Consider the following 461,373-nt stretch of genomic DNA (forward strand, 5'->3'; position numbering starts at 1 on the left):
TCAATTCTTACGATACTGTTCAGATTCAAGAAGGACTCTCAATAAGGTGATTATCTCAAGGGCGATATACGTAATTGTTATCAAGGGAAGAACCATACTCTTATTGAGACCCTTTATAATTGATTCTTTAAATTTATAAATCTATATTTATATGAAATCAAACATACGAGGGAAATGCCGATAGGCAAAGGGTGTTAATCTATAACGCTGTAACACCAAGCCCAATTTTAAATCCCGCAAACCAGGAAATTTTCAATTTACATAGGTTTTCGAGGATGCTCTTGTTCTACTCGGCACTTGCTTGGCTTTAACTAAAATCTTATGTTTATAAAATGTAGAATTAACTCAGATGGAGAGCGTAAAAGGTAGTGGTCCTTGTTTTAACGATGTAGCGTATGGTACAATTGCTAATGCTGCTGGCTTTTTTGCTCCAGTTGTCCGGTCTGTTGCAATAGGACTTACTTGCATTTTTTTAATGGAATGTGATGGTGAAACAGCTGCAGGAACAGAAGGGTGGTGATAACTTTTATATAATGAAGAAGATAGAAAGAAGATTAATTTTTATATTACCAACAATACCTATATTTTTTATAATCGGTACCAAAATTGCCATAATTTATTTAATCCTAGTAAACATAGGAATTTATTTTTATGAGAATAGAAAAAACTAACTTAAAGCAGGAATTGTTTCTTATGGTTTAGTTAGCATGGAGGAAAACGGATGTTATGGATAGTCTATAAGATTAACAACTGAATTTATATTTTCAATGAAATATTTATTACCAAAAAGGAATATTTTTTTCAAAACTATTTGCAATTATCTGTCTATATCATAAACCAAAGATTAAGTAAGTCGTTTCTGAAACTTCAAATTCTCAATACTCGTTTAAAAAATTACTTATCTTAGAATTCTAGCAATTAACTTTTCTAAAATTTAAAAGATGAGCGACAATTCTTCTAATTCTGAGGCAACCAAGCGCATAGCCGCCATAGACCTGGGTACCAACTCTTTTCATGCCGTTCTGGTAGACATTTATCCCGATGGTAGTTTCCGCACAGTAAATAAGCTTAAAGAAATGGTTATCCTCGCTGAAAAGGGACTGGAAGACAGGTTGAGCCGTGACGCTATGGATCGTGGATTAGAAGCGCTTAAAAGAATAAAGTTTTTGTGCGACAGCCATCATGTCGAAACTATTCTTGCCTATGCCACCAGTGCTATTCGGGAAGCTGAAAATGGAGGTGATTTTATTAAAGAGGCTGAAAAAGAAACAGGGATTAGGATTCGGGCTATTTCTGGAAAAATAGAGGCCGAATTGATCGGTATAGCCATTAGATACAGTATTGATTTAAAAGATGAAATGGTGCTTATGGCCGATATCGGCGGTGGAAGTGTTGAATTTATCATTGGCAATCATCAGAAGTTTATCTATCATAATAGTTTAAAACTGGGGGTAGCTCGTATGGCTGCTGCCTTTGTGAATTCAGACCCAATTGAAGACAAAGATATTGATCACTTACAAAAGCACTATAGAGATGAACTTGCCGAAGTCCTAAAACTGGCCAAAGAACATCATGTAAAAACCATCATTGGCTCTTCTGGAACTATGGAAAATATAGCTGAAATGGTAGCCCATAAAAACTCTCTTCCAACCAAGATGAGTCTAAATGAACTTGAATTTAGCAGCCTTGATTTTAAAGACTTATACGCCAACTTTATCAAACTGGATAAAAAGCAACGACTTGATAAAAAAGGCTTAGAAGAGAAAAGAGTTGATATCATTAATCCTGGGATGGTTTTAGTGAAGTTTCTTGTGGATGAGCTTAAACTTGAAACGATTAAAATATCAGAAGCAGCCCTCAGAGAAGGGATGATCATGAATTTTATCACTAACAAAAAAGAACAGCTTAACCTGGACCTCGTCGCCAATTTCAAAGACCCGCGCCGACGAAGTGTTTTTGAATTACTTCGTAAATGCAACTGGGCGGAGGCACATTCCCAGCATGTTGCTAATTTTGCGCTTCAACTTTTTGATGAATTTAAGCTGGAATTAAAGTTAAAAGAAAAGGATAGGGAGTTACTGGAATTTGCGGCTTTACTGCATGATATCGGTTATTATATCTCCTATCGAAAGCACCATAAGCATGCGCTTTATTTGATACGCTATTCAGATTTGCTAGGGTTTAAAGAGGATGAAATCAATATAATGGCCAATGTAGCCCGGTATCATAGAAAATCTGCACCGCATAAACGCCATAAGCGGTATAGAAAATTAAACAAAGCCAACCGAAAACGAGTTAAAAAATTGTCTGCAATCCTAAGGATTGCTGATGGTTTGGATAGGAGTCATTATCAAAATGTGCAAAAACTGGAAATCGAGCATAAAGAGGAAACCGTCCACCTGCGTATCACGACACAGGCAGACCCTGAGCTTGAAATCTGGGGAACTCTGCGCAAAGCGGATCTCCTTGAAAAATTAATCGGGAAAACAATAAAAGTTTTTTCAGAGGGAAGAAAAGGCAACACCATAGACTGAGAAAAATGTCATCCTAGCTTTGCATTCACTTAAAAATCTGTTTTAATGCCCAAAATAAGACTATCTATAGCTAAAAACAAAAGCCAACTATATAAAGTCCCTGACAGGACAATTCCCAGATTAATTAAGGTTAATCTAGCTAACGTCAAGCCTTTTTATAAATTTCTTACTTTCATTACATCCAACTCCCGTCTTCCCTTGAAGGAAATGCCGAAGGCAATGGGTGTTTTTGTTAATAATGAAGGAGCTCACCAAAACAGATAACACCAAGCCTAATAAAAACTCTAAACCTTGGGCTAAAAAAAACTTCCAACCTGTCCCGCTAGGGACTATTTATAGGTAAAATCTATAGCGTTAACCAAGCCAGCGTGCCGTAGGTACGCCATATGATTTGTGAGGTTTGTGTTATCCTGTTTCCTTTGCCTTGTCTAATATCTAATGTCTGATGTCTATTATCTCTATCTCCCAATCGTTCTTTCAAAAAGCTCTAAAATCCGTCTGTACTCATCCGTCCAGCTGCTGGGCTGGGTAAAACCATGCCCTTCGACTGGATATACCGCCAGTTCCCAGTCCTCTTTTTCCAGCTCGATCAAGCGTTGAGAAAGCCGCACCACATCCTGAAAATGCACATTGGTATCGACGATTCCATGAGCGATGAGCAAATGCCCTTCTAAACCTTCTGCGAAGTAAATAGGTGACGATTTTCTATAGGCTTCTGGGTCGAGGTGAGGTTCGTTTAATATGTTTGACGTATAGCCATGGTTGTAGTGCGCCCAGTCGGTCACCGAGCGTAAGGCTGCTCCTGCAGCAAAGGTATCCGGCTCATTGAACATCGCCATCAAGGTGATAAATCCGCCATAACTACCGCCGTAGATGCCTATTTTATCTGGATTGACGCCGTGATTTTCGACGAGATATTCAGCACCATCCACTTGATCGGATAAGTCTTTACCGCCCATATGTCGGTAGATTCCTGTTCGCCAGTCTCTACCATACCCGGCACTTCCTCTATAATCGATGTCCAAAACGGTATAACCCAAATCGGTTAACAAATTATGAAACATGTATTCTCTAAAGTAACTCGACCACCATTTGTGAGCATTTTGCAAATAACCCGCACCGTGTACAAAAATGACGGCAGCGTTGTTGTCTACACTTTCTTCAGGTTTGTAAAGCCTCGCATAAGGTTGGGCACCGTCTTCAGCTTCAAACTGAATGAGTTCGGGCGTTCTCCAGTTGTAGGCGCTAAATTCGTCTGACTGTCCGCTTGTTAACTGTTTTGGAGTGGCATTGGCTTTAGTTTTCTTTAAGTATAATTCTTCTGGCGTATTCGAATTGGAAAATACGATTGCCATTTGCTTTTCATCCGGAGACAAGATCACGCTGTTTTTACCTTCCATAGACGTCAACTGCGTTGCTTTTCCTCCCATAACCGGCATTTTGTAGAAATGACGTTCGCCCGGATGCACTTCAGAAGAAGTGAAGAACCAAGAGGTTTTGTCGTTGGATAATTGCGGACTAAAGACTTCGTAATCGCCTTTAGTCAGTTGCTTTTGAGTGTTATTTTCCACATCATGCAGATATAGGTGAGAGTAGCCAGTCGCTTCCGACTGATAGTACACATGCTTATCGTCTTCCAGCCAGCCTAAAGTTCCGCCACCGTAATATCTGCCTATGCCTGGTCCTGCAATCCAGGCCTCATCATGTTGCCTGTCTAGAGTTTTCAGACCTCCTGTATCCAGGTTCAGAAGAGCAATCCATCGGTCTTTGTTGTCCTGTGCTCTTATGGATACGACTGCATGCTGATCTTCAGATGAAAATTTCACATCCGAAAAGCTCACCGCTCTTTCCTTTTCTTCCCATTCTCTATCCGGATAGTTTTCGGTGTATTCTGGCAAATCTGTGATGCCTGGAAGATTAGACACATCTACTTTAAAAACGGTGTCCTTTTGGATATGATACAGATACAAGTTTCTCTGAGTCGTTTGATCACCGACTTTGCTCCTGGCATTCAGCATTTCGGTGTAGCCAGATGCATCGATATAATCGGGTACTCCCGTATTATCTCCAGACTCCGGTGTATACGTCTGGAAGGTCAGGAACTCACCCGTTTCGCTTATGCTGAAGTTGAATGCTCTCTGCTTGTCTAAGTAAAACGTGTATTCCTCTTCCTCTAGTAAGGCCTTGTTTTTTTCTCGTAACTCCCGGTTTTCTTTTTGAACTCTGACTTCTTCCAAAAGGCTTAAATTCTCCTCTTCCAGCCATTGGTTTTTTTCAGATGTCTTGGAGTCTTTGTCCCTGGAACTTCCGGACTGTATGTTGGTTTTCTTCTGAATTTGTCCCAGCTCTACATTATAAACATAGAGATTGTTATTCGCGATAAAGGCATATTCAGAATCGGTGATGAACTTTGGACTGCTGATGCGTTCCCCTAAATCCAAGACCAGATGGGTCTGATTTTTCCTGATGTCATAGCGGTATAAATCGCCTGATTTGACAAAAAGCTTTGCCGTGCGCTTGTCGTTATAATCGCCGCTGGAAGACACTCTTGTTTTGATTTCATCCAGACTGACTTTTTGAATTTCAGACGTGTTTTTTAAACTGATTTTATACAGGGAATCGGAGACATTTTGCTCTGGATTGTAGTCAAAGTAAATCACATTGGACTGTTCGTTCCAGGCTACATCAGAAGGAAATGTGCCCATCCAGTTGGGGTCTTGCATGATTTTTTGGACAGACATGTCGGATTGTGCAAATCCACTAAGGCTTGCCAGAAACGCAACACTAAGAATTCGTAAAGATAGAGTCATGGGGTATTTTGTTTTGAGAATTATTCAAATATAATAGGTTTTCGCAGAAAGCTAAGAGTCGAAATCTTACTAACTTTAAACCTTGATGATAACACTATGACCAAAAATTTCAACATAGGTTTAATGCTTTTGCTCATGTTCAGCTTTGCGAAAGGCTTTGCACAGGAGAAAAAAGCCTTTGCACTCTTTAGCCAGGCCGGGGAACCCCTCACGTATCAACGTATTCTGGATAGCATTTCCAAAACGGATGTGGTGTTGTTTGGTGAATTTCACAACAATCCGATTTCGCACTGGCTTCAGTTTGAACTGGCTTCTGACTTGAAAAAAAACAACATCAATCTTATTCTGGGAGCAGAAATGTTCGAAACCGACACCCAGGAGGTACTCGATCGTTATCTCAGCGATAGTCTGGCAGAAAGCGATTTCAGAAAAAAAGCAAGAGTATGGACGAATTATAACACCGATTATAAGCCAATTGTGGACTTTGCAAAATCGACCTCAACACCCTTTATAGCCACCAATATCCCTCGACCATATGCTACAAAAATTTATAAAAACGGAGGTTTTTCGGCTTTAGATTCGCTTTCCCAAAATGAATATAAACTTATGGCTCCTTTGCCCATTCCGTTTGATAGTGAATTGAATTCTTACCAGAACATGCTGAAGATGATGGGCGGTCATGGTGGCGAAGACCTCGTGAAAGCCCAGGCCATAAAAGATGCGACGATGGCACATTTTATTTTGAAAAACTTAAAACCCAATCAGGTGTTTTTTCACCTGAATGGCAGTTACCATTCCAATGATTTTGAAGGGATTTACTGGTATTTGAAAACCTACAACCCCGATGTGAATATTCTTACCATCTCCACCGTAGAACAAAATGAATTGAATAGTTTATGCGAAGAACACCTCAACAAAGCAAATTTCATTATCGCTGTGGATGAAGATATGACAAAAACCTATTGAGTAGATATTGGATCTATCTCACCAAGAGCAAAATACAAGTAATATAACATATTTTGTACCTAACGGCACAAGGTCGTACGTGTAGTCTTGTAGTTACCATATGAAGTCTCTAACGAGACAATTCTACCAAAAACAAAGAAACAAGACACTTCTAATAAAAGTTCGATTCACCAATTTAAAATTGGTACATCAATCCGAGTCCTAAAATTCACAAAATCACTCAAAACAGTTGTGATTCAACCTGTCCCGCTAGGGACTATAGATTGGTAAAACTTAAAACAGAACCCAAGTCAGCGTTCCCATAGGTACACCATATGTTTTAGACAGGTCTTCACTATTCATATCCTGTACCTAACGGCACAAGATGTCAAAAGGGCGGTTTCAAGTTACCGATATAAGGTCTCTAACGAGACAATTCCAACATAAGGTTTTAAAAAAAGGTTATGATGTAAAGCCTTAAAGCTATATAGCTAAACTCAATTTTAAATCTATAATTCTTGTTCTTTAACAAAGTATGTAACCTGTCCCGTTAGGGACTATAGATTGGTAAAAGCTAACGCGTCAACTGAACCAGCGTGCCTTTAGGTACGCCATATGTTTTGAATATTGTTTTGGGTAATCCATAACTCTAAGTTGATTATACATAGCCTGTGCCTAACGGCACAAAGTCGTACGTGTAGTCTTTTCGTTACCGATATGAGGTCTCTAAACAGACAACTCTACCCATAAAGCAGATGAAGTAAAAGCTCTTAATCAGTGTTTGATAGTTAATTCAAGAGAAGTATATCGACAATTCAACTTCTAAGTTTTATCAACTTACTCAAAACCGAAAACATTAATCTATCCCGTTAGGGACTAGAGATTGGTAAAACTTAAAGCGGAACTCAAGTCAGCGTGCCGTTAGGTACACCATATGTTTTGAATGTTGCTTTGGGTAATCCATAACTCTAAGTTGATTATACATAGCCTGTGCCTTAAGATACAGGCTGGTGCGGATAGTCTTTAAGTTACCGATATGAAGTTTCTTAACAGACAAAACCACTTTTAATTGCTGAATCCGATCCTACAGACAAAGAAAAGATGATCGGAATTATTAAATTAGTTTTAAGTTTTTAATTTAGTGCTATGAGCGAAACCCTAAAAATAACCTACATACAAACCGAACTGACCTGGGAACATCCCAAAGCCAACAAGGCCCATTTTGAAAAAAAACTTTCAGAATGCCCGTCAGATACAGATTTGATCATTCTTCCGGAGATGTTTACCACTGGTTTTTCTATGAATGCTAAAGCTAATGCTGAAGAAGTAGAAGCGGTTTTAGGATGGATGAAAACTCAGTCTAAAAAGTTTCAAGTGGCCCTCACCGGTAGTGCCATGGTAAAAGAACATGGAAACTATTTCAACAGGATGTTTTTTGTAGAACCCGATGGAAAAGTATCCAAATACGACAAAAAACACCTGTTCACTTTAGCCAAAGAACATGAAACCTACACGCCTGGTAACGAAAGATGTGTTGTGGAGTATAAAGGCTGGAAACTATGCTTACAGGTGTGTTACGACCTTCGTTTTCCGGTTTGGGCGAGAAATAGGGATGATTATGAGGTGTTGATCTATGTCGCCAACTGGCCAGAAAAGCGCGTTTCTGCCTGGGATATTTTATTGCAGGCCAGAGCTGTTGAAAACATGAGTTACTGCATTGGACTCAACATCATTGGCACTGATGGTAATAATTTCCCTTATGTTGGTCATTCTGCAGCTTATGACGCGCTTGGCAAATCTCTAAGCGAGCACGACCCCGAAGAAGAAGCCGTACAAACCGTTACCCTTGAAAAAACTCACCTTAATCAGCTAAGAGACAAATTAGGGTTTTTAAGAGACAAGGACCCGTTTAGTATAGGCTAATCGTCAATACATCGTCCCAGTTAGCTCTTATTTCCACAGGCTGATTCTCATAGAGAACAGGTTCTGGTTTTATGCCTTTCAGGAAATCGCCTGTATCCCACCTCCCGTTGGCATTGAGGTCATAAATCAACCTGACATAATAGTATCCTGGATTTATTAACTCAAAGAAAACAGTAGATTTTTCGGTTTCATACACTGACGATTCAACCTTTCCTTGTTCGTCAAGAAGCTCAACTATAATGGGATAGTCGTCAACATTATTAATCGTTAAAGCCAGATTTCCAAAATCGGCTAATGGTCTGGTTGTGTACTTGAAATTTAAACTATCGGTTTTAGCATCAAAAAAATCGGTGATTGCACCCGGCAATAGATCGATTTGATAAGAGGTTTTTTCTTTTTTATCAAACTCAAATACCAAATGGTTGTAGAGTGTATCCATCTTTAAGTCAAATTCAACTGGGATAGAATCCTGGGTCATCATGCGGATAGAATCTTTTTCAAAACTCGAAATTGGTGTGTTGGCTTTCAGTTTGAAAGTGGCCAGAAGCTTATTTCTATTAATTTTTACTTCTGAAATTTTTAAAGAATCCTCTTCGATTTGTTTGGGTCTAATTTCAACCGTGTCCATTTTACCCTGATTGCTAAAGGCAAAAAGTAAACTGTCTTTTTCCAAATAAGGTTTGTACCAGTAATGCAAAGTATCGGTTTCTTCATCTTTGAAATATTTGGCCTGAAAAGGTTCAGTAGTTTCTGAAATCAAGTCGATTTTATACTGTTCTAATCGACCCTGATAGCCAAATTCAAAATGTTGTTTGGAAATTTGTTTTGGGCGAGAAGCCTCGAAATCTAACTCTTCCTTAAACACAAGAATATCGAAAAGCTGATTGGTTGGGATCTTCACCGTATCTTCTACAAAACCGATTTTATCCTGGGCCGGATCAAATTTGTAATTGTTGTTTTTATCTGAAATCGCCACCATTTTATAATTGCCAGGCTTTAAATTGTCTAAGCTGAATAGGGACGTGGAATCCCTCACATACGAAACATAACGAGGAGATTGATTATACACCACAGAGTCTGTATAAGTAGAATCTAAAGCATAAAGCATCACAGAAATGTTTTCATCTGAAAGCCGATTGTAAGCGTCAAAAACATTTCCTTCCACCTGAAGCGAATCCACATAATCTCCTGTTGAAAAGACATATTTAAAATAAGGAAGTGTGATTCCTTCATTATTATCCTTAATACTTTTACCAAAATTTACTGTATAAGTGGTGTGATCGTCCAATGAATCTCTTGGAATGTCAAGCCTTATATATCGACTTGCTGGTCCTAAGGGATAAATGTTCGGTCTGGGTTCTATGGGTGGAGAAAAGAAAATCTGTTGACGAGGTTCTTGCAAAACTAAGTACTCATCAAAATTGATGATTATCTCTTCTTTTTTATAATTGGTAGAGTAGTTTTCCGGATCAGAATTCACAAACTTAGGTGGCTCTGTGTCTTTAGGACCTCCGTCTGGACGTCCTCGTTGAGCACAAGACGACGAGATAAGTACCAAAACAAGAATAAAAAGGGATCGCAAAAAATGAATTCTCATGACTGAAGATAAGTTTATGCAAAGAAACAACAAAATATAGATTTCGTTATTTGGTTATCGCTATTGTTGCGATGTTGAGCCTGTCAACTCCAGCGTCTTTTAATGCTAAACTACAGGCTTCTAAAGTCGCCCCTGTCGTCACTAAATCATCGACCAGTAAAATTTGTTTGTCCCTCAAATCTGACTGTCCTTCCACATAGAAATGATTTTGAACAACTTCTGTTCTGGCCAGCCTGTTCTTAAACACCTGCGTTTTGGAATTGGATATTCGCTTTAGAAGGGTGTCATTATAACTGGCTGAAAGTTTTTCAGCAATAGCTTTTCCAAAACCTTCTACTTGGTTATAACCCCGTTCACGCATGCGGTGTTTGTGAAGTGGTACGGGTATGACAATGTCTGTTTTATCTTGCCAGCCTTCCTCCTCCAGGATATCACCTAACCACTCCCCCAGATGAAAGCTCAGGTCTTCGTTGCCTTTGTATTTGAGGTCATGAATCAAATTTTGAATAATGCCCTTTTTCTCAAAATAAAATAAGCTAGCCGCCTGGTCTACTAAAACCCGGCCGTAAAGAATTTTATGCAAATCGTGGTCGCCATCGAAAAAGTTGGGGTAGAGCGGAAGTTCATTCCTGCAGAATGTACAGATGAGGAGTTCATCTTTCAGCAACACGGCATCACAGCAAGCGCAGAGTTTAGGGAACAGAAAATTTTTAAAATCCTGAAGCATTTGTAAATAATAAAGTTGATTAAATTTAGTAAAAAATTAAACTGTTAAGCTATAATTCTGAAAAGCAATTCTTAAGCTTACATTCGGTCAATAATTTACGAGCTAAATCTCCAATTAAAGCCTTGTTTTTATACTTTTGCGGTATGGCACAAGAACAAGACAAATTCAAACAGGTAATATCCCACGCCAAAGAGTATGGGTATATTTTTTCATCCAGCGAAATCTATGACGGCTTAAGTGCAGTTTACGATTACGGGCAAAACGGTGTTGAGCTAAAAAACAACATCAAAGCCTATTGGTGGAAGAGCATGGTTCAACTACACGAAGAGATTGTAGGCTTAGATGCCGCTATCTTAATGCATCCCAATACCTGGAAGGCTTCAGGACACGTCGATGCGTTCAACGATCCTATGATTGACAACAAGGATTCCAAAAAACGATACCGAGCCGATGTGCTGGTAGAAGATTACGTCGAAAAAATTGAGCAAAAGGCTCAAAAGGAAATTGCTAAGGCTAAAAAACGCTTTGGAGATAAATTTGATGAACAGGAATTTGTGACTACGCATCCACGGGTTGTCAAATACAGAGCACAATCCAAAGAAATTCTTTCGCGTTTGGCAAAATCTCTTACCGATGAAGATCTTGCTGATGTAAAAGCCCTTATCGAAGAACTTGAAATCGCCTGTCCTGTAAGCGGTTCCAGAGACTGGACCAACGTGAAGCAATTCAACTTGATGTTTGGCACCAAGCTTGGCGCCTCTGCAGAGTCTGCCTCAGATTTATACCTGAGACCAGAAACCGCTCAGGGGATTTTTGTGAATTTCTCCAATGTCCAGAAAACAGGGCGTATGAAGATTCCTTTTGGTATCGCCCAGATAGGAAAAGCCTTCAGAAATGAAATCGTCGCCAGACAATTTATTTTCCGTCAGCGTGAGTTTGAACAAATGGAAATGCAGTATTTTGTGCGTCCGGGAGATGAACTCAAATGGTTTGAGCATTGGAAGGAAGTCAGAACCAAATGGCATCAATCTTTAGGCCTTGGCGAAGAAAATTACAGATTTCACGACCACGAGAAAATGGCGCATTATGCCAATGCTGCTACAGATATCGAATTCAATTTCCCTTTTGGTTTCAAAGAACTGGAAGGCATTCACTCCAGAACAGACTTCGATTTGAAAGCACATGAAAATCTGTCTGGAAAAAAACTTCAGTTTTATGATCCGGAATTAGGAAAAAACTATGTGCCTTATGTGATTGAAACCTCAATTGGTCTGGATAGAATGTTTTTAGCGGTATTTTCAAGTGCTCTACAAGAAGAAACACTTGAAGATGGAAAGACAAGAACCGTTCTTAAAATACCTTCGGTTCTAGCACCAGTAAAAGCAGCCGTTTTTCCTTTGCTTAAAAAAGATGGGCTACCAGAAATCGCACAGGAAATTTTGAAAGATTTACAATGGGACTTCAATGTGATTTATGATGAAAAAGATGCTGTAGGAAGGCGTTATAGACGGCAAGATGCAGCAGGAACCCCTTTCTGTATTACTGTAGACCATGATACAAAAGAAGACCATTGTGTCACGATACGCCACAGAGATACTATGGAGCAGAAGCGTGTTCCAATTACAGAGGTTAAGGCAATTATTCAAAAAGATATAGATTTTAAAACCTGGTTAGATTCTTAAAATATTAATAATAATGAAAAGAGTTTTAGAATTTAATCCATTCTGACTTATTTATTAACCGTGTTTTAACAGCTTAAACATCAAATTAGCCTTAGATTTGTGTTAAACAAAAAAAAATTAATAAAATGGCAAATAATACAGGAAATACAATTTTAGCATTGTTGACAGGAACAGCAGTTGGTGTAGGCTTAGGATTATTGTACGCTCCTCAAAGTGGTGAAAAAACCAGAAAACAATTGAGAGACGAAGCTGACCATCTTCAGGACAATCTAAATAAAAAATACAAAGAGACCTCAACTCACTTGTCAGATTTTGCTTCTGAAGCAAAAAAAAATCTTGAAGAAAAGTTAGATAAAACCTTTTCAAATGTAAATAACAAGGCAGATGAAATGTTGAACAAACTTGAAGGTGAACTCGGGGTTCTTAGAAAGAAAAATGCTGAACTTCAGAAAGAATTAAAAAAGAAATAAATCACTTTAAATTTCTTCATGAAGAATTCTATTGGAAATCACTTTGAAAATTTTACTCAAGATACCAAAGAAGCGATAAATCATTCCTTAGAATATTATAAATTAGACCTTCTCAAAAAAACTGCTTTAAGTTTAATTTCAGGAGGTCAATTTATTATTAAAGCAGGAATATTAGTTTTAATTCTGCTTTTTCTATCTATAGGTTTATCATTCCTTATTGGGAACCAGTTAGGTTCTGTTTCTCATGGCTTTTTTATTGTGGGTGGAGTTTATATCATTCTACTTATATTAATTAATCTACTTGGTAAGAAACTTTTAGAAAAGCCCGTATTAAAATTTTTAAATAAGATTTTAAATTCTGGTGATAAATTAGACGAGGAGTTAAAACAAGATTTGACAAAATCTTCAGATTTATGAAAAGGTATAATTCTATAAAAGAAATCGACGGTGATTTGAAAATCTTAAAACTTGAAGCTGAAATAAGTAAGCAAAAAGCAAATATAGATTTAGCCTATATTAAAAGATCACTTTCATTTTCGAACGTAGCAGCAGAATTAATTGCATTCTTTGGACAAAAAGCAATTTATGCTAGAATAGGAACTCAAATTCTACGTAAATTTGGTTTATAAACCATTTGTTTAATACAAATAAAAAAGCGGCTTGAAATTAAATTTTAAGCCGCTTTTATTTATTCAATTTTATTGTAATTATTTCTTTCCGGGTTTTCCGTCTTCTAAAGCTCTGCGTTCTTTACGTTCATTTTGCTTCTTCATCTCTTCACCAATCTGGCTAGAGGCAGTAAAAGAAGCAATCATATCATTCAGCATATTGCTGCCAGCTTCCGGGGCATTGGGTAATAAAATCAAGTTGGAATTGGTCTGGCTCCCTACAGACTGTAAGGTATCGTAATGTTGTGTCACCACGATCAGGGCTGAAGCTTCCTGAGAATTGATTCCCACATTGTTTAATACCTCAACACTTTCTTCCAGACCCCGGGCGATTTCTCTTCTCTGATCGGCAATACCCTGACCCTGTAAACGTTTGCTTTCGGCTTCTGCTCTGGCTACCGCCACAATCTTGATGCGCTCTGCTTCTCCTTCAAACTCAGCAGCTACTTTCTCTCGCTCAGAGGCGTTAATTCTGTTCATTGAGTCTTTGACCTTCTCATCCGGATCAATGTCCGTCACAAGCGTTCTTATGATGTCGTATCCGTAATCTAACATAGCATCGTTCAATTCAGTTTTCACTGCATTGGCAATATCGTCTTTACGCTCAAACACATCGTCCAGTTTCATTTTAGGAACTTCAGCTCTTACCACATCAAAAACATAAGAAGTGATCTGTGCACTTGGACTTTCTAATTTATAAAACGCATCATATACTTTAGCTCGTGTCACCTGGTACTGCACCGAAACTTTGAGATGCACAAACACATCGTCTTTGGTCTTGGTTTCCACATTCACATCCAGCTGCTGAATTTTCAAATTGATACGACCGGCAATCTTGTCAAATACAGGGATTTTAAAATGTAATCCAGAATTTCTTATGCTCAGAAACTTCCCAAAACGTTCTACAATAGCTGCAGTTTGCTGCTTTACCGTAAAAATTCCGCTTATAATGATGAAAAAGACAATCACCACTATAAAAATACTCACAAATGAACCCATAATTTTTTATTTAAATTTTAAATAAAAATAAACTAATTCATTAGTAATCTAATCATTATTTAAGAAAATTACGATAATTTTTCAATGGCGAAATTCAATCTTGAAATGGTTTCATTTTTACCAATAGAAGACGCAATATGAAACACATCTGGACCTCTCATTGCTCCCACAAGTGAAAGCCTTAAGGGTTGCATGATTTTGCCAAAGCCTAAGTCTTGCGTGTTAATCCAGTCTTTAACTTCGGACTGCACATGGTCTTTAGTAAAGTCTTCCAGACCTTCCAGCTTTCCTATTAAAGCACGCATCCATTCCTGGGAATCTTTTTTCCAGGCTTTCTTGGCTGATTTGGGTTCAAATGCAGTTGGAGCTTCAAAATAGAAAAAAGACAATTCCCAAAACTCTGAAACGAATGTCGCGCGTTCTCTAATGGTTTTGATGACCTCATGTACATAGGCTTTTTCGGGATAAATTCCTTTTTGAGCGAGGACAGGCAAAAACTGATCCACCAGTTCTTCAACAGGGCGTTCCTGCAAATAATGGTGCTGAAACCACTCGGTTTTTTCCGGATCGAATTTAGCTCCGGATTTGTGGACCCGGGTCAACTCAAACTTTTCAGCCATCTCCTCAAGAGAGAAAAATTCCTGGTCGGTACCATCGTTCCAGCCCAGGAGAGCCAGCATATTGGTTAAGGTTTCCGGTAAATAGCCTTCCTCGCGGTAACCCGCCGAGAGGCTTCCTGTTTCCGGGTCTTTCCATTCTATAGGAAACACAGGAAACCCAAGCTGATCGCCATCGCGTTTACTCAGTTTTCCTTTGCCGCTGGGTTTTAAAATTAACGGGAGATGGGCGAATTTCGGAACCTCCCAGCCAAAAGCCTCGTATAAAGAGACATGAAGCGGGAGAGAAGGCAACCATTCTTCACCTCGTATCACATGTGTGATTCTCATCAAGTGGTCATCCACGATATTAGCTAAATGGTAGGTAGGCATGCCATCGCTTTTGAACAAAATCTTATCATCCAAAACTTCGGTATCCACTTCTATATAACCTCTTATTTCATCGTGAAGTTCTAAAGTTTTGTGAGCTTCAGTTTTAAAACGAATCACATAACCTCCGTTTTCAGATAACTTTTCTTTGAGCTCTTCAGCAGATAGATTGAGAGAATTATTAAGCGAACCCCTATTCTTTGGACCGTAACTAAACTTAGTCCCTTGCTGTTCGGCTTCTTTTCGCTTGGCGTCAAGTTCTTCTTCGGTATCGAAAGCATAATACGCACGGCCGTTATCGATAAGTTTATCGACGTATTCTTCGTAGATATCCTTGCGCTCACTTTGTTTGTAAGGACCGCAGTCGCCAGGCTTTTCCGGGCCTTCATCGTAAAGAATATTACACCAGTTCAAGCTTTCTTTGATATAATCTTCAGCCCCTTCTACAAATCTGTTTTGGTCTGTATCTTCAATCCTTAGCAAAAAATCACCATTGTGTTTTTTGGCAAATAAGTAATTATATAAAGCCGTTCTTACGCCACCGATGTGCAACGGGCCAGTTGGACTTGGTGCAAATCTTACTCTTACTTTCGTATCCATTTTCTATTTTTTCACAAAGATAAAATATATTGATGTTCACAGACTGAAATTCATCTATTAAGCAAAATAAAACGCTCTTTTTATATAAAATTCTATTGATTTTGCCTGTCTTAACTTAATGCTCTGCGATACATTTCTTTATGTTATGTATTAGCTTAAAACCTCCAAGGCGATAGAGGTTTTCAGTTAAAGATGTTTCAAAGTTGGGATAAGCATCTTAAACGCTTTACAAGACACCCATATGTAGTCCCTACGGGACATCTCACTCCTATGCCATACGTTTTTTACCGATCTATAGTCCCTAAAGGGACATAACTCAAACCCTGGCAACAGGAAATCCGAAAGCTTTCATAAACATCATAAAATTGTCCCGCTAGAAACAGCATATCGGTAGCACAAAATGATATCCACACCCAAATTGTGACGTTAGGTACAGCATATAAAATTGGAAGTATGACTAAAAAATCATATCACACATTAAAAGGCGTTTGTTTTTTTCTAGATTCACGATTGCTTTTAAGTTATGAAGGCTCACCCATATACAGTCCCTACGGGACATCTAACTCCTATGCCATACGTTTTTTACCGATCTATAGTCCCTGACGGGACATAACCCAAAACAAAGTCAGGACAAAATCCGAAAGCTTTCATAAATATTAAAAAAATTGTCCCGCTAGGGACAACATATCGGTAGCACAGAACGATATACAGACCCATTTTGTGACGTTAGGTACAGCATATAAAAACAAAATATCCATAAACCAGAGATAGCAGATCAAAACATAAAACCTATAAGCTTTTCAAAAACATTACAAAATTTGTCCCGTTAGGGACAACATATCGGTAGCACAGAACAATATACAAACCCTTTTTGTGCCGTTAGGTACAGCATATAAAATTGGAAGTATGACTAAAAAAATCATATCACACATTAAAAGGCGTTTGTTTTTTTTCTAGATTCACGATTGCTTTTAAGTTATGAAGGCTCACCCATATACAGTCCCTACGGGACATCTCACTCCTATGCCATACGTTTTTTACCGATCTATAGTCCCTAAAGGGACATAACACAAACCCAGGCAACAGGAAATCCGAAAGCTTTATAAACATTACAAAATTTGTCCCGCTAGAGACAGCATATCGGTAGCACAAAATGATATCCACACCCAAATTGTGCCGTTAGGTACAGCATATAAAAACGAAATATCCATAAACCAGAGATAGCAGATCAAAACATAAAACCTATAAGCTTTTCAAAAACATTACAAAATTTATCCCGTTAGGGACAACATGTCGGTAGCACAGAACGATATACAAACCCATTTTGTGACGTTAGGTACAGCATATAGAAACGAAATATCCATAAACCAGAGATAGCAGATCAAAACATAAAACCTATAAGCTTTTCAAAAACATTACAAAATTTGTCCCGTTAGGGACAACATATCGGTAGCACAGAAAGATATACAAACCCTTTTTGTGACGTTAGGTACAGCATATAAAAACAAAATATCCATAATCAGAGATAGCAGATCAGAGCATAAAACCTATAAGCTTTTGAAAAACATTACAAAATTTGTCCCGTTAGGGACAACATGTCGGTAGCACAGAACGATATACAAACCCATTTTGTGACGTTAGGTACAGCATATAAAAATAGAGGTAGACATAAAATAATAAAAATGTAATTAAGACCACGCAGAGAATTGTCTTTCGATGGAAGATGATTTTCATTTTTTAATTTGCTGAAGGGATTGGAAATCGCCTTTAGCTTTAGTTAAAATATGACAAGTCTTTATAAATAAGCAGGTTAATTAATACCTTAGCAAGTTATATAAATGCCAGTGTTGAAGAAGATGCAGAATTATAAAATCATTGAAAGCAAATTAGAGCGCTTTATCAAAAAGTTCTACACCAATCTTTTGATCAAGGGGACATTGCTCTTTGTGGGATTGAGTCTCTTGCTTTTTATTTTTGGCGCTGCTCTGGAGTATTTTCTTTGGTTCAATTCTAGTTTTAGAACGCTTTTGTTTTGGACAATCATTGTTGCTGAAGCTTTATTGTTTATCAAATTGATTTTATTTCCTTCGAGTCAGCTTTTCAGATTGTCAAAAGGCATCGATTTTACAGAAGCCTCTTCTCAAATCGGCAGTCACTTTCCGGAAGTCAGCGACAAACTCAAAAACATCCTTCAGCTGAAAGCGCAGGGGGCAGATGACGAACTGGTCCTTGCGAGTATTGAGCAAAAATCCAAAGCACTCAAAACCGTTCCATTTCAACTGGCAATCGACTTTAAGCAAAATGTCAAATATCTGCGGTTTTTGGTAATTCCTGTTTTGATCCTATTGGCGATTTGGATTTCTGGTCTGGGAGAGTCTTTTTCATACAGTTATAAACGCATGGTCAATTACAATACTACTTATGAAGCACCCGCACCTTTTCAATTTTTTATTCTGAATAAAAATCTGAATGCTAAAAAAGGAAAATCCTATCAGTTAAATGTTCAAACCATTGGCGAGGTGAAACCTGAAGACGTCTTTATGTCGGTAAACGGAGAAAAGATAAGGCTTCAGGAAGCTAACGGAATATATAGCTACACATTTAAGAATGTCTCTGAAGCTAAGGAGTTTCAACTCAATGCCAATCAGGTGACTTCAAGAGTATATCAACTTAATACTTTGGATGTCCCAGTTATCAAAGACATGAAAATGAATCTGAATTATCCAGAATACACCAACGAAAAAAACAAATCTATCTCGGGAACTGGTAATGTTTCAGTACCTGAAGGAACACAGATTGAATGGATCATCTCTACGGAATCGACAGACCAGGTCGAATTTATAACTAAGGTCGATACCTTAAAGTTTGATGTCGAAAACTCGAAATTTGCACTGAAACAAATTCAGAATAAAAACAAAGATTACTCGATTAGAACATCCAATTCTAACTTCAAAAACTATGATGTTTTAAACTATTCTATTGGAGTCATAAAAGATGAATATCCTAAGCTTACAGTGGAACAGAAAAAGGATAGTTTGTTGACTGAACAGTCATACTTTTTTGGGAAGTTAACAGACGATTATGGGTTAACTAACTTGATTTTAGTGTATTATAACTCTGATAATCAAAAAGATAAGTCGGTTATAAAACTTCCTTTATCCAAAAGCAACTATTCTGAGTTTTCTTATGCATTTCCAAATGAGGACTTGGAGCTGGAGGCTGGAATCCAGTATCAGTACTACTTTGAGGTGTTTGATAATGACCAGGTAAATGGTAGAAAAACTACAAAATCTGAAGTTTTTACTTATCGCAAGAAAACGGCTTTGGAAGAGTCTTCCGAAAACTTAAAACGTCAAAATTCGTCTGTCGAAAAATTGACTGAAGAACTTGAAAAACAAAAACAAAGTTCGAAGGAAATTAAAGACCTTCAAAACAAGCAGAAAAAAGAAAGGTCTCTAAATTATACCGAAAAGCAGAAGCTCAATACATTTATACAACGCCAAAAGCAACAGTTGGAAATGATGAAGAATTATAGCGAACGGTTAAAGGAAGATTTCAAGAAAATGAACGCTGAAGAGCAGAATCAAGCAAAGGAAAATCTGGAAAACAGGCTGGAAAAAAATCAGGAGCAGATTGAAAAAAATCAAAAACTGCTGGATGAACTGGAAAAGCTAAAGAACCAGATCAATCAAGAAGAATTGAATGAAAAACTGGAGTCTTTTGACCGGGAATCTGAAAAGCAAGAGAAAAATCTCGAGCAGCTTCTGGAACTGACCAAGCGGTTTTACGTTGAAAAAAAGGCTGAGAAACTGGCTGAGCAACTAGAAAACTTAGCCGAAAAGCAAAAAGGTTTATCGGAGTCTGAAAAAAACACCTCTAAGGAACAAGAAAAACTAAATAGAGAATTTGATGACCTCGATGAAGAATTAAAGAAGCTAGACGAGAAAAATAAAGCGCTGAAAGCTCCAATGGAAACTGGGAACGATAACGAATTAAGTGAAGAAATAAAACAGGACCAGGAGGAAGCAAAGGAAAAACTAGAAACTTCAGAAACTGAAGAGCCGAATTCTCAAGATGTAAATCAGAGTAAGAAGGGGGCACGGCAAAAACAAAAAGAGGCAGCTGATAAGATGAAATCGCTTTCCCAAAAAATGAAAGAATCTATGAGCTCTTCCAGCATGAATCAGACTGTTGAAGATTCAGAAATGCTAAGACAGATTTTAGACAATCTCATAGTTTTTTCTGTTGAACAAGAGGGCTTAATGAGTGAATTTAAAGGCATTTCGAATTCCAATCCGGCTTATGCGTCTAAGTTAAAAAGGCAAGCCGAATTGAGAGAAAACTTTAAGCATGTAGATGACAGTTTATATGCGCTGGCGATGCGTACGCCAATGATAAAAGAAACGGTAAATAACACGATCTCTGATATCAATTTCAATATAAAAAAGTCTTTGGAACGTTTAGCTGAAAATGAAGTCAGATTGGGCACGGCTAATCAACAATACACGATGATGTATGCCAACGAGTTATCAAATATGCTGGATAATGCTTTGGACCAAATGCAAGATCAAATGAGTAGAGCTGGCTCTGGAAAACCAAAACCCGGTAAAGGTCAGGCAGGGGAGCAATTATCTGACATCATTAAATCTCATGAAGAATTAAAAGAGCAAATGCAGAAAGGCCAATCCTCTGGAAAGGGTAAAGACGGGAAACAACCTGCTCAGGGTGATAACGGAAAACAGAGTTTGAGTAAAGGGGATAAGGAAGGTGGAAATGGAGAAAAAGAAGGTGAAGGAAAAGATGGAAATAGGGGTCAACAAGAACAAATGAGTGGGGAGATTTATGAAATTTATAAGCAACAACAGAAACTCAGAAAACAGTTAGAAGATAGAATTCAACAGCTTGGGCTAGCAGAAAATTCTGGTAAATTAAAGAAGAGCTTGGATAAGTTGGAACAGGAATTATTGATGAAAGGCTTTAGCAGTGATTTATTAAAACAAATGGAAACTATAAATCATCAACTCTTAAAACTTAAGAAAGCGGCAAATCAACAAGGGCAGGATGATAAACGAGAAGCAGAAACACGAAAAAAAAACTATACCTCTTCATCGTCTAACTGGGAAGAAAAGGCTAAAGAATATTTTAACACAACAGAGATTTTAAATAGACAACAATTACCTTTGCAGCCTGAATATAAAAAGCTGATTAATATATATTTCAATGGAAAGTCCAATTAATTTTTACAGTAAGATCGAGTTTGAATTAAAAAACAAAAAAAGTCATGCAGACTGGTTGAAAGCTGTAATTGAAAGTGAGCAGAAAAAAGTCGATGACTTAAGCTATGTTTTTTGTAGCGACGAAGATTTGTTATATATCAATAAAAGATATCTGGACCACGATACATTCACAGATATTATCACTTTTGATTATTCTGAAGACGAATCTATTTCAGCTGAAATTTATATCAGTATTGATCGAGTGAAAGAAAACGCTAAAGACTTCAAAGTAAAATTCGAAAACGAATTGAGAAGAGTTTTGGTTCATGGCGTTTTGCATTGTTGTGGTTATGGAGATTCTACTGAGGAATCGAAAGCTGAAATGAGAGCATTAGAGAACAAAAAAATAGAATTGTTCCACGTGGAACAAAAATAGAAGTTATGTTTAAAGACACGTATGATGTTATTGTAGTAGGAGCAGGTCACGCAGGGAGCGAGGCAGCAGCAGCAGCAGCAAACATGGGGAGCAGCACATTGCTGGTAACGATGAATTTGCAGAACATCGCGCAGATGAGTTGCAACCCAGCTATGGGTGGAATTGCAAAAGGACAAATTTTAAGAGAAATTGATGCACTAGGAGGGTATAGCGGATTGGTATCAGACACCAGTGCTATTCAATTTAAAATGCTAAATAAATCAAAAGGACCTGCCATGTGGAGTCCAAGAGTTCAAAGCGACAGGATGTTATTTTCTCAACATTGGAGAGAGCGTCTAGAGCAAACAGAAAACTTAGATTTCTATCAGGAAATGGTGTCTGGATTGATTGTATTAAACAATCAAGTAACAGGGGTGAAAACATCTTTAGGTTTAGAGATAAAAGCTAAAACAGTGATACTTACCAACGGAACTTTTCTAAATGGATTAATCCATATCGGCGATAAAAACTTTGGGGGTGGAAGAGCTGGAGAAAGAGCATCTTTTGGAATAACCAAAGAACTTGAAGACATGGGTTTTGAGGCAGGACGAATGAAAACAGGAACTCCTCCAAGAGTGGACGGAAGATCTCTAGATTTTACTAAAATGGAAGAACAAACGGGCGATCAGCAGCCATGGAAGTTTTCATATTCTAATGAGACAAAATCACTTAAAGAACAAAGAAGCTGCTGGATGAGTTATACTTCTCAAGACGTTCATAACATTTTAAAAGAGGGTTTTGACAGATCACCAATGTTTAATGGATCCATAAAAAGCACTGGTCCACGATACTGTCCAAGTATAGAAGATAAAATTCACAGATTTGCTGACAAAGACAGACATCAGATGTTTGTAGAGCCTGAAGGATGGAATACGGTTGAGTATTACGTCAATGGTTTTTCTACCTCTCTACCGGAAGATATTCAGTTTAAAGCCTTACAACAATGTGCAGGATTTGAAAATGTCAAATTCTTTAGACCGGGATACGCCATTGAGTACGATTATTTCCCGCCTACACAATTGAAACACACTCTAGAAACCAAACTAGTAGAGGGTTTATATTTTGCTGGACAAATCAATGGAACAACAGGTTATGAAGAAGCTGCATCTCAAGGACTCATGGCAGGGATAAACGCAGCGTTAAAAGTAAAGGAAAAAGAAGAATTTACATTATCCAGGAGTGAAGCTTATATTGGAGTTTTAATCGATGATCTGATAACCAAGGGAACGGAAGAGCCTTACAGAATGTTTACATCCAGAGCAGAATACAGAACTTTATTAAGGCAGGATAATGCAGATTTCAGATTGACAGCTAAATCATTTGACATCGGATTAGCAAGTTCAGAGCGAATGAAACTGATGGAAGATAAAAAGGAAAAGTCGGATGCTTTTGTGGATTTCTTTAAAAATCAAAGTGTAACTACAGATGAAATAAATCCTATTCTAGAGGAAAAAAATTCATCTAAAGTAGATCAGCAAGGGAAGCTTTTTAAAATATTTGCCCGACCAAACATTACTATGCAGGACATGCGAAAATTAAAAAGCGTAGAAAATTTTGTAAAAGAACATGATTTAGACAATGAAGTATTGGAACAGGTGGAAGTTCAAGTTAAATATGCTGGCTATATTGAAAAAGAAAAACTTAATGCAGATAAATTGAATCGACTTGAAAATGTGAAAATACCTGAGCATTTCGATTATTCTTTATTGAAGTCAATGTCTTTTGAGGCGAGAGAAAAACTGACCAAAATTAAACCGAGAACAGTATCACAGGCATCGAGAGTGAGTGGAGTAAACCCGAGCGATGTTTCTGTTCTTTTAGTCCACATGGGAAGATAATGTTCCACGTGGAACAATGCGTATGGATTTATCAAAACTTAAACTTAAAGACGAAGCGTTTACTAAGAAAGAGTTCAGTTTGACAACTGATAAAAATGGTGTTTTACAAACGATCCCTAAACCTAAAAATCTATCAAGTTACTATAATTTTGGAGGATATATTTCTCATCAGTCAGAGCAAAAAGATATAATTCACAGCATTTATAATTGGGTAAAACTTCAAATGTTCAGGACAAAATTGGGTTTGCTAGAGAAACACTTAAGTGAACTTAATTCTGTTTTAGATTTTGGATGTGGGACAGGAGAATTTATTTCTTACCTAAAATCAAATGGTATAAATTCTGAAGGTGTAGAGCCAACTTTGGTGGCTTATCAAAAGGCCATGGAGAAAAATATAGAAGTTTATAAGGATATAAATGAGTCGAAAAAAACTTATGATGCTATAACCTTATTTCATGTGTTAGAACATGTAGATGATTATGAAAAAACAATTCAGGATCTGAGTTCAAAATTAAATTCAAAGGGACTTATGCTTATCGCCGTTCCGAATTATAAATCTCACGATGCTGAATATTATAAAGAAAAATGGGCGGCCTGGGATGTGCCCAGACATCTTTGGCATTTTAATAGAAAAAACATAAAAGACATAGCTGGGAGATTTAATTTAGAATTAGTCAAAATAAGACCAATGCCATTTGATGCTTTTTATATCTCAATGGTTTCTGAATCTTATAAAGGCAATTCTAAAGTTAAGGGACTTTGGAGAGGATTGATTTCAAATTTAGAAGCTATCCATACCAAAGAGTACTCCTCAAACCTATTTTTACTGCAAAAGGGGCTGTAGATTAAATTCAATTTAGTTATGTAATGCTGTTACAAGGCTAACATAAAAATAAGCTCTTAAAACCGATTAAAATAAGTCTTTTTAAATAGTAAAAACTTATATAATAGTATTTAACTATAGGTTTTAATAATGTGTATAAATTTCTTATTCTCTGACATCTTTTTTTACATTTGCCCAAACAAAACATATCATGAAAAAAATAATTTTAAGTTTAGCTGTAGTAGGAACATTGATGTCTTGTAGTCAAGATAAAACTGCGTATGTCGATAATACCGTTTTGATTCAAGACTACTACAAAATGAAAACGACAGAAGCTAGATTCGAAAAGAAAAGTCAAGCCTTGTCTGACGAGTTAGATTCAGTTGCTGGTGAATTTCAAAAAGAAGTTCAGGAATACCAAGAAGGCATGAACAGAATGTCTGCAAAGCAAAAGGAGGAAAAACAAAGTGAGTTGATGCAAAAACAACAAATGCTGCAACAGCAACAACAACGTAAAAGTCAAATGTTAAGACAGGAAAGCGATCAAGCTATTGATTCGTTAATTTCGGAAGTTAAAGACTTCGTTGGAGACTATGGTAAAGAAAAAGGATATTCCTATATTTTTGGTTCAAACGAATCTGCTAATATCATGTATGCAAAAGAAGGCTTGGATATAACAGAGGATATTTTAGAAAAATTGAATGCTGGACAGGAAACTAAAAAAGAAGCTACAACTGAGGAGTCAACTACAAAAGAGTAAGTTGTAGTGCATTCTGAAGTATATAATTTATAAAGCCATCCGCCTAAATCGGATGGCTTTATTTTTTGTGAAGAAATCGAGTAAGTTGAAAAGATAGATCTGAAAAAATCAATTTTGCATTGCCATTTCTTTCCACATGATAAATAGCCGTTTCCAAAACTTCAAAGATTTCAGAAATATTAGCTCCTGATATAAATTCTGAAAATTTATCAAATTTAAATTTGATATCATAAGGTGATAAAAATACAAGGGATGTGGCCTTATAATTATTCAAAAGTGCTTGTCTGAAAAACTGAATACAGTAGTTAAGGAAGCGCTTCTGAGTTTCTCTGGTTTCAGAAGCCAGTTGATCTGACCAGTTCAATAGATCGATAACCACATGTTTGTTACCTTTAGCCTGAAAAGCACTTCGAACCCAAATTATGAACCATTTCTCAAACTGTTCATCGTCTGAATTATGCTCGGCTAAATGCAAAGCTTTAGAAAAACTACCATCGGCTTGTTGAGAGATTTTTAGAGCCTCTTTTTCGTTAAGGTCAAGTTTAGATATCAATCCTTTCACTATATCGGCTTCGCCAAGTGGTGGAAAATCTAAACGCTGACATCTGGACCTTATGGTGAGCAAAATATCTTCAGGAGATTCAGTAACTAAAATGAAATAGGTGTTGTTTGGTGGTTCTTCGATAAGTTTCAAAAGTTTGTTGGACGCAGCGGTGTTCATCTTATCTGCACACCAAACAATCATTACTTTTGGCCCTCCTTCATAAGACTTTAAAGAAAGTGATTTAACTACATTAGAAGCCTCTTCCACGTTTATAGAGCCTTGTTTTTTTTCAATGCCGATCTGTATATACCAATCGTATAAAGTTTGGTAAGGGTTTTCTAAAACAAAATTTCTAAAATCAGAAATAAAATCTTTAGAAACTGGGTGTCTGGAAGAGCTTGCAGTCTTATTGATAGGATATACAAAGTGCAAATCCGGGTGGGTAAGCTGATCCATAAAATTGAGGATAGATGATTCACGCTGAAGTGGTGAGTGATGAATCATTAATTCTCTTGCAAAAGCTATAGCCATTGGAAGAGTACCGGAACCTGAGGAACCCACGAATAATTGGGCATGAGGAACTCTGTTGTTTTTTAAACTAGTTCTCAAATGTTTTTTGAGATAATCCAATCCTAAAATACTGTCAAAAGTCATGATGCTAAAATAACAAAGCTACTAGCCTTTTGAAAAAATAATTCATTAATTTTGAAGTTAATTCAGAAAAAAAAAGAGTGATGAAAACAATTAATGATTTCGACTTTAAAAATAAAAAGGCCTTAATACGAGTAGACTTTAATGTACCTATCAATAAGGAATTTGAAGTAGCGGATAAGAGTAGAATTGAGGGTGCTAAACCAACGGTAATAAAAGTTCTAGAAGATGGTGGAAGCGCCATTTTAATGTCTCATTTGGGCAGACCTGAAGGCAAAGAAGAAAAATACTCCTTAAAACACGTCTTATCAGCGGTGTCTGATGTACTTGGTGTTAAAGTGAAATTTGTTGAAGATTGTATCGGTAAAAAAGCTGAAGAAGCTGCAGCAGATTTGAAACCTGGTGAAATCCTTTTGCTTGAAAATCTTAGATTTTATTCTGAAGAAAAGAAAGGAGATGAAGCATTTGCTGAGAAGCTTTCTAAATTAGGTGACATCTATGTGAATGATGCTTTTGGTACAGCACACAGAGCACATGCTTCTACAACAGTTGTAGCAAAATATTTTGAGGACAAAGCCATGGGAATTTTGCTTCAAAAAGAAATAGAAAGCTTGGATAAAGTATTGAATTCTTCAGAGAAACCAGTAACAGCTATACTTGGAGGAGCTAAAGTTTCTTCAAAAATTACGGTAATCGAAAATATTTTGCCAAAAGTAGATCACCTTATTGTCGGTGGTGGTATGGCATTTACTTTTATAAAAGCTCAGGGAGGAAAGATTGGAGAATCTCTTGTAGAAGATGATTTGCAGGATATGGCACTTGACATTTTAAAAAAAGCCAAAGAACAGAATGTTCAAATTCATTTACCGGTTGACAGTGTTGTAACTCAGGAATTTGACAACGATTCTGAAACCAAAATAGAAGATATCAAAAACATATCTGAAGGTTGGATGGGATTAGATGCAGGCCCGCAGTCCAGAGAAAATTTTGCCAAGGTTATCAAGGAATCAAAAATCATTCTTTGGAATGGACCATTAGGTGTTTTCGAAATGGAGACATTTTCTAAAGGAACTGTTGCACTTGGAGAAGCTATCGCAAAAGCAACTGAAGAAGGAGCATTTTCTTTAGTAGGTGGTGGTGACAGTGTTTCGGCCGCAAAGAAATTCGGTTTTGATACCAAAGTTAGTTATGTATCCACTGGAGGTGGAGCGATGCTGGAAATGCTGGAAGGAAAAAGCCTTCCAGGTATTGATGCTTTAAAATAAAAACACAACTTTATTAATTTCAAAAGCAATACCTTTAGAAGAGGTATTGCTTTTTAGTTTACACAAATGAATTTAAAGTCGTTCACTTATCCTGAAAAGGAAAAATTGAAATCCAGAAAGCTTATTAAAAAGGTTTTTGAAAAAGGAAAAACTATAAAATCCTATCCTGTCCTAATTCGCTATATTGAACTTGATGATGAGAATAATAAGGTAGGTGTAAGTGTTTCTAAACGCAATTTCAAAAAGGCAGTAGATCGGATACGCATCAAAAGACAGTTACGGGAAGCTTATCGATTAAATAAAGAGGATTTAACAAATTCTGGAAGCAAATTTGCAATTATGATTCTTTTTATAGGTAAAAAGGAAATACCTTCTAAAAAACTTAATAATAAAGTAAAAATGCTTTTAAAAGAAATCAGATGAAGAAAACAAAACTGATAATCCTAACAATTCTTGTTGCTTTAACTAGCTATGGATTTACAACTTACAAAAATGATTTTTTTGAGATCGCTAAGCAGATTGAAATCTTCACCAATCTTTATAAAGAAGTCAACATGAACTATGTGGATGAAGTGAATCCAGCAGAACTCATGAACACAGCAATTGAAGCTATGTTGAATGATTTAGATCCCTACACGGTCTATTGGAATGAGCAACAAATTCAAAATGCCAGGATTCAAAACTCCGGAAGTTATACAGGTATTGGCGCAGAAATCATCACTACATCAGAATCGATTTTAATTAAGAATTTGGTGAAAGATTCACCTGCAGATAAAGCCGGCCTTAAGATTGGAGATGAGATTATACAAATAGGAAATATAGACGTCGGTGATTACAATGAAGATGCAGGCGAATTACTAAAAGGAGCACCAGATACTGAGGTTATTCTGAAATTAAGAAGGAATTCAGCAACTGTGACACTAACTCTCAAAAGAGGAATCGTTGAAGAAAAGGCAGTTCCGTATTTCAAACTTTTGGGGAAGAACACAGGTTATATTGTACTTTCCAAATTTACTCGGTCGGCATCTTCAGAAGTGATTGAAGCTTTTCAGAAACTGAAAGAAGATGGAGCAACTCAAATTATCCTCGACTTAAGAAACAATCCAGGTGGATTACTGTCTGAAGCAGTAAACGTAAGTAATATTTTTATTGAAAAAGGGACAACAATTACGTTTACAAAATCAGCAATAGAAAAGTATAATCAAACCTATGCCACTCAAAATAAAGCTTTAGACACTCAAATTGAGATTACGGTCTTGATTAACGAAAATTCTGCTTCGGCAAGTGAAATCGTATCGGGGAGTTTACAGGATTTGGATAGAGGTGTCGTCATAGGAAGCAGAAGTTTTGGAAAAGGTCTGGTACAACGTCCTAAAAAACTAAACTATGGCACCCAGGCAAAAATCACCATATCCAGATACTATACACCTAGCGGTAGATGCATACAGGCATTAGATTATCTGGATGGAGAGAGTATTAGAAAAGACAAAAGTGAATATGCGGAGTTTAAGACCAAAAATGGTAGAAGCGTTTATGATGGTGGAGGAATAAAGCCGGATATTGAAGTAGGTGTTGAAAAAGAAAGCAAATTGATAAAAGCATTAAAACAAGAAAATTTGATCTTTGATTTTGCTATCAATTATGTCAACCAAAATAAAGAGTTAAGCACTGAAAACTTCAAATTAGAAAAAAATACTATTGAAGATTTTAAAAATTATATCCATCAGAAAGGCTTTAAATTTGAATCGGAAACCGATAAAAAAATTGAAGAGTTAAAAGCGGTGGCAACTTCAGAAGACTATCTTGGTAGCATGAAACCTTCAATAAACAACCTACAAAAAGAACTAGATAAAAAGAAAGAAAAAGCATTTGAAGAGGAAACAGAAACTTTAAAAAAATTAATTACTGAGAACGTTTTAAGAAAGCTTGGATATGATGCTGCTGTTTATACATATTATACGAAAGAAGGTGAAGTCATTAAGCAAGCTATAGCCATTTTGAATAATGAAGCGGGCTACAGAAATATTTTGGGATATGAATAAGGAAGAACTTAAAGATCATATTAGCAAAGAGATTGAAAGACTCGAAAAACAAGTAGCACAGTACAAAGAGTTAACAAAACCCATTTCACCTGAAAATGCTATAGGAAGAGTTTCCAGGATGGATGCTATCAACAATAAGAGTGTGCTGGAAAATGCCTTAAGAAAAGCAGAAGAACGCCTTTATAAACTCAAAGAAATAACCGATAAAATAGATGGTGATAACTTCGGGATTTGTAGGAAGTGTCATCAAAAAATTCCTCTGCAACGCGTCATGTTGAGACCTGAAAGCGGGCTTTGTGTAAGCTGTGCGAGCTAATGACTTTCTAATGTCATTCCAATATGAGGAATGCCGTCTTCCAGATAACCCTCTCCAGAAATGATAAAGCCATGACTTTCGTAAAATTTGATTAAATACTGTTGCGCAGAAATTTTAATTAAGGATTTTGGAAAAGTTTTGAGAGCAAATTCAATGCTGACTCTCATCAATTCATGACCTAATTTTTGACTTCTATGTGTTTCTTTTACAATAACTCTACCAATGCTAAGTTCGTCAAAATATGCACCTGGGGGTAAAATTCTAGTATAAGCAACTAGGGTTTTTTTAACATAAAATAAAACATGGTAAGCTTTATCATCATGACCATCGATATCCTGATACACGCAGTCTTGTTCTACAACAAAAACCTCTGACCTTAATTGCAGTATATCATATACTTGTTGGGTAGAAAGTTCAGAAAAAAGTAAAATTTTTGGAGTCATTAGTCTTGTACTATAATGTTTTTATTATCAGATTTATCGAATTCTGGCTGAATTGTGATATGGTTAATTCCGTACTCACTAAGTAGTATTTTTTCAATTTGAACAAGGAGTTTATCAAATTTAGATAAGGTAATATCCTCTTCAAAATCAATTTCGGCTTCAAGGTGCAATTCATTCTCATTCAATTGCCAAATATGAATATGATGCATGTTTTTAACAAGAGGAAGTGCATTAATTTTGGTAACGATATCTTCAATTTCAATATGAGTTGGTGTGTAAAGCATAAGTACTTTAAAAGAATTTTTGAAAAGATTGACACCAACAAAAATGAGGTAAACAGCGATTAAAAACGTTAATACACTATCTACCCAATATACCCCGTAAAATTTCATGAGCAAACCACCGGCGAGTACAGCAACAGAGGCAAGCATATCTGTAAGTAAATGAAAATAAGCTGATGTTAAATTCATGTTTGTTTTTCGATCTTTCAGCAAGAGCAAAACACTTAAGCCATTACCTACAATAGCTAAAGCTGAAAGCCAGATTACCAAATCAGAATTTATAACTCTTGGGTTGAAAAAATGAATAAAGGATTCCTTAATAAGGATAACAGCAATAATGATTAAGCTGGCAGAGTTAACAAAAGCAGCCATAATCTCGGCGCGTTTATAACCAAAGGTTTTATCGGAAGTCGCACTTTTAGCTGAGAATTTGGATGCTACATAACTAATAATGAGAGAAACAACATCGGTGAAATTGTGAAGTGCATCCGAAAGTAAAGCAAGGCTGCCACTAAGAAATCCGCCAACAACTTGTGAGACAGTAATTACAATGTTGAGAATAATAGAAAAAAGTAAATTTTTCTGCGAATTAGGATGGGAATGTGTGTGGCTCAAAATAAATTATTGACAAGAAATTTTATTAACCCTTCTTTCATGACGACCGCCTTCAAAAGGCGTATCCAAAAAAACTTTTACAAAATCCAGAGCATCTTCAATAGAAACAAATCTTGCTGGTATACTTAATATATTTGCGTTATTATGTTGTTTGGCTAAAGCGACTAATTCAGTATTCCAGCACAAAGCCGATCTTACACCCTGATGCTTATTTGCTGTCATATTTGCTCCATTGCCACTTCCACATATAATAATACCAAGGTCCGAATTTCCGTTTTCTATATCCTCTGCTACGGGATGAACAAAATCCGGATAATCTACACTTTCGTCAGAATCTGTTCCATGATTGATTACATCAAAAGATTGAGATAATAAATAATTTTGAATTGCATTTTTGAAAGTAGTCCCGGCGTGATCGTTACCAATAGATATTGTCATGAGTGTTGTTTTATAAATGAAGAATACAAAGTTAAGGTTAAATTCATTAATTATAAATTAAGGAGAGTTTTTATAGTTTTTACATTGATTTTCAATACTTTAAAAGAAAGCTATAAATCACAATTAACAAATGTGGATAACTTTCAAATAAGGGCGGTTTTTCAAGCTTCAATTTTGAAAAACTTGTGGATAACTTAAGTAAAAAAAGAGCTTTAAATGTTTTGTTTATTTAACTTAAAATGGGGGTAGATAAAAAACTGAATAGACCAAATTTTTAAGGACCAAATTTCGAAAAACTTTTGCGTTCACTTTTAGAAGTTTTCCACAAGGAAATGGAAAAAAGTTATTCAAAGATAGGTGTTAAAACTCAAATCAGAATTGTGTATAACTTTTTAAAACTAGCATGAAAATCAAAGTTTTAAATCAAAACTATAAACTCATAAAATGTGTATAAACTAAGTTATTGAAGAATCAAAATGAAAATAAGGAAAGTTTTCCAGTTATACACGAGCAATAGTAATCATCATATTTAATTTTAAAATTTATAAAAAAAGAATAATAGTATTATAGATTGTGGATAAGTGGAAAACGAAGAAAATTAAAATCAGGTTTTCAATGAACGATTTTATCTCAAACATGGAATTAAATTATGGAAATAAAAAAATAAATCTAAAAAATGAATAGATTTTAGATAGATGTAATACAGTATTTGAAGCTGATAAATTTATAACTTGAAGTATTTCTTAAGCTGATTATAAAAGCCTTTACCACTATTCTAAAAATAAAAATATAGATTTAAATCAACTGCGTATTTTATATACTTAATTATTGAGTTTAAACGATATGAAGATGATTTTGATAATTATAGTCTTCTAATATAGCTTTAGCTTCTTTTAGATCTCCTGGATGTACTTTCAAAAAAATTCCTCCTAAAGCATTGGAATAAAACGGAATAACTCCTATAACGGTTTCGTTTTGAAAGAAAAAGCGAATATTTTCTTTTTCAAGTAGAAGCTTTAGTACAGTATATTCGTGTGGATAGGTAAATACTGCCAGCTTGATAAAGTCATTCATTTTTTAAATTAAAAGTAAGAAATATAATCAGCTTATTTATAAGTTTATAGCAGATTTAATCTTTCTTAAGGCAAAGTTCAAAACTTCACCAAAGGTTGATGAAAACTGGATTCAACTAATGAAAATTCATGATTTAAAAAAAAGCGTATATACAGGTAAATACCTAAAAATCCTACCAAGAAGATTAGTATGAAAAAAGTATATATTCTGGCAGGTTTGAACATTTATTTAAAAGTATAGTACAAAATTATAAAAATATTAACAATAATTATTAAGTTAAAGCTAATTAATTGAAAGTTTAACATCATCTAATTGTTAAATCAATCAAACAAAGGACTTAACAAAGATTTAGTTTACCAACTTCGCATTCCAATTATAATATATTACATTTAGCCAAGATTATTTAACAACTTATGAGTAAAAAGAAAAAAGGGAAAAAACCTTTCCAGGCCCCAGACAATCAGGATGGAGGCTTATCAAAAAAAATTATAGACATATTCAAAAAACAATCAGACAAGAGTTTTGATTACAAATATGTCTTAGACAAATTAAAAATAGAAGATACCAAAACCAGAAATAAAGTTATTCGTCTTTTGGGACAATTGACAGCTAAAGGTCAATTGAAACATGTAGCAGATAAGAAATTTCAATTTGACGCTGAAGAAGATTTCCATACGGGAATAATAGATATGACCTCACGTGGAGATGCTTATGTCATTGTAGAAGACATGGAGCAGGATATTTATATTTCCAATAAAAATCTTAACCATGCACTAGACGGTGACGAAGTGAAAGTTTACGTCTTCAAAAAACGTGAACGCTCTAAGTCTGAAGGTGAAGTCATTTCTATACTTACAAGAAATAAAACAGATTTTGTAGGGGTTCTACACAAGCAAGAGAAATTTGGCTTTGTTGTCGTTGCCAGTTCAAAAATGTATACCGATATCTTTGTTCCTAATGATAAAATGAACGATGCAAAGGATGGATTGCTGGTAAAAGTTAGACTTCTGCAATGGAAAGATAAAGACGACTCCCCAAAAGGAGAAATAACTGAAGTTCTTGGGGTTCCAGGCGAACATGAGACTGAAATGCATGCTATTTTAGCGGGCTATGGATTACCTGAACAATTTCCACCAGAAGTGGAGGAATTTGCAAATGGTATTGATACCAAAATTCACCCTTCAGAAGTAAAAAAACGAAGAGATCTTAGAGATACCTTGACATTTACGATAGATCCGGCAGATGCCAAGGATTTTGATGATGCTTTGAGCTTCAAAAAAATGGATAATGGCAATTTTGAAATTGGAATACATATTGCCGATGTAGCGCATTACGTTCAGCCAGGTACTATTTTGGATGAAGAAGCTTACAACCGAGCAACCTCTATTTATCTGGTAGATCGTGTGGTACCTATGTTACCAGAAATTCTATCAAACGGAGCCTGTTCACTTCGACCAAATGAAGAAAAATATACCTTTTCCGCTTTGTTTGAAGTAACTAAAGAAGGTAAAGTAAAAAGTGAATGGTTTGGAAGAACAGTCACTTATTCCGATGCCCGTTTTGCTTATGAAGAAGCTCAGTACATTATCGATTCAGAAGACAAACACATTCCTGCAGAAGTTTCTTTGTCTAAAAAAGACTACGATGTTCAACCTGAAATCGTGGAAGCTGTGACGACTTTAAATAGTTTAGCTAAAACTATGCGTAAAAAACGCATGCAACAAGGTGCTATTTCATTTGATAAAGTGGAAGTTAAATTCCATCTTGATGAAGACAATAACCCACAAGGTGTGTATGTCAAAACCAGTCAGGATGCCAATAAATTGATTGAGGAGTTTATGCTTCTGGCCAATAGAAAAGTATCTGAGTTTATAGGTAAAAAGAAACCTAAAAAAACCTTTGTGTATCGTTGTCACGATGAACCTAAAGAAGATAGACTGGAAGCTTTAAATACTGTGGTATCTAAATTTGGTTATAATCTTAATTTTCAAAATAGAAAAGACGTTGCCAGAACACTTAATACCCTTTTGGAAGATGTGAAAGGTAAAAAGGAACAAAATCTTGTCGATACCTTAACGATTAGGACAATGAGTAAGGCTTATTATTCTACAGAAAATATTGGTCATTACGGTCTGGCATTCGACTATTACTCGCATTTCACATCGCCTATCAGGCGTTATCCAGATGTCATGGCACATCGTTTATTGCAACGCTATCTTGACCAGGAACCCAGCGCCAGTGAGACGGAATATGAAGAAAAATGCAAGCATTCCAGCGAAATGGAAAAATTGGCCACCAATGCGGAGCGGGATTCTATCAAGTACATGCAGGTGAAATACATTCAAGACCAAGAAGAAACCGAATTCAAAGGTGTTATTTCTGGAGTGACCGACTTTGGTATTTTTATAGAAATTATAGAAAACAAATGCGAAGGTATGGTAAGGTTAAAAGATATTTCTGACGATCACTACGATTTCAATGAAGAACATTACGCCATCATAGGCCGCAAAACCAAGAAGATGTATCAGCTTGGAGATGAAGTTTATGTGAGAGTGAAAAAAGCCGATTTAGTGAAAAGAACCATCGATTTTGAATTGCTAGGCTCTGTTGAAGAAGTAGCTATAGAAAGCGAATAAATTTAATAAATAGGATTTTAAAAGATCCAGGTTTATAAAAAGGCTATTTAATGAAGTTTAGACTTCATTAAATAGCCTTTTTTAAGCTTCAGTATTCAATAAATGGGTATTTATGGATTATGAGGAGTTAAAATTGAAATATTTAATGAATATAGCTATACCATTACTTACGAATAAATTCGTGGGATTAGACATAATTTTTAACCCTGGCACTAAACAATGAACATTACCTTCACCCCCATAAAAAAAGAAAATCTAGAGGAAGTCATAAAGATGTTTCAGGCTGCTGCCGATAAAATCAACAGGATGCATATCGACCACTGGCAGTACTGGAAAAATCCACCTTCAGAAAAGATAAAATGGGTGGAAGAAGGGATTCAAAATAAGGAATACTTTTTTGTTCAAAATGCTGATCAGGAGGTTATAGGAATGGTTCGCATACTGGATGAAGACCTACTCTACTGGGGCAAACAAAGCGAAAAAGCTAAATACATCCATTCCTTGCTGGTAAAAGAGAAATTCAATGGCAACGGAATTGGGATTCAAATTCTGAATAGAATAGCCAACGACGCTAAAAAACAAAATTGTAAATATTTGAGACTGGATGCAGATTCTACAAATCCAAAGCTTTGCAGGTATTACGAAAAACAGGGGTTCCAAAAGGTAGGTACTCAGAAATTAACCATATCTACCTACAATCTTTATCAAAAGGAACTGATCTGATATTTTTTCAAAAAATCTGTTTTTCTTTTAAATGACCTGCTCAATCACAAAGGAATTCCCATTAAAACTCAGTTCATCCCCCTCCTGCCTGCCCATCAGCAACTGTCCTATAGGCGTTACAGGTGAAATGGCATAAACCGTTTGGGCATCGGTTTGTAAAGCACCCAAACTGACGGCTATAAAATAATGAGCCTCGGACGTAAAAACCAAACTGCCCACTCCTACTTTGCCAGGTCTCTCCTGAATATTTATTTTAGAAAGCAATGTTCTTAATTTCTCAATTTCTGCGAGTTGCTGACCTGCTTTTTCGCGTTCCAGCTGAAGCATGGCCCTGCCCGTTTCATGCTTATCGCCCGCACTGCTTTTGGTTTCAGAAAGCAGGCTGTTATGAATATCTGCAATGTGGTTTTGAATGCTATTGCGACGTTTCTCCACGAGCTCTAAGCATTGATGATATAACTTTGGTTTAATATTCATAAACGGGCTTTAACTTGATTTCAAAAGTTGATAAATATAGGGTACTCCATGCAAACCTGGACTTGCGTATGGGCAGAAAAAATCATCATATCATCCTTGACTACAGTTCAGAATATTTGTAATTTTTAACATTATTTCAAATTCAGAAAAAATATAGTTAAATTGAACATGAACATAAAAAAACAAAATCATGAAAAATCTATTTAATAAAAATGTATGGACTTACACCATGAGTTTATTAGCCTTCGTTTTTATTGCCTGTAATAGCAATCCCGTAGACAGCGATGAGTATAAAGCAATGGTGGCAGAACACGAGGAAATGAAAGGAACTCATGAATTCATGAAAGAAACCTATGAAAAAATGGATGACATGCATGAAGAAATGAAGGAAAAATCTGATCAATATTCTGACCTGCCAGAGATGGATAGCATCCATTCAAGCATGCACCAAAAGCATAAAATTAATCAAGAGGAGCATTATCAGACCATTCAAACCCATGAAGGTCTCCTTCAGAAACATCAGGAAATGATAGAAAAGCATGCCAATGAAGATGTCGATAAGGAAACCTTTGAATTAGAGTTTGAAACTATATTAGAAGAACAAAAACAAATGAAAGCAGACCACGAGCGCATGATCGAAGAACATGAGAAATTAAGGAACGAACATGACCAAATGATGGAAGCTCACGCCTCTGCTATGGAAGAAATGTAGTAGTGAATAAAACTTTTTTAAACAATGTATGATCAAGGCATGCGTCTTAGCGGGTGCCTTTTTTTATTCTGAACCTGCCTTCCAAGGAACGCTGGCAGGTTTGCCTCTACTCACTTAAAAATCATTCAGACACATTTCCTAATGCTTTGTTGTGCTACCGGTGTGTTGTACCTACGGCACAATTGGATCTATCATTATGTTTGGTGCTACCGATGTGTTGTCCCTAACGGGACAATTTTCTTGATTGCTTTCAGACCAACCCGAGAGGATATATAATTTAAATCTTTCTTATCTGTATTTTATTGTGTCCCGCTAGGGACTTCATATGTGTGTATTAATAATATATGTTGTACCTACGGCACAATTGGATCTATCATTATGTTTGGTGCTACCGATGTGTTGTCCCTAACGGGACAATTTTCTTGATTGCTTTCAGACCAACCCGAGAGGATATATAATTTAAATCTTTCTTATCTGTATTTTATCTTGTCCCGTTAGGGACTTCATACAGGTAAACTGCTCTTACACCTTGCCTTATTGTCCAGTTAGGGACTATATATAGGTGTCTCTTATTGCTACCGAGAGTTTGTCTCTTTCAGCAGATAGGCGTTTCGTGCGTCTCTGTCTCAACTTCGGCAGGTACAGTCTTATCAATATTATTTAATTTATACTTAAGAAAACAGAAGTTAATCGGAAGTGCCCCTGGAAATCTTTTACATTCGATTTAATTAATCAGAGTTTGACTTTTATAAAAACCCGTGTAACTAAAATCATCGCATCATGGCTAAAAGAACCTCGGTAAACGACGTTAAAGAGATTGAAGATTTAGACAAGTTAGACAAAATCGTGCAGGACAAACGCAAACACAAACGCGCCGGCGACAAGAAAGAACGCCGAAACCGCCATTACGTCAAACTTCTCATCAAACAACAAATTACGCATCAGGAGGAGGAATGAGATTTGTTCTGAGCTTAATCAAACCTAAACTTTTTATAAATAATTTGAATTTTCTAATTCATAGATAATTATTGTAATTTTGTAATGCTCAAAACACTCATTATCAAATGATACGAGTAAAAATATATAGATTTTCAAAGATTTTATCAAAAGTCTTTATAGGTTTTGGGATTGTCATTTTATTGCTTGGAATTTTTACTGTTATTAAATCAATGACTAGTGAATTCAATACAGAATTCCTTTCAGGAGACTGGAATGCAGTTTTAAATATAATTCAAGGCATAGTTTTTATAACTTTAGGAACACTCAATCTTACAAAAGGTAAATACTTTATCGAATGGAATGACTCTCAGCTTAGATTTTTACTTCCGGACACTAAACAACTTGAAAAAATAGAGTTTTCTGAGATAAAATCAGTCAACATAAAACTATTTGAAATCGAACTTCAATGCGACAATAGAAAACACACACTCGATCTTAATAACCTAGAAGACGAAGATTTAAAGAAGATAAAAGCTAAATTTAAAAGATTTAAGAAAAGCCTGGAGCTTGCTTAATCACATTAAATCACCAAAAAATTTCCTTATTACCATTATACAAAAAAAAATTATAGGAACATTGCTTTTAGTTTCTGGTATAATTACAAGTTATTTTACCCAACCCAATGCTATTGCATATATATCTGGAATTCTGGTGGGGATTAGATTTTCATTTATAGTTTTTGCGAAAAACACCTCTAACAAGAAGTAAACCTCTTAATTTGGTTTTACGCTATTGTTGCCTCCAATTATAATAGCCAAACAAATGTCAACCTTCTGCAATTCAAAAACTCAATCTTAAATCCCCCAACCCAAAACATCTTGTTAAGACCACCAGTAGAGCCCATAGAAATCTTTAATTTCGCATTTCCAAAAAAAGAAGAACATGCAAGACCAAAACCTGCTCACTTATATCGAAGACTTACTTAAAAATGTACCTACCGATTGGTTAAGGCTCACTACCCACCGACTCGATATTTACAACGAAAGTATGGCCAAAACAGAGTTCATAGACCAGTTGGAAGACTTGTACAAAAACGATAAGGCACACCAGTCTGACCTAAGTCAGCTTCCCACCGCTTTCGATTATATTCGTTTAGGGCATCCTTTGTCTTCAGTTTTGGAATGGGCTATTGCCCACATGCACGACCTTAAACCAGAACAAGTCATCAGTTTTTCTTCACAGACCATGCCTGTTTTGGCCGTACTCAGAAAGAATTTATTCGCTCATAAAAACACCCAAATCTTATACTCAGGCGAACAGCCTAAACACTTTGATTTTGACGCTTTAAAACGCGTGTATGGGTATAATTTTGAAGTCAGACAAATTGAAAGTGCAGATCAAATTCCTGACTTCGACGGAAGTACTGTTTTCATTTCACAAGAAGATCAATTAGGTCAGGCAGAGCTTTCTCCAGCAATCGACTTTTTCGTCAGTCTCCATCCCGGACTGGGAAGTATTATTCTGGTCGATACTGAAGATAATGCGGGCTATATTTCTGAAATTCAGCATGTGCGAAGAAGAGAAAGCATTGCGATGACCCCTGCCGATTCTTTTTCTGCTTTGCAGAGCTTGGTTGGCGTAAAGCCTTCCGTTCAGGTCAAAAAAGATGCTGTAAAGAACAAAGCAAGCGTAGTCAGATCCGTTCAGGACATCACAGCAACTCAATCTGATGTGTTGCTAGGGTCCTGCGGACTTTCAGTTCAATATGCCATCATGATGGGACTTATTGACGATGCTTTTCAAAAACACCCTGGAAAGAAAATCAAAATTATTGTACCACCCAACTGTTATGGCGGAACCAACGATCAGGCCAGACGTGTGGTCGCAGCCGTTGATAACGTAGATATTTTGGACTTGCCAGTGGATCGGGATAACGATATGGTGCAAAGCACCGACCAGGTTTTAAATCAGGTGGCTCAGCAAGATGCGGTTCCCTTCATCATTGCCGAAATCCCAACCAATCCCAGAGTGGAAGTTCCTGATCTTGAGAAATTGAGAGACGCGTTAAGTAAAACTCGAAAAACACCTTCAGGAGAAACCGCTATCGATCCTGTGTTTATCCTGGATCAAACCTTTTGCCCTAACGTACATTTTTTAAGCAAAGACGGGATTTTCTCTTCCATTCGAACTATTTCCTACGTGAGTGGGTCTAAATTCCCAAGCGGTGGAAAATGTACTGCCGGCTATTGTGTGGCCAATGAAAATGCAGAACACCTGATGCCTGCTATCGATAAGCATTTTCAACTTTGTGATAACGAAGCCACAGAGCTTCAGGTAGAAATCCTTGCAGAGCAATTGCCATCCATGAATCAAAGGATTGCAGATGCTTACGTCAATACACGTGAGTTTGTCAGTTTCATCCAAAAAGAATTACCAGAAGCCAAAATCAATTTCGTTCCCGATGAGGTGGTGGAGCAAGGATTTACGCCTTCTGTATTTTCGCTAGACCTGCCAACTAAAGGAAACACCGATGAGGAGAGAGAAGCTTATAAGAGAGCTCTCAATCAAAAACTCATCACCATGATGATTACAAAGATCCCTAACGAAAGCAAGCACTGCGTGAGTTATGGTCAGTTGAAAGGATGCTACTGGACTATCCCGGCCACTTCCACTCAAGGCACTACAAAAGAAGAGGACAAGGACTATATCGCCCGTGTCTCTGTGTCTCCAGACTTGGATTTGGAACGTCACAAAAAGGTTTTTTCAGACTTTGTAAAGCAGATATAATTTTTAGACAAAAATTAATTATACAGACTTTTCTCTGAACTCCTGCCTTCTCAATCCGTACCTAATCAAATTTGTGATTGTATTTATCTGCGTTGGCTTGAGTTTCCTGTGTCGGTAAACAATCGTCTCGTTTGTGCGTGTCAAGCTTTATTCTGATTTTGCCATCCTTATTTGAAACTTTTAAGGTCTTTAATTTTTAATAATTGTTTAATTTTAATCGCTCATTTTATGAAATACTAACTATTAGCGATAAAAAACATTGAAACCCAGATATTAATCGAGGCAGGTATCTCTACCGTTTGGAATGTACTTACAGATTTTGAAAAACACCCCGATTGGAATCCATTTATTAAATCAATACATGGAGAAACGGCTGTCGGAAACTATTTAACTGTTTCAATAAACCCTCCCGGAGCAAAAGGAATGACTTTTAAACCGAGGGTTCTAAAATTCGACCCTGAAAATGAATTCAGATGGAAAGGAGAGCTTGGCATCCAGGGTATTTTTGACGGCGAGCATTATTTTATTCTGAAGGAAGTGGACAAGAAACATACTCAATTTATTCATGGTGAAAAGTTCAGTGGAATACTCGTTTACGTAATGGGCAATGTTTTAGAAAAGACTAAACAAGGATTCTAACTGATGAATGAAGCCATTAAAAAACAGAGTGAAAGCTTAAGAAATACATCCGATAATAAATTAGATTTTTCTCTGTGATCTCTGAGTCCCAGACTACTAAAGCCGAACACAGTCAGGTCTTCGGTTTTTTTATAACCTAAAAAAGGGTTTTTGATTTAGCCCATTGTAAGACAAAACCGGATCTTTAAATTTTACCAAACATTTAAAAGCCTTTAGGGCAGAGATGATTTGGAAAAGCATTTATTTTGAGTTCGTTTTATTTAATTATGCTAAAAATCGCTTTTCATCCCATTTACAAACATTCATTGCCAGAGGGGCATCGCTTTCCTATGGATAAGTATGATCTTTTGCCGAAGCAGCTTCTGCACGAGGGCACCTGTGAGCAGGAGAATTTCTTTCAGCCAGAAATCCAGGAAGAAAACGAGAAGTATATCCGGTCAGTGCATACTGCAGCATACTTAAAGGAACTGTACAATGTGAGCATTGACCCTAGAAAGGCAAGAAAAATAGGATTCCCTTTATCTTCAGCTTTGGTAGAAAGGGAACGCATCATTACCGATGGAACCATTCAGGCCTGCAACTATGCTTTAGAACACGGGGTAGCGATGAATATAGCAGGCGGAACCCATCACGCTTATACAGATCACGGAGAAGCGTTTTGTATGCTGAACGATCAGGCGATTGGCGCTCAGTATTTGCTTCAGAATAAATTGGCGAAGCAAATTCTTATAGTCGATCTCGATGTACATCAGGGAAATGGAACGGCAGAAATCTTCCAGAATGAGGAAAGAGTATTTACCTTCTCCATGCACGGTAAAAGCAATTATCCCTTCAAAAAAGAAAAATCAGATTTGGACTTACCCATGGAAAATGATTGCGGGGATGAGGAATATTTGAAAGCGCTTCAATCTACTTTGCCAAATCTTATCCATCGGGTCAAACCCGATTTTATATTTTTTCTCTCAGGGGTGGATATTCTGGGCACCGACAAGCTGGGGAAGTTGGGTTGCAGTGTAGAAGGATGCAAACGCAGGGATGAATTTGTATTTGAGCTGTGCCTCAGGCACGAAATCCCTGTAGAAGTGAGTATGGGAGGCGGCTATTCAAAAGACATAAAAACCATTATCGACGCCCACGCCAATACTTACCGTATGGCGCAGTATATGTACTTTTAGACTTAAGATTTATATACGTAAGAACCAAGACTTAATTTAGGAATTAGGTTGTAGGATTAAGGTCAATAGGAAATTCGTCAATCAGTATTTAGTAGTAAGTAGTCAGTAACAAATTATAAGAACCAAATTTGAAATAAATCCTTTGATGCCTCGAAGGTTTCGGATTTAGAAACATAAAAAAGCCAAGCGAAAACTAGTCTTTGAAAATTGATAATCGTAGCCAAATAATATTTAATGTAAGACACAGATTACAGGGCGCTGCCCCTTCATTTCATCTCGATGTATTGTCTTATTAAGATATGTGGGGCGATGCCCCCTAAATTATCTTTTTTGAATCTTATTTGAGCTCTTTATTATTCAAACTAATTCCTGTCAGGGGCACTAGCCCTGATATCTTCATAAAAAACATGTGAAAGAGAAACAAGGGGTGTAACCCTGACATCTTAACTTGAGTTGAAATCAACTCACTAGTAAGTAAATCCAATAGCTATTGCTAGACTCAAGATATTAGGTTGTATGGGTAAGGAAATTCGTTATTCGATATTAATTTTTCATTATTCAGTATTTAGTAGAAAGTACTAGGTAACAAGAGCGTGAAAAAATTTAAGTTTAAGTAAACAGTAAATATAAATACCAGATTTAAAATTTCAGAAATAGTTTATTACAGAGTTTTACTCCCCTCCTCGGGAGGGACTGGGGGAGGCCAACTACTTATGTTTCCAGCTAAAACCCTTCAGCATCAAAGCTGTCCTTAAAATATCCTTCTGACTTACAATTCCGATAATTTTTCCATCTTCCACGACAGGGAAACGACGTCTTTTGGAGGTTAAAAATAAATTAGCGGCATCAAAAAGATTCATTTCTGGTGACATCACCCCCACGTCTTTCGACATGTATTTCTCCACACGGGTATCTTCCATCGGCATGTTGTAATACCGACTTTCAGAGATTTGTTTCACACAATCTCCTTCAGATATTATTCCAATTACGCATTTCCGATCGTCTACAACCGGCCCTCCTGAGACTCTGAATTTTATGAGTGTTTCTACTACTTCTATAATGCTCTGGTCTTTTTTGAATAAAATCATGCTTTGTGACATACAATCCCTAACGGTGATTTTTTCTGCCTTCGCATTGACATTGCCTACATGTTTTCCTTGAAAATTTTTAATACCCATAACTTATAATTTGATATTAAATTAGGTATAAAAATAATAATATGGCAATTTTATAAGTTAAATATTATCTGAATTACTTTAATTCCAGATCGGGAACTATTTCATCCCAGGCTGTTTTATCTCATAGCCTGTCTTATTCTTATCTTTTTCCACCATTTCTCTTACATCCTCAAGCAGTTGCTTAGCATCATAAATGATCCCGTCTTTGATGGTGTATTTCACTCCGCCTGCGCGTATAACTTCATTGTCCTCTGTCAGTTTGATAGCACCAGTTCCATAAAGCACTTTCAAATTTTCTAATGGATTTTCTTCAACAATCACAAAATCTGCTAGTTTGCCGACTTCAACACTACCAATTTCATCTTCCATACCCAATGCTTCAGCACCGTTTAAAGTTGCAGACATCATGATTTCCAGAGGATGGAAGCCAGCTTCTCTAAGCAACTCCAGTTCACGTACATAAGCAAAGCCATAGAGTTGAAAAATAAAACCAGAATCAGATCCAGTAGTGACTCTACCGCCTCTGTTTTTATATTCATTCACAAAAGTCATCCATAACTGATAGTTCTTTTTCCAGCTGGTTTCTTCTTCTGTTCCCCAAAAATGCCAGTATGAGCCATGTGATATTTTACTGGGTTGGTAAAACTCCCAAAGCGATGGCATCGTATAGTTTTCATGCCATTCTGCTCTTCTAGCCCGCATCAGGTCACGGCTTGCTTCATAAATATTGAATGTTGGATCTATGGTAAAGTCGAGTGCAATCAGCTCATTCATAACCTCGTTCCATCGGTCAGAATAAGGCGGTGCAGCCTGCTCCCATAATTTCCCTGCTTCAGAAAACCTATCCTGCTCATTGTTGTAATTATAATCCAATTTGTAATGTTGGACTGTTCTATCTGTAAACAGAGCTTCAGGCAATCCGTACCAATGTTCCATGCTCGTTAATCCTGCTTCGGCGGAGTTTACCACATTCCATCGGGCAACATCCATTTGTGCGTGATGCATGGCAGAACGAAGCCCTAAGCTTTTGTTTTCTTCCAGGGCTGCCTTCATAATTTCAGGACTAGCTCCAAAAAACTTAATTCCATCTGCCCCTTTTTTAGCGTTATCCTGAACCCATTTTTTGGCCATTTCAACCGAACTAATAGGGGATTCACTTCCTTGACCAAATTCGGTATAAGCCTCAATTCTTGGGGCTGTAATTTTATTTTTAGCAGATTTTGCTTTGTGATCCAAAACCCAATCTATCCCATTTCCTGAGTATGGATCTCGTATGGTTGTAATCCCGTGTCCCATCCATAATTTGAATACATATTCGGCAGAAACGCCTTGAGCTTCCCCTCCAATATGTCCGTGCATATCGATAAAACCAGGTAATAAATACATTCCGGATGCGTTCAATTCCTTGCCGCCAGGCCTAAGTTGTGGTCTATCAGTTTCTTTAATCTCCACCCCGGGATAGCCTACCGTTTCGATTTTCGTTATTTTATTGTCTTCCACTACTATGTCTACAGGACCAATTGGTGGTGCCCCATTTCCATTGATTAACGTCACTCCACGAATTATAAATTGTGACCAGGGCCCTTCACCTTCAGCTCTTTCTGGTGCGCTTTCGATTTGTGCCCACACAGGAATTTGAATGAGTAGAATAATCAGTGATAGTAATAGATTTCTCATAATTGTCTTCTTTAAAAACTTAAAGGTAGTAAAGTTTATAAGCCTGCCTACCCACTTTTTCTGCAGAAATTCCCAAGCTTAGGGTTCTGCCTTTGAAAGATAATCAAATTCATTTTTCTTTTTTCTGTTGAACCTGCCTGCCTGTCCGACACACAGTCGGACTTGATACTGCTAGACTATTTGTTTTCGATAATTTTTAAGACTTTTAAGTTAAGTTGATAGCTTTGTAAAGGGCTTAAAGTTAACTTTGCTAACCAAGACAAGAAGAAAATTCAAGAATGGCTAAAAGAAAAAAGGAATCTGATCTCCCTAAAGTAAAACTCAACAAGCAGAACCTCAAAAAATCCTTGCGTCTTTTTTCTTACATCGGTCCTCATAAGTGGAAACTCATCATCGGAATGATTTTTCTTGCATTTACCGGACTTACGGCATTACTGTTCCCGAAATTGATGGGAGATCTTATAGAAACCGCAGACTTCTCTTCTGAAGATATCAATAGAATGGGACTTCTTCTTCTGGCTCTGTTTACCGCTCAGGCCATTTTTTCCTTTTTTAGAGTGGTCTTATTTGTGAATGTTACAGAAAACATGTTATCTGCCATCAGACAAGACACCTATAATACGCTTGTTAAAATGCCGATGCAATTCTTCTCTTCACGACGCGTAAGCGAACTGAACAGCCGAGTTGCTGCAGATATATCTCAAATACAAGATACCTTTACCACCGGTATCGCTGAGTTTTTGCGACAAATGATCATTGTTATCGGTGGGATTGCAGCCTTGTTTTTTGTATCGGTAAAACTGTCTTTATTGATGCTGGCAACCATTCCCGTTTTTGCCATAGTGGCTGTATTTTTTGGAAAATTTATCAAGAAACTATCTAAGGAAGCCCAGGACAAAGTCGCCGATTCCAATACTATTGTTGGGGAAAGTTTACAAGGCATTGCCAATGTAAAAGCGTTTACAAACGAAGCCTTTGAAATGCTGAGGTATAAATTTGCGGTCAACGACATCAAAAAAATTGCGATAAAAGGTGGGCTTGCTCGTGGTGCTTTTTCATCGTTTATCATCTTTTGCATTTTTGGTGCTATCGTACTTTTGGTATGGTATGCTGTCAAACTTCAGAATGTTGGAGAATTAAGCCAGGCCGATTTGATTACGTTTATTCTGTACACCATTTTCGTGGGGGCCTCTATAGGTGGATTGCCCATTCAATATGCACAAATTCAAAAAGCGATCGGTGCGACAGAACGCGTTTTTGATTTGATTGATGAAGAGCCTGAAGTCATAGAAGAAGAATCCTCACCACAGCCTATTCACGGAAAATTGAGTTTCAAAAATTTAGAATTTGCCTATCCTACCCGACCAGAACTCACTGTATTGAATAGGATTAATTTCGAAGCTCAAGAAGGTGAAACCATCGCCATAGTTGGTCCTAGCGGCGCAGGTAAATCCACTATAGCCTCTTTGATTTTGAGATTTTATGAACCTCAAGGAGGACAAATGCTACTGGATGAAGTACCCGCTTCAGAGTTTACCTTACATGATTTAAGGAGCCAAATGGCGATTGTTCCCCAGGATATATTGCTTTTTGGAGGAAGTATAAAAGAAAATATCGCTTATGGTAAGCCTGAAGCTACTGATGAAGAAATTCTGGAAGCTGCCAAAAAAGCCAATGCTCATGAGTTTATTATGTCTTTTCCAGAACAGTACGAAACGATTGTTGGAGAACGTGGCGTTCAGCTTTCCGGAGGTCAGCGACAGCGAGTAGCCATTGCCAGAGCGGTTCTTAAAAATCCTGTCATTTTGATTTTGGATGAAGCCACAAGTTCGCTGGATTCAGAGTCGGAGCAACTGGTTCAGGAAGCCTTGGATAAGCTGATGCAGGGCAGGACGTCTTTTGTGATTGCCCACCGATTGTCGACTATCAAAAATGCAGATCAGATATTGGTGTTAGAGAACGGCGAAATTCATGAGAAAGGAACCCATGCTGAGCTTTTAGAAAAAGAAAATGGATTATATCATAAATTGATTCAGCTTCAAATGGAACTCAATTAATGTTTTACAAGTTTTGTATCATGAGTAGGGATTCCACTCATAAATCTAAAGAGATTAAACCCACCTGTGTGTCTTGAGCGAACAGGTTCAGAAAAAAATAAAATCATAATAGGATTGCTTCTTCGTATTTTTATAATTTAGGGGTCTCCAATTTTTAATACTGTATTGCTATGTCACCACTCAAAACTTCGTTTCCAAAGAATAAAATGAAAGTTGTTCTTTTAGAAAGTATTAGTCAGTCGGCCGTCGAGTCTTTCAAAAAAGCCGGTTATACCCAAATTGAACAGTATCCTGGAGCTTTATCTGGAGACGAGCTGGATGAGGTCTTGAAGGACGCGAAAATTCTTGGCATAAGATCCAAAACTCAGTTGACGCAAGAGGTGATTCAAAAAGCAAAAAAACTGGTAGCAGTTGGGTGTTTTTGTATAGGAACGAACCAGGTGGATCTGGATGCGGCCAATAAAGCTGGCATTTGTGTGTTCAATGCGCCGTTTAGCAACACCCGTTCTGTGGCCGAACTGGTCATTGCTTCGGCGATTATGCTCATAAGAAGAATTCCAGATAAGGATAAAGCCGCACATGCCGGAGATTGGGACAAAAGCTCAAACAACTCACACGAAATACGTGGAAAACGCCTGGGTGTTGTAGGTTACGGACATATAGGTTCTCAGGTATCTGTTCTAGCTGAAGCCATAGGACTTAAGGTTTCTTATTATGATGTTGATAATAAACTACCGTTGGGTAATGCTGAAGAGATCACCGATCTCAAAACTTTGATTGAAGATTGCGACATTATTACGCTACACGTTCCAGGCACCAATGAAACTAAAAACTTATTAAACGAAGACGTGCTAAGCTGGTTTACAAAAGGACAATTGCTCATTAATATGAGTCGTGGGGATGTTGTGGATATCCAGGCTTTAAAAAAGGCTTTGGAAGAAAAGCGTATCGGTGGTGCTGCTTTGGATGTGTTTCCTGAAGAGCCAAAAAATAAAGCTGAAAAATTCGAGTCTCCTCTTCAAAATGTGTCCAATGTGATTTTGACGCCACATATTGGGGGTTCTACAGAAGAAGCGCAATGGAATATTGGCATTGATGTGTCCAGTAAACTTATAAAATATACAGAAAGCGGATCCAGTCTTGGCAGCCATTCTATTCCAGAATTGTCGTTACCAAAAATGGAGGATACCCATAGAATCCTGCACATCCATAAAAACGTATCTGGTGTACTTTCTGAAATCAACTCAAAAATTTCTAAGTTGGACGTCAACATTCTCGGTCAGTACCTGAGCACCAATTTTGATGTTGGTTATGTTGTACTAGACATTGCGAAAAACGACTCCCTAGACACCCTAAAAGAGCTTAAACGCATAGATCACACGATAAAAGTGAGGATACTCTATTAGAAACCTGAAATTTTTGATGTAAAATTTACATAGTTTTCAGCCAACCTGTAATGCTGAGGCGTTTATCATTAACGACTTCTTTGACTTCGTGTTCCAGGCGCTGACTTTCGAAAATCACGACCCTTCCTGGTAATGGATGCACGATGACTTCTGGTAAACCTTCAGGATATAGCACCAATTCGCCACCATTGGAAGTTTTCCAGGTGTGATCGTTGAGGTAACATACCAGAGAAAGTTTTCGCCTGTCGTCATTTTGAAAGGTGTCGATATGTTTTTTGTAAAAGCTGCCTTTAGGATAAACGGCATAATGAAACTCCTGATGGAGAAGCCCCATAAAACAGGTTTTGTTCAAGTAGTTTTTGAAAGCATTTATCTTCTCAAAAAACTTTTTCTCAACTGAATTTGCCTTCAGTTCATCTATCCATTGAATATAATCTCCACGTATACTTTTCTCTACAGATTCATTCACTTTATTACCAATGCCTGCTTTTTTCAGTTCACTGTGTTTATAAAGCGTTTTAATGTGGTCCCTTAAAAGACCTACCACATGCTCTTCAAAAAAAGAATCGCAGATAGAATAGCCCTGTTCAAGGATATCGGAAATGATACGCTCGTAAAGAGGATGTTCGTCAAAAGAGAGCGCATCGGTAAGAAGTTGTGTACTCATTAAAAAGCCTTTAATTTTAATTTACAAATTTAGTCTATAAATCCTTAGTCTGATATCGTTTTTCAGGGTTCCGTTATAGGTAGCTGTTTATGAAATTCGAATAAAGGGTCTATGGTTTTAGCATTCACAGACCTCTCGATTGCGTCTGTCTGCGTTTTGTAAAGTCAGACAGGCTCGAGGTAACATTCATACCGGGTTTTTTTATGCTAAGCTGCCTTTTAGCAAACAAAAGGAGATAAAAATGTGTATAAACATACAAGCCAATAATTTTTTAAATCCAGTATCTTTGCATTAATATTTAAGGTTATGGCAAAAATCAGAATTACCAAGCAATTTACTTTTGAAACCGCTCACGCCCTCTACGGGTACGACGGAAAGTGTAAAAATGTGCATGGGCATAGCTACAAATTAGACGTGACTGTGATTGGCGAACCCATCACAGATATGCAAAATGTAAAATGCGGCATGGTCATCGATTTCGGTGATCTTAAGAAAATAGTAAAGTCTGAAGTTGTGGATAGACTGGATCACGCCATTCTGTTGAACAAAGAAACTCCTCATATCAAACTTGCGGATCATCTCATAGCTTCAGGTCATGATGTTGTCTTGGTCGATTATCAGCCTACGAGTGAAAACATGATTGCCGATTTTGCCCTCCGAATTTCCAGCAAATTGGATACAAACATAGAGTTACACTCACTTAAACTTAGAGAAACAGGTACCGCTTTCGCTGAGTGGTTTGCCAGCGATAATGCTTAAAAATCTATTTCGAAATCAGGTTGAGCTACTTTTTCTTCTTGTGTTTCCTCATCAGTAAATTCGTCGCAGTCGATCTGGATACTTAGGTTTTCAGGTTCTTCAAATTCTTCTTTAGAAATATCAAGGCTTTCATCTGCATAAACGTCTTTCATATACATTCCCCAAATCGGTAAAGCTAAAGTAGCTCCTTGTCCATAAGTTATGGTAGGAAAATGAACACTTCTGTCTTCGCCACCAACCCAAACACCTGTAGCAAGATTAGGCACCATTCCTATAAACCAGCCATCACTCTGGTTTTGAGTGGTCCCTGTTTTTCCGGCAATAGGATTGTCGAAAGCATAAGGATAACCAGTGACTGCTCTTTTATAGGCTTCAGTATTTTTAGCATAATCAGAATTGGTTCTTAAACGTCTACCCGAGCCAAATTTGGTAACGCCTTCTAAAAGATTGATGGTCACATAAGCAGATTCTTCGCTCAATACATCGCGGCTTTCTGGTTTGTGTTGATAAAGAATGGTTCCGTTTTTATCTTCTATACGTTGTACAGCATAAGGTTTTACATAAACACCTTTGTTAGCAAATGTGCTGTAAGCCGAAACCATTTCATAAACACTAATATCTGCTGTTCCCAGAGCTATGGCAGCCACAGGAATTATATTTGAGGTATCAATTCCCAGCTTATCAATCAAACTGATGACACTTTCGGGTCCCGTTTTATTTATAACTCTTGCAGTTATGGTATTGATAGATTCTGCCAAAGCTTCTTTCAAAGTTTTCATACCACCATAATCATCACCGGCGTTTGACGGTGTCCAGTCTTCTTCCATGACACCATGCTTTCCTTTTGGAATAGTATAAGGTTGATTTGGGAGCTGGTAACAAGGAGAAAGATGTAATTGATCTATGGCCGTTGCATATACAAAGGGTTTAAAGGTAGAACCTACCTGTCGCTTAGCTTGTTTGACATGCTCATATTTAAAAAATTTATAATTCACACCGCCAACCCATGCTTTAACCTCACCAGTCTGAGGCGTCATAGACATCATTCCTGTATTCAGAAATGATTTATAATACCTGATAGAATCTTTTGGAGTCATCAAGGTATCAATAGGTCCTTCCCAGGAAAACAAACGCATTTCTCGTTTTCTATTGAAGGCTGCCATAATAGAATCTTCGTCTATTCCTCTTCGCTTCATCCGCTTGTAGCGATCAGAATTTCTAATGCCTTTTTGAAGGATACCTTCTATTTCTGAAGCATCTATATCTCTGAAAGGTGCTATTTTGTTATTTTCATTTTGATGATTAAATTCCTTCTGAAGATTTCTAAGGTGTCTCTCTACGGCAGTTTCAGCATAGGTTTGCATTTTGAAATCCACAGTGGTATAGATTTTTAAACCATCTCTGTACATGCTGTAAGAACTTCCATCTGGTTTTGGATTGTCCTCAATCCAATCTTTCATAAATTCCTGGACATAGGCTCTAAAGTAGGTAGCAATCCCATCATCATGTTCTTCTGGTGAGAAATTGGTGGCTAATGGTAACTCCTGCAAAGAATCTTTCACTTTTGTAGTTAGAAAACCATTTTTTTCCATTTGTACAAAAACCTGGTTACGTCTTTGCCTGGAGTTGTCTTTGAACTGTTCTTTTACAGGATTGTAAAGTGAAGGGTTTTTCAACATGGCCACAAGCGTGGCGGATTCTTCTATAGAAAGTTCTCCAGGTTCTTTGCCAAAATAAATTCGTGAAGCAGAGCGAATACCGATGGCATTATATAAAAAATCCATTTTGTTGAGGTACATCGCAATAATTTCATTCTTGGCATATTGCTCTTCCAGCCTCACGGCAATGACCCATTCTTTTACTTTTTGGATAATTCTATTGAAGGTTCCACTTTTGTTGGGATCTGTAAATAAAAGTTTGGAAAGCTGTTGAGTAATGGTACTTGCACCCCCTCTACTTCCTAGATAAATAGCAGCTCTTAGGGTTCCTTTGGCATCTATACCAGAATGGCTGTAGAAACGTTCGTCTTCTGTAGCAACTAAAGCATTGACAAGGTGGTCTGGCAGATCTTCATAATTTATGGGAGTCCTATTTTCTTTAAAGTATTTACCAAGCGTCTGCCCGTCTGCAGAAATGACCTCCGTTGCTAAGTTAGTCTCCGGATTTTCCAGCTCTTCAAAGCTTGGCATTTTTCCTAAAGCTCCCCAGCTTGCTAGAAGAAAAATAAAAACCACACTTAGAATTCCTACAAAGAATAAAATCCAAAAGCCTAATATATATTTCTTAAATCCTTTTCTTTTTTCTGATGTTGATGTCTTACCCATAATTTTTTAAAAAAGCATTAATTTCCTGCTTGTTTTATAGTCTCCAAATGTATGCCAAAATCCATAATTCCTTGTAATGTATCCAGGGCTTCAATTTTTCCAAACTTGCGCATAGCATGCTTTACTTCTATGCTGTAGTCTCCTTGTTCGTTAAAAATGACATTTGATTTGTACCATAATTTACTTTCTTTCACACTTCCAAAGCCAGTCCCCATAAGTTCTCCATCAGGGTAGGCCATTTCATATTCCAGAGTATCACCAATCTGTTTTCCATTGGGAAAAGAAATGGTAGCAATGAGATACAGGTTGTTAAACGCATAATCCTGATTGACCCGTGTTACAAAAAATAAATCATAAGGTCTAATGGTATCTGGAGCTTCAAAGTCAAAAGTCAAAGTATCTGATGTTGACCAGCCGTTGGAAAAACTTTCATATTCTGAAAATACAGGATTTTCCTGGCAGCCGACCAAAAACATAAAAAAGCCAGCTAATAAAGACAGTTTACGAATTTGCATTATTCCTTTTTGACTTCTTATGTTTATTAGATTTTCTTTTGTTTCTGGTCTTTTTTCGTTTTGGCTTATCGAAACGCGTTAAGCTATCCTGACCAAAGGAATTGGAAAATTCAGTTTTCTCTGGAACAGCTTCAGAAGTAAACTCTTCTAAACTTGCGACCGGATTTTTATCCCGTTGCGCCTTTAAAATTTCCTTTATAGCATCGGTATCGAGCTCAATCCAGTTGTTGTACTCTTTCTCGTACGCGTACCATAATTTCCCTTTGAATATATCTATTTTCTGGCAAACGGCATCTCCTTTTTGGGTGGTCAGTTTTTGATCCTGTCTCGGGAAGTCTTTTAAAGCTTCCAGATAGGTGTCCAATTCATAATTGAGGCAGCATTTTAATTTACCACATTGACCTGCAAGTTTCAGTGGGTTCAGTGATAATTGCTGATACCTCGCTGCCGACGTTTTTACCGTCCTAAAATCGGTTAACCAGGTAGAACAACACAGTTCACGTCCACAGGAGCCTATACCACCAAGTCTTGCTGCTTCTTGTCTAAAGCCGATCTGGCGCATTTCAATCCTTGTCTTAAACTCGTAAGCGAACTCTTTAATCAATTGTCTAAAATCCACGCGTTCTTCTGCGGTATAATAAAACACAGCTTTTGAGCCATCGCCTTGAAATTCAATATCGCTTATCTTCATTTTTAATTTTAAGCGAATCGCGATTTGTCTGGCTTTCACCTTCATCGCATCCTCACGCTCTCTGGCGGCTTGCCAGACGTCAATGTCTTTTTGAGAAGCTTTTCTATAAACTTTGGCAACCTCTTTGGAAGCCGGGTCTGCTTTTTTCTTTTTCATCTGTACCCTCACCAGTTCTCCGGTAAGCGTAACAATACCAATATCGTGACCAGGAGAAGCCTCAGTGGCTACAATATCTCCGATGGAAAGTGTTAGATGTTCTGTATTTCTAAAAAATTCTTTTCTACTATTTTTAAATCTGACCTCAACACAATCAAAAGCTTCCTGACCTCCAGGTAGTTCCACATCAGACAACCAATCAAAAACCGTTAGCTTATTACATCCATCTGTCCCGCAGGTTCCGTTGTTTTTACAGCCTTTAGGCTGGCCATCTTTCCCGGTCGAGCAACTGCTACATCCCATAAATTCTATATATTGAAGCGTTTCATACTTAAAACGCTGAAGATTAATCTTTCTTATTCAGAATGTCAAAGATACCAAATAATTACTAGAGACATTCCATTGCTTTTTTCAGATATACCAGTTCTGCCTCATGCCAAAATAAATAAAACGCCCTTTTTTCCAATCTACTTCAATATAAAATAAAGCCGTAGCTATCGCTATGCCTCAATTTTCTATTTTGGATAAAGAAAAAAATCATCATTTTCTATTATATCATTACAAAGTAGAATTGGTATTTTTTAAATTTGATAGGGTGAAGCTTAAGTTTTTTCGATCTTTGCTTCAAAAATAAAGTTCGCTTGAAACACCCTATATACATCAACGGCTTCGGATCTATTTCTGCTTTAGGTCATGATCAAGATGGCATTCTGAAAAACTACCAAACGGATTCTGCCCATTTTTCAAAATTGAATTTTGAGAAAAATACAGTTTTGGGCGCCATCCTTCCTTTATCGTCTTCAGAAGAAATTGAAAATCTTTCTCAAGAAAACCCTAGATACAAAGACCTGGACAAATCTGTGCTGATGGCCATGCTAACGGCCAGGAAAGCGATTTCAAAATTAAAATTTGAACCGCAATCGACAGGAATTAATATCGGTTCTTCACGTGGAGCAACAGCTTTATTTGAAAATTACCACAAAGAATTTTTGGAGGGGAAAAAGCTATCGCCTCTAACTTCTCCAACGACGACTTTGGGAAATATTTCATCCTGGGTCGCGCAGGATTTGGGTGTGGATGGTCCTAACATAAGCCATTCCATCACCTGTTCTACAGCTTTGCATGCAATGCTCAATGCTAAAGCCTGGCTGGAGTCTGACATGTGCGATTTGTTTTTGGTAGGCGGCTCAGAAGCACCGCTTACTGAATTTACCGTCGCCCAAATGCAGGCTTTGAAATTATATTCAAAATTGGATACCGATTTCCCCTGCCAAAGTTTGAAGCTGGATAAACTTCAGAATTCTTTGATTTTAGGTGAAGGTTCTGCCACGGCGGTGATGTCGAAATCTTCAGAACAGGCTCTAGCACAAATCACAGGATTTGGTTATGCTACCGAACAGATTACTCACAATATTTCTATTTCTTCAGACGCGAAATGCTTTCAGAAATCGATGAAAATGGCTTTAGATGAAGCGCAACTAAGTCACGTAGATGCTATTGTACTCCATGCTCCAGGCACCAAAAAGGGAGACCAGGCTGAGGTAAATGCGATTCAAAATACGTTTGACGATTTTCCGTTGCTCACCACCAACAAATGGAAACTGGGACACACCTTTGGCGCTTCAGGGATGTTGAATATCGAAATGGCATTACTGATGTTGGAAACAGGCGAATTTTTTAAAAACCCATTTTATAAACAAGCAAAAACTTCTAAGCCTATAGAATCGGTTTTGGTAAATGCCGTCGGTTTTGGAGGGAATGCGGTCAGTATTTTGCTTGAAAAACCCAAACTTTAAGAATTAATTTGACTCAAATTATTTTCAGAATAGATAATACACCTACTTTTTTCTATTTTTGAATCATTAAATAAAATTACCATGATAAGAAACGACTGGACCAAGGAAGAGATTTTAGACATTTATAATAAGCCGTTAATGGAGTTGCTGTATGAAGCAGCGACTGTACATAGAAAACACCATGACCCCAACAAAGTACAGGTGTCTACGCTGTTGTCTATTAAAACAGGTGGCTGTCCGGAGGATTGTGGTTACTGCCCGCAGGCAGCTCGCTACCATACCGATATAGAAGGTAACGATTTGATGAGCGTTTCTCAGGTAAAAGCTCAGGCGTTACGTGCAAAATCTTCAGGAAGTTCCAGAGTTTGTATGGGGGCGGCCTGGAGAAATGTGAAGGACGGAGAAGAGTTTGATAACGTACTGGAAATGGTAAGAACCATCAACAAACTAGATATGGAAGTTTGCTGTACCTTGGGTATGGTAACTGAAAATCAAGCGCAACGCCTTGCAGAAGCTGGACTTTATGCCTACAACCATAATTTGGATTCGTCTGAAGAGTATTATAAAGAGGTGATTTCCACCAGAGGTTACCAGGATAGACTGGATACGATTGGGAACGTAAGAAAAAGCAATGTCACCGTTTGTAGTGGTGGTATTATAGGCATGGGAGAATCTTTGGAAGACAGAGCAGGCATGCTGGTGGCGCTGGCAACTTTAAGTCCTCAGCCAGAATCTACACCAATCAATGCGCTGGTTCCCGTAGAAGGAACACCATTGGAAGAGCAACAAAAAGTATCCATCTGGGAAATGCTGCGTATGGTAGCAACCACCAGAATCGTGATGCCAGAAACGCAAGTTAGACTTTCTGCTGGCAGAACAGACATGAGCAGAGAAGGACAGGCGATGTGCTTTTTTGCTGGCGCCAACTCCATCTTTGCAGGAGATAAATTATTGACCACACCAAATCCTGATGTGAATGAAGACATGGAGATGTTTAAATTATTAGGATTGGAGCCACAAAAACCATTCGAGAAAAAATCTCAGCCACAATCAGTTTCAGCTGAGGAATCTCAACACAAACCTCTTGGAGAAAAGCCAAAATGGTCCCGTCCAGGACATACTATTGAACGTAACGTAGAGGCCAAGCAAAAAGCTAAGACGAAGGTTTAGCTGAAAAAACATTTGGTTTAATTGACTACAAAAGAAAGCGAGTTTTTACCCGCTTTCTTTTATTTTAGGATGTTCGCCAAATGGGGATTACTCTATTTAGTTTTCGGAATAGGCTTATCAGCAACAATTTTTGTTTTCCTGAATAGGTGGGCATGGTACACTTCCATATGAGCAATACACACAACAATCTCCCTCGTTAGGTTTAAGGACTGTTTCACACTTTTCACACTCGTAAAAAAACTGACAAGCATCTGTTGGCATTTCTTCTACTTTTTTATGACCGCAGTCTGGACAGGTGATTTCTGATTTTAATTCTATTTTCATAATTTTCTTTATCGATTACTTAATAACTCGAGTAGCTAATTACTTTCTCCCTTCATTGGTCTTGTCAATCACGCTTATTTTACTTTTAATAATATTTCAAAAATTTTATTTTTTAGAGTATCTCAAAAAGTGTTTGTGCATCCCTATCGGTTTTTAATGGATTTCTGTCTTTCACTTTCACAGATGTTGATAAATAGCAGAACTGTTCATTCCGTGAATGTCGCTTAAATCTCAGGCACAAAGCTTCTTTTCTACAAGGCGTAAGTAAAGCACTTTAAGCTTTACACAATTTCCGACTAATGAAAACCATTTGTTTAATAGTAGAAAGACTCATTTGATTCCGAAACGGTGTCTTTGCAACGATTTATGTGTTCGATATCGGCTTGTTGGCTTTTGCAAGATTTTTTTTGTAGTACAAATTTATACTATTACCTTAAGTAAGCAACCGCTTAAAAAAACCCGATTTTGGTAAATTCCAAAATGAAGTTTATTTTTGCAAGTTATGACCCATAACCAAAAACAAAAACTCAATCTTCAGACTGTTGACAGAGTAAAAACTATTTCTCCTCAAGAGTTTATAGAAAAGTATGTTAAGCCTCAAAGGCCTGTTGTTATAGAACAACTCACTCAGGATTGGCCGGCTTATGAGAAGTGGTCACTTTCCTATTTGAAAGACATAGCCGGGGACGTGGAAGTGCCCTTATACGAAAACCGACCGGTTTCGGCCAAAGACAAGTTTAACGAGCCACATGCCCAAATGAAACTGAAAGACTATGTGGATTTATTGAAAAAAGGACCAACTCGTTATCGGATTTTCCTTTTTAATATGATGAAAGTTGTCCCTGAACTTCAGCAGCATTTCAAGATGCCAAATTTAGGCGTCAAGTTTATGAAGAAGTTGCCTTTTCTATTTTTTGGAGCAGAGAATTCTTCAGTGTTTATGCATTATGATATTGATTTTGCGAACATTCTCCACATTCATTTTGAAGGTAAAAAGCGCTGTATCATCTACCCGCCTTCAGAAACTAAATTTCTTTATAAAGTACCCAACGCACTCATAAGTTTGAACGAGATCGATTTCAATAATCCAGATTTAGAAAAATTCCCGGCTTTAAAACTGGCCAAAGGTTACGAAGCTTATCTGGAACACGGTGAAGCCCTGTATATGCCAGAAGGCTATTGGCATAATATGACTTATCTCACCCCCGGATTTTCCATGAGTTTAAGAACCTTGCCTAGGAGTGCGAAAAATTTGGGAAAAGCGTTTTACAATTTAACCATCATGAGAGGTGTCGAAAACATGATGCGCAAATTGAAAGGCGATCGCTGGATTGAGCATAAAAATAAATTGGCTTACCGTCGTCAGGAGAAGAGGTTAAAGAAAGAATTACATAGGGAGTAAATCATTGATGACATCGTAAATCAATTCTGTTTCATAGCCTTTGTACGCCAGATGCTGATAAAGCTTTTGCCTTTTTTTGTAGGCGTTTGGCTCATTTAGGGTTTTCAATTTTTGCTCAGACAGGTCTTTTAGTGTTTTTAAATAATCGTCTTCATCAATTTCAGATAAACCCGCTTTCAGATTGTAAGCAGAAATATTTTTAGCTTTCAATTCTCTTGTAATTCTTAGGCGTCCGTATTTTTTTATTCTGAATTTACCACGTGCATAACTTCTGGCAAAGCGTTCTTCATTCAGAAAATCTTCTTCAATAAGCTTGGTGATGATGTAGGCTTTGGCTTCTTCATACATCTCTAGCTCATCTAGTTTTTTTTCAACTTCCTGATGGCAGCGGTCTTGATACACACAGTAATTCATCACCTTTACGAGAGCCTCGTCTACGGTTAATGATGTCTTGGTTTTGAAGTTTTCTTTTGGCATTTTCAGTAATGTTCTCCCGACAAAAGTACAAAAACAAAAAACCCCATATTCTCAATGGAATATGGGGTTTTAATAAATTATTTCAACAACTTAAACTTTGATGATTGAACCATCCTGGTCATAAAAATGATATTCTAAGTAGTTGTAAGCATCACGTGGCTGAATTTTCACCCATTTTTTGAAATCAAAAAACCATTTGCTTCTTGGTGAAGGAAAGCCTTTCATAAGATAGGCAGCAATAAAAGGATGTGCTGTAAGCGTTATCTTTTTATTTCCTTTCTTCAAGATCTTTTGTAGATCTGCATTGATTTTGTTTACGATTACAATAGGAGCTTCAATCTCTCCATCGCTATTGGGATCTTTCTCACGAGTTTTGATGTTCATCTCTGGACGAACACGCTGCCTTGTGATTTGGATTAACCCAAATTTACTTGGAGGTAAAATTTTGTGTTTTGCTCTATCATCGCTCATCTCATTTTTAAGATGCTCATAAAGTTTTCTTCGGTTGTCTGGGTTGTTCATGTCGATAAAATCCACGACTATGATACCTCCCATGTCTCTTAATCTCAACTGACGTGCAATCTCTGTTGCGCTTATCATGTTGACTTCGAGTGCTGTATCTTCTTGATTTTTGGCCTTATTACTTCTGTTTCCACTATTGACATCTATTACGTGCATAGCTTCTGTGTGCTCTATGACTAAGTAAGCTCCTTTTTTCATGGTTACGGTTTTACCAAAAGACGTTTTGATTTGTCTTTCTATACCATATTTTTCGAATATGGGAACATTAGAATTATAATGAGAAACAATAGATTCTTTGTCTGGGGATATTTTCCCGACATAATCTTTGATTTGTGTAAATATGACATCATCATCTATGCTAATAGATGTAAATGAGTCGTTGAACATGTCTCTTAATATTGATGAAGCTTTATTAAGCTCACCCAAAACTTTTGAGGGTTGATGTGCCTTGCTAAGCTTTTTGCACATGTTTTCCCATCGTTTCATCAAATTTTGAAGGTCCTTATCAATATCAGCAACTTTTTTGTCTTCTGCGACAGTTCTGATGATGACACTAAAACCTTTGGGTTTAATACTTTTTACTAATCGTTTGAGTCTGCTTTTTTCTTCCTTGCTTTCAATCTTCTGCGAAACTGAAACTCTATCCGAAAAAGGAACTAAAACAATATAGCGACCTGCAAGAGAAAGCTCACTGCTTAATCTTGGGCCTTTGGTAGAGATAGGTTCTTTTACTACTTGTACAAGAACAGATTGGTTGGAGTGTAGCGTATCCGCTATCGATCCATTTTTATCGATTTCTTCTTCAAAAGGAAAATCTCTCAGAGAGAAATTTTTCAATTGATTGGAGGTAGCTTTTTTCACAAACTTCAACATAGTTTTGACGTTTGGACCCAGATCGTGGTAGTGTAAAAAACCATCTTTTTCGTAGCCTACATTCACAAATGCAGCATTGAGACCTGGCAAAGCTTTTCTGATTTTTGCTAGAAAAATATCACCAACAGAAAAATCGAACCCTTCTGTTTCTTTATGGAGCTCTATGAGTCTTCCATCTTTTAATAAGGCAAAATCTACAGCGTCGGAACTAGAACGTACTATTAATTCCTTATTCACGCTTATTAGATTTTAGAAGTCTGTAGAATTTACAGACTATAATTATACATAAGTAATCCTGTAATTTCATTAGTGAAAAGGATTACAATTTTAAGTCATTTTGAAATTTAATCGCATTAAATTTCGATGTCAAAGAACGTATAGAATAAGAAAAAGTAGTGACTAACTACTTTTTCTTGTGACGGTTAGCTCTGCTTCTCTTTTTTCTTTTGTGAGTGGCTACCTTATGTCTTTTTCTCTTTTTACCGCTTGGCATAGGCTTGTTTTTTTAGATTATTAAAATTATTTTACTTCTACGTTTTGTTTAACTCCTTCAACAAATATTTTGGCAGGTTTAAATGCTGGAATATTGTGTGCTGGAATTTTGATAGTTGTATTCTTTGAGATGTTTCTCCCTGTTTTTTCTGCTCTTGTCTTCACAATAAAGCTTCCAAAACCTCTAAGATACACATTATCTCCACCTTCTAAAGAATTCTTTACCTCATCCATAAAGGTTTCTACAGTAGCTTGAACTTCATTTTTCTCTAAGCCGAGTTTGTCCGAAATGTTGGCTACAATATCTGCTTTTGTCATAATTCAAAAATATTTATTCAGGATTAATCTTGATTTTTTTTGAGTTTGCAAATATAAGTAATTAATCCACAATATTTAAATACAATGCTCTAAATAGTAGGCGGATATGAATTATACTTGCAAAAAACAAAGAATGAATTTCTCTAAGCGTCTGTTAGATTGGTACAAGATAGAACACAGAGATTTGCCCTGGCGACATACCAAAGATCCTTATACCATCTGGTTGAGCGAAATCATATTGCAGCAAACCCAGGTCAAGCAGGGCTTACCCTACTTCCGGAAATTTATCTCTCGCTTTCCCAAGGTTCACGATCTGGCTGAAGCTAATGAAGATGAGGTGTTGAAATTATGGCAAGGTCTTGGTTATTATTCCAGAGCTCGAAATCTTCATTTTACAGCCCAGTATGTTAGTAAAACCTTAAATGGCAAGTTCCCTGATAATTACAAAGACTTAAAAACTCTAAAAGGCGTTGGTGACTATACTGCCGCCGCCGTTGCCTCTTTTGCCTACGACGAACCTGTTGCGGTAGTCGATGGGAACGTTCAGAGGGTTCTCTCTCGTTTTTTGGGAATTCACACCCCAATCAATTCTACTCAAGGCGTAAAAGAATTCAAGCTTAAGGCTCAAGAAATGCTCGATGTTTCCCATCCATCTACCTACAACCAGGCCATCATGGAGTTCGGGGCTTTGCACTGCAGACCCAAATCGCCTAAGTGTATGTTTTGTGTGTTTCAAGAGGATTGCGCAGCATTTCAAAAAGGCATTCAGGAGGAATTACCCATCAAACAGAAGAAAACTAAAGTTAAAAAACGATATTTCAGTTACCTGGTACTTACAGATTCAGAAGAAAATACCTTAGTTCAAAAAAGAAGTGGAGCAGGAATCTGGAAAGGACTTTATGAATTTCCCCTTATGGAATCTGAACATCCGCCAGAGGTTCCAACATCTGAAGATGTCCTTACAAAGATCCAATTGAAGAAGTCTTCTATCAAAAGCATCAAATTTTATAATGAAAAGCCCGTTGTTCACTTGCTTTCGCATAGAAAAATTATGGCTTCGTTTATAGAAATAAGGCTTAGCTGCAAGCTTGCTGATGTGGAACTCTCAGAAAAAATGGAACTTCAGAAAATAAAAGATTTACACCAACTTGCTGTGCCAGTGTTAATTCAGAATTTTATAGAATCTGAATTAACACTGGCATAATTCTTTTTCTTACATTTACATAAATTTATTATTATGGCAGGAACACTCAACAAAGTCATGCTTATTGGCCACACAGGCGATGAAGTAAAGATGCATTATTTTGAAGGCGGAAATTGCATTGGGCGCTTTCCTTTGGCCACAAATGAAGAATACGTCAATAAAGCGACAAACGAAAAAGTAAGCAATACTGAATGGCACAACATTGTTGTGAGAAACAAGGCTGCTGAAATTTGCGAAAAATACCTTAAAAAAGGAGATAAAATTTACATAGAAGGACGCATCAAAACCCGTAAATGGCAAGATGATAAAGGCATGGACAGGTATTCTACAGAAATACAATGTCTGGAATTTACCTTTTTAACTCCAAAAGGTGGAGACGGCATGACAAGTACGCCAAATATGGAGGCTTCACAGCCTCAGCCACAATCAAGTTCTAAACCTTCTGCAGCTCCACAAGTGAATGAAGAGGAAGAAGACGATTTACCCTTTTAAAACAAAAATTCTTTAACTATTGGAACCCGACCCCTCGAGTTACATCTTATTTTCGGTGATAGAATTTACTGAAATCATCAAGATTATATTTTTCTTTATTTTACTCATTTCTTCTGCACTTATCTCAGGTTCAGAAGTGGCTCTTTTTTCATTAAAACCCTCGGATTTTGATGTGAAAGAAGGCAATGTGTCCAAGCAGGAACAAATCATTATCAATTTACTAGATAAACCTAAAAAATTACTGGCTACCATATTGATCGCCAATAATTTCATAAACATTGCCATCGTCCTGCTGTACGCCTCCATTAGCGAAGCGTTTTACGGGGAAAGTTCCACCTTATTTTTTGGCATAAGCCTCAAGTTTATCATCGATGTAGGTTTAGTGACTTTTCTTATTTTGATGTTTGGCGAGATTTTACCTAAAGTATATGCCAACAGAAACAATGTGGAGTTTGCTCACTTTATGGCAGTACCACTAAATGTTTTGGATAGATTACTTACTCCTTTGAGCTTACCCATGCGGTCCATAACCAACCTGATACATACCAGGTTTGGCAAACAGAAAACCAACCTGAGTGTTGACCAGTTGTCTCAGGCTTTGGAACTCACCAGCGAAGACGATACGTCTAAAGATGAAAAGAAAATCCTGCAGGGTATTGTGTCCTTTGGGAATACAGATACCAAACAGGTGATGCGTCCAAGACTTGATATCTTTGCGCTTAATGTAGAGCAATCTTTCGATGAAGTCGTTAAGGAAATCATGGAAAATGGTTATTCCAGAATCCCTGTTTATGAAGAGAATGTGGATAACATTACAGGAATACTATACATCAAAGATTTACTACCACACCTACGAGAGGAAAATTTTGAATGGCAGGCTTTGGTACGCGAGCCCTATTTTGTCCCGGAAAACAAAAAACTAGATGACCTCTTAGCCGATTTTCAGGACCAAAAAAATCACCTGGCTATTGTGGTCGACGAATACGGCGGCACGAGTGGCTTGATTTCTTTGGAAGATATAATTGAAGAAATTGTAGGGGACATCAGCGATGAGTTTGATGATGAAGATGTGATTTATTCTAAAATCAACAACTCTACTTATGTTTTTGAAGGGAAAACCCCTTTAAAAGACTTCTATAAAATTCTGAAATTGAGTGATGAAAAAATGGAAGAATTTGAGTCCAATAAAGGAGAAGCCGAAACGCTTGCAGGCTTTGTGCTTGAATCTGCAAAAGGGTTCCCTAAGAAAGGACAACTCATTGCTTTCAATAATTTTGATTTTACTGTTGAAGCCTTGGATAGTAAACGAATTGTTCAGCTTAAGGTGAAGATTAACAAAGAAAATACCGGTGAGGATGCTTAGAATTTGCTTGCTCTTTGTTTTGATCTCGATTACCTCTTGTAGCGATAATACTCAGCCAAAACCCTCTGGTTTTCTTGCGCTTAATTACCAAGAGGCCAAGTATAGCAAAATCGCTTTGGACTGTCCATTTACATTTGAAAAAAATGACTTCTCAAATTTAGAAAAAGACAATCCTGATCAAGCCTGCTGGGTAAATCTAACTTACCCTAAGATGAATGCTAAAATCTATCTCACTTATACACCTGTGGAAGACAACTTGAGAGAATTGCTTATCGATGCCCAAAAACTACCTGAAAAGCACACCATAAAAGCAGACCTCATAGAAGCAAGTGTTTATCAAAATGAAAAAAAACGAACCTTTGGAAATTTTTACGAAGTGGAAGGTGACGCTGCTTCTCAGGCACAATTCTACATGACCGATAGCACCTCTCACTTTCTGACAGGCTCTATTTATTTTGAAGTACAACCCAATTACGATTCCATTTTACCTGCCGCCAACTACATCAAAAAAGACATGAGGCACTTGGTAGAGACTCTGGAGTGGAGAGAAAACTGATTTTACCTTTGGAATTATTTCGATTTTACTTTTCGAAATTTTTGGATAATTAAAAAGCTTAACTAAAAGCTTTCGGGGTCGTAAGCCTTTTTTTTTTACCATGAATCATATGTAAAACAGATGAGTAGCATTTTAATAAAAATGCGTAATTTCATAAAATTGAATCTAAATTAATAAAATCTCTCACTACCCCTTCGAATCAAATTCATAAAAAAACAGAAGAAGGTATTGAATTCTGGCTAGCTAGAAATTTACAGCATTTATTAGACTATTCTAAATGGGATAATTTTTTATGAGTAATTTCTAAAGCTAAAACTGCTTGTGAATTATCTGGAGAAGAGATTTCTAACTATTTTGCCGACGTCGGGAAAATGGTCACCATCGGCTCTGAAGCTCAAAAATAAATTTCAGATACAATGCTTACTAGATATGCTTTTTTTCCTGACACTAACATATATTTAATTGTTTTAAAAAAATATTTAAAACATCACTTAGAACTACTAAAGGGCTAAAATAAAAATAGGCTTCAGTTGTACTTAATGATAAAAGTAACAGAAACCCAAGAAAATTACCATTGTTCTTATAATCAAGACTTTAACTGCCATTAAGTATGGTGTAGGATTTTATTCAAATTTTCATGTATCTTTGAAAGTATGGATGCATTGATTCAAAATAAGCTTGATGAAATAGTTTCAGCGTGCAAGAACCATCACGTTAGTTCGATTTCCGTTTTTGGATCGGCTGCAAAAGATACAATGCACGAGAGAAGCGATATTGATCTACTTGCCTACGGGAGTTTATCCATACCACTACCGCGGACAAGGAGGTTTGTCTGATGTAGAAAAATTTAAATCTTTGATAAATCAGGGTAATGAAAATATCCAAGTGAATCTACTGAACTGGCATCCTTCAGCAGACTAGAATTTTGGATGATATCGATTAATTTTTCAGGCTTTGATGAGAATCAAAGCCTGAAAAGTTTTAACCCGATTTTATTAAAAGTGTTAAAGAATAAAACTCATTTTTGCAAAAATTTTTGGTTTGAATGCAAATACGTTAAAGTGGGTTTTACTTTTCTCTCTGGCTCTTCTCTGGGGGAGTTCTTTTATCCTTATCAAAAAAAGCTTAGTGGGCTTATCCCCGTTGCAACTCACAGCTTTACGGGTTTTGATTACAGGAATCTTTTTAGGGATTATTGGCTTCAAGAAAATTAAGCAAATCCAAAAATGGCAATGGAAATGGATCTTTATATCTGGTTTCATCGGTACCATGCTTCCCACCTTATTGTTTTCATATGCTGAAACGGAGATCGATAGTGCTATTGCTTCTATTCTGAATTCAACGGTACCACTGTTGGCGCTTGTCACCGGAATTCTATTTTTCAGCAATCAGTTTATCAGAAAGCAATTTATAGGAGTCGTTATTGGTTTGCTGGGTTCTGTACTTCTGATATTGGCTGGTGCTTCGCTCAATCCCAATCAGAACTATTGGTTTGCTGTTTTACCGGTGATAGCTTCTTTGATGTATGCCTTCAATGCCAATATTTTAAAATCCTATCTGGAAAAAATATCGGCGCTGGGTATTGCAACAGGATCCTTTCTGATATTAATTCCGTTTGCTCTTGGCATATTAGCCTTTACAGGATTTTTCAACACTGAATTTTTAGCCCGGGAAGCCGTTCAAACCTCTTTGCTTTATGTCACTGTTTTAGCCCTTTTTGGAACCGCGCTTGCCAAAATTATATTCAATCGGCTTATTCAGTTATCCAATGCAGTATTTTCCACATCGGTGACTTATCTGATTCCAGTAGTGGCTTTGTTTTGGGGATTTTTGGACGGAGAGCAATTTAACCTTTTACAGCTAGCAGCAGGTGGGGTCATTTTGCTGGGGGTTTATATTTCTAATAGGAAGAAAAAGCAGAAAAAAGCTCAAGCGGCTTAGTAGTTTAAAATGTACGAGCGAGACGCTCGCACTAGCATGATAAAAAAACACCTGCTGAAGCGAGCGTCTCGCTCGTGGGAAATATACTTAATGTTGTGTTCACTACTACTTAAATTTCAACACCGGCGAGCGTCCTTTTTTGAATTTTTTATTTCCAGCTCGTCTCCCGGATCTTAAGCGTTTTTGTTCTTCGTAGGGCAAGTGCACAATATCCTGGCATTTGTTTGAACAGCAGCCATCCATTTTTTTAGCACAGTCCTCACATTGGATGAACAGCAAGTGACAGCCATCGTTGGCGCAGTTCACATGCGTGTCACAGGTTTTTCCGCACTGGTGGCATTGTGCAATCACATCTTCAGAAATCTTTTCGCTGCGGCGGTCGTCAAATACGAAATTCTTCCCGAAAAATTTGTTTTCCAGATTCTGGTCTTTCACCTGCCTGGCGTACTCGATGATGCCGCCTTCCAGCTGATATACTTTTTTGAAACCCTTGTGTTTGTAATAGGCGCTGGCCTTTTCGCAACGAATGCCGCCGGTGCAATACATCACCAGATTTTTGTCTTCTTTGTGGTCTTTCAAATCTGCTTCGATGATGTCCAGAGATTGTCTAAAGGTATCCACATCTGGAGTGACGGCGTTTTTGAAATGACCGATCTCGCTTTCGTAATGGTTGCGCATATCGACCAGAACTGTGTTGGGATCTTCGATAAGTTCATTGAATTTCATCGCATCCACGTGTACACCTTTGTTGGTCACATCGAAAGTGGAGTCGTTAAGCCCGTCGTGTACGATTTTGGGTCTGACTTTTATCTTGAGTTTCAGGAAGGCTTTATCGTAATGCTCGATGGCGATATTGAGTCGGACATCTTTCAAAAAGTCAATGCTGTCGAGAAAGCTTTTGAACTTCTCAAATTTCTTCGCCGGCACAGAAAGCTGTGCGTTGATGCCTTCGTGAGCTACATTTATTCGCCCCAGAACATCGAGTTGGTTCCAATTGATAAACAGATCATCTCTAAAGGTTTTAGGATCCTTGAGTTGGTGGTATTTGTAAAAAGAAAGGGTCAGGCGTTCCTCGCCAGCTTGTTCTATAAGCTGTTCCCTTTCTTTTGAACTTAGTTTATTGTACAGTTGCATGCTATACTAATATTTAGGTGAAAAGAAATTAATAAAGTGCAAAGGTAGGGATTTTAGGATTTATGATATTCGATTTTTGATTAACGATTTCTGAATGATGATTTGAAACTAAGAATCTTGTTATGAGGTAGATTTATGCTGATGGTTAATACCCTTTGCCTATCGGAATTGTGCATTCCTCTCTCCCGATAATAATCGATATCGTCGGATGCAAGTAGGGAAAAAGCTACAATTAGACTTAAGGTTTATCATTTTGAGTGTGTTTTTCTTCCCTTAGGGAAGATTAAGGTGGGTGTTAAACGGAGTGATGAGGATTGAGATATTCGATTTCTGATTAACGATTGTTGATTTTGAGATTTAGAACGTCCAGTCCTAAGTTGTTCAGCCGGTTTTTGATTGTTTTATTGGATGCTACAAAAATAGAGATCAGTTCGTCTGCTTCTTTTTGGAGGAGTTTCAACACACGTATCTATGGCAAAGCGATGTACAGTTATCTGTTCATTTGTAAAAAAAAATTTCGTTGTTGGCATATCATCTTGAATACATCGTCAAGCTTAGGATTATCTAAAGTCGAGAAGAATGTCCCCTCGTGTTTGCCTGATTTTGCAGAACGCAGGCAGGCTCAGTCGAGAGGTCTTCTCCCAAGTAGGTCTCGATTGCACCTGTCTGCATTACGCTTAAGAAGGCAGGCTCGACCTGACAATAACTTTGATCAGCCAGAAAATCTTCATTTTTCAATCCCAAATCCCAAATCTCCAATCTTAAATCCTAAATCCTAAATCTCAAATCTTCAATCTTCAATCTCCAATCCAGCATTAGTCTGGAAACACCGCGATAAACACCTCCGCAAAGGATTGTCCCACCTGTTCTTTTAAATCTTCCACTGAGATTTTTCCAATTTTATACTGAAGTTCTTTCTGGGTTCCTTTAAGAATTTCCGTTTTAAACTGAAAAGGCTCCAAATCTTCTCTAGCGTAAGAAGAGATGTAGACTTTGACAAGTTTTTCCGGATCAAACCCGGCTTCGGGGCTTTGGCGGGCAGGTTCAGGAATGTCTTTACTGACTTTCGAATACGGATAAGCATAGCCTTTCAGCAGAGAAACCAGATCTGAAAGCACGGCGCTGGCCGTTGGTATACTCCCGGCTCCTTTGCCTTGGAGCAGGTGTTGATGTGCAAACTCAGCATCGATTTGTACGGCATTGTTTTCAAAGTCAATGCTGGTGATGGCTTCAGTATTTGAGATAAATTGTGGAGCGACGTAAGTTTCAAGTTGTCCCTCTTCCAGCTTGGAATGACCGATCAATTTTATACTGAAATTCTTTTCCTTGGCAAATTCAATGTCTTCTGGTTTGATGTGACGAATGCCTAAATTCAAAATATCCTCAGGTCTATGTAATACGCCAAACCCGTGGTAATTCTTGAGTATCAGTTTGAATTTAGAATCCCAGCCGTCGATGTCTAAAGTCGGGTCAGATTCTGCAAAGCCATGTTTTTGAGCATCGGTGATGATGTCATCAAAAGGCTGTGGATTTTGAAACAAACGCGTGAGTACATAATTGCTGGTGCCGTTGCTTATGGCTTTTAAAGACGTTAGTGGATCATGTCCAAAAGATTCTTCCATGGTTCTTATCACAGGAATACTTCCGCAAACTGCAGCTTCGTAAAGCAGACTCACGCCTTTTTTTTGTGCAAGCGTGATGAGTTCTTCAAAATGTTCAGCCAGCATTTTTTTATTGGCAGAAACCACGTGTTTTTTACGGTTTAAAGCTTGCTTTACGATGTCAAAAGCGGCATCAGCATCATCGATTAACTCCAAAACCACATTGATGTCTTCGTCTTCTAAAACCTCTTCAGCTTTATAACTGAAGAGGTTAGAATCTATAGATCTGGGTTTGTCTGGATTTTTGACAATGATAGTTTTTATTTGAATTTTTGGTATGGCTTTTTTCCTGAGTACATGGTATATCCCAGAACCTACACTCCCAAATCCAAACAATCCTATTCTTAAATTTTGTGACATGGGTTATAATTTAAAATGTTTTTGTAGTAGTAATTTTATAGTTTCAACTTCTATCAGGAAGCCATCATGGCCATAGGTAGAATCAATAATTTCCAAGGCTGAATCAGAAATATGTCGGGCTAGAAATTTCTGCTCTTCTATGGGAAATAGCAGATCGCTTTGAATACCAATCACTAGGGTTTTGGCCTTGATTTGTGCCAGAGCCTTTTCACGACTCCTTCTTTTTCTACCCACATCATGGCTATCCATTGCTTTGGATAGATACCAATAGGCTTTAGCATCAAATCGTCTCGAGAGCTTTTCCCCCTGGTATTTTTGATAGGAAGACGCCCTAAACTGATCTGTCGTATTTTCCTGATCGATTTGTGTGGTTTGGTAAGTCCTATAATTTCTGTAACTCACTAAAGCAATTGCTCTGGCTGCTTCAAGCCCTTTCTTTCCGGCCCCTTTTTTGTTTTCAGAAAATGTAGAATCCGCTTCAATGGCCATGCGCTGGGTTTCATTGAGGGCAATTCCCCAGGAAGAATGTTTGGCACTCGTTGCCAGTAATACCAGATTTTCGATTTTCTCTGGTTCCTGAATAGCCCATTCCATAGCTTGCATTCCTCCCATTGACCCTCCCAGGAGATATTGAATTTTAGTGATTCCTAAATGATCACTTAAAAGGGCCAGACTTTTGGAAATATCTCGTATGCTGAACTTTGGAAAATTCAATCCAAAGATTTCTTTGGTTTCAGGATGTATGCTTTGTGGGTTGGTACTTCCGTAGCAGGAACCGATTATATTGACGCAAATCACAAAATACTTATCGATATCAATGCCATTTTTCTTATCAAAAATGCCGGGCCACCATTCTTCAGGGTGCGCATTGGCGGTTAAGGCATGGCATATCCAGATCACGTTAGAACCCTCAGTATTGAGCTGGCCTAAAGTGTTATAAGCCAACTCAAGTTCAGGTAAACTCTGACCGTTTTCAAGTTCGAAAGGGTTTTGATACTTAAATAGTTTAGGCATATGCTTCTTCCTTGTAAGCTGATTTTGAAATGTGATACTGAATTGGGGTGACATTGCTTAAATTATCGTTGACAGGGCATCTTTGCTTTACGTTTTTCAAAAGAAAGTCTACGCTTTCCTGAGTGGCATTGGTAACAAAATCAATGGAAACCTCCAAAGACTGAAAACCAGCCCGACCTTCTTCACTTAGCCCCAAAAATTTGGCAGCATCTATATTTCCGTTGATATTTATTTTGAAATCGTAGAGTTTTATGCCCAGTTCTTTGGCCACCAAATTGATGACCACATTAAGACAGCCTGCATAACCTGCGAGTAAATATTCGACTGGATTGGCAGCTAAATCCTCGCCCCCAAGTTCATGAGGCTCATCTACCAAAAAGTTGAATTGTCTTGAAGTCCCTTTATATAAGGTTGAATTGATACTGGATCCGTTTATTGAAAAATTTGATAAGCTCATTTTTTTTAAATTTTAAAGTTGTGAAAATGCCTGATCCAAGTCAGCGATGATATCATCTATATGTTCTATGCCTACTGAAATTCTTAAGAGTCCAGGAAAAACCCCTGCTGCTTTTTGTTCTTTTTCGTTAAGCTGTTGATGCGTAGTAGAAGAGGGATGAATGATTAAAGTTTTGGCATCTCCCACATTTGCGGTATGAATAATCAAATTCAAAGAATCCACAAGCCGATCTGTTTCTTCCACTGTTGCTTTTAGCTTAAAGGATAACACGGCTCCGAATCCATGACGAAGGTATTTTTTAGCATTTTCATGATAGGGCGAACTTTCCAAACCTGGGTAATTCACATATTCTACCTGAGGATGTTTTTCTAAATACTTAGCGAGTTTCAAGGCATTTTCAGAATGTCGCTCGGTTCTTAAGGATAAGGTTTCCAGTCCCTGAAGCAATAAAAAAGAATTGAATGGACTCAAGGCTTGTCCAAAATCTCTCAAGCCTTCCACTCGCGCTTTTATAGCAAAGGCTACATTCGGAAGACCAAGCTCGTTGCCTTCTCCAAAAACGTCCCAAAACTTTAAGCCGTGGTAGCCTTCAGAAGGTTCTGTGAATCCAGGGAATTTTCCATTGCCCCAGTTGAAGTTTCCTGCATCTACAAGAATACCACCAATACTGTTTCCATGTCCGCCAATCCATTTGGTTGCTGAACTTGTGACGATATTTGCCCCATGTTTTATCGGCTGTGCAATGGCTCCGCCAGCACCAAAGGTGTTATCCACAATAAGTGGGATGTCATGCTTTTGCGCAATTTTTGCAATGGCCTCAAAATCTGGAATATTAAATTCTGGATTACCTATAGTTTCCAGATAAATAGCTTTTGTTTTCCCATCTATTAAAGCTTCAAAAGAGCTAGGCTCATCGCCATTGGCGAAACGCGCATCAATACCTAGTTTTTTGAAGGTGACATTGAACTGATTAAAAGTGCCTCCGTAGACATAGGATGTTGAGACGAAATTATCTCCGGTTTGTAGAATGGTGGTTAAGGCAAGAAATTGTGCTGCAATTCCGGAAGAAGTTGCAACAGCAGAAACACCACCTTCCAGGGCAGCAACTCTTTTCTCAAACACATCGGTAGTAGGATTCATGATTCGGGTGTAAATGTTCCCAAATTCTTCCAAACCGAAAAGTTTTGCGGCATGTTTTGAATTTTTGAATTGATAAGAAGAGGTTTGGTGAATTGGCACTGCTATTGAACCTGTGGTTGGGTCTGCTTCCTGACCTGCGTGAAGTTGTAAACTTTCGAATTTTAGTGTAGACATTTTTTAAGGGTATTTAAAGATTATAATATGGGTTGGCTCGAAACATCTTCAGAAATGAAGATTAGAGCTATTTAGAAATTTGTGGAAGTGAGCCTATGCGCACATATAAGAAAAGCACGACATAGGCATGCGCATTCGCATAGATGGCGAGCACATGAATAAAGTGGAAACTAATTCAAAATTGAATAAATTGGAAAAAGCGGTGTTTAAAAAATACAAGTTCATTTTCTTATAATTTATATGTCCCTAGTAGGGCAGGAATTAGCACCTTTCAACACTTTGTTGAGGTTGCCGAGGGTCGTAGAGCCTGTCTCTTACCTCTTCTTTATAAATCATACACCGAAAAGTGGTAGATGATGATGCAAACATAAATCAAACTTTATAAATAGCAAACTGATAAAAGCAGATTTATGTTAAATATTCTTAAAAATAAATGATTTACTTTTTGAAAATAAAAAAGCCCCGTGTTTAGGGGCTTTTTCAAAATGTTGTGAAAAACAACAAGGTTTGGCTAATTCGTTGTTATACATTTTTAATTTTTTCAATCAATCAAAAAGTAAACAACGTCAGCCCCCGTCGATTTTGCAACTACATACCGTCATAAACGAAATCGACACCCCGTTCATTCTTGTATATGATATTTTTCTTAAAAACTTCAAATAGTGTTGTTTATTAGTTAAGATGTGTTATTACTTAAATGGTTGCGTCACGGAAGTCGAAATAATTAAAAAGAAATACTATTTTTACATAAAATGAATTCAACAAAATAATATGGCAAAAGAAAACAGCGAGAAAGATGCAAAATTAAAAGCACTTCAATTAACTTTAGACAAGCTGGATAAGACCTATGGTAAGGGAACGGTAATGAAAATGAGCGACCAGGCTGTGCAAGATGTGGACGCCATCTCTTCAGGTTCCTTAGGCTTGGATTTGGCGCTTGGGGTTGGAGGTTACCCAAGAGGAAGAGTAATAGAGATATATGGACCAGAATCTTCTGGTAAAACCACTTTGACGCTTCATGCTATTGCAGAAGCTCAAAAAGCCGGCGGTATTGCAGCCTTTATAGATGCTGAACATGCCTTTGACAGGACGTATGCGAAAAATCTAAATATAGATATAGATAACCTTATCATATCTCAGCCAGATCATGGTGAACAGGCTCTTGAAATTACAGAAAATTTAATTCGCTCTGGAGCTATTGATATTATTGTGATTGATTCTGTAGCAGCCTTAACCCCCAAAAGTGAGATTGAAGGGGAAATGGGTGATTCCAAAATGGGTCTTCATGCGAGATTGATGTCTCAGGCTTTAAGAAAAATGACATCTACCATCAGTAAAACCAATTGTACTGTGATTTTCATTAATCAGTTGAGAGAAAAAATTGGGGTGATGTTTGGAAATCCTGAAACGACAACAGGTGGTAACGCCTTAAAATTTTATGCTTCTGTAAGACTTGACATCCGACGTTCTACGCAGATTAAAAATGCCAACAGCGATGTGATGGGTAATAAAACCCGTGTGAAAGTGGTCAAAAACAAAGTCGCTCCTCCATTTAAAATGGCAGAGTTTGACATCATGTACGGTACAGGAATTTCAAAGGTTGGTGAAATCATCGATATTGGAGTAGATTACGAAATCGTGAAAAAAGCAGGCTCCTGGTTTAGTTATGAAGACACAAAACTCGGTCAGGGTCGTGATGCGGTAAAAACTTTACTACAAGATAATCCAGAACTGATGGAAGAATTGGAAGTAAAAATTGTAGAAGCCATTAAAATAGCGAAATCTGAAAGTTAAATAGACAACGTTAACCATTTTTACTAAACCGATGAAAACTCATCGGTTTTTTTATGCCTGATTTTTTTATAATAACGCAACCTTCTTTCAGTTTCTTCATCTTCAATTTAAACACAGTTACAAATGAAATTATTAAGCAAACTCTTTATTGCCTGTTTTTTAAGCTCGATTGTTCTGGTAAGTTGTGAAACGGAGGATGATAATTTTTATCAGCTTAGTCAAGTATCTCCTGTCTTAGCTGCTAATGTTCCAGATACTATGCTCGTTGGGGAAACCTATACGCTCGAGATCACCTATAGAAAAGATTCAGACTGCCATACTTTTTCAGGTTTTGATGCTGTTAAACAGGGAGATAGTTTGTATTATGTAAGAGCAATAACTATATTTACTCAGGCAGATAACTGCAACCAAGAGGCTGAGGGCATTTTAAGAGAGGCTGATTTTAAAAATAGCTTTGAGTCAAATTTCACATTCAAGTTCTTGAAAGGTAAAGATAGCTTAGGAGATTTAACTTATATAGATAAGGATGTGATCGTGATGTAATACTAAATGGAATTAAAGAATCTTATAAAGCGCTGTAAACAGAATGACTTATCGTCACAAAAGCTCCTATACGAGATGTTTGCCAACGTGCTTTTTAGTATTTCCTTAAAATATTCTAGAAATTATGCAGAAGCAGAGGATAATCTGCAGGATGCTTTTATTAAAATTTTTGAAAACATTCATCAGTTTCAAAATAAAGGGTCTTTTGAAGGATGGTTAAAGCGAATTACAGTTAACATTTGTCTACAAAGGTATAGAAATCAAAAAGTTTTTGAGTTAATCAATGAAAACGCCCTTAAAGCCGAAGAGATTTATGTAGAAGATCAGACCTATTCCTTACAATTTCTATTGAATTGCATACAAAATCTTCCAGACAGATACAGAATGGTATTTAACCTGTACACGCTAGATGGGTTTTCCCACAGGGAAATTGCAGCAAAACTTCAGATTTCAGAAGGAACGTCAAAATCTAACCTATCCAGAGCAAAAGAAATTTTACGACGAAACATTACAGAGGCTACTAATGAAGGGAGATATCCTTATAAAATGGATCAGAATTAAATGAAGACTTCTAAATCTATAGAGCGTTTATTTCAAGAAGGTCTTAAAGACTTTGAGGCATCGCCATCTCCAAAAGTCTGGAGTGGTATTGAGGATAAATTAGCAGGGAGAAAGCAACCTAAAAGGATCTTACCTTTCTGGTGGCAGGTGGCATCAGTTGCAGCGATTCTAGTGATTTTTAGTTCTATTGGAGCGTTTTATTACAATTCTCCAAAATCTGGAGCTTCTGTTTCATCTCAGGGCAATTTAAGAATCAAATCCACCTCAAATTCCTTTGTGGTTATCCCTGCTCAATATAGATTCGCGTCGGTTTATGAAAATTTATCAATACACCAAAATTCTATTGAAAGCGGTTTAGCTTTCAATTTTGAGGCATCCGCATCATCTTTGAACTTTGAACAGACAAGCACTCCTCTCCAAGACCGGGAGGCAGATTCAGCAGAGGAAACAAGAATTGCTGATAGATCCTTTGCAACAGTCAACCGATTAATGGGATCTTCCATAAATTTATTTTCAAACTCACCGGTGGTTTCCACCCCTTTTGAAATCAATAAGGATATCCAAAACAAGAAAAAATCTCTATTTGATGCGATAAAAGAAGTCGACCTACTGGCGATGGAAGAGGATAAGACGATAGATAAGCCCTGGGCAATTCAACCCAATCTAGCCCCGGTTTTTATGAATTCTTTCAATGGTGGAAACCCAATTGAACCTAGTCTTAAAGGGAAAACATCAAGCAATCCTAATGTGTCTTATGGTGTAAATGTAGCTTATGCTATCAATAAGAGAATAAAAATCAGAACGGGAGTCAGCCAGGTTGCCATGGGGTACAACACTCAGGATGTTATGTTATCTGTCACCTCTTCTTCCTTCAGAGCGGGAAATTCAGGCAACCTCAATCTCGAAGGAAATCTTGTAGGCGATTTTTCTTTAGTTTCTGCAAGTAACAACAGCAATACCAGCGCAAGAACGCAAACAAGTTCTTTCGTGATGACGTCCTCTAAGTTAAATCCTGTTGGAGTTATAAATCATGAATTGGGATTTGTAGAAGTGCCTTTAGAAGTAGAATATGCTCTTATAGATAAAAAAATAGGGGTTCATATTTTAGGTGGGGCGAGTACTTTTTTATTAAATAATAATGAAGTCTTTTTTGATGTAAATGGACGATCATCAAGTATAGGTGAAGCGGGAAATCTCAACACCTTTAGTTTTAGTGCCAATCTTGGGGTGGGTATGGATTATAACTTTTCTGAGCGGGTGTCTTTCAATTTAGAGCCTAAGTTCATGTACCAAATCAACACCTTTAAAAGTAACACAACTAACTTTCAGCCTTATTTCTTCGGAATTTATTCTGGCATAAAATTCAAGTTTTAGAGATTTAGCTTTCAAAATTCAGTTAGCTTGTTGCTTATGTAAGTAAAAAAATTAACTTTGTTAGTATGAGAGTAGAAGAGTACATTCAAGACCTATTATATCGATACGAATGTGTTATCGTACCTGGATTTGGAGCTTTTGTGACTCAGAAAAACAGCTCCGCCTATCATTCTGATTTTCACAAATTCACGCCTCCATCCAAAAAAATCACCTTTAATAAGGCCATTCAAAATCACGATGGACTTTTGGCAGAAACCATCGCCAAAGGGGATTCTATGGATTTTGAAAGCGCTAAACACAAAATCCAACTTTTCGTCGATGATTTTCAAACGGCTTTAAGTCTTGAAAAAGTTATAGAAATCCCTCAATTAGGAAGGTTTAACCTTGACGAAGAAGGTAAATTGTCTTTTGAGCCTAACGAGTACATCAATTATTTTATCGACTCTTTTGGCTTGGGTGAAATTAGACTTGATGAAGTTTCCCAATCTGTTGTTAATAAAAACGACCAAGTTGAGGATGTCAAAGTTAGAACCCTTGAAACTTCAAGCCTGGAAGAAAAAAGGTCAGAAGAAAAGAAAAGTAAACCTTATCTAAAATATGCTGCAGTAGGTGTAATTGCCTTAGGAATCGCTAGTTTTGCAGGTTTATATCAATACAACAATTACGTGATTTCGCATAATGATGCGGAAGCTCAAAAAGCTGAATCCCTCTTACAAGATAAAATTCAAAGCGCAGAATTTAGCTATACATTTTCAGGGCTTCCTTTGAGCACAACAAAGCTTGAAACACTCCAGCCGAAATACCACGTTATAGCTGGTGCTTTTCGTGTAAAAAGCAATGCTACCAAAAAGGTTGAACTCTTGAAAGCGAAAGGCTATAAAGCTTCTATGATTGGTGAAAATGCTTACGGATTACACCAAGTGGCTTTTGAAAGTTATTTAGAAAAGGAGGAGGCTTTGTCTCAGCTTAAAAAAATAAAAAGAATTGAAAATCCAGAAGCCTGGTTGTTTGTGAAGCAACTTTAAGCTTGGTTTAACAAGACAAAACCTATCTTTGCAGAAAAATATACATGGAAGTAAAACATCCTGAAGATTCTAAAACCACCCTTACAGATTTAGTTTTGCCTAGTGAAACCAACCCGCTCAACAATTTATTTGGTGGAGAACTCCTGGCTAGGATGGACCGAGCGGCAAGTATAGCTGCAAGAAGGCATTCCAGACGGATTGTAGTCACAGCATCTGTTAATCATGTTGCTTTCAACAAAGCTATTCCTCTGGGAAGTGTGGTGACCGTAGAAGCTAAGGTTTCCAGAAATTTCAAGACGTCGATGGAAATATTTATTGATGTCTGGATAGAAGACCGTGAAAGCGGAAAACGATCTAAAGCCAATGAAGCGATTTATACGTTTGTTGCTGTAGATGACACTGGAAATCCTGTAGAGGTCCCAAAATTAGAACCGCAAACCAAACTTGAAAAAGAAAGGTTTGCTGCTGCTTTACGACGTAAGCAGTTGAGCTTGGTTCTGGCAGGTAAAATGAAACCAGAAAATGCGACAGAGCTTAAAGCTCTTTTTGAAAATAATAAATAAATACTATGTACGAAGTTATTCAGATTGTTCACTCCTATTGGGCTTATTTAGTCCTTTTAGTACTTGCATTAGCCACCTTTAACGCGATTATAAAAACACTGGGCAAAAAATCATTTGGGCCACAGGATTTTAGGATTTCACTATTCACACTTATTGTTTCACATTTACAATTGCTGATCGGCCTTGTTTTATACTTCGTGAGTCCAAAGTTTGATGCCTTTTCTGAAGTAGGAATGAAAGGCGTCATGCAGGACAGCACCTTGAGGTTATACCTTGTGGAGCATCCACTTACCATGATCATCACAATTGTGCTTATCACAGTGGGTTACAGCAAACACAAAAAGAAACTGGCTTCCAATAAAAAGTTTAGAACCATCGCTATTTTCTACGCTTTAGCTTTACTGCTTATGCTTTCCAGAATACCCTGGAACGATTGGTTTTAACGATGACTCAACTTTTTTGTTGAAGACTTGAGCGTTTTATTCTAAAACATATGGATATTAAAAAGCCCTTTAAACTAAATTAAAGGGCTTTTTTTTATATACTAGAAGTTTAATGCTTAAGCTTCAAATGGAGTGACATAGACAAAAGACTTGTCATCTTTTGTTTTCTTAAAATGTACAGTTCCATCTACTTTAGCATGTAAAGTATGGTCTTTTCCGGCATATACGTTGTCGCCTGGTTTGTGAGCAGTTCCTCTTTGTCTCACGATGATATTACCAGCAACAGCAGCCTGTCCACCAAAAATCTTCACGCCTAAGCGTTTTGATTCTGATTCTCTTCCGTTTTTTGAACTTCCAACACCTTTCTTATGTGCCATGATGTTTAGTTTTTGTAATTATGTTACTTACTTAATAATTCGATTAATTCAGCTTTTTTCAAAGCAGAATATCCTTCCAAGCCTCTTTCTTTGGCCATTTCTTTAAGCTCAGCAACAGTGTGCTTGCTCAAGTCAGTCGTTTCTTCTTTAGGTTCTGCTTTTTTAACTTCTTTAGTCTCTTCTTTTTTCTTTGAAGATGAAGCAGATTTTGAAGAACCTCCCGAAACAGAGATGTCTCCAATTTGGATTTCAGTAAGGTACTGGCGGTGGCCATTTTTCTTACGGTATCCTTTTCTTCTTTTCTTTTTAAAGACAATAACCTTGTCTCCTTTCAGGTGCTTAACGACTTTTGCGCTAATGGAAGCACCATCTATAGCCGGGGCGCCTAGAGTAATGTTGTCTCCGTCTGCATGTAAAAGAACTTTGTCAAAAGATACATCCGCACCTTCTTCTTCTTTTAAACGGTGAACAAACACTTTCTGGTCTTTTGCAACTTTAAATTGCTGCCCTGCTATCTCTACAATTGCATACATAGTGTTTAGTTATTTAATTTTTACTAAATAGTTTGCAAATATAGTACTTTAAAAATAACTGTCAACAAAATATTACATTGAAAAATACTACCCCTTCAATTTGTGCTTAAAGAGTTGCATAAAGGAGAGCGTTAGAACTACAGTAGTGGCAAATCCAGATAATAATACAGTAAAACTAAATACACCAACCCCAATATTATAGGACTTAGAAAAAGTTTCAGCGATATTACCTATGAAATTTGGATCTACTTCTGTGACATATACAGCCATAAAAATAGTAAAAAGAACAGTAGCCAGAAATCCTGTCACTATTCCAGCTTGAAATCCCTCTGTATAGCTATAATCGGATTTTAATTCTATTCTTTTATATCTTATAGCTTCATATATAGCAAAACCAGTAATCACTCCATTAAATAAACTAAAAAATGGATTGGTGTGTAAGCCAAATAAGGACAAAACCATAAAATAGGCTATTAAAGAGGATGCCAAGGCTATTCCAAATCTTACAGAAAGTACAAATCGATTCATTTTTTATGTTTTAAACGCTAATATATTAAATTTTCGAACGGAAAGTAATTATCTACAAGAATTAATAAAGTCTTAAGTCTTAACAAAAAAGGAATTAAATAATAAATTTCTGTAACAAATAGTTTATTTTTAGACCTATTAATCATAATCTAAATAAAAGAAAAATGACTAAGACTATTATGTTATCTGTTTTTGTATTTTTCATCACTCTGGCTCAGGCTCAGCAGGTGGAATTTACAGAATACGACTTGGACAACGGTTTGCATGTGATCTTGCATCAAGATAACACAGCGCCAGTTGTTACAGTTGGTGTGATGTACCACGTTGGTGCAAAAGACGAAGCTCCTGGAAGAACGGGTTTTGCCCATTTCTTCGAACATCTTCTTTTTGAAGGGACCGAAAACATTGAAAGAGGAGAGTGGTTCAATATTGTTTCTGCCAACGGTGGAAGTAATAACGCGAACACGACTCAAGACAGAACTTACTATTACGAGACTTTTCCTTCCAATGCTTTAGAGCTGGGATTATGGATGGAGTCTGAACGTATGTTACATCCTGTTATCAATGACATAGGAGTTGAAACTCAAAATGAGGTGGTAAAAGAGGAAAAAAGATCCAGAATTGACAATGCCCCTTATGGTAAAGTGATCTATTCTACAGGAATTAACCCTTATATGTTCGATAAGCATCCATACAAAAACTCCGTCATAGGCACTATGGCAGACCTTGATGCTGCAGAACTAGATGAATTCAAGGATTTCTTTGACAAATATTATAATCCGAATAATGCAACTCTCGTTGTAGCCGGAGATATCAACATTTCCGAAACCAAAAAGATGGTGAAAGATTACTTTGGACCTATTGCATCAGGGCCAAAAGTGGAAAGAGTTGATATCACAGAAGACCCAATTGAAGAAAAAATAATAGCTACAGATTATGATAGCAATATTCAATTGCCACTTACAGCATTAGTTTACAGAACACCTTCCATGAAGGATAGAGACGCTTATATATTGGATATGATTTCTTCAGTATTAACTGATGGAAAGAGTTCAAGAATGTATAAGAGAATGGTAGACGATGAAAAAATTGCTCTACAGGTATTAGCTTTTGCAAGAAGTCAGGAAGATTACGGAACTTACTTAATCGGAGCTTTGCCTCTTGGAGATGTAGAGCTTTCAAAATTAAGAGATGTTATGGATGAGGAAATCGTAAAACTTCAAACGGATTTAATTTCAGAAAGAGAGTATCAAAAACTTCAGAATAAATTTGAGAATAGATTTGTAAACTCAAATGCCAGCATCCAAGGCATAGCTTCTTCTTTAGCAACCTATCAAATGCTTTATGGAAACACCGATTTAATCAACGAAGAAATCGATATCTACAGAAGCATTACCAGAGAGGAAATAAGAGAGGTAGCAAACAAATATTTGCAAGAGAACAAAAGACTGGAGTTAGATTATTTACCTGAACCAAACGAATAAACATATCACAATGAAAAAGATAATTGCACTATTATTAGTATGCCTGGTTGGCACGAGTCTGTCTGCTCAAATCGACAGATCTCAAATGCCAAAACCAGGCCCTGCTCCAACTGTAAATATTGGAGAGCCAGATACATTTACTTTAAAAAACGGCTTAAAAGTTCTTGTTGTAGAAAACGATAAGCTTCCCAGAGTTTCTGCAAGCCTTATTATAGACAACAAACCTTACACAGAGAAAAAACCTGGCACACAGGCTATGGTGTCTAGCCTTCTAGGTACAGGGACAGAAAAAACATCAAAAGATGAATTTAACGAAGAAATCGATTTTTTAGGAGCAAGTATCAGTTTTGGGGCTGAAAGTGCTTATGCAAGTTCACTATCTAAATTTTTCCCTAGAATTATGGAGTTAATGGCAGAAGGTGCTCTTATGCCAAAGTTTGTACAAGAGGAATTTGAAAGTGAAAAAGATAAGCTTATTGAAGGCTTGAAATCCAGCCAAAAAGATGTAGGAACTATTGCTAACAGACTAAGTAGTAGTTTGGCTTACGGGCCTAATCATCCTTACGGACAATATGTCTCTGTAGAAACAGTAGAAGATATTACGCTAGATGACGTTGAGAATGCTTACAGAAATTACTTTGTTCCAGAGGATGCCTATTTAGTTATCGTTGGTGACATCACTACAAAAGAAGCCAAGAAGATTGTGAAAAAGACATTTGGGAAATGGAAAAAGGCAACACCGCCTAGTACTACAATACCAGAAGTATCTCCTGCTCAATACACGCAGATTGACTTTGTAGATATGCCAAATGCTGTACAAAGTGAAATTATTGTTCAAAATACAGTGGATTTACAAATGGCGGACGAAGACTACTTCCCTGTGATAGTCATGAATCAAATCTTAGGGGGAAGTTTTGGTAGTTACCTCAACATGAATTTAAGAGAAGATAAGGGCTATACTTACGGTGCTCGTTCCAGTGTTGGAGACAGTCGTTATGCTTCAAGATTTAGAGCTTCTGCAAGTGTAAGAAACGCTGTAACTGATAGTGCTGTTGTGGAATTTATGAAAGAAATTGATAGAATCCGTAACGAAAAAGTGGATGCTGATAAATTAGAAGATACCAAAAAGAAATTTGCGGGCTCATTTGTAATGAGACTAGAACAACCTTCTACAGTTGCTAACTATGCTTTAAATATAGAGACTGAAGGACTAGACAAGGATTTCTACGAGACTTATCTTGAGAAAATCAATGCGGTGACTCAGGATGATGTTCAAAGAGTTGCTCAAAAGTATTTGAAGGATGATCAAATGCAAATCGTTATAGCAGGAAAAGGGTCTGAAGTGATTGAAAATCTTGAAAAAGTAGAATTTAAAGGAAAGGAAATTCCTGTGTTATACTTTAATAAAGAGACCGAGAATGTAGAAAAACCTGAGTACAAAAAAGAACTCCCAGAAGGTGTATCAGTTGAGACTGTTTACAACGACTACATCAGCGCTATTGGTGGTGAAGAAGCCGTGTCCAATGTTAATTCTATGATGATGAAAGGCAATGCTAGCGTTCAAGGCATGACCTTATCTTTTACAAGTAAATCGGCTAAAGGAGGAAAATCTCTTACACTTGTAGAAATGAATGGAATGACGTTGAGCAAGCAAGTTTTTGACGGAGAAAAAGGTTATGCAGCTGCTCAGGGTCAAAAAATGGATATGACTGAACAACAAATCAGAGACACCAAAGTAACTTCTGGCCTCTTTCCTGAATTAAGTGTTTCAGAAGGAGCAGAACTTGTTGGTATTGAGTCAGTAAATGGCGAAGATGCTTATGTTGTAAAGCTTACAGATAATGTTAGAGAATTCTATAGTGTAAACTCTGGTTTGAAACTTGCTACTGAAACCACTGCAGAACAAATGGGTCAAAAAATGACCTCTACAGTTTCATATTTGGATTATTCTGAAAAGAATGGAGTAATGGTTCCAATGATGTTAAATCAAAATTTTGGACCACAAACCATTGAAATTAAAATAGAAGAAGTGAAATTAAACGAAGGCGTAACTGATGCCGATTTCGAATAAATTATATCTCCTTTGAATCTAAAATCCCGCTCATCAGCGGGATTTTTCGATTATTGCTATAACCCTTAGCCCTTATTAAAATACCTATAGCCTCCAATTTAAATTGGGGGCTATGTATTTATATTGTAAAATTGCAGTCTTAAGTTATGTTGCTATGTCTTATATAAATAGGTTGTCTTTAGTGGTCGTATTCCTGCTTTTGGTTCAGTGTAAGGAGGCAACTTCTGAAGATGAGCCCATTCAAATCACCTTTGCGACGTTCAACGTAAGTATGGAATCCGAGAACTATCTGGGCAGGTATGCTGATGGGGTTTCTTCACAGGTATTAATAGATGAGCTAGCGAGTGGAAAAAGTCAACATATAAAAAATATTGCCAACATCATACAGACCAAAAGACCGGATGTGATCTTGCTCAATGAATTTGACTATATCGAAAACCCCAAGCAGGGCGTTGAGCAATTTATTGATGCTTATTTAAAAGTACCTCAGGGAGAAGCCAAAGCTATTGACTATCCTTACTATTACTATTCTACCTCCAACACAGGACTAGAAACTCCATTTGACTTTAACGGAGATGGCAAGTTTGAAGGTACTGCAAACGATGCTTATGGTTATGGCAGATACCCCGGCCATTATGGTATGGTATTGCTATCAAAATACCCCATCGACAAAACGAACATCCGCACCTTTCAGCAGTTCAAGTGGAAGGATATGCCCAATTATCTGGAAACCAAAACGGCAGACGGGGATAATTTTTACAGTGATGAAGCCTGGGATGCCTTTAGACTGTCTTCCAAATCGCACTGGGATGTGCCTATAAAAATTGGTGATAAAACGGTACATGTCCTTGCCAGTCATCCTACTCCGCCTGGTTTTGATGGGGAGGAAGATAGAAATGGCAAAAGGAACCACGATGAAATTAGATTTTGGAAACACTATATCGATGAAAACCGAGGCGCTTATATTTATGATGATAAGGGCAAAACCGCTCCACTGGGGCCAGAGGCCTTCGTAATCATGGGAGATTTAAACGCTTCTCCAGATGAAGGTAGCGCCATTACACAAGGCATAAGCGATCTGTTAAATCATCCCAGAGTGAATAATGGGTTTACACCCTCCAGCAAAGGGGGTAAGCTACTAAGTCCCGATAACACCAACGGGAAATACCACACCGCTTCTTGGAAATTAAGAGCAGATTATGTCCTTCCTTCCACAGATTTAAATGTCGTTGATTATGGTGTGTTCTGGCCAGTGGAAGGTGAAGCTTTGCATGAATTAATGCTGGACAGAGAAGCAAGCTCAGACCACAGACTAGTTTGGGTTGAGGTAAAGCTAGAAGACTAGTTCTTTATTTCAGGACTTTCATTGCTTTTGGTGGATATAAATAAAGCTGTGCTTGTTCAGCTAGGGAGAAGCTACGGTTAAACTTAAGACATAACAAGGTCAGCTTACTGCTAGTCTGTAGTATGATTTGGTGGTGTTGCTTATTGGGTTTTCATATTTTGTACCTAAAGGCACAAGATGCTGCCGTTGGCCTTCTCTAGTACCTATATAAAGTCTCTAACGAGACAATGTAATCAAAGCGCTGGCTTAAAGTTGAGTCTGATATGCCAAGCCTATGTTAAGTTCATGAACCCCATATAATAAATAACTACTCAGCCTGTCCCGTTAGGGACTAAAGTTTGGTAAAATCTAAAACGAAATAGGGTTAGCGTGCCGTTAGGTACGCTATATGGTTTGGGATAAAGCCAATGAAAAAAGGTTTACTTCAAAACTTAAGACATAATGAGGTCAGCTTACTGCTAGCTCTGTAGTATGATCTGGGGTGTTGCTTATTGGGTATTTATATTTTGTACCTAAAGGCACAAGGTGGTGCTGGTGGCTTTCTCTATTACCTATATACAGTCTCTAACGAGACAATGTAATCAAAGCGCTGGCTTAAAGTTGAGTCTGATATGCCAAGCCTATGTTAAGTTCATGAACCCCATATAATAAATAACTACTCAGCCTGTCCCGTTAGGGACTAAAGTTTGGTAAAACCTAAAACGAAACAGGGTCAGCGTGCCGTTAGGTACGCTATATGGTTTGGGATAAAGCCAATGAAAAAGGGTTTACTTCAAAACTTAAGACATAATGAGGTCAGCTTACTGCTAGGTTTGAAGTATGATCTGGGGTGTTGCTTATTGGGTATTTATATTTTGTACCTAAAGGCACAAGATGCTGCCGGTGGCTTTCTCTATTACCTATATATAGTTACTATCGAGACAAGTCAATCAAAGCGCTTCTCATAGTTATGGCTTGAAATTGAGTCTGATATGCCACGTATACGTTAAGTCACCAACACCATAAAACCAGTAACTACTCAGCCTGTCCCGTTAGGGACTATATTTTGGTAAAACCTAAAACGAAACAGGGTCAGCGTGCCGTTAGGTACGCCATATGGTCCGGGATAAAGCTAAAAGAAAAAAGGTTTACTTCAGGACTTTCACCGCTTTTACAATCACACTCTCTACACTGGTTCTGGTGGATATAAAAACAGATTTAGAATAGAGTTGTGCCTGTCTGGCTGTGGTTTCTCCGATGCATATTAGTTTGGAGGTTGAAGCCGGGTTTCCTTTAAAAAAACTATCCACGCCAGAAGGGCTAAAACACAGCACAGCATCGAAGGTTCGTTTGAAAGATTTAGGTGTCTTGAGGGTGTCGTAAACAAAAATCTCTCTTAGGCTGACTTCAGCTTTTTTGAGCGTTTCAGAAAGTTCAGGCCTTCGTTGCAGGCTTCCAAAAAAAGTAAACGAATGTTCTGAATAACTTTCGATGATGTTTTGAGCCAAGTCTTCTCCATTTTCTGTGATGATTTCGACGTGAAACCCACAGGATTTCAATTTTAAAGCTGTTTTTTCACCCACACAAAAGCAGGTTTTGATTTTGAAATTTTGGATTAACTCAACCGTCGTTTGACTGGTAATTATGGCATTTGGGTAAGGTTCTTCGGAAATGGATTTTGGTAGTTCCAATGCTCTCGTTTGTATCGCATTGTATTCAGTAAGACCTAAGTCTGCATTCAAAAGCAGGTTTTTCTGAGAAGGCGATAGTAATTTTGTAGAAAGGACAGAAGGCATTTTATATTAATTTGAATAGTTGGAATTTAGTAGTCTGAATTCGATTTAGAGTTGATTTATTTTCAAAATTTTAAAAAAGTAAGTTTTAGAGTTTAAAAAAATACACCCCAATAATCCCCTCTAAGGGGGATAACCGCAACTAATATTTCCTCCGTAGAGGGAGTCCCGAAGCTTCGAGAAAGGAGGGTGTGATAATTCATAATCAATTATTTAGCTTAAACTTTATTTATCTAACTCAGGCTACTAGTCTGTTTTAAACATGAACATTCAAGGTTTTATTTCGCGCATACCTGCCTGTGTGTCACTTCGGCTGACAGGGTTCACCAAGAAATAAACGCAAAGAAGCGGAAATTATAGATTATCATCACCATATAAATTCGCGCTCTTTGCGAATAACTTAACGGTCTTCACGTGAAAATTTACACAAAATACGTATTGGATAATCATTTTGATACAGATGAGTTATAAATCATTAGTGTAGTTTGCCGTTACTACAATATGCTCCTAAGTTCCTGCATGAGTTGATCTCCGCCTTGACTCAAAACCAGTTCAGCACAGCGTCTGCCAAAGCCATCGACTTTGTCTAATGCGGTAGATTCTTCGATAAGGTAACTTTCCTTTCCATCCAGACTAAACAATCCAGCTTTCAGGCTTAGAACATCACCGTCAATTGTTGCTAAAGCTCCAATAGGAGCCGTGCAGCCGCCTTCTAAAGTTTTCAGAAACTCTCTTTCTACTTTGACGGCCAAAGCGGTTTCAGTGTGGTTTATAGGGCTTAAAGCCGTTTTGCAAACTGAATTTGACTCCATGGTGACGACCAGCATCGCGCCCTGAGCAGGTGCAGGAATCATCCAGTCGAGTTCGATGTGGTTTTCTGGCTTTAAATCGATACGCTCAAGTCCCGCTGCTGCAAATATAGCTCCCGCCCAGTCGCTGTCCTCAAGCTTTTTCATACGCGTATTTACATTTCCTCTTAAGTTGACAACTTCATGATTAGGGTATTTGCTAAGCCACTGCGCTTTTCTTCTCAAGCTTCCTGTTGCAATCGTTTTGGCTGCAGAAAAATCCTCCAATCCTTTATGAATAAGGATATCACTTGTGTTGGCTCTTGGTAAGACAGCCGCTTCCAGAACGCCTTTCGGTAAGGCCGTGGGTACATCTTTCATAGAATGCACGGCAATATCAATCTCGCCTTTGATGAGGGCGACATCCAGGGTTTTAGTGAAGATTCCCGTAATTCCCATTTCGTAAAGCGGTTGCTCCAGATTGAGGTCTCCAGTAGATTTGACAGGTTTAAGAATGGGGGTATAGCCTTCACGTTCCAGGAGTGATTTTACTTTGTGAGCCTGCCACAAGGCCAGCTCACTATCACGAGTTCCTATCCGTATAGTTTTTGACATAAATTGAGTTATTGGAGAGTAATTTAAGACTTATCAGAGTCAGTTTCCAGTTCGAAGACCTTTTTGAGTAAAGCGATGCTGTCTTCGGTAGAACCATTGGCGCTTCTCAAGTGGCTTGCAAAACTTCTAGTAATCTTGTGGATTACGCGATCGCTGATGAGTTCAGCTTGTTCTTTATCAAATTGATCATTTTTTTTGCCCTGGTAATCCAGTTCTTCTTCTTGAAAAATTTTAAATTTTTCTTTCAAAGCTTTTATGGTAGGCGCAAATTTTCTGGTGTCCAGCCACTCGTCAAATTCAGCTTTTACATCTTCAATAATAGCTTCCGCATCGGGGATAAAAGCTTTTCTTTTAGACAAATTTTCATCGGTAAGTTGAGAGAGATGATCCAGGTGAAGCAGCTTCACATTGGTCATGCCTTCCACATCTTCAGCAACATTTTTGGGAATGGAAAGATCTAAAACCAAAAGGTCTTTTTTCGGATAAATCAATTCTTTGGTGATAGTTGGAGTTTGTGCACCAGTGGCTACAATCAAAATATCTGTAGAACGTATTTCTGATTGCAATTCAGAAAAATCTCTAACAATCAAATTGAATTTACCAGCGATTTCTTCAGCTTTATCCTTAGTTCTGTTGATTAAGGTAATGTTTTTATTACTGGTGTGTTTCACTAAATTTTCGCAGGTATTCCGACCTATTTTGCCAGTTCCAAACAATAAGATCTTTTTATCAGAAACGTGATTGATGTGATCTAAAATATATTGAACCGAAGCAAAAGAAACCGAAGTTGCTCCTGAGGATAGTTTAGTTTCATTTTTGATTCTACGGCTTGCCTGAATAACTGAATTGACAAGACGTTCCATAAAATGATTGATCATTGCCTCTTTCTTGGATAACGTGAAAGCTGATTTAATCTGACTTATAATCTCAAAATCTCCAAGGATTTGACTGTCTAGCCCACCTCCAACGCGAAACATATGATTGATTGCAGTTCTATTTTCTAAAATATATCCACTTTTGGTAAAAGTAGTCTGATCTCCAATACTAAATTCACAAAGCAGGTCGATAAGCACTTCTTCCTGGTCTGCAAATCCGTAAACTTCTGTCCTGTTACAAGTAGAAGAAACCATAATAGAATTAAGGCCAATAGATTTAGCCTTGCCCAGCAAAGCTTTTCTTTGGTCTATGTTTAAATTAAATTTACCTCTAGTTTCCGCATCTGCTTTTTGATAGCTGATACCTATGACGTAAAAGTTTTTATGTTTAGAGACGTTGTATTTTTGCATTCTTTGATTCCAGAAAATATGGTGTACAAAACTAGAATATAAGCATAGTTAAAAATAACGCTAAAAGTTCCTTTTTTGTCGTTTGACGTATTTTTAATTGAAATATGACAAATATCAGTACAATTAAGTATTTTTGTAGTAATGATAACGAGTTAGACCTGGTTTAATTAGAACCGTTCTAAATAATAAACGATCACAAATGGCCTTAATGTCAGAGAAAAATAACGCTAGAGGTTCAGAACAATTTATCGAGATTGAAGAAGGCATATCTATCTTGTCCATTAAAAACGATTCTGAGCGTGAAGAATGCATAACACATCATATAAGCGCAGACTTTATTCAGTTTCACTTTTGTGCTAAAGGTGAAATTAAATTCAATTTTAATGAAGGTCGTTATGCTCTGAATATAAAGGAAGACAGTTCGTTATTGCTTTATAACCCGGAGAGAGATTTACCCGTTAATCTGGAAGCTATGTCAGAATCTTGGTCGGTTTCCATTTTGATTTCTATTAAAAAACTCCACACTCTATTTTCAGCAGAAGCTAATTATATCGATTTCTTAACCGAAGACAATCGCGATAAAAAATTCTATAAAGAAGTTATGGTTTCACCAGCCATGGCGGTGATTTTAAGTCAGATACTGAACTTCAATTTGCATCCTTCCGTCAGAAAAATATACCTGAAAGGGAAAGCTTATGAATTGATAGGGCTTTATTTCAATCGACCTGCTGAAGCAGATATTGAACAATGTCCATTTTTGGATGATGAAGTCAATGTGAAGAAAATTAAATTGGCCAAAAGTATTATTTTACAACGTATGACTGAGCCACCTACTTTGCAGCAACTGGCCGATGAGGTTGGCTTAAGTTTAAAAAAGCTGAAGGAAGGATTTAAAGAAATTTACGGCGATACGGTGTTTTCTTTTCTTTTTGATTATAAAATGGATTATGCCAGGAAGTTACTGGAAAAAGGGCAGCATAATGTTAATGAAGTGGGATTAAGTATTGGTTATTCTACTGCCAGTCATTTTATTTCGGCCTTCAAAAAGAAATTCGGAACTACGCCTAAAAAATATATTCAAGGCTAACCGAATACCTGTAAAAATCAGTTTACAGAACTTACAGTTCGGAAAGCGGCTTGAGTTGATAATCAAAAAAACACCTCCGATGCCTCTGCCTTGGAGTAATTATCACTTCACAATCACCCGCTTGTTAATTACTTCAAATCCAGCCAGAACATCGCGGCAAAACCAATAGCCCTGTAAGTCGATAAAATAAGTTTCTATTACTGTTCCTTTTAAATCCTTAAGACTTCCTTTTAAAAGGAAATAAATTTCTGGTGAAGTATAAAGAGGGATTTCAGTTTCAGTATCCTTATTTATCAAAATGTTATACGACTCAAAGCGATGAACTAAGGTATCTTTTGGTTCAATACGAATGTGCTTTAGTGTTTTATCATTTATGATAGTGTCTTTCACCTTGTCCAGTCTAAATTGTTTTCTTGCATCTTTGATGGATTCAGAAATATTTGGAACGTCTTGCCTGTATCCTATGGATACTGTATTTGCTGATAAAAACGCAGTTTTTAAAAATCGGTCGAATGCGGTATACTTTCCATAATTGACCAAGTCGACGTAAGCGATATCACTTTCAGAATTATTGAAATTTAAAAAAGAAGAATTGTCTGCATTGTTAGCAAAAAAGACTTTGTCTTTCATAACCGTTCCTATAGGATGCTGACATTCCTGGTGTTCAAAATAATGAATTCTGTTATAAAATAATTTGTCCTGGCTATATAGATTCTCGCTTAGCGTAACCAGGAGAAAAAGGAAAAGGATGAATTTAAATTTCATAAGCTTTTATTTAACTGAAACGAATTTAGACTCTTTATCGTAAAACCTCCAAGGCAACTCTGCATCTTCTTTGGCATAACCTATACCAATTCTTGTGGTTTTTACAATAGTAGAAATCTTTTGCTCAACATTTTCTATCCAGATGTCATTACCAGTCAGACTATGCTGGTTATGCGACTTGGTGATGCCTAAAGCTTTGGTCACATTTCCAGGCCCGGAGGTTAGGCTTTTGTCAAATTCAGCTTTCCCCCGTCGTTCCTGCATGATGTCGATACCCTGAGTGGGTTCAATAGCTCTTATCAATATCGCATCTGCATTTCCCTGAGTATTTGTGACTATATTGAAGAGGTTATGAATCCCGTAGCATAAATACACATAGGCAATTCCGCCAGATTCGTACATGACTTTGGTGCGCTCTGTAAACCTTCCAAGATGCGCGTGACAAGCTTTATCTCCCTGACCTGCATAAGCTTCAGTTTCTGTGATGATTCCAGAAGTGACAACGCCATCAATATGTGTGATTAAGTGTTTTCCAATCAAATCTCTGGCGAGAAAAACAACATCTGGATTTTCAAAATATGTTTTTGAAAGTACTTGAGTCATAAATTCGAATTTTAGATTTAAAATAACTAAATTTAAAGTTCTTACATTGACTTCCTATGAAAACTTTAATCTTCTGTTTTATAATTACAGCAACTATGGCACAACAACATATTATTTATGATTTCGAACCCAAAGAAAACATAACAGACTGGCAAATCGTGAATGATGGGGTGATGGGCGGTTTATCCCAAAGTTCAATGCGACTTAGCGATGCTGGAAATGCGATTTTTTCTGGTCAGATTTCTCTTAAAAATAATGGAGGCTTTGCTTCAGTTAGACATGAGACCATCATTAGGGATGTTCAGGATTTTACCTATGTAAATCTTAGAGTAAAGGGAACCCCATCTATTTATCAGTTCAGAATCAAGAAAAGTGGTGAAGAAGAAGCCCATTCTTATGTCCATGAATTTAAGGTGACTTCGGAATGGAATACTGTTCAACTAAAACTATCCTCTTTTTCTCCGAGATATAGAGGAAGAAACTTAAATTTGCCCGACTTTAATGCTGATGTGATTCGGGAAGTTGCTTTCCTTATAGGGAACAAAAAAGAAGAAGAATTTCACTTAGAAGTTGATAAGATTTACTTAACCAAATAAAATTTATGAAAGAAGCAGATAAAAAATTTGTTGACAACTGGGAGAAAATTAAAAGTCAGGGCAAAGCAAAATACATCATCAAACACGGGGTTGGTTTTGGAATTTTGATTTTCGCAGTCAATTTAGTGATCAATTACTGGGACAAATGGGGACAGTTGAGCAATGCTGATTTTTTCGTTCAACTCGCCATATCCATTTTTGTAGGAGGAGGGATTTACGGTATCTTTTCCTGGACCTTAAATGACTTTATTTACCGTAAAAAACTGAAGGATAATAGATAGTTTTTTATAGGGCTGACCTCTCGACTGCGCTCGAGGAGACATAGTAATCGCCTACTCCTTGTCATTGCTAATGACAAGTTTCTCGAATAGTCATGACAAATGCATTTGATGTAAGGGCGAGACAGGCTTCAGCGCTTGTCAGGTCGAGCGCAGTCGAGACCTATTCTTAATTCTTATACTTAGAATGCGTAGCATTTCTACATTCAGAAAGGATCTGCAACAAGTCAAAATCTCCATTAGCTAAGGCATGTTTTTTACTTGCACTACATTTTTTAATTCTCTTTTCAAAATATATAGCTTGTTCTACATCGTTAAATTCTTGGTGGAAAATGAGCTTGAGAGGTCTCCTTTTATAGGTGAAGCATGTTTTATTTAATCCGTTTTGATGTTCCTCTAGGCGTCTGCTTAAATTATTGGTTATGCCAGTATAGGTCTTCAGGTCTGAGCATTGTAATATGTAGACGTAGTATGTTTTCATGCTTGAGGATATCAAAAACAAAAACTAATTCGAAAATCGTTCTTTTCTATAAAAGTAAAGCAAATTAATTTGCTTTTACGTCATTCACTCAGGAATCATGGCTTTCAAATCTTCCAGGGTATTCGCATCTCCAATTTTTTTGTCCTGTCTCCAGCGCAAAATTCTAGGGAAGCGAGTGGCGATGCCACTTTTGTGCCGTTTGGATTCGGCGATGCCCTCAAAAGCTATTTCGAAAACATGCACATGTTCCACACTTCTCACTGGTCCAAAACGTTCGATGGTATTTTTTTTAATCCAGGCATCTACTTTTTTAAACTCCTTATCGGTAAGCCCAGAATAGGCTTTGGCAAATGTAACCAGCTCGGTTTTATCGTTATTCCACAGCGCAAAAGTGTAATCTGTAAATAGATTACTTCTTCTACCATGTCCGCGCATGGCATAGGTCAGCACCGCATCAATACTAAAGGGATCTGATTTCCATTTCCACCAGTCTCCTTTTTTACGACCCACACCATAGCTGGAATCGGCTCGTTTTATCATGAGCCCTTCAGACTTGATGTCTCTTGCTTTCTCTCGCTCCTTTGCCATGTCCTCCCAGGACGAAAACCGCATCGTCTCAGAAAGATGAAAGGGTTTTATTTTTGATGAATACTCAGCGAAAAGTTCATCCAGGAGTTCTCGACGTTTTTCAAAAGGGGTAGAGCGGATGTCTTTTCCCTGGTATTCAAGTATGTCGTAAGCCTCCAGGATAACCGGTAACTTTTTCAGAAGGGCTTTGCTGACAGTTTTACGGCCAATTCTGGTTTGTAAGTCTTTAAAGTCCCCAATACTGTCTTCGGGATAAGGCAGTATCTCGCCATCCAGAACGGTTCCATCGGGGAGAACATCTGTAAAAGCTTCAAACTCCGGGTATTTATCGGTGACCAATTCTTCGCCACGACTCCACACAAATAGCTGTCCTTTTCTCACAATGAGCTGCGAGCGGATACCGTCCCATTTGTGTTCTGCAATCCACTCGGCAGGATTGCCGAGTTCCGATGCCTCCTCTTCGATGGCATAAGCGAGATAAAAGGGATACGGCTTGGACAGGTAATCGGCTTCATTTTCTTCCAGTATTAATTCAGCATAGGAGATTTTGCTGGGATCCCAATTTCCCATCAGTTTGAACGCCAGAATATCTTCATCGATTCCTGTGGCTTTGGAAAGTGCGCGGGTCATCAATTTCTGACTCACACCTATTCGAAACCCTCCGGTAATCAATTTGGTGAACACAAAGCGTTCGTAATAATTGAGCTGACTCCAATTCTCGATGAGGTATTGTTTTTTTTCTTCTTCTGATTTTGGTTTGAGCTGAAGTATTTCTTGTAGGTATTGGCTTAAACTTTTCTCGGTGGTTTTGACTTTTTCAGGAACGACCAAAGCTATGGTTTCTGCTAGGTCGCCTACGATGTGATAGGATTCTTCAAAAAGCCATAAGGGTATATCCGCTAATTCTGAAGCATAATTACGTATCAATGTGCTATTTACCGGTCTTGGTGGACGTCTGTGAGACAAAATGGCGATGGTCCAGACTTTATCAGCCTCTGAAGCTTTTAGGAAATATGCGCTCAAGGCTTCCACCTTTCTATTGGTTTTATTAGTGCTGTCTATTGCCTTTACCAATTGAGCAAAATCCCTCATACTCCTTTAGTCTGTTGTAAGCTTTTCTTCTGATTCTGCTTGCCCGTTTAAGACACCTAGGCGGGCCTGTCCAGGATTTTCAGGAGAGTTAATTTTCAGGACTCTTTTTATATAAGGGTCATTTTCGTTGGAAATCTTTTCAGCAAGATCACTTCCGAACAATTGTCTTGCCATGGTCGCTTTTAGGTGTTTTTTTAAAAAGTAGCTACTATCATCAAAATTGTAATTCATGTCATAATTGCCGAGGTAACGCGTAAACCTGTCTAAAACTTCTTCAGTAATCAGATTTCTTTCCAAAAAGTCGTTTTTAGAAAGCGAATTGTAATATTTCCTATTTTCATCCAGCAAGTCAAAAATAAATCGATCCATCACTCCGCCTTCGTACATGAACTTAATGTCTTGAATATCCTGCGATGAGTTCCTTGGTACAAAAATATCGGGTATAATTCCTCCGCCACCATAAACAATGTTTCCCTCTGGCGTTTCATACCTCAAGGAATCATCAGTAGAGATACTGTCTTTACTCAAGAGCTCACCGTTGGAATAGCGTTCCATGTATTCGGAATAATAAGCTTCACTATTCCCATTTTCATAAGGCCGTTGTATAGAGCGCCCAGTTGGCGTATAATATCTTGCAACAGTTAGTCTTACTGCACTTCCATCTCCAAGGTTCATTTCTCTTTGTACAAGTCCTTTGCCAAAAGATCGCCGACCTATAATGATTCCTCTATCATTATCCTGAATCGCTCCTGCTACAATTTCACTGGCTGAAGCTGATTTTTCGTCTATAAATACAAAGAGATTTTGATCTCCGTAATCCCCTAGTTTGCTTGCAAAAGTTTCTTTGAGGTCACCATTTTTGTTTTTGGTAAACAGCAGCAATTTTCCATCTTCAATAAACTCATCCAAAATAAGGGTAGCTTGTCTCAGGAAGCCACCTCCATTATTTCTTAAATCGAGTATGACACTTTTCATTTCTGAAGTGGCAAATTGATTCATTTTGGCTTTAAATTCGGAGTAAGTGGATTCAGCAAACCGATTGATTTTAATGTATCCCAAAGTGTCATTTATCATATAGCCTGCGTCTACGCTTTTTAAAGGAACAACACCTCTATTGATTTCAAAATCTAATAAATTGTTTTCACCTAATCGTTTTACTTTGAGATTGACTTTAGAATTTGCAGGTCCTTTCAGGAGTCCTGTAATAGAATCATTAGTCATGTTATTCCCAAATAAAGGAACAGCATCTGCATATAAGATTCGGTCTCCAGCTTCAAGCCCTGCTTTTTCGCCAGGTCCTTTTTCCAAAGTTCTTATGACGACAATGGTATCTTTTATCGTGTAAAAACTTATGCCGATGCCAACAAAATCACCCCGCATATTGTCTTGAACAAAATCGTATTCCTGTTTAGAAATATAAGCAGAGTGAGGATCTAAATTTTCCAGAATAGAAGCGACGGTAATGTCAACAATACTATCTGTATTGACTTCATCTACATATTCTTTGTCGATAAAATTGATGAGTCTGTTTAGTTTTTGTCTCTTGGAAGAAGAATTGGATAGGGAATTGTCCTGAAAACTCAAAATATCCCCAAGCAGTATTCCAGCTACAAACACCACTGCCATAAGCAGCGGGAGTACTATTTTCATTCTCCTATTCATTCCTCAAGATCTTCAATATGTTCTAGTTGTACCCCGGCCTTTTTTAAAAAATCTAAACCCGAGTTGTCTTTATATGCCCGCTGATAAACTACACGAATGATACCTGCCTGATGAATGAGCTTACTACACTCTTTACAAGGAGACAATGCGATGTAAAGTGTGGCGTTTTTGGACGACTGTGTGGAAGCCGCTACTTTAAGGATAGCATTTGCTTCAGCATGAAGAACATACCATTTAGTCAGTTCTTCTTCATCCTCGCAGGCATTGTCAAAACCACTTGGTGTTCCGTTATAACCATCGGAAATGATCATACGGTCTTTAACGATGATAGCACCTACTTGTTTGCGTTTGCAATGAGATAACTTACCCCACTCCCGCGCAATACGCAAGTAAGCTTTATCAAATTTGAGTTGTTTTTCTGTAGTCATTCGAAAATAAATTCGAATATAAAACTTATGCTTTTACACAAGCGTTAAGAACCTGCTTAAATTTACTTAAACTCTAATTTGTTGGATTTTTAAAATTAAAAAATCCAGTTATCTATAAGAATGGGCACCGTCATACCTGTCACAATAGAAGAAATCACTAAAACCCAATCTCTCTTGGAAAACCTGAACACTCTTTGAGCAATGAAACCTAAAAGCAGAACTACAAAAACTATCAAAATTTGAGCTAGCTCTATTCCAAGTGCAAATTCTATCAGCATGAAGAAAATATTATCAGCCCCTTTGGCAAGCATATTGAAATGTGTAGAAAACCCAAAGCCGTGGACCAGACCAAAAAAGAAAGTAACAAAATAAAAAAGATTGGTTTTGCCTTTTCCATTGACTCTTCCAGCGGTGAAAATGCTATAGACTGCTGTAAAAATAATACTTACAGGAATTAAAAACTCAATCATATCTCTGTCAACGTTCAAGATATTATAGGCTGAAAGGACCAGAGATAAAACATGACCAACGGTGAAGAGCGTAACCAGCCATATCACTTTTCTGCTTTGTTGAAAAGAATAAGACGCCACTAAAGCAGTTAGAAAAAGCACGTGATCGTAAGCATTCCAATCCAAAACGTGTTCAAATCCCAATTTGAGGTATAGCCAAAATTCTTCCATTTAGTAAATTTTAAGTTTAGTTGATAAAATTAAATAAAAATTGCTTCGAAATTAGTTTCAGATTATCTAATCCTAAAATTAATTGAGGTAAAATTCTCACACGTTTTAAATTTGTTTATTTTTGTTGCCAATGGGGGATTAGCTCAGTTGGCTAGAGCGCCACGCTGGCAGCGTGGAGGCCATCGGTTCGAATCCGATATTCTCCACTTTATTTCAAAACCACTTCTTTTTGAAGTGGTTTTTTTATTGCGAGTGCCCCGTTATATGTGTTAGAACGAGAGGTCCGCTCTAGATGAAAAATCAATAAAATCTTTAAGTACAGAGACTTATTAATATAGGCAATCAACCAGGAACAAAAACGCCTATCTTATTAAGAAATAGGCATGAATAGGTTTAGTTTTGAAGTGTCGAGTGTCCCGGAGCCTCGGGAGAACCGCTGTAGATAAAATAATAAAAGCCTAACTCTTTGAAAGTAAGGCTTTTGTTGAGGTGTCGAGCGGATTCGAACCGCTGTAGATGGTTTTGCAGACCACTGCCTAGCCACTCGGCCACGACACCGTTTTAAGGGATTGCAAATTTAAGAAATTATTTCTATCCCCCAACACGATTATAAAGATAAGATTTAATCTCGTGTCCTAGATAAAGTGATGCTGACATCTTCTACGTCTCCACCCAATGGGGGGTTGATCTTAGCTACTTTTACACGTGAAGCTTTTACGAGATCTAATTCAGAAAAAATCCTGTCCAAAATTCGTTTAGCTGCATGTTCTAAAAGTTTGGAAGGCTGTGACATTTCTTCTTTTACAATTTTATTGAGGTGGACATAATCTACAGTATCTTTTAACGCATCAGACTCTGCAGATAAGTCTAAGTTGGCCTCCACACTTAGGTCCACTCTGTAATCGCTACCTATTTTAGTTTCTTCCGGCAAGCAGCCATGGTAAGCATAAACACGAATATTAGTTAACGTAATTGTATCCAAAGTTTTTTTTACAAAGATAAGCCAGACTTAGGTCTATAACTATAAGCTACAATTTTGATTATTAATCATTAGTAAACGTTTAACATAATTTAACGCAATGCGGTGTAACATAATTAAAATTAGAAGGTCTTATGTAAAGCAATATAATTCTTATGATAGAAATAAAAGACCTGCACAAATCCTATAAAATGGGGAAAAATTCACTTCATGTTCTGAAGGGAATAAACTTTAGTGTTGAAGAAGGCGAATTGGTTTCTATTATGGGGTCCTCTGGTTCTGGTAAATCCACTCTCCTTAATATTCTGGGGATGCTGGATGAAGCTGATGAAGGTTCATATACCCTGGATGGTGTACCCATCAAAAATCTTAATGAAAAGCTGGCTGCTCAGTATCGAAATAAATTTTTGGGATTTATTTTTCAGTCCTTCAACCTGATCAATTATAAATCTGCATTAGACAACGTAGCTCTTCCTCTTTTTTATCAAGGTGTAAAACGGTCTGAACGTATAGAAAGATCGATGGCTTATCTGGAAAAAGTGGGTCTTGCAGCCTGGGCAGATCATAAGCCCAACGAGCTTTCCGGTGGTCAAAAACAGAGAGTTGCTATCGCCAGAGCATTGGCAAGTGATCCTAAAGTTCTGCTCGCCGATGAGTTAACAGGGGCTTTGGACTCAAAAACATCTTATGAAATTATGGATCTTATTCAACAAATAAATGATGAAGGCAGAACCATTTTAGTAGTTACTCACGAAGAAGATATTGCCCAAATGTGCAAGCGCATTGTTAACCTGAAAGATGGAGTCATTATAGACGATAAGAAAATTACTCAAGTAAGAGCCCAACAGAATGTTTAGTTTAGAACGCTGGCAAGAAGTTTTTGAAACGATTTCTAAGAATAAACTTAGAACGTTTCTTACGGGTGTTTCTGTAGCCTCTGGAATATTTATTCTTGTTATTTTACTAGGCGTAAGTGTGGGATTTCAAAATGGAATTGAAAGTCAATTTCAAAACGATGCAGAGAATATAATAAACATCTATCCAGGAGAAACAGCGATTAGTTTTGAAGGCTTCAACAAAGGGCGAAGAATTCAGTTACGAAATGAAGACTATGAAATCGTTACTGAAAATTCAAAGCAGGAAATCGAATATAAGTCTCCATTGTATCAAATTTTCGCAGGCCTTATTTCCCACGGAAATAATTCCGGGAATTATCGGGTGGAGGGTGTTCTTCCAGATTACCAATACCTGGAAAAAGCAGATATCATTGAAGGACGGTTTATAAATGCTAACGATAATAAAGCAAAAGAAAAGTACGCGGTCATTGGGAATCGCGTCAAAAAAGATCTTTTTGAAGACGAATCTCCTGTAGGTAAATATATTCAGGTTTCGGGACTGAATTTTAAAGTCGTAGGGGTATTCACAGATCCCGGAGGTGACAGGGAAGAAACCAGAATATATGTACCTATTGCTACATCACAAATTGTTTTTGGAGCTGGAACGGATATAAGATCCATGGGTTTCACGCTTCCCAAAGAAGAAAATTACGATCTTGCCCTTAAACAGTCCAATGCTTTTGCTGCCCAAGCAGAAAGGATGTTGAAAACCAAACTTCAAATAGACCCTAAAGACGAAAGTGCTCTTTTCATAAGTAACAATATCGAAAACACTAAAGAAATTTACGTGCTGATAAGCGCTATGCGGGTGTTTTTCTGGGGAGTAGGCCTGGCTACATTGTTAGCGGGGATTATAGGGGTGAGCAACATCATGCTCATCATCGTAAAAGAAAGAACCAAAGAAATCGGCATAAGGAAAGCATTGGGTGCAGAACCCTTATCTATTGTAGGTATGATTCTTCACGAATCGATTTTTGTCACCTCCATATCCGGTCTTTTCGGGCTGATCTTCGGGCTGGTCTTATTGGAAATAGTAGGTCCCATGGTGGAACTGGACTTTATAAAAAATCCGAGTGTAAATTTTAGCATTGCTGTTTCCACCTTATTATTATTAATCGCAGCTGGCGCAATTGCTGGTTTTTTTCCTGCATGGAGAGGAGCTAGAATTAAACCTATAGATGCCTTAAGAGACGAGTAATATGTTCAGTAGAGACAAATGGAATGAGGTTATTGAGTCATTGACTTCTAATTTATTTAGAACCATATTGACAGCTTTTGGTGTGTTTTGGGGAATATTTATTCTTGTTATTCTATTAGCTGCTGGAAATGGTTTTGAAAGCGGCGTCAAGCAATTGTTTGATGGTATTTCTTCCAATTCCATGTTTATGTGGTCGCAACCCATTTCAAAATCTTATAACGGTTTACCAAAGGGACGTCGATACAATTTTGACCTGAGTGATGTCGCAGAAATAAAAAGAGATGTTGATGGATTAAAATACGTCTCTCCAAGAAATCAGTTAGGAGGCTTTGGTGGCAACAATAATGTTGTAAGAGGACTTAAAAGTGGTGCTTTTAATGTGTACGGAGATTATCCTGACATTCAGTTTCAGGAACCTATGAAGATACTTAAAGGCCGGTTTTTGAATCAAAATGACATCGAGGCAAAAAGAAAAGTAGCAGTCATAGGTGAAGGGGTTGTAAAAGGGCTATATGACTTTGATGAAGACCCTATCGGAACCTATGTCAAAGTTCAAGGAGTTAACTTTATGGTTATTGGCATCTATAAAAAGAAAGGCTTTGGCGGGGGAAATGCTGAGGAAGATCAAAAGCAAATTTATGTTCCATTCACTGCCTATTCTCAAGCCTTCAATATGGGGCAAAAGGTCGGTTGGATGGCGATTACTGCCAATGATAACAACTCTATTACTCGGTTAAAACCTCAGATTTTTGATATTATAAAAGAAAACCATGATATAGCTCCGGAAGACGATAGGGCAATAGGTAATTTTGATTTATATGAACAGTTTTCAAAAATATCAGGACTCTTTATAGCTTTAAATGCTGTAGCTTATTTTGTAGGTATATTGATATTATTATCAGGAGTCATAGGCATCAGCAATATCATGCTGATTGTAGTAAAAGAACGAACCAACGAGATAGGCGTAAGACGGGCACTAGGTGCAACCCCTTGGCAGATAAGAGGTCAGATCCTTTTTGAATCTGTTTTTCTTACTATTATAGCTGGAATGACAGGAATCGTATTTGCTACTGGAGTTTTGGCTGTCGTCAATGCGCTGTTACCTAAAGATTCTGATATGCCTTTCGCAAACCCAAGTGTTGATCTTATTACAGTTATCATCGCTTTATTAATATTAATAGTTTCCGGACTTTTGGCTGGATTCATTCCTGCACAAAACGCTATACGAGTAAAACCAGTCGATGCCTTAAGAACCGAATAAAAACAACCCTTACCTAATATAAATTTAAATATGAAAAAAGTAATCACCATCATTATTCTGCTTGTTATTGTAGTCTTATTTGGGGGATCTTTATTTTATCTCTACCAAAAAAATCAAGAAAGCCCTGAAGTTTTTAAAACTGAAGAGCCTACAAGAGAAACTATCGTGAAGAAAACAATGGCGACAGGAACGCTTATTCCAAGGGAAGAAGTGGACGTGAAACCCAATATTTCCGGAGTTATTGACAAACTCTTTGTCAAGCCAGGAGAGACTGTTGAAATTGGCGATATGATTGCTCAGCTTAAAGTGGTACCTAATATCACCAGTTTAAACTCAGCCAAAAACCAAGTAAGACAGGCTAAAATCAACCTGGCTAACGAAAAAAAAATATTTGAAAGACAGAAAGAGCTTTTTGCAAAAGGAGTGATTTCTGAAAATGACTTTGATCTGGCTAAAAACGCTTACGATAATGCTTTACAAAACCTAAAAGCTGCCGAAGAAAATTTGGAAATCATAGAGACAGGTACAACTCAGGATGCTGGAAATGCAGCAACAACGCAGATAAAAGCCAGAATATCGGGAATGATTTTAGATGTTCCTGTTGAAGTTGGGAACCAGGTCATTGAAGCCAACAACTTCAACGAGGGAACCACAATTGCGCTTATTGCAAAAACGGATGATATGATTTTTGAAGGGAAAGTTGATGAGTCTGAAGTTGGAAAAATAAAAGAAGGCCTTCCCTTAGAAATAACTGTAGGTGCCATAGAAGACAAAACCTTTAATGCTACCTTAGATTATATTTCTCCAAAAGGTACCGAAGAAAATGGAGCCGTTCAATTTGATATTGAAGGAAGCTTGAAACTCAACGACAGTGTGTTCATAAGAGCCGGGCTAAGCGCCAATGCGTCTATAATATTAGAAAGGTCTGAAGATGTCCTTGCCATAAGTGAATCTTTGGTTCAGTTTGAAAAAGAAACCAATAAACCCTTCGTGGAAGTGGAAATCGGCGAGCAGCAGTTTGAGAAAAGGATGGTAGAACTTGGTCTAAGCGATGGAATTAATGTAGAGGTTATTTCTGGAGTTAGCAAAGGAGATAAAATAAAAGTTTGGAATAGAGTTGAAGCACCTGTTGCTGGTAATCTTAGAAGAAGATAATTTATGAAAGCAATTGTTTTAGTTATAAGTATATTCTTTTTGAGTCTTCAAGCAACAGCTCAAGATAATAATGTTCCTACAAAATGGACTTTGGAGGCCTGTGTGGAGCATGCTATGGATAATAACATTTCCATAAAGCAATCCCAACTCGATCAGGAAAATGCGGACATAAGTAGAAGCGAAGCTATTGGAAATTACCTGCCAAGTTTAAATGGAAGTTTAAGCAACTCCTGGAACTCAGGTTTGACTCAAAATGTCACTACAGGAATTTTAGAAAATCAAACCGTAAGGAATCTTTCTGCCAATGCTACCGTAGGATTGACCTTATTTGACGGATTAAGAAATCTAAGAACTTTTCAAAGAGCTAAATTAGAAAAACTTGCAAGTCAATATTCTTTACAGTTGATGAAAGATGATATTGCACTATTTGTCGCCAATTCGTATTTGCAAATCCTGGTCAACAAACAGCAGCTTGAAGTCCTTAATGAGCAAAACAAGACCACCAAAGAGCAAATAGAGTTGACTAGAAAAACTGTGGAAGTGGGAACAGCCCCGGAGGGTGACCTTCTTGAAATTCAAGCTACCGATGCAGACGAAGAACAGCAGATTGTAGTTGCTCAAAACAATTTAAGAATATCAAAAATAAGTTTGTCTCAAACGCTCTTGATTGAAGATTATCAAAATTTTGATATTGCTGACGAGGAGTACGACATTCCTCTCACAGACATTTTATCTAAAACTCCAGAAGAGATAGTTGAAAAGGCTAAACAGGAACGCTACGAAGTTAAAGTTGCTGAGCAGGATTTGGAAATAGCTGAAAAAGACATTGAAATTTCAAGAAGTCAGTTATACCCAACTTTGAATGGTTTTGTCAACTATAACACCAGAGAGTCAGACAGAGGAAGAACTGTAGGTGGTGGTATAGATCCGAACGATCCCACTCGAGAAATTGGTATAGTGGAAGCCACTGGTCAAGCCGTAATTGCGCCGAATTTTAGAATAGAAACGGCAGGTCCAAGTAGTTTCTTTGACCAATTAGCTAGAAATGATGGTTACACCTATGGACTGCAAGTCAACATCCCTGTTTTCAACGGCTTTGCGACGCGTAATCAAATAAAAAGAAGAGAAGTTGTTGCAAAAAGAGCTGAATTCCAACTGGAGCAAACCGAATTGGATCTTGAAGCCAACGTATACCAGGCTTATGTGGATGCCCAGGGAGCAGCCAAAGCTTATGAAGCTGCTCAGAAGGCTGTGGAGTCACAAAAACTGGCTTTTGAATATGCTCAACAGCGTTTTGAAGTTGGCGTCTCCAATGCCTTTGAATTGAGCCAGTCGAAATTTAGACTGACCAATGCACAAAACCGATTAATCAATGCAAAATACGATTACATATTCAATATAAAAGTTTTAGAATTGTACTTCGGAATTAGAGTTGTTGAGTATTAAAAATAAAAACCTTTGAGTAATATAATCCTTTGTTTAGAAACCTCCACGACCAATTGCTCAGTATGCATAGGTCGTGGAAGTTCTATTTTAACTTCAAAAGAAATCAACAGCGAGAATTTTTCACATTCTGAGCAGTTGCACGGTTTTATCATCGAATTATTAACTCAGAAAAAATTAACACCTAAAGATGTAGATGCCGTTTCTATTAGCAAAGGTCCTGGATCCTATACAGGTTTAAGAATAGGCGTTTCGGCAGCAAAAGGTCTGGCCTTCGCTTTAGATATCCCATTGATTTCAGTGTCTACTTTACTCTGTCTAGCTAAACAAATAAATATAAAGGAGGGCTTAATTGTCCCCATGTTGGATGCAAGGCGAATGGAAGTGTATTCTGAAGTTTTAGATGCTGACTTTACTTCTAAAAGAGAAATCAAAGCTGAAATTTTGGATGAGCATTCTTTTCAAAAGGAATTGAAATTGGGCAAAGTCCATTTTATAGGAAGTGGTGTTGAAAAGTTTGAGGGCATTTGCAATCATCCCAATGCTGTATTTCATCATAAAAAACTTCCGTCTGCCCAAGAACAATTTTTTATAGCAAAACGGAAGTATGATGAAAAAATCTTTGAGGATGTGGCCTACTTTGAACCATTTTACCTCAAAGATTTTGTGAGTAAGTAATTACTTATTTAATAATGAGTTGTAATGAGATATAATTTCAATCATTTGATTTTCTATTTCAGCATCATCACCTCTTAACTTATAGTTTTTTGATTTCATAAAATCTTTCATTTCAGATTTTAGATTTGAATCAAATGAATCAAGGATTCTTCTTCTGTGATCATCTAATTCGATAAAATCCTTAGTGATGTTTTTAGAAATAAAATAGTGTATATCAGTATCTAACCTTGCAGGCTTATCAGTGTCATAAGAAGTTTTAGCTTCTTTTGGTGGAGTAAAATTTTGAGTGTATCGCTTATAAAGATTGTAACCATCATTTTCGCTTTCTAATAACAAAAACACATAGCCGTTATCCTTTTCTTGAAAAAGTTTATTGTTTAATACAAGATTTACTTTTATTCCATCATAGATAAACTCATAATTAGAAGATCTTTTTAGTGCCAAAGTTTTATCCTCATTTAAGTTGGGTCTAATTTCAAATTTATCCTGGAAAATACTATACCTTAAATGAGTATTTACAATCTGATTATTAACTGTTTCGATAATTTTACCATTTTTAAAATTATCATCCAAATATGGAGATCCAATAATATCATCAATGTCTATAAAACCAGACTTTGTATTAAGTGAATTGTAAGTGTTCACACTCTGAAGATCTGATGGATTAAATTCAATACCTATTTGTGCATTAAGTGATACACAAAATAAAATCAACGATAGTCTTATTATTTTTTTCATAATTATTTTTTATAAGTCAGTTCAAATATTATGCCTTTTCTTTACTCATATCGAATAAGTGGACATCTCTCTGTGGGAAAGGGAAGGATACCCCTGCATCTTCAAGTTCAATTTTAAGTTTTTCCATCGTCTCAAAATGCAACCCCCAGTAATCTTCTCTTTTTGCCCAAAACCTCAAGGATAAGTTTACCGAATTATCACCCAAACCAGCTACAAAAACAACGGGCTCAGGATCTTTTAGGGTTCGCTCATCAGAATTGACAATATTTAATAAAACCTCTCTGGCTTTTTTGATATCACTGTCATAAGAAATACCAACAGTCATTGAGTTTTTTCGTAAAGGCTCAAAAGAGTAATTGGTTACTTTATTATTAGAGAGCTGTCCGTTAGGAATCACCACTCTTTGATTATTAAACGTGGTTAAGTAGGTGTAAAATATAGTGATTTCTTCTACTGTACCAGATTCACCTTGCGCATCTATAAAGTCTCCAACTCGGAAAGGTTTCAATAAAATAATTAAAACTCCTCCTGCAAAGTTGGATAAAGAGCCCTGTAATGCCAAACCAATGGCTAAACCCGCGGCAGCTAAAATCGCTGCAAAAGAGGTGGTTTCGACTCCCAGTTTTGTAATCACAATAATGAAAAGTAAAATCTTAAGAATGATTCCAAGAATGCTTAATGTAAACCCCCTTACTCCTGGATCCACTTCACGCTTCTCCATTACTTTTCTGATGCGGCCAATGATTAATTTAATGATCCAAAACCCAAGAACAAGTATAACCAGCGCAGCAATGACGCTTGGCAAATAAGAAATTATTTTGTCTAAAAAAGAGTTGGCCAATTCACCAACACTATCAATTGAAATGTCTTCCACAGCTAAAAATTTATATTTTGAACCATAAATATATAATTAATTTATGATTGTACCATTTGAGACTGATTCATCAGAATCAGGATTTAAAAAAGTCAATTTTCCTGAAGCATCCTGCGTCATCAAAATCATACCTTCACTCAAAGTCCCTTTCAGCTTGATAGGCTTTAGATTGATCACCACACTCACTCTTTGACCGATCAATTCTTCAGGCTTATAGTGTTCTGCAATTCCGGAAACAATAGTTCTTTCGTCCAGTCCGGTATCCACTTTAAGCACCATCAATTTTTTAGTTTTTGGTTTTTTCTCTGCAGAAATGATAGTTCCCACCCTCAAATCCAGTTTTGAAAAGTCTTCAAAAGTAGCTTCTTCTTTTTGAGGTTCTATTTTGGTTTCCTCTTCCAGACTTGATGCTTTGGACGCTTCAAGCTTATCGATTTGCTTTTGAATCTCTTCATCTTCAATTTTACTGAATAAAAATTCAGCTAAACTGATGTGATGCCCTGTAGGAATTAATTCATCTAATTTAGAAATGTCTCCCCACAACAACGGATGTGAAAATGACTCAAAATTCAACATGGTTTTAAGCTTCTGAGCTGTAAACGGCACAAAAGGCTCACTGATGACTGCCAAAGCTCCAGCGACCTGCAGGGCCACATACATGATGGTGGCTGTGCGTTCCGGATCGGTTTTCTGAAGCTTCCACGGCTCTTCGTCAGCTAAATATTTGTTGCCCAATCGCGCTAAATTCATCATCACGCTCTGAGCTTCACGGAAACGGTACTTTTCAATAGAATTGGCGATGCTTTGCGGAAAGGTTTTAATCTCGCTTAGGACTTTTAAATCGGTCTCGGTAAACTCGGAAGCTTTGGGCACCATGCCTTCGTAATACTTATTGGTCAACACCACTACTCTGTTGATGAAGTTGCCGTAAATAGCCACCAACTCGCTGTTGTTTCGAGTTTGAAAATCCTTCCAGGTGAAATCGTTGTCTTTGGTTTCAGGTGCGTTAGCGGTGAGCACATACCTCAGCACATCTTCTTTACCTGAAAAGTCTTCCAGGTATTCATGCAGCCAAACCGCCCAGTTTCTGGAAGTTGATAATTTTCTGCCTTCCAGATTCAAAAATTCATTGGCGGGTACGTTGTCCGGCAAGATGTAACTGCCTTCCGCTTTGAGCATGACCGGGAAAATGATGCAGTGAAAGACGATATTGTCTTTCCCAATAAAATGTACCAGTTTGGTGTCTTCGTCTTTCCAGTAGGGCTCCCAGTCTTTGCCTTCTCGCTCTGCCCATTCTTTGGTTGAAGAAATATAACCGATGGGTGCATCAAACCAGACGTAAAGCACTTTGCCTTCGCCGCCTTCCACGGGAACAGGAATACCCCAGTCCAAATCTCTGGTCACCGCTCTGGCGCGTAAGCCTTCATCAATCCAGGATTTACACTGACCGTAAACATTGGATTTCCAGTCTTTTTTGTGGCCTTTTATGATCCAATCTTTTAAAAATTCATCGTATTGGTCTAAAGGTAAAAACCAGTGTTTTGTTGATTTCAAGGTTGGCACATCACCTGTAATCGCTGACTTGGGATTGATTAAATCTGTTGCGTTAAGCGACGAACCGCACTTTTCACACTGGTCACCGTAGGCTTCTTCATTGCCACATTTTGGACAAGTTCCCGTGACAAAACGATCGGCCAAAAACTGATCGGCTTTAGCATCATACAATTGCTCAGTGGTTTCTTCAATGAATTTGTCATTGTCATACATATTCTGAAAAAACTCCGTGGCGGTGTCGTGATGCACTTTAGCTGAAGTTCTGGAATAATTATCAAATTGAATTCCAAAGTCCTGAAAGGATTGCTTAATAATGGCATCATACTTATCGACCACATCCTGTGGGCTCACGCCTTCTTTCTTCGCTTTGATGGTAATGGGAACGCCGTGCTCATCACTACCACAAACGAAGATCACATCTTCGCCCTTTAATTTTAGGTAACGCGTGTAAATATCTGCAGGTACATAAACGCCCGCCAAATGACCAATGTGAATAGGGCCATTGGTATATGGCAAAGCAGCCGTAATCGTATATCTTTTTGGATTTTTCATAAACTAAATTATTGACCACAAATGTAATAAACGCTGTTACATTAAAAGACCTAAGGATTGAGCATAATATCAGTTTATAGAAAAATAGTATATTTGAAATAAAAGATGACTTTAACAGAACGACATATAATTGATACCTATTCAAAACTTTTTGAAGGTTTAAATCCATTGACTAAAATTGAACTCATTGAAAAGCTTACCAAGTCATTAAAGAAAGAAAAAAAATCTAAAGAGAATGATTTTTATAAGTCTTTTGGAGCATTCGAATCTGATAAATCTGCTGAAGAAATGATTAAGGACATACGTGAAAGCAGAAAATTCAGAACAAAAGATTTGAGTTTTTAAATATGCAGTATTTACTTGATACAAGCATTTGTGTTTTCTACTTGCGTGGTTTATTAAATCTTGACCAGGTTATTAAAGAAAAAGAACTTGAAAACTGCTACATATCAGAGATTACAGTTTTCGAATTGAGATTTGGTGCTGAGAATAGTATAGACCAGAAAAAATCTCACAAAGCTGTTGACAAATTTATTCAAGGCCTGTCTATAATTCCGATTTATGGTTGTGCCAAAAAATATGCAGAATATAAAGTAAAATTAAGTTAAAACGGAACACCAATGCATAATGAATTTGATTTGTTGATTGGGGTTACGGCTTTAGAAAATGAGTTGACTTTAGTGACAGATAACACAAAAGATTTTAAATATTTCGATGGTTTAAATCTTGAAAATTGGCATTTGAGATAAAAACACTTCCACAAAAAGCACATCTTCACCTTTCAACTTAAGGTAACGTGTGTAAATATCTGCTGGCACATAAACGCCCGTCAAATAACCTATATGTATAGGACAAGGCGGCGTAATGGTATAAGGTTTTGGGTTTTTAATAGTATCAATTCTTAACCACAAATGTAATAAACGCTGTTACATTAAAAGACAAAGGATATTGTATAATATCATTGCAAAAAACTTTCAAGTATATATATATTTGAGCTTAACTAAAATATCTTTTATGAAAATTACTCACAAAACACTGCTCATAACAATTGTTTCGACCTTGATTTTGTCATGTAGCAGCGATGATGACCAGCCAACACCAGAAGAAACTCAGAACGTACTTAAAATAAATAATCAAGAATTCGAGCTCAAAACAGGATTCTATCAAATTTCGCAGGTTCAAGAAGATCTTTATGCATTTGGTGTCATTTTATACGATACCGAGGTGATAGTTTCAAACGGTGAAGCTATGCCAGAAAATAACACATTCAATGGTATCGCATTTGAAATAAACATCGATAATAGTGACAAGCCAGAACCTGGTGAATATCTTTTTACGGGAACGGAAAACCCAGGAGTAAATGCAATTACAGACGCTTTTACAATATCTGGAAATGCTGAAACTACTTCAGGTGAACTTATTGAAATAGAAGTTGCAAGACTTCAAGTCATTGAAAGTAGCGAAGAATACCAATTTGAAATGACTGCCATAGATGAAGAAGATAGTGAAATTGAAGTTCGTTTCCGTGGAGAATTAGAGCTTATAACAAATTAAACCTCCTATGATGAAAGTTACTTTGACCTCCATTCTTTTGCTATTCTTAATCTTCAAAATTTCAGCACAAGATCAAAATACGACTTCTCAAGTAAGCGTTGAAAAATCTATATATGGCATTCAAGCTGGGTTTTTGGGTTCTTGGTTGTATAATGAAAGTCGGCTTTCAGATGAATTTGCTTTGCGTAGCCAAGTCGGTTTTGATTTTAGAATTGAAGGAGTAAGAGAATTTGAATCTTTTGGGCCTAATGAAGATTTTTATGGTATTCTTCACTTGAGTTTAGAGCCTAGATGGTATTACAACTTGGTGAAAAGAGCAAAGAAAGGAAAGACTATAGATAGGAATAGCGGGAATTTTATTGCTCTCTTAGCATCAACAAATTTAGAAAGTGTCTCTTTTACAACTAATGATAGGATACAAAGTTTGGATCAAATAAGATTCGTTCCTAAATGGGGAATTCGCAGAAGCCTAGGTAAACATTTTAATTATGAAGCTGGTTTTGGTTTTGGCTACGCATTCTTTTTAAATAACACGGAAAGAACTGGCTTTTTTCCATTTAGAGATGAAAGAAATAGTGATTTCACAGTCGACATTCACTTAAGAATCGGCTTGGATTTATAGGAATTGATTATTTTGTAATTAATCAATACCGAAAAGGTTTTCATTTACTAGATATAAATAATTTTTTATCAGCATCCTGCTTTTGTTTTTCACGCCAAGACCGCTAAGATTTTCGCAAAGCACGCGAATTTATATATTTCTGGTTATCAATTATTTATGCAGCTTTGCGTTTTCTCTTTGCGAACTTCGCGTGAAGTAAAACTTTTTTTAATATTTAAAATAGACTGATTAATTATATTATTTTTAATCTTACAAATTCAACCATGATCCAACCTCCTCCACTTCAAACAGGTGACAAAGTCGCTATCATAGCCTCTGCTAGAAGCATTACAGAAAAAGACCTGCAACCTGCGATTGACTTATTAAAAACCTGGGGATTGACACCTGTTTTGGGGTCAAGCATTGGTTTACAGGAGCATCAGTTTGCGGGCAGCGATAAAGAGCGGGCTGAAGATTTTCAAAATCAGATCAACGATCCCGACATCAAAGCGGTCTGGTTTGCCAAAGGTGGTTATGGTTCGATCCGCCTTTTAGATCTGGTTGATTTTTCAAAGCTTAAAACGCAACCTAAATGGATCATCGGCTATTCAGATGTCACTGCGATTCACCTTCACTTGCAAAGCATGGGTATTGCCAGTCTTCATGCACAAATGGCTTCTGCTATCGAGACCCGATCTGCTTCCACTTCAGGTGAACTTAAGAAGGTACTGTTTGGCGAAAAGCTTCAGATCGACTATGCCTCCAGACATCCGAATCAGGTGAACGGCGAAGTTAAGGCTGAAGTCATAGGTGGAAACTTATCGGTAGTATATTCAGCAATAGGAAGTAAAAGCATGCCGAGTTTTAAAAACAAAATTTTATTTCTCGAAGACCTTGATGAATACCTTTACCACATTGATAGGATGATGCAAAACCTGAAACGAAGTGGGCTGCTGAGTCAGATTTCCGGACTGATTGTGGGTGGAATGACCGACATGAATGATAATACTGTTCCCTTTGGCAAAACGGCAGAAGACATCATTTTTGAAGCGGTGAAAAACCTCAATATTCCTGTGGCTTTTAACTTTCCCGCAGGCCATGTGGAGACGAATTTGCCTGTCATGTTTGGCAAAACGGCTCAGCTTAGTGTTACTTCTGACAAGGTAAGCTTAGTGTTCTGAACTAAATTGACTGCGAATGAAGGCTTTGGCACATCATCAATGCTGAATAAGCTGATGGGGGTGAAGCTTTAATACACCATCCTAACCTATTGAATAATAAAACTTTAAAGCTCACTGTTAATTGAAAATTAGCAATACCTTTCGGCCTGTAAACTCTTAAACACTATGATGAAAAATTTAATGTTAGTACTGGTTCTTCTGTTTTCAACAAGTATAATGTTGACCTCCTGTCGGGACACTAAAACTGAAACCAAAGAAGTAAAGGTTGAAACTGCAGAATCCAAAGGTGCTGTAGAACGTGCTGGAGAAAAAGTGGATTCTAAAGTCAATGACGAAATCGACAAAGCCATTGATAAAATCGATAACGAGGAGTAATCTTCATAAGCTCGAACAGTTTGTTCGAGCTTTTTTTTATTAAACAGTTCACTACAACACTATTTTTCAAAAAAACACTCCTTAGAATTATGTTGATATCTCTAAACCTCCTGAGATTAATTCCCTCTACAATTTCTCAAGATTTCATTTTTCGTAACTAATCAGTATCAAAAAGCTTCTCATTTACCAGATATAAATAAACTATTATCAACATCTTGCATATGTTTTTCACGCCAAGACCACAAAGCTTTTCGCAAAGGACGCAAATTTATATAGTGATGGTATTCAACAATTTGCGTAGCTAGGCGTTTTATTTTTGCGAACTCTGTCTGCAGAAGTTACACACAGGCAGGCCTGCCTGCCAATGGCACGAAGGCAGGTTGTCGTGAAGTAAAGCTTTGATTTTCAATGTTTAAAATTGACTGATTAGTTACCATTTATTTAAGTCTGAAGTGAAGCCAACCTACAAACTACTAGAATACTAATTTATCTTTAAGTATCTTAGAGTTAAATTTAAGTGTTGTAATAGCCATGGCACAGCATAACGAATTAGGTAAAAGCGGCGAAAAAGACGCGGTCAATTTCCTTCGAAACAAGGGTTATGCCATCCTGGAAACCAATTATGTTTACGATAAAGCTGAAGTCGATATCATTGCCAGATCCGGTGAGTATCTGGTGGTCGTGGAAGTGAAAACCAGGAGTACCACAGAATTTGGAGATCCACAGGATTTTTTAAAGCCCGCACAAATCAAACGCCTGGTTAAGGCTGTGGATTATTACATCAATGAAAAGCATCTGGACCTGGAGGTGCGCTTTGATATTGTGGCCATAATTAAAAATAATTTAGGAAAACGTATAGAACATCTTGAAGATGCTTTTTATTACTTTGAATAAAATTTGACGCTATGAGTAAGCCCATTTTAAAAATAAAAGAACTCGGCTTCCATTGGGAAACCAAAGACCCCTTTATGTTTTGCGCCTTTCACCAGGACCAGTTTCCTAAAGGCGAAGCCAACAAAGGACCGTCTAAAGAAGCTTTGAAAGGTCGATTTCTTGGCAACGATTTTCAGAAAAAAGACGGCTGGAGAATGTATCACGGGCAGGAAGTACCGGGATTCCCTTACCATCCACACGCCGGTTTTGAAACCATCACTCTGGTAGAACAGGGCTATGCCGATCACTCTGATTCTATGGGTGCCAAAGGACGTTTTGGCGAAGGCGATGCGCAGTGGATGACCGCCGGCAAAGGCGTTTTGCATTCTGAAATGTTTCCGCTGGTGCATCAGGACAAAGAAAATCCATTGTTGTTGTTTCAGATTTGGCTGAACTTACCCAGGCGATCCAAAAAAGCAGAGCCGCATTACAAGATGCTTTGGCATGAGGATATTCCCATCGTTGAAGAACAAGATGAGAACGGAAAAGCTATCAAAGTCAAGGTAATCGCCGGAAATTATAAGTCAAATAAAGCCTTGAACCCAACTCCAGATTCGCTGGCGGCAGATGATAAAAACGACATACAGGTGTGGAGAATCACATTAGAAGCTGGAGCTGAGTTTACACTCCCTGCCGGGGATGCCGAGAGTAACCGCGTTTTGTTTTTTTATGAAGGTGAAGAATTAAAAACAGAAGGCTTTGAAATCCCTAAAGGACATTCGTTAGACCTGGATGCATCACAAGAATTGAGATTAGTCAACGGCACTAAAAAAGCTGAACTGCTTTTGCTACAGGGCAAACCCATCAACGAACCTGTAGTTCAACAAGGACCGTTTGTAGCCAATACCCGAGAAGAAATGAATGGCATCATCGGTGAATACCAGCGTACCCATTTTGGCGGATGGCCCTGGCCAAAAGCAGAATTTACTCATGGTGATAAAGGCCGGTTTGCTTTGTTTGCGGATGGGACTTTGGTGGAGAAGTAGGCCTCACCCGAAACTGCCTTTTTAAGGTAGTTCTGGTCTTATGCATTTCTCTCGCTCCGCTCGTCGGATGCAAGAGGAGAGGTATTACAAATACTCCGAAGCAAAGCCATCGGAATATCTCTCAAATTTGAATTATATTTCTTTTACAGCACAAAAGCTCCATGAATTAAACCATTTATTATGAAAAAAATATTTCTTCTGCTTATTTGCTTTAGTTTACTATCCTGTGTAGATTTATTTCTGGACGATGATATCAATTATCCGGATACTGGAGAACCCGTCACTTCTTTTCAAATCAATGTTGGTAATAACTCAGCAGGAGGTAACAATAGCGTTGAATCAAGCTTAGGAACCTATCGCGAGGACCAAAGCGCAAGCTTTAAGTTACAGGCGCAGCATTACCAAATCAGTAAACTAGAACGAAATCAGGACACCGGAGAAATTATTTACATATACCAGCCTCAACAAGCTTATGTTGGAGAAGACTATGTCGAAATACTTGCTCCAACCGATAGCAATGGAAATCGAGTGTTTGAAAGTAAGGTGTTTGAATTTCAAATCAACGTGGGTAATTGAAGAGTTAAATGGGTTAACGTGATTTAATCGGCCTATCAAAAAAAATATTTAAAATCAAGGAAGCAGGAAGGCTAAAAGATGAAAATCTGTTTAAGACCGCCATCAGGCGGTTGAGTTATTTTTCATCTGTGGAAGGGGATTCCGTACGATTTTTTTATATTTTTTTTGTAAGCCTAGACTTTTTTGTTTCTTTTTTGGGCGATGCAAAAAAGAAAAAGAGCATTAAAAAAATGCAATAAATTACAAAATGACAAAGCGAGATGAGAGTCTCGCTTTTTTTTTACCAATTTAACTTCAAAACGAAGCTTAATTAAATTGAATTACTTATTCTTCCAGTTATCTCTCAGCGTCACGGTCCTGTTAAAAACCAGGTTGTCCTCCGTTGAATCCCTGTCCACACAGAAATACCCAATACGTTGAAACTGGAATTTATCTTCAGTCTTCGCCGATTTTAAATAGGGCTCTACATAAGCTTTACTGACTTCCAAAGACTGAGGATTAACAAAATCTAAAAAGTCTTTCTCCTTATCGGCAGTAGGATCTTCGACGCTAAACAACCTGTCGTAAAGTCTCACCTCAGCTTCCACAGCATGTGGAATCGATACCCAGTGCAGCGTCCCTTTCACTTTACGCTGAGAGGCTTCGGTGCCGCTTCCACTTTTACTTTCAGTATCATACGTACAGTGTACTTCCAGAACTTTTCCGTTTTCGTCTTTTACAACGTCTTCGGCTTTAATGATGTAAGCGTTTTTCAATCGAACTTCCTTGCCCAGTTTCAAACGGAAAAACTTTCGGTTGGCTTCTTCTCTAAAATCTTCTTGCTCGATGTACAATTCTCTGGAAAAAGGAACCTCGTGTTCACCTGCAGATTCGTCTTCAGGATTGTTTTCGGCTACTAGCCACTCCTCTTGTCCTTCAGGATAATTGGTAATCACCACTTTCAAAGGATCCATCACCCCCATCACTCGAGGAGCTTTTTTATTGAGATCATCTCTCACACAAAACTCCAGGTGAGCGACATCTATCATATTCTCTCGTTTGCCAATGCCGATGCTGTCTGCAAAGGTTCTAATCGACTCTGGCGTATACCCCCGTCTTCTCAATCCGGAAATGGTTGGCATCCGGGGATCATCCCAGGAACTCACGATCTTTTGTTCTACAAGCTCGGCCAGCTTTCGTTTACTTACCACGGTATGGCTCAAGTTTCTTCTGGCAAATTCACGTTGTTTTGGGACCAATTCACCGGGCTTGCTCACGCGCTCTACAAACCAGTTGTAAAGTTCGCGGTGTGGCAAAAATTCCAGCGTACAAAACGAATGCGACACCGATTCGATAAAGTCAGATTCTCCATGCGCCCAGTCGTACATCGGGTAAATCATCCAGTCGTTTCCTGTGCGGTGGTGGGCTTTGTGCAGACACCTGTACATCACAGGATCCCGCATAATCATATTGGGCGAAGCCATATCAATTTTAGCACGGAGAACATGGGCTTTTTCACCCGTCTCTCCATTTTTCATGGCTTCAAAAAGTTCTAAGTTTTCTTCAACTGAGCGATTTTGATAAGGACTCGCTGTTCCAGGTTGCGTTGGAGTTCCTTTTTGAGAAGCGATGTCTTCAGAAGACTGACTGTCCACATAAGCATCTCCAGCCTTAATCAACTCCACCGCCCAGTCATATAACTGCTGAAAATAGTCTGATGCATAGCATTCCTGCGCCCATTCAAAGCCAAGCCACTTTACATCGCTTTTGATGGAATCCACATACACCGTCTCTTCTTTTAGCGGGTTGGTATCATCAAATCTTAAATTGACGGGAGCATTGTACTTCAGGCCCAAACCAAAGTTCAGGCAAATAGACGAGGCGTGTCCAATATGCAAAAACCCATTAGGTTCCGGCGGGAAGCGAAATTTCAAATCGCTTACGGTATAGTTGGTTTTCAAATCCTCTTCAATGATTTGCTCAATGAAATTCAAAGATTTTTTCTCTTCAGACATAATTCAAATTTAAGATACAAATTTACTCAAATTCACGATGCCATAAAGAATAGGCGGAATAAGATTTTTATGGATTTCTTTTGATTTTGGGTTTCGATAGATTAAAGGAGCAGAATAGGTTAGCTTAAAAGAAAGAAATTACCTCAACCACTCCCTTGGGCTTTAGTTTCTACTGAAGGTTTTAAGATAGAATTTAAAGGTTTTTGACTGAGTTGAACTCAGACTTTAGATATAAAGTAACTCATCTGTATCAAAAACATAATTAGCATTTTGCATATATTTTTCACGCAAAGACCGCTAAGCTTTTCGCGAAGGACGTGAATTTATAGAGTTATGACTATCAACAATTTGCGTGGCTTTGCGTTTTTTCTTTGCGAATCCTGTCTGCAGAAGTTAGACACAGGCAGGCCTGCCTGCCAATGGCACGAAGGCAGGTTCGCGTGAAGTAAAACTTTGATTTTCTGTGTTTAAAACAAACGGATTGGTTACGAAAACCAATTAAGCTTTTGTTAGCAAAAGTCATTGAAATAAATAATTTAATCCCTAGACCTCACAGTCCCCAAAGCTTTGTGGACTGTGAGGTCTTTTTAAGTTCCCTAGCTAAGCGAAAGATTGAAAGCCAGGACTTATTAAATTTTGTTACTATCAAAGCTTTTAACTTAGGTAGTTAAGTACTAAAAAATTAAGGCCAATCCTGAAAGGGATAAAATAAACAACAATATTCTCTTGAACTGGACTTCATTGATTTTTGGGAAGAATTTTATGCCCAGAAATTGAGCTAAAAAGAAGACAGGAAGAACAATCAAGCTCATTTGCAGGTGCTGCAGGTTAAGAGCACCACTGATGCTCAAAGCAGGAATCCGTATGAGCGTGATTAAAGCTAGCACGCCTATCATAGTTGCTCTAAAGGTTTTTGCTTCCTTCACTGTGTTTTTCACACTGATCACATAAAGCGGACCGCCAGTAGAAAAAACACCCGAGAAAAATCCGCCCATCACCCCAAAGGTCCAGTTGGTTTTTTTACCCAGAGCCAACTCTTTCCTTCCAAAAAGTACATACCCAACATACAAAAGGATAAAAACACCCAGTCCTGTTTGCAAAATGGAAGGTTTTGAATAGGTGAGCACTACAATTCCCAGGACAACCCCTATCAGGGAAGCAAGCGTAAGTCTTACAATGGTATCTTTATCGATGTTGCGCCATTCCCTGTAAACCATATAAGAGCTTGAGAATAAATAAAAGATGGAGACAAAGGCGATAGCATCCGGTAATTTTACAGCAAAAAGAAGAATAGGCAAGGCTACCAAAGACCCGGCAAAACCGACTAAAGACTGAATAAAAAACCCGCAAAATATCGCAATGGCGAGGATAATCAAGACGTATAATTCCAAGGTTCCTTTCTTTTTTATGAAGGTGCAAACTTAACTTATCGTCATAATTTTTTAAAAACGAATCAATGGTTAAGCAAATCAATTATCACATAAAAAATGTATTTTTGGATAAATAAGACACTTTTTAATGGCAGATGACATAGATTTCAAAATAATCGATATCTTAAAAGTAAATTCCAGGCTTTCTTACGCAGAAATCGGTAAGCAAATATTCCTCTCCCCGTCATCCGTCAGAGAACGAGTCAAAAAGATGGAAGATTCAGGATTGATCAAAGGCTACACGCTTCGGCTTGATCAACGTCTCATGGGCAATAATCTGGAAGCTTTTATCATGCTAAAAATCTTTAGCGGCAAGCTCAAAGCAGCTTTGGTAGAGATTGAATCTTACCCCGAAGTCAAGGAAGCTTTTAGAATAACGGGGCAACATAATTTATATATCAGGATAGCACTAAAAGACCAGCTCCACCTTCAACAGTTTATAGATAAGCTGGTAAATTTTGGCGAACCCACCACCCATTTGATTCTCTCCAGGATTGGAAAAGAAAACTTCTGATTTTGGGTTTCGATAAATTAATGAGTAGAACAAGGTAGTTTAAAAAAAATTATCTTAACCTCTAGCTTGGACTTGAGTTCCTACTGAAGTTTTTACGATAAAATTTAAAGTAACTCATCTGTATCAAAAACATGATCAGCAGTTTGCACATATTTTTCACGCAAAGACCGCTAAGCTTTTCGCGAAGAACGCGAATTTATATAGTTATGACTATCAATAATTTGCATGGCTTTGTGTTTTTTCTATGCTTTTCTAGTTTTAAAAAGGGCCTAAAAAAGGAATACGTAAAATTGAAGTGAAATCTTTAGAGTCACGAATACCTGAATAAAATAGAAATGAAAGTGAGTAAAGCCTCGTAAAATTTAGGCTGAGTTGAATTCAAATTTTATAACACAAAAGCCCTTTCACTTTGAAAGGGCTTTGTATATACTATTCGATTTTCTACTTCAGTTCAACCACTAAATCATCGGCATACACCATAATGCCGGGCTTAAGAGCAATCTTACTCACTTCCCCTTCAGCATTTGCAGTAACGGTGGTTTCCATTTTCATAGCTTCAATGATAAACAAAGGTTGATTTTTCTTCACTTTATCTCCTTTCTTCACGAGTATGTCGGTTAACGAACCTTGAAGCGGCGCCCCTATTTGCTTCTCATCCGATTTATCTGCTTTTTCATGAGCTACATTGACAACTTTTACGTCCTCATTCCTTACCTGAATATTTCGGGTTTGTCCGTTCACTTTGAAGAATACAGTGGCCATGCCGTCATCATCGGTTCTGCCCACTGAAACCAGGGTAATCAGCAAGGTTTTTCCGCGATCGAGTTCAACCACGATCTCCTCACCAGGCTCCATTCCGTAAAAGAAATTCTTGGTGGGGATGTTGAAAACACTGCCATATTTCAGGTGATGGTTATAAGCGTCTGTGAATACTTTGGGATACAATTTATAGGATAAAAAGTCGGTGAATTCTAAAACTCTATCCATATCATCCGAAAACATTTTTTGAAATTCTTTGAATTCTTTTTCAAAATCAACAGGCTCCAAATGAGCATTGGGTCTGTCGGTATAAGGTTTTTCGCCTTTTAAAACAATCTTCTGAATTTTTTCCGGGAAACCTCCAACGGGCTGACCCAGGTCACCTTTAAAGAAACTTACCACCGATTGGGGGAAGGATAAATTTTCGCCGTCTTCCAAAACATCCTCAATGCTTAAATTATTGCTCACTAAATACTGGGCCATATCCCCAACAACTTTTGAGCTTGGGGTGACCTTGATGATATCTCCAAAAAGTTTGTTCACCTGAGCGTACATATCTGTGATTTCATGAAATCGGTCTGCAAGTCCCAAAGACTCTGCCTGAGGCCTTAAATTGGAATACTGACCGCCAGGAATTTCATGCGTATAGACTTCGCCTGTACCAGATTTTAGTCCGGATTCAAAAGGATAGTAGTAGGTTCTTACCTGCTCCCAGTAAATGGAGTATTCGTTAAGTTTTTCGGTATCCAATTTGTTTTCTCTAGGATGGTATTTCAAGACCTCAACCAAGGAGTTGAAGTTGGGTTGTGAAGTCAGACCCGACAAACCGCCAAGGGCAACATCCACCACATCTACTCCAGCTTCTATGGCATTAAGGTAAGTGGAGGCCTGCATCGACGAAGTGTCGTGCGTATGCAGATGGATAGGAATTTTAACTTCAGATTTTAAGGCCGATACCAGTTCCTTGGCTGCATTAGGCTTGAGCAAACCAGCCATATCTTTGATTGCCAGAATATGAGCACCAGCATTTTCGAGGTCTTTGGCCAATTGGATATAGTAATTTAGGGTGTATTTGGTACGTTTAGGGTCCATAATATCTCCTGTGTAGCACATCGAAGCTTCCGCTAATCCACCGGTATTTTTTCTCACGTATTCTAAACAGGGTGCTATGGATTTCATCCAGTTTTGTGAATCGAAAATCCTGAAAATATCGATACCGCTATTCCAGGATTCGGTCACAAAACGCTCAATCAGATTGTCCGGATAAGCGGTATAACCCACCCCATTGGAGCCTCTCAAAAGCATTTGCAGCAAAATGTTGGGCATTGCTTTTCTCAAAATTTTAAGTCGCTCCCATGGATTTTCCTTCAGAAATCGCATACACACGTCGAAGGTGGCTCCGCCCCATACCTCCATACTAAAGACTTCAGGATGAGATTTAGCAAAATTTTCTGCGACTTTCTGCATATCATAGGTTCGCATACGCGTTGCCAGTAAACTCTGGTGCCCATCACGCATGGTGGTGTCTGTAAAATGAATTTTCTTTTCATTGGATAACCATTTAGAGAATTCATCCGGACCGAGCTCTGTCAGTAAATCTTTAGTTCCTTTTTGGTAAGGCGTAGTCTTGGATATTTTCGGAACTTCAGGTTTTAAGAATTTCGGGTTATCGATGGTGTGCTTTACATCGGGATTCCCGTTGACGGTTATATCCCCTAGAAAATGAACCATTTTGGTAGCTCGGTTTCTCGGCTCTTTGATATTGAATAGTTCTGGTGTGTTTTTGATGTAATTCACTGTTACTTTTCCTTCGCGGAAAGTGGCGTCTTTCAAAATATTATCGAGAAAGGCCATGTTGGTTTTTACCCCACGCACCCTGAATTCTGCCAGAGCACGACGCATTTTTCGACAGGCATCATCCAAAGTTCTGCTGCTCGCCGAGACCTTAACCAGCATCGAATCAAAAAATGGGGAAATCTTAACCCCCTGATAAACACTACCGGCATCCAGTCGGATTCCAAATCCTGAGGCACTTCTGTAAGTCGTAATCGTTCCGTAATCTGGCTTGAAGTCATTTTTAGGATCTTCGGTTGTAATTCTGCATTGAACAGCGTATCCGTTTATAGAAACGGAATCCTGGTTGGGGAGTTTTATTTCTTCGTCAGATAGTTTGTAATTATCGGCAATGTAAAGCTGTGTTTTAATCAGATCTATACCCGTCACCACTTCAGTCACCGTATGCTCAACTTGCACTCGAGGATTAACTTCAATGAAATAAATACTGCCGTCATCATCCACAAGGAATTCTACAGTACCAATATTATTATAGTTTACCGCTTTACAGATTTTGACGGCATACTTATAAAGATTGTTTTTAACTGTTTCATCCAAATCTTTAGAAGGCGCAAATTCTATTACTTTTTGATAGCGGCGTTGCACTGAGCAATCCCTTTCGAAAAGATGAAGAATGTTACCATGATTGTCGGCAACAATTTGAATTTCGATATGCTTTGGATTTTCTATAAATTTTTCAAGGAAAACCGTTTCATCGCCAAAGGCATTTTTGGCTTCTCGCCTGGATTCTCCGTAAGCATTTTCGAGTTCATCCATGCTTCTCAGGACTCGCATTCCACGACCTCCACCACCAGAAGCGGCTTTTAACATTAAGGGAAAGCCTATGCGTTCAGCTTCTTCGGTTGCAATTTCTAAGGAGGTTAAGTCTTTTTTGTTGCTTTCTATAATGGGAACCTCACTGTCGATTGCTACTTTTTTGGCAGTTACTTTATCACCCAAAGATTTCAGAACATCGACTTTTGGACCTACAAAAACAATATCATTGTCTTCACAGGCTTGAGCAAATTTTGAATTTTCTGAAAGAAAACCATACCCTGGATGTATGGCATCAACACCGTTTTCTTTAGCGACACGAATGATTTCGTCTATGTCTAAATAAGGTTTAAGTGGCTCCTTATCATCTCCGACTTGATAAGATTCATCGGCTTTGTATCTATGTAAAGAATATCTATCTTCATAAGTGTAAATTCCAACAGTTCTTATACCAATTTCGGTACAAGCTCTAAAAATTCTAATAGCGATTTCTCCTCTGTTGGCAGCTAAAACTTTTTTGATGTTCATTCTGATTAGGTTTATTTTGAAATTAATATAGGTAAAATCTAAATTTATAAAATAAATTAATTAACGTCGTAGATTTGAGGTTTTTTTAGAACAAACAAATTTAATAAGGCTTAAATAAATGGAAATTCAACTCAAATCCTTAGATGGCGATACACTTTCAGTAAATAGTCTACTGAATGAAGGTAAGGTGAACCTCATTCTTTTTTACAACACATATTGCTTGGGCTGCACAGGAAGAGCCATTCCATTTGCATATGAATTATCTCAAGATTTTCCTGGATTGAATTTAATTGTCATTCATAGCAATTTCGGAAATCAGTCGTTTTCTAAAAAAGAAATTTTAGACGTTTTTACCACCAAAACCTCTCCTTTCGACATTTATATCGACCCAAAGGCAAAGGCTTATCATTACTTTGAGTGTGAAGGCACACCGCATTGGATAGTGTTGGATCAAAAACTAACTAATTACAGGAGTATTTTTGGCTCTCAGGATCAAGCCCAGCAAAGGCTCTGGTATGCTATAGAGTCGCTAAAAGAATAAAAACACTTTTAAGATAGGTGATGATCCTAATTCAAACAACACGTGCTGAGTGATTAATCACTAACACGTGTTTTTGTTAAAAACTTATTATGAATGCCAAGCTGACACTCACTATAGAAAAAAGGTTATTGTAACTGCGAAAGCATATGCTATAGACAAAGGGCAAAGTCTTCCTGAAATGGTTGAAAATCACTTCAAATTCGTTATTGTAAGCCGGAAAAAAATTAAAGAAAAGCAACTTTCTCACAAAGTCAGAAAATTAAGAGAAATAGTCAAAACTGATTTAGACATGGACTACAAAAAATTTTAACCGAGGAATTATCCAAAAAATATGGTGTTTAAACTGTTTATAAATCCAGGTGTAGTCATTGACTTTTTTACGCATAGAGCCTCATCCAAATACGGCAAGTCAACTTTTTGAATTGAATGAAAGGGCCAGTGTCGTCTTGCATTTATCTGCGGTAAGCATCAATAATATTTACTACCTAGTCAGGAAGGTTTTAAGGCACAAGACAACAAAAGAAGGAATCGTCCAAGCTTTGAGCAATGAATTTAAAGATTTCGAGGACTCTATACAATATTCATCAGCCTTGAGCATTCAAGATTTAAATTTCCTGAACTTAATAGAAATACCAGGGATAATAAGCAAGTATTCGGTGGGCAAACTGCGTGTCGATTTTATAGTGGTATAGTTGGTTAATGAATGTACTTTATACTGAACTATTCCTCATCCTCAAAATTCATTGCTGTCGTATCAAAATTATCTTCAATTTCATGCATTTGTTCAGGGATGATCCCTCTCAAAATCAAAATGATTCCAAAAATGATTAGTAAAAAACTGATGCCTTTTTTAAAGAGGGTAATGCGTTTGGGGGTGAGTTTCTTATTCAGTTTTTTAGCCAGAAGTATTTTAAAGATATCGACGACCAGGTAAGTCACGATAATGCTTGTAAAAAAGATAATGAGTCTGGAGCCTTCCATTTCCAGAGAAGGACCAAAAATAATCAGCAAGCCAAGCCAAAACCCAAGCACGCCAATGTTGATAAAGTTGAGTAAAAAACCTTTAACGATAATCCCAAAAATATCTTTTCGCTTTAGCTTTTGAACTTCAAAATCTGCTTTGGTATAAGTAGCTCTTTTGGTTTTAATGTAAGCAATAAGACCGTAAATCGTAAGAATACTTCCACCAAAAATAAAAAGAGCAGGATCGTCTTTGATGCTTCTCAGCAATTGACTGGTACTGAAATAAGCTATAAAAATAAAGACAACATCAGCAACAATAACCCCTAAGTCAAACGCAAGTGCCGCTCTAAACCCCCGCATAGCAGCGGTTTCAAGCAAAACAAAAAAGGCAGGCCCCACCATAAAGGCCAAAAAAAAACCCAATGGAATTCCTGAAAGTATATCTTGTAGCATCAAGTCTTGTTCTGTTTTTAAGCCAAAGTTAAGGAATTGTAACCAATCAGATTATTTGATGTCCTTTAGATTAAGCTGAAGGCTTATATCTCCATTCCATTCGTTTTCTTCTATGGTGAAAACAACATCAAAACTTTTGTTCCCTTCTATAAGTTTCTTTTTATCACCTAAGCCAAATCCAATAGCTGTGATGACGATGTCATTCTGTGTTAAGTTGGCTTTTAAATGAAGGCCCTCTTCGCCTAAAGCTTTTACAAAGCCCGTGGTCGACACATTTCTAGAAACAAAGGTAGGCTTCATGTTACTAGGGCCGAAAGGCGCAAATTGCTTCAGGATTCTGATAAACTTTGGAGTGATATCTTTAAATTGAATTTCAGAATCATAAGCAATCTCCGGTATGAGCAAATCAGGATTAATACTTGATTTGACCACCTCTTCAAATTTAGTTTTGAACTTTTCAAAGTTACGTTCTTCCAGGGTTAAACCAGCGGCGTATTTATGACCACCAAATTGTTCTATAAATTCTGAAGAACTTTCCAGGGCGTCATACACATCAAAGCCTTTAACTGATCTTGCTGAAGCTGCCAGCTTCTCTCCACTTTTTGTAAATACAAGGGTGGGCCTGTAATAAGTTTCTGTGAGTCGGGAGGCAACGATGCCAATCACTCCTTTATGCCAGTGGGACTGATACACCACTGTGGTAAACCGCTCTTCTTCTTTCTGATCTTTTATGAGCTTTAAGGCCTCTTCGGTGATGCTTCGGTCTGCATCTTTTCTGCTGGCGTTATAGAGTTCGATGTCCTGCGCCAGAGCTTTTACTTTTTCAAGGTTGGTTTCACAAAGCAGTTCGGTGGCAAGCAGCCCATGCTTCATTCGCCCTGCAGCGTTAATTCTTGGACCAATCATAAAGACCACATCGGTGATAGTCAGTTCTTTCTTTTTGGTTTGTTCCAAAATCGCTTTAAAAGCAGGTCGTCTTCTTGAGTTGATCAGCTTTAGTCCATAATGAGCAAGAATTCTATTTTCTCCCGTGATAGGGACGATATCTGAGCCAATTGCTGTAGCCACAAGATCCAGGTATTTATAAATTTCCCTTTGCGGTTTCCCTAATTTCATCTGTAGGGCTTGCAGGAGCTTAAAGCCAACACCACACCCGCAAAGCTCATCAAAAGGATAATCGCAGTCCTCTTGTTTTGGATCTAAAACAGCTGTCGCCTCGGGGATTTCATCTCCAGGTCTGTGGTGATCACAAATAATAAAATCTATCCCTAGGTCTTTGGCATACTTTACTTTTTCTATGGCCTTGATGCCACAGTCCAAAGCAATGATGAGATCTATTCCATTTGCTTTGGCATGATCTATTCCCTGGTAAGAAATACCGTAACCTTCTTCGTATCGATCGGGGATGTAACTCAATATCTCAAAACTTAGGTTTCTTAAGTACGTACTCATCAAAGCAACACTTGTTGTTCCATCCACATCATAATCTCCAAAAACCATGATTGGCTTCTCTTCATTGCGTTTTTGAAGAATAAAATCAGTTGCTTCATGCATGCCTTTCATCAAAAAGGGGTCATGCAGTTTTTCTAAGTCTGGTCTGAAAAAGTCTTTGGCATCTTCAAAGCTTTCGATGCCTCGTTTCACAAGAAGTTCAGCAATAGATTCATACACTCCAATAGATTTCTGAAGATGATTTATTTTGGAAGCCTCAGCTTTTTCTATTAAAGTCCAGCGCATACAGTCGTCTTGCTTTAAACAGGTTTCTCCGTAAAAGGAATTTCTGAATTTAATATTTCCAAAATTAAAGCTTCTAATTCAATTTTGAATTCTCCAACCAGCTCTTTTAAGTTGTTTTCTGACTTTGGAACTCCACATTTCATGAAACCAGATTTTAAATTTTTGAATGAAATGATGCCTGTTTCTCCATGTTCTCCCAAACTGTCCTCCTTGAGAAGAGCATAAAATAAGACCTGAAATGCTTTGGAATACTGATAGTCTTCAGTAAAGTCTTGCCATTCTTCTGGAATTTTGAGTTGGTTTAAGTCTACTTTACCGGTTTTGTAATCTATTATTCTTAGTTGATCGTTTAGTAAATCCACCCGATCCACAGTTCCCTTTAGTTTAACTTTGAAATCTAATCCTTCCACCTCCAGGTATTTTTCATCTTTTTTTTCTAATTCGATAATTTTTAAGGCATGGTCTTTTACCAGGTTTTTCTCAAGAATTAGAAAACGTTTGACTTGCTGTTTGGCAATTTCAAAATCGATTAAATTTCTTCCGTGCCGTAAAGCTTCTTCCTGAAATCTTTCTTCAAAAAGCAAGGTCATGGTTTTAGGGTAAGACTTGAGCATGTGATCAAGGTCAGCTTCATTAAGGAGTTTACCTTTGAAATTTCTGTATAAAAGATCTAAGCAGTCATGAATGACAGTTCCCAGAGTTTTGTAAGAAATATCCTCTTCTATTTCATCAACTTCCTGCAATTTTAAAACATACCGGTGGTAAAAATCAATTGGATTTCTGATGTAAGTAGTCAGGGCTGAAGGGGAAATTCCGTTGGCAAATAACGATTTCAGCTGAGTCATCATTTCAGGGGTTTTGTCGACAACTTCGAGCGAGGTTTTGTTATGACCGGTGTTTGCCGAAACCGCATAATTGGTAATGGAATGCAGAGGCGTCTTAAAAGTTTCCAGCTGAGTTAAAAACCTGCTCTTTTCGGCTTTTTCTATACCAGAAGTAGAATTGTTATAGATAAAATGACAGCGTTTAGCTCGTTGTATCAGCCTAAAAAAATGATAGGCGTAAACAGCGTCTTTCTCCTTATAAGTAGGAAGTTTGTAGGCTTTCTTTAAGTCGAAGGGGATAAAGCTATTCTGGGATTTACCTGAAGGTAAAATCCCTTCATTGACCGACGTGATGATGATGCTTTCAAAGTCCAGAGCCCTTGTTTCAAGCATTCCCATAATCTGTAAACCTTTGTAAGGCGAGCCTTCAAAATCTAGAGTTTCAGACGATAAGATGTCCAGATAAATTTGATGGAATACCTTAAACTCTTTAATCAATTCCGTTTTGGATAGCAAATTTTTCAGCTTGATGAACAGCTTTTTAAAACCATATAAATATTCAAGAGAAAGCTTTTCTTCCTGAAAATGTGGCTTCAGTAATTCAATAATTTCCAGGCATTTAATCAGAAATTCGTTTACTGATGAATTTGTATTGTTTAAGCTTAGTTTTAATATAGTCAGTAAAGAGCCATCTAATCGATTCCACTTTTTGAAAAAAGCTTCTTTGGATTGAAAGACAATGTTATTGTCATTCAAATCTTTACGAATCAAAAACAGTTCTTCCTGATAAGCTTTCTTTAAGATGGGGTGCTCAATCAGTTCAAATAGGATTTTATAATGTAACTCTTCTTGGTTCAAAGACCTTATTTTGAAAAGGGTGTCAAATAAGGAAGACAGATTGGTGCTGCTTAGAGGTAAGCCCATTGTAACATTGACCTCGTTTATATTTTCGGGCAGAGAATTGAGGATGGGCTGGAGGAGGCTTTCGTCGCCAAGGATCAGGGCTGTTTTTTGAAGCTCGTCCCGGGGCATTTCAGAAAGAAGGTCACCTACGAGTTTTGCCTGGCCAATCTGTTTTGAAACTCCGTAAAATCTTATGTTTTTTCTATCGGTATAGGTAGTTGTTGTTGCTTTTAAAGCAGAATTGGAATGAATAGACCAATTTTTGGAATAATTTCTCATAAACATTCCAGCAGAATGCTCTTCCAAAAGATAGCTGTCTATATCCCAAAAGATTTCACCTCTTTGTTGTCTTACAATGTATTGAAAGATGTTTTCCTCACAGGTGTTGAGCGCATTAAAACCAATAAAGTAAAACTGGCTGTCGTTGGAATTGGTGAATTTTTCAAGATTAGAAACAGCCTCCTGATAAGCCATTCCTTGATAAGCTCTGTTCTCAGACTTGAGTTTTGCCTTTAACTCATGATAGTATTTGGGTAAGCTTTCCCAAAATTCAATATAGTTTTTGACCAGCTCTGTTTTAATATCAGATTTTGACCAATGCTCTAAATCTTTTATAGCTTTCAGATTTCCAAAAAACTGATCAGCGTTGATTTGATACCGATCTATTTCATTAAAATCCTGAATAATAGATTGTCCCCAGTTGTAAACCTGATGAAGGGGTTCCTGTTTATTTGGATTTGTATGTTCCTGATAAACTTCATAGAACTGAAAGATGGTTTCTAAATTAGTGATAAGCTTAACCTCTGAAACCGTTTCTATAAATTCCTCGATGCTTTGTATAGGTGGAGCCAGAAAACTCTGGGTTTGAGTTTGAAAGAGTTCTTTTGAAAAAGCTTGTGCTGCTCTTCGGCTTGGGAGAACAAAATGACTTCGGTTAAGGTCTTTGGCCTCTAATTTTGAAACGACATCGGTTATAAAACTTTCCATAGGTAAAAATAAAAAAACACCCCAAGCTGGGGTGTTTTAAAAACTTATATTTTGAAATAGATTACTTTTTCAGGTTAATTTCAACTCTTCTGTTTTTTGCTCTGCCAGAACTAGTGTTGTTACTGGCAACAGGTTTAGTCTCTCCATATCCAGCAGATGATAATCTAAATTCATCTACACCATTTTCGACCAAGAAAGATTTTACAGAAAGCGCTCTAGCTTCAGAAAGTCTCATATTATTCTCAGCGCTTCCTACTTCGTCAGTATGTCCTTCAATAGTAAATTTAGCATTAGGGTATCGTTCTAAAATAGCGATAATTGCTTCTAAGGCATCTCCAGAATCTTCAGAAATGCTTGTTTTGCCAGTACCGAAATTGATTGTTTTTGCATACTCATTCAATTCTCTTTGAACGTCTTCAGTTACTTCAGGGCAGCCATTGTTAACCACTGTTCCTGCCATATCCGGACACATATCATCTTTGTCCAACACGCCATCACTATCAGAGTCCGGGTAAGGACATCCGTCATTTGCTTTTGGGCCTGCCTGGCTTGGGCAGCTATCGTCCTTATTTGCGATTCCGTCATTATCAGCATCTGGACAACCGTTTAACGCTTTAGTTCCAGCTTCATTAGGGCATTCATCTTTTGGATCTGCAACGCCGTCACCATCGGTATCCGGGCAACCGTTAAATTCTAAAAGTCCTGCAGTATCAGGACACTCATCTTCATTATCAATAATGCCATCACCGTCAGAGTCAGGACATCCATTAAATTCTGCTAATCCTGGAGTATTAGGGCATTTGTCATTTTTATCATAAACACCATCACCATCGGTATCAGTTCCTCCATAAGAAAGGGTAAGACCAGCTGAATGTTGGAAGTAGTCATAGGTGTCATTTTCAAAGGCTGTTCTAAAAGATGATTTAATCGTAAATGCAACATTATCATTAAACCAGAAATTCACACCTAAATCAGTATCAAAAGTTGCACCTCCATTACTGTCCAGCCAATAATAACCAGCACCAACTCCTAAGAAAGGATCGATAACCTGAGCTTTAAGAATAGTTTTAAAATTATAGTCAACTCCAGCTCCAAGATTGTAAAAACCCAAATCATCAGCAGAAACACTTCCTAATTGATCAATTTGGTTAAAAGAACCGTTTATTTTTGCCGAAAAACCATCTCCAACATATCGTTTTACTTCAATATAAGATACAGATGGAACGAAGTTCCAATAATCCTTTGCGTTGAAGTATTTGTCAAATACTTCACCACTACCTATAACGCCAGAGACATCATCGTTGCCTGCAGCATAAAAATCTACAGCATTTGTACCAATTACAATTGCCCATGGATTATTTTCATCTTGTGCTTGTGTACTTACAACACTCAGTGTGAGCGCTAGTAATAATAAAAGTTTGTTTAATTTCATGTATTTATTTTTAAGTTATGTTAAAGCAAATGTATAATTAATATCATTAATTAAGTTAACTTTCAATAATTTTTAAGTCTTTTCCTACCTTGATAAAAGCCTGGATTGCTTTATCTAAGTGAGACTGGTCGTGTGCTGCAGATAATTGTACCCGTATTCTTGCTTTGCCTTTTGGAACTACGGGGTAGAAAAAACCAATAACGTAGATACCCTCTTCAAGAAGCATTGAAGCCATTTCTTGAGATAGTTTAGCGTCATGTAACATAACTGGAACTATCGCAGATTCACCATCTATAATATCAAAACCAGCTTCTTTGATGTGTTTTTTAAAATAAGCTGTGTTTTCTGTCAGCTTTTTTCTTAAAGTATCGTCATTTTTTAAAATATCAAATACTTTCAATGAGGCGCCAACTATAGAGGGAGCTAATGAATTTGAGAACAAATAAGGTCTGGATCTTTGTCTCAACAGGTCGATTATCTCTTTTTTACCGGTGGTGTAACCACCCATTGCTCCACCAAGGGCTTTACCCAATGTACCAGTGATGATATCAATTCTGTCCAAAACTCCTTTTTCTTCCAAAGTACCAATCCCTTTATCACCAATAAAGCCTGTAGCATGACATTCGTCTATCATAACCAAAGCTTCATAATCATCAGCTAAATCACAAATATCATCTAGTGGCGCAACCAGGCCATCCATAGAGAACACACCATCTGTCACTATCAGAATGTGCCTGGCTCCATCTTCTCGTGCTTGTTTCAACTGAGTTTCAAGATCATTCATATCCCCATTTTGATATCTGTATCTGGCTGCTTTACACAATCTTACACCATCAATCACAGAAGCATGATTAAGGGAATCTGATACAATAGCATCTTCTTTGGTAAGCAAAGGTTCAAACACTCCTCCATTAGCATCAAAACAGGCAGCATAGAGAATTGTGTCTTCGGTGCTGTAAAAGTTAGCAATCTCCTGTTCCAGTTGCTTATGGATGTCTTGAGTACCACAGATAAACCTTACACTAGACATACCAAATCCGTGACTATCCAAAGTGTCTTTGGCAGCTTTTACCACGTCTGGATGAGAGGACAGACCTAAGTAATTATTGGAACAAAAATTTAAAACTTTTTCTCCGGAATCTAAAGTGATTTCAGCTCCTTGAGGCGAGGTGATAATGCGCTCCTTTTTATATAGCCCATCGTCTTTTATACTTTGAAGTTCTTCCGATAGCTGTTTTTGAAATTTATTTGAGTACATATATTTTGTTTTTTGCAAATTTAAACAATCTTTACTTCAATGGAATTGGTAATGTAAACCAAGAGTTTCTTCTTAACATTATATTGTAAACTACTCAAAGCATCAGCATACTCATTTATTTGACTGATATGCTGATTTGAAGCTGCTCCCGTTTTATAATCGATGAGGATAACATCACTTCCTTTTACATTGACTCTGTCTGGTCTTAAAAGTTTGTTTTGATAGTAAATATCCTTTTCTGTCCAGACCTGATAAGCTTCAGTAAAGAAATCGGATAAACCTTCATGTGTGACAATCGAAGTGAGTAAACTTTGGTAAAAATCTTGATTTTCCTGTTCTATAAATCCATCATCAATATGATGAATCATAGAGGATTCCACATCTTTTTTATAGTTGACTTTAGATAATAAAGAGTGGATTAAATTACCTTCTTCCAGGGCTTCTTCCAGCTCTTCACTCCAAAGTTTGCTTGCTGTGGTGACAAGGTTCAAATCCAAATCTGAAGACGGAGAATGAAAAATCAAATCCTTATTTTTGAGAGCTTCATCTTTAATGATATTCTGTTCTGGAATCTCACTTTCCCCCCAGTGGTAATCTATATTTGGCTCTATGCTTATATTTTGAGAGCTTTCCAGATAACCCATAAATAATCCTGAAAAGGTATTGGGTTTTACGGCTCCGGTTTTACCTCTGTCATCTTCAGAAATGATAAAAAGCTCTTTGGCAGCTCGTGTTAAAGCCACATAAAGAATATTTATATTTTCCATTTCAAGATTGTTGATCAAATCGAGATAATGTTCAGAATAAAGCGGGTGGTCTATGTCTTTGCTGGGGTAAGTGATTAAAGCCACGGGCAGCTTATATTTTTCTGGGAGACTTACCCAAAGGTGGCTTCTTTTAGCATCGTCTATTTGTTGTTTTGCGTAAGGAAAAATGACGACAGGAAACTGCAATCCCTTGCTTTTATGAACGGTCATGATTTGCACAGCATTCTCATTATCTGTACTGATGATGCTCTTTGTCTCGCCCTGCACATTCCAGTGGTTTAAGAATGCACTTAGGTTTCCTTCCTTTTTTAATGTGAATTCAAAAATTTCGTCAAGGAAAAACTGAAGATAAGCATTGGCTGTTTTGTCAAGATCAAATTGACCGATGAGGTATTCCACAGCATCATAAAAAGGGAGGGTGTGGAAATGGTTAGGGTCGAAAGAAAATCCTAAATCGGTTATAGCTTTCCAAAATACGTCCTTCTCTTTGTTGAGGGTCTGACTTAGCAGTTTAAATCTCTTTTCATCTGAATGAGATAAGTTCAAGGCTAAAATTTCTAGAACTTTAGCTTTGGAGATTTCGTCAAAATCATCATTCAGTACATTTAAAAAATCCAGTAGAAACCGAACTTGCTTATCAGAATTAATCAGTAAAGTTTCAGAAGATATGATAGGAATTTCATGCTGGTTAAGAAATTCTGCAATGTCAACTCCTTCGCTTTTTTTACGAACCAAAATGCAGATATCTCCAAGTTTAAACCCTTGTTCCTGTTTTTTTTCTATGATGTTTAGAACTTCCTGGGGGTAAATTTCAGAGCGTTCCTCATTGGTTTTGGCATCCACAAATTTTAAATTCACAAAACCCTTTTCCGATTTATGAGTAGTTTGAATCAGGTGATTACCACTGAAAAGTTGTTTTAACTTTTCATCGTTAAGTTGTTGCCCAACATGCTCAAAAAATTCATTATTGAATTTCACAACCGCCTGACTACTTCTGAAATTCGTCCCCAAAGTTTCCAAACCCGGCTTGATGGGAAAAGGAGATTTTCCGCCAGACAAATCCATAAATTGACGTGCATCGCCACCTCGCCAGGCATAAATAGATTGTTTGGCGTCACCTACAAGGGTCAGGGTTCCTTGAGTTTCTCCTTCAAAAAGCGAAGCCAGGGCATTTCCCGTTAAGGGAATCAAATTCTCCCACTGCAGGCGTGAGGTATCTTGAAATTCATCGATGAAATAATGTTGAAATTTCTCTCCCAAACGTTCAAAAATAAAAGGGGCAGGCTGTTTTTTTATTTCATCGCTTATCTTTTTGTTGAAATCAGAAATCAGCATGATATTCTGCTCTTTTTTAATCAATTCCATTTCAGAATTTACGGCACTAAGCAGAGATAGCTGAGTAATGTTCTTACGTATTTTTTCAAAAAACTTACGATTGGAAAACAGCTTTTTGCTCAGTTCAAATTGCTCAATTATAAAATCCTTCATCGAGAAAACAAGCTGCTTTTTGTCTTCATCCTGATTTTTGGTGACATAGGACTCTTCACTTTCAATATCTAGTTGCCATTTAGCACCAAAACTAATTCCGGGATGATCTTCACTCAATTTTTGAAAAAACTTTGGCAACCAACCCCCTTTAAAATCTTTAAATTCTAACCCGTTAGCATCCAGTCTTTTCATAAATTCATCTCCTATAGACTTGAGCTTCTCAGCAGTAGAATTTATGTCTTCGTTCAATTTAGCCTTAATGTTTTTGAAATCTTCGAGCCCAAAATCATTCAGGGAATTGACGAAGACTTCATCTTTTTCATTCAAAAGCAATTTTGAAGCTTCAAAGATGTCCAGGCTTATATTTCCGCTTTTATCATCATTCACTTTTTCCAGTGCAAAATCAATCAAAACCTCAGTCAGTTCTTTATCACTGCCAGCCTTTTCAACCACGCGTTCTACCGCCAGCTGTAAGACTTGAACGGTATCCATTTCAATATCAAAATTCATGGATAGTCCTAAATCTTTGGCAAAGGTTCTTATGATTCTGTGAGTGAAAGCATCAATGGTCGAAATTTCAAAAGCGGCATAGTTGTCTAAGATTTCTTTTAATATATAGTAGGATTTCTTCTGAATTTGCTCTGAAGACAGCTTCGTGTTTTCTTTTATTAACTTGAACATGGCATCCTCTTCCAGCTGAGGCTGAGCTTTCGAAAAAAGAGTGAGATACTCCAGAATCCTGTATTTCATTTCTCCCACAGCTTTGTTGGTAAAGGTGATGGCTAAAATATTTTGAAAACTTGTGTTTTTTGGAGAAGAAAGGAGTAAGCTTAAGTAGCGTTCTGCGAGCTTAAAGGTTTTTCCAGAACCTGCAGAAGCATTATATATGGTGAAATTGGACTGTTGAGGCATTCTTCAATTTTAAGGGTAAGTTAATGAATTAAGAATAATAAGGTTCAAAAAAATGAAACCATATTTTGAGTAAAATACCTTTGTTTTAAGTAAAAAATAACATCAAATAATCCTGTGTGAAAGTCTTAATAGTTATTTTTGATATCAACAAATTAACAAAAAACATAAATTATGGCTTTTGAATTACCAAAATTAGACTACGCTCATGATGCTCTTGAGCCACATATCGATAAAAAAACAATGGAAATCCACCATGGAAAGCACCATGCTGGATATACTTCTAAACTGAACAATGCTATTGAAGGCACCGATTTAGAAGGAAAAACCATAGAAAATATATTAATCAATCTAGATTTATCAAATACTGCAGTAAGAAATAATGGTGGTGGTTTTTATAACCACAGTTTATTTTGGAAAGTGATGTCGCCAAAAGGTGGTGGAAAACCATCAGGTGAGTTAGCAGAAGCAATCGATGAATCTTTTGGTTCTTTTGAAGCTTTTAAAGAAGCTTTTTCAAAAGCAGCAGCAGGTCAATTTGGATCTGGTTGGGCTTGGTTAACCGTTCATAATGGAGGAAAAGTAGAAGTGACTTCAACTGCAAACCAAGACAATCCATTGATGCCAAATGTTGGTTCAGGTGGAACTCCTATTTTAGGAATTGATGTTTGGGAGCACGCTTATTACCTCAACTACCAAAATAAAAGACCAGAATATATTGAACATTTCTTTGAAGTGATTAACTGGGAAGAAGTTGCGAAACGCTATTCAGAAAACAAATAGTTTTTATTCGAAAACTCTATAAAAACTGCTCTCAAAGGGCAGTTTTTTTTGTTTTAAAGCAAATTTGATTTTACTTTTCTGATCACATCTTCAGGTCTGATATCATCCATAACCTTTTTGTATCCAATCACCTTTTTGTTTCCATAAACAGAAGTTGGCAAGAGCGGGTACTTTTCAAGATCTGGTAAAAGTTGCTGTTCCTGGGTCTGGCCGAAAGGTGCAAAACCTGCATAAGGATGCGTCGCTCCCCAGATGGTGATGACATTTACTCCATACATGGCTGCCAAGTGACCGTTACCACTGTCCATAGATAGCATGAGGTCTAGATTCGAAATCAGTTGTAATTCTTCTGGAAAACTAAATTTTCCAGCTACAGATTCGCAGTTGCTGAAATTTTCAGCTATAGCTTTTAACTTCTTCACCTCCTTTTTTCCACCGCCAAATAACAGGATTTGAGTGTTTTCTTCCTGACTTAGTTTTGAAATGACTTTCTTCATCAACTTCAAAGGATATTGTTTTGGAGAATGCGCAGCAAAAGGAGCAATACCAATCCACTTTTTAGATTTATTTAAATTGAGGACAGATTCAATTTCCGAAGAAAGTGGGAGTTGAGTTTTTTCTATTTTGAATTCCTTTTCAAGTGGTAAGCCTAGCTTTTTGAACACATCTGCATAGCGCTGATGCGTGCTTTTAAGAGGTTTTAAAATCTTATTATTAGACCGTGTTAATGCCTTTTTTTCTGATCTGCCTTTGTCTATTGTATAATATTCGTGGCCGAGGATTTTTAAGAACCCACATAGTATTCGCGATCTCAGGACATTGTGCAAATCGGCAATAGTATCAATCTTCAATTTATGAAGTTGTTTTGCCAGTATCCATAAGCCTGGAATTCCTTTATGCCTGATTTTGACTTCAGCTTTTACAACATTTATTTGTTCTAGATGGTCAAATAAATGAGCAAAAAAAGGCTTTGTAAGCACTGTAATTTTTAGGTTGGGATAAGTGCGCAACAAATGAGTGAGAACAGGAACGATCAAAGCTACATCGCCCATGGCAGATAACCGTATCACAAGAATGTGGCTCGGACGGCTCATCTTAACGTTTACTTCTCAGTACAGGATTCATTTCATCATCATTATACATTTTCATCTGCTTATACACCTTCATGTATTTATCACCAACCTTGATGTCTTCCAGAAGCTGGTCTATGGCCAGAGATAAATCCTTTTGCTGCTCAAGAAGCACATTAAGCTTTGCTTTACAAGCTGCCTGATGTTTTTCTGAGGCATCCGTTCTGTTGGCCTCTTCATTCATATGATAAATCTTTAATGCTAAAATGGAAAGTCTGTCGATTCCCCATGCAGGACTTTCAGTATTGATCTTTGCATTGGGTTTTGGCTCGATTGTATCAAAAAGGTCCAAAAAATAACTGTCTATATATTCTACAGTATTGGTTCTGTCCTGGTTGGAAGCGTCTATCTTTCTTTTCAACACGAGAGCATCTTCAGGAGAAATATTAGGATCTCTTATAAGATCTTCATAATGCCACTGAACTGTGTCTATCCAACACTTTCTGTATAACAAATGTTCAATAAGAGTTTCTTTTTTATCAAATGGATTTTTGAATTCCTGATCAACATTATCTTTTACATGATAGGTTTCGATGACACTTTGAAATATTCTATTGGCTTTTTCTGAAAACATGATTTTGTATTTGGGTGGTTACAAATATAGAAAGTGTTTTTAAAATAGACTTTGCTATTGGCAATGGTCTTTTCAATATAAAGCTGAAAATACAATTCCAGATAAAAAAATAAGGTAGAAAACTTCTTTCGTCCATTTTTTTGTGGACTTCAACTGAAAATAATTCCCTACTAATATTGAAAGCGGCCAAATAAGATAAATGGCGTCCATAGATAAAGGTGCACTATTGATTATAATTACTGAAATTGAAATCAGCATAAAAAATATAACCAGACTTAAACTCTCAGTTACATGTAATTTTGCACGATTGTAAATGATAGGCAATTGAAAAATGATCCAAACCAAAATTAGTAATAACAGTCCCAGTAAATTGCCATATTTAAAGCTGTCAAAAAAGGAGTCTATACCCGTAAACTCTGGTAAATAGTCATAAAAATTAATCCATTTATTTTCAAAAATTAAAAAATAACTAAGGTGAATAACGAAACCTACCGCAAGCCCGACAAAAGGAATAATAAAGTGTCTGTAGTTTTGAGAAGCATACATAATAACACCAAAATAAATCACCACTAGAAACAGCCAGTGAAAAGGTTCTAAGATTATTGAAATAGAAAGCAATACACTAGAATCAAAAATCTTCTGTTTGAAGTTAGTATTGGTTTTTAGGCTGAGAATTCTTCTAAAAGCAAGAAGCAAAAAGAAATAGCTTATAATAAATTCTGAAGATCTTAATACCTCTGGAAATGCAATGATCAAAAGTGCAAAACTCGACACAGCATAGGTATGTTGTTTGTGAATTTTATTTCGTTTTACTATAAAATTAAGCAGAAATAAAATCAGAAGAAAAACGATTAAAACACCGATTTTTTTTATTAAAAATGAGACATTGAAATTTATCGTAGTTGATAAAAAATTTTCAATAAAAAAGGCCACAGCAAATAAAATGCTCAGAATGGCAAAAGCAATGGGTTTTGAATGACTAAAAAGTCTTGTTAACATGGTCTAATTTATTACTTTTGCAAAGTAAATATAATATATCAGAGACATGAAGGATTTTTTTGAAGGTATTGCTAGTTTATTTGAAGATGTTTTGTTTTTACCCTTAGATGCTCTTAGAGAACTACAAGATGATTCATGGTTAGCTGCCAACGGTTTGAACTTTGTTTTTGTACTCATTGCCTTCGTTGCGTTTTTTTACTGGATGAAACAGTTAAAAACCTTTGATGAAAGCGGTGAAGAAGATAAAAGCGTGAAAGCACATCCATTTTTAGGAAAAAATGCAGATTTAGACTAAGTCTTTTCCCAGGTCTTTTCTATAGTACATCCCTTTAAAATTTATGTGATTCACATTTTCATAAGCTTTTTCCAAAGCCCTTTGAAAGGTATCCCCAAAAGCAGTTACAGCAATGACACGACCTCCGTTTGTTAAAACCTGGTCGTTTTCTTTTTTGGTGCCAGCATGACAAACAAAGACCTTTTCGTCTTCCTCAGTTTTATCTAAACCAGAAACAACTTTCCCCTTTTCGTAAGTCCCAGGATAACCACCAGAAACAAGCATAACTGTAGCCGCATGTTGTGCATCAATCTCAAGTTGAACTTCCTGTATTTTACCTTCAGTTGTTTTGGATAAGACGTCCAGCAAGTCATTTTTGATTCTCGGAATGACAACTTCGGTTTCCGGGTCACCCATTCTGACGTTATATTCTACCACAAACGGTTCGTCGCCAACTTTCATCAAACCTATAAACAAAAAGCCTGTAAAGTCGATATCTTCCTTGTAAAGCCCGTCAATACTTGGTTTGATGATCTTTTCATCTACTTTTCTCATGAAGGCTTCATCTGCAAAAGGCACTGGAGAGATAGCACCCATACCCCCAGTATTCAGGCCTGTATCGGCCTCGCCAATACGTTTGTAATCCTTGGCGTTGGGAAGTGTTATGTAATTCTTTCCATCTGTCAGTACGAAAACACTAAGTTCAATTCCGTTTAAAAATTCTTCTATGACAACTTTTTCTGAAGCTATTCCAAACTTGCTGTTGGTTAACATATTTTCAAGTTCGTCCTGTGCTTCTTTTAAATGTGTTAAAATCAAAACGCCTTTTCCGCCTGCAAGCCCGTCTGCTTTGAGTACATAAGGGGGATGCATTGTTTTTAAAAATTCCTTTCCGGCTTCCAGTGTTTTTTCACTGAAACTTTGATAAGCTGCAGTTGGAACCTGGTGTGATTTCATAAACTCCTTAGCACGTTCTTTACTACCTTCCAGTAAGGCTCCGCGTTTGGAAGGACCGACGATTTTTAAGTCTGAAAATTCTTCTCTCTCATCAAAATAATCCTTGATGCCTTCCACAAGAGGGGCTTCCGGACCAACAATTAACATTTGAATTTCATGCGTTTTGATGCTCTTGGCAACCTCTTCAAAATTGAGAATATCCAGCTTCAGGTTAGTAGCACATGATGAGGTACCCGCATTTCCTGGGGCTACAAATAAAGTATTGCAACCTGGACTTTTGGAAATCTGATGTGCTATGGTATGTTCACGTCCGCCACTTCCAAGTATCAATACATTCATGAGATTTTGTTCTAATGTTAGGCATCAAAAGTAAATGTTTGTAAATTGCTTTTCTAATGAAAACCTAGAAATTCTGTGAACCGGTTCAAAAAAATTTTAAGTTTAAAGGGGTTTCCAATACAAAAGGCTCAAAAAGACCTTGAATCTATTCTTAGCATCTCTGATGCTGATTTTCAAAATTATAATGAAAATAGGCGAGATCAGATTCTTAACTTCCACGTGAAGAATAATTCTAACTATTCTAGTTTTATAAAAAAGACCCATTATAATTCCTGGAATGAAATTCCTATAATGACAAAGGCGGATTTACAAAAGCCTCTTGTGGACCGCCTAAGCAAGGGCTACAAGCTTCCAAAGGTTTTCGTCAATAAAACGTCAGGCTCCAGCGGACATCCTTTTATCCTTGCCAAGGATAAATATGCTCATGCACTGACCTGGGCTCATACGATTTGGTTGTATAAACAACACGGAATCGATATGAATTTTTCCTACGAAGCCCGTTTTTATGGTATTCCCAGAGATTTTGTAGGTCATCAAAAAGAACGCTTCAAAGACATTTTAGCCAACAGGCACCGCTTTGATATTTTTGATTTATCTGAAACTAATCTGCATAAGTTTTTGAATTTATTTCAGGAAAAACCTTTTGATTACATCAATGGATACACAAGTTCTATCGTTCTTTTTGCCAAGTTTCTGAAAGAACAGCAGGTTGTTTTAAAATCGATTTGTCCAACCCTAAAATTGTGTATTGCGACTAGCGAAATGCTTTTTGACGAAGACAGAGCGCTTCTCGAAAGTCAGTTTGGTGTTGCGGTTGTGAATGAATATGGTGCCAGTGAATTAGGGATTATTGCTTTTGAAAATCCGAAAGGCGATTGGCAGCTCAACAACCAAACGATTTATGTTGAAGTGGTGGATCAGGATGGTTATGCATTGCCCAATGGACAAGAAGGGGATATTGTCATTACATCCCTGTATAATAAAGCACATCCGTTTATACGCTATCAAATTGGCGACAGGGGTGTGATCGATGAAAAGTCAACCCCTCAAAATCAAATTCTAAAATCGCTCACAGGGAGAACCAATGAGTTTGCGATTTTACCAAGCGGTAAAAAAGTACCTGCTTTAAGTTTTTACTATGTCACCAAGTCTGTCATTGAAGATGCAGGACTGGTGAAAGAAATCAAAATCGTACAGGAAGAGCTATCTAAATTCGTCATTTACTACAAAGCTGAAAGTGAACTGAATCAAGATCAAAAGCAATCTATCCATAAGGCTGTTGACACCTATTTAGAAAAAGGTCTGTTGCTAATTTTTGAAAGAAAAGAAGAGTTGGAACGCTCAGAAAGCGGAAAACTAAAACAGTTCACTTCCAAACTGGAGAGTTGAGGCCAACGGCTACAATTTCCATTATTTAGCAGTTTTAATTTCAGAATATAAACACAATAATTTTTGCAACTTAATTACGGACGTCACGATTTTATAATGCACCCGAGTGGGTGCCTGTATTGGCCATCCCAAAACTCAGTTTTAATTGCTGATGTACATTTTGGAAAGATAGATCATTTTAGAAAAAATGGGAGTGCTTTACCAGCTCAGGTTGGGTTGGAAAACTTCCGTAAACTGAATCAAATCCTTGATGAATTTGAGCCGGATAAGCTGATATTTCTAGGAGATCTATTCCATTCTACCCAAAATAAAGACTGGGAAAGATTTACAGCCTGGGTGAAATTACAAAAAGTGAAAATGACACTCATCATCGGTAATCACGATATCATTCCGCAGTACTGTTTTGAAGATCTTGGAATTGAAGTGCTGCCGCAACTCACTTACGAGGCTTTGTTTTTGACTCATCATCCCTTGGAAAAAGAGGGCTTTTTTAATATTTGTGGGCATTTGCATCCTGGCTACAGGTTGAGAGGAGAAGGACGACAACAATTGAAACTGTCTTGTTTTTACAGGAAAAAGCAGCAACTTATTTTACCAGCTTTCGGGACGTTTACGGGTCATTTTCTGATAGAGCCAGAAGAGGATGAAGATGTGTTTGTCCTGTCTGAAGACTTGGTGCTTTCCATCAGGTAAACTCAAAGCTCACCTTCCCACTCTTTGTAAAACTGGTCTAAGAATGTTTCCATGAACTCATGGCGCTTGGTGGCAATCTCTTTAGCGGTCTCTGTATTCATTTTGTCTTTCAGAAGCAGTAGTTTTTCATAAAAATGATTGATAGTGGGAGACCTGGATTTCTTGTATTCTTTTTTGCTTTGGTTCGGATTTGCAGGTATCTCCGGATCGTAAAGGGGGTTGTTTTTGAAACCGCCAAAGTTGAAGGTTCGCGCAATTCCTATAGCACCTATGGCATCCAGTCGGTCTGCATCCTGAACGATATCCAACTCAATCGAATGAAAATCTGAAGACTTATGACCGCCTTTGTAGGATATATTTTCGATGATGCTCACCACATGATTGATCACTTCCGGATCTACGGCTTGCGTTTCTAAAAAGGCTTTTGCTTTTTGCGGGCCTATCTCTTCATTGCCTTTGTGAAACTTGGAGTCGGCAATGTCGTGAAGTAAACTGGCTAGTTCTACTATAAATGTATCAGCAGTTTCTTTGGATAAAATATGCCTGGCATTGTTATAAACTCTTAAAATATGGAACCAGTCGTGTCCACCTTCTGCATCTTTAAGGGTTTCCTGGACAAAGATTTTAGTGTTTGAAATGATTTCTGGTTGCGTCATAAGCTTTACTCCAATTGAACGTTTTCTGTAATAATCTTCTCGATAAGTTGAATCAATTCTGGAATTTCAAAATCTTTCACTTGCAGGGGTTGTAAGACTTCGAGCTTTAAAAAAGCGCCTACGCCTAAAGGGAACATCCCGTATCGCTGAAGTTTCCAGGAGTTGTTAATGCAAACAGGGACAACAACGGCATCTGGACAGGCTTCAAATAAAGTTTTGAGTCCATTGAAAGCAAATTGTTTTGGAACCCCTGTTTTGCTTCGTGTTCCCTCAGGAAAAATAACGGCAGCTCGTTTGGTTTCAGAAATGTAATGGCCTAGTTTTTTGATCTGACCAAGAGCTTGTCCAGCGTTTTTCCTATCGATTAACACAGAACCTCCATGCCTTAAATTATAAGAGATACTAGGAATGCCTTTTGCCAGTTCTTTTTTACTGATGAATTTGGGATGTAACTGCCTCATGTACCAGATAATTGGGGGAATATCGAACATGCTTTGGTGATTGGAAACAATGATATGGGGGCGGTTTTTTTCAAATGAAAAAGAGTTCTTGAATTGAAACCTGGTCCCTACAAGGTTTAGGCAGCGCAACAGGAAAAAGTTAAAAACGTCAACACTTTTTTTGTGGGCCTGATAACCGAAAAGATTGAACGAAATCCATTGTAAAACATGAAAAATAAGAAGTGTTAATCCAAAAAAGAGATAAAAAATAACAGAAAGCGGATATGAAATAATTTTCTTCATGTGGTGGATTTCTTGAAAGTAATTTACACGTCAAAATTACATTTTACTGCTTATTTTTAAGCTGCATCTGAAGTTTTCAATTAAAAAAAGCCGCTTTTTATTTAAAAAGCGGCTTTTTCGATGTTTTTAATTTTTAGCAATGCTCGTTATAAGCATCCATAAGGTTATCTGCAATCATTTCTGCAGGTCTGCCTTCGATGTGATGTCTTTCCAGCATGTGAACCAATTCTCCATCCTTGAAAAGGGCCATAGAGGGCGAACTTGGAGGGAAAGGTATCATTTTGGCTCTTGCTTCATCGGTAGCTTCTTTATCTACTCCTGCGAAAACAGTGACCAGATGATCTGGTGTCTTGGCATTCTGAAGTGATTTTATAGCTCCTGGTCTTGCGTTTGCAGCTGCACAGCCACAAACTGAATTGACGACTACCAATGTTGTTCCTTCCTTAGCCAAAGCAACATCAACATCAGCTTTGCTTCTTAACTCATCGAAACCTACAGCGGTTAATTCCTGCTGCATTGGTTTTACTAATTCTGGTGGATACATATATCTTGATTTTTATTTAAACTGAATTTAAATACAAATGTATAAAATTGTCTTTTATCTCGTTAGTTCTTAACACAATGATTTTAATTCTGTTGTCTATTGTTCAATCTTCTTAAAAAAGCTTCAGATTTCTGAATTATACCATGTGATGCTTATATATTTGCATTCAAAATTATTTGATTTGAAGTGGATTGGTGCCATTCTTGGCTTTTATGTTAGAGGTTTTGTAGGAGCTGTAATAGGATTTATAATTGGTTCTATTTTAGATAGGATTTTTAGAAGTTCTTCGTCCACTACTGGCGGAGGATTTGGGAAAATTTTCCAGGAACAAGGTGGGCAGGTTTCGCCTGGAGATTTTGAACTCAATCTCCTTTCTTTGTCCTCTTTGGTCATTAAAGCCGATGGCAAAGTAAGTCAGCAGGAGATGGATTTCGTGAGAATGTACTTTGTACAGGCCTATGGTAAAGAAAGAGCCAACGCAACCTTTAGAACATTCAACGATGTTATTAAAAACCGTGAAATTTCGGTAGATAAAATATGCAACTATCTAAGGCCTAGAGTACGCTATGAAGTCAGGCTTCAAATTCTACATTTCCTTTTTAATATTTCGAATGCAGATGGTCATGTTTCAGAAGCAGAACTCAGAGTTTTATTAGAGATATCTCAAAATCTTCAGTTGGCAAATTCAGATTTTGAAAGCATTAAAGCGATGTTCTTTAAATCTGCGGATAATGCCTATAAAATTCTAGAAATTGAGAAGTCTGCAAGCGATTCTGAAGTTAAAAAAGCGTACAGATCCATGGCCAAAAAATTTCATCCCGATAAACTTCAGCATATGGATGAAGCCTATCAAAAAGGGGCTCAGGAAAAATTTAATAAAGTTCAGGAAGCCTATGAGCAAATTCAGAAGGAAAGGGGACTATAGCTAAAAAATTTGCTGAAGGATTTCAAGAGATTTAGGTTTTCTAAAGCCCTGTAGGTGTAACTCATAATATAACATCATAAAGTCCAGAAAGCTTTTTCTTCGGTCCTGATTGAGTTTGATTTGGTTGGCTTCGCTGTATTCCGAATAGTTCATCAGCTCCTTTAGCAATTCTGAATTTGCATTATTAAACGAATAGGAGTTGTATTCTTTAAGCTGGAAAATGCCATTAAGCATATCGAAATAAGGAAAAGCTATACTATGACTATCAGGATAAAAACCAAGGAACTGAGTTAGTTTTACGACAAAATGCAGGTGAAAGTTTTTAATAGATTCAGCTTCGTCCAGATACACAAAACTCTCTTCTAGAAATTTAAATAAAGCTTCATTTTTTTCTTCCTCCTGAATGCAGCTTTTCAAAACCTCAGCCAGAAACATCACCATTGTAGATTTATAAACATTGGATTGCAAGCTTTGGTAAGGGTGAAAAACTCTAACTTCTTTTAAATACTGAAGGCTTTTATTGTCTTTATGAAAAGTTTCAATTTCTAACAGAGAGAGCTGCTGAAACATAGACATTCTTAATTTTCCTCTTTTGGATTTGCGAATGCCTTTCAGAATATAAGACACCAGACCCTTTTCTTCAGTAAAGCATTTGGCGATGAGGTTTGCTTCTCCATACTTTATGCTGGAAATGACAACGGCTTTTGTTTTGATTTGCATCAGCGTATGATCATTAATTTACCCACTTTATTTTCAATTTGATCTTCTCCTGTGACAATAATTAAGTAGACTCCAGAGGCGACTTTGTGCTTTCCAAAAGCTCTGGTATCCCATTGCAAAGTGCCACCATCTGCAAAATCTTCAAATACTAAATTACCTGTAACATCCGTAATCTTTACGTTTGCACCATCAGTAAGCCCATCTATGGTCACAAGCCCGTTATAGTGAGGCCTTACAGGATTTGGGAAAGCTCTTAAATTTTCAAGAGTTTCATTGCCTGAAGTTATAAGACTAGAGTAGGAAAGCAAACCATTAGTTGTTCCCAAAAACACCTCCCCTGTAACTTGATTTACAGCAATGGTTTTCACGCTGTTGGTGGGTAGGGGAGAGTTATCCTTATTGAAAATATTGAGAATTTCTCTTCCATTTGGAGAGACTTGGAACACACCGGAATCTGCTGTAGCAATCCATTTGTTATTGGCTCCATCTGTCGCTATATCTGTAATAAACTGCTCAAATAGGAGTTCCTGAGGCAGACCATCGATATCTCCTATGATGATAGGAGACACGTTTACTCCAGCATTTTCATCGAGAATAGAGTTTGGATTGGGCATCACTCTTAAACCTGCTTCTGTACCTATCCATAGACGAGAATCCTGATCTATTTCTAAAGCTGTAATATTGGGGTTTACATTAAACGTATCTGGAAAATCTACCCCCTGAACATTACTCGTTATGAGACCTGACTGGTTGTTGGTAGTATTAAAAACTACAATCCCGTCTTTTAAGGTGGCAATAAAAAGAACACCGCTTTGGTTTATAACCAATTTACCTGTATTGGTTTCAGTAGGGGTGAGGAATCCATCTTCAGCCTCAAATTTTTGTATGTTTCCACTAGGGGTTAATCTTTTCACAGGGGTGGGAGAATTCGAATCAACGAAATAGAGATTATTCTCACTGTCAAACGCACTGGAAGCAATTCTGTTATTATCTGGAAAGCCGTCAACGCCCTCTATATTGCTATTTGAATTATCGTAACTATTGATAAGTTCATTATTTTCAATTTCAAGAAGTCCATCAAAATAACTATTCACAAATATATGCTCAGGATTTTGAGGGTCTATTGTAACTTCAGATAATTCTGCAGCATTTCCAAGATTCTCTACCTGGATATTAACCCAGCTTTGAGGAGTCATACGGCTCAAGCCTCTATAGTTTAACGGATAGGGATTCAGGAATTGACTATATTCTCCGAAGGTTATCCAAAGATCTGTGGGTGTAGCATTCAGGCTAAATATTCTATTCAATAAAGGCCCCTTCGGGCTTAGTTCTGAATAGGTTTCGAGTTCTCTCGAATTAAAATTCAATAAACCTAAACGGGTATGTCCCAAAAAATACTGGCCATTGCTTGCCACGGAGGTGTTAATATCAAACTCTGCTTCCTGAACTTGATTGATAAACGCCTGAAGATTCAGTTCTGAATTGTAAGCCAAAACTCGGTTGGAAGCAGTAATGACGAGTTGATCACCACTTACATTGAATCCTGACACCTCAGAATCAATAGCATTAAAAACTGAAGCTGAACCGTTTTCTAATTCATAAATACTGTTGTTATTTCTTAAGCCAAATATTCTATCAGAAAACGAAAGAACACCTTTCCAGTTTCCGGGATATTCAGTTTGCCAGTTCTGAAAATCAATAAGATTCGGGTTATCAATTGCTGCCGTTTTTATCCCTTGTATTGTGGTAGCAGCGTAAATCTTTCCTTCAGCAATTGTGATTTGGTTGATTTGTATTTGTTCACCATTGTTACCGATAAAGAAAGATTCTTCAAACTCTAAGCTCTCTAAGTTATATTTAGCTATACCGAAATCTGTAGAGATGTAAAGAACACCTTCAAACTCAAAAAAATTATTGATTTGTTTATCATTTGGAGAAATTGAAACCTTGTCTCTTATATCAACTACTGTAAATATATTCTGATTGTTATCCATCACTATTTGCAGAAGCCCGTTTTTATATCCTATACAAGTTAACCCGTAAGCTTCTGAGTGATAAATTTTTGAGATTTGTTCTCCAGACAGACCCTGAATAGAGGTGACGGTTTCAACAGTTTGAGAAGGAATATCATAAACAAAATAAACGTTTTCTGCTGCTGCATATATTTTGTTTTTGCTTTCATATAAATCTGTGATGTTGTAATATGAATAATAACTTTCCCAGCGCTCAGAAAAGTTTTGAGCTAAAAGAAAGCAGGGGAAAAGTAAAATCAAAAGCGAAAAATTTTTCATGTACATCATCTGTTTTCTTAAAACTATATTTGGGTCGAATTTATTGTAAAAAATAGGCTTAAACCTAAAAAAGCCAGTTGAATATGATTACAACTGGCTTTTTGGAAATTTTATAGAGATAATTTATACTGCACCCTGAGCAATCATAGCGTCTGCTACTTTTACAAAACCTGCGATATTGGCTCCCTTTACATAATCCACATGACCGCTTTTATCTTTTCCATAAGTGACACATGCTTCATGAATATCATTCATGATTTGTTTTAATTTACTATCAACTTCTTCTGATGTCCAGTTATATCTCATCGAGTTTTGAGACATTTCAAGTCCTGAAACACTCACACCTCCTGCGTTAGATGCTTTTCCTGGAGCAAAAATTACGCCTTTCTTATGGAAGTACTCAACAGCTTCTGGAGTACATGGCATGTTAGCACCTTCAGCTACAAATCTGACTTTCTTGTTAACCAGCTTATAGGCATCGTCTTCATTCAATTCGTTTTGGGTAGCACATGGCAGAGCAATGTCTATAGGTGTACCAACATCCCATGGTTTTTTACCTTCAAAATATTCAACATGTTCAAATTTGTCTGCCATTTCATGGATTCTACCACGTCTTTCGTTTTTTAGTTCCTGTAAGAAATCAAATTCTTTTGAATGGAAACCGTTTTGACTATAGACAAATCCTGAAGAATCTGATAAAGTTACTACAACAGCACCAAGATGTATGGCTTTTTGGAAAGCATACTGTGCAACATTTCCTGAGCCAGAAATAGCCACTTTTTTACCGCTAAAATCCTCATTGTTGCGTTCAAGCATATCTTTAGTAAAATACACTACGCCATAACCTGTCGCTTCCGGACGAATAAGAGACCCTCCAAAAGACGGCCCTTTTCCTGTCAAAATGCCTGTAAATTCATTTTGAATTCGCTTGTATTGACCAAAGAGATAACCAATTTCACGACCACCAACTCCAATGTCTCCAGCGGGCACATCTTTATCGTTTCCTATATGTCGGTACAACTCAGTCATAAAGCTTTGGCAGAATCGCATCACTTCATTATCAGACTTACCTTTAGGATCAAAGTCTGAACCTCCTTTGCCGCCACCCATTGGAAGGGTAGTCAAACTGTTTTTGAAAACTTGCTCAAAGGCTAAAAACTTCAAAATACTTAAGTTTACAGAAGGGTGAAACCTTAACCCGCCTTTATAGGGCCCGATTGCTGAATTCATTTGAACTCGGTATCCTCTATTTACCTGTATTTCGCCATTGTCATCTACCCAGGTCACTCTAAACATAACCACACGCTCTGGCTCTACCATACGCTCCAATAACTTATGGTTTTTATACTTCGGATTTTCTTCCATGAAAGGAATGATAGTTTCTGCTACTTCATCAACTGCTTGTAAAAATTCAGGCTGATTTGGATTCTTTTCTGAAACTGTATCTAAAAATTTTTTTATCTCTTCACTCATTTTATTATTCTTATTTATTGGTTATTTTTTTATTGGTTCCGCAAAGATATAATTTCGATTTTAGAGATACCTTAAAAATTGATTAATATTTGCTTGAGTCCTAATTGCTTACAGCCTCATATTTCAAGATTATAAGCTGGTTTATTTTTTTGTTTTTCTATATTTGTCCAATTAATTCCTTTTCATGAAGTTCAAGCATTATATCGTCATTGCTTTCTTATGTTTTACAGTACTAGGGATTAAAACGGAAGCTCTCGCTCAAATCACTCACGAAATTTCGGTAATGGCTGGACCAGTTTCCTTTAGGGGTGACTATGGGTTACGATATGATGTCGAATCCAATCTAAAAAATTCAGGACTTGGTGTTGGAGTGAATCATTATTTGTATTTTGGATGTGGAAATTGCTATTCAAACAAACCACTTTTAGGACCGTATTTCAATGAGCATTTTACCGTCAGAACTACTATATCCTATCATTCCACTAATAAAAATCACTACGGTGTTTGGGCAGAAAAAAATAGTCAGGGAGGTTTGCAACTGCGATCCATGTTTGGCAATGCGAGTGTTCTTGAGGCTGGGACAGGCCTAGAGTATTATTTGATGAGGATTATTGAGTTTGATAGAAGATCGCGTGCTTTGACACCCTATGCTGGTGTAGGTTTCAACTTTGTATATTATTCACCACTTGCCGATACTACTCTAGAGGGGGGCCTTGGTTTACCAGGCACTACTTTCCCCACATTTCTTGCAGGACCTGGAGAAGAGCCTGCGTTTACAAATAATCCAAATGTCACAACGTCTATAAATCTTCATGTTGGCTTAAAATATAATTATTCACGGAAGTCTGATCTTTTTGTTGAGTTCAGATGGCATCGTTATTTTTCAGATTTTGTCGACGGGCTTAGACCCATTGGTCCCCAGAATAAATATGATGACTGGATGTTCTGGCTGGCTGTTGGTTATATCTTTAATCTGGAGTGGTAGCCTGATATTTTTAAATGCTACAGATAGGCATTTAGTCTTAGCCTAATGCTTGTTTCAAGTCCCCAAGCAAATCTTCCTCATCTTCAATACCTACACTTAATCGGATTAAAGAATCTATGACTCCAGTTTTTTCACGCTCTTTTTTAGGAACACTCGCATGAGTCATACTCGCTGGATGTCCAGCCAGGGATTCAACTCCTCCAAGGGATTCTGCTAGGGTAAAGACCTTCAATTTCTCCACAAATTTTATAGCCTCTTCATAAGAATTGCCTTTGGTTGTGAACGACACCATTCCTCCAAAATCTTTCATTTGCTTTTTAGCGACTTCATGATTTGGATGACTTTCAAGACCGGGCCAGAACACGTTCTCAACTTTAGGATGATTCTGTAAATATTCTGCTACCGCTTTTCCGTTTTCAGAGTGGCGTTGCATCCTTAGATGAAGGGTTTTGATACCCCTTAACACCAAAAAACTATCCATAGGTCCAGGAATTGCTCCACTGGCATTTTGAATAAAATATAACTGCTCCGCTAGCTTATCCTTGTTCACCACTACAGATCCTAAGACAACATCGCTATGCCCGCCAAGGTATTTGGTTGCACTGTGCATAACTATATCCGCTCCCAAATCCAGAGGCTGTTGTAGATAAGCTGTTGCAAATGTATTATCGACTGCAAGAAGAAGACTGTGTTTTTTAGCTACTTTGGAAACAGCTTCAATATCGATGACATTCATTATTGGGTTGGTAGGAGTTTCAACCCATATTAATTTTGTTTTATCATTGATATAGGACTCAATAGTTTCAACAGTCTGCATTCCTATAAAGTGAAATTTAATCCCAAAATCCTTATAAATCCCGTTGAATAATCTGTAAGTACCACCATAAAGATCATTGGTAGAAATCACCTCGTCACCAGACTTTAATGTTTTGAGTATAGCATCTATTGCTGCAAGCCCGGAACCAAAAGCCAGTCCATGCTTTCCGTTTTCTATAGAAGCAAGAGATTTTTCGAGTGCAGATCTTGTAGGATTACCGCTTCTGGAATATTCAAAACCTTTATGACTCCCTGGTGTAGTTTGAGTATAAGTAGTTGTTTGATAGATTGGAGTCATTACCGATCCATAAGCTGGATCTATATTGTGCTGACCGCCATGTATAGCCTTAGTATTGAATTTCATAAGAAAATGTTTAGAACTAAAGTACGATGTTGTTTCATCTATTCATCATCAGAGTTTTTAGTTTATCCTATTCTTAACAAAATCAATAACTGAAGCTTTTAAAAAGCCTTATTTTTACATTTATATTGATAGTATTATTATGAGAGACAAATTTTATAAATATATAGAGCAACTTCAAGATACAATCACTGATAAACTTGAATCTATTGACGAAACAGCCTCTTTTTCCCAGGATCTCTGGGAAAGAAAAGAGGGAGGGGGAGGCAGAACCAGAGTTATAGAAAATGGTTCTGTCTTTGAGAAAGGGGGTGTTAATATTTCAGCTGTTCATGGTGATTTACCTGAAGCCATGCAGAACTATTTCAATGTGCAAGATTGTGATTTTTTTGCCTGTGGAATAAGTCTGGTTTTACACCCTAAAAATCCGATGGTTCCAACCGTGCATGCGAATTTCAGATATTTCGAAATGTATAACAGACTGGGAAAAATCATTGACCAGTGGTTTGGAGGAGGACAAGACCTTACGCCCTATTATCTTTTTGAAGAAGATGCCAAACATTTCCACACTGTTTCTAAAGAAGCGTGTGACCCTTTTGGGGAAAATCTATATTCTGATTACAAGGCAAACTGTGATCGTTACTTTTGGAACTCACATCGAGAAGAAGCCAGAGGTTTAGGAGGGCTGTTTTTCGATTATTTAAAGCCTACCTCTGAAAGAAGTCTGGAAGATATTTATGATTTTGTGACACATGTTGGTGACAGCTTTTTAGAGGCTTATGTGCCAATAGTTGAAAAACGAAAAAATTTAGATTACTCTCAAGAGCAACGAAACTGGCAGGAAATAAGACGCGGTCGTTATGTTGAATTCAACCTTGTTCATGACAAGGGAACCTTATTTGGTTTAAAAACGAATGGTAGAATTGAAAGCATACTTATGAGCCTTCCTCCACACGTTCAGTGGCAATATAATTACCATCCAGATACAGACTCAGAAGAAGAGAAACTGGTGAATGCATTACGAAAACCTAAAGACTGGGTATAAATTAAAACGGCTGGTTTTGAAAAAAACCAGCCGTTTTAATATTAGATTTCAATTTTAATGATTTACTCATCATCTTCATCTTCTACTTCCTGAAGAACGAAGTCTTCCATGAATTTTGTGGTATAATTACCTTCCACATAATCCGGATGATCCATCAATTGTAAATGAAATGGTATTGTAGTTTTGACACCCTCTACGACAAATTCACTTAAAGCTCGTTTCATTTTGCTAATAGCCTCCGGTCTGGTTCGAGCAGTTGTTATAAGTTTAGCGATCATTGAATCGTAGTTAGGTGGGATAATATATCCGCTATAAACATGAGTATCTACCCTTACTCCATGACCTCCTGGTAAATGTAGAGTTTCGATTCTCCCTGGGGAGGGTCTGAAATTATGAAAAGGATCTTCAGCATTAATCCTACATTCTATTGAATGTAATTTTGGATAGTAGTTTTTTCCAGAAATTGGAACCCCAGCAGCTACCAAGATTTGCTCTCTTATCAAGTCATGGTCTACTACTTCATCTGTAATAGGATGCTCAACTTGTATCCGGGTATTCATCTCCATGAAATAAAAGTCTCTATGCTTATCTACCAAAAATTCAATAGTACCGGCGCCTTCATATTTGATAAACTCTGCAGCCTTTACAGCGGCATTACCCATTTTTTCACGAAGTTCATCGGTCATAAATGGGGATGGAGTCTCTTCGGTAAGTTTTTGGTGTCTTCTTTGTACAGAGCAGTCCCTTTCAGACAAATGGCAAGCTTTGCCTGTTTGGTCTCCAACGATTTGTATTTCGATATGGCGAGGCTCTTCTATGAGCTTTTCCATATACATGTCGTTATTACCAAATCCAGCTTTGGCTTCTTGTCTTGCAGATTCCCAGGCAGCTTCAAGTTTATCTTCGCTTTTTACGGCGCGCATACCTTTTCCACCACCACCAGCTGTAGCTTTTAGCATAACAGGGTACCCGATTTCTTTGGCTACTTTCTTACAGTCCTGGAAGTCTTTCAGAATCCCTTCAGATCCTGGAACACAGGGAACACCTGCAGCCTTCATTGTAGCTTTGGCACTCGCTTTATCTCCCATTTTACTTATCATTTCAGGGCTGGCTCCAATAAACTTGATATCGTGTTCTTCACAAATTTTTGAAAACGCAGCATTTTCAGATAAAAATCCATACCCAGGATGAATAGCATCTGCGTTGGTGATTTCTGCTGCCGAAATGATATTAGGTATTTTAAGATAGGATTCACTGCTTTGTGGAGGCCCTATGCAAACAGCTTCATCTGCAAATCTTACGTGTAAGCTTTCTTTATCTGCTGTAGAGTAAACAGCAACCGTCTTAATGCCCATTTCTTTACAGGTACGAATAATTCGTAAGGCAATTTCTCCACGATTGGCAATGAGTATTTTTTTAAACATGAACGTTTGTTTTGGTTAAAGAAAAATCTAAAACATCTGACTTCCTTAAGAAGGGTCTACTAAGAAAAGAGGTTGATCATACTCTACTGGTGAGGAATCGTCCACTAAGACTTTTACTATTTTTCCAGAAACTTCACTTTCAATTTCATTGAAAAGTTTCATGGCCTCAATAGTACAAAGTACATCACCTTCTTTTATTTCACTACCCACTTCAACATAGGTTTCCTTGTCTGGAGAAGGTTTTCTATAAAAAGTTCCAATAATTGGAGATTTTATAGTGACGTATTTGTCATTATCATTTGCCTTCGGAGCAGGACTCTCTTCAGAAGCCGGGGCTTGAGGCTGTTGCTGATTCTGAACTGGAGCTTGTTGCATTTGTTGCTGAGGCATGTTCATTGGAATTTGCTGAACATAAGTCTTGCCATCGTCTTCACTACCAGTTTTGATGGTGATTTTAACATCGTCCATTTCAAGCTTTACTTCGCTTGCACCAGACTTTGCAACAAATTTAATCAAATTTTGAATTTCCTTTAAATCCATAGTTTTTAGTTTTTAAGGGTGAAGAATTATAAGCCCATTTCAAATACATGGAGCTCTTTGAGAAGCAACCACCAAATTGTAAATATAATATTATCTCCCTTTTTATTTATTTTTCGTAATCACTAAATATAATGATGCAAATTAAGTGGTTTTTTCATTGCCAACAAAAAACTACACCAACATTTAATTAACAGCTATATAACTGTGTAAGCTTTTTTGAAGTCTTGATTGAATTGTTCTTCAGTTTAAACTTAAAATCCCTTTAAAGTCGAAAATAAATTGACTTTAAAGGGATTCTGTAATTTATAAATCGAATTTTATCCCTTGAGCAAGAGGAAGATCTTTGGTGTAATTGATGGTGTTGGTTTGTCGTCTCATATAGACTTTCCAAGCATCAGAGCCAGATTCTCTTCCTCCTCCGGTGTCTTTTTCTCCTCCAAAAGCACCACCAATTTCCGCTCCAGAAGTACCGATGTTCACGTTGGCAATACCACAATCCGATCCTTCTACAGATAAGAATTTTTCAGCTTCTCTAAGATTATTGGTCATAATCGCAGAAGATAAACCTTGTACCACTCCATTTTGAAGATCGAGGGCATTATCTACTTCACCAGAATATTTCATAATATATAGGACAGGAGCAAACGTTTCATGCTGAACAATATCAAACTGATTTTCTGCCTCAGCAATAGCTGGTTTTACATAGCAGCCACTTTCATAGCCTTTTCCTTCTAATACGCCACCTTCAACTAAAATCTTACCCCCTTCTTTTTTTACTTCCTCCAAGGCATGTAGGTAATTTTTAACCGCATCTTTATCGATGAGAGGACCTACGTGATTGTTTTCGTCTAATGGATTTCCAATGCGGATTTGCTGATAAGCATCAACAATGGCATTTTTTACCTTATCGTAGATAGATTCATGTATGATGATTCTTCTGGTTGAGGTACAACGTTGTCCACACGTTCCAACAGCTCCAAAGACAGCTCCAATCACCGTGTTTTTGATATCCGCATCTGGAGTTACGATGATGGCGTTGTTACCTCCAAGTTCCAATAGAGATTTGCCAAGACGTTTGGCAACTTCCTGAGCTACAATACGTCCCATTCTTATGGAGCCTGTTGCAGAAATTAAAGGCACACGCTTATCCTGGGTCATGTATTCGCCAACTTTATAATCTCCTGTGATGAGGGATGAAATACCATCAGGAACATCATTTTCTTTAAAAACCCGTGCCGCTATTTTTTGGCAGGCCACAGAGGTTAGTGGTGTTTTTTCAGATCCTTTCCAAATGCAGGCATCGCCACAAACCCATGCCAGAGCCGTATTCCAGGACCATACGGCTACTGGAAAATTGAAGGCTGAAATAATTCCAACCACACCCAAAGGATGCCATTGTTCATACATGCGGTGTCCCGGACGCTCGGAGTGCATAGTTAATCCATGCAATTGTCTGGAAAGACCTACTGCAAAATCGCAGATGTCTATCATTTCCTGAACTTCTCCAAGTCCTTCCTGGTAAGATTTTCCCATTTCATAGGACACCAGTTTACCAAGCGGTGCTTTGAGTCTTCTTAACTCATCGTTGAACTGACGAACAACTTCGCCTCTGGCAGGAGCTGGCCAGGTTCTCCATTCTTTAAAGCCTTTGTGAGCCGTGCTCGCCACTTTCTCGTAATCGTCCTTAGTGGTAGCTTGCACTTTACCAATCAAAGCGCCATCTACCGGCGAGTAGGATTCTATAAACTCTCCGCTTGAGAAAAAGTCTTCTCCAACAGAGGTTCCTTTATTTTCGGTTTGAATGTCGAGTTGCTTTAAAGCATCGTCGATTCCAAATTCTTTAGAAATATCACTCATTGTTTTAATGTTTTAATTTGAAACGAATTTATAAAAATTAAACTAGTTAAAAGCTTAAGCGGTAAATCGTTCGTCTACCGGCATCACTTCACCACACTTATCGCAGGTTCTTAATTCTTTATCAGAATAAAACTCTTCAAAGTGCTTTAGAAAATCCTTTTCAATATCATGGAGAGGAAAATAAACTTCATGCAACTTATGATTGCAATTGTCGCAATACCACAGCAACCCGTCCTTTACATCGAGATGACTCCTTTTACGCTCTATTACAAGTCCTATAGAACCTTCTTTTCTCACTGGAGAATGTGGAACTTTTGCGGGATGCAGGTACATGTCACCAGGCCCCAAAGTCATGGTTTTCTTTTTGCCATCTTCCTGAATGTGAACTTCGATTTCACCTTCCAGCTGGTAAAATAATTCTTCGGTTTCGTTATAGTGATAATCTTTGCGAGCGTTGGGTCCACCTACAATCATGACAATATAATCGCCTGCATCTTTGTAGAGGTTTTTATTACCAACTGGTGGCTTTAGTAAATCTCGATTTTCTGTTATCCACTGATTTAGATTGAAGGGTTTTTGAATTGCCATAAATTTTGATTTTAGTTTTAAATCAGATTTCGATTAATCTTGTTTCAGTTAGTTAGGTACTTAGCTTAGTGTTTTCCGTTTCTTTGTCTTCCTAAGTGAAACGCTGGCAGGTTAATGCTTATTAGCTCACCACGTAGTCAAAAAGAACACAGAGTTTTATATGTACTTCATATTATTTTTGTCAGCATAACAATTGAAAAGTTTTTAAGAGCAGAACTCATTACTTTTATTGATAAAAACCATGGTTAAAAGTACTAAAAAGCTTAAAATATATACTTCAGCTTAAGTTTTGATTAGCATTAGTTATTCCAGCTTGAGAATTTATTATAACTGAAATTCTCATTATTTTTTGAAAACAACAGGATTTATATAAAAAACTGTATCTATAAAGTAAAGAATACCATTTTGGGTTAAAACATTTTCATCGTGTAAATCCTCTAAAATGACTCCTAATTCAGGATTGTAATAATCGTGATTTTTGGTATTTTCATAACCGTTGTTTATTAAAAAGGATTTTACTTCAGAAAGCTTAGTTAACTTGTCTGAATTGATGTAACGTTGTTTAACTACTGCAAAAAGGGTATTCTCATTTTTGTAAAAACCTAATAACTGATAGGCTGTATCTGAAAAAAAATAATTGTGTAGCAACAAATTAATAAAGTAATCCTCCCAAGAGGCATAATAAATGGCATCATTGAGCTTAATTACATATTGGTTATCATTTATATATACCTTTTGCTCAGCACCTTCAGATATAAACTTTTCTTCATCAATGTAATCGATGAATAAATTATTTTAATCAGCAAATTCAATTAAACTTTTTGTTTCTTTTGATTTGTTCTGGTGTTTTTCTTCAGCCATTGGGCTTGCTCTCTGGCTTGTTCTAATGTGGTTGGCAACTGCTTGGATAACTGCATCATAGCTAGCGCTGCTCGTTCCCGAAAGGATAGTTTGTAGTTTATTTTTTATTTGTTTTTGATTCATCAAGTCAATAAAATAGATTGATAAAATGCTTATTTTCTAAAGTTTTAAATATACAAAATCTATGCCTTTAACGTAGAGAGCACACTTCCCTTATATGCTATATGGTTTTCATAATATCTATAAAATAGTGTGCTTCTTATCAACTTATTAGCTTGATTTTGTCACCTTGAGTCCTTGAATAGATCAGATAAGCTAAAGTAGAATGGGTGACAACAACATCTCTACTAAGCCTGTCTTGAGCGAAGTCGAAAGGCTCGATGGAACATTATTCCCTCCAACTTACTTTCCCCCCTTTTTCAGAATCCACATTAATGGTATAGTTTCCTTTGCCAGAGACAATCCATCTTACCTTTACGGTTCCCATGCCTGGAATACTTGGAACCCTTAGGGTTTCTGGATTGTGAACTTGCTCTTTCACTTTATTAAAATCTTCGTCTTCCACAATCATTCCTGTTACGACATCGACATTGGAAATGCTTACAAGGTCTGGTCGTTCAATATTGTATTTTAAATCCTGGCTGCTATGGGTTGGCATTAAGCGTTCATTATAAATAGTAGCTGTTATTTCCTTAAGGCCACCACCTATAGATTTTTCTTCTACATCCAAAATGCTAAGCTTCGGGGTTTGATAAGCATGATATATGGTGAAGGCCATATTTCTATGGGCATCTTGTTCCAAAAGAAATCCGGGATGAGCACGGCCGAAGTTCTTTTTGAACCCCCCAACCTCAATAGTACCATATTGAGGATGCTTGTATTCTTCCCAATCCACAAAAGCATCTCCAAAAGTCAAATACTTATCGACTTTCAACTCTTCTTCCTGATTGCCTCTTCCTTCATTTTTATGAAAATAAAGATAGGAAACCATCAATTCATTGGTATAGGTATAAATCCCTCTTCCCCCATAAAACCAGTCGAGCTCACCACCAAAAACTGAGTATAAATCCTTATAAACAGTGAGGTACCTGTAGCCAGGAATCATTTCTTCCCCCTTTTCTGCTATGGCATCGTAGATGCGAATGTCTTCTCTGTTATAGGTGTCAACATCTTCTTCTGCCCCAGGACCTCTTAAAATCATACCACCGTAGTTGTGGTAACTTTGCGCACCGGCAATATTGGGGTGTTTTATCACAAAATCTGCCACAGCTCTACTTTCAGGCAAGCTAAATGGGTATTTGTAAGCCCCACGTTGCACATAGTCTGGTTGCCATTTCCAGCCCCAGTCTCTGTTGGGGTCGTAGTAACCAATCCCATCTTCGTTAACTTCTCCATCCCTATCAGTATCGATGCCCTCATAGCCAAGCAGTTCATAGTTGCCTTGTTCTTCCATAGAAACCCTTATCAAGCGTCTTTCATCCTGAGGATCCTTTATGTATTGCCCCGTCGGCGATTTCCGAATCATATAAGTAATATGATTGTCATCGTTGAGGTCATTAAATCCATCTTCTCCTGCTTCCCCATCGCCATCGTTGTCAAGGACTATCATTCCAGATCTTGGGGAATGTGGCGTATTGGGTTCTTTCATATAATTATCTCTCGCATCTGGATTGATGGTTGGGACTATATAAAAGGTTTTATCTTTCAGTAACTGATTGATAAAGTCTAATTCCCCAAACATTTCCGTAAGATACCAGGCCGTGTAAAGGGAAAATTCTGCGCCTTGTATTTCGTTGGAATGAATATTACCATCTATGTACATCGCTGGTTTTTCATCTGGATTTCCTGTGTTAAAATCAGAAATCGTTAGCATATAAATATCCTTTCCTTGGTAGGACTTACCGATGCTCTCTAGTCGAGATAACTTCGGGTAGGCGTCTGCAATTTTTTCCATCAGATCTACAATTCCGGCGTAGGTGTTGTAGCGGTTCCAGCTGGCTTCCACTTCGGGTTCGTGAGGCGTACCAATTGCTCTGAAAAATTTTTCCTGAGCCTGAGTTAAGGAGCCAGACATCAACAAGAGCGCAAGGCAAAAAAGTGAAGTATAATTGACTGTTTTCATGGCTTATAAGTTTATGTTTAATTCTGCAAAACCAGTGTGTGGAGCACCAGCTTTTACGTTTAGTTTTCCGTTTCCTTTTACGATCCAAGATAAAGACTTGGTTTCCAAAGCCTGCAACCTGTCGAGTAATTCTATTTTATGACCTGCCACAATATCGTTTTTGGAGGCGCTGATGTCTATTCTGATTTTTCGAAGCCATCTCGAACGTTGTCCAAGTTCAGAATGGGTAGGTAAATTGGCGTTATTGAGCAAGTCCACGCTTATTCGTTTGAGCCCTCCTTTTAGATTTTCAACTTTTAAATTATGAAACTCCAGCTTAGGTTGTTGCTGTGCCAATTTCAGAATAAAATCAGTGTGTTCTATGGCGATGCTATCCACTTTTGTAAACGGAGGGTTTTCCATGACAAAGGGCTTTACACCTCCTACTTCCACAGTTTGGTTTGCAAAGTCGGGGTGATCGATCTTTTCCCAATCCACGAAAACATCATCCCTATTTTCTTGGTCTGCCCATTTCATGAAGTTGAAGAGTTTAGTGTCTTTTATCTTTTCATCTGAAGTGGATGTCGTGTCCTTTTCTGCTTCCGGAATCCACCAGCCTGGGGTGCTAAAACTCAACCTCCCAAAATGAAAATACGCCCACTGAAAGAAATCGCCATCGGTTCCCATATTATCCTGCATAAATGGCTTTTGGGAGATGCTTTCGTTATATAGATCCGAAATCATTTTATTGATGGCAACGTCACCTTCCAAAGGTGAAGAAACGATTCTCTTTTTGGCTTCCTGAGCATTGTATTTAAGTGGAGAAGACAAGTTATTCGCAGGTCCAAAAGTCACAAAGGCATAAATATTCCATTGTTTAAAAAGATAATCGAGTAAGGCCCTGCTTTCTTTTTGTGACACTGCATAATTTCCTGCAAGTGGCTCAAAAGCAGGAAAATTATAGGTAAAACTCTTATTGAAGGCAACACCTTCCTTTAAACCCTCATTGAATTTACCGTCTTTATCGTTATCGATGCCCTCAGAATACACTAGATAGCGTGTTGCCTTTGAAGAGGTTGTATCCACTTCAATTAAAATCTTTTCATTTTCAGGATGAGGGATGTGTTTTCCAAGAGGGCTTTTGACACGAATCTTGGTGATATAGCCATCCTTATTTAAGTCTTCGAAAGGATCTTCATTTAGTCTGCCGTCACGATCATGGTCTAGATTTGCTGCATTTCCTCTGCGCTCGTATTTCAGTTGGTGATGGTACTGAGCGTAAGCTTCCGGGGACATGTTAGGAAAGACGTAAAAAGTGGTTTTGTCCAGAGCTTCCTCATCCGTTGCAATCCGCTCTGCAAATTGTAAAGCCAGCTCTACGCTTAATACATGGTAGCCTTCCACACCGCCAAGAACAGCGATAGCGGGTTTATAATTCACATCTCCTTTGCCAATTTTTAAAACCTGAATGTCATTCCCTCCAATAGTTTCGGTTAAAGTAGAGAGGTTAACATTTGAGTTTTTATCTAAGGATTTTAGGCGTTTGGATATCTGATTAAGGTCTGGATAATCATCCTGGGCATAAGCTAAGCTTTGAGCCAATATCAACAATAAAATTACTGGGATTTGCTTCATTTTTAAAATTTTTTATAAAAATAACTATATTTAATACTTATAAAAATGAATTTTTGAACTTAATTTGAAAAAGCAAGTTTGTAACATTTTAGCAATCTTTAGACTAACCTAAGAAACTTCACGGGATGACTACTAAGCGATTCTTAAGCCTTGAGTGGAAACAATTCAGGCGTTCTTCTTTTTTTGAAAAAGGACTGGCTATTAAGATCTTAATGCTTTTAGGGGCACTTTATTTTGCAAGCATAGCCGTTTTAGCTGGTATTGGGGTGTTTTTTATTTTTAAGACGTCTGTTCCCGATCAGGATCCTTTTGCCCTCATTAATAATTATTTGATTTATTGGGTGCTGGGCGATCTCGCCCTGAGGTACTTTATGCAACAGCTGCCAGTGATGAACATCAAACCTATGTTGTTGCTTCCCATCAAAAGACAGTCGGTTATTCAGTTTTTACTTTTGAAAACATCGTTTTCGTTTTTCAATATTTTACCCTTGTTGTTTTTTATACCCTTAGCTGTTGTGTTGATGGTTCAAGGTTATCATCCAGTCATGGTCTTGCTGTGGTTTATAAGTATTCTGTCCATCAGTTTTTCAATTAACTTTCTGAATTTTATTCTGAATAAAAACAAGACAGTATTTTTTGTCGTCATCGCTTTATTAGCTGCGTTTGTTGGCTTGCAGTATTTTAACGTGTTTGATATAACGCCTTATACTGGAGTCTTCTTTAATTCATTTTACAAAGTCGGTTATACCGTTGTTCTTCCTTTAGCTTTGGTTATTTTCTTATTCAAAATGAATTATAGGTTACTAAGAGCCAATTTTTATGTGGATGGTGCTGTCCAGGCCAAAAAAGAAAAATTCAAAAATTATAATCTTGAATTTTTAAATCGATTTGGAACCTTAGCTACGTTTTTGAAAAACGATGTCAAAATGATTACCAGAAACGCAAGGCCCAAGCAGGTTTTAATAATGTCTTTTTTGTTTTTGTTTTATGGCCTACTCATTTTTACACAGGATATATATAAAGATATGCCTGTTTTTTTAGCCTTTGCTGCCATGTTTGTCACAGGGGGGTTTCTAATGACCTTTGGGCAGTTGGTGCCTTCCTGGGATAGTGAGTATTACAAATTGATGATGAGCCAGAATGTTTCGTATAAACAATACCTGGAGTCCAAATGGTTACTGATGGCTATTGGCTGCGCGGTGTCTTTTATCTTAAGTACGCCTTACATTTATTTTGGCTGGGATATTTTTGCGATGATTGCTGCTGGCGCATCTTTTAATATTGGTCTGAATTCATTTATTACTTTGTATGGTGGTGCGCTGAATAGAGTGCCAATTGAACTCAACCAAAAGGCAAAAGCCTTTAGTAATACTCAGGGTTTCAATCCAACTCAGCTGCTTATCGCCTTGCCCAAAATTCTTGGTCCGATGCTTATTTTCTATGTGCCTTATAAACTTATCAATTTCAATGCAGGTATTATTGTTCTGGCATTGAGCGGAGTTTTAGGCTTAATTTTTAAATCCTACTTCCTCAAACTCATAGAGAACCTGTATCAAAAGACAAAATACAAGACCATTTCAGCCTTTTCAGAAAAAAAATAACGACACCTTATGGAAACGATTATTCAAGTTCAAAATTTATCCAAGAGTTATAATGCCGGTAAAGTTTTAGATATAGAAGCTCTTGACATCCCGAAAGGTCAAAGTTTTGGCTTAGTAGGAAATAATGGAGCAGGGAAAACCACGTTTTTTAGCCTGCTTTTGGATCTTATTCTGCCTACAACAGGGCAGATAGAAAACAAAGGAATTGTGGTGAGTCAAAGCGAAGAATGGAAACCGTTCACGTCCTCATTTATAGACGAAAGTTTTTTGATAGGCTACCTTACTGCTGAAGAATACTTTTATTTCATTGGAGATTTGCGAAACACGTCTAAAGCTGAGGTAGATGAACTTTTGGCAGAGTTTGAAGATTTTTTTCATGGAGAAATCCTGAATCAAAAAAAATATTTGAGAGATTTATCCAAAGGAAATCAAAAGAAAGTAGGAATCGTCGCCACCCTCATCGGCAATCCTGAAGTTGTTATTTTAGACGAGCCTTTTGCCAATCTCGATCCAACCACTCAAATCCGACTTAAAAAAATCATCAAAGAATTGTCTTCTCAAAAACATGTTACGGTTTTGGTTTCTAGTCATGATCTGATGCACGTCACAGAGGTTTGTGAGCGTATTGTGGTTTTGGACAAAGGAGAAGTTGTAAAAGATATTTATACCAGTGAAGCCACCTTGAAAGAGCTGGAGCTTTATTTTGAAAGGTGATTTTTCATTTTTTGAATTGAAAAGCCAGAATTTATAAAATCTGCCTATTTTTACATTTACATACTTTCACTTAAATTTTTCAGTTATAATGGCTAGATTGTTATAGATGCGCATAAAATTTTTACTCGTACTTATTCTTGGGGTGAGTCTGATTACTGCCTGTTCAAGAAAAAAAGATAAATTCTTGAATAGGAATTTTCATGCCATGACAACCTATTATAACATCGTTTATAATGGCAATCTTGCTCTTGATCAAGGCAAAAAAGAAGTTCAAAACGCTTATAATGAAGATTACTGGGCGGTTTTGCCAATTGAAAGAATGGCTATAAAAGAAACGCCTTCACCAAACAGAGGACAAAATTCTGAGGATTCTGAGAATACGCCCTTTCAAAAAGCAGAAGAGAAAGCAACGAAAGCTATCCAAAAACATTCGATGTTTATAGAGGGTGAAGAATTCAATCCACAGATAGACGAAGCTTTTTTGCTTTTGGGAAAAGCCCGTTATTTCGATCAGCGGTTTATCCCTGCCAAAGATGCCTTTAGCTTTATCCTGAATCATTATCCGGAAAGCTCTACCATTAATGAAGCTAAAATCTGGGCTGAAAAAACCAATTTGAGACTTGAAAATACCGATGTAGTTATTCAAAACCTGGATTCGCTAATTCAGACTACGGAATTATCAGCATCAGAACAACATGAAGCATCTTCAACTCTGGCGCAGGCTTATATCTTTGAAGATGAAAAGAAATTAGCTATTTCTCCTTTAAGAACAGCCATAGAAACTGCGCCAGACGACGAAAAGAAAGGAAGGTTGCTTTTCATCAAAGGTCAGTTATTTTCTTTATTAGGAGAAAAAGACAGTGCCAGAGTAAGTTTTGATGCCGTGATTGCTTTGAATAGAAAGTCGCCACGCCGTTATATGATTCATTCAAAACTGGAAAAACTGAGGCTTAAAGATCTTGAAAACACACTTTGGGATGAGACCGAATTGGTTTTTCAGGAAATGATAGAAAACCGAGAAAATCGCCCTTTTTTAGACTTTATACACTACGATAATGCAGTTTTCAGGTTAGCAAAAGATTCTGTAGAACTGGCCATAGATAAATTCAATGCATCTCTTAGAGAGGAGCCTCGCGATAAGTATTTGAAAAGCAGAAATTATTTTAATCTTGGTGAGATCTTTTTTGGCAAAGCGTCTTACGAAACCGCTGGTAAATATTATGACAGCACGTTGACCAATTTATCGGAGACTACTTTAGAGCATATTCAGATTAAAAGGAAAAGGGACAATCTGGAAGAGGTTATTAGATTTGAAAGAATTGTAAAGGAAAATGACAGCATTTTAGATTTAGTGAGTGCTTCAGACGAAGAACGCATTAACATATTCACCGCTTACATAAAAGAACTTAAGGAAGAAGAAAAAAGTGTCTTCGCCAGCGAAACCGCTTCTAAATTAGCCAATTCTAGATTTGGTCAACAGAAGAGTAAAATTGGAGCAGGAAAAACCAGTACCAGTAACTTTTATTTTTATGACAGCAGTGAACTACAAAAGGGGGAGCAGGCGTTTAAGAAGATTTGGGGGGATATACAGCTAACGGATGATTGGAGAAGGAATCCTGTCAGAAACACCGGACTTGAAAATGAAAGCGAAGAAGCTATTGTAGATGAGGAACCTTTAAAAGCAGAATACGATCCCGAAACCTATATCGCAAAAATCCCTGATGATGAAAAAATAATCGATAGTATTTCTGCTGAGAGAAACTTCGCGAATTATCAACTCGGTATCATCTACAAGGATAAATTCAGAAAATATAATCTAGCTATTTCAAATTTGACTAATCTGCTGGAGAGTAATCCAGAGGAGCGTCTTATTTTGCCTTCCAAATATTACCTCTATAAAATCTATGATGAGATTGGTGATGATGTGATGGCCAACCAATGGAAATCGGATATATTGAACCAGCATCCGGATTCCAGATATGCTAGTATATTAAGAAATCCTGAAGCCTATAGAACTGCAGCCAATAATCCTCAAAATATTTATAACGTGTTGTACAGGGATTACAAAGCTGGGAATTATGAAGACGTTTTTGAAGAAATTGAAACTTATACACATGTTTTTGTAGGAAATTCGATTCTGCCAAAATTAGAACTTCTCAAAGCCCGGGTCATTGCCAAACTTGAAGGAATAGAAGCTTACACAGAAGCGCTTAATTACGTAGCTTTAACTTACCCTCAATCTAAAGAAGGTAAATATGCTCAGGAAAAATACAGGGAATTAAAGAATGCCTCTTTTTCGGCTGAATTTGATATGGAGCCAGATCCTGATGCTGAATATATATTGGTATTTAATTTTAACAGAAAAGCTATACAAGAGTCTGAAATTGAAGAAGTTAAGAAAAATTTATCTGCTGCTATACAAAAAGAGGAAGATCTTGAGTTGTCCCTTAGGGAAGATGTTTATAACCAGAATCAAACTTTGGTCACTATCGATGGTCTTAAAAGTGAATCAAGTGCCGAAACTTTAGTTAAAAAGCTTATTAATAATGCTATTATTGACAAAAATTTCACTTATTTTGCGATATCACAAGAAAATTACAAGATTGTTCAGATCAATAAAAACCTTGATGATTATTTAGAAAATTATAGATAAATATGTTTTCAGAAAAAAAAAGACCAGTGAATTCAGACTTAACCAAGGAGCAAAATAAAATAGCTCAAGGAACTACTTTTACAGGAAATATTGAGTCACAGGGGAGTTTCCGAATAGAAGGAAAATTGATAGGAAATATCAAAACGCCCGGAAAAATTGTTGTAGGTAAAACAGGTTACATCGAAGGTCAGATCGAGTGTGAAAACGCAGATTTTGAAGGAGAGTTTAAAGGAGAATTAAAAGTGAGTAAATTTTTGACCTTACGAGCTACTGCCAAAATTGAAGGGGAAGTGTTTACGGATAAACTCTCTATAGAACCTGGGGCTGCGCTAAATGCGACTTGTAATATGAAAGGCAATGTAAAATCTCTGTCCAGAAAAGAGCAAGCAACTATAACCAAAAAAAGAGCCTAAAGATAGTGTCCAAAAGGAACAATAAGCCTAATCCCTGGTTGTACTTTACCGGACTGGGTTTGCAAATGGCTATTGTTATTGCTGGTTCTGTTTTCTTAGGGATCTGGCTGGATAAAACTTACACAGATTCTTCCAGAGTATTTACTATTGTTTTATCCCTTCTTGGTATTTTCGTTGCCCTGATACAGGTCATTACTTCACTAAAAAATTTTAAGGAATAAAACATGTGGCCATTAAAACATTAAAAACAAACACATGAAAAAGAGTTTTCAGAATCCTTATATCTCGATATTAATTTTTTCTTTAGTTGTCTTTCTAATTCACTGGGGGCTAGATTCAGCATTATCCATAATTACTTACTATTCTATCAGCTCAATTTATCTATTTCATGTTATTTCCGCATTAGCTGTAGCAGGAATTATACACCTGGTTTATGTAAATTCCAAAGACTATGCTGGCTATGCTTTTATGGGGACGAGTTTACTGAAGATGCTGGCAGCTATACTTTTTTTACTTCCAGGATTTCTTTCAGAAGAAAAGCCCTCGTTCGCTAATATCTTGAACTTTTTTGTGCCTTACTTTTTGTTTTTAATTTTTGAAGCTATACAGGTCATCAAACTCATCAACCCAAAAGAGGAAAACTAAACTGAATAGTTTCACAAAAATGTAAAAATTATTTTTACGTTAAAGAAGAAATATTTTTTTGAAGCTTTCATTTAAAATTAGAAAGTAAAAACATACATTTGCACGAAATTTTGAATTGATATTAAGTCAACTATTTATGGCAACACACAAATCTTCTAAGATTACAGTGGCTTTCATGCTCATGCTTGTTTTGAATTCCTTTTCTTCTTTCGCTCAGCTAGACACTGAAGAAGTGATCGACGAAAGTTTCAATCCTACTGAAATGATTATGCACCATATTGGTGACTCTCACGAATGGCATTTTTTTGGGGAAGGTGAGGACTCTTTTACGCTACCATTGCCTGTCATCTTGTGGACAGATAAAGGAATGGTGTCGTTTATGTCAAGTGAATTCCATCATGATACTGAAGGAGAACATATAGTTGAGGCCAACGGTCAGAAATTTGTCAATTATCACGGTAAAATTTACGTTTTAAACGAAGGGGAGTCCGAATTAGACTACAATGAAGAAGCGCATGCGGCTTTAAATGCTGACCACCCATTTGATATTTCCATAACTAAGAACGTAGCGTCCATGCTTTTAACATCAGTCTTGATGTTTATTCTTTTTATGGGTCTGGCAAAGCATTATAAAAAATCTAAAAAAGCCCCAAAAGGCTTTAAAAATATACTGGAAACCTTAGTCATTTTTGTGAGAGATGAAATTGCAAAACCTCAGATAGGCGAAAAGAAATATATGAAATTTATGCCGTTTTTGTTAACGGTCTTTTTCTTCATCTGGATTGCTAACCTGATGGGTTTATTGCCAGGAGCAGCTAATTTAACCGGGAATATTTCTGTGACCGTTGCTTTAGGACTGTTTACATTAGCGCTTATCCTGATGAATGGTAATAAGGATTACTGGCAACACGTTTTCTGGATGCCAGGCATTCCTACACCGGTGAAACCAATCTTAGCGATTGTAGAAATCCTTGGGGTATTCATCAAGCCGATTGCACTTATGATTCGTTTGTTTGCGAACATCACAGCAGGTCATATTATTATTTTGAGTTTAATAGGATTGATTTTTATTCTGGAAACAGCAGGTGTTGCAGCTATTTCGGTTCCTTTTGCATTGTTTATTACAGTTTTAGAATTATTAGTTGCATTTTTGCAAGCATTTATATTTACCTTATTGTCGGCTCTATTTATAGGGATGGCAGTACAAGAACATGAACATCATTAATCTTTAATTTTTAATTTTTATTTACTATGGAATTATTACACGTAGGTATTGCAGCTTTAGGAGCTGGTTTAGCAGTTTTAGGAGCAGGAATTGGCGTTGGTAAAATCGGTGGCTCTGCCATGGAAGCTATCGCTCGTCAACCAGAAGCTTCTGGAAAAATTCAAACCGCAATGATTATTGCTGCTGCACTTGTAGAGGGTGTTGCTCTTTTTGGAGTAGTTGCCGCTTTATTAGGTGTCCTAACCACTTAAAATGATGAAAACCCTCATAACCAACGGTTGGTTGGATGAGGGTTTTATTTTTTAGAACCAAAAACTAGTTATCATATATGGATTTAATTACTCCTGAATACGGATTATTTGTGTGGCAAGTTGTTGTCATGATTATTCTTATAGTCTTGTTGACAAAGTTCGCCTGGAAACCTGTCATGAAAGCTGTTGGTGAAAGAGAAGCTTCGATCAATGATGCTTTAGCTTCTGCTGAAAAAGCCAAGGAAGAAATGGCAAACCTGAAAGCTGACAATGAAAAAATGCTTCAACAGGCCAGAACCGAAAGAGATGAAATGCTAAAGGAAGCTCAGCAAATGAAGAAAAACATCATGGCTGAAGCTACGGAAGATGCCAATCAAAAAGCTGAACAAATTCTTGAAAAAGCACAGGCGGCTATTCAGAATGAAAAGAAAACAGCTTTAGCAGAAATCAAGTCTCAAGTGGCTGAATTATCAGTTCAGATTGCTGAAACTGTCGTTAAAAAACAGTTGGATGATAAGAAAGAACAGATGGATTTAGTGAACAAAATGCTTGACGACGTCAAACTTAACTAAGAAGACACATGGGAAGTAGAGCAGGAAAAAGGTACGCGAAAGCCATTATTGAATTGGCTCAGGATGAAAAGCTGGAAGATAAACTTCTGGAGAACTTCAATTCTATACAGTCTACCATTTCCAACAATAAAAATCTTAGACTGATGCTTGCTAGCCCGTTAATTGAAGTAAGCAAAAAAGAGGCTGTGCTTCTAGAAGTTTTTGATAGTGTTGAGACTTTAGTCAAAAAACTTATCAAAACTCTGGCTGACAATAATCGTGTTGAATTATTGGAAGACGTATCGCAGGCCTATATCGAACTTTACAATTCTATACACCACATTCAATCGGCCACTGTTATTACAGCAGTTGAGATGAATAAAGAGTTAGAAGAAAAAGTTCAATCAAAAATTAAAGAAATTACTGGTTACACAGCAAATCTCACAAACCAAGTCGATGAATCCATTCTTGGTGGTTTTATACTCAGATTGAAAGACCTTCAATTTGATGGAAGTGTATCCAGCAGTCTTAACCGATTCAAAAGACAATTATCATAATACTAAACGGTATGTACTTACCATTTAATGCAAAATAAATTATGGCTGAAGTAAACTCTGCTGAAGTTTCAGCAATCTTAAAAAAACAAATCTCTGGTTTCGAATCTGAAACCTCTCTGGATGAAGTAGGAACGGTACTAAGAGTTGGTGATGGTATCGCCAACGTGTATGGTCTGACCAATGCACAACTCGGTGAACTTGTTGAATTTGAAGGAGGACTAAATGGGATGGTACTTAACCTTGAGGAAGACACTGTAGGTGTGGTGCTTTTAGGAAAGTCCAATGACATTAATGAAGGAGATTCTGTTAAGAGAACCAAGAAGATCTCTTCTATCCAGGTAGGAGAAGGAATCGTTGGTCGTGTCGTGAATACGTTAGGTGAAACTATCGATGGAAAAGGCGACATAGATGGAGAAACTTTCCTCATGCCTATCGAAAGAAAAGCTCCCGGGGTTATTTACAGACAACCCGTTACTGAACCTATGCAGACTGGTATTAAATCTATCGATGCCATGGTTCCTGTAGGAAGAGGACAAAGAGAATTGGTGATTGGTGACAGACAGACAGGTAAAACCTCTGTATGTATCGATACTATTTTAAATCAAAAAGAATTTTTCGACAAAGGAGAGCCAGTTTACTGTATCTATGTAGCGATTGGTCAAAAGGCCTCTACGGTTGCCGGTATTGCTAACCTTTTGGAAGAAAGAGGAGCCTTGGCTTATACAACTATCGTCGCTGCAAATGCATCTGATCCTGCTGCTATGCAGGTGTACGCTCCGCTAGCTGGTGCTGCAATTGGTGAGTATTTCAGAGATACAGGAAGACCAGCACTTATTATTTATGATGATTTATCAAAGCAGGCTGTGGCTTACCGTGAAGTCTCTTTATTATTGAGAAGACCTCCAGGTCGTGAAGCTTATCCTGGTGATGTATTTTACCTTCACTCCAGATTGCTGGAGCGTTCAGCAAAAATCATAGACGACGATGGCATTGCTCAACAAATGAATGACTTGCCAGAAGCTTTAAAAGGAAAAGTAAAAGGAGGTGGATCTTTGACTGCTTTACCGATTATTGAAACACAGGCAGGTGACGTTTCTGCCTATATTCCTACCAACGTGATTTCGATTACGGATGGACAGATTTTCTTAACCTCAGATCTATTTAACTCTGGTGTAAGACCAGCTATTGACGTAGGTATTTCTGTATCACGTGTTGGAGGATCTGCTCAGATTAAATCGATGAAGAAAGTGGCGGGTACATTAAAACTTGACCAGGCACAATACAGAGAGCTTGAAGCTTTTGCTAAATTTGGATCCGATTTGGATGCTTCTACTCAAAACACCATTGAAAAAGGTAAACGTAACGTTGAAATTTTAAAGCAGGCAGAAGCCAATCCATTTGCTGTTGAAGACCAAATTGCAATCGTTTATGCCGGAACCAAAAATTTAATGAGAAATGTTCCTGTAGACAAAATCAAAGAATTTGAAAAAGATTACCTGTCTTACCTGAACTCTAAGCATCGTGATGTTTTAGACCAGCTTAAAGCAGGTAAATATAATGACGAACTTACAGATACGCTTGAAAGTGCTGCAAAAGAAATCTCAGCAAAATACCAAGCATAAAGCTTAATTTATGGCTAATTTAAAGGAATTAAGAAGTAGGATTACATCGGTATCATCTACGATGCAGATTACCAGTGCCATGAAAATGGTATCTGCTGCAAAGTTGAATCGTGCTCAAAATGCAATTGAGGATATGCGTCCTTATGCAGAAAAGCTTACTGAACTTTTACAAGGCCTGAGCGCGTCTATGGATAAGGATACGGACAGCCCTTATTCTGATCAAAGAGAAATTAAGAACGTTCTAGTTATTGCTATATCTTCTAACAGAGGACTGGCTGGAGCTTTCAATACGAACATTGTTAAGCGGGTAAGAAACCTTATGCAGGAAACCTATGCTGACAATTCGGTAGATATTATCGCTATTGGGAAAAAAGCTGGCGATGTTTTAAGAAAAAACAATGACATAAAAGAATCTTACACTGATATTTATGATGATTTGTCCTATGAAGATGTAGCTGAAATTGCTGAGCATCTGATGGAATTATTCAAGTCTGGTAACTATGACAAGATTGAATTGGTTTACAACAGTTTCAAAAATGCTGCGACACAAATCGTAACTACTGAGCAGTTTTTACCAATCAAACCTGCAAGTGAAAAGGAAGGTGAAGGCATGTCTTCTGACTATATTTTTGAACCTAATAAAATTGAAATTGTAGAGGATTTAATTCCAAAGTCTTTGAAAATCCAATTGTTTAAGGCGATTAGAGATTCTGTAGCATCAGAACACGGAGCGAGGATGACTGCGATGCATAAAGCTACAGACAATGCTACCGAGTTAAGAGATGATTTAAAATTATCTTACAACAAAGCAAGACAAGCTTCTATTACCAATGAAATTTTGGAAATTGTGGCAGGTGCAGAAGCTTTGGCAGATAGCTAATTTAGAACGATTGCAAAAAATTAAAATAAGAAAAGTCTCTTTTTGAGACTTTTCTTATTTTAGATAATTCTACCCAAAAATCGGTATTGACTTCTTATAATAAAGCGTATTTTTGGCGTTTTTAACAAAGACCTTTATGTTCAGATTTTTCAACTTTCGTCTTCTCTCTTTGTTACTGGGTATTCTCGTTATATCCTGTAATGATGATGTTGAAACTACTCCAGAAAAGGAAATAGAAACTATTAAAGTTGAAAAAATACCAGAGCCCAAAATATTTGGCTTTAACCTCAACGATTATGAAGTTGTTTTTGATACTGTAAGGCGCGGCGATACGTTTGGAACCATCATGGACAGCCATGGCGTTTCTCCAGGAAAAGTGTATCAGCTTACCCAGAGTATCCCGGATTCTGTGATGAATTTCAGAAGAATAAATCCTGGCAAACCTTATGCGGTTTTTAAAAGCAAAGATTCCACACAACGCGTAGAGCACTTCGTTTATCAAAATTCAGTTATTAATTATGCGGTTATTAGTCTGGACAGCGTAAAGGGGACTGCCAAGTCTAAACCTGTTACTATCAAACAGAAAACCACATCAGGTGTGATTTCTTCGTCGCTTTCAGCAGCGATAGATGAAGCAGGTCTGGATTATTTACTGACCAACAGATTTGCTGATATTTATCAGTGGAGTGTTGACTTTTTTAAACTTCAGGAAGGTGATCAGTTTAAGCTGATTTACAAAGAAAAATATATAGATGATACCATCTATGCTGGACTTGAAAGTATAGATGCCGCTGTTTTAAAACACAGAGGTCGTGAGTTTTATGCGTTTGAATTTGAAATGGATTCTTTAACAGGTCGTACAGATTACTTTGATGAGGAGGCTAAAACGCTTAGAAAGTTTTTCCTGAAGGCACCTTTGCAGTTTAGCAGAATATCTTCTCGCTACACAAGACGTCGTTTTCACCCTGTGCAGAGACGCTGGAAAGCTCATAAAGGAACAGATTATGCTGCAGGTACAGGAACTCCCATTTGGTCTACGGCCGATGGTGTCGTGACAAAAGCCAGCTATACCAGGGGAAATGGCAATTATGTGAAAGTGAGACATACCAGTAAATACTCTACACAATATTTACACATGTCCAGACGTGCTGTTAAAGTAGGTCAATACGTAAAGCAGGGAGAGATCATTGGCTACGTCGGGCAAACGGGTTTAGCCACTGGTCCTCACGTTTGCTACAGGTTTTGGGTTAATGGGAGACAGGTAGATCCCTACAAGGAGGATTTACCCGAAGCTGAACCTATGAAAGAAGAACTCAAACCTTCTTATTTTGAATTTATGGCCCCTTTAAAAGTTCAACTTGATAATGTTGAGTACAAAGAAATTATGTAATTCACCTTTTGAAGTTATTATTGGCAATAATTTAAAGCACTTAGCATACTGTATCCTAACAAATTAACAACTCAAGATATTTGATCCCGATTGAGTAGTCTTCCACGGTTTTAAAATTTAATTTTTTAACAGGTATTCTTAACCTTGTCTTAATATTAGAACTTTCCATCTAGGCTTTCTTTGCATAAAAAATAAAAAAAAAATCAAATGAAAAAATTACTACTTGGCTTATTCTTTATCATGGGAATAGGCGTTTATGCCCAAGGGGTGACAACCTCATCGATGAGCGGTAAGATTACAGACAGTACAGGAGAACCATTGCCTGGAGCAAATGTTCTTGCTGTACACACGCCAACTGGAACTCAGTATGGTGTTGTAACAGATTTTGATGGTTTTTACCGTATCTCAAACATGAGAGTTGGTGGACCATATACTTTTAAGATTACCTATGTTGGTTTTGAAAACATTGAATTAGAAGGAATTTACCTTAACTTAGGTGATACTGAAAGAATCAGCAGACAAATGTCTGAGTCCTCTAATGCTTTAGACGAAGTTGTTATTTCAGCGTCAAGAAACGGAATTTTTGATTCTGGACAAACAGGTTCAAACACGAATATATCTCAAAGACAAGTTGCAAACCTTCCTTCTGCAACACGTTCGTTAGGAGATTTTATTAGAACAACTCCAGAAGCTCAAGTAGGTGAGAATGGAAGTATTTCCTTAGGTGGTCAAAACAACAGATACAACGCTATTTATGTGGATGGTGCGGTTAGTAATGATGCCTTTGGTCTTGCTGGTTCAGGAACCAACGGAGGACAGACAGGTGTAAGCCCAATCTCAATTGACGCGATTGAGTCTTTCCAGGTTAATCTAGCTCCATTTGATGTAAGACAATCTGGTTTTGCAGGTGGGTCTATCAATGCGATTACACGTTCTGGCTCAAATAACACAGAAGGGTCTGCTTATTATTACTTAAGAAATCAGGATTTAGCTGGTAAGACACCGACTGCGATAAATGAAGATGAAAGGGAAAAATTGACTGACTTCACTGCAGAGCTTTTTGGTGCTCGAATAGGTGGTGCTATTGTAAAAGATAAATTATTTTATTTTATCAATTATGAAAGACAAGACGAGGTAACTCCACAGCCATTTAATTTTGATCGTTATCAAGGTGATGCATCTAGACAAGACATTTCTAACTTAAAGCAGGGTTTGATTGATAACTATGGTTATAATCCTGGTGTTTTTGAAAATAATCCTTCAAAACTTGTAAGTGATAAACTTATTACTAGAATTGACTGGAATATTAACGATAAAAATAGCATCACATTTAAAAATTCTTATGTAAATGCTGAAAATACAAATCCAAGACAAAGTAATGCCAGAAACCTAAACTTCACTGGTAGGGGTGTATTTTTTCCTTCAAGAACTAACTCAACAACTTTGGAGTGGAGTACAACTAATGGTTCTGATATGTCTAATAACCTTCTTATTGCATATACAGATGTTTTAGATGACAGAAACCCAACAGGAAACCCATTCCCAGCTGTACAGATCTTCGATGGTTCGGGAAGTATTTATTTTGGTTCTGAGCCATTTTCAACGGCTAACTTATTAGAGCAAAAAGTATTGAATATTACTAATAACTTTGAATACTATACTGGTCGTCATAAATTAACATTCGGTGTTAACTTTGAACATTTTGATGCTAAGAATGTATTTTTTAGACAAAATTTTGGTCAATATAGATTTTCTTCACTTTCTGATTTTAACACTTATCTTGACGGTGTTAGCGGAAATGAGGAGCCTGCAAGATTTTTCGATAGAGGATACTCTCTTATAGGCGGCACAGGAGACAACTCAGCTGGGGCTGCAGAATTTACTTACTCTCAACTAGGGTTCTACGCACAAGATGATGTAGATGTAACAGATGATTTGAAAGTGAGTTTAGGATTGCGTATCGATATGCCGTACTTTAGTGATGGTTTAGTAAATGATGATTTTAATACCAGAACTGTTCAGCTTTTAGAAGCCAACGGTAAAGACTTGCAGGGAGCAAGAGTTGGACAGGGTATCGATACTCAGGTACACTTTTCTCCAAGATTAGGATTTTCATGGGATGTTGGTGGAAATAAAACAACTCAAGTACGAGGTGGGGTTGGTGTATTTACTTCTAGAATTCCTCTGGTTTGGCCAGGTGGCGCATACAATAATAACGGTTTAACTGCAGGATTTGTTGATGAAAGGGCTATTAATGGAGATGTATTCTTTAATCCAGATCCATTTGACCAGCCAGTTCAGCCAGGAGCTGAACCAGGTACCGGATCTACAGGTGGACAAATTGACATATTTGCTCCAGACTTTAAGTTACCTCAGGTTGCTAAATACAACATCGCTGTTGATCAAAAGTTACCAATTTGGAATTTAATAGCTTCGGGAGAGTTTTTATACAACGACATTTTAAATAACGTTTTTTATGAAAACGTAAATTTAAGAGGACCAGTAGGAACACTCAACGGAGCGGATAATAGACCTTATTACAACCGTAGAGATTTGATAGATGACAACTATTCTAGTATCTTTTTAGGAACGAATACTAGTGAAGGTTATGCTTACAACGCTACTTTCAAGCTGACAAAGCCATTTCAAAATGGATTTGCTGGACAGATAGCTTATACTTACGGTGAATCTTACAATATTTTTGAAGGGACATCATCGCAAAACTCATCACAGTGGAGAGGACTTGAAACTGTAAATGGTAAAAATGCTAATCCAGGTATTCAGCGTTCTAACTTTTCTTTAGGTTCAAGAATTTCTGCAAATGCATCTTATGAGTACGAGTGGAATGATAATGTAAAAAGTACACTATCTTTATTTTATGCAGGTGAAGAAGGATCTCCTTTCACTTACTTGTACAACAATAGACAAGCTAACATCTTAAATGATGATTCCAGAGATAATGCTTTGATCTATATCCCTAGAGATGCAAGTGAAATCACTTTTGCTGGGACTCCAGTAGAGCAACAAGAGCAGTGGGAAGCATTTAACAGTTTTATTAATAGAAGCGATTATCTAAGTGAGAGAAGAGGGCAATATTCTGAGCGTAACGGCGAGAGAGGGCCTTGGAGTCACATCGTCGACTTGAAGTTTTTACAGGATTTCAGTCTTAATTTAAATAGCAAAAAACACACGTTCCAATTATCATTCGATATTTTCAACTTCACAAATCTTATCAATAAAGATTGGGGACGTAGACCATTTATTCCTGGAAGTGTAGGAATCTTAGATGTTGAAGAGGGTGGACCAGATCCTGTGTTTAGCTTTAATTCAGACAGATTTGGATCAGAGGAAGATCTTGAGATTTTCGATGACTCAGGAATCCTTTCGTCAAGATGGCAAATGCAAATTGGTTTAAGATATATCTTTAAATAAATTAAATTTCATCTTTTATATTGAAAAAGAGATCCGCCCAGGCGGATCTCTTTTTTTTAACAATTAATTTAAGATTACTCTAAATTAAGCTGAGTGTTTTATAGAATATAGTATTTGCTCCGTGTTGCAATCGACTTCACTCTTAAGCTCTATTGATTTCGTCAATCCCAGTAAATACTAGCTATTCACGTATTAGTCTTAACTTTTTCAGGTCAAACAAGAGATAATCCGGGGCTATACCTGCTAATTCAGCTTTAGATAAACTTTCTTTTTTTCCCAATACTTTCTTAACCTTGTCTTAATATTAGAACTTATTATCTGTGTTTCTTTGCATCAAAATATAAACAAAAAACATTTTCAAATGAAAAAAATGCTACTTGGCTTATTCTTAATTATGGGAGTAAGTATTTATGCGCAAAACACTGTAACTGGAACAGTTTTAGACGGTAACATGGGATCTCCATTACCTGGAGCCAATGTTATTGTAGACGGCACTAGTAACGGTACAACAACCAATTTTGATGGTGAGTTTACTTTGAATGTCAACGCTACATCAGGTAAATTAAAAGTTTCTTATGTTGGTTTTAAGTCAACTACCGTTGAGTTTAACATCGTCAATGGAAGTCAGGTTGACATTGGTGAAATCACGCTAGAAGAAGACGATAACGCACTTGAAGAAATTGTAATTACAACGTATTCATTGGCAATCGATCGTCAGACTCCTGTAGCAGTTTCTACTTTAAAGTCTAAAGAAATCGAAACTCAGATAAGTAGCCAGGAATTTCCAGAGATTTTAAAATCTACTCCAGGGGTGTATGTCACCAAACAAGGTGGAGGTTACGGAGATGCTAATCTAAGATTAAGAGGTTTCAATTCTGAAAACATTGCTGTGATGATTAACGGTGTTCCTGTTAATGACATGGAAAATGGACGTGTGTACTGGTCTAACTGGGCTGGTTTATCGGATGTGACTCGTTTTATGCAGGTTCAGAGAGGTTTGGGTGCTTCTAAGGTTGCTGTCCCTTCTATCGGAGGAACGATCAACATTGTGACAAAAACTACAGATGCCGAAGAAGGAGGAAACTTTTTTGCGACGACTGGTAACGATGGCTACCAGAAATTTGGTGGTACAGTTTCGACTGGACGTATGGACAATGGCTGGGCAGCTACAATTTCAGCTTCCAAAACAACGGGTAATGGTTTTGTTGATGGAACCTGGTTTGAGGGCTACTCTTACTTTATAAATGTAGCTAAAGATTTAGGCGAAGATCATCAACTCTCTTTTACAGCTTTTGGTGCGCCACAAAAACACGGTCAACGCCAAAACAGAGAATTAATCAGAACTTTCCAAAGAAGTGAAAGAGAAATCAAATTCAACCGTGACTGGGGTTACAAAGATGGTCAGGTTACTAGTGTTGAGGACAACTTTTACCACAAGCCTCAAATGTCTTTAAATCACTATTGGGATATCAGTGATAAAACACAATTATCTACTGCGGTTTATGCCTCGTTTGGTACTGGTGGTGGCGGAGGTTTCTCTGGTGTCAATAAATTTGGTTTAGATTCTGATTACAGAGATGGCTTTGCTCAACCTGTCAACTTTGATAAGATCGTAGATGAGAATGTTGCACAGGGCGCTTTAGGATCTGAGACGATTTTGAGAGATTCAAGAAACGACCACTCTTGGTTTGGTGGCTTGTCTACGTTAACGACAGACTTAACCGATGATATCAAATTATTAGCAGGTCTTGACCTTAGATATTATGAGGGAAAACACTTCCAGGAAGTAAAAGATTTATTAGGAGGTCAGTTTTATTTTGATGACTCTAACATAAACAACCCGGTAAATACTGCTGAAGTTGGAGATAAAATCAACTACTGGAATGATGGAATCGTGCTTTGGGAAGGTGGCTTCGTACAGGCTGAGTACTCAACTAACGAACTATCAGCATTTATTTCTCTAGCAGCTTCAAACACGTCTTATAAGCGTATTGATTATTTCAATTACGCAGATTCTGACCCAGAACGAGAAACTGACTTTCAAAACTTTTTTGGATATTCAGCAAAAGGGGGAGCCAACTTCAATATAGACGACAATCAAAACGTTTTTGCTAACATTGGTTATTTTGAAAGAGCACCGTTCTTCAGAGCAGCATTCTTAAATTTTAGAAATGACATCAATGAAGGTGCGGAAAACCAAAAAATATTTAGTGCAGAACTTGGCTATGGTTTCAGATCAAGCAAATTTTCCGGAAACTTAAATATTTACCATACACGTTGGAATGATAGAACTTTAACTCAAGGTTTCCAAAACCAGGACGGTACGTTTGGTTCAGCAAACATTTTGGGTGTAAATGCAATCCATCAGGGTATTGAATTGGATTTTAGATATAAGGCCACCAATCGTTTAACATTCACAGGTATGGTGTCTTTAGGAGACTGGACCTGGGATAACAATGTAACTGATGTTCAAATCTTTGATGATGAACAAAATCTGGTAAGAACTATTGATCTTTATATCGAAGATTTAAAAGTGGGTGATGCTGCTCAAACAACCTTTGCTTTAGGTTCTCGATACGAAGTGTTTCCTGGAACAAACGTTCGTTTAGATTACAATTTTGCAGGAGACTTCTACGCAGATTTTGATCCAAACTCAAGAACTACGCCAGATGCACCACAGTCCTGGAAGGCGCCAGAATTTGGTCTTTTCGATTTCGGCTTAACGCATAACTATAAAATAGGTACATTAAACGGTACTATTATCGGAAATGTCAATAACTTATTTAACACTGAATATATTGCTGATGCAAGAAACGGCGCTACTGCAACTGCTTCAGACGCTCTTGTATGGTACGGTTTTGGTAGAACTTATACAATCGGAACTAAAATTAACTTTTAAAACAAATTAAAATGAAAAAAATATCTCTCTTAGCAGGCTTATTTTTTAGCTTATTCATCATAAGCTGTGAGCCAGTAGAAGACATTGAAAACGAAATCAATGCTGAACTTGACAGCGAGCCTGTTGTTGGTGCTGTGGACTACACATTAGTCGAAGAAGATTATACAGATGTTCTGGACCGTAGATTTCCTAATTTTGATAATACAGACCAGGCCAAAGAACTTGTTCCTGTCTTACTTGACGACATGTTCCCATTCTGGGGAAAGGGTTCTCAGGCATTAGTGACTTACGATTTATATTCACCACAGTTAAGAGTTAGAGACGAAACCACAAGGTATGAGTTGTCCAGAGAAGAATACGATCCCTATTCAAGATATGGCAACTTTGATGATTACTCTGATATCAAAGATTTCTTAAGCACTAAGTACCCTGATGCTGCAGATGACGATCTCGTTTTATTGACCTTCAAGTTTTATGATGGTTCTGTAAATACATGGACTCAGGGCTTCATATTTGACGGTTCAAAGTGGAATGAAACCATGAGAGTAACAGATGCTCAGTATGAAGAAATGGGGCACGGTAGATTCTATAATTTCAATAGTCAGGATCAGGCTGAAACTAAACTTCAAATTCTACTTAACAACTCTGTTTTTTATGAGGAAGAGATAGTGGAAGGTACAGTTAAAAACATCCTTTACAAGTACTACGATGGCAATGTTAATTTCCAGTTTGCTAATTACATTTATAAAGACAACACGTGGACTTTATTGACTAACGTAGTTCCAGAAACGCTTCAGTTCGGTCATGATGGTGATACCTGGGTTCCGGATAATACTATTAAGTATGAATTAACTGCAGATGATTTCAACTTAATAGCTAATGCTTTATCAAGTCAGTACCCTGGCCCAACATCAAGTGCAGGTAACTACGGTAACTTCGACCGTAGACCGGGCAACTCTAATTTCTGGAGTGATGAGATGATCTTGGAAGCGATGAATGTTGTATTAGAGAGCAAAAATCCTGATGCTGAAAATGGGCAGAAGTATGTCATTACTTATGCTATTTATAACGGTACTTCTGGTACAGAAACCGTTTACTTAATCAAGGAAGAGGGAAGCTGGATCTACAATCCGGATGCCTAATATAAATTCAAGCTTATTTTTTAAACGAGACTCATTTTGGGTCTCGTTTTTTTTTACAATTAATTCAAACTTGTCTGAAGTTAAGTTGAGTTTTTTCTTGTAATTTTAGCCAAATCTATGATTAACAAGCGCCTTCTTATCAAAAACCTTCTCGCCCATAGTGGCGAGAATAGTTTCTACGACAAGAAACTACGTGTAGATATTGGTTCTAAAGAGGGTAAGGCCAAATTCTTAAAACACGTTTGCTCCCTTTCCAACACCAACCCAGAAAGCAATGGTTACATCGTTATAGGGGTTGAAGATGAAAACAACCGCATTGTTGGGGTAGACTTTTTCGATGACAGTAAGATTCAAAATCTGGTCAATGCCTATCTGGAGAATCCACCCGTTGTTTCTTACGAGAATATCCAGTTTCCACACTTGCCAGAAGACAAGGTGGTGGGATTAGTATCCATACGACCCAAAAGAGACAACAGCATTTGTGCGTTGAGAAAGAACATCTGGAAGTACTGGGGAGGAACTGTTTTTATGCGGGAAGGCAGCATAAGCAAACCCAAGGTGTTTGACATTGAAATAAAAGATATCAATTCTGAAATTGTCGCTGCTATAGAACAAAACTCTCAGAATAATATTGAATTAACCCTGGATGGCTTTCATGATTTCATTTTGAAAAGCAGGGATTTCAATCCCAAATACAAAGTCTTTAAAGAATACTTTGTACTATGCTGGGCAGCTAAACCGAAATCAGTAGGAGACAAAACCTTTTATTCCAGAGTCAATATCCAATTGATTAACGAGCAGGTCAAGCTCTTTTATTCCGATCTTGATGAAGTCGAAATCCAGTACGATGATGATAAATTCGAAATTTTAGAATACGTACAATTAGGACTTCAAAATAAGTTTAAGTACTATCCTTTAGAAAAAGTGTCGATTCAGTTTAAAGACAATATGCATTACGACATCGAATCGCAACTGGTCTTTCAGCCACCGCAATTCGATCAAAAAACGCTGAGACACTATCTTAACCATAACGATAGTTTATTGAAAAAGCTTAAAAAGAAGTTAGCCCTGAATTCAGCAGAAAAAAAAGAACTGGTCAATATGTCCACGATATACCTCATCGCCTATCTTAATGGCTTCGAGAGTTCCCTGGAAAAGCTGGAGGAAGCCAAACCTTTACTGAAACAGATTCAGAAAAAAGCCTATGAACGGCTAAAAGACAATATGAGAATTTTACGAAAAATAAAATACAATTAAGATGAGCAGAACATTAGCAATTGGTGATATACACGGAGGTTTTCGCGCTTTGGAACAGGTTTTGGAACGTGCAGAAGTAACAAAGGATGACCAGTTGATTTTCCTTGGCGATTATGTTGATGGATGGAGCGGAACCCCCGAGTTGCTGTCGTATCTCATTCAGCTTAAAGAAGAACAGGAATGCATGTTTATAAGAGGCAATCACGACGATTTAGTACTGGACTGGTTTCGCACCGGCGAGTCCAATCCCAAATGGCTGGAACACGGTGGGAAAAGTACGATGAAAGCTTATAAAGAAGTGAGTTCAACTGTTAAGAGTCTGCATCGTCAGTTTTTGGAAAATCTGACGAACTATCATATCGATAAGCAAAACCGACTGTTTTTACACGCTGGATTTGCCAATCTGCATGGACCCGCAGCAGAGTTTTATCCCAACACCGTGTATTGGGACAGATCGCTTTGGGAAATGGTGAAAGCCATGGACAAGTCACTTTCTCCTGAGGATGATTTTTATCCAACCAGGCTAAAGCTATTCAACGAAATCTATATCGGTCACACACCGACCACCCGCATGGGAAAGACCGAGCCGGTAAACTTAGCCAACGTTTGGAACATCGATACTGGCGCTGCCTTTAAAGGGCCTGTCAGCCTTATTGATGTCGATACTAAAAAAGTCTGGCAAAGCGATGCTGTGTATGAATTGTATCCCGATGAATCAGGTCGAAATCAGGATTAGTGAAGAATTGAAAGAATCTTTTCTTTAATTTTTTCTGAAGAAATGCCTGCGATTTCATATAATTCTTGAGTGTCACCGTGTTCAATAAACTGGTCTGGAATCCCTAGTTTGTGTATTTTACCGGTGTAGTTTCGAGTTTGAGCAAATTCTAAAACCCCATCGCCAAAGCCACCTTTTACAGTGCCATCTTCAATGGTGATGATATGACTGAATTTTTCAAATATGGACTGAAGCAGGTCTTCATCCAGAGGTTTCAAAAAACGCAAATCGTAATGAGCTATGCTGAACCCGCCTGCATGATTCAGTCGGGCAGGCCCGCCTGCATGATCCAGTCGGGCAGGCTTGCCTGCATGATTCAGTCGGGCAGGCTTGCCTGCATGATTCAGTCGGGCAGGCCTGCTACCGATAGCTTCAATGCTTTTAGAGACATTGCCTGATATACTTCCCAGGCTTAAGACAGCCAGTTCTTCGCCTTCTAAAAGGCATCTTCCCTTGCCTATGTCCAGCTTTTCGAAAGGCATTTTCCAATCTTTAATTTCTCCGCGTCCTCTCGGATAACGGATCGCCATCGGCTGTTGTAAATCCTGAGTGGCAGTATAAAGAAGTTGTCTCAGTTCTATAGCATCTGCCGGAGCAGCGACGATTAAATTAGGAATACAGCGCAAAAATGCCAGATCAAACACGCCGTGGTGAGTGGCGCCGTCATTGCCTACCAGTCCGGCTCGGTCAATGCAAAACACAACTGGCAGGTTTTGTATAGCCACATCATGGATCACCTGGTCGTAGGCGCGTTGCAGAAAGGTGGAATAAATAGCACAAAAGACTTTATGGCCCTGAGTGGCCATACCCGCCGCAAGCGTGACGGCGTGCTGTTCGGCAATGCCAACATCAAACGCACGGTCTGGAAATTCGCCCATCATGTATTTTAGCGAACTTCCGGTGGGCATGGCAGGCGTAATGCCAACGATAGCCTCATCTTTTCGAGCCAGTTCCAGTAAAGTCAGGCCAAACACATCCTGAAACTTGGGAGCTAAGTCTTTGTTGTTTTTTGGAATGACCTCGCCTGTGAATTTATCAAACTTTCCGGGGGCATGGTATTTCACCTGATCCTCCTCCGCCTGTTTTAAACCCTTGCCTTTTTTGGTAATGACATGCAGAAGTTTTGGGCCTTTTTTGGTTTTCAGCTTCTCGAATGCTTTTAAAAGTTCAGGTAAATCGTGCCCGTCGATGGGGCCTTCGTAGTGAAAGTTAAGCGCTTCAATGATATTATCCTGAGTCGGTTTTTTACCGATTTTAGCTTTGGTCAGATAGGTTTTAAGAGCGCCAACGCTGGGGTCAATGCCGATGGCATTATCGTTGAGCACAATCAAAAGGTTAGCTTTGGTCACTCCGGCATGATTCAGGCCTTCAAACGCCATCCCGGAGGCTATGGAGGCATCACCAATCACAGCGATGTGTTGTTTGTTGAAATCGCCTTTCAACTGAGAAGAAATAGCCATGCCCAATGCAGCTGAGATGGAGGTGGAGCTGTGACCGGTACCAAAGGTGTCGTAGATGCTTTCTTCACGTTTTGGAAAACCAGAGATGCCGTTAAGCTTTCTGTTGGTTTCAAAACTATCCCGTCGACCGGTTAAGATTTTATGACCGTAAGCCTGGTGGCCTACGTCCCAGACCAGCAGGTCTTTTGGAGTTTCAAAGCAGTAGTGAAGGGCAATGGTGAGTTCCACCACGCCCAGGCTGGCACCCAGATGGCCTTCCTTGGTCGAAACGATGTCTATGATAAACTCCCTTAGCTCCCGGGCTAATTGCTGCAACTGTTGAGTTTCAAGCTCACGTAAGTCTTCCGGAGAATTTATGTTGGAAAGCAAATCTAAAGTCATGAGACAAAGTTACCAATAGTCTGTGAGTTTTTGAGCGATGAGAGAGAAGTAAAAGTAAGTAAATTTAAAATCTATAGTCTGTGAGTCTTTGAGTTTTTGAGTGATGAGAGGTGAGTGAATTATGCGTCATACTAAAGCTGTTTTATTGATCTAAAGAAATTTGTTAAGCATAACCATTGGCTAACTTATTAAGATTTTTTTAATGTCATCACCCTTCGATTACACTCAGGACAGGCAGAGGAACGGAGGTCACGAAGAGGACACAAGGTACTACTCACGAATTGAAATCAGCAGGTTTAAAATTTGCTGTCTTTACATTGAAACTATTTTAAGCAGACCTGATTTCTGTCATAAATTTAAAATTGAGTTTTTCTTAAATTAGTAACAGTTCTAATGCCTAGGATCATGAAAATTAAAAAGTATCCCAAAAAAGACCTTTCCAAGTATAGTCTTATTTTTTTTCAAATAGGTCTTATCATATCCCTTTCGTTCTCACTTATAATGATAGAACGTAAAACTTACAGAAATGAACACACCGAAACAGAAGTCTTATATCTCAATTTAATAGAAAAAGAATCTGCACCTATAACAGAAATAAAAAATACTCCACCACCTCCACCTCCAGCCCCGCCGGCGCCTGTTCCTGAGGTCATTAGGATTGTTGATAATGATTTAGACATACAGGAGGTAAACATAAAATCTACAGAAACCAATCAAAATGAGAGTGTTAACGTAAAAACAACTCAAAAAACAGGTGAAATTGTGAGCGTGGGAGAAGTGGAAGATGTAGAAGAGGTGATAGAAGACGTGCCTTTTTCAGTGATTGAAACCGTGCCGGTGTTTCCTGGGTGTGAGGGTCTGAAAAGCAATGAAGAAAGAAAAGAATGCATGAACCGGAAAGTAAATGAATTTATGCATGAAAAATTTGACATGGACATTGCAAGCGATTTAAAACTCAGCGGAACACATCGTGTATTCATAGGCTTCAAGATCGATCATACAGGATCTATCGTTGACATTGCGGCCAGGGCACCTCACCCAAAATTAGAGTCTGAAGGTATAAGAGTTGTTAAAATGCTACCTGACATGAAGCCTGGCGAACAACGTGGTCGACCGGTGGGTGTATTATTCTCTTTATCTGTGATTATTAAAATAATTGATTGAATCCTATTTTATTAAAGCCTGACTTCTTCAATTGTTGTTTATCAGGTTTCGGAGGTAGGGCTGTGGTTTTTTATTACCCTTAGATCATATCAGGACAGACTTGGGCCAAGAGATACAAAAGCTCGCGGAGTAATTTCATTTAAGTCAAATCCCATTAGGAATCGCTTCAATAAGTTGTTTTGTGTAGGCTTTTTTAGGATGAGCATAGACCGCATCAGCTTCGCCACGTTCTACAATTTTACCCTGATGCATCACCAAAAGTTGATCTGCCATATACTTGACGACCGCCAGATCGTGAGAAATAAAGATATAGGTGAATCCAAAATCAGATTTGAGTTCGTTGAGCAAGTTTAAGACCTGGGCCTGTACCGAAATATCCAAAGCCGACACCGACTCATCACAAATGATCAGTTTAGGTTCCACGGCAATGGTTCTGGCAATGCCGATACGTTGACGCTGCCCCCCGCTAAATTCATGGGGATACCTGTCGAAATGCTCTTCAGACAGCCCCACGCGTTTCAAAATCTGTATGGTTTTTTCCCGTCTTGATGCTGCATTGCCATACAGGCCATGCACCTTCATGGGTTCCATAATGGTTTTGCCTACCGAAAGTCGTGGATTTAAACTCGAAAACGGATCCTGAAAAATCAACTGAATGTCTTTTCTGAGGTGTCTTAAGGCTTCGCCTTTCAGTTTGGTAATGGACTTGCCCCGGTACAAAATATCGCCTTCGGTGGGGTCATCAAGCCTCAAAACAGCATTGCCTAGAGTCGATTTTCCGCAACCGGATTCACCAACCAGACCCAAAGTTTCGCCTTTGTAAATTTTAAAACTTACATCGTCTACAGCATTTATTTTTTCAGCTTTTTCAAACCAGCCAGCATTCGAAATAAAGGTTTTTCTGACGTTTCTGACTTCAAGCAAAGGGGGTCTGGAGTAAATGAGTTCATGTCTTTTTTTTCTCTCTTCTGAAGTTTCTATGGAAGAGTTTGGAACCTCCTGCATATAATCTTTAACTGTAGGCAAAGCTTTAAGACGATGTTTGGTAGAAGGTTTGGAAGCTAAAAGTGCCTTGGTATATTGATGTCTGGCGTTTTTGAAAATAGTGACCACATCGTTCTGTTCCACAATCTCACCTTTGTACATCACCGCCACTCGATCTGCTAATTCTGAGACTAAAGCCAGATCATGGGAAATGAAGATGATACTCATCTCTGTTTCCTGCTGTAAGGATTTGAGCAGTTTCAAAATTTCCTTCTGAACCGTGACGTCTAAAGCTGTGGTAGGTTCGTCTGCAATCAGGATTTTGGGTTTGCAGGCAATCGCCATGGCAATCATGACGCGTTGCTTTTGCCCGCCACTGATTTGGTGAGGATAACTCTTGAAGATGGCTTCTGGTCTGGGCAATTTTACTTTTTCAAAAAGGCTTAAGACTTCTTGTTTTACCTGCGCTTTAGAGAGGTTTTTATGCCGAATCAACACTTCTTCCACTTGTTTTCCGCAGCGCATCGACGGATTTAGCGAACTCATAGGCTCCTGAAAAATCATCGAAATGTCATTGCCTCGAATTTTTTGGAACTGCTGTTCACTAAAATTTGTGAGTTCCTGGTCTTGAAACAAAATCGAACCCTCTACTCTAGCTTTTGGACCGAGTAAGCCTAAAATGGACAATGTCGACACCGATTTCCCAGAGCCGGATTCACCTACAATGCCCAGAATTTGGTTGGGTTGCAGATCAAAACTGACGTTCTTGATGACGTGTTCTTCTCCAAAATATATGTTGAGATTACTAACTTTAAGCATTAAACAGAGATAAGTTCATGATCTTCCAAAAGGTCTTCCTGGCGAAGTTTTAAAATCACCTGCGCAACTGCAATAACGTCTTTTTCGCAGTAGGTCACAATCCTAGCTATGTCTTTTTCTTTGTAATATACGTCTCTCACTTGGCTGCCGTCGATGTCATCCTTTGGAGAGGGAATATTGAAAAGTTCGGTGAGTAACTTTAATGAGGTATAGTGTTTATAATCCCCGAATTTCCATAGTTCCAGCGTGTCCAGGTGCGGAATTTCCCAGGGTTTTTTACCATAAAACTGAAGCTTTTCCGGCAGTGAAATCCCGTGAATCAGCATGCGTCTGGCGATGTAGGGAAAATCAAATTCCTTGGCATTGTGCCCGCACATCAGGTGATGGGGTAAGCTGAAATAATCTTCAACCAGAATCTTGAAACGTTTTAATAAGTCGTTTTCTTCACCAAAAAAGCTGGTGGTTCTGAATTTGCGTTCGTTGCCCTTAAAATTAAAATACCCCACCGAAATGCATACGATCTTTCCGAATTCTGCCCAGATGCCGGCACGCTCGTAAAATTCCTCAGCTGTAAACTCTTCTTTCCGCTGGTACTGCGTTTTATCGGCATACAGCTTTTGTTTCGCGGGAGTTAAGTCCTCAAAATCCTCCTGTTCAGGAACGGTTTCTATGTCCAGAAAGAGGATGTGTTCCAGGTTGAGTTTATGTAGCATGCTTCAGAGGTGTTTTTTAAGATAACTAAATTAGTTATTTTAGAAGGAATTTGAATTCAATTTGACAAGTAAAAGACTACTCAAAACAACTTCAAAAGAGATTGTAATTATCTTAAAGTCAAAGTTCTGTAATTCAAAAAATAAACTTACTTTTGCACCTCATTATTAATAACAGGAGTCGGGAACTCCAAAATTTAATTTTTTATGCCAGTTAAAATAAGATTACAAAGACACGGTAAGAAAGGAAAACCTTTTTACTGGATCGTCGCTGCAGATGTTCGTTCAAAAAGAGATGGTAAATACCTTGAAAAATTAGGAATTTACAATCCTGTAACTCAGCCTGCAACTATTGAGCTAGACATTGATTCGTCTGTGAAATGGTTAAGAAACGGTGCACAACCAACCGACACTGCAAAACGTATTTTATCTTACAAAGGCGCTTTGATGAAAAAACACCTGCTAGCGGGCGTTGACAAAGGAGCCTTGACAGAAGAAGAAGCAGAGAAGAAATTCGAAGCCTGGATGTCTGAAAAAGAAGATAAAATATCTACTGCTGAAGAAAAAGCTGCTAAAGCTAAAGATGCAGAAAAGCAAAAAGCATTGGAAGCCGAAAGAGAAGTGAATGCTAAGCGTGAAGCTGAAGCAAAAGCTGCTCAGGAAGAGGAAGAAGCTAAAGCTAAAGAAGAAGCAGATGCAAAAGCTGCTGCAGCTGCAGAAGCTGAGGCAGAAGCAGAAACTCCTGCTGAAGAAGAATCTTCTGAAGAAACTAAAAAAGAGGACTAATAATTTAGTGCGATGACAAAAGACCAGTGTTATTATTTAGGTCACATCGTGAGTAAATTTAGTTTTAAGGGTGAGTTGCAAATCAAATTAGATACCGACGAACCTGAACTCTATGAAAACCTGGAATCAATTTTTGTGGATTACCGCAATAAATTGATTCCTTTTTTTGTGGAAAAATCTAACTTACAAAAAAGCAACCTGCTTCGTGTTAAGCTTGAAGAAGTGGACGAAGAGGCAGATGCAGATGACCTGCTCAAAAGAGATGTTTACTTGCCTTTATCTCAACTCCCCAAATTGGGCCCTGATCAATTTTACTATCATGAGATTATAGGTTTTAAAGCTGTGGATGAAGTTCATGGTGAGATAGGCTCGATTAAATTTGTCAATGACCAAAGCATGCAGGCGCTTTTCTTTATCGATTTTAATGGCAGAGAAATCATTATTCCTGTACACGATAAGTTTATTCAAAAAATTGACAAGGAAGAACAAGTGATTTATTTCAAAACTCCGGAAGGCTTAATCGATATGTATCTGGAAGATTAGAGTTTCTAATCCAGACTTTTTCGTTTAGCATCCAGCTTTAAAAAAATAAGTACCAGAATCAAAAATCCCCATAATCCTGAACCCCCATAACTAAAGAATGGTAAAGGAATTCCTACTGTTGGGAAAAGGCCAATAACCATGGCTATATTTACGAAAAAATGAACAAAAATCACGGATAAAACAGAGTAACCGTAAACTCTGCTAAATTGACTTTTTTGGCGTTCTGCTAAGTGAAACAATCTTAAAATAAGCATGGAAAACAAGAGGATAACTATACTTGTACCCATAAATCCCCATTCTTCACCAACGGTGCTAAAAATATAATCTGTGTGCTGTTCTGGAACAAATCGGCCTTGAGTTTGTGAGCCTTTTAGCCAGCCTTTACCTGACCAGCCCCCGCTACCAATAGCAACTTCGCTTTGGTAAAGATTGAAAGCAGAACCTTTAATGTCGTTGGTTTCTCCAATGAGAACATCAAATCTATCTTTTTGGTGAGGTAATAAAACAGAATTAAGGATAAAATTTACAGAATACGAAAAGCCAAGTGCAAAAATTAAGGTTAAGGCATACCGCCACAATTTGGGTTTTTTCTTTCTATTGAAAAGATAGATAATAACAAATACAGCAACAAAAACCGGAGCAAAAATGCTAAACCCAAATTTAAGCGTGAGTATAAAAATAGCGGCAGCAAGGAATCCAAAGCTAATATAAAAATGAGGTAAGCCTTCCCTGTATAGGGGAATCATAAAAGCCAAATAAATGACCGCACTTCCGGCATCAGGCTGAAGCATGATAAGAGCTAATGGTATGCCAATAATCGCGAAACCTTTGAGTTGAGAGGTGAACCTGGACAAATCGTTATCCATTTCACTAATGTATTTTGCTAATGCCAGTGCTACTGCGGTTTTTACAAACTCGGCTGGTTGAATACTGAAAGCACCGAAAGAATACCATGCCGTTTGCCCTGCAATAGTTTTACCGAAGAGAAAAAGCCCTATAAGGGACAGGAGGGCAAAAATATAAATGACATTCGCAAACCTTTTGAAGAATTTACTATCCATTGCAAGAATTACACTACTAATGACAAGCCCTAAAATAATCCACATCAGCTGTTTGCCGTAGATTTTGGATAAATCAAAAATATTTTCTTCAAGACTTATGAAGGTAGTTGAGTAGATATTAACCCACCCAAATCCTATAAGTACAGTTATGATAAGGATTGTAAGCCAATCGATTTGCAGTAAAGTTTTGGGCATTTTTACTGGTTAATTTTAAAAGGTTCTCCGGAATATGGTTTGGCGTATTCATCTTCCAAAGTATTGCTAAGAATCCATTTTTCCAAGTCTTTTCTTTCGATTTTGTCTTTCAGGTATTTCTCTATCATAAGACTAGAGATTCTGCCAGCGTACCTGGACCCCCAGTAACCATTTTCTACAAAAACGGCTAAGGCAATCTTTGGATTCTCTTTGGGGGCGAAGGCTACAAAAATAGAGTGATCTGTAAGCTGCATTCTTTCGCCGTCTACAACCGTGTAATTTTCGGAAGTTCCTGTTTTTCCACAAACTTCAATGCCTGGAACTCTTAGGTAAGAAGCTGTTCCATAATTGAACACGTCATGCATACCTTGTATGATAGGCTCGAAGTGCTCTTTGTCTATGGTTGTGACCTGCTTGGTTGTATATTTTTCGTCATCTATAGGTGAGCCAGCAACAGACTTGATGATATGAGGTCTGTAAAACCAGCCTTTGTTAGCAATGGCCGCAGTCGCATTGGCCAGTTGAACAGGTGTTGTAAGCACTTCACCCTGCCCAATGGCATTGGAGAGTGTTGCACTTGCATACCACTTATAAGTAGGGTAGTTATAGGCTCTGTTATAATAATCTGAATCTGGTAACAGACCAGGGCTACCTACGGGTAAGTCATAGCCCAAATAATCTCCAAGGCCAAAACTGGCCATATGTTTTTGCCATACATCTATGCCTTTTTGAGGCGTGTCGTACTTTTCAATTGTTCTTCTATAGATCTGAGCAAAATACGCATTACAGGAATGAGCGATGCCCGTTACCATTTCGACTGGGCTTGGATGATTGTGACACCCCATTCTAGCTCCTCTTCCGTAAGAATAACCACCATAGCAGTTGAAACTTTCTTTCAGCCCTACAACACCTTCCTGCAAGGCAACGAGTCCGGTTAAGGCCTTAAATGGTGAACCTGGAGCATAAGTGGCTTGTAGTGCACGATTATAAAGGGGTTTACTAATACTGTCATACCACAATCGGGTGAAGTTTCGAGAACGTTTTCTACCCACCAGTAAATCCGGATCGTAAGAGGGTGCTGTTACCAAGCTCAAAATTTCCCCTGTACTTGGTTCTATGGCTACAATACCTCCGCGTTTTCCCTGTAATAAAAGTTCTCCGTAAGCTTGAAGCTCCGCATCAATTGTAAGGTGCAGGTCACTTCCTTTTTGAGAAAGCGTATCGAATTTACCTTCTTTAAAGGGTTTAATATTCTTATTATGAATATCTCGTAGGTAATGCTTTACACCTCTTTCCCCTCTCAAGACTTTTTCGTATTGCTCTTCAACACCTTGTTTTCCTTTTAAATCACCAGATTGGTAATATGAGTTTTGAGATATTTCTCCTTGTCCAACTTCGGCAATGTATCCCAGAATATTGGAGCTGTGGTCTACATTATAATCCCTTAATGACCTCTTCTGAATGTAAAAACCTTCGTATTTGTGCATACGCTCCTGTAAATATGCATATTCTTTTTTAGTGAGTTGAGGTGTAATTAAAGAGGCTAGTCTTGGGGAGTAGCGCCAGGCTTTCTGTAATTGTGTTTCGAGCCGTTCTGGAGTAAGTTTCAAAAGGCTGGCTAATTCCAGAGTGTCAAATTCTTTAATCTCCAGGGGCACTGCCATCACATCATAGGCTGGCTGGTTTCCAACCATTAGCTTCCCATTTCTGTCGTATATATAACCTCTCTGTGGATAGTCGTAAACTTTACGGACAGATATATTTGTGGAGACCTCATCGTAATTTTCATTTAGGACTTGCAAATAAAACAGACGAATCAGAAAAAGGAAAGCAGTAAAACTCACTAAGAGGATAGGTAATAATTTTCTCATTTACGGTTCTTTCGAATTAAGTTTAAAGTAATCATTATCAGTATAATACTAAAAATTGAAGAATAAACAATTTTTTCTAAAAGATATAGTAAATGATTAACACTAAAGATTTCTAAAGAGAAAAGAACAACATGATGTATGATTACCATGAAGCTAACGTAGACCAATCTAGATCTAAACGGGGCATCATAAAATTTTAAAGTTTGGTAGTCGTAGCTCAAGCCAAATGCATTTCTTAAGAACAAGGGCCTCAGGTAAGCAATGACTAAAGTTGCAGCGGCATGGATACCACCACTGTCTTCAAAAATATCTATGCATATTCCCAGAACAAAAGCAAGCAAAAGCTTCTGGATAGAATTAATATTAAAAGGTAGAAGGATGATAAGTAAGGGGTAAATGTAGGGATTGATATAGCCGAAAACTTCAAAATGATTCAAGATCATTACTTGAACCAAGATGAGCAAAACAAACCTGATACTATTTATAAAATAGGTTTTCATCTAAGGCTGGGAGGGATTTAATAATTCGTAAGCTTCTTCTTTTCTGGTATCCTCGATGACATAAATGTGTTTCAAATTTGTCATATCATTGAATAGCTTCACAGAAATAGTATAATAACCAAGATTTTCATTCAGTTCAAAATCATTTATTATGCCTATGGGGACGTCTTCAGGAAAAATTAAAGAACGACCTCCAGTGGTTATTGTGTCTCCCAGATTTACTGGTGCAGATCTTGGAACATCTACCAAACTCATGATATTAGGATCTTTTCCGTCCCAGGTCAGGGTTCCGAAATGATTGGTTTTTTTGAGTTTAGCATTGATGGATGTGTTGGTGTTTAGAATTGAAATGACCCTGGAAAACTCTTTACTTGTATCTATCACAATACCGATGATGCCCTTGCTGGTAATAACGCCCAGATCTTCTTTAATACTGTCATTGGTTCCGCCTTCAATTAGAAGGTAATTATCGATCTTATCGTAATAGTTCGAGATCACTTTAGCTTTTTGAATTCGGTATAAAGTATCAGTGATGTAATCTAATGTTGGCTGCAAGGTATCTTCAGCCAAAGTTGTATTCAAAAGCCTTTTTCTTAAGGTTTTATTTTCTTCTAAAAGAATTTCATTTTGAGTTTTCAGACTAAAGTATTGATACACACTTTCAGAAGTGCCCAACACATTTCCAGAGATAAAATTAGCAGAGGAAACCAGTTTGCTGTTGTGGTAAGTATGTGCCTGAAAAGTGAGTCCTAAGGCAATCGTCGTGAGAATAATAAACACCAAACCTGTCTTATTTTTAATAAGAAATAAAATGATTTGCTGCATAACTTAGGTCTATTTTAGGAGGACAGCTTTATATCTTTCTAAATCCTTTAGGGTTATTCCTGTTCCTCTTACAATGGCTCTCAAAGGATCCTCGGCTATGTAAACAGGTAAGTCTGTTTTTTGGGATAAACGCTTGTCCAGGCCCCTTAGCATAGATCCTCCGCCAGCAAGGTAAATACCTGTATTGTAAATATCTGCTGCCAATTCTGGAGGGGTTTGAGATAAGGTTTCCATAACAGCATCTTCAATTCTTAGGATAGATTTATCCAGTGCTTTAGCGATTTCTCTAAATGAAATTTCAACTTGTTTAGGTTTCCCGGTCAATAAATCTCGCCCTTGAACCCTCATGTCTTCTGGAGCAGTTTCCAAATCTTCGGTAGCTGAACCAATTTGTATTTTAATTTTCTCGGCAGTGCGTTCCCCTATAAATAGGTTGTGCTGAGTTCGCATAAAATATATAATATCGTTGGTGAATACATCACCAGCAATCTTTACAGATTTATCACAAACAATACCGCCAAGAGCAATCACAGCAATTTCTGTAGTACCTCCACCTATATCTACAATCATGTTTCCTTTGGGCTGCATAATGTCAACCCCTATACCAATCGCTGCTGCCATAGGTTCATGGATAAGATAAACTTCTTTGCCATTAACACGTTCTGCAGAATCTTTTACGGCTCGCATTTCTACTTCGGTAATGCCGCTTGGAATACAAATCACCATACGAAGTGAAGGCGTAAAAAGACGTTTTTTAAGCGCAGGTATTTCTTTAATGAACATACTTATCATCTGTTCACTGGCATCAAAATCTGCAATGACACCATCTTTAAGCGGACGAACAGTTTTGATGTTCTCATGCGTTTTCCCCTGCATCATAGCAGCTTCTTTTCCTACCGCTATAATTTTTCCTGTTAATCGATTTCGGGCGACTATAGAAGGACTGTCTACAACTACTTTATCATTGTGAATAATAAGTGTATTAGCCGTTCCTAAATCTATGGCTATATCTTCGGTAAGAAAATCAAAAAATCCCATGTGTTTATAATTTGAAGAGGATAAAGTTAATTAATTAATGCTTAAAATGGCGTGTTCCGGTCATTACCATAGAAATATTATTTTCGTTGCAATAATCGATGCTCAATTCATCTTTAATAGATCCTCCTGGTTGGATGACAGAAGTAATCCCTGCATTGCCGGCAATCTCTACGCAATCTGGAAAAGGGAAGAAAGCATCGCTTGCCATGACTGAATCCCTTAAGTCAAATTTGAAGTTCAAAGCCTTTTCAATAGCATGGTTTAAGGCGTCTACCCTGGAAGTTTGCCCTGTGCCACTTGCCAGCAATTGTTTGTCTTTGGCCAGAACTATAGTGTTGGACTTGGTATGTTTACATATTTTGGAAGCAAATAATAAGTCTTCTACCTGAGCCTCATTAGGCGATAAGTTTGTTGCTGTTTTCAAATCCTCTACAGCATCTGTTTTGGCATCTCTATCCTGAACCAAAACGCCATTGAGGCAAGTTCTGACTATTTTATCTGAAAATTGAAACACGTTTTGAACCAAAATAATTCTGTTTTTCTTTTTCGTGAGGATTTCTAAAGCTTCATCGGTGTAGCTTGGTGCAATCACGACCTCACAAAAGAGATTATGAATTTCTTCAGCAGTGGCTTTGTCTAGTTCTGAGTTTGAAATCAAAATTCCTCCAAAAGCAGAAACGGGATCTCCAGCTAAAGCATCTACATAAGCCTGGTGAATGTTATTTCTTTGGGCCAAACCACAGGCGTTGTTGTGTTTTAAAATGGCGAAAGTTGGAGCTTCCTGGTAAAATTCTGACATCAAATTCACAGCAGCATCTACATCCAACAAGTTATTATAAGACAATTCTTTGCCGTGAAGTTTATTGAAAACCTTGTCAAAATCACCAAAGAAAAAGCCCTGTTGATGAGGGTTTTCACCGTAGCGCAATGCTTTGCCTTTATCAAAACTTTGTTTGTGACTACGGATAGCTTCAGTAGTATTAAAATAATTGAATATCGCTGTGTCGTAATGCGAAGAAACCTGAAAGGCTTTGGCTGCGAAATTCTTTCTTTGTGAAAGACTTACAACGCCCTTGTTTTCTTTTAGCATCTCTTCAAAAGAAGCGTAATCTGCTCTTGAAGAAATGCAAAGCACGTCTTTAAAGTTCTTGGCAGCAGCACGAATCAAAGAAATTCCTCCAATATCTATTTTTTCAATAATATCCTGCTCATTAGCTCCTGAAGCAACAGTGTCTTCAAAAGGATATAAATCGACAATAACCAGATCAATTTGAGGAATATCGTAAGCCTTTAATTCTTCCTGATCCTGAGTATGATCAGCCCGGTTTAAAATTCCACCAAAAACTTTAGGGTGAAGCGTTTTAACACGACCTCCAAGAATAGATGGATATGAGGTAATATCTTCAACAGGAATAACGTTTATTCCAAGATCAGTGATGAACTTTTCAGTACCACCTGTAGAGTATATTTCGACACCTAACTGGTTTAAAATTTTGACAATGGGTTTCAAACCTTCTTTGTGATATACCGATATTAAAGCAGATTTTATTCCTTTTGCTTGAGCCATTTTAAGATTATTTTTAGATGTTGCAAAAGTAGGACTTTGTTGAGGAATATTTAATTGTTGGCTCTCAATTATTTATAAAAAAAAACAGCCCTGAAAAACAAGAAGTGTTATCATGCTGAACGTGTTTCAGCATCTAGCTTCACTAAAAAAACCTGTCTTGGTATAAGACAGGTTAAGGTGGTAAACCTCACTTAGACCCCACAGTCCCGAAAGCTTTGGGGACTGTGGGGTCTATTTTGAGACTAGTCTTTTTTCTTTCGAAACTTTAGGATTAGTCAAAGAAAAAAAGATTAAAATTAATTATTCAAAAATGTTCAGCTTGCATTAAAAAATAGAGGAAACTATTGGGGTTTACTAAAAACCTAACTTTAGCAACCACTCGACTAGTTCATTATAAACTCAAGTGACGAGTTTATATCCTGGTCTATACGATCATCCCCGCAGCCACGGTTTCCTTGGTAGACTCATCTATCAGGATAATACTGCCTGTATTTCTGTTATCTCTGTAACTATCCAGCATCAAGCGATGAGACGTTTTTAGTTTTACTCGAGCAATGTCATTCATCTTTAAATCTTTATCGGCTTCATTTCTTTTGAAAGTGTTGACGTCCATTTTGTAAACAATGTCTTTAATCACTGCTTTTTGCTCGTTGGACGTATGCATGATTGTGTATTTTGCTCTTGGCTTTACAGGAGAATTGTTCAACCAGCACAGCATCACATCGAATTCCTGAGATAGCTCTGGCTGATTGTTCACTTTCACAATCATATCCCCTCGACTAATGTCGATATCATCTTCCAGAGTCATAGCGGCAGACATGGGAGCGAAAGCTTCTTCAACTTCCTTTTCTCCAACATTGATACTTTTAATTTTAGACGTAAATCCGGAGGGTAGGACAGCTATTTCATCGCCTACTCGGTAAATTCCACTAGCAATCCTTCCAGCGTAACCTCTGTAATCTTCGAAGCCTTTTCGTTGTGGTCTCAAAACCGTCTGTACAGGAAATCTCGCATCTATTTTGTTGATATCACTGCTGATGTGTAGGGTTTCCAACTCGTGTAGCATTGGTGAACCCTGGAACCAAGACATATTTTGTGATCGATTCACCACATTATCACCATCCAACGCACTAATGGGAATATAACGCACATCTTTAATCAACAATTTTGAAGAAAACTCTTCAAATTGCTCCACAATAGTGTTGAAGGTGTCTTCAGAATAGTCTACCAAATCCATTTTATTAATGCACACAATAATATGGGGAATATTCAATAATGAAGCGATGAACGTATGTCTTTTGGTTTGTTCTATCACGCCATGTCTGGCATCTATAAGAACAACGGCCGCATTTGCTGTAGAAGCTCCAGTCACCATGTTTCTGGTGTATTGAATGTGACCTGGCGTGTCGGCGATGATGAATTTACGTTTTGGTGTGGTAAAGTACCTGTAGGCGACATCTATGGTAATGCCTTGTTCTCGCTCGTCCTTGAGACCATCTGTAAACATGGCAAGGTCAACACCTTCAATGCCTTTTTGCTTGCTTGAATTTTCTACAGCAGCGAGCTGGTCTTCAAAAATGGATTTGGAATCGTAAAGCAATCTTCCAATAAGCGTGCTTTTTCCATCGTCTACGCTACCAGCGGTAGTAAATCTTAGCAGTTGATTTTTATCTATTTTCATCGTATGAGTCAGTTTTGTAATCAGAATTATAATGTTGTTTCAAGAAATAATCGGTTTAGAAGTAACCGTCTTTTTTACGGTCTTCCATGGCGGTTTCAGAACGTTTGTCATCGCTTCGGTTACCGCGTTCGGTTTCTCTCATGGTAGAGACTTCTTCCACAATTTTCTCCATGGTATCCGCATCAGACTCTATTCCGCCGGTAATGGTGATGTCTCCAAGTGTTCTAAAACGAATTTTCTTAGTGACGATTTCTTCCTTAGGTTCCAGAACCAAATAGTCTGAATTGGGAATCCAGGATCCATTTCTCTTCACCACTTCACGTTCGTGAGCCAGGTACAAGGACGGGATTTCAATGTTTTCCTTGGTGAGGTAATTCCACACATCCATTTCGGTCCAGTTGCTTATAGGAAAAGCTCTAAAATGCTCTCCTTCAAAGTATTTTCCGTTGAGCAGATTCCAAAGTTCTGGACGTTGGTTTTTGGGATCCCATTGTCCAAACTCATCTCTATGCGAGAAGAAACGTTCTTTGGCTCTTGCTTTTTCTTCATCTCTACGACCCCCACCAATGGCACAGTCAATTTTATGTTCTTCGATAGTGTCGAGAAGAGTGGTGATTTGTAAAGCGTTTCTGGTTGCATTCTTACCTTTTTCTTCAGCTACTCTACCTGTATCAATCGATTTTTGAACCGAACCTACAATCAAATTGACGCCAAGTTTTTCGACGATATCATCCCTAAATTGAATGGCTTCAGGGAAATTATGTCCTGTATCCACGTGCATTAAGGCGAACGGAATTTTAGCTGGATGAAAGGCTTTTTTGGCTAAATGCGTGACCAGTATTGAATCTTTTCCTCCAGAAAATAAAATAACCGGATTTTGAAATTGAGCCCATACTTCTCTCAAAATAAAGATGGCTTCAGATTCTAATTCTTCTAGATAATTTAAATAATACGTGCTCATGAAGTTATATTCTATGGGTTTCTTCTAAATAATTTATAATGATTTGGACAGCTTCATCCACTTCAGTAGTTTCAGTTTCGATATGAATTTCAGGGGTTTTGGGGGCCTCGTAAGGCGCATCGATTCCTGTAAAATTTTTGATTTCTCCGGCTCTTGCTTTTTTATAAAGTCCCTTAACATCGCGACGCTCGCATTCTTCGAGAGAGGTGTCTACAAAAACCTCGATGATATCCTTTTCTCCAACGATTCGTTTTACCTGTTCACGGTCAGAAATTAAGGGAGACACAAAAGCAGCTATGGTAGCGACTCCGGCATCTACAAATAATTTAGCGACTTCAGCAATACGTCTTAAGTTTTCCAGCCGGTCTTCTTTGGTAAACCCCAGTCCTTTATTGATGCCGCTTCTGATGTTATCACCATCTAAAGCATAAGTGGTGATGCCTTTGTAAAACAATTCTTCTTCTACTTTATTGGCGATGGTTGACTTTCCGGAGCCAGATAAGCCCGTAAACCAAAGCACGAAAGACTCGTGCCCGTTCACTTTATTTCTATGCGATCTCGCTATGTCGTAATCGTGGATGACTATATTTTCGCTCATAATTCTGTTTTTACGTGAAAGTAGCCGTTCAGTAAGTTCTCCCGATTGTAGAGCATTTCCTGGTTGGTGTCCAGGCTTATCACTTCCAGGCCTACAGCTTTACAAATAGCTTGCCCAGCGGCGGTATCCCATTCCATAGTTGGCGCATAACGCGGATAGACATCCGCCTGACCTTCTGCAACCAAACAGAATTTTAAGGAACTTCCTTTGGAAACGATTTCTACTGGTTTTTGATGTTTTTTCTTTAAGGCTTCAACATGATCCAGCGTGTCCTGGTTCATGTGAGATCGACTTCCTACCACTCTCAACGGATTTGAATTTTTGCTGGGTTCCAGAGGTTTTGCCGCTTTCAACAGATCGGTTACACTGTAATTTCCTTCAAGAACTTCAACTTTAAACGCTTGTCCAGTTTCAACATCACCCACATAAAGCAAGCGCTGGGCTGGAACATAGATAACTCCAAACACCGGTTTTTGCTGATCTATCAAAGCTATGTTGACGGTGAATTCTCCGTTTTTCTTTACAAATTCTTTGGTACCATCCAGCGGATCTACAATCCAGCAATGTGTCCAGGATTTCCTTTCAGCATAATCGGTTTGTTTATTTTCTTCGCTTATGATAGGGATGGAAGTCGTCTCTAAATAGGACATGATCACTGCATTCGCATTTTTGTCGGCTTGGGTGAGTGGAGACGCATCGTCTTTGTATTCCACATCAAAATCCTGCTGGTAGATGTCCATGATGGCATCTCCAGCTTTTATAGAAGCTTCAATAGCTTTGAGGTAATTTTCGTGCATTAATTTTTAGATTGATCGTTCAGAATTCATTTCATTCAAACTCACTTTAAGTCTTGTTTCCAGGGATTTAGCTAATTTTAAATAAAACAATTTTCAAAAGTATATAATTTCTACCAATTTAGTAGACTATTCAAATTGGAATCAAATTATTTCTGTGTTAAATTTATTCTGAATTTGATGAAAGTTGGATTGATAATTGACGACTTATAATGAAATTCGTATTCTCGATTGTCTTACATAAATGAAAACCTATGAGAATTTTCCGCCAGATCATTTTAGTCTCCTCGTTGATATTAGGAACAAATCCACTGCAGGCTCAGGATATTCATCAGCACCAGCAATGGAATCAACTACTTGAAACCTATGTGGATGCTGATGGGAATGTCAATTACAAAGCTTTGAAGCAAAACGAAAAGAGACTGGATGCTTATTTGAGCTTGCTCAATGAAAACCCACCAGATAAGTCGTGGACCCAAGCTCAAAAAAAAGCGTATCTCATCAACGCTTATAATGCTTATACTGTCAAGTTGATCATCGACAATTATCCCCTGGAAAGCATACGAGACATCGGCGGATTTTTTAGTAATCCATTCAGTACAGAGTTTGCAAAAATTGGCCGGAAAGCTTATTCTTTGGATGATATTGAAAAAGGAATGCTGTTGAAAATGGGAGATCCCAGAGTGCATTTCGCGGTGAACTGTGCTTCAGAATCCTGTCCAAAGTTGGCTGATGAAGCATATGTAGCGTCCAAATTGGATGAACAACTGAATGCTGCGGCCAGATCTTTTGTAAATTCAAATAAAAATAAATTATCCAGGACGGACGTTGAACTGTCCAAGATTTTTAAATGGTATGCCTCCGATTTTGAAACCGATGGAAATTCTGTCATCAAATTTATCAACTCTTATTCTGATGAAAACATCAGTGAAAATGCCTCTGTTAGTTATTTGTCATATTCCTGGAAGTTGAACGAAATGTAAACTGAATGATTAGTATTATCATCCCTGTGTATAATGAAGCTGAAATTATTGAAGCCAACCTGCAACAAATTCAGAAGAAAATAAGCGCCTCTTCATGGGTGGGTGAAATCCTGGTCATCGATGGAGGGAGTGATGATCATACGATTGAAAAAGCTAGAGCTGTAAGAGGTATCCAGGTTTACGTAAGCCCCAAAGGACGACCAAGACAGATGAATTTTGGAGCAAAACAAGCTACAGGTGAAATTTTGTATTTCCTTCATATCGACTCTTTTCCGCCTCAAAATTTTGATGAAATGATTGTCAATTCTATCAAAAACGGACACGAGGCGGGTTGTTTTCAAATGAAATTCAGAAGCAATCACCTCTGGTTGAAATTTATAAGTTGGCTGACAAAGTTTAGAGCCAGATCGTGCAGAGGAGGAGATCAAAGTCTGTTTGTCACCAAATCGCTTTTCGAAAATATTGGGGGTTATGATGAAGACTTCCTGATTTATGAGGACCATGAAATCTTAAAACCCATTTATGAACACACCCGTTTTGATGTGATTCCACAGTGGATTTTAACCTCTGCCAGGCGCTTTGAGGAGAAAGGTATTCTAAAATTACAACTTCTGTTTTGGGGGATTTATTTTAAAAAATGGCTCGGGGCTTCTTCAGAAGAACTTTACAGGTTTTATGAAAAGCATATTAATAATACACCGACTAAAGCCTGAGATTGCTTTACTTTTGAATAAACTTTAGTAATTTCAGCACTAAACAACCGACTAGTGTATAATTAAAACCTGAAGAGTTTGAAACAAGAACATATTGTTATCATAGGGAATGGTATTTCAGGAGTGACTTTGGCGCGACATATCCGTAAACAATCCGATAAGCGCATCACGCTGATTTCTTCTGAAAGTGAGCATTTTTTCTCACGTACAGCCTTGATGTACGTGTATATGGGTCATATGAAGTGGAATCATTTGAAACCTTATGAAGATAAATTCTGGAAGAAAAACAGACTGGAGTTGAAACAAGCTCATGTGGAGCATGTTGATGTAAAACAGAAACAGCTAAAACTGGACTCCGGAGAAGAATTTTCCTATGATAAACTAGTGATTGCCTGTGGGTCTAAGCCAAATAAATTTGGTTGGCCAGGTCAGGATTCCAAAGGCGTGATTGGACTTGTGAGTAAGCAGGATCTCGAACAGCTTGAGCATTACGCACCCAATAATAAAGCTTGCAAACGCGCAGTAATTATAGGTGGAGGCTTAATTGGTGTTGAGCTAGCAGAAATGCTTTCGACCAGAAACATCCCTGTCACTTTCCTGGTTCGAGAAGAGCATTTCTGGAGTAATGTTATACCCGATGAAGAGGCCCGGCTGTTAGAACGGCATATTAAAGAACATGGTATCGATTTGAGACTAGATGTCAATCTTGACGAAATCCTAAGTGATGACAACGGAAAGGTGAAAGCTGTGAGAATTCAGGAAACCGGGGAGGTCATAAACTGCGATTTAGTAGGCCTTACCGCTGGTGTTTCTCCAAACACAGATTTTCTAAAGTCCAGTACAATTGAATTAAATCGCGGCGTATTAGTCAATCGAATGCTGGAAACCAGCGAACCAGATGTCTATGCGATTGGCGACTGTGCTGAGCAACGTGAGCCTATTGGAAATAGGCCCCCGATTGAAGCCGTGTGGTATACAGGCCGAATGATGGGAGAAACTCTGGCACAGACCTTATGTGGAAATCCCATGACCTATAAGCCTGGACACTGGTTCAATTCTGCCAAATTTTTTGATATTGAATACCAGACTTACGGCTGGGTTTTCCATATACCCAAGGATGGACATTCCGATTTTTACTGGGAAGCTGAGGATGGTAAAAAATGTATTCATATCCATTTTGAAGAGGACTCAAAGATTTTTAAAGGCATCAATACTTTTGGCATCCGATTAAGACACGAGGTGTTTGACCATTGGTTGACGCAGGAAGCGACCGTAGATGAGGTGATTAAGAACTTAAAGTTAGCCAATTTTGATCCGGAGTTTTTTGAACAGCATGAAAATGAGATACTTGATGCCTATAAAAAACAGGAAGTTAATGTTTGAATGTCGAAATCAGACCTCACAGTCCCCAAAGCTTTGGGGACTGTGAGGTCTGGACGAAAGTTTTGAAATCAATAAGAAAAATAAATTATGAGTTTAGATGTGAATATGTCTGTCACAGGAAATAGCCCGGAAGCCCTGTCTGTACAGCAAAAATTATCTGCAGCCCTGGGACTTGTAGGACTCTTTATAATGACCTTGTCGGTATTCAATATCGGTTTTCAACCTAAAGTCTTGTGGTTAAGCTTATCCCTGGCGATGGTGGCTGCTGGTATTGTCTGGTACACCAAAGCCAGTTATGCCGGCAAAACAGCAGGCATCAAAAATGACGGGGTTTACTTTAAATCTTTAACCAACCGAGGGTTCTGGGCTTATATTCTAGGTCTTGTTTTTACTGGATTTTACATCATTCTATATTTTTATCCCAGCCTGCTTGGATTGAACAGTGACGGAGCAAATACAGGTGTCGTTTCTTTATTTGATCCTTTAAGCCAGGCTTTGAGTGGTAATCCGGCCAGCCAGTGGTTTGTTTATGGAACCTTGTACACACTGGCCATTCTTGGATTTGGTTTTAAATTCCTTTGGAAGTATCGACATAACAGTTATCAGCGTTTAAGGACATTTTCGGTGATGTTTTTCCAGTTGGGGTTTGCCTTTATCATCCCTGAAGTGATGGCAAGACTCAATGGAGATGATTTTTCTTTGCCATATTATAATCTGGTCAACATCTGGCCACTGAATTACTACAACTTTGAACAGTATAGGGTAGATGACATGCTTAGTGCAGGGACTATTGGTATTGCCTTATTAATTTTTGGAGTTGCATCCATTTTAGTGATTACTCCCATTCTTACCTATAAATATGGTAAGCGCTGGTACTGCTCCTGGGTGTGTGGTTGCGGAGGTCTGGCAGAAACTGCCGGGGATCCGTTTCGCCACTTGAGTGATAAATCACAAAATGCCTGGAAACTGGAACGTTGGTTGGTGCATTCTGTGGTTGTTTTTGTGGTGGTTATGACAACGGCTGTGGTGTATTCTTATCTTAATAATGGCGGCTACTGGCTTTCGGGAACCGCCTTTTTAATAAGTGTGGCCAGCCTGTTATCCATTGTATTTGCCTGGGTAATGGTTTATAAAAGAGAGCAACTTCAAAACGATGCTAAGTATGCAGCTATCGGGTTTTTTATTCTGATTTTATCTTTAATTGCTTTGCACTTCTCAGGAATGACTTCTAAAATCTTCCTTTTTGAATCTGAAACCTTACGTTCTACTTATGGCTTTGTGATTGGTGCGATATTCTCCGGAGTAGTTGGGGTAGGCTTTTATCCCATTTTTGGAAACCGGGTTTGGTGTAGATTTGGTTGCCCTATGGCAGCGATTTTAGGATTTCAACAGCGGTTGTTTTCAAAATTTAGAATTACAACCAACGGAGGACAATGTATTTCCTGCGGGAACTGCTCCACCTATTGCGAAATGGGCATCGATGTAAGAGCTTACGCCCAAAAAGGGGAAAACATCGTTAGATCTTCCTGTGTGGGTTGTGGCATTTGTGCTTCGGTTTGTCCGCGAGGCGTTTTAAAATTAGAAAATGACGATCCTAAGGGAAGAATCAATTCTAAAGATGTGCTGCTAGGTAACGATGTGGATTTGATGGATCTGGTGAATCAGAAATAAAAGTATTTACTAGTTTGGCAAATCGCCTTCTCAGCCTGAGAAGGCGATTTGTATTTATAAAGAAAGCATAAATCTTTTTTGAAATGTTTAATAATTACTTAGCTTTATTGAGGAGGAATTTAAAATCAGGTTTTCTTATAACAGGATTGATTTAATAGATTAATCTTATATATAACTTAGGATTAAATACGTTTTCTTTATACTAAATTAAAATTTGCTCATTATGAAAGACATGAAAGATTCTAACAATGAAAAAAAAGCACAGGTTTGGGATGTGAATTCCTCTTCTGCCAGTTGTCCATTTCTTAATGGAGATATGAAAGGAGCCGCAGGTAGTGGGTACAGTGCTAAAGAATGGTGGCCTAATTCTTTAAATATAAATATACTGAGACAAAATTCATCTATGGCCAATCCTATGGATGAGGACTTCAACTATGCCGAAGAGTTTAAATCTTTAGACCTCAAAGCCGTCAAAAAAGACATTGAAGAATTGATGACGACTAGTCAGGACTGGTGGCCGGCAGATTATGGACATTACGGACCATTTTTTATTCGTATGGCATGGCATGCCGCGGGTACCTATAGAATTCAAGACGGAAGAGGTGGAGCAGGATCGGGTTCACAACGTTTTGCTCCACTCAATTCCTGGCCAGACAATGCCAATCTAGATAAAGCAAGATTACTGCTTTGGCCCATTAAGAAAAAATACGGCAGAAAATTATCCTGGGCAGATTTGATTGTTCTTACAGGAAATGTAGCTCATGAATCTATGGGTCTGGAAATGCAGGGATTTGGCGGAGGTCGTGAAGACATCTGGCAGCCAGAAGAAGATGTGTACTGGGGGTCCGAAAAAGAGTGGTTAGACAATCAGGAACGTTATTCTGAAGGTGAATTGGAAAATCCATTAGCAGCTTCGCACATGGGATTGATTTACGTTAACCCGGAAGGACCTAACGGAAAGCCAGACCCAATGGGTGCAGCTCACGATATTCGTGTGACTTTTGGACGTATGGCGATGAATGATTATGAAACCGTTGCTCTTATTGCCGGCGGACATACGTTTGGTAAAACTCACGGTGCTGCTAGCGATTTAGAATATGTAGAAGCAGAACCGGAAGGTGCCCCTATGGAAATGCAAAGCTTAGGCTGGAAAAACAATTATAAAACAGGTAAAGGCGAAGACACCATAACAAGTGGGCTAGAAGGTGCTTGGACCGATTCGCCTACGCAATGGACTTACAAATATTTTGAGAACCTATTTAAATACGAATGGGAATTGACCAAAAGTCCGGCTGGAGCTCACCAGTGGAAGCCCAAAGACAATGCAGGAGCAGGAACGATTCCGGATGCGCATAATCCCGATAAAAAGCATGCTCCTTTTATGCTGACAACAGATATTGCCTTAAAAGAAGATCCTGCTTACGAAAAGATATCAAGACATTTTCATGAGAACCCGGAGGAATTTGCAGAAGCTTATTCCAAAGCATGGTATAAATTGATGCACCGTGATATGGGGCCTATTGAACGTTATTTAGGTCCGGATGTTCCTAAAGAGCAGTTCAACTGGCAGGATCCGGTACCTAAAGTAGACCATGAACTCATCAATGATTCAGACATTGAAAAATTGAAAGATAAAATCCTGGATTCAAAATTATCCATATCAGAATTGGTGTCCACAGCGTGGGCATCGGCATCAACCTTTAGAAATTCAGATAAGCGTGGTGGTGCCAACGGAGCTCACATTCGACTTGAGCCACAGAGAAACTGGGAAGTGAATAACCCAGACCAGTTACTCAAAGTGCTTGGGGTTTTAGAACGTATCCAGACTGATTTTAATAAGACTCAGGATGGAAATAAAAAAGTTTCCTTGGCAGATCTTATTGTTCTTGGTGGTAATGCTGCTGTTGAAAAAGCAGCCGAAAAAGCCGGTCACGACATCCACATCCCGTTCTATCCTGGAAGAACCGACGCCAAAGCAGAGCAAACTGAAATCGACTCTTTTGAGGCCTTAGAACCTAGAGCCGATGGATTTAGAAACTATACCAAAGGCTATCCTAAAGTCACGGAAGAAGAATTATTGATAGACAGAGCAAACTTATTGTCACTTACAGCACCCGAAATGACCGTGCTGATAGGAGGTATGAGAGCTTTAAATACCAATTATGACCATTCCAAACACGGTATTTTCACAGATCGACCAGAGGTGCTGTCCAACGACTTCTTTACCAATTTATTGGATATGGGAACCACCTGGAAAGCCTTGAACGAAGAAGAGTCTTTATTTGAGGGAACCAATCGCAACAGCGGCGAAAGAAAATGGACCGGAACACGAGCAGACCTTATTTTTGGATCCAATTCAGAATTGAGAGCACTTGCCGAAGTTTATGCCTGTTCCGATGCTGATGAAAAATTCGTTAAGGATTTTGCGAAAGCATGGAATAAAGTCATGAATCTGGACCGATACGATTTGGATTAAGTTCTAAGAATAGATAAGTGAAAAGGTGATTTGGAAACAAGTCACCTTTTTTAAGTTTAATCTGCCTTCTAAAAAAACACTCATCTGCTTAGAGATTCTTAATATTTAGGGAGATTTTGCCTCCGTTGATTTGATGTTTTGCGATACATTTCTCAATCTGTAGAGCTAGCTTCAGACTCCATAGCGATAGAGATTTGTATGTAAAGGAAGCTTGAGGGTGAGATGAGCAGTTCGAAGATGTATTGTAAATTTAGGTTACATTCAAAACCTCACCCTCAAACCTACACCAGTAGCACTCCCAACCAGACTAACCTCAGGTTGAAATCCCCTGAGGAAGGAGGATTTAGTTCGGGCATTGTATTGAGATATTCCCTCTTCCAAATTTCTTTTGGATCTGGAAGATAAGGGAATAGCCACAGCTATCAAGGCTCCCCCAGCAATGGCCAGAACCCAGCTGGGTTCACCGTCTCCAATAGTTTGTCCAACGGGAATACCTACAAAGGCTCCTCCTGCAAACGCGAAAATAGTGGATAAGGTATTCTGAGATTGAGCCCTTTTGATGAGGTCATAACTCTCTAGGTCAGATTCAGTTTCTTTGAGGAGTTCCTTCCAGGTGAGTTCCTGGTCGCCTTGTTTGAATTCATAACCCCATGCATTCTGATTCACGGTAATGTCTTGTGATAAGGATAATGTGGAGGTGAGAAGCAGTAAGAAAAAAAAGATGTGTCCGATTGGTTTCATTTTTAAAGATTAATGGATGGTTTATCTAAAGTTACGCTTTTTCTTGAAAAGGTACTAAAGAGATTAGTATAAAACGAAAACCTGAGGGATGGATAGAATTGTTAAGCCCGGAGCTTTATCAACTTAACTTTCGGAGTTGAGAAGATGGTATTTTTTTTACTTAGCGTTGATTATAGAAAAGGAAAACCTGTCTTAACACGGTTTTCTACAATTAATCTTATCTTTAATAACAAGTTTTGTTTATTTTCGTTATTAAGTTATCACAAACTGTAATTTGAATACGACGTTTTGAACAGCATGAAATGCCTCATAATAACCTGTCTATTTTTCCTTAGTTGTACAGACGACAGGTCTTTCAATGATGAGGATTTTGAAGCTACCCCCACTTTTGAAGTCAATCTTTTTCAAACCCAATATTCAGCTGAACTGATCAATACTGGGAATGAGTCAACTCCCGTTCCTAACACTTTACATGATTTCATCGATGTAGATTTTTTGAATAAAGAGGTCAATGAGGATCTGGTGGGTTTAAAATTTGAGGTTTTGGCTGAAAACAGTATTGACAGAGTGCAAAATCTGAATTTTGTTTTTTATGATGTCAATGATCTAGAAACCTTTAGAGTTTCAGAACCTATTCCTGCTGGTGCTGAAGGAAGCCCTAGTATTAAAAACTTTACAGTAGTTTTGGGTCCAGCAGAAATTGAGAGGATCATCACAAGTGTAAGGGCAGAGTTTTTTGTAACCCAAGCTTCGGCGGCTACCAATACTGGAAGCATGCAATTAAAATGTATTGCGGAAGCAAGCTATTTATTCACAGGAGAATGAGGTTCACATTTTTTCTTCTTTTTTTGGTGGTTTGTAATTCTTTATGGAGTCAGAATAAGCATTTGCTTTATAACCAAACCCATAACCCTCAGTCTTTGATGTTGAATCCTGGTGCGGCTTATGAAAAAACAGATTTTCATATCGGGGTGCCTGTTCTTTCCAATATCTATGCTTCTGTAGGAAATACAGCATTGACCGTTGACGATATTTTCAATGCCAATAATTTGAACACTAACATAACGGAAGCCATCAATAGTATTTCGTCTAAAGATTTTGCAGCCTTTAATCAAAAACTGGATCTCATTAATATTGGTTTCAGACATAAAAAGAGGTATTATTCTGCTGGAGTTTATCAGGAAAGCAATGCTGTTGTGAACCTTCCAAAAGATTTGATTGACTTAGCATATTTTGGAAATGCTGGCCAAAACAGAAGTTATGACATTGGTCAAATCAATTTTGCAGCAAATTTGCAGACTGTTTTTCATTTTGGAGTGAATCAGCAGATGAATGAAAACCTGCATCTGGGTGCTCGAGTAAAACTTTACACATCAAGCGTAAATACAAGCTCGACAAAAAATAGTGGATTTTTTGTATCTGGAGCCAGTGGAACCGGAATTTTGCTCGATCAAAGCATTAGAAATTTGAACTTGCAATTTAATAGTACTGGAATAGATAATGCAGATGATTTGGCTCCGGGTGATTTATTAATCGGTTCTAATTTAGGCTTTGGATTAGACTTTGGGCTATCTTATAACTTCAGTGAACGACTTGAGTTTACTGCCAGTCTGTTGGATCTTGGATTTATACAATTTTCTGAAGATACTAGAAATAATATCACTCGGGGTTATTTCGACTATGAGGGTCTCAATATTCAGTTTCCTGATTTCGCAGCTGGCGAAGGCGTTATCCTTTATTATCAAAATCTAAAGGACGAAATCGTGGAAAGTCTTCCGACGGAAAACACTTCAGACCCTTATACTTATGTGCAGCCTGCTAAACTGAATTTGGGTTTAAGTTATAGATTTGGAAAGGAAACGAGTCGCTCTGACTGTGCCTACAATCCAATCCGAAGGAGCTCCGGAAACCAAGCCCTGAGCTTACATGGGTTTAGTATGTTAAGTGCTGGAAATTTATTTTATAGCCTTAATGCGATGTATCAGAGAAGACTTTGGGATGTGTTTTATGTCAAAGTGAGTTTAGGTACAGATCAATTTAACAGACTCAATTATGGAGGCGGACTTGCTTTGGATGTTTGGAAAGTCAATCTATTTATAAATGTGGACCGTCTCAATCACTTCAGTAATATTTATAATGCCAAAGCTCTGGCCTACCAATTTGGATTGAATTTAAAACTCTAATTGACTTTTTTTGAATTTGACAACGTAGCCCACATTTTCTAGGACTATCCAGCACTCTTTTGCATTTACATATTTTACAGTGCCCTGTATTTGTTCAAAACCCATGGCCGTCATATCCAGTTTTTCTCCTGGCTTTAGGCTTTGTAATTCCTGACTTTCAAACTGACTGTCTTCCGTTATGGATCTTAAACTCTCTACTTCTTCGGAAGTGACCGTGGCGGGTTTTCCTAACCAATACAGGTACCTTAAGGCGTGGGTTCTGTTGAAAACTTGATGTCTCTCCTGGTCTGGGATATTCACCAAAATCATTGAAGGCAATACTGGAGTTTCCACTTTTTTCTTGCGGTCGCTCCATTGTTTTATTTCCACCTGAGTAGGGCAATAGGCTTCTATTCCGTCTTGAATAAGTTGTTCAGTAAGTTTTTTTTCGGCTCTTGGTTTGGTATAAAGGACAAACCAATGAGAAGATGTATTAGATTGGGGATTCATATAAATTAGTTATGATTTCTGAACTCAATTTTAGTATTAGTCCATAATAATTTTAAACGGGTGTTTCAGACCTTTAAATTGATCTAGCTCCGCGGTAAGGGAGCCCACAGTCAAATCTGCTTTAATTTTTAAAGGGATTTTATTTTTATCTGCAGAGACCCAAAAGGTAAGGCTCTCGCTTTCTTCAAATACACGGTCAGCCTTGACATAAGGTCTGAATTTTAAAGCAGCTATGTTGCCAAATTTTGTTTTTATGGTATCAGGCCCCAGAAATTTGGTCTTGAAATCATAATTTTCATTATCAAAAAACATATTCAAATTAAATTCCTGCCCCGCTTCTATTTCATTAACGTTTATTGTATTTCTAAGCTTATAAAAGGCAGAAAGCATATCCTGAGTGTTGGTCTTAAAGTCGAAAGATTCTGTAGTACTGTGTTTATGGTCGACCACCTTTACCCGATTGGTAGAGTGATCGAAAAACAATTCCTTATTTTTCTCATAACCTCCTTCATTGATGTCTCTTATAAACTTTAAGGGTAAACCTTCGTCTTCAGTAATATAAGTTTCATACCGGTCTCTTACCTTAAAAAAAAGATCCAGTAGTCCTACGCTTTTTCCAGTTCCTACAACATGGAAAACCTCTTCCCCATCTAAGTTGGCTTTCTCTACCTTCAGGCTGGCGGTGCTGGTATTGAACCAGCCATATTTAATTTTAAAACTAAGCCATTCGCCCTCTTCGTAAGCAGATTGGCTAAATCCGAAAAGAGTCCAAAAGATAAAAAAAGTGCTTAAAATTAATTTCATAGATTTATAGGCTTTGTTCAAATTTCTATAATATCAATTAACATGCCTTTATTTTATGACGACTTTAATAACCAATCTAAAAGCCTACTTATCTGTGAGAGGCTTTTAGATTGTTGAGTATAAAAATGGTTATAAAGTTCCTCTTAAATTCTGTTCCCGCTCTATAGCTTCAAACAAAGCTTTGAAGTTGCCTTTTCCAAAAGACTGTGCTCCTTTACGTTGTATAATTTCAAAAAACATGGTTGGTCTGTCCAAAACTGGCTTAGTAAATATTTGTAACAGATAACCTTCATCATCGCTATCTATCAAAATGCCTAGCTCTTTGAGCGGGGCTAAGTCTTCGTCAATCTCACCTACTCGTTCTAAGACAGTGTCGTAGTAGGTTTCAGGAATGTTCAAGAACTCTACACCCCGGCGCTGCAATTCACTTACGGTTTCAATGATATTATCTGTAGCCACCGCTATGTGTTGTACGCCAGCACCATTGTAAAAATCGATATATTCTTCAATTTGAGATTTCTTTTTGCCTTCAGCAGGCTCATTGATCGGGAATTTTATTCGTCCGTTTCCGTTGCTCATCACTTTACTCATCAGTGCGGTATATTCCGTAGAAATATCCTTGTCATCGAAGGACAGCAACTGAGCAAATCCCATCACATCGGCATAAAAGTTCACCCATTTGTTCATCTCATTCCAGCCCACATTTCCTACCATATGGTCGATGTATTTAAGGCCTACACCTTCGGTTTTATAGTCCTTGGTCCAGGCTTTATAACCTGGCAAAAACGGTCCGGCATAGTCTTTTCGTTCTACAAACAGGTGAATGGTTTCACCGTAGGTATGTATTCCAGAAATAACAGCCTTCCCGTGATCATCTTCAATCGTGTAAGGCTCGGCATAAGGTTTGGCTCCGCGTTTCACCGTTTCTTCAAAACTTTTGGTGGCATCATCCACCCAAAGAGAAACGAATTTTACGCCGTCTCCATGCTCGCTGATATGCCGGTTGATATCGCCACCATCGCCCATAGGACTGGTGAGCACCAATCGTATCTTGCCTTGCTGTAAGACATAAGACGTCGTGTCTTTTTTGCCTGTTTCTAAACCAGCATAAGCCACTGGCTGGAAGCCCCAGGCGGTCTGATAATAATAGGCGGATTGTTTAGCGTTGCCGACATAAAGTTCAACAAAATCAGTTCCCAGAATGGGTAAAAAATCCTCTGCTTTAGCATTGACTTTTGGTAGTTTTTGGCTGGTGGTATCTGTACTCATTGGTGTATTTTTATTTTATTTTTTTATTCTGTTTTAGTCGCTTTTGAATTCATAACGCAGCAGGCTCACTTTCTAGTGATTATCTTCAAGCCATGATTTGTGATAGTTATCATCGGCAATGGCCATACCTTCTTCTGTAATTTTTAAAGGTTTGAATGTATCTACCATCACGGCAAGCTCTTCAGTTTTGGTTTGCCCTATGCTTCGCTCTACTGCACCAGGATGGGGTCCGTGTGGAATCCCTGCGGGATGTAGTGAAATGTGTCCAGCTTCTATGTCATTTCTACTCATGAAATCTCCATCTACGTAATATAAAACCTCATCGCTATCTATATTGCTGTGGTTGTAAGGCGCAGGAATACTTTCGGGATGATAATCAAACAATCTTGGGCAAAAGGAACAGACTACAAATGCATCCGTTTCAAAGGTTTGATGCACGGGGGGTGGTTGATGCACTCGCCCTGTAATGGGTTCAAAATCATGAATGGAAAAGGCATAAGGATAATTGTATCCGTCGTAACCAACCACATCAAATGGATGGGTAGCGTACACCATATCAAACAACTGATTCTCTTTTTTTACTTTAATCAGGAAATTTCCCTTTTCATCATTGGTTTCGAGCTCGTAGGGCTGTCTCAGGTCTCTCTCGCAAAATGGCGCATGTTCCAGCAATTGTCCGAAGTGATTTCTATAGCGTTTCGGTGTGTAAATAGGTCTTCTGGATTCTACAATGAAGAGGCGATTATCCTCAGTTTCAAAATCAATTTTATAAATGACTCCTCTTGGGATGAGGAGATAGTCCCCGTATTCAAAATCCAGGTTTCCCAGGTGAGTTCTTAGTTTCCCTTTGCCTTTGTGGACAAATAATAACTCGTCTGCATCCGCATTTTTATAGAAATACTCCTTGAGCGATTGTGTGGGTGCAGCAAGAATGATATTTACATCCGAATTGAGTAAAACAGTTGATCGGCTTTCCAAATAATCAGGCTGAGGCACCGTTTTAAAACCATGAAATTTATAAGATTTCAAATTTGTGTTCACTGCGATTTTCGGTGCGACATTTTTGTGCCCGAGAATTTCCTTGACTTGTGTAGGATGATGTTCGTGGTAACTGTTGGTGGACATGCCGTCAAATCCAATAGTTCCAAAAAGCTGCTCGCGATACAAAGACCCGTCGGGTTTCTTAAAGATGGTATGTCTTTTATGTGGTATTTTACCAAGTTTATGATAGAAAGGCATGTTTTTTACGATTTTATCAAATATCGTGAAAATAGATGTAATCCTAAAGTTTGATATATATTTTAAACCGGAAAGTTTATCTCTAAGTTTTCATCCTTAATTAAGACAGGTGTTATAATGGCTAACGAATTTAGAATCTTTGTTTACACCAAGTTCACGAAGATAAAACACAAAGAAAGTAAAGAAACTATTTGATTAAAAAACAGTTGATTAAAACCAGTAGCCCAGACTCACAAACCAGATGCTTTCATTGGTTTCTGGGGAGTAAGAATACTTTAGATCTATAGGACCTATTATGGTTTGGGAGCCTAAGCCAACCCCATAACCCGAAAAATTCGGGGTGGTAAGCCAGTTGCCGTTAGAAAATAAATCGTCTTCTACATTAGCGTAGTTTGCGGTTAAAAGAAGATGATTTTTTTTGTAAAAATTGAAGTCTAGTTGAACAATTCCTTTGATGTAGGAATTGGCAGAAAGTGTAAAAAAGTCATAACCCAGGAAGTGTCTGAAGTTATTGATGGTATGGTTCCCAAACCCACCCAGAAAAAAATTGAGCGCTGCCAGATCTTCATTCCCAGTTCTAAAGCCAAGTTCTGAACCAATGTAGCCAGAAACTTTATTGAATAAAGGCTGAGCGTAGCCAATTTCACCTTTTGCTATAGCAAATTCAGAGTAATCATCAAATAGGGGAAAATAAACATTCAGCTGACCAGAAAACAAATAGCCAGAACTCGGGTAAAATTTATCATCGAGCGTATCGATTCTAAGATATCCAAATGTGCTAAATAGATTGTCCTTCTCAATAATCGTTTCAGCTTCGTTTACTTCCGGGTCTTCGATAAAAGTTTCGGTTTTGGCTTCTAAAAATTTATATTCTGCTCCTAGTCCAAACTTGAAGTCTTTGGTGAGAAAAGTTTCAGCAAAAATCTGATTGGAAAAGTCATTGTTCTCTAACCTCACTTGATTTAAATTCAGCGCATTTTGAGAACCTATATTTTGTTGTATAAATTCAAAATTCACATCATCTTCAAATTGATTAAACCTTGACGAGAAACCAATACTCCAAAACCGGCCTTTGTCGATATAGTAATTCAAATTATATCTTAAGTTATCCCCGATGATCAAATCTAAAGAAGCCACATCATTTATAAAAAACAAACTTTTTTGGGTAAGGTTGGCAAGGAAACTGGTTTTGTACAATTCGTCATAATGTACCCCAAGTTTCAACTGAGTATTTTGCTCACTTTCATACACTCTTAAAGTTAGATCCTGGTAGTTGCCGTTTTCAGAAAGTGTATAATTGATTTTTTCGAAACTGCCTGTTGCCGATAAATTATTAAGCCCGGCATTCAAGGCCTTAAAACTGGTTTTTTCAAAAGACTTGACTTTCAGTTTTCCTGTGATATAATTTCTAGGAAAATTTTCATTACCAACTATCTTTATATCTCCAATAGTCATACTGTTTGGAACCGAAATAGGGTGACGTGTGAGTGTTCCGTTTTGAACTTCAGCAATTTTTTGAAGGGATTCTATTTTATCTTTTGCAGCAATCTTTCCGTTATAGATGATTTCTCCGCCCTGGTCAAAAGACAACACCGAAAATTCTTTGATGTCGGGTTTGATGTACACATCTGTTTTCTTGCTTTTTTGTTCCGCAGTTCTAATAGTTCTGAAGTTATTGACCTGGGTAAGGATTTCCAAACCACTTTTTAAATTTTTCTTTTCTCTCAGGTCATCCTGAACATCTACTGCGATAATGATGTCCATTCCTTTGGCTCTAACCTCTTCTACGGGGAAATTGTTGAGAATTCCACCATCTATCAGCATCATCCCGTCGATATAAACCGGGCTAAAAAGGGTTGGAATAGCTCCGCTTGCAGAAAGTGCAGTAGCCATATTCCCCTGCTCTATAATCACTTCCTCTCCTGTTTCTACATTGGTGGCTACACATAAGAAGGGAATAGGAAGCTGGGAAAAATCTTTACTTTTTACATGGGATAAAAGTTGAGCGTAGAGGTTATAAATATTTTGTCCTTTGGACACTCCAGATGGAAATTTGATTTGAAAATCATCAAAGGGAAGTTTTAAAGCATAACGCTCAGAATCTTTTCGTACATTAAAACTTTTGGAGCCTCTAGGCAGGTCATCTTGAATTAAAGTCCCAAAATTTGTAGTCTTGAAAATAGAGTCGAGTTGATGAGGTGTATACCCAGACGCGTAAAGTCCACCCACAATTGCTCCCATACTGGTTCCTCCTATGTAATCTATTCTTATTCCTGCTTCTTCTATAATTTTTAAAACTCCAACGTGAGCCAATCCTTTAGCTCCTCCACCGCTTAAGACTAAACCAACTTTAATGTCTTTTCCAGATTTTTGTAAACTATCGAGTTGGTTCAGGTCCAAATTTTGGGTCCAAACTAACACAGGAAAAAGCAGTAGTAAAAAATTAAGTTTCATCTTGATTGTTGTGGTAATGTGTAAAAATAAGATTGGCTTTGGAAGTTCCTATAACCTCTTCAAGCTCTTTCAAATTAGCCTTTTTAACTTTAGTGATGGATCTAAAATGTTGTAGCAGTTCTACCGATGTTTTTTCTCCTATTCCTGAAATCTCTTCCAGTTCTGTACCAATGGCATTTTTGCTTCGCTTATTTCTGTGAAAAGTTATTCCAAATCTGTGAGCTTCGTTTCTTAACTGCTGGATAATCTTTAATGTTTCTGTTTTTTTATCAAGGTACAAAGGATATTTATCACCAGGATAAAACAATTCTTCAAGGCGTTTGGCAATACCAATAATTGGAACTTTACCTCTTAAGCCCAGTCGTTCCAAAGCTGTAACTCCAGAAGATAACTGCCCTTTACCTCCGTCGACGATGACAAGTTGTGGCAAAGGCTCATCTTCCTCAAGCAATCGTCTGTAGCGTCTATAAACGACTTCTTCCATGGAAGCAAAATCATCTGGACCTTCTACGGTTTTGATATTGAATTTTCTGTAATCTTTTTTGCTTGGTTTTCCGTTTTTGAAAACAACGCAAGCGGCTACAGGGTTCGAACCTTGTATGTTGGAATTGTCAAAACATTCGATATGTCGGGGTTCTTCACTAAGTCTCAGATCCTCTTTCATCTGAGCCATCAATCGGTTGGTGTGACGATCGGGATCTACAATTTTCATTTGCTTGAAACGCTCCATGCGGAAGTACTTTGCATTTCGTGTAGATAGATCCACAATGGCTTTTTTATCGCCCAGTTTTGGAACACTCACTTTTACATATTCACCAGCCTCCACTTCAAAAGGCACATAAATTTCTGGAGATTTAGAGTCAAAACGTTGTCTTATTTCGGTGATGCCCAATTCCAAAAGTTCATGATCGGTTTCATCCAGCTTTTTCTTCATTTCAATGGTATGCGAACGTATGATAGCTCCATGAGATAACTGCATAAAATTGACATAACCATACCCCTCATCACTTACCACAGAAAAGACATCTACGTTGTTGATTTTTGGATTGACAACCGTAGATTTGGACTGATATTTCTCCAGTGTATTGATTTTCCGTTTGACTTTTTCGGCTTCTTCAAACCTCATTTCATCTGCCAGAGTCTGCATTTGATCTCTGAAGTCTTTTAGAGAATCCTTCAAATTGCCTTTGACGATATTCCGAATCGCCTCAATTTGTTTCAGATATTCCTCTTCATCCTGATAGTCTTCACAAGGTCCTTTGCAATTACCCAAATGATATTCTAAACAGACTTTATATTTACCCTGGTCAATTTTTGCCTGAGATAAATCGTAGTTACAGGTTCTAAGCTGGTAAAGCCCCTTAATCAATCCCATAAGTGTTCTTACGGTACGCACGCTCGGATAGGGGCCGTAATATTCACTGCCGTCTTTAACGACTTGCCTCGTCAGAAACACTCTGGGAAAACGTTCTTTTTTGATACACAACCAGGGATAAGTTTTGTCATCCCTCAACATGATATTGAAACGCGGCTGAAGTTTTTTAATAAGATTATTTTCAAGCAACAGCGCATCCATTTCAGAATCGACGACGATGTGCTTTATATTTTTAATCTTTTTCACCATCACGCCAATGCGATGACTGTCGTGTTGCTTGTTGAAATAGGATGAAACCCTTTTTTTCAGGTTTTTGGCCTTACCTACATACAAAATCCTGTCGTCCTTATCATAATATTGATAAACACCAGCACTTTCTGGAAGGGTCTTTACTTGAATGTCTAGGTCTGTGGTTTCCATAAATAGCAATCACAACAAAGTTAAGTCTTATGCTTGAAATTTGATCAGACTTTGCAAAAATGAAATGTTATTTAAATTTGAATAATTTTGAATGAGAAATTAAAGCGCACGGGTATAAGTACTTTTGTTTATATTTATTAGGTGGAAATAATATAATACAAATTTTCGTTTAAATCTTAAACATTGGTTCGACAAGGTTATTGATGACGTAAGTAATGTCGTCATTAAATGTAAAAATGGCAAAGACCTTGTGTTGATGTCATTAGATGAGTACAACTCGCTTAAGGAGACGACCTACTTACTGGTAAAAACAGGGATGTATTACTTGACTCTGTGAAGGAGCTTGAAGAAGGTAAGGGCATTCAAAATAAACTTATGGAGTAATGCATATTGCCTAGTCAATTTTTCTTAGAGAATGCTTATCTCAACTGGATAATGATCAATGGGAAAATAATAAATTCTTTATAATCCTGTGTAACAAGAATGAGATTTGAACACCTTAGTCCTATGAAAAAAATAAAACTTATTTGGATTTTAGTCTTAGTGGGAATTTGCTTTTCCTGTGGAAATGATGATGAAATGAGCCAGGAACAAGAAGCTCAAAATTTAAAACGAATGTTTTCTGAAATCGAAAGTTTAGCATCCAGTGAAAGCTGTAAGGATTCATCAAATTGGACTTTTACCAGCGTTGGGAACAAGGCGTGTGGTGGACCTTCTGGATTTATTGCGTATTCACTTAATATTGAAACAGACGTTTTTTTGGAGAAAATAAATGAGCATAAAATTGCCCAGCAAGAATTCAATAAAAAATGGGGAATAATCAGTAATTGTTCTCTCCCGCCACAACCAAGTAGGGTCGAATGTGAAAACGGAAAAGCTGTTTTAAAATATTAAGTATTTCTTGAAATTTAGGTATTCCATATAAAAGAGACAAAAAGAGATACTAACTTAAACCAAAACCCTAGTCACTCGCTGAGAAATACGGGTAATAATCTCATAGGGGATGGTTTGTTGCTCAATGTCAAAGTCGATCACCGTGTTGTTTTTCCCAAACACTTCCACTTCATCCCCTTCTTCACAATCGATTCCTGTTACATCTACCATCAAAGTATCCATACAGACGTTACCAATAATTGGAGCTTTTTTTCCATTCACTAAAACACGCGCTTTTCCGTTTCCAAAAATCCTTGAAATCCCATCGGCATAACCTAAAGGTAAGGTCGCTATTTTTGTGGTTTTTTCTGCCTTAAACTTTCGTTCATAACCCACACTATCTCCTTTTTGAATCGTTCTCAGCTGAGCGATTACAGTTTTTAAACTCGCTACAGCTTTTAGCATTTTGTGTTCTGTAGGGTTATTCCCGTAACCATACAAGGCAATACCTGCTCTTACCAGGTCAAATTCGGCTTCAGGATAATTCAAGATGCCGCTGGAGTTGCAAATATGGCTTTCAAAATCATAGCCAAGGTGGTTTTTAAAAAAGCTTCTGGCCTCTTCAAATTTGGCTATCTGACTTTTGGTGAATTCAATTTCATCTTTACTACCAGAAGCTGCTAAGTGAGAAAACACGCCAGCAACTTTTATTTTTTTCTCTGAATTCAGATGTTTTAAAACCGAATCTAATTCACTTAGTTCAAAACCAAGTCGATTTAAACCCGTGTTGATTTTAAGATGAATTCCAACAGAATCTATGTCGTGATGCGATAGTTCCTGGATTAGCCCCTCCATAAAACGGTGAGTGTAAACACTGGGGGTGAGTTGGTAATCTATAAGATTTTGAATTTCTTCCAGCTGTGGGTAAAAGACCAGAATAGGCACTTCAATTCCTGCCTTTCTTAGCTTTACTCCTTCTTCTATATAGGCGACGGCAAGATTTTGAGCGCCAATTTTTACTAAATGCTTCCCTGTAATGATGGAATCCGTCCCGTAAGCAGAAGCCTTGACAACTCCCATTATTTTTGTTTTAGGACTCAAATAGCTTTTCAATAATCTAAAGTTAGACTCCAAAGCATTGAGGTCGATTTCCAGACGTGTTTCTAAAACTTTGGACATCATTCAGTTTTTTTTTGGATAAATTCTTCAGAATCTTTTACGTCTATATTTTTGACTTTTTCTTTGAGCATAGCTTTAAAATATGCAGCTCTGCTCAAAGGCTCATATTCATCGGTTTCGCCAAGTAAAACCAGGTCTTCTTTGGTGGATTTCCTGAAGCTGTATTGTGCCAGATTTCCAGTTCTGGTACAAACAGCGTGTACTTTGGTCACATATTCTGCAGTGGCCATCAAATTGGGCATTGGCCCGAAGGGGTTGCCTTTAAAATCCATATCCAGACCTGCCACAATCACTCTCACGCCTCTGTTGGCCAAATCATTGCAAACCGAAATAATTTCATCGTCAAAAAATTGAGCTTCATCAATGCCTACCACATCACAGCTGTCTGCTAAAAGCCGAATATTTGCAGCTGCTGGGACTGGAGTAGAGCGAATAGAATTTTCGTCGTGAGAAACCACTTCTTCGTCGTCATACCGACGATCGATTTGAGGTTTGAAAATTTCCACTTTTTGCTTGGCAAATTTTGCACGCTTGAGCCGTCTGATCAATTCTTCCGTTTTTCCGGAAAACATACTTCCACAGATCACTTCGATCCATCCAAATTGCTCTTTGTGATTAACAGTGTTTTCGAGAAACATTTTGTAATTTAGGGCGTTAATAAATAGGTTATCACTACAGAATAACAAGGCTAAAATTAGCAAAAATAATAGGGTCTTTAAAAAAGAAAATCACAAATGTTATGAAGAGAGTTTTAGAAGACGAATTGATAAGTCTAGCCGAGCGTATTTTAAAATTAAAGAACAGAGCAGATATCCACCAATTAAAAAAGGAAGCGGGTGTGCTTTATGAGAAATTGAGCATTTTGGCTTTTGCTGAATCACATTTCGGTGGCTTAAAGTCAGAAATTTCAAAAACTGAATTTAAAGAAACTTTCGCACAGCAATTTAGTGATATAGATGAAGAAAGCGGTCATTACAAATCACCCGATGGTATGGATTATAATCCGGATCCTATTTCTGAACCTAACACCGAAAAAATAAAAGATATTGTATCTCAAATGCCACCAGAATCTGAACAAGTAGATTTACTTTTGGCAGAATTTGAAAAATTAACCAATAAATCCAGGTCTAATTCTGAATCAAATTCAGAAGAAAAAAAACCACCTGAGACTGAATCTCCCGATGAAGACAAAACTTATTCGCCTCCAAAAACATATCCTACTGAAGATGATTTCAATAGTTACGGAGTACATTTTGATGACTTGCCCGATTTTGAACCTAAAGCTGATGACGTCAAACCAAAATCGGAAAGTTCAGAGCAAAAATATCCTGAAAAAAAATCTGAATTACCTACGGAAGAACCCAAGGCTGAAGCTCCAAATCCAGAAGAAATTAAATCCAATCTGAATTCTAGTCAGCAGGAAAAGAAATCACTCAATGATAAATTAAAAAAAGGAATTAAGATCGGGCTTAACGATAGGATTGCCTTTACCAATCATCTTTTTGAAGGAAATGCGGATGATTACAATCGTGTGCTTTCTCAATTGAATACAATGTCATCTTATAAAGAAGTTGAGACTTTTATAAAAAATCAGGTGAAGCCGGATTATAATTCCTGGGAAGGGAAAGAAGCCATAGAAGCCAGATTTATGGAGGTTATTGAACATAAATTCCAGTAATCATGTCAAAATTAATTCTCGTACCAACTCCTATTGGTAACCTCTCTGACATCACTTATAGAGCCGTTGAGGTTTTAAAATCTGTGGATGTCATTCTTGCAGAAGACACTCGCGTAAGCGGAATTTTGCTAAAACACTACGGCATAGAAACACCCATGCAAAGCTATCACCAGCACAATGAGCATTCCCAAACCGATTCAGTAGTAAGACAAATAAAAAACGGAAGGGAAACAGCTATCATTACAGATGCAGGGACTCCAGGCATTTCCGACCCGGGATTTTTGCTCGCCAGAGCCTGTGTTGCAGAAGGAGTGAACATAGAATGCTTGCCAGGTGCAACAGCTTTTGTTCCCGCATTGGTTAACAGCGGTTTACCTAACGATAAATTTGTGTTTGAGGGTTTTCTTCCCGCCAAAAAAGGCAGGCAAAAACGCTTGAAAGCTTTAGCTGAAGAAGATAGGACTATTATTTTTTATGAATCCCCTTACAAACTTTTAAAGACTCTTCAACAGCTTTCCGAGCATTTTGGAACAGATCGGCAAGTGAGTATTTCCCGCGAGATTTCAAAACTTTACGAAGAAACTGTGCGAGGTAGTTTGACGGATGTTATAGCTCACTTTGAAATGAAAAAACCAAAAGGTGAATTCGTTATTGTGCTTGCAGGATCTGGGTTAAAAGCATAAAAAAGCCGTTTTAAAACACTTGTTTTAAAACGGCTTTTGTGAAAATTTAGCTTCAGAGAATTATTTTATCTCCGAAACTCTTAAGGTATTTACCATCCCTTTATTTTCAATTGGCATTGCTGCAAGATTGATTGTAAAGTCTCCTTTTTCTACGTACTTCATATCTTTAGCTATGGAGTTTATGTCGTCGATTGTTAAGTCTGTACTTTCAAATTTATCATAGTAAAAGGCTTTAACTCCCCACAATAAGCTCAATTGGGTTAGGATTCTCTTGTTGGACGTAAAGGCTAAAATATGAGAAGCTGGTCTCCAGGCTGAGATTTGGAACGCGGTATAACCACTGTTGGTCAACGTGCAAATTGCATTTGCATCTATCTCGTTTGCCATCAAGGCGGCATGGTAACAAACCGACTTGGTGATATATCTTTTGGTTTTGATTTGTGGCGCCTTTTGAGGAACCCTGATAAGAGGTGAGTCCTCAACACTTTTAAGAATTTGAGCCATCTTTTGGATCACCTGTACAGGATATTTTCCTACTGAAGTTTCTCCAGACAGCATCACAGCATCGGCGCCGTCCATCACAGAATTGGCGACATCATTGACCTCTGCTCTCGTTGGCGTAAGACTATCAATCATAGTTTCCATCATCTGAGTTGCAATAATAACAGGAATTCTAGCTTGTTTAGCTTTTAAAACAAGCTGTTTCTGAATTAAGGGGACTTCATGAGCAGGAACTTCTACACCAAGATCTCCGCGAGCAACCATCAATCCATCACAGTAGGCAATTATTTTGTCGATGTTTTTAACACCTTCCGGCTTTTCGATTTTCGAAATAATTGGAATCTTATGAGCACTGTGTTTTTTAATAATTTTTTGAAGTTGCTTAAGGTCACTTGCAAACCTCACAAATGATAAGGCGATCCAGTCTACTTGAAGTTCGCATGCAAAAACAGCATCTTCAACATCTTTTTCTGTCAGTGCTGGAAGTGAAATATTAGTATTTGGAAGGTTGACACCCTTTCTAGATTTAAGCGGACCACCTTGTATAACTTTAGTTTTTACTTCGCTTTCCTTATCGGTTGTAAGTACTTCAAAGATCAATTTTCCATCATCGAGTAGAATACGTTCACCTGCTTTTACATCCTGAGGGAAAGTATCGTAATTCATAAAAACACGAGTTTTTGTGCCTTCAAATTCTTCACCAGTAGCGAAGATGATTTCATCACCAGGCTCTACAACTACTTCATCTTTCATAACTCCTACACGAAGTTTAGGGCCTTGTAAATCTCCAAGTATCCCAGCGTTGTAACCGTATTCTTCGTTAAGATCACGAATCATTTTAACACGTTCGCGGACGTCGCTGTGATCGGCATGAGAAAAATTGATTCTAAAAATATTCACACCAGCATCTAGCATGTCTTTAAGGACTTCTTTTTTGCTTGTTGCCGGGCCTAGGGTTGATACTATTTTTGTTTTCTTTGATGTTTTCATTAGTCTAAAATTAAATGTTCTGGGTGTTTTATCGCATGACTTCCAATAATATATACCATTGAAATTTGATGCATTTTTATTAGTTTTTTTATGATAAGCTCGGGGTTGAAAATATCCAATTCATCATCTATTTTCAACAGGTAGTCTACTCGTTTGTAATCTTCCAATAAAAATTCCGAAGTAACTAAATCTTCGGTTTCAAATAAGTTATTGACAGCTACAAACTCCTGCTGCGTATTTACTTTGTTACAAATCAAATAAGATTTGGTATCCCATTCTTTGTTAAAATAATCGAATATTGGAAAACTTATCGATTTCCCACTTACTGTTAGGTCAAGATCATTCTTCATCCTTTTGAAACTTGTCCTTAGAACAGAATTGATAAGATAAGCAAGCTTGTGAGGTTCTTGTTGAGAATGAATACCTATTAATTTAAAATCACAAATATCAAAATCAGATAAACTAAATCTTCTTTTTTTCATGATAATAACTTAACTAAAGGTATTTACAATTCTTCAACAGAATTAATGTAAATATATGAAACAAAACAAGATGCATCAAACCTTTATGCAGTTTATAGGGATTTGGAAGATAAGAAAACGTTTTCGTGGAAAGAATTTTAGGGATTGATATAGTTTTGAAATGTAAAGTAAGCGCGTTGAGAAGCTTTCTCTTCCGCCCTTTTTTTTGAGGTTTCTCTAGCCTTTCCAGAAATTTCGTCGTTGATGATAAGCTTTACGGAAAAATGCTTTTCTTCATCTTTGCCCATATCGTCTTCAATTATAAATTCAAAGGGGAATTTATTTTTTTGGCACCATTCAATCATCAAACTTTTATAGCTCACCACGCGTTTTTCAAGTTTAACCAAGTCAACGTCTTTTTGTATCACTTTTTTATTGATAAAGACTTCGCAAGCTTTGAATCCTTTATCGATATAAATCGCACCAATAAGGGCTTCAAATAAATTACCATTTATGTTTTTACCTAATTTATCAGCAGGAATTTCAGAAAGAATGAGGGAAGAGAGGTTTAGGCCTTGACCAAGCATGTTCAGATTTTTACGACTCACAATTTTAGATCGCATTTTGGTAAGGTAGCCTTCGTCTCCATAAGGTGCGTTTTCAAACAAGTACGTTGAAATAACTGCGCCAAGAATAGAATCGCCAAGAAATTCCAGACGTTCATAGCTAATGATAAGCCCTTTTTCGTTTTTTATTTTTGAGGAACGATGTGTAAACGCCTGTTTATAAATAGGTAAGCTGCTGAGTTTAACTTTTACAATCTCCTGGATTTTTTGAAAAAAAATCCCGTCTCTTTGAGAACGGGATTCATTTAATATATGTTTTAAAAATTTCATTTGAAAGCAATATACTACTCATCCATTTTTTTGAAAGCTACGCATGCATTGTGTCCTCCAAAACCAAACGTATTGCTCATGGCTACTTTTATTTTTCGTTCCTGAGGTGTATTCAATGTAAGATTGAGATCAGGGTCAATATTTTCATCGGCAGTCTCATGATTGATCGTTGGTGGCACAAGGCTATTTTGCATAGCTAGTATTGAAGCAATAGCTTCTACAGCTCCAGCTGCACCCAGTAAGTGACCAGTCATTGACTTTGTAGAATTAATATTGATATTCTTGGCGTGATCTCCAAAAACGTTTTTGATAGCTTTCAATTCTGCCACATCCCCGAGAGGCGTAGAGGTTCCATGCGTGTTGATGGTATCTACATCTTCAGGTTTGAGTCCGGAATTTTCAAGGCAATTTTTCATCACAGCAATTACTCCTTTTCCTTCCGGATGCGGAGCTGTCATGTGATAGGCGTCAGAGGACATTCCTCCCCCAATGACTTCAGCATAAATTTTCGCTCCTCTGGCCTTGGCGTGTTCATACTCTTCGAGAATAAGCGCTCCACCACCTTCGCCAAGCACAAAACCATCTCTATTGGCGTCGAATGGACGGGATGCTTTTTTAGGGTCTTCATTTCTTGTGGAAAGTGCATGCATAGAATTGAATCCACCCATACCTGCCTGAGTCACAGCTGCTTCACTTCCTCCAGTTACCATGATGTCACTGTAGCCTAAACGAATATAGTTTAGAGCGTCTATCATGGCATTTGCAGAAGAGGCACATGCAGAAACTGTTGCGTAATTGGGACCCATGAACCCATGCTTGATAGAGATGTTGCCTGGGGCAATATCTGCAATCATTTTAGGAATGAAGAACGGATTGAAACGCGGAGTTCCGTCACCTTTAGCAAAGTCAATGACTTCGTTCTGGAAAGTTTCCAAACCTCCAATTCCCGCTCCCCAGATCACACCGATTCGATATTTATCGACAACATCCAGATCCACGCCAGAGTCTAAGATAGCTTCATCTGAAGCCACTAAAGCATATTGTGCAAATCTATCAAGTCGTCTTACTTCTTTTCTGTCGAAGTGATCGGTGGCATTGAAATTTTTTATTTCACAGGCGAATTTTGTTTTGAATAGACTAGTATCAAAATAGGTAATAGGTGCCGCTCCGCTTTTACCGCTTTTGAGGGCTTCCCAATATTCTGATATATTATTTCCTATGGGCGTAAGCGCCCCTAGACCAGTAACTACAACTCGCTTTAATTCCATGAAATAAGACTATTTTTATTTTTTTGCTTCTTCGATGTAAGAAACAGCTTGACCAACGGTTGAAATATTCTCTGCTTGGTCGTCAGGTATCTGAATATCAAATTCCTTTTCAAACTCCATAATGAGTTCTACTGTATCCAAAGAATCTGCTCCCAAATCGTTTGTAAAGCTAGCTTCTGTAACAACTTCGTTTTCGTCAACGCCCAACTTATCAACGATAATGGCTTTTACTCTTGATGCAATGTCTGACATGATTATGTTTTTTTATGTTTAATTTCAGTGCGCAAAAATATAAAACTTTAGTTTAAAACAAGTTTTAAAGGTGAAAATGTGTTTAAATTTACATAATTATATTTTATAAATTAATTTTGGAATTATTTAAATTTCAAATTCTATATCATTTTTAATGGAAAATTCTAAGTCAAATTCAAAAAAGAGGATTGTTGTTTTTGCTTCTGGTAATGGAACAAACGCAATAAATTTGTATCATTATTTTAGAGAATATGAAGATATTGAAGTTTCCCATATTCTTTCAAACAATAAAAAATCTAAAGTTTTACGACGGGCTCATGACCTCGGGATTAAATGTATTCATTTTGATAAAGAAGATTTACAAGAGTCTTCTACTTTATTGGAAGTAGTAGAAGAAATAAATCCTGATATCATTGCCCTTGCTGGATTTTTGTTAAAAATTCCAGAGTCTTTTTTAGCAGTTTTCCCCAATCAAATCGTCAATATCCATCCTTCGCTTTTACCAAAATATGGAGGAGAACGGATGTACGGTGAACGCGTTTTTAAAAAGGTCCTCAAAAACAAGGATAAACAAAGTGGTATAACTATTCACTATGTTACTTCCAAGTATGATGAAGGTGAAATTATCGCTCAATTCAAAATTGATTTGGAAGATAACGAAGACCTGAATTCTTTGGAAGAAAAAATCCATACGCTCGAATATGAGCACTATCCGAAAGAGATTGAAAAGCTTTTATCATAGCTTATGTCAAAATCATCTAAGTACTACGTGGTTTGGGAAGGTTTCGAACCAGGGATTTATTCATCCTGGCAAGATTGCAAACTGAAAATCCAAAATTACCCCAACGCCAAATACAAATCATTTTCAAGTTTAGAAGAAGCCAAGGATGCTTATAATATGGGGTTTTTCACGTATCAGAAACAAAAAAAAGCAAATTCAAAAGCGTTTTCTACCGAAGGTGTTGAATGGAATTCTATTGCTGTAGATGCCGCTTCAAGCGGAAATCCCGGTAAAATGGAGTACCGCGGCGTAGTGACGAAAACAAAGCAGGTACTGTTTCATATGGGACCTTTTCCTAATGGCACCAACAACATAGGTGAATTTTTGGCTTTGGTGCATGGCTTGGCTTTTTTGAAAGCCAAAAAAAGCGAATTACCTATTTATACAGATTCCAGAATTGCCATGTCCTGGATACGTCAGAAAAAATGTAAAACCAAACTGGCTAAGAATTCCAGGAATGAAGAGCTATTTGAATTGATTAAAAGAGCTGAAATTTGGCTCAAAAAAAATAGTTTCAAAACTCCTATTCTGAAATGGGAGACAAAAGCCTGGGGAGAAATCCCGGCCGATTTCGGGAGAAAATGATTTGATCATGTTTTTAAAATAAAAGCCAGGCATGACTAAGCTTAAATAGCTTTCGAACGTTTTGAAAACCTGAGGTGTAGCAGTAGATATACACTGCATCTTGTCTAAGCTTTTATTCGTCTTAAAGCTCCGCTTATTTCTTAAAGAAAGCCGTATATTTGCAAAAAATTTAAATAGATATGAGCAAATTATTAATCGTTGGGACAGTAGCTTTTGATGCCATCAAAACCCCATTCGGGGAAACAGATAAAATTCTTGGCGGCGCCGGGACTTACATCGCATTAAGTGCGTCTCAGTTTGATATAGAATCGGGTGTGGTTTCTGTTGTTGGAGATGATTTTCCGCAAGATTACCTCGATTTGCTTACCGATAGAAATGTAAATTTAGAAGGTTTAGAGATTGTAAAAGGGGGTAAAACCTTTTTCTGGAGTGGTCGTTATCATAATGATATGAATACTAGAGATACATTGGATACCCAATTGAATGTGTTGGCAGATTTTGAACCAAACGTGCCTAAAAACTTTCAAGATTCTGATATCGTGATGCTTGGCAACCTGCACCCAGCTGTTCAGCTAAGTGTAATTGATCAAGTTAAAAATCCAAAGTTGATTGTTTTGGATACCATGAATTTCTGGATGGATTCTGAACTTGATTTACTGAAACAAGTGATTTCAAAAGTGGATGTCATTACCATCAACGATGAAGAAGCCAGGCAGCTTTCCGGAGAATATTCTCTGGTAAAAGCAGCTAGAAAAATAAGAGATATGGGGCCAGATTATGTGGTCATCAAAAAAGGTGAGCACGGAGCTTTGCTGTTTCATAAAGAAGAAATGTTCTTTGCCCCGGCACTTCCACTTGAGGAGGTATTTGACCCAACAGGAGCTGGAGATACGTTTGCTGGAGGGTTTGTTGGTTATCTAACCAATACGAATGATATTTCTTTCGAAAATATGAAGAATGCCGTTATTTACGGCTCCAACTTAGCATCTTTTTGTGTTGAAAAATTTGGAACAGAAAAAATGTTGAATTTAGATAAACACGAAGTCGATAAGCGTTTAGAAAGCTTTCAGGCGCTTACTCAATTCGAGATCAATTTAGCTTAATACTTACTGCCCTGACTTATCAGGGCTTTTTTTATAGACTACCAGAATGAGTGAACTAATAAAACACGAGTGCGGAATTGCCACTCTCAGACTTCTAAAGCCCCTTTCTTTTTATAAAGAAAAATATGGCAGTGCATTTTACGGCATCAATAAGATGTATTTAATGCTGGAAAAGCAGCATAACAGGGGTCAGGATGGTGCTGGCTTTGCAAGTGTAAAGCTGGATGTGGAACCAGGAAACAGATACATCAGTCGAGTACGCTCCAATGCTGCTCAACCCATTCAAGATATTTTTGCTCAGATCAATGAAAGAATTAATACAGAATTAGAAGCAAACCCGAATATCCTAGAAGATATCGATGCTCAAAAAGCAAACCTTCCTTATTTAGGCGAAGTCTATCTGGGTCATGTGCGTTATGGTACTTTCGGTAAAAACAGTATTGAAAGTGTACATCCTTTTTTGAGACAAAACAACTGGATGCATCGTAATCTTATTGTTGCTGGTAATTTCAATATGACCAATGTGAACGAATTGTTCCAGAATTTAGTTGAGCTTGGTCAGCATCCCAAGGAAAAAGCCGACACGGTGACGGTGATGGAGAAAATAGGACACTTCCTTGATTCTGAAGTTGGTAAGCTTTACAAAAAACTAAAAGACAAAGGCTTTAATAAAAAAGAGGCTTCACCCCATATTGTGGAGCAGCTTAAGGTTCATAAAATTCTAAGAAAATCATCTAAAGATTGGGATGGCGGATATGTCATTGCCGGGATGCTGGGTCACGGAGATTCCTTTGTACTGAGGGATCCAAACGGGATTAGACCCGCTTATTATTATAAAGATGATGAGGTAGTGGTGGTAGCATCAGAACGTCCAGTCATTCAAACGGCATTTAATGTAGCTTATGAAGATGTGCATGAATTGATGCCAGGCGAAGCTATTATTACTAAAAAAGATGGTTCTGTTCACTTCAAAACAATTCTGGAACCCAGAGAAAGAAAAGCCTGTTCTTTTGAACGCATCTATTTTTCCAGAGGGAGTGATGCTGAAATTTATAAAGAACGAAAAAAATTAGGTCGATTATTGATGCCTGAGGTATTGAAAGCAATTGACTTTGATACGATGAATTCTGTATTTTCTTACATCCCAAATACAGCCGAAACTTCATTCTATGGCATGGTAGAAGCGGCTCAGGATGAATTGAACCGTCAGAAAAATCAAGCGATACTCAAAGAAAAAGACAGTCTTACGGACGAGCGATTGGCCGATATTCTCAGCCTTAGATTGAGGACTGAAAAGATTGCTGTAAAAGATGTAAAACTGCGTACGTTTATTACGGAAGACAGTAGTAGAGATGATCTGGTAGCTCATGTTTATGATGTGACTTATGGGGTCGTTAAACCCACCGATAATTTGGTAGTGATAGACGATAGCATAGTACGTGGAACCACTTTGAAGAAGAGTATTTTGAAAATGCTTGACCGTTTGTCTCCGAAGAAAATCATTATTGTGTCTTCAGCTCCTCAGATTCGTTATCCAGATTGTTATGGTATTGACATGGCTAAATTGGAAGATTTCGTTGCATTTCAGGCAGCAGTGTCTTTGCTGAAAGAACGTGGTATCTTTCAGGAAACGGTGGACGCGGTTTATAAAAAATGTAAGGATCAATCTGAATTTGCCTCACAGGCAGAACAAAATCATGTAAAAGCTATTTATGCACCATTTACATACGAAGAAGTTTCAGACCGAATTTCTTTGCTTCTAAGCGATGAGAATATCTCCTCGGAAGTCAAAGTGATTTACCAAACGGTGGATAAACTTCACGAAGCCTGCCCGAAAAATCTGGGGGATTGGTATTTTACAGGCGATTATCCAACCCAAGGTGGCAATAAAGTCGTTAACAAGGCGTTTGTAAACTTCTACGAAGGAAAAAATGACAGGGCTTATTAAAAGTTGATTTTAGCACTCATCAGATTTCTTTTTAAATATATTTACTTAAATTTAATAATTTACTGTTATGAGTGACCAATCCTCACAAAATCAGGCGCCAAACGACGAAATTGACTTAAGTCTTGTTTTCGATAAAATAAAATCAGTATTCAAGTCTCTTCTTTTGGGTGTGGTAATGATTTTTCAGTTCTTCTGGAATCATAAAATTAGACTGATTATTCTTATAATCATTGGTATTGGTTTACAGTTCTTACTGCTGACTCAAATCAAAAAGGTATATGTAAACGAATTTTTGGTAAGAACTAATTTTGGTAGTACTGAATATTTATATAGTAAAGTCAATTCCATCAATACGAAACTTAATTCGAAAGATACACTCTACTTAAAAGGTGTTTTTGGGTCAGATTTTGAAAGAGTAAAAGAACTTGAGGTGGTGCCTGTTGTTGATGTTTATAACTTAGTCAACAAATCAGAAGAAAATAGAGAAATCTTTGAGCTCCTATTGGACGAGTATGGAGACATGTCATTTCTGGAGGAAGAAACCAACATCAATGAATATCCTACCCATAAACTAAGAGTTTTTATAAAGGGTTCGCTAAACAATGAAATCATTTCAAAGCATCTGTATGATTTTTTATCAGACAATGAATTTTTTAATGAGTTAAAGCAAACGGCTTTATCGAGTTATAAAGAACAACTGGAGCAAAACAAAGTAATTAGAGATCAGATCGATAGTATCATCAAAGATCAGAGAGAACACGGGATGATGCCCAATTTGAATGATAAAACTGTAAGTTTCACAGGCAGTCAGGATTTAAAAGAGCTTTTGAGTCAAAAACAAGGCTTATTGTGTAATGACTTTACTCTTAGAAACCAGCTTTCTTCCGAGGATGCCATTTTAAAAACTATAGACTCTTCTTTTGGGGTGTTGAGTGAAAACCAAATTAAGGAACCTTATATAATATCTTTAATTTTAATAGGGCTGTACATAATTATTTTTTTTATTAGATTCATTTCAAAAAGCACTTTAAAGTTTATTAATACTTAGGTTTTTTTTCTAGGTTTAACTGTTAAAAAAGGTATTCCCCTGCACAATCATTGTTGTCCAAACTAATGTAAAAATTGAAAAAAAAGGAAAAAATATATTATTTGGCTGGATTAATTGGAAGTAAAACACCCTTTTTTTTATTGATTCCTATTCTTAGTTTTTATTTTAATAAATCACAAGTTGGAAAAATAGATCTTATATTAGTGACTGTAACCTTATTTATACCACTTATTTCTTTACAGTTAGGAGAGGCTTCTTTCAGGTTTTTAAAACAGTTTTTAAATAGTAAGACAAAAATCATCTCAACAACTATAATTGGGCTAACCGCAAATGCCTTGTTTTTTTCAAGCCTTGTTGTGATTTTTTTTTTAATGTTTGGTTTTAAAGAAATAATTTTATTTGCAGTTATTTTTATGTCCAGCTTTATTGTAAATAATTTACTTCTAATTTATCGCGGATTGAATGAAATTAAATCTTACGCATTATTAGGGTTTTTAAGTGGTTCTTTTACTCTGATTTTAATATTCTTTTTTATTAACCAAAGAACTACTTTGCAAGATGTTTCAGTCTTATTTGGAATTTCTCATTTTTTAGCAGTTATAATTTCATTATTCAAATCTTCAATCCTAAAAGATTTTAGTTTCTCAAAGTTTAATAAAAAAATAATGTATTCACTGCTTATCTATTCTTTACCACTAATTCCAAATTCAATAAGTTGGTGGTTTATTGATTTGGGTAATAGATATGTTATCAGGCTTACTTTGGGTGAAGAGTATCTAGGTGTTTTTGCGGTCGCTGCAAGGTATATTGTAATGATAGCTTTTATTAATAGTTTTTTTTTATTATTATGGCAAGACAACTATTTGGATGATAGAATTTCAAAATTAGAATTAAAATCTAATTTTCATGATTTTTTTAAAATTCAATTGTCAATCGTAATTTTTTTAATTTCTATCAGCTATTACCTCATAAAATTTGGTGCAGGGGCAGAATTTATTGATTCTTACAAATTGGTTGGACCTATTGCATTATCTCTATTTTTCTCATCACTTTCAGCTTATGCTGGAGTTGAATACCTTAAGACAAAAAAAACTAAAAAGCTGTTTTTTTCAACTCTAAAAGGTGGATTTGTAAATATACTATTAGCTTTAGTTTTAGTTAACTTTTTAGGACTATACGGGATAGTACTTAGCTCTATGATTGGATTTATTTTTACTTTTTATTTAAGGGTAAAAGATTCTCAAAATTTAAAATCATTGTTTAAGGTGATTGAAAGGAAGCTTTATGTAGGAATATTAGTTATGTCTTTAATCTATTTAATCCAAATTCTCGGATCAGTTCCAGTAATTATAACTACATGCGTAATCGTTTTAATTGGTTTAATTTACTGGAATAAAAAAATAATATTAGATACAATTGTCAAATGAATTACGCCATATTTGAACACACACAGAGCAATATGGGGCTTGTGAATATTGGAGACCATATACAGAGCTGTGCTGCCGAGCAATATTTGCCAAGAGTAGATATGTATGTCGAAAGAGATAATTTGAATGCAAATATTCCTTCTAAAGCCAAGATTATTATGAATGGATGGTTTACAGATGCTCCTGAAAATTGGCCACCAAACCCCAACTTAAAACCACTTTTTGTCTCCTTTCATTTGCAGCCTTTTAGTGCCAAAATTATACTGTCTAAACAAGAGAATATTGATTACTTCAAGTCTCATGAGCCAATCGGATGTAGAGATTACAATACCGTCAGTTTGTTAGAAGACAAAGGAATTAAAGCTTATTTCAGTTTCTGTCTTACTACTACCTTAGATAAAAAATATAAGTCTGACATAAATTCTGGGGAAATCCTTTTGGTTGATCCTTTATATAGTTATGATTCTAGTCTTCTCTATAAAATGAGTCTTAAAAAGGCTCTAAGTGAAATTTCTTTCAAGAAACTAAGAAAGCTAAAAGATTATTTAAAGCCAAAATCGAATATTATAGATTTTGTACCTATTGACATTTTAAAGAAAGCTGTTTCAATTAATCATTATGTAAGTTCAAAACAAAATAATAGAGATCTTTATAAACAGGCTAAATCCCTTTTAAAAAGGTATGCTGAAGCTCAACTTGTAATTACTTCAAGAATCCATTGTGCATTACCTTGTTTAGCTTTAGGCACTCCTGTTTTGTTCGTTTTAGATGGTCTTAAAGATGAAAGCCTTCATATGTCAAGATTTAGAGGTGTTTTAGATCATGTTAATATATTAACAAACAATTCAAAGGTTGATATCGAAAGGCTTTTTGAAAAACCAATGAATGTATATTCTCCAAATCAAATAGATTGGGAAAATCCGCCAAAAAACCCGGATTCGTTTAAAGAGCTGTCCAGTAAATTAAAGGAAACATGTTGTAAATTTATAGACGAGCATTAACAAATGAAAATTAAAAGGTCAAACTTTGTATTTTGTATTCTTGCAATCATAGCCTTATTGCTTGGTGTAGTTTCTTCATTTATTTTTCCTGAAAAATATTTTTATGATGCTTATAAGATTGTTTTAGATCTTTATGATGAAAAAGGATTGATGGGAAGCTATCCTTTTGCAATGCTGTTTTATGATATTACGTTCTTAAATGAATTGTCTTTTCCAGTAATTGCAATTATTCAAATACCAATTCTTTTTTATTTATTATTTAAGATTAAAATTCCAAATATATTTGGTTATCCCGTTTTAAGGAATATACCAATATATTTGTCGCTATTGGCGTTAGCTGTATATTTATCCCAGCCGAGTAAAGAGTTTTTAAACTTTATTTTCTTTTTTTTTATAGTGTCTTTGTTACAAAAAAAAATAAGTTTAGAAAAAAAAATATTGTACAGCTGTTTTTCGCTTATCATTCTAGGTGTTTTTTATAGACCTTATTTTGCCCTAATGCCTTTTTTAGGATTGGGGCTTTACTTTATTACTTTGATTAAATTTAAAAATAAAGTTGTGCTGAACATTACTACAGGACTTTTAATAGCAAGCTTTATGTCTCTTAGTTTCGGGATTGTAAAAGGAGAATTCATGTCTGAAAGTACAAGAGAAATGCTAAACAAAAACCGTATAGGCAGATCAGATTCAGAAACAATAATAGTTTCTCCTGTTGAAACAAATAGTATTTTTGGTGAAATTATAGGGATTTTCTATGGCTTCTTTACAGTAAATTTTCCTGTGAATGGTCTTAAATTTTTCTATAAGCCTCAGGTTTTAGCTTTTGTTTTCTGGCAAATATTGTTGTTCAGTTATACAGTCTACTTTTACGGCAAATGTCTTCGAAATCAGAAATTGAATTCTCACAAAATATGGGTTTTTCACTTGTTTATTTCATATCTCATAATCCAAGGAGTATTCGAGCCTGATTTAGGGAGTGCTATCAAACATAAACTTGGAGTATTTCCCTTAATGTGGCTTGTTTTTTATTATGATCAAGGCTTAATTAAGCGCCCAAAGACAATTACTAGGTATGTTTTTAAATCTGACAAATAAAATAACAGACTCTTATTCTAGTAAATACGAGTATGCTATAGCCATTTTAGCTAGTCTCATGGTTTATAGGGAACTAGGCACTATGCTGATTTTAGTGTTTATAACTTTAAATTTAATCTTTTACAAAAAATTAGAGTTTAATTCTAAGAAACTTTTACCCATAGCTATAATAGCTATACCAATCATTCTTGATCTTTTTTTCTTATGGAATAATGAGGAATTATCGGAAGGTCTTAAACACCTTGAAAAAAGGCTATCTTTTTTTATTTTCCCATTGTTAATTATTAGTCAACCTTTTTCTATAAATTTAAGAAAGATACTCAAGATTTATAGTGTAATCTTCTGTGGTTCATTGTTTATGTTACTAGTCAGATTTATTGTAGAAAATCCAGAACTTATTCGAAAATATATTGAAGGAGTTGATTTGTGGGAGATGGGATACGCTTTTGCAAGTAGCACTTCTGTCCATGCTCCAGCATTAAATATGCACGTCAGCTTTCTAGTAATAGTAAACATGTATTTACTAGTTACTCATTTTATTTATCAAAAGGGAAGGATATTAAATTACAGACTTATACTTTTTGTTGGATCAATTTTAATGTTACTTATAATAAATACTCGCTTAGCTATTGCAAATGCTTTGATCGGAATACTTCTAGTTTTATTTAATGAGGTGTATATTAAAAAGGTATCTTCCAAAAAAATGAATTCGTTCATAGCTGGAATAGGTTTAATATTTTTCATCGTATTATTTGGTTTCATTAAAGTCTTCCCTTACATAACTGAAAAATATACAAGTGTAACTTTTGCACATGTAGATAAAATTGGCCAACTTGATGAATTTGAAAACCCCGAAGGCGAGATTTTTAATAGTTTAGTAACAAGATTAAGTATATGGAAAACCGCCTGGGATAGGGCTCAGAATGATTTATTAATTGGTGTTGGAGCTGCTGATGGTAAACATGAACTTAATCAAGCGTACATCGATACGAACCAAATATTTTTACAGAAATACAAGTTTCCTACACACAATCAATATCTAGATTACCTATTAAAATTTGGAATATTTGGCTTATTAGGACTATTAATTTTTATTTTTTACTCATTTTGGATCGGATGGAAGCTTAATAGTAGCATTGCTTTATTTTTCTCATTTCTATGTTTTGCTTCGAACCTTACTGATGATTTTTTTATTCGTTATGATGGAATTACTTTTTTTGCTCTATGGTTGAGTATATTTACTAATATTTATTGGAATACTCTTCTAAATAAAGATTAATCAATGATTGAAAATTTTTAGTTGAATTAAAATATTTTTCAACACGTAAGGAGCCATTCTTTCCCATCTCATTTCGTAATTTTTGACATTTCAATTTTTCGATAGCATTTAAAGCCTGAGTGATGTTATTAATTAAGAAACCTGTTTTTCCATCCACAACTATATCTTTATTCCCAATTACATTTGTTGCTATAACAGGTTTTTCTAAAGCCATTGCCTCTAAAACAGCAATAGGCAGACCTTCCCAGAGAGAAGTCTGTAAATAAATATCGATAGCATTCAAATTATCAAGTCCATCTTTTCTTTCCATGAACCAACCTGTAATATCAATATTTTTCGAGTTGATATGTTCTCTTAAGTTGCCATCCCCAATCCATTTAAATTGTATTTCTGGTAATTTTATTGCTATATCGTTAAAAAACTTTGGATTTCTAGCGTAAGATATTCTACCTAAAATACCGATAGTGAGGGTTTTTTTTATTTTCCTTTTTTTGTTTTTAACGATTTCTTCATATTTAACACCGTTTCTTATTAACTTTACATTCCTGTGTAACTTCTGTGCATAAAACATTTCAGTGTCACCACATGCTATTGTTGTACACTCATTGTATGAAGCCATCAATTTTTCAATAGCGTAAAATATGAACTTTTGAAATTTAGATATGTCTTTTCTAAGGAACGAATACCCATGCGCTGTATAATATAATAAGACTCTTGCTCCGATTTTTTTTGAAGCAATCTTCCCTAAAACGCCAGCTTTAGAACTATGTAAATGAATTACGTCTGGCTTAATTTTCTTAAAAAGCTGCCTTAATTTTAGTATGCTTTTCCAATCACTCACTGGATCAATTTTCTCTTGCATATCTATAAGCTCGAGTTTGATATTTTCGTGAAACTCTTTCCTTACATTTGAAGGTATAATTTCAGAACGCTTATCACTATAAATTATAGTTGTTTGTACACGAGAATCTTGTCCAAAGATTTGAGTTAAATCACAGAAATAACTATATACTCCACCACCAAGAGATTCTACAACATGAACTACTATGATTTTTTTCACTTTTAAAAATTCTAATTAGTGAATAATTTTAGCAAAGATATGCTTAAAAATTCATCCCATTAAAACTCCTATAATTAAGTGATTATTTACTTTCAATCTAACAAAAATTAATTGATATTTGAATGTATTTTATTGAACACATACTCTAATTAACCCCACCTTATGAAAATAGCAGTAGTCGGTACAGGATACGTAGGTCTTGTTACAGGAACATGTTTGGCAGAAAATGGAAATGAAGTCCTGTGTGTCGATATAGATAAAAACAAAGTTGACCAAATGAAAGCAGGTGTAGTTCCAATTTATGAACCGCATCTGGATGTGCTCTTCGAAAGAAATATTGAAGCGGGCCGACTCAACTTTACAACCGACTTAAAAGAAGGTTTAGACTTTGGAGACGTGATTTTCCTAGCGCTTCCCACGCCAGAAAATGGGGATGGTTCTGCTGACTTAAAATATGTTTTAGGTGTTGCCAAAGAAATTGGCGAATACATCACCTCTTATAAAGTGATTGTCGATAAAAGTACGGTTCCCGTAGGAACTGCAGGCCTTGTGAGGACGACTATCGAAAAAGACTGTAAAACTGAATTTGATGTCGTATCCAATCCAGAGTTTTTGAGAGAGGGTTTTGCTGTCGATGACTTCCTAAAGCCAGAGCGCATTGTCATTGGCTCGAGCAGTGCAAGAGCAACAGAGGTTATGGAACGCCTGTACCAGCCCTTCGTGAGGTCTGGAAACCCAATCCTCATTATGGATGAAAAGTCTGCTGAACTTACCAAATACGCCTCAAATTCCTTTCTGGCAACCAAAATCACCTTTATGAATGAAATCGCTAACTACTGTGAAAAAGTAGGAGCAGATGTAGATAAGGTGAGGATTGGCATGGGAACCGATTCCCGGATTGGTAAACGCTTTCTCTTTCCAGGTATAGGATATGGAGGGTCCTGCTTTCCAAAAGACGTAAAAGCACTTCACAAATCTGGAAAAGATATAAATTACACTTTTAAAATTTTGGATGCTGTTGTAGATGTCAACGATAAACAAAAAACCATCCTTTTCCCTGAAATCTCCTCGTTTTTTGAAGATGACCTGAAAGGCAAAACCATAGCTATATGGGGATTAGCCTTTAAGCCAGAAACAGACGATATTCGCGAAGCTCCAGCACTCTTCATGATAGATAAATTGCTGGAAGCCGGCGCAATAGTGAAAGCCTTCGACCCAGAAGCTATGGAAAATGTAGAGCAGAAATATGATGATAAGATTGGCTTTGGAAAAGACATGTATGAAGTAACAGAAGGCGCAGATGCCCTTCTTATATGCACAGAATGGAGTATTTTTAGAACTCCAGATTACAAGCGTTTAAAACTAAACTTAAGACAACCAGTTATTTTTGACGGAAGAAATTTATATCCAACTGTTGAGTTAGCTAAAGAAGGAATTCACTATATTTCCATAGGAAGACAAAAGGTATAACTCATGAAGAAAGTATTAATTACAGGCGCTGCAGGGTTTTTAGGCTCTCACCTTTGCGATAAATTCATAAAAGAGGGGTTTAAAGTGATTGGGATGGATAATCTTATTACTGGAGATCTAAAAAATATAGAACATCTTTTTAAACTGGAGTCCTTCGAATTTTATCATCATGACGTTAGTAAGTTTGTCCATGTCCCTGGTGATTTAGATTATATTCTCCACTTTGCTTCCCCAGCAAGCCCAATCGATTATTTAAAAATACCCATCCAGACGCTTAAAGTAGGGTCTCTAGGTACACACAACTTGTTAGGTTTGGCAAAGGCAAAGGGGGCAAGACTTCTTATTGCTTCCACAAGTGAGGTTTATGGAGATCCTTTGGTTCATCCCCAAACTGAAGAATACTACGGAAATGTCAACACTATTGGTCCCAGAGGGGTTTATGATGAAGCGAAACGCTTTCAGGAATCATTGACGATGGCTTATCATCGTTTTCATGGGTTAGAAACCAGGATAGTTAGAATCTTTAATACGTACGGTCCGAGAATGCGTTTAAATGACGGTCGTGTCATTCCAGCATTTATAGGTCAGGCTTTGCGAGGAGAAGACCTCACTGTTTTCGGAGATGGCTCTCAAACGCGATCGTTTTGTTATGTCGACGATCAGGTAGAAGGCATCTATAAACTCTTGATGAGTGATTACGCCGAACCTGTGAATATTGGAAATCCTTATGAAATATCTATTTTAGACTTTGCTAAAGAAATTATCAAGCTGACAAAAACCGACCAGAAAATTGTTTTCAAACCTTTGCCTAAAGATGATCCCATGCAGCGACAACCAGATATTTCTAAAGCAAAATCTATACTTAGATGGGAGCCCAAAGTGGAAAGAGAGGAAGGTATGAAACTGACCTACGATTATTTTAAATCTCTTAGCAAAGAGGAGTTGCAAAGAAGTGAGCACAAAGACTTTTCAGATCATAATAGGAAATAGTAAATGGCCAAAACAGGACGGTATTCTCCTTATATAAGACCCATATCCTATGTTGTTGATTTAGGAATACTGATTCTATTTGCATTTCAGTTCAAGTTTGACTTTGAGATGAGCTTTTTATTCTACGCTTATCTGGTTCTTTCCTGGCTTTTACTGTCTATCTATTTAGGATTTTATGAGGTTTATCGTTTTACTAAATTAATTAAAATCACTTCGCTTACAATAACTCAAGCGGTGCTTTTCACCTTAATTATATTTAGTTTTTTTGGTTTTTTCTATCAGTTTAGCAGAGAGCCTTCAAGGATATTTCTCTATTTAGGAAAATCATTTACAGTTATTTTTTTAATCAAGATCTCGTTACATTTCTTTTTGAAAAAATACAGGAAAGACCTAGGAGGAAATTTCAGAAAAACTATTATCGTAGGAGAATCCACTAAAACACTTCAATTGAAATCTTTTTTTGATGATAACCCGGAATATGGTTATCAATGTCAAAGGTTATTTAAAACACAATCCAATTCAAGCATTGAACAAATAGGTGAATTTGTTTTAAAAAATGAGATTGATGAAATCTACTGTTCAATGTCTGAGCTTAACAACGAACAGCTTAATCAGATCATAAGCTTTGCGGATAACAACCTAAAGGTCCTTAAATTTTTGCCAGATAACAAAGACCTTTATTCTCGAAAATTAAATTATGAGTATTATGGATTTTTACCGATCATTTCATTAAGGAGAATCCCAATAGATTTACCTATCAATAAATTTTTAAAGCGTGCCTTTGATGTGATATTAAGCCTGGTGGTAATCATATTGATTTTATCATGGTTAACCCCATTACTCGCCATTTGGATAAAGATGGAAAGTAAAGGAGCCGTTTTTTTTAAGCAGAAACGCAACGGCCTGGATTACGAGGAGTTTTATTGCTATAAATACCGTTCTATGAAACCTAATCCAGAGGCCGATCTTCATCAAGTCAATAAAAATGACAAAAGGAGAACTAAAATCGGCAAATTTATGCGCAAAACAAGCATAGATGAATTACCTCAGTTTTTTAATGTTTTTAAAGGAGACATGAGTGTGGTAGGACCAAGACCCCACATGGTAAGCCATACCCATAATTATGCAGAAAGTGTAGATAAATTTATGGTGAGGCATTTTATAAAACCTGGAATTACAGGTCTTGCTCAGGTGAGTGGTTACAGGGGAGAAGTTGAAACCGAACAAGATATCATCAACAGAGTAAAATACGATATTTTTTATTTGGAAAACTGGTCATTGCTTTTGGATGTAAAGATTATATTTCAAACGATGAGTAACACCATCAAAGGAGATAAAAAAGCTTATTAATGTCAGATCTGGTTTCTATAATAACTCCGGTTTACAATGCAGAAAAATACATTGAAGAGACTTTAAAATCAGTCAGTAATCAAACTTATAGTAACTGGGAGCATGTTTTGGTAGATGATTGTTCTTCAGATCATTCAGTTGAGATTATCGAAGAATTAGCGAAGACCGATCAAAGAATTAAAGTGATTAAATTATCAGAGAATAGCGGCCCTGCAGTGGCTAGGAATAAAGCTATAGATATAGCCACAGGTCGATACCTTGCTTTTCTGGATGCCGATGATATTTGGTTTGACTTTCATTTGAAAGATTCTTTGGAGTTCATGAATTCATCAGGTTATGATTTTGTTTTTGCTTCTTACAAAAGGGCGGACGAAAACTTGAATTTTATCTATTCAGATTTTGAAGTTCCCGCAAAAGTCTCTTATACGGATATCCTAAAGACCAATTCTATAAGTTGTCTTACCGCAGTAGTCGATATAAAGAACTTAGGTAAGAAGAAAATGCCGCTTATACGCAAACGGCAAGATATGGGCTTATGGCTTAATTACCTAAAAGACACAGCCTATGCTTACGGCATAAAACAGCCTCATGCCATCTATAGAATTAGAGAAAACTCTCTTTCCAGAAATAAATTTAATCTCATAAAATACCAGTGGGAATTTTATAGAAAAGTGGAGCACCTTTCTGTTCTTAACTCATTTTATTATTTGGTGATTTGGACGTATTCAGGGTATAAAAAATATAAGAACTGATCCTGTTTTGGTACCGATAAGTCTCATAATAAATGCTTTTTTTCCTCAATGTTTTTTTCATTTTGCTTTCTGTGAAATAGAATCCTCAATTTTCAATAGAAGGTCGTAATGACGTTAAATCTTTAGCATTTATTTATAAGCCCATCGGAAGTTTCCAGAGTTTCATTGCTTAAATTTGATTAAATTCATAGAAGCATGCACAACTTCACGGCAACCTATACCGATTTATACCAGATCAATATGGCTCAGGTTTACTTTCAGCAAGGTAAGCATGAACACGAAGCTGTTTTTGATTATTTTTTCAGAAAACTTCCTTTCGAAGGCGGTTACGCCATATTTGCGGGCTTAGAAACTTTACTAGAAGTTTTAGAAAATTTTCAGTTTTCAAAAGAAGACTTGGAATTTTTAAAAGAACAAGGCTTAGATTCAAAATTTCTAGATTACCTCAAAGATTTTAAATTCAAGGGAGATATTTTCAGTTCAACAGAAGGAGATATTGTGTTCCCTACCAGGCCAGTACTTCAAGTCGAAGCCAATATGGTGGAAGCTCAATTGGTAGAAACCATTTTACTTAACATACTCAACTTCCAGACCCTCATCGCGACCAAAGCCAGCCGCATTAGAAAATCTGCTGGAGAGCAAATGCTCATTGATTTCGGTATGCGACGTGCCCAAAGTACTGGAGCCTATCATGCAAGCAGAGCAGCTTTTATTGGTGGTTTTGAAGCGACAAGTAATGTAGTGGCGGGTAAAGACTTTAACATTCCGATTTCAGGTACTATGGCGCATTCTTTTGTCCAAAGTTATGAAGAGGAATTAACGGCTTTTCGCGATTTTGCCCGAAGTCATCCAGACAATACGATTTTACTAATTGACACCTATGACACGCTCAAAAGTGGATTGCCCAATGCTATCACTGTTGGTAACGAAATGAAATCCCGTGGAGAGGAACTCAAAGGTATCCGTTTAGATAGTGGGGACTTATCCTACCTGGCCAAAAAGTGCAGAGAAGCATTAGATGAAGCAGGGTTACAGCATGTAAAAATCGCGGCATCAAATCAGTTGGATGAATATGTCATCAGAAGTTTAAAAGAACAAAACGGGCCTATAGATGTTTTTGGGGTGGGCACCAATTTAGTTATTGGAGACCCCGACGCTGCACTTGATGGGGTTTATAAACTGGCTTTTGCAAATGGAAAACCAAGAATCAAACTTTCAGAAAATCTGGCCAAACTTACCCTGCCCCACAAAAAGCAAATCTATAGAATGAGAAATTCTGAAGGAAAACTCACAGGAGCCGACGCCGTGACCATGAGAGATGAAACCGATGTTAAACACATGAATCACCCTTTCGATGCTTCAAAATCACTGAATTTCAATAATTGTACTAAGGAAGCTTTACTTCACTATGTCATGAAAGATGGAATACGTACAGAACCACCTAAAAGCCTAGAAGACATCAAAGCCTATTCGAGAAAGCGCTTAGCCGAATTTTCAGAAGAATTTCAGCGTTTTGAAAACCCTCATATTTATAAAGTTGGAATTTCAAACCAGCTTCTCGAAGAACGGGATGCATTAAGAAATCATTACAAAAACAAAAACGCATGAAAACCATACTCATCGTAGACGTTCAGCTCGACTTTATGCCTGGAGGAGGCTTAGAAGTAGAAAAAGGGGACCAAATCATATCTCACATCAACCTGATTCAGCCACAGTACGATCTTGTTTTAGCCACACAGGACTGGCATCCACATAACCACATGAGCTTTGCCTCCAGTCACGAGAATTTCAAGCCTTTCCAGGACAAAGAAATCGATGGCTACCAGCAAACTTTGTGGCCAGACCACTGTATACAAGGCAGTAAAGGTGCAGAATTTCATCCCGATATGCGAACCAACTGCATCGAAGCCATTTTCAGAAAGGGCACCGATGCCAACATCGACAGTTACAGCGCTTTCTATGACAATCACCACAAAAAATCCACTGGACTTGCGGGGTATCTCAAAGAAAAAGGCTGCGAAACTATAGACATCTGCGGTTTGGCTGGCGATATTTGCGTGTATTTCACCATTAGAGATGCGCTGAAGGAAGGTTTTCAGGTGAGGGTTTTGGAAAAAGCTACCAAATCTTTAGACCAGAATAAATTCAATCAGCAAAAAGAAGAACTGAAAGCAGAAGGGGTTGACTTTCTTTGATTTTTTGAAGGACAATGAACTCGATTGCTTAGCGATTTTTGCGTTTTTTCTTCTTTGCGGTCTTTGCGTGAAAAATTATTTCAAACTTTTATTTTCGACTCACGACTCACCCCCGATAGCTATCGGGGCACGACTCACGACTTTTGTAGCTTTTTGATCATTTTTTGAATCCTGTCGCTCAGTTTTTCAGAAGATAATTTTTCCCGTAATCGGTCGGTGATGATCGGGAAAGAGAAGGGAGTGGGTTTCTGGCAGGATTTCCAAACGATTTCCTGAGTGGCTATGCGCTCCAGGGCTTTTTGTAAGCGGCCCTGTTCCAAAGAGTGCTCAAAGGTTTCTGTAAAGGCCTGTTGATACAGGGGATTGTCTGGGTCAAAATCCTTGAAAACATCAAAAATCAACTGCGAACTGGATTGCAGGTGTTTGTTTTTAATGAGTTTGTTGGGATAGCCTGTAAAGACTAAACCCGCAATCACGGCAATGTCTCTAAATTTACGCTTTGCCATTTCTGTGGCGTTTAAACTTTTGTATAAATCATCCAAAAGATAGTCTGCCGTAAACAAATCGTTGTCCAGAACCGCTTGCATGTCCACAGCTTGGTCAGACAACAACTCAAATCCATAATCATTGAAAGCCAGCGAAAAGGAAATTGGCGATAACAAACTGATGCGGTAAGCCAGCAAACTTCCCATAGCTTCATGTACAAATCGACCTTCAAACGGATAGAAAATATGATGAAAGCCATCCCGGGTTTTGAAGGTTTCAATTAAAAACTGATGAGGTTTCGGCACAATCGATTCTAGATTTTGGCGTTCAAAAATAGGTTCCAGGGCCTTCAATTCCGGACTTTTTTCGTCAGCATCACTATTGTAAAGTTCCTCTCTCAGAAGTTCACTCATTTGAGATGTCAATGTCAATCGACCACCCATCCAGCTTGGCACTTTAGAGGTTTTAGATTTCGATTTTCTTACTAACACCTGCATTTGCTTGATTCTGACCAATTCCAGATTTCGGCCTGCAAACGTGAATACATCGCCGGGCTTTAATTTGGAAATGAACCATTCTTCTATAGAGCCTATAAAACCACCAGTTATGTATTTGACGGTAAGCACGGCATCACTTACGATTGTGCCAATTTGCAGGCGATGCCGCATAGCAATACCCTTTCTGTTGACTTTATAAAGTCCGTCGTCTTCAATTTCTACTTTTCTGTACTCGTCATAAGTTTGCAGAGCCTCACCTCCTTTGGTGATAAAATTGAGTGCCCAACTCCACTGATCTTCTGTAAGGGTTTGGAAACAAAACGTCGACTGAATTTCAGGCAAAATGTCTTTGGGGTAAAATCCGTCAGACACCGCCAAAGTGGTTAAGTACTGAACCAGCACATCAAAGCTGTTGAGGTAAGGCAGACGATCTTCAACCACCTTGCTTTCCACTGCTTTTTGCAGGGCTGAAGCTTCAATCAACTCGATAGCGTGGGTAGGTAAAAAATAAATGACACTGGTTTTACCGGGCTGATGGCCACTTCTTCCGGCGCGTTGTAAGAAACGAGCAACACCTTTAGGACCACCAATTTGAATGATGGTTTCTACAGGCGCAAAGTCAACGCCAAGGTCTAAACTTGAGGTACAAACCACAGCTTTGAGGCTTTCATTCCGGATAGCGCCTTCTACCCAAAGCCTCGTGTCTTTGTTGATGCTCCCGTGATGCATAGCCAGTTCTCCAGCAAATTCAGGATGCTTTTCCAAAATCTTCTGAAACCAAATTTCACACTGAGATCTCGTATTTGTAAACAATAACGTGGTCTTTGAAGCTTTGATAATCGGTATGACGTCTTCCAGTAAATGCAATCCCAGATGACCCCGCCAGGGAAATTTATCCATGGTTTCAGGAATTATGCTTTGGACGTGGATATTCTTCTTTATATCCGCTTTGATCAACGTGGAATTGTCCAGCATTTTTGGATCAACGCCTAAAAGCACATCCCGCGCTTGTTCCAGATTGCCTATGGTGGCAGAAATACCCCAGACTCTCAGCTGAGGATTGATGGTTTTGAATCTGGAAAGTGCCAGCTCCATCTGCACGCCACGTTTGGTGCCGAGGAGTTCATGCCACTCATCAACTACAATGGCCTGGCAATCTTTAAAGGTTTTAGGGTAGTCTTTGGAAGCAAGCAGGAGTTGAAGGCTTTCCGGAGTTGTGACCAAAAGATCGGGCATTTTACGTTTTTGCCTAGCCCGTTCTTTTTGAGGCGTATCTCCGGTCCGTATACCAATCGTCATATCGAGCTCCAGATCGGAGATGAGTTGCTCGGCAGCTTGTTGTATTTCAATGGAAAGTGCTCGAAGCGGGGTTATCCAAACGGCTTTTAAACTCGAGGTTTTTCGTTTTTGTAGAGTCTTTAGTTTTAAGATTTCAAGAAAAATAGGGACCCAGAGTGCGTAGGTTTTTCCACTACCCGTCGGAGCATTTAATAAGCCGTGTTTTCCTTTGGCATAAGCTTGCCAGGTCTCGGTTTGAAATTGAAAAGGCGTCCATCTTTTGGAAGCAAACCAATCTGCAAACAGTGAAATATCCGGGGACTTTGACATAGTTACAAACATAAGTATAATTGATCTTGCAATCTATAGGTCTGTGGCAGTGAAAAGCACATTAAAAAATTTTGTAGAATCTAAATCAGTATACCTAAATTTATATAATTTTGAAAAAATTTATTGAACAAGCTTAAAAAGCTTAATCACTAAATAATCTTAACCCTATTTTTAGTCTTTTACGTTATGAAATATATCATTCTTATTTTCAGTTTATTTATTGCTCAGGAGCAAATGGCACAAAGCGATATCGAAACCTTGCCAGAATTTACTATCTATACTTTGGAAGGGGAGTCCTTTACTCAGGATAATATCAAAAAGGACAGCCCTAGTTATTTTATATATTATGATCCTTCCTGTGGACATTGTGTGAGAGCTTTTAAACGGCTAAATTTAAAGTCAGAGCAACTCAAAAAAGCAGATGTCCAGATTTATACAGTTTCTGCAGGCACAAAACAGCAAACGCTCAGGTTTTTTGAAGAAATCGCCCCACGGCTCAAAACCCTTGAAAATCTCCACATTTTAAAAGACAGAGATTATGCCCTGGCTGACATCTTTTTTGTTAGACTATTCCCAAGTGGGTATTTATACGATAAGGAGAACAAGCTCATCAAATCTTATGAAGGCGAAGCTGAGGCGGTTCTTTTTTTAAACGATTTGCCTGAATAGAGCTAAAGCCTAAGCCTAAGCTTTCGTTGTTCTGTGATGTATTTGAAAGTATGCCCAAGAAAAGCAGACAAGTAAGTATTTATGCTTTTAAAAATTTAATTGAAGTTTAGAAAAAAATAGAAGTATCTTAAGTCAACCCTGTAAGAGTTCTCAACTCTTACAGGGTTTTTGATTATTAACTACTCGACTTCTTCTAAATCTTTTTATTTTATTAAAATTTAAAAATATATTTAGTTCAGTTACATTCAAAAAACGAATGAAATAATCCAATTTGGATTTAAGTTGTCGATAAAGTTATAATATCTAATTATTATATAGTTTTTCTTTATTTAAAAAAGTGAACTTCAGTTCAGACCCAGTTCATACACAGGAAAACTTAATCAATAAGTATTCTACCAAAACCAACTTGGTATACATTATTGTGTTGCTTAGCCTTGTCGGGTTGTTGATTTCTCTGCCTTTTATTAGAATTGATATCACTGCACAAAGCAGAGGTATTGTCAGGAGTGAAATGGAAGATGTTCCGCTTTTTTCTGTAGTAAGTGGAAGGGTTGAATACATCAATTTAAGAAATAACCAACGCGTTAACCAAGGTGATACTCTTCTTGTCGTAGCCAAAGACATTATCGATGCCCAAAAAAAAATTCAAGAACAATTAAAGGACACTGACAGCTTGCTTTATGAGGATTATAATCACGCCATTAGTTTCCGAAAGGATTCTATTATAACTACAACCGTTCTAGAAGATTATATCCAATATGAAGCAAATCTTAATGAATTAAAAAACAGAGAAGAACAGTCACGTGTTAATTTTAGTCGGTATAAAATTCTTTATGAAAAAGGAGTGATTGCTAAAATGGAATATGAACACTATTTATACAAACTCCGCCAAGACCAGAGAGCCCTATCTGCTTTGAAAAAGAGGCAAATAGCTGACTGGGAATTACAGAAAAGAAATCTCCTTGAAAAACTTCAACAACAAAAAGGAAGTTTAGAAAGACTAGAGGCGGAAGAAGAGAACTACTTTATTACCGCTCCCGAAAAGGGAAGTATAGATCGCTTTGTGGGATTGCAACAACAGTCTTTTATAATGCCACAACAAACTATAGCTTACCTGTCTCCAGACAAAAAATTAATTGTTGAAAATAGGGTAAGCCCACAAAATATCGGCCTTCTTAAAATAGGACAAGAAGTGAAATTTCAGCTGGACGCCTTCAATTATAACCAATGGGGGCTTCTAACTGGTAAAGTGTATGACATCGCCCAAAATGTGACTATCGAAAACGAACAAGTCTATTTTAGAGTTCGTTCAGAGCTAGACGAGACGACCTTAAGCCTTAAAAATGGGTATACCGCTTCTGTCAGTAAAGGAATGACCCTGACCTCCAGATTCATTATTACAGAAAGAAGTCTTTACGACTTGATATTTGATAAAGTAGATGATTGGCTTAACCCGAAATTAATGACACAGTAGATGGCTTCCGTACAAATTAAACAACACGATATAAAAGACTGTGGGGCCGCTTGTTTAGCTTCTATTGGTAACCATTATAATGTCAATCTGCCCATAGCTAGAATAAGACAAATTGCTCATACCGATAAACGCGGCACCAATGTTTTGGGTATGATAGAAGCTGCCGAGAAAATGGGCTTTACCGCAAAAGGGGTTAAAGGAGGGTTAGATGCTTTAGACCAAATTCCATTACCTGCTGTTGCTCACGTTGTTTTAAAAAATCAACTGCAGCATTATGTGGTTATCTATAAAGTGTCGCTGAAAGGGGAAGGGAAACTAAAAGTCATGGATCCTGGTAACGGTAAGTTTAAAACCTATACCGCAAAGGAGTTTCAGGAAATATGGAGCGGCGTACTTATTTTATTTGCCAAAAGCAACGACTTCAAAACCTACAATGAACAGATTTCGCCCATCAAGCGGTTTTATGACTTAATACAACCACATAAATCTATTCTTTTCCAGGCTTTATTTGGGGCTATTGTATTTACGCTTCTTGGATTAGCTATGTCTATTTATATCCAAAAAATAACGGACTATGTATTGGTTGAAGGCAATAGGAATTTACTGAATCTACTGAGTTTAGGGATGATAGGAATTATACTGCTTAGGCTTTTTGTAGGCGCATCTAAAAGTATAATTGTCCTTAAAACTGGACAAATCATAGATACCAAGCTTATTTTGGGTTACTACAAGCACTTGCTTAAACTTCCCCAAACCTTTTTTGATACCATGCAAATTGGGGAAATCACTTCCCGAGTAAGCGATGCCGTAAAAATAAGAGCCTTTATAAACGATGTCGCCATAGATATGATAGTCAATATCTTTATTGTGATTTTTTCCTTTGGGTTGATGTTTACCTTTTACTGGAAACTGGCAGTGGTTATTTTGCTAGTCATCCCACTCTACATTATCATTTATTTCATCATGAACTATTTCAACAAAAAAGTTGAAAGACGAATGATGGAAAATGCGGCTTCATTGGAAACTCAACTTGTAGAAAGTTTAAGCAATGTAAGAACCGTAAAAGAATTCGGCATAGAAGGCTATTCCAATATTAAAACTGAAAACCGATTTGTAAAACTATTATTTACCACTTATAAATCCGGATTGAACAATATATTTGCTGGGAGCTCCACTCAGTTTATTGCGTCTGTGTTTACGGTAATTTTAATGTGGGTGGGTGCAGGTTATGTGATTGACCAAGAAATCACCCCAGGAGAATTGTTCTCATTTTATGCTTTAATTGGTTACTTTACGGGGCCTATTGCTTCCCTAATTGGCATGAACAAAACCATACAAAATGCGTTAATAGCTGCAGACCGTCTCTTCGAAATCATGGATTTGGAACGCGAAGAGATTACGCATAAATCCCATTTGCCAAAAGAAGAGATTGGCGATATTCGTTTTGAAAATGTAAGCTTTAGATACGGCTCCAGAGTACAAGTCTTTGAAAATTTCTCATGCCACTTCCCTAAAAATCACACCACTGCCATTGTGGGCGAAAGCGGTTGTGGTAAAACGACGCTTATCTCTTTGATACAAGCTTTATATCCTTTGCAGGAAGGAAAAATTTATATAGGAAATTTTGACCTTAATTATGTAAGCAAAGAATCCCTTAGAAGGAGTATAGGTGTTATCCCGCAAGAACTCAAACTATTTACAGGAACAATTATAGAAAACATTGCTTTAGGAGAAGAATTCCCCGACATGCAACGTATTCTAACGCTGTCTAAAGAGCTAGGCATAAATGAATTTGTAGAAAAATTGCCCATGGGTTTTGAAACTCAGGTGGGCGAAAATGGAGCTATGCTTTCTGGAGGGCAGAAACAACGTATAGCTATTGCACGGGCCTTATATAAAGATCCTGCTATTTTGCTTATGGACGAAGCTACTTCTGCTTTAGATACGAGTGCGGAAAAAGTGGTGCAAACAACTATTGAAAATTTTAAAACTGATAATAAAACCGTAATAGTAATTGCTCATCGCTTAAGCACTATAAAAAATGCAGACCGTATTTTGGTAATGAAAGATGGAGCAATAAAAGAAGAAGGAAGCCACCAGGAACTCATAAACCAAAAAGGCTTGTATTATGAGCTATGGGAAAAACAGAGTTTGGTTTAAGTAACTACCAATGACGTTGTTATTAAATTACTGATAAATTGATGCTTAATGTTTAAAATCAAAACGCTCCTCTTCCATCAGAGGGAAGAAACTTGTTTGCTAATAAATTTTGTAATTCTTAAAAAACATCATTGAAAGTGATCTGACCTTTTTGTTGGATTGGATTGTATCATGACCAAACTTATCGATAAAAAAAAGTACTGTATGATGAGCTTTGGGAAAAGCAAAGCTTAGTTTGAGGTGCGAAATTGCTCAAGGCTTAAACGCAATTCTTTGATGAGATGATCTTTATCCTTTATGCGTTCTTCGTATAAATTTATGATTTTCAAAAGTTGTGTTTTATCGTCTTGGGGAGGGTCTGGTGTTCTTTTTAGGTATGCTGAAAGGTATTCTTTATTGGTAGGGGTGGGTTGGTTTTTAGAACCTAAGCCTAATAAATCTTCGAGTTCTACTTCAAGAATCTCAGCAATTTTAAATAAACGTTCTACACTGAGTTTGGTTTGATTACGCTCAATTTTGGAATAGGCCGCCTGACTAATATCTAAGCAAATAGACATATACTCATGTGAATAATCCTTATATCTCCTTACGCGTTCAATATTTTTTAACACATCTTTGATTTCCATAAGTGATAAGGTTTTTATTAAAAGTAATAAAATAATCTGTAAAGTAATGAAAAACAATGCGTTAACTTATTAATTTTATAATATCAAAATATCTCGAGAAAAACTTTTGATGCGATTAAAACAATTTATTAACTTAAATCTTAGAAATCATGAATTTAAAAAACTTAAATGTGATTGAGCTGAGTGCTCAGGAGTCTATTTCAATTGATGGTGGTGGGGTAGGAGGATTACTGAAATTATTGAAATATGGAAAAAAATATGGAAAAAAGCTACTCGAAGTTGCTGGAGTATATGATGCTATAAGTGATTTTAAAGAGGGTTGGAATTCAGTTGATTGTGATTGTAATTGTTAACATAAAACCAGATATCATGCAAAATATTAATTATAAAGAACTTGAAATAGATGAACTATTAATTATTAATGGAGGTGGTCTTTTTAAAGATTTTGGAAAATGGTGTAAAGAAACATGGTGCTCCATTAAAGATTTTGAACTTGAGTATCCAGAAAAATCTCCTGGAATGACTTGGAATGAATATAACGGGAAGTTTTAATTTTTTAAGAATTTACAATAAATTAGATAGGAAGTTTAAGCTTCCTATCTTTTTTGTTGTCTTTATTTTAGATTTTATTTATCATTCAATCGTTTCATTGTTTATTACTCTTTATGATCCTACAATTTTAGAATCATTCGAAGAAGGTACTTCTCTTATTGAAATATTTTTATTATCAGTATTAATAGGTCCCTTAGTTGAAACTTTTCTTTTTCAATATTTAATAATTGAAATATTATATGCCTTTAAAAAAATAAAACTTGAAGTTATTTTAATTGTTTCAGCATTAGCCTTCAGCCTCATTCATACTTATAATTTTATTTATATCATAGTAACATTTACTTCTGGTTTGATATACGCTTCCTACTATTTATACTTAAAAAAATTTAAGAGAAGATTTCCTTTTATTCAAGTTTGGGCGCTGCACACATTATATAATTTAATAGTATTCATATTAGATGATGTTTTAAATTTTTAATGTAAGTTAAATATATATAGTTTTGATTTTGGATTAAATAGTAACCAAATTTACTTAGTATTCATTAAAAACTAATCTTATGAAGATGACTAAAACCCAATAAAAATATCTCTTTTTTGTTTTAGGTTGTGCAATCGGAATTCCACTTGTTTTTTTTCTTGTTTCGTTTTTTTTTTTTTTGGATTATATAGTATTTTACCTACATGTCTTGAAGCTTTCTTCTCCTAAATTATTATAGCATGAAAACAACATCAATTTTTAACAAGAAGTTACTTTATTATGCCTTAGCTATTTTAGCACTCGTTATTTTTTATATCATCTTTAGTGACTGGGAAAATTTTAAAGCTGGTCTCACGGGTAATCCTCCAGTTTTTTAATTCCATAAATCTTAAATTCTAGCACATAACTTTTTCAAGTTATGTGCTTATTTAATTTATTAGCATGAAAAATATTTTATACTATTAGCATTATTATTAACTATGTTAATTAATGACGCTCAAAATCATCCCAAAGACTTTATATCTGGATTCAATTCAATTGAAAATCCTTACGAAAAATAATCTAAGAACAATTAATATCCAAAATGATGATACATAATTCAAGAGTGTTGAGGTAAAAATTCTTATCTATTTGATTATGTATGTTCTTAAAGATTTAGACTCGTTTAAAAATCTTTTAGCTTGTTTGGTTTTATAACTAGTATCGGGTATGTATTTAGAGAGATAAGTAATTAGAATCAGTAATATTTTTAATAAAATTTATATGTTTAAGAAATCGGAAAGTTTTCTAATTTTATTATCAATTCTGTTAATAACCTTATTGAAAATCTATACGTTAGGTAAGTATGTGGGCCGATATTTATAGGGTCTACAATTTTAAATTATTAATGAAATCGAACAGAATTCTAGCACATAACTTTTTCAAGTTATGTGCTTATTTAATTTATAAGCATGAAAAACATCTTATACTATTTAATACTACTAGCACTATTAATAGCTATGTTTATCAATGATGCTCAAAATCATCCTGAAGACGTCATATCTGGATTTAATTCAATTGAAAATCTTTACGTAAAATTATCTAAGGACATAATTCAAATTAAAAAATTATGACAAGAGAACAGATTAAACCATTAATTTATCTAGGATTAAGCATTCTAGGGATATTATTATATTTAAATATAGTGGATATATCATATGATTTTGGCAAAGAACTGGGGGGCTATTTATGTTCTCTCCAAAATTAAAATGTGTTTATAAATCAAATGTAACTGAGCTTACTCAGCAAGAACAAAGGAATATTAATGGAGGTGCTTGGTGGATAGTTGTAGCAGCTTGCATAACTGCAGTTAATGAATTAGGTGATATTGCCTACAATATAGGAAACGACATAGGTGAGTCTATGGTAAAAAATCAATAGTTTTATTATACCGTAATAATAAAAAGTTACAACGGTATGTTTTAACATTAATAAATTTAATTATGGAAGTAAAATTTGATTCGATTTATGAAACTGTTCTATTTTATATTTTTGTTCTGATAATTTTTATAAATTCGATCGGTAACATTATGTATGAATTAGGAAGAACATTGGGGAAAGCCTTAATAGATTAGTTTTTAACTATATCACCCTAGTTATTACTTTTTTAAAACTTTATGTCAACTCTGCGAGAGTTTTAAACCCTTACAGGGTTTTCATGGTCGAAAAACTCCCATTACGGGTGAAATTTTCTTGTATGGCATTACTCCATGCCATAAAATCCAAATTGACCACCTAAAATAAGCCTTTCCGCTATCATAACATTCTATCAAAATTGGCTTTTGTTAAATTCATTCGACTTAATTTTGAAATTCAATAAAATGTTTGATAAATATCAAGAGTCGATATGATTTTTACTGAACATGAATGTTATATCGCAGTGTTCTTTTTGACTTTGGCTTTTTCCATTTGTATTGAAGAACTCAACTATTTGAAAACACACTAGATTTAAAACGAAACTATGAAAGGAGTATTACTAGTCAATTTAGGTTCGCCCAAATCCACCGATCCCAAAGATGTGAAAACCTACCTGGGAGAGTTTTTGATGGACGAACGCGTTATCGATGTCCCCAAGTTTTTCAGAACGATTCTGGTTAAGGGTATTGTGTTAAACACAAGGCCCAAAAAATCTGCGGAAGCCTATTCAAAAATATGGTGGGATGAAGGATCACCGCTTATCGTCCTGTCGGAGCGTCTTCAAAAGGGAGTAGATGAGCAAACAAGTGTTCCTATCTCACTAGCCATGCGTTATGGACAACCAAACATAAAATCGGGCTTACAGGAATTGCATGACCAAGGTGTGGATGAGGTGTTACTAGTCCCTTTATATCCTCAGTTTGCTATGGCAACGACTGAAACTATTTTGGTGTTAGCGGAAGAACTAAGACGCGAGCATTTCCCTGAAATGTCCTTCACCACTTTACCTCCGTTTTATAACCATCCCGATTACGTCACAGTTTTATCCCGGAGTATAGGCGAAAAACTGGATGAATTTGATTACGATCATTTGTTGTTCAGTTATCATGGGGTTCCCGAAAGACATATCCGGAAAAGCGATATTACCAATTCCCATTGTAAAATCGATGGGTCTTGCTGCCAAACGCCATCCAAAGCACATCAGTTTTGCTACAGACATCAGTGTTTTGAAACCACACGCGGAGTAGCTAAAACATTAGGCCTTAAAGAAGGGACTTATAGCACCTCGTTTCAATCCCGTTTAGGATTTGATCCCTGGTTAAGACCTTACACCGACAGAACCGTTGAGAAATTAGGGCTGGAAGGTACCAAAAAATTAGCAGTCGTTTCCCCTGCCTTTGTTTCAGATTGTTTAGAAACTTTAGAAGAAATCAATATGGAAGCCCGTGAGATTTTTGAAGAGTCTGGAGGGGATGAGTTTATGTTTATTCCATGTCTGAATGATCGGAAAGACTGGGTAAAAACCATGAGCCGATGGATAGATGAATGGGCTCACCAGGACGAAAAGGTAAACGCATAACTTAATGAACAAAGCCAATTCAGATCAATTAGGTAATCAACCTATTGGCAAGCTTTTGATAAAGCAGGCTGTTCCTGCATCTATAGGTATTCTGGTCATGTCCATCAATATTTTGGTGGACACTATTTTTGTAGGAAACTGGATTGGTTCTACAGCGATTGCCGCGATTAATGTCGTTTTGCCTGTTTCCTTTTTTATCGCTGCCCTGGGGATGGCTATTGGGATTGGCGGGTCTTCTATCATCTCTAGAGCACTTGGATCAAACAACGATAAGAAAGCCTTAAAGACTTTTGGAAATCAAATCACCATCACGCTTTTGGTAACCATTACCATGGTGGTGATTGGATTAACCTTCATCAACGAATTGATTCCTGCTTTTGGGGGAAAGGGTGAAATATTTGATCCTGCCAAAATTTATTACAGAGTGGTTCTTTATGGAGTTCCAATTCTGGCTTTGGCAATGATGGGAAATACCGTGATACGAGCGGAGGGCAAGCCAAAATTTGCCATGGTGGCTATGATTATACCATCGGTTGGTAACCTGATTATGGATTACGTCTTCATCAATGTTTTAGATTATGGAATGCTGGGAGCAGCCTGGGCGACGACAGGTTCCTACATTTTGTGCCTGGGCTATATTATTTGGTTTTTCCTTTCTAAAAATTCAGAATTGAAGATTCGATTTTCTGATTTTGGAATTGATCTTTCCATACTGAAAGAGATGGGGGCTTTAGGATTTGTAACGCTTTCTCGTCAGGCTGTGGTAAGTGTGACTTATTTGCTTTTAAATAATATTCTCTTTGATATTGGAGGTGAATCCTCGGTAGCTGTTTATGCTATTGTAGCAAGAATGCTTATGTTTGCTTTGTTTCCTGTGCTTGGAGTTACCCAGGGTTTTCTTCCCATTGCGGGATATAATTATGGAGCCGATCAGTATCAGCGCGTTAGGGAAAGCATCAATAAAGCTATTATTTATGCTTCGGGAGTTGCGATTATAGTGTTTGCAGTTATCATGATTTTTCCGGAAGCAATTGTCTCTGTTTTCACCCAAGATGAACAAGTGCTGAGAGATACGCCGAGTGCCATGCGCTGGGTGTTTGCTGCAATTCCCATTATTTCTATTCAGTTGATAGGAAGTGCTTATTTTCAAGCCATTGGCAAAGCAGTTCCTGCGTTTTTGCTGACAATTTCCCGACAGGGTTTTGCTTTTATCCCACTGATTTTAATTTTACCAAACTATTTTGGTGAACTCGGGGTCTGGTTATCCTTCCCCTTAGCCGATCTTTTATCTACTATTGTGACAGGTTATTTCCTGAGAAAGGAAGTCAAATCAACCTTGATAACAAATGAGAAGGCTTCAGAAGTCGAAACGGCTTAGCAGAAATTAAGTTGAAATAAGTCTTTTTGTAATGTTTATCTTTGATTTATAAATTCAATAGTTTTAAGTGGAATACAATTATATAAAATCGCTTCACCTCATTTTTGTAATCACCTGGTTTGCAGGATTGTTTTATATCCCAAGGCTTTTCATCTACCATATCGAAGCCAGGCAAAAACAAAAACCAGACTGTGATATCCTGAGTGAACAGCTTAAAATCATGGAAAAGCGATTGTGGTATATCATTACCTGGCCTTCTGCTATCCTGGCGACTATTTTTGCTGTATGGCTATTGGTTTTAGTCCCAGGTTGGCTAGAGCAAGCCTGGATGCATGTGAAGTTAGCTTTTGTAGGATTGCTTTTTGCTTATCATATCAAAAATCATTTTATTTTTAAACAATTTCAAAAAGGGGATATCAGATGGACTTCCAATGGCATGCGCCTTTGGAATGAAGGAGCGACCCTTATTTTGTTTGCCATTGTGTTTTTGGTAATTCTAAAAAGTGCCATCAGTTGGATTTGGGGCTTGGTGGGTTTGATTGGTCTTGGAATTGTGCTGATGCTCGGTATCAAATTATACAAACGGCTTAGGAATCGAAATCCCACTTCATGATGTTCAATTACAGGCGATCATTACGTACCCGAATTTTTATCTCCATGATAGCGCTTGTAGTTGGGGCTTCCATTTTGATAGCAGGGGTGACTATTTATCAATTTACCGAAGAAGCTAAAGAATTACACCTGGAAAAACTCAACCGGAAAGAGAATGCCATTCGGGCAAACATCAATTATGTGTTGAGAACCACAACCTATCCTGTGGACACAGAGAATTTACGGCTTATTTTTAAAGAAAAAATTTATGAAATACAGGACATTCACAATACTGAAATCAATATCTACGATTTAGACGGCTACCTGTTGAAGTCTTCTTTTGCAACTTTTTATATGGACTCTGTCCAAACCCGTATGGCTCCTGAAAAAGTGGAGATTTTAGAAAATTCTGCTGACAAAAAATACATTGAGAACTTTAAAATCAACGATCAAAACTACCAGTCATCATACACCTATATTTTAGATAATTATTTTAAACCCATCGGCATTTTGAATTTGCCCTATATTGAAGATGACGGGTTTCTGCAAAAGGAGCTCAGAGATTTTCTCATCCTTTTGTCTCAGGTTTATTTGTTTATGTTGATTGCAGCTATCGTTTTAGCTTACTTTTTGTCTAAATACATTACGAGTTCACTTCAGACCATCAGTAAAAAAATAACCAAAACAAGGTTTGATCAAGCCAATCCTAAAATATCCTACAGAGAAATCAGCTACGAAATCAAACCACTGGTCAAAGCGTATAATGAAATGATAGACGAGTTGGAGGAAAGTGCCGTAAAGCTTGCTAGAAACGAGCGTGAAGAAGCCTGGAGGCAGATGGCAAGACAAGTGGCTCATGAAATCAAAAACCCGTTAACACCTATGCGTTTAAGCATGCAAAGCTTTGAGCGTAGCTTCGATCCGGACGATCCTAACATCCATTCCAGAGTCAAAGAATTTTCGAAAACTATTATTCAGCAAATAGATAACTTAAGCGCTATTGCAGGTGCGTTTTCAGACTTTGCCAAAATGCCTGCACAGCAAAAAGAGAGTTTAAATGCTGTTGAAATTATCAAATTAGCTTTAGATATCTTCAATGATAATAAGATTCAGTTTTATCCTGAAAAGGATAACATTCAGATAAAATTTGATAGAAGTCAGCTCATAAGAATCATCACCAACTTGGTGAAAAATGCGATTCAGGCGACAGAACACCTCAACAATCCTGTCATTTCAGTAAGTGTTTTAACTGAAGGTGACGAGGTTATCATCAAGGTTGAGGACAATGGGGCAGGAATTCCAAAAGACATGCAGGAGCGGATTTTCGAACCTAGATTTACCACCAAAACCAGCGGAATGGGGCTAGGACTTGGGATGGTGAAAAATATAGTTGAAACTTATAAAGGAGATATAAAACTGACCTCAAAACCTGAGGAAGGCACTATCTTTACATTAAAATTTCCAAAAACCAACACACATGACATTTGAAAATTTACAGGTTAATATCGAAAATCGCATAGCGACCGTTTACATCGACAGGCCTAAAAAATTGAATGCGCTTAACAGAGCCACCATCGAAGAACTACACCAGGCTTTTAAATCTCTTCGGGACGATAAAGACGCAGCCGTTATTATTCTGACTGGTACCGGTGAAAAAGCTTTTGTAGCAGGAGCAGATATTTCTGAATTTTCTGAATACAGTGTCGGTCAAGGGAAAGACCTCGCTGCTAAAGGCCAGGAACAGGTGTTTGATTATATCGCCAATTTCCCAAAACCTGTGATTGCAGCCGTGAACGGTTTTGCACTGGGTGGTGGACTGGAATTAGCGATGTCTGCACATTTCAGAATTGCAAGTGATAATGCCAGATTGGGCCTTCCTGAAACCTCTTTAGGAGTGATTCCTGGTTATGGCGGAACTCAGCGTTTACCACAATTGGTGGGTAAAGGTCGGGCTATGGAAATGATCATGACCGCCGGAATGATAGATGCGCAAACCGCAAAAGACTATGGTTTGGTGAATCATGTTACCACATTAGAGGAATTAATTCCGCTTGCTGAAAAGTTGGCCAACAAGATTTTAAACAACTCAATGCAGGCCATTTCTGCTGCTATTGAAGCTGTTAATGATAATTATAAAAATGGCATCGACGGATTTGAGACCGAAATCAATAATTTCGGAAAATCCTTCGGTACCGAAGACTTTAAAGAAGGGACACAAGCCTTTTTAAACAAAAAAAAGCCAAATTTCAACTAATATGTTTCCATTACAAAGACACCGACGCTTAAGACAAAGCGAAGCCATAAGAGCATTAACGAGAGAGCATTATCTGAGTCCAAATGACTTTATCGTGCCACTTTTTGTAGTGGAAGGCAAAGGCGTGAAAGATGAAATTGCCTCTATGCCGAATTATTTCAGATTCAGTTTAGACCTGTTATCTAAAGAAGTCAAAGAACTCTGGCAAATGGGCTTAAAGTCGGTTTTACTTTTTGTAAAAGTTGACGAAAAGCTAAAAGACAATAGAGGAGAGGAAGCGGTCAACCCCAACGGACTGATGCAAATGGCTATCAAAACGGTTAAAGATGCGGTGCCGGAAATGCTGGTCATGACCGATGTAGCTTTGGACCCTTATTCAATTTATGGTCACGATGGCATTGTAGATCAGGGTAAAATCGTCAACGACAGAACCAATTCTTTTCTTGCCCAAATGGCATTGAGCCATGCTCAGGCTGGAGCCGATTTTGTTGCTCCCAGCGATATGATGGACGGCAGAATTTTGGAGATACGAAGTGTTTTGGAAGATGCGCATTTCACCGATGTGGGAATCATGAGCTATTCAGCTAAATTTGCTTCAGCGTTTTATGGACCCTTTAGAGATGCTCTGGACTCTGCTCCTGTAGATATAAAGGATATTCCAAAAGATAAAAAAACCTATCAAATGGATCCTGCCAATAGAAGTGAGGCTTTAAAAGAAGCCTTTACCGATATTGATGAAGGGGCTGATATCGTCATGGTGAAACCAGGCTTATGCTATCTCGACATCGTGAGAGATTTAGCTAATGAAGTGGAAGTTCCTGTGGCGGTTTATCAGGTGAGTGGCGAGTATGCCATGATCAAAGCAGCATCAGAAAAAGGCTGGCTGGATCACGATGCAGTGATGTTAGAACAATTGACAGCCATCAAAAGAGCGGGAGCAACAATGATTGCCAGTTATTTTGCAAAGGATGCCGTTAAATTGCTTTAAGCAGTTAGTTTTGTCAGGTAAAATTTTAGCTGGTTAAAAAAAAAGCGATGTTTAGATTTGTGTTTATGTAGTATTGGCAAGCATTTGATAAAAACAGAAAACTTTTAATTATCTTTGGGTATGCAAGTTGAAAGAACAAATAATGAAATAGTAATTCGAGTATCTTCGGATACCGATTTAATTGGTCTCCAAAGGATTTTAGATTATTTAAAATTTCGCGAAACAGCCTCAAAAAGTAAAGCTTCTCAAGAACAAATCGACAAACTATCATCAGAATCTAAATCATCGTGGTGGGAAAAAAATAAAAGTCGATTTGTAAAGTGAAAATAGTTGTCGATACAAATATTATTTTCAGTGGGCTTTTAAGTCCAAATGGGAAAATAAGCGACCTTTTGTTAAACTCTTCAGATAAATTTGATTTTTATACACCAACTTATCTACTCGATGAATTAAAAAATCATAAATTAAAACTATTGAAAATTTCTGGATTTTCTGAAAATGAATTGGAGTTCATGAAAAGAAATATCTTCAAAAAAATCGAGTTGATTGATTTAGAATATATAAGCGATTCAACATGGATAAAAGCCATAGAATTGACAAAAAATGTTGATGAATATGACGCCCCGTTTGTTGCTCTAGCTTTAGGGTTGGAATCTGCTATTTGGACGGGAGACAAAAAATTAGCTAAGGAGTTAAAAAATAAAGGTATTGATTGGGTTTTAACAACTGATATTATAGCAGAAATAAGAGATGATAGATAAGATGTTCTTCCCGGTTAAGCGGTATTAAGACAATCAACTAAAAACTAAATCTAATTTTTTAGGGATACATAGAAATTAAAAATCTGTGATGCTCTATTTGTAATTTTTTTGAAAATACTAAAATCCTAAATAGAATTAATAATAGAACACCAATTCAGAATACATGATAAAAAACGACTTATTTCTAAAAGCCTTAAAAGGAGAGAGCGTAGAAAGACCACCGGTGTGGATGATGAGACAGGCAGGAAGATACCTGCCGGATTTCATGAAACTGAAGGCAAAATACGACTTCTTCACCCGCTGCAGAACTCCGGAACTCGCGACTGAAATTACAGTGATGCCCATCCATCAGGTAGGGACAGATGCGGCGATATTGTTTAGTGATATTTTGGTGGTTCCACAGGCCATGAACATAGAAGTGGAGATGAGACCAGGGGTTGGACCCTGGTTGCCAAACCCCATCCGAGATAGAAAAACTCTGGATCAGGTGATTGTCCCTGATGTTTATGAAGAACTCGGCTACGTCTATGAAGCTATCAAAATGACCAAAAAGGAACTCAACGATGAGGTGCCGCTTATAGGTTTTGCAGGCTCGCCATGGACGATTTTTTGTTATTGTGTGCAAGGTCAAGGCTCCAAAAACTTCGATAAAGCTAAAGAATTCTGTTTCACCGAACCTCAAATGGCTCACGAGCTGCTTCAAAAAATCACGGACACGACTATTGCTTATTTAAAAGGAAAAGTGGAAGCAGGAGTGGACGCCGTACAGGTGTTTGATTCCTGGGGAGGCATGCTTTCGCCTTTAGATTATCAGGAATTTTCCTGGCCTTATATTCAGCAAATCATCGATGCGCTGAAGGACGACATACCAGTCATTGCTTTCGGGAAAGGCTGCTGGTTTGCATTGGATACCATGGCCAATTCTGGCGCTTCGGCGCTTGGTGTGGACTGGACCTGTTCTGCCAAATATGCCAGACAATTTTCTGGAGGGAAAATCACCTTACAGGGTAATTTTGATCCTTCGCGACTCTTTTCTCCGCCAAAAGACATTAAAAAAATGGTGCATCAGATGATTGATGAATTCGGGAAAGACCGGTATATCGTCAATTTAGGTCACGGCATTTTACCCAATATTCCCGTTGAAAACGCCAAGGCTTTTGTGGATGCGGTAAAGGAATACAAATAAAGTAACGCCAAAGAGGTGTAGCCCTTAGAAACTACAAGACCTGTGAGGTTTCTAAAACCTCACAGGTCTATTTCTTTCCATTATTGTAATTTTTTTTGATTTTGCCACTGCTAAGCTTAAGCCTTTGCGACATCCAGCTTCAGGCTTTCGATGACTTCTTGTGGCGTCTTGGGCTTTACGATTCTACTGAAGTATGTATGCAGTTTATTTAAATAGTTCTGAATGTGAGCCGATTCTAATTAATTTAATTACATCAGGAGATTCCACTTGAAACCATATAATCAATAGGTCTGGTTGAATATGACACTCCCAATTGTCTTTGTATTTCCCCTTTAATTTATGAGGTAGCATAAATTTGGGAATTTCAGAAACTCCTCCTAGTTCCAGCTTTTTCAAAACTGCAACTACCGCCTTGAAATCTTTTTGTGCTTTTTTTATTTTTTTAAGATCCTTTTTGAATTTGGTAGTAGGCTCTAAATGATACATTGACTATAGTTTTTCAAGCCAATCATCAAGGCTCTCTATCCTTTCAAGATTTCCGCTACGCGCTTCTTCAACAGCGGCTTTAGTAGCGTCATTGGGGATATTCTCAACATCTTGGTATAGCAAATTTTCTATATAATTGTTAAGGCTCCTATTGTCGGCTTTGGCCTTCTCTTTTAAAGCTTCCAGAAGATCACTATTTAATCGAATCGCGGTTTGGACTTTTGAACTCATAGTAAATTATTATTGAATAAATAACAAAGTGTTATACAAATATAATCATATCATATGAATTGCTATCTTGGTTTAAGTTGTGTTTGCTTATGAAGGTAAGCACTTGACTTTTGCATGTAGATCTAAATCCACCTAAGGCTTTGTTATTCTTCTTCCCAGTCAAGCACTTTTATCGGCATTTGAGTTTTATAATTCAAATCGATATTCTGAAGTTCTGAAACTTCTTTTCTAAACCAGTTAGAAAAATCAGACGTATCATTTTTAAAATTTTCCAAAAAGTCATCGCTTTCAGCTTCGGTGTAAACTACCACAGAATATCCATCATCTGATTTTTGTAAAAACCAGCTTTCTTTCTTGACTCCAATCCTCTTATGCATTTGACTGAACTCATCATTTTTTGAAGTATTTATTTCTTCAGCAAAACTTAGCCATTTATCAATTTTGTGTTCTAAAATCGGAAAACTATATGCAAATTTTTTCATCATATGAATATTTTAATCCTAAAAGGAAAAGCATAATCCAATGCCAATAACTACTTCTATAGCTATCGAAATCGGAAGAGGGAAACGCTCAAATTCTACTTTTTGTTTTCCTTATACAACTTAGCAAAATGCTTGTAGAAATAAGGTATGGTTTCGATGCCTTTGAGATAGTTCCAAACCCCGAAATGCTCGTTGGGCGAGTGGATGGCATCCGAGTTGAGGCCAAATCCCATAAGCACAGTTTTGCTGCTGAGGTACTTTTCGAATAAAGACACGATAGGAATGCTGCCACCGCTTCGCTGAGGCACTGCTTTTTTGCCAAAGGCCTCCTGGAAAGCGAGATCTGCCGCCTGATACTCGATCCCATCAATAGGGGTGACATAGCCCTGGCCGCCATGATGAGGTTTGACTTTCACCTTCACGCTTTTGGGCGCAATGTTTTCGAAATGCGTTTTGAACAGTTCTGTAATTTCTCTCCAGTCCTGGTGAGGCACCAAACGCATGGAAATCTTGGCAAAAGCTTTGCTCGGGATCACCGTTTTGGCACCTTCACCTATGTAACCGCCCCAGATACCGTTGACGTCCAGGGTAGGCCTAATGGAATTGCGTTCGTTTGTGGTATAGCCTTTTTCACCATGAACATCGGTGATGCCAATATGTTTTTTATAGTCATCCAGATCAAACGGCGCTTCGGCCATTTTCTCCCGTTCTTCATGGCTTAGTTCTTCGACTTTATCGTAGAAACCAGGAATAGTGATGTGGTTATCTTCATCGTGAAGGGACGCGATCATTTGGGATAAAATATTGATAGGATTGGCCACGGCACCGCCGTATAAACCTGAGTGCAAATCACGGTTGGGACTTTCCACCTCCACTTCCACATAGCTCATTCCTCTAAGACCAGTAGTAATGGAAGGCACCTCTTTGCTTATCATACCTGTGTCTGAAATCAAAATGACATCGTTGGCAAGTTTTTCTATGTTGTTTTCCAGAAACCATTCCAGACTCACACTGCCTACTTCTTCTTCGCCTTCTATCATAAATTTGATGTTGCAGGGCAACTCCTCATTTTGAATCATGACTTCCAGAGCTTTCACATGCATGTACATTTGTCCCTTGTCGTCACAAGCTCCCCGAGCAAATATGGCGCCATCCGGATGGATTTCAGTAGTTTGGATCACCGGCTCAAAAGGAGGGCTGTTCCATAAATCCATAGGGTCTGGAGGCTGCACATCGTAGTGACCGTAGACCAGCACCGTAGGTAAGGATTCGTCTATTATTTTTTCGGCATAAACAATAGGGAAGCCAGGAGTTTCGCAAATCTCTACCTTGTCGCAACCCGCAGCTTCCAAATTGATTTTCACGGCACCGGCGGTCATCAAAACTTCTTTTTTGAAGCTGGGGTCAGCACTCACCGATGGAAGCTTAAGAAGCTCTATAAGTTCATCTATAAAACGTTGTTTATGCTTTTCGATATAAGGTCTAGTATCCATAGTTTTTATTTAGTTTTCACAATATAAAATATTTTCCCGAAACATAATTTGAAAGTTGTATTTATTCCATATATTTGCAATCGCAAAAAATAATGCGGGCGTGGTGGAATTGGTAGACACGCTAGACTTAGGATCTAGTGCCGCAAGGTGTGAGAGTTCGAGTCTCTCCGCCCGTACTTGTAAAAACCCAACTAGCTTGATAATCAGCTAGTTGGGTTTTTTAATTTAATATTTTTCCCCCAATTATCACCCCTTTTTTACTTATTTACTGATTTGAAGCCTATTGAATCTAGATAAATCTAGTTGAGGATTAAGAGAAGTTAGCTTAAAACAAGCCTAATCGCTGGCACAGCAAATTTATCGGTATACTTAGACAGTATTTTTAATTCAATTTTCTTTACTTTTTCCCAACCATGATTTCCAAAAATCCACCCAGAGTTCTCATCTGTTGGATACGCACCTACCGACGGTTCAATGGTGTCATAAATATACCTTTTCTCTGTGTCTTTTCCTTTATGGTAATTGAATTCGGACTTATTAACTTCCACCACAAGCCACTGAAAAACTATAAATAATCCATTTTCAGGGAACTTTAATTTCAAATTTGAAATGTCAATTTTAGTATTACACCTACCTTTATTTGCTATCCCTTTAATTTCTCCGTCAAAGAATAGATTCCCAGGTTGCCCATCTTTATCGGGTTCTTGCAATATTAATTCGAATTCAGAATCAGGTGTGGCACTTTCAGTATAGATATTTATCTCCCTCAAATACCTATCATTAGATTCAACTTCAATAAACTTCGCAATTAGAGGTGTATCATGACTAAATCCGTAAAAATACTTTATATCGGATTCTTTAAAATTAGTTGGATATACATTCTTAGACATAATGTTTTTAAAGTATAGTAGGATGTGTTATTTAAATCATTTCATAGTAAAAAATTTATTACTTCAATTGCTTGATATTCTTTCGTTTTCAAAGTCATAATTATAATTTACAATTTCACCTGATATAAATAGACCTATTGCTCTTTCGATTATATCATAGGGTACTACAAACCATTCTCTTGGTGTTACTCTATTTTTGTTTTTGTCGTAAATGTCTATTTGAAGTTGAGCGTGTTTAAAGAACCGATGTATTAAGTTTTCAAATTTTTGTGTGTTTACATTTACACATTTGAAACTTGCTATAAGCTCAACATCTGCGTTTAGATAAGTAGCTTCTTTGTTTGCGTTTACAAGTCTTTTCTGAACTGGAACTGTTGAAAACCCTATCTTATGAAGGTTTTTTATCTTACTGATTTCTGAATTATCTGATTTTGATTTCAAAACATAAATCCAACCTGTTTCTTGGTCCTCGCTTTCTAATTGGTCTGCATTTGTAAACAATTCTTCTTCACTGTCTTTTTCTAAATCAGTTACTATACGACCATTATTGTATAGTTGTTTACCCAAGGAACGATATAACATATTGCTGTAGGTGCCATTATCAAAGATTGTTCTTGTACGGACATCCTTTCTGATTCTATTGCCTAATTCTCTTTTTGCATCTGAAATATCACCAACTTCTAAATACAATAAAACACCGTCTAGTATGTAAAATTTACCTTCAACTAGATTTTTTTCAACATTCTTGAATGGTTTTAAGTCTCTTAATCCTAGTTTTATTTCTTTATGTATTTTCTTAAATAGCTTATCGTAAGGCTCAAATTCTCTATCAGACATCGGTTTGCGTTGAGATATAAAATCAGAATCTTTTCGTTCTTTTGGGGTGTGCTTAAATTCAAATATACTCTCATCAACATCTTCTTCTCCTAAAATATCGAAATCATCATTTAAAATATCATCTATGGATTCAGGTTTTTTAGGTTCAAATAAAACATTATGCCTATCTGCATCCTTTAAAGCAAATTTCTTTTTGTCATTATGACGAAAGCCTTTTAATCTTAAATAAAGACGCATTTCAGTTATACCATTTCCTTGTTCTGGTTCACGATTGTGTTCATCGATAAAATTATTGACTTCTTCAAAAGATTCTATTAAACGTGTATCTGCTGTTTTTGCTTGTGATTTTGTGCTTCTATCATCTAAAATCCCTAAATCATCATCTTCAAAAATATCGTCTATGCTTAGTTTTTTGTTAGGCATTTTGATTTCGTTTGCGTTTTAATTCTTTGATAAAGATAATGGCTTCTGCCATTCTTTTTTCCTTTGGGTCTAAGGATTTTATGTCTGGATTTTTACCTGTTTTTTGTACCCATGCTTTAATTTTAGGCCACAAAATTACAGCTTCTTCTTCGGTTATTTGAATTCTTGAAGCATCTATGGTTTCCTGAATGGTTCTTAACACTTTTGTAGTAACTGATTTAGATAATATTTCAAAGGCTTTCTGAAATGGATTGATGCTGTCTATTAAATCAATATTAATATCGTCTATATTGACAAAGGTATCTGCCATTTTAATAAACTTTCTATTACCCTGTTCTTCTATTGTACCATTTTTTATTACTGAATCTGTAACGATGTGTTGTCTCACTTCTTCTACTTCATCATCAGACAGCTCAGGATAGGTTTCTCTAATTATTTTAGGAATTAAAACCTGATTAATGACTTCTGGTTCGATGCTATCACTCGGCATAGCCTTAATCATATCGTTATCTTGTAAAATCTTCGCTTTCAAATCATTTAAATCTGATTCTATGATTTGTTCTACTTTGGCTGTTGAGGGTTCTTTAAACCCCCTTATATGGATTGTGTTTTCTTCTTCATTTACTTGATTTGTTGATGAGTTTCCTTCCTCGTATTCATTTTCATCATCTTCTGAGTATTTAGCCTTAAACTTAAAATTGGGTGCTAAAACTTGTTCCATTAAAAGTGAAGCTGTAATAGCCTTCAGCATATTGTTCACCGAAATTTTTACCTCATCATCTTGTGCATCTGGTTGGGCAATCAGATTTGTGAATTGAGCATGTTTTTTGTTTTCACTATCTCTTGTTGCTCGACCAATAATCTGAATAATTTCGGTTAGTGAACCCCTATAACCCACTGTTAATGCTTGTTCACAATAAGGCCAGTCAAAGCCTTCTTTTGCCATACCCAAAGCAATAATCATATCAATATCATCTGCTGAGTTGATATTTCTCAAATAGTTTTGAATCTTATCTCTTGCTTTTTGGTCATCATAGACTAAATCGGCTATTTTTATATGCTTACCTGTTTTATTAGACTTAACATATAAGACACCTGTTTCAGGGTCTTGATAATCTAATTCGCCAATAGTTTCTATAATTGCACTTACTTCTTCATTTTTTTTCTTGGTAGATTCACCTGAATTAACACTGGGAATATGAATGATGGTTTTTTTATTTTCATCTAAAACTTCATGTATTGCCGTAGTGTATTTTCGCTGGTAAAAATGATATCCAATACCTAATGATTTTAGGTATTCATAACCATTCAATTGTTCATAGTAATCGTACTTTACTTTTATAAATTTAGCCTCTACTTCGGGTAATAAAATAGGTACACTATCACCTCTAAAATATGAGCCAGTCATAGCTACGATATGAGCGGTTGATTTTGCCATTATAGAACTTAACACACTACCTAATCTATTGGTTCCTTCTGCGGATACGTGATGAAATTCATCGATAGCTATTACAGTACCATTTAATTCCTTTTCGTCTATGGCATCAAAAGCGAAGCGAAGTGTAGCATGTGTACAAATTAATATTTCTTCATTGTTTTTCATAAACTTAATGAAGGCATCTACCTTTGATTTATCACTTCCAGGCGTACATAAATTATATTTAGGACTGGGATTCCAATCTTCAAAAAAGCCAAACTTTTTCAATTCGGTTGGCGCAAACGAACTACCAATAGAACGTTCAGGAACAGCTACAATTACTTTCTTCAAGTCTTGATTACGTAACTTATCTAGACCTATAAACATCAACGCTCTGGATTTACCCGAAGCAGGTGGTGCTTTAATTAACAAGTATTGAGCAGAGCGAGCTTCATAAGCTCTCTCCTGCATTTCACGCATACCCATTTCGTTTGTCTTTTTGCTTTTACCTGTTTGTTTATAGGTTACGTTTACTAAATCTGGCATTGGTTTGTTTTTATTGAGAAAGTATAACTAAAAAAATGTATAGGTTAACTAACAATTTATTTTTAAATATCTGTTTATTAGTCACTTATTTGTGTTTTTATATGAAGAAATAACTAAGAAAAATATCTAAATTAGGTTTTAGTTAAACTTACTATATATCTATAATAATGTAATGTATTATTTTTTGAATAGTAAGTTTAACATGAAATATCTTCGTGTAAGCTACTCTAGTTTCTATTTTTATAATTAAACTGCGTAACCGTCGATATACTCATCCGGATAAACGATTTTATAATTTCTAAAGTTTATATTATTAAATTCTAATACACAGATTTGAATTTCTGGCTTATATGATAAATAATGAAATGGTTTATCTGGTTCAAAAATAATTCTATAATTTGGTTGAAAATTCTTTGACTTTGAGTTTATACCGTAGGCTCTTATAACACTATACTCGGGAAATATATTTTTAGATTTCATAAATCGAATTACTCTACTTACAGTAGTTTGAGTAGTAAGTATACCTTTTTCTTTCATGTAATCTATACTATCTCCAAAATCTTTCAAGTGCTTAGTATTTCCAACTAAATCAAAACAATTATCATCATTCAAATCTATAATTGCTTCGCATATAATATAAGAATTACCACAATGTGATTCTCCCCACCAATGCGCATTCTCTATAAAAGAATCCCAAAAGTAATAACCATCACCGAGCCATGAATTTTTCCAATTACAAGGGAAAGGGCCGTCGCTTTCTACTTCATCTGGGTTTTCTTTGTCTTTTAAGGTTTGATAAATTTTGGTATTTTTCAAACTACTGCTCTTTGATTACTTTCGTATTATCTTTAAGCGGCTTTTCTAATGCTGATAGATTTAAGGTAGGCAGCATAATTTGCGGTACGTTAGCCTGGTTTGTAACCATACTTACATAGGCTCGCATGTATGGGAATAAAATAGCAATACTGTTTCTATAGAAAAATTCAGGAACATCATCAATATTATTAACGTCTTCAAATTTAAAAACACCCACACATTTAACTTGCACAAAAGGTGCTGTATCTTTTTCTTTTGAAGAAAAAGCTGAAAAGATAAAATGTAACGTATATTTTTTTTCATTTTCTATAAACTCACCACTAGGATTAAAATCTACAAACAAATTATCACTAGTACGATGATTCATATCGATATGAACCTGGTTGAAGTTATATTTTTCAATTGAGAAGCTTGCTCTTTTTGTGTTTTCCATACTTTAAGTTTTAGATAAAAAAAAATCCGAACTAAAGTTCGGATTTTCAAAGTTATTAATCAAATCTTCGGGGGGTAAATTATTTTGTAATATACCAACATCTATTAACTGTTTGGATACTTCAATAAAGGTTTCAACATTTGGGCTTTCAACTTTGTCGTACTTTTTAGTTTTTTCCCAATCATCCTTTACTTGCTCCGGCGATGTATTTTCAAAATACATCTTCAATCTTTCAAGTATAGTTTCCATTGTAATTTATTTTTGAGCTTAACTCAGTATGCAAATGTAGCATATAAAGCTAGTTTAGCAAAAGATTTAAATATTATTTAATAGGTAAGAATAAACCTTGCTTAATTCGTTTTTATATCTTGCCTAATATATGCAAAATATTGTAATTCAATTGCATATATCCTTTTGAGAAACCTTGCTTAATGTGTTTCTAAGCTTGCTTAAATCCATTTTTACATCATTTATTATTATTTCACAGAAGGACATTGGTGTCCCTTTGTACTAATTCACTTTCTTCTTCCTAGTCCTTTTCAGTTTTTGAAACAAAGTATCCTTAGCTACCATCTTTTCATATTCTTTAAATAAATACTCTAACCGTTGAGTATCGTTCTCAAAAGGTTGTAAGCGGTAACAACGCTCTACGGCTTCGTCTAGGTCTTTATGGGCTTGGCGTAAACCTTTGGGCATTTTATCGGGGTCGTACAGCTCTGCCATGGTTTTTTCGGGATGCTTTTCTCGCTCTTCTAACACCGCATATACATTTTCTTCTATATTGGCTTTTTTGACTCTGCTGATTTCTGGGAAAGGGAAAGTGTTGTAAACCATATTGACAGAATATCTTATATCATTTCTCATTCTACCTGAAATAGCTTTAGCCCACAAAATGTGTAATTTACTTATGAGTATACCAAATATGTAAATATCGGCATCATATATTGTTAAAAGCCCATTACTTGCAACTGTTTCTTTTCTTAAAAAATCTACAGGTAAATATTCTCTTCTTAGAGAACTTGTGAATGGTAAAGCTAACGCTACTCCCTCTTCATATTTTCTGTAAAAAAATCTATGTGGTACTGATGAAGCTTTTTTAGCATCTCGTCCACCATTTATACGATACTGATAGCACTTATCTATTCTATCTTTAATTTTTTCAATTGATTTAGCTTCTTCAATTTCATCATCATTTATCCATAAACAATACCTTTCGTAACCGTTTAAAAAATCATTACCTCCTAAATATGGTTTGATAAATTTTGATGACTTTTCATCTTTCTTTTCAAGATCCATTTTATCAGATAATGTTAATACAAGGTGACCACCATCAATACCGCTACTCCCTAATGCCATTTTAGGAAAAGATGAAATTGGGTCGTTCCTTTTCTCAATAAATATGGTGGGGGCTCCAGTAAGATAGGGGTTTATATTATCAACTTCACTTAAAGTACCTATGTTATATATTTTTTTATTACCATTTGATTTATTTTGTAAACCTATAATAACAACAGAAACACCTGCGTTTGATTTTGCATTATTTGACCAATTAAATGTAGTATGAGCAAACCCAATTTCAATTTCATTATTAAAAATATACGGCCACAATAAAGACACCTGTTCTCCTTGGCATATTGAATTAGTTGACACAAAAGAAGTCCTCGAGTTAGAGTTTTTTATATAATCAGCACCTTTTTTAAACCAACAACTTATGTAATCTAATCTCTTTACATTACCTAAACCTTTAAAAACAGACGACATATCTTCTTTTTGTTCTTTTTCCCATCCTTTATAACCTAAATAAGGCGGATTTCCTAACAAATAAATTTCATCGTCTTTATGTTTAGGGCAAACTTTTTCCCAATCGACACGAGTAGCGTTGGCGAGGGTAATGTTTCCCGAAGCTTTTAAAGGTAAAATAGGGTTGGACTTGCCGAGTTCGAGTTGGTTTTCAAAATACTTGTTCATTTGGTGTTCGGCGAGCCAAAGTGAAAGTTTAGCGATTTCGTGGGCAAAGTCGTCTATCTCTATACCATAAAACTGGGTAAGCTGAATGTTGGAATAAATAAAGCTTTGTTGGTTTTCGGTATCTAATAAAGCTTGCCAGATTTCAATTTCTAGTTTGCGTAATTCTTTGTAAGCAATAATCAGGAAATTACCACTGCCACAAGCAGGGTCAAATATTTTGAGTTTGCTAATGCGGTCTAATAGTTTCCGTAGTTTCTTAGAGTTGCCTTTGGCTTTTTCTAATTCTTCATATAAATCATCTAAAAACAAAGGTTTTATCACCTTCATGATATTGGGTACAGAAGTGTAGTGCATTCCTAAATTTCCCCGTTGGTCGGGATTGACAACTGCTTGAATCATGGACCCAAAAATATCGGGGTTGATGTGGCTCCAATCTAACTCCCCGCTTTCTTCTAGTATATTCCTAGCTTGTTTATTGAATTTTGGAATGCTGATAACATCCTGAAATAAACCGCCATTGACATAAGGAAATTGGCTGATGTAACTTGCCTGCTTGCTATTGTCTTTGGTGTTTAAGGCTTTAAAAAGTTTGTCTAAATACAAGTGTACATCGCTCCCATCTTTTTGGGTGTGTTGCATCAAGTTATTGGTAAACATGCCCTTTATGGGGAAGATATCTGTATCTTCTGCGAAAAAGCAAAATAACAATCGAGAGAAAAATAGGTTAAGTTCTCCTACGCCGTTTTCTAGTATTTCAGGGTTTTCTTCAATTAAAATATCATACAACTTTGCCATACGGTAGGAAGCTTTTCTGTCGGCTTCATTTTCGTTACTGGCGGTATAAACTTCTTGTCCTGCCCAGGGTAAGAAAAACGTATGATTTTTAGGTAAGTCTTTTATGCTAACCTGCAGGTTTTTGTTGGTGCGAGTATCCTTAGCGGCAATCTCATTGTAGTTGGTAATGATGATAAAACGTGGGTTGTGTTTTAGGTTTTCATCTTTGCTATAATCGTCTACCAATGCCATTAAGTTATCGCTATCTACTTCTTTAAAAAAGAGTTTCTTTTTGTAGAGGATTTCATCTTTATTTTTGGCTAGGTTGAAATCGCCTTTTTGAAGTCGGGTAATGGAAGTTTTGGAAATGCCGTAGGCACGTAATAAGTCGTATATAAAACGTTGTGTATTGAAGTTGTTAACGAGTTCTTGTACTTTATCGTGAATTTCGGTTGAGGTCATACTATATAATTCATAGTTAGTTTAGTCCAAGGGCAATACTAAACTTCCATTTAGATGTTATAAAAGTAAATACTTTAATCAGAAATCATCATAGTTTTAAAAATAAATGGAAATTTTCACCTCAAAATAATTATTTGAAATCCAGATAATTTCAATCAGATTAGTATTAATATACCAATGCTTGTATATACGCTGAAGGACAATTCTTTACTTTTTATAAAATTAATCTGCTTAACTTGAAGTCTAAAAAATCATCTATAAAGTGTTTAAAATTGAGTAACTAACTTATTTGATAACATTGATATTTTATTTAAGCTTTGTATAAAATAGCAGTTATGGACAGGTGATAACAACGCAAATTTGAAAAATACTCACTGCCCATGTACTACTATATAGAATCAAACAAATCACCTCTATTGCCTTGATTGGGGTTGTTAGCAATAGTTTCAATAGAATTCAAAATCTTTTGAGCTTCAAGGTCATCAATTTTGAATTTTTCCTTAATCAAAAGTAGAAGCTTTTCATCAACACTGTAATATTTAGTGCTAGATTTTTTTTGGATAAAGCCATTGGGTTTCTCGATTTTATTAGGTTTTATAAACGATTTTGTATGTTTTTCAGGAATAATGTCGAAAATATTAAAAATCAAATCTTTTGATTTAAGCTGAAAAAGCGCAAGAAGATAATCCTTGTCAAATAATTTTAGTAGGTCAACATTAATCTCATGGTAAGACTTACCTTTAATTGTATATTCATTTTCTATTTCTCGATACATTTCAATTTTCTGATTTGAAAAATTAAATATGTCTTTAATTGAATCAAATTCCTTGACTTTACGCTTACATTTATTTAGATAGTATTTTGTAATTGTAGGCTTTGTCATATCAAATTTTGAGAAATAAACAAGATTACGGCTACCACGAAAAGAGTCTAAATTATTAAAAACAAGTTCAAATCTAAATATATCTCTGGAAGTATCTAAGCCTTGTTTTTTTAGATAATTTAAAATATAAAAGTCTTTAGAGTCTTCAATCGCCTTCTTTTTATCTTCAAGTCTTAGAACTAAATCACGTTTATTTTTATCAATATTCCTAAAATAGAAACTCTCGTGATTATTAGGGGTGTACATATTTTCTCTGTAAATCTCATCTCCCATATAAACGTGGTGATTTGTAGGCTGAACGATTTTACTATTTTGGATATGACTCAAAACAGAATTAAAAATGGTTGAACCCACAAAATCTCTTGCAATTTCCATTTTACTGGGTTGGACTTCAAAGTCTAATGAGATTAGGAATTTGAAGACCTGCATTATTTCATCCTGGTGATAGTATAAGCTATATTTATTGAATCTTATATGACTTACTTTATCTCTCCGTTTAAAGCTGTAGTCAAATTTTGCAATCTCTTTACTACCGTACATGAGCAAAAGGTTCTCACTATAATTGTTATCTATTTGAGTACTTTTAGTAAGTTTAAGGCTCTTGTCATATTTGTCAAGTTGAATTTTAAAATTTATTAAAGAGTCTTCAAATCTCAGGGTCAGTCTTAGCTTATCTATTATTACATTTTCCATTTTTGAGCGTTGTTTTTATTATATATTAAAATGCTATCCGCTCGTCGTATGTTTTTTTAATGAAAAAGCTATGAGGGTTGAAATTTGTTTATCTAAATGATTTGATTCTGATAAGAATTAAGGTATTATAAACCTTTAATTGAAATTTACTAGGTAATTGTTATATGTAGTAAATATTATTTAATCACTTAATAGAAGTGTATTATAGTGAGTGATTTAGGTACTTGAAGCTTTTAGAGTCGGCTAATTTTTTTAAAAAAATAAACTTATCTAATTATTCTGATATAACAATCAATAACATAAAATTATTGATATGAGTAAAGGATTTACAGGTTTTGGATTAACCGAGGATGAGTTTAGAGAAATGATTCGTGAGGTAATAGTAGACGAGTTAGGTGTGTTTATTGAAAAAATGCAAGAAGTTAAATTACAGCCTACTTCAAGGAAAGAAATGCTTACCAGACAGGAAGTGATTGATGAATACAAAATAGGGTCGACCAGATTGTACAATCTTAAAAAAGAAAATAAACTAGTCCCCAAAAATTTTGAAGAGGGAAGAAGAGATTACTATTTTAGAGAAGATTTAGACAAGCATTTCAAATGATTATTTTATTGTTGTTCTATTCCAAAACTGTTTTAATTTTTCTGCATACTCACGTGGTGTTATTTTAATATATTTCAAAAATTCCGTTTCAGTTTTGTGTCCAGTAATTTTCATTATTGTGAGCGAGTCAATCTTACCGTAGAGGTTGGTAGCAAAGGATCTACGACAGATATGTGAAGAAATTAACTCATACTTTGGATACTTATCTTTTCTCTTACGTGATAAAATATCAACAACCTCTCCTTTATCATTTTTCTTTTCGACCATAACCCTTTTTGCTCCCTCAATAATTTCATCAATCCCTGCTTTTTTTGAAACTTTTTTAATGTAATCATTGAATTTTTGGTCAGATATTTCTCTAGGGAAATCCCCATCCCTGCTTTTTAAAATCTCCTCGACTTGTGGATGGATTGGAATTATTACTGGAAAATCTGTCTTTTTAGTTTTCCAATTTATAAAGCCATCATCTATGTTTTTCTTTTTTAGTTTTAATAAATCTGAAACTCTTAAACCAGTCCGTAAACCAATTATAAACCAGTCTCGAGCATTTTTCAAGTGGTCATGTTTTAAGTTTTGGTTGTAAATCTTATTTATTTCATCATCATTCAGATAGGTGTCAACAGTATCATTATCTGGTGAAAAAAAATCTCTACTTTCTACATCTTTATGAACAGATATGTCTTGTCTTTTTGCATTTCTACAAAACAACTTTATGTCATCAATATAACCACCAATTGTTTTGTTGCCGAGCATATGCTCAGTCTCTAAAAAGATTATAAAATCACTGTGAAATGATAAATCGATTTTTTTCAAAAGCACTCTTTGCCCTTTGTATTTCTCGAAGTCAATAATTTTATTCTTAGTTGAGCGATAATGTTGTCTAGTCTTCTCTTTGATACTCTTTCCATCTCTTGTTTTTCTAGTCTTAGAATCTTCTATATATTTATCAATAAAATTAGTGAGGTAAAGCTTTTCATTCTCTTGGTATTCATTATCTTCATGATTTAAGATAAAAGCTAATTTGCGTTTGAGCCATTTGCTGTCAACTATTGCTGCTTCTAGTTTAGCATTCTCAAATTCTTTTTTTACGTGAGTGTCAAGGTTGCGTAGCTTTTCATTAAGTAGCTTGTAATCGACTTTTTTTGTCTTAAGAATTTCCTCTTTGGTTTTGCTCCACCTATCTTTAGGAACTTGAATTTTTGTTGACAAACTACAATCGAATTTGGCGCCTTGTTTAAATCGATAGTATATGGTTGAAAATTCCTTTTTACTATCTTTTATTATAAACTTACCTGATGCCATTTTGAATAATTTCCCCCAAATATACCCCCAATTTTAGAGTTTCAAATGAATTTGGATGAAATTTATTGAAACATGAAAGTCAACGATATACTATAAACACAATGTTTTCGGGTATGTTTTGTATCATTTTGTTTCGTTTAAAATTAGAGTTTTACTTTCTCCGCCCGTACTTTGAAAGAGCTTCTCATTTGAGAGGCTCTTTTTTTTTGATTTTGAAAATAAAGGTGTAAGTGTTCTCTGAATACCTTCCTGAAGTTTCAGGATTTGTGAGGAGGTTTTTTGAATTCGCCAGTAAATGTGGAGGGCGTGGTGCCCGCCCGAACGTACCTTTTCGGTACGGGCGGGGAATTGGTAGACACGCTAGACTTAGGATCTAGTGCCGCAAGGTGTGAGAGTTCGTTCCGATAGCTATCGGAACTCCTGCCCGTACTTTGAAAGAGCTTCTCATTTGAGAGGCTCTTTTTTTTTGATTTTGAAAATAAAGGTGTAAGTGTTCTCTGAATACCTTCCTGAAGTTTCAGGATTTGTGAGGAGGTTTTTTGGATTCGCCAGTAAATGTTGAGGGCGTGGTGCCCACCCGAACGTGCCTTTTCGGTACGGGCGGGGAATTGGTAGACACGCTAGACTTAGGATCTAGTGCCGCAAGGTGTGAGAGTTCGTTCCGATGGCTATCGGAACTCCCGCCGTACTTTTAAAGAGCTTCTCATTTGAGAGGCTCTTTTTTTTGTTTAAAAAGATTGCTGGTTTTTTTGATTTTGAAAATAAACGTGTAAGTGTTCTCTGAATACCTTCCTGAAGTTTCAGGATTTGTGAGGAGGTTTTCTGAATTCGCCAGTAAATGTTGAGGGCGTGGTGCCCGCCCGAACGTGCCTTTTCGGTACGGGCGGGGAATTGGTAGACACGCTAGACTTAGGATCTAGTGCCGCAAGGTGTGAGAGTTCGTTCCGATAGCTATCGGAACTCCGCCCGTACTTTTAAAACCAGCAATCTTTTGAGATTGCTGGTTTTTTTATTAAAAGAGTCTTAGAGTTTATACTGAGCTTTTGTTGAAGTACCCGTACTTTAAAAGAGTTTCTCATCTGAGAGGTTTTTTTTAAATAAATTAGATCTGAGTTACTCTCCGATAGCTTTTCAATAAAAAAGTCTTGTCTAAAACCACCCAAACTCACTTTAATAGACGCTTGATGCGTAAAACCAACTCATTAGGGGAAAAGGGTTTACTGATAAAATCATCTACTCCAAACTCAAAGGCTTTTTCTATGGTAGTTTCTTCTTCACCCAGAGAGGACAAAATAACTACAGGAGTCTGTGGAGAATTAGTTTTGATGTGTTGTACAACTTCAAGTCCAGATTTAAAAGGCAACATAATATCTGTAATGACTAAACGTGGCTTTATTTTATCAAAGCGTTTGATAGCATCGGCACCATCTTTAGATATTACAATTTCAAAATTATTTTTTTTGAGGACGAAATCAATTATTCTTAAGGTTAATTCGTCATCCTCAACCACTAAAACTTTAGACTTCATTACTAGTAGATTTCTATTTCGTCAATCATAAACATCGCTTGTTTATTTTTTCGTTTTCTCCAGGAAGGTAAGTTTTTTCGATTGGTGATTACTAGTATAAATTTACTAAAATTATTTAAATCCTGATCATTAAAGGTTTTCGAAATAATTTTAATTTTATAATTTTCAATAGGCTGGGGGAAATTTATGGTATCTATTTTTATTTTTTGATCATCTTTTACGCCAAAAAGCGTGACCTCTTTAGGCGTGAAAATCCAATGTCTTTGATCTTCTAAAAAGTTTATTCTGATGTTCTTTAAAGGTGTTTTTTCTATAACAATCTGAATTTCCGCATCATTGCCATACCATCCTAGCCAGTTAATATTAAAATCCTTATACCCTCGAACTCCATCGGTTAAGCCGTAAGCCCCTTTTTTATTATAAGACTTGCTGGGTGAGGTCAATAGCCTGATTTCTGCTTCTTTAGCACTCGGACCTATATTGGCATAGCTGGCTATTTCTGTCCAGTTTTGGAAATATGCATCGGGACTCAAACCCATTTCAGCTATTTCGTAAACGCCTTTATTATTCAAGTAATTTTTAAAATCTTCTACCCTCTTGGTTAGGTTTGGTTGAATTTTGTAGCCTTCTTCAGAAGACTTTTTGACAAACATACCGTGTCGATCTTTTCCAAAATATTTTGATTGCTGAAAAAAGGTATATTCCAGAGAGAAACGTAAATCCTTTACTCGATTACTCATTACCGGATCATTGCTAACAGCAGCTTCAGCCTTCAAAATAATTTGATTGTATTCAGCCATCCTTTCAGGACTTAGAAAAGTCTCAATTTGCTCGACCGGGTTATCATAAATATTCAAATAGGAATGTGAATCAATTTGATTTGATGTGAGCAGTTTATAATATGTCAAGACATATTCCCCTGCTTTGCCATAATACATGTCTATAAAATTTTTGATTTCTTCGTCCAGATTCATCTCAGTATTCAGCATCAAATTGGCGAGTAAATATTGTCTTAATTCATAAAAATGAGAAGGAATGTCTGCAGAACCCTGACTAAACACGCCCTTTACTCCGGCAGATTTAAGATAATCATAGTTTTTCTGAAACGTGTGGATATTAGGGAAAGCTGAAAAATAATCTGTAAACTGTACCGTATAATCCCAGAAAAAAAGATTTTCTGTTGTCTCTTTCCATTTTTTTAGAATTGACCTCATACGGGCACTTCTTGGGTCTTCTGCAAAGCTTCTGCCACGATTTAAACTGATTGGACAATACATAGTGTAAAGATTGTGCACAAGATGTAAGTCTTTTGGAGGCTTAGCGGTGTGTAGATAGGCCAAAGTCATTAGCTTGTTTGCGGGGAACTGTTTTGCCAACTCGTTTATGAAAACATAATGGGCACCACGCTTCTGGCCATGCTTTTGATTTAATTGTTCACATTCGTGGCATTGACAATAGATGGTATCATCGTTCTGACTTACCGAAAAGAATTCAGCATTTGGATTTTGTTGAATAATGTTTCCTAGTTCGGTTTTGAAGATTGCTTTGGTCTTCTTGTTTGTGTAGCAAATAGAACCTGGATTTCTTTTACCTTCATATAAAGCAAAAAGTTCTGGTTGATCTTCATAATAAGCTTTTGGCGGCATCAGTTTATAAAAACTATGCCCCCAAACACCAAAATCTCTATCAATCTGATCTAATTGATACCAGTTCCTGAATTTTTCATCCCAATTTCCAGGATAGTATAAATAGCGGTAGTCAAAATCAGGTTCAGATTTTTTGTAAAATTGGCTAGGGAAACTACGGTGCTCTTTTGATTTCAAAAACCAGTCTTTTTCGGTAATTTTTGTAATTCCTATTTTTTCCAGGAAAAAGGCTATGCCGCGTTGTAAAGCTTTTTGGCTACCTCCGCTTATCCTGATATTGTCTTCATCAGAATAAATTTCAAAAGTGATTTCGTTTAATGTTTTGGTATTGATGCTTAGCAGAATTTGATGTTTTTTTTCCTCTGAAGACACTTCAATGGTTTTACCTAAGACTTCTGTCAGATAATGGGTTAGATCTTCTGAAGTTTGTTTCGTAGTTTTTGTGTGATGTAAGCTGACTTGAAATTCGTTAGAATTGTAAATAGAAATAGTTTGTGAACTTAAAGTCAATGTCACATTTAACATCATAAACAGTAAAAAATTTCGTGCCTGCATTTAGTTGAACTTATATTGAAAACTTAAAAATAAATCGTATTCATTTTGAAAACGATCTGGTAAAAATTCTTGGTTATTGTATCCTCCTTGAATACCAACCAAATACTTTTGGTTTATCATTCTGAAATATCCCAAATTGACTCGATAAGATTCAGTAGATACTCGACTTTGAAATTGTCCTAAAGTAGAGCGTTCATCTGGCGAATTTCCGTATCCTAAATTCATAGAGATATAATCAAATCTGCTGTCTAAATAATAACGTGTTGTTAGCGTAAAAGCTGGATAATATGTATCCCTATTTTCGGTCATGAAATATGACCTCAAATAAATCCAGAAAGAACCTGCATATTTATTAAGCCCGAGTGCGGCTGTGTAAAATTGACGGTCGTCAAAGGTTTGAGTATATCGCCCACCAATATCTGCTCCCCATCCTTTATTAAAATATACAAAATGAGAAAATCTAAATCGCCAAGTTGGAAATACTTGATCTTCACTATAAGAGCCGCCAATATAGCTATAGCTTTTCTTGCCTGTGAAATAATAAGATTTTAATTCATATTGTAAGCCAGTACTATTGCTTCCTACAGCAGATTGTCGATCTGCATAATTTACCTGAGCTATAAGCGATCCCCATTTTCTTTGTCGAATGTACTGAAAGCCCGATAAATGCCAGGGCCCTACGTTTTCTCTGTCGAAATTCGTAAGACTGTAAGTAATCCCAGCGATATCATAATCAAAACGGAGTTCTAGATCTACTAAGCGCCTATCTAAATCATTGTTATCAGGAAATCTTGGTTGAATTTCTTTTATGAACGTGTATTCGCCTTGTAAATCTTCCAGAGGCTGAAATGTGGAAAGTTTTTTAAAATAAAAACTGTCTTCATCTGGATGATGCTTTATTGCTGCTTCACTAACCTCTTTTGCTTTTTGGTAATTTTCAGCCTGGAATTCTAAATTGAACAAATATGAAAAGGCGGCTTCGTAGTTTTTATTTTGATTGATGACATGTTCATAATTTTTGCGAGCTTTGTCAATTTCGCCTGTCATTTCCTGTGCTCTGCCCAACACTAAATTGTAGTCGAGATAATCAGGGGCAATCTTCAATGCTTTCTGCGCATTGATTTTGACTTGTTCGTATTCTTTTTCTTTTAATAAATCAATAGTTTCATATAAAAGAGAATCGACATTGATTTCTTGACCTATGATATTGTTCTGGCATATTACAGCAACAAAAACCAACCAGAAAATTTTAAGATTGAATATGTTTTTCATACTATTTTAAATTTGATGGTTTGTGTTAAAACCTTTACGCGTCATTTCGCCCCATTTAAGTTCTTTTTTACTAATAAACAGCCAATACCCTTTTAAATAAGCAAAAGTATTTATGGGATGATATACAATAGGTTCTACCATAGAAATGCTTATTAAAATTAAAATTTCCTTTAAGTTATTGTAATTTTTAAATAAAAACTCATCTATTAAAATAGAAATTAAAGTGATGCTCTGGAAGAAAAGAAAAATGGCTAGTGTAGAGTATAACAGGAAATAAAGGTTAATATCTAGAAAAATTAAAGAAATGATAATTATAATTAGACCTAAAAGTTCTAGGATTGGCACAAAAAATTCAAAAAAAACAAAATAAGGAAAGACCAACATGCCAGTTATCCCATATTTAGGGTTGAAAAAAACTTTCCGGTGAATTTTTAAGGATTGGATCAAACCTCTTGACCATCTAGAGCGTTGCCTTATTAGTATTTTTGCAGAAGCTGGGACTTCTGTCCAGCAGAGCGATTCAGCAAAATATCTAATCGAGAACTTTTCCTTTTGTTCGTGCATCAATTTTCGCAATCTTATAACAAGATCTAAGTCTTCTCCAAGCGAATCATGCCAGTAACCACCCACTTCAAAGAATGCTTTTTTCTCAAACATACCCAGTCCGCCAGAAACCAGAAGGAGACCATTCATTCGGCTCCATGCCATTCTACCAAACAAAAACGAACGCACATATTCCAGCTCTTGAAATCTTGGAAACATTTCTCTAGGAAACCTTACTTCTTTTAAGAGCCCTTCTTTTACGATACAGCTGTTGGAAATTCGGATTCCTGCGCCAGTAGCAATGACACGGTTTTTTTCGCTCATGAAGGGATAAACAAGCTTTATAATGGCGTCTTTTTTTAAAATGCAATCTACATCGGTACATAAAAAAATGGGATATTTACACGAGTTTACCCCCGCATTTGAAGCATCTGCTTTAGAACCAGCGTTTATTTTATCTACAACCAAAAGTTTGTCATAAATAGGATTTGTAGATTTATAATGTCCGCGAACAGTATTGGTTTTGACTTTTTCTTCGTAATAAAAATCTACTTTTTTTAACTCAAAATGTGTGATGAGTTTTTCCAGAGTATCATCTTTGCTGCCATCGTTTACAATAACGACTTCAAACTTAGGATAAAGCAGGGACAGTAAAGACTTCACATTATAAACGATGTTAGCGCTTTCGTTGAACGCAGGTGCTATCACAGAAACGCCAAGCACCTGGTTGGACTTGAGCATCTTATTATTGGTCAAATCGTATTTAACTCTAAGATTTTTATTGATTGCCAAATATGAATAAATTGCCAACACCAAATAAAATGATAGGTAAATGAGCATGAATACCAGAATAAAGTATTCAAACCAGGTTACAAAATCAGAGAAATAGTCTATCATTTAAGGAGGGGTTCGTCAATGTGTTTCTTTATGTTTTTTATGTTCTGATTGTTGAATGCCAAATAAGACATAAACGCCGGATCAATAGATTTGACTGCTCTTCCAATTTCAAGTTCATTTCCAGAGTTTTCCAATAAAAGACTCTTTAGAAAATCCAGATGTTTATTATTGCCTATTTTACTAAGGGTTACGATAATTAAAGTTTGATTAGCTTCTGTTTCCTCAGTATAACGCATAATTATTTCATCTGCTTTTTCAAAGAGAAACAAATCGCCTAAAGCTAAGTAGGCCAATTTTCTTACCAAAGTGTTTTCATGATATATACAGTCTGTAATTTCAGATTCCAAATCTGAGGCGTTATAATAAACCGCCAGATGGAGACCAACTCTCACAATAAAATCATTTTCAGAAAGTAAGAAATGTTTGAGTAATTTTGGGCGTTTAAGTTTTCGCGTTTTACAGATACCGAGTATTTCTATTTCTTCAGCGAATGCGAATTCATAATCTAAATTAACCAAATATGAAAAATCTTTCTCCGACAATATGATATAAGCCATCAATGCATTTGCACTCAATTTTTGATTATCATGGTATATATATTTTCGAATATGATTGATAGCAGGTTTGTAATCCAAGATTTCTAATTGGTAGATTCCTTTTTTTTTGAAATAAATCATTGGAAATTTTAAAAAACGACAGCTGTGTTCATTCAAAGCAAAAGCTTCGTAAATCGTATGGAAACTATTATTTTCTATGCCTTTTAAATTAATTTTGAACTCAATAAGAGAACTAATCAGCAATTCTTTAAACCAATAGCTATTGTAAGAAACCTCATCTTTCAATTTTTCTATTTCCAGATTTAATCCAACTTCTGAGAACTCTCCAAAAATAACCTTAGGTAGAAAAGCATTAATTTTTCTTTTATCTTTTTTATTTTGAATGTTTCTCATCGTTATGGTGAATCTATTAATGAATAACAAAACAATCACACTCAAAAAGAGAGTAAGCAGTATAGGTATGAAGTAAGGTATAATAAAGGTCTCAATAAAAACATTTTTTTTCATAGAGTAACTTTATAAAAATTGCTAATATATTCAATTAATTGTGCAAAATCGCTACAAAGTTTTAACTTTTTATTCAATTTACAACTTATAGTTAATATTAATTATCAATAAGCAAATTATTTTCAACCAACAATAGTAACGCCGAGTGGTGGCTATTGTAATTTTTGAGCTTAATTTTTAATAATATAGCGAGGTTAATAATGTGAATCGACTGATTTTCAATATACCTAAAGGAATTAATATTGGTTATTGTAAATTACCGGAATTCTCTATGCTCTAATATGGCTATCATTTTTTAATTGTATAAATAAGTCTGTTTATATCTAAATTTCAAGAGCGTTTTTATTGTGAATACCTAAATGTGTAAACAAATACTGTTGTAACTGTCGGTATATCTTTTAGTACTGCTTATAATTTAATCCTTTTACTTTTTTTGTTACTCCTACGACCAATCCTTTACAACTACTTATGTGCTGCTCTTATTCGAGATAAGTTTTAAGATAATGATGAGAACATATGTTGATTTACTTAGATATTATTATAAGGATTCTTTGTTAAAAATCACATGTAAGGATATTTTTTCACAAAGAAACCTTAATTTTACGAAGAATATTCTTACATTGAAATTTCTAATAATTGTAGTACATGAAGTTTTTTTGCTTTTTAGTCGTTTTGTGTGTGGGATTTAATTTTGCAACGGCAGACCCTACCAATCCAACCAAAATCAAAGTGGTTATTGATGCCGGGCATGGGGGCTCAGACACTGGTGCACAAAGCAATTCTATTTTAGAAAAACAAATTGTTGCAGATGTATCTTCTCAACTCAAAGAACTTTGTACTGATAAAAATATAGAAATCATTTTATTGAGAACTGGAGATGAATTTATGTCGCTTCAGGACAGGGTGGACAAAATTCAATCCCTTTCCCCGGATCTAGTAATCTCTCTTCATGCTAATTATTCAAAAAACAGAGAGAGAAATGGAGTAGAAGTTTTTGTCGCTGAAAATGACTTTACCATGGAATCTTCCTATTTCGGTACCAAAATACTGGAATCTTTTAAGCGTAAATACTTCAAAACATCAGCGTTACAATCCGCTAACTTTTTTCTTTTAAAAAATCTCAATTGTCCAGCAGTTACTATCGAACTTGGATTCTTATCCAATGCTGAAGACATGAAGTACCTCAATTCAGAATTTGGTCAGAAATTTCTGGCTCAACAAATTGTTTCTTCTTTAGACTAATTCAACAGCAATAGCATGTATTCCATTACTTTTGCATTATGGAAGTAATGGAAACAGATGTAGTTATTATTGGTGGAGGAGCAGCAGGCTTTTTTGCAGGCATAAATCTTGCTGCATCAAATTCAGCAGTAAGCGTGCTTATTCTGGAAAAAAGCAAGCAGGTTTTAAGCAAAGTAAAAATTTCTGGTGGTGGGCGTTGCAATGTCACTCATGCCGAATTTGATCCTACAGCTTTAGCAAATAATTACCCCAGAGGGTATAAAGAACTTTTAGGACCTTTCCATAAATTTATGACGGGAGATATGTTTAGTTGGCTCGAAGAACGCGGAATAGAACTGAAAATCGAAGATGATCAACGTGTGTTTCCAGTATCAGATTCTTCGCAAACCATCATTGACTGTTTTGAAAATGAAGCCAAAAGACTAGGTGTTGTGGTGAAAACCAATGCAGGTATAGATAAAATCAAGAAATTGGAAGGGCAGGATTATTCCTGGGAGCTTAAGGGTAAGGAGGTTCATGCAATAGCCAAAAGGGTGATTATAGCCTCCGGTAGCAGTCCAAAAATGTGGCGACTTATAGAATCTCTCGGTCATGATATTATTGAGCCAGTTCCTTCATTATTTACATTTAATGTGAAAGATAAACGGATAGAAAACCTCTCTGGAATAAGCCTGGATGCAGAAGTTGAAGTCTTTACTACCAAGGACAGAGGCGTGTCTAAGCAAAAGCTGCAAAGCCTTCACTCATCTGGTCCGCTTTTGATCACCCATTGGGGACTAAGTGGCCCTTGTATTTTGAAGCTTTCGGCTTGGGGGGCTAGAATTTTTCAGGAATTAAATCATCAATTTCAATTGAGAGTGAACTGGCTTCCCAGCCATAATATAGAGTCTTTGAAAACTCTTTTTGAAGAATTGAAAACTACCCAACCCAAGCAATTTCTTTATTCCAATCCAATAGAAGGCCTGCCCAAGCGATTCTGGCAAAGCCTTTTAGAGCATATTGATATAGATCAGCAATTGAATTGGTCTAATATCAGTAAACCACAAATTCAATCCTTAGCTGAGGAACTCTGCGCTGGTGAATTTCATGTAAATGGTAAGAGCACCTTCAAAGATGAATTTGTCACTGCAGGAGGTGTCAATCTCAAGGAAATTGATTTCAAAACTTTTCAGAGTAAAGTGCGCAGTAATTTATTTTTTGCAGGGGAAGTTCTTGACATTGATGCTGTGACTGGGGGCTTCAATTTTCAAAGTGCATGGACAAGTGCTTACATATGTGCAAAGCATGTGAGCGGGACTTTGTAATGTTAAACTTCTGTTTAGATTACAGCTGCGACTTTTATTTCTGTTAAATTGATTATATTAATTTAAAATCCTAACACAATGAAAAAGAAAATCTTTATTTGCGGAGCTTTATCAATGACTTTATTAAGTACGAGTTGCCTGGGTTCCTTCAGTGCTTTCAATTCATTAAGAGACTGGAACGATGGAGTGACAAGCAACAAATTTTTAGACAATTTAATTTTTTGGGCCTTAAATATTGTCCCTGTTTATGGACTTTTTATAACAGGTGATGTTTTATTATTTAATGTCATGGAGTTTTGGACCGGAAACAATCCCATAGCTATGGCAGAAGGTGAGAAAGATACTCAATACGCTACAATAGAAGGGCAGGATGTAAAAATGACGGCTACAAAAAATCATTTTGCTATTGAAGTACTTTCGGGTGAAAACAAAGGTGAAATTCTGGAGATGGTCTATACACCAGAAAACAAAACCTGGAACGCTATTGATGAGAATGGTGAACTAAAGAAATTAGCCTCGATGGAAGATGGGTTCTACATGGTTTATACTCCCGCAGGAGAAGCTATACAGATGGATCCGATGGCCTCAAAAGAACAAAATATAGCCATTCTTAAAGGTAAGGTTGCAGATTATGAAACCTCTATGTGGGCAGATGCTAAATAAATTAAATTGCTGAATTCTGATTATAAAACCGCTTAATTGATATGAAGCGGTTTTTTGAATATTAACATTTGTTAGTTTCAATCCTAGGTTATTTTTAGGTAGTTTTCTGTCGTATTTGATAAAAAATAATATGAAATCAAAATCACTTCTAGTGTTTTTGTTTGTACTCGGAACATATTCATCTGTGAGTGCACAAACAGAAATCAAGCTTATAAAAACTTACTTAGCACAGGAACAAGTACAAAAAAAAATGTCTTCTGATGATTTTTCAGATATTAATGTCAGTTCCATACATTTCTCTAAAAGTACCAGCCTGAATCATGTTTATGTTCAACAGGCTTATCAAGGTATTCCTATTTTCAATGCTATCGGAAATTTTGCCATCAAAAATAATGAGGTAATGTATGCCAGTTATGATTTTGAATCTGATCTAAACTCCAAAATCACTACACAAAATCCATCTTTATCTCCTCAAGAAGCCCTTAATGCAGTTACAACACAGTTGGGAATTGAAAAACCAACGCAAATTTCTGTTTTAAAATCTAATTCTAAAAACAATCTGGTTCTTTCAACATCTGGAATCTCTGCTGAAGATATTCCGGTGAAGTTGGTATACCATAAATCTAAAGATGGTATTTTGAATTTGGCCTGGGATATGTCTGTCCATCTTATAGACGGATCTCATTGGTGGAGCTTGAGGGTAGATGCCCTCAATGGAAGAATTTTGGAGAAAAATGACTGGATTTTAAACTGTAATTTTGATCATTCAACTTTAACCAATAGAAAACTAAGAATCCCTTATACACCAGAAACACTTTCAGAAAAAGCTTCTGCAGCTATTGAAGGCGCTATGTACAATGTGTTTCCTTATCCCATAGAGTCACCAAATCATGGACCAAGACAAATTGTCTTAAGCCCGGAAGATGCTAAGTACTCCCCTTTCGGATGGCATGATACCGATGGAGTCGATGGAGCTGAATTTACAATTACCAAGGGAAATAATGTCTTTGCTTATGAGGACATAGCAAACGAGAATATTGCTGGTTATTCACCTGATGGGGGGAAAGCCTTAAATTTTGATTTCACTTTAGACTTTAATCAACCACCTCAATTGAATCAGGCAGCAGCAATCACTAATTTATTCTATTGGAATAATATTGTTCATGACATGTGGGGTCATTACGGATTCGATGAATCCTCTGGTAATTTTCAACAAACCAATTACACTGGAAAAGGTGAGGACAATGATTATGTGAGAGCCGAGGCTCAGGATGGTAATGGTCTTAACAATGCTAATTTTGCGACACCTCCAGACGGTTTTCCTCCACGTATGCAGATGTTTTTGTGGTCTCCTTCCGGCCCATTGGAGGAGCCTTTATCCATAGACATTCCGGAAACTCTGGCAGGTGCTTATGATGGTGTTGCTGCTACTTTTGGACCTTCACTTCCATTAGGACCTGTTTCAGTTGAGTTTGCTCTGGCTCAGGATGGTGATTCAGCTACAGATCCATTTGATGCTTGTGAGGACCTAATCAATGCAGGAGAACTGAATGAAAAAGTGGTTTTAATAAGGAGAGGTTCATGTACATTCGTAAGTAAAATTGAAAAAGCCGAGGCGGCTGGTGCTATAGCTGTGATTATGGTCAATAATGTTGGGGGTGAGCCAATTATTATGGGAGGTGAAGATACCGGTATTACTATACCTTCTATCATGGTAAGTCAGGCTGATGGTGAAGCCATAATTCAGGCTCTTCAAAATGATGAAATAGTTTCTGGCACATTGGTCAATAACGGCCCTTATGAGGTCGATGGAGATTTCGATAATGGTATTATTGCTCATGAATATGCTCATGGTATATCCACTCGCCTAACTGGTGGTGCTTCTGCGGCCGATTGCTTAACCAATGTAGAACAGATGGGTGAAGGCTGGAGCGACTGGGTAAGCCTTATGATGACGATTTCTAAAGAGGATTTAGCAACTCAAGGTAGAGGTATTGGGACGTTTGCTATATCTCAACCAATTGAGGGGAGTGGTATAAGACCGTTTCGATATTCTACAGATACAGATATTAACCCTGCAACCTATGCTCTGACCAACAATCCTGATTTAAGCGAACCTCATGGGATTGGTTTTGTATGGGCGACGATGCTTTGGGATCTAAATTGGGCACTTATAGATCGGTATGGATTTGATTCCAATCTTTATACTGGAACAGGAGGAAATAATATCAATATGCAATTGGTCATAGACGGGATGAAATTACAGCCTTGTAAACCTGGCTTCATCGATGGGCGTGATGCTATATTAGAAGCAGACAGGCTTGCCAATGATGGAGCAAACCAGTGTTTGATTTGGGAAGTGTTTGCAAATCGAGGTCTGGGTTGGAGTGCTAAACAAGGCGATACAGATAACAGAGAAGACCAGGTGGAAGCTTTTAATCTCCCGCCAGGCAGTGAGTTGAGCTGTTCTTTATCCAGTGATGGTTTTGGATTCGATAGTTTTGGAATCTCTCCAAACCCAGCCAGAGAAAGCTTTAGATTGAATTTAGCAAACACAGATCTTTCAAATGTTACAGTTGATATTTATGATATGAATGGAAGACTGGTCATTTCTGAAGTTTCTGATCACAATCAAAAAGTAAACCTTCAAGCTTTATCTCCCGGAATGTATATTGTTGTTGTAGAGTCTGAAAGCAAGATGTACACCAAAAAATTAATTATTAAGTAAACTAAATTTTCAATCACTGTAAAAGACTAAAGTCAGCTGACTTTGGTCTTCCTGCTTTAGCTAACTTTGCTCAAAACTATATTCATGCTTAAGGTCAATAATCTCAGCTATTTTCACGAAAAAGGTACTGGTATATCAGACATCACTTTTGAATTAAAGACAGGAGATCATTTGGCTATTATTGGCGAGAGCGGTTGCGGAAAAAGTACTCTTGTCCAGTCTTTGTATGGTCTTTTTGATTTAGATAAAGGCTCGATTTACTGGAAAGATGAGGAAGTTCGTGGTCCTGCATTTAACCTGGTGCCAGGATTTTCGAAATTTAAACACTTATCTCAGGAATTCGATTTGATGCCTTTTACCACATCAGAAGAAAACATTCAAAAGTTTCTATCAAGAGAGACTCCAGAGGAAAATGAAAAGCGAAGTGATGAACTCATAGCGCTTTTTGATCTTGAAGCGGTAAAGCATCAAAAAGTAAAAACCTTAAGCGGAGGACAAAAGCAAAGAGTAGCTATTGCGCAGGCTTTGGCAAAACCGCCAGAGATGATTCTACTTGATGAACCTTTCAGCCATATCGATCAGTTTTTGAAACACAGACTGAGAAGGCGTCTGTTTCAATTTCTGAAAAAGGAAAACATCACCTGTATTTTCGCCACCCATGATGCAGAGGATGTGCTGCCATTTTCTGATTTTACAATGATTTTAAAAAAAGGGGAAGCTATAGATTTCAGAACTACTCGTCACGTTTATAATCAGCCTAAAAACAACTACTGTGCTTCGCTTTTTGGAGATATCAATACGTTGGATCCCAATGAATTCGGTATAAAATGGAATGAGGATAAGATTTTAGTTTACCCTCATGAAATTGGTATTGAAGAAAATTCTAAATTCAAAGGAATTATAAAATCAAGCTATTTTAAAGGTTCTCATTGCCTTGTGGAAATAGACTATAATTCTGAATGCATTTTTGCAATTTCTGAAGTGGATTACAACGTTGGTGATAAGGTTTTTTTTCAGATAGACACAGAAAAAATCATGAAACGGCTTAATTGAATATTCGGAGGACCCCACTACTTTCTGTAACTCGGTAAGCAAAAAGAGGATACCTCAAATTTTCTACCAGAGGTTGCCCTGTGATAAGGCTATAGCTATTTGGAGGGTCGTCGCAGGTCGATTCAGCATTAAGTCCGTCTATAATAAGCCTGGAGCAGTCACTTGGAGTAAGGTTGGGATCTGCCGCATCCCAGGCTAGAAAGCTACTACCTGAATTTACGATGATAAGCCCAAGATTGCCCTGGCCGGGCACATACACAGAATTGCCGCTAAAGTTGAGGTTGTTGAATTGTGGAAGACTAAGGTTGACTTCATAATTCACATTGATGTTGAGCAAATTTGGGTTTCGCCTTAAATTGTCATCGCTTTCACAGCTTATCAAAAATGATAGGCCTATGAGAAGAAAAATAGCTTTCATATTAATTTTTAGATGTTTATGACTTTGAAGCTACAAAAATATTATATTTGTCATATAGAATCTCGAAACCCGCGGGATTCTTTTTTTGTTATATATAAACGACAAGATTATGAGTAAAGTATCTTATTATACAGAAGAAGGATTAAAAAAGCTTAGAGCAGAGCTTGACCAGTTAAGAGATGTAGAGCGCCCTAAAGCCTCACAAGATATTGCAGACGCCAGAGATAAAGGCGATCTTAGTGAAAATGCTGAATATGACGCCGCTAAAGAAGCGCAGGGTATGTTGGAGATGCGTATTTCCAAACTGGAAGAAGTTGTTGCCAATGCAAGAGTTATAGATGAGTCACAACTGGACACCTCCAAGGTGTTGATCCACAGTAAAGTGAGATTGAAGAACACTAAGATGAATAAGGAAATGACTTATAAGTTGGTTGCTCAAAGCGAAGCTGATTTGAAAGCCGGAAAGATATCTGTAGATTCTCCTATTGGGAAAGGTCTTCTTGGTAAAAAAGCAGGAGACACAGCAGAAATTGAAGTCCCTAACGGAATCATTACGTTCGAGATTCTTGAAGTTTTTAGAGATTAAACTTCTGTGAATTAATACACTACCTGGTAAATCTGATTTTGTTATTAATTTTTTAAAATGCTTAAATCTACTGGTGTCTTTGTTTTTGTGTTTTTTATTTCTTGTATAAAGACTCATGCACAGGACACATTAGTTTTAAACACATCTGTTCAAAAACCATCTCTATTATCGGCTCATGTTTTTGGGATTTTCAGCAGCCGACTCGAGGGGCATTTTAAAAGCAAACCAGATCAGAACTCAAGCCTACAATTCGATTATTTAAGCGGGAATGTTTGGGGTCAGCCTGTAGAAAATTACATCCCTACCTCAAATACCATTAAAAATTTAGTCACTCCCTACGAGTGGCATAGACGAGAATTTTTCGTGGACAGGACAGATGAAAATTTCCTATCCAATACCGAGAATTTCAAAATTGCCTACGACGGGGTCATCAAAGGTTTGAAGGCTAAAGTGTATGTGCCTATAAATTCTAAAAATGCTATACAGGTCGAGTTGCGTTCTTTCCTTCTTACGAGAGGACGATTTCCTTTTACTGGACTCACGGGGGATGATTTTATTGAAGCTATTCACTCCAATATTGCCGGAGGGAAAGACCCTTTTCAGCGAAGAGAATTTGGCCTTAATCAGGCAGAAATCAACTATACCGACAGGCAAGGTCGTCAACTGCTAATTCATGAAAATGAAGGCTTTTTTGGAGGTGTGAAATTGGATTACTACCATTATTTCGAAAACCTTTTACCCTACGAGATGCACTTCAACATCGGGTTGCATTCCGGGATTAATACTTCCCCTTTTAATAAGTCTATAGATTTGGGTTTCACAGCCAATGTGTTTAAAAACATTGCCTTTAGGGATAATACGTATTTTCAACTTGGTTTAAGTCTGGGTTACCTCCACTTGAAGACGGCATCACTATCTGATAGGAATATAGAATTTGCAACCCGACCAGGTTTCCTGAATTTAGAAAGCGTTTTTACCTATAACATTCTAAACTCTAAACAGCAGACCCATAGCTTTGGACTTGATTTTTATATCCAATCTGCTTATCACAAGCCTTCTGAATATGATTACAGCATTCTGTTCAGAAACGAACGGGCTGATCGGTCATGGCATTATAGTGTTACCCAGTTATATCTGAATAATAATTACTGGACTTTTTTCTATGCCTTTACCGATAAAAATAGCTTCAGAGTGTATTTGCAGCAGGACTGGCTGGTTAACAATACTCCCGATTTACAGACAGGGGTGAGTTATGTCATCAGTTTTAGATAAGTGTTTGTGATGATTTAAGCTGACTTGAGTTGCGTTAGGGATTGTAGTGAAAAGCCCGTACTATGGTTTTGGAATAGAGCGGTTATTGTAAAAAAGCGACTGCAAAGAAGCTCTTTTTATAATATACAGATCTCCAAAACCATAGACGGACTTGTAGCGGAAAGACCGTAAACGCCCTAAAGAGAATTAATTAAACTCGAGAAAAGCTTAACCAACTTAGGTTCCGCTTTGTTAGCAATAGAGATAATCTCTTCGATGTTGACAGGCTGCAGATTGTCGGGGTCGCACTCATCTGTCAAGACCGAAATGGCCGAAACTGGCAACTTGAGATGGTTGGCTACAATGACCTCTGGAACGGTGCTCATGCCCACAGCATCGGCGCCAATGATGCCCAGGTAGCGGTACTCTGCCCGGGTTTCCAGCTGTGGTCCCACAACCGAGGCATAAACGCCTTCATGTAAAGTGATGTCGTTTTGTTGTGCAATGTCCTTGAATTTTGAATTCATATCCTTGTCATAAGGGGCCAGCATATCGACAAAACGTTTGCCAAACTGGGAAACTCCTTTAAAAGCGAGCGGTGAACCACCCTGCAGATTGATGTGGTCTTCGATAAGCATCAAATCTCCCTTTTTATAGTTCTTGTTGATGGCTCCAGAAGCATTGGACACCAAAAGTTTTTTGATGCCCAATTCCTTCATGATGCGTACCGGATAAGTGATGTCCTGCAGGGAATAGCCTTCGTAAAAGTGAAAACGCCCTTGCATCACCACTACTTTTTTACCAGCTAGGTTGCCAAAGATGAATTTTCCCTGGTGGAACTCTACCGTTGCCGTTGGGAAGTGCGGGATATGGTTGTAGCTAATCTCCTTTTCGATGTCGATTTGTTCAATCAGTTTTCCTAGTCCTGTACCGAGAATAATTCCGATTTCAGGGTTTAAAAATCCTTTTTCTTCAAGGTAACTTACTGTTTTGCTGAGTCTTTCTTTCATAGGTTTATCTATAGTGTTTTTAAAATATGATCAGGGATATAGTGATGAAATTCTGGATGTTTCGCCAAATCTTCCAGGGTGTCAATATCGGTTTTGGTTTTTAGAAAAGCCAGTTTTAAGCCTTTTAAATCCTCAATTGTTTTTTCTAAAACGCTCTCGGTGCTCCATGCCTTTTCTAGAAAGGCGTTTTTATAGAACCGAGTCATGCCCATGAGATAATAACCGCCGTCATTGGCAGGTCCAAAAACGATATCAGTTTGCTCTAACTCCTGAAATGCTTTGTCGATATCTGAAGTCTCCAGCTCAAATAAATCACTGCCTACGATACAAATTTTGGAATAGCCTTGTTCAAAACCCCACTCAAAAGCAGCTTGCATTTTTTGTCCCAGATGCCCGTTACTTTGGATTTCTTTCTGAAATAGGGTGTCATTCCAAAGGTCTTGGGTTTGGATTTCTTCGGAATAAAATACTGCCCGACTTGTGTTGGCGTTTCCAATGGTTTTAGCGGTGTGTTTAATTAGCTCCTTGTAAACTTCCAAGGCTTTTTCATCCCCTATGCTTTTGGCTAAGCGCGTTTTGCACTTACCAGGCTCAGGGTTTTTAGCAAAAACAATGACTAGTTTTTTCATCAATACACTTTTTTACCTGCCTTTAGGTATTTACTCCAAAACCTGTCGTAAGCGTGCACTTTTTTTGTAATTTCCTGCTGATGATAGACTTGATGTCCCTTATTTACCCAATCGAAAATGCCTCCATATAAATTGAAGACGTTTTTGTAACCGGCTTTCTGAAGCTGTTCGCCTATATCTTCAGAACGTACCCCGATGGAACAATAGACAATAATGGTATCTTGGGTATTGATTTTATCCTGGATCGACTTCAGGTTAAAATCCTCGTATCCAGCAAAAATGGCATTTTGAAGATGGCTAATGCCATATTCTGTAGGCTGTCTCGTATCCAGCAATTTGATGTTATGATCAGAGTTTTTCAACTGAACCAATTCTTCAACGCTGATGTACTCCACCGTATTGGAGTTGTGCTTTTCAATGGCTTTGTCTATGCTTTGAGAAAAAGCAAGACAGGGAAGAGAAAGTATAAATAAGATTAATTTTAGTTTCATTTTAATCACTTTCAATTGTTGAAAAGCAGAATTACAAAGTTAAGGGCTTGTTTCGAGTCTTATTAGTCATCGGTCATTTCTTACTGTTTATTTAACAGCACCCGCCGCCATCATAATGAAATGTGGAGTCACTTATATAAATATCGTTTCTTCCTAAATCGGATAAGGCTTTTGCTGTTTTATCGCAAATGGCTAAGGGTTGGTTTTGCAATAAAACATGTCCTTTATCATCATCAAAGAAGGAATTGTCACCATAATAAATTGCCGCTTTTCCAGTAAAAATACAGGGGCCGTCTTCGAGCATTGGATCTTTGATAGCAGCTACTTCTACAGATTCAATATAGATTAGATCGTTAGTGGGATAGTGTTTTGGATCTAAAATACGATAAGGTTTTCTGGCCCTTATTTCAATAGTCCCAAAACCAACATCAGTAAGCGCTTTCACATAATCAGCTAAGGGTAAACTACCGCTCAGGCAAAGCGCTCTGAGTCTATCATCGTTTCTTAAGGTGTCATTCATATCCTGCTCACAGGTGGGATCGCTCATTACTAGTTTGCCGCTGGGCTTGAGTACCCGGTACATTTCTTCAATAGCTTTTTTGAGATCTTCGGCTTTGAAAATATTGAAAAGGCAATTTTGAGCAGCCACATCTATGCTATTATCTTTTACAGGGAGATGAAGCGCATCTCCTTTTTTGAGAGCAACGAAATCACTTTTGAACCAGGGGTTAACCTGCTCTGCTTCTTTAAAGTTTTTTCTGGAGGCCTCCAGCATTTCATCGACCATATCTACTCCAATCACTCCGTCTTTCTGGCGGTTGAAATACGCAAACTGAAGTAATTCCATTCCGCCACCAACGCCTACATACAGCATCTTTGGATTGTTGGATAAGTCCCTGGCATGAACTGTGCTTCCGCAGCCATAGTTCATTTCCTGCATGATTTTAGGAATTTTAAGCCCCGGTAATTCCCAGATGGGATTTGTGGTGCAACACAAGCCCACATCTGGAGTAAGTGCTGCGTCTTTGTAGACATCGTAAGTAGTTTCTAAGTAACCCATTTTTCTTTATTAATTGATTTAAACGACACTTCCCTGGCAGGAACTTCCTGCACCAGCAGTACACCCGTAGCAATGCTGTGAGACGCAGATGGACCTATCCTGAAGTAACTCTTCGTTATAGTCTTTGATGTGCTGAACCGGACTATCCACTCTCATTTCCAGCATTTGATTGAAATCGCAGTCGTACAGCCAGCCGTCCCAGCTTATCGAAAGCGTATTTCGACACATCACATTTTTGACTGCTGCAGGATTGTAAGCATCTACCAGTTTGTACATATAGTCTTCATAATTGTCTGAGGCGATAAGATAGTCCAGGTATCTGGAGATTGGCAAATTGGTAATTGTAAATAAACTATTGAATTCGATGCCGAAATCGTCTTTCAATGCTTTTTTGAAATCCTGTTCCAAAGCTTCCTGATTGGAAGGCAGGAAAGCTCCGGACGGGTTGTAAACCAAATCCAATTGAAGATGAGAATCTGGCAAACCATATCCAATAGCATTGAGGTCCTGCAAAGCTTTTATGGACTTGTCAAAAACTCCGCTTCCTCTTTGTTTATCAGTTTTTCCTTTGGTCCAGTGCGGCATAGAACTTACGATATGGACGTTGTGTTTTTTAAAAAATTCAGGCAGGTCATGATACTTTTTATTAGCTCTTATGATGGTGAGGTTGGACCTGACGATAAAATCTTTGACACCCAGCTTGGATGCTTCTTCCACAAACCATCTGAAATTCGGATTCATCTCTGGGGCACCACCAGTCAAGTCCAGCGTGTGGGCTTTGGTGGTTTTGATGACTTCCAGGCATTGCTGCATGGTTTTTTTAGTCATGATTTCTTTACGGTCTGGACCTGCATCCACGTGGCAATGTTCACAAACCTGGTTACACATATAGCCCAGGTTGAGTTGGAGAATTTCAAGAGTTTTAGGTTTAAGCGGGAAATCGTTGATCTTTTCCAACTGATGCTTAAAAGTGGGAAGCTCTTCTTTGAAAATACCGTTGGAAAGGTATTTGAGCTGCTCTTCAGCTTTAGCCATCAATTTCTTTCTTGCCAGTAGAGATTTCGTTGCCATTTTTAATATTTTTAAAGTTTAAACCGAGAATTAAGACCTTCATCTTAATGACTCAACTTATCGTATTTTTTCATCATTTGGGTAGCGTGAACCAGCGTAGCTCCAGACTCAATTGCTGCTCCAGTGTGTACAGCTTCCATCATTTCCTCCTTGGTAATACCGCGTTGGAGTCCGTCTTGAGTATAGGCGTCTATACAATAAGGACATTTTACAACGTGAGAAACGGCTAAAGCAATCAATGATTTTTCGCGTTCCGAAAGCGCTCCTTTTTCAAAAACTTTACCGTAATAATCAAAAAATTTATCTCCCAGGTCTTGACTCCAGTCAGTAATTTTTGGAAATTTTCTAAGGTCTTTTGGATCGTAATAAGAATCTGCCATATATAATAGAATTATGGGGCAATGTTGCCCTTGAGTTTTATAAAAATTAAATGAAAAGTAATAATGCTGTTCCTTAAACTCTAGAAAGCACAAGGTGGAGCTTTGTTGAGAAAAGAACCTGAAATGATTTTTTCTGCTAACAAAGAAGGGTTTTGGAAATGAAAATCAAAGAATTTATTAGCGCTTTTTAATATCAAAATAACATCAGTGTAGAGTTGTTTTGAGAAATTGATTAAACTTAAAAAGTCAAACGTATTGTCAACATCTTTTAACGTCGGTATAAAATTGATGTCAACTTTGGTTTTAAGTAATTGAATAACTTCTGAACTTATTTTTGAAGTAGTCCAGGATAGATTTAAAAATTCTGAATAATTGAAGTGTTGTTTCTGGATGGCCAGCATATAAAACCCACCATCAAAAGATTTCCCTAAACAGGCTTTGCTGTTGTTTAGAGAATCTATACTTGCCTGAAAGTGTTTGAATTTTAATTGAGGGCTATCGCTACCGATGATGATTAGGTTGTCGTAGCCTTTTGAAAACACTGAAGAAATAGAATTGCAAAACCGTTCACCAAAAGTATGTCCCTGTTGTTGGTGTTCATCAAAACTAAAAGTATCGAGTCCTGTTTTGGAACACAGGTTTTTAAGTCGCTTTTCCTGGCTTTGAAAAAAAAGTCGATTGCCTTCAAAATCTTTATGAGAGCATTCAGCATCTATAGATTTGGAGAAAATTAATAGGCCAGTGCGTTCTTTCATACGTCTATAGTCTTACCTGAGGATAAAACCTTACTAGAGTTCAGCATATTTATGGTCTTAAAAAAAATGACTAAACGATTTTCGGCCATTTTTAAGGTTGACTTTATTTTCCAGGTCTTATGATGAGTGTGTTTGGATACTCAGATTTTACTTTTTCAAATGCTCTGTCCGCCTGTATTCTGTTTCTGTAATTTCCTACCCAGACTTTGTAGTTTGGAGTTTGATAGATGATTTGAGAAGCAATATCGAGCTGTAGAGATTCGAATTTTTCCTGAGTTTCGTTAGCTTGATCCAAGGATCCTGAAAATATTTGGAGCTTATACGTGCTTTTGAGTTCGTGGTTGGATTCTAGCTCATGTTTCACCTTAATAAGTTCTTTAATTGTTTGGAGTTCAGAAGTATTAAGTTTTTGAGCAAAACAAAAATTTGCTGGCAGAAAAATAGCAATCAATATAATAGCAAAAAATATATTTTTTAACATCATCTTGGTTTTGAAGCAAATGTACAGTTAAACCTAAAATAAAGCCTTCAAATTCTAATTTAGAAAGGTTATAAATTGTCATTTAACATATGTAGGTATTCCAGAAACATCTTTTAAGTGTTACTTTTGTAGTCAATTTTTTGATGCTCAAACCTATGTTTTTATGGGCGTCAGATTGAAAAAGGTTAATATATTTTATATGAAAAAGTCGATGGAACGCCCATTTATTCTGAAACATTTCTTTCTAGTGTTTCTTATTCTTTTCACTTTTACAACATTTGGCCAAGACGCAGAAGGGTCTGATTCCCAAGAGGGATCAGGTGCCGAAGCAGTAGCTGTTGAGGGTGCAGATCCTGCAAAGGGGAAAGAATTATTTAACTCGCTTTGTGCAGCTTGCCATAAGCGCTATAAAGATGCAGTTGGTCCTATGCTTCACGGTGTGACCGAACGAAGAGATATGGATTGGCTGTATAAATGGATAAAAAACAGCCAGCAATTAATAAAATCTGGAGATTCTCAGGCAGTTCAATTGTATGAGGAGTGGAATAAAGTAGCCATGAATGCTTTTCCTCAGTTAAGCAATCAGGATATCGATAATATCCTGGCTTATGTCGAAGAGCCAAAGCCAGAACCTAAAGTAGATGTAGCTGCAGCTCCTGCTGGAGAGGCTCAAGGTGGTGGTGGGATTTCTACGGAAATTGTTCTTGGACTTTTAGCGATTGTACTACTTGTGCTTTCTGTTATCTTATATCTTGTCAACAAAACACTTAACCGGTTTGCTGAAGCCAACGGAATTCCTGTAAAAGCTGACAAGCCTAAAGGAAAACCAATCTGGGTGGCGTTTGCTGAGAATCAATTTTTGGTTTTGGTCGCTGTCGTTTTCTTACTTCTCGCGGTTGCCTGGGGTGGATATGGTTTCCTTATGCAAGTTGGTGTAGACCAGGGCTACGAACCGATTCAGCCTATACATTATTCACATAGAATTCATGCTGGCGAAAACCAGATTGAATGTAAATATTGTCACTCTTCAGCTAGAGTGTCTAAGCATTCGGGTATTCCTTCGTTGAATGTATGTATGAACTGTCATAAACAGATTGCTGAAGTTTCGCCAGAAACAGCAACAGAAGATTATTCAAAAGAATTTTATGATGGTGAAATTCAAAAGCTTTACGAAGCCACTGGATGGGACACCTCTACGCAATCATATACTGGAGAAACTAAACCTGTGAAATGGGTTCGTATACATAATTTACCTGATTTTGCTTACTTTAATCACTCACAACACGTTTCGGTTGCGGGTATAGAATGTCAGCAGTGTCACGGTCCGGTTGAGGAAATGGAAATCATGTATCAGCATGCTCCATTAACGATGGGATGGTGTATCAACTGTCACCGTGAAACCAATATCAAGGTTGAAGGAAATGCTTACTACGAAAAAATACATGAAGAACTTTCCAAAAAGTATGATGTCGATCAGTTAACCGCTGCAGAGATGGGTGGATTGGAATGTGGAAAGTGTCATTATTAATATTAATTTAGAAAAATTAAAGTTCAATATGTCATCAGAAAAGAAATATTGGAAAAGTGCCGAACAACTTGAGGAGAGCAGTCCTTTAGTTGAAGCGCTTGAACAAAATGAATTTGCAGAGCATATTCCTGCAGATGAGTTTTTGGGTGATAAGGATAAATTAGAGAGTTCTCAAACTTCACGTAGAGACTTCTTAAAGTATGTTGGATTTAGTACAGCAGCTGCCTCTTTAGCAGCCTGTGAAGGTCCAGTTGTCAAGTCTATTCCTTACGTAGTCCAGCCAGAGCGCATCGTGCCAGGTGTTGCAGATTATTATGCAACTACCATTGCCAATGGGTTTGATTTTGCAAGTGTTCTTGTTAAAACGAGAGAAGGGCGACCTATTAAAATTGAAACTAATAAAGAATCTAACGGACTGTCTGCCGGTAAAGCTAGAGTCCATGCTTCAGTTTTGGATTTGTATGACATCAAGCGTCTTCAAAATCCACAAATTGATAATAGAGATGTCACCTGGACTGAATTCTTTTCGTCTTTAGAAACGGATTTAAAGGCTGGTTCAGATAAGAAGACTTATCTGTTGACGCAGACTTTTGCTTCTCCTTCTACTGATCAACTTATCAAAGAATTTCAAGAAAACTATCCGAATGTTGAACACATTGTTTATGATACAGTTTCTGATGAAGCTGCATTAGATGCGTTCGAGGCGAAGTATGGTTACAGAGCGCTTCCAAATTATGATTTTTCAAAATCTGAAATGATTGTCTCTGTTGGAGCAGATTTCTTAGGAGATTGGCAAGGTGGTGCCTTTGATTCTGGCTACAGCAAGAGTAGAGTGCCCAATAATGGAAAAATGTCTCGTCACGTTCAGTTTGAGGCCAATATGACTTTAAGTGGTGCGAATGCAGACAAAAGAGTTCCTGTAAAACCATCCTTACAAAAACAAATTGTCGTTGAAGTGTATAACCAAATCGTTGGTATAGTAGCTTCAACAAACTTAAGCGATGCTCTAAAAGCTCATGTTGATAATGCAGTTGCTCAATTGAAAACTAACTCCTCTGGAGCTGTTTTCGTTACTGGATTAGATTCTCTGGAAGCTCAGGCCATGGCTTTGGAAATCAACGAAAAACTTTCGAGTAAAGTCTTCGATTTGGAAAACCCACGCTTGATTCGTCAGGGTCGGAATTCTAAAATTCAGACCTTAATTTCTGAAATGAAAGCTGGTAAAGTCGGAGGGTTGATGATGGCCGGTGTAAATCCTGCTTATTCTCTTTCTAATGCTGATGAGTTTACATCTGCTTTAGAAAACGTGGAAACTACTGTCGATTTTTCTATGAAGAAAGACGAAACAGCTATACTTTGCAAATACATAGCCGCTATTCCACATTATCTTGAATCCTGGGGTGACATCAGGTTTACTAAAAAGGATTTTAGCTTAGTACAGCCTACTATAAAACCACTTTTCAATACCAGACAATTCGAGGATTGTTTGTTGAAATTGAACGGGAATTCAACTAAATTTTACGAGTACGTTAAAGATAATTTCAAGTCTACATTCGACGGCTTATCCTGGAACCAGTCCCTTCATGATGGTAGTTTTATGTATGACATGAGCCTGCCTGCTGCTTCTGAAGTTTCTGCTATAGATATTTCTGCAGGAGCTAGAAAGCTGGTTGCCAAGAGTGATTCAGAAGGATTTGAGTTGACTTTATATACCAAAACATCAATGGGTGATGGCTCTCACGCCAACAATCCATGGTTGCAGGAAATGCCAGACCCGGTGACAAGAACATCCTGGGATAATTATGTAACCATATCCAAAGCTGATGCTCAAGCCATGGGCTTAGAAAACAGCAATGTTGCCAATGGTGCCCTAAACGGGGATTATGTAGCGGTGACTATTGGCGATAAAACGATAGATAAATTACCTGTGATTATTCAGCCGGGGCAAGCGCCAGGTTCCATTGGTCTTGCTTTAGGTTATGGTAAAACAGAATCTATCCAGGAAGAGATGCAGGTAGGTGTGAATGCTTTCCCACTCTACCAGAATTTCGATGTCAATCAAACTGTAGGCTTAGAAAAAGTGAGCGGTGTTCATGAATTTGCTTGTGTCCAGCTTCATCATACCATGATGGGGAGGAGAGATATTGTAAAGGAGACATCACTGGAGATTTTCAACACAAAAGACAAGGATTATTACAATGCAACTCCTCAGGTATCCTTAAACCATCAGGAAGTTGACGTGACCAGCCCGGATGTAGATCTTTGGGACGAATTTGACCGTTCTATCGGACATCACTTTAATCTTTCGATAGACCTCAATGCATGTACCGGTTGTGGTGCCTGTGTGATTGCCTGTCATAGTGAGAACAATGTTCCTGTGGTTGGTAAAAGTGAAATTCGTAAGAGTAGGGATATGCACTGGTTAAGAATTGACCGCTACTATTCTTCTGAAGAAACCATTGAAGGAGATTATGAAAAGAAAGATGATATTTCTGGTTTAGGAAGTGCTATAGGTACTTATGGCGATCTGGAAGTAGCTTCAGCAGAAGATGTTCAAGTTATTTTTCAGCCTGTAATGTGTCAGCACTGTAATCATGCTCCATGTGAGACGGTTTGTCCTGTTGCAGCATCTGCACACGGACGTCAGGGTCAAAACCACATGACATATAACCGTTGTGTAGGAACGAGGTATTGCGCTAACAACTGCCCTTATAAAGTAAGACGTTTCAACTGGTTTTTATATAACCAAAATGACGAATTTGATTACCACATGAACAATGACCTTGGTCGTATGGTATTGAATCCGGATGTGACCGTAAGATCTCGTGGTGTGATGGAGAAATGTTCTATGTGTATTCAAATGACACAGAAAACAATTCTTGACGCCAAACGTGATGGAAGAGTCATCGAAGATGGAGAATTCCAAACGGCATGTTCTTCTGCCTGTGATAACGGGGCCATAGTTTTTGGTGACATCAACGATGAAGAAAGTGTTGTTTACAAAAAGACTAAAGATGATAGAATGTATCACTTGCTTGAGTACTTAGGAACCAAGCCAAACGTGATGTATCATACTAAAGTTCGAAACACAACAGAAGCATAATCAACTAACTAGGAATAAATTTAATATAAATTATGTCTCATTACGAATCGCCTATTAGAAAACCCTTAGTTACAGGAGATAAGTCTTACCATGACGTTACATTGGATGTGGTTAGACCTGTGGAGGGAAAGGCAAATAAATCATGGTGGGTTGTTTTTTCAATAGCACTCATCGCCTTTTTATGGGGTTTAGGCTGTATTGTCTATACTGTCTCAGAAGGAATTGGTACCTGGGGTCTTAACAAAACTGTTGGCTGGGCCTGGGATATTACCAACTTTGTGTGGTGGGTAGGTATCGGTCACGCCGGTACCCTTATTTCTGCCGTGCTTTTGCTTTTCAGACAAAAATGGAGAATGGCTATTAACCGCTCTGCAGAAGCTATGACGATTTTTTCTGTTATTCAGGCTGGTCTTTTTCCAATCATTCACATGGGGCGTCCATGGTTAGCGTATTGGGTGTTACCCATACCAAACCAGTTTGGATCGCTATGGGTTAACTTTAACTCTCCATTGCTTTGGGATGTATTTGCAATTTCCACTTATTTATCGGTTTCGCTGGTATTCTGGTGGACAGGTTTACTTCCTGATTTTGCGATGATAAGAGACAGAGCTGTAAAGCCTTTTCAAAAGCATATCTACGGTATTTTATCCTTTGGATGGAGCGGTAGAGCAAAAGACTGGCAGCGTTTTGAGGAAGTTTCTCTGGTACTTGCCGGTTTAGCAACGCCTCTTGTATTATCGGTTCATACGATTGTATCTTTTGACTTTGCTACGTCCGTCATCCCGGGATGGCATACCACTATATTTCCACCTTACTTTGTTGCAGGTGCTGTATTCTCTGGATTCGCGATGGTGAACACGCTTCTTATTATTATGAGAAAAGTATCTAATCTCGAAAACTATATCACCATTCAACATATTGAACTGATGAATATAGTGATCATGATTACGGGGTCTATTGTGGGTGTTGCCTACATTACCGAGTTGTTTATGGCCTGGTATTCAGGTGTTGAATACGAACAATATGCCTTTTTAAATAGAGCTACAGGTCCTTATTGGTGGGCATACTGGTCAATGATGACCTGTAATGTGTTCTCACCACAGTTTATGTGGTTTCCAAAATTAAGAAGAAGTATTATGTTTTCTTTCTTTATTTCGATAGTCGTCAATATCGGAATGTGGTTTGAGCGTTTTGTTATTATCGTAACGTCACTTCATAGAGATTACATGCCTTCTGCCTGGACGATGTTCTCCCCAACTTTTGTGGATATCGGTATATTTGTAGGGACTATTGGTTTTTTCTTCGTGTTATTTTTATTATATGCAAGGACATTCCCTGTGATAGCACAGGCAGAAGTGAAGTCTATACTTAAATCATCTGGAGAAAAATATAAGAAAATAAGAGCTGAAAAAGGTGACGATGCGAAATTGTATGATGAGCCAGAACAAGAACCTTTACCAGATTTTTCAGCACAATTTAATTCAAAATCTAACTCATAATGGCATCAAAAGTTTTACATGCGATTTTTACAGACGATGATATATTGATGCAAGCCGTTAAAGCTTTGCGTGAGAAAAAATATAGTATTGATGAAGTGTTTTGTCCATTTCCGGTTCACGGACTTGACAAAGCTATGGGCATTCCACATACGAGATTGGCTATCACCTCCTTTCTTTATGGATTAGTTGGTCTTGCTGTAGCCACCTGGATGATGAATTTCATCATGATTGAAGACTGGCCACAAAACATTGGTGGTAAGCCAAGTTTCAGCTACCTTGAAAACATGCCTGCATTCGTGCCGATTATGTTTGAGATGACTGTTTTCTTTGCAGCTCACCTTATGGTTATTACTTTTTATATGAGGAGTAAATTATGGCCATTTAAGAAAGCTGAAAACCCAGATGTGAGAACAACTGATGATAAGTTTTTGATGGAAATTTCAGTGAATGAAACCAATGTACAAGCCATCGCAGAAGTTCTTCATGAGAATGGAGCTTCTGAAATAAAATTAATAGATAATAAATAAATTTATGAAAAGTTTGTTTACCATAGTTCTTATAGCTTTTAGCTTGACTTTTATCTCTTGTTCCGATAAAAGTGAACGTAACTATCAGTACTTTCCAAATATGTACGTTTCAGTTCCTTATGATACTTATGGGGAATATGAAATCTTTCCACAGGAACAGGAGGCCTTAACAATAGCTGAGGGAACCATACCACGAGGATTTACTCCCTATGAGTATGAAGACTCTCCTGAGGGTTATCAAACCGCAAAGGAAGAGCTAACAAATAAAGTTTCCTATACAGAAGAAAATTTAGCCAAAGGAAAAGAGCTTTATGACATCTATTGTGCGACCTGCCACGGTGAAAATGGCAACGGAAAAGGCTACTTGGTTGAACGTGAGAAAATTCTTGGTGTACCTAGTTACGATGATCAAGGTAGAGCTATCACAGAAGGTAGTGTTTACCATGTGATGTGGCATGGAATCAATACCATGGGTTCCTACGCTTCTCAAATGAACAATGAAGAGTTATGGCTAGTCGATCATTACGTCATGAAGTTGAAAGCAGAATTGGAAGGTAAAGCACCTAGAGAATTCGAAACAGAATCAGAATAAAACTAATTATAATACATAGCTGAGATATTATGTACACAATGTCAAGTAAAATAAAATCATTCTCCTTAATCCTTATCGTTTTAGGGGCTATAGGTTTGATTTACAGTTTCATCGATGCTCCCTCTTCGGTAGAGGAAGTTAAAGAAATGCTTCATACTGAGAATGCATCTCATGGTGCTGAAAGTGTTGCCATGCAAGGTGATCACGCTTCAGAAGATGCTCATGCGGATGAACATGCTGAACACATTTACCATCAATTACAAAATAAACCCTGGGCAGCTCTATATGTTCCTGCTTTATTTTTATTTCTGATTTCGCTTGGTGTATTTGTGTTTTACGCCCTGCAAAACGCTGCTCAGGCAGGCTGGTCTCCAGTTTTGTTTAGAGTTATGGAAGGGATCGCTTCCTATTTAGTACCCGGAGGTATAATTGTTTATATACTATTGCTTCTTTCTAGTTTGCATTTCAACCACTTGTTTGTTTGGATGGATCCTGAAGTTGTAGCTCACGATGAAATTATTCAAAATAAAACGGCTTATCTTAACACCCCATTCTTTCTTATCAGAGCAGCTATCTATATGATAGGCTGGGTTTTGTTCTCTAAATTGATTATCAAGAATTCCAGAAAGATGGATGATGGTTTCGATTTGAGACTTCACAAACGCAATTTCAAGCTATCGGCCGGTTTCTTGGTTTTCTTTATCGTTACTGAGTCTATGATGTCATGGGACTGGATCATGAGTATAGATACCCACTGGTTTAGTACTTTGTTTGGATGGTTTGTATTAGCTAGTATTTTGGTTTCAGCCGTTACTACAATTGCTTTAGTTACTATTTATCTAAAAGGCAAAGGTTATCTAGAGAATGTAAACAATAGTCACATACACGATTTAGGTAAATTTATGATGGGCTTTTCAATCTTTTGGGCTTACCTATGGTTTTCTCAATTTTTATTGATTTGGTATTCCAATATTCCTGAAGAGGTCACCTACTATGCTCAAAGGCTGGAAGATTATCCGGTATTATTTTTCGGGACTGTTATCCTGAATTGGGTACTGCCAATGCTCATACTTATCAATTCAGATTTCAAAAGAATCAATTGGATCATTGTGTTTGCAGGAGTTATCATTCTATTGGGGAATTACCTTAACTTTTTCGTGATGATTATGCCTGGAACCGTTGGAGAATCCTGGACTATTGGTATTCCTGAAATCAGTTCAGTCTTACTTATACTTGGATTATTCATATTCACAGTATTTAAAGCATTAGCTAAAGCTCCACTAACAGTAAAACACAATGCTTTCTTAGAAGAAAGTAAACATTTTCACTACTAAACCTATTAAAAGAAAGATAGAAGATGACCGCATTACTTATAATTATAGTCGCCGCTTTACTTGGAATTACAATTTGGCAGATTTCCAAAATCTTCAAACTGTCTCAACCTGTTGAGAGCGATGATTCACAAATAGCAACTAACGAGGACAACCAAAAGCAGGGAAAAATTTTCCTGGCCTTTATTGTTTTTCTTTATGGATTGATGATTTATTCCTTTTGGGAATTAAGCAAATTTTATGCGCCAGGAGCTTCTGCACATTCAGAAGATTATGATCAACTTTTCTTCATTTCTCTTGGTCTTATTATGTTTGTTCAGGTCATTATCCAATTTTTGATTCACTGGTTTGCTTATAAATACCGAGGTCAAAAAGGAAGAAAAGCCCTTTTTTATGCCGATAATGATAAACTTGAATTTATCTGGACCATCATTCCTGTCATCACACTTGCAGCTCTAATTATCTATGGATTGTTCAGCTGGTCTGAAATCATGAATGTAGAAGAAACAGATGAAACCCTTGTCGTTGAAATCTATGCTTACCAGTTTGACTGGAGGGCCAGGTATTCCGGCGAAGATGGAACTCTTGGTGAAGCTAATGTTAGATTTATCGAAGGTATTAATCAGTTAGGTCTCAACGAGTCTGATTCTTATGCTCAGGACGATATTATCACTACAGAACTCCACCTGCCAGTGGATAGACCAGTGTTGTTTAAATTCAGATCACAGGACGTATTACACTCAGCATATTTCCCATTCTTCAGATCACAAATGAACGTTGTACCAGGGATGACTACTCAGTTTGGTTTTACCCCTACAACAACTTCTAAAGAAATCCGAAATAGCGAATACATGGTTGAGAAAGTGAAAAATATCAACGAAATTCGCAAAAACAACGAGAATTTAGATTCCGATGAACAAAATTACGAGTTTGAATATTATTTGTTATGTAACAAAATATGTGGTGTATCGCACTACAATATGCAAATGAAAATCGTTGTCGAATCAGAGGAAGAATACCAGAAATGGATTTCAGAGCAACAAACATTTGGAGAATTAACAGCCCAAAATTAATTATAAAATTAAATAAGAATATATATGTCAGTAGCTGCACAACCACTTGCTAACGATCATGCACACGAGGAGGGTCATCATGAGCCAACTTTCATAGAAAAGTACATTTTCAGTACAGATCATAAAATGATCGCTAAGCAATATTTGATAACTGGTCTTATTATGGGTTTTATTGGTATATCCATGTCCATGTTAATGAGACTGCAATTGGCCTGGCCAAACGAATCCTTTTGGATTTATGAAGTATTGTTAGGTCGATTTGGAGAAGACGGTGTTATGGATCCTAGTATTTATTTAGCACTATCTACCATCCACGGTACCATTATGGTGTTTTATGTGTTAACTGCCGGTTTGAGTGGTACATTTAGTAACCTTTTGATTCCGCTTCAAATCGGAGCCAGAGATATGGCTTCCGGATTTCTAAATATGTTATCGTATTGGTTATTCTTCATATCATCGGTAATTATAGTTTCTTCATTTTTTGTAGAAGCTGGTCCAGCTTCTGCCGGATGGACGGTATACCCACCCTTAAGTGCCTTGCCACAAGCCATCGGTGGTTCCGGTCTTGGTATGACCCTATGGCTAGTCGCTATTACTGTTTTTATAGCATCTTCCTTATTAGGTTCTTTGAACTATATCGTGACTGTTCTTAATTTAAGAACTGAAGGAATGTCTATGACCAGATTACCGCTTACTATCTGGGCTTTCTTTGTAACGGCTATAATTGGCGTGGTTTCCTTTCCCGTTTTACTGGCAGCTGGTTTATTATTATTGATGGACAGAAGTTTTGGTACGTCTTTCTTTTTAAGCGATATTTATATTCAAGGTGAGGTACTTTCTTATCAGGGAGGTTCACCAGTTTTATATGAACACTTGTTTTGGTTCTTAGGACACCCAGAAGTTTATATTGTACTTCTGCCCGCACTTGGTATTACTTCCGAGATCATAGCAACCAATTCCAGAAAACCCATTTTTGGTTATAGAGCCATGATTGCTTCTATTTTAGCAATTGCTTTCTTATCTACCGTAGTTTGGGGTCACCACATGTTTGTGTCTGGTATGAATCCTTTTTTGGGTTCTGTATTTACATTCACAACCCTATTGATTGCAATACCTTCTGGTGTAAAAGCCTTTAACTATATAACTACACTGTGGAAAGGTAACCTTCAGCTGAACCCAGCGATGCTGTTTTCAATTGGCTTAGTATCTACATTCGTTACTGGTGGTTTAACAGGGATCATCTTAGGGGATAGCACATTGGATATCAATGTTCACGATACTTACTTTGTTATTGCTCACTTCCACTTGGTCATGGGTATTTCAGCCTTGTACGGACTATTTGCCGGTGTTTATCATTGGTTCCCTAAAATGTTTGGTAGAATGATGAACAAAAACCTGGGATATATTCACTTTTGGATTACTGCCATAGGTGCTTATGGAATATTCTTCCCTATGCATTTCATCGGTATGGCTGGACTTCCAAGACGTTATTATAAATTTACAGAGTTCCCTTATTTTGATGATTTGGCAAACACGAATATTTTAATTTCTGTATTTGCATTCATAACTGCTGCTGCTCAAATATTCTTTGTTTATAATTTTATACATTCTATATTTTATGGAAAGAAAGCAGAGCAAAATCCATGGAAATCCAATACGCTTGAGTGGACTACGCCTGTGAAACATATTCATGGTAACTGGCCTGGAGAAATTCCTAAAGTGTACAGATGGTCTTACGATTACAGTAAGATGAATAAAGACGAGACAGAATACGTGATTCCTGGTCAGGATTTTGTCCCTCAAAACGTCCCTATACAAGAGGAAGAAGAAGAGATGACTGAATAATTTCTCAATATAAAATCATAAGCCTCCAAGTATCAATTTCTTGGGGGCTTTTTTATTTATCTTTGTGACATGAATGAAAATTTAGATGCTTCGGGTGATAATTTATCAAATCAAGATCAGGAAGTTGAAAGAGCTTTAAGACCTCTTTCTTTTGATGACTTTGCTGGTCAGTCTCATGTGTTAGAAAATTTACAGGTTTTCGTCAAGGCTGCTAACTTGCGTGGAGAAGCATTAGATCATACACTTTTTCATGGCCCTCCCGGTCTTGGTAAAACGACTTTAGCTCATATTCTAGCCAATGAATTACAGACCGGTATTAAAATCACTTCTGGTCCTGTCATAGATAAACCAGGTGATCTAGCCGGCTTACTGACCAATCTGGAGCCAAGAGATGTCCTTTTCATCGATGAAATCCATAGACTCAGCTCTGTTGTAGAAGAGTATTTATACTCAGCTATGGAAGATTTTAAGATTGATATCATGATTGAGTCTGGACCCAATGCGAGAAGCGTAGAAATCAACCTGAATCCGTTTACACTCGTAGGAGCAACAACACGCTCAGGATTACTTACAGCACCTATGCGAGCCAGGTTTGGAATTTCCAGCAGACTCGAGTACTATACAACAGAACTCTTGAGTGATATTATCTTAAGAAGTGCGTCTATACTTGGTGTCTCCATCACCACCGAAGCTGCTATCGAAATCGCAGGCAGGAGTCGAGGTACACCTAGAATTGCAAATGCTTTACTTAGACGGGTAAGGGATTTTGCCCAAATCAAAGGCAATGGGAAAATTGATATGGAGATTTCTAAATATAGTTTGAAAGCCTTAAATGTTGATGCCTTTGGTTTGGACGATATGGACAATAAAATCCTGCTTACCATCATAGATAAATTCAAAGGAGGCCCGGTGGGGCTTTCTACCTTATCGACCGCAGTGAGCGAAAACTCAGAAACCATTGAGGAAGTCTATGAACCCTTTCTAATTCAGAAAGGATTTATCAATCGAACACCACGCGGAAGAGAGGTGACTGACTCTGCCTACAAACACCTTGGAAAGCTTAGAGAAAGCAAACAGGGAGGATTATTTTAATCAATTCATATGTCTAGTTTTAAACAGCTTCCAGAAGTTCCTTTTATAGAATTTTTTAAACATGCAGGTAGCATTTTGAAAAATCCCCTGCCGTTTCATCACAAGAATTTTGAAGCCCTAGGAGATACCTTCAGGTTGAATTTAGGTTTTGGAAATTCAGTGGTCTTTTCCCGAGATCCTGAATTTGCGATTTATGCCCTGAGGGATAATCAAAAAAACTTTAGAAAAACAGAGATTCAAACCAAGGATTTAGCCAAATACGTGGGACATGGTTTGTTAACCTCTGAAGGAGAAAAATGGAAATTTCAGCGGAAATTGATTCAGCCTGCCTTTCATAAAAAAAATCTTTACACGCTCTTGGATTTCATGGTGGAAGCCATCGACAAAGAGCTCGATAGAATTGAAGTTGGTAAAACAATTGATATTTTCCCAATCTTTAATGATTTAGCCTTTAAAGTGGTGGTCAAAAGTTTATTCAGCGACGCTATTAATTCAGAAGAAATTGGAAGGTTACAGTTTATAACAGAGGAGACTCAAAAAATGCTGGTCAAGGAACTAAGGCAACCTTATAAGAAGTGGTGGTTTCATTTAAGCGGTGAACTCAAACGGAACTTGAGTCTTAGCCAGGAGGCCAGAGATTTGCTTTCAGGGATCATCAAAAGGAGAGAAAACTCTGAACAGGAAGGGAAAGATCTTTTGGATATGTTGATGGCCTTGAGGTATGAAGACGGTTCTAAAATGGGCGAAGAGCAACTTATTGATGAAATTCTCATCCTTTTTATCGCAGGACACGAAACAACATCTAACGCACTGTCCTTTACCATTCAATTGATAGGTCAAAAAGAAGAAGTTCAGCATAAATTGAGGTCAGAAATTGAAGGGCTGGAAGGCTCTTCTTATTTTGATATTCTCAAAGAGAGCAAATACACGCAGCATGTGATTGAAGAGTCTATGCGTTTATTTCCTCCTGTTTATTTTATCGACAGACAAAATATTGAAGAAGATGCTTTTAAAGGCTTTGAAATTCCTAAGCATAACGACTTGCTTTTCTCTGTACATCAAATTCATCGAAACCCTGTAAACTGGGAAAACCCAACTGAATTTAAACCTGAGCGCTTCGAAGATTCAAGAAGCATAAGCAATTTTTATTTTCCTTTTGGTGCTGGTCCTCGTAAATGTATTGGCAACAATTTTGCGATGTATGAAATTACGCTAACGATTCATCAACTCTTGAAAAAGTTCAAGATTGAAGAGGTAAAAGAAGAAATTGAAATTCAACCTCTGATAAGCTTAAAGCCTAAAAATGCCTTTGTAAAATTCTCAAAAAGATAACCTATCTCAAAAAGAGCACTCCATAGCCAACTCATAAAAGCTGAAGCTGAACGCTTGGGGTTTTTATCTTGTGGAATATCCAAAGCAGAATTTCTGGAAGAGGAGGCGCCACGTCTGGAACAATGGCTCAAGCAAAATGCTCACGGAGAGATGCAGTATATGGAAAATCATTTCGACAAGCGCCTGGACCCCACTAAACTGGTGGAAGGCTCAAAAAGTGTGATTTCACTGCTTTATAATTATTTCCCAGAAGAAACCCAAAACGAGGATACTTATAAGATAAGCAAATACGCTTATGGTCGAGATTATCACCATGTCATCAAATCGAAATTGAAGGAAATGATGCATACGCTCACTGAAGAAATTGGTGAGATAGGCGGGAGGGCTTTTGTGGATTCTGCACCCGTTTTGGAAAAAGCATGGGCCGCCAAAAGCGGCTTGGGTTGGGTAGGGAAACACTCAAATCTACTGTCTAAACAAACCGGTTCGTTTTACTTTATTGCTGAATTGATTTTGGATATTGAACTGGAAACTGACACTCCGGTTACCGATCATTGTGGTTCCTGCACCAAATGTGTAGACGCCTGTCCTACCGATGCCATTTATGAGCCATACAAAGTAGACGGAAGCAAGTGTATTTCGTATTTCACTATTGAATTGAAAAATGAAATTCCTAAGGGCTATCAGGATAAATTTGAAGACTGGATGTTTGGCTGCGATATTTGCCAGGATGTCTGTCCCTGGAACCGATTTAGTAAACCACATAACGAACCTTTATTCAATCCCCATCCAGATTTACTCAGCTACGATAAAAAAGACTGGGAGGAAATCACCAAAGATATTTTCAATGAGATTTTTCGAAAATCGGCTGTAAAACGAACGAAGTTTGAAGGTTTAAAGCGAAACATGAATTATATAAAAGCGACTTGAATTTTTATTACAGATAAAAGATAAGGCCATTTCTTCAACTAAAATCAAACGTTTTTATGTTGTTTGCGGTTTTACAATGTTAATCCTTTAAGTTTCAATCTTAATATCAATAAGGATGTGTTTCAAAATAACTCTTAAGACTTACCTTTGCTTTACTTAATAGCTAAAGTGGAATTTGCTTTAGTTGTAATAAAAAGATTATGAGTTCACCAAGAAAAAGAAGAGAAGCCTTAGTATATCACGCCAAACCAAGACCAGGGAAAATCGAAGTCGTGCCCACCAAAAAGCACTCTTCACAACGAGACCTTGGTCTTGCTTACTCACCAGGTGTTGCAGAACCTTGTATAGAAATTGAAAAGAATAAACAAAATGCTTATAAATATACCAACAAAGGGAATCTTGTTGCGGTTATATCCAATGGAACAGCGGTTTTAGGTCTCGGAGATATTGGAGCAGAAGCTTCCAAGCCAGTGATGGAGGGAAAGGCTTTGCTTTTCAAAATCTTTGCAGATATTGATGTGTTTGACATTGAAGTCGATACCAAAAACATTGATGAATTTATAGAGACTGTAAAAAATATTGCACCAACTTTTGGTGGCATTAATTTAGAGGACATTAAAGCTCCGGAAGCTTTTGAAATTGAAGAACGACTCAAAGCAGAACTGCCCATTCCTGTTATGCATGACGATCAGCATGGGACAGCAATCATCTCTGCTGCTGCGTTTCTAAATGCCTTAGAACTTGCAGATAAAAACATAGATGAAGTTCAAATTGTCGTTTCCGGAGCAGGCTCTGCAGCGATTGCATGCACAAAACTTTATGTGCTACTTGGGGCGAAAAAAGAAAATATCGTCATGTTCGATAGCAAAGGTGTTATTGATAAAAGCAGAAATGACCTTTCGGACAAACAGATTGAATTTGCAACTTCCAGAAAGGTTAAAGACCTTTCTGAAGCTCTAGAGAATGCAGATGTATTTTTAGGGCTTTCTGTTGGTGGTGTGCTTAAGCCTGACATGCTTTCTAGTATGGCAGATAATCCTATCGTATTTGCTATGGCTAATCCAGACCCGGAAATCGATTATGATTTGGCTTTAGAAACACGTGAGGATGTCATTATGGCAACAGGAAGAACCGATTTTCCTAACCAGGTGAATAATGTTCTAGGCTTTCCTTATATTTTTAGAGGGGCACTGGATGTGAGAGCAACTCAGATCAACGAAGAAATGAAAATGGCTGCTGTAAAAGCACTGGCGAGGCTTGCCAAAGAACCGGTCCCTGAACAAGTCAATATTGCTTATGCAGAAACCCGGCTCAATTTTGGAAGAGATTATATCATCCCAAAACCTTTTGACCCGCGTCTTATTGCCGAAATCCCTCCTGCTGTAGCCAAAGCTGCAATGGAATCTGGAGTAGCACAAAACCCTATAGAAGACTGGGATGCCTATAAAGATGATCTTCTGGAACGTATGGGAAGTGAAGATAAAATCACCAGGCTTCTTATTAATCGTGCAAAGCAAAATCCCAAACGAATTGTGTATGCTGAAGCAGATCATCTTGATGTACTCAAAGCGGCACAGCAGGTGTATGATGAAAAAATTGCTACTCCCATATTACTTGGTCGCAGAGATGTTATTTTGGAGCTGATGGACGAAATCGAATTTGAGGGAGATGATATTACTATCATCGACCCAAAATCTGATGAAGAAAGAGAACAAAGAAAGGAATACGCAGAAGCTTTGTGGAGGAAGAGAAGCAGAAAAGGTGTGACTTTATACGATGCCGAAAAACTGATAAGAGAGCGGAATTATTATGCAGCAATGATGGTAGAAAATGGAGATGCGGATGCAATGTTGTCTGGATATTCCAGGGCTTATCCTTCTGTGCTGAAACCTATTCTTGAGTTGATAGGAAAAGAAAGTGGCGTGAGTAGCGTTGCAGCTACCAATCTGATGAATACCAAACGCGGACCTATTTTTATAAGTGACACTTCTATTAACATTGACCCGGATGCCACTTTACTGGCTAAAATTGCGCAGATGACTGCCAAAACAGTGAAGATGTTTGGTATAGATCCTGTTATTGCCATGGCTTCGTATTCCAACTTCGGCTCTTCCAAAAATCCTAATGCTTCCAAAGTAAAAGAGGCTGTGGATTATTTACATAAAAATTTTCCCGAGATTGCAGTTGACGGCGAGTTACAGGTAGATTTTGCGCTCAATAAAAAAATGCGAATGGATAAATTTCCGTTTTCTAAATTGAGTGGGAAAAAAGTTAACACACTTATTTATCCAAATCTTGATTCTGCCAACAGCACCTATAAATTACTGAAGGAGCTCAATAGCGCTGGATCCATAGGGCCTATTTTAATGGGACTCAATAAGCCAGCTCATGTCTTTCAGCTAGGAGCGAGTGTAGATGAAATGGTCAATATGTCTGCCTTAGCAGTGGTAGATGCTCAACAAAAAAGCAAGCGGAAAGTCAACCTCAAGAATTAGGTTTTTATGACCTTATAATAGTTTTTAACGATTAAGTTCTTAACTTAATTTTGTTACATTTGGTTCCTAAATTTAAGTTAAGATGATTACTCAGCTTCGGGGGAGACTTTTGGAAAAAAATCCAACTCATATAGTAGTAGACTGCAATGGAATAGGGTATGAAGTGAATATTTCACTTCATACCTTTTCCCGTTTAAAAGACGAGGAGCTTATTACAATCTATACCCATCTTCAAATTAAAGAGGATTCACACACCCTTTATGGATTTATAGATAAAGCAGAACGCTTAGTGTTCAGACAACTGCTTTCTGTTTCTGGAATTGGTGCCAGTACTGCAAGAGTAATGTTGTCGTCGCTAACACCAGAGCAGGTTATAGAAGCCATTTCTACAGAAGATACCGATACCATACAAAGTGTAAAAGGTATTGGTAAAAAAACCGCTCAACGGGTCATCCTCGATCTTAAAGATAAAATGCAAAGTACAGAAGCTTTGACGGAAATTGTACAATCTCCTAGTCATGCAAATAAGGAAGAAGCCTTGTCTGCTTTAGAAACTTTAGGCTACACCAGAAAACAATCTGGTAAAATTATCTCGAGGATTTGTAATAATAATCCTAACGCAAACGTTGAAGAGATAATCAAACTGGCTTTAAAAAATCTATAAAACTCTTGACGCTTACTGAAAAAGCTTTTAATCTAATTTATAGCCCACTCATATTTCTGGTTGCTATTTCATTATTTACAATGAAAATGTATGCTCAGGAAGAACAGGATTCAATTCCTATGGGAGCTTCCTTTGGAAATATAACTATGCCCGACCCTTCTAGCATAGTTTCGAAATATGAGTACGATTCTGTCTTGGACAGGTATATTTATACTGAGAAAATAGGCTCTGTAAACACCAAGTATCCGTTGGTTCTTACCCCGGAAGAATTTGAGTCTTTAGTGCTTAAAGAACAGATGAAAGTCTATTTTAAAGAGAAGTCTGATGCAGCTCTTGGAAAAGGAGATGAGGAAAGTCAAAAGAACTTAATTCCTATTTTTTATGTGAATAATTCGTTCTTTCAATCTTTATTTGGTGGCGATGAAATAGAGGTAACTCCACGAGGTTCGGTTGCAGTAGACATGGGAATCCTTTACAGCAAACAAGACAATCCTTCTCTTTCCCCAAGAAATCAAAGCAATCTCACCTTCGACTTTAACCAGCAGATAAGTTTGAGTTTGCAGGCTTCAGTCGGATCCAGGCTTCAGGTTAATGCTGAATATGATACACAATCCACTTTCGATTTTCAGAATCAAATCAAATTAGAATATTCACCCACTGAAGATGATATCGTACAAAAAATTGAGGTAGGTAATGTTCAGATGAATACCAATAGTTCGCTTATTCAAGGGTCACAAAGTTTATTTGGGGTTAAAACTGAACTTAAGTTTGGAAAAACTACGATAACGGGAGTCTTTTCAGAATTAAATTCAGAACGTCAAAGTGTGAATATACAGGGAGGTGCAAGGGTAAGAGAATTCGATAAATTTGTTCTGGACTATGATAACAACAGGCATTTTTTCTTGTCACATTATTTTAAAGATCAATACGATAGTTCTTTAGAAAATTATCCTTTTATAAATAGCAGGATTCAAATTACAAGGATACAGGTCTGGGTCACCAACAGAACCAACAATTCTCAAACGACTTCCAGTGCAAGAAATATTGTCGCCATACAGGATCTTGGTGAGAGTTCCCCAGAGAATTTGGGCCTTCTTAAGGATAATACAGGAAATCCTATTTCGTCGCCAGTTCCAAATTTTATTTTAAACCCGAACGCGAGACCGAATAACCCCAACAACTTATTCAATCCTACAGGGATAGGCGTAGGAGGGCAATCTGCATTAACCAATCAAATAAGAGATTTTGCAACCGTACAGCAGGGGTTTGGATCTGCTCAGCCTTTTGTTTCAGAAGGTCGCGATTATGCTATTTTGGAAAATGCCAGAGAATTACAACCCAATGAATATTATCTGGATACTCAATTAGGGTACATTTCCTTGAACCAGCGCTTAAATAACGATGAAGTTCTTGGTGTTGCTTTTGAATATACGACTACCGATGGAAGAGTTTTTCAGGTTGGAGAGTTTGGTAATGGGGGGCCGTCCGCAACCGAAACTCAGGAAAATACTCAGGTAGAAGGTGAGCAAATTGCAATCAACCAAAACTTAATTGTAAAACTTCTCAAGAGCCCCATTACATTCGTAGAAGAGCCTATTTGGGATTTGATGATGAAAAATTTCTATGAACTTGGAGCATTGGATCTGGAACAGGATGGGTTTAGTCTTAATATTCTATACGCGGATCCACAGCCGGTTAATTTTATTGAACAGGCCCCAGAGAGTAGCACTCCACTTCCCGAGGATGTAAGTGAAACGAATCTTTTGCAGGTGTTGGATTTGGATAGATTGAATTTTAACAATGATCCTGTTAGTGGCGGAGACGGGTTTTTTGATTTTGTTCCAGGCATCACCATAGATCCACAAAATGGCGTTTTGAAATTTACCAAAGTAGAACCCTTTGGAGAGTACCTCTTCAATAAGTTAGATCCTACACCTGAATCTGGTCCGGAAAACTACGATAATCCTGAAACCTACAACGGTAATCAGTCCAAATACGTTTTTAGAAGCCTTTATAGAACAACTAAAATCCAAGCACAACAGGAAGGTGCCGAAAAAAATAAATTCCGATTATCTGGGCGTTATAAATCTACTAATACAGGAGGGATTCCTATTGGAGCCTTTAATGTTCCTAGAGGATCTGTAAAGGTAACAGCTGGAGGTAGAGTCTTACAGGAAGGCATAGATTACACAGTAGATTATGAATTGGGTAGAGTAAATATTCTGGATGAAGCCTTATTGGCTTCTGATATACCCATTGAGGTCTCAACAGAAAACAATGCTTTGTTTGGAAGGCAAACCAAGCGCTTTACAGGGATTGATGTTCAGCATAGATTTAGCGAAGAATTATTAATTGGTGGTACGTTTTTGAATTTGAACGAAAGACCTATCACTCAAAAAGCAGATTTTGGAACCGAACCTGTTAACAACAGTATTTTTGGGGTGAATTTCAATTATAATACACAAGTCCCGTTCTTTACAAGAATGGTCAATAAGCTACCAAATATTGACACCGACGTAGAATCTAATTTTTCACTGAGGGGAGAGTTCGCCTACTTGCTGCCAGGTTCGCCGCAGGCAAATAATTTTGAAGGAGAAGCTACCAGTTATGTGGATGATTTTGAAGGCTCTCAAACCTCGATTTCAATAATAGACGCTACAGCCTGGAAATTGGCGAGTTCTCCAGTTGGTTACCGGGGACCAAAAGATGCCAATGGAAATTTCGATGCCAATAATGACCTGAGCATAAATGATTTTAGAGCAAAGTTGAATTGGTATACTATAGATCCTATTTTTTATAGTACGCAGAGACCCGCAGATATTTCAGACGAGGATCTCTCTCAATACTATTCGAGACGTATTACTATCAATGAAATATTTCCTAATAGGGATATTGTTCCAGGACAAATTCAGACGTTATTCCCTTTAGATCTTGTATACAGGCCAGGAGAAAGAGGAATGTACAATTACAACCCAGCTGCAAACACTGATAATAGCCTCCCTAATCCAAAACAAAATTTCGGTGGGATTATGAGAGGCTTACAAACTACAGATTTTGAACAATCCAATGTAGAATATGTGGAATTTTGGGTAATGGATCCCTTTATTTATCCTGAAAATGCTGGGAATACTGGTGGGAAGGTGGTGCTTAATTTTGGGAGTATTACCGAGGATATTTTAAAGGACGGAAGGAAGCAATTTGAGAATGGATTGCCGGAAGATGGGGGGAGTTCTAATGCACTAACGACTAATTTTGGTAAAGTACCCAGCAACCAGTCTTTAGTTTATGCTTTCGATACAGACGGGCAAGAACGAACCAATCAAGATGTAGGTTTCGATGGGTTGATCAATCAAGATGAGGCAGAGAAGTTTCCTTCTTTTGCCAATTTTGAAGATCCTTCCAACGATGATTATGAATATTACCTAAACAGAGAAGGCGATATCTTGAATCGCTATAGAAAATTTAATGGGGCCGAAGGGAATAACCCTGTGATTGTGACTGAAAACAGCAGAGGGAATTCTGTTTTTCCAGATGTTGAAGATGTGAACCTGGATAATACCATGAACACTATCGATAGTTACTTCGAATACGAAGTTCCTGTCTTTCCGAACATGAGTGTCGAAAACAACACAAGTTCTGTAGCAGGAATAGATTCAGATTATATTACAGACGTTCAGGAAGTCATAGCCACGCTCCAAAATGGGGAACAGATTGAAGCGAGATGGATACAATTCAGAGTTCCTCTTAGAACCAGCGAGGAATTTGCCATTGGAGGGATAAGCGATTTAAGATCTATACGTTTTATGAGAATGTTTATGACGGATTTTGATCGGGAAACCATTTTAAGATTTGGAACTCTGGAGCTGGTAAGGGGAGACTATTTCGATTACGATTTGCCCATTTTGCCCGATGGATCTAATCCTAAAATTGGAGATACAAAGTTTTTCTCTGAAGCTGTAAGTGAGGAGAATACCTCCAATTATGTGACGCCTCCAGGAGTTTTAAGAGAAGAATTAGTCAGTAATAATGTAGCGATAAGAGAAAATGAAAAATCACTTGCTTTGAGAGTGAAAAACCTAGATCCTATGGACTCCAGGGGTGTTTTCAAAAATTATCAAATAGACATGCGTCAGTATGAAAATATAGAAATGTTTCTTCATGCGCAACCCTTGTCCCCTCCCAATGCTCAGCTTCAGGATGGTGAGCTTACCGCATTTATCAGGATGGGAATCGATTTCACCAACAACTATTATCAAATTGAAATTCCATTGAAAACCTCAGGTCCTCAGGATTATTCTCCTCGAGGGGTATGGCCTTTAGAAAACGATGTGAACTTACCCTTAGATCTCCTTCAGCAAATCAAGTCGAGAGTGCTTGGAGATGATAACTTAAGTAATCTTAAGCTCAATTACTTTGATAAATCTATGAATCTAGTCGATGGCAATTTCAATGAAGAAGTCAAAGTTGGAATTATAGGAAATCCCAGTTTTGGTAATATAAGAGTCATCATGCTGGGTCTTAAAAACTCGAGTAACCAAAATGTTTCTGGTGAAGTCTGGTTTAACGAGCTAAGGCTTTCCGGACTGAAAAATGAAGGCGGCTGGGCGGCTGTTCTTAATTTAGATACCAATTTTGCTGATTTCGCAAACATATCTGCAAGTGGGCGTAGATCTACAATAGGCTTTGGAGCTATAGAGCAGGGGCCAAATCAGAGAAGCAGGGAAGACATTAAGCAGTATGATGTAGTGACAGGTTTAAATCTAGGACAGGTTTTACCAGAGAAATGGAGCGTAAAAATTCCTGTCAGTTATAGCAGAGGAGAAGAATTAATAACTCCACAGTTCGACCCGGTGTATGGAGATCTCGAACTGGAAACCCTTCTGGATAATGCAGTCGATGAAACCGACAGGTCAGATTTTCAGGAACAGGCAGAAACCTATACCCTTAGACAAGGTATAAGTGTAATCGGTTTGCGTAAAGACAGGACTGATACAGAAAGGACACCTATGCCATATGACATAGAGAATTTCACATTATCCGGGAGTTATAATGAAACCAATTACAGAGATTTCCAAATAAGACAATCACTAGATCAAAATGTGGATGCGGCGATGACCTACGCCTATAATCTTGAGCCTCTGGAAATAAAACCTTTTGAAAAAATAGGTCTTTTTGAAAGCCCCTATTTTGCTATTTTCAAGGACTTTAATGTGAATCTACTGCCCAACAGTATCACTGCCGGAGCTGATGTAAATCGGCAATATAACGAGTTGAGGTACAGGGAGTTTAATCTGCCTCCTGGAAGTATAGGGACCCCTAAGTTATTTCAAAGGAATTACTTTTTTGACTGGCAGTATGCCATTGATTACAGCCTGACAAAAGCATTAAACTTCAACTTCAATGCGTCGACAAACAGGATTGTAAGAAATTACATAGATGAAAATAATGTTCAGGATAACAGCATAGGTATTTTTGATGATTTCTTCGATGTAGGGATTCCAAACCGGCATTATCAACAACTTCAGGTCAATTATACCTTACCTTTTAATAAAATTCCTTTTTTAAAGTTTATTCAATCCCAGTATTCTTACACAGGAGACTTTCTTTGGACCAAAGGTTCAGAGATTTTACGTGATTTAGAGGCAATTCCAGACTTAGGAAATTCAGTACAAAACTCAGCCAGCCATCAAATCAATGGAAATCTAAACATGTCCAGTCTGTATTCTTATTTAGGATTGACCAAGAAGAAAGTTCAGAACCCAGCTCAGATCAAAAGGAATACAAGCAGGAGAAGAGGGGGGCAGCCAGAACAAGCGCAAGACCAAGATAAGAACGACTCTCAGGAAGTTACAACTAAACTCAGCACTGGTGATAAGGCTATGAACACTCTCATAGGTGTTGTAACGGCTTTGGACAGGGTTCAGATTAACTACTCAGAGACCGAGGGGATCTTTTTGCCAGGCTATACGAACGATGTAGGATTTGGAGGAACTTTAAAGCCAACGGCTGGATTTACATTTGGAAGTCAGAATGATGTGAGGAGAGAAGTGGCCAGACGTGGTTGGCTTACCATGTATCAGGATTTTAATGAGCAATATACCAGAACAGAGAATCAGCAGCTAGACGTCCAGGCAGGATTAAAGCTTTTGCAAGGTCTTACTATAGATTTGAATGCCAATAGAAGGTATTCTGAGACTTATACAGAAAACTTCAGGGTAGATCCTGAAACTATGGCTTATAATTCCATCATTCCAAACACGTTTGGAAATTTCAACATCTCCACCAATATGATTCGTACGTCTTTCAGTACGAGTACCAGTGACTTTTCTGAAAATTTCGAGCAGTTTAAAGAAAACCGATTTATCATAGCTAACAGACTTGCAGAACAAGCAGGTGTTAATCTAAATAACCCTGATAATATTGATGAAAATGGGTTTCCAGTTGGATTTGGCAGAACCAGTCAGGCGGTCTTACTCCCTTCTTTTTTATCTGCTTATACAGGATCGAGTGCAGAAAGTGAAAGTTTAGGTCAATTTAGGGATATTCCTATTCCCGGCTGGAATTTGCAGTATACTGGTTTCATGAGATTAACCTGGTTCAAGGAAAATTTTAATCGATTTTCAGTTCAGCACGGGTACAGGTCAACTTACACCATCAATCAATTTCAATCCAATTTAGAATATAACAGGAGAGATCCTTATGGGGATTTCAATAGAGATCCGGAAGGGAACTTTAGACCAGAACTTTTTGTGTCGAATGTGAATCTTATAGAGGAGTTTAGTCCTTTAGTAAAGTTGGATTTTGAAATGAAAAACTCCTTAAGTGTAGTTGCTGAAATAAGAAAAGACAGAGCTTTGTCATTGAGTTTCAACAATAATCTTTTAACCGAAATGCAGGGAGATGAGTATGTGGTAGGTCTAGGTTACAGGATAAAAGACCTCACTATAATTACGCAATTTGAAGGAAATCGCAGGGTTTTGAGCAGTGATTTGAATATAAAAGCGGATATTTCCTTGCGAAGAAATAAAACTATAATAAGAAGTCTGGATGTGCTGAGTAACCGTGTAACCTCAGGTCAGGACATCTGGTCTATAAATATTGTTACCGATTATGCATTTACTAAAAATTTAACGGCGTTATTTTTCTACGATCATGTATTTTCGCAGAATGCAATTTCAACGATATTCCCTCAAACCACAATTAGGGCAGGAGTAACGTTAAGATATAATTTTGGAAATTAAAATCAATTAAAAATGAATGTACCAAATAATTTAAAGTACACAAAAGATCACGAATGGATTAAAATCGATGGAGATACTGCAACGATCGGCATCACTGATTTTGCTCAAGGCGAACTTGGTGACATTGTTTATGTAGAAGTCGAAACTATTGGTGAAACTTTGGACAAAGATGAAGTTTTTGGAACCGTAGAGGCTGTAAAAACAGTATCTGACTTATACTTGCCACTTACTGGTGAAATTCTGGAATTCAATGAAGATCTAGAAGATGAACCGGAGATGGTCAATGAAGAGCCTTACGATAAGGGATGGATGATAAAAATGAAAATAGCCAATCAAGATGAGGTTAAAGAGTTGATGGATGCAGAAACTTATAAGTCTCATATTGAATAGCAAACTGCTTCTGCCTTTTGCTCTTTTTTGTACATTATTTATCGGTTATCTATCATTGACGGATATTAGCGACTTGCCACAGCTTGAGGTCAAAAACGAAGATAAGTTCTATCATTTTATAGCTTATTTTGTCTTGAATACTGTTTGGCTAATAGCATTGCAGCCATTTTCCTCAAAAAGAATTGTGTCTAAAATTACAATTTCCTTAGGAATTATTATTTTTGGCATCGTTATTGAAATATTTCAAGAGCTTATAACAGAGGTGAGAGTTTTTGACGTTTATGATATTTTATCCAATAGTATTGGAGTTATTGCAAGTTACCTGTGTTTTAAATTCTTTGAGAAAAGAATTTTCGAAAATATAAATTCAAAGTGAAACTAAATTTCATTTTTTTTATACTTTAGTAATCTATTTAAAATAAAAATATGGAACCCAAAAAGAATCCAAAAAAAGATCTTTCCAGAAGAAGTCTTTTGTTTTTCCAAATCGGACTAGTTGTCGTCCTTGGAATCACTCTGATGATGATAGAGTGGAAAACCTACGACAAAGAAGCCATTGATACTGGTACTGTGAATCTCAATATGTTAGAAGAGGAAGATGTGCCCATTACTGAAATACAGAAAACTCCGCCACCCCCACCACCACCGCCACCACCAGCTCCAGAAGTGATTGAGGTTGTAGAAGATGATTCCGAAGTGGAAGAAGTTATTATAGAGTCTACAGAAACCAACCAGGACGAAATAGTTGAAGTAGAAGAAGTAGAAGAAGTGGAAGAAGAGATTGGTGACGTTCCTTTTGCTGTTATTGAAAGTGTTCCAATCTTTCCAGGTTGTGAAGGTTTAAATAATAATGAGGAGCGTAAGCAATGCATGAGTAAGAAAATCAGTGAGTTTGTAAATAAAAATTTTGATACTGGACTAGCTGCAGATTTAGGCTTAAGTGGTATCAACAGAGTATATGTGCAGTTCAAAATTGACAAAAAAGGTAACATTGTAAATGTTGCAGCTAGAGCACCTCACCCAAGATTACAATCTGAAGGTGAGCGAGTTATACAAAAACTGCCTAAGATGAAACCTGGACAGCAAAGAGGTCAAAATGTAGGGGTTCTTTACTCTCTACCTATTACTTTCCAAGTACAGGATTAAATTCATTTATATTAATTACTTAAATCCCGAATATTACATTCGGGATTTTTTTTATTGCTATTTTTAAATCACATTTGTATAGCGTTTTTCAATTTTCTCATTATGAAATTTCTTCCTGTTGTTTTAGTCTTTTTTAGTTTCGTGGCTTCAAGTCAAAACTTTATTTCCAAAACAGAAAACTACCCTACTTTCCCCGAATGTAAAAACGTGCTTAAGGCCGAGCAGGAACATTGTTTTAAAGAACAACTCAAATCATTTATTCGTTTAAATTACAAGGAGCCTTCAGTCATAGCTTCAGAAAATTTTAAGGGCTTAGCCACGGTTTTATTTGAAGTAGATAAAGAAGGTGTATTTCAAGTGCTTTATATCAACTCAGAATATGAGGCTTTAAATGAAGAACTGGGAAGAGTATTTAATGCTTTGCCAGAAATATCTCCAGCTACTTATAATGGAGCACCAACTTATGCTCAATACAGAATGCCTCTTCAGATACCCTTAACTGAATCTTCATTTACAGAAGATGCCATTCAAAAGGAAAAACCTTTGAAAAGTTACCAAAGTGAATTTGACAATATTAAAACGAAAGACTTCACTTATCCGCAATACAGCAGTGGGCTAAACATTCCGCTTTCTCATGAACTTTACAACAGGTTTACAGTCAATATGGATAAAATTGGCACCAATGCGCACACAGCCTCCAAGCCTTTTCAGTATAGAGAAGTAGAACCTTACTATGATATGAAAAAAGAAAATCTGGCTTTATTTTATGATAAGGAATCCTGGTTTGGTAAGAAGTTTTTTAATGAAAATACAGTTCAAATTCAGGGTGAAAATTATTGGTTTACATTCGATATTGCTGCAGATTTGCAGGTGGGAAAGGATTTTGAAGAGTCCTATACAACCTATAACAATACCAGAGCAGGTGTTCTTCAGGCAGGTTTAGGGAAACGTCTCAATTTATTTACTGCGATTTATGAAAGTCAGGGAAAATTTGCAGGCTACTTCAATGATTTAGCTATAAGTCGTGGCAGAAATGACACGTTTCAGGTTAGTGTTCCCGGACGAGGTATAGGTGAACCTTTTAAAGACGGGTTTGATTATCCTGTGGTGGAGGGTTACCTTGCTTACCAGGCTGCTGATTTTCTTGATATTCAATTTGGAAGAGGGAAAAATTTCATAGGAGACGGTTATCGTTCATTGTTTAGGAGTGATACTCCAAGCCCAAATGCATATTTCAAAATGAACACTACCTTTTGGAAATTCAAGTATACAAATATTTGGTCTTCATTGAGAAATCCTAATACATCCACCGATGGAGGAGCATTTTTGACCAAATATATGGCGACGCATTATTTGAGTTTCAATGTCAACAAACGTTTGAACATTGGGCTGTTCGAAACTGTTTTATTTGAAAGTGAGCCAAACCGTGGGTTCGACTGGAATTTTATAAATCCAGTATTGTTTTACAATATGGCTGAATATGGTACAGGATCCCGATCTGGAAAGTCTATCATTGGGCTAAGTTATAAATACAAGTGGACAAATCAAATCAATACTTATGGTCAACTTATTATCGATGAGTTTTCTGTAGAAGAAGTGAGGGCTGGAAATAAAAGTTGGAGAAACAAATTCGGGTTTCAAATGGGTGTTAAATATGCCGATGCTTTTAAAGTAAACAACCTTTTCCTTCAGTTGGAATACAACCAAGTGAGGCCGTATACGTATTCACACAATACGTTAAACCTACATTATACCAACGACAACCAGCCGCTGGCTCATCTTTGGGGCGCAAATTTTAGAGAGCTTTTGTTGATCACCAGGTATAAAAAAGACAGGTTCTATGGTCATGCAAAATTTATTTTCGGCGAGCGTGGTTTTGAAACCAATGCAGATAACAACCCTTTCTATGGAACGGATTTGCTTGGGGATGAGCGGTTGAGAATTGCAGATGAAGGCATTGCTATTGGTCAGGGAAACAGGGCTAATTCTTATTACGGAGAACTAGAAGCAGGTTTTATCGTGAATCCCACGACCAATTTAAAAGCTTATGTTAGTCTCATCCATCGTAACCTTGACGTTTCTCAAAATACAACTCTCAATTTTGACAGATCTACAACCTGGTTGAACTTTGGATTCAGAACAGATATTTTCAATTGGTATTATGACTACTAAAGAAATTCTTAGCAAACATTAACGAACGTCTGCTTCCTCAAAAAAACTTTTTAGCCGTATCTTCGCAAAAATTTCAAGTATTGTCCAATTCCTTAGTTTATACACACTTTTTCTCCTGGGTACAAGACTTTAAAGAACTCACAAAATTTAGGCTAGCACTAAGCGTTGTGTTTTCTTCTATTGCCGGCTATTTATTGGGTGTCGACGAATTTCATTTTGGAAATTTAGTCCTACTTGCTGTTGGGGGTTACGCCATGGTTGGTGCTTCCAATGCGTTCAATCAGATTATAGAAAAAGACCTGGATGCTAAGATGAAAAGAACCAGAAATCGTCCTATCCCATCTGGTTCTATGACGGTAAATACTGCTTTTGCCATCGCATCCATATTAACAGTAGTAGGATTATCGTTGCTTTTTGTAATCAATCCAATTACAGCCATGTTTGGAGCTATTTCCATTTTTCTTTATGTAAGTGTCTATACTCCACTCAAAACGATGACCCCATTATCTGTATTTGTAGGGGCGTTTCCAGGAGCTATTCCATTTATGCTAGGTTGGGTTGCAGCTACTGGATCGTTTGGAATAGAAGCAGGAACCTTGTTTATGATTCAATTTTTTTGGCAGTTTCCTCATTTTTGGTCGCTGGGCTGGTGGCTTTATGAGGACTATAAAGAAGGTGGGTTTTTCATGTTGCCAACAGGTAAGAGAGATAAAGGAACGGCTGTTCAAATTATACTTTACACCATTTGGACACTTATTGTCTCTGTTATTCCTGTTTTAGGAGTTACAGGCGAGCTTAGATTATCTATTGTTTCTGCTGGTTTAATTTTTGTCTTTGGACTGGTGATGTTGTATTATGCTATCCAGCTTTATAAAAACAGAGAGACCAAACATGCCAGACAGCTTATGCTGGCAAGTGTGTCTTACATAACTTTAATACAAATAATTTACGTTTTAGATAAATATATCAGAATATGGCTTTAGACGAGAAACACAAACGGGCAAGAATGATGATGATGTGGTTCGGCATTATAAGTATGGGGATGATGTTTGCAGGCCTCACCAGTGCCTACGTAGTAAGTAAAAACCGTCCAGACTGGCTTACAGACTACCAGTTGCCAGATGTTTTTATCTGGAGTACGGTAGTCATTTTCACAAGCAGTATCACATTTCATTTAACCAAGAAATTTACTGCTGAAGGAGATATGAACAAGGCTAATATTGCCATTATATCCACTTTTGTGTTAGGAGTTTTATTCGTGGTCATGCAGTTTATCGGATTTAATGAAATTGTGGAAGCTGGTTATTACTTTACGGGAAGTGCAAGTAGCATTACAATGTCCTTTATATACCTTTTAGTTTTGGCTCACGTAGTGCACGTTGTAGCAGGTCTAATCGTGCTATTAGTCGTAATTTATAATCATTTTAAAAAGAAATATTCTAAGGGGGATATGTTGGGATTGCGTTTGGGAGTTACCTTTTGGCACTTCGTAGACGGGCTTTGGCTTTACCTCTTTTTGTTTTTATATTTCTTTAGATAATAAGAAAATTGTCTATTTTTGCGAGACATTAATATTTAACTTTTATGGAAGCTACTACCGTTGCGAAAACAGGTACCGAAGGAAAATCTTGGGGTGGAGGAGAAAAACCTCTAAAAGCTAGTTATGGAAAATTGATGATGTGGTTTTTCATCTCTTCTGATGCACTTACATTCTCAGGGTTTTTAGCAGCTTACGGTTTTACAAGATTTAAATTTATAAACGAATGGCCTATAGCAGATGAGGTGTTCAATCATTTTCCTTTCTTACACGGTGTAGATGCACCGATGTATTATGTGGCTTTGATGACATTCATCCTGATATTTTCGTCTGTCACCATGGTGCTTGCTGTGGATGCTGGTCACCAGATGAAAAAAAATAAAGTAATCACCTATATGGCATTGACCATATTGGGAGGTATTATTTTTGTAGGTTCTCAGGCTTGGGAGTGGAGTAATTTCATCAGTGGCGAATATGGTGCTGTTGAAACCAGAAGTGGTAAAATCATCCAATTTGCAGATGCTGATGGAAATCGAGTGGCTTTAGATGAATTCGCTACTCCTACACCAGGCGTCAGAACTAAACATGAGAATAAAAATGGTATTTGGTTTCAATCTGAAGGTTCTTATAATCCTTTAGGAATAGAAGATGTGAAAAAAGGCTTTGCAGCAAATCCAGACCTTCGCGTTAGAACCATGCAATTAACAGATGAAGGCGAGAAAGAAGTACTCAATCGGGAAGAATCCCTTTTAAAATTAAACACCTCTGGAATAGGAGTTATTGAAGGAGCTAATTTAACTAAAAACGAATATGGGGCACCATTATTTGGTGGTTTCTTCTTCTTTATCACTGGATTTCACGGCTTTCACGTACTCTCAGGGGTTTTTATTCTTATCATCGTATTTTTCAATGTATTGTTAGGAACTTACGAAAAAAGAGGAAGTTATGAAATGGTAGAAAAAGTTGGGCTGTACTGGCACTTTGTTGACCTGGTATGGGTATTTGTATTTACTTTTTTCTATCTGGTATAATTTATTAAACTATTGAATTTATAAGCTAATGGCACACGATACAACTCACACAGCACATTCAGGAGCAAAAAAAAGAATCTGGCAGGTCTTTATTATACTGTCCATATTGACTATAGTAGAAGTGGTTTTTGGTATTTTAAAACCAGACTTCCTAGTCCACACAGACCTCGTTTCACTATCCTTACTTAACTGGATCTTTATAGGTCTAACTATTGTAAAGGCTTATTATATTGTTTGGGCTTTCATGCACATGGAACACGAAACAGCAAGTCTGAGAAGGGTTGTTGTCTGGACGGCGGTCTTTTTAATCTCGTACTTAATAGCGATTTTATTGATAGAAGGGACCTATATACAAGAGATATATGAAAACGGTTATATCACCTGGGATTTCTAAAAAAGAAAGGTTAAATATACTTCAAAAGGCGGTTTTTTAAAACCGCCTTTTTTAATTTTGAAATTATTTTAAATATGAAAAAGTACATTGTTCTTATCGTCTTATTTGTACTTCCGCTGGTGGCTTACTTATTCTTTTCTAGCGGGATTAATTCCTTTGGAAAACTTCCTGTCCTCAACGAAGACCTTTCAGTTTTAAAGCGTTTTGAAACCGATGACATCACTTTTGATAATAAAATTACTATTCTCACTTTCTTCGGGAAGGATTTCAATACCAAGAAAGTTCATGCTTTCAATATGAAAGAAAAAATCTATGATCGCTATCATGAGTTTGATGATTTCCAGGTCGTAACGGTAACGGAATTAAATTCAGAAGAAAATATTGAAACCTTTAAAACCGAAATCAATAGCACATCAGATGCTTCCGAATGGTTGTTTCTTGAACTTGAAGATGAGAAAATTAAAGGCTTATTCAACAGCCTGGATTCTGATCTTAAACTGGACGATAAATTATCATCGCCTTATGCATTTATCATAGATAAGAAAATGAATCTGCGTGGGCGCAGTGATGATGAGGACGAAGGAACTAAATACGCCTATGATCTTAGTAATATCAAAGAAGTAAGTGATAAAATGAACGACGATGTAAAGATTATTTTGGCCGAATACAGATTTGCTTTAAAGAAAAATAACGCACAAAGAGAAAAAAACTAATGAAAAAATATTCTTACGTAGGCATATCTCTGGTGATTTTGGTGTTTGGAATTTGGGTGGTCAATGAGATGTTGTCCCGTAATTCTCAAGACAGTTTAGCTTATATAGAAATCAATGGTCAGCGAAAAAAAGTCCCTGAATTTGAGTTTGTAAATCAAAACAGGGATACTATTTCTGATGAAGACTATCTTGGAAAAGTTTATGTTGTAGAATTTTTTTTTGCGACTTGCCCCACTATTTGTCCGGTTATGAACGAAAACTTACTTGAAGTGCAGGATGAGTTTTATGGGAATATGGATTTTGGGATTGCTTCCTTTACAATTAATCCAGAGCATGATACCCCCGAAGTTCTTAAAGAACATGCCGATGAGCTTGGAGTAAAACATCCACACTGGAATTTCTTAACTGGAGAACGAGATGAAATTTACGAGCTGGCCAATAATGGCTTCAACATTTATGCTCAGGAATCTCAAAACGCAGAAGGCGGTTTTGAACATTCAGGTTTTTTTGCGCTTATCGACCAGGATGGTTATCTGCGAAGCAGAAAAGATGAAGCTGGAAACCCGATCATTTTCTACCAAGGTTCAGTTCCCAGAAATGAATCTTCCGCAGAAAGCCATGAGACTCAACAAATTGATATGTTAATAGAAGACATAGAAATATTATTAAAATGAAACGGTCAAGATTAAGTGAATAATTTAAGTCTATACCTTTTTGACTGAGTCATTGAGACAGCTGTTTAAAAAAAGTAAACTTATGAAAGCTACGTTATCAAAATCAGATAGAACAATAGTGCCGATAATCATCGGACTTTCTATCGTAGTTCCTATTGTTGTGGTTATTCTTATGAATCTCCCAACACGATACGATTTATTGGGTTTGGAAGTGGGTTCTTTCCCATTCTTTCATGCTTTGATAAACGGCATGACTGCTATACTTTTATTTTTAGGATATACTTTCATCAAAAAAAAGAGAAAAATAGCTCATAGAAATGTTATGATTACTGCTTTTGGCCTTTCGGCTCTCTTTTTAGTTAGTTATGTGATTTCTAAAATAAGTAATGAACCGGTACCCTATGGAGGTGAGGGAATATTGATGTATGTTTATTTCTTTATTCTGATTACTCATATCGCTCTTTCAGGAATCATAATCCCTCTTGTTTTGTTTACCATGTATAGAGGTTTGACTGGAGAATACGAAAAGCACAAAAAAATTGCCAGATGGACTTTTCCAATCTGGATGTATGTGGCTATTACAGGAGTTTTGGTTTATCTGTTTATGTTGCCATATTATTAACCTTGAAAGCTGATGAAGATGAAAAAAATTGTATTGACATGTGTATTGATGCTCGCTATAGTCTGGGAGTCTACTTCCCAATGTTCTATGTGTAGGGCAGTTCTGGAATCTGAGCAAGATACAGGGCAGGCAGAAGCTATCAACGATGGTATCGTTTACCTTATGGCTTTCCCATACATTTTAGTTTTCGGAGTTTTATATTTCGTGTACAGGTCTTTCAAAAAGAAAAAGTCCGGGGAGCAAATCGAAGACTAAAATCCTTTCGTTGAAAAGACTTAACTTAAAAAATGCAGTAAGAAGACAACGGTCATAGTTGCTTTTTACTGCATTTTCAGATTTGGCTATTCAAAAAACTTTTAGATAATTTTCAATAAAATTCAATATAAAAGGTCAGAAGCCTGTGGGATGCTTCCTCCAAGATCATGATCATTTCCTTGTGTTTCTATAATTGACCAATTAAAATTAAGCGATAATTCCTCTGTTATGATTTTAGATGTGTTAAACATATGGAATGCGCGGTCATAGCGATTATCTCCTTGCTGATCTACAACAGCATTTCGCCTCAGGGCACCAGCATTAGGGTCGTTGTCCAAAGTTCCAATTTGAAGCGTAAAGTCTGTTGAAAAATAAGACGACGGGGAGACTTCTTTAATTGGGCATTTATCAATGCCATAAGGAAAAGATATAGACATATCGGGTACAGTGTACCATCCGGCAGCTGAAGCCAGAACTTTATCAAACCTCGCATTTGGTTTAAACATCATAAACCGATGTGCAAACTGAGCTCCAGCCGAGAATCCAAAGATGTTGTAAGTACTCGACAAGTTGCCTGTTTTAGATTTAATTTCATCAAACAAGGGTTCTAGTACAGAAAACGCCCAATCTTCTTCTGGGTTTAAGGTTTCAGGGCTTGGATTATCTCCATCTTCAAAGACATTACCTAATATATAACCATCTCCACCAGGGAAATCCCCGTCAGAAAATTCTGGCGCTACCAGGATAATATCTTTGGCATTGGCTTCTTTTATCCAGGCATTTCTAATGCCTGTTGCATTTCTGCCATTGCCATGAAGGACAAATAAAACAGGCATGTTTTCTACATCGCCTTCTGGTATGTGATAATAGACAGTCATGTTTAAATTAGCATCACTTCCATTTACTTCAAAGACAAATGCTCCAGTATCTGCCGACTCTTCTTCGATATCTGGATTGTTATCGATGACAGGATCATCCTCTCCTCCACAACTCGATAGTAAGCTTCCTAAAATAATTACAAAAAACAGATAATATCTCATACTGAAGTTTTAATTACACAATGGATAAGGACATTCTGAGTTGAGCGTGGTCGTAGAACCTGCAGCACAATCCAATATTCCTGCTGTCCATGTTCCACCAGATTTAAACGCCCAGGTACCAGAATATTCCCATGACTCTCCAGTTCCGTCAACATCAGGATCGCCGTAAGTTTCTATTACCACTTCATTTTTATATAATTCAATTGCATCATCACCATTTTGACTGACAGAGTTATTTGATTCTATCACATGCTCAAACTCGTTTGCACAGCTATCAAAATAAGCAGTAAGTGTTGCAGGCTCTCTGGATAAAAGGATGTCGTCTCCTTCCTCTACAGCAATGGCTGGAAAAGAGAACTCTAATCCATCGGTTCCGCCACCGTTGTTGGCAATACCTACACCATAGATACTCAAATCTGGTATGTCTTTTATGGCTTTTACATGAATAGCCTTACCACCATTGGTGCCGCTTCCATCCCATAGGAGTGCCATAACACCTTTTAATTGAAGAGCATCCTCACATATAGGGTAGGTACAGCTGGAGTCTTGTGTAGTAGTACTACCTACACTGCATTCTACACCGCCATAGGTCCATTCTCTCCCTATTTTATAAGCCCATGAGCCTTTGTATTCCCAAACTTCTCCTGTTCCATCAACATTTTCATCTCCATAGGTTTCAATTTTTGTTTCACCACTAAAAAGTTCAATGGCATCATCACCGTTTTGACTTATAGAGCTATTAGCCTGCAGGATGTGTTCGAATTCAGTATTGCAGTCGCCAAAATAAGCTGAAAGTAATTCTGGGCTTCTGGCTACAAGGATATCATCACCAGCTGAAACTGAAATGGCTGGGAAACTATATTCGAGTCCATCGGTTCCTCCACCGTTATTAGCTACACCCAACCCATAAACACTTAGGTCTGCAATGTCTTCATTAGCAACAACGTGTACCGCTTTTCCATCATTGGTTCCGGAGCCATCCCAGGTAAGTGCCATTACTCCTTTTAAAGCTAAGGGGGCCAGTTCCTGTATTATAGACAGCGTTAATTCCTGTGAACCATCTTCGGTAGCATTTTCAATGGAATCTATAGTAATTACGACCGTTTCATTATCATCATTTTCATCATCAAGGTTAGTTGTTAATTCTAAAGTTCCTGTGAGGTTTCCTGCCGGGATAACGATACTTTGAGAAGAGACAGAATAATCTGCATCGAGAGTAGAAGATCCTCCAAAAGCTAGATTTATAGTCACATCGTCTTCTGTAGTTTTATCTAAAGAAGCAGTTATGGTAGCAGTTTCTGAATTTTCTTTTAATTCGATCACATCGCTTGATAGCCCTACTACTGGAAGCGTAAAAGCTTCTGTCTTGAAACTTAAAGAAATCGGATCTTTGATCGCTTCTCCATTAACTCCATAAGCTCCTGATGGCAGTTCTATCGTGTAAGTAGTTAAATAATCTAATTCCTGATTTCCAGAGATAATTACAGTTGAATTTACTTTTGTGAATTCAAGTGAATAATCCACAGGGTTTCCATTTTCAGAAGAAAATGAAAGCGCTGAGGTTAACTTTTCTGTATCCATAGAGTGAGAAAAGACCATTTCAATAGTAAAGTCTGTGCTCACATTTTCCACACCATTTTCAAATTTGGTGTTATTGATGTTACTTGCGAGTACTCTAAGCACCCCGTCATCTAATGAATTGACTTCGTCATCGTCCTGACAGCCGGTAAAAAGCAGTAAAACAAAAGAGAAGATTACTGTAGTGAATACTAAATTTTTTACTTTTTCCATGATTTAAGTTTTTATAGGATTGTTGCTTAATAATTAAGGTTGTTGGGTTATAAATTTTTGAGGAGCCCCATAGGGGTCAAAATCCCATATAAAGGGCAATAAGAAATATACCATTACTGTAAGTATGAGTATAGAGATCACATTCATCCAAATCCCAGTTCTCACCATGTCTGGAATCCTCAGGTAGCCTGATCCAAAAACGACAGCATTTGGAGGTGTCGCTACAGGGAGCATAAAGGCACATGAAGCAGCAACAGTTGTTGCAACTAAAAGCATGTAAGGATTCAAATTCAGATTTAAGGCTATGGGGGCTAATATGGGTAAAAGCATAGCTGTAGTAGCCAGGTTGGAGGTGAGCTCAGTTATAAAATTGACACTAAATATAATTATGAATATCAAAAGAAGTAATGGCAGAGCTTGTAACAAGGTCATCTGTGTACCAAACCAGACCGCCAGTCCTGACGTTTCAAACCCAGATGCCAAAGCCATACCACCGCCGAAGAGCAATATGATTCCCCATGGCATCTTAACGGCTTCTTCCCAATTTATGATTTGTTCTCCTTCTTTTTTAGCAGGAATAGTGAAAAGCAGAATTCCAGCCGTCATCGCAATAATAGTATCGTCAATTCCGGGTAGAAATCCTTCCAATAGAAAGGAGCGAGTAATCCAGCAGAAAGCGGTAACCACAAAAACTGAAAGAACAATTTTCTCTTCTTTTTTCATAGGTCCCAGATTTTCCAAAAGAGCATCGATTTCCTTCTTTCCCCCTGGAAATTTCTTTTCTTTAAATTTAAAGGCGACTCTGGTGAGATAAAACCAAGCGATAGTTAAAAGAAGCAGTGAAATGGGGATTCCAAACTGAAACCACTGCCAAAAACTGATTTCGATATCATAAACCTCCGACATATATCCTGCAAATACTAAATTGGGTGGAGTTCCTATAAGGGTTGCTATTCCTCCAATAGATGCACTGTAAGCAATGGCAAGCATCAAGGCTTTCCCGAAGACTAAACCTTCGTTTTCAGCTGTAGCTGGATTGTCTTTCAATTGACTGACTATAGACATCCCTATAGGTAACATCATCACCGAGGTTGCTGTATTGGAAATCCACATAGATAGAAATGCAGTTGCTATCATGAATCCAAGGATGATCATTGTAATATTGGAACCAATGAGCTTAATGATGTGTAAAGCTATCCTTTTGTGTAAGCCCCATTTTTCTATAGCTATGGCCAGTATGAAACCACCGATATAAAGGAAAATATATTTATGTCCGTAGGAGGCCGTGGTCGTGACTATGTCTAAGGCTCCTGTGAGAGGGAAAAGCACAATGGGTAAAAGGGCTGTCACCGCTATTGGCACGGCTTCTGTCACCCACCAGATCGCAATCCATAACGTGGAGCTAAGTATGGCATAGGCACTTTCCGACATGCCTGCGGGAGCATCCATGCTTTGCATTAGTAAAAAAACTGCTGGTCCTAGAATTAGCGAAAAATATTTTCTTTTTGAATTCATTTTTTCGCTGGATTTTGAGTTTCCATAGGGTATTCTTCTACGAGCTGTCTTAAAAAATCACCTGTTGTTGGGAGTATAAAAATCAGATATAGTTTGTTGCCTTCTGCATCTAGTGTGGTAAGCCTGTCGGGTATAGAGATTACCGATTTCCCTGTTAAGAATTTATAAAGCACAAGAGCTTCCAGATAGGAGCCGTTGGGGGATAAGTGTTTATCATCGAAAAACAAGTCTAAATCTGGTCGCATCTCTCGGGCTAAAGCCAAAACAGACCCCATGGGAACTAGTTTTGTATCTAAGCCTTCTGCTAAGTCTTGATAACTTTCTGAGATTTTTGTCTGCATAAGAGGGTTAGATTTATAAGCCCAGGAGCTAAAAAGTATGGGTTGAGCACCTTTGGTCCTAACAAGATTTACAAATTTCTGATTATACTCTTCCCAGCGTTCAGGGGCCTTTATTGTACTCTGACTGTGATCCTGTAAAATCACATAGTCCCATTTTTTAGTTTCTAGATGACGTCGTGTTGTCGTCCCTTTTTCAGATTTCCAATGCTGTTCTAAGTTACTTCCGCCAACGGTAGATTGATCTGTATGTAGAGCAACATCTTGATGCTTAGCCATAGCTTCTACCATTTGCGGCATATTCCAAAAGTAAGTGAAACTATTACCTACAAATAAGACTTCAGTAACGTCTTCTTGTTGAGTATAGCCTAGTAAAGGAAATAATAGCGCTAATAAATAAATTTTTATTTTTCGCATTTGTCTAAAATTAGTTTTTGGGTTTAAAGATTAATGTCTGTAGGGTCAAAGAAATCTGGAATAGGGGTAGTCAAATTATCATTTCTATCAATTTCCGTTTGAGGATATAAAAAGCGCTGAGGTAATTGATTTCCAACATTAGGATTTACAGGAACTCTCAGCCCAGTATCATCAAGTGTTCTTCTTACATCATTAAAAGGCTCAATCTGACCAAATAAAGTGATGTAGCGTTCCTCAAGAATTTCTCTTAAAAGCGCATCTTCTTTAGAAATTCCATCTGGATTTTCTATACCACCAGCTTCAAAATCTGCTTGAGTATAAGCCTCATATTTAAGTTGTGTCATATCAATATTGCGCAGATAGCCCCCAGTGCTCATAAAAGCTCTAAAATCATTAAGATGACCGAGCCCTGTATCAAAATTCATGGACCTCAAACCAGCTTCTGCCAGAATCAGAAGATTTTCTTCCAGGGTTACCAGGGGCGCTGGGGCTTCCTGAGCAGCATAACCATTTATTGTGTTGGGTTGAAAGCCAATACTTGTAGAGTTGAAGTAGAAATTGAAACGTGCAGTTTCATCAGTTTTGCTATTCCCTCGGTAATTCGCTGGATTTGGATTAGCGCTTCCTGGTTGTAGTAAACTAACCATGAAATCTGAAACTATAAGATCTGCCTGTCTTACCTGTATTTCAAAAAACTGATAATTTAAATTGGAATTGTCTGCAGCTGAGCCATGAGGCGCATACATACTATTGCTAAAAGAGCTGATACCATTACTGGCAGCCTGATAAGCCTGAACATAGGCTTTGGTATGCATGTGGAATCTTGCTTTTAAGGTGTAGGCTGATTCTAACCATTTTGCCGGACTACCGTCAAAATAAATTTCTGATCCCCCGGTTGGTCTTCCTGAATCAGATTCAAGATTTGTTATAGCCTCGGAAAGCAAATTCTGAATCTCACCATAAACGGCTTCCTGTTCTTCAATAATCGGATTTGTAATTTCTATGAATCCGGCCTCTTCGTATGGAATATCGCCATATAGAGATGCCATAGTACCAATAATATGGGCCTGTAACACCTGTGTAATGCCCTGACTTACAGGGCCTACTTCATTCTCAATAATACTTTGCTCAGTAACGAGTGCATTTCGATAGGCATTGACGAATCCATCATACCATAATCCGTCAAAATCACTTGTCGTCACATTGTATTGAGAGAATCCTAAATGCTGCCTGTCAATTCCGGTGTATTGCCCTGCGAAAATTCCAGCCCTTCTTGCGGATTCTCCTGTTTGTAAAAGTATATTGCCAACTTCGGCACCTGTAAGGATATTGCCGTATGCACTTTGGGTAATACTGTTTGGGTCTTCGTTTATTCCTTCCACTGCTTCGCTGCATGAATTTAAAATCAGCGCTATTGCAAATAAGTATATATATCGTTTCATAACTATTTTATTTTAAAGTTTTAAAGTCAGGCTAAAGATGTAAGATTTTGTAGCGGGATTGTTGAAATAGTCGATCCCTCTTGCGGCACTCACCCCCGAAAGGTTGGTGTCCGGGTCGTTTCCTTCAAAGTCTGTCCATAGCACCAAGTTTCTACCTGTAATCGCAAATTCTGCAGACTGTAATTTTGTCTTGGACCTAAACCATTCGCTATTCCATAAATAGCTTAACCTCAATTCGCGTATTCTAGTCCAGGAAGCATCTTCCACGTAAAGCTCATCAATACCTCCGCCAAAGAAACCTCCACGCCCGTTATACCAGCTTTCGGTAAGCGCTACTGGACCACCGCCAAAATCGGCTACATTTCCTCTGAAGTTTTCACCTATATTGATAACAGATCCGTCAGAGGTAAGGTAATTACGAGTCGCATCAACTTGATTGGCAGTCGTATGCCATTTACCTAAATCACTAAGTACAGATTTTGTACCTGCGAAAATATCTCCGCCTTGAAAAGTTTCGACCAATACAGAAACTCCAAAATTTTTGTATCTGAATGTACTACTGATTGCCCCTTGCCAATCTGGGTTAGGATCTCCAATGACACCTTCAACCTGATCCTGTACAGGGAAACCAAATTCATCTAAAACCATAGCTCCTTCCTCATCACGTAAAATTCTAGACCCCCATAAAACTCCGAGAGGGAAGCCCTCTACGGCTCGTGAACTTACAGCGGATAACCCGCCAAGATCAAAGGATTCTATTCCTGCCAGATTGGTTACCTCATTTCTTAATGAGGTAAAATTGGTATTAACGCTCCATGAGTAGTTTTCACTCAATAAAATTTGATAACTAAGATCGAGTTCTACACCCTTGTTTTCAATTTCTGCACCGTTGGCATAAATGGATCTGTAACCCGTAGAATTGGGTACCGGGAAGTCCAGAAGTACATCTTCTGTTACATTATCAAAATAAGTTGCACTGACTTTAAAACGGTCTTTAAAAAAGCGCAGATCCATACCCACTTCAACTTCCTTTTTTCGCTCTGGTTTTAAAGAGGAATTACCACGACTAGCAGCAGGAATGAATCCACCATTACCATATAAGCTGATGTCTAAATCACCGCCAAACGTATCGCCTAAGGAAGGTGAAACAAAGGTGTTGGAGGTGTTATATCTTCCTGGTTGAATCCCTACTTCTCCGTAGGATGTTCTCAGTTTACCAAATGACAGGAAGCTGTCTTCCACATTGAGTAATTCTGTGAATTGCCAGGCGACCGAAAGGGAAGGGAAAGCAAACGTATTGTCTGAGGCATCTCCAAATGTGGAAGCAGACTCAACTCTTAGTGTACCGTTCACATAAAGCATATCATAAGCAGATAGATTTAATGCAGAATATACACCAGCGGTTCTTTCATGTCCTTCTGTACTTCTAACCGATATATTTTCAGGTAAAGAGTTACTAACGTCCCGAATACCACTGTCCACATCCAGAAACTGAATAAAATTTCTTGCTTCAACGCCTTCGACTACTCTTGATTTTGAATTGTAATTAAAGCCTACTAAAAATGAACCCCCCAGAAAATCGGAAACTTCAAATTTGGATTTGGCGATATAATCCATATTCAAAATCGTATTGGTTGCTAAAGATCTGTCCAAAGCACCTGGTCTAAATGCACCGGCAGCAGAACCTGGGGTAAAGAACTCCTCTCTTTTTTCACTGTAATGGTCTAATCCAACACGAGCTATCAAATCTAACCAGGTTGTTGGTGTGGCTGTTAATTCAAAATTGGAAATAAAGCGATCGACTTTAGCTTCATTTTCCTGTTCATTGATGGTCCATAGTGGATTGTTATAAGTTGGAGAATCATCTGCTCCCAAAGGTTCTCTGTAAGAACGATGTCTGTTTGAAATAGGAGAGGCGTCAGGTGAAGAATAATAATCCCCACGGTATCCCGAGATATTAAAATCTGCCGGGTTTCTTAAGAGACCAAGGTATAAGCCAGAAGAGCTGGCCCCTTTACGAATTCTGTTTGAATTGGTTTGGACATAAGTGGAACTTATTCTGAGATCTAGATACTCATTAAATTTATGTTGAGCATTAAACCTTGCTGTGGTTCTTCTATAATCTGAATTGTTTTTAATAATGCCTTGCTGGTCAAGATTACTCATGCTAAAAAAGATGGTGCTTTTTTCATTTCCACCTTGAAGACTTAAATTATTCTCGAAAAAATGACCATTATCAAAAATCTGGTCAAAATTCGAATCATTATAAATCTCCTGAGAGTTTTTATTTAGGATAGGGTAATAGATTCTTCCGTTCTGATCTTGGAAAAATTCACCTGAAGTATCGAAGTCATCCTGACCACCGCTTCTGTCAGAGATAAGGTCTCCATAAGAATCCCTTGCTCTTTGGTTATAAAAACCATTGTCACCCTGACCATATTTTGTTTGTAAAGGGTATCTCTGGCTGATTTCGTCATAAGAATAAGTCGAAGAATAAGTGACTGTAAGGGGTCTGTTGAAATTACCGCTTTTAGTCGTGATAATTATTACTCCGCCAAGAGCCTGGGTACCCCACAAGGCTGCCGCAGAGGCCCCTTTCAAAATAGACATGCTTTCGATATCATTAGGATTGATATCATTTAATCTGGATTCCTGGCTCACTCCACTTCTGTCGCTGTTCCCCCTCACATCATTACTAATAGGAACACCGTCTACTACGATTAGTGGCTGGCTGTTTCTTGTTATAGAAGATAGGCCTCTTATCTGAATATAAGAACCTGCTCCGGGATCTCCAGAATTTCGAGAAATTCTAACTCCCGATGATTTCCCAGAAAGACCGTTTAACAAAGTGCTCTCTCCAGATTCTACAACGTCATCACCCTTTACCGTCGAGCTGGCATACCCTAATTCATCTTTACTTTCTTTAAAACCCAGGGATGTGATGACAACCTCGCTTAGAGATTCAATGTCATCTTCCATGGTAACATCAATACGGTTTCTTCCATTCAACTCAATCGTTTGAGTCTTGAAACCTACGTAACTAAATGTTAGTGAAGTTCCCTGAGAATCTACTGTAATGGAATAATCTCCATCCATAGAAGTTACGACTCCGTTTGAAGTGCCTGTTTCAATGACTGTAACACCAGGTAAAGGCAATCCATTTTCATCCTGTACAGTACCCGTAATGACTTGTTGTGAGAACACAAAAGAACTAGCCAAAAAGGCTACAAACAAAAAAAGTTTCTTAGTAATACATTTCATTTTTGTTGACTTTAAAGATTATTATAATTAATTGTACATTTGATTGCATAATACGATAACGCTAAAATTTAGCAATTAAACATAGCAATCTTATAAAGAAATAATCGAATAATTATTATTTTAGTAATTTTTATCGATTTTTATTGAATTCAACTAATATTTTATTGATTTAATTTATGAATAAAGAAAACATTTCGGAAGATTATCATAAGTCTTTTATCCGCCTTTTAGAGAAAGAATATGGTGGTTTTAATCCGAATAAGAATAGCTTCGAAGCCACTAGCAATTCTAAAATTGCCAGAGACCTTTGTTATAGTGATTCCCAGTTTTCTCGTCTAATCAATAATACTGCTTCAGAAGGTGAATTTAAAAGAGCACTGAGAAACGTCGAACGTTTACTTAAAGAATCAAGACTTGAAAAAAATCAGGGCACCCATCTCCCTTTAAAGAAAACATCAAATAAATTAGTTCCTGTTTCATTGGGAATCTTTTTTTTATTGGCTCTAGGATTTCTTCTGTTTTATTCAGGAAGTTTGAATTTTAAAGAGGTTGAAAGCACAATTAAATCCAGTTCTAGATATGAGATGCTAAAGTGGAGTTTTGAAAATAAATACATCAGGCCTTATGTCAAATTAAAAGAGCTACCAGCAGATTGTGATTATCCCTGTTATAAGTACCAGGGTAAATGGGTGCTTAAAAATGAATATAAAATCCCTTTTTTTAGAGAAAGAAACGGGTTTCATTATGTAGCTAAAGAGGCAGTAATGTATGTGAGTTGCATGGAAGAAAAGGATAAGTCTGGAACTTCATTAGTAGGTTATGAATATCAAAAACATGAGATCTGGTATGATGTGAGAGAAATGCCTATAGACTCCTTTCTTGTGCGAGGTAAAACAACCAAAGTGAGGGAGGATTACAATACATCGAACTTAGAGAATGATGAAAATTTCATCAAGATTGCCTATGTGCACACATTCTTCAAAAATGAATTTAACATAGATAGTACTTTGGTGAACAGATCAGGTAGTGTGATTGGCAGGGATATTGAATTTTTACCTGATGAAATTCTTCAGAAAAAAACAGATTCCCCAAATCTGATAGCTGAATTAAAAAATGAAGTGAATTCAATTGCCAAAAATAGACTTGAAGATTTTTCAAAACCAGTAGCTTGTGAGCCCTCACCTGTTCCTAAAACAGATTACCACTCTATAGATAAAGGCGATCAATTGGACTTTGCCTGCCAATTTACAACGGGAAGGTTCCTTGTAGATTACAATAAGGTCCTTGTATTAGAAGACCAGTATATCAACAACCATTGTCGCTAAACCGCTAAATGTCATTGTCCTTGGATTGGAAACTTAAGAGTTTCCAGAGGTTTTGAAGAAGTGATTGCTAATAGACAGGCTTATTCGATTAGTTAAATCTTTGCTTTCTTAAAAAAATTGAGCAAAAAGTGACTTTGCCTAAATCCTCTGCTCTGAGATGAAATAGGTGTAATGATATAATTAATAGAAAATCTTTGTGCAGTGCCATGTTTCCGTAGTAAATTTGTACCAGCAAATGTGAACAAAGAATATACCGGATATTCAGACTCTCCTTAAAACAAGGAGTGACTCAAATTTAAAATCACTACAGAATTCTTAAGATGAAAAAAGTGTTTTACCTCTCCACCTGTGATACCTGTAAGCGTATTCTAGAAAAATTAACATTACCAGAAGATGTTATTCTTCAGGATATCAAGAAGGAACACATTTCAGAATCAGACCTTGACTTTCTGTATAAAAACACGAGGTCCTATGAAATTTTGCTCAATAAAAGAGCCAAAAAGTATACAGAAGCAGGCTTAAAGGATGAAAATCTATCAGAAGAAGAAATCAAATCCTATATTTTATCACACTATACGTTCTTAAAAAGACCTGTTTTCATCATTGAGGATAGAATATTTATAGGTAACGACAAGCAAACTGTAGATGCTTTGAAGTCTCTTTTCAATGAGTAATCGTGTATTAGCCCTTATCGCTGCTTTGGTAGCTACTTCGATTTTTGGAATTAACCACACGCTGGCAAAAGGTCTGATGCCGGATTATATACAGCCATTAGGCTTTGTCACTATTCGAGTCCTAGGTGCCGGAATCTTATTTTGGATAATTAGTTTTTTTATTAAAAATGAAAAAATAGAACGACGGCACTGGCCAAGACTCTTATTGAGTGCTCTTTTTGGAATGGTTATCAATATGATCTTTTCCTTCAAAGGGCTAAGCCTTTCAACACCTATCAATAGCTCTGTTATGGTGACTATAACACCTATTTTGGTTTTTATTTTATCAGCAGTTTTAATACGCGAAAAAATAACTATTCTCAAAGGCTCAGGGGCCCTCATCGGTCTTTTCGGCGGACTCACACTTATCCTTTTTGGAGTGCAGCAAAAAGTAGGTGCACCCAACATTCCGCTGGGGAATGTTCTGCTTTTGATCAATGCGTTATCCTACGGTATGTTTTTGATTGTCGCCAAGCCACTTACCAAAACTTACCACCCTATTACTCTGATGCGCTGGTTATTTTTGACGGCTATCATCATCAATTTACCTATAGGCTGGTCAGAATTTCGCGAAGTAGACTGGGTTAATATCCCATTTTCAGCACTTTGGAGAATTGGATTTGTCGTTCTTGGCACCACGTTTACAACCTACCTCCTCAATATATATGCACTTAAGCACTTATCGGCCTCCACCATTGGTGTGTTCACTTATTTGCAACCTGTCATTGCTATTGCTTTTGCCATAGTTTCGGGAGCAGACGAGCTGAATTTCCTTAAAGTACTAGCTTCCATTTTAGTCTTTTTGGGCGTATTTATGGTGTCCAAAAACCCGGCTAGAAAACGGGCTAAGTCTTAGGGTTTCTTCTGATTCCTACCTTCTAAGGAGCGCAGGCAGGTAAAGTCGAGATTTGTTTGTTCGAGCACAATAAGGATGTTGTTGCGCCTCTGGTTTTTCAGAAATTTAATAGGGTTAAACTTCTTATAAATATAAAATGTAAAACTAATAGCGGAGTCGAAATGTGGATGGTTCTCGACTCCGCTCGAACTTGAAACAATAAATCAATAATTTATACAAAGAAGCCATTGGTAGTGGAGTCGAGACCTTAGGTTGTTTCTCATAACATCTAAAAACTCAAGCTAAGGCTAAAACATTTTCTTTAAGGTTTTGTGAACTCTTCAAGCATCCGTTTTTTAAAAATTAAATTTGATTTATGGCAGATAAAACATTCGATTTAATCCTGATAGGAGGAGGGCAAAGCGCGTTGGCCTGTGCCTTTTTCCTTAGACGAAAAGAAATAGACTATATCATTTTAGATGATCAGGAAACCTGTGGTGGATCCTGGAAACAGACTTGGGAATCCTTAACCCTTTTTTCTCCACCAGAACACAGTTCACTTCCAGGCTGGCAAATGCCAGAATCTGAAGGTGAATTTCCTACCAAAGAAGAAACTATAGACTATTTGTGTCAATACGAAGACCGATACGATTTCCCCATCCAGCGTCCAGTTAAAGTCAAGTCGATAGACAAAAAAGAAGGGATGTTTACTCTAGAAACCACAGAAGGTCAGTTCAATTCCAAAACGGTTATTTCAGCCACAGGGACTTACAAAAACCCGTTTATTCCTGAGATACCTGGTCGGGATAAATTTGAAGGAAAACAACTACATTCTTCAGATTACCGCTCTCCAGAAGAGTTTAAAGATAAAAAAATAGTCATCGTTGGAGAAGGCAATTCCGGCGCTCAAATTTTGGCTGAGATTTCCAAAGTTGCTAAAACCTTTTGGTCCACCAAAGAAGAACCCCAATTCTTGCCAGACGATGTAGATGGCAGAGTGTTATTTGATATGGCTTCAGCCAAATATTATGCTGAGAAAAAAGGAGAAAAATATGATAGTACCAAGTTCAATCTTGGAAATATCGTCATGGTACCTTCAGTAAAAGAAGCCAGAGAACGGGATGTGCTTCACTCCCAAGGTCAAATACAATCCATCACCAAAGAAGGAGTGGTATGGGAAGACGGCTCTTGCCAAAAAGTCGATGTCATCATCTGGTGCACCGGGTTTGGGTACTCAACTGGATTCTTAGAAAATTTAGTATCAATAGATCATAAAGGGAAAATACCTACAGATAAAACAAAAGCCAAAGAAACCGACGGTTTATGGCTTGTGGGTTATGGTGGATGGACAGGCTTTGCTTCTGCTACCCTTATCGGTGTAGGGCGCTATGCCAAACAAACCATCAAAGAAGTCAGTGAGTATTTGAAAGATTAGCTTTTTTTAGAAGTAAACACAGACTTGACCATATTCACATCAAAAAAGTATTGAAGCCGAATAGAAACCGTATGTTGTATGTCCTGCTGAAACAAATTAGTAAAGGTCGTTTCAAAATTATTCTGTGCTTCAGTGGTATTCGTGAACAACTGATTTCTGTATAAGGCGGTAAGGAAACTCCCCGGGGCAAATTGCCAGGAATAATTTAAGTCTAAATTCCAAGTGCTGAAGTTGATATCTGGATTTGAAGCTAATTCTGATTTAGGCAGGTTTTTGTTTTCAGAAAGCCTGCCATTGGGATTTAGATTATACATAAACTCATCGTAAAGAACAGTATCCCAATAATGACGTAGCTGGAGGTTCAATCCATGAAACGGGTTAAAATTATAGTTGGCAGAAATGCTATTCACTAAAATTTGCCTGTCACGCTCTCCGAAAATAGGTTCACCTTCTACGAAAGTTGAAAACCCTCTATCGTTGATGCGCTGGTCGTAATTAAAATTATATTCCATTAAGAAGAAATCGTTGAATCTCACTCTAGGTCGTATTCTGAATTCATACGAATAAGACTCTCGACCTTCTTCAAAAAACGTTTCAGTTCTTGCTCTTAAGTTTATGGCAAACGTCCTGTTGTAATTGGTAGAAATGAAGCCACCTACTCTTGTTTGATTTTCTGTAATAAAAAACCGCTCGTCAACACGAGGTTCAAAATAATCAAATTGTTTTCCAGGCTCTATTTTGAAATCAAAACCATAAGTGTCCAGCTTAGGCGTAGTAGCTACAAATTCTGAAAACAATGTGAGACCAGTATAGGTTTGAGGTGATGCCAGTTGACTATACCGAGAAAAAAACCTGATGCTGTAACTCTGAAACTTTTCGGTAGGTTCAAAAATTCGGTAAGATGCTCTGCCTGTGAAATTATTATAGTTATTTCTGAATATAAGCCCTAAATCATTGATGTCGTATTTCTTGTCAGCATAATCGTGGGTGAGAGAAAACTGAAAGTTATCACTGATTTTGGCCAACCTAAGTCTTGAGCTGAAACCTGTTTTTTCCTCTTTACCTTGATTTATATGGCTCATTTTAAAATCTCCTGAAAGCTGGTAGGAGTTGCTTTTATTGATGAGGTTAAACAAAGCCCCAGTAACATTTGCGTTTCTGAAATCACCTGATCGAGTCACATTGGTATTGATTAAACTGACTGATGAATTTTTATTGAATTGTTGATCCACTACCATAATATTATAGTTGGACAGAGGTTCAACTTCTACTTCTTTTCTGCTATTTTGAAGCGTATCCAACACAGTAGCCGTCGTAGATTCTGTTACCGCGTTAAACACACCAACTCCTAGTCCACTTTTGAGTCGACCAGACATTTTAATTGCGTTAATCAAACCAACTTCACTGGGTTTATTTTCCACAATTTCATTTTCTTCAAGATCCACTGTTCCTGTGGGTGCACTCCCCACACGTCTGGAAAAAAACAAATTACCCTTTGTAAAGAGGTCAACACCTTCAGTAAAAAACTGGCGTTGTTCATCAAAGGTTTGTTCAAAAGGACCCAGGTTCAATACCACATTGTCAAATCTAGCCTGGCTAAAATCAGGGATAAGTGTGGCGTCCAGAGTAAGATTATCTGTAATACCGTATTTCATATCCATCCCCAACTTAAAATCTGTTGAAGTTTGATTGCCTACTGTATTTACAATTCCCGTTGTGAAAGGGTATAAATTTAATCTTAGTGGCGGTTCCAGGTTTTTTAAACCTACCAACTGACCGTGATAAAGTCCTTCATAGCCTTTGGTCCTGTCTATGGGATTCCAGGCATAATCTGAACGTTCTCTTCTAAAATGTCTTTTAAACTGAATCCCCCAGGTTTGAATATCTGTCTTTGGAAACCTTAAGGCTCTGTAAGGAATTTTCATTTCCAACTGCCATCCAAAGTCGGTTTTTTGGACAGCACTGTCCCAGACTGCATTCCAGCCAAAATCCTGACCTATACTAGGGGAGGATAATGCGTCTGCCTGAGTACCAGAGCTAAAGACAAAAAATTGAGTGTCGTTTTGGGCGTCATTATTAGGGTTCAAAATTAGAGCGAAAAAATCTGCTTGTCCAAAATTATCTCTGGTCGTAAACTGACTCATTATTTTACTAGGGTCATCATAAAGTTTGGCCGATAAAAAAACACCTGCATCGTTGTAATAAAGTTTGACCTCAGTTCTACGGTCTGGCGTTGCCGCTAGTTCCAGGTTAGGGGAGAATTGAACAAAATCTGTAGCAACATCCGGATTCTCCCACACGCTATCCGATAGGTCACCATCTATTTTTGCTGATTCACTTTGTCTTAATATGTTATACTGCTTTTTATCCTGAGCAAAGCCCAACGTGATAGATAAATAAATTAAAAGGCAGACGAGACGTCCAATCATAAATTATAATTATTAAAAATGTCCAAAAGTGTAATCTTAGGACTCGGCTATTGATAAGAAGTTGAAAGCTTTATGAAAATTTTGTAATATCACCTATTCATCGTAATATTGCAATATATAATCATTGTAGTATGGGAGTTACACGATCCGACCTTTTTACAGAAAAGCAAAACGAATTTTCCAAAATAGCAAAAGTCTTTGGTCATCCTGCACGCTTGGCAATTTTAGACTATTTATTAAAATCTCAGACCTGTATCTGTGGCGACCTGGTTGAGGAGCTCGGTTTAGCTCAAGCCACAATAAGCCAGCATTTAAAGGAATTGAAGAATGCCGAAATCATCAAAGGCAATATTGAAGGGACCTCTGTTTGTTACTGTATCAACGAAGAAAAATGGTATGAGCTAAAGCTTGTTTTTAATGAGCTTTTTGATCGCTATCCCAGTTCCAATGATTGTTGCTAGAAATAAATAAACATAAAAACATATCACAATGACACTCAAACAAGTAAAAGAACAGTTAGCCGAAATTGATACCTTACAATTTCAACTCCCAGATGGAAGCACAGTCCCCTCTCATTTTCATGTGACCGAAGTTGGCCAGGTTTCCAAAGACTTCATCGACTGTGGAGGGTCTTTAAGACATGAAAAAGTAGTTAATTTCCAGCTGTGGAATGATGTAGATATCGACCATAGACTGCAACCCAAAAAGCTTAAAAACATTATTCAACTTTCCGAAAAGAAACTTTTTATAGATGACAGACTGGAAGTGGAGGTGGAATACCAGGGAGAGACTATCGGTAAATACCATTTAGACTTTAATGATGGTAAATTCTACTTAGTCAGTACGCTTACAGATTGCCTGGCCAAAGACAAATGTGGAATTCCAGAACCGGAAGAAGTAGAGCAAAGTTCTTGTTGTACCCCAGAGTCTGGGTGTTGCTAATTTATTGGTTACTTCGAGCGAAGTCGAGAGGTTTTTGCATGACTTTTCGACTACGCCTGCCTGCTTTTTACTTTGGAAGGCTGGCTCAAGGTAAAAAAACTAACTTTTGATGTTTAAAGACAGAAAATAAAATAGACCAAAAACAAATGGGAAAGTTTGAAAAATACTTGACCCTGTGGGTGATTTTGGCGATTATCACAGGTATTGGAATAGGAAGATTAGCAGGAGATTCCATAGAATTTTTGAGTGATCTGGAAGTAGCCAAAGTGAATATCCCCGTGGCTATTTTGGTGTGGATGATGATTTACCCCATGATGGTTCAAATCGATTTTTCCTCTCTCAAAAATGTGACCAAAAACAGTAAAGGTATTGGACTTACTTTAGTCATTAACTGGCTTATCAAGCCGTTTACGATGGCCTTTTTCGCATGGTTATTCTTAGACCAGATCTTTAGTGCTTACCTGAACCCAGAAGACGCTCAGCAATATATCGCCGGCGCCATTATTCTGGGAGCTGCGCCTTGTACAGCTATGGTATTTGTGTGGTCTTATTTAACCAAAGGTGATGCAAACTATACATTAGTACAGGTTTCTTTAAACGACTTGATTTTGCTTGTGCTTTTCATCCCGATAGTCAGACTGCTTTTGGGCGTGACCGATATTGAAATTCCTTACGATACCTTAATTTATTCGGTGCTAATTTTCGTGGTGATTCCCCTGACAGCAGGCTATATTTCTAATAAATATCTGATCAGAAAGTATGGCTTAGAATGGTTTGACTCTGTCTTTCTGGCAAGATTGAAACCCATGTCCATGATGGCATTGATTACTACTTTAGTCTTATTATTTGCTTTTCAGGGTCAGAGAATTCTGGATAACCCCTTTGATATTTTATTGATTGCAGTACCGCTAACCATTCAAACCTACTTTATCTTTTTTATCACCTGGTTTATTGGTCGGTATTTGAAGCTAAAGCATAGTGTTTGTGCACCATCAGCTATGATTGGAGCCAGTAATTTTTTTGAACTGGCAGTTGCCGTGGCAATTTCACTCTTCGGCTTAAATTCCGGTGCCTCTTTGGCAACAGTAGTTGGTATTCTTATAGAAGTTCCAGTCATGTTATCTTTAGTTGCACTGGCAAATAAGTGGAGGTATTAATTTTAAAATCTAATCCTAATCAAACACCCTGCTATATGTTTCCTAAAATTGAAAAGCTTTGTCGAAAATTTGAAAATGAACGCGGGTTAATTTCAGCAGAAAGAAAAACTGTTTTGAAAACGATAGCAACGGCGATAGACTCAGAAATTGAAAAAAAGGGCAAAGCCAGACTGGTTTATATCTGCACTCATAATTCCAGAAGGAGTCATTTTGGACAGGTTTGGGCCAATGTAGCTGCAGAGTTTTACGGAATATCGGCTCTGATTGAGGCTTTTTCTGGAGGCACCGAAGTCACTGCCCTGCATCCGAATTCTGTGACAGCGCTTAAGGCGATGAGTTTTGAAATCACATCAAATTCGGTTGGAACCAACCCAAGGTATAAAATCAAATTTGGTGAAGGCTTGTCCACCAGCTGTTTTTCTAAAGTGTATGAGGCTTCTGAAAATCCACAAAAAGACTTTTTAGCCATCATGACCTGTTCGCATGCCGATGAAAATTGCCCTTTTATCCCAGGCGCTACCAAAAGATTTGCCACGCCTTATGGCGATCCTAAAACCTTTGATGAAACCAGTTTCCAGGATGAAAAGTATCTGGAGCGTGCTTTGGAAATAGGAAGAGAAGTGTGCTATATGATGTCGTTATCTGCTTCAAAAAAAGATAATGCTTATGGTTGCTAAACTAGTTAAGACCAGTAAAGCACTTATCCAATATAAATTCATAATCACAAGTTGTTTTATGATGGTTTTGAATCTTCCCTGGATATAAAATTTCCTCATGGATTTATATAAATAGAAGACGTAAACCAATAACCAAATCCATACGCTTATAAAGTCAATCATAAAGACTAAAAACAGCAGTATTAAAAAAACCGTTTGTTAGTTATAATTGAAAATGAGGTGATGCGTGTAAGGGATTTTTCTTCTTACATAAAGCAAAGTATTGAAAAGGGTAAATAACGGGATAAAGAAAAAGAGAAAAAAAGGAAACTTAGGGAGAAGAAAATTTACAAATCCTGTGGGATTTTCAATAAGTCGGGTATAGCCAAACATAAACTCAAATTTTACTCTGTTTATCATGGTATCCTCCATTCCAAGAGCTTGTATCGCTTCGGAATAGTTGGTTTTTGGATGTTCCTCGATGTAATTTATGATTTTTGAGTCGGATAAATTGGTCACAAAATCCAAATTATTGTTGGAGATTTCAGGCTTATTCTTTAACTCTTTTTCGGACGATATTTTAATATCTCTGAGTTCTTCGCGATTGATCCAGCTAACAACTAAAAAGAAAATAATGGCGGTACTTATAAAAAACCGGAAAGGATTGACATAACTAATACGTTTCCCTTGAATGTATTCTAAGCTAAGTTTTCCAGGCGAGCAGGCGAGTGCACTTACAGATTTTCTAAACCGGGAGTCGTAAGCCACTAATCCTGAAAAAAACTCTTCTAAAAGCTGTTTTAAACTTAGTTTTTTGGAGGAATTCTTTTGCCCACAATTTGGACAATAACGATCTGAAATATCAAGTGTGTGACCACAGTTTAAACATTTTTCTGTCCTGTATTGAAAACGTTTTGGTCTTGGATTAAGTTTTAGCCTAAGTTTCATGTCTTTAAAAAACTGATATAAATTGCATGACTATTGTTTTGTATTATCTAAATTAATCATATAATTTAACATTGTTTAGGAAATCGTTTTATTAATTTTTGATAGTATTACTATTATATTTGCGATCTTAATTATTAAGTATGCATAACTTGCTATCCAATTTAAGGGTTGACATCAATTCTAATCTTTACCTAAAAGATCCGGAAAGTTCGTCTCTGGGTATTAATATTGTCAAGTCCAGTATAGATCTTATTGATCTGCATGGTATTGAAGAGTTTAATTTCAAGAAATTAGCCAAAGAAATAGGCTCTACAGAAAGTTCCATTTACAGGTATTTCGAAAACAAGCACAGGCTTCTTTTATATATTTCCTCCTTGTATTGGGGAATTATGGAGTTTCAGGTTGTAGTGCAAACCAGCAATATGTTTGATGACATGGAGAAATTGCTGAAAGCCTTGGAAACTTTATTCAGCACTCCACAAACAAAATGTACATCTTTTCAGGTTGAAGGTCAGAAACTGAGGCATATTCTCAATTCTGAGTTTGTAAAGGCCTATCATCACAAGCTTGTAGATGAGGAAAATGAAGCTGGATATTTCAGTATTTACAAGCGTTTATCTTCGCGATTATCGGGTATGATTGCAGCTGTCAATACAAATTATAGGTACAGCAATAGCTTATCATCTCTCATCATAGAAGGTTCGCTAAATCAGTTTTTCCTGTCAGAACATTTTCATAATTTAACCGATTGTCATTCAAAAGATAATTTGTATTTATTCTACAAAGATTTATTGACCAAAACCTTAACCTCTTAACTTATGGCAACTGATACTAAAACTCCATGGATAAGATTGGGCAGATTATTAAATCTGGAGAGAAAATCTGTTTTTAAAATCCTCTTTTATGCTGTTTTTGCCGGCCTTGTTGAGTTAGGTCTTCCTTTGGGTATACAGGCTATTGTAAATATAATAGTTGGCGGAAGTTTTAATGCCTCTGTCATCTTGCTTACCGGTGTCGTTCTTTTTAGTGTTGCATTTGGTGGTGTGTTAAGGTATATGCAGCTTAGGATAGGTGAAGATTTGCAACAGCGTATTTTTGCCCGGTCTTCATTTGAGCTTATTTACAGGTTTCCAAAAATGAAATATTCAGCTCTACAAAATGAGTACCCGCCAGAGCTTGCCAATCGGTTTTTTGATGTGATGACTATACAAAAGACACTGCCAAAGTTGCTTATCGAATTTTCCAGTGCGTTCATTCAGATTGGTTTCGGTCTTATCTTGCTGTCTTTATACCATCCGTTTTTTGTCTTTTTTGGATTTTTATTGATTTTACTGTTTTATGTCATTTTCAAGCTTTCTCTAAAAGAGGGAGTGAAAGAATCTTTACACGAATCCAGCTATAAGTATAAGACGGCGCATTGGATTCAAGAGGTAGCCAGAAGTATTGAAGGCTTTAAGGTTTCAGAGAGTTTTTCTTATGCTTCTCAGCGAAACGATGAGACAAGTTTGAAATATTTGAATGCCAGAGAAAAGCACTTCCGGGTGTTGAGGTTTCAATTTTTTAAAATGATTGCCTTTAAGGTGATTGTAGCTGCTGCTTTATTGATTGTTGGCGGACTGTTGGTGATAAATCAGCAAATGAATATCGGACAGTTTGTTGCAGCCGAAATTATTATTGTTTTAATGATCAACTCTGTTGAAAAGCTGATTCAGGGCTTAGAAGACCTTTATGTGCTTATTGCTGGTTTAGAAAAATTAGGCAGAGTCACAGATATACCTATAGAAACTCAAGGAGGAAATAAACCTTTAGATAAAACGCAAGATTTCATTTTTGAATACAAGAATATCAATCTAAGTTTGGGGAATGAAAAAGTTTTAAAGGATGTCAATACTAAAATTTATCCTAACGACTCCATTCTGGTGCAGGGAACCCCTGGATCGGGCAAATCGACTTTACTGAGGGTTTTGGTGGGTTTAATCGATAATATCGAGGGAAATATTTTTATAAATGATTTTAATCTAAAGAATATTGACCTTACTTATTTTAGAGATTTTGCTGGCCATTATTTTCCTAGTAATCAAACTTTTGAAGGGACTATACTTGAAAACATAACCCTGAATAATCCAAGCATTTCGATGGATTATGTTCAATTATTAGTTAAGAAATTAGAGCTAAGTGAATTTGTGAAATCACAGGAGAAAGGACTGCACACCATGATATACTCTGAGGGCAGGCAGTTACCTTATACCATCAACAAGAAAATTATGATTGCAAGAGCAATTGCTTCCAAACCTAAATTACTTGTGTTGAAAGACCCTACTCAGGATTTAATGGAAGAGGAGTCCAGGAAAATAATCGATTTTCTATCTGGACCAGACAGAACCTGGGCTTTGGTGGTGGTAAGTAGCAAACAGATTTGGAAAGATAAGTGCAATCGTTTTTTCTATCTGGAGAATGGCAAAATGACAATAAACGAATAAGATGCTGGATATATCAAAACTTAAACTGAACGACAAAGTTGATTTATCTAAGTATAAGTCAATGCAATTTACCTTTCAAAAAGATCGTTTTTTGACTTTCAATAAGATCATGACCATCTTAGGAATAGTCCTTTTTGCCATACTGTTTCTCCCATGGACGCAAATCGTTCAGGGCAAGGGTTATGTTACCGCTTTAAACCCAAGTCAGAGAGCTCAATCAATAGAATCTGCTATTGCCGGTAGAATTGAAAAATGGTACGTGAAAGAAGGGCAGATCGTGAAAAAAGGTGATACTATTTTGCATATTTCTGAGGTAAAAGATAAATTTTTTGACCCACAACTTCTCACTCGAGCTCAATCCCAAATCACCGCAAAGAATTTTTCTTATGAGTCTTATATCGAAAAAGTAAAATCTTTAAATTTTCAAATTGAAGCACTTAAAGAAGAACGAAAGCTTAAGCTAGAGCAAGCCAGGAACAAATTGATGCAGGCTAACCTGAAAGTGGAGAGCGATAGCATAGAGTTGGAGGCAGAGAAAACTCAGATAAATATTGCGGAACGTCAGTACGAACGGACAGAAAGTCTTGAAAAAGAGGGACTGAAAGCCGTTACAGACCTCGAGGAAAAACGATTAAAACTTCAAAACAGTCAAGCCAAGCTGGTTTCTCAGAAAAATAAATTATTGGCCAGTAGAAACGAGGTTATAAATGCGCGTATAGAAATTTCGAGTATAAAGGCCAATTACCAGGAAAAAATATCAAAAGCTGAAAGTGATAAGTTTACGGCCCTTTCAGGTCAATTCGACACAGAAGCTCAGCGTACCAAGTTAGAGACAGAATTTTCCAATTATAGCGTGCGTTCCGGAATGCGCTTTATCACCGCTCCGCAAGATGGCTTTGTTAACAGAGCCCTGCAGAGTGGAATTGGAGAAACTTTTCCTGCTGGAACTCAGGTGGTGAGTATTATGCCAACTGATTTAGATCTTGCTGTAGAAACTTATGTAGATCCAATAGATTTGCCCTTGTTGCATCCCGGGGAACCAATACGCCTTATTTTTGACGGCTGGCCTGCTATCTTCTTCTCGGGCTGGCCCAATTTATCTTACGGAACTTATGGGGGTAAAATTGTAGCTGTATCCAGAACAATGGATCCTAAAAAGGGAAAATTTCGGGTATTGATAGAAGAAAATCCAGAAGAAGAACCCTGGCCAGATGTGATACGCGCCGGCTCTGGAGCCAGGACTATGGCCTTGCTTGATGATGTGCCTGTATGGTATGAAATCTGGAGAAAGATCAATGGCTTTCCACCAGATTACTACATGCCTCAAGATTCAAATACAAACGAAAACAAGAATCAAAATTCCAAAAAATGATTCGTTTCTATCTTTTAGTACTATGCTTATTCTTTAGTATGTTAAGCTTTGCTCAGGAACAACCGGAAAGTATTGATGAAAACGTTCTCGGTCTTAATGAGTTTCTTGCTTATGTGAAAGAATACCATCCTATTGCACAACTTGCCAATTTCGAAATCTCTTCCGCCCAGGCCGAATTGTTAAAATCTCGAGGCGCTTTTGATCCTCAGGTGATGGTGGATTGGAAAAACAAAGAATTTAAAGGATCAGAATATTACGATATTCTCAACTCAACCTTCAAGATTCCAACTTGGTACGGTATAGAAGTGAAAGCTGGTTTTGAACAAAATCAAGGCGAGTATTTGAACCCGCAGAACACTGTCCCTAATGATGGCTTGTATAGTGCCGGGATTTCTGTTCCTGTTGGGCAAGGTTTATTCATCAATCAAAGAATGGCAGATGTAAGACAGGCTAAAATCATGCAGGATTTAAGTCTGGCACAGCGTGATATTCGGCTCAACCAATTACTGTCTGATGCTGTTTTGGCTTATCTGGACTGGTACCTGGCTAGTCGGGAAGTAAGTCTGTTCAGCGATTTTGTGGGACGCGCAGAAATCAGATTTGAAGGGATAAAACAAAGTGCACTTGCTGGTGATATTCCAACTATAGATACTTTGGAAGCAGGGATTATTGTTCAAAACAGGAAATTGAGTTTAGAGCAGTCCAATTTAAAATTGATTAAAAGCCGACTTCAGCTATCCAATTTTCTTTGGTTTGAGGATAATATTCCCTTAGAATTAAATCCTTTTGTTGTTCCTGAAGATTTGAATGAAAATTCTATTGATCCTGTTTTGGGTACCAATTTACTTCAATTGGAAAACTTTGTTTTAGAAGAGCATCCTAAAATAAAGGCGTTAGATTTTAAAATTGACAGACTGGAAGTCGAACGGCGTCTGAAGGCTGAGATGCTGAAACCTCAGTTGGATTTGGAATACAACTTCATCAACGAACGTGTTGGGCAGTTTGAAAATTTTAATACTAACGACTATAAGGCGGGTCTATTTTTTAAACTTCCTCTATTTTTAAGAAAAGAACGCGGGAATTTGAAACTGGCAAAAATCAAAGTCAATGAAGCACAGCTGGATTTGGATTATGAGTCGCTTCAGCTTCAGAATAAAATCCAGGCTTCCCGAAGTGAAATCCTATCTTATCAGAGACAGCTCACTACCTTCCAGTCTATTGTGACAGATTACGCCAGTTTGTTACGAGGTGAGGAAAGAAAGTTCAGTTTTGGTGAAAGTTCTGTTTTCCTTTTGAATTCCAGAGAAGTAAGCTTGATAGATTCGAGACTGAAAGAAATTAAAGTCTTTGAAAAACTGCTTAAATCCAAAGTTCAGCTTTTTAATGTTCTGGTAAATGAGGTTAGCGTAGACTAGTTTACTGAGATTTCAGTTCCATCAAACGCTTCACGTATTTACCAATCACATCAAATTCGAGATTGACAACATCCCCTTTTTTCAAGGTTTTGAAAGTGGTGTTCTCGTAGGTATACGGAATGATGGCTACGCTAAATTCATTCAATTTTGAATTGACTACCGTAAGACTTACACCATTGATTGTAATGGAGCCCTTTTCAATAGTCACATTCATGAGTTCCGGGTCGTAAGAAAACGTAAATTCCCAGCTTCCATCTTTGGTTTCTGCGCGTTGGCAGATCGCCACCTGGTCCACATGTCCCTGCACTATATGTCCATCCAGATGGGCATTCATCTTCATCCCTCTTTCCAGATTGATGAGGTGGCCTTCTTTAAGGTGCTTAAGATTGGTTTTATTCAGGGTTTCGTCTATGGCAGTTACTTTATAAGTGTCATTTTCGATATCAACCACCGTCAGACAGACACCGTTATGAGCTACACTCTGATCAACTTTTAACTCCTCAGCAAGATTGGCTTTGATCGTATAATCTATATTTCCTCCAGAAGTCTCAATTTTAGTGATACTCCCTACTTCCTCAATAATACCTGTAAACATAATTGTAGATTATTTCGTTACCTTTGTTTGCTACAAAAATAGTGTAATTTTATGAAAACTAAGTCAAATATAAGAGTTGGAATAAGCATTGGAGATATGAATGGTATAGGTCCTGAAATCATATTGAAATCTCTTCAGGATAGCCGTGTTTTAGAACTTTTCACTCCTGTTATTTTTGCCAATTCAAAGATGATGTCGTTTTTTGGAAACTACTTCAAAATCAAACTGCAATTTCATGGTATTTCAAAGGCTGAAGATGCCATTGACGGCAAAATAAACGTTGTGAATGTGTGGAAAGAAAACGTTAAGGTCAATTTTGGCGAAGAAGATAAAACCATAGGAGGTTATGCGATAAAGTCATTGAAAGCAGCAACGCAGGCGCTCATTGCGAATGACATCGATACGCTTGTTACTGCACCTATCAATAAAAATAGTATCCAATCAGACGAATTTAACTTCCCGGGGCACACTGATTTTTTAGCGCAAGAATTGAAAGGCGATAGCCTGATGTTCATGGTCTCCAATCATATCAAAGTTGGACTTTTGACAGACCATGTGCCGGTAAAAGATGTCTCTTCCAAAATCAACGAAGAACTTATCAACAAGAAGGTAAATGCTATCCATGAGTCACTGAAAAAAGATTTCAGGGTAAGAGAGCCCAAAATTGCGGTTTTGGGTGTCAACCCCCATTCTGGAGATGGAGGAGTGATAGGTAAGGAAGATGATGAGGTAATAAAGCCGGCAGTCAAGAAATTCGTAGATAATGGAAAATTTGTTTTTGGTCCTTACGCTGCAGATAGTTTCTTCGGGTCCAAAAACAATGCAAACTTCGATGCGATTATTGCTGCGTATCACGACCAGGGTTTAATTCCTTTTAAAACATTGTCTTTTGGCAATGGAGTTAACTTTACGGCTGGACTCAACAGGATAAGAACCTCACCAGATCACGGGACAGCCTTCGATATTGCTGGAAAAGGAACCGCAGAAAGCAGTTCATTTACACAGGCGATTTTTATGTCGATATCCATATTTAGAAATAGAATTGAATACCTTAAACTCACCGAAAATCCTTTATAAAATCATTATCAGATTTTAGTGAGGATTATTATGAATTTTTAATATATTTGCAGGCTCAAAACTGATGTTGTATGAGGAAGTTTAAGGCTTACGCCATACCTTTTGTAGGATTGAAAGAAGGACAGCACAGATTTGATTACAAGATTGATAATGCGTTCTTTGATCTTTTTGATTTTCAGGAATTTAATAGTTCTGATGTTACTGTAGATATAGAATTTACCAAAAAAGCAAATATGCTTGAACTGGAATTCAACTTTACTGGACACGTAAATGTCAACTGCGATGTAACTTTAGAGCCTTACAATCAGGAGATAGATAATCATTTATCTTTGGTGGTAAAGTTTGGAGATGCGTTTAATGATGACAATGAAGAACTGCTGATTTTACCACATGGCGAGCATGAAGTAGAAGTTCAGCAATACATTTATGAAGGTGTCGTTTTGGGCTTACCAGCCAAAAGGATTCATCCGGGTGTAGAAGATGGCAGTATAAAATCAGACATTCTTGAGAAATTACAGGAGTTAGAACCTAAATCAATTTCAGAAGAAGATAAAAAAGAAGAGGATACAGATCCTCGGTGGGATAAATTAAAAGAATTACTAAACGAATAAATACATATTTGAGCAATGGCACATCCAAAGAGAAAAATATCGAAGACAAGAAGAGATAAGAGAAGAGGGCACATTAAGGCTAAAATGCCTCAAATCGCTACAGATACAACAACTGGCGAAGCTCACTTATTTCACAGAGCACACTGGCACGAAGGTAAATTGTTTTACAGAGGTCAGGTTTTAATTGACAGTACTGAAGACGCTGAAGCTGTAGAGTAAATCTATATGCCTTAGATTCTATAATCACTCCTTTATTAAGTTAAAGGAGTTTTTTTGTTTACTATAATAGCACAGAATAAAGGGTCGTTAAATTCTGCTTTTAAAGTCTTGCCTTCTCTATAGCTATTGGGATCTCCAAAGGGGAGGAACGATTACAAAACGCCAAATTTCTGTAAACTATTTTTCAAGGTACTACTCATATCATTTTTACCTTATACTGAGATAAATAAATCGCCCTTTTTTCCCTTTTACTTCACTATAAAATAAAGCCGTCCGTCTAAGGAGGATGCCTTAATTTTCTATTTCGTTTAAAGAAAAAAATCGTCTTTTTCTTTCATTACATAGCAGAGTGGGTATAATATTTCCTCTTTGGTGGCTTTAAACAAAAATGCCACTCGTCTGAGTGGCATTTTAAGGTTTTGAAAAAAAAATGTTATATGATTAGATCAAACGTACATCTGTAGCGTTCATTCCTTTTCTTCCTTCTTCTTCTGTGTACTCAACTTCGTCACCCTCGTTTAGAGTTTCTCCGTTAAGTCCTGTGACGTGAACAAAAATATCTTCTCCTGTTTCGTCGTTTGTAATGAATCCATATCCTTTAGACTCATTGAAAAATTTTACTTTACCTTGCATAATAATAAATAATAATTAATAATTGCAACAAAAGTAAACAAAAATTAATGTTCTACATTCATTTTATTAAAAAAATTTCTCTTAAATAAATCATTTTCAATAAGCTATAGATTTAAGTTGAATTTTCATCCTTGTCATCCTTTTGTTCAGGGGGCTTATCAGAGGTTTTGTTATTCATTCTATCCATATTTTCTTTCGTCAATGTATAATCCTGAAGTCGTTTACCCTTCCAGCGATGAGCCAGAAACAAAGGCATCAGGACAAAGGCACTAGCCAGTACACTTATTCCGATAATACGCTCTCCTACGAGTTCATCTTTATACAGATTGAAATAGATTCCAACTGCAAATCCTGCGGCAATCAGTAGAAAAACTAATTTAATAAGTGCTCTCATAGTATAAATTTAAACGGTGACTTCAATTAACTTTTGTCTGTAGGCAGTAAGGAGTTTTGATTTTGAAATAAAACCAACGTATTTACCTTCTCTTACAACAGGTAAATTCCAGGCATCTGTTTCTTGAAATTTTCTCATAATGTCTTTCATCTTGCATTCGTTCAATTCGATAACATCAGGTGCATTTTGCATAAAATCTATGACAGTCATTTCCTGGTAAAGGCTTTTGTCAAACATTATGGTTCGGATGTCATCTAATAAAATGATGCCCTTAAAGATATGGTTTTCATCTACTACCGGGAAGATGTTTCGTTTTGACTTTATAACGCCTTCATTGATAATTTGTTCAAGATTCATGTCATTAGTAAGTATCTTGAAATTATCTTCAATCACTTGATGAATATCCATCAAGGTAAGCACTGCCTGATCTTTGTTATGAGTCACCAAATCTCCTCGTTCAGCCAATTCCATAGTATAAACTGAGTTAGGTTGGAATCGGCTTGTAATGCCATAGGATATTGCCGCTGTAATCATTAAGGGAACAAAAAGACTATAGCCGCTAGTAATTTCAGCAATAAGGAAAATGGCGGTGAGGGGCGCATGCATCACCCCGGCCATAAGTCCGGCCATGCCTACCAATGTAAACTGACTTACAGATACAGGGACTTTTGTGATGCCTAGCGTATTGATAACAAGTCCATAGCAATGTCCAATCATGCTTCCTATAAACAGGACTGGGGCAAAAATACCACCAATACCACCAGCAGCAATCGTAACTGAGGTCGCAATCATTTTGAAAACAATAAGCAGTAATAAAAAGACAATAACCATCCAGGTCATGTCCCATCCCTGAAGAAATTTATTTTTGGTAACCAGTTCATGATTCCCTGCCAATAATTCATTGATGGTTGAATAACCTTCACCGTAAATCTGTGGGACCAGGAATAAAATTCCGCTCAAAATAAGGCCTCCAACAATTATTTTATTGAATTTACTTTTGAATGTTTTAAACTTTTTAAAGGTATAGATATACACCTTTGTAAACGTAATTGACGCAAAAGCTGTAAAAATACCCAAGGCAATATAAAATGGAACATCACTTATTTCAAAGGCTTCCCCGAGCTGCGTATGAAGAATAATATCAGAACCAAAGAAAAAATAGGAAGTTAAAATTGAAGATACAGAAGCTACCAGAAGAGGAATCATGGACACTAAAGTCAGATCAAGACTGAAAATTTCTATCGCAAAAATAATCCCAGCTATAGGGGCCTGAAAAATAGAGGACATAGCGCCAGCAGCTGCACAACCAATCATTAGGGTTCTAGACGCCTGGGTAAGGTTGAGAAATTTCGAAAAACTTGTACTTAAGGCTGCGCTAGAAACTACAGTTGGAGCTTCCAGACCTGCAGAACCACCAAACCCTAAAGTAATAGGAGCAGTTATCAGAGAAGCATAATTTTGAAATTTACGCATAAAACCCTTTCTCCTCGATATGGAATATAAGGTTGTAGAAATTCCTTGACCAATCTCTTTTTTCAAAATAAATTTTGAAAATAAATAAACAAGGAGAAGTCCTGCTAGTGGGAAAATAAAATAATAAGCGTTGTGATAATTTGAAATATATCCGCCACCAAGTAAAGACTGAATTAAATAAGTCAGATTTTTTAATAATACCGCAACAAGTCCGGAAAGCAAACCAACAACAGCACTCATGAGAATGAGTAACTGCTGCTTAGAAAAGCTGTTTTCAAGCCAGCTTGTGACTTTGGTGAGCATGTGCGGTAAATTAAACTTCATCAACTTTTTTAATTAAAACTGTACATCAGAAGTTTTAGCTTCGAACCTAGCTCCTCAATTTAAGATCGAGTTCTTTCAATTGTTCTTCGTCAATAGGTGCTGGCGCATCAATCATGATATCCCTTCCAGAATTGTTTTTTGGAAAGGCTATAAAATCCCGTATGCTTTCCTGACCTCCTAAGATAGCCACAAGTCTGTCTAAACCAAAAGCGATTCCTCCGTGTGGGGGAGCGCCGTAAGTAAAGGCTTTCATCAAAAATCCAAATTGAGCTTCAGCTTCCTCCTTCGAAAAACCAAGATAATCGAACATCAAAGCTTGTGTTTTCTGATCATGAATTCTGATAGAGCCTCCCCCAATTTCATTTCCGTTCAATACCAAATCGTAAGCATTAGCTTTAACAGCGCCCGGATCTGTTGCTAACAATGGAATTTGTCCAGCTTTTGGTGACGTAAACGGATGATGCATAGCATGGTAACGCTTGGTGTCTTCGTCCCATTCCAGTAATGGAAAATCTATCACCCATAAAGGCGCAAACTCATTTGGTTTTCTCAATCCAAGTCGATTCCCCATCTCCATACGTAAAGCACTTAGTTGTCCACGGGTAGTATTGGCATCTCCAGATAAAACGCAAATTAAATCACCAGGCTGTGCATGGGTTTGTTCGACCCAGGCTTTGAGATCAGCTTCGTCATAAAATTTATCTACAGACGATTTTAAAGTTCCGTCTTCATTATACTTGACGTAAACCATGCCTTTCGCGCCAACCTGAGGACGTTTTACCCAGTCTATCAGTTTATCGATTTCTTTTCTGGAATACGAAGCAGCACCAGGAACGGCAATACCGACAACCAGTTCAGCTTCATTAAATACTTTAAAGTCTTTGTGCTGAGCAACAGAATTCAATTCGCCAAACTTCATCCCAAACCTGATGTCTGGCTTGTCATTTCCGTAAGTCTTCATCGCTTCATCATAGGTCATGCGAGGAAAAGCTTTTACTTCAACATTATTGATTTCTTTAAGTAGATGTTTAGTCAAGCCTTCGAAGGTGTTAAGAATATCTTCCTGCTCTACGAAAGTCATTTCGCAGTCGATCTGGGTAAACTCAGGCTGTCTGTCTGCTCTTAAATCTTCATCTCTAAAGCATTTTACAATTTGAAAATACTTATCCAGCCCTCCAACCATAAGCAACTGCTTAAAGGTTTGTGGAGATTGTGGTAAGGCATAAAACTGCCCGGCGTTCATTCTACTTGGCACTACGAAATCCCGGGCGCCTTCAGGTGTAGATTTTATTAAATAAGGGGTCTCTACTTCCACAAAATCCTGCTGAGAAAGATAATTTCTTACCGCCATGGAAACCTTACTGCGGAAAATCAGTTTATTTTTAACCGGATTTCTTCTGATGTCCAAATACCTGTATTTCATTCTCAAATCTTCTCCGCCATCGGTCTTATCTTCAATGGTAAACGGAGGTATTTCTGACGCATTTAAGACGGTAAGTTTTTCTACCAAAACTTCAATGTCTCCAGTAGACATATGTTTGTTTTTAGATTCTCTTTCTAAAACCTGTCCTTCGACCTGGATCACAAATTCTCTTCCTAATTCTCTTGCCTGTTCAATAACTGCAGTAGAAGTTCGCTCAGAGTCAAATACGAGTTGGGTAATACCATACCGATCTCTCAGGTCTACCCAAATGATAAATCCCTTGTCTCTTATTTTTTGAACCCAGCCAGATAAAGTCACCTTTTTATTTAAAGATGAGATGTTTAACTCGCTGTTATTGTGATCTCTATACATGCTTAGTGATTTGTGTAACAGTTTGCAAAAATAAGAAGTTAGCGGTCTTAATGAAGTTATGTAAAAGAAATTTTTGAAGAATATGTTACCATTTGACTGTACTTTTTTATTAAAGCTAAATCCAGTACGTGCAGGGCTTAAGAGAGTCTATGTAAATTTAATGTTAACTATATGTTTTTTAAACGTAAATTATGTGTATATTTGGGTCTAAATAAAAGAGATATGAAAGCAATTAGCACCCTTGTAATGGTTTTTTTAATGAGTTTTACACTTTTTGCTCAAACTGAAAATAACCTGGTGAAGACAGAGAAAGTCGGAGAATTAGAAAAAGTGACGATATTTTATGATAGTGGTGAATTACATCAAGTGGGTTATATCCTAAATGACAAACTTCATGGTGAGTGGAAATCTTATGATAAAGAAGGAAATAAACTCGCTAAAGCGACTTATGAAAATGGTGATAAAGTTGGAAAATGGTTTTTTTGGAACGATGGTATTCTTTCTGAAGTAGACTACGATAACAATAGAATAGTTCAAGTAAGCACTTGGGATAAAGTTGATTCACAGTTAGTGAGTAACTAACAAAATCTAAATTTAAGCATAAAAAAAGCGTCTAACTGTTTAGACGCTTTTTTTATGCTTAAAACAATAGGTAAGGTGATCGTTTACCAGGCCTGTGGCTTGCATGTATGCATAAACCGTGGTCGGCCCAATAAATTTTAACCCCCTTTTCTTCAACTCTTTTGAAATGTTTTGACTGAGTTGGGTTTGTGCCGGGACTTGTTCAAGACTAGAAAAGGAGTTTAATACTGGAGTTCCATCTACAAATTTCCAGATGTAATTTGAAAACGATCCGAATTCCTTTTGAATCTTCAGGAAGGCGTTAGCATTGTTAATAGCTGCTTCAATCTTACCCCTATGTCTTATGATGTTTTCATCCTGAAGTAATTCTGAAATTTTATCTTCAGAATATTTTGAAATGACTCTATAATCAAACTCATCAAAAGCTGTTCTGAAACTTTCTCTTTTCTTCAAAATGGTCAACCAGTTCAGTCCTGCCTGAAAACTTTCTAAAAGCAGCATTTCAAAAAGTTTTCGGTCTTCATAATCAGGTTCGCCCCATTCTTCATCATGATATTTCTGATATAGATCATTATTTTTACACCAGTCACACCTTACTTTTGCCATTGTAATTATTAAATTTAAATTCGACTAATTCAGTAAAAATACAGCTTATGTCTCAAGAGAACAGCATTGAAATTATAAAAGACCATTTAGACAAAACACTATCCTATTCAGACTATAAAACTCATGTGGAGGATCTTTTAAAAGAAGGAAAATCTACTGGATTTACTCAAAATGAAATTTATCTGAATTACTCAAAATTGGGTTTGAGCAGAATGAAGCGCTGGGAGAAGATCGTAGAATTAACTGCAGATCAAATAGAAAACGTTCAAAATGTCAGCCAAAAGCAAATCTGGCTTGTTATTGCCGAAGGCTGGTGTGGAGATGCTGCGCCAGCACTCCCTGTTATGAAAAAAATGGCTGATTTGAATCCGCTTATAGAGTTCAGAGTAATTTTAAGGGATGGAAACGAAGACTTGATGAATGAATTCCTGACCAACGGAGGTATGTCTATCCCCAAATTGATTGCCTTTGATCCCGAAGAAGAAAAAGTACTTTTTACCTGGGGACCACGTCCATTAGAAGCTGCTGATATGGTGGCAAAAGAAAAAGCAGAATTCGGAAAATTCAGAGATGAATTTAAAATTACACTTCAGAAATGGTACAACCAGGATAAGGGCAAAAGCATTGCAGCAGATTTAGTAGATTGTCTAAAAAGGAGATAGTCTAGTCGTTGAGTAAGTTCTGAAAATCTTCAACAGACAAGGCATCTTCGACCCTGTAATCACCAATTTGAGTTCGTCTCAATTCAGAAAGATAGGCGCCGGAATCCAGAGCTTTTCCAAAGTCATAAGCCAAACTTCGGATGTAGGTACCTTTGCTGCACTGGACTTTAAACTTCAACTTTGGTAAGTTGTTTTCAAGGATTTTAAAGTTATCAATCTTTACCTGGCGCTTAGGGATATCAACCTCTTCGCCTTTTCTGGCAAATTCGTAGAGGCGTTTTCCTTCTTTTTTCAAGGCTGAAAAAATAGGAGGACGCTGCATGATTTCACCTTGAAACTGAGGGAGGACCTGATCTATTAGCTTATCAGTAATGTGGGAACTATCAAAAGTCTCATCAACTTCAGTTTCCATGTCATAAGAAGGAGTAGTAGCTCCAAGCGTAAATTCACCAGTATAGACTTTGGTTTGCCCCATTAAAGTTTCAATGGTTTTGGTCGCTTTTCCTGTGCATAAAATCACAAGTCCAGATGCTAAAGGGTCCAAGGTCCCTGCATGACCCACTTTTATTTTTTTTAGATCAAATTTTTGTTTGATGAGCCATCTCACTTTGTTCACCACTTGAAAAGACGTCCAGTGCAAAGGCTTATCAAATAATAAGACCTGACCTTCTTTTATATGTTCTAATGTTAATTTTTCCATTCAATTATGCTTTGGGTATCTCCTCTCAACTTTTTTGCTGTGAGATTTTATTGGTGAACTCAATATAGTGGTTGTAACTAATATGTCTCTTTAAAACGTCTACAATCTAAGGTTTACTTCAAGCCAAGGATCGTAAAGTCAAAACGCAAAGCCAGGCAAAAAGCGGATATTAAATTAGTAATATCTAGTGGTTGAACATGTTTTTGATACTGATTAGTTACTAGTGATTTAATTGGTTCACCTAACGATGTTAATTTTTTTATGTCAGTTGAGTGAAAATGATAGCTCCAACACCTACTACAAAACAATAGATAGCAAAGTACCTGAGTTTGCTTTTCTTTACAATTGAAATCATCCAGGTACAGGCAAATAATCCAGAGATAAAGGCGGTAGCAAATCCAAGACTATAGGTTAACATGTTAGCATCTTCCAGAGAAATTTCACCTCCAGTGATATCTTTTGTGATTTTCCCCAAAATAAGGGGGACGACCATCAGAAAGGAAAACCGCGCAGCTTTGGATTTGTCATTTCCTAGCAAAACTGAACTGGCAATAGTTGCTCCACTTCTGGAAATTCCTGGCATGATAGCTATGGCTTGAGCGACTCCAATAACTAAAGAATTGGAATATGATACGTTTTTTTGAGTGGCTCTGGCTTTATCTGTAAGCCAAAGCAAAAGCGCAGTAATGATGAGCATAAAGCCAACCAGCAATAGATTCTCTCCAAAAAGCATTTCCATTTCAGACTCAAAAAAATAACCCACCAAAGCAGCGGGAACCATAGAAATGACAATCTTTAAGGAGAATTTGGTTTCTTCATTCCATTTAAAGGAAAATAGTCCTTTTAAAATTTCAAAAATATCTTTTCTAAAGATAACAACGGTACTCAGAGCCGTCGCAAAATGAAGAATGACAGTTAGTAATAAGGATTCTTTTGGCAAACTATCATCTCCCAAAATCGCTTTTCCCAATTCCAAATGTCCACTGGAAGAGACCGGTAAAAATTCTGTCAAGCCCTGGATGATCCCAAGGATACTCACATCCCAAACATCCATCAGTTAGAGGATTTAGGCTTTAAAAGAATAGCATAAACTTCAATTGCAAAACCAATCAAAACGACTGTAGGGGCAAGACGAATACGTCTCCAGCTAAATATTTCCGGGTTGAACACATTTGGATCATCACTACCGCCACCTGCCATGAGAATAAATCCAAGAGCAATTACCCCCAGACCAATAAGCATGAATTTATAATTTTCCTTTTCAAAAATGAATTTTTCACTGGCCTTCGCCTCTTTTTTACGTTTACTTTCTCCCATATTAGTAGTACAATTCGTCAGTTTTTAAATTTAAAAAGCGCTGAGTCGCAAAGAACGTACTCAGCCAGGAAATCAGAATACCAAGAATTAAAACACCTGCGAAAATAGCTGCCAACAACACCTCGTCGCTTATAAGTTTAAGTTCGGGGAAACTTTTGTCGAGATAATACAGCACGACCGCCATCCCAACCAAAGAAATCGAAGATCCTATGATGCCAAGTTTTACACTTTTCAGGATAAAAGGACGGCGTATAAAGCGTTTGGTCGCTCCCACCATCTGCATGGTTTTTATCGTAAACCGCTTGGCATAAACCGAAAGCCGAATCGAGCTGTTGATAAGCAAGACCGCTATAAAAGTCAGCAATCCACTTACCGCCAAAATCCAAAAACTCAGGCGTTTAATGTTATCATTCAGAAGCGCGATCAGCGGTTTGTCATAGATGATTTCATCCACAAATTCCTTTTCTCCCAGATCTCTGGAAATCTCAGCGATTTTTGTTTCAGATACATAATCGGCGTTAAAATACACATCGATCGAATTTTGCAGGGGGTTGTAACCCAAAAATTCCATAAAATCCTCACCGATTTCTTGGCTATAGGCCTTGGCTGCCTGTTCCTTGGAGACAAATTCTATGCTTTTGGTGTATTCAGAAAGGGCCAGAGACTTCTGCAACTGGTCAATCTCCACTTCCTTGGCAGTGTCTTTTAGGTAGATAGTTAAGGCGATTTGTTCCTTAAAATGATCGGCAACCTTTTTGGTATTGAGTACCAATAGGGCCAATAATCCGACCAAAAATAACACCAAGGCGATGCTAATCACCACCGAAAAGTAGGAAGTAATCAGTCGTCGTTTTTGGTATTTTTCAAAAGAAGAAGCCACGCCGTAAATTTTGGTAAAAATATAAAACTAAAGCATTATAACGTCACATGCAGATATTAATTTCATGGGCGCTTTCACCCGCTATCCGCTACAACTCCTCAGACCTCACTTTCAGGTCTGGAGCTTGCAGCGGCTTTTCCTCCGGTCAAGCGCCTCAAGTAAGACCTGGAGCGTTTGGTCTTTCGAGGTTTTCACTCCTATCGGGAGCGCAACTAAAACTTAAAATTTAGTTCATAAGTAAGTGCATTCCAAAACAAAATAAAGTTTACATTAGTTATCTGAAATTAACAAAATCAATTATGAAACACCTTTTGATCGTTTTGAGTCTTTTAATCTTTAGTTTGGGATCGGCTCAGTCTGAAAATTCTGAAACTGAACAATCTTCAATTTTTGATCGCAAACACGAGCTAAAGCTCGGTGCTATAAAAATGCTTAGCGCAGTGATCTTTGAAACGTCTTATGAAAGAATTCTTAGCAGTAATTCGGGTTATGGAGTTAGCTTGCTTGTCAATTTGAATCAATCCAACGAGTATTTAGAAAATTATTCGCTAACTCCTTTTTATAGGATGTATTTTCAAACCTATGAAGATTATGGTGCAAAAGGATTTTTTGTAGAAGGGTTTACTTCCATTTTTGCAGGTAAAAATTACTTCACCTACGATTACATTACTGGTAATTATGAAGATGAGAATTTTGTAGACGCATCCATAGGTCTGGCTTTAGGTAAAAAGTGGATCAATACCGCAGGTTTTGTATTCGAAATTAAAGCCGGTGCAGGTAGAAATCTTTTTGGGGCTTCAGAATTTGATGCTATTTTCAAAGGCGATTTCTATATCGGTTACAGGTTTTAAGGATTTTTTAGATTACAATTCAATAAGCAGAAACAGATCTGTTAGGTTTCAAAAACCTAACAGATCTTTCTAAACTGAAACGATCACTTATTCATCATTTCATAAGCTTCATCGATGTATAGTGAAATATCCCTGGTATAAGCACCAATACCGGCATCAGGAGATTTTTGATGCCCCAGGCGCACTATAATCACATTATCCTCGGGTTGTACAATGACGTACTGGCCCAGATGGCCGCGCATCATAAAAAAGTCTTTGTCGTTTTGGGTTTTAAGCCACCAGCCATATCCGTATTCCGGGCTAGAAGGGAAACGTGGTTTTAAGGAGGTTGCCACAAAAGCAGAATCCAGGAGTTGTTCTCCATTCCATGTTCCATGGTCTTTGTATAACTTTCCAAAACGCGCAAAATCTTTCGCATTGCTGGCTATACAGCAGTAGGCTTTCACCATATCTTCCTCAGCGCTATCCACCTGCCATAAGGCTGAATTCTGGCTTCCTAGAGGTTTCCAAAAGCTTTCGCTTAAATAATCGTACATTTTTTTTCCCGTCGCCTCTTCAATAAGCATGGCCAGCATCTGGGTATCTCCACTGGCGTATTTGAAAGCCTGCCCCGGAGTGGTTTCCATCTCCAGACCATTGATGACTTTACGTAAATCATCATCAAAATAAGCTCGCGTCGTTATGGATAGAGGCGAATAGTAGGCTTCGTCCCAGTTGGTGCCCGATGCCATGCTCGATAAATCACCCACCGTCATTTTTGCAGCTTCACCCTCACAAAAGGCTGGTAAAAAATCACAAACCGGTTGCTCTAAACTTTCGATGTGGCCTTCCATAACCGCTTTTCCCAGCAAACCGGACACATAACTTTTAGCCATAGAAAAGGAATTCGATTTGGAATTCACATCATACCCACCATAGTAGTTTTCAAACCAGAGGCTGTCGTTTTTAATAATCACATAAGCAACGGTTCTCCAGTCTTTATTGGCTTTCTGTAATGTTTTGGTTTCAGCAACCAAATTATAGGCTTTGTGTTTTGGCCAGGCCTGGGGTGTTCCTTTTTCGATAACCTGATTGTCAAACCGCTCGTAATCCTTTAAAAAGGCCGTGGTATGTCCGCGTAAATAAATGGTTCGCACTGCTTTAATTAGGTAATCGGTGTCGGTGACATAAAGGGTGACTATAAGTAAGCCAAAAAAGATCAGTAGTACTTTCAAAAGGTTCTTTATAAATTTCATTAAAAAAGTTTAGGAAACTAAATATAGAAATTTAATTCAGAAAGTTGGTTTTGTTTTTGAATTCGAGTTCAAAATGATTTTATTCTTTTTTAACGATAATAGCACAAGCGTGACGCCTGCCTGCCTTCAAAAGGTAGGCTTGCGCCAGCGGGGGGGTAATCGTCCTAGATTTTGAATCTCATGAAGGGATTTAAAATTAAGATGTCAGGGTTACACCCCTTTTTGTTCTGTCTCATATTTGTTTTATGAAGATATCAGGGCTAAGGCCCCTAGTTGAATTATACTTTATAAACTACAGCATAATACTATAAAAGCACAAGCGTGACGCTTGTCTGCCAGCAAAGGCAGGCTTCCAAAATCGGAGGAGTAATGATTTTGGGGGCATCGCCCTGAAATTTGTGTCTTATAATAAATATGACTTGACTGCACTCCTCTATGACCAAAGAAAAAATGGATGCTTGTCTTCTTAATATTACTAAATCGGAAAGCTGTAAGGCGTCATAACATCGACTTTAAGTTGTCAACTCTATTTAGGGATGTTCATGACTCCTGACTCAAGTAGATCTCATATTTAGCGTGTTATATTTCGGAACACATTTTAAATGATGAATCCAGATCAAGTTGGCTTAAAATAAGATGACAGTGTTAAACTAATTAGTCAGAATAATGTGTAACTATTTTTTAGTTACATTTGTTTTGTTTCAAATATATTGATTAGTAAAATAGAAAAGTAAATAGATAAATTTAAGAGTATTCCCAAAGACTTAACATGGGAAGAACTTTTAAAAATATTAAAGTATTTTGGATTTGAGGAAATAAAGACGAAAGGTAAAACAGGGGGTTCACATGTTAAATTTGTAGATGTAGAAAAAAGAATAATTAATTTACATAAACCCCATCCAAAACCTGTTGTGAGGCAATATGTAATAAGACAAATTTTAGAAAAGTTAGAAGTATGGAAAATTATTTAAAACATAAAAATTACTACGGTTCTGTTGAATTTAGTTCCAGGGATAATATTTTGTTTGGAAGCATTATTGGGATTAATGATTTAGTTACTTATGAAGCAGAGTCAGTAGATGAATTAAAAAACGCGTTTATAGAGTCTGTTGAGGATTACTTAGAAACTTGCAAATCTTTAGGAAAAGAGCCTGACAAATATTTTAAAGGTGTTTTTAATGTGCGTACTTCCAATGAAAAACATAGAGCACTGGCTTTAATCGCAGAAAAAAACAAGTTAAAATTGAATGAATTAGTCAATAAAGCTTTTGATTATTTAGTTAAAAACGAAGATGACGTCTTAAATTAAATTTTAAGGTGTCTTGAACCTGTCTGTAATAGCACAAGCATGACGCCTGCCTGCCGTCCAAGGCAGGCTTGCGCCAGCGGGGAGGGTGGATATTTGCTAAAGCGAGGAACTCAAAAACCCATTCCAGATTAATTCAACCTATTTTCTACATCACACTTTGTCCTTTTAATATCGTATTTCTTCTGTCTTAATCATCAATTCACAGACACAGAAACTCACAGGCACAAACGAATAGTGAAGAAAGCATATGAGAATGCAGAACTTTGCTACCTTCTACCGCCTATTTCCTTTTTTATACTTCTAACTTCATCCTTTTAATATTGTACTTTGTGCTGGGAGTTAAACCCATATATATTAGTTTTGCCATTTGAAAATAGCATTTCATTATGGCATACGATTACAAGGCAATAGAACAAAAATGGCAGAAGCACTGGGCCAAAGAACAGACTTTCAAAGCCAGGCAGCCACAGGAATTTACAGGAGAACCCAAACCTCCATTTTATGTGTTGGACATGTTCCCTTATCCTTCAGGGGCAGGACTTCACGTCGGTCACCCCTTGGGTTACATTGCTAGTGATATCTATGCCCGTTATAAACGGCATTCAGGGTTTAATGTCCTGCATCCGCAGGGCTACGATTCCTTTGGCTTACCGGCCGAGCAGTATGCGATACAAACAGGTCAGCATCCTGCCAAAACCACTGAAACCAACATCAAAAGATACAGAGAACAACTCGACAAAATCGGCTTCTCTTTCGACTGGAGCCGGGAAGTGCGCACCAGCGATCCTAAGTATTATAAATGGACACAATGGATTTTTATACAGTTGTTTGAAAGCTGGTATGATGAAGCTGCTCAGAAGTCCAAACCGATTTCAGACTTAGTTCAGGTTTTTGAAACTGAAGGAAATTCTAAAGTACAGGCGGTTTGTGATGAAGATACTCCACAGTTTTCAGCTGAAGACTGGAAGGCATTTTCAGAGGATGAAAAAGAACAGCATTTACTTAACTATAGATTAACCTACCTCGCAGAAACAGAAGTCAACTGGTGCCCAGCTTTGGGAACTGTATTAGCCAATGACGAAATCGTCAACGGGGTCTCCGAACGTGGAGGATATCCCGTTGTGAGGAAGAAAATGAAACAGTGGAGCATGCGTATTTCTGCATTTGCGGAACGTTTGCTTTCAGGACTGGACGGTTTGGACTGGAGCGAAAGTCTTAAAGAAACCCAGAAAAACTGGATCGGCAAATCGGTTGGTGCGCTAGTCAAATTCCCCATCCTATCCTTCCCCAAAGGTGAAGAGAATACCAAATCCGGTTACATGACAGGGGGTAATAATTCGTATTTACTCCTGGAAAAAGCTAAAGAAAATCGGAATCATCCAACCGAAGCTGAAAAAGCACTTTGGACTCAACTTCGAGGTAAAAAGCTGTCAGGCTATAAGTTTAGACAGCAACATCTCATAGGAGATTATATTGCTGATTTTGTTTGTTTATCAAAATCTTTGGTGATAGAAGTTGATGGTGGATATCACAATGAAACCAAAGAGGACGATGAAGAACGTACTGAATTTTTAAATAGTAAAGGATTTGAAGTTATTCGTTTCAAAAATGAAGAAGTCATTGGACAAATAGATGAAGTTCTCGAGCAGATCAAATCAAAACTCGATGACTTACCATCATATAAGAAGAATCAAAATTCTAAAACGAGCGAAGCGAGTATCGAGAAAAAACCCCTTTCCTTGGGAGAGGGGCAGGGGGAGAGGACTATTTCAGCGTTCACCACGCGTCCCGACACGATTTTTGGAGTATCCTTTATCACCCTGGCTCCGGAGCATGACCTGGTGAGTCAGATCACGACCCCGGAACAAAAAGAAGCTGTGGATACCTATGTAAAAGCCGCTGCTAAGCGAAGCGAACGCGACCGTATGGCGGATGTGAAAAGCATAACCGGTGTCTTTACCGGTGCTTATGCAGAGCATCCTCTGACCCAAAAACCCATTCCGATTTGGATTGGAGATTATGTGCTGGCCAGCTACGGAACCGGCGCCGTGATGGCGGTCCCTTGTGGTGATCAACGCGATCATGATTTTGCAAATCATTTCAACATTCCTATTCCTAACGTATTTGAAGGCATCGACATTTCTGAAGAAGCTTACGCCGATAAAACCAATGCTACCAAAATCGCCAACTCCGATTTTCTCGACGGTTTAGGCGTTCTGGAGGCTATTCCTAAAGCCATTGAAGCTCTGGCCAAAATTGGTGCGGGTGAGAAGAAAATCAACTATAGACTACGCGATGCTGTGTTCTCTAGACAGCGTTACTGGGGAGAACCATTTCCCGTGTATTACGTCAACGGCCTGCCTAAAATGATAGATGAAAAGTATTTGCCGCTAGAGTTACCAGAAGTCGATGAGTACCTCCCAACCGAAGACGGAGCTCCACCATTAGGCAGAGCTACCGAATGGGCCTGGGATACAAAAGCCAATCAAGTGGTATCTAATAATAAGATCGACCACAACATGGTTTTTCCATTGGAATTAAACACCATGCCCGGCTGGGCGGGAAGTTCCTGGTACCTGTTCCGCTATATGGAAGAGCAGGACAACCGCGACCAGCATATCGCTTCAGAAGAAGCTTTGAACTACTGGAAAAACGTTGACTTATACATTGGAGGAAGCGAACACGCCACCGGTCACTTGTTATATTCCCGCTTCTGGACCAAATTCCTGAACGACAGAGGGGTTCTGCCGGTAGACGAACCTTTTAAAAAGCTGATCAACCAGGGGATGATTCTGGGAGAAAGCGCTTTTGTAAAAAGAATAGGAAATACATATTATTCTGAAGGTGTAGATGTAAACGAAGATTTTCAAAAAATTCACGTTGATGTTTCCGTAGTCAACACCTCGAATCAACTGGATATTGAAGGTTTAAAGAAAATAAAACCCGAATTTAGCGAAGCTAAATTCATCTTAAGCAACAGAGAACTTTACGATGCCAACTCCTCCCCTTTGGGGAGGTCGGGAGGGGATTTTACGGTTTCCCGCGAAGTCGAAAAAATGTCCAAATCCAAATTCAACGTGGTCAATCCGGACGATGTGTGCGAGGAATATGGCGCCGACAGCTTACGCCTTTACGAAATGTTTCTTGGTCCCATAGAACAGGCGAAGCCCTGGAATACCGCCGGGCTGTCGGGTGTGCATAACTTCCTGAAAAAGCTCTGGAAATTGTATTCCCAAGCCTCCCCCGACCCCTCCCAAGGAGGGGAGTCTGACTTTCAGATTTCAGATGAACCTGGAAGTAAGGAATCGTTGAAAACGCTGCACAAAACCATCAAAAAAGTCACCCAGGATATTGAAGACTTTAGTTTCAATACCTCGGTGTCTACCTTTATGATTTGTGTGAATGAGTTGAGTCAGCAGAAGTGCAATTCAAGGGAAATTCTTGAGCCACTGGCTGTTTTAATTTCGCCCTATGCGCCACATATCGCTGAGGAATTGTGGGAAGGTCTGGGGCATTCAGAAGGTATTTCGGAAGTGGACTATCCTGTATTTGAAGAAAAACACCTGAAGGAAGATTCCAAAACCTATCCGATTTCTTTCAATGGAAAAATGCGATTTACGATGGATTTATCGCTGGATCTCAGCAAAGACGACATCGAAGAAATCGTGATGGCCGATGAGCGTACGCAAAAGCAACTAGACGGCAGAACCCCTAAAAAGGTGATCATCGTTCCTGGTAAGATTGTGAATATTGTAGGGTGATTTTTTCCGAATTTGTTTATGTTCGAGCGGAGTCGAGAACTATATGCATCTCGACTTCGCTCGATGTTTAAACAGTCAACAAAAACTTTATTTATACCCTCTTAAAAGTTGGTCATACTAATGCGCCTCCAGCCAGTTTTGGCCTGTTCCCATATCCACGTCTAGCGGTACATCAAGTTTGAAGGCGTTTTCCATTTTGTCTTTCACCAGAGCCTTGAGTTCTTCGAGTTCATCTTTATGCGCATCGAAGATCAATTCATCATGCACCTGCAGGAGCATTTTCGATTTGAAGTTCTTTTCCTCCAGGGCTTCATATATATTGATCATCGCTACTTTAATGATATCGGCGGCGCTTCCCTGGACGGGTGCATTCACGGCGTTACGCTCGGCTGCGCTGCGCACCACATTGTTTCTGGCATTGATGTCTTTCAGATAGCGTCTTCTGCCCATGACCGTTTTGACATAGCCGTTTTCCTTGGCAAATTCGACCTGCTCGTCGATGTAATCTCTGAGTTTTGGGTAGGTTTTGTAGTAAGTTTCAATCAATTCTTTAGATTCGGTTCTGTTCAGGTCGGTTTGATTGCTTAAGCCGAAAGCGGAAACCCCGTAGATGATTCCGAAGTTGACAGTCTTTGCATTGCTTCGCTGTGCTCTGGTGACGTCTTCAATGTCGACTCCAAAGACTTTAGCAGCTGTGGAGGCGTGAATGTCTTCTCCATTTTTAAAGGCATCCATCATGTTTTCCTCCTGACTTAAAGCGGCGATGATCCTCAATTCGATTTGAGAATAATCGGCAGCGAGTAAGACGTGATTTTCATCTCTGGGCACAAAGGCTTTTCTCACTTCCCGACCGCGTTCTGTTCGGATAGGAATGTTCTGCAGGTTAGGATTATTCGAACTCAATCGCCCGGTAGCCGCCACCGTTTGCATAAACTCGGTATGCACGCGTTTGGTTCTGGGATGAATTTGTTTGGGCAAGGCATCCACATAGGTGCTTTTCAGCTTGGAAAGCTGTCTCCACTCCAACACCTCCCTAACGATCTTGTGCTCTTTTTTGAAATCGGACAATACGTCTTCGGCAGTTGAATATTGGCCGGATTTGGTTTTCTTAGGCTTTTTTGCGATTTCCAGCTTGCCAAAAAGAATTTCTCCAAGCTGCTTAGGAGAACCGATATTGAATTCTTCTTTAGCCTCTTCGTAAACCGATTTTTCTAAACGCTCAATATCCTCATTGAGCTTTTCAGAGATGTTTTCTAAAGCCGATTTGTCCAGATTGATGCCTTCAATTTCCATGGCTGCGAGCACACGCAATAATGGAATTTCCATGTCTTTGAACAGGGGTTCATTGGAAGCTTCCTTCAGTTCTTTTTCGAAAAAAGTCTTCAGTTGAAAAGTGATATCCGCATCTTCTACGGCATACTGAGTCTGGTCTTCCAAATCTACCGTACGCATCGACTTTTGATTTTTACCTTTGCCAATCAGGTCTTCAATGGGCTGTGGTGAATAGTTGAGGTAGGTCTCCGCCAGGATAGTCATGTTATGACGCATGTCTGGATTGATGACGTAATGCGCCAGCATGGTATCAAATAGGGGGCCTTTGACTTTTAAGTTGTAGTTGGCGAGGACCTTAATGTCATACTTCAGATTCTGTCCGATTTTCTCAATCGCTTTAGATTCGAAAAAGGGTCTCAGGACTTCTATAAGCCCCTGGGCTTCGTCCCGAACTTCAGGAAAGACGACGTAGTACCCCTTATGAGCCTCCCATGAAAACGCAATCCCCACCAATTCGGCATCCAAAGTTTTGAGGCTGGTGGTTTCTGTGTCAAAACATACCGAGGTTTGCTTCATGAGCTTGTCCATAAACAGTTTCACAGACATCTTTCCTTTGACGTACTGGTAGTGATGGTCTGTGGTGTCCAGGGTCTTATAGCCATCAAAATTGGCCGGATCGACGTTGGCAGCGTCGGTATCATTCCCGAAAAGCGAAAACTGACCCGCGCCTGCGGTTGGCGACGCTGCTTTTGAAGAGGTTTCTTCAGCAGCAGCTTCGCCTTTGTTATACATTTTGACAAACTGCTCCGTCAGTCTTCGAAACTCCAGATCTTTAAAAATCTCCAGCACCTTTTCCACCTGAGGTGGTGAGACTTCGTATTTGGCTTCATCGAAGGTGACCTCACAATCGGTAAAGATGGTGGCGAGCTTTTTGGACAGGAGTCCAAGCTCGGCGTTGGCTTCGATTTTCTCTTTCATTTTGCCTTTCAGCTGGTCGGTGTTTTCCAGTAAAGCTTCCATGGAGCCAAACTGCTGAAGGAACTTTTTGGCTGTTTTTTCTCCTACACCCGGCAATCCCGGAATATTATCGGAAGCATCGCCCATCATTCCCAGAAAGTCGATGACCTGCTCCGGACGTTCGACGCCAAATTTCTTCTGAACTTCGGGAATGCCCCACTTCTCAACACCATTGCCCATTCTGGCCGGGCGTTGCATAAAAATATTTTCGGTCACCAGCTGTGCAAAATCCTTGTCTGGCGTGACCATATGGACTTCGTAACCTTCGGCTTCGGCCTGCTTGGCCAGGGTGCCTATGATGTCATCGGCTTCCATGCCTGAGATTTCCACAACCGGGATTTCCATGGCGTGAAGGATGTCCTGAATGATGGGAATCGATTCTTTGATGACCTTTGGGGTTTCGTCGCGATTGGCTTTGTAGTCTTCGTACATTTCCTTGCGCTCCTTGCTTCCGTCTTTATCGAAACACACGGCCAGATGGTCCGGGTTTTCACGTTTGATGACATCAAAAAGGGAATTCATAAATCCCATGATGGCTGAGGTGTCCTGCCCTTTGGAATTGATTCTGGGATTCTTGATGAGGGCGTAATAGCCACGGAAAATCATTGCGTAAGCGTCTACAAGGAAGAGTCGTTTTTTGGAAGCCATAGGTCAATTTTTGTTGAATGTAAATTTAGTTGAAATTATGGCTTAGCCAAAATTGAACCTGGTGTTTGTTTGGATTAAAATATGGTTTTCATCTCGGAGTCGTGGAGTATGCCAAGAGTAAGCTTTGTGTTCTCTGTTTCTTTGTGGTGAATTATAAAACGCTTTAGTCATTTTGATAATTTTGAAAACACTTCTCGATATATCCGATGAGGGTGGACCCTCGAAGTGACAACGAATATTTTAGTAAAACACGCCTCCAGACATCCGACTGAGTTTTAGAGAAAGGTTTAGTGGTCTGCTACACATCTTATCCAGCAGGATCAGGATCAGCATAAATACTTCTAAAACTTTATATAAACTGAAGTCCTGAGAATTGTCGACTTCTATATTTGCAGAAAAAAAATGCGGTGGATCATCTCAATAGCCATTTTACTGGCTTTGGAAGTATATGCGTTTCAGGCGTTTAGAACGCTGTTTAAATTCTGGTGGAGCTTATCGGCCTATGTGGCCATTACGGTCATCGTGGTGGGCCTGTTGATATATTCGTTTTATCAACCCGCTCCGCATGGGTCTTTGACCGGGTTTCGAGCCTATATGATCGGTATCTTTCTGAGCCTTTCGGCTTTAAAACTCAGTGTTGTCGTGGTGATGTTTGGTGAAGATATCCTGAGGATCCTGATTTTTATTTACAATAAACTTTTTACGTCATCGGCTGAAAATTTTCCTTCACGCCGAAAATTTATAAGCACACTCGCTTTGGGTCTTGGCGCCATTCCTTTTCTGTCTCTGCTTTATGGGATGTATAAGGGGAAATACAATTTCAAAGTTTTGTCTTACGAGCTGGAATTCGATAATTTGCCGGAGGAATTTGACGGGTATACACTAACGCAGATCAGCGATATACATAGCGGGAGTTTTGATAATGAAGAGGAGATTAACTACGCTATAGATCTGGTGAATGAACAGGAGTCGGATGTCATTTTATTTACCGGAGACCTGGTGAATAATCTGGCTGAAGAAATGAAGCCCTGGATTCCCGTTTTTTCTCGACTGAAAGCCAAAGACGGAGTTTATTCCATACTTGGGAATCACGATTATGGAGATTATTATCAGTTTGTAAGCGAGGACAAAAAGCAGGAAAATTTCAAGGATTTAGTGAAAGTGCATTCCGAGTTAGGCTGGGATTTGCTTCGAAATGAGCGCAGAGAAATACAAAGGGGAGAGCATAAACTGCATGTGATAGGGGTAGAAAACTGGGGCAAAGGCGGCTTCAAAAAAGCGGGTGATTTTGAAAAGGCAGCGGAAGGAGTAGATCCTGAAGATTTTAAAATCCTGATGAGTCATGATCCCTCGCACTGGGATGAGGTGATCAAAAATCACGAGAAGGATGTGCAACTGACCTTAAGCGGACATACACACGGGATGCAGTTTGGGATTGAAATCCCGGGCTGGTTCAAGTGGAGTCCTGTACAGTATCGCTATGAACAGTGGGCCGGCCTTTATGAAAATGCCAGGCGCTTCATCAATGTAAACCGAGGATTTGGCTACCTTGCCTATCCCGGTCGTGTAGGGATATGGCCTGAGGTCACCGTGATTAAGCTGAGACGCAAAACTACTTCTGAGGCATAAAAAAAGCAGATCCAAAATATTTAAATGGTTACCTTGTTCAGGTGCTTCGGTAGTGCGATATGGATAAGCCTCTAGTTGTTGTGGTACCTGATGTAATTGCTCAAAAGCTTAAGCTTTAATCTTACAAACTTCTGGGATAGCCTGAGCTTAAAGTTAACTAACTTTCCCTATAATTGCTTAACTTACAACAAAATCAAAAGAAAAAAAGAAGAATGAAAAATGTGTTGGGTACAGAGTTAAAAGCATGTTCTTATGATCCTATGACTGGTGTGTTTCGCGATGGGTTTTGTAAATATGCTGAGCAGGATAATGGCTTGCATATTGTGGCAGCGAAGGTGACGGAGGGCTTTTTGGAATGGAACAAAGCCAGAGGAAACGATTTGATTTCACCAAAACCTCAGTGGGGTTTTCCTGGTCTAAAACCAGGTGACTGGTGGTGTGTGTGCATGGGCGTTTGGCTGAAAAGCAAAAAAGCGGGGTATCCATTGTATCTCAAGCTGGAGTCCTGCCACGAGAAAATGCTGGACTATGTGCCTATGGAAACTCTCAAAGACTGGGAGTATCATGACTAGTGCTGCGATTATTTAAGTTGAGGTATAAAAAAACTCCCTTCCGAATTCGATTCGGAAGGGAGTTTTAATTCTCTTTATAATGACCAGGTCTTATTTTTTAATAACCTGTAGTTTCAAATTCGAGCCTAGTGGAGAACGTTTTGGACACTCCTAATTGGTGCGCTCCCAAAACTTCAGGAGTATCATGTCACCCTGAAAATACTGTTCAATCGAAATCAATACAGTTACGGCTTACTTTTTAAGTGACTGCATGTCGATGACAAACCTGTATTTCACATCGGAATTGACCACCCTTTCATAAGCGGTATTGATGTTTTGAATGTTAATCATTTCCACATCGGAGACGATATTATGTTCTCCGCAAAAGTTTAGCATCTCCTGAGTTTCCTCAATTCCACCGATAAGTGAACCTGCCAGTCGTTTTCTCTTTACGATCAAGGCACCACCATTCACGCCTTTAAGCGGTTCAATAGCACCAACTAGACACATGGTTTTATCTCGTTTGAGCAAGTTCAAATACGGATTCACATCGTGACCTACGGGAACGGTATTCAATATGAAATCAAACGAGTTGGCGTGCTCTTTCATTTGTTTTTCATCTTTTGAAATCAGGACTTCGTCGGCTCCCAGTCGTTCTGCATCTTCACTTTTTTCAGGAGACGTGGTAATCATTACGACATGTGCGCCAATAGCATGCGCAAATTTGATTCCCATATGACCAAGTCCGCCGAGACCAACAACTCCAACTTTATCTCCTTTTTGAACGTTCCATTGTCTAAGTGGGGACCAGGTGGTGATTCCGGCACATAACAGAGGGGGAACGGCTTGAATGTCTAGGTTTTCTGGAACATTCAATACAAATTTCTCATCTACTACAATTTCTTCAGAATATCCGCCGAAAGTATGTCCGCCAAGGTGCTCGTCTGGACTGTTGTAAGTTGCCGTCATACCGTTTTCACAATACTGCTCCAGACCTTCATCGCATGCATCGCAGTTCTGGCAGGAATCTACCATACAGCCTACACCTACTTTCTGTCCTTTTTTGAACCTGCTGACTTCACTGCCAACGGCTATGACGTGACCGATAATCTCATGACCAGGTATAACAGGGTATTTTGAATTTTTCCAGTCGTTTCTCACTTGGTGGATGTCGCTGTGACAAACGCCACAAAAATCTATTTCTATATGAACATCTGTAGGTTGAGGTTCTCTCCTTTTGATGTCTAACTGTTCTAAATCGGCGTCACTCGCTTTTGCGCCATATGCTTTTACCTGACTCATAAATTCCTTTTTTATGAATTTAAGGTATAAAACTGAACTGCAGGCAGATTTTACTTCATTTTAACCTTGAAGCCGGGTCTAAGTATGAAATAGACCTATTAGCGGTTTTTTTAATCTAAAAAATTTTCATTATATGACATTGCTCATTTTCTAAAGCAACCTTGTTTCTGAACTTTGCATTAACAAATAATTACAGATTGACGAACAATTTTAAATACACACAAATATGACATTCACAAAATTAATTTCGGCTTTCGTTCTACTTTTAATTTTCTCTGTAGGACAATCTCAGACCCAGTTTGAAGCGGTTCCAAACGCTGAAAACTCTATCTTGATAGAAGGCACTTCCAATATTCATGATTGGGAAATTATCGCCAAAGACTTCACAAGTCAGGTAGATCTATCTATGAAAGACGGTAAGCCAGGACAAGTAAATTCTATTAACCTCTCTATCCCGGTGAAAAGCTTTGATAGCGGAAAAGGTAAAATGGACAGGAATGCTTATGAGGCTATGAACACAGATACTTATAAGCTGGTTTCTTTTATGTCTTTGGCACCAGCTGAATTGGTAGAAAAATCTTCTGGAGTTTATCAAGGTTCTGTAAAAGGAGAATTAACTATCTCAGGAACTACCAAAATGATTGAGATTCCTGTTGAATTTCATAAAACTGAAACGGGTTATACTCTAAAAGCAGATCAGGGACTTAATATGATGGACTATGGAGTAGAACCACCAACCGCTTTGTTTGGAGCGATCACAACAGGCGAGATTGTCAACGTAATTTTTAACCTCACACACTATAAATCTTAAACACTATTAACTATGAAAACTCTAAAATTTACTTTATTATTTTGCCTTACACTGGCATTTTCTTTCAACTCTTTTGCGCAAAAGCGAGACTTAGACAACTTTAGGCCAAGAGACCAAAGAGGTATCAATGTTTTTGAGGCACCAAAAGACACAGTATCTACTTTTGACGGTCTTAAAGTAAGAATGGGCGGTGCTTCCACCATACAATTTCAAGCTATTGACCATGAAAATAACGGGGCTGTACCTTTAGTTGCTTTAGGGGATAACTTCAACTTGGCAACTGCGAATTTAGACATTGATGTAGCACTTTACGACGGTGTACGTATGCACTTAAGAACCTACTTATCTGCACGTCACCACCCTGAAGCCTGGGTAAAAGGTGGATATATGTTGATTGATAAGCTTGAATTTGTTGGAGAAGGCTTTATGGCTGAGAGCATGAAATACTTAACCTTCAAGTTTGGTCACATGGAAATCAACTATGGTGATGCACACTTTAGAAGAACAGATAATGCTATGGCGATGTATAATCCTTTTATAGGTAATTACCTTATGGATTCTTTTACAACAGAAGTTGGTTTTGAAGGTTACTATAGAAAAAATGGATGGTTAGCAATGCTTGGCGTTACTAATGGTAAACTCAATCAGTCTGTAGAAGAAACAAATACTAAAGCAGTATTTCTTGCAAAACTCGGTTACGACAAACAACTTACTGAAGACACAAGATTCAGATTGACGGGTTCTTTGTACACGACAAGTGAATCTTCTAAAAATTTCCTTTATGACGGTGATAGAGCTGGGTCTAGATACTATTTTGTAATGGAAGAAGAAGGTGCATCTGCTTCTGGTGACTTTAGATCTGGACGAGTAAATCCTGGATTTGGTACTGAAGTTACTTCTATAATGATTAACCCTTTTATAAAACACAAAGGCTTAGAGTTCTTTGGTCTATACGAAAACTCTACAGGAAAAGGATTTGGTCCTAACCCTCCAAGTAGAACGTATAACCACTATGCTGCAGACTTAATTTACAGATTTGGAGCCAATGAAGATGTGTATATAGGAGGCAGATATAGCTATGTCGATGGAGAGCATTCTTCAGGTCAAGATATCAGCGTAGATAGATTACAACTTGGAGCTGGTTGGTTTTTGACCAAAAACGTGCTAGCGAAGTTAGAATATGTCAATCAATCTTACTCTGACTTCAACGCAGCAAGTATTTTTGCAGACGGACAGTTTGACGGACTTATGCTTGAAGCTGTAATTAGTTTTTAGATTAGCCAATTTTTTTAGCTTGCCCTTTTCTAAAAGGGCAAGCTTTTTTAACTTAGGAGAATGAAAATAGTTTATATTTTACTTTTTAGCTTACTCTCGATGTTTTCTCAAAAAAATGATGAAAATAAGATTGAGGTCAAGATTAAAGAAGGCAGTCACCTATTTATCAAAGGAACATCAAATGTAAATAAGTTCACCTGCAATTATCTAAAACCTATTGAGCCACAAATTTTCACACTTTCTTATCAAGACCACAAGAATGGTTGGTTGCTTGATGATGCGAATCTATCTTTAGAGTCAGCTTCGTTTGACTGTGGAGGTAGAAGAATTAACGATGATTTTGAGGAGCTTATACAAACAAGCCAATTTCCTGCCATTCGTATTGAAGTTTTTGAAATTATGCCTGAGAAGTCAAATCTTAGGGCGAAAATAGCTGTGTCAATAGCAGGTGTAACTAAATCACTTCCTGTGCCTGTTACTTTAGAAAAGGGCAAAGATGTCACCTATACCAGTGTTTTAAAATTGAATATCGAAGACTTTAATCTAGATACGCCTACTAAAATGATGGGATTGATTAAAGTTAATGAAGAAATTTCGATTTATGTAAATCTTCGTCTAGAGCTATCGGTAAAGAGCTAGAAATCATTCAAATAAAGTTTATATTTAGAATCTTATTACTATAAAGAATATAGTGGTAGGATTTTTTTATTTTAGCTAAATCAAATCAATAGATAAATATCTTTCTATTCAGTGCCACTTATTTAAAATATGTTTTCTAATTTGCCCAACAAAAGTTAACTCATGAAGTCAAAGACCTTTTTATTACTTATAACCTCTGTGTCTGCTCTTGGTGGATTTTTGTTTGGTTATGATACAGGTGTTATCAATGGTGCTCAATATTTTTTAAGTCAGTATTTTGACCTGGACCCGGCTATGAAGGGCTGGGTAGTAGGTTCAGCTCTCATAGGCTGCCTTGTAGGAGCGATAAGTGCCGGGTATTTAAGTATGAAATTTGGTCGTAAAAATTCTCTGATTATATCTGCCGTTTTATTCACAATTTCTGCCTGGGGATCCGGACTTCCATCATTCCTGCCTGAATCTGTTTCGCTTCTTGTTATGTTCAGAATTCTTGGGGGTCTTGGCATCGGTATTGCATCTATGAGTGCCCCGATGTATATTGCTGAAATTGCCCCATCTCATAAGCGTGGTAGTTTAGTCACGTTTTATCAGCTGGCTATAGTTATAGGGTTTTTTCTTGTGTTTTTAGCAACTTATTTTATTGGAAAAAACCTGAGTATTGAAGAGAATATCGCTTTTGGCTGGAGAAGGATGTTTTGGTCGGAGCTTATTCCAAGTGTATTATTCCTTGTCTTATTGTTTTTTGTTCCTAAAAGTCCACGTTGGCTTTACCTGATGAACAGATCAGAGGAAGGTTATGGAACTCTTGTCAAAATCCATGGATCAGATATAGCAAAAAAAGAAGCTACTCAAATACAGGATTCCATAGATCAAAATACCGAAAAGCCTAAAATCAACTTTTTCTCTAAAGCTGTGCTTGGTATTATTTTAATCGGTACCATTTTTTCTATGTTACAACAATTCACTGGGATTAATGCGGTACTTTACTATGGGTCAGATATTTTTGAAAAGGCTCTCGGCTTTGGTAAAGAGGATGTTTTGGAGCAGCAAATCCTGCTTGCTTTTATCAATTTGATATTTACTTTCATCGCTATGTTTTCTGTAGATAAATTTGGAAGAAAACCTTTAGTGTATATCGGCAGTGTTGGGATGATAGTGGGCTTTGCCCTATTAGGTATTACACTCCAAATGGAAAGTGTAGGACTTTTATCTTTAATTGGAGTGTTGCTATTTATAGCCTCATTTGCCATGTCTATGGGACCTGTAGTCTGGGTTTTATTATCTGAAATGTTCCCGAATCGCATTCGAAGTGCAGCGATGTCTATTGCAGTAGCCGCTCAATGGGCTTCCAATTACTTGGTCTCTCAATTTTTTCCTGTGGTTTCTGAAAGCGAAACCAATATGAACGATTTCTGGAATGGTTCCTTACCTTATTACATTTTCATTGGATTTATAATTATAATTATAATCTTTACCTATAAGTTTATTCCTGAAACCAAAAACAAAACGCTTGAAGAACTTGAAGATATCTGGGATTAAGATTAGCACAGAGTATTATATTTAAAAGTTATGTCCAATTAACATAATTATCAATTCCACAATCGATTTCTGTTTCTAGATCTATACAGCTACTACAGTGTTTGGTTTTTAAACCTTTTAATTTTATATTTTTAATATTATCTTATTTTCCAGTTAACTGAGATGAATTTGAAAAGTCAAGGTCTATGGTTTTGTTTTATGTTAATTTACTGGTGTAATTATCAGGTAGTCTCCTTTTGAAAAACACCCTAACAGTGTCGTTACATTTTCATTGCTAAATATCAAAGAAATCGTATCTGGTTTGCTGTTGAGACTGAGCTGGTAGATGAAATCAATTTTTAAAGATTCACTTTTTTACCTTAACAGCATACTTATTTAAATGTTCATATATATCCGTTTTTTATTCAGTTTGACATGATATTTAAGTTGCATTTTTGTCTGCTATGAAAGTTAATGCTTGAATTACTATTTAATTTAGAACTAATTTCCAGGTTAATGAACTTTACAATGACCATACGTTTTTAAACTGGCGTGTAGTTTTTATGATAGATTTCTTCTTAAAATTTAGTGCTGAATCAATTGTTTTTATTCCATTTTAATAGTAACGTTCAATATTTGTTGTAGTTTTAATTAACAAAAATATCAACATATAAATATCTAGAAACAAGGGCTATAATGAATTGTTTTAAAGCTTATCTTATACTATTATCAGTTGTATTTAGTTTACCCCTTGTAAGTCATTCTCAGGAACTTCCTCCTGTGCTTACGTTCTCTCCAAAGGACTATCAGGCAGACAACCAAAACTGGTCTATCACACAAGGCTTTAATAACTATATTTATATCGCCAATAATATTGGATTGCTTGAGTATGACGGTGAGCATTGGAATCAGTACCCTTCTCCTAATCAAAGTATTTTACGCTCTGTTTTTTTTCATGATCAAAAAATCTATACAGGGAGTTATAGAGAATTTGGGTTTTGGGAAAAGCAGCAAAGCGGTAAGTTGAAATACCATTCACTTTCCGAAGATAGTATAGATTTCATTGGTGCGGATGAGCAATTCTGGAACATTGAACATCTTGATAACTGGATTATTTTTCAATCTCTGGATAATATTTACACTTATCATATCAAAAATAAGTCGCTTAAGAAAATAACCATCGACGGCTCTATTACAAAAATTTATAAGGTAGGTGGGGATCTTTACTTTCAGATAGTCGATAAAGGACTCTTCAAATTAGAAGAAGGTGAACCTGCTTTGGTTTCAGATCATGATGTGTTCAAAAACAATGCTATTATAAACCTTTACACTCATCCTACAGATGTTCTTGTGCAAACTGACACTAAGGGCATTTACACCTTGGAAAAAGAGCCAAAAAAATGGCCGTCTTCATCTAATGAAATTGATGATTTTACCGTTTACACCAGCCTTCAGTCCAAAAACGATGGTATTGTTTTAGGTACTATTTCAGAAGGTGTTGTTTTTCTCAATCCGAATGGAACTATCCAAAAGCAAATCACAGAAAAGGAAACCTTATTCAACAATACTGTTCTATCGGTTTTTGAAGACAAGGACGCCAATGTCTGGCTAGGCTTAGACAATGGAATTAACTGTGTAAATGTTAACTCACCTATTTCTGTTTTCAATGATGATAATGGAGTACTTGGAACTATTTATGCTTCATTAGTTTTTGAGGAAAAGCTTTTCATAGGAACTAACCAAGGGCTGTTTCACAGACAATTAAATAATCCTAAAGCTGATTTCAAATTTGTAGAAGGATCAAAAGGACAGGTGTGGACACTTCGAGAAGCAAACGGTTATTTACTATGTGGCCATAATAATGGTTCCTTTATTTTTTCTGAAGATGAATTCAGACAGATTTCAGATTTACTTGGCACCTGGTGTTTCAAAACTATTCCAGAGCAACCAGACCTCCTTTTACAGGGAAACTATAACGGACTCAGTGTGCTTAAGAAAACTAATGAAGGCTGGGTATTTAGAAACCGATTAGATAATTTCGATTTGTCTTCAAAATTTGTTGAATTTTCTTCTTCAAATGAAATTTTAATCGATCATGAATACAAAGGAGTTTACAGACTTTTAGTTAATAGTAGTTTTACTGAAGTGGATACGGTATACCAAATTAAAAAGCTGGATAAAGGCCTCTATTCCAGTTTAGTTAAATTCAAAGACACTATTTACTACGCTCAAAAAAAAGGAGTCTGGAGGTTTGATTCTAAACAAAATGAATTCTTAAAAGATGATTTTCTGAGTCGTTTGTATTCTGAAAATGTCTACACTTCCGGTAAACTTTCAACGACTAGTGGTGAGATTGGTCTATGGAGTTTTAATAAAAACAGTATAGACTTTACACTTCAGGGAAAAATAAATAATTCCTTTAGATTAGCATCTATACCGATCACTTCGGATATTAGAGGGGCTATGGTGGGTTATGAAAACATTAATCACATCGGTGATAATAGATACCTGTTGGGACTTACCCAAGGCTATGTGGTTATTGATTATGAAAAGTTTTTGGATTCTAACATAAATGAATCTTTACACCTCACATCAGTAAAATATTGGCAGACAGGAAAGGAAGCATCTGTTCTTGACCTAGGGACTTCACACGAATTAAAAAATAAAACAAACAATATTCATTTTAACTTCAGTGTGCCTTATTTTGAAAAGTACTTTATATCTGAGTATCAGTACAGGCTTAAAGGATTTATCGAAGAATGGTCTTCCTGGGATGAAAAGCATGAGGTGGCATATAACAACCTCCCTTTTGGAGATTATGAGTTTCAGGTGAGAGCTCGAATTGGAGAGCGTTACCAAACTGAGACTAAATCCTATAAATTTACCATCAATCGGCCTTTCGTTTTTTCCAATATCATGCTATTGGTTTATCTAATTCTGTTGACCCTTCTTTTTTTCATCATTCATAAAGTCTATCAGAGGTACTACAAAAAGCAAAAACTAGAGTTGCAGTATCAGGCAAACAGAGAAATTGAATTAAAACAATTAGAAAGTCAGCAAGAAATTATGCAGGTCAAAAACGATCAGCTCAAACAGGACATAGAAAGTAAAAGCCGTGAATTGGCCGCGTCCACGATGAGTTTGATTAAGAAAAACGAGTTTCTTGGAATTATAAAAGACCAACTCCAACAGTCAAAGCCACTATCGCCTAATGCTAAAAAGGTGATTAAAATTATCGATAAAAATATCAATAACACTGATGACTGGAAAATGTTTGAAGAAGCGTTCAATAATTCAGATAAGGATTTCCTAAAAACAATGAAATCTAAGCATCCTTCTTTAACACCTAATGATCTTCGTCTTTGCGCCTACCTCCGTCTTAATCTATCCTCGAAAGAAATTGCTCCCCTTTTTAATATATCTACCAAGAGCGTAGAAGTGAAACGATATCGTTTGCGTAAAAAAATGGACTTGCCGAGAGAAATCGGCTTAACAGATTATATTTTAGAAATTTAACACCAATACATTACCCTTAAAAAACCAAACATTAACTATACAAACACTGATTTTAACGGTTTCTACAACGATTAAGTTTAATATTTTAACAAATGCCTTAAGCCTAATGAAAACAATAGATTCATAGAAAAAAACGCAGTTTATATAGGGTGTTTTTTGCGATGTAGTTTTTTTGTAACCAAAAATTATCCCAAAGAGATTATCTTAACATTAGATTTACATTAAACAATTTATAGATATGGTTAAAAACTTTTTAATAGCGACGATGTGTTTATTATCCATGTGGACGTATGCACAAGAACTAGACATCGAAGGAAGTGTAACAGATGAACAATCTGGCATGCCTCTGCTTGGTGTAAATGTGATTATTGAAGGAACAACTAGGGGAACAACCACAGATTTTGATGGTAATTATTCCATTTCCTCTGTTCCTAGTGATGCCACCTTGGTTTTTTCATACCTGGGTTTCCAGACTAAGAAAATCAATGTAGCTGAAACTTCAGATTTCAATATTAAACTGAAGTCGGACACACAAGCCCTGGATGACGTAGTCGTCATCGGTTATGGTTCTAGTAGTAGAAGAAAACTAACAGGTGCTGTATCTACAGTAGATGCTCAATCCATTGATGATTTAGAACCAACTAATGTTGGTCAGGCGCTTCAGGGTACTGTAGCAGGTATCAATGTCACGCCTCAATCTGGAACCCCAGGGGCACAGGTTAATATTCGTATCAGAGGTGTATCCACAAACGGTGATAACAGACCTCTTATCATCTTAAACGGTTTTCAGTATGAAGGTGGTTTGAATTCCATCAATCCAAACGACATTGAATCGTTTACTATTCTTAAAGATGCTGAAGCTGCCATATATGGTGCAACAGGGTCTAACGGTGTTATCTTAATTACTACAAAAAGTGGTGAGATTAACCAAAAAGCACAAATTGAATACAAAACTTACTATGGTCTTCAGGAAACCACCCGTAAATTGCCTCTATTAAATGCAACCGAATATGGTCTGTTACTTAATGAAAGCTATTCAAACGCTGGCCAGGTTTCTCCAATCCAGAACTTAGCACAATTAGGTGAAGGAACCGACTGGCAGGATGAGGTTTTTGAAGTTGCTCCAATTACTAACCACAGTTTATCCGTTACAGGAGGTTCAGAGAAAGTGACTTATGCAGCCAGTGCTTCATTGCTTGAGCAGGAAGGTATAGTTGGTGGTTCAAAATCAAAATTTAGTAGAAGTACAGCAAGATTAAATCTTAATGCTGAACTTAGAGAAAATATAGACCTTACGACAAATGTTTTTTATAACCACACCGAATCCAATAACTTAAATAGCTTTGGTTTAGGTTCAGTTTTATTTAACGCGATCAATATTGCACCAACAATAGATCCGAGTTTGGATGATATAACTGGACAAATCAATTTAGGAAATGAAGTTATCAACCCGCTGCCACAAATAAGAAATACCTACAGTAAAACTATAAGTGACAGGTTAAGTGGTAATGTGAAATTAAGTATTGACTATCTGGAGAACTTTAATTTAGAAGGTCGGCTAGGGTTCAACTCAACCAACACAAGAAATAGAGATTTTGCGCCAGAATTTATATATGGTCCAAATAAAGTGTTTAACCTTCCTAACAATTCAGTTACGCTAGGTAAAATTTACGATAGCGACTTTACCTTCGATTTGTTTAATACCTATGAAAATACCTTTGGTGATAAACATGATGTTAAGTTTATGGTAGGTATGACTGTATATAAGCAGTTTGGTGAAGGATTATTTGGCTCAAGTACAGGTGTGCCGGCTAATAGTATCGAGTTTGCGGATTTAGGAACTGCGACTGGTACTGGTGACCAAAACACGGCTACGTCCTACGCCTATGATGTCAGACGTTTGTCTTACTTCTCAAGACTTCAATACGATTACGATGATAAATATTTACTTTCTGCATTAATCAGAAGTGATTCTTCCACTCGATTTGGACCTGAAAACAGAACAGGTTACTTCCCGTCTGCATCAGCAGGTTGGGTAGCTTCAGAAGAAGACTTCTTTCCAGAAAATAATTTTGTAGATTTCTTCAAAATACGTTCAAGTTATGGTGTATTGGGGAATGATAGAATTGGAGACTTTTTATACCTGTCTGTACTTAGTGGAGAAGCCACCTATGTTTCTGCAGTGGATGGCAGCCTTATTCAGGGACAGGCTCTTGGGCCACTAGCAAACCCAGAAGTTAAGTGGGAAGAAGCCCGACGTTTTAATATTGGTTTGGACTCAAGATTTTTTGATAATCAAGTGGGCTTAACGGTAGATTACTTTGTGAATAACCGTGAGGACTTATTGATTGGAAATATACCTGTTTCCGGAATTTTCGGTATTGCAGCGCCTGGTGCGTCAGGTCCTACTAAAAATGCTGGTTCTGTTAGGAATTCAGGTTTAGAAGTTACATTAGATTATAAGAAAGTCGTGAATGACGATTTTAGTTTTAATGTCAACTTCAATATATCTACATTAGATAACGAAGTGACTAACGTAATCGGTGCAGATTTTATAGAAGGAGGTGCTTTTGGAATCGGTCAACCTGCTCCTGCTCGTATGGAAGTAGGCAAACCTATCGGTTACTTTTATGGCTATGAAAGCGATGGCATTTTTCAATCACAGGCTGAAGTAGACGCTCACCCATCACAATTAGCTTTGGGTGCAGATGCAAGTCCGGGTGATATTCGTTACAAAGACTTGAATGGAGATGGCGTTATAGATGAAAATGACAGAACCGATATTGGAAACCCTATCCCTAGTGTAACTGGAGGTTTCAATTTAAGCATGACTTATAAAAGTTTTGACTTTTCGTTATATTCATTTGCTAACTTAGGGAATGACATTGTAAGAAATTATGAAAGAAATCAACCTAACGTGAATAGATTGAGTTACAACTTAGAGCGATGGACAGGTCCTGGAACTAGTAATTCAGTTCCAAGAGTCACTGTTGATCCAACTGCAAATGCAGCGTTTTCAGATTTCTATGTAGAGGACGGTTCATTTTTAAGAGTACAAACCATAAGTCTTGGTTACACTCTTCCGGAAAACCTTTTGGAAAGTATTGGCGTGAATAGCTTTAGATTATATGCAAAAGTAGATAACGTATTCACATTCACTGAATATTCTGGCTATGACCCAGCGGCTTCCACTGGAGCTCCAATAGGTAGTGGTATTGACTTAGGATTTTATCCATCTCCTAGAACATATACTTTAGGCTTAAACGTAAATTTATAAAAGATTAGAATTATGAAATATATAAAAAACATAAAATATGTAATCCTCGTGGCACTTTCAGCTCAAATTCTGGGCAGCTGTAGTACGGATTATGTTGAAGTAGATCCTCCTTATCAAGTTACTTCAGAAAGTTTTTTCAAAAGTCAGGAAGATTATGAAAATGCTTTAATTGGTGCTTACGATTTATTACAAGCCACTTATGTCAATGTGATATTAGGTGAAATCGCTTCAGATAATACACATGCGGGTGGTGAGAGTGCAACAGATGTTATCGGTTGGCAACAAATCGACCGTATGGTTCACACACCGATTAATTCAAACTTAAGAGATGTTTGGAATTTCAATTTTGCAGGGGTTTATCGCGCTTCTTATATCATTGAAAATAAAGACAATATCGAGTTTGATGGTAAAGATCAACTCTTAGCTGAAGCTTATTTTTTACGTGCTTACTTCAATTTTGAACTTGTAAAATGGTTTGGTGGAATTCCTATTAAACCTGAAGGACGTTTCGAATTAGGGGAAGAATTAACTTTGCCAAGAGCTTCAGTAGAAGATGTTTATACTTATATCGAGACCGACTTAGGAAATGCGGTTTCAAATTTATCGGAAGTGCCAAGCGAACCAGGAAGAGCTACTGTTTATAGCGCTCACGCTTTATTAGGTAAAGTTCATCTATTTCAAAATGAATTTGTTCCTGCGGCAGAAAATTTAAATGCGGTAATTAATTCAAATCAGTATCACCTTTATGGCACTGAAGCTGATGAAGATTATGAAAACTTATTTGAATACAGCGCAGAAAATAGCGCAGAGTCTGTATTCGAAATTCAATACACCGGAGTGGAAGGTGCTGGATTCGGATGTCTGCAATGTAGTGAAGGTAATGTTGCCGTTGGTTTTAGCGGTGTAAGAGGGTATGCAGGTCCAGTTTTTGAATCTGGATATGGATTTAATCTCCCTACCGAAGAAGTTTACAATGACTTTGGAGTAAACGATTTAAGAAGGGATGTAAGTATTCTTAATATAGATGAATGGGCCGCTGAAACTGGGGCAAGCTATAATATTGGTAATCAGGATCCGGTAACGGGGCACACGGGTTATTACAATAGAAAATACCTTCCTAGAAAAAATGACAACCAGGGGGATACCAATTTAACGCAACCCAATAATTACAGAGCCATACGCTATGCTGATGTCCTTTTAATGGCTGCCGAAGCTTTAAACCGCGGTAACATTAATGATGACCTAGCGCTCGACTACGTTAATCTAGTTCGTAATAGAGCAGGTCTTATAGACATCAGTCAGAGTGGTTCACAATTGCTAGATGCTATTTATAGAGAACGCAGATTGGAATTAGTTGGCGAAGGTCATAGATTTTTCGATCTCGTAAGAACTGGAAGAGCTGAAAGTGCTATCGATGGATTTACAGCTCCAAAAAATAATGTATTTCCAATTCCACTGGAAGAATTACAATTTTCTCAAGGGAACTGGTCACAAAACACAGGCTATTAATATGAAAGTTATGAATTTAAAGAACACGATAAGAATCAGTGCTTTGATGCTTGTATTTATAAGCATGATTAGTTGTACTGAAGATGAAGGTTTAACGACAGTTAACCTTGCAGAGCCAAGCAATATTGATGCTTCAATTAGCATGACACAGGATAACTCAGGCGAAGTTACTTTTACTCCAACAGGACAAAATGCTAATGAGTTTTTTATGAACTTTGGGGATGGAAGTGAACTCTCTGATACAATTGCTAGTGGAGGATCATTTACTCATACCTATGCCGAAGGCAATTATGATGTGGAAGTTTTTGCTTTAAATTTTGCTAAAGAAATGAGTCAGGCTACAAAGCCTTTGGTCGTCTCTTTTAACCCTCCAGAGAATTTGGATATTACAGTTGAAAATGATGGCGTTATTTCTAATACCGTTAATGTTACTGCAGAAGCAGATTTTGCTACTACTTTTGAAGTCGATTTTGGTGAAGATGGAGTTGATTCTGTTGTTTCAGGCGACATAGGCTCTACAGTATCATATACCTATCAAAACCCAGGCTTTTATGATATTGTTGTTACTGTGGCAGGTGCAGCAGCTCAAACAACAACTTATGTTGAAGAGAATTTTGCAGTCACAGAAATATTAGAACCTACTGTTTCAGCTCCTGAGCCTACTCAGCCATCTCAAGCTGTTATTTCGATTTACAGCGATTCGTATGACCCAATTACTGTAAATGAATTTCCAACGGAGTGGTCTGATACAGACTTTGAAGAAATACAGTTAGAAGGAAATAACACTGTTAAGTATTCAAATCTTGCATTTACAGGTATTGTTACAGATTATGGAAACGCTACCGACTTATCAAATATGGATTATGTTCATTTCGATTACTGGACTCCAGATGCTGCGAGTTTAGGTTTTAAAATGGTAAACACGACAACAGATCCAGCTCAGGAAGATATTGCAAATATTGGAACACCAATTCAAGGCGAGTGGGTGAGTGTCGATATCCCGCTTAATGACTATAATATGGATCGTTCCAATGTTACTCAGCTCTTATTTGATGCGCTGGGCAATAGAGCAACAGTGTACATAGATAACCTTTATTTTTACAAAGAAATCCCTCAGCAACCTACAGTTGCTGCTCCAGCACCATCACATGATGCTGCTAATGTAATTTCAATTTATAGTGATGCGTATACTTCTATTACGGTTACCGAATTACCAACTTCTTGGTCTGGTTCAAGTTACGAGGAAGTTTCTGTATCAGGTAATAGTGCTATGTTATTCACTAATTTTGACTTCTTAGGTATTGTTACAGATTATGGTAATCCTACTGATTTAACAGGAATGACGCATGTTCATTTTGATTATTGGACTCCTAATGCTGCGAGTATAGGACTCAAATTGGTCAACACAGCCTTAGACCCTGTTCAAGAAGATTTAGAATCAGTTGGAGATGTTAGTCTTGGACAGTGGGTGAGTGTAGATATTCTTTTATCTGATTTTAATATGGATAAGTCTCAGGTAACCCAACTTATTTTTGATAATTTGGTTGCAGGAGACGCTGATGATACCGTATATATTGATAACTTTTACTTTTATAACTAAAATACTTGTTAAATGAAAAATTATAAACATATTATGTTCAGCTTTTTGGCACTTATCTTCATGAGTTGCCAGGATGATGACCAACAGTTTGGAGAAATTGTTGCCCCTTCAAATTTATCAATAACTGCTGATATAGTAGGGGCAGATGATGCCAATCCTAATGGGGACGGTACAGGAGTTGTTACATTTACTGCAACAGCAGATAATGCTATTTCCTATAGCTTTATCTATAACTCTAATAAAAAAACAGAGGCCTCAGGAACCACCTCTTTTATATTTTCAGATTTAGGTGTCAACACGTATACTGTGACAGCTGTTGCTTATGGCACTGCTGGGGCCACCTCCTCAAAAACAATTGAAGTTGAGGTCTTAGCCACCTATGCTCCACCACCAGAATTAGTAAACAAGCTGATCGGTGATGGTACCAAAACCTGGAGAATTAAATCAAGTCAAGCCGGGCATTTTGGCGTAGGCCCTCCCGGAGGAACCATTCCAGCAGAGTGGTATGGTGCCGGACCTAATGAAAAAGCGGGTGTAGGTATGTATGATGATAGATACATCTTCAGTGAGGATGGAACGTTTACGTTCATTACTAATGCTAACAATGATGCCGACGGAACTGATCCAACGGGAACTGTGTTTGGTCGTGCTGGTTTAATAGATCAATTAGGCGGCTCTGGTGGAGAACAGGTAGGTGATGATATTTTAAATTATCCCTATAACGATTTTCAATCAACCTGGAACCTGATCGGACCAGGAGGTGTAGAAACTATCAGCCTGTCTGGAAACGGATTTATAGGTTATTATGCTGGTGGTTCTCATAACTACAGAGTATTCGACTGGTCTGTACCTAATGAGCTCGTTCTGAGCACCCTTGACGGGAGTGGTGAATTAGAGTGGTGGTTTATAATCACTTCTGAATAGCCGTAACCAACTTGCTAACGATTAAACTCATATATTTCTAATGAAATATATGAGTTTAATCGTTTATGCATTTTATTTTTGTTGATGGGATTATCTCGAAAATTTTATATTCACATATTAATCCATAACAGAAAATTATTAATATTAGAAAAACAGATACATGAAATCAATTTTATTCGGTCTTGTTGGTGTCCTCCTTATGGGATGTCAGCAAAATCCTCCCTCAAACAATACAACTAACGAATCAAATATTGATCAAAAAGTGGAAGAACTCCTTTCTAAAATGACTTTGGAAGAAAAAATCGGTCAGATGAATCAATATAGCGGGTTTATGGATTTTACAGGTCCTCAGCCCGATAAAGGCAGGGCAGCTAATAAATTAGAACACATTAAGAATGGTTTGGTTGGTTCCATGCTGAATGTTCATGGAGTTGAAAATGTAAGAGCTGTTCAAAAAATTGCTGTAGAAGAATCCAGACTTGGCATTCCGCTTATATTTGGGTTCGATGTTATACACGGCTATAAAACCATTAGCCCAATTCCTCTTGCAGAAGCTGCGAGTTGGGATCTTGAAGCTATGAAGCGCTCTGCCGAAATTGCGGCAGAAGAAGCTTCTGCAGCTGGAATAAACTGGACCTTTGCACCTATGGTAGATATTTCAAGAGACGCCCGATGGGGTCGTGTAATGGAAGGTGCTGGTGAAGATCCTTACCTCGGCAGCCAAATCGCCAAAGCCAGAGTTAACGGTTTTCAAGGGGATGATTTATCAGCTACTCATACAGTTGCGGCTACAGCCAAACATTTTGCAGCCTACGGGTTTGCAGAAGCAGGCAGAGAATATAATACAGTAGATATAGGAACGTCAACGCTTTACAATGTCGTTTTTCCTCCGTTTAGAGCTTCAATAGAGGCTGATGTCAAAACCTTTATGAGTGCTTTCAATGTCCTTAATGGCATTCCTGCCACGGGAGATGAGTTTCTTTTGAGAGATATACTTAAGGACAAATGGGATTTTAACGGCTTTGTGGTTACAGATTGGGATTCTGCAGGCGAAATGGTGGCTCACGGATTTGTCAAAGATGGACGAGCTGCTGCCAAACAAGCTGTTATTGCCGGATCTGATATGGATATGGAGTCTTACCATTATATAGAAGAGCTCAAAGCCTTAGTTGAAGATGGTGAAGTCGAAGAGAAATTAATCGATGATTCTGTGAGACGTATTTTAAAAGTCAAATTTGAACTTGGTTTATTTGAGGATCCTTATAAATACTGTTCAGAAGAACGAGAGAAAGAAACCTTGTATAACGCAAAATTTAGAGAAGGTGTGCGTGACATGGCTAAAAAGTCGATTGTTTTGCTTAAAAATAAAAATGAGTTGCTTCCTTTAAAATCCTCCGGTCAACGTATTGCCGTCATTGGAGCTTTAGCCAACGATAAGACGTCCCCACTTGGAAGTTGGAGAATCGGAGCCGATGAAGAGACGGCAGTTACTGTACTTGAAGGTTTAGAAAAGTATGATCAAAACACCTACTCATATTCAAAAGGTGCTGATGTGGTAACCGGGGAAACCTCTTTTACTCAGGAACTCAATATAAATACGACTGATAAAAGTGGTTTTGCAGAAGCTGTTTCAACTGCAAAATCAGCACATGTTGTGATTATGGTTTTAGGTGAACACGGTTTACAAAGTGGTGAAGGGCGAAGCAGAACCAGAATTGATTTGCCAGGGGTTCAGCAGGAACTCTTGGAAGAAGTTTACAAAGTCAATAAAAATATAGTATTGGTTTTACAGAATGGAAGGCCGCTTGCTCTGCCCTGGGCAGATGAACATATTCCAGCTATTGTTGAAGCCTGGCAACTTGGTACTGAAAGCGGTAATGCTATCGCAGAAGTACTTTATGGTGATTATAACCCAAGTGGGAAATTACCGATGTCATTTCCACGTCATGTAGGGCAGGTGCCAATTTATTATAATCAAAAATCAACAGGAAGGCCTTTCCTTCCATCTCCAGGAGAAGTGTTCTGGTCGCATTATACAGATGAGAAAAACTCACCTTTATACCCTTTCGGTTACGGATTAAGTTATACGACTTTTGACTTAAAAGACTTAACTGTTGAAAACACCTATGCAGACGATGGTACTGTAACTGTATCTGTAAGCCTGACCAACACAGGGAAGCGAAAAGGTAAATCTACTGTCCAATTGTACATCAGAGATGAGTATGCCAGTGTAACGAGACCTGTAAGAGAACTCAAAAGTTTTGAGCAGGCCGAATTAGAAGCTGGAGAAAGCCGGAAAATCACATTTCAGTTAACAGATAAAGATTTAGGGTTTTACGATAATAATGGGAAATTTACAGTAGAGGAAGGAAGCTTTCAGGTTTTTGTCGGAGAAGATTCTCAGGCTCAACTTTCCGGTGAATTTCAACTATAAATCTTATTGCTGAATCTGATAATTTTGTTGTTGATACGCTGCAAATTGTCAGAGTTAAACTACTTTCAAATTAATCATGACAAAATCCAAGGAAGTGAGCCTTGGATTTTGTCATGAATTGTATTAAATCTTAAAAAGTCTGCTAACCGATAACGATTGCGAAAAAATAAAAAGTTTAGGATGAATTCACAAATATCAAAGAAATCAATATTCAATACGACCTCTACAATTGGCTTTTTAAACCAAACATTAGCTATACAAAACTAAGGCTTAACCCTTAAAATCGGTATTTCTATTTTGCTCAAACGACTTAATTCAAGGGTTTTACTGGTTCTTTGAGAATTTCTTTAAAAACCTGAATATTTTTTGAGATGTATATTTTTTGTAGTGTAATTTTTTAAAGAATTCTTAAATCAATCCTTTAAGTTTATAAGATTGATTACTTAAATTCTTTAACATGAAAAAAATTCTTTTTGCAATCGTGTATTTACTCATAGCCTCTGTGGGCTTTTCGCAAGGCCATGATGTAAAAGTCATATCCAACGAGGAAGGGACGAAGCTTCAGGTAGATGGCAGGGATTTTATGGTAAATGGCATGAATTGGGATTATTTTCCAAGAGGAACTAATTTCAGTTATAGTCTTTGGGAACAGCCTGATGACATCATTAAAGCAGCATTAGATGCTGAAATGGGTCTTCTTAAAAATATGGGTGTTAATACGATTCGACTTTATACGGGTATTCAGCCTAAATGGATTACCTATATTTATGAAAATTATGGTATCTATACCATGTTGAATCATTCTTTTGGTCGGTACGGACTAACTATAGATGGTGTTTGGACACCTGTCACAAAATATGATGATACAGCTACACAAGAACTACTTCTATCTGAGGTAACCGAATTGGCTGAAGATTACAAAGGAACTCCGGGTCTTTTGCTTTTCCTTTTAGGAAATGAGAATAACTATGGATTGTTTTGGGCAGGGGCCGATACCGAAGATTTCCCTGATGAGGATGATCAGATTAATGCTATAGGAGAAAATCGAGGCAGACCGATGTATCGATTGATGAATGAAGCCACCAAGAAAATTAAGTCCATAACTGATTCGGTGCCTGTTGCTATTTGTAATGGAGATGTTTTGTTTTTAGATATTATCGCAGAAGAGTGTCCGGATGTTGATATTTATGGAACCAACATGTACAGGGGTAAGTCATTTGGAGATGCTTTTCAAAAAGTTAAAGAAGTGTATGGTAAACCTATCCTGTTTACAGAGTTTGGTGCCGATGCCTTTAATGCGATAGAAATGCAGGAAGACCAAAAGTCTCAGGCTTACTATATGGTCAATAACTGGAAAGACATTTACGAAAATGCTGCAGGTCTTGGTCTTGCTGAAAACTCGATAGGTGGATTTACATTTCAGTTTAGCGATGGCTGGTGGAAATATGGCCAAACTGAAAACTTAGATGTTCATGATAGCAATGCATCATGGTCTAATGGTGGGTATGACAGAGATTTTGTAGAGGGCAAAAACAATATGAATGAAGAGTGGTTTGGAGTTTGCGCAAAAGGACCTACAAATGCAAGAGGTCTTTATGATTTATATCCCAGAGCATCCTATTATGCCTTAAAAGAAGTTCATAAATTAGATCCTTACGCTGAAGGTATCAGTTTGGCATTTGTCGATAACTATTTCGATAATATTTCACTTATGGAGGCCGTTCTAAAGGCAAGAGGAGATAAAGCAGCTCTGGGCGGCGGAGATTCAGAAAAAGTCGGGATTAGCAGACTAGCGGCTCATTTGTCTACTTTTTATACGGGAGGCAGCCTGATCACAACACCAGATAATCCAGATCCAAATAGCAATTCATATCCGAACCAGCTTGGGTTCGATCAGATGCAATCATATTTCATAGGAGTGGGTGGTAAACCAGCTGCAAATGTAAGGTTCAATGTTGATTTTAACTTTGTAAGTGATGTTGCTGAAAACCCTATTAATGAAATCTTTTATGAAAATAGAGTCAGACCCATAACTGTTACAACTCCGGATGGTGAAGTAATCATTCAGGACAGTAATAATTTGCAGGTATATCAGGCAGAATTTGAATGGAATAATGAATTATTCGATTTAAGAGGGTTTTATAGAACAGGTCATTACCACTGGGGTTACGAAGGTGACTTTTTTGGGCTTTATCCAGAAGCTAATTATGGCCCAAACCTGGATATTTACGGAGGTGTAATTTCAGGAATTGAGATTGACGCCAAAGGAAGTTTAGAGGGTCTAAAAGCGGCTATTGGACCGCAATTGTGGTGGGGTACAAATCCAACGATGCTTTATAAATACAGCAAAACAATTAAAAATTGGGATGTTACTGGGATATACCATAGAGATTTAGAAACCGAATTAGAATTTGATGAAAATGGACGTCGGGTATTAGATCAAAATCAAGTGCGTAGTGGTGTGATTCCGCCATGGCCACAAGAAAGAGCTACCCTGGCTCTGGAAAGAGATTTCGGTAAATTTGGGTTAAGCCTCGGTGGAATCTGGGCAGGAAGCCCGCTTAATGGAAGTACTTATCAGGATGTAGATGATAACGGTAACATAGTTGTAGATAAAGTTAACTCTGATGACAACTGGGGTGGGAAAGCCAAAATAACTTATGCCGGCGGAAAATTCAACTGGTATGCTCAGGGTTCTGTTAAGGGAATTGTAGCTGACGGAGGAGCAGATCCAACCTTAACATTTACAGGCTGGAAACTCAAAGATAATGGGAGCGGTAACCAATCTAATTTCTTATCTGGTTTTACTTATAATGTAGGCAAGTGGCAAATTGCTCCTAACTTTTTATGGCAAAAGCCTTTGGTAGATCCTATGCCAAATAACGTGGATGCACCAGGACGATTAAGGAATGTAATTGATGACCCATTTGCCGTAAGATGGAACCGAGAAACCACCGCTGCAGAAATTCTGTTTACTTATGACCCTACTCCAGGAACCTATATGTATGATTGGGATAACAACAGGACTGAAGATGCAGAATTTGCTATGAGTGCCGGTTTTGTCTTTAGGCACTTGCCTACTGCGATGGATGCTCACATTGGTTTTTTAGATACGCGTGAGTTTTTTGCTTTTACCAATTCTGTACCAGCAGAAGATCTTTGGGAGGCACATGCTAAAATTGTTTCCAAGCTAAGTCCGGATATCCGTTTGGTAGGAACATTTTATTATGGTAACGGTCAGGCCCGAGGTGATTCTGAGAGGCTGGTCACCGACAGATTTGGAGCAAATTTAGATGTAAGGTATAAGAATTATTGGATTAAAGCAGATGTTAAAGTCAACGATTGGGGGCCTTATGATTATCACAGAGATTTTAACTTAACATTCCCTCTGCAAACCATGCTGGATATGTCTACTACCTTAAGTAAGCCAGAGTGGTTTATTTTACCGACAACACAAATCGGTATACGAGGAATATGGAGATCTTTGAATGAATTTTCACCGAGATACTCTCCTAATGCAACGCCAATTGGTTCGTTTAATGCAGACCCGGTACTTAGTCCGGTTGGATTTCCTAACGGATCTGAGTGGGAAATAATGACATACATTAGATTTAACATAGGTAAATAATACTCGAAATGATACATAACAACTATTTTCAATTACTAGGACTTGTTATACTATCTGCGATAGTGATCACAAGCTGCGAAAGAGATCTTTCAGATGACGCTATTTTAGCTACTTTTCCTAGCAATGGGCAAGTTTTTGATGATGCACCGGCTGGACTTACAGATGAGTTTTTCATATCGTTTGACCCAGCAGGAGGAGCAAATGTAAACGGTTTTGGTACAGATGACTCTGAAGCTTACGAAGGAACAACGTCAATAAGAATTGATGTTCCGGCACCTAACGATCCAGATGGAGGATTTATAGGAGGCATATTTAGAGACAGAGGCGAAGGAAGGGACTTGACAGGTTACGATGCGTTAACCTTTTGGGCTAAAGGTTCTACAACAGGACTTATGGAAGCTGGTTTTGGAAGTGACTTTATTGAAGATAAATACAGAACGGCTACTAATGTGCAATTATCAACCGATTGGAAAAAATACATTATCCCTTTACCAGACCCCTCCAAATTAGTTCAGGAAAGAGGAATGTTTACATTCTCTGCTGGAACACAAAATACCAATGGGTTGGGATTTACGATTTGGATAGATGAAATTAAATTTGAAAATTTAGGCACCCTTGCCCAGCCTAGACCAAGAACCCAAAAGGGAGACGACATTTTTGCACAAACCTTTATAGGAGGAAACTTGCAAGTAGATGGTTTAACCCAAACCTTTAATACATTACAAGGAGATGTCACTACTAATGTAACTCCAAATTACTTCGAATTCTCCTCGTCAGATGAAAGTGTGGCTACCGTCACAGGACTTGGTCAGGTCAATATTGTTGGAACAGGAATAGCTGAGATTACAGCTACCTTAAATGGAGATAAAGCGGAAGGCTCACTGACTGTAGAATCCTTAGGAGAATTTACTCCAGCACCAGTTCCCACCAGAGATCCTGAGAGTGTGATTTCAATTTTCAGCAACGCCTATCAGAATCGACCCGTTGATTTTTATAATGGGTTTTATCAACCTTTCCAAACCACAACTTCTGCAGATTTCACAGTTGGCGGTGACAATGTACTTTATTATTTGAATTTCAATTTCGTAGGAATTGAATTTAATCAAAACGTGCCAACTATTAATGCCAAACTAGCTACTCACCTCCATTTTGATATTTTTATTCCTAATGCACCACCTGCAAACACCAGCCTAAGAGTGGATGTGGTTGATTTTGGTGCAGATGCTGCATTTGATGGCGGAGATGATACTACAGAGTCTCAGGGATTTACTAGTGGTTTGGTAGCAGGAGAATGGATCTCACTGGATGTAGATATATCAAACTTATCTCCTAAAACCAATTTAGGTCAGATTATACTTGCTGATTTTAACGGAATACCACCTCCTGAAGAATTTTATGTCGATAATATTTATTTTTACAGAGAAGACGGAGAAGATATTACACCAGAAGTTGTTGCGCTTCCTCTCGATTTTGAGTTATCTAATCCTGCAAACTACAGTTTCCAAGGTTTTGAAGGAGCTGTAACCACATTGGAAGATAATCCATTTTCTAGTGGAATCAATACTTCTGCTACCGTTATGCAATCTATTAAAACTAATGGATCCCAATTTTTTGCAGGAACTTTGTTAAACTTAGACCAGCCTGTAGATTTTACAACATCCCAAACGATAAGCATAAAAGTCTATTCACCTAAAGCTGATATTCCTATACGCTTAGCCATAGAAACAGCTGGAGGGGGCAATCAAGTCTTTGTAGATGTAAGTACGACAACCTCTAATGAATGGGAAGAAATTGAATTTGACTTAAGCGGAGTTTATGATAGTAATCTCGAGTATCAGCGCTTAGTTATATTCTTTGAGTTTATTCCAGATCTTGCTGGTGATGGAAGCACCTATTATTTTGACGATATTCAAGTAATTGATTAAAAAAGAAACCATGAAGAAGACTAAAATGATATGTTCAATGTTAGTTACCAGCGTTATTGCAGCTAGCTTGTTTAGTTGTGATTTAGACGAAACTCAAACTGTGACTACTCTTGATAACTTGGTAATGCAAGAAGACTTTGACGGAACCGAGTTAAATTCAGAACTCTGGTCTTTTGAGCTTGGAGATGGCTCTGAAGAAGGTCTTCCAGGCTGGGGAAATAATGAACTTCAATATTATACCGATAGAGAAGAAAATCTAAAAGTTGAAGAGGGTGTGATGACCATAACCGCTCGGAAGGAGTCGTTTCAAGGATCTAATTATACCTCCGCTAGAATTATTACCAAAGCAAAATTTGAAAAGCAGTATGGTCGTATAGAAGCACGCATGAAATTACCCTGGGGAACCGGTCTTTGGCCAGCGTTTTGGATGCTGGGTACAGATATAGACCAGGTAGGCTGGCCGCAAACCGGGGAAATTGACATTATGGAATACGATGGAAGTGAACCTAATGTAGTGCATGGAAGCGTGCATGGACCTGGCTATTCTGGAGGAAACGCTGTGACAAAGAGTTATGAATTTATAAATGATAGGCTAGATACAGGTTTTCACACTTATGGTATAGAATGGGGAGAAAATTATATCAATTATTATGTGGATGATGTGCTTTACAACCAAATCACTCCAGAAAACGAAGATGTAACTGGCGAATGGGTATTCAATAAACCTTTCTACATCATCATCAATATGGCAGTTGGTGGATCTTTTGTAGGACCTCCAAATGCTGACACTGTTTTTCCTCAAACCTTAGAAGTGGATTATGTGAGGGTTTACGAGTAATACATTAAAAAAAGCTAAAAACAATTATATAAGCGGTAAACTGAAGTTTTATTGCTTTTTCAACTAAATAAAAATTTAAAGAAACTAATTAAATATCTATGACTCAAGATAAGATAGCAGATCATCAAAACTCTAAAAAAAGTGAATTGGAGCAAGTAAGATTAAACGGTGAGAAATTTCTAAAAATCACCAACAATGATTCACTGAGACCTTTTTTTATGAGCGTTGTAAGCGATTCCAATCACTGGATGTTCATATCCAGCAATGGAGGCTTAACTGCTGGAAGAAGAAATGCTGAATATGCCTTGTTTCCGTATTACACAGACGATAAAATCACTGAATCTGCACATTACACAGGAAGCAAAACGATTTTCAAAGTTTATTCTAAAGACGCAATCAACTTTTGGGAGCCGTTTTCAAATCGGTTTGTTGAGCAATATGAAATTACAAGGAACCTCTACAAAAACATCTACGGGGATAAATTGATTTTTGAAGAAATCAATCATAGTTTAAAACTGAAATTTTCTTACCGATGGTCTACCAGTGACCGTTTTGGTTTTGTAAAGGAAGCTCAGCTTTATAACCTCGATACAGACACAGTCAAAGTTGAAGTTTTAGATGGACTCCAAAATGTGTTGCCAGCAGGTGTGGTTAGCGATCTGCAAACCCAAAGCAGCAACTTAGTGGATGCTTATAAGCGCAGCGAACTCGATAAAAAATCAGGTCTGGGTATTTTTGCCCTTAGTGCTGTACCTGTGGATAAAGCTGAACCCAGCGAAGCTTTAAAAGCCAATGTGGTTTGGTCTCTGGGTATTGAAAACCCAACTCGTTTACTGTCTTCTTTACAGCTCGAAAACTTTAGATCTGGAAAAAACATTACCGAGGAAACCGATGTTAAAGCCGAAAAAGGCGCCTACTTTATTCATGAAACACTGCAAATGGGAGCAGAAGCAGGTAAGACCTGGCACATCATTGCAGATGTGAATTATAACCATGCTTCCGTTGTAAAACTCCAGCAAGATTTAAAACAAGATGATCTGTTGGATTTAATTGAAAAAGACATTCAGTTAGGTACCGGAAAATTAATTCAGCTGAATGGAGCTGCAGACGGACTCCAACGTTCTAATGACAACTTAAGAGATATTCGTCATTATGCCAATACCATGTTTAACATCATGCGAGGTGGTATTTTTGACGACAATTATCAGATCGAACGCTGGGATTTTAAAGAGTACCTCAACAAGGCAAATAAGCCTCTAGCTATAAAATTTGCTTCTGAAATTAAGTCCCTGGCAGAGCGTTTTTCATTAAGTGACTTAAAAGCCTTGGCTAAGTCTAAAAATGACAAGGACTTTACACGTCTTGCTCTTGAATATTTACCGCTAAAATTTAGCCGACGACATGGTGATCCAAGCAGACCCTGGAATCAATTTTCTATAAATACAAAAGACGACGACGGTTCTAAAATCTTAGATTATGAAGGCAACTGGCGAGACATCTTCCAAAACTGGGAAAGCCTTGCGCATTCGTATCCTGAGTTTATAGAAAGCATGATTTATAAGTTTCTAAACGCCACTACATTTGATGGTTATAACCCTTACCGGGTTACCAAAGACGGCTTTGACTGGGAAACTATTGAGCCAGACGATACCTGGTCGTATATCGGGTACTGGGGCGATCATCAGATTATTTATTTGCTGAAGTTTTTGGAATTTTGCGAAGATTACAAACCAAACAGTTTAGCGACATTATTTAACAAATCAGAATTTGTTTACGCCAATGTGCCTTACCTAATTAAGCCGTATCAGGACATTTTAAAAGACCCGAAAGACACCATAGAATTCGATCATAAAGCGGATGCTAAAATCCGAAAAAAGCGTGCTCAAATCGGTGCAGACGGTGCTTTGCTTCTGGATAAAAACGGTGACATCATTCACGTCAATTTTATCGAAAAAATATTAGCTACAGCCTTAGCTAAGTTATCCAACTTCATTCCTGAAGCTGGGATTTGGATGAATACCCAACGTCCGGAATGGAACGATGCCAACAATGCTTTAGTGGGTAACGGCGTTTCTATGGTGACCTTATCTTATCTCAGACGTTTTTTAGCCTTTTTTGAAACAGTTTTTGAAGACGTTAATGCTTCAGAACGCTATGAAATTTCAGAAGAACTGGCTTCCATGTTCACCAAAATGGAAGCTGCGTTTACTAAATATCAGGAATTAACTGAAGGTGAATTTAACGATCACCAGCGTAAAGAAATGTTAGACGAACTAGGCGAAGCAGCTAGTTTATATAGAACTGAAGTTTATAAATCTGGTTTTTCAGGTAGCAAAACTGAAGTTTCAGCTGGGCAAATCAATGACTTTATAAAATCGAGCTTAGTTTATCTTGAACATGCCATTGAAGCTAATAAACGAACAGATGATTTATACCACGCGTATAATTTAATGACGGTCAATAAAGATGAGGTTTCAATAGATTATCTATCTGAAATGCTGGAAGGTCAGGTTGCTGTTTTAAGTTCGGGTTATTTGAATTCAAATCAAGCCCTGAGCCTGCTCGATGCCCTGAGACAAAGCAAGCTATTCAGGTCCGACCAGTACAGCTATTTATTGTATCCGAATAAAGAATTGAAGGGCTTCCTGGAACGCAACCATATTTCAGAAGCATCTGTGAAATCGTCTCAATTACTTCAGAAAATGATAGAAGATGGAAACAGAAAAATCGTCGAAAAAGATGCTCAGGGGGACTATCACTTCAATGCCAACTTCAATAATGCGAAAAAATTAAAACAAGCCTTAACCTCTCTCGAAGACGAAGACTATTCATCTTTAGCGGATAAAGAGCAGGATAAAATTCTTCAGATTTACGAAGAAGTTTTCAATCACAAGTCCTTTACAGGGCGTTCAGGAACCTTTTATGGGTACGAAGGCTTAGGTTCTATTTATTGGCATATGGTATCTAAACTGCAGTTGTCGGTTTTAGAAACCTGTACTCGAGCGATAGATGCTGACGCCTCTGCTGAAGTCATTGGCCGCCTGCTGGAACATTATTACGAAATCAATGAAGGTATTGGCGTACACAAATCGCCAAAACTTTACGGAGCATTTCCAACAGATCCGTATTCGCATACACCGCAAGGGAAAGGAGCGCAACAACCAGGTATGACCGGTCAGGTGAAAGAAGATATTTTGAGTCGTTTTGGTGAACTGGGTGTAAGTATCAAAAAAGGAAAGCTTCAGTTTAAGCCACACTTGCTTAGAAAAACTGAATTTCTAGATGAAAAGCACATTTTTAGATATGTAGATGTTGCTAACAAAAAGCATCAACTTCAATTGGATAAAAAATCATTAGGATTTACGTTCTGCCAGGTGCCGGTAATTTATTCCATTTCAACACAAAACAAAATTGAAGTTAAATTCTATGAGGGTGATTCAGAGCAAATGGAGGGGCTTCAATTGCCTAAGGAAATAAGTCAGGATGTTTTTAACAGGTCGGGTAAAATTCAAATTATCCACGTTCAAATAAAAGATTCAATTTTAAAATAAAATGTCATGAAGCCTATAGTACAAGCCATTTTAATAGTATGCCTAGTTATACTGGCTTCGTGTAATCAAACAACGAAAGAGAAAAAATCAATGCAAAATAACCGCAATTTAACCGCAAAAGAAATTCTGAATAAACCAGATTATCTAGCCATATCCTATGGTGGCTATCGTAAAAAAACACGCGACTCGCAACCAACACTAAAAGAACTCAAAGCCGATTTAAAAATTCTTCACGCGATGGATGTTCGTGTATTGCGTACCTACAATGTGCGTTTACCACATGCGGCCAACATATTAAAAGCAATAAAAGAACTCAAAGCAGAAGATGAATCTTTTGAAATGTATGTCATGCTAGGGGCCTGGATAGATTGCAAAAATGCATGGACGGAGCTACCGCTAAATCACAACGAGGAAAGCACGAACAATGCAGCTGAAATTGAGCGTGCCGTTGAGTTGGCTAACTTATTCCCAGACATTGTAAAGATCATTGCTGTGGGTAACGAAACTATGGTGAAATGGGCGTCGGCTTATTTTGTTCAGCCCCACATTATTTTAAAATGGGTAAAACACCTTCAACAGATAAAGAAAGAAGGAAAATTAGATAAAAATGTATGGGTCACCAGCTCAGATAACTTTGCGTCCTGGGGTGGCGGAGAAAGTGAATACCACACACCAGAACTCGAAGAGCTTATCAAAAGCGTGGATTATCTTTCTATACACACCTATCCAATGCATGACACCCATTACAATCCAATATTTTGGGGAATTCTGCCCAGGGAGGCGAAACTGAGTAACACCGAAAAACTGGATAAAGTCATGAATCGTGCACTCAGTTATGCGGTGTCGCAATACGACAGCGTGGCGAGTTATGTGAAAAGTTTAGGGGTGAAAAAACCAATTCATATTGGTGAAACAGGCTGGGCAAGTGCGTCTAGCGGATTTTATGGACCGAATGGTTCTAAAGCCAGTGATGAATACAAGCAATCTCTGTATTATCACAAAATGCGTGAATGGGCTACTGAAAACAAGATCAAATGTTTCTATTTTGAAGCCTTTGATGAACCCTGGAAAGACGCACACAATCCCAAAGGTTCCGAAAACTTCTTTGGCTTATTTACTGTTGATGGTAAAGCTAAATATGCACTTTGGGACGCTGTAGATAAAGGAACCTTTGAAGGTTTGAAACGCGGTAAAACCAAAATCACTAAGACCTACGACGGAAAATTGATCAATCTTCTTTTGGATGTGCAAATGCCTCCAGTCAAAAATGAAATTATGCCTGACCATTAAATCAATCATGAAAAACACTGTTTATGAAAAGTTTAAAATTTTTATCTATCACCTTAATAGCACTTATGTTAGTTAGTTCTTGTGTTCAAAAACAAACTGAATTAGAAATAGAAGTAGTTGAAACTTCCAGAAGTGGGAATAAACTTTCTAAAATTGACACTTTTAGTCAGGTTGAGTCCACATCCAAAATCAGCTTAAACCCTAAGAAAACCTTTCAAACCTTTACGGGTTTTGGCGGTTCTTTTACAGAATCCTCAGCCTATTTATTGAATCAATTAAGTGAGGAAAATCGTCAAAAAGTCATTGATGCTTATTTTGCGGATAGTGGTGCACGCTATTCTTTAACCAGAACCCACATGAATTCAAGTGACTTTTCACTTGGTCAATATTCCTATGCTCCAGTGGAAGGGGATACTTTATTGAAAAACTTCAGTATCGAAGAAGATAGAGATGATATTATTCCTATGATTAAAGATGCTATGGCAGCTTCTTCAGAGGGATTCGATATTATTTCATCACCCTGGACGGCTCCGCCATGGATGAAAACCAACAACGAGTGGGTTGGGGGAGAATTGAAACGAGAGCATTATGATACCTGGGCATTATTCTTTTCAAAATATGCAGATGCTTACAAAGCTGAAGGTATCGATATTTGGGGGTTTACTGTTGAAAACGAACCTCACGGAAACGGCAATAACTGGGAAAGTATGCATTATACGCCGGAACAAATGACCGAATTTGTAAGAGATTATCTCGGTCCTCAGCTTGAAAAAGACGGCAAAGGAGACTTGAAAATTCTGGGTTACGATCAAAACAGAAAGGGCATTAAAGAATGGGTGGACGTGATGTATAAAAATGAAGCAAATGCTAAATATTATGATGGAACTGCGATTCATTGGTACGAAAGTACATTCAAAGTTTTTCCGGAAGCCTTGCAATATGCTCACGAAAAAGCGCCGGATAAATACCTGATACAAACTGAAGCCTGTGTGGATGCGGAAGTTCCGAAATGGCAGGATGACGACTGGTACTGGCAAAAAGAAGCCACCGACTGGGGCTGGGACTGGGCGCCGGAAGACCAAAAGCATTTACACCCCAAATACCGTCCTGTGTATCGCTATGCCCGAGATATTATTGGTTGTATGAACAACTGGGTAGACGGTTGGGTAGACTGGAATATGGTGTTAAATCGCCAGGGAGGACCCAATTGGTTCGAAAACTGGTGTGTAGCTCCAGTGATTGTCGATCCAGATCAGGATGAAGTTTACTTTACGCCATTGTATTATACCATGGCACACTTCAGTAAGTACATAAGACCAGGAGCAAAGCGCATTGATTTTGAATCCACCGATAAAGATTTACAGGTGAGTGCTGCAACTAACCCAGACGGAAGCCATGTGGTCATTGTATTCAACCCTTCAGAAGAAGAAAAAGTATTTGACCTTACTTTGGAAGACGTTACGAAAACGATTTCTATTAGTCCGCAGGCCATCCAATCTATTACTATCACTAACTAAATCTTACTTGTATGTCTGTAATAAAAACTCCTGATAAAGATAAAGTGCCATTAGGTCAGAAGGCGGCTTTTGGATCAGGCCATTTTGTTCTTAATTTGTTACCTGGCGCCTTAGCAGTTTTCATGTTCTTTTTAGTAACTGCTTTCGGAATGGACCCTTTTTTAGCGGGTTTGTTAGGTGGTTTACCAAGAATATTTGATGCTCTTACAGACCCAATCATGGGTTTTATTTCTGATAACACAAAATCTAGATTTGGAAGGCGAAGGCCTTATATATTTTTTGGAGCTATTTTAAGTGGTATTCTGTTTGCGCTGTTATTTCAGTTAAGTGAGGACAACTCTGTGTTGTTTAACTTTTGGTACTTTCTGATGATGTCTTTGTTTTTTCTTGTTGGAAACACCATGTTTGCTACCCCTTTGGTTGGGTTGGGTTATGAAATGACTCCAGATTACAATGAGCGAACTCGTTTAATGGCTTTTGGAAATACTGTTGCTCAAGTGGCTTGGATGTTGGTGCCCTGGTTTTGGGTGGTTATCGCAGATCCTACCGCATTTCCTATCAGTGAGCAAGTTTTAAGATCGATTGGAGAAATGGGGCTTTCTGGAAATGAATTACAAAAGATAACAGATGAAAAGCTTCAAGCGACAGGCGTACGTCAATTGTCTTTATGGGTTGGGCTCACGTGCGCAGCTTTAGGAATTCTGCCTGCTCTATTTTGTAAAGGTATGGACGCTGGTGAAATGGAAAACAGAAAGAAAATAAGTTTAAAAACCTTATCGTCTACCTTTAAAGATTTAGTACAAAGTATCAAGGAAGTTTCACAAAGCAAGCCTTTTATGAAGCTATGTGGGGCCACTTTCTTAGTATTCAATGGGTTTCAAATCGTTGCTTCGTTTAGCTTTTTTATAATCGTTTTTTATATTTATAATGGAGATTATGGCCAAGCTCAGACCTGGCCTGCATGGTTCGCGTCCATTACAGCGCTTGTAACCGCTTTTATGGTTATTCCTATCATTTCTAAAATCGCAAATAAATATGGAAAGCGTAACGCATTTCTCATATCTACAGTGATTTCTATCCTAGGTTATGCACTTAAGTGGTGGGGATTTGATAATTCTTTAAATGCTAAATTCAATCAATCTACTGTTGGTCAGGGTTTAAACAATTTTGTTGCCTCAGTATTTGAATCGATAAATCCATTTTTAGATAGCATTGGAATGTCTTGGTTTAGTATAGATGTAAGTCAGGGTGGCCCCTGGTTAATGTTTGTTCCTATTCCATTCATGGCTTTTGGATTAGGAGGCTTATTTACCTTGATGATGAGCATGACGGCCGATGTCTGTGATTTGGATGAACTGGAAAATGGATTACCTCGAAAAGAAGGTACGTTTGGTGCGATTTACTGGTGGATGGTCAAAGTGGGTCAGGCTCTGGCGTTGGTATTGAGTGGTACGATTTTAACTTTAGTTGGTTTTGATGAATCTCTGGTTTCTCAATCCTTAGAAACCATGAACCGACTTAGAATAGCAGATATTATTGTCCCCGTATCCACTGCGGCACTAGCGTTTATTGTGATGTGGCGTTATGATCTTGGTGAAAAACGCGTCAGAGAGATAGGGGCTGCACTTAAGAAAAGGAAAGCCCTGCCAAAAAGATCAAGTTCTTCTTACCATGGTCAAAACCTTGTTTCTTTGACTTCTTCGGAATTTGCTCCAGATTCAAAATATGATATTGATTTTTCATCAAAATCAATGGAAGACATAAAAGCTCTTTTCTCGACAACGCTCAACAAAGGAATGCATGGACTGTGTTTTAGCCCTTACACCGATGAGCAGGATATTGATGACACACTTTCTGAAGAACAAATCAAAAGGCGTGTGGATATCGTTAAGCCTTATACCAATTGGTTAAGATCTTTTTCATGTACTAGAGGAAACGAGCATATCCCTAAAATCGCCAAACAAAACGGTTTGAAAACTATGGCTGGGGCATGGATAAGCGAAGATAAAGCTCAGAACCGAATAGAAATAAATCAACTCATAAAACTGGGCAAAGCCGGGCTGGTGGATGTAGCTGCGGTTGGTAATGAAGTTTTACTACGGGAAGAACTTAGCGAAAAAGAACTTTTGAATTATATCCAGGAAGTTAAAACCGCTTTACCAGATATACCTGTTGGGTATGTGGATGCTTATTCCGTCTTCTATGAGCGTCCGACACTCATCGAGGCCTGTGATGTTATTTTGATCAACTGCTATCCGTTCTGGGAAGGTGCAGATATAGAAATTTCGACAGCCTATTTACGTGAAATGCACTCATTGATTGTAAGCAGAGCAAAAGGAAAACCAATTATGATTGCTGAAACTGGCTGGCCAAGTCAGGGAGAAGCCAATGAAAAAGCAGTGCCGACTAATATTAACACTATGAAATATTTTATCAATGTAAATAATTGGGCACAACAGGAAAACATAGACTTATTTTATTTCTCATCATTTGACGAATCTTGGAAAACGCGTCACGAAGGAGACGTGGGTCAACGTTGGGGAATTTGGGATAAACATGAAAAATTAAAATACAAGTAAACCATGTCATTTAGAAAAGAACAACAAATCACCGATCAACAAGAACAATTTTTTGCTTCTATACAAAACTTAGATTTTGTACCAGAGGTTCCGATAGAAGAACTTCATGATGTTTTTAATTCCATAATGAAAGAAGGCTTTCATGGGATTTGTTTTAGCATGTATGAAGACGGGCAGGAACCTGGCGATCATATCACAGAAGAACAGGTTATGCGTAGAATGAAAATTCTACAGCCACACATCAAGTGGGTACGCTCCTTTTCCTGTATTGAAGGCAACGAATTTGTTCCAAAAATCGCAAAAGAACTCGGTATTAAAACTTTGGTTGGAGCCTGGATTAGCGATGATAAGGAAAAAAACAGAGAAGAATTAGATGCGCTTATTGAAATGGCTAATAATGGTCTGGTTGATATTGCAGCGGTTGGAAATGAAGTTTTGTATAGAAATGATATACCGCTGGAAGAACTGAAAGCCCATATTGAAGAAGTGAAACGATCTATTCCTTCACATATCCCGGTAGGCTATGTGGATGCGTATTACGAGTTTGCAGTGCATCCGGATTTGACAGATATGTGTGATGTTATTTTATCTAATTGCTACCCGTTCTGGGAAAAATGTCATCACGAGTATTCATTAACGCATATGCAGCAAATGTACGGACAGGCTTTAAATGCGGGTAGAGGTAAAAAAGTGATCATTACCGAAACCGGCTGGCCAAGCAAAGGAGAAAACCTGGGTGGAGCCGAACCTTCTGCTGAAAATGCTTTGAAGTACTTTATCAACACGCAGTTATGGTGTAAAAAAGCGGGGATTGAAAGTTTTTATTTTTCATCCTTTGATGAATCCTGGAAAGTGGGAGCTGAGGGTATTGTTGGCGCTTACTGGGGAGTTTGGGATAAAAAGGAAAAATTGAAGTATTGATATGGGGTTAACGCTATAAGCTTAACATCAATAACACATGCTAAGGAAATATTTTTAAACCCCTTTATTTATAGAATGTGTTAAAAATTGAGTTGTATGAATTTTGTAGTGGTCTTGTTTTGAATATGTTACAATTTTTTATGTATATTTTATAGCTTTTTTTAACCAAAAATAAAAATTATGAAAAAAATTACAACTTTTTTAATGATGTTGCTAATGGTAACATTTTCTTATGGTCAGTCCCTGCCTTTAGACTTTGAGGTTGCAGAAGACGACGCTTTTAATGCATTCAATGGTGCTACAGCAAACGTGGTTACAGATCCAACAGATAACACTAATTCTGTTTTAGAATTAGTCAGTAATGGAGCAGATTTTGATGGAGCAACAATCACTCTAGATACTTATATTGATTTATCAAATGATTCGAATAATACGATTACGATGCAATTCTGGACAACAGATGCAACCTCAAGGACTCATTTATTAAAACTTGAGGGTAGTTCTACAGGTGCTACCGAAAAATATTTTGAAACAAATGTGTCAGGATGGCAAACTATAAGTGTTGATTTTGGTCCAGATTTAGGCAATGATTATCCAACATTAACAATTTTTGCAGACTCAGGAGTTGGAAATACCGCTACAGGAACTTATTATATTGATGATATTGATGGTCCTAATGGTGCTGTTATTCCTGTAGATCCAATCCCATCTACTCCTGCTCCAGTTCCAACTGCAGCAGATGAAGATACTTATAGTATCTACAACGATACTAATAATTATTCTACTGTTTTTCCAGTAAGCTACTCATTTGGTACGCTTTCTGGAGAGCCGGATTTAGATGACTCTGATACTGATAATAAGGCTCTGAAATTTAATTTTGGTATTGCAGGATGGGGCCAAGGTGAAGGTGGCCCTGATGATGTTTCTTCATATGATTTTGTTTCATTCTATTATTGGGCTGGAGCAAATTTGATTAACGGGTTTAGATTTGTAATGATAAGTAATGATGGTACCGTATCCGAATATGTATACCAAGTTGGTACGCAAACCACATTAGTTAAAGAACAATGGACTCGAGTTGAAATACCTATGTCTTACTTTACAGATCTAGGTTTTGCTAATTCAGCTCTTTTTCAATGGAAAGTTAGTCCCTACGAAGATAGTGTAGATAATTCTGGTATAGTTTACATTGATAATATATTACTAACTAAGGCTGCCTTGACCAACGATTCATTTAGTAGAGCTGAATTCAAAGCTTATCCTAATCCAACTCAAGACGTCTGGAATATTAAAACAACTGAAAATATTCAATCGATTCAGGTGTTTAATATCACAGGGCGTTTAGTGAAAGATATGAAGGTCAATGGTTCAGGCGCAGTTATAAACACCAGTGGCTTATCAAAAGGAGTGTATTTGGCTAAAATCTCAAATGAATTCGATCAAACGAAAACGATTAAATTAATAAAAGAATAAATTCATTAATTTATTAAAATAGCGTATGTTTGATAATCAAGCATACGCTTTTTTTTATGGTTACTTTAAAAGAACTTGCCAAACAACTCAACGTTTCTGTATCTACCGTTTCCAAAGCATTGCACGATGCCAAGGACATAGGGGAAGACACCAAGAAACGCATAAAAGAAGCCGCAGAGCTCTATAATTATAGACCCAATAAAACCGCTCTTGCCCTAAAAGTCAATAAAACCAATACCATTGGTGTGGTTGTCCCCGACATACTCAACCCTTTTTTCGCCAAAGTCCTTCACGGCATCGAAGAATATGCCACTGCTAAGGGCTATGACACGATTATCTGTGTAAGTAATGAACAGCTTAAAAAAGAAGCTAAAAGCGTCGAATTGATGTTGCAGGGACGTGTAGATGGCTTTATTGCTTCACTGTCAACCGAGACCCTTTCCAAAGAAAATTTCGTTCATTTAGATCAAATCAGCCTGAATAAGAAAGGCTTGGTTTTATTTGACAGGACTACCTCTGAAATTGACTGCGATAAAGTGGTAATCAATGATCAAAAGGCAATATACGATGCGACTCGAATTTTGATTTCTAAGAAGAAAACCAAGATAGCCTTCGTCAGTACAATAGAAGACTTACCCATTGGCTTATTGAGGAAAGGGGGATACCAACAGGCGCTTGTGGATCATGGCATAGAACCAGATCCTAATTTGGTACTGGACCTTACAGGTTCTCCGCAGCCTCATGGCTTGATAAAATCTTTTTTGTCTTTGCATGAATTTGATGCAGTCATTTCTGCGGACAATACCTCTTCGCTTATGTTTCAAAGTATCGTAAAGTCTGAAAAGCCAGAATTGATAAAGGAGATCATGCTCATCGGATTTTCAGATGAGAAAAATGCTTTATTGAGTTACCCCAGGTTAAACTACATCGATCAAAAAGCGATGAAAATTGGCGAAAAAGCAGCCGAAATGTTGATAAGCCGTTTAGAAGCCAAAGATCCCGATGCAAAGCCCAAAACCTTCGAGATGCCCTTCGAAATCCATATTGCTTAAACAGCTAGTTTAATTTTATATCGGAATGAAATATCTGGATGAAACCAACATAGAAGCTTGCATGTGTCCGACTGAGCCATTCAGGCGGGTGTGACCATAACCCATAAACATACACACATGAAAATCATTAAAGAATTTAAAGAGTTTGCCGTCAAAGGGAATATGTTTGATATGGCTATTGGTATCGTTATTGGCACGGCTTTTAGCAAGATTGTCACTTCTTTAGTCAATGATTTGTTTATGCCCTTACTGGGTTCTATTTTGGGCAATGTCAATTTTAAAGCCTTGAAAATCGTTCTTAAAAATAAAGTTGAAAAAGACGGCGTCATTATCCAGCCGGCCATAGAATTGACCTACGGGAATTTTATTCAGACGGGTATAGATTTTCTAATTATCGCAGTCTGTATTTTTCTGGTGGTTAAAGGCTTAAATCGTCTAAGAATTAAATCAGAAGATGAAACCAATCCCAAAGTGGCTACGCCAAAAGATATTGAGTTATTAGCAGAGATTCGGGATTTGCTGAAACAGCAGAAGAATTCTTAAACTTCACTATCATTTAACCCTTTAGAAAGCGAAACATTCCCTAACAAAATCCCAAACTTTAGTATCTTTACTCTCAAAATAAAATCAATATGGGATTTGTTACTGCTGCTGAAATTGCCAAGGGTCTTAATTTGTCCAAGTTTGGGGTACTCGGTAATGTCATGGGCAGCTTTATTATGCAAACGACACGGATTTCAGAATTGAATGGAATCTATGACCAATATGCGCATTTAGAAGGTCTGGAGTTTATAAATGCAGTCCTGCTCCACCTTGATGTTCAGTTTGAAATTCCTGAAAAGGACCTTAAGCGTATCCCTAAAACAGGTCCTTTTGTGACCATCTCCAATCATCCGCTTGGGGCTATAGATGGATTGATTTTACTTAAATTACTTTTAGAACAACGACCAGATTACAAAGTGGTGGCCAACTTTCTGCTGCATCGCTTAGTGCCTTTGAAGCCTTATGTGATGCCCGTCAATCCCTTCGAATCTAGAAAAGACGCCAAGTCGAGCGTTTCAGGAATAAAACAGGCCTTGTCTCATATTCAGTCAGGAAGCCCCTTTGGTGTTTTTCCCGCGGGTGAAGTGTCTACCCATTTGGCAGGGCGTAAAGTGGTGGACAAGTCCTGGTCCAATGAAGCGATGAGGTTGATAAAAAAAGTCCAGGTTCCTGTGATTCCTGTGTACTTTCATGCTAAAAATTCAGCCTCGTTTTACCGTTTAGCTAAGTTAAATGATAATTTGAGAACCGCTAAGCTTCCCGGTGAAATGCTTAAACAAAGCCATAGACCTATCCGCGTCAGGATTGGAAATTCAATATCGGTTAAAGATCAAAATGAATTTGAAGATCTTACAGACTATTCCAATTTTTTAAGACGCAAAACCTATTTTTTAGCCAATTCTTACGAAAAGAAGAATCTGCTGGAAAACTTACCTAAGCAAATCAAATTTCCGATTAAACGACCTCCAAAGTCCATCGCCGATGAAATAGACTGTGAAGCTCTGGCGGGTGAAGTGCAAGACTGCAGGGATAAATCCCGAAGGTTGCTTGTTAGCAATAACTACGAAGTCTTTATTGCCGAAAGAAAAGATATCCCCAACATTGTTTTGGAAATAGGAAGGCTTCGGGAAATCACCTTTAGATCGGTAGGAGAAGGCACTAACAAATCTGTGGATTTAGATAAATATGATGATTATTATCAACACATGTTTTTGTGGGATAACCAAGCCCAAAAACTGGTGGGAGCCTACAGAATGGGCTTAGGCAGCGAGATTTTTAAAAATCATGGCATTGAAGGCTTTTACCTCAATGAGTTGTTCCGTTTTGAGCCTGAGCTTTATAAAACCATGAGCGAGTCTATTGAAATGGGCAGAGCCTTTATCACTGCTGAATATCAACAAAAACCAATGCCTTTGTTCTTACTTTGGAAAGGAATTGTACATTGCACCCTGAGGTATCCGGAGCACAAATACCTTATTGGCGGAGTGAGCATCAGTAATAAGTTTTCAAAATTTTCTAAGTCGATGATGATTGAGTTTATGAAATCCAATTATTATGATCCTTACATGGCACAGTACGTCAGGCCTAAAAAAGAATTTAAAGTCAAGCTGAAGGATGTTGACAAGGATTTTATCTTCGATTCTGCCAAAGCTGACTTGTCCAAATTCGATAAAATCATAGATGAAATAGAGCCTGGAAACCTAAGACTTCCAGTATTGATCAAAAAATACATCAAGCAAAATGCAAAAGTGGTAGCCTTCAATGTGGATCCCCTTTTCAACAACTCCGTAGATGGTTTGATGTACATTCGTATAGAAGATATTCCTGAAAGTACTGTAAAACCAGTCATGGAAGAGTTTCAGGCCGAGCTAGAGAAACAGAATAAGAATTAAAAAAAATAACTTATGTCAACTATTTTTTCAAAAATTATTTCAGGAGAAGTGCCTTCTCATAAAGTAGCAGAAACCGATGAGTTTCTTGCTTTTTTAGATATCAACCCCAATGCTAAAGGCCATACGCTTTGTATTCCGAAGAAAGAAGTCAACAAGATATACGACCTGGATGAAAAGACGTATTTAGATTTAATGACGTTTTCCAGAAAAGTTGCTGTTGCCTTAGATGCCAGTATCGATTGTAAACGTGTAGGAATGGCTGTGGTTGGCCTGGAAGTGCCTCATGTTCATGTTCACCTTATACCGATTAAAACAATGGATGACATGCGTTTTGAGAAGAAAGACTCCTTTTCTGAAGATGAGTTTAAAGCCATCGCAAAATCTATTAGTGAAAACGTGAGTTTGTAAATGCAGGAAATTGAGCGTAAATTTTTAGTCAGTTCTGATGCTTTCAAAAAAGAAGCTTATAAAAGCACTAGGATTTCTCAAGGATTTTTAAATTCCAACAAATTACGAACAGTTAGAATTCGCGTTACCGATGATAAGGGCTTTCTTACCATAAAGGGAAAGAGCTCGGCTTCTGGTCTTTCCAGACTGGAATGGGAAACGGAGATTCCTAAAGAAGAAGCAGAGACCTTGCTAGAGCTTTGTGAACCAGGTCAAATTGAAAAAACGCGTTACTATGTGAATGCAGGCCAGCACGTTTTTGAAGTGGACGAATTTTATGGCAAAAACCAGGGACTAATCGTCGCCGAAGTCGAACTGTCCTCTGAAGAGGAGGTGTTTGAAAAGCCATACTGGCTGGGTGACGAGGTGACTGGTGATGCGAAGTATTATAACTCCATGCTTTCTAAGCGACCTTATACTGATTGGAAATAAAAAAACTGTTTCAAAACCTATCTTATTGTCATTTCTGATAATTAAATTATTATCAGGTCTGAAACAAGCTCAAGGTGACAATTTCAATGTTTTGAAACAGTTTTTAAAACCTTACTGCTTATTTTTTGCCTCGATGCTTAAGGTCGCATGAGGGACCAAAATCAATCGTTCTTTTCTGATTAATTTTCCGGTTTCACGACAAATGCCATAAGTTTTATTTTCGATACGAATCAAGGCATTTTTAAGATCACGAATAAATTTACCCTGTCTAATCGCTAGCTGAGAATTAGCCTCTTTGCTTAAAGTATTGCTGCCATCATCAAAAGATTTGAAGGTTGGAGCGGTGTCCTCAGTATCGTTTTCACTTCCATTTCTGTAAGCGTCTTCGTAAAGGTCCAGTTGCTTTTTAGCTTTCTCTATTTTGTCTAAAATCAATTTTTTGAATTCTGCAAGGTCATCATCAGAATAGCGCTCTTTATGTGTAGTTTGTTCTGCCATTTTACTTTTGTTTTTCAATTACTAAAACGGTACTGATATCGTCGAACTCTATCTGTAAACCGTCTTTTAAATTTGGATTAAGGTTGATAGTATTAGTTAGTGTTTCTGTTTTGATATAGTCAAGATTCTGATGAATAGCCTCAGAAAGTTTCCCGCTGTCCTGGAGCTCAATATTAATTCTGTCTGTGACTTCAAGCCCGGAATCTTTTCTCAGGTTTTGAATTCTGTTGACCAGTTCTCTGGCTATGCCTTCGTTCACTAAGTCCTCGTTGAGCGTGACATCCAAAGCTACCGTTAGTCCATTTCCACTAGCTACCAGCCAGCCTTCGATATCCTGAGAAAGAATCTCTACTTCTTCAAGACTAATAGCTGTTGGTTCGCCGTTCACTTTTAATTCAATAGTTTTAGCTTTCTCTAACTCGGCTATGTCTCTGGCTTCCATTTTTTGGATAGCCTGTGCCACATGCTTCATATCTTTTCCAAAACGAGGCCCCAAAACTTTAAAATTAGGTTTGATGTCCTTCACTAAAATACCTGAAGTATCATCAATAAATTCAATGGTTTTGACATTTATTTCTGATTTAATCAGTTCTGAAACTTCTGCAATTTGTTCTTTAATTGCTGGATCCAAAACAGGAATCATTATCCGTTCCAGCGGCTGTCTCACCTTGATCATTTCCTTTTTTCTCAAGGATAAAGCTAAAGAAGATATGCTTTGTGCCATCTGCATTTTATGTTCCAAATCTTTATCAATCAACTCAGGATTTTGCTTTGGAAAGTTGGCTAAATGTACGCTCTCTTTATGTTCCTCGAGGCTTGTTGATGTTAAATCTTTATACAGTCTGTCAGAGAAGAACGGCGCGACAGGCGCAGAGAGTTGAGCAATAGTCTTTAAGCATGTAAACAGAGTTTGGTAAGCCGATATTTTATCGGTTTTGTAGTCGCCCTTCCAGAAACGTCTTCTGCTCAAGCGCACATACCAGTTACTCATGTTTTCCTGAACGAATTCTGAAATCGCTCGCGTTGCCTTGGTTGGTTCGTAGTTGGCATAAAACTCATCTACAGTCTGGATAAGCGTGTTCAATTCTGAAAGAATCCAGCGATCAATCTCTGGTCGCTCTTTTCTGCCAATGTCTTTTTCTTTATACTGAAAGTGATCCAGGTTCGCGTACATGGAAAAGAACGAGTAGGTGTTGTAAAGCGTCCCGAAGAACTTGCGTTGCACTTCACCTATGCCTTCCAAATCGAATTTCAAATTATCCCATGGGTTGGCATTGGAAATCATATACCAGCGCGTTGCATCCGGGCCATAGGTTTTTAAAGTTTCAAAAGGATCTGCCGCATTGCCAAGACGCTTGGACATTTTCTGTCCGTTTTTATCTAAAACCAAGCCGTTGGACACTACATTTTTGTAAGCTACATCATCAAAAATCATGGTGCCAATCGCATGCAAGGTGTAAAACCAGCCTCTGGTCTGGTCAACACCTTCTGCAATAAAATCTGCAGATCTCCAGGTGTCTTCCACTTTTTCTTTGTTCTCAAAAGGATAATGCCATTGGGCGTACGGCATGGATCCGGAGTCGAACCATACGTCTATCAAGTCGGCCTCGCGTCTCATGGGTTGACCCGAAGGAGACACTAAAGTGATTTGATCGACTGTATTTTTATGTAAATCTACCTTATCGTAGTTTTCTTCGCTTAAATTATCCACCTCAAAACCCTCAAAAGGATCTTTATCCATAACACCAGCTTTTACTGCTTTTTGGATTTCTTCCTTAAGCTCTTTAATAGAGCCTATGATGATTTCTTCTTTGCCTTCTTCGGTTCTCCAGATAGGCAATGGAATGCCCCAGTAACGGGATCTGGATAAGTTCCAGTCGTTGGCATTGGCAAGCCAGTTTCCAAAGCGACCTTCTCCGGTTGCTGCGGGTTTCCAGTTGATGGTTTTATTGAGTTCGTGCATTCTATCCTTGAACTCGGTTACTTTTATAAACCAGGAATCTAAGGGATAATACAAAATAGGCTTGTCGGTTCTCCAGCAATTTGGATAGGAGTGCACGTATTTTTCAACCAAAAAGGCTCTGTTTTCCTCTTTCAGCTGAATAGCGATTTCCACATCTACAGATTTTTCTGGAGCTTCACCATCTTCGTAATATTCATTTTTGACGTATTTGCCAGCCAAATCACCAGCTTCCGGGCGAAATTTTCCTTTTAGATCTACTAAAGGCACCAGATTCTCATTGTCATCTTTAACGAGAAGTCCTGGAACTTCGGGCTGGACCTGCTTACAAACCATCGCATCGTCTGCACCAAAGGTTGGCGCTGTATGAACGATTCCTGTACCATCTTCTGTAGTAACAAAGTCTCCGGCAATCACTCTAAAGGCATTTTCTGGAGTATGGTAGGGCAGAGCAAACTTCATCAGTTGCTCATATCGAGATTCAATGAGGCTCTCACCTTTAAAAGATTGGTCGATGTAGTAAGGAATTTTCTTATCGCCTTCTTTGTAATTTTTAAGTTCTTCTTCAGAGTCAACTTTTACAAACTTCTTTTTGAAAAGAGAAGGAATGAGGGCTTTAGCAGCAATGACATTGTTTGGTTCAAAGGTGTATTGGTTGTAAGATTTTACCAGTACATACTCTATTTTCTTACCGACGGTAAGTGCGGTATTACTAGGCAAGGTCCATGGTGTTGTCGTCCAGGCCAGGAAGAAAATGTCACCCTCCACCTTTTGAAGTGTTTCTGGTAAGGTCTCTTTTATAGCTTTAAACTGAGCTGTGACTGTCGTATCCGACACATCCTGATACGTCCCGGGCTGGTTGAGCTCGTGAGAACTCAAACCTGTTCCTGCTTTTGGTGAATAGGGCTGAATGGTATAGCCTTTATAAATCAAGCCTTTCTTGTAAATTTCTGAAAGCAGCCACCAAACGGTTTCCATGTATTTGGACTTGTAGGTCACATATGGGTTTTCCATATCCACCCAATAGCCAATTTTTTTGGTGAGGTCGTTCCACACATCGGTGTAACGCATGACTGCTTCCTTACAGGCTTTGTTGTAATCTTCAATTGAAATTTTGGTACCTATGTCTTCTTTGGAAATGCCGAGTTCTTTCTCAACTTTAAGCTCTACGGGGAGTCCGTGAGTATCCCAGCCAGCTTTTCGCTTGACTTGAAATCCCTTCTGAGTTTTATACCGGCAAAAAATATCCTTGATGCTTCTGGCCATCACGTGGTGAATACCAGGCATGCCGTTAGCAGATGGAGGACCTTCGAAGAAGATGAAAGGCTCTGCGCCCTCGCGCTCGTCCATGCTTTTATCGAAAATGGCATTTTCATCCCAAAAACGCGTGATGTCTTCTGCGACTTTTGGAAGGTCAAGTCCTTTATACTCAGGAAATTTCTTGCTCATTTTTGCTTTTTTTCAAATGATTTGCGAAAATAAGGATTTTATCCAAATTGACCCCTAGTCTTGGGAAAATCTGAAATGAAGTTAGCGTTAAATACTAACAGGTATGTTTTTCTTAACCCTGTTTTGGATAACAATATTTTGAAAGCACTGTTTTTTTTGGGGGTGCAGGATTTCCACGTCTATCCCTAAGCCGGAGTGAAGATGATTTTGTGTTTTGAAATTTGTTTTATTTTTTATGACCTCACATTTCAGACCTCACAGTCCCCAAAGCATTGGGGACTGTGAGGTCTGATCTTAGTTAAATATTAACGTCAAACTTTATTCGGATTGGTACTGCCTTAAAGCGCGTTTAAAGTTTCAAAATTCAAGCTTCCGCAAAACCTTCAGTTGTATCTTTAAACCAGTCCCTTCGCATTAAGTTAACTCATAACGTAAAGCCATGTATCGCTAAACTTGAAAGTCAACGTAGGCAAAATCAATTTAAAAACTAAAAAAGCGCATCCACGACGTCTTCAATTTTGGCCACGCGAATGACATTGATTTTATAATCACTTCGGGGTAATTTGCTTTGTTTGGAGATAAGAATAGAGGCAAAGCCTAGTTTCTCGGCTTCCATCACACGCTGCTCCACCCGGGTGACCGGGCGAATTTCGCCTGCCAGACCCACTTCTGCTGCAAAGCAGATGTCTTTGGAAATGGAGACGTCTTCGCTGGACGATAAAATAGCTGCGACCACCGCCAGATCGATGGCGGGATCGTCTATGCTGATGCCACCAGTGATGTTGAGAAACACATCTTTGGCACCAAGTCGGAAACCTGCTCTTTTTTCCAAAACAGCCAAAACCATATTAAGTCGTTTTAAGTTATAGCCCGTCGCCGAACGCTGAGGAGTCCCGTAAACCGCAGAACTTACCAAAGCCTGTATCTCGATCATCATAGGACGCATGCCTTCCAGAGTCGCTGCGATGGCCGTGCCGCTTAAGTGGGTATCGGTTTTGGAAATCAGCAAGTCTGATGGGTTAGAAACTTCCACTAGACCGCCTGCCTGCATCTCGTAAATGCCGAGTTCGTGGGTAGAACCAAATCTGTTTTTATGCGCTCTTAAGATTCTGTAAGCGTAATTTTTGTCGCCTTCAAACTGAAGAACGGTGTCGACCATGTGCTCCAAAACCTTGGGTCCAGCAATGCTGCCTTCCTTGTTGATGTGCCCGATAAGAATAATGGGTACATTGGTTTCTTTGGCGTATTTGATAAGCTCCGAGGTGCATTCCCGAATCTGAGAAACACTTCCCGGAGAACTTTCGACGTAGTCGGTATGAAGGGTTTGTATGGAATCTATGATTAAAATTTCAGGTTCCAGAGCTTCAATTTGTGTAAAGATGAGCTGGGTTTTGGTTTCTGAAAGAATGTAGCAATTGGACTCTTCTTTCTGGATGCGTTCTGCTCGCATTTTGATTTGCTGCTGACTTTCTTCTCCTGAAACGTAAAGTACTTTTTGATTGAAACTCAAGGATAACTGAAGCAATAAAGTACTTTTCCCCACACCAGGTTCTCCGCCAAGCAAAGTTATGCTGCCGGGCACGATGCCACCCCCCAAAACACGATTGAATTCCTGATTGGAAGTGGGGATTCTGATCTCTTTTCCAATCTTGATATCATTGATGCGCTGAGGTTTTGAAATGCGTTTCGGCGCTGAAGAATTAGCTGGTTTCCAGGTCTTTTCTGGTTTGGTATCAATCACTTCTTCTACCAGTGTATTCCACTCTTTGCAGGCGTTGCACTGGCCTTGCCATCTGGCATGCTGCGCTCCGCAGTTTTGACAGAAAAAGGTTGTTTTGGTTTTTGCCATAGTTTAGTTTCCGTAAATTCTTTTTAGTTCATCTGCTTTGCTAAGCAGCACATCACTGTTAAGGTGACCTGCATTTTTAAGCCCGTAAGCAGACTGGTATTCTTTTATAGCACGCTTTGGGTCGCCTATTTTTTCAAAATAAAGTCCCTGGAAATAGTTGTGTAAAACAGTGCCAGAAGTTGCTTTTCTAGCGAGCTTACTCAGGTGTTGATAATCTTCCCAGACTTCTAATTCTTCTATAGCTTCAGCGGTTTTTAGAAAGTCTACTATACGAATTGGAACTTCAATTGTATAAAGTTCCTGGATAAGTAAGTATTTGTCCTCCAAAGTATTAGAAGGTGATTTGGCAGTTAGAAAATCAGTTTCATATTCAAGCTCAGAAATAGGTCCATAGGTAGAAAAAATAAAAAGTAATGCTCTGGGAATCGCATGTGCTACAAAACTAAAATGATCTGCGTTTTCAAAAACGCGATAGGTATACTTTAAATTAGGATTATCACAGTCTGAAAGATAAGAATCCAGGGTTTTGGCTTTAGTCTTAAGCTCAGGGATATCATGTTCTGAAGTTGCTAAATAATACCATATTTTTTGATCGATTTTATTTAGTTTTCTTTTAAGGCGTTCGGGTAGTTTTGGGGAGATATCCGGGCTTAAACTCATAAAACCATTAAATAGAGATTTTTCTTTTAGTAAATAAAAACTGGAAAAATTAGCCATATCATCTAAGCCGCCAATTATTGTAAAAGGAGCTGTTCTAAAGTTATCTTCGATATAGGATAGCACCTCGTATGCTATAAAATCAAAAAAGTCTTCGCCTGTGGTAGAGGGTAATTCGCTGCCTGGGTCTATGTTTCCATCCTGCTCTCTGAATCCAGCCTGGTTGATCCCGACTACGATAGATTCTGGAATAATTTCCCAATAACTTAGATAGTCGATATCCCCCGCAAAAGGCTCGAACAAGTAATCGCCATCCAACACAATGACAACTGGATATTTTTTTTTACCAGACTCGTAATTCCTGGGGAGTTGGAGTTTAATTTGCCTGGTTTCTTTTAGGATGGAAGAATTGACTTCGATGTACTGCGTTTGAGAATAAGAAGGGGTTTGAAAAGCAAAGGAGAAGAAAAACAAAAGTAGGGCGAACTTCATGAGCTTTGGTTTAAGCCGCTAATGTACTAAAATTATCTTCTGTTCATCAGTGGCAGAATTAAGAAAGAGAGCCCGCCCAACAGGATAACAAGTCCGGTTTGAGTTCCCCACATCACCCATCCAAAGGCTTCTCCTGTAGCAGAGGAAACTCCGAATGTGCTGAAGGCAATCCCTATGGCTATAGGATAAAGTCCAATGCCTCCATTGGTTACCGACATGGCAAATGCGCCAAAAATAAAAGCAACAAATGTGGCTTCCAGACCAAGAGCCTGCGTGTCTGGGAAGGCAAATTTCAAAACGTAAAACATGCCGACATAAAGTCCCCAAATGATAAAGGTGTGAATAAGGAAATACACCTTTTTCTTCATTGAAAATACGCTTTTCATACCCTTAAAAAGCTCTTCTATGAAGTTTTTTAGTTTTTGAAATAGGAGTAGTTTACTATTTTTAATAATTCTGAAACCAATAATCAGTACCAAAATAAGGCTAATAATTACCAGTCCTCCAAAAAAAGGATTAATGTTTTGGCTGGTAAAAAAAGAAAAAATCTTGTTGCTTTGGGAGATGGATGTCAGGCCAACTATGGCTAAGAGCATGATCAGATCTACAAGGCGTTCTGTAATGATGGTGCCAAAGGTTTTTTCAAACTTCACGTTTTCATAAGAAGCCAATGTCGCTCCTCTCAAAACTTCTCCAGACCTGGGGATGCCAAGATTGGCGAGGTAGCCAAGCATTAGGGGGAGAAAGCAGTTGTAAAATTTTGGAAAAATCTGAACAGGCTCAAGTAAGAATTTCCAGCGATAGGCTCTGGAAAGGTGGGACAAAACACCCATAAATAAAGAAATAACCACCCAAATGAGGTCCACATTTTTAATGTTGAACCACAATTGATTGAGTTCTTCTGAAGAAAATTTTGATAAAGAATACCAAATAAAGAAAATACCTAAAGCCATTGGAGCAAAAGTCTTTATCCCTTTTTTGACGGCTTTTTTCATAAGGCTTACTTCAATAGATTGCTATCGTTTGGGAAGACAAGTTTGGGTTTGAAGGTTTTGGCCTCTTCTGGTGTCATGATGGCATAAGCCATTAGAATTAAAATATCTCCGGGAGAAACCTTTCTTGCTGCGGCACCGTTTAAAGTGATTTCTCCACTTCCTCTCTCGCCAGGAATAGCGTAAGTCTCCAGTCGCTCTCCGTTGGAATTGTTAACCACTTGTACCTTTTCGCCTTCTACGATATTGGCGGCGTCCATGAGATCTTCATCTATGGTGATACTACCGATGTAGTTGAGGTCAGCACCAGTAACTTTTACACGGTGGATTTTAGATTTTATAAGATGTATTTGCATGTTTTTTTTCTAATATAGCGCCATATTGTCGATAAGTCTTACCTCACCAAGAAAAGCGGCGATAAAAGCTCTGTGTTTTTCTCCGGGTTCTTTGGTTTTAGTTGGAATAAGATCTTTTTCATTTACGATTGAAAAGTATTCAAGTTCAAAAGACGGGTGAGACTGAAACAACTGTTCTATTTCTTTTTCAATAGTTTCTATTGAATTTGTAGAGAACCTATTTTTCGCCTTCGTTAAGGCTTCGTGGATCAATTCTGCTTCCTTGAGTTGAGCGTCATTCAGGCGAAAATTTCTCGAGCTTTGAGCAAGGCCAAATTCGTTTCGGCTTGTTGGACAGCCCATAATTTCTACGTCTTGGCCTGTTATTTCGACTAATTTCTTGACGACCATCAATTGCTGATAATCTTTTTCCCCAAAAAAGGCTTTATCTGGTTTTACAATGTCAAAAAGTCTTTTTAAAACACTGCCTACACCTTCAAAATGCCCAGTTCTAAATTCACCTTCCATAAAGTTGACAAAATTTCCAAATTCAAACGGTTCGGTTTCAACTTTATCGCTGTAAATTTCCTCTACTTCGGGTGTAAAAACAATAGTTTCGGGATTGTGATCTTTTAAAAACTCGGTGTCTTTGGACACATTGCGAGGATATTTTTCCAGATCTGAAGTGTTATTGAATTGTGTTGGATTCACAAAAATGCTGACTACAATCCTATCGCATTGAGAGTAGGCGAAGTTGATTAGTGAGAGATGACCCTCGTGTAAAGCTCCCATAGTGGGCACAAGCCCTATTGTTTCGCCCTCTTTTTTAGCAATCTCTAAAGTTTCTTGGAGAGATATCTTTGAATTTATAACCACAGGTTGCGTATCTATTTTGGATTTGCAATATTAATATTTTCGCGGGAAACCGCATAAATTTTTGTAAATTTGCAAACTTTTTGTCATTAATCTTTAATGTAAAAATTTTATGAAAGATAAACGCATACTATACGTTTCATCTGAGGTTGTTCCTTATTTGCCAGAAAACGATATTTCTTCAGCAGCTTTTGAAGCTCCGAAATTGATTAATGCAGCGGGTGGACAAACCCGTATTTTTATGCCAAGGTTTGGAAATATAAACGAACGCAGGCACCAACTCCACGAAGTGATAAGGCTTTCTGGAATGAACCTGGTAATCAATGATTTAGATATGCCGCTTATTATTAAAGTGGCCTCTATTCCTAAAGAAAGGATGCAGGTTTATTTTATAGACAATGAAGATTATTTCAAAAGAAAAGCCACGTTTTCTGATGAAGACGGTGAATTGTTTGATGATAACGATGAGCGAGCTATATTCTTTGCTAAAGGGGTTATTGAAACGGTAAAAAAATTAAATTGGGCGCCAGATATCATTCACGTCCACGGCTGGATGTCGTCCTTATTGCCTATGTATTTGAGACATTATTATGGCAATGAACCTTTGTTTTCTGATGCTAAAATTGTGACTTCATTGTACAATCAAAGTTTTGAAGGAGCCTTAGATGAGGAAATGAAAATGAAGGTTCTGTTTGATGGGATTGAGGATGCTGCTGTTGCACATTTAGATAATCCAACGCATGATAACATATTGAAAGTCGCGATAGATAATTCAGATGGTCTTGTGATAGGAAGCGAAGAAATTTCAGATGATCTCAAAGCTTATATCGAAAATTCAGAACTTCCCATTCTGCCATATGTGAAGCGAGAAGAGATGGCGAATGCCTACCAAACTTACTATCTAAGAGATATTTTAAATGAAGAAGAAGATTAGTTATATGTCAAAATTTGTATTAAGAAGCTTAGCTTCAGTTATTGTTTTAAGCTTTCTGTTGTCCTGTGAAAATGAGTATTCCGAAGTAGGAACAGATATCATTAACAGTATAAAAGTCCAACCTCCTTACGAAACCGAAAATCTTGTAGCTTACAGCGAAAAACATAACTCTATTCAGACCAATGGATACAGTAATTATCTATTAGGAAAGTATGATGATCCCGTTTTTGGGGCCTCTGATGTCAAAATTTTAACGCAAGTCAGTTTAACACAAACCAATCCAGATTTCGGAGAGACCCCGGTGGTGGATTCTGTTGTGATGACGCTACCCTTTTACAGTACCCAAGTTGAAGAAAATGAATATGAATTAGATTCTGTATACGGAGAAGGTAGTTTTAAGTTGAATGTTTTTCAGTCAAATCAATATTTAAGAGATTTAAATCCAGGGCCTGGTGGTGAATTTGAAGAAAGGCAGCTTTATTTTACAAATCAACTAGATGAGTTTAGATCTAATATAGAATCTTCACCTGTATTCACTTCAGCCTCGATAAAGCCTTCCGGACTTACAAAACCAGTTGTTTTGTTCAACACTCTCGAGAATGGGGATGTAGATACATTAAGTCTGTCACCGAGAATTCGCGTCAAGATGCCAATCCAGTATTTTAAAGATAAACTGATCAACCCAACAAATCCTGAAGTCCTGGTAAGCAATAATGCATTTAAAAATTACTTGAGAGGATTTTTGATCGAAGCAGTGCAGCAGGAGACCAAGTCGAGCATGTCTATGTTCAATCTTAATGACGCAGATGCTAATATCACGATGTATTATAAAAACGAAACGGAAGAAGTTGATGATGAAGGGGTGGCAACCACAGAAACTACATACGGTCAATTTACTATGAACTTCAACGGGATAACATTAAATTTCTATGAAAATAATTTCGCTGTAGATTTATCTGATCAAAACCTTGAAGAAGGAGAGGAAAATATTTATTTGAAAGGCGGTGAAGGCTCTTCGGGAATCATAGAATTGTTTACGGGACAAGACCTGGACGGTAACGGTGTGTCTGATGAGCTGGATGAGTTGAGAGAGAAAAACTGGCTTATCAACGAAGCAAATCTAGATCTTTATATCAATGAAGAGGTTGCATCAGAACCTGAGAACCGAATTAACAGAGTGTTTTTGTTTAATTTGGACGATGAGACTATTTTGGAAGATTTCAGAAGAGATCCAACAGCTTCAGAAAACCCTAACCTTTCCAGACAGGTGCATTTAGGTCCGCTAACAGAAGATGAAAACGGTGATTTATTTTATAGAATACGATTAACATCCTATATCAATAATGTAATCAACAATGACTCTACGAACGTGAAATTGGGACTTTATGTGTCACCAAATGTCAACAATCCCAGTTTGGTTAAAACAAGAAATCCGTCTCTGGGTATTTCTGAAAATGTCCCTAGAGTTATGTTGGAAACCCCTCGTGGTATAGTTCTTCACGGCAATCAATCAGCTACTGAAGCTAAAAGGCTTAAATTGAGAATAATTTATACTGAAACTAACTAAAATCTATTTATATGTGTGGAATCGTAGGATATATTGGTAAGCAAGAAGCTTATCCTATTATACTCAAAGGTTTAAAACGACTGGAGTATAGAGGTTACGATAGTGCGGGTATTGCCGTTTTTGACGGTAAAGACCTTAATATTTGTAAAACAAAGGGAAAGGTTGCAGATTTACAAGCGAAGTGCGAATCTGAAATGCCTCTGAAAGGAAGCGTAGGGATAGGTCATACACGTTGGGCAACGCATGGAGAGCCAAATGATGTCAACTCACATCCTCATTATTCAAACTCTGGAAACCTTGCCATCATACATAACGGAATCATAGAAAACTATGAATCTTTAAAAAAAGAGCTTCAAAATAGGGGGTATACATTTTCATCGGATACAGATACGGAAGTCCTTGTGAATTTGATCGAGGATATCATGATCAATGAAGAAGTGAAATTGGGTAAAGCGGTTCAAATAGCCTTAAACCAAACGGTTGGAGCTTATGCTATAGCCGTTTTTGATAAAAAAAAGACAAACGAAATCGTCGTGGCCAGATTGGGAAGTCCTTTGGCTATTGGAGTTGGAGATGATGAATATTATATAGCTTCAGATGCCTCCCCGTTTATAGAATATACCAAAAAAGCCATTTATCTTGAGGACGGTGAAATGGCAGTGGTAAGGCTAGGAAAGCATGTGAAAGTAAGAAAAATAAAAGATGATTCTTTAGTAGATCCTTATGTTCAAAAGCTTCAGATGAATCTTGATCAAATTGAAAAAGCGGGCTACGAGCATTTTATGCTCAAAGAAATCTATGAGCAACCAAGTGCAATCAAAGACACATACAGAGGTAGAATGCTCGCAGAACAGGGGATTATCAGAATGGCAGGTGTGGACGATAACCTTGAAAGGTTTTTAAATGCCAAACGTATTATCGTTGTGGCTTGTGGAACGTCTTGGCATGCAGGATTGGTTTCTGAATATATTTTTGAAGACCTGGCAAGAATTCCGGTGGAAGTAGAATATGCTTCAGAATTTAGATATAGAAATCCTGTTATAGATAAAGAAGATGTCGTCATTGCTATTTCTCAAAGTGGAGAAACGGCAGATACCATGGCTGCTATTAAACTGGCTAAAGAAAATGGCGCTTTTGTTTTTGGAGTTTGTAATGTGGTAGGCTCATCGATTTCAAGAGAAACTCACGCTGGAGCTTACACACATGCAGGTCCGGAAATAGGAGTTGCTTCTACTAAAGCTTTTACAACTCAGATTACAATATTGAGTTTGATAGCTTTAAAATTAGGGAAAGCAAAAGGGTCTATTTCAAATTCAGATTACCATATGTACCTGAATGAAATGGAACAGATTCCGGCAAAAATAGAAAAGGCTCTAGAGTCTAATAAACATATTATAAAAGTTGCGGAGGTTTATAAAAACTCAAAAAACTGTCTTTACTTAGGAAGAGGCTATAATTTCCCCGTAGCTTTGGAGGGTGCGCTGAAGCTTAAAGAGATTTCATACATCCACGCCGAAGGGTATCCTGCTGCAGAAATGAAGCATGGTCCTATTGCGCTTATCGATGAACAAATGCCTGTGGTAGTTATTGCTACCAAAAGAGGGCATTATGAAAAAGTGGTAAGCAATATCCAGGAAATAAAGTCCAGGAAAGGGAAAATCATTGCTATTGTTACAGAAGGAGATACGTCTGTAAAGGACATAGCAGATCATGTGATAGAAGTTCCCGAGACTTTTGAAGCACTTACGCCCTTACTCACAACTATACCACTACAATTATTTTCATATCATATTGCTGTGATGTTAGGTAAAAATGTAGATCAGCCAAGAAATCTTGCGAAATCTGTAACGGTTGAATAAGTAAAAAACATTTATTGATTAAATAGCATATTGCAATAAAAGATTTATTTAAATACTATATATTTGCAAAAAAAATTAAATACGGATTTTCTCAGAAAATTCACTAAATAAAATCCTTAGATAATGTCTAAAGTTAAAGGTAAAATCACTCAAATTATTGGTCCTGTTATCGATGTAGAATTCGAAAACACCAAAGACTTGCCAAGAATCTATGATTCTTTGGAAGTAAAACGTGAAAGCAAATCAGATCTCATTCTTGAAGTACAATCGCATATTGGTGAAAACACTGTAAGAACCATTGCGATGGATTCTGCAGATGGTTTGAGCCGAGGAACAGAAGTGCTTAGTACAGGCAATCCAATACAAATGCCGATAGGAAAAGATATCTACGGGCGTTTGTTCAACGTAACCGGAGATGCTATCGACGGTCTTGGAAATCTTCCTAAAACAGGAAAAGATGGCATGTCTATCCACAGAGATGCTCCAAAATTTGAGGATTTAGCAGTAACTACTGAAGTCCTTTTTACAGGAATTAAAGTTATAGATCTTATTGAACCTTATTCCAAAGGTGGTAAAATTGGATTATTCGGTGGTGCAGGTGTTGGTAAAACAGTACTTATCCAGGAATTAATCAACAATATTGCTAAAGGTCACGGGGGGCTTTCTGTATTCGCTGGAGTTGGAGAACGAACCAGAGAAGGAAATGACTTACTACGTGAGATGCTCGAATCTGGTATTATTAAATATGGAGACGACTTTATGCATTCCATGGAAGAAGGTGGATGGGATTTGAAAAAAGTAGATAAATCGGGGATGAAAGAGTCCAAAGCGACTTTCGTTTTTGGACAAATGAACGAGCCTCCTGGGGCGCGTGCTCGTGTAGCCTTATCTGGTCTTACAATTGCGGAATATTTCCGTGATGGTGCAGGTGAAGCGCAGGGAAAAGACGTTCTTTTCTTCGTAGACAATATCTTTAGATTTACGCAGGCAGGTTCAGAGGTGTCTGCACTTCTGGGTCGTATGCCCTCTGCTGTAGGTTACCAGCCTACCTTAGCAACCGAAATGGGAGCTATGCAAGAGCGTATTACATCCACCAAAAAAGGATCTATTACTTCTGTACAAGCGGTTTATGTTCCTGCAGATGACTTGACGGATCCAGCTCCAGCAACAACCTTTTCTCATTTAGATGCTACTACAGTACTTTCAAGAAAAATTGCTGAACTAGGTATTTACCCGGCAGTGGATCCTTTGGATTCAACGTCGAGAATTTTGACAAGAGATATTCTTGGTGATGATCATTACGATTGTGCACAGCGTGTAAAAGAATTACTTCAGAAATATAAAGAACTACAGGACATTATTGCCATCCTGGGTATGGAGGAATTATCTGAAGAAGATAAACTTTCGGTATCCAGAGCAAGACGTGTTCAAAGATTCCTTTCTCAACCTTTTCATGTTGCTGAGCAATTCACAGGACTCAAAGGGGTTCTTGTAGATGTAAAAGAAACCATCAAAGGCTTTAATATGATTATGGATGGAGAACTTGATCACATTCCAGAATCTGCTTTTAACCTGAAAGGATCTATCGAAGAGGCTATTGAAGCAGGAGAAAAAATGCTAAACGAGGAAGCGTAAAAACATAAATTAAATGCACCTAGAAATAGTAAGCCCAGAACAAATTATACTCAGTGATGAGGTGAAATCCGTGAATGTACCAGGGATAAGTGGGGAATTTCAAATTTTGGATAACCACGCGCCTGTCGTTTCAGTTTTGAAGAAAGGTTCTATCAAATTGGATACTTCTGTCACTTTACCAAAAGCGTCTAAAGACCAATTTTATAAAGAAGACTCAAAATTCTATTTTGATATTTCCGGAGGTGTTATTGAACTTAAAGACAATAAAGTTGTCATACTGATTGATTGATACAAATTTAAATTTATAAAAAAAAGGGCTGATCTTCAAGATTAGCCCTTTTTTGTTTTTCAAGCATTTGGTTAGATAGACATTTCAGGAATGTCACCTTCTATGATCAAATCGCCTTCGGTGGCTTTTTTTATCTCCTCTATACTTACACCTGGTGCGCGTTCCAAAAGCCTGAATTTTTTATCCACGATATCCAAAACTGCCATGTTGGTGACGATTTTGGTCACACATTCTACGCCAGTAAGGGGGAGGGAGCAAGCTTTTAATAATTTAGAGTCGCCTGCCTTGTTGGTATGCATCATAGCGACAATTATATTTTTGGCTGAGCCAACAAGATCCATAGCGCCCCCCATGCCTTTTACCATCTTACCTGGAATTTTCCAATTGGCGATATTCCCATTTTGAGCGACTTCCATGGCTCCTAAAATAGTGAGGTCTACGTGTTGTCCTCGTATCATACCAAAGCTCATAGACGAGTCAAAAAAACTGGCTCCAGGAAGAGCGGTAATCGTTTGTTTTCCCGCATTGATGAGGTCGGCATCGACTTCTTCTTCCTTAGGAAAAGGACCCATACCCAAAATTCCATTTTCACTTTGGAATTCCAACTCTATATCATTGCGAACGTAATTGGCAACAAGAGTTGGGATGCCAATGCCAAGATTGACGTAATACCCATCCTGCACTTCTTGAGCAATTCGTTTTGCAATTCCGTTTTTATCTAACATTTTATTTAATTTGAAAATTAATCAGTGTAACAATGTACTATATGTTTTAATTAGCTAACCTACCCGTTTAGTAACGTGTCAAATTATCCATTTTTTTTTGATTTTATCGATGTACTTAATATTTTATATAGTATTAAACCAAGTTCATTTGTTTTTTCAGTTAATTGTAAGTTGTCATCTGGGTATGAATTAGATTTTTTACACAATAATAACCAATACTTAGTTTCTTCTAATTCTTTTGTCGCTATTTTAATTTTATGAATAAAATCTGCTTTACTCTCTGCATTTTGTGCTTCATGAATACTAGCTCCAATACTTGTTCCTGCTTTTAATAATTGATTTGAAATCAAGAATTTTATATTCTTTTCAAGTTGCTCACAGTATTTAATTATCAGTAATGCTAACTCTATTGATTTTTCAACCGCATTATTTTTTATGACAAACAAATTTTTACATCAATAATTGAAATGTAAATGATTTCAGTTTTATAATTTCTAAAATGCTTCACTGTTACATTTTTACATTGATAAATTAATTGGTTTTCAAATTAAGTCATTGAGTAGTTCTTTTCTCGATTCTTTTCTCATAAGCATCTCCCTGAAAAATACGCTGTACGAAAATGCCCGGGATATGAACAAAATTAGGATCCAGTTCGCCAGGTTTTACCAGTTCTTCAACTTCTACAACGGTGACCTTTGCTGCTCCACACATGAGGGGGTTGAAGTTTCTGGCAGTTCCTTTGAAAATCAAATTACCCGCCTCATCACCTTTCCAGGCTTTGACGAAAGCGAAGTCGGCTACAAAAGCTTTTTCCATGATGTGGGGTTTACCGTCAAAGTCCCTCACTTCTTTTCCTTCTGCGACTTCTGTGCCGTAGCCAGCAGGAGTGTAGAAGGCAGGAATGCCATTTTGAGCAGCTCTGCATCGCTCGGCGAGCGTTCCCTGTGGTATGAGCTCTACATCCAATTCTCCACTAAGCATCTGGCGTTCAAATTCTGCGTTTTCTCCAACGTAGGAGGAAATCATTTTTTTGATTTGCCTCTTTTTAAGCAGAAGACCCAGCCCAAAATCATCTACCCCTGCATTGTTGGAGATACAGGTGACGTCTTTTACATTTCGTTTTACGAGTTCTTTTATAGAATTTTCGGGAATACCGCTGAGACCAAAACCTCCAAGCATGAAAGTCATGCCGTCCTGAACGCCTTCCAGTGCTTCGGTTACGTTATTTACAGTTTTATTAATCATTGATTTGTTATTTAGGTGGAAAATACAGAATTTAAAAACGCTTTCCAATTTTTTTAAAAAACTGAAGATTGAAGTTAGGATGAAGTTTAGGCTTTTGCTAAAGTCTTCAGTTTTAAGACGGCTTTAAATTCAGAAGGAAGAAAAAATATGTAATTTTCAAGAAAAAGAATTTCATGTCTGCTAAAGAAAATAATTTAAAATACGCCACGAGTCCTTATCTTTTACAACACGCGGCGAATCCCGTAAATTGGGAAGAATGGAGTCCGGAAGTGCTCGAACGCGCCAAACAAGAGAATAAACCTTTGCTGATAAGTATTGGCTATGCGGCTTGCCACTGGTGTCATGTCATGGCTCACGAATCTTTTGAAGATGAAGAGGTGGCAGAGTTGATGAATGCATCTTTTGTATGTATCAAAATCGATAGGGAAGAGCGACCAGACATCGATCATATTTATATGGAGGCTGCGCAAATGCTCACAGGACGAGGTGGCTGGCCACTCAATGCCTTTGCACTTCCGGATGGCAGACCCTTTTATGCAGCGACCTATTTCCCAAAAGACAACTGGAAAAAGGTATTGTCTAACGTGGCTAAAGCCTATTCCAATAGTTACGGTCAGTTGATGGAGACAGCCGAGAAGTTAACGGAGGGCATACAGCTGTCACAGGAATTCTCTCCTGTTGAAGCGGATAAGGCATTCATACCTTCCAGTTATCGTGATTTTATACTGAACTGGCAGAAGAGTGTTGATTTGGAAAATGGAGGATTTAAAGGGGCACCCAAGTTTCCGATGTCTAATTCATGGCAATTTTTGCTTCAGTATTATAAGGTGACTCAGGAGGATTTTGCTGCTAAGGCTACGCTTAAAACTCTTGATGAAATGGCGCTTGGAGGAATATATGACCAGATAGGAGGAGGGTTTTCAAGATATGCTGTGGACGATAAATGGTTTGCACCCCATTTTGAGAAGATGCTGTATGACAATGCTTTGCTTTTAAGTTTATATGCCAATGCTTATAAATTGTTTCCAGAGCCACATTACAAAAAGGTGATTGCAGATACCATAGCTTTTGTAAAACGAGAATTACAACATCCTGAAGCCGGCTTTTATTCAGCCTTGGATGCCGATAGTGAAGGGGAAGAAGGCAAATATTATGTGTGGCGGTATAAAGAGCTTTCTCAGCTGCTTTCTGAAAAAGAACTAGCTTTAGTTGAAGGCTATTATAATTGCTCAGAACGTGGGAATTGGGAATCGCCAAAAAATATTCTTTTTGCTGAACAAACGCCTCAAGATTATGCCAAAGCTAAAAATTTGGCTATTGAATCTTTTGAACGTGAACTTGAAGACTTAAAAGAAAAACTACATGCGCATAGACAGAAGAGAGTTCGTCCAGCTTTGGATGACAAAATCATTACCTCCTGGAATGCCATGATGATTTCTGGTCTTACAGAGGCTTATAAAGCCCAGCAAATTCGTGAGTATTTAGAATTAGCTGAATCAACAACAGAGTTTTTACTCAAGACCAGATTTATAAAAAGCGAAAAGCTCTTAAGAACTCATAAAAATGGAAAGTCCATCACCGGTTTTCTGGAAGATTATGCCTTTTTGATGGAAGCGCTTATTAATTTGTATCAGGTCACCTTTAAAATTGAGTATGTAAACAAGGCAAGACAACTGGCAGAACTATGTTTTAAGGACTTCAAGGAGGAATCCTCTTCCATGTTTCAATATACCTCCAAAACTGGCGAACAGCTCATATCTAAAACCTATGAAATCAATGACAATGTGATTCCAGCGTCGAATTCTTCACTGGCAAAGTCTCTTTTCTTGCTTGGTAAATTATTTGATGATGAAGTTTATCTGGAAACTTCCAGGAAAATGCTGCAACAGGTTGAGCCCAAGCTTTATAAATCTGGTCCTTATGCTGCCAACTGGCAAATTCTATATGGCTGGATGGCATTTCCTTTTTATGAAGTTGCCATTATGGGAGATGAAGCCCAGGCAGTAGCGCTGGAGCTTCAGTCTGATTACCAAAGCAATTGCATTTTCCTGGGAGGGCAAACTGAGGACCTGGAACTTTTAACCAAAAAATTACCTGAGGATTCTTTAGAAACCGTGATTTACGTGTGTGAAAATAAAACCTGCCAGCAGCCTACATCAGATATTGAAATGGCTAAAAAACAACTGAGGTTTAAACCCGATTAGTCCTTATACATTTTGATTTCGGTTTCTCCCTTCATGTTTTTGGCGGCTCTAAACATGCCGGGAGTATTGAATTCCATGACGACATTGCCTTTTTTATCGATGCCTATGATGCCACCAGTACCACCGAGTTCTGTAAGTTTATTTTGGATAACGCGTTGTGCTGCTTTTTCTAAACTGATGCCCTGATATTCCATCATTGCAGAAATATCATGAGCGACAACGCCTCTTATGAAGTATTCTCCATGACCTGTAGCTGAGATGGCGCAGGTTTTATTGTTGGCGTAAGTACCCGCTCCAATGATAGGAGAGTCTCCAACTCTACCGTATTTCTTGTTGGTCATTCCCCCAGTTGAAGTTCCTGCTGCCAGGTTGCCATCCTTATCCAGCGCAGCGCAGCCTACCGTTCCATATTTCTCATTACTGAGATAGAATTCATTTGAAGAAACTCCCTGTTCTCTCGCTTTAGAAGACTCCAGTGCTTTTCTTCTTCTTTCTGTGATGAAGTAAGAGTTCTCTACAAATTCTAAACCGTGAAGTTTTGCAAACTCTTCTGCACCCGTTGCACTGAGCATAACATGATCTGATTCGTTCATGACTTTTAAAGCCAGATTGATTGGATTTTTGATGTGCTGAACACCAGAAACAGCTCCGGCATTTTTGGTTTTTCCATCCATAACAGAAGCATCCAACTCTGCGATGCCATCAGCGTTTAAGACCGCACCTTTGCCAGAATTAAACAAAGGAGAATTTTCCATGACGTTGATGGTTTCTTTAACAGCTTCCAGAGCTGTTCCTCCTTCAGAAAGTATTTTATGTCCAAGGTTGATGGCTTCTTCAAGCTTTGCTTCATAGGCTTCTTGCAAAGAATCCGTCATGTTTTCTTTTTTGATTACTCCTGCTCCTCCATGAATAACAATTCCGAATTTAGGAGCTTTTACAACATCCTTCTCTTTACTGAGTTTAGGCGAGTCGTGGCAGGCTATGAATATTAGGCTGATTAATAGTAAAATTGACTTTTTCATGAGTTATAAGTTTAATAAGTAATTTAATGCAGAGTTATCTATGCTAATCAAGCTAGAAGCTGGCAGGCGTTTTAAAAGTCTTTGCCAGCGTTTGTCATTCATAAACAGACGCTCAAATATAGGAACTGATTTGTTAACCTGGTCTGAATTAACCAAAGCCACTGCTTTCCAAAATTTAATTTCTTCATTTGCAGGCAATAAGTTCTCAGCTTTTTCATAAGCTTCCAAAGCTGCTTTTGCATTTTCATTTTCCATGGCAACATCGCCTTCGGTCATAAACTCGTAGGCTCTGTGGACATTGAGTAGACGTGAAAGCTCTTCGACAGGCGTTTTGTGATCTTCCACTCTCAGGTCTATTTTTTTGTCCAGCCAGGGGTGTTCAGGAGCATCTTCTTCAACCACAATAAGCGCAGAGGATTGCTTGCCTCTTATGTCTCCTCCACTGGCCTGAGCGGCTTTCATAGCAGCGACTACGCGTTCTGGGAGTGGAAGCTCAGAATTTTCTTTGTAAGCTTTTCTCATCGCATAAACCACATTTTCATCTTCCATCATATTGGCTTGAATACTGTAGTTGTCTTCTACAAGATGTAAAGCAGCTTCGACACATTTTTCGCCAGTAAAAGCGGCGATACTTCCGTCTTTGGAAAGCATAGCTACTTGTCTAAAAGCAGCCCCCTCATCTTCCTTTTTCAATTTTTCCAGAGCTTGTTCAGCGGAAAGTCCTTCTTCCATCAGTTGTAAGCCCTCAAACCCATAACGCTGGTTAACGAAGGATTGTGTAGCAACAACGCCAACACCAGATTTCCCCCAGGGAACAGCCGTTCCTACAGAAAACCAATGGCTTTGCACACCTACAGCCATGTCTCCGCTAGCAGGATCCTGAGCTACAATGGAAAAGGTGTGTGCAAATTTATCTGAATTAGCAGGTTTTTGAGCAGTTGCTAACAAATTGAAAAGCAAAAAGCTAAATAAAATGTATTTACTATGCATGTACTTATTTTTTTTAAATTTATGTATTAATACGGAGTTTCAGTAAATATACTCCTATCTTTTAAAAATTCAAATAAATATAAATACATGTTACAAGCGTATTCTCAACTAAATCAGGTATTGAATTTCTTCCAGTCTTCTGCGTTTCTTATTTCGGTGAATCATGATAAATTTACTGTGGTTGATCTAAATGAAAAATTGAAGGCTGAATCAAAACGAGATCACAAGTTTAAAGAACAGGAAGATTTAGAAGACTTTTTGAAAGTCACCTTTAAGTTTGATAAAGCCGCTGTTTCATTGTTCATTAAAAAATTGAAAACATCAGATTTTGCTGATGTTATTGAATTCAATTTTGATAATAAGTTGTACAAGTTTGAATGTAAGCCTCTTAATCTTGAAGATAGAACTTTTATTTTTGTTGCCTTTGAATTTCATCAAAATGAGATTCAAAATTACCCTACCTCCGGTGTTCAGTTTTTCAAAAATGTATTTGACTCTTTACCTATAGGAATTTCAGTAAACACGGTGGAAGATTCTAAAACTTTATATGTCAATAGTAAATTTTCAAAAATTTACGGTTGGGAATCCGAAGACTTAAAAGATGTGACTACCTTTTTTGAAAAAGTGTATCCCGATGAGCAGGTAAGGAAAGAGGTCAAGGATATGATTTTAAGCGATATAGCCTCTGGTGACCCAAAACGAATGAGTTGGAAAGACCTAACTATTACCACCAAAAAAGGTAAACGTAAAATAGTTAATGCTAAAAATATTCCTTTATACGATCAAAACCTTATGATTTCTACAGTGACCGACGTCACTAAGAATCACAGAATTCAGAAGGAAATAGAAAAATCAAAAATAAGATTTGATCTAGCAGCAAGAGCCAGTTCGGATGCGGTTTGGGAATGGAATTTAAGCGAAAATGAATTGTATTGGGGAGATGGCTATAAACGGCTCTTTGGTTATAAAATTAAAAACAATAAAGTTTCAAAAGCATTTTGGGAATCAAAAATACACCCTAATGATGTAGATTCTTTTTCTGAAAGTTTAAACGAAGCGCTTAAGGATAAACAAGTCTCCAAGTGGACGTTTGATTATCGGTTTCGGGATAGCCAAAAAAATTATGCCAATGTTAGGGAAAACCTTATCATAGTCAGAGACGACAATGGAGAAGCTATAAAGCTTGTTGGTGCTTTACAAGATATAACTAAACCTTTAAAACGAGAAAACCACCTTAATTTTTTAGAAAAGTTAGTAGACGGGACAAAGGATGCTATTCTGGTTACAGAAGTAAAGAGTACAAGCTTTCTTGAATCTGAAATTGTTTATGTCAATTCCAGTTTTCAAAGTTTATTTGGATTTGATGCTGTTCAGGTTTTGGAAAAAACGCCTAAAGAATTTTTTGTAACTCCTAAAAATGAGGAGGCATTTGTGAAATTGGAAACAGAACTGAGTCAGTGGAATTCTGTAGATGCTGACATCTTATGCTATACTAAAAACGATATTGAATTTTGGAATAATCTTTCTATCACACCTATTGTAAATGACGAAGGCTGGTACACACACTGGATGGTAGTCAATAGAAATGTAAATGAACTAAAAACAGGCTTCTATAAAAAAGAACTTTTAGCCTTTACACATCGCACTTTTCAAAGTATAGACTCCACTGAAAGTGTGTTGTGCAAGATTTCATTAAAGATAGAGGGTCTTGTAGGTACCGAATTTTGTGAGTTCTGGCTTGTGAATCAGTATTCAGATGAATTGTCAAAATCTTTAAGATTTAAAAAAGGTGAGTCTGTAGATCGCGATTCTGAACTTTTGGATTACAGGTCACAAGATTTCGCAAATGAGGTTTTTAAAACTGATGAATCTAAACTCTTAATTCATGAAAGCGAATCACATTCAGAAGAAAAAAACAACATAAAATTAAGTTACGGGTTTCAGATTCGATCCCATGACAAATGTCTGGGAGTTGTTATTCTTGGATTCCGTGACACCTATTCAAGAGAAGAGACATTGGATTCTATTTTTGAGGAATTCTCTATTCAACTCGCCAATGAGATTTCGAGAAAACGAACAGAAAAAGATATGACTGTTTTTTTTGAAAACACACCGGAGTTTTTAGGTATAGCCGGAAAAAACGGGTATTTGAAAAAGATAAACAGTAGGGCTTCTGAAATTTTAGGCTACAGCAATGAATTTTTTTTAACAACCCCTTTCTCAAATTTTATAAAAGAAGATGATCGAGAAAAGGCTTTTGAATTATTAAACAAAGCCAGAGAACATAAAGAATATGTTACTGATGAGATAAGTGTTGTTGCTCAAAATTCAGAACAATTACTCATGGACTGGACGGTTTTCAGTTTAGAGGGCGGTGATGATGTGTTTTGTGTAGGCAGAGATATAACTGCTAAAAAGGAGAATCTCAGCCAGCTTAAGACGGAGATCGAAAAATTTAAAATTCTTGCTGAAACTGTAAAAGATGCCGTTTGGGATTTTGATGTAATAAAAAAACAGATCACCTGGGGAAAAGGTCTCAAAACTCTTTTTGGATACGATCCTGATGATTTTGGAATAGCAGAGGAAGTGTGGTTAGAAAAAATTCATCCAGCAGATAGAAAGAGAGTGAAAGACTCTTTTTATTCTTCTTTACAAAAAACAGAAGAAAATGAGTGGCGAGAAGAATACCAGTTAAAAAATCAAACTGGCACCTATAAATATGTTCTAGATAGAGGTACCATTATAAGAGATGAAAACGGTAAGGTTATTAGAATGGTTGGCTCTCTTCAGGATATATCTGAATACAGGCATTATCAAAAGACTTTAGAAAGCCTTAATACTAAGCTTATAACGCAAGCTAAAACACTTACCAGGTCTAATAAAGATTTAGAGGAATTTGCATACATAGCTTCTCATGATTTGCAGGAACCTCTTCGAATGATTACGGGGTTTTTAACCAGACTGGAAAAGAAGTATAAAGATAATCTGGATGAAAAGGCTAAAGAATACATTACTTTTGCAGTCGATGGATCTAAACGAATGCGCCAAATCATCAATGGCTTACTCAATTTTTCAAAAGTTGGGAGACAAGAGTTGACACCGGAAAAAGTTGATGTCAAACTTGTGATAGAGAAAGTAGAATTTCTCTTAAAAGAAGCTATTAAGGAAAAAAATGCAAAAATTGAAACAGGAGATCTTCCTGTGATATTTTTTGTCGAAGATGAATTAAAAGAGGTTTTTCTAAATCTTATTGAAAATTCTATTAAGTATGCTCATCACGATGTAGCACCGTTAATAGAAATTGATTACAAAGAAAGTCAAAACCATCATATCTTCAGTGTAAAAGACAATGGTATTGGAATTCCCGAAGAGCAATTTGAAAAGATTTTTGAAGTTTTCCAAAGGCTACATGCTCCCGGTGAATATTCAGGAACTGGCATAGGTCTGGCCATTGTCAAGAAAATAATTAATAACTTAGGGGGTGAAATAAGTTTGGAGTCTAAGCTAGATGAAGGAACTACATTCCTGATACAACTCCCTAAAAAAGTACTCAAAAAATGACAAAACCACCCATACCTAACAACGAAGCCGAACGGCTTAAAGAATTACATAGTTTAAGATTAATTGAAGGTTTACCCGACGAGGACCTGGATTTGATCACCAAATTAGCTTCAGATATTTGCGAGACCAAAATCTCCTTGGTCACTCTCATAGATTCCAAAACTCAATTTTTTAAATCTAAACACGGTTTAGAAATTGATAAAACCTCAAGAGATGTTGCTTTTTGTGGCCATGCAATAAATTCACCAGAGAAAATGCTTATCGTAAATGATGCCAAAGAAGATGAGCGGTTTAAGGATAATCCATTGGTGACATCAGATCCAAATATAGCTTTTTATGCCGGGATGCCAATTTCCACAAAACAAGGGTCTGCTTTAGGGACTCTGTGTGTTTTGGATTCTAAACCGAAGGTGCTTTCTACGTCGCAAATCAATGCTTTAAAGTCACTTACGAAATTGGTAGAACGCTTGTTTGAATCCAGGCGAAAGTCACTAGAGCTCGAAAAAGTATATACTCAGATGCAACTTCATAAAAGCCAATCTGAAGAAATAGCTTATTCTATTGCGCATGATTTAAAAAACCCATTGGATAGTATTCAGGGATTTTTGGAGCTTTTGCAACAAGATGCGGGCACTTCTCTAGGGGATGAAGCACAGCAGTACATTGAGTATGCGCAACAAAGCACCGAAAAGATGACGGGCCTTATCTATGAAATACTTGCTTTTGCAAAACTCACCTCTATTAATGAGGAAAAAGAGGCAGTAGAAATTGAACCTGTTATTCAAAATATCATAGATCTAAATTTGCCTACAATAAAATCAGAAAACATTGAGATTGACTATAAAGACTTACCAAAAATAAACACATCTAAGACTTTGTTTTCTATTGTCTTGAGAAATCTTATTGGTAATGCTATTAAATATAGGTCATCTGACAGGGCTCTGAGGATTAAAATCGAAATTCAAGATAAAATAGATGAATGGAAAATAAGTGTTGTAGATAACGGGATTGGCATTCAAAAACAAAATCGTAAAAAAATATTTAAGCCCTTTTATAAAGAAGACAAAAACAACCACTCTGGTGTTGGAATGGGGTTAGCAGCATGTAAAAAAATTATTTTAAATTTAGATGGTAATATTGAAGTAGAATCAGAACCGGGCAAAGGAAGTGTTTTTAGTTTCACTATTCCGAAATAAATAATTAGATGGTGGCAGCCTTTTAAAACTGCTTAAAAACAATAAAGACCTGAAGGTAATTTCAGGAGTAAAACTTATAACAACTTTATCAGGAACTGATAAGAATGACAGGTGTTGAAACGCTGCAAAAAGCCATATATTAAAAACATAAATATAATGATCTTCTAAATTTTTAAGATTATGACCCTAACCAAAGAATTTCTCGAAGTACTAATTATTGAAGATGATCCGGGAGATTACACTTTGGTAAAAGACTACTTAGAGGAAAGCTTTGAAAACTTATCGTATCATCATTCTTTCAATTACAAAAATGCTGAAGTTCTACTGAACAGTGATTTTAAATTTGATTTCATTTTTTTGGATTTGACGTTGCCAGATGTATCTGGAAAGCCGCTCATAAAGAAAGTGATTGACCTAGCAGGTCGCTCTCCGGTGATTATTCTTACAGGTTCTCTTAATCTTGATTTTTGTATTGAATCTCTAAAATTAGGGGTTTCTGATTATTTATTTAAAGATGAATTGAACCCTAATACATTGTTTAAAAGTATAAATTATACCATTCAAAAACAAAAGCAAAGCCTTAATATCATAGCATCAGAAAAGAAATACAGTGATCTTTTTCATCTTTCGCCAGTAGCTATGTTTGTCTATAATATAGACACGTTGAAGTTTCTCGACGCCAATTCAGCAGCTTTAGAACTTTTTGAATATGATACGGAAGAGTTTTTATCCATGCATCTCCAACAAATTCTTTTTTCCAAAGAAAAAGATGATTTCCTCGATGCATTGAAAGAAACCAGTCATAAAAATAAATACAGTTTTAAGGACTATTTTCTTTATAAAAAGAAATCGGGAGACGAGATAAAAGCTGAAATTATAGTAAAAACTATCGATTTTCAAAACCAAAAGGCGATGTTGGTTGTCGCTAACGACATTACAGAGCGCTTAAATCATTTTGAAGCTCTCTCAGAACAGAACAAGAAACTTGAGGAAATTGCCTGGGAACATTCACATGAAATGCGTTCACCCGCATCAAAAATTTTAGGTATTATTGAGTTATTAAATACAGACTCAACCTCTAAGGATGAGCAGAAGTTCCTCATTAAAGAAATTGAAAAAACTGTAAAAGAACTGGATGATGTGATAAGATCTGTCTCCAAAAAAGCAAAACAAATTAAACCCAAAAAATAAATTGAGAATGGATTTTGAAGTTTTAAATGTCGATGATGATAAAATGGTACTTTTTATTCATGAAAAGATGATGAATCACTCAGAATTTAGTAGTTCGCCAAAATCTTTTGAGGATGCGAATGAAACTTTAACTTATATCTCTGAGTATAAAGCTGAAGACAAAAAGTTTGTCATTTTTCTAGACCTCAATATGCCAAAACTTGATGGTTGGGACTTTATGGAGGAGTTAAAGAAAAAAGGACTCGATAAGTATTGTTACATATTTGTAATGACTTCTTCTATAGACCCTACAGATAAAGAAAAAGCAGAATCCTATGCTGCAGTCATTGGGTTTGTTGAAAAGCCGATAAGTGTTGATAAACTAAATGACTTAAAAAAGAAGAAAGAGTTGCTTCCTTTCTTCAGTTAACTACTTAGTCTTCTTCCAAATCGCCAGTATATGCATCATATTCCGGATATAGAAAATTATTGTAAGGAAAACGGGTGATATGAATATCTCTTACCGTTTCGTAAACTTTTTTTCTAAACTCCTCAATATTCTCTTTTTCTGTTGCAGAAATAAACAAGACATTATCCCCTTGTCTCTGCATCCAGGTTTTTTTCCATTCTTCCAAAGTGTAGTGTTGATAAGAGCGTTCCACCATCAGGTCGTCATCATCGATAGTTTCCGGTTCGTAACTGTCTATTTTGTTAAATACCATGATGACGGGTTTATCTCTGGCGTCGATATCATCCAAAATGCCGTTGACGGACTCGATGTGATCTTCAAAATTTTCGTGAGAAATATCGACAACATGCAAAAGTAAATCTGCTTCTCTTACCTCATCTAGAGTAGATTTAAAAGACTCTACCAGCTGAGTTGGAAGCTTTCGGATGAACCCTACGGTATCTGTAAGCAGAAAGGGAAGATTTCTAATCACTACTTTTCTGACTGTTGTGTCCAAAGTGGCGAATAATTTATTTTCTACAAAGGCTTCACTTTTACTGATTACGTTCATCAGCGTTGATTTACCAACATTGGTATAGCCAACTAAAGCAACTCTTACAAGACTCCCTCTATTTCCTCTCTGAACAGCCATTTGCTTATCTATGGTTTTCAGTTTTTTCTTAAGCAGGGTAATTTTGTCTCTTACGATACGTCTATCGGTTTCAATTTCAGTTTCACCCGGGCCACGCATGCCAATACCACCACGTTGACGTTCAAGGTGGGTCCATAGACCGGCAAGTCTTGGTAGTAAATATTCGTATTGAGCAAGCTCTACCTGTGTACTCGCATAGCTGGTTTTAGCACGCTGAGCGAAAATGTCCAGAATAAGGTAAGTTCTGTCTACAACTTTACATTTTAATATCTTTTCAATGTTTTTTTGCTGTGCAGGAGATAATTCATCATCAAAAATAGCAGTGCCAATTTCGTGTTCTTCTACATATTCTCTTACCTGCTCAAGTTTTCCTTTCCCTATAAACGTTTTAGGATGAGGCACATCCAGCTTTTGTTGAAAGCGTTTCATGACTTCACCACCAGCTGTATACGTTAGGAATTCGAGTTCATCGAGATACTCCTTGGATTTTTCTTCATTTTGAAATTGATTCACAATCCCAATAAGGACAGCAGTTTCGTAAGTTGTATTTTGAGCGTCTAGCATATAAAAATTTGATTTACAAAATTATGAAAAATACTTCAGTTCTATTCTTAATTTAAGATTTCCAAAAGTTATGTCCTGAGATCGCTACTATACTATTCTTTTAAATTTCATAAGCTGTTTTCGCTGAAGCACTAAATTGTACTTAATCTGTAGCTTTTAAACAGAGCCTGTCAAGGATGGCACAGGCGATTGTAATGAAAAAAAACACCAAGAAAATAGACGGTATGATTCTAAGGTGGTTGAGTAATTAAAAATTCTAAGCAAAATCCTTCATCTTTTAAGTTGAGGGATTTTTTTATATTTACTATATAGTAATACGCCTGTTATGGAAAAAGTCAAATGCCTTTCTTGCGGAGAACCCATTACGGGAAGAATAGATAAAAAGTACTGTTCCGACTATTGTAGGAGTACGTATAACAATCGGCTTAACAGTGATTCTACAAAAATTGTAAGGAACATCAATAACAGACTCAAAAAAAACTACAGAATCTTAAAAAGCATCAATACAGATCAAAAGACGAAAACTACCAGAGATAAATTGATTTCAAAAGGCTTTAACTTCACCTATTTTACGAGCCTTTACACTACAAAAACAGGTCGAGTTTATTACTTTGTTTACGACCAGGGTTACCTACCTTTGGAAGATGATTATTATGCTATAGTAAAACGAGATTAATGAGGAAGAGAGCTTATAAAGACATTATTTGCTTGCTGTTGATTGCAGCTTCAGTTTGGTATATCTTTTATGATTTATACCCTTCGGTGATTACCGATTTATCTACTCAAAAAACCGAATTTTCTACATTAAGAGCTTTTGAACATGTCAAGAAGATTGGTGATCAGCCCCATTATATAGGGTCGAAAGCCCATAATAAAAAACGAAATTATATCGTCAACGCGCTTCAGAAAATGAATCTCGAAGTGCAGACTCAGCAGGGTTTTGTGTTGTCAAAAGAAGGTGTACTTACGGCTCCAGAAAATATCATTACGAGGTTGCCAGCCAGTAACCCGCAAGCCAACTCCAAGGCACTTTTATTGCTAAGTCATTACGACTCGGCAGTACACTCCTCCTCTGGAGCAGCCGATGCAGCCTCTGGTGTAGCTGCTATTTTGGAAGCTTTGAGGGCTTTTAAAGCTTCAGACGCTTCATTTCAAAATGACATTATTATCGTTTTTACTGATGGTGAGGAGGTCGGGCTAACTGGAGCAGAACTTTTCGCAAAAGAACATCCCTGGATAGATGAGGTAGGTCTGGTTCTTAATTTTGAATCCAGAGGTAGCGGAGGCCCTAGCAATATGGTTGTAGAAACCAACTACGGCAATTCCAATTTGATTGCCCTTTTTAGTGAAGCTCAGGGAGAACATCCACTTGCCAATTCGCTGATGTATAGCGTATATAAGTTACTGCCCAACGATACGGATTCCACTGTTTTTAGGGAAATTGCTGATATACCCAGCTTCTTTTTTGCGTTTATAGACGACCATTACGATTACCATACGGCTCTAGATGTTCCGGAGCGTCTGGATAAAAGGTCGCTGGCCCATCAGGGAGATTATCTCACAGCTACTTTAGCTAAATTTTCAAATTCGGATTTATCAGATTTAACATCAGAGCAGGATGATGTGTACTTTACTCTAACTGGCCTGGGGCTTTTTCATTATCCGTTTTCCTGGGTTTGGGTGATTTATTCGATTGCATTTGTCTTATTTCTAGCTTTGCTTTTCTTCGGATTTAAAATCAATTCTTTAAACAGAAGAGAAGTCTTTTTAGGATTTGTGCCCTGGTTTTTAAGTTTGATTATCTCTGGGTTAGTCACTTATTTTGGATGGCAGTTTCTTCTCAATTTATACCCGGAATACGATTCTATTTTGCAGGGATTCACTTATAATGGCCACGATTATATCTTTGTTTTTGTGGTACTCAGCTTATTCATATCATTTACGATTTACCAGTTATACGATGATAAACTCAACCCAAGAAATGCTCTGGTAGCGCCGATATTGACATGGTTTATTGTCATTTTCTTACTCAATATCTTTTTGAAAGGAGCTGCTTTTTTCATTATCCCATTAGCTTTTACACTCTTCGCTTTTTTCTTAATGATACGTTTTCAAGTGCCTTCCTATCTTTTTCTTCTGATTTTGATCCTGCCTTCACTAAGTATAATAGCCCCATTTATTCAGTTTTTCCCTGTTGGACTTGGACTTAAAATGAGTGTGATAAGTGCTGTTTTTACGGTCTTGCTTTTTGGAAATTTACTTCCTGTATTTGGCTATTTTTCAACGAAAAAGGGAGTAGCAACCATGGCTTTGCTGCTAGCTATTGGTTTTTTCATAAGAGCGCACTTGAATTCAGAATTTACAGAAGATAGGCCAGGCCCCAATAGTCTGGTTTATACTGTGAATAAGGAAACAAACACTTCAACCTGGAACACTTACGACGATGAATTAGACTCATGGACTTCGCCTTATTTTGAAACCTATACAGACTCAGCTACTACAATTGATTACCAAAGTAAATACACTACAGATTATACCAAGTCCTCGGCTGCTCCGCTGGTTTCAGTTCCAAGTTCTGATATTCAAATCGATACCTTAGAGGCTTCTTTGCCTTACTTGAAAAAATTTAGAGTCAGACTAAATTTCAACAGGGACCTGAACAGAATTGTGGTTTCGGAAACCTCTATGGCTAACTTTAAGTCTTTTGAAGTCAATGGTGAAGTGGCAGATTTTTATGAAGAAGAAAAAAAATCCAAAGCCTATCATGTTCATCAAAACCGTTTCAAGACCAATGTTATTGACTATTATGTAGTCAACCAGGAGGCTTTATATTTTGAATTTGAAATCGGCAAAGATCAAGACTTAGAATTTATTATTGATGAAATCAGTTTCGATTTATTATCCCATCCGGATTTGTCTGTCAAAAACAGACCCAAAAATAAAATTCCCAAGCCCTTTGTGGTAAACGATGCTGTAATCACCAAACAAAAATTGACTTTTTAATGCAAAAACAAATATCTATTCTGGGCTGTGGCTGGTTGGGCTTACCTCTTGCCAAACATTTAATACAGAACGGCTGGGAGGTTAAAGGCTCTACAACCTCTTCAGAAAAAATGAAAAACCTGGAAGCAGAAGGTGTGCAAGCTTACAACATCGAACTTCAGGAAGACAGGCTTATTGGTAACATCAGCGGCTTTTTGGAAGGCTCAGAGCTTTTAATCATCGCTATTCCGCCTGGCTTAAGACGGCATCCTCATTCTGATTTTGTCTCAAAATTAGAACGATTTACTACATCTATATCAGATTCAAAAGTCAAGAACATTATCTATGTCAGTTCCTCTGCTGTGTTTAAGGACCATGAATCCTATCCGTCGTTTACCGAGCATTATAGATTTACACCAGGGGAGGTGGAGGAGAGTCAGCTCATTCAGGCTGAACAGCTGCTTTTGAATTTGAACGAGGTTAAAACCAGTGTGATCAGATTTGGAGGTTTAGTTGGAAAAGAGAGGCATCCCGTCAACTACCTTTCAGGGAAAACAGGGATTAAAAACCCT

394 protein-coding genes, 3 tRNA genes, 1 pseudogene and 1 riboswitch (1 of these 399 only partly in view) are annotated in these 461,373 nt (G+C 37.5%); of the genes and pseudogenes, 234 read left to right on the forward strand and 164 right to left on the reverse strand.

Annotated elements, in window-relative coordinates:
- Positions 1-941: 941 nt before the first annotated feature.
- Positions 942-2,534, forward strand: a complete 1,593-nt coding sequence (locus LB450_RS02235) for a Ppx/GppA phosphatase family protein (protein ID WP_224486227.1) — start codon at positions 942-944, stop codon at positions 2,532-2,534.
- Positions 2,535-2,992: 458 nt separating this feature from the next.
- On the opposite strand, the gene LB450_RS02240 is transcribed toward LB450_RS02235, so the two are convergent.
- The gene (locus tag LB450_RS02240) at positions 2,993-5,344 is read right to left on the reverse strand and encodes a S9 family peptidase (protein ID WP_224486228.1); all 2,352 of its coding nucleotides are present in this window, start codon (positions 5,342-5,344) and stop codon (positions 2,993-2,995) included.
- Between the two features lie 96 nt (positions 5,345-5,440).
- Between LB450_RS02240 and LB450_RS02245 the strand changes: the two genes are divergently transcribed.
- Both LB450_RS02245 and LB450_RS02250 read left to right on the forward strand, forming a co-directional pair.
- Complete coding sequence (locus LB450_RS02245) at positions 5,441-6,310, forward strand: ChaN family lipoprotein (protein WP_224486229.1); 870 nt, start codon at positions 5,441-5,443, stop codon at positions 6,308-6,310.
- 1,125 nt (positions 6,311-7,435) lie between these two features.
- Entirely contained in the window at positions 7,436-8,212 is a 777-nt protein-coding gene (locus tag LB450_RS02250; RefSeq protein WP_224486230.1) for an amidohydrolase, read from the forward strand.
- Here the strand turns inward: LB450_RS02250 and LB450_RS02255 are convergent.
- Together LB450_RS02255 and LB450_RS02260 are read right to left on the reverse strand one after the other, a co-directional pair.
- The gene (locus tag LB450_RS02255) at positions 8,199-9,809 is read right to left on the reverse strand and encodes an Ig-like domain-containing protein (protein WP_224486231.1); all 1,611 of its coding nucleotides are present in this window, start codon (positions 9,807-9,809) and stop codon (positions 8,199-8,201) included. The two genes, LB450_RS02250 and LB450_RS02255, sit on opposite strands and share 14 nt — an antisense overlap.
- Before the next feature lie 46 nt (positions 9,810-9,855).
- Positions 9,856-10,536, reverse strand: coding sequence for a ComF family protein (locus LB450_RS02260; protein ID WP_224486232.1), 681 nt, complete (start codon positions 10,534-10,536; stop codon positions 9,856-9,858).
- 143 nt (positions 10,537-10,679) lie between these two features.
- On the opposite strand from LB450_RS02260, the gene LB450_RS02265 reads away from it, so the two are divergent.
- The 4 genes from LB450_RS02265 (at position 10,680) to LB450_RS02280 (ending at position 13,317) form a co-directional block, all read left to right on the forward strand.
- On the forward strand, positions 10,680-12,218 hold the full coding sequence (locus LB450_RS02265; protein WP_224486233.1) for a glycine--tRNA ligase: 1,539 nt from the start codon (positions 10,680-10,682) through the stop codon (positions 12,216-12,218).
- A gap of 125 nt (positions 12,219-12,343) precedes the next feature.
- Entirely contained in the window at positions 12,344-12,688 is a 345-nt protein-coding gene (locus LB450_RS02270; protein ID WP_224486234.1) for a YtxH domain-containing protein, read from the forward strand.
- Positions 12,689-12,706: 18 nt separating this feature from the next.
- Complete coding sequence (locus LB450_RS02275; RefSeq protein ID WP_224486235.1) at positions 12,707-13,105, forward strand: phage holin family protein; 399 nt, start codon at positions 12,707-12,709, stop codon at positions 13,103-13,105.
- On the forward strand, positions 13,102-13,317 hold the full coding sequence (locus LB450_RS02280) for a DUF6327 family protein (RefSeq protein ID WP_224486236.1): 216 nt from the start codon (positions 13,102-13,104) through the stop codon (positions 13,315-13,317). Before LB450_RS02275 ends, LB450_RS02280 begins: the two co-directional genes overlap by 4 nt.
- A gap of 78 nt (positions 13,318-13,395) precedes the next feature.
- Here the strand turns inward: LB450_RS02280 and LB450_RS02285 are convergent, their stop codons facing one another.
- A complete protein-coding gene (locus LB450_RS02285; protein ID WP_224486237.1) occupies positions 13,396-14,355 on the reverse strand; it encodes an SPFH domain-containing protein in 960 nt (319 codons plus the stop codon).
- 68 nt (positions 14,356-14,423) lie between these two features.
- Positions 14,424-15,941 (reverse strand): glutamate--tRNA ligase, encoded by a 1,518-nt coding sequence (gene gltX, locus LB450_RS02290; protein ID WP_224486238.1) that lies wholly within the window; start codon positions 15,939-15,941, stop codon positions 14,424-14,426.
- A 1,856-nt stretch (positions 15,942-17,797) separates the two neighbouring features.
- Between gltX and LB450_RS02295 the strand changes: the two genes are divergently transcribed.
- The 5 genes from LB450_RS02295 (at position 17,798) to LB450_RS02315 (ending at position 25,053) form a co-directional block, all read left to right on the forward strand.
- On the forward strand, positions 17,798-21,178 hold the full coding sequence (locus tag LB450_RS02295; RefSeq protein WP_224486239.1) for a coiled-coil domain-containing protein: 3,381 nt from the start codon (positions 17,798-17,800) through the stop codon (positions 21,176-21,178).
- A complete protein-coding gene (gene ybeY / locus LB450_RS02300) occupies positions 21,162-21,593 on the forward strand; it encodes an rRNA maturation RNase YbeY (RefSeq protein WP_224486240.1) in 432 nt (143 codons plus the stop codon). Before LB450_RS02295 ends, ybeY begins: the two co-directional genes overlap by 17 nt.
- Before the next feature lie 5 nt (positions 21,594-21,598).
- Positions 21,599-23,470 (forward strand): tRNA uridine-5-carboxymethylaminomethyl(34) synthesis enzyme MnmG, encoded by a 1,872-nt coding sequence (mnmG, locus tag LB450_RS02305; RefSeq protein WP_224486241.1) that lies wholly within the window; start codon positions 21,599-21,601, stop codon positions 23,468-23,470.
- A gap of 22 nt (positions 23,471-23,492) precedes the next feature.
- Positions 23,493-24,314: a class I SAM-dependent methyltransferase gene (locus LB450_RS02310; protein ID WP_224486242.1), complete on the forward strand. Its 822-nt coding sequence runs from the start codon at positions 23,493-23,495 to the stop codon at positions 24,312-24,314.
- A 190-nt stretch (positions 24,315-24,504) separates the two neighbouring features.
- On the forward strand, positions 24,505-25,053 hold the full coding sequence (locus tag LB450_RS02315) for an OmpH family outer membrane protein (RefSeq protein WP_224486243.1): 549 nt from the start codon (positions 24,505-24,507) through the stop codon (positions 25,051-25,053).
- 58 nt (positions 25,054-25,111) lie between these two features.
- On the opposite strand, the gene LB450_RS02320 is transcribed toward LB450_RS02315, so the two are convergent.
- On the reverse strand, positions 25,112-26,251 hold the full coding sequence (locus tag LB450_RS02320; protein WP_224486244.1) for a DNA polymerase III subunit: 1,140 nt from the start codon (positions 26,249-26,251) through the stop codon (positions 25,112-25,114).
- Between the two features lie 80 nt (positions 26,252-26,331).
- Here LB450_RS02320 and LB450_RS02325 point away from each other — a divergent pair, with 80 nt between their 5' ends.
- The 4 genes from LB450_RS02325 to LB450_RS02340 all read left to right on the forward strand — a co-directional run bounded on the left by LB450_RS02325 (position 26,332) and on the right by LB450_RS02340 (position 29,871).
- Positions 26,332-27,513 carry a phosphoglycerate kinase gene (locus LB450_RS02325; RefSeq protein WP_224486245.1) on the forward strand — a complete coding sequence of 394 codons (1,182 nt, stop codon included), beginning with the start codon at positions 26,332-26,334 and terminating at the stop codon, positions 27,511-27,513.
- Between the two features lie 66 nt (positions 27,514-27,579).
- Positions 27,580-27,936 carry a ribonuclease P protein component gene (gene rnpA, locus LB450_RS02330; protein ID WP_224486246.1) on the forward strand — a complete coding sequence of 119 codons (357 nt, stop codon included), beginning with the start codon at positions 27,580-27,582 and terminating at the stop codon, positions 27,934-27,936.
- Entirely contained in the window at positions 27,933-29,555 is a 1,623-nt protein-coding gene (locus LB450_RS02335) for a S41 family peptidase (RefSeq protein ID WP_224486247.1), read from the forward strand. Before rnpA ends, LB450_RS02335 begins: the two co-directional genes overlap by 4 nt.
- Positions 29,548-29,871, forward strand: coding sequence for a TraR/DksA family transcriptional regulator (locus tag LB450_RS02340; protein WP_224486248.1), 324 nt, complete (start codon positions 29,548-29,550; stop codon positions 29,869-29,871). The genes LB450_RS02335 and LB450_RS02340 overlap by 8 nt, the downstream gene beginning before the upstream one ends.
- On the opposite strand, the gene LB450_RS02345 is transcribed toward LB450_RS02340, so the two are convergent.
- The 4 genes from LB450_RS02345 to LB450_RS02360 all read right to left on the reverse strand — a co-directional run bounded on the left by LB450_RS02345 (position 29,868) and on the right by LB450_RS02360 (position 32,722).
- Entirely contained in the window at positions 29,868-30,314 is a 447-nt protein-coding gene (locus LB450_RS02345) for a GNAT family N-acetyltransferase (protein ID WP_224486249.1), read from the reverse strand. The genes LB450_RS02340 and LB450_RS02345 overlap by 4 nt on opposite strands.
- Positions 30,314-31,210, reverse strand: coding sequence for a cation diffusion facilitator family transporter (locus tag LB450_RS02350; protein WP_224486250.1), 897 nt, complete (start codon positions 31,208-31,210; stop codon positions 30,314-30,316). The genes LB450_RS02345 and LB450_RS02350 overlap by 1 nt, the downstream gene beginning before the upstream one ends.
- Before the next feature lie 6 nt (positions 31,211-31,216).
- A complete protein-coding gene (gene rpiB, locus LB450_RS02355; RefSeq protein WP_224486251.1) occupies positions 31,217-31,648 on the reverse strand; it encodes a ribose 5-phosphate isomerase B in 432 nt (143 codons plus the stop codon).
- Between the two features lie 834 nt (positions 31,649-32,482).
- Entirely contained in the window at positions 32,483-32,722 is a 240-nt protein-coding gene (locus tag LB450_RS02360; protein ID WP_224486252.1) for a DUF2007 domain-containing protein, read from the reverse strand.
- A 413-nt stretch (positions 32,723-33,135) separates the two neighbouring features.
- Between LB450_RS02360 and rnr the strand changes: the two genes are divergently transcribed.
- The gene (gene rnr, locus LB450_RS02365) at positions 33,136-35,358 is read left to right on the forward strand and encodes a ribonuclease R (RefSeq protein ID WP_224486253.1); all 2,223 of its coding nucleotides are present in this window, start codon (positions 33,136-33,138) and stop codon (positions 35,356-35,358) included.
- Positions 35,359-35,577: 219 nt separating this feature from the next.
- Positions 35,578-36,081 (forward strand): GNAT family N-acetyltransferase, encoded by a 504-nt coding sequence (locus LB450_RS02370; RefSeq protein ID WP_224486254.1) that lies wholly within the window; start codon positions 35,578-35,580, stop codon positions 36,079-36,081.
- A gap of 27 nt (positions 36,082-36,108) precedes the next feature.
- Here the strand turns inward: LB450_RS02370 and LB450_RS02375 are convergent, their stop codons facing one another.
- Positions 36,109-36,558 (reverse strand): hypothetical protein, encoded by a 450-nt coding sequence (locus LB450_RS02375; protein WP_224486255.1) that lies wholly within the window; start codon positions 36,556-36,558, stop codon positions 36,109-36,111.
- A gap of 190 nt (positions 36,559-36,748) precedes the next feature.
- Here LB450_RS02375 and LB450_RS02380 point away from each other — a divergent pair, with 190 nt between their 5' ends.
- From LB450_RS02380 to LB450_RS02405, 6 genes are all read left to right on the forward strand, one after another.
- Entirely contained in the window at positions 36,749-37,270 is a 522-nt protein-coding gene (locus LB450_RS02380; protein ID WP_224486256.1) for a hypothetical protein, read from the forward strand.
- Positions 37,271-38,050: 780 nt separating this feature from the next.
- The gene (locus tag LB450_RS02385) at positions 38,051-38,227 is read left to right on the forward strand and encodes a hypothetical protein (RefSeq protein WP_224486257.1); all 177 of its coding nucleotides are present in this window, start codon (positions 38,051-38,053) and stop codon (positions 38,225-38,227) included.
- A gap of 107 nt (positions 38,228-38,334) precedes the next feature.
- Positions 38,335-38,784: a hypothetical protein gene (locus tag LB450_RS02390; protein WP_224486258.1), complete on the forward strand. Its 450-nt coding sequence runs from the start codon at positions 38,335-38,337 to the stop codon at positions 38,782-38,784.
- A gap of 367 nt (positions 38,785-39,151) precedes the next feature.
- Complete coding sequence (locus tag LB450_RS02395) at positions 39,152-40,996, forward strand: PLP-dependent aminotransferase family protein (RefSeq protein WP_224486259.1); 1,845 nt, start codon at positions 39,152-39,154, stop codon at positions 40,994-40,996.
- A 270-nt stretch (positions 40,997-41,266) separates the two neighbouring features.
- Entirely contained in the window at positions 41,267-41,635 is a 369-nt protein-coding gene (locus LB450_RS02400) for an SRPBCC family protein (protein ID WP_224486629.1), read from the forward strand.
- A 266-nt stretch (positions 41,636-41,901) separates the two neighbouring features.
- On the forward strand, positions 41,902-42,810 hold the full coding sequence (locus LB450_RS02405) for a histone deacetylase family protein (protein ID WP_224486260.1): 909 nt from the start codon (positions 41,902-41,904) through the stop codon (positions 42,808-42,810).
- A 707-nt stretch (positions 42,811-43,517) separates the two neighbouring features.
- On the opposite strand, the gene LB450_RS02410 is transcribed toward LB450_RS02405, so the two are convergent.
- Positions 43,518-43,988, reverse strand: coding sequence for a CBS domain-containing protein (locus LB450_RS02410; RefSeq protein ID WP_224486261.1), 471 nt, complete (start codon positions 43,986-43,988; stop codon positions 43,518-43,520).
- A gap of 96 nt (positions 43,989-44,084) precedes the next feature.
- Entirely contained in the window at positions 44,085-45,665 is a 1,581-nt protein-coding gene (locus LB450_RS02415) for an amidohydrolase family protein (protein WP_224486262.1), read from the reverse strand.
- A 278-nt stretch (positions 45,666-45,943) separates the two neighbouring features.
- On the opposite strand from LB450_RS02415, the gene LB450_RS02420 reads away from it, so the two are divergent.
- The gene (locus tag LB450_RS02420; RefSeq protein ID WP_224486263.1) at positions 45,944-47,722 is read left to right on the forward strand and encodes an ABC transporter ATP-binding protein; all 1,779 of its coding nucleotides are present in this window, start codon (positions 45,944-45,946) and stop codon (positions 47,720-47,722) included.
- A 170-nt stretch (positions 47,723-47,892) separates the two neighbouring features.
- A complete protein-coding gene (gene serA, locus LB450_RS02425; RefSeq protein WP_224486264.1) occupies positions 47,893-49,128 on the forward strand; it encodes a phosphoglycerate dehydrogenase in 1,236 nt (411 codons plus the stop codon).
- Positions 49,129-49,153: 25 nt separating this feature from the next.
- On the opposite strand, the gene LB450_RS02430 is transcribed toward serA, so the two are convergent.
- Positions 49,154-49,795 carry a 2OG-Fe(II) oxygenase gene (locus LB450_RS02430; RefSeq protein WP_224486265.1) on the reverse strand — a complete coding sequence of 214 codons (642 nt, stop codon included), beginning with the start codon at positions 49,793-49,795 and terminating at the stop codon, positions 49,154-49,156.
- Positions 49,796-50,101: 306 nt separating this feature from the next.
- On the opposite strand from LB450_RS02430, the gene queD reads away from it, so the two are divergent.
- Positions 50,102-50,554, forward strand: coding sequence for a 6-carboxytetrahydropterin synthase QueD (queD, locus tag LB450_RS02435; protein WP_224486266.1), 453 nt, complete (start codon positions 50,102-50,104; stop codon positions 50,552-50,554).
- On the opposite strand, the gene LB450_RS02440 is transcribed toward queD, so the two are convergent.
- The 3 genes from LB450_RS02440 to LB450_RS02450 are packed head-to-tail and all read right to left on the reverse strand — an operon-like array spanning position 50,551 to position 54,543.
- Complete coding sequence (locus LB450_RS02440; protein ID WP_224486267.1) at positions 50,551-52,878, reverse strand: penicillin-binding protein 1A; 2,328 nt, start codon at positions 52,876-52,878, stop codon at positions 50,551-50,553. The two genes, queD and LB450_RS02440, sit on opposite strands and share 4 nt — an antisense overlap.
- 17 nt (positions 52,879-52,895) lie before the next feature.
- Positions 52,896-53,393: a gliding motility lipoprotein GldH gene (locus tag LB450_RS02445; protein WP_224486268.1), complete on the reverse strand. Its 498-nt coding sequence runs from the start codon at positions 53,391-53,393 to the stop codon at positions 52,896-52,898.
- Complete coding sequence (locus LB450_RS02450) at positions 53,380-54,543, reverse strand: PSP1 domain-containing protein (protein WP_224486269.1); 1,164 nt, start codon at positions 54,541-54,543, stop codon at positions 53,380-53,382. Before LB450_RS02450 ends, LB450_RS02445 begins: the two co-directional genes overlap by 14 nt.
- Before the next feature lie 338 nt (positions 54,544-54,881).
- Between LB450_RS02450 and LB450_RS02455 the strand changes: the two genes are divergently transcribed.
- Both LB450_RS02455 and bioB read left to right on the forward strand, forming a co-directional pair.
- Positions 54,882-56,036: a beta-ketoacyl synthase N-terminal-like domain-containing protein gene (locus LB450_RS02455; protein ID WP_224486270.1), complete on the forward strand. Its 1,155-nt coding sequence runs from the start codon at positions 54,882-54,884 to the stop codon at positions 56,034-56,036.
- An 81-nt stretch (positions 56,037-56,117) separates the two neighbouring features.
- Positions 56,118-57,206 carry a biotin synthase BioB gene (gene bioB / locus LB450_RS02460; protein WP_224486271.1) on the forward strand — a complete coding sequence of 363 codons (1,089 nt, stop codon included), beginning with the start codon at positions 56,118-56,120 and terminating at the stop codon, positions 57,204-57,206.
- Between the two features lie 117 nt (positions 57,207-57,323).
- On the opposite strand, the gene LB450_RS02465 is transcribed toward bioB, so the two are convergent.
- Positions 57,324-57,530, reverse strand: a complete 207-nt coding sequence (locus LB450_RS02465) for a GDCCVxC domain-containing (seleno)protein (protein WP_224486272.1) — start codon at positions 57,528-57,530, stop codon at positions 57,324-57,326.
- A gap of 502 nt (positions 57,531-58,032) precedes the next feature.
- Between LB450_RS02465 and LB450_RS02470 the strand changes: the two genes are divergently transcribed.
- Positions 58,033-58,932: a cupin-like domain-containing protein gene (locus LB450_RS02470; RefSeq protein ID WP_224486273.1), complete on the forward strand. Its 900-nt coding sequence runs from the start codon at positions 58,033-58,035 to the stop codon at positions 58,930-58,932.
- On the opposite strand, the gene LB450_RS02475 is transcribed toward LB450_RS02470, so the two are convergent.
- From LB450_RS02475 to LB450_RS02485, 3 genes are all read right to left on the reverse strand, one after another.
- The gene (locus LB450_RS02475) at positions 58,918-59,409 is read right to left on the reverse strand and encodes a regulatory protein RecX (protein ID WP_224486274.1); all 492 of its coding nucleotides are present in this window, start codon (positions 59,407-59,409) and stop codon (positions 58,918-58,920) included. The two genes, LB450_RS02470 and LB450_RS02475, sit on opposite strands and share 15 nt — an antisense overlap.
- Positions 59,410-59,499: 90 nt before the next feature.
- Positions 59,500-61,041, reverse strand: coding sequence for an Rne/Rng family ribonuclease (locus tag LB450_RS02480; protein WP_224486275.1), 1,542 nt, complete (start codon positions 61,039-61,041; stop codon positions 59,500-59,502).
- Positions 61,042-61,323: 282 nt separating this feature from the next.
- Positions 61,324-61,614 carry an HU family DNA-binding protein gene (locus tag LB450_RS02485; protein WP_164003638.1) on the reverse strand — a complete coding sequence of 97 codons (291 nt, stop codon included), beginning with the start codon at positions 61,612-61,614 and terminating at the stop codon, positions 61,324-61,326.
- Positions 61,615-61,747: 133 nt separating this feature from the next.
- Between LB450_RS02485 and mutY the strand changes: the two genes are divergently transcribed.
- The 6 genes from mutY to LB450_RS02515 all read left to right on the forward strand — a co-directional run bounded on the left by mutY (position 61,748) and on the right by LB450_RS02515 (position 67,170).
- The gene (mutY, locus tag LB450_RS02490; RefSeq protein ID WP_224486276.1) at positions 61,748-62,818 is read left to right on the forward strand and encodes an A/G-specific adenine glycosylase; all 1,071 of its coding nucleotides are present in this window, start codon (positions 61,748-61,750) and stop codon (positions 62,816-62,818) included.
- 33 nt (positions 62,819-62,851) lie between these two features.
- Positions 62,852-63,310, forward strand: a complete 459-nt coding sequence (locus LB450_RS02495) for a single-stranded DNA-binding protein (protein WP_224486277.1) — start codon at positions 62,852-62,854, stop codon at positions 63,308-63,310.
- 19 nt (positions 63,311-63,329) lie between these two features.
- Positions 63,330-64,673 (forward strand): gliding motility-associated protein GldE, encoded by a 1,344-nt coding sequence (locus LB450_RS02500; RefSeq protein ID WP_224486278.1) that lies wholly within the window; start codon positions 63,330-63,332, stop codon positions 64,671-64,673.
- Positions 64,666-65,229 carry a gliding motility lipoprotein GldD gene (gldD, locus tag LB450_RS02505; RefSeq protein ID WP_224486279.1) on the forward strand — a complete coding sequence of 188 codons (564 nt, stop codon included), beginning with the start codon at positions 64,666-64,668 and terminating at the stop codon, positions 65,227-65,229. The genes LB450_RS02500 and gldD overlap by 8 nt, the downstream gene beginning before the upstream one ends.
- Before the next feature lie 653 nt (positions 65,230-65,882).
- Positions 65,883-66,065, forward strand: a complete 183-nt coding sequence (locus LB450_RS13895) for a nucleotidyltransferase family protein (RefSeq protein ID WP_224486280.1) — start codon at positions 65,883-65,885, stop codon at positions 66,063-66,065.
- Between the two features lie 205 nt (positions 66,066-66,270).
- On the forward strand, positions 66,271-67,170 hold the full coding sequence (locus tag LB450_RS02515; protein ID WP_224486281.1) for a DMT family transporter: 900 nt from the start codon (positions 66,271-66,273) through the stop codon (positions 67,168-67,170).
- 105 nt (positions 67,171-67,275) lie between these two features.
- On the opposite strand, the gene trhO is transcribed toward LB450_RS02515, so the two are convergent.
- The 5 genes from trhO to LB450_RS02540 form a co-directional block, all read right to left on the reverse strand.
- Positions 67,276-68,304, reverse strand: a complete 1,029-nt coding sequence (trhO, locus tag LB450_RS02520; protein WP_224486282.1) for an oxygen-dependent tRNA uridine(34) hydroxylase TrhO — start codon at positions 68,302-68,304, stop codon at positions 67,276-67,278.
- A gap of 815 nt (positions 68,305-69,119) precedes the next feature.
- Positions 69,120-70,325 carry a homoserine dehydrogenase gene (locus LB450_RS02525; RefSeq protein WP_224486283.1) on the reverse strand — a complete coding sequence of 402 codons (1,206 nt, stop codon included), beginning with the start codon at positions 70,323-70,325 and terminating at the stop codon, positions 69,120-69,122.
- A gap of 3 nt (positions 70,326-70,328) precedes the next feature.
- Entirely contained in the window at positions 70,329-71,339 is a 1,011-nt protein-coding gene (locus LB450_RS02530; RefSeq protein WP_262902686.1) for a homoserine O-acetyltransferase family protein, read from the reverse strand.
- A complete protein-coding gene (locus tag LB450_RS02535) occupies positions 71,332-71,796 on the reverse strand; it encodes an OsmC family protein (RefSeq protein ID WP_224486285.1) in 465 nt (154 codons plus the stop codon). The genes LB450_RS02530 and LB450_RS02535 overlap by 8 nt, the downstream gene beginning before the upstream one ends.
- 12 nt (positions 71,797-71,808) lie before the next feature.
- Positions 71,809-73,110 carry an O-acetylhomoserine aminocarboxypropyltransferase/cysteine synthase family protein gene (locus tag LB450_RS02540; RefSeq protein ID WP_224486286.1) on the reverse strand — a complete coding sequence of 434 codons (1,302 nt, stop codon included), beginning with the start codon at positions 73,108-73,110 and terminating at the stop codon, positions 71,809-71,811.
- A gap of 233 nt (positions 73,111-73,343) precedes the next feature.
- A riboswitch (SAM riboswitch) is annotated at positions 73,344-73,444 on the reverse strand.
- Between the two features lie 437 nt (positions 73,445-73,881).
- Between LB450_RS02540 and recA the strand changes: the two genes are divergently transcribed.
- The 7 genes from recA to LB450_RS02575 all read left to right on the forward strand — a co-directional run bounded on the left by recA (position 73,882) and on the right by LB450_RS02575 (position 79,413).
- Positions 73,882-74,904 carry a recombinase RecA gene (gene recA / locus LB450_RS02545; RefSeq protein ID WP_224486287.1) on the forward strand — a complete coding sequence of 341 codons (1,023 nt, stop codon included), beginning with the start codon at positions 73,882-73,884 and terminating at the stop codon, positions 74,902-74,904.
- Between the two features lie 123 nt (positions 74,905-75,027).
- A complete protein-coding gene (locus LB450_RS02550) occupies positions 75,028-75,447 on the forward strand; it encodes a hypothetical protein (RefSeq protein WP_224486288.1) in 420 nt (139 codons plus the stop codon).
- Between the two features lie 6 nt (positions 75,448-75,453).
- Entirely contained in the window at positions 75,454-76,008 is a 555-nt protein-coding gene (locus LB450_RS02555) for an RNA polymerase sigma factor (RefSeq protein WP_224486289.1), read from the forward strand.
- Positions 76,009-77,382 (forward strand): hypothetical protein, encoded by a 1,374-nt coding sequence (locus tag LB450_RS02560; protein WP_224486290.1) that lies wholly within the window; start codon positions 76,009-76,011, stop codon positions 77,380-77,382.
- A 65-nt stretch (positions 77,383-77,447) separates the two neighbouring features.
- Positions 77,448-78,407, forward strand: coding sequence for an HU domain-containing protein (locus LB450_RS02565; RefSeq protein WP_224486291.1), 960 nt, complete (start codon positions 77,448-77,450; stop codon positions 78,405-78,407).
- Positions 78,408-78,451: 44 nt separating this feature from the next.
- Positions 78,452-78,970, forward strand: a complete 519-nt coding sequence (locus LB450_RS02570; RefSeq protein WP_224486292.1) for an acyl-CoA thioesterase — start codon at positions 78,452-78,454, stop codon at positions 78,968-78,970.
- A gap of 5 nt (positions 78,971-78,975) precedes the next feature.
- A complete protein-coding gene (locus LB450_RS02575; protein WP_224486293.1) occupies positions 78,976-79,413 on the forward strand; it encodes a hypothetical protein in 438 nt (145 codons plus the stop codon).
- Positions 79,414-79,529: 116 nt separating this feature from the next.
- Here LB450_RS02575 and rpmA read toward each other — a convergent pair whose 3' ends face one another.
- The 3 genes from rpmA to LB450_RS02590 form a co-directional block, all read right to left on the reverse strand.
- Positions 79,530-79,790, reverse strand: coding sequence for a 50S ribosomal protein L27 (gene rpmA / locus LB450_RS02580; RefSeq protein ID WP_224486294.1), 261 nt, complete (start codon positions 79,788-79,790; stop codon positions 79,530-79,532).
- A gap of 23 nt (positions 79,791-79,813) precedes the next feature.
- On the reverse strand, positions 79,814-80,323 hold the full coding sequence (gene rplU, locus LB450_RS02585; protein WP_224486295.1) for a 50S ribosomal protein L21: 510 nt from the start codon (positions 80,321-80,323) through the stop codon (positions 79,814-79,816).
- A gap of 87 nt (positions 80,324-80,410) precedes the next feature.
- Positions 80,411-80,851 carry a DUF4199 domain-containing protein gene (locus LB450_RS02590; RefSeq protein ID WP_224486296.1) on the reverse strand — a complete coding sequence of 147 codons (441 nt, stop codon included), beginning with the start codon at positions 80,849-80,851 and terminating at the stop codon, positions 80,411-80,413.
- A 164-nt stretch (positions 80,852-81,015) separates the two neighbouring features.
- Here LB450_RS02590 and LB450_RS02595 point away from each other — a divergent pair, with 164 nt between their 5' ends.
- From LB450_RS02595 to LB450_RS02605, 3 genes are all read left to right on the forward strand, one after another.
- A complete protein-coding gene (locus LB450_RS02595; RefSeq protein ID WP_224486297.1) occupies positions 81,016-82,335 on the forward strand; it encodes a M16 family metallopeptidase in 1,320 nt (439 codons plus the stop codon).
- Positions 82,336-82,345: 10 nt separating this feature from the next.
- A complete protein-coding gene (locus LB450_RS02600; RefSeq protein ID WP_224486298.1) occupies positions 82,346-84,406 on the forward strand; it encodes a M16 family metallopeptidase in 2,061 nt (686 codons plus the stop codon).
- A gap of 112 nt (positions 84,407-84,518) precedes the next feature.
- Entirely contained in the window at positions 84,519-85,751 is a 1,233-nt protein-coding gene (locus LB450_RS02605; RefSeq protein WP_224486299.1) for an endonuclease/exonuclease/phosphatase family protein, read from the forward strand.
- Positions 85,752-86,878: 1,127 nt separating this feature from the next.
- On the opposite strand, the gene LB450_RS02610 is transcribed toward LB450_RS02605, so the two are convergent.
- From LB450_RS02610 to hemA, 3 genes are all read right to left on the reverse strand, one after another.
- On the reverse strand, positions 86,879-87,526 hold the full coding sequence (locus LB450_RS02610) for a uroporphyrinogen-III synthase (protein WP_224486300.1): 648 nt from the start codon (positions 87,524-87,526) through the stop codon (positions 86,879-86,881).
- A 491-nt stretch (positions 87,527-88,017) separates the two neighbouring features.
- Positions 88,018-88,926 (reverse strand): hydroxymethylbilane synthase, encoded by a 909-nt coding sequence (gene hemC / locus LB450_RS02615; protein ID WP_224486301.1) that lies wholly within the window; start codon positions 88,924-88,926, stop codon positions 88,018-88,020.
- A gap of 23 nt (positions 88,927-88,949) precedes the next feature.
- Positions 88,950-90,212, reverse strand: coding sequence for a glutamyl-tRNA reductase (gene hemA / locus LB450_RS02620; RefSeq protein WP_224486302.1), 1,263 nt, complete (start codon positions 90,210-90,212; stop codon positions 88,950-88,952).
- 199 nt (positions 90,213-90,411) lie between these two features.
- Here hemA and LB450_RS02625 point away from each other — a divergent pair, with 199 nt between their 5' ends.
- The gene (locus tag LB450_RS02625) at positions 90,412-91,299 is read left to right on the forward strand and encodes an AraC family transcriptional regulator (protein WP_224486303.1); all 888 of its coding nucleotides are present in this window, start codon (positions 90,412-90,414) and stop codon (positions 91,297-91,299) included.
- 102 nt (positions 91,300-91,401) lie between these two features.
- Here LB450_RS02625 and LB450_RS02630 read toward each other — a convergent pair whose 3' ends face one another.
- Both LB450_RS02630 and LB450_RS02635 read right to left on the reverse strand, forming a co-directional pair.
- Positions 91,402-92,064, reverse strand: a complete 663-nt coding sequence (locus tag LB450_RS02630) for a hypothetical protein (RefSeq protein WP_224486304.1) — start codon at positions 92,062-92,064, stop codon at positions 91,402-91,404.
- Positions 92,065-92,070: 6 nt separating this feature from the next.
- Positions 92,071-92,667, reverse strand: a complete 597-nt coding sequence (locus LB450_RS02635; protein WP_224486305.1) for a DNA-3-methyladenine glycosylase — start codon at positions 92,665-92,667, stop codon at positions 92,071-92,073.
- Positions 92,668-92,762: 95 nt separating this feature from the next.
- Here LB450_RS02635 and LB450_RS02640 point away from each other — a divergent pair, with 95 nt between their 5' ends.
- Positions 92,763-93,263, forward strand: coding sequence for a CIA30 family protein (locus LB450_RS02640; RefSeq protein WP_224486306.1), 501 nt, complete (start codon positions 92,763-92,765; stop codon positions 93,261-93,263).
- A 5-nt stretch (positions 93,264-93,268) separates the two neighbouring features.
- Positions 93,269-93,544 carry a hypothetical protein gene (locus tag LB450_RS02645; protein WP_224486307.1) on the forward strand — a complete coding sequence of 92 codons (276 nt, stop codon included), beginning with the start codon at positions 93,269-93,271 and terminating at the stop codon, positions 93,542-93,544.
- A gap of 166 nt (positions 93,545-93,710) precedes the next feature.
- On the opposite strand, the gene LB450_RS02650 is transcribed toward LB450_RS02645, so the two are convergent.
- The 5 genes from LB450_RS02650 to LB450_RS02670 form a co-directional block, all read right to left on the reverse strand.
- Complete coding sequence (locus LB450_RS02650) at positions 93,711-94,022, reverse strand: GIY-YIG nuclease family protein (RefSeq protein WP_224486308.1); 312 nt, start codon at positions 94,020-94,022, stop codon at positions 93,711-93,713.
- Between the two features lie 84 nt (positions 94,023-94,106).
- Positions 94,107-95,702: an ATP-dependent DNA ligase gene (locus LB450_RS02655; protein ID WP_224486309.1), complete on the reverse strand. Its 1,596-nt coding sequence runs from the start codon at positions 95,700-95,702 to the stop codon at positions 94,107-94,109.
- 6 nt (positions 95,703-95,708) lie between these two features.
- The gene (locus LB450_RS02660) at positions 95,709-97,364 is read right to left on the reverse strand and encodes a S41 family peptidase (protein WP_224486310.1); all 1,656 of its coding nucleotides are present in this window, start codon (positions 97,362-97,364) and stop codon (positions 95,709-95,711) included.
- Positions 97,361-97,792: a deoxycytidylate deaminase gene (locus tag LB450_RS02665; protein ID WP_224486311.1), complete on the reverse strand. Its 432-nt coding sequence runs from the start codon at positions 97,790-97,792 to the stop codon at positions 97,361-97,363. The genes LB450_RS02660 and LB450_RS02665 overlap by 4 nt, the downstream gene beginning before the upstream one ends.
- Positions 97,793-97,887: 95 nt before the next feature.
- On the reverse strand, positions 97,888-98,472 hold the full coding sequence (locus LB450_RS02670; protein ID WP_224486312.1) for a HupE/UreJ family protein: 585 nt from the start codon (positions 98,470-98,472) through the stop codon (positions 97,888-97,890).
- 132 nt (positions 98,473-98,604) lie between these two features.
- Here LB450_RS02670 and LB450_RS02675 point away from each other — a divergent pair.
- Positions 98,605-98,678, forward strand: a tRNA-Ala gene (locus tag LB450_RS02675).
- A gap of 281 nt (positions 98,679-98,959) precedes the next feature.
- Here LB450_RS02675 and LB450_RS02680 read toward each other — a convergent pair.
- Positions 98,960-99,030: transfer RNA gene (locus LB450_RS02680), tRNA-Cys, on the reverse strand.
- A gap of 64 nt (positions 99,031-99,094) precedes the next feature.
- Entirely contained in the window at positions 99,095-99,454 is a 360-nt protein-coding gene (folB, locus tag LB450_RS02685; RefSeq protein WP_224486313.1) for a dihydroneopterin aldolase, read from the reverse strand.
- Between the two features lie 152 nt (positions 99,455-99,606).
- Here folB and LB450_RS02690 point away from each other — a divergent pair, with 152 nt between their 5' ends.
- The 6 genes from LB450_RS02690 to tsaB are packed head-to-tail and all read left to right on the forward strand — an operon-like array spanning position 99,607 to position 106,082.
- Positions 99,607-100,308 carry an ABC transporter ATP-binding protein gene (locus tag LB450_RS02690; RefSeq protein WP_224486314.1) on the forward strand — a complete coding sequence of 234 codons (702 nt, stop codon included), beginning with the start codon at positions 99,607-99,609 and terminating at the stop codon, positions 100,306-100,308.
- Entirely contained in the window at positions 100,301-101,545 is a 1,245-nt protein-coding gene (locus LB450_RS02695) for an ABC transporter permease (RefSeq protein ID WP_224486315.1), read from the forward strand. Before LB450_RS02690 ends, LB450_RS02695 begins: the two co-directional genes overlap by 8 nt.
- Before the next feature lies 1 nt (position 101,546).
- Positions 101,547-102,806, forward strand: a complete 1,260-nt coding sequence (locus LB450_RS02700; protein WP_224486316.1) for an ABC transporter permease — start codon at positions 101,547-101,549, stop codon at positions 102,804-102,806.
- A gap of 30 nt (positions 102,807-102,836) precedes the next feature.
- Positions 102,837-103,961 (forward strand): efflux RND transporter periplasmic adaptor subunit, encoded by a 1,125-nt coding sequence (locus LB450_RS02705; RefSeq protein WP_224486317.1) that lies wholly within the window; start codon positions 102,837-102,839, stop codon positions 103,959-103,961.
- A 3-nt stretch (positions 103,962-103,964) separates the two neighbouring features.
- A complete protein-coding gene (locus LB450_RS02710) occupies positions 103,965-105,407 on the forward strand; it encodes a TolC family protein (RefSeq protein WP_224486318.1) in 1,443 nt (480 codons plus the stop codon).
- Positions 105,408-105,419: 12 nt separating this feature from the next.
- Entirely contained in the window at positions 105,420-106,082 is a 663-nt protein-coding gene (gene tsaB / locus LB450_RS02715; RefSeq protein WP_224486319.1) for a tRNA (adenosine(37)-N6)-threonylcarbamoyltransferase complex dimerization subunit type 1 TsaB, read from the forward strand.
- Here tsaB and LB450_RS02720 read toward each other — a convergent pair whose 3' ends face one another.
- The 3 genes from LB450_RS02720 to metG are packed head-to-tail and all read right to left on the reverse strand — an operon-like array spanning position 106,083 to position 109,800.
- Complete coding sequence (locus LB450_RS02720) at positions 106,083-106,820, reverse strand: hypothetical protein (RefSeq protein ID WP_224486320.1); 738 nt, start codon at positions 106,818-106,820, stop codon at positions 106,083-106,085.
- A 28-nt stretch (positions 106,821-106,848) separates the two neighbouring features.
- Positions 106,849-107,694, reverse strand: a complete 846-nt coding sequence (locus LB450_RS02725; RefSeq protein ID WP_224486321.1) for a mechanosensitive ion channel family protein — start codon at positions 107,692-107,694, stop codon at positions 106,849-106,851.
- Positions 107,695-107,730: 36 nt separating this feature from the next.
- On the reverse strand, positions 107,731-109,800 hold the full coding sequence (gene metG / locus LB450_RS02730; protein ID WP_224486322.1) for a methionine--tRNA ligase: 2,070 nt from the start codon (positions 109,798-109,800) through the stop codon (positions 107,731-107,733).
- A 105-nt stretch (positions 109,801-109,905) separates the two neighbouring features.
- On the opposite strand from metG, the gene LB450_RS02735 reads away from it, so the two are divergent.
- From LB450_RS02735 to LB450_RS13690, 3 genes are read left to right on the forward strand one after another with little or no spacing between them, the layout of a single operon-like run.
- Positions 109,906-110,145 carry a hypothetical protein gene (locus LB450_RS02735; RefSeq protein ID WP_224486323.1) on the forward strand — a complete coding sequence of 80 codons (240 nt, stop codon included), beginning with the start codon at positions 109,906-109,908 and terminating at the stop codon, positions 110,143-110,145.
- Positions 110,146-110,147: 2 nt separating this feature from the next.
- Positions 110,148-110,408: a PIN domain-containing protein gene (locus LB450_RS02740; RefSeq protein ID WP_224486324.1), complete on the forward strand. Its 261-nt coding sequence runs from the start codon at positions 110,148-110,150 to the stop codon at positions 110,406-110,408.
- Positions 110,409-110,420: 12 nt separating this feature from the next.
- Complete coding sequence (locus LB450_RS13690; protein ID WP_262902898.1) at positions 110,421-110,549, forward strand: PIN domain-containing protein; 129 nt, start codon at positions 110,421-110,423, stop codon at positions 110,547-110,549.
- 9 nt (positions 110,550-110,558) lie between these two features.
- On the opposite strand, the pseudogene LB450_RS13785 reads toward LB450_RS13690, so the two are convergent.
- Positions 110,559-110,690, reverse strand: a pseudogene (locus LB450_RS13785) (class I tRNA ligase family protein); the annotation flags it as partial.
- Positions 110,691-110,814: 124 nt separating this feature from the next.
- Here LB450_RS13785 and LB450_RS02750 point away from each other — a divergent pair.
- From LB450_RS02750 to LB450_RS02780, 7 genes are all read left to right on the forward strand, one after another.
- Entirely contained in the window at positions 110,815-111,354 is a 540-nt protein-coding gene (locus LB450_RS02750) for a hypothetical protein (protein WP_224486326.1), read from the forward strand.
- Between the two features lie 7 nt (positions 111,355-111,361).
- Positions 111,362-111,976, forward strand: a complete 615-nt coding sequence (locus tag LB450_RS02755) for a hypothetical protein (RefSeq protein WP_224486327.1) — start codon at positions 111,362-111,364, stop codon at positions 111,974-111,976.
- A 263-nt stretch (positions 111,977-112,239) separates the two neighbouring features.
- The gene (locus LB450_RS02760) at positions 112,240-113,136 is read left to right on the forward strand and encodes a S66 peptidase family protein (RefSeq protein ID WP_224486328.1); all 897 of its coding nucleotides are present in this window, start codon (positions 112,240-112,242) and stop codon (positions 113,134-113,136) included.
- Positions 113,137-113,304: 168 nt separating this feature from the next.
- On the forward strand, positions 113,305-113,511 hold the full coding sequence (locus LB450_RS02765; protein ID WP_224486329.1) for a hypothetical protein: 207 nt from the start codon (positions 113,305-113,307) through the stop codon (positions 113,509-113,511).
- A 531-nt stretch (positions 113,512-114,042) separates the two neighbouring features.
- On the forward strand, positions 114,043-114,405 hold the full coding sequence (locus tag LB450_RS02770) for a YraN family protein (RefSeq protein WP_224486330.1): 363 nt from the start codon (positions 114,043-114,045) through the stop codon (positions 114,403-114,405).
- Between the two features lie 11 nt (positions 114,406-114,416).
- Positions 114,417-115,430 carry a pirin family protein gene (locus tag LB450_RS02775; RefSeq protein WP_224486331.1) on the forward strand — a complete coding sequence of 338 codons (1,014 nt, stop codon included), beginning with the start codon at positions 114,417-114,419 and terminating at the stop codon, positions 115,428-115,430.
- Positions 115,431-115,610: 180 nt separating this feature from the next.
- Positions 115,611-116,006, forward strand: coding sequence for a hypothetical protein (locus LB450_RS02780; RefSeq protein ID WP_224486332.1), 396 nt, complete (start codon positions 115,611-115,613; stop codon positions 116,004-116,006).
- Between the two features lie 320 nt (positions 116,007-116,326).
- Here the strand turns inward: LB450_RS02780 and LB450_RS02785 are convergent, their stop codons facing one another.
- Positions 116,327-118,000, reverse strand: a complete 1,674-nt coding sequence (locus tag LB450_RS02785; RefSeq protein WP_224486333.1) for a glutamine--tRNA ligase/YqeY domain fusion protein — start codon at positions 117,998-118,000, stop codon at positions 116,327-116,329.
- Between the two features lie 674 nt (positions 118,001-118,674).
- On the reverse strand, positions 118,675-119,391 hold the full coding sequence (locus LB450_RS02790; RefSeq protein WP_224486334.1) for a sulfite exporter TauE/SafE family protein: 717 nt from the start codon (positions 119,389-119,391) through the stop codon (positions 118,675-118,677).
- 127 nt (positions 119,392-119,518) lie between these two features.
- Here LB450_RS02790 and LB450_RS02795 point away from each other — a divergent pair, with 127 nt between their 5' ends.
- Entirely contained in the window at positions 119,519-119,944 is a 426-nt protein-coding gene (locus LB450_RS02795) for an Lrp/AsnC family transcriptional regulator (protein WP_224486335.1), read from the forward strand.
- A 441-nt stretch (positions 119,945-120,385) separates the two neighbouring features.
- Here the strand turns inward: LB450_RS02795 and LB450_RS02800 are convergent, their stop codons facing one another.
- A complete protein-coding gene (locus tag LB450_RS02800; protein ID WP_224486336.1) occupies positions 120,386-123,838 on the reverse strand; it encodes a pyruvate carboxylase in 3,453 nt (1,150 codons plus the stop codon).
- A 118-nt stretch (positions 123,839-123,956) separates the two neighbouring features.
- Between LB450_RS02800 and LB450_RS02805 the strand changes: the two genes are divergently transcribed.
- A complete protein-coding gene (locus LB450_RS02805; RefSeq protein WP_224486337.1) occupies positions 123,957-124,379 on the forward strand; it encodes a TlpA family protein disulfide reductase in 423 nt (140 codons plus the stop codon).
- Between the two features lie 67 nt (positions 124,380-124,446).
- The gene (locus LB450_RS02810; RefSeq protein ID WP_224486338.1) at positions 124,447-124,689 is read left to right on the forward strand and encodes a DUF6364 family protein; all 243 of its coding nucleotides are present in this window, start codon (positions 124,447-124,449) and stop codon (positions 124,687-124,689) included.
- Between the two features lie 410 nt (positions 124,690-125,099).
- Here the strand turns inward: LB450_RS02810 and LB450_RS02815 are convergent, their stop codons facing one another.
- From LB450_RS02815 to LB450_RS02840, 6 genes are all read right to left on the reverse strand, one after another.
- A complete protein-coding gene (locus tag LB450_RS02815) occupies positions 125,100-125,795 on the reverse strand; it encodes a LysE family translocator (protein ID WP_224486339.1) in 696 nt (231 codons plus the stop codon).
- Between the two features lie 51 nt (positions 125,796-125,846).
- Positions 125,847-127,532 carry a single-stranded-DNA-specific exonuclease RecJ gene (recJ, locus tag LB450_RS02820; protein WP_224486340.1) on the reverse strand — a complete coding sequence of 562 codons (1,686 nt, stop codon included), beginning with the start codon at positions 127,530-127,532 and terminating at the stop codon, positions 125,847-125,849.
- 14 nt (positions 127,533-127,546) lie between these two features.
- Positions 127,547-130,246, reverse strand: coding sequence for a PD-(D/E)XK nuclease family protein (locus LB450_RS02825; RefSeq protein WP_224486341.1), 2,700 nt, complete (start codon positions 130,244-130,246; stop codon positions 127,547-127,549).
- 61 nt (positions 130,247-130,307) lie between these two features.
- A complete protein-coding gene (locus tag LB450_RS02830) occupies positions 130,308-131,678 on the reverse strand; it encodes an OmpA family protein (RefSeq protein ID WP_224486342.1) in 1,371 nt (456 codons plus the stop codon).
- Positions 131,679-131,733: 55 nt separating this feature from the next.
- Positions 131,734-132,936 (reverse strand): glycine C-acetyltransferase, encoded by a 1,203-nt coding sequence (gene kbl, locus LB450_RS02835; RefSeq protein WP_224486343.1) that lies wholly within the window; start codon positions 132,934-132,936, stop codon positions 131,734-131,736.
- Between the two features lie 20 nt (positions 132,937-132,956).
- Positions 132,957-136,103 (reverse strand): UvrD-helicase domain-containing protein, encoded by a 3,147-nt coding sequence (locus LB450_RS02840; RefSeq protein WP_224486344.1) that lies wholly within the window; start codon positions 136,101-136,103, stop codon positions 132,957-132,959.
- Between the two features lie 171 nt (positions 136,104-136,274).
- Between LB450_RS02840 and LB450_RS02845 the strand changes: the two genes are divergently transcribed.
- Positions 136,275-136,883, forward strand: coding sequence for a superoxide dismutase (locus LB450_RS02845; protein ID WP_224486345.1), 609 nt, complete (start codon positions 136,275-136,277; stop codon positions 136,881-136,883).
- A gap of 53 nt (positions 136,884-136,936) precedes the next feature.
- On the opposite strand, the gene LB450_RS02850 is transcribed toward LB450_RS02845, so the two are convergent.
- From LB450_RS02850 to LB450_RS02860, 3 genes are all read right to left on the reverse strand, one after another.
- The gene (locus LB450_RS02850) at positions 136,937-137,977 is read right to left on the reverse strand and encodes a glycosyltransferase family 9 protein (protein WP_224486346.1); all 1,041 of its coding nucleotides are present in this window, start codon (positions 137,975-137,977) and stop codon (positions 136,937-136,939) included.
- A gap of 1 nt (position 137,978) precedes the next feature.
- Positions 137,979-138,587 carry a DUF4254 domain-containing protein gene (locus LB450_RS02855; protein ID WP_224486347.1) on the reverse strand — a complete coding sequence of 203 codons (609 nt, stop codon included), beginning with the start codon at positions 138,585-138,587 and terminating at the stop codon, positions 137,979-137,981.
- Between the two features lie 72 nt (positions 138,588-138,659).
- Positions 138,660-139,586, reverse strand: a complete 927-nt coding sequence (locus tag LB450_RS02860; protein WP_224486348.1) for a DUF6427 family protein — start codon at positions 139,584-139,586, stop codon at positions 138,660-138,662.
- A gap of 46 nt (positions 139,587-139,632) precedes the next feature.
- Between LB450_RS02860 and LB450_RS02865 the strand changes: the two genes are divergently transcribed.
- Positions 139,633-139,881 (forward strand): DUF6341 family protein, encoded by a 249-nt coding sequence (locus LB450_RS02865; RefSeq protein WP_224486349.1) that lies wholly within the window; start codon positions 139,633-139,635, stop codon positions 139,879-139,881.
- On the opposite strand, the gene purD is transcribed toward LB450_RS02865, so the two are convergent.
- Positions 139,873-141,156 carry a phosphoribosylamine--glycine ligase gene (gene purD, locus LB450_RS02870; protein WP_224486350.1) on the reverse strand — a complete coding sequence of 428 codons (1,284 nt, stop codon included), beginning with the start codon at positions 141,154-141,156 and terminating at the stop codon, positions 139,873-139,875. The genes LB450_RS02865 and purD overlap by 9 nt on opposite strands.
- Before the next feature lie 75 nt (positions 141,157-141,231).
- Between purD and LB450_RS02875 the strand changes: the two genes are divergently transcribed.
- The gene (locus LB450_RS02875; RefSeq protein ID WP_224486351.1) at positions 141,232-142,545 is read left to right on the forward strand and encodes a phenylacetate--CoA ligase family protein; all 1,314 of its coding nucleotides are present in this window, start codon (positions 141,232-141,234) and stop codon (positions 142,543-142,545) included.
- 63 nt (positions 142,546-142,608) lie between these two features.
- Entirely contained in the window at positions 142,609-143,238 is a 630-nt protein-coding gene (gene pdeM / locus LB450_RS02880) for a ligase-associated DNA damage response endonuclease PdeM (protein WP_224486352.1), read from the forward strand.
- A gap of 2 nt (positions 143,239-143,240) precedes the next feature.
- Here the strand turns inward: pdeM and LB450_RS02885 are convergent, their stop codons facing one another.
- The 3 genes from LB450_RS02885 to LB450_RS02895 all read right to left on the reverse strand — a co-directional run bounded on the left by LB450_RS02885 (position 143,241) and on the right by LB450_RS02895 (position 145,181).
- Positions 143,241-143,894 carry an HD domain-containing protein gene (locus tag LB450_RS02885; RefSeq protein WP_224486353.1) on the reverse strand — a complete coding sequence of 218 codons (654 nt, stop codon included), beginning with the start codon at positions 143,892-143,894 and terminating at the stop codon, positions 143,241-143,243.
- A 5-nt stretch (positions 143,895-143,899) separates the two neighbouring features.
- Positions 143,900-144,637 carry a lysophospholipid acyltransferase family protein gene (locus LB450_RS02890; protein ID WP_224486354.1) on the reverse strand — a complete coding sequence of 246 codons (738 nt, stop codon included), beginning with the start codon at positions 144,635-144,637 and terminating at the stop codon, positions 143,900-143,902.
- Positions 144,638-144,770: 133 nt separating this feature from the next.
- Positions 144,771-145,181, reverse strand: coding sequence for a BrxA/BrxB family bacilliredoxin (locus LB450_RS02895; RefSeq protein WP_224486355.1), 411 nt, complete (start codon positions 145,179-145,181; stop codon positions 144,771-144,773).
- Between the two features lie 148 nt (positions 145,182-145,329).
- Between LB450_RS02895 and LB450_RS02900 the strand changes: the two genes are divergently transcribed.
- Complete coding sequence (locus LB450_RS02900; RefSeq protein WP_224486356.1) at positions 145,330-146,106, forward strand: TerB family tellurite resistance protein; 777 nt, start codon at positions 145,330-145,332, stop codon at positions 146,104-146,106.
- Here LB450_RS02900 and recO read toward each other — a convergent pair whose 3' ends face one another.
- The 3 genes from recO to gdhA form a co-directional block, all read right to left on the reverse strand.
- Entirely contained in the window at positions 146,107-146,826 is a 720-nt protein-coding gene (gene recO / locus LB450_RS02905; protein WP_224486357.1) for a DNA repair protein RecO, read from the reverse strand.
- Positions 146,826-149,117: a type IX secretion system anionic LPS delivery protein PorZ gene (gene porZ, locus LB450_RS02910; protein WP_224486358.1), complete on the reverse strand. Its 2,292-nt coding sequence runs from the start codon at positions 149,115-149,117 to the stop codon at positions 146,826-146,828. Before porZ ends, recO begins: the two co-directional genes overlap by 1 nt.
- Positions 149,118-149,240: 123 nt before the next feature.
- Positions 149,241-150,590: an NADP-specific glutamate dehydrogenase gene (gdhA, locus tag LB450_RS02915; protein ID WP_224486359.1), complete on the reverse strand. Its 1,350-nt coding sequence runs from the start codon at positions 150,588-150,590 to the stop codon at positions 149,241-149,243.
- Positions 150,591-150,774: 184 nt separating this feature from the next.
- On the opposite strand from gdhA, the gene LB450_RS02920 reads away from it, so the two are divergent.
- Complete coding sequence (locus LB450_RS02920; RefSeq protein WP_224486360.1) at positions 150,775-151,575, forward strand: THC0290_0291 family protein; 801 nt, start codon at positions 150,775-150,777, stop codon at positions 151,573-151,575.
- A 37-nt stretch (positions 151,576-151,612) separates the two neighbouring features.
- Here the strand turns inward: LB450_RS02920 and LB450_RS02925 are convergent, their stop codons facing one another.
- A complete protein-coding gene (locus LB450_RS02925; protein WP_224486361.1) occupies positions 151,613-152,755 on the reverse strand; it encodes a cystathionine gamma-synthase in 1,143 nt (380 codons plus the stop codon).
- A gap of 139 nt (positions 152,756-152,894) precedes the next feature.
- Between LB450_RS02925 and hemF the strand changes: the two genes are divergently transcribed.
- Positions 152,895-153,797 carry an oxygen-dependent coproporphyrinogen oxidase gene (gene hemF / locus LB450_RS02930; protein WP_224486362.1) on the forward strand — a complete coding sequence of 301 codons (903 nt, stop codon included), beginning with the start codon at positions 152,895-152,897 and terminating at the stop codon, positions 153,795-153,797.
- Positions 153,798-153,859: 62 nt separating this feature from the next.
- Here hemF and accC read toward each other — a convergent pair whose 3' ends face one another.
- From accC to LB450_RS02970, 8 genes are all read right to left on the reverse strand, one after another.
- Positions 153,860-155,221 carry an acetyl-CoA carboxylase biotin carboxylase subunit gene (gene accC, locus LB450_RS02935; RefSeq protein WP_224486363.1) on the reverse strand — a complete coding sequence of 454 codons (1,362 nt, stop codon included), beginning with the start codon at positions 155,219-155,221 and terminating at the stop codon, positions 153,860-153,862.
- Between the two features lie 45 nt (positions 155,222-155,266).
- Positions 155,267-155,761 (reverse strand): acetyl-CoA carboxylase biotin carboxyl carrier protein, encoded by a 495-nt coding sequence (accB, locus tag LB450_RS02940; protein WP_224486364.1) that lies wholly within the window; start codon positions 155,759-155,761, stop codon positions 155,267-155,269.
- 303 nt (positions 155,762-156,064) lie between these two features.
- Positions 156,065-157,618, reverse strand: coding sequence for an L-piperidine-6-carboxylate dehydrogenase (amaB, locus tag LB450_RS02945; protein WP_224486365.1), 1,554 nt, complete (start codon positions 157,616-157,618; stop codon positions 156,065-156,067).
- 54 nt (positions 157,619-157,672) lie between these two features.
- Positions 157,673-158,206 carry a 3-hydroxyanthranilate 3,4-dioxygenase gene (locus LB450_RS02950; protein WP_224486366.1) on the reverse strand — a complete coding sequence of 178 codons (534 nt, stop codon included), beginning with the start codon at positions 158,204-158,206 and terminating at the stop codon, positions 157,673-157,675.
- A 342-nt stretch (positions 158,207-158,548) separates the two neighbouring features.
- Positions 158,549-158,989 (reverse strand): putative polyvalent protein kinase domain-containing protein, encoded by a 441-nt coding sequence (locus LB450_RS02955; protein WP_224486630.1) that lies wholly within the window; start codon positions 158,987-158,989, stop codon positions 158,549-158,551.
- A gap of 12 nt (positions 158,990-159,001) precedes the next feature.
- Positions 159,002-159,190, reverse strand: a complete 189-nt coding sequence (locus LB450_RS02960; protein ID WP_224486367.1) for a hypothetical protein — start codon at positions 159,188-159,190, stop codon at positions 159,002-159,004.
- 265 nt (positions 159,191-159,455) lie between these two features.
- On the reverse strand, positions 159,456-161,189 hold the full coding sequence (locus LB450_RS02965; protein ID WP_224486368.1) for a M14 family metallopeptidase: 1,734 nt from the start codon (positions 161,187-161,189) through the stop codon (positions 159,456-159,458).
- Positions 161,190-161,192: 3 nt separating this feature from the next.
- Positions 161,193-162,803 (reverse strand): M14 family metallopeptidase, encoded by a 1,611-nt coding sequence (locus LB450_RS02970; RefSeq protein WP_224486369.1) that lies wholly within the window; start codon positions 162,801-162,803, stop codon positions 161,193-161,195.
- 125 nt (positions 162,804-162,928) lie between these two features.
- On the opposite strand from LB450_RS02970, the gene LB450_RS02975 reads away from it, so the two are divergent.
- The 18 genes from LB450_RS02975 to LB450_RS03060 all read left to right on the forward strand — a co-directional run bounded on the left by LB450_RS02975 (position 162,929) and on the right by LB450_RS03060 (position 184,771).
- Positions 162,929-164,404, forward strand: a complete 1,476-nt coding sequence (locus LB450_RS02975; RefSeq protein WP_224486370.1) for a DUF5687 family protein — start codon at positions 162,929-162,931, stop codon at positions 164,402-164,404.
- Between the two features lie 9 nt (positions 164,405-164,413).
- A complete protein-coding gene (locus LB450_RS02980; RefSeq protein WP_224486371.1) occupies positions 164,414-165,118 on the forward strand; it encodes an ABC transporter ATP-binding protein in 705 nt (234 codons plus the stop codon).
- Between the two features lie 106 nt (positions 165,119-165,224).
- On the forward strand, positions 165,225-167,771 hold the full coding sequence (gene porW, locus LB450_RS02985) for a type IX secretion system periplasmic lipoprotein PorW/SprE (protein WP_224486372.1): 2,547 nt from the start codon (positions 165,225-165,227) through the stop codon (positions 167,769-167,771).
- Between the two features lie 2 nt (positions 167,772-167,773).
- Positions 167,774-168,184 carry a bactofilin family protein gene (locus LB450_RS02990; RefSeq protein ID WP_224486373.1) on the forward strand — a complete coding sequence of 137 codons (411 nt, stop codon included), beginning with the start codon at positions 167,774-167,776 and terminating at the stop codon, positions 168,182-168,184.
- A gap of 5 nt (positions 168,185-168,189) precedes the next feature.
- Complete coding sequence (locus LB450_RS02995) at positions 168,190-168,405, forward strand: AtpZ/AtpI family protein (protein WP_224486374.1); 216 nt, start codon at positions 168,190-168,192, stop codon at positions 168,403-168,405.
- 34 nt (positions 168,406-168,439) lie between these two features.
- Positions 168,440-168,829, forward strand: coding sequence for a DUF6168 family protein (locus LB450_RS03000; protein ID WP_224486375.1), 390 nt, complete (start codon positions 168,440-168,442; stop codon positions 168,827-168,829).
- Positions 168,830-168,965: 136 nt separating this feature from the next.
- Positions 168,966-170,054, forward strand: coding sequence for a F0F1 ATP synthase subunit A (atpB, locus tag LB450_RS03005; protein ID WP_224486376.1), 1,089 nt, complete (start codon positions 168,966-168,968; stop codon positions 170,052-170,054).
- A gap of 26 nt (positions 170,055-170,080) precedes the next feature.
- Positions 170,081-170,305: an ATP synthase F0 subunit C gene (atpE, locus tag LB450_RS03010; protein WP_003434627.1), complete on the forward strand. Its 225-nt coding sequence runs from the start codon at positions 170,081-170,083 to the stop codon at positions 170,303-170,305.
- A 77-nt stretch (positions 170,306-170,382) separates the two neighbouring features.
- Positions 170,383-170,877 (forward strand): F0F1 ATP synthase subunit B, encoded by a 495-nt coding sequence (locus LB450_RS03015; protein WP_224486377.1) that lies wholly within the window; start codon positions 170,383-170,385, stop codon positions 170,875-170,877.
- 8 nt (positions 170,878-170,885) lie between these two features.
- Positions 170,886-171,413, forward strand: a complete 528-nt coding sequence (atpH, locus tag LB450_RS03020) for an ATP synthase F1 subunit delta (RefSeq protein ID WP_224486378.1) — start codon at positions 170,886-170,888, stop codon at positions 171,411-171,413.
- Between the two features lie 41 nt (positions 171,414-171,454).
- On the forward strand, positions 171,455-173,035 hold the full coding sequence (gene atpA, locus LB450_RS03025; protein WP_224486379.1) for a F0F1 ATP synthase subunit alpha: 1,581 nt from the start codon (positions 171,455-171,457) through the stop codon (positions 173,033-173,035).
- Between the two features lie 10 nt (positions 173,036-173,045).
- A complete protein-coding gene (atpG, locus tag LB450_RS03030; RefSeq protein WP_224486380.1) occupies positions 173,046-173,915 on the forward strand; it encodes an ATP synthase F1 subunit gamma in 870 nt (289 codons plus the stop codon).
- Positions 173,916-174,051: 136 nt separating this feature from the next.
- Positions 174,052-175,305, forward strand: coding sequence for a M23 family metallopeptidase (locus LB450_RS03035; RefSeq protein ID WP_224486381.1), 1,254 nt, complete (start codon positions 174,052-174,054; stop codon positions 175,303-175,305).
- A 207-nt stretch (positions 175,306-175,512) separates the two neighbouring features.
- Entirely contained in the window at positions 175,513-178,737 is a 3,225-nt protein-coding gene (locus tag LB450_RS03040; protein WP_224486382.1) for a TonB-dependent receptor, read from the forward strand.
- A 361-nt stretch (positions 178,738-179,098) separates the two neighbouring features.
- On the forward strand, positions 179,099-181,636 hold the full coding sequence (locus LB450_RS03045; protein ID WP_224486383.1) for a TonB-dependent receptor: 2,538 nt from the start codon (positions 179,099-179,101) through the stop codon (positions 181,634-181,636).
- Positions 181,637-181,647: 11 nt separating this feature from the next.
- Positions 181,648-182,778: a hypothetical protein gene (locus LB450_RS03050; RefSeq protein WP_224486384.1), complete on the forward strand. Its 1,131-nt coding sequence runs from the start codon at positions 181,648-181,650 to the stop codon at positions 182,776-182,778.
- A gap of 117 nt (positions 182,779-182,895) precedes the next feature.
- Positions 182,896-184,035, forward strand: coding sequence for an ATP-binding protein (locus LB450_RS03055; protein ID WP_224486385.1), 1,140 nt, complete (start codon positions 182,896-182,898; stop codon positions 184,033-184,035).
- A gap of 1 nt (position 184,036) precedes the next feature.
- Entirely contained in the window at positions 184,037-184,771 is a 735-nt protein-coding gene (locus LB450_RS03060) for a metallophosphoesterase (protein ID WP_224486386.1), read from the forward strand.
- Here LB450_RS03060 and LB450_RS03065 read toward each other — a convergent pair.
- On the reverse strand, positions 184,768-186,651 hold the full coding sequence (locus tag LB450_RS03065) for a 1-deoxy-D-xylulose-5-phosphate synthase (protein ID WP_224486387.1): 1,884 nt from the start codon (positions 186,649-186,651) through the stop codon (positions 184,768-184,770). The two genes, LB450_RS03060 and LB450_RS03065, sit on opposite strands and share 4 nt — an antisense overlap.
- 405 nt (positions 186,652-187,056) lie before the next feature.
- On the opposite strand from LB450_RS03065, the gene LB450_RS03070 reads away from it, so the two are divergent.
- Entirely contained in the window at positions 187,057-187,815 is a 759-nt protein-coding gene (locus LB450_RS03070) for an energy transducer TonB (protein ID WP_224486388.1), read from the forward strand.
- A 144-nt stretch (positions 187,816-187,959) separates the two neighbouring features.
- Here LB450_RS03070 and LB450_RS03075 read toward each other — a convergent pair whose 3' ends face one another.
- Entirely contained in the window at positions 187,960-189,618 is a 1,659-nt protein-coding gene (locus LB450_RS03075) for an ABC transporter ATP-binding protein (protein WP_224486389.1), read from the reverse strand.
- Positions 189,618-190,331, reverse strand: coding sequence for a 3'-5' exonuclease (locus tag LB450_RS03080; protein WP_224486390.1), 714 nt, complete (start codon positions 190,329-190,331; stop codon positions 189,618-189,620). The genes LB450_RS03075 and LB450_RS03080 overlap by 1 nt, the downstream gene beginning before the upstream one ends.
- 204 nt (positions 190,332-190,535) lie before the next feature.
- Between LB450_RS03080 and LB450_RS03085 the strand changes: the two genes are divergently transcribed.
- Positions 190,536-191,114, forward strand: a complete 579-nt coding sequence (locus tag LB450_RS03085) for a 30S ribosomal protein S16 (RefSeq protein WP_224486391.1) — start codon at positions 190,536-190,538, stop codon at positions 191,112-191,114.
- Between the two features lie 12 nt (positions 191,115-191,126).
- Positions 191,127-191,657 carry a ribosome maturation factor RimM gene (gene rimM / locus LB450_RS03090; RefSeq protein WP_224486392.1) on the forward strand — a complete coding sequence of 177 codons (531 nt, stop codon included), beginning with the start codon at positions 191,127-191,129 and terminating at the stop codon, positions 191,655-191,657.
- A 5-nt stretch (positions 191,658-191,662) separates the two neighbouring features.
- Here the strand turns inward: rimM and rodA are convergent, their stop codons facing one another.
- The 10 genes from rodA to cysQ form a co-directional block, all read right to left on the reverse strand.
- A complete protein-coding gene (gene rodA / locus LB450_RS03095) occupies positions 191,663-192,913 on the reverse strand; it encodes a rod shape-determining protein RodA (protein ID WP_224486393.1) in 1,251 nt (416 codons plus the stop codon).
- 2 nt (positions 192,914-192,915) lie between these two features.
- Positions 192,916-194,784, reverse strand: coding sequence for a penicillin-binding protein 2 (mrdA, locus tag LB450_RS03100; protein WP_224486394.1), 1,869 nt, complete (start codon positions 194,782-194,784; stop codon positions 192,916-192,918).
- Positions 194,781-195,284 carry a rod shape-determining protein MreD gene (gene mreD / locus LB450_RS03105; RefSeq protein ID WP_224486395.1) on the reverse strand — a complete coding sequence of 168 codons (504 nt, stop codon included), beginning with the start codon at positions 195,282-195,284 and terminating at the stop codon, positions 194,781-194,783. Before mreD ends, mrdA begins: the two co-directional genes overlap by 4 nt.
- The gene (gene mreC / locus LB450_RS03110) at positions 195,285-196,109 is read right to left on the reverse strand and encodes a rod shape-determining protein MreC (RefSeq protein WP_224486396.1); all 825 of its coding nucleotides are present in this window, start codon (positions 196,107-196,109) and stop codon (positions 195,285-195,287) included.
- Positions 196,110-196,118: 9 nt separating this feature from the next.
- Entirely contained in the window at positions 196,119-197,147 is a 1,029-nt protein-coding gene (locus LB450_RS03115; protein ID WP_224486397.1) for a rod shape-determining protein, read from the reverse strand.
- A 34-nt stretch (positions 197,148-197,181) separates the two neighbouring features.
- Positions 197,182-198,714: a bifunctional phosphoribosylaminoimidazolecarboxamide formyltransferase/IMP cyclohydrolase gene (gene purH, locus LB450_RS03120; protein ID WP_224486398.1), complete on the reverse strand. Its 1,533-nt coding sequence runs from the start codon at positions 198,712-198,714 to the stop codon at positions 197,182-197,184.
- A gap of 424 nt (positions 198,715-199,138) precedes the next feature.
- Positions 199,139-200,395: a sulfate adenylyltransferase subunit 1 gene (locus tag LB450_RS03125; RefSeq protein WP_224486399.1), complete on the reverse strand. Its 1,257-nt coding sequence runs from the start codon at positions 200,393-200,395 to the stop codon at positions 199,139-199,141.
- A 55-nt stretch (positions 200,396-200,450) separates the two neighbouring features.
- Positions 200,451-201,356, reverse strand: coding sequence for a sulfate adenylyltransferase subunit CysD (gene cysD / locus LB450_RS03130; RefSeq protein ID WP_224486400.1), 906 nt, complete (start codon positions 201,354-201,356; stop codon positions 200,451-200,453).
- A gap of 4 nt (positions 201,357-201,360) precedes the next feature.
- Positions 201,361-201,954, reverse strand: a complete 594-nt coding sequence (gene cysC / locus LB450_RS03135; protein ID WP_224486401.1) for an adenylyl-sulfate kinase — start codon at positions 201,952-201,954, stop codon at positions 201,361-201,363.
- Positions 201,951-202,751, reverse strand: a complete 801-nt coding sequence (gene cysQ, locus LB450_RS03140) for a 3'(2'),5'-bisphosphate nucleotidase CysQ (protein WP_224486402.1) — start codon at positions 202,749-202,751, stop codon at positions 201,951-201,953. The genes cysC and cysQ overlap by 4 nt, the downstream gene beginning before the upstream one ends.
- 251 nt (positions 202,752-203,002) lie before the next feature.
- Between cysQ and LB450_RS03145 the strand changes: the two genes are divergently transcribed.
- The 5 genes from LB450_RS03145 to katG all read left to right on the forward strand — a co-directional run bounded on the left by LB450_RS03145 (position 203,003) and on the right by katG (position 209,974).
- The gene (locus tag LB450_RS03145) at positions 203,003-203,731 is read left to right on the forward strand and encodes a DUF547 domain-containing protein (protein WP_224486403.1); all 729 of its coding nucleotides are present in this window, start codon (positions 203,003-203,005) and stop codon (positions 203,729-203,731) included.
- A gap of 5 nt (positions 203,732-203,736) precedes the next feature.
- The gene (locus LB450_RS03150) at positions 203,737-204,444 is read left to right on the forward strand and encodes a TIGR04283 family arsenosugar biosynthesis glycosyltransferase (RefSeq protein ID WP_224486404.1); all 708 of its coding nucleotides are present in this window, start codon (positions 203,737-203,739) and stop codon (positions 204,442-204,444) included.
- A gap of 78 nt (positions 204,445-204,522) precedes the next feature.
- Complete coding sequence (locus LB450_RS03155) at positions 204,523-205,827, forward strand: NAD(P)/FAD-dependent oxidoreductase (RefSeq protein WP_224486405.1); 1,305 nt, start codon at positions 204,523-204,525, stop codon at positions 205,825-205,827.
- A gap of 87 nt (positions 205,828-205,914) precedes the next feature.
- Entirely contained in the window at positions 205,915-207,498 is a 1,584-nt protein-coding gene (locus LB450_RS03160; protein WP_224486406.1) for a 4Fe-4S binding protein, read from the forward strand.
- A gap of 223 nt (positions 207,499-207,721) precedes the next feature.
- A complete protein-coding gene (gene katG, locus LB450_RS03165; protein ID WP_224486407.1) occupies positions 207,722-209,974 on the forward strand; it encodes a catalase/peroxidase HPI in 2,253 nt (750 codons plus the stop codon).
- 261 nt (positions 209,975-210,235) lie between these two features.
- Here katG and LB450_RS03170 read toward each other — a convergent pair whose 3' ends face one another.
- Positions 210,236-210,715, reverse strand: coding sequence for a hypothetical protein (locus LB450_RS03170; RefSeq protein WP_224486408.1), 480 nt, complete (start codon positions 210,713-210,715; stop codon positions 210,236-210,238).
- Positions 210,716-211,012: 297 nt separating this feature from the next.
- Here LB450_RS03170 and LB450_RS03175 point away from each other — a divergent pair, with 297 nt between their 5' ends.
- Positions 211,013-211,540, forward strand: a complete 528-nt coding sequence (locus LB450_RS03175; protein ID WP_224486409.1) for a hypothetical protein — start codon at positions 211,013-211,015, stop codon at positions 211,538-211,540.
- Positions 211,537-212,898 carry a DUF5723 family protein gene (locus tag LB450_RS03180; protein WP_224486410.1) on the forward strand — a complete coding sequence of 454 codons (1,362 nt, stop codon included), beginning with the start codon at positions 211,537-211,539 and terminating at the stop codon, positions 212,896-212,898. The genes LB450_RS03175 and LB450_RS03180 overlap by 4 nt, the downstream gene beginning before the upstream one ends.
- On the opposite strand, the gene LB450_RS03185 is transcribed toward LB450_RS03180, so the two are convergent.
- From LB450_RS03185 to uvrC, 6 genes are all read right to left on the reverse strand, one after another.
- Positions 212,887-213,387, reverse strand: coding sequence for a UpxY family transcription antiterminator (locus LB450_RS03185; protein ID WP_224486411.1), 501 nt, complete (start codon positions 213,385-213,387; stop codon positions 212,887-212,889). The two genes, LB450_RS03180 and LB450_RS03185, sit on opposite strands and share 12 nt — an antisense overlap.
- Positions 213,388-213,423: 36 nt before the next feature.
- Positions 213,424-214,191 carry a DUF3108 domain-containing protein gene (locus tag LB450_RS03190; RefSeq protein ID WP_224486412.1) on the reverse strand — a complete coding sequence of 256 codons (768 nt, stop codon included), beginning with the start codon at positions 214,189-214,191 and terminating at the stop codon, positions 213,424-213,426.
- A gap of 129 nt (positions 214,192-214,320) precedes the next feature.
- Positions 214,321-215,460 (reverse strand): 4-hydroxyphenylpyruvate dioxygenase, encoded by a 1,140-nt coding sequence (gene hppD, locus LB450_RS03195; protein ID WP_224486413.1) that lies wholly within the window; start codon positions 215,458-215,460, stop codon positions 214,321-214,323.
- A 72-nt stretch (positions 215,461-215,532) separates the two neighbouring features.
- Entirely contained in the window at positions 215,533-216,699 is a 1,167-nt protein-coding gene (locus LB450_RS03200; protein WP_224486414.1) for a homogentisate 1,2-dioxygenase, read from the reverse strand.
- 210 nt (positions 216,700-216,909) lie between these two features.
- The gene (locus LB450_RS03205) at positions 216,910-219,153 is read right to left on the reverse strand and encodes a patatin-like phospholipase family protein (protein ID WP_224486415.1); all 2,244 of its coding nucleotides are present in this window, start codon (positions 219,151-219,153) and stop codon (positions 216,910-216,912) included.
- On the reverse strand, positions 219,143-220,948 hold the full coding sequence (uvrC, locus tag LB450_RS03210) for an excinuclease ABC subunit UvrC (RefSeq protein ID WP_224486416.1): 1,806 nt from the start codon (positions 220,946-220,948) through the stop codon (positions 219,143-219,145). Before uvrC ends, LB450_RS03205 begins: the two co-directional genes overlap by 11 nt.
- Positions 220,949-221,147: 199 nt before the next feature.
- Here uvrC and LB450_RS13790 point away from each other — a divergent pair, with 199 nt between their 5' ends.
- Both LB450_RS13790 and LB450_RS03220 read left to right on the forward strand, forming a co-directional pair.
- On the forward strand, positions 221,148-221,285 hold the full coding sequence (locus LB450_RS13790) for a type II toxin-antitoxin system Phd/YefM family antitoxin (RefSeq protein ID WP_224486631.1): 138 nt from the start codon (positions 221,148-221,150) through the stop codon (positions 221,283-221,285).
- 170 nt (positions 221,286-221,455) lie between these two features.
- Positions 221,456-221,842, forward strand: coding sequence for a hypothetical protein (locus LB450_RS03220; protein WP_224486417.1), 387 nt, complete (start codon positions 221,456-221,458; stop codon positions 221,840-221,842).
- A 54-nt stretch (positions 221,843-221,896) separates the two neighbouring features.
- On the opposite strand, the gene alr is transcribed toward LB450_RS03220, so the two are convergent.
- Together alr and LB450_RS03230 are read right to left on the reverse strand one after the other, a co-directional pair.
- Positions 221,897-223,000: an alanine racemase gene (alr, locus tag LB450_RS03225; protein ID WP_224486418.1), complete on the reverse strand. Its 1,104-nt coding sequence runs from the start codon at positions 222,998-223,000 to the stop codon at positions 221,897-221,899.
- Positions 223,000-223,638 (reverse strand): thymidine kinase, encoded by a 639-nt coding sequence (locus LB450_RS03230; RefSeq protein WP_224486419.1) that lies wholly within the window; start codon positions 223,636-223,638, stop codon positions 223,000-223,002. Before LB450_RS03230 ends, alr begins: the two co-directional genes overlap by 1 nt.
- Positions 223,639-223,739: 101 nt before the next feature.
- On the opposite strand from LB450_RS03230, the gene LB450_RS03235 reads away from it, so the two are divergent.
- Positions 223,740-224,678: a hypothetical protein gene (locus LB450_RS03235; RefSeq protein WP_224486420.1), complete on the forward strand. Its 939-nt coding sequence runs from the start codon at positions 223,740-223,742 to the stop codon at positions 224,676-224,678.
- A gap of 2 nt (positions 224,679-224,680) precedes the next feature.
- Entirely contained in the window at positions 224,681-225,361 is a 681-nt protein-coding gene (rsmI, locus tag LB450_RS03240) for a 16S rRNA (cytidine(1402)-2'-O)-methyltransferase (RefSeq protein ID WP_224486421.1), read from the forward strand.
- A gap of 60 nt (positions 225,362-225,421) precedes the next feature.
- On the opposite strand, the gene pyk is transcribed toward rsmI, so the two are convergent.
- The 5 genes from pyk to LB450_RS03265 all read right to left on the reverse strand — a co-directional run bounded on the left by pyk (position 225,422) and on the right by LB450_RS03265 (position 229,729).
- The gene (pyk, locus tag LB450_RS03245; RefSeq protein WP_224486422.1) at positions 225,422-226,852 is read right to left on the reverse strand and encodes a pyruvate kinase; all 1,431 of its coding nucleotides are present in this window, start codon (positions 226,850-226,852) and stop codon (positions 225,422-225,424) included.
- Entirely contained in the window at positions 226,852-227,334 is a 483-nt protein-coding gene (locus tag LB450_RS03250; RefSeq protein WP_224486423.1) for an IPExxxVDY family protein, read from the reverse strand. The genes pyk and LB450_RS03250 overlap by 1 nt, the downstream gene beginning before the upstream one ends.
- 137 nt (positions 227,335-227,471) lie before the next feature.
- Positions 227,472-228,209 carry a ribonuclease III gene (rnc, locus tag LB450_RS03255; RefSeq protein ID WP_224486424.1) on the reverse strand — a complete coding sequence of 246 codons (738 nt, stop codon included), beginning with the start codon at positions 228,207-228,209 and terminating at the stop codon, positions 227,472-227,474.
- Between the two features lie 14 nt (positions 228,210-228,223).
- Entirely contained in the window at positions 228,224-229,477 is a 1,254-nt protein-coding gene (gene fabF, locus LB450_RS03260; protein ID WP_224486425.1) for a beta-ketoacyl-ACP synthase II, read from the reverse strand.
- A 15-nt stretch (positions 229,478-229,492) separates the two neighbouring features.
- Complete coding sequence (locus LB450_RS03265) at positions 229,493-229,729, reverse strand: acyl carrier protein (RefSeq protein WP_093364943.1); 237 nt, start codon at positions 229,727-229,729, stop codon at positions 229,493-229,495.
- A gap of 154 nt (positions 229,730-229,883) precedes the next feature.
- On the opposite strand from LB450_RS03265, the gene purN reads away from it, so the two are divergent.
- From purN to LB450_RS03310, 9 genes are all read left to right on the forward strand, one after another.
- A complete protein-coding gene (gene purN, locus LB450_RS03270; RefSeq protein ID WP_224486426.1) occupies positions 229,884-230,471 on the forward strand; it encodes a phosphoribosylglycinamide formyltransferase in 588 nt (195 codons plus the stop codon).
- 3 nt (positions 230,472-230,474) lie between these two features.
- Positions 230,475-231,095 (forward strand): ribonuclease H1 domain-containing protein, encoded by a 621-nt coding sequence (locus LB450_RS03275; RefSeq protein WP_224486427.1) that lies wholly within the window; start codon positions 230,475-230,477, stop codon positions 231,093-231,095.
- Between the two features lie 179 nt (positions 231,096-231,274).
- Entirely contained in the window at positions 231,275-232,198 is a 924-nt protein-coding gene (locus tag LB450_RS03280) for a PfkB family carbohydrate kinase (protein ID WP_224486428.1), read from the forward strand.
- A 46-nt stretch (positions 232,199-232,244) separates the two neighbouring features.
- Positions 232,245-234,146 carry an amidophosphoribosyltransferase gene (locus tag LB450_RS03285; RefSeq protein ID WP_224486429.1) on the forward strand — a complete coding sequence of 634 codons (1,902 nt, stop codon included), beginning with the start codon at positions 232,245-232,247 and terminating at the stop codon, positions 234,144-234,146.
- Between the two features lie 67 nt (positions 234,147-234,213).
- Positions 234,214-235,194: a hypothetical protein gene (locus LB450_RS03290; RefSeq protein ID WP_224486430.1), complete on the forward strand. Its 981-nt coding sequence runs from the start codon at positions 234,214-234,216 to the stop codon at positions 235,192-235,194.
- A 74-nt stretch (positions 235,195-235,268) separates the two neighbouring features.
- On the forward strand, positions 235,269-236,621 hold the full coding sequence (locus tag LB450_RS03295) for a lipopolysaccharide biosynthesis protein (protein ID WP_224486431.1): 1,353 nt from the start codon (positions 235,269-235,271) through the stop codon (positions 236,619-236,621).
- Positions 236,622-236,662: 41 nt separating this feature from the next.
- Positions 236,663-237,622: a polysaccharide pyruvyl transferase family protein gene (locus LB450_RS03300; RefSeq protein ID WP_224486432.1), complete on the forward strand. Its 960-nt coding sequence runs from the start codon at positions 236,663-236,665 to the stop codon at positions 237,620-237,622.
- Between the two features lie 3 nt (positions 237,623-237,625).
- Positions 237,626-238,717 carry a hypothetical protein gene (locus tag LB450_RS03305; RefSeq protein ID WP_224486433.1) on the forward strand — a complete coding sequence of 364 codons (1,092 nt, stop codon included), beginning with the start codon at positions 237,626-237,628 and terminating at the stop codon, positions 238,715-238,717.
- Positions 238,695-239,996, forward strand: a complete 1,302-nt coding sequence (locus tag LB450_RS03310; protein ID WP_224486434.1) for an O-antigen ligase family protein — start codon at positions 238,695-238,697, stop codon at positions 239,994-239,996. The genes LB450_RS03305 and LB450_RS03310 overlap by 23 nt, the downstream gene beginning before the upstream one ends.
- Here the strand turns inward: LB450_RS03310 and LB450_RS03315 are convergent.
- On the reverse strand, positions 239,959-241,056 hold the full coding sequence (locus tag LB450_RS03315) for a glycosyltransferase (RefSeq protein WP_224486435.1): 1,098 nt from the start codon (positions 241,054-241,056) through the stop codon (positions 239,959-239,961). The genes LB450_RS03310 and LB450_RS03315 overlap by 38 nt on opposite strands.
- 162 nt (positions 241,057-241,218) lie before the next feature.
- On the opposite strand from LB450_RS03315, the gene LB450_RS03320 reads away from it, so the two are divergent.
- The 6 genes from LB450_RS03320 (at position 241,219) to pncA (ending at position 247,813) form a co-directional block, all read left to right on the forward strand.
- On the forward strand, positions 241,219-242,526 hold the full coding sequence (locus tag LB450_RS03320; protein WP_224486436.1) for a UDP-glucose dehydrogenase family protein: 1,308 nt from the start codon (positions 241,219-241,221) through the stop codon (positions 242,524-242,526).
- A gap of 3 nt (positions 242,527-242,529) precedes the next feature.
- Positions 242,530-243,516, forward strand: coding sequence for a UDP-glucuronic acid decarboxylase family protein (locus LB450_RS03325; RefSeq protein WP_224486437.1), 987 nt, complete (start codon positions 242,530-242,532; stop codon positions 243,514-243,516).
- A 3-nt stretch (positions 243,517-243,519) separates the two neighbouring features.
- Entirely contained in the window at positions 243,520-244,866 is a 1,347-nt protein-coding gene (locus tag LB450_RS03330) for an undecaprenyl-phosphate glucose phosphotransferase (protein WP_224486438.1), read from the forward strand.
- Positions 244,866-245,618 (forward strand): glycosyltransferase family 2 protein, encoded by a 753-nt coding sequence (locus LB450_RS03335; protein WP_224486439.1) that lies wholly within the window; start codon positions 244,866-244,868, stop codon positions 245,616-245,618. The genes LB450_RS03330 and LB450_RS03335 overlap by 1 nt, the downstream gene beginning before the upstream one ends.
- Positions 245,619-245,813: 195 nt before the next feature.
- Complete coding sequence (locus LB450_RS03340) at positions 245,814-247,226, forward strand: nicotinate phosphoribosyltransferase (RefSeq protein ID WP_224486440.1); 1,413 nt, start codon at positions 245,814-245,816, stop codon at positions 247,224-247,226.
- Positions 247,223-247,813 (forward strand): bifunctional nicotinamidase/pyrazinamidase, encoded by a 591-nt coding sequence (gene pncA, locus LB450_RS03345; protein ID WP_224486441.1) that lies wholly within the window; start codon positions 247,223-247,225, stop codon positions 247,811-247,813. Before LB450_RS03340 ends, pncA begins: the two co-directional genes overlap by 4 nt.
- Positions 247,814-247,947: 134 nt before the next feature.
- Here pncA and LB450_RS03350 read toward each other — a convergent pair whose 3' ends face one another.
- Complete coding sequence (locus LB450_RS03350; protein WP_224486442.1) at positions 247,948-250,404, reverse strand: ligase-associated DNA damage response DEXH box helicase; 2,457 nt, start codon at positions 250,402-250,404, stop codon at positions 247,948-247,950.
- Between the two features lie 186 nt (positions 250,405-250,590).
- Between LB450_RS03350 and LB450_RS03355 the strand changes: the two genes are divergently transcribed.
- The 3 genes from LB450_RS03355 (at position 250,591) to LB450_RS03365 (ending at position 254,707) form a co-directional block, all read left to right on the forward strand.
- Entirely contained in the window at positions 250,591-251,073 is a 483-nt protein-coding gene (locus tag LB450_RS03355) for a peroxiredoxin family protein (RefSeq protein WP_224486443.1), read from the forward strand.
- Positions 251,074-251,410: 337 nt separating this feature from the next.
- Positions 251,411-252,547 carry an HlyD family secretion protein gene (locus LB450_RS03360; protein WP_224486444.1) on the forward strand — a complete coding sequence of 379 codons (1,137 nt, stop codon included), beginning with the start codon at positions 251,411-251,413 and terminating at the stop codon, positions 252,545-252,547.
- Entirely contained in the window at positions 252,548-254,707 is a 2,160-nt protein-coding gene (locus LB450_RS03365) for a peptidase domain-containing ABC transporter (RefSeq protein WP_224486445.1), read from the forward strand. It abuts the gene before it with no gap.
- Positions 254,708-254,937: 230 nt separating this feature from the next.
- Here the strand turns inward: LB450_RS03365 and LB450_RS03370 are convergent, their stop codons facing one another.
- Positions 254,938-255,333 carry a helix-turn-helix domain-containing protein gene (locus tag LB450_RS03370; RefSeq protein ID WP_224486446.1) on the reverse strand — a complete coding sequence of 132 codons (396 nt, stop codon included), beginning with the start codon at positions 255,331-255,333 and terminating at the stop codon, positions 254,938-254,940.
- 149 nt (positions 255,334-255,482) lie between these two features.
- On the opposite strand from LB450_RS03370, the gene LB450_RS03375 reads away from it, so the two are divergent.
- The 13 genes from LB450_RS03375 (at position 255,483) to hemE (ending at position 266,555) form a co-directional block, all read left to right on the forward strand.
- Positions 255,483-255,686: a hypothetical protein gene (locus LB450_RS03375; RefSeq protein WP_224486447.1), complete on the forward strand. Its 204-nt coding sequence runs from the start codon at positions 255,483-255,485 to the stop codon at positions 255,684-255,686.
- A 16-nt stretch (positions 255,687-255,702) separates the two neighbouring features.
- A complete protein-coding gene (locus LB450_RS03380; RefSeq protein WP_224486448.1) occupies positions 255,703-255,885 on the forward strand; it encodes a hypothetical protein in 183 nt (60 codons plus the stop codon).
- Positions 255,863-256,363 carry a CPBP family glutamic-type intramembrane protease gene (locus tag LB450_RS03385; protein ID WP_224486449.1) on the forward strand — a complete coding sequence of 167 codons (501 nt, stop codon included), beginning with the start codon at positions 255,863-255,865 and terminating at the stop codon, positions 256,361-256,363. The genes LB450_RS03380 and LB450_RS03385 overlap by 23 nt, the downstream gene beginning before the upstream one ends.
- Before the next feature lie 239 nt (positions 256,364-256,602).
- Complete coding sequence (locus LB450_RS03390) at positions 256,603-256,740, forward strand: hypothetical protein (RefSeq protein ID WP_224486450.1); 138 nt, start codon at positions 256,603-256,605, stop codon at positions 256,738-256,740.
- A gap of 850 nt (positions 256,741-257,590) precedes the next feature.
- Complete coding sequence (locus tag LB450_RS03395) at positions 257,591-257,782, forward strand: hypothetical protein (RefSeq protein ID WP_224486451.1); 192 nt, start codon at positions 257,591-257,593, stop codon at positions 257,780-257,782.
- Between the two features lie 580 nt (positions 257,783-258,362).
- Complete coding sequence (hemH, locus tag LB450_RS03400; protein WP_224486452.1) at positions 258,363-259,397, forward strand: ferrochelatase; 1,035 nt, start codon at positions 258,363-258,365, stop codon at positions 259,395-259,397.
- A 4-nt stretch (positions 259,398-259,401) separates the two neighbouring features.
- Positions 259,402-260,775, forward strand: a complete 1,374-nt coding sequence (locus LB450_RS03405; RefSeq protein WP_224486453.1) for an MATE family efflux transporter — start codon at positions 259,402-259,404, stop codon at positions 260,773-260,775.
- Positions 260,776-260,842: 67 nt separating this feature from the next.
- On the forward strand, positions 260,843-261,388 hold the full coding sequence (locus LB450_RS03410; RefSeq protein WP_224486454.1) for a CopD family protein: 546 nt from the start codon (positions 260,843-260,845) through the stop codon (positions 261,386-261,388).
- Entirely contained in the window at positions 261,388-262,854 is a 1,467-nt protein-coding gene (locus LB450_RS03415) for a sensor histidine kinase (RefSeq protein ID WP_224486632.1), read from the forward strand. The genes LB450_RS03410 and LB450_RS03415 overlap by 1 nt, the downstream gene beginning before the upstream one ends.
- Positions 262,844-263,620, forward strand: a complete 777-nt coding sequence (locus LB450_RS03420) for an enoyl-CoA hydratase/isomerase family protein (RefSeq protein ID WP_224486455.1) — start codon at positions 262,844-262,846, stop codon at positions 263,618-263,620. Before LB450_RS03415 ends, LB450_RS03420 begins: the two co-directional genes overlap by 11 nt.
- A gap of 1 nt (position 263,621) precedes the next feature.
- Positions 263,622-264,608, forward strand: coding sequence for a porphobilinogen synthase (gene hemB / locus LB450_RS03425; RefSeq protein ID WP_224486456.1), 987 nt, complete (start codon positions 263,622-263,624; stop codon positions 264,606-264,608).
- Between the two features lie 320 nt (positions 264,609-264,928).
- Entirely contained in the window at positions 264,929-265,369 is a 441-nt protein-coding gene (locus LB450_RS03430) for a PIN domain-containing protein (protein ID WP_224486457.1), read from the forward strand.
- Between the two features lie 163 nt (positions 265,370-265,532).
- Positions 265,533-266,555, forward strand: coding sequence for a uroporphyrinogen decarboxylase (gene hemE / locus LB450_RS03435; protein WP_224486458.1), 1,023 nt, complete (start codon positions 265,533-265,535; stop codon positions 266,553-266,555).
- 204 nt (positions 266,556-266,759) lie between these two features.
- Here hemE and LB450_RS03440 read toward each other — a convergent pair whose 3' ends face one another.
- The 4 genes from LB450_RS03440 to LB450_RS03455 form a co-directional block, all read right to left on the reverse strand.
- Complete coding sequence (locus tag LB450_RS03440; protein ID WP_224486459.1) at positions 266,760-267,041, reverse strand: type II toxin-antitoxin system RelE/ParE family toxin; 282 nt, start codon at positions 267,039-267,041, stop codon at positions 266,760-266,762.
- A gap of 3 nt (positions 267,042-267,044) precedes the next feature.
- Positions 267,045-267,272, reverse strand: coding sequence for a hypothetical protein (locus tag LB450_RS03445; RefSeq protein WP_224486460.1), 228 nt, complete (start codon positions 267,270-267,272; stop codon positions 267,045-267,047).
- A 143-nt stretch (positions 267,273-267,415) separates the two neighbouring features.
- Positions 267,416-267,754: a hypothetical protein gene (locus LB450_RS03450; protein ID WP_224486461.1), complete on the reverse strand. Its 339-nt coding sequence runs from the start codon at positions 267,752-267,754 to the stop codon at positions 267,416-267,418.
- A 95-nt stretch (positions 267,755-267,849) separates the two neighbouring features.
- Positions 267,850-269,247 carry a dipeptidase gene (locus LB450_RS03455; RefSeq protein WP_224486462.1) on the reverse strand — a complete coding sequence of 466 codons (1,398 nt, stop codon included), beginning with the start codon at positions 269,245-269,247 and terminating at the stop codon, positions 267,850-267,852.
- Between the two features lie 94 nt (positions 269,248-269,341).
- On the opposite strand from LB450_RS03455, the gene LB450_RS03460 reads away from it, so the two are divergent.
- Positions 269,342-269,423, forward strand: a tRNA-Leu gene (locus LB450_RS03460).
- 144 nt (positions 269,424-269,567) lie between these two features.
- Here LB450_RS03460 and LB450_RS03465 read toward each other — a convergent pair.
- From LB450_RS03465 to LB450_RS03500, 8 genes are all read right to left on the reverse strand, one after another.
- Entirely contained in the window at positions 269,568-270,137 is a 570-nt protein-coding gene (locus tag LB450_RS03465; RefSeq protein WP_224486463.1) for a hypothetical protein, read from the reverse strand.
- Between the two features lie 63 nt (positions 270,138-270,200).
- Positions 270,201-271,397 (reverse strand): GIY-YIG nuclease family protein, encoded by a 1,197-nt coding sequence (locus LB450_RS03470; protein ID WP_224486464.1) that lies wholly within the window; start codon positions 271,395-271,397, stop codon positions 270,201-270,203.
- A complete protein-coding gene (locus LB450_RS03475) occupies positions 271,390-273,360 on the reverse strand; it encodes a DEAD/DEAH box helicase (RefSeq protein WP_224486465.1) in 1,971 nt (656 codons plus the stop codon). The genes LB450_RS03470 and LB450_RS03475 overlap by 8 nt, the downstream gene beginning before the upstream one ends.
- 246 nt (positions 273,361-273,606) lie before the next feature.
- Complete coding sequence (locus tag LB450_RS03480) at positions 273,607-274,176, reverse strand: hypothetical protein (RefSeq protein WP_224486466.1); 570 nt, start codon at positions 274,174-274,176, stop codon at positions 273,607-273,609.
- 1 nt (position 274,177) lies between these two features.
- Positions 274,178-274,609 (reverse strand): protein-export chaperone SecB, encoded by a 432-nt coding sequence (locus LB450_RS03485; RefSeq protein WP_224486467.1) that lies wholly within the window; start codon positions 274,607-274,609, stop codon positions 274,178-274,180.
- Positions 274,610-274,612: 3 nt separating this feature from the next.
- On the reverse strand, positions 274,613-274,858 hold the full coding sequence (locus LB450_RS03490) for a hypothetical protein (protein WP_224486468.1): 246 nt from the start codon (positions 274,856-274,858) through the stop codon (positions 274,613-274,615).
- A 261-nt stretch (positions 274,859-275,119) separates the two neighbouring features.
- Positions 275,120-277,813, reverse strand: coding sequence for a class I SAM-dependent DNA methyltransferase (locus LB450_RS03495; RefSeq protein ID WP_224486469.1), 2,694 nt, complete (start codon positions 277,811-277,813; stop codon positions 275,120-275,122).
- A gap of 388 nt (positions 277,814-278,201) precedes the next feature.
- Complete coding sequence (locus LB450_RS03500) at positions 278,202-279,389, reverse strand: hypothetical protein (protein WP_224486470.1); 1,188 nt, start codon at positions 279,387-279,389, stop codon at positions 278,202-278,204.
- Between the two features lie 313 nt (positions 279,390-279,702).
- Here LB450_RS03500 and LB450_RS03505 point away from each other — a divergent pair, with 313 nt between their 5' ends.
- Positions 279,703-279,993 (forward strand): hypothetical protein, encoded by a 291-nt coding sequence (locus tag LB450_RS03505; protein ID WP_224486471.1) that lies wholly within the window; start codon positions 279,703-279,705, stop codon positions 279,991-279,993.
- On the opposite strand, the gene LB450_RS03510 is transcribed toward LB450_RS03505, so the two are convergent.
- The 6 genes from LB450_RS03510 to LB450_RS03535 all read right to left on the reverse strand — a co-directional run bounded on the left by LB450_RS03510 (position 279,994) and on the right by LB450_RS03535 (position 288,800).
- Positions 279,994-281,295, reverse strand: coding sequence for a tyrosine-type recombinase/integrase (locus LB450_RS03510; protein WP_224486472.1), 1,302 nt, complete (start codon positions 281,293-281,295; stop codon positions 279,994-279,996).
- 1,165 nt (positions 281,296-282,460) lie between these two features.
- Complete coding sequence (locus tag LB450_RS03515; RefSeq protein ID WP_224486473.1) at positions 282,461-282,823, reverse strand: response regulator transcription factor; 363 nt, start codon at positions 282,821-282,823, stop codon at positions 282,461-282,463.
- Positions 282,824-282,825: 2 nt separating this feature from the next.
- The gene (locus LB450_RS03520; RefSeq protein ID WP_224486474.1) at positions 282,826-284,997 is read right to left on the reverse strand and encodes a DUF4838 domain-containing protein; all 2,172 of its coding nucleotides are present in this window, start codon (positions 284,995-284,997) and stop codon (positions 282,826-282,828) included.
- 27 nt (positions 284,998-285,024) lie between these two features.
- Positions 285,025-286,296 (reverse strand): YaiO family outer membrane beta-barrel protein, encoded by a 1,272-nt coding sequence (locus LB450_RS03525; RefSeq protein ID WP_224486475.1) that lies wholly within the window; start codon positions 286,294-286,296, stop codon positions 285,025-285,027.
- 6 nt (positions 286,297-286,302) lie between these two features.
- Positions 286,303-287,736 (reverse strand): glycosyltransferase family 2 protein, encoded by a 1,434-nt coding sequence (locus LB450_RS03530; RefSeq protein ID WP_224486476.1) that lies wholly within the window; start codon positions 287,734-287,736, stop codon positions 286,303-286,305.
- On the reverse strand, positions 287,733-288,800 hold the full coding sequence (locus LB450_RS03535) for a hypothetical protein (RefSeq protein ID WP_224486477.1): 1,068 nt from the start codon (positions 288,798-288,800) through the stop codon (positions 287,733-287,735). Before LB450_RS03535 ends, LB450_RS03530 begins: the two co-directional genes overlap by 4 nt.
- Before the next feature lie 645 nt (positions 288,801-289,445).
- On the opposite strand from LB450_RS03535, the gene LB450_RS03540 reads away from it, so the two are divergent.
- The 5 genes from LB450_RS03540 (at position 289,446) to LB450_RS03560 (ending at position 295,790) form a co-directional block, all read left to right on the forward strand.
- Entirely contained in the window at positions 289,446-290,042 is a 597-nt protein-coding gene (locus LB450_RS03540; protein ID WP_224486478.1) for an N-acetylmuramoyl-L-alanine amidase family protein, read from the forward strand.
- A 38-nt stretch (positions 290,043-290,080) separates the two neighbouring features.
- Positions 290,081-291,346, forward strand: coding sequence for a BaiN/RdsA family NAD(P)/FAD-dependent oxidoreductase (locus LB450_RS03545; protein WP_224486479.1), 1,266 nt, complete (start codon positions 290,081-290,083; stop codon positions 291,344-291,346).
- A gap of 78 nt (positions 291,347-291,424) precedes the next feature.
- The gene (locus LB450_RS03550) at positions 291,425-292,009 is read left to right on the forward strand and encodes a DUF3332 domain-containing protein (RefSeq protein WP_224486480.1); all 585 of its coding nucleotides are present in this window, start codon (positions 291,425-291,427) and stop codon (positions 292,007-292,009) included.
- A gap of 130 nt (positions 292,010-292,139) precedes the next feature.
- On the forward strand, positions 292,140-294,737 hold the full coding sequence (locus LB450_RS03555) for a T9SS-dependent M36 family metallopeptidase (RefSeq protein WP_224486481.1): 2,598 nt from the start codon (positions 292,140-292,142) through the stop codon (positions 294,735-294,737).
- Between the two features lie 84 nt (positions 294,738-294,821).
- The gene (locus LB450_RS03560) at positions 294,822-295,790 is read left to right on the forward strand and encodes an ABC transporter ATP-binding protein (protein ID WP_224486482.1); all 969 of its coding nucleotides are present in this window, start codon (positions 294,822-294,824) and stop codon (positions 295,788-295,790) included.
- Here LB450_RS03560 and LB450_RS03565 read toward each other — a convergent pair.
- Positions 295,783-296,208, reverse strand: a complete 426-nt coding sequence (locus LB450_RS03565; RefSeq protein ID WP_224486483.1) for a hypothetical protein — start codon at positions 296,206-296,208, stop codon at positions 295,783-295,785. The genes LB450_RS03560 and LB450_RS03565 overlap by 8 nt on opposite strands.
- Before the next feature lie 109 nt (positions 296,209-296,317).
- Here LB450_RS03565 and greA point away from each other — a divergent pair, with 109 nt between their 5' ends.
- Positions 296,318-296,794: a transcription elongation factor GreA gene (gene greA, locus LB450_RS03570; RefSeq protein ID WP_224486484.1), complete on the forward strand. Its 477-nt coding sequence runs from the start codon at positions 296,318-296,320 to the stop codon at positions 296,792-296,794.
- A gap of 57 nt (positions 296,795-296,851) precedes the next feature.
- Complete coding sequence (locus LB450_RS03575; protein WP_224486485.1) at positions 296,852-298,066, forward strand: hypothetical protein; 1,215 nt, start codon at positions 296,852-296,854, stop codon at positions 298,064-298,066.
- A gap of 176 nt (positions 298,067-298,242) precedes the next feature.
- Here LB450_RS03575 and LB450_RS03580 read toward each other — a convergent pair whose 3' ends face one another.
- The 8 genes from LB450_RS03580 to LB450_RS03615 form a co-directional block, all read right to left on the reverse strand.
- Positions 298,243-299,055, reverse strand: a complete 813-nt coding sequence (locus LB450_RS03580; RefSeq protein WP_224486486.1) for a purine-nucleoside phosphorylase — start codon at positions 299,053-299,055, stop codon at positions 298,243-298,245.
- A gap of 8 nt (positions 299,056-299,063) precedes the next feature.
- Positions 299,064-299,684: a TIGR04282 family arsenosugar biosynthesis glycosyltransferase gene (locus LB450_RS03585; protein ID WP_224486487.1), complete on the reverse strand. Its 621-nt coding sequence runs from the start codon at positions 299,682-299,684 to the stop codon at positions 299,064-299,066.
- Positions 299,684-300,175: a rhodanese-like domain-containing protein gene (locus LB450_RS03590; RefSeq protein ID WP_224486488.1), complete on the reverse strand. Its 492-nt coding sequence runs from the start codon at positions 300,173-300,175 to the stop codon at positions 299,684-299,686. Before LB450_RS03590 ends, LB450_RS03585 begins: the two co-directional genes overlap by 1 nt.
- 91 nt (positions 300,176-300,266) lie before the next feature.
- A complete protein-coding gene (gene arsM, locus LB450_RS03595; protein WP_224486489.1) occupies positions 300,267-301,235 on the reverse strand; it encodes an arsenosugar biosynthesis arsenite methyltransferase ArsM in 969 nt (322 codons plus the stop codon).
- Positions 301,236-301,253: 18 nt separating this feature from the next.
- A complete protein-coding gene (arsS, locus tag LB450_RS03600; protein WP_224486490.1) occupies positions 301,254-302,306 on the reverse strand; it encodes an arsenosugar biosynthesis radical SAM (seleno)protein ArsS in 1,053 nt (350 codons plus the stop codon).
- Positions 302,307-302,350: 44 nt separating this feature from the next.
- Positions 302,351-302,686, reverse strand: coding sequence for an arsenosugar biosynthesis-associated peroxidase-like protein (locus LB450_RS03605; RefSeq protein ID WP_224486491.1), 336 nt, complete (start codon positions 302,684-302,686; stop codon positions 302,351-302,353).
- 80 nt (positions 302,687-302,766) lie between these two features.
- Positions 302,767-303,441, reverse strand: a complete 675-nt coding sequence (locus LB450_RS03610; protein ID WP_224486492.1) for a DUF2064 domain-containing protein — start codon at positions 303,439-303,441, stop codon at positions 302,767-302,769.
- Between the two features lie 103 nt (positions 303,442-303,544).
- Positions 303,545-303,922 (reverse strand): SPOR domain-containing protein, encoded by a 378-nt coding sequence (locus LB450_RS03615; protein ID WP_224486493.1) that lies wholly within the window; start codon positions 303,920-303,922, stop codon positions 303,545-303,547.
- Positions 303,923-304,121: 199 nt separating this feature from the next.
- On the opposite strand from LB450_RS03615, the gene LB450_RS03620 reads away from it, so the two are divergent.
- The 26 genes from LB450_RS03620 to LB450_RS03745 all read left to right on the forward strand — a co-directional run bounded on the left by LB450_RS03620 (position 304,122) and on the right by LB450_RS03745 (position 338,108).
- The gene (locus LB450_RS03620; protein ID WP_224486494.1) at positions 304,122-305,450 is read left to right on the forward strand and encodes a c-type cytochrome; all 1,329 of its coding nucleotides are present in this window, start codon (positions 304,122-304,124) and stop codon (positions 305,448-305,450) included.
- Positions 305,451-305,478: 28 nt separating this feature from the next.
- A complete protein-coding gene (locus LB450_RS03625; RefSeq protein WP_224486495.1) occupies positions 305,479-308,553 on the forward strand; it encodes a TAT-variant-translocated molybdopterin oxidoreductase in 3,075 nt (1,024 codons plus the stop codon).
- Positions 308,554-308,585: 32 nt separating this feature from the next.
- Positions 308,586-310,052 carry an NrfD/PsrC family molybdoenzyme membrane anchor subunit gene (gene nrfD / locus LB450_RS03630; protein ID WP_224486496.1) on the forward strand — a complete coding sequence of 489 codons (1,467 nt, stop codon included), beginning with the start codon at positions 308,586-308,588 and terminating at the stop codon, positions 310,050-310,052.
- A complete protein-coding gene (locus tag LB450_RS03635) occupies positions 310,052-310,579 on the forward strand; it encodes a DUF3341 domain-containing protein (RefSeq protein WP_224486497.1) in 528 nt (175 codons plus the stop codon). Before nrfD ends, LB450_RS03635 begins: the two co-directional genes overlap by 1 nt.
- 4 nt (positions 310,580-310,583) lie before the next feature.
- The gene (locus tag LB450_RS03640) at positions 310,584-311,171 is read left to right on the forward strand and encodes a c-type cytochrome (RefSeq protein ID WP_224486498.1); all 588 of its coding nucleotides are present in this window, start codon (positions 310,584-310,586) and stop codon (positions 311,169-311,171) included.
- Positions 311,172-311,200: 29 nt separating this feature from the next.
- Positions 311,201-312,505 carry a quinol:cytochrome C oxidoreductase gene (locus LB450_RS03645; protein ID WP_224486499.1) on the forward strand — a complete coding sequence of 435 codons (1,305 nt, stop codon included), beginning with the start codon at positions 311,201-311,203 and terminating at the stop codon, positions 312,503-312,505.
- A 23-nt stretch (positions 312,506-312,528) separates the two neighbouring features.
- Positions 312,529-313,575 carry a cytochrome c oxidase subunit II gene (locus LB450_RS03650; protein ID WP_224486500.1) on the forward strand — a complete coding sequence of 349 codons (1,047 nt, stop codon included), beginning with the start codon at positions 312,529-312,531 and terminating at the stop codon, positions 313,573-313,575.
- Positions 313,576-313,599: 24 nt separating this feature from the next.
- A complete protein-coding gene (locus tag LB450_RS03655; RefSeq protein ID WP_224486501.1) occupies positions 313,600-315,420 on the forward strand; it encodes a cytochrome c oxidase subunit I in 1,821 nt (606 codons plus the stop codon).
- 69 nt (positions 315,421-315,489) lie between these two features.
- Positions 315,490-316,512: a Holliday junction branch migration DNA helicase RuvB gene (gene ruvB, locus LB450_RS03660; RefSeq protein ID WP_224486502.1), complete on the forward strand. Its 1,023-nt coding sequence runs from the start codon at positions 315,490-315,492 to the stop codon at positions 316,510-316,512.
- 9 nt (positions 316,513-316,521) lie between these two features.
- Positions 316,522-317,844 carry a cytochrome P450 gene (locus tag LB450_RS03665; RefSeq protein WP_224486503.1) on the forward strand — a complete coding sequence of 441 codons (1,323 nt, stop codon included), beginning with the start codon at positions 316,522-316,524 and terminating at the stop codon, positions 317,842-317,844.
- A 3-nt stretch (positions 317,845-317,847) separates the two neighbouring features.
- Complete coding sequence (gene queG / locus LB450_RS03670; RefSeq protein ID WP_224486633.1) at positions 317,848-318,774, forward strand: tRNA epoxyqueuosine(34) reductase QueG; 927 nt, start codon at positions 317,848-317,850, stop codon at positions 318,772-318,774.
- Positions 318,775-318,974: 200 nt separating this feature from the next.
- Positions 318,975-321,269 (forward strand): NADP-dependent malic enzyme, encoded by a 2,295-nt coding sequence (locus LB450_RS03675; protein WP_224486504.1) that lies wholly within the window; start codon positions 318,975-318,977, stop codon positions 321,267-321,269.
- Positions 321,270-321,351: 82 nt separating this feature from the next.
- Positions 321,352-321,933 (forward strand): Holliday junction branch migration protein RuvA, encoded by a 582-nt coding sequence (gene ruvA, locus LB450_RS03680; protein ID WP_224486505.1) that lies wholly within the window; start codon positions 321,352-321,354, stop codon positions 321,931-321,933.
- Positions 321,934-322,013: 80 nt separating this feature from the next.
- A complete protein-coding gene (sov, locus tag LB450_RS03685) occupies positions 322,014-329,174 on the forward strand; it encodes a T9SS outer membrane translocon Sov/SprA (protein ID WP_224486634.1) in 7,161 nt (2,386 codons plus the stop codon).
- A gap of 12 nt (positions 329,175-329,186) precedes the next feature.
- On the forward strand, positions 329,187-329,564 hold the full coding sequence (gcvH, locus tag LB450_RS03690; protein ID WP_224486506.1) for a glycine cleavage system protein GcvH: 378 nt from the start codon (positions 329,187-329,189) through the stop codon (positions 329,562-329,564).
- Positions 329,533-329,940: a VanZ family protein gene (locus tag LB450_RS03695; RefSeq protein WP_224486507.1), complete on the forward strand. Its 408-nt coding sequence runs from the start codon at positions 329,533-329,535 to the stop codon at positions 329,938-329,940. The genes gcvH and LB450_RS03695 overlap by 32 nt, the downstream gene beginning before the upstream one ends.
- A 50-nt stretch (positions 329,941-329,990) precedes the next feature.
- Positions 329,991-330,710 carry an energy transducer TonB gene (locus LB450_RS03700; RefSeq protein ID WP_224486508.1) on the forward strand — a complete coding sequence of 240 codons (720 nt, stop codon included), beginning with the start codon at positions 329,991-329,993 and terminating at the stop codon, positions 330,708-330,710.
- Between the two features lie 102 nt (positions 330,711-330,812).
- Entirely contained in the window at positions 330,813-332,882 is a 2,070-nt protein-coding gene (locus tag LB450_RS03705; protein WP_224486509.1) for a capsule assembly Wzi family protein, read from the forward strand.
- 80 nt (positions 332,883-332,962) lie between these two features.
- Positions 332,963-333,865, forward strand: coding sequence for a heme o synthase (gene cyoE, locus LB450_RS03710; RefSeq protein ID WP_224486510.1), 903 nt, complete (start codon positions 332,963-332,965; stop codon positions 333,863-333,865).
- The gene (locus LB450_RS03715) at positions 333,856-334,422 is read left to right on the forward strand and encodes a cytochrome c oxidase subunit 3 (protein ID WP_224486511.1); all 567 of its coding nucleotides are present in this window, start codon (positions 333,856-333,858) and stop codon (positions 334,420-334,422) included. Before cyoE ends, LB450_RS03715 begins: the two co-directional genes overlap by 10 nt.
- A 44-nt stretch (positions 334,423-334,466) precedes the next feature.
- Positions 334,467-335,450: a cytochrome c oxidase subunit 3 gene (locus tag LB450_RS03720; RefSeq protein ID WP_224486512.1), complete on the forward strand. Its 984-nt coding sequence runs from the start codon at positions 334,467-334,469 to the stop codon at positions 335,448-335,450.
- A gap of 28 nt (positions 335,451-335,478) precedes the next feature.
- Complete coding sequence (locus LB450_RS03725) at positions 335,479-335,844, forward strand: cytochrome C oxidase subunit IV family protein (RefSeq protein WP_224486513.1); 366 nt, start codon at positions 335,479-335,481, stop codon at positions 335,842-335,844.
- A gap of 74 nt (positions 335,845-335,918) precedes the next feature.
- Entirely contained in the window at positions 335,919-336,557 is a 639-nt protein-coding gene (locus LB450_RS03730) for a hypothetical protein (RefSeq protein WP_224486514.1), read from the forward strand.
- A complete protein-coding gene (locus LB450_RS03735; protein ID WP_224486515.1) occupies positions 336,557-337,231 on the forward strand; it encodes an SCO family protein in 675 nt (224 codons plus the stop codon). Before LB450_RS03730 ends, LB450_RS03735 begins: the two co-directional genes overlap by 1 nt.
- Before the next feature lie 82 nt (positions 337,232-337,313).
- Positions 337,314-337,853: a DUF420 domain-containing protein gene (locus LB450_RS03740; RefSeq protein WP_224486516.1), complete on the forward strand. Its 540-nt coding sequence runs from the start codon at positions 337,314-337,316 to the stop codon at positions 337,851-337,853.
- Between the two features lie 12 nt (positions 337,854-337,865).
- Complete coding sequence (locus tag LB450_RS03745) at positions 337,866-338,108, forward strand: hypothetical protein (RefSeq protein WP_224486517.1); 243 nt, start codon at positions 337,866-337,868, stop codon at positions 338,106-338,108.
- A 122-nt stretch (positions 338,109-338,230) separates the two neighbouring features.
- On the opposite strand, the gene LB450_RS03750 is transcribed toward LB450_RS03745, so the two are convergent.
- The 6 genes from LB450_RS03750 to LB450_RS03775 are packed head-to-tail and all read right to left on the reverse strand — an operon-like array spanning position 338,231 to position 347,912.
- Positions 338,231-339,148, reverse strand: coding sequence for a hypothetical protein (locus LB450_RS03750; RefSeq protein WP_224486518.1), 918 nt, complete (start codon positions 339,146-339,148; stop codon positions 338,231-338,233).
- 9 nt (positions 339,149-339,157) lie between these two features.
- Positions 339,158-340,939 carry an Ig-like domain-containing protein gene (locus tag LB450_RS03755; protein ID WP_224486519.1) on the reverse strand — a complete coding sequence of 594 codons (1,782 nt, stop codon included), beginning with the start codon at positions 340,937-340,939 and terminating at the stop codon, positions 339,158-339,160.
- A gap of 33 nt (positions 340,940-340,972) precedes the next feature.
- Entirely contained in the window at positions 340,973-342,454 is a 1,482-nt protein-coding gene (locus LB450_RS03760) for an SLC13 family permease (protein ID WP_224486520.1), read from the reverse strand.
- A complete protein-coding gene (locus LB450_RS03765) occupies positions 342,451-343,209 on the reverse strand; it encodes a DUF4886 domain-containing protein (protein WP_224486521.1) in 759 nt (252 codons plus the stop codon). Before LB450_RS03765 ends, LB450_RS03760 begins: the two co-directional genes overlap by 4 nt.
- Positions 343,210-343,232: 23 nt before the next feature.
- The gene (locus tag LB450_RS03770) at positions 343,233-344,651 is read right to left on the reverse strand and encodes a SusD/RagB family nutrient-binding outer membrane lipoprotein (protein ID WP_224486522.1); all 1,419 of its coding nucleotides are present in this window, start codon (positions 344,649-344,651) and stop codon (positions 343,233-343,235) included.
- Positions 344,652-344,663: 12 nt separating this feature from the next.
- Positions 344,664-347,912 carry a SusC/RagA family TonB-linked outer membrane protein gene (locus LB450_RS03775; RefSeq protein WP_224486523.1) on the reverse strand — a complete coding sequence of 1,083 codons (3,249 nt, stop codon included), beginning with the start codon at positions 347,910-347,912 and terminating at the stop codon, positions 344,664-344,666.
- Positions 347,913-348,088: 176 nt separating this feature from the next.
- Between LB450_RS03775 and LB450_RS03780 the strand changes: the two genes are divergently transcribed.
- The 4 genes from LB450_RS03780 to LB450_RS03795 all read left to right on the forward strand — a co-directional run bounded on the left by LB450_RS03780 (position 348,089) and on the right by LB450_RS03795 (position 352,220).
- Complete coding sequence (locus LB450_RS03780; RefSeq protein ID WP_224486524.1) at positions 348,089-349,237, forward strand: hypothetical protein; 1,149 nt, start codon at positions 348,089-348,091, stop codon at positions 349,235-349,237.
- A 320-nt stretch (positions 349,238-349,557) separates the two neighbouring features.
- Positions 349,558-349,911, forward strand: a complete 354-nt coding sequence (locus LB450_RS03785; protein WP_224486525.1) for an arsenate reductase family protein — start codon at positions 349,558-349,560, stop codon at positions 349,909-349,911.
- A complete protein-coding gene (locus LB450_RS03790) occupies positions 349,904-350,806 on the forward strand; it encodes a DMT family transporter (protein WP_224486526.1) in 903 nt (300 codons plus the stop codon). Before LB450_RS03785 ends, LB450_RS03790 begins: the two co-directional genes overlap by 8 nt.
- Before the next feature lie 355 nt (positions 350,807-351,161).
- Entirely contained in the window at positions 351,162-352,220 is a 1,059-nt protein-coding gene (locus LB450_RS03795) for an ArsO family NAD(P)H-dependent flavin-containing monooxygenase (RefSeq protein ID WP_224486527.1), read from the forward strand.
- Here the strand turns inward: LB450_RS03795 and LB450_RS03800 are convergent.
- Entirely contained in the window at positions 352,217-354,649 is a 2,433-nt protein-coding gene (locus LB450_RS03800) for a DUF5916 domain-containing protein (protein ID WP_224486528.1), read from the reverse strand. The genes LB450_RS03795 and LB450_RS03800 overlap by 4 nt on opposite strands.
- 131 nt (positions 354,650-354,780) lie before the next feature.
- Here LB450_RS03800 and LB450_RS03805 point away from each other — a divergent pair, with 131 nt between their 5' ends.
- The 4 genes from LB450_RS03805 to LB450_RS03820 all read left to right on the forward strand — a co-directional run bounded on the left by LB450_RS03805 (position 354,781) and on the right by LB450_RS03820 (position 357,425).
- Positions 354,781-355,110 carry an ArsR/SmtB family transcription factor gene (locus LB450_RS03805; RefSeq protein ID WP_224486529.1) on the forward strand — a complete coding sequence of 110 codons (330 nt, stop codon included), beginning with the start codon at positions 354,781-354,783 and terminating at the stop codon, positions 355,108-355,110.
- Between the two features lie 28 nt (positions 355,111-355,138).
- The gene (locus LB450_RS03810) at positions 355,139-355,591 is read left to right on the forward strand and encodes a DUF6428 family protein (protein WP_224486530.1); all 453 of its coding nucleotides are present in this window, start codon (positions 355,139-355,141) and stop codon (positions 355,589-355,591) included.
- 146 nt (positions 355,592-355,737) lie between these two features.
- The gene (gene arsB, locus LB450_RS03815) at positions 355,738-356,748 is read left to right on the forward strand and encodes an ACR3 family arsenite efflux transporter (RefSeq protein WP_224486531.1); all 1,011 of its coding nucleotides are present in this window, start codon (positions 355,738-355,740) and stop codon (positions 356,746-356,748) included.
- A 35-nt stretch (positions 356,749-356,783) separates the two neighbouring features.
- Entirely contained in the window at positions 356,784-357,425 is a 642-nt protein-coding gene (locus LB450_RS03820) for an arsenate-mycothiol transferase ArsC (protein WP_224486532.1), read from the forward strand.
- Positions 357,426-357,623: 198 nt separating this feature from the next.
- Here LB450_RS03820 and LB450_RS03825 read toward each other — a convergent pair whose 3' ends face one another.
- Positions 357,624-358,352 carry a DUF3667 domain-containing protein gene (locus LB450_RS03825; RefSeq protein ID WP_224486533.1) on the reverse strand — a complete coding sequence of 243 codons (729 nt, stop codon included), beginning with the start codon at positions 358,350-358,352 and terminating at the stop codon, positions 357,624-357,626.
- A 140-nt stretch (positions 358,353-358,492) separates the two neighbouring features.
- Here LB450_RS03825 and LB450_RS03830 point away from each other — a divergent pair, with 140 nt between their 5' ends.
- From LB450_RS03830 to LB450_RS03845, 4 genes are read left to right on the forward strand one after another with little or no spacing between them, the layout of a single operon-like run.
- Positions 358,493-359,167, forward strand: coding sequence for a TetR/AcrR family transcriptional regulator (locus LB450_RS03830; protein WP_224486534.1), 675 nt, complete (start codon positions 358,493-358,495; stop codon positions 359,165-359,167).
- A 3-nt stretch (positions 359,168-359,170) separates the two neighbouring features.
- Positions 359,171-360,832: a peptidase domain-containing ABC transporter gene (locus LB450_RS03835; RefSeq protein ID WP_224486535.1), complete on the forward strand. Its 1,662-nt coding sequence runs from the start codon at positions 359,171-359,173 to the stop codon at positions 360,830-360,832.
- 1 nt (position 360,833) lies between these two features.
- Complete coding sequence (locus LB450_RS03840; protein WP_224486536.1) at positions 360,834-362,204, forward strand: HlyD family secretion protein; 1,371 nt, start codon at positions 360,834-360,836, stop codon at positions 362,202-362,204.
- The gene (locus LB450_RS03845) at positions 362,201-363,619 is read left to right on the forward strand and encodes a TolC family protein (protein ID WP_224486537.1); all 1,419 of its coding nucleotides are present in this window, start codon (positions 362,201-362,203) and stop codon (positions 363,617-363,619) included. The genes LB450_RS03840 and LB450_RS03845 overlap by 4 nt, the downstream gene beginning before the upstream one ends.
- 1 nt (position 363,620) lies before the next feature.
- Here LB450_RS03845 and LB450_RS03850 read toward each other — a convergent pair whose 3' ends face one another.
- Positions 363,621-364,214 carry a riboflavin synthase gene (locus LB450_RS03850; RefSeq protein ID WP_224486538.1) on the reverse strand — a complete coding sequence of 198 codons (594 nt, stop codon included), beginning with the start codon at positions 364,212-364,214 and terminating at the stop codon, positions 363,621-363,623.
- Positions 364,215-364,265: 51 nt separating this feature from the next.
- Here LB450_RS03850 and pdxA point away from each other — a divergent pair, with 51 nt between their 5' ends.
- The 3 genes from pdxA to rpmF all read left to right on the forward strand — a co-directional run bounded on the left by pdxA (position 364,266) and on the right by rpmF (position 366,121).
- On the forward strand, positions 364,266-365,291 hold the full coding sequence (gene pdxA, locus LB450_RS03855) for a 4-hydroxythreonine-4-phosphate dehydrogenase PdxA (protein ID WP_224486539.1): 1,026 nt from the start codon (positions 364,266-364,268) through the stop codon (positions 365,289-365,291).
- A gap of 71 nt (positions 365,292-365,362) precedes the next feature.
- On the forward strand, positions 365,363-365,902 hold the full coding sequence (locus tag LB450_RS03860) for a YceD family protein (RefSeq protein ID WP_224486540.1): 540 nt from the start codon (positions 365,363-365,365) through the stop codon (positions 365,900-365,902).
- A 15-nt stretch (positions 365,903-365,917) separates the two neighbouring features.
- Positions 365,918-366,121 (forward strand): 50S ribosomal protein L32, encoded by a 204-nt coding sequence (rpmF, locus tag LB450_RS03865; RefSeq protein WP_224486541.1) that lies wholly within the window; start codon positions 365,918-365,920, stop codon positions 366,119-366,121.
- A 441-nt stretch (positions 366,122-366,562) separates the two neighbouring features.
- Here the strand turns inward: rpmF and LB450_RS03870 are convergent, their stop codons facing one another.
- The 4 genes from LB450_RS03870 to aspS form a co-directional block, all read right to left on the reverse strand.
- Positions 366,563-366,754 carry a cold-shock protein gene (locus LB450_RS03870; protein WP_019037592.1) on the reverse strand — a complete coding sequence of 64 codons (192 nt, stop codon included), beginning with the start codon at positions 366,752-366,754 and terminating at the stop codon, positions 366,563-366,565.
- Positions 366,755-366,866: 112 nt separating this feature from the next.
- Positions 366,867-367,148 carry a hypothetical protein gene (locus tag LB450_RS03875; protein WP_224486542.1) on the reverse strand — a complete coding sequence of 94 codons (282 nt, stop codon included), beginning with the start codon at positions 367,146-367,148 and terminating at the stop codon, positions 366,867-366,869.
- A 9-nt stretch (positions 367,149-367,157) separates the two neighbouring features.
- Entirely contained in the window at positions 367,158-368,945 is a 1,788-nt protein-coding gene (locus LB450_RS03880) for a chloride channel protein (protein WP_224486543.1), read from the reverse strand.
- A 46-nt stretch (positions 368,946-368,991) separates the two neighbouring features.
- Positions 368,992-370,740, reverse strand: coding sequence for an aspartate--tRNA ligase (aspS, locus tag LB450_RS03885; RefSeq protein ID WP_224486544.1), 1,749 nt, complete (start codon positions 370,738-370,740; stop codon positions 368,992-368,994).
- Between the two features lie 222 nt (positions 370,741-370,962).
- On the opposite strand from aspS, the gene LB450_RS03890 reads away from it, so the two are divergent.
- Positions 370,963-371,322, forward strand: coding sequence for a toxin-antitoxin system YwqK family antitoxin (locus tag LB450_RS03890; RefSeq protein ID WP_224486545.1), 360 nt, complete (start codon positions 370,963-370,965; stop codon positions 371,320-371,322).
- Positions 371,323-371,361: 39 nt separating this feature from the next.
- On the opposite strand, the gene LB450_RS03895 is transcribed toward LB450_RS03890, so the two are convergent.
- Positions 371,362-371,928, reverse strand: a complete 567-nt coding sequence (locus LB450_RS03895; RefSeq protein WP_224486546.1) for a DNA-3-methyladenine glycosylase I — start codon at positions 371,926-371,928, stop codon at positions 371,362-371,364.
- 47 nt (positions 371,929-371,975) lie between these two features.
- Here LB450_RS03895 and LB450_RS03900 point away from each other — a divergent pair, with 47 nt between their 5' ends.
- A complete protein-coding gene (locus LB450_RS03900) occupies positions 371,976-372,590 on the forward strand; it encodes a thioredoxin family protein (protein WP_224486547.1) in 615 nt (204 codons plus the stop codon).
- Position 372,591: 1 nt separating this feature from the next.
- Here the strand turns inward: LB450_RS03900 and truB are convergent, their stop codons facing one another.
- The 4 genes from truB to LB450_RS03920 form a co-directional block, all read right to left on the reverse strand.
- The gene (gene truB / locus LB450_RS03905) at positions 372,592-373,290 is read right to left on the reverse strand and encodes a tRNA pseudouridine(55) synthase TruB (RefSeq protein WP_224486548.1); all 699 of its coding nucleotides are present in this window, start codon (positions 373,288-373,290) and stop codon (positions 372,592-372,594) included.
- A gap of 259 nt (positions 373,291-373,549) precedes the next feature.
- Complete coding sequence (locus tag LB450_RS03910; protein WP_224486549.1) at positions 373,550-374,344, reverse strand: undecaprenyl-diphosphate phosphatase; 795 nt, start codon at positions 374,342-374,344, stop codon at positions 373,550-373,552.
- Positions 374,344-374,607 carry a DUF3098 domain-containing protein gene (locus LB450_RS03915; protein WP_224486550.1) on the reverse strand — a complete coding sequence of 88 codons (264 nt, stop codon included), beginning with the start codon at positions 374,605-374,607 and terminating at the stop codon, positions 374,344-374,346. Before LB450_RS03915 ends, LB450_RS03910 begins: the two co-directional genes overlap by 1 nt.
- Before the next feature lies 1 nt (position 374,608).
- The gene (locus LB450_RS03920; RefSeq protein WP_224486551.1) at positions 374,609-375,487 is read right to left on the reverse strand and encodes a cell division protein FtsX; all 879 of its coding nucleotides are present in this window, start codon (positions 375,485-375,487) and stop codon (positions 374,609-374,611) included.
- Positions 375,488-375,786: 299 nt separating this feature from the next.
- Here LB450_RS03920 and LB450_RS03925 point away from each other — a divergent pair, with 299 nt between their 5' ends.
- Positions 375,787-376,338, forward strand: a complete 552-nt coding sequence (locus tag LB450_RS03925; protein ID WP_224486552.1) for a hypothetical protein — start codon at positions 375,787-375,789, stop codon at positions 376,336-376,338.
- A gap of 83 nt (positions 376,339-376,421) precedes the next feature.
- Here the strand turns inward: LB450_RS03925 and LB450_RS03930 are convergent, their stop codons facing one another.
- Positions 376,422-377,573 (reverse strand): serine hydrolase domain-containing protein, encoded by a 1,152-nt coding sequence (locus LB450_RS03930; RefSeq protein WP_224486553.1) that lies wholly within the window; start codon positions 377,571-377,573, stop codon positions 376,422-376,424.
- A 752-nt stretch (positions 377,574-378,325) separates the two neighbouring features.
- Here LB450_RS03930 and LB450_RS13795 point away from each other — a divergent pair.
- The 3 genes from LB450_RS13795 (at position 378,326) to LB450_RS03945 (ending at position 382,643) form a co-directional block, all read left to right on the forward strand.
- Positions 378,326-378,544: a type II toxin-antitoxin system HicA family toxin gene (locus LB450_RS13795; protein ID WP_224486635.1), complete on the forward strand. Its 219-nt coding sequence runs from the start codon at positions 378,326-378,328 to the stop codon at positions 378,542-378,544.
- Positions 378,529-378,882 carry a type II toxin-antitoxin system HicB family antitoxin gene (locus tag LB450_RS03940; RefSeq protein ID WP_224486554.1) on the forward strand — a complete coding sequence of 118 codons (354 nt, stop codon included), beginning with the start codon at positions 378,529-378,531 and terminating at the stop codon, positions 378,880-378,882. The genes LB450_RS13795 and LB450_RS03940 overlap by 16 nt, the downstream gene beginning before the upstream one ends.
- A 386-nt stretch (positions 378,883-379,268) precedes the next feature.
- Positions 379,269-382,643, forward strand: coding sequence for a leucine--tRNA ligase (locus LB450_RS03945; RefSeq protein WP_224486555.1), 3,375 nt, complete (start codon positions 379,269-379,271; stop codon positions 382,641-382,643).
- A 117-nt stretch (positions 382,644-382,760) separates the two neighbouring features.
- Here the strand turns inward: LB450_RS03945 and polA are convergent, their stop codons facing one another.
- On the reverse strand, positions 382,761-385,580 hold the full coding sequence (gene polA / locus LB450_RS03950; RefSeq protein WP_224486556.1) for a DNA polymerase I: 2,820 nt from the start codon (positions 385,578-385,580) through the stop codon (positions 382,761-382,763).
- A 402-nt stretch (positions 385,581-385,982) separates the two neighbouring features.
- On the opposite strand from polA, the gene LB450_RS03955 reads away from it, so the two are divergent.
- Positions 385,983-387,209, forward strand: coding sequence for a metallophosphoesterase (locus LB450_RS03955; RefSeq protein WP_224486557.1), 1,227 nt, complete (start codon positions 385,983-385,985; stop codon positions 387,207-387,209).
- Positions 387,210-387,421: 212 nt separating this feature from the next.
- Entirely contained in the window at positions 387,422-387,781 is a 360-nt protein-coding gene (locus LB450_RS03960) for a DUF2237 family protein (RefSeq protein WP_224486558.1), read from the forward strand.
- Positions 387,782-388,012: 231 nt separating this feature from the next.
- On the opposite strand, the gene LB450_RS03965 is transcribed toward LB450_RS03960, so the two are convergent.
- Positions 388,013-389,062 carry an NAD(P)-dependent alcohol dehydrogenase gene (locus LB450_RS03965; protein ID WP_224486559.1) on the reverse strand — a complete coding sequence of 350 codons (1,050 nt, stop codon included), beginning with the start codon at positions 389,060-389,062 and terminating at the stop codon, positions 388,013-388,015.
- A gap of 226 nt (positions 389,063-389,288) precedes the next feature.
- On the opposite strand from LB450_RS03965, the gene LB450_RS03970 reads away from it, so the two are divergent.
- From LB450_RS03970 to LB450_RS04085, 24 genes are all read left to right on the forward strand, one after another.
- Positions 389,289-389,873 (forward strand): YceI family protein, encoded by a 585-nt coding sequence (locus tag LB450_RS03970; RefSeq protein WP_224486560.1) that lies wholly within the window; start codon positions 389,289-389,291, stop codon positions 389,871-389,873.
- A gap of 12 nt (positions 389,874-389,885) precedes the next feature.
- Positions 389,886-391,148 carry a hypothetical protein gene (locus LB450_RS03975; RefSeq protein WP_224486561.1) on the forward strand — a complete coding sequence of 421 codons (1,263 nt, stop codon included), beginning with the start codon at positions 389,886-389,888 and terminating at the stop codon, positions 391,146-391,148.
- 60 nt (positions 391,149-391,208) lie between these two features.
- The gene (locus LB450_RS03980) at positions 391,209-391,787 is read left to right on the forward strand and encodes a YceI family protein (RefSeq protein ID WP_224486562.1); all 579 of its coding nucleotides are present in this window, start codon (positions 391,209-391,211) and stop codon (positions 391,785-391,787) included.
- Between the two features lie 162 nt (positions 391,788-391,949).
- Positions 391,950-393,326 (forward strand): sugar porter family MFS transporter, encoded by a 1,377-nt coding sequence (locus LB450_RS03985; protein WP_224486563.1) that lies wholly within the window; start codon positions 391,950-391,952, stop codon positions 393,324-393,326.
- Positions 393,327-394,001: 675 nt separating this feature from the next.
- Positions 394,002-396,821, forward strand: coding sequence for a helix-turn-helix and ligand-binding sensor domain-containing protein (locus tag LB450_RS03990; RefSeq protein ID WP_224486564.1), 2,820 nt, complete (start codon positions 394,002-394,004; stop codon positions 396,819-396,821).
- 238 nt (positions 396,822-397,059) lie between these two features.
- Positions 397,060-400,098: a SusC/RagA family TonB-linked outer membrane protein gene (locus tag LB450_RS03995; protein WP_224486565.1), complete on the forward strand. Its 3,039-nt coding sequence runs from the start codon at positions 397,060-397,062 to the stop codon at positions 400,096-400,098.
- 12 nt (positions 400,099-400,110) lie between these two features.
- Complete coding sequence (locus LB450_RS04000) at positions 400,111-401,607, forward strand: RagB/SusD family nutrient uptake outer membrane protein (protein WP_224486566.1); 1,497 nt, start codon at positions 400,111-400,113, stop codon at positions 401,605-401,607.
- Between the two features lie 10 nt (positions 401,608-401,617).
- On the forward strand, positions 401,618-403,207 hold the full coding sequence (locus tag LB450_RS04005) for a hypothetical protein (RefSeq protein WP_224486567.1): 1,590 nt from the start codon (positions 401,618-401,620) through the stop codon (positions 403,205-403,207).
- A gap of 12 nt (positions 403,208-403,219) precedes the next feature.
- A complete protein-coding gene (locus tag LB450_RS04010; protein ID WP_224486568.1) occupies positions 403,220-404,131 on the forward strand; it encodes a fibronectin type III domain-containing protein in 912 nt (303 codons plus the stop codon).
- 160 nt (positions 404,132-404,291) lie between these two features.
- A complete protein-coding gene (bglX, locus tag LB450_RS04015) occupies positions 404,292-406,565 on the forward strand; it encodes a beta-glucosidase BglX (RefSeq protein WP_322962591.1) in 2,274 nt (757 codons plus the stop codon).
- Positions 406,566-407,022: 457 nt separating this feature from the next.
- The gene (locus LB450_RS04020; RefSeq protein WP_224486569.1) at positions 407,023-410,193 is read left to right on the forward strand and encodes a glycoside hydrolase 5 family protein; all 3,171 of its coding nucleotides are present in this window, start codon (positions 407,023-407,025) and stop codon (positions 410,191-410,193) included.
- Positions 410,194-410,201: 8 nt separating this feature from the next.
- A complete protein-coding gene (locus LB450_RS04025) occupies positions 410,202-412,118 on the forward strand; it encodes an Ig-like domain-containing protein (RefSeq protein WP_224486570.1) in 1,917 nt (638 codons plus the stop codon).
- Positions 412,119-412,128: 10 nt separating this feature from the next.
- Complete coding sequence (locus tag LB450_RS04030; RefSeq protein ID WP_224486571.1) at positions 412,129-412,956, forward strand: glycoside hydrolase family 16 protein; 828 nt, start codon at positions 412,129-412,131, stop codon at positions 412,954-412,956.
- A 98-nt stretch (positions 412,957-413,054) separates the two neighbouring features.
- Entirely contained in the window at positions 413,055-416,507 is a 3,453-nt protein-coding gene (locus tag LB450_RS04035; protein ID WP_224486572.1) for a hypothetical protein, read from the forward strand.
- 6 nt (positions 416,508-416,513) lie between these two features.
- Positions 416,514-417,797 (forward strand): glycosyl hydrolase family 17 protein, encoded by a 1,284-nt coding sequence (locus LB450_RS04040; protein WP_224486573.1) that lies wholly within the window; start codon positions 416,514-416,516, stop codon positions 417,795-417,797.
- A gap of 23 nt (positions 417,798-417,820) precedes the next feature.
- Positions 417,821-419,314, forward strand: coding sequence for a glycoside hydrolase family 30 protein (locus LB450_RS04045; RefSeq protein WP_224486574.1), 1,494 nt, complete (start codon positions 417,821-417,823; stop codon positions 419,312-419,314).
- An 11-nt stretch (positions 419,315-419,325) separates the two neighbouring features.
- A complete protein-coding gene (locus tag LB450_RS04050) occupies positions 419,326-421,893 on the forward strand; it encodes an MFS transporter (protein WP_224486575.1) in 2,568 nt (855 codons plus the stop codon).
- 3 nt (positions 421,894-421,896) lie between these two features.
- Positions 421,897-422,814, forward strand: coding sequence for a glycoside hydrolase family 17 protein (locus tag LB450_RS04055; RefSeq protein ID WP_224486576.1), 918 nt, complete (start codon positions 421,897-421,899; stop codon positions 422,812-422,814).
- A 180-nt stretch (positions 422,815-422,994) separates the two neighbouring features.
- On the forward strand, positions 422,995-424,287 hold the full coding sequence (locus tag LB450_RS04060) for a T9SS type A sorting domain-containing protein (protein ID WP_224486577.1): 1,293 nt from the start codon (positions 422,995-422,997) through the stop codon (positions 424,285-424,287).
- A gap of 29 nt (positions 424,288-424,316) precedes the next feature.
- Entirely contained in the window at positions 424,317-425,339 is a 1,023-nt protein-coding gene (locus tag LB450_RS04065) for a LacI family DNA-binding transcriptional regulator (protein WP_224486578.1), read from the forward strand.
- Between the two features lie 117 nt (positions 425,340-425,456).
- The gene (gene mscL, locus LB450_RS04070) at positions 425,457-425,882 is read left to right on the forward strand and encodes a large-conductance mechanosensitive channel protein MscL (protein WP_224486579.1); all 426 of its coding nucleotides are present in this window, start codon (positions 425,457-425,459) and stop codon (positions 425,880-425,882) included.
- Positions 425,883-425,971: 89 nt separating this feature from the next.
- On the forward strand, positions 425,972-427,774 hold the full coding sequence (locus LB450_RS04075; protein WP_224486580.1) for a GNAT family N-acyltransferase: 1,803 nt from the start codon (positions 425,972-425,974) through the stop codon (positions 427,772-427,774).
- A gap of 12 nt (positions 427,775-427,786) precedes the next feature.
- Complete coding sequence (locus LB450_RS04080) at positions 427,787-428,182, forward strand: HIT family protein (protein ID WP_224486581.1); 396 nt, start codon at positions 427,787-427,789, stop codon at positions 428,180-428,182.
- Complete coding sequence (locus LB450_RS04085; protein ID WP_224486582.1) at positions 428,183-428,653, forward strand: CYTH domain-containing protein; 471 nt, start codon at positions 428,183-428,185, stop codon at positions 428,651-428,653. It abuts the gene before it with no gap.
- 111 nt (positions 428,654-428,764) lie between these two features.
- On the opposite strand, the gene LB450_RS04090 is transcribed toward LB450_RS04085, so the two are convergent.
- The 7 genes from LB450_RS04090 to panC all read right to left on the reverse strand — a co-directional run bounded on the left by LB450_RS04090 (position 428,765) and on the right by panC (position 437,761).
- On the reverse strand, positions 428,765-429,151 hold the full coding sequence (locus LB450_RS04090; protein WP_224486583.1) for a TraR/DksA family transcriptional regulator: 387 nt from the start codon (positions 429,149-429,151) through the stop codon (positions 428,765-428,767).
- A 1-nt stretch (position 429,152) separates the two neighbouring features.
- Entirely contained in the window at positions 429,153-432,560 is a 3,408-nt protein-coding gene (gene ileS, locus LB450_RS04095) for an isoleucine--tRNA ligase (RefSeq protein WP_224486584.1), read from the reverse strand.
- A 487-nt stretch (positions 432,561-433,047) separates the two neighbouring features.
- Positions 433,048-434,409, reverse strand: coding sequence for a DNA repair protein RadA (gene radA, locus LB450_RS04100; protein ID WP_224486585.1), 1,362 nt, complete (start codon positions 434,407-434,409; stop codon positions 433,048-433,050).
- A 3-nt stretch (positions 434,410-434,412) separates the two neighbouring features.
- Positions 434,413-435,558 (reverse strand): alpha/beta hydrolase, encoded by a 1,146-nt coding sequence (locus tag LB450_RS04105; RefSeq protein ID WP_224486586.1) that lies wholly within the window; start codon positions 435,556-435,558, stop codon positions 434,413-434,415.
- A 32-nt stretch (positions 435,559-435,590) separates the two neighbouring features.
- Positions 435,591-436,553: a lysylphosphatidylglycerol synthase transmembrane domain-containing protein gene (locus LB450_RS04110; protein WP_224486587.1), complete on the reverse strand. Its 963-nt coding sequence runs from the start codon at positions 436,551-436,553 to the stop codon at positions 435,591-435,593.
- Between the two features lie 5 nt (positions 436,554-436,558).
- The gene (gene panD, locus LB450_RS04115; protein WP_224486588.1) at positions 436,559-436,906 is read right to left on the reverse strand and encodes an aspartate 1-decarboxylase; all 348 of its coding nucleotides are present in this window, start codon (positions 436,904-436,906) and stop codon (positions 436,559-436,561) included.
- A 9-nt stretch (positions 436,907-436,915) separates the two neighbouring features.
- Positions 436,916-437,761 (reverse strand): pantoate--beta-alanine ligase, encoded by an 846-nt coding sequence (panC, locus tag LB450_RS04120; protein ID WP_224486589.1) that lies wholly within the window; start codon positions 437,759-437,761, stop codon positions 436,916-436,918.
- Between the two features lie 109 nt (positions 437,762-437,870).
- On the opposite strand from panC, the gene LB450_RS04125 reads away from it, so the two are divergent.
- From LB450_RS04125 to LB450_RS04145, 5 genes are all read left to right on the forward strand, one after another.
- Positions 437,871-438,692 (forward strand): glycogen/starch synthase, encoded by an 822-nt coding sequence (locus tag LB450_RS04125; protein ID WP_224486590.1) that lies wholly within the window; start codon positions 437,871-437,873, stop codon positions 438,690-438,692.
- Positions 438,693-438,696: 4 nt separating this feature from the next.
- Entirely contained in the window at positions 438,697-440,259 is a 1,563-nt protein-coding gene (locus LB450_RS04130; protein ID WP_224486591.1) for a DUF4270 domain-containing protein, read from the forward strand.
- 11 nt (positions 440,260-440,270) lie between these two features.
- Positions 440,271-442,118, forward strand: a complete 1,848-nt coding sequence (gene glmS, locus LB450_RS04135; protein WP_224486592.1) for a glutamine--fructose-6-phosphate transaminase (isomerizing) — start codon at positions 440,271-440,273, stop codon at positions 442,116-442,118.
- A gap of 123 nt (positions 442,119-442,241) precedes the next feature.
- Complete coding sequence (atpD, locus tag LB450_RS04140; RefSeq protein WP_224486593.1) at positions 442,242-443,753, forward strand: F0F1 ATP synthase subunit beta; 1,512 nt, start codon at positions 442,242-442,244, stop codon at positions 443,751-443,753.
- A gap of 13 nt (positions 443,754-443,766) precedes the next feature.
- Positions 443,767-444,042 (forward strand): F0F1 ATP synthase subunit epsilon, encoded by a 276-nt coding sequence (locus tag LB450_RS04145; protein WP_224486594.1) that lies wholly within the window; start codon positions 443,767-443,769, stop codon positions 444,040-444,042.
- A gap of 71 nt (positions 444,043-444,113) precedes the next feature.
- Here the strand turns inward: LB450_RS04145 and LB450_RS04150 are convergent, their stop codons facing one another.
- From LB450_RS04150 to LB450_RS04160, 3 genes are all read right to left on the reverse strand, one after another.
- The gene (locus tag LB450_RS04150; protein ID WP_224486595.1) at positions 444,114-444,767 is read right to left on the reverse strand and encodes a 3-oxoacid CoA-transferase subunit B; all 654 of its coding nucleotides are present in this window, start codon (positions 444,765-444,767) and stop codon (positions 444,114-444,116) included.
- 83 nt (positions 444,768-444,850) lie between these two features.
- The gene (locus LB450_RS04155) at positions 444,851-445,213 is read right to left on the reverse strand and encodes a four helix bundle protein (RefSeq protein ID WP_224486596.1); all 363 of its coding nucleotides are present in this window, start codon (positions 445,211-445,213) and stop codon (positions 444,851-444,853) included.
- Positions 445,214-445,319: 106 nt separating this feature from the next.
- Positions 445,320-446,012, reverse strand: coding sequence for a CoA transferase subunit A (locus tag LB450_RS04160; protein ID WP_224486597.1), 693 nt, complete (start codon positions 446,010-446,012; stop codon positions 445,320-445,322).
- A 173-nt stretch (positions 446,013-446,185) separates the two neighbouring features.
- Between LB450_RS04160 and LB450_RS04165 the strand changes: the two genes are divergently transcribed.
- Positions 446,186-448,216: a thioredoxin domain-containing protein gene (locus tag LB450_RS04165; protein ID WP_224486598.1), complete on the forward strand. Its 2,031-nt coding sequence runs from the start codon at positions 446,186-446,188 to the stop codon at positions 448,214-448,216.
- Here LB450_RS04165 and LB450_RS04170 read toward each other — a convergent pair.
- The gene (locus LB450_RS04170; RefSeq protein WP_224486599.1) at positions 448,213-449,238 is read right to left on the reverse strand and encodes an isoaspartyl peptidase/L-asparaginase family protein; all 1,026 of its coding nucleotides are present in this window, start codon (positions 449,236-449,238) and stop codon (positions 448,213-448,215) included. The genes LB450_RS04165 and LB450_RS04170 overlap by 4 nt on opposite strands.
- Before the next feature lie 3 nt (positions 449,239-449,241).
- On the reverse strand, positions 449,242-450,228 hold the full coding sequence (locus LB450_RS04175; RefSeq protein WP_224486600.1) for a DUF1028 domain-containing protein: 987 nt from the start codon (positions 450,226-450,228) through the stop codon (positions 449,242-449,244).
- Positions 450,229-450,315: 87 nt separating this feature from the next.
- Between LB450_RS04175 and LB450_RS04180 the strand changes: the two genes are divergently transcribed.
- The 4 genes from LB450_RS04180 to LB450_RS04195 all read left to right on the forward strand — a co-directional run bounded on the left by LB450_RS04180 (position 450,316) and on the right by LB450_RS04195 (position 456,585).
- Positions 450,316-453,789 carry a PAS domain-containing protein gene (locus LB450_RS04180; RefSeq protein ID WP_224486601.1) on the forward strand — a complete coding sequence of 1,158 codons (3,474 nt, stop codon included), beginning with the start codon at positions 450,316-450,318 and terminating at the stop codon, positions 453,787-453,789.
- Entirely contained in the window at positions 453,786-454,985 is a 1,200-nt protein-coding gene (locus LB450_RS04185; protein ID WP_224486602.1) for a GAF domain-containing sensor histidine kinase, read from the forward strand. Before LB450_RS04180 ends, LB450_RS04185 begins: the two co-directional genes overlap by 4 nt.
- A 180-nt stretch (positions 454,986-455,165) precedes the next feature.
- Positions 455,166-456,176, forward strand: a complete 1,011-nt coding sequence (locus tag LB450_RS04190; RefSeq protein ID WP_224486603.1) for a response regulator — start codon at positions 455,166-455,168, stop codon at positions 456,174-456,176.
- A gap of 7 nt (positions 456,177-456,183) precedes the next feature.
- Entirely contained in the window at positions 456,184-456,585 is a 402-nt protein-coding gene (locus tag LB450_RS04195) for a response regulator (protein WP_224486604.1), read from the forward strand.
- A 4-nt stretch (positions 456,586-456,589) separates the two neighbouring features.
- On the opposite strand, the gene hflX is transcribed toward LB450_RS04195, so the two are convergent.
- Complete coding sequence (gene hflX, locus LB450_RS04200) at positions 456,590-457,819, reverse strand: GTPase HflX (protein ID WP_224486605.1); 1,230 nt, start codon at positions 457,817-457,819, stop codon at positions 456,590-456,592.
- A 325-nt stretch (positions 457,820-458,144) separates the two neighbouring features.
- On the opposite strand from hflX, the gene LB450_RS04205 reads away from it, so the two are divergent.
- The 3 genes in view from LB450_RS04205 to LB450_RS04215 are tightly spaced (each overlapping or abutting the next) and all read left to right on the forward strand, a layout consistent with a single transcriptional unit that may run on beyond the window.
- A complete protein-coding gene (locus LB450_RS04205) occupies positions 458,145-458,495 on the forward strand; it encodes a hypothetical protein (RefSeq protein ID WP_224486606.1) in 351 nt (116 codons plus the stop codon).
- On the forward strand, positions 458,495-460,822 hold the full coding sequence (locus LB450_RS04210) for a M20/M25/M40 family metallo-hydrolase (protein ID WP_224486607.1): 2,328 nt from the start codon (positions 458,495-458,497) through the stop codon (positions 460,820-460,822). Before LB450_RS04205 ends, LB450_RS04210 begins: the two co-directional genes overlap by 1 nt.
- Positions 460,822-461,373 carry the 5' portion of an NAD(P)-binding domain-containing protein gene (locus LB450_RS04215; RefSeq protein WP_224486608.1) on the forward strand. It continues 258 nt past the right edge of the window, so 552 of the gene's 810 nt are visible here — the first part of the coding sequence; it begins with the start codon at positions 460,822-460,824; the stop codon falls past the right edge of the window. Before LB450_RS04210 ends, LB450_RS04215 begins: the two co-directional genes overlap by 1 nt.

It is taken from the genome of Psychroflexus curvus, from assembly GCF_020164585.1.
Classification (GTDB): domain Bacteria; phylum Bacteroidota; class Bacteroidia; order Flavobacteriales; family Flavobacteriaceae; genus Psychroflexus; species Psychroflexus curvus.

Bases quoted from the DNA above. Each gene is read 5' to 3' on its own strand.
- LB450_RS04205 (WP_224486606.1), top strand. From the start codon at position 458,145: ATGGAAAAAGTCAAATGCCTTTCTTGCGGAGAACCCATTACGGGAAGA.
- LB450_RS04025 (WP_224486570.1), top strand. From the start codon at position 410,202: ATGATACATAACAACTATTTTCAATTACTAGGACTTGTTATACTATCT.
- LB450_RS02240 (WP_224486228.1), bottom strand. From the start codon at position 5,344: ATGACTCTATCTTTACGAATTCTTAGTGTTGCGTTTCTGGCAAGCCTT.
- LB450_RS02920 (WP_224486360.1), top strand. From the start codon at position 150,775: ATGAAGTTCAAGCATTATATCGTCATTGCTTTCTTATGTTTTACAGTA.
- LB450_RS03145 (WP_224486403.1), top strand. From the start codon at position 203,003: ATGAGAATTTTCCGCCAGATCATTTTAGTCTCCTCGTTGATATTAGGA.
- pdxA (WP_224486539.1), top strand. From the start codon at position 364,266: ATGAAAACTAAGTCAAATATAAGAGTTGGAATAAGCATTGGAGATATG.
- LB450_RS02780 (WP_224486332.1), top strand. From the start codon at position 115,611: ATGAAAAAAATATTTCTTCTGCTTATTTGCTTTAGTTTACTATCCTGT.
- porW (WP_224486372.1), top strand. From the start codon at position 165,225: ATGCGCATAAAATTTTTACTCGTACTTATTCTTGGGGTGAGTCTGATT.
- LB450_RS02470 (WP_224486273.1), top strand. From the start codon at position 58,033: ATGACCCATAACCAAAAACAAAAACTCAATCTTCAGACTGTTGACAGA.
- panD (WP_224486588.1), bottom strand. From the start codon at position 436,906: ATGCAAATACATCTTATAAAATCTAAAATCCACCGTGTAAAAGTTACT.
- LB450_RS03325 (WP_224486437.1), top strand. From the start codon at position 242,530: ATGAAGAAAGTATTAATTACAGGCGCTGCAGGGTTTTTAGGCTCTCAC.
- mreD (WP_224486395.1), bottom strand. From the start codon at position 195,284: ATGAAAACCTATTTTATAAATAGTATCAGGTTTGTTTTGCTCATCTTG.
- LB450_RS02285 (WP_224486237.1), bottom strand. From the start codon at position 14,355: ATGGGTTCATTTGTGAGTATTTTTATAGTGGTGATTGTCTTTTTCATC.
- LB450_RS03635 (WP_224486497.1), top strand. From the start codon at position 310,052: ATGGCATCAAAAGTTTTACATGCGATTTTTACAGACGATGATATATTG.
- LB450_RS03490 (WP_224486468.1), bottom strand. From the start codon at position 274,858: ATGGAAACTATACTTGAAAGATTGAAGATGTATTTTGAAAATACATCG.
- LB450_RS02640 (WP_224486306.1), top strand. From the start codon at position 92,763: ATGGCACAACAACATATTATTTATGATTTCGAACCCAAAGAAAACATA.
- LB450_RS03915 (WP_224486550.1), bottom strand. From the start codon at position 374,607: ATGGGAGAAAGTAAACGTAAAAAAGAGGCGAAGGCCAGTGAAAAATTC.
- LB450_RS03055 (WP_224486385.1), top strand. From the start codon at position 182,896: ATGATTAACAAGCGCCTTCTTATCAAAAACCTTCTCGCCCATAGTGGC.
- LB450_RS02540 (WP_224486286.1), bottom strand. From the start codon at position 73,110: ATGTCTACACTAAAATTCGAAAGTTTACAACTTCACGCAGGTCAGGAA.
- LB450_RS03075 (WP_224486389.1), bottom strand. From the start codon at position 189,618: ATGCTTAAAGTTAGTAATCTCAACATATATTTTGGAGAAGAACACGTC.
- LB450_RS03785 (WP_224486525.1), top strand. From the start codon at position 349,558: ATGAAAAAAGTGTTTTACCTCTCCACCTGTGATACCTGTAAGCGTATT.
- trhO (WP_224486282.1), bottom strand. From the start codon at position 68,304: ATGCAACTGTACAATAAACTAAGTTCAAAAGAAAGGGAACAGCTTATA.
- LB450_RS04110 (WP_224486587.1), bottom strand. From the start codon at position 436,553: ATGAAAAAAGCCGTCAAAAAAGGGATAAAGACTTTTGCTCCAATGGCT.
- LB450_RS03265 (WP_093364943.1), bottom strand. From the start codon at position 229,729: ATGTCAGACATTGCATCAAGAGTAAAAGCCATTATCGTTGATAAGTTG.
- polA (WP_224486556.1), bottom strand. From the start codon at position 385,580: ATGGCTTCCAAAAAACGACTCTTCCTTGTAGACGCTTACGCAATGATT.
- LB450_RS02990 (WP_224486373.1), top strand. From the start codon at position 167,774: ATGTTTTCAGAAAAAAAAAGACCAGTGAATTCAGACTTAACCAAGGAG.
- atpH (WP_224486378.1), top strand. From the start codon at position 170,886: ATGGGAAGTAGAGCAGGAAAAAGGTACGCGAAAGCCATTATTGAATTG.
- LB450_RS03575 (WP_224486485.1), top strand. From the start codon at position 296,852: ATGCTTAAATCTACTGGTGTCTTTGTTTTTGTGTTTTTTATTTCTTGT.
- LB450_RS02865 (WP_224486349.1), top strand. From the start codon at position 139,633: ATGAAGGATTTTTTTGAAGGTATTGCTAGTTTATTTGAAGATGTTTTG.
- LB450_RS03495 (WP_224486469.1), bottom strand. From the start codon at position 277,813: ATGACCTCAACCGAAATTCACGATAAAGTACAAGAACTCGTTAACAAC.
- accB (WP_224486364.1), bottom strand. From the start codon at position 155,761: ATGGATTTAAAGGAAATTCAAAATTTGATTAAATTTGTTGCAAAGTCT.
- LB450_RS04050 (WP_224486575.1), top strand. From the start codon at position 419,326: ATGTCTGTAATAAAAACTCCTGATAAAGATAAAGTGCCATTAGGTCAG.
- LB450_RS03875 (WP_224486542.1), bottom strand. From the start codon at position 367,148: ATGAGAGCACTTATTAAATTAGTTTTTCTACTGATTGCCGCAGGATTT.
- katG (WP_224486407.1), top strand. From the start codon at position 207,722: ATGAAAGACATGAAAGATTCTAACAATGAAAAAAAAGCACAGGTTTGG.
- LB450_RS03860 (WP_224486540.1), top strand. From the start codon at position 365,363: ATGAGGAAGTTTAAGGCTTACGCCATACCTTTTGTAGGATTGAAAGAA.
- LB450_RS03985 (WP_224486563.1), top strand. From the start codon at position 391,950: ATGAAGTCAAAGACCTTTTTATTACTTATAACCTCTGTGTCTGCTCTT.
- LB450_RS03765 (WP_224486521.1), bottom strand. From the start codon at position 343,209: ATGCGAAAAATAAAAATTTATTTATTAGCGCTATTATTTCCTTTACTA.
- LB450_RS03970 (WP_224486560.1), top strand. From the start codon at position 389,289: ATGACATTCACAAAATTAATTTCGGCTTTCGTTCTACTTTTAATTTTC.
- LB450_RS02320 (WP_224486244.1), bottom strand. From the start codon at position 26,251: ATGACTTTTGACAGTATTTTAGGATTGGATTATCTCAAAAAACATTTG.
- LB450_RS03835 (WP_224486535.1), top strand. From the start codon at position 359,171: ATGGCAACTGATACTAAAACTCCATGGATAAGATTGGGCAGATTATTA.
- LB450_RS03995 (WP_224486565.1), top strand. From the start codon at position 397,060: ATGGTTAAAAACTTTTTAATAGCGACGATGTGTTTATTATCCATGTGG.
- LB450_RS03405 (WP_224486453.1), top strand. From the start codon at position 259,402: ATGAACAAAGCCAATTCAGATCAATTAGGTAATCAACCTATTGGCAAG.
- hemC (WP_224486301.1), bottom strand. From the start codon at position 88,926: ATGTCAAAAACTATACGGATAGGAACTCGTGATAGTGAGCTGGCCTTG.
- mnmG (WP_224486241.1), top strand. From the start codon at position 21,599: ATGTTTAAAGACACGTATGATGTTATTGTAGTAGGAGCAGGTCACGCA.
- serA (WP_224486264.1), top strand. From the start codon at position 47,893: ATGTCACCACTCAAAACTTCGTTTCCAAAGAATAAAATGAAAGTTGTT.
- hemF (WP_224486362.1), top strand. From the start codon at position 152,895: ATGAGAGACAAATTTTATAAATATATAGAGCAACTTCAAGATACAATC.
- LB450_RS03665 (WP_224486503.1), top strand. From the start codon at position 316,522: ATGTCTAGTTTTAAACAGCTTCCAGAAGTTCCTTTTATAGAATTTTTT.
- LB450_RS03000 (WP_224486375.1), top strand. From the start codon at position 168,440: ATGAAAAAGAGTTTTCAGAATCCTTATATCTCGATATTAATTTTTTCT.
- queD (WP_224486266.1), top strand. From the start codon at position 50,102: ATGGCAAAAATCAGAATTACCAAGCAATTTACTTTTGAAACCGCTCAC.
- LB450_RS04130 (WP_224486591.1), top strand. From the start codon at position 438,697: ATGTCAAAATTTGTATTAAGAAGCTTAGCTTCAGTTATTGTTTTAAGC.
- LB450_RS02420 (WP_224486263.1), top strand. From the start codon at position 45,944: ATGGCTAAAAGAAAAAAGGAATCTGATCTCCCTAAAGTAAAACTCAAC.
- LB450_RS03205 (WP_224486415.1), bottom strand. From the start codon at position 219,153: ATGAAACTTAATTTTTTACTACTGCTTTTTCCTGTGTTAGTTTGGACC.
- LB450_RS03235 (WP_224486420.1), top strand. From the start codon at position 223,740: ATGAAGAGAGTTTTAGAAGACGAATTGATAAGTCTAGCCGAGCGTATT.
- LB450_RS04160 (WP_224486597.1), bottom strand. From the start codon at position 446,012: ATGATTAATAAAACTGTAAATAACGTAACCGAAGCACTGGAAGGCGTT.
- LB450_RS04010 (WP_224486568.1), top strand. From the start codon at position 403,220: ATGAAAAATTATAAACATATTATGTTCAGCTTTTTGGCACTTATCTTC.
- LB450_RS03230 (WP_224486419.1), bottom strand. From the start codon at position 223,638: ATGTTTCTCGAAAACACTGTTAATCACAAAGAGCAATTTGGATGGATC.
- LB450_RS03355 (WP_224486443.1), top strand. From the start codon at position 250,591: ATGAAATATATCATTCTTATTTTCAGTTTATTTATTGCTCAGGAGCAA.
- LB450_RS02710 (WP_224486318.1), top strand. From the start codon at position 103,965: ATGAAAGCAATTGTTTTAGTTATAAGTATATTCTTTTTGAGTCTTCAA.
- LB450_RS03175 (WP_224486409.1), top strand. From the start codon at position 211,013: ATGAAATGCCTCATAATAACCTGTCTATTTTTCCTTAGTTGTACAGAC.
- LB450_RS02950 (WP_224486366.1), bottom strand. From the start codon at position 158,206: ATGGCAATTCAAAAACCCTTCAATCTAAATCAGTGGATAACAGAAAAT.
- arsM (WP_224486489.1), bottom strand. From the start codon at position 301,235: ATGGGTTACTTAGAAACTACTTACGATGTCTACAAAGACGCAGCACTT.
- LB450_RS03070 (WP_224486388.1), top strand. From the start codon at position 187,057: ATGAAAATTAAAAAGTATCCCAAAAAAGACCTTTCCAAGTATAGTCTT.
- gldD (WP_224486279.1), top strand. From the start codon at position 64,666: ATGCTTAGAATTTGCTTGCTCTTTGTTTTGATCTCGATTACCTCTTGT.
- LB450_RS03725 (WP_224486513.1), top strand. From the start codon at position 335,479: ATGGCACACGATACAACTCACACAGCACATTCAGGAGCAAAAAAAAGA.
- LB450_RS03755 (WP_224486519.1), bottom strand. From the start codon at position 340,939: ATGGAAAAAGTAAAAAATTTAGTATTCACTACAGTAATCTTCTCTTTT.
- LB450_RS02565 (WP_224486291.1), top strand. From the start codon at position 77,448: ATGAGAGTAGAAGAGTACATTCAAGACCTATTATATCGATACGAATGT.
- truB (WP_224486548.1), bottom strand. From the start codon at position 373,290: ATGGAAAAATTAACATTAGAACATATAAAAGAAGGTCAGGTCTTATTA.
- LB450_RS02475 (WP_224486274.1), bottom strand. From the start codon at position 59,409: ATGCCAAAAGAAAACTTCAAAACCAAGACATCATTAACCGTAGACGAG.
- hemB (WP_224486456.1), top strand. From the start codon at position 263,622: ATGTTTCCATTACAAAGACACCGACGCTTAAGACAAAGCGAAGCCATA.
- LB450_RS02980 (WP_224486371.1), top strand. From the start codon at position 164,414: ATGGAAACGATTATTCAAGTTCAAAATTTATCCAAGAGTTATAATGCC.
- LB450_RS03580 (WP_224486486.1), bottom strand. From the start codon at position 299,055: ATGAAAGAAAGACTCAGCAAAACAGTAAGTTACCTTGAAGAAAAAGGA.
- LB450_RS03180 (WP_224486410.1), top strand. From the start codon at position 211,537: ATGAGGTTCACATTTTTTCTTCTTTTTTTGGTGGTTTGTAATTCTTTA.
- LB450_RS03900 (WP_224486547.1), top strand. From the start codon at position 371,976: ATGTCTCAAGAGAACAGCATTGAAATTATAAAAGACCATTTAGACAAA.
- LB450_RS04030 (WP_224486571.1), top strand. From the start codon at position 412,129: ATGAAGAAGACTAAAATGATATGTTCAATGTTAGTTACCAGCGTTATT.
- LB450_RS02825 (WP_224486341.1), bottom strand. From the start codon at position 130,246: ATGGAAAGTTTTATAACCGATGTCGTTTCAAAATTAGAGGCCAAAGAC.
- LB450_RS03385 (WP_224486449.1), top strand. From the start codon at position 255,863: ATGAATATAACGGGAAGTTTTAATTTTTTAAGAATTTACAATAAATTA.
- LB450_RS03500 (WP_224486470.1), bottom strand. From the start codon at position 279,389: ATGGAAAATGTAATAATAGATAAGCTAAGACTGACCCTGAGATTTGAA.
- atpD (WP_224486593.1), top strand. From the start codon at position 442,242: ATGTCTAAAGTTAAAGGTAAAATCACTCAAATTATTGGTCCTGTTATC.
- LB450_RS02655 (WP_224486309.1), bottom strand. From the start codon at position 95,702: ATGAGGGATTTTGCTCAATTGGTAAAGGCAATAGACAGCACTAATAAA.
- LB450_RS03700 (WP_224486508.1), top strand. From the start codon at position 329,991: ATGGAACCCAAAAAGAATCCAAAAAAAGATCTTTCCAGAAGAAGTCTT.
- mutY (WP_224486276.1), top strand. From the start codon at position 61,748: ATGAATTTCTCTAAGCGTCTGTTAGATTGGTACAAGATAGAACACAGA.
- uvrC (WP_224486416.1), bottom strand. From the start codon at position 220,948: ATGGAAACCACAGACCTAGACATTCAAGTAAAGACCCTTCCAGAAAGT.
- LB450_RS02765 (WP_224486329.1), top strand. From the start codon at position 113,305: ATGAAAAATTTAATGTTAGTACTGGTTCTTCTGTTTTCAACAAGTATA.
- LB450_RS02495 (WP_224486277.1), top strand. From the start codon at position 62,852: ATGGCAGGAACACTCAACAAAGTCATGCTTATTGGCCACACAGGCGAT.
- LB450_RS02805 (WP_224486337.1), top strand. From the start codon at position 123,957: ATGGAAATTCAACTCAAATCCTTAGATGGCGATACACTTTCAGTAAAT.
- greA (WP_224486484.1), top strand. From the start codon at position 296,318: ATGAGTAAAGTATCTTATTATACAGAAGAAGGATTAAAAAAGCTTAGA.
- metG (WP_224486322.1), bottom strand. From the start codon at position 109,800: ATGAAAAATCCAAAAAGATATACGATTACGGCTGCTTTGCCATATACC.
- LB450_RS03745 (WP_224486517.1), top strand. From the start codon at position 337,866: ATGAAGATGAAAAAAATTGTATTGACATGTGTATTGATGCTCGCTATA.
- LB450_RS03085 (WP_224486391.1), top strand. From the start codon at position 190,536: ATGCCAGTTAAAATAAGATTACAAAGACACGGTAAGAAAGGAAAACCT.
- cysD (WP_224486400.1), bottom strand. From the start codon at position 201,356: ATGAGCACGTATTATTTAAATTATCTAGAAGAATTAGAATCTGAAGCC.
- LB450_RS02960 (WP_224486367.1), bottom strand. From the start codon at position 159,190: ATGAATCAAAAACAAATAAAAAATAAACTACAAACTATCCTTTCGGGA.
- LB450_RS03350 (WP_224486442.1), bottom strand. From the start codon at position 250,404: ATGTCAAAGTCCCCGGATATTTCACTGTTTGCAGATTGGTTTGCTTCC.
- LB450_RS03395 (WP_224486451.1), top strand. From the start codon at position 257,591: ATGTTCTCTCCAAAATTAAAATGTGTTTATAAATCAAATGTAACTGAG.
- LB450_RS02430 (WP_224486265.1), bottom strand. From the start codon at position 49,795: ATGAGTACACAACTTCTTACCGATGCGCTCTCTTTTGACGAACATCCT.
- LB450_RS02625 (WP_224486303.1), top strand. From the start codon at position 90,412: ATGGCCTTAATGTCAGAGAAAAATAACGCTAGAGGTTCAGAACAATTT.
- LB450_RS02795 (WP_224486335.1), top strand. From the start codon at position 119,519: ATGGCAGATGACATAGATTTCAAAATAATCGATATCTTAAAAGTAAAT.
- LB450_RS03640 (WP_224486498.1), top strand. From the start codon at position 310,584: ATGAAAAGTTTGTTTACCATAGTTCTTATAGCTTTTAGCTTGACTTTT.
- LB450_RS03080 (WP_224486390.1), bottom strand. From the start codon at position 190,331: ATGCTACATAAACTCAACCTGGAACACATCCTCTTTCTGGACATAGAA.
- LB450_RS02925 (WP_224486361.1), bottom strand. From the start codon at position 152,755: ATGAAATTCAATACTAAGGCTATACATGGCGGTCAGCACAATATAGAT.
- LB450_RS03605 (WP_224486491.1), bottom strand. From the start codon at position 302,686: ATGGCAGATTCTTATTACGATCCAAAAGACCTTAGAAAATTTCCAAAA.
- LB450_RS02380 (WP_224486256.1), top strand. From the start codon at position 36,749: ATGAAAAATCTATTTAATAAAAATGTATGGACTTACACCATGAGTTTA.
- rpmA (WP_224486294.1), bottom strand. From the start codon at position 79,790: ATGGCACATAAGAAAGGTGTTGGAAGTTCAAAAAACGGAAGAGAATCA.
- LB450_RS04035 (WP_224486572.1), top strand. From the start codon at position 413,055: ATGACTCAAGATAAGATAGCAGATCATCAAAACTCTAAAAAAAGTGAA.
- amaB (WP_224486365.1), bottom strand. From the start codon at position 157,618: ATGAGTGATATTTCTAAAGAATTTGGAATCGACGATGCTTTAAAGCAA.
- LB450_RS02245 (WP_224486229.1), top strand. From the start codon at position 5,441: ATGACCAAAAATTTCAACATAGGTTTAATGCTTTTGCTCATGTTCAGC.
- bioB (WP_224486271.1), top strand. From the start codon at position 56,118: ATGATAAGAAACGACTGGACCAAGGAAGAGATTTTAGACATTTATAAT.
- rpmF (WP_224486541.1), top strand. From the start codon at position 365,918: ATGGCACATCCAAAGAGAAAAATATCGAAGACAAGAAGAGATAAGAGA.
- LB450_RS03960 (WP_224486558.1), top strand. From the start codon at position 387,422: ATGAAAAATGTGTTGGGTACAGAGTTAAAAGCATGTTCTTATGATCCT.
- LB450_RS02800 (WP_224486336.1), bottom strand. From the start codon at position 123,838: ATGAACATCAAAAAAGTTTTAGCTGCCAACAGAGGAGAAATCGCTATT.
- gcvH (WP_224486506.1), top strand. From the start codon at position 329,187: ATGAATGTACCAAATAATTTAAAGTACACAAAAGATCACGAATGGATT.
- LB450_RS04060 (WP_224486577.1), top strand. From the start codon at position 422,995: ATGAAAAAAATTACAACTTTTTTAATGATGTTGCTAATGGTAACATTT.
- LB450_RS02610 (WP_224486300.1), bottom strand. From the start codon at position 87,526: ATGCCTTCTGTCCTTTCTACAAAATTACTATCGCCTTCTCAGAAAAAC.
- LB450_RS03475 (WP_224486465.1), bottom strand. From the start codon at position 273,360: ATGCCAGATTTAGTAAACGTAACCTATAAACAAACAGGTAAAAGCAAA.
- LB450_RS03610 (WP_224486492.1), bottom strand. From the start codon at position 303,441: ATGAAAGAACGCACTGGCCTATTAATTTTCTCCAAATCTATAGATGCT.
- LB450_RS03115 (WP_224486397.1), bottom strand. From the start codon at position 197,147: ATGGGATTTTTTGATTTTCTTACCGAAGATATAGCCATAGATTTAGGA.
- LB450_RS02335 (WP_224486247.1), top strand. From the start codon at position 27,933: ATGAAGAAAACAAAACTGATAATCCTAACAATTCTTGTTGCTTTAACT.
- LB450_RS03910 (WP_224486549.1), bottom strand. From the start codon at position 374,344: ATGGATGTTTGGGATGTGAGTATCCTTGGGATCATCCAGGGCTTGACA.
- LB450_RS03750 (WP_224486518.1), bottom strand. From the start codon at position 339,148: ATGAGATATTATCTGTTTTTTGTAATTATTTTAGGAAGCTTACTATCG.
- LB450_RS02550 (WP_224486288.1), top strand. From the start codon at position 75,028: ATGAAATTATTAAGCAAACTCTTTATTGCCTGTTTTTTAAGCTCGATT.
- LB450_RS02635 (WP_224486305.1), bottom strand. From the start codon at position 92,667: ATGACTCAAGTACTTTCAAAAACATATTTTGAAAATCCAGATGTTGTT.
- LB450_RS03760 (WP_224486520.1), bottom strand. From the start codon at position 342,454: ATGAATTCAAAAAGAAAATATTTTTCGCTAATTCTAGGACCAGCAGTT.
- LB450_RS03795 (WP_224486527.1), top strand. From the start codon at position 351,162: ATGGCAGATAAAACATTCGATTTAATCCTGATAGGAGGAGGGCAAAGC.
- LB450_RS03015 (WP_224486377.1), top strand. From the start codon at position 170,383: ATGGATTTAATTACTCCTGAATACGGATTATTTGTGTGGCAAGTTGTT.
- LB450_RS02760 (WP_224486328.1), top strand. From the start codon at position 112,240: ATGATCCAACCTCCTCCACTTCAAACAGGTGACAAAGTCGCTATCATA.
- purH (WP_224486398.1), bottom strand. From the start codon at position 198,714: ATGGCTCAAGCAAAAGGAATAAAATCTGCTTTAATATCGGTATATCAC.
- kbl (WP_224486343.1), bottom strand. From the start codon at position 132,936: ATGTACTCAAATAAATTTCAAAAACAGCTATCGGAAGAACTTCAAAGT.
- LB450_RS03655 (WP_224486501.1), top strand. From the start codon at position 313,600: ATGTCAGTAGCTGCACAACCACTTGCTAACGATCATGCACACGAGGAG.
- LB450_RS02885 (WP_224486353.1), bottom strand. From the start codon at position 143,894: ATGACGCAACCAGAAATCATTTCAAACACTAAAATCTTTGTCCAGGAA.
- LB450_RS02590 (WP_224486296.1), bottom strand. From the start codon at position 80,851: ATGAATCGATTTGTACTTTCTGTAAGATTTGGAATAGCCTTGGCATCC.
- LB450_RS03545 (WP_224486479.1), top strand. From the start codon at position 290,081: ATGGAAGTAATGGAAACAGATGTAGTTATTATTGGTGGAGGAGCAGCA.
- hemH (WP_224486452.1), top strand. From the start codon at position 258,363: ATGAAAGGAGTATTACTAGTCAATTTAGGTTCGCCCAAATCCACCGAT.
- LB450_RS03060 (WP_224486386.1), top strand. From the start codon at position 184,037: ATGAGCAGAACATTAGCAATTGGTGATATACACGGAGGTTTTCGCGCT.
- LB450_RS03645 (WP_224486499.1), top strand. From the start codon at position 311,201: ATGTACACAATGTCAAGTAAAATAAAATCATTCTCCTTAATCCTTATC.
- rodA (WP_224486393.1), bottom strand. From the start codon at position 192,913: ATGCCCAAAACTTTACTGCAAATCGATTGGCTTACAATCCTTATCATA.
- gdhA (WP_224486359.1), bottom strand. From the start codon at position 150,590: ATGAGTGAAGAGATAAAAAAATTTTTAGATACAGTTTCAGAAAAGAAT.
- LB450_RS03185 (WP_224486411.1), bottom strand. From the start codon at position 213,387: ATGAATCCCCAATCTAATACATCTTCTCATTGGTTTGTCCTTTATACC.
- LB450_RS02840 (WP_224486344.1), bottom strand. From the start codon at position 136,103: ATGCCTCAACAGTCCAATTTCACCATATATAATGCTTCTGCAGGTTCT.
- atpG (WP_224486380.1), top strand. From the start codon at position 173,046: ATGGCTAATTTAAAGGAATTAAGAAGTAGGATTACATCGGTATCATCT.
- LB450_RS02530 (WP_262902686.1), bottom strand. From the start codon at position 71,339: ATGCCTAAACTATTTAAGTATCAAAACCCTTTCGAACTTGAAAACGGT.
- LB450_RS02560 (WP_224486290.1), top strand. From the start codon at position 76,009: ATGAAGACTTCTAAATCTATAGAGCGTTTATTTCAAGAAGGTCTTAAA.
- LB450_RS03045 (WP_224486383.1), top strand. From the start codon at position 179,099: ATGAAAAAAATGCTACTTGGCTTATTCTTAATTATGGGAGTAAGTATT.
- LB450_RS02295 (WP_224486239.1), top strand. From the start codon at position 17,798: ATGCAGAATTATAAAATCATTGAAAGCAAATTAGAGCGCTTTATCAAA.
- LB450_RS04005 (WP_224486567.1), top strand. From the start codon at position 401,618: ATGAATTTAAAGAACACGATAAGAATCAGTGCTTTGATGCTTGTATTT.
- LB450_RS02235 (WP_224486227.1), top strand. From the start codon at position 942: ATGAGCGACAATTCTTCTAATTCTGAGGCAACCAAGCGCATAGCCGCC.
- sov (WP_224486634.1), top strand. From the start codon at position 322,014: ATGAAAATGTATGCTCAGGAAGAACAGGATTCAATTCCTATGGGAGCT.
- mreC (WP_224486396.1), bottom strand. From the start codon at position 196,109: ATGCAGCAAATCATTTTATTTCTTATTAAAAATAAGACAGGTTTGGTG.
- LB450_RS03590 (WP_224486488.1), bottom strand. From the start codon at position 300,175: ATGAAACTAAAATTAATCTTATTTATACTTTCTCTTCCCTGTCTTGCT.
- LB450_RS03820 (WP_224486532.1), top strand. From the start codon at position 356,784: ATGTTTCCTAAAATTGAAAAGCTTTGTCGAAAATTTGAAAATGAACGC.
- LB450_RS03625 (WP_224486495.1), top strand. From the start codon at position 305,479: ATGTCATCAGAAAAGAAATATTGGAAAAGTGCCGAACAACTTGAGGAG.
- LB450_RS03415 (WP_224486632.1), top strand. From the start codon at position 261,388: ATGTTCAATTACAGGCGATCATTACGTACCCGAATTTTTATCTCCATG.
- rsmI (WP_224486421.1), top strand. From the start codon at position 224,681: ATGTCAAAATTAATTCTCGTACCAACTCCTATTGGTAACCTCTCTGAC.
- LB450_RS02705 (WP_224486317.1), top strand. From the start codon at position 102,837: ATGAAAAAAGTAATCACCATCATTATTCTGCTTGTTATTGTAGTCTTA.
- ruvB (WP_224486502.1), top strand. From the start codon at position 315,490: ATGAATGAAAATTTAGATGCTTCGGGTGATAATTTATCAAATCAAGAT.
- LB450_RS03540 (WP_224486478.1), top strand. From the start codon at position 289,446: ATGAAGTTTTTTTGCTTTTTAGTCGTTTTGTGTGTGGGATTTAATTTT.
- ybeY (WP_224486240.1), top strand. From the start codon at position 21,162: ATGGAAAGTCCAATTAATTTTTACAGTAAGATCGAGTTTGAATTAAAA.
- purD (WP_224486350.1), bottom strand. From the start codon at position 141,156: ATGAATGTATTGATACTTGGAAGTGGCGGACGTGAACATACCATAGCA.
- bglX (WP_322962591.1), top strand. From the start codon at position 404,292: ATGAAATCAATTTTATTCGGTCTTGTTGGTGTCCTCCTTATGGGATGT.
- LB450_RS03190 (WP_224486412.1), bottom strand. From the start codon at position 214,191: ATGAAATTAATTTTAAGCACTTTTTTTATCTTTTGGACTCTTTTCGGA.
- LB450_RS04000 (WP_224486566.1), top strand. From the start codon at position 400,111: ATGAAATATATAAAAAACATAAAATATGTAATCCTCGTGGCACTTTCA.
- cysC (WP_224486401.1), bottom strand. From the start codon at position 201,954: ATGAGCGAAAATATAGTCATCCACGATTACGACATAGCGAGATCGCAT.
- LB450_RS02845 (WP_224486345.1), top strand. From the start codon at position 136,275: ATGGCTTTTGAATTACCAAAATTAGACTACGCTCATGATGCTCTTGAG.
- LB450_RS04075 (WP_224486580.1), top strand. From the start codon at position 425,972: ATGGGATTTGTTACTGCTGCTGAAATTGCCAAGGGTCTTAATTTGTCC.
- LB450_RS02370 (WP_224486254.1), top strand. From the start codon at position 35,578: ATGAACATTACCTTCACCCCCATAAAAAAAGAAAATCTAGAGGAAGTC.
- hemA (WP_224486302.1), bottom strand. From the start codon at position 90,212: ATGCAAAAATACAACGTCTCTAAACATAAAAACTTTTACGTCATAGGT.
- LB450_RS03170 (WP_224486408.1), bottom strand. From the start codon at position 210,715: ATGAAACCAATCGGACACATCTTTTTTTTCTTACTGCTTCTCACCTCC.
- LB450_RS03455 (WP_224486462.1), bottom strand. From the start codon at position 269,247: ATGGATACTAGACCTTATATCGAAAAGCATAAACAACGTTTTATAGAT.
- LB450_RS02525 (WP_224486283.1), bottom strand. From the start codon at position 70,325: ATGTCACAAAATTTAAGAATAGGATTGTTTGGATTTGGGAGTGTAGGT.
- LB450_RS03775 (WP_224486523.1), bottom strand. From the start codon at position 347,912: ATGAAATGTATTACTAAGAAACTTTTTTTGTTTGTAGCCTTTTTGGCT.
- rpiB (WP_224486251.1), bottom strand. From the start codon at position 31,648: ATGACAATATCTATTGGTAACGATCACGCCGGGACTACTTTCAAAAAT.
- LB450_RS03825 (WP_224486533.1), bottom strand. From the start codon at position 358,352: ATGAAACTTAGGCTAAAACTTAATCCAAGACCAAAACGTTTTCAATAC.
- LB450_RS03800 (WP_224486528.1), bottom strand. From the start codon at position 354,649: ATGATTGGACGTCTCGTCTGCCTTTTAATTTATTTATCTATCACGTTG.
- LB450_RS04045 (WP_224486574.1), top strand. From the start codon at position 417,821: ATGAAAAGTTTAAAATTTTTATCTATCACCTTAATAGCACTTATGTTA.
- LB450_RS02860 (WP_224486348.1), bottom strand. From the start codon at position 139,586: ATGTTAACAAGACTTTTTAGTCATTCAAAACCCATTGCTTTTGCCATT.
- atpE (WP_003434627.1), top strand. From the start codon at position 170,081: ATGGAATTATTACACGTAGGTATTGCAGCTTTAGGAGCTGGTTTAGCA.
- LB450_RS02250 (WP_224486230.1), top strand. From the start codon at position 7,436: ATGAGCGAAACCCTAAAAATAACCTACATACAAACCGAACTGACCTGG.
- LB450_RS03770 (WP_224486522.1), bottom strand. From the start codon at position 344,651: ATGAAACGATATATATACTTATTTGCAATAGCGCTGATTTTAAATTCA.
- atpB (WP_224486376.1), top strand. From the start codon at position 168,966: ATGGCAACACACAAATCTTCTAAGATTACAGTGGCTTTCATGCTCATG.
- LB450_RS02465 (WP_224486272.1), bottom strand. From the start codon at position 57,530: ATGAAAATAGAATTAAAATCAGAAATCACCTGTCCAGACTGCGGTCAT.
- pncA (WP_224486441.1), top strand. From the start codon at position 247,223: ATGAAAACCATACTCATCGTAGACGTTCAGCTCGACTTTATGCCTGGA.
- cysQ (WP_224486402.1), bottom strand. From the start codon at position 202,751: ATGCACGAAAATTACCTCAAAGCTATTGAAGCTTCTATAAAAGCTGGA.
- recO (WP_224486357.1), bottom strand. From the start codon at position 146,826: ATGCAAATCAAAACAAAAGCCGTTGTCATTTCCAGCATAAAGTATGGA.
- LB450_RS04055 (WP_224486576.1), top strand. From the start codon at position 421,897: ATGTCATTTAGAAAAGAACAACAAATCACCGATCAACAAGAACAATTT.
- LB450_RS03515 (WP_224486473.1), bottom strand. From the start codon at position 282,823: ATGAAGTCTAAAGTTTTAGTGGTTGAGGATGACGAATTAACCTTAAGA.
- LB450_RS03550 (WP_224486480.1), top strand. From the start codon at position 291,425: ATGAAAAAGAAAATCTTTATTTGCGGAGCTTTATCAATGACTTTATTA.
- LB450_RS03805 (WP_224486529.1), top strand. From the start codon at position 354,781: ATGGGAGTTACACGATCCGACCTTTTTACAGAAAAGCAAAACGAATTT.
- LB450_RS02345 (WP_224486249.1), bottom strand. From the start codon at position 30,314: ATGACTCCAAAAATTTTACTTTTTTCTGAACTTTCTACCCAACAAGTA.
- LB450_RS03585 (WP_224486487.1), bottom strand. From the start codon at position 299,684: ATGAAAAAACTAGTCATTGTTTTTGCTAAAAACCCTGAGCCTGGTAAG.
- LB450_RS02630 (WP_224486304.1), bottom strand. From the start codon at position 92,064: ATGAAATTTAAATTCATCCTTTTCCTTTTTCTCCTGGTTACGCTAAGC.
- hemE (WP_224486458.1), top strand. From the start codon at position 265,533: ATGATAAAAAACGACTTATTTCTAAAAGCCTTAAAAGGAGAGAGCGTA.
- LB450_RS02315 (WP_224486243.1), top strand. From the start codon at position 24,505: ATGAAAAAAATAATTTTAAGTTTAGCTGTAGTAGGAACATTGATGTCT.
- LB450_RS03525 (WP_224486475.1), bottom strand. From the start codon at position 286,296: ATGAAAAACATATTCAATCTTAAAATTTTCTGGTTGGTTTTTGTTGCT.
- LB450_RS03940 (WP_224486554.1), top strand. From the start codon at position 378,529: ATGGAAAATTATTTAAAACATAAAAATTACTACGGTTCTGTTGAATTT.
- LB450_RS02855 (WP_224486347.1), bottom strand. From the start codon at position 138,587: ATGTTTTCAGAAAAAGCCAATAGAATATTTCAAAGTGTCATCGAAACC.
- mscL (WP_224486579.1), top strand. From the start codon at position 425,457: ATGAAAATCATTAAAGAATTTAAAGAGTTTGCCGTCAAAGGGAATATG.
- LB450_RS03365 (WP_224486445.1), top strand. From the start codon at position 252,548: ATGGCTTCCGTACAAATTAAACAACACGATATAAAAGACTGTGGGGCC.
- LB450_RS02390 (WP_224486258.1), top strand. From the start codon at position 38,335: ATGATACGAGTAAAAATATATAGATTTTCAAAGATTTTATCAAAAGTC.
- atpA (WP_224486379.1), top strand. From the start codon at position 171,455: ATGGCTGAAGTAAACTCTGCTGAAGTTTCAGCAATCTTAAAAAAACAA.
- LB450_RS03320 (WP_224486436.1), top strand. From the start codon at position 241,219: ATGAAAATAGCAGTAGTCGGTACAGGATACGTAGGTCTTGTTACAGGA.
- LB450_RS03845 (WP_224486537.1), top strand. From the start codon at position 362,201: ATGATTCGTTTCTATCTTTTAGTACTATGCTTATTCTTTAGTATGTTA.
- LB450_RS04190 (WP_224486603.1), top strand. From the start codon at position 455,166: ATGACCCTAACCAAAGAATTTCTCGAAGTACTAATTATTGAAGATGAT.
- LB450_RS02690 (WP_224486314.1), top strand. From the start codon at position 99,607: ATGATAGAAATAAAAGACCTGCACAAATCCTATAAAATGGGGAAAAAT.
- LB450_RS02970 (WP_224486369.1), bottom strand. From the start codon at position 162,803: ATGAAGCAAATCCCAGTAATTTTATTGTTGATATTGGCTCAAAGCTTA.
- hflX (WP_224486605.1), bottom strand. From the start codon at position 457,819: ATGCTAGACGCTCAAAATACAACTTACGAAACTGCTGTCCTTATTGGG.
- LB450_RS02410 (WP_224486261.1), bottom strand. From the start codon at position 43,988: ATGGGTATTAAAAATTTTCAAGGAAAACATGTAGGCAATGTCAATGCG.
- LB450_RS02555 (WP_224486289.1), top strand. From the start codon at position 75,454: ATGGAATTAAAGAATCTTATAAAGCGCTGTAAACAGAATGACTTATCG.
- LB450_RS02895 (WP_224486355.1), bottom strand. From the start codon at position 145,181: ATGTATCCACCAGAATTAGTAAAACCAATGCAGCAGGAATTAACCGCT.
- LB450_RS03870 (WP_019037592.1), bottom strand. From the start codon at position 366,754: ATGCAAGGTAAAGTAAAATTTTTCAATGAGTCTAAAGGATATGGATTC.
- LB450_RS02650 (WP_224486308.1), bottom strand. From the start codon at position 94,022: ATGAAAACATACTACGTCTACATATTACAATGCTCAGACCTGAAGACC.
- rnr (WP_224486253.1), top strand. From the start codon at position 33,136: ATGAGTAAAAAGAAAAAAGGGAAAAAACCTTTCCAGGCCCCAGACAAT.
- LB450_RS04175 (WP_224486600.1), bottom strand. From the start codon at position 450,228: ATGCATAGTAAATACATTTTATTTAGCTTTTTGCTTTTCAATTTGTTA.
- LB450_RS02395 (WP_224486259.1), top strand. From the start codon at position 39,152: ATGCAAGACCAAAACCTGCTCACTTATATCGAAGACTTACTTAAAAAT.
- ruvA (WP_224486505.1), top strand. From the start codon at position 321,352: ATGATTACTCAGCTTCGGGGGAGACTTTTGGAAAAAAATCCAACTCAT.
- LB450_RS02695 (WP_224486315.1), top strand. From the start codon at position 100,301: ATGTTTAGTTTAGAACGCTGGCAAGAAGTTTTTGAAACGATTTCTAAG.
- LB450_RS03445 (WP_224486460.1), bottom strand. From the start codon at position 267,272: ATGAGTTCAAAAGTCCAAACCGCGATTCGATTAAATAGTGATCTTCTG.
- LB450_RS03780 (WP_224486524.1), top strand. From the start codon at position 348,089: ATGAATAAAGAAAACATTTCGGAAGATTATCATAAGTCTTTTATCCGC.
- LB450_RS02255 (WP_224486231.1), bottom strand. From the start codon at position 9,809: ATGAGAATTCATTTTTTGCGATCCCTTTTTATTCTTGTTTTGGTACTT.
- hppD (WP_224486413.1), bottom strand. From the start codon at position 215,460: ATGAGTACAGATACCACCAGCCAAAAACTACCAAAAGTCAATGCTAAA.
- LB450_RS03830 (WP_224486534.1), top strand. From the start codon at position 358,493: ATGCATAACTTGCTATCCAATTTAAGGGTTGACATCAATTCTAATCTT.
- LB450_RS04020 (WP_224486569.1), top strand. From the start codon at position 407,023: ATGAAAAAAATTCTTTTTGCAATCGTGTATTTACTCATAGCCTCTGTG.
- LB450_RS03450 (WP_224486461.1), bottom strand. From the start codon at position 267,754: ATGAAAAAATTTGCATATAGTTTTCCGATTTTAGAACACAAAATTGAT.
- LB450_RS03695 (WP_224486507.1), top strand. From the start codon at position 329,533: ATGCAGAAACTTATAAGTCTCATATTGAATAGCAAACTGCTTCTGCCT.
- LB450_RS02270 (WP_224486234.1), top strand. From the start codon at position 12,344: ATGGCAAATAATACAGGAAATACAATTTTAGCATTGTTGACAGGAACA.
- LB450_RS03520 (WP_224486474.1), bottom strand. From the start codon at position 284,997: ATGATGTTAAATGTGACATTGACTTTAAGTTCACAAACTATTTCTATT.
- LB450_RS02265 (WP_224486233.1), top strand. From the start codon at position 10,680: ATGGCACAAGAACAAGACAAATTCAAACAGGTAATATCCCACGCCAAA.
- LB450_RS02375 (WP_224486255.1), bottom strand. From the start codon at position 36,558: ATGAATATTAAACCAAAGTTATATCATCAATGCTTAGAGCTCGTGGAG.
- LB450_RS03530 (WP_224486476.1), bottom strand. From the start codon at position 287,736: ATGATAGACTATTTCTCTGATTTTGTAACCTGGTTTGAATACTTTATT.
- LB450_RS02740 (WP_224486324.1), top strand. From the start codon at position 110,148: ATGCAGTATTTACTTGATACAAGCATTTGTGTTTTCTACTTGCGTGGT.
- LB450_RS02770 (WP_224486330.1), top strand. From the start codon at position 114,043: ATGGCACAGCATAACGAATTAGGTAAAAGCGGCGAAAAAGACGCGGTC.
- mrdA (WP_224486394.1), bottom strand. From the start codon at position 194,784: ATGAGAAAATTATTACCTATCCTCTTAGTGAGTTTTACTGCTTTCCTT.
- gltX (WP_224486238.1), bottom strand. From the start codon at position 15,941: ATGGATACGAAAGTAAGAGTAAGATTTGCACCAAGTCCAACTGGCCCG.
- LB450_RS02445 (WP_224486268.1), bottom strand. From the start codon at position 53,393: ATGCAAATTCGTAAACTGTCTTTATTAGCTGGCTTTTTTATGTTTTTG.
- arsB (WP_224486531.1), top strand. From the start codon at position 355,738: ATGGGAAAGTTTGAAAAATACTTGACCCTGTGGGTGATTTTGGCGATT.
- LB450_RS02595 (WP_224486297.1), top strand. From the start codon at position 81,016: ATGACTAAGACTATTATGTTATCTGTTTTTGTATTTTTCATCACTCTG.
- LB450_RS03340 (WP_224486440.1), top strand. From the start codon at position 245,814: ATGCACAACTTCACGGCAACCTATACCGATTTATACCAGATCAATATG.
- LB450_RS02665 (WP_224486311.1), bottom strand. From the start codon at position 97,792: ATGACTACAGAAAAACAACTCAAATTTGATAAAGCTTACTTGCGTATT.
- LB450_RS02785 (WP_224486333.1), bottom strand. From the start codon at position 118,000: ATGTCTGAAGAGAAAAAATCTTTGAATTTCATTGAGCAAATCATTGAA.
- LB450_RS03465 (WP_224486463.1), bottom strand. From the start codon at position 270,137: ATGTCTAAGAATGTATATCCAACTAATTTTAAAGAATCCGATATAAAG.
- LB450_RS04125 (WP_224486590.1), top strand. From the start codon at position 437,871: ATGAAAGATAAACGCATACTATACGTTTCATCTGAGGTTGTTCCTTAT.
- LB450_RS03955 (WP_224486557.1), top strand. From the start codon at position 385,983: ATGCGGTGGATCATCTCAATAGCCATTTTACTGGCTTTGGAAGTATAT.
- LB450_RS03930 (WP_224486553.1), bottom strand. From the start codon at position 377,573: ATGAAATTTATAAAGAACCTTTTGAAAGTACTACTGATCTTTTTTGGC.
- LB450_RS13895 (WP_224486280.1), top strand. From the start codon at position 65,883: ATGGATGCATTGATTCAAAATAAGCTTGATGAAATAGTTTCAGCGTGC.
- LB450_RS02755 (WP_224486327.1), top strand. From the start codon at position 111,362: ATGATGAAAGTTACTTTGACCTCCATTCTTTTGCTATTCTTAATCTTC.
- LB450_RS03305 (WP_224486433.1), top strand. From the start codon at position 237,626: ATGAAAATTAAAAGGTCAAACTTTGTATTTTGTATTCTTGCAATCATA.
- LB450_RS03290 (WP_224486430.1), top strand. From the start codon at position 234,214: ATGAGTGACCAATCCTCACAAAATCAGGCGCCAAACGACGAAATTGAC.
- rplU (WP_224486295.1), bottom strand. From the start codon at position 80,323: ATGTATGCAATTGTAGAGATAGCAGGGCAGCAATTTAAAGTTGCAAAA.
- LB450_RS02830 (WP_224486342.1), bottom strand. From the start codon at position 131,678: ATGAAATTAAACAAACTTTTATTATTACTAGCGCTCACACTGAGTGTT.
- LB450_RS03470 (WP_224486464.1), bottom strand. From the start codon at position 271,397: ATGCCTAACAAAAAACTAAGCATAGACGATATTTTTGAAGATGATGAT.
- aspS (WP_224486544.1), bottom strand. From the start codon at position 370,740: ATGTATAGAGATCACAATAACAGCGAGTTAAACATCTCATCTTTAAAT.
- LB450_RS02405 (WP_224486260.1), top strand. From the start codon at position 41,902: ATGCTAAAAATCGCTTTTCATCCCATTTACAAACATTCATTGCCAGAG.
- LB450_RS02440 (WP_224486267.1), bottom strand. From the start codon at position 52,878: ATGGGTAAGACATCAACATCAGAAAAAAGAAAAGGATTTAAGAAATAT.
- LB450_RS03440 (WP_224486459.1), bottom strand. From the start codon at position 267,041: ATGTATCATTTAGAGCCTACTACCAAATTCAAAAAGGATCTTAAAAAA.
- LB450_RS03310 (WP_224486434.1), top strand. From the start codon at position 238,695: ATGTTTTTAAATCTGACAAATAAAATAACAGACTCTTATTCTAGTAAA.
- LB450_RS02965 (WP_224486368.1), bottom strand. From the start codon at position 161,189: ATGAAAACAGTCAATTATACTTCACTTTTTTGCCTTGCGCTCTTGTTG.
- LB450_RS03390 (WP_224486450.1), top strand. From the start codon at position 256,603: ATGAAAACAACATCAATTTTTAACAAGAAGTTACTTTATTATGCCTTA.
- LB450_RS02815 (WP_224486339.1), bottom strand. From the start codon at position 125,795: ATGCTACAAGATATACTTTCAGGAATTCCATTGGGTTTTTTTTTGGCC.
- LB450_RS03065 (WP_224486387.1), bottom strand. From the start codon at position 186,651: ATGACTTTAGATTTGCTTTCCAACATAAATTCTCCGGAAGACTTACGT.
- LB450_RS04040 (WP_224486573.1), top strand. From the start codon at position 416,514: ATGAAGCCTATAGTACAAGCCATTTTAATAGTATGCCTAGTTATACTG.
- LB450_RS03125 (WP_224486399.1), bottom strand. From the start codon at position 200,395: ATGAAAATAGATAAAAATCAACTGCTAAGATTTACTACCGCTGGTAGC.
- LB450_RS03925 (WP_224486552.1), top strand. From the start codon at position 375,787: ATGAAACACCTTTTGATCGTTTTGAGTCTTTTAATCTTTAGTTTGGGA.
- rnc (WP_224486424.1), bottom strand. From the start codon at position 228,209: ATGAAATTTTTAAAACATATATTAAATGAATCCCGTTCTCAAAGAGAC.
- arsS (WP_224486490.1), bottom strand. From the start codon at position 302,306: ATGGCAACGAAATCTCTACTGGCAAGAAAGAAATTGATGGCTAAAGCT.
- LB450_RS03715 (WP_224486511.1), top strand. From the start codon at position 333,856: ATGGCTTTAGACGAGAAACACAAACGGGCAAGAATGATGATGATGTGG.
- LB450_RS03965 (WP_224486559.1), bottom strand. From the start codon at position 389,062: ATGAGTCAGGTAAAAGCATATGGCGCAAAAGCGAGTGACGCCGATTTA.
- LB450_RS03810 (WP_224486530.1), top strand. From the start codon at position 355,139: ATGACACTCAAACAAGTAAAAGAACAGTTAGCCGAAATTGATACCTTA.
- LB450_RS03890 (WP_224486545.1), top strand. From the start codon at position 370,963: ATGAAAGCAATTAGCACCCTTGTAATGGTTTTTTTAATGAGTTTTACA.
- LB450_RS03200 (WP_224486414.1), bottom strand. From the start codon at position 216,699: ATGCCTTTCTATCATAAACTTGGTAAAATACCACATAAAAGACATACC.
- LB450_RS02275 (WP_224486235.1), top strand. From the start codon at position 12,707: ATGAAGAATTCTATTGGAAATCACTTTGAAAATTTTACTCAAGATACC.
- LB450_RS02415 (WP_224486262.1), bottom strand. From the start codon at position 45,665: ATGAGAAATCTATTACTATCACTGATTATTCTACTCATTCAAATTCCT.
- LB450_RS03945 (WP_224486555.1), top strand. From the start codon at position 379,269: ATGGCATACGATTACAAGGCAATAGAACAAAAATGGCAGAAGCACTGG.
- LB450_RS03420 (WP_224486455.1), top strand. From the start codon at position 262,844: ATGACATTTGAAAATTTACAGGTTAATATCGAAAATCGCATAGCGACC.
- LB450_RS02340 (WP_224486248.1), top strand. From the start codon at position 29,548: ATGAATAAGGAAGAACTTAAAGATCATATTAGCAAAGAGATTGAAAGA.
- fabF (WP_224486425.1), bottom strand. From the start codon at position 229,477: ATGGAATTAAAGCGAGTTGTAGTTACTGGTCTAGGGGCGCTTACGCCC.
- LB450_RS03485 (WP_224486467.1), bottom strand. From the start codon at position 274,609: ATGGAAAACACAAAAAGAGCAAGCTTCTCAATTGAAAAATATAACTTC.
- LB450_RS04195 (WP_224486604.1), top strand. From the start codon at position 456,184: ATGGATTTTGAAGTTTTAAATGTCGATGATGATAAAATGGTACTTTTT.
- LB450_RS03880 (WP_224486543.1), bottom strand. From the start codon at position 368,945: ATGAAGTTTAATTTACCGCACATGCTCACCAAAGTCACAAGCTGGCTT.
- LB450_RS03275 (WP_224486427.1), top strand. From the start codon at position 230,475: ATGTCAAAATCATCTAAGTACTACGTGGTTTGGGAAGGTTTCGAACCA.
- LB450_RS03280 (WP_224486428.1), top strand. From the start codon at position 231,275: ATGAGCAAATTATTAATCGTTGGGACAGTAGCTTTTGATGCCATCAAA.
- LB450_RS03560 (WP_224486482.1), top strand. From the start codon at position 294,822: ATGCTTAAGGTCAATAATCTCAGCTATTTTCACGAAAAAGGTACTGGT.
- LB450_RS03250 (WP_224486423.1), bottom strand. From the start codon at position 227,334: ATGAAAAAAAGAAGATTTAGTTTATCTGATTTTGATATTTGTGATTTT.
- porZ (WP_224486358.1), bottom strand. From the start codon at position 149,117: ATGAAAAATTTTTCGCTTTTGATTTTACTTTTCCCCTGCTTTCTTTTA.
- LB450_RS04085 (WP_224486582.1), top strand. From the start codon at position 428,183: ATGCAGGAAATTGAGCGTAAATTTTTAGTCAGTTCTGATGCTTTCAAA.
- glmS (WP_224486592.1), top strand. From the start codon at position 440,271: ATGTGTGGAATCGTAGGATATATTGGTAAGCAAGAAGCTTATCCTATT.
- LB450_RS03510 (WP_224486472.1), bottom strand. From the start codon at position 281,295: ATGGCATCAGGTAAGTTTATAATAAAAGATAGTAAAAAGGAATTTTCA.
- recA (WP_224486287.1), top strand. From the start codon at position 73,882: ATGGCAAAAGAAAACAGCGAGAAAGATGCAAAATTAAAAGCACTTCAA.
- LB450_RS02360 (WP_224486252.1), bottom strand. From the start codon at position 32,722: ATGAATGACTTTATCAAGCTGGCAGTATTTACCTATCCACACGAATAT.
- nrfD (WP_224486496.1), top strand. From the start codon at position 308,586: ATGTCTCATTACGAATCGCCTATTAGAAAACCCTTAGTTACAGGAGAT.
- LB450_RS03850 (WP_224486538.1), bottom strand. From the start codon at position 364,214: ATGTTTACAGGTATTATTGAGGAAGTAGGGAGTATCACTAAAATTGAG.
- LB450_RS03330 (WP_224486438.1), top strand. From the start codon at position 243,520: ATGGCCAAAACAGGACGGTATTCTCCTTATATAAGACCCATATCCTAT.
- LB450_RS02570 (WP_224486292.1), top strand. From the start codon at position 78,452: ATGGAAGTAAAACATCCTGAAGATTCTAAAACCACCCTTACAGATTTA.
- LB450_RS03160 (WP_224486406.1), top strand. From the start codon at position 205,915: ATGAGTTTAGATGTGAATATGTCTGTCACAGGAAATAGCCCGGAAGCC.
- LB450_RS02900 (WP_224486356.1), top strand. From the start codon at position 145,330: ATGCTTATATATTTGCATTCAAAATTATTTGATTTGAAGTGGATTGGT.
- LB450_RS03040 (WP_224486382.1), top strand. From the start codon at position 175,513: ATGAAAAAATTACTACTTGGCTTATTCTTTATCATGGGAATAGGCGTT.
- LB450_RS04185 (WP_224486602.1), top strand. From the start codon at position 453,786: ATGACAAAACCACCCATACCTAACAACGAAGCCGAACGGCTTAAAGAA.
- LB450_RS03535 (WP_224486477.1), bottom strand. From the start codon at position 288,800: ATGAAAAAAAATGTTTTTATTGAGACCTTTATTATACCTTACTTCATA.
- LB450_RS03150 (WP_224486404.1), top strand. From the start codon at position 203,737: ATGATTAGTATTATCATCCCTGTGTATAATGAAGCTGAAATTATTGAA.
- LB450_RS03675 (WP_224486504.1), top strand. From the start codon at position 318,975: ATGAGTTCACCAAGAAAAAGAAGAGAAGCCTTAGTATATCACGCCAAA.
- LB450_RS02670 (WP_224486312.1), bottom strand. From the start codon at position 98,472: ATGGAAGAATTTTGGCTATACCTCAAATTGGGATTTGAACACGTTTTG.
- LB450_RS02700 (WP_224486316.1), top strand. From the start codon at position 101,547: ATGTTCAGTAGAGACAAATGGAATGAGGTTATTGAGTCATTGACTTCT.
- LB450_RS04105 (WP_224486586.1), bottom strand. From the start codon at position 435,558: ATGAAGTTCGCCCTACTTTTGTTTTTCTTCTCCTTTGCTTTTCAAACC.
- LB450_RS03730 (WP_224486514.1), top strand. From the start codon at position 335,919: ATGAAAAAGTACATTGTTCTTATCGTCTTATTTGTACTTCCGCTGGTG.
- LB450_RS03735 (WP_224486515.1), top strand. From the start codon at position 336,557: ATGAAAAAATATTCTTACGTAGGCATATCTCTGGTGATTTTGGTGTTT.
- LB450_RS03975 (WP_224486561.1), top strand. From the start codon at position 389,886: ATGAAAACTCTAAAATTTACTTTATTATTTTGCCTTACACTGGCATTT.
- rimM (WP_224486392.1), top strand. From the start codon at position 191,127: ATGACAAAAGACCAGTGTTATTATTTAGGTCACATCGTGAGTAAATTT.
- LB450_RS02775 (WP_224486331.1), top strand. From the start codon at position 114,417: ATGAGTAAGCCCATTTTAAAAATAAAAGAACTCGGCTTCCATTGGGAA.
- LB450_RS03895 (WP_224486546.1), bottom strand. From the start codon at position 371,928: ATGGCAAAAGTAAGGTGTGACTGGTGTAAAAATAATGATCTATATCAG.
- LB450_RS03740 (WP_224486516.1), top strand. From the start codon at position 337,314: ATGAAAGCTACGTTATCAAAATCAGATAGAACAATAGTGCCGATAATC.
- LB450_RS02975 (WP_224486370.1), top strand. From the start codon at position 162,929: ATGACTACTAAGCGATTCTTAAGCCTTGAGTGGAAACAATTCAGGCGT.
- LB450_RS04170 (WP_224486599.1), bottom strand. From the start codon at position 449,238: ATGAAAAAGTCAATTTTACTATTAATCAGCCTAATATTCATAGCCTGC.
- LB450_RS03705 (WP_224486509.1), top strand. From the start codon at position 330,813: ATGAAATTTCTTCCTGTTGTTTTAGTCTTTTTTAGTTTCGTGGCTTCA.
- LB450_RS04145 (WP_224486594.1), top strand. From the start codon at position 443,767: ATGCACCTAGAAATAGTAAGCCCAGAACAAATTATACTCAGTGATGAG.
- LB450_RS03050 (WP_224486384.1), top strand. From the start codon at position 181,648: ATGAAAAAAATATCTCTCTTAGCAGGCTTATTTTTTAGCTTATTCATC.
- LB450_RS03375 (WP_224486447.1), top strand. From the start codon at position 255,483: ATGAATTTAAAAAACTTAAATGTGATTGAGCTGAGTGCTCAGGAGTCT.
- LB450_RS04165 (WP_224486598.1), top strand. From the start codon at position 446,186: ATGTCTGCTAAAGAAAATAATTTAAAATACGCCACGAGTCCTTATCTT.
- LB450_RS03840 (WP_224486536.1), top strand. From the start codon at position 360,834: ATGCTGGATATATCAAAACTTAAACTGAACGACAAAGTTGATTTATCT.
- LB450_RS04080 (WP_224486581.1), top strand. From the start codon at position 427,787: ATGTCAACTATTTTTTCAAAAATTATTTCAGGAGAAGTGCCTTCTCAT.
- recJ (WP_224486340.1), bottom strand. From the start codon at position 127,532: ATGCGCTGGACTTTAATAGAAAAAGCTGAGGCTTCCAAAATAAATCAT.
- LB450_RS02450 (WP_224486269.1), bottom strand. From the start codon at position 54,543: ATGGGATGTAGCAGTTGCTCGACCGGGAAAGATGGCCAGCCTAAAGGC.
- ileS (WP_224486584.1), bottom strand. From the start codon at position 432,560: ATGAGCAAGAAATTTCCTGAGTATAAAGGACTTGACCTTCCAAAAGTC.
- LB450_RS02750 (WP_224486326.1), top strand. From the start codon at position 110,815: ATGAAAATTACTCACAAAACACTGCTCATAACAATTGTTTCGACCTTG.
- LB450_RS02385 (WP_224486257.1), top strand. From the start codon at position 38,051: ATGGCTAAAAGAACCTCGGTAAACGACGTTAAAGAGATTGAAGATTTA.
- LB450_RS04090 (WP_224486583.1), bottom strand. From the start codon at position 429,151: ATGGCAGAACAAACTACACATAAAGAGCGCTATTCTGATGATGACCTT.
- LB450_RS03615 (WP_224486493.1), bottom strand. From the start codon at position 303,922: ATGTTAAAAAATATATTTTTTGCTATTATATTGATTGCTATTTTTCTG.
- LB450_RS03650 (WP_224486500.1), top strand. From the start codon at position 312,529: ATGACCGCATTACTTATAATTATAGTCGCCGCTTTACTTGGAATTACA.
- LB450_RS13690 (WP_262902898.1), top strand. From the start codon at position 110,421: ATGCATAATGAATTTGATTTGTTGATTGGGGTTACGGCTTTAGAAAAT.
- LB450_RS03790 (WP_224486526.1), top strand. From the start codon at position 349,904: ATGAGTAATCGTGTATTAGCCCTTATCGCTGCTTTGGTAGCTACTTCG.
- rnpA (WP_224486246.1), top strand. From the start codon at position 27,580: ATGAATTTAAAGTCGTTCACTTATCCTGAAAAGGAAAAATTGAAATCC.
- LB450_RS03620 (WP_224486494.1), top strand. From the start codon at position 304,122: ATGAAAAAGTCGATGGAACGCCCATTTATTCTGAAACATTTCTTTCTA.
- LB450_RS03285 (WP_224486429.1), top strand. From the start codon at position 232,245: ATGAGTGAACTAATAAAACACGAGTGCGGAATTGCCACTCTCAGACTT.
- LB450_RS03565 (WP_224486483.1), bottom strand. From the start codon at position 296,208: ATGAAAGCTATTTTTCTTCTCATAGGCCTATCATTTTTGATAAGCTGT.
- alr (WP_224486418.1), bottom strand. From the start codon at position 223,000: ATGTCCAAAGTTTTAGAAACACGTCTGGAAATCGACCTCAATGCTTTG.
- LB450_RS03370 (WP_224486446.1), bottom strand. From the start codon at position 255,333: ATGGAAATCAAAGATGTGTTAAAAAATATTGAACGCGTAAGGAGATAT.
- radA (WP_224486585.1), bottom strand. From the start codon at position 434,409: ATGGCAAAAACCAAAACAACCTTTTTCTGTCAAAACTGCGGAGCGCAG.
- LB450_RS02485 (WP_164003638.1), bottom strand. From the start codon at position 61,614: ATGACAAAAGCAGATATTGTAGCCAACATTTCGGACAAACTCGGCTTA.
- LB450_RS02720 (WP_224486320.1), bottom strand. From the start codon at position 106,820: ATGAAAAAAATAATAAGACTATCGTTGATTTTATTTTGTGTATCACTT.
- LB450_RS04150 (WP_224486595.1), bottom strand. From the start codon at position 444,767: ATGTTAGATAAAAACGGAATTGCAAAACGAATTGCTCAAGAAGTGCAG.
- LB450_RS02645 (WP_224486307.1), top strand. From the start codon at position 93,269: ATGAAAGAAGCAGATAAAAAATTTGTTGACAACTGGGAGAAAATTAAA.
- LB450_RS03980 (WP_224486562.1), top strand. From the start codon at position 391,209: ATGAAAATAGTTTATATTTTACTTTTTAGCTTACTCTCGATGTTTTCT.
- LB450_RS03035 (WP_224486381.1), top strand. From the start codon at position 174,052: ATGTTCAGATTTTTCAACTTTCGTCTTCTCTCTTTGTTACTGGGTATT.
- LB450_RS02890 (WP_224486354.1), bottom strand. From the start codon at position 144,637: ATGAAGAAAATTATTTCATATCCGCTTTCTGTTATTTTTTATCTCTTT.
- LB450_RS02600 (WP_224486298.1), top strand. From the start codon at position 82,346: ATGAAAAAGATAATTGCACTATTATTAGTATGCCTGGTTGGCACGAGT.
- LB450_RS03505 (WP_224486471.1), top strand. From the start codon at position 279,703: ATGAGTAAAGGATTTACAGGTTTTGGATTAACCGAGGATGAGTTTAGA.
- LB450_RS03720 (WP_224486512.1), top strand. From the start codon at position 334,467: ATGGAAGCTACTACCGTTGCGAAAACAGGTACCGAAGGAAAATCTTGG.
- accC (WP_224486363.1), bottom strand. From the start codon at position 155,221: ATGTTTAAAAAAATACTCATTGCCAATCGTGGAGAAATTGCCTTACGA.
- LB450_RS02605 (WP_224486299.1), top strand. From the start codon at position 84,519: ATGTATTTATATTGTAAAATTGCAGTCTTAAGTTATGTTGCTATGTCT.
- LB450_RS03555 (WP_224486481.1), top strand. From the start codon at position 292,140: ATGAAATCAAAATCACTTCTAGTGTTTTTGTTTGTACTCGGAACATAT.
- pyk (WP_224486422.1), bottom strand. From the start codon at position 226,852: ATGAAAACATCAAAGAAAACAAAAATAGTATCAACCCTAGGCCCGGCA.
- LB450_RS03990 (WP_224486564.1), top strand. From the start codon at position 394,002: ATGAATTGTTTTAAAGCTTATCTTATACTATTATCAGTTGTATTTAGT.
- LB450_RS02325 (WP_224486245.1), top strand. From the start codon at position 26,332: ATGAAAACAATTAATGATTTCGACTTTAAAAATAAAAAGGCCTTAATA.
- LB450_RS02260 (WP_224486232.1), bottom strand. From the start codon at position 10,536: ATGCTTCAGGATTTTAAAAATTTTCTGTTCCCTAAACTCTGCGCTTGC.
- LB450_RS02575 (WP_224486293.1), top strand. From the start codon at position 78,976: ATGTACGAAGTTATTCAGATTGTTCACTCCTATTGGGCTTATTTAGTC.
- LB450_RS03380 (WP_224486448.1), top strand. From the start codon at position 255,703: ATGCAAAATATTAATTATAAAGAACTTGAAATAGATGAACTATTAATT.
- LB450_RS03220 (WP_224486417.1), top strand. From the start codon at position 221,456: ATGAAAAAAATAAAACTTATTTGGATTTTAGTCTTAGTGGGAATTTGC.
- LB450_RS02535 (WP_224486285.1), bottom strand. From the start codon at position 71,796: ATGAGCTTATCAAATTTTTCAATAAACGGATCCAGTATCAATTCAACC.
- LB450_RS04210 (WP_224486607.1), top strand. From the start codon at position 458,495: ATGAGGAAGAGAGCTTATAAAGACATTATTTGCTTGCTGTTGATTGCA.
- LB450_RS02310 (WP_224486242.1), top strand. From the start codon at position 23,493: ATGGATTTATCAAAACTTAAACTTAAAGACGAAGCGTTTACTAAGAAA.
- LB450_RS03335 (WP_224486439.1), top strand. From the start codon at position 244,866: ATGTCAGATCTGGTTTCTATAATAACTCCGGTTTACAATGCAGAAAAA.
- LB450_RS02660 (WP_224486310.1), bottom strand. From the start codon at position 97,364: ATGAATAGGAGAATGAAAATAGTACTCCCGCTGCTTATGGCAGTGGTG.
- LB450_RS02280 (WP_224486236.1), top strand. From the start codon at position 13,102: ATGAAAAGGTATAATTCTATAAAAGAAATCGACGGTGATTTGAAAATC.
- purN (WP_224486426.1), top strand. From the start codon at position 229,884: ATGGAAAATTCTAAGTCAAATTCAAAAAAGAGGATTGTTGTTTTTGCT.
- LB450_RS02850 (WP_224486346.1), bottom strand. From the start codon at position 137,977: ATGAGCCGTCCGAGCCACATTCTTGTGATACGGTTATCTGCCATGGGC.
- LB450_RS04180 (WP_224486601.1), top strand. From the start codon at position 450,316: ATGTTACAAGCGTATTCTCAACTAAATCAGGTATTGAATTTCTTCCAG.
- LB450_RS02735 (WP_224486323.1), top strand. From the start codon at position 109,906: ATGACTTTAACAGAACGACATATAATTGATACCTATTCAAAACTTTTT.